General features: G+C 60.0%; 390 protein-coding genes, 7 tRNA genes, 2 pseudogenes, 1 CRISPR repeat array and 1 riboswitch (1 of these 401 running past the window's edge). Of the genes and pseudogenes, 179 read left to right on the plus strand and 220 right to left on the minus strand.

What is annotated here, in order from left to right:
* Positions 1-1,002: 1,002 nt before the first annotated feature.
* Positions 1,003-1,518, plus strand: a complete 516-nt coding sequence (locus tag DTJ15_RS00005) for a hypothetical protein (protein ID WP_249109163.1) — start codon at positions 1,003-1,005, stop codon at positions 1,516-1,518.
* A 113-nt stretch (positions 1,519-1,631) separates the two neighbouring features.
* Positions 1,632-2,162, plus strand: a complete 531-nt coding sequence (locus DTJ15_RS00010; protein WP_143539960.1) for a hypothetical protein — start codon at positions 1,632-1,634, stop codon at positions 2,160-2,162.
* Positions 2,163-2,230: 68 nt separating this feature from the next.
* Here the strand turns inward: DTJ15_RS00010 and DTJ15_RS00015 are convergent, their stop codons facing one another.
* From DTJ15_RS00015 to DTJ15_RS00050, 8 genes are all read right to left on the minus strand, one after another.
* On the minus strand, positions 2,231-4,051 hold the full coding sequence (locus tag DTJ15_RS00015; RefSeq protein ID WP_249109164.1) for an SUMF1/EgtB/PvdO family nonheme iron enzyme: 1,821 nt from the start codon (positions 4,049-4,051) through the stop codon (positions 2,231-2,233).
* Between the two features lie 47 nt (positions 4,052-4,098).
* Positions 4,099-5,403 (minus strand): hypothetical protein, encoded by a 1,305-nt coding sequence (locus DTJ15_RS00020; protein WP_043561880.1) that lies wholly within the window; start codon positions 5,401-5,403, stop codon positions 4,099-4,101.
* A 37-nt stretch (positions 5,404-5,440) separates the two neighbouring features.
* Complete coding sequence (locus DTJ15_RS00025; RefSeq protein WP_193599762.1) at positions 5,441-6,085, minus strand: ABC transporter ATP-binding protein; 645 nt, start codon at positions 6,083-6,085, stop codon at positions 5,441-5,443.
* A 116-nt stretch (positions 6,086-6,201) separates the two neighbouring features.
* The gene (locus DTJ15_RS00030) at positions 6,202-8,163 is read right to left on the minus strand and encodes a vWA domain-containing protein (protein WP_248460249.1); all 1,962 of its coding nucleotides are present in this window, start codon (positions 8,161-8,163) and stop codon (positions 6,202-6,204) included.
* Complete coding sequence (locus tag DTJ15_RS00035; protein ID WP_249109165.1) at positions 8,160-9,119, minus strand: hypothetical protein; 960 nt, start codon at positions 9,117-9,119, stop codon at positions 8,160-8,162. Before DTJ15_RS00035 ends, DTJ15_RS00030 begins: the two co-directional genes overlap by 4 nt.
* A gap of 44 nt (positions 9,120-9,163) precedes the next feature.
* Positions 9,164-11,806 (minus strand): virulence factor SrfC family protein, encoded by a 2,643-nt coding sequence (locus DTJ15_RS00040; RefSeq protein WP_249109166.1) that lies wholly within the window; start codon positions 11,804-11,806, stop codon positions 9,164-9,166.
* Positions 11,807-11,854: 48 nt separating this feature from the next.
* Complete coding sequence (locus DTJ15_RS00045; RefSeq protein WP_249109167.1) at positions 11,855-15,076, minus strand: virulence factor SrfB; 3,222 nt, start codon at positions 15,074-15,076, stop codon at positions 11,855-11,857.
* 53 nt (positions 15,077-15,129) lie between these two features.
* Positions 15,130-15,696, minus strand: coding sequence for a hypothetical protein (locus DTJ15_RS00050; protein WP_143539963.1), 567 nt, complete (start codon positions 15,694-15,696; stop codon positions 15,130-15,132).
* 1,637 nt (positions 15,697-17,333) lie between these two features.
* On the opposite strand from DTJ15_RS00050, the pseudogene DTJ15_RS00055 reads away from it, so the two are divergent.
* The 10 genes and pseudogenes from DTJ15_RS00055 to DTJ15_RS00100 all read left to right on the plus strand — a co-directional run.
* Positions 17,334-17,897: pseudogene (locus DTJ15_RS00055) on the plus strand (CRISPR-associated endonuclease Cas3''); the annotation flags it as partial.
* Between the two features lie 96 nt (positions 17,898-17,993).
* The gene (cas3, locus tag DTJ15_RS00060; protein ID WP_249109595.1) at positions 17,994-19,859 is read left to right on the plus strand and encodes a CRISPR-associated helicase Cas3'; all 1,866 of its coding nucleotides are present in this window, start codon (positions 17,994-17,996) and stop codon (positions 19,857-19,859) included.
* A gap of 166 nt (positions 19,860-20,025) precedes the next feature.
* Entirely contained in the window at positions 20,026-21,513 is a 1,488-nt protein-coding gene (gene casA / locus DTJ15_RS00065) for a type I-E CRISPR-associated protein Cse1/CasA (RefSeq protein WP_181005234.1), read from the plus strand.
* Complete coding sequence (gene casB / locus DTJ15_RS00070) at positions 21,510-22,058, plus strand: type I-E CRISPR-associated protein Cse2/CasB (protein WP_081562544.1); 549 nt, start codon at positions 21,510-21,512, stop codon at positions 22,056-22,058. Before casA ends, casB begins: the two co-directional genes overlap by 4 nt.
* Before the next feature lie 53 nt (positions 22,059-22,111).
* The gene (gene cas7e / locus DTJ15_RS00075; RefSeq protein WP_081562543.1) at positions 22,112-23,176 is read left to right on the plus strand and encodes a type I-E CRISPR-associated protein Cas7/Cse4/CasC; all 1,065 of its coding nucleotides are present in this window, start codon (positions 22,112-22,114) and stop codon (positions 23,174-23,176) included.
* A complete protein-coding gene (cas5e, locus tag DTJ15_RS00080; RefSeq protein WP_249109168.1) occupies positions 23,176-23,868 on the plus strand; it encodes a type I-E CRISPR-associated protein Cas5/CasD in 693 nt (230 codons plus the stop codon). Before cas7e ends, cas5e begins: the two co-directional genes overlap by 1 nt.
* Positions 23,865-24,548 (plus strand): type I-E CRISPR-associated protein Cas6/Cse3/CasE, encoded by a 684-nt coding sequence (gene cas6e / locus DTJ15_RS00085; RefSeq protein ID WP_043561868.1) that lies wholly within the window; start codon positions 23,865-23,867, stop codon positions 24,546-24,548. Before cas5e ends, cas6e begins: the two co-directional genes overlap by 4 nt.
* Positions 24,545-25,495, plus strand: a complete 951-nt coding sequence (gene cas1e, locus DTJ15_RS00090) for a type I-E CRISPR-associated endonuclease Cas1e (RefSeq protein WP_249109169.1) — start codon at positions 24,545-24,547, stop codon at positions 25,493-25,495. Before cas6e ends, cas1e begins: the two co-directional genes overlap by 4 nt.
* The gene (cas2e, locus tag DTJ15_RS00095; protein ID WP_081562540.1) at positions 25,495-25,776 is read left to right on the plus strand and encodes a type I-E CRISPR-associated endoribonuclease Cas2e; all 282 of its coding nucleotides are present in this window, start codon (positions 25,495-25,497) and stop codon (positions 25,774-25,776) included. Before cas1e ends, cas2e begins: the two co-directional genes overlap by 1 nt.
* 90 nt (positions 25,777-25,866) lie before the next feature.
* Positions 25,867-26,323: a CRISPR direct-repeat array (repeat unit 29 nt; unit sequence CTGTTCCCCGCCCATGCGGGGATGAACCG).
* A 5-nt stretch (positions 26,324-26,328) separates the two neighbouring features.
* Positions 26,329-26,625 (plus strand): hypothetical protein, encoded by a 297-nt coding sequence (locus DTJ15_RS00100; RefSeq protein WP_249109171.1) that lies wholly within the window; start codon positions 26,329-26,331, stop codon positions 26,623-26,625.
* On the opposite strand, the gene DTJ15_RS00105 is transcribed toward DTJ15_RS00100, so the two are convergent.
* Together DTJ15_RS00105 and DTJ15_RS00110 are read right to left on the minus strand one after the other, a co-directional pair.
* The gene (locus DTJ15_RS00105) at positions 26,626-27,345 is read right to left on the minus strand and encodes a hypothetical protein (RefSeq protein WP_249109173.1); all 720 of its coding nucleotides are present in this window, start codon (positions 27,343-27,345) and stop codon (positions 26,626-26,628) included.
* 639 nt (positions 27,346-27,984) lie between these two features.
* On the minus strand, positions 27,985-30,087 hold the full coding sequence (locus DTJ15_RS00110; protein ID WP_249109175.1) for a TonB-dependent siderophore receptor: 2,103 nt from the start codon (positions 30,085-30,087) through the stop codon (positions 27,985-27,987).
* 330 nt (positions 30,088-30,417) lie between these two features.
* On the opposite strand from DTJ15_RS00110, the gene cysG reads away from it, so the two are divergent.
* Genes cysG through DTJ15_RS00130 form a run of 4 tightly spaced genes read left to right on the plus strand, consistent with a single transcriptional unit; the run spans position 30,418 to position 34,274 of the window.
* Positions 30,418-31,863, plus strand: a complete 1,446-nt coding sequence (gene cysG, locus DTJ15_RS00115) for a siroheme synthase CysG (protein ID WP_249109177.1) — start codon at positions 30,418-30,420, stop codon at positions 31,861-31,863.
* A complete protein-coding gene (locus DTJ15_RS00120) occupies positions 31,863-32,204 on the plus strand; it encodes a DUF2849 domain-containing protein (RefSeq protein WP_248630793.1) in 342 nt (113 codons plus the stop codon). Before cysG ends, DTJ15_RS00120 begins: the two co-directional genes overlap by 1 nt.
* A complete protein-coding gene (locus tag DTJ15_RS00125; RefSeq protein WP_248460257.1) occupies positions 32,201-33,883 on the plus strand; it encodes a nitrite/sulfite reductase in 1,683 nt (560 codons plus the stop codon). Before DTJ15_RS00120 ends, DTJ15_RS00125 begins: the two co-directional genes overlap by 4 nt.
* A complete protein-coding gene (locus DTJ15_RS00130) occupies positions 33,870-34,274 on the plus strand; it encodes a DUF934 domain-containing protein (protein ID WP_043561850.1) in 405 nt (134 codons plus the stop codon). Before DTJ15_RS00125 ends, DTJ15_RS00130 begins: the two co-directional genes overlap by 14 nt.
* An 80-nt stretch (positions 34,275-34,354) precedes the next feature.
* Here the strand turns inward: DTJ15_RS00130 and DTJ15_RS00135 are convergent, their stop codons facing one another.
* From DTJ15_RS00135 to tauD, 3 genes are all read right to left on the minus strand, one after another.
* Complete coding sequence (locus DTJ15_RS00135) at positions 34,355-36,859, minus strand: TonB-dependent receptor (protein WP_249109178.1); 2,505 nt, start codon at positions 36,857-36,859, stop codon at positions 34,355-34,357.
* Positions 36,860-36,941: 82 nt separating this feature from the next.
* Positions 36,942-38,297 (minus strand): amino acid permease, encoded by a 1,356-nt coding sequence (locus tag DTJ15_RS00140; RefSeq protein WP_086431680.1) that lies wholly within the window; start codon positions 38,295-38,297, stop codon positions 36,942-36,944.
* A gap of 8 nt (positions 38,298-38,305) precedes the next feature.
* Complete coding sequence (tauD, locus tag DTJ15_RS00145; protein WP_086431681.1) at positions 38,306-39,205, minus strand: taurine dioxygenase; 900 nt, start codon at positions 39,203-39,205, stop codon at positions 38,306-38,308.
* A 485-nt stretch (positions 39,206-39,690) separates the two neighbouring features.
* Here tauD and DTJ15_RS00150 point away from each other — a divergent pair, with 485 nt between their 5' ends.
* Positions 39,691-40,461, plus strand: a complete 771-nt coding sequence (locus tag DTJ15_RS00150) for an SDR family NAD(P)-dependent oxidoreductase (protein WP_043561847.1) — start codon at positions 39,691-39,693, stop codon at positions 40,459-40,461.
* A gap of 135 nt (positions 40,462-40,596) precedes the next feature.
* Here DTJ15_RS00150 and cysK read toward each other — a convergent pair whose 3' ends face one another.
* Positions 40,597-41,598 (minus strand): cysteine synthase A, encoded by a 1,002-nt coding sequence (cysK, locus tag DTJ15_RS00155; RefSeq protein WP_043561845.1) that lies wholly within the window; start codon positions 41,596-41,598, stop codon positions 40,597-40,599.
* 187 nt (positions 41,599-41,785) lie between these two features.
* Here cysK and DTJ15_RS00160 point away from each other — a divergent pair, with 187 nt between their 5' ends.
* On the plus strand, positions 41,786-42,241 hold the full coding sequence (locus tag DTJ15_RS00160) for an Rrf2 family transcriptional regulator (RefSeq protein WP_043561842.1): 456 nt from the start codon (positions 41,786-41,788) through the stop codon (positions 42,239-42,241).
* Positions 42,242-42,539: 298 nt separating this feature from the next.
* Entirely contained in the window at positions 42,540-46,130 is a 3,591-nt protein-coding gene (locus DTJ15_RS00165; protein WP_249109179.1) for an autotransporter outer membrane beta-barrel domain-containing protein, read from the plus strand.
* Positions 46,131-46,212: 82 nt separating this feature from the next.
* Here DTJ15_RS00165 and DTJ15_RS00170 read toward each other — a convergent pair whose 3' ends face one another.
* A complete protein-coding gene (locus DTJ15_RS00170) occupies positions 46,213-46,839 on the minus strand; it encodes a LysE/ArgO family amino acid transporter (protein ID WP_103765730.1) in 627 nt (208 codons plus the stop codon).
* Between the two features lie 72 nt (positions 46,840-46,911).
* On the opposite strand from DTJ15_RS00170, the gene DTJ15_RS00175 reads away from it, so the two are divergent.
* Entirely contained in the window at positions 46,912-47,808 is an 897-nt protein-coding gene (locus DTJ15_RS00175) for a LysR family transcriptional regulator ArgP (protein WP_154980887.1), read from the plus strand.
* 10 nt (positions 47,809-47,818) lie between these two features.
* Here the strand turns inward: DTJ15_RS00175 and DTJ15_RS00180 are convergent, their stop codons facing one another.
* From DTJ15_RS00180 to DTJ15_RS00220, 9 genes are read right to left on the minus strand one after another with little or no spacing between them, the layout of a single operon-like run.
* Positions 47,819-49,084, minus strand: a complete 1,266-nt coding sequence (locus DTJ15_RS00180) for an NAD(P)/FAD-dependent oxidoreductase (protein ID WP_086431684.1) — start codon at positions 49,082-49,084, stop codon at positions 47,819-47,821.
* 6 nt (positions 49,085-49,090) lie between these two features.
* Entirely contained in the window at positions 49,091-49,516 is a 426-nt protein-coding gene (locus DTJ15_RS00185; protein WP_043561832.1) for a hypothetical protein, read from the minus strand.
* A complete protein-coding gene (locus DTJ15_RS00190) occupies positions 49,503-50,300 on the minus strand; it encodes a beta-ketoacyl synthase chain length factor (RefSeq protein WP_043561829.1) in 798 nt (265 codons plus the stop codon). The genes DTJ15_RS00185 and DTJ15_RS00190 overlap by 14 nt, the downstream gene beginning before the upstream one ends.
* Complete coding sequence (locus DTJ15_RS00195) at positions 50,297-51,502, minus strand: beta-ketoacyl-[acyl-carrier-protein] synthase family protein (protein WP_103765731.1); 1,206 nt, start codon at positions 51,500-51,502, stop codon at positions 50,297-50,299. The genes DTJ15_RS00190 and DTJ15_RS00195 overlap by 4 nt, the downstream gene beginning before the upstream one ends.
* Entirely contained in the window at positions 51,499-53,817 is a 2,319-nt protein-coding gene (locus DTJ15_RS00200) for an MMPL family transporter (protein ID WP_249109180.1), read from the minus strand. Before DTJ15_RS00200 ends, DTJ15_RS00195 begins: the two co-directional genes overlap by 4 nt.
* A complete protein-coding gene (locus tag DTJ15_RS00205; protein ID WP_086431687.1) occupies positions 53,814-54,437 on the minus strand; it encodes a LolA-related protein in 624 nt (207 codons plus the stop codon). Before DTJ15_RS00205 ends, DTJ15_RS00200 begins: the two co-directional genes overlap by 4 nt.
* A gap of 4 nt (positions 54,438-54,441) precedes the next feature.
* Positions 54,442-55,353, minus strand: a complete 912-nt coding sequence (locus tag DTJ15_RS00210; RefSeq protein WP_081562526.1) for a hypothetical protein — start codon at positions 55,351-55,353, stop codon at positions 54,442-54,444.
* A complete protein-coding gene (locus tag DTJ15_RS00215) occupies positions 55,353-56,993 on the minus strand; it encodes an AMP-binding protein (protein WP_052349227.1) in 1,641 nt (546 codons plus the stop codon). Before DTJ15_RS00215 ends, DTJ15_RS00210 begins: the two co-directional genes overlap by 1 nt.
* Entirely contained in the window at positions 56,993-57,277 is a 285-nt protein-coding gene (locus DTJ15_RS00220; RefSeq protein ID WP_043561817.1) for a phosphopantetheine-binding protein, read from the minus strand. Before DTJ15_RS00220 ends, DTJ15_RS00215 begins: the two co-directional genes overlap by 1 nt.
* A gap of 15 nt (positions 57,278-57,292) precedes the next feature.
* Between DTJ15_RS00220 and DTJ15_RS00225 the strand changes: the two genes are divergently transcribed.
* The gene (locus tag DTJ15_RS00225) at positions 57,293-57,964 is read left to right on the plus strand and encodes a hypothetical protein (RefSeq protein ID WP_249109181.1); all 672 of its coding nucleotides are present in this window, start codon (positions 57,293-57,295) and stop codon (positions 57,962-57,964) included.
* Between the two features lie 98 nt (positions 57,965-58,062).
* Positions 58,063-59,058 carry a hypothetical protein gene (locus DTJ15_RS00230; protein WP_249109182.1) on the plus strand — a complete coding sequence of 332 codons (996 nt, stop codon included), beginning with the start codon at positions 58,063-58,065 and terminating at the stop codon, positions 59,056-59,058.
* 163 nt (positions 59,059-59,221) lie between these two features.
* Here the strand turns inward: DTJ15_RS00230 and DTJ15_RS00235 are convergent.
* From DTJ15_RS00235 to DTJ15_RS00260, 6 genes are all read right to left on the minus strand, one after another.
* Positions 59,222-59,297 (minus strand) — tRNA-Glu (locus tag DTJ15_RS00235).
* Positions 59,298-59,338: 41 nt separating this feature from the next.
* On the minus strand, positions 59,339-61,165 hold the full coding sequence (gene recJ / locus DTJ15_RS00240; RefSeq protein WP_052349224.1) for a single-stranded-DNA-specific exonuclease RecJ: 1,827 nt from the start codon (positions 61,163-61,165) through the stop codon (positions 59,339-59,341).
* A gap of 17 nt (positions 61,166-61,182) precedes the next feature.
* Positions 61,183-62,187 carry a class II fructose-bisphosphatase gene (gene glpX, locus DTJ15_RS00245; protein WP_043561816.1) on the minus strand — a complete coding sequence of 335 codons (1,005 nt, stop codon included), beginning with the start codon at positions 62,185-62,187 and terminating at the stop codon, positions 61,183-61,185.
* Positions 62,184-63,518: a homoserine dehydrogenase gene (locus DTJ15_RS00250; protein ID WP_249109183.1), complete on the minus strand. Its 1,335-nt coding sequence runs from the start codon at positions 63,516-63,518 to the stop codon at positions 62,184-62,186. Before DTJ15_RS00250 ends, glpX begins: the two co-directional genes overlap by 4 nt.
* Positions 63,519-63,575: 57 nt before the next feature.
* A complete protein-coding gene (locus tag DTJ15_RS00255) occupies positions 63,576-64,769 on the minus strand; it encodes an LL-diaminopimelate aminotransferase (protein WP_043561808.1) in 1,194 nt (397 codons plus the stop codon).
* A 149-nt stretch (positions 64,770-64,918) separates the two neighbouring features.
* Complete coding sequence (locus tag DTJ15_RS00260) at positions 64,919-65,890, minus strand: hypothetical protein (protein ID WP_249109184.1); 972 nt, start codon at positions 65,888-65,890, stop codon at positions 64,919-64,921.
* A gap of 330 nt (positions 65,891-66,220) precedes the next feature.
* Here DTJ15_RS00260 and DTJ15_RS00265 point away from each other — a divergent pair, with 330 nt between their 5' ends.
* Positions 66,221-66,826: an ATP-dependent Clp protease proteolytic subunit gene (locus DTJ15_RS00265; protein WP_181005240.1), complete on the plus strand. Its 606-nt coding sequence runs from the start codon at positions 66,221-66,223 to the stop codon at positions 66,824-66,826.
* A gap of 26 nt (positions 66,827-66,852) precedes the next feature.
* On the plus strand, positions 66,853-67,872 hold the full coding sequence (locus DTJ15_RS00270) for a hypothetical protein (RefSeq protein WP_081562520.1): 1,020 nt from the start codon (positions 66,853-66,855) through the stop codon (positions 67,870-67,872).
* A 121-nt stretch (positions 67,873-67,993) separates the two neighbouring features.
* On the opposite strand, the gene recA is transcribed toward DTJ15_RS00270, so the two are convergent.
* Both recA and DTJ15_RS00280 read right to left on the minus strand, forming a co-directional pair.
* Entirely contained in the window at positions 67,994-69,094 is a 1,101-nt protein-coding gene (gene recA / locus DTJ15_RS00275) for a recombinase RecA (RefSeq protein ID WP_052349241.1), read from the minus strand.
* 141 nt (positions 69,095-69,235) lie between these two features.
* A complete protein-coding gene (locus tag DTJ15_RS00280) occupies positions 69,236-70,657 on the minus strand; it encodes a gamma-glutamyltransferase (RefSeq protein WP_248630814.1) in 1,422 nt (473 codons plus the stop codon).
* Positions 70,658-70,993: 336 nt separating this feature from the next.
* Between DTJ15_RS00280 and DTJ15_RS00285 the strand changes: the two genes are divergently transcribed.
* The 4 genes from DTJ15_RS00285 to folE are packed head-to-tail and all read left to right on the plus strand — an operon-like array spanning position 70,994 to position 74,174.
* Complete coding sequence (locus tag DTJ15_RS00285; RefSeq protein WP_052349239.1) at positions 70,994-71,761, plus strand: DsbA family protein; 768 nt, start codon at positions 70,994-70,996, stop codon at positions 71,759-71,761.
* Positions 71,762-71,788: 27 nt separating this feature from the next.
* The gene (gene folP, locus DTJ15_RS00290; protein WP_227431411.1) at positions 71,789-72,649 is read left to right on the plus strand and encodes a dihydropteroate synthase; all 861 of its coding nucleotides are present in this window, start codon (positions 71,789-71,791) and stop codon (positions 72,647-72,649) included.
* Positions 72,646-73,515, plus strand: coding sequence for a 2-amino-4-hydroxy-6-hydroxymethyldihydropteridine diphosphokinase (folK, locus tag DTJ15_RS00295; RefSeq protein WP_249109186.1), 870 nt, complete (start codon positions 72,646-72,648; stop codon positions 73,513-73,515). The genes folP and folK overlap by 4 nt, the downstream gene beginning before the upstream one ends.
* Before the next feature lie 17 nt (positions 73,516-73,532).
* Positions 73,533-74,174: a GTP cyclohydrolase I FolE gene (gene folE / locus DTJ15_RS00300; protein ID WP_081847770.1), complete on the plus strand. Its 642-nt coding sequence runs from the start codon at positions 73,533-73,535 to the stop codon at positions 74,172-74,174.
* Positions 74,175-74,194: 20 nt separating this feature from the next.
* On the opposite strand, the gene DTJ15_RS00305 is transcribed toward folE, so the two are convergent.
* The 6 genes from DTJ15_RS00305 to DTJ15_RS00330 form a co-directional block, all read right to left on the minus strand.
* Complete coding sequence (locus DTJ15_RS00305; protein WP_103765739.1) at positions 74,195-74,749, minus strand: 6-carboxytetrahydropterin synthase; 555 nt, start codon at positions 74,747-74,749, stop codon at positions 74,195-74,197.
* Entirely contained in the window at positions 74,746-75,486 is a 741-nt protein-coding gene (gene queC, locus DTJ15_RS00310; RefSeq protein ID WP_043561798.1) for a 7-cyano-7-deazaguanine synthase QueC, read from the minus strand. Before queC ends, DTJ15_RS00305 begins: the two co-directional genes overlap by 4 nt.
* On the minus strand, positions 75,486-76,127 hold the full coding sequence (queE, locus tag DTJ15_RS00315; RefSeq protein ID WP_103765772.1) for a 7-carboxy-7-deazaguanine synthase: 642 nt from the start codon (positions 76,125-76,127) through the stop codon (positions 75,486-75,488). Before queE ends, queC begins: the two co-directional genes overlap by 1 nt.
* Before the next feature lie 144 nt (positions 76,128-76,271).
* Positions 76,272-76,348: transfer RNA gene (locus DTJ15_RS00320), tRNA-Asp, on the minus strand.
* A gap of 121 nt (positions 76,349-76,469) precedes the next feature.
* Positions 76,470-77,420 carry a retroviral-like aspartic protease family protein gene (locus DTJ15_RS00325; protein WP_052349223.1) on the minus strand — a complete coding sequence of 317 codons (951 nt, stop codon included), beginning with the start codon at positions 77,418-77,420 and terminating at the stop codon, positions 76,470-76,472.
* A 63-nt stretch (positions 77,421-77,483) separates the two neighbouring features.
* Positions 77,484-78,488: a tyrosine recombinase XerC gene (locus tag DTJ15_RS00330; RefSeq protein ID WP_227656450.1), complete on the minus strand. Its 1,005-nt coding sequence runs from the start codon at positions 78,486-78,488 to the stop codon at positions 77,484-77,486.
* 34 nt (positions 78,489-78,522) lie between these two features.
* On the opposite strand from DTJ15_RS00330, the gene DTJ15_RS00335 reads away from it, so the two are divergent.
* Positions 78,523-80,772 carry a primosomal protein N' gene (locus DTJ15_RS00335; protein WP_249109188.1) on the plus strand — a complete coding sequence of 750 codons (2,250 nt, stop codon included), beginning with the start codon at positions 78,523-78,525 and terminating at the stop codon, positions 80,770-80,772.
* A 10-nt stretch (positions 80,773-80,782) separates the two neighbouring features.
* Here the strand turns inward: DTJ15_RS00335 and DTJ15_RS00340 are convergent, their stop codons facing one another.
* Complete coding sequence (locus tag DTJ15_RS00340; RefSeq protein ID WP_081562514.1) at positions 80,783-81,529, minus strand: tetratricopeptide repeat protein; 747 nt, start codon at positions 81,527-81,529, stop codon at positions 80,783-80,785.
* 27 nt (positions 81,530-81,556) lie between these two features.
* A complete protein-coding gene (gene ykgO, locus DTJ15_RS00345; RefSeq protein ID WP_043561915.1) occupies positions 81,557-81,682 on the minus strand; it encodes a type B 50S ribosomal protein L36 in 126 nt (41 codons plus the stop codon).
* 185 nt (positions 81,683-81,867) lie between these two features.
* Here ykgO and DTJ15_RS00350 point away from each other — a divergent pair, with 185 nt between their 5' ends.
* On the plus strand, positions 81,868-82,329 hold the full coding sequence (locus DTJ15_RS00350; protein ID WP_081562513.1) for a hypothetical protein: 462 nt from the start codon (positions 81,868-81,870) through the stop codon (positions 82,327-82,329).
* A gap of 66 nt (positions 82,330-82,395) precedes the next feature.
* On the opposite strand, the gene DTJ15_RS00355 is transcribed toward DTJ15_RS00350, so the two are convergent.
* From DTJ15_RS00355 to DTJ15_RS00365, 3 genes are read right to left on the minus strand one after another with little or no spacing between them, the layout of a single operon-like run.
* On the minus strand, positions 82,396-84,537 hold the full coding sequence (locus DTJ15_RS00355; protein ID WP_249109597.1) for a S9 family peptidase: 2,142 nt from the start codon (positions 84,535-84,537) through the stop codon (positions 82,396-82,398).
* 52 nt (positions 84,538-84,589) lie between these two features.
* Entirely contained in the window at positions 84,590-85,411 is an 822-nt protein-coding gene (locus tag DTJ15_RS00360; RefSeq protein WP_249109189.1) for an aminotransferase class IV, read from the minus strand.
* 3 nt (positions 85,412-85,414) lie between these two features.
* Positions 85,415-86,821 (minus strand): anthranilate synthase component I family protein, encoded by a 1,407-nt coding sequence (locus tag DTJ15_RS00365; RefSeq protein WP_249109190.1) that lies wholly within the window; start codon positions 86,819-86,821, stop codon positions 85,415-85,417.
* A 120-nt stretch (positions 86,822-86,941) separates the two neighbouring features.
* Here DTJ15_RS00365 and gyrA point away from each other — a divergent pair, with 120 nt between their 5' ends.
* The 9 genes from gyrA (at position 86,942) to DTJ15_RS00410 (ending at position 96,643) form a co-directional block, all read left to right on the plus strand.
* Positions 86,942-89,719 (plus strand): DNA gyrase subunit A, encoded by a 2,778-nt coding sequence (gene gyrA / locus DTJ15_RS00370; RefSeq protein WP_081562510.1) that lies wholly within the window; start codon positions 86,942-86,944, stop codon positions 89,717-89,719.
* On the plus strand, positions 89,712-90,218 hold the full coding sequence (gene coaD, locus DTJ15_RS00375) for a pantetheine-phosphate adenylyltransferase (RefSeq protein WP_373364577.1): 507 nt from the start codon (positions 89,712-89,714) through the stop codon (positions 90,216-90,218). The genes gyrA and coaD overlap by 8 nt, the downstream gene beginning before the upstream one ends.
* Before the next feature lie 116 nt (positions 90,219-90,334).
* Complete coding sequence (locus DTJ15_RS00380; RefSeq protein WP_043561902.1) at positions 90,335-90,814, plus strand: peptidylprolyl isomerase; 480 nt, start codon at positions 90,335-90,337, stop codon at positions 90,812-90,814.
* 142 nt (positions 90,815-90,956) lie between these two features.
* Positions 90,957-91,032, plus strand: a tRNA-Lys gene (locus DTJ15_RS00385).
* A gap of 17 nt (positions 91,033-91,049) precedes the next feature.
* Positions 91,050-91,136, plus strand: a tRNA-Leu gene (locus tag DTJ15_RS00390).
* Positions 91,137-91,622: 486 nt separating this feature from the next.
* The gene (katG, locus tag DTJ15_RS00395) at positions 91,623-93,863 is read left to right on the plus strand and encodes a catalase/peroxidase HPI (protein ID WP_043561779.1); all 2,241 of its coding nucleotides are present in this window, start codon (positions 91,623-91,625) and stop codon (positions 93,861-93,863) included.
* Positions 93,864-93,950: 87 nt separating this feature from the next.
* Positions 93,951-94,394 (plus strand): pseudoazurin, encoded by a 444-nt coding sequence (locus tag DTJ15_RS00400; protein ID WP_249079974.1) that lies wholly within the window; start codon positions 93,951-93,953, stop codon positions 94,392-94,394.
* Positions 94,395-94,504: 110 nt separating this feature from the next.
* Positions 94,505-95,089: a cytochrome b gene (locus DTJ15_RS00405; RefSeq protein ID WP_227431408.1), complete on the plus strand. Its 585-nt coding sequence runs from the start codon at positions 94,505-94,507 to the stop codon at positions 95,087-95,089.
* Positions 95,090-95,359: 270 nt separating this feature from the next.
* Positions 95,360-96,643, plus strand: coding sequence for a cystathionine gamma-synthase family protein (locus DTJ15_RS00410; protein ID WP_043561774.1), 1,284 nt, complete (start codon positions 95,360-95,362; stop codon positions 96,641-96,643).
* Positions 96,644-96,732: 89 nt separating this feature from the next.
* Here DTJ15_RS00410 and DTJ15_RS00415 read toward each other — a convergent pair whose 3' ends face one another.
* From DTJ15_RS00415 to DTJ15_RS00440, 6 genes are all read right to left on the minus strand, one after another.
* Positions 96,733-97,383: a methionine ABC transporter permease gene (locus DTJ15_RS00415; protein WP_043561771.1), complete on the minus strand. Its 651-nt coding sequence runs from the start codon at positions 97,381-97,383 to the stop codon at positions 96,733-96,735.
* Positions 97,364-98,401, minus strand: a complete 1,038-nt coding sequence (locus DTJ15_RS00420) for a methionine ABC transporter ATP-binding protein (protein WP_043561769.1) — start codon at positions 98,399-98,401, stop codon at positions 97,364-97,366. Before DTJ15_RS00420 ends, DTJ15_RS00415 begins: the two co-directional genes overlap by 20 nt.
* Positions 98,398-99,228, minus strand: a complete 831-nt coding sequence (locus tag DTJ15_RS00425; protein WP_249109191.1) for a MetQ/NlpA family ABC transporter substrate-binding protein — start codon at positions 99,226-99,228, stop codon at positions 98,398-98,400. Before DTJ15_RS00425 ends, DTJ15_RS00420 begins: the two co-directional genes overlap by 4 nt.
* A gap of 306 nt (positions 99,229-99,534) precedes the next feature.
* Complete coding sequence (locus tag DTJ15_RS00430) at positions 99,535-100,422, minus strand: hypothetical protein (protein ID WP_086431702.1); 888 nt, start codon at positions 100,420-100,422, stop codon at positions 99,535-99,537.
* Positions 100,419-101,291 carry a 3-hydroxyacyl-CoA dehydrogenase family protein gene (locus DTJ15_RS00435; protein ID WP_043561766.1) on the minus strand — a complete coding sequence of 291 codons (873 nt, stop codon included), beginning with the start codon at positions 101,289-101,291 and terminating at the stop codon, positions 100,419-100,421. The genes DTJ15_RS00430 and DTJ15_RS00435 overlap by 4 nt, the downstream gene beginning before the upstream one ends.
* A 176-nt stretch (positions 101,292-101,467) precedes the next feature.
* The gene (locus DTJ15_RS00440) at positions 101,468-101,755 is read right to left on the minus strand and encodes a YciI family protein (protein ID WP_043561763.1); all 288 of its coding nucleotides are present in this window, start codon (positions 101,753-101,755) and stop codon (positions 101,468-101,470) included.
* A gap of 212 nt (positions 101,756-101,967) precedes the next feature.
* On the opposite strand from DTJ15_RS00440, the gene DTJ15_RS00445 reads away from it, so the two are divergent.
* A complete protein-coding gene (locus tag DTJ15_RS00445; protein ID WP_249109599.1) occupies positions 101,968-102,132 on the plus strand; it encodes a YqaE/Pmp3 family membrane protein in 165 nt (54 codons plus the stop codon).
* Positions 102,133-102,238: 106 nt separating this feature from the next.
* Here DTJ15_RS00445 and DTJ15_RS00450 read toward each other — a convergent pair whose 3' ends face one another.
* From DTJ15_RS00450 to DTJ15_RS00485, 8 genes are all read right to left on the minus strand, one after another.
* Positions 102,239-104,701, minus strand: coding sequence for a mechanosensitive ion channel family protein (locus DTJ15_RS00450; protein ID WP_249109192.1), 2,463 nt, complete (start codon positions 104,699-104,701; stop codon positions 102,239-102,241).
* A 211-nt stretch (positions 104,702-104,912) separates the two neighbouring features.
* Positions 104,913-106,196, minus strand: a complete 1,284-nt coding sequence (locus DTJ15_RS00455) for a tetratricopeptide repeat protein (protein ID WP_232086386.1) — start codon at positions 106,194-106,196, stop codon at positions 104,913-104,915.
* Positions 106,197-106,199: 3 nt separating this feature from the next.
* Entirely contained in the window at positions 106,200-106,640 is a 441-nt protein-coding gene (locus tag DTJ15_RS00460) for a biopolymer transporter ExbD (protein WP_043558836.1), read from the minus strand.
* A gap of 113 nt (positions 106,641-106,753) precedes the next feature.
* Positions 106,754-107,176, minus strand: a complete 423-nt coding sequence (locus DTJ15_RS00465; protein ID WP_043558738.1) for a biopolymer transporter ExbD — start codon at positions 107,174-107,176, stop codon at positions 106,754-106,756.
* Positions 107,177-107,179: 3 nt separating this feature from the next.
* Positions 107,180-108,226 carry a MotA/TolQ/ExbB proton channel family protein gene (locus DTJ15_RS00470; protein ID WP_081563354.1) on the minus strand — a complete coding sequence of 349 codons (1,047 nt, stop codon included), beginning with the start codon at positions 108,224-108,226 and terminating at the stop codon, positions 107,180-107,182.
* Between the two features lie 202 nt (positions 108,227-108,428).
* Positions 108,429-109,118, minus strand: coding sequence for an energy transducer TonB (locus tag DTJ15_RS00475; protein WP_043558736.1), 690 nt, complete (start codon positions 109,116-109,118; stop codon positions 108,429-108,431).
* 601 nt (positions 109,119-109,719) lie between these two features.
* Positions 109,720-110,851 (minus strand): peptide chain release factor 2 gene (gene prfB, locus DTJ15_RS00480; protein ID WP_103765750.1). Its coding sequence is split into 2 segments (ribosomal slippage): positions 109,720-110,781 and positions 110,783-110,851, totalling 1,131 coding nucleotides; the frame shifts between segments, so codons are not numbered across the junction.
* Positions 110,852-110,890: 39 nt separating this feature from the next.
* A complete protein-coding gene (locus DTJ15_RS00485; protein WP_249109193.1) occupies positions 110,891-113,449 on the minus strand; it encodes a penicillin-binding protein 1A in 2,559 nt (852 codons plus the stop codon).
* 174 nt (positions 113,450-113,623) lie between these two features.
* On the opposite strand from DTJ15_RS00485, the gene rph reads away from it, so the two are divergent.
* The 9 genes from rph (at position 113,624) to DTJ15_RS00530 (ending at position 125,008) form a co-directional block, all read left to right on the plus strand.
* A complete protein-coding gene (gene rph / locus DTJ15_RS00490; RefSeq protein WP_043558726.1) occupies positions 113,624-114,346 on the plus strand; it encodes a ribonuclease PH in 723 nt (240 codons plus the stop codon).
* Positions 114,346-114,966, plus strand: coding sequence for an RdgB/HAM1 family non-canonical purine NTP pyrophosphatase (gene rdgB / locus DTJ15_RS00495; protein ID WP_249109601.1), 621 nt, complete (start codon positions 114,346-114,348; stop codon positions 114,964-114,966). The genes rph and rdgB overlap by 1 nt, the downstream gene beginning before the upstream one ends.
* Positions 114,967-115,238: 272 nt before the next feature.
* Positions 115,239-116,858, plus strand: coding sequence for an alginate export family protein (locus tag DTJ15_RS00500; protein WP_249109194.1), 1,620 nt, complete (start codon positions 115,239-115,241; stop codon positions 116,856-116,858).
* Positions 116,859-117,081: 223 nt separating this feature from the next.
* Positions 117,082-117,855 (plus strand): phosphoadenylyl-sulfate reductase, encoded by a 774-nt coding sequence (locus tag DTJ15_RS00505; protein WP_081562500.1) that lies wholly within the window; start codon positions 117,082-117,084, stop codon positions 117,853-117,855.
* A 65-nt stretch (positions 117,856-117,920) separates the two neighbouring features.
* Complete coding sequence (cysD, locus tag DTJ15_RS00510; protein WP_043558821.1) at positions 117,921-118,715, plus strand: sulfate adenylyltransferase subunit CysD; 795 nt, start codon at positions 117,921-117,923, stop codon at positions 118,713-118,715.
* A 13-nt stretch (positions 118,716-118,728) separates the two neighbouring features.
* A complete protein-coding gene (cysC, locus tag DTJ15_RS00515; protein ID WP_043558723.1) occupies positions 118,729-120,600 on the plus strand; it encodes an adenylyl-sulfate kinase in 1,872 nt (623 codons plus the stop codon).
* A gap of 160 nt (positions 120,601-120,760) precedes the next feature.
* Positions 120,761-121,525 (plus strand): sulfite exporter TauE/SafE family protein, encoded by a 765-nt coding sequence (locus DTJ15_RS00520; protein WP_043558721.1) that lies wholly within the window; start codon positions 120,761-120,763, stop codon positions 121,523-121,525.
* Between the two features lie 131 nt (positions 121,526-121,656).
* Positions 121,657-123,906: a TonB-dependent receptor domain-containing protein gene (locus DTJ15_RS00525; RefSeq protein ID WP_193599767.1), complete on the plus strand. Its 2,250-nt coding sequence runs from the start codon at positions 121,657-121,659 to the stop codon at positions 123,904-123,906.
* A 124-nt stretch (positions 123,907-124,030) separates the two neighbouring features.
* Positions 124,031-125,008, plus strand: coding sequence for a DMT family transporter (locus DTJ15_RS00530; protein WP_052348948.1), 978 nt, complete (start codon positions 124,031-124,033; stop codon positions 125,006-125,008).
* A gap of 39 nt (positions 125,009-125,047) precedes the next feature.
* Here the strand turns inward: DTJ15_RS00530 and DTJ15_RS00535 are convergent, their stop codons facing one another.
* The 4 genes from DTJ15_RS00535 to DTJ15_RS00550 form a co-directional block, all read right to left on the minus strand.
* Positions 125,048-126,505: a replicative DNA helicase gene (locus DTJ15_RS00535; protein ID WP_227431429.1), complete on the minus strand. Its 1,458-nt coding sequence runs from the start codon at positions 126,503-126,505 to the stop codon at positions 125,048-125,050.
* A gap of 149 nt (positions 126,506-126,654) precedes the next feature.
* Positions 126,655-127,992, minus strand: a complete 1,338-nt coding sequence (locus tag DTJ15_RS00540; RefSeq protein ID WP_086431743.1) for a folylpolyglutamate synthase/dihydrofolate synthase family protein — start codon at positions 127,990-127,992, stop codon at positions 126,655-126,657.
* Positions 127,993-128,086: 94 nt separating this feature from the next.
* Positions 128,087-128,965, minus strand: a complete 879-nt coding sequence (accD, locus tag DTJ15_RS00545; RefSeq protein ID WP_081563350.1) for an acetyl-CoA carboxylase, carboxyltransferase subunit beta — start codon at positions 128,963-128,965, stop codon at positions 128,087-128,089.
* A gap of 208 nt (positions 128,966-129,173) precedes the next feature.
* Positions 129,174-129,650, minus strand: coding sequence for an Lrp/AsnC family transcriptional regulator (locus tag DTJ15_RS00550; RefSeq protein ID WP_227431405.1), 477 nt, complete (start codon positions 129,648-129,650; stop codon positions 129,174-129,176).
* Positions 129,651-129,807: 157 nt separating this feature from the next.
* On the opposite strand from DTJ15_RS00550, the gene DTJ15_RS00555 reads away from it, so the two are divergent.
* Positions 129,808-131,511 (plus strand): alpha-keto acid decarboxylase family protein, encoded by a 1,704-nt coding sequence (locus tag DTJ15_RS00555; protein ID WP_249109196.1) that lies wholly within the window; start codon positions 129,808-129,810, stop codon positions 131,509-131,511.
* Between the two features lie 8 nt (positions 131,512-131,519).
* Positions 131,520-132,722: an amino acid aminotransferase gene (locus tag DTJ15_RS00560; RefSeq protein WP_103765776.1), complete on the plus strand. Its 1,203-nt coding sequence runs from the start codon at positions 131,520-131,522 to the stop codon at positions 132,720-132,722.
* Positions 132,723-132,771: 49 nt separating this feature from the next.
* Here the strand turns inward: DTJ15_RS00560 and DTJ15_RS00565 are convergent, their stop codons facing one another.
* Positions 132,772-135,246 carry a heavy metal translocating P-type ATPase gene (locus tag DTJ15_RS00565; protein ID WP_249109198.1) on the minus strand — a complete coding sequence of 825 codons (2,475 nt, stop codon included), beginning with the start codon at positions 135,244-135,246 and terminating at the stop codon, positions 132,772-132,774.
* Between the two features lie 280 nt (positions 135,247-135,526).
* On the opposite strand from DTJ15_RS00565, the gene DTJ15_RS00570 reads away from it, so the two are divergent.
* Positions 135,527-135,769, plus strand: a complete 243-nt coding sequence (locus DTJ15_RS00570) for a hypothetical protein (RefSeq protein WP_043558707.1) — start codon at positions 135,527-135,529, stop codon at positions 135,767-135,769.
* A gap of 78 nt (positions 135,770-135,847) precedes the next feature.
* Here the strand turns inward: DTJ15_RS00570 and trpA are convergent, their stop codons facing one another.
* Genes trpA through DTJ15_RS00585 form a run of 3 tightly spaced genes read right to left on the minus strand, consistent with a single transcriptional unit; the run spans position 135,848 to position 140,640 of the window.
* Positions 135,848-136,663, minus strand: a complete 816-nt coding sequence (trpA, locus tag DTJ15_RS00575; protein ID WP_081562494.1) for a tryptophan synthase subunit alpha — start codon at positions 136,661-136,663, stop codon at positions 135,848-135,850.
* Between the two features lie 11 nt (positions 136,664-136,674).
* Complete coding sequence (trpB, locus tag DTJ15_RS00580) at positions 136,675-137,907, minus strand: tryptophan synthase subunit beta (RefSeq protein WP_043558701.1); 1,233 nt, start codon at positions 137,905-137,907, stop codon at positions 136,675-136,677.
* A 30-nt stretch (positions 137,908-137,937) separates the two neighbouring features.
* Entirely contained in the window at positions 137,938-140,640 is a 2,703-nt protein-coding gene (locus DTJ15_RS00585; protein WP_249109199.1) for a 2-oxoglutarate dehydrogenase E1 component, read from the minus strand.
* A 142-nt stretch (positions 140,641-140,782) separates the two neighbouring features.
* Between DTJ15_RS00585 and DTJ15_RS00590 the strand changes: the two genes are divergently transcribed.
* The 3 genes from DTJ15_RS00590 to hemH all read left to right on the plus strand — a co-directional run bounded on the left by DTJ15_RS00590 (position 140,783) and on the right by hemH (position 143,725).
* On the plus strand, positions 140,783-141,421 hold the full coding sequence (locus DTJ15_RS00590) for a 2OG-Fe(II) oxygenase (protein ID WP_043558803.1): 639 nt from the start codon (positions 140,783-140,785) through the stop codon (positions 141,419-141,421).
* Positions 141,422-141,503: 82 nt separating this feature from the next.
* Positions 141,504-142,568 (plus strand): aspartate-semialdehyde dehydrogenase, encoded by a 1,065-nt coding sequence (locus tag DTJ15_RS00595; RefSeq protein ID WP_081562491.1) that lies wholly within the window; start codon positions 141,504-141,506, stop codon positions 142,566-142,568.
* Positions 142,569-142,693: 125 nt separating this feature from the next.
* A complete protein-coding gene (gene hemH / locus DTJ15_RS00600) occupies positions 142,694-143,725 on the plus strand; it encodes a ferrochelatase (protein WP_043558690.1) in 1,032 nt (343 codons plus the stop codon).
* 86 nt (positions 143,726-143,811) lie between these two features.
* On the opposite strand, the gene DTJ15_RS00605 is transcribed toward hemH, so the two are convergent.
* The 7 genes from DTJ15_RS00605 to metK form a co-directional block, all read right to left on the minus strand.
* Positions 143,812-144,177 (minus strand): hypothetical protein, encoded by a 366-nt coding sequence (locus tag DTJ15_RS00605; RefSeq protein WP_081563347.1) that lies wholly within the window; start codon positions 144,175-144,177, stop codon positions 143,812-143,814.
* A gap of 290 nt (positions 144,178-144,467) precedes the next feature.
* Positions 144,468-144,544: transfer RNA gene (locus tag DTJ15_RS00610), tRNA-Pro, on the minus strand.
* 190 nt (positions 144,545-144,734) lie between these two features.
* A complete protein-coding gene (locus tag DTJ15_RS00615) occupies positions 144,735-145,649 on the minus strand; it encodes an electron transfer flavoprotein subunit alpha/FixB family protein (RefSeq protein ID WP_103765761.1) in 915 nt (304 codons plus the stop codon).
* Positions 145,649-146,398, minus strand: coding sequence for an electron transfer flavoprotein subunit beta/FixA family protein (locus tag DTJ15_RS00620; protein WP_086431745.1), 750 nt, complete (start codon positions 146,396-146,398; stop codon positions 145,649-145,651). The genes DTJ15_RS00615 and DTJ15_RS00620 overlap by 1 nt, the downstream gene beginning before the upstream one ends.
* 69 nt (positions 146,399-146,467) lie before the next feature.
* Positions 146,468-148,117 carry an electron transfer flavoprotein-ubiquinone oxidoreductase gene (locus tag DTJ15_RS00625; RefSeq protein ID WP_249109200.1) on the minus strand — a complete coding sequence of 550 codons (1,650 nt, stop codon included), beginning with the start codon at positions 148,115-148,117 and terminating at the stop codon, positions 146,468-146,470.
* Between the two features lie 51 nt (positions 148,118-148,168).
* Positions 148,169-148,921, minus strand: coding sequence for a tRNA (guanosine(46)-N(7))-methyltransferase TrmB (locus DTJ15_RS00630; protein ID WP_081562490.1), 753 nt, complete (start codon positions 148,919-148,921; stop codon positions 148,169-148,171).
* Between the two features lie 60 nt (positions 148,922-148,981).
* Positions 148,982-150,166: a methionine adenosyltransferase gene (gene metK / locus DTJ15_RS00635; protein ID WP_081562489.1), complete on the minus strand. Its 1,185-nt coding sequence runs from the start codon at positions 150,164-150,166 to the stop codon at positions 148,982-148,984.
* Between the two features lie 187 nt (positions 150,167-150,353).
* Here metK and DTJ15_RS00640 point away from each other — a divergent pair, with 187 nt between their 5' ends.
* Complete coding sequence (locus tag DTJ15_RS00640; RefSeq protein WP_197981632.1) at positions 150,354-151,481, plus strand: DNA adenine methylase; 1,128 nt, start codon at positions 150,354-150,356, stop codon at positions 151,479-151,481.
* A 73-nt stretch (positions 151,482-151,554) separates the two neighbouring features.
* Here DTJ15_RS00640 and dapB read toward each other — a convergent pair whose 3' ends face one another.
* The 3 genes from dapB to dnaK all read right to left on the minus strand — a co-directional run bounded on the left by dapB (position 151,555) and on the right by dnaK (position 155,554).
* Complete coding sequence (gene dapB / locus DTJ15_RS00645; RefSeq protein ID WP_248460302.1) at positions 151,555-152,307, minus strand: 4-hydroxy-tetrahydrodipicolinate reductase; 753 nt, start codon at positions 152,305-152,307, stop codon at positions 151,555-151,557.
* A gap of 12 nt (positions 152,308-152,319) precedes the next feature.
* Positions 152,320-153,465, minus strand: coding sequence for a molecular chaperone DnaJ (gene dnaJ / locus DTJ15_RS00650; protein WP_043558680.1), 1,146 nt, complete (start codon positions 153,463-153,465; stop codon positions 152,320-152,322).
* 190 nt (positions 153,466-153,655) lie between these two features.
* The gene (gene dnaK / locus DTJ15_RS00655; RefSeq protein WP_043558677.1) at positions 153,656-155,554 is read right to left on the minus strand and encodes a molecular chaperone DnaK; all 1,899 of its coding nucleotides are present in this window, start codon (positions 155,552-155,554) and stop codon (positions 153,656-153,658) included.
* Positions 155,555-156,038: 484 nt separating this feature from the next.
* Between dnaK and DTJ15_RS00660 the strand changes: the two genes are divergently transcribed.
* The 6 genes from DTJ15_RS00660 to murA all read left to right on the plus strand — a co-directional run bounded on the left by DTJ15_RS00660 (position 156,039) and on the right by murA (position 161,524).
* Entirely contained in the window at positions 156,039-157,064 is a 1,026-nt protein-coding gene (locus tag DTJ15_RS00660) for a hypothetical protein (protein ID WP_081563344.1), read from the plus strand.
* A 40-nt stretch (positions 157,065-157,104) separates the two neighbouring features.
* Positions 157,105-158,304 carry a glycosyltransferase family 4 protein gene (locus DTJ15_RS00665; protein ID WP_081563343.1) on the plus strand — a complete coding sequence of 400 codons (1,200 nt, stop codon included), beginning with the start codon at positions 157,105-157,107 and terminating at the stop codon, positions 158,302-158,304.
* Positions 158,301-158,477, plus strand: a complete 177-nt coding sequence (locus DTJ15_RS00670) for a hypothetical protein (RefSeq protein ID WP_166651588.1) — start codon at positions 158,301-158,303, stop codon at positions 158,475-158,477. Before DTJ15_RS00665 ends, DTJ15_RS00670 begins: the two co-directional genes overlap by 4 nt.
* Positions 158,478-159,467: a DMT family transporter gene (locus DTJ15_RS00675; protein WP_227431401.1), complete on the plus strand. Its 990-nt coding sequence runs from the start codon at positions 158,478-158,480 to the stop codon at positions 159,465-159,467. It begins immediately after the preceding gene.
* 159 nt (positions 159,468-159,626) lie between these two features.
* Positions 159,627-160,178, plus strand: a complete 552-nt coding sequence (gene dcd / locus DTJ15_RS00680) for a dCTP deaminase (protein WP_043558674.1) — start codon at positions 159,627-159,629, stop codon at positions 160,176-160,178.
* Between the two features lie 71 nt (positions 160,179-160,249).
* Positions 160,250-161,524 carry a UDP-N-acetylglucosamine 1-carboxyvinyltransferase gene (gene murA / locus DTJ15_RS00685; protein ID WP_043558672.1) on the plus strand — a complete coding sequence of 425 codons (1,275 nt, stop codon included), beginning with the start codon at positions 160,250-160,252 and terminating at the stop codon, positions 161,522-161,524.
* On the opposite strand, the gene DTJ15_RS00690 is transcribed toward murA, so the two are convergent.
* Together DTJ15_RS00690 and DTJ15_RS00695 are read right to left on the minus strand one after the other, a co-directional pair.
* Positions 161,490-162,044 (minus strand): TIGR00730 family Rossman fold protein, encoded by a 555-nt coding sequence (locus DTJ15_RS00690; protein WP_249109201.1) that lies wholly within the window; start codon positions 162,042-162,044, stop codon positions 161,490-161,492. The two genes, murA and DTJ15_RS00690, sit on opposite strands and share 35 nt — an antisense overlap.
* Positions 162,045-162,170: 126 nt before the next feature.
* Positions 162,171-163,412 carry an MFS transporter gene (locus tag DTJ15_RS00695; RefSeq protein WP_249109202.1) on the minus strand — a complete coding sequence of 414 codons (1,242 nt, stop codon included), beginning with the start codon at positions 163,410-163,412 and terminating at the stop codon, positions 162,171-162,173.
* A 274-nt stretch (positions 163,413-163,686) separates the two neighbouring features.
* On the opposite strand from DTJ15_RS00695, the gene DTJ15_RS00700 reads away from it, so the two are divergent.
* From DTJ15_RS00700 to hrpB, 5 genes are all read left to right on the plus strand, one after another.
* A complete protein-coding gene (locus DTJ15_RS00700) occupies positions 163,687-164,265 on the plus strand; it encodes an NUDIX hydrolase (protein ID WP_043558668.1) in 579 nt (192 codons plus the stop codon).
* 14 nt (positions 164,266-164,279) lie between these two features.
* Entirely contained in the window at positions 164,280-164,933 is a 654-nt protein-coding gene (locus DTJ15_RS00705; RefSeq protein WP_086441433.1) for a TVP38/TMEM64 family protein, read from the plus strand.
* Entirely contained in the window at positions 164,930-166,192 is a 1,263-nt protein-coding gene (locus tag DTJ15_RS00710) for a multidrug effflux MFS transporter (RefSeq protein WP_249109203.1), read from the plus strand. The genes DTJ15_RS00705 and DTJ15_RS00710 overlap by 4 nt, the downstream gene beginning before the upstream one ends.
* Before the next feature lie 95 nt (positions 166,193-166,287).
* Positions 166,288-166,827, plus strand: coding sequence for an adenine phosphoribosyltransferase (locus tag DTJ15_RS00715; protein ID WP_043558665.1), 540 nt, complete (start codon positions 166,288-166,290; stop codon positions 166,825-166,827).
* A 30-nt stretch (positions 166,828-166,857) separates the two neighbouring features.
* On the plus strand, positions 166,858-169,344 hold the full coding sequence (hrpB, locus tag DTJ15_RS00720) for an ATP-dependent helicase HrpB (protein ID WP_249109603.1): 2,487 nt from the start codon (positions 166,858-166,860) through the stop codon (positions 169,342-169,344).
* 68 nt (positions 169,345-169,412) lie between these two features.
* Here the strand turns inward: hrpB and DTJ15_RS00725 are convergent, their stop codons facing one another.
* On the minus strand, positions 169,413-170,480 hold the full coding sequence (locus DTJ15_RS00725) for a glycosyltransferase family 32 protein (RefSeq protein WP_249109204.1): 1,068 nt from the start codon (positions 170,478-170,480) through the stop codon (positions 169,413-169,415).
* Between the two features lie 345 nt (positions 170,481-170,825).
* Here DTJ15_RS00725 and DTJ15_RS00730 point away from each other — a divergent pair, with 345 nt between their 5' ends.
* Positions 170,826-172,109 carry a S1C family serine protease gene (locus DTJ15_RS00730; RefSeq protein WP_227656456.1) on the plus strand — a complete coding sequence of 428 codons (1,284 nt, stop codon included), beginning with the start codon at positions 170,826-170,828 and terminating at the stop codon, positions 172,107-172,109.
* A gap of 17 nt (positions 172,110-172,126) precedes the next feature.
* Here the strand turns inward: DTJ15_RS00730 and DTJ15_RS00735 are convergent, their stop codons facing one another.
* From DTJ15_RS00735 to DTJ15_RS00750, 4 genes are all read right to left on the minus strand, one after another.
* The gene (locus tag DTJ15_RS00735; RefSeq protein WP_156878796.1) at positions 172,127-172,927 is read right to left on the minus strand and encodes an SIMPL domain-containing protein; all 801 of its coding nucleotides are present in this window, start codon (positions 172,925-172,927) and stop codon (positions 172,127-172,129) included.
* Positions 172,924-173,271, minus strand: coding sequence for a hypothetical protein (locus tag DTJ15_RS00740; RefSeq protein ID WP_227449758.1), 348 nt, complete (start codon positions 173,269-173,271; stop codon positions 172,924-172,926). Before DTJ15_RS00740 ends, DTJ15_RS00735 begins: the two co-directional genes overlap by 4 nt.
* Before the next feature lie 76 nt (positions 173,272-173,347).
* Positions 173,348-174,874 (minus strand): HAMP domain-containing sensor histidine kinase, encoded by a 1,527-nt coding sequence (locus DTJ15_RS00745; protein ID WP_086431722.1) that lies wholly within the window; start codon positions 174,872-174,874, stop codon positions 173,348-173,350.
* An 11-nt stretch (positions 174,875-174,885) separates the two neighbouring features.
* Positions 174,886-175,572 (minus strand): response regulator transcription factor, encoded by a 687-nt coding sequence (locus DTJ15_RS00750; protein WP_043558662.1) that lies wholly within the window; start codon positions 175,570-175,572, stop codon positions 174,886-174,888.
* Between the two features lie 165 nt (positions 175,573-175,737).
* Here DTJ15_RS00750 and DTJ15_RS00755 point away from each other — a divergent pair, with 165 nt between their 5' ends.
* The gene (locus DTJ15_RS00755) at positions 175,738-176,787 is read left to right on the plus strand and encodes an NADP(H)-dependent aldo-keto reductase (RefSeq protein WP_043558659.1); all 1,050 of its coding nucleotides are present in this window, start codon (positions 175,738-175,740) and stop codon (positions 176,785-176,787) included.
* Between the two features lie 59 nt (positions 176,788-176,846).
* On the opposite strand, the gene DTJ15_RS00760 is transcribed toward DTJ15_RS00755, so the two are convergent.
* The 6 genes from DTJ15_RS00760 to ybaK form a co-directional block, all read right to left on the minus strand.
* A complete protein-coding gene (locus tag DTJ15_RS00760) occupies positions 176,847-177,590 on the minus strand; it encodes a cytochrome c1 (RefSeq protein ID WP_086431723.1) in 744 nt (247 codons plus the stop codon).
* Complete coding sequence (locus tag DTJ15_RS00765) at positions 177,587-178,780, minus strand: cytochrome b N-terminal domain-containing protein (RefSeq protein WP_154980925.1); 1,194 nt, start codon at positions 178,778-178,780, stop codon at positions 177,587-177,589. The genes DTJ15_RS00760 and DTJ15_RS00765 overlap by 4 nt, the downstream gene beginning before the upstream one ends.
* 15 nt (positions 178,781-178,795) lie before the next feature.
* Positions 178,796-179,467, minus strand: a complete 672-nt coding sequence (gene petA / locus DTJ15_RS00770) for a ubiquinol-cytochrome c reductase iron-sulfur subunit (RefSeq protein WP_248460314.1) — start codon at positions 179,465-179,467, stop codon at positions 178,796-178,798.
* Between the two features lie 112 nt (positions 179,468-179,579).
* Complete coding sequence (locus DTJ15_RS00775; protein ID WP_249109205.1) at positions 179,580-182,894, minus strand: efflux RND transporter permease subunit; 3,315 nt, start codon at positions 182,892-182,894, stop codon at positions 179,580-179,582.
* Positions 182,895-183,047: 153 nt separating this feature from the next.
* Entirely contained in the window at positions 183,048-183,503 is a 456-nt protein-coding gene (locus DTJ15_RS00780) for a hypothetical protein (RefSeq protein ID WP_154980927.1), read from the minus strand.
* A 158-nt stretch (positions 183,504-183,661) separates the two neighbouring features.
* Positions 183,662-184,144 (minus strand): Cys-tRNA(Pro) deacylase, encoded by a 483-nt coding sequence (ybaK, locus tag DTJ15_RS00785; RefSeq protein WP_249109207.1) that lies wholly within the window; start codon positions 184,142-184,144, stop codon positions 183,662-183,664.
* 201 nt (positions 184,145-184,345) lie between these two features.
* Here ybaK and DTJ15_RS00790 point away from each other — a divergent pair, with 201 nt between their 5' ends.
* Together DTJ15_RS00790 and alkB are read left to right on the plus strand one after the other, a co-directional pair.
* Positions 184,346-184,642, plus strand: coding sequence for a putative quinol monooxygenase (locus DTJ15_RS00790; protein ID WP_043558639.1), 297 nt, complete (start codon positions 184,346-184,348; stop codon positions 184,640-184,642).
* Positions 184,643-184,663: 21 nt separating this feature from the next.
* Complete coding sequence (gene alkB / locus DTJ15_RS00795) at positions 184,664-185,338, plus strand: DNA oxidative demethylase AlkB (protein ID WP_086431728.1); 675 nt, start codon at positions 184,664-184,666, stop codon at positions 185,336-185,338.
* Here the strand turns inward: alkB and DTJ15_RS00800 are convergent.
* The 7 genes from DTJ15_RS00800 to phoU form a co-directional block, all read right to left on the minus strand.
* Positions 185,307-185,990 (minus strand): hypothetical protein, encoded by a 684-nt coding sequence (locus DTJ15_RS00800; protein ID WP_248460316.1) that lies wholly within the window; start codon positions 185,988-185,990, stop codon positions 185,307-185,309. The two genes, alkB and DTJ15_RS00800, sit on opposite strands and share 32 nt — an antisense overlap.
* An 88-nt stretch (positions 185,991-186,078) precedes the next feature.
* Complete coding sequence (locus DTJ15_RS00805) at positions 186,079-187,455, minus strand: L-serine ammonia-lyase (RefSeq protein ID WP_043558632.1); 1,377 nt, start codon at positions 187,453-187,455, stop codon at positions 186,079-186,081.
* A gap of 192 nt (positions 187,456-187,647) precedes the next feature.
* Positions 187,648-188,505 carry a sugar phosphate isomerase/epimerase gene (locus tag DTJ15_RS00810; RefSeq protein ID WP_081562476.1) on the minus strand — a complete coding sequence of 286 codons (858 nt, stop codon included), beginning with the start codon at positions 188,503-188,505 and terminating at the stop codon, positions 187,648-187,650.
* The gene (locus DTJ15_RS00815) at positions 188,502-189,323 is read right to left on the minus strand and encodes an alpha/beta fold hydrolase (protein ID WP_043558626.1); all 822 of its coding nucleotides are present in this window, start codon (positions 189,321-189,323) and stop codon (positions 188,502-188,504) included. Before DTJ15_RS00815 ends, DTJ15_RS00810 begins: the two co-directional genes overlap by 4 nt.
* 92 nt (positions 189,324-189,415) lie before the next feature.
* On the minus strand, positions 189,416-190,675 hold the full coding sequence (locus DTJ15_RS00820; RefSeq protein ID WP_248630844.1) for a cell wall metabolism sensor histidine kinase WalK: 1,260 nt from the start codon (positions 190,673-190,675) through the stop codon (positions 189,416-189,418).
* A gap of 8 nt (positions 190,676-190,683) precedes the next feature.
* Entirely contained in the window at positions 190,684-191,415 is a 732-nt protein-coding gene (locus tag DTJ15_RS00825) for a response regulator (protein WP_043558620.1), read from the minus strand.
* Entirely contained in the window at positions 191,412-192,140 is a 729-nt protein-coding gene (gene phoU / locus DTJ15_RS00830; protein WP_227449759.1) for a phosphate signaling complex protein PhoU, read from the minus strand. Before phoU ends, DTJ15_RS00825 begins: the two co-directional genes overlap by 4 nt.
* A gap of 222 nt (positions 192,141-192,362) precedes the next feature.
* On the opposite strand from phoU, the gene DTJ15_RS00835 reads away from it, so the two are divergent.
* Together DTJ15_RS00835 and DTJ15_RS00840 are read left to right on the plus strand one after the other, a co-directional pair.
* A complete protein-coding gene (locus DTJ15_RS00835; protein WP_086441420.1) occupies positions 192,363-193,277 on the plus strand; it encodes an alpha/beta hydrolase in 915 nt (304 codons plus the stop codon).
* A gap of 668 nt (positions 193,278-193,945) precedes the next feature.
* A complete protein-coding gene (locus DTJ15_RS00840) occupies positions 193,946-194,308 on the plus strand; it encodes a hypothetical protein (protein ID WP_043558618.1) in 363 nt (120 codons plus the stop codon).
* 114 nt (positions 194,309-194,422) lie between these two features.
* Here the strand turns inward: DTJ15_RS00840 and DTJ15_RS00845 are convergent, their stop codons facing one another.
* The 3 genes from DTJ15_RS00845 to DTJ15_RS00855 all read right to left on the minus strand — a co-directional run bounded on the left by DTJ15_RS00845 (position 194,423) and on the right by DTJ15_RS00855 (position 209,954).
* Positions 194,423-195,982, minus strand: a complete 1,560-nt coding sequence (locus DTJ15_RS00845) for a Hint domain-containing protein (protein ID WP_249109208.1) — start codon at positions 195,980-195,982, stop codon at positions 194,423-194,425.
* Between the two features lie 241 nt (positions 195,983-196,223).
* Complete coding sequence (locus tag DTJ15_RS00850) at positions 196,224-208,421, minus strand: autotransporter-associated beta strand repeat-containing protein (protein ID WP_249109209.1); 12,198 nt, start codon at positions 208,419-208,421, stop codon at positions 196,224-196,226.
* Positions 208,422-209,024: 603 nt separating this feature from the next.
* The gene (locus tag DTJ15_RS00855) at positions 209,025-209,954 is read right to left on the minus strand and encodes a LysR family transcriptional regulator (protein ID WP_081847776.1); all 930 of its coding nucleotides are present in this window, start codon (positions 209,952-209,954) and stop codon (positions 209,025-209,027) included.
* Positions 209,955-210,024: 70 nt separating this feature from the next.
* Here DTJ15_RS00855 and DTJ15_RS00860 point away from each other — a divergent pair, with 70 nt between their 5' ends.
* On the plus strand, positions 210,025-211,662 hold the full coding sequence (locus DTJ15_RS00860) for an alpha-keto acid decarboxylase family protein (protein ID WP_248460322.1): 1,638 nt from the start codon (positions 210,025-210,027) through the stop codon (positions 211,660-211,662).
* 128 nt (positions 211,663-211,790) lie between these two features.
* Here the strand turns inward: DTJ15_RS00860 and DTJ15_RS00865 are convergent.
* From DTJ15_RS00865 to hisB, 7 genes are all read right to left on the minus strand, one after another.
* Positions 211,791-211,866: transfer RNA gene (locus tag DTJ15_RS00865), tRNA-Glu, on the minus strand.
* 140 nt (positions 211,867-212,006) lie between these two features.
* Positions 212,007-212,387, minus strand: coding sequence for an HIT domain-containing protein (locus DTJ15_RS00870; RefSeq protein WP_043562011.1), 381 nt, complete (start codon positions 212,385-212,387; stop codon positions 212,007-212,009).
* Between the two features lie 90 nt (positions 212,388-212,477).
* Positions 212,478-212,840, minus strand: a complete 363-nt coding sequence (locus DTJ15_RS00875) for a phosphoribosyl-ATP diphosphatase (RefSeq protein ID WP_052349243.1) — start codon at positions 212,838-212,840, stop codon at positions 212,478-212,480.
* A gap of 29 nt (positions 212,841-212,869) precedes the next feature.
* Positions 212,870-213,631, minus strand: coding sequence for an imidazole glycerol phosphate synthase subunit HisF (gene hisF, locus DTJ15_RS00880; RefSeq protein ID WP_043562017.1), 762 nt, complete (start codon positions 213,629-213,631; stop codon positions 212,870-212,872).
* On the minus strand, positions 213,625-215,019 hold the full coding sequence (gene hisA, locus DTJ15_RS00885; protein ID WP_249109210.1) for a 1-(5-phosphoribosyl)-5-[(5-phosphoribosylamino)methylideneamino]imidazole-4-carboxamide isomerase: 1,395 nt from the start codon (positions 215,017-215,019) through the stop codon (positions 213,625-213,627). Before hisA ends, hisF begins: the two co-directional genes overlap by 7 nt.
* Positions 215,004-215,648, minus strand: coding sequence for an imidazole glycerol phosphate synthase subunit HisH (gene hisH, locus DTJ15_RS00890; RefSeq protein ID WP_043562021.1), 645 nt, complete (start codon positions 215,646-215,648; stop codon positions 215,004-215,006). Before hisH ends, hisA begins: the two co-directional genes overlap by 16 nt.
* Positions 215,649-215,730: 82 nt before the next feature.
* On the minus strand, positions 215,731-216,333 hold the full coding sequence (gene hisB / locus DTJ15_RS00895) for an imidazoleglycerol-phosphate dehydratase HisB (protein WP_086441412.1): 603 nt from the start codon (positions 216,331-216,333) through the stop codon (positions 215,731-215,733).
* A 111-nt stretch (positions 216,334-216,444) separates the two neighbouring features.
* On the opposite strand from hisB, the gene DTJ15_RS00900 reads away from it, so the two are divergent.
* From DTJ15_RS00900 to DTJ15_RS00910, 3 genes are all read left to right on the plus strand, one after another.
* Complete coding sequence (locus DTJ15_RS00900; RefSeq protein ID WP_043562027.1) at positions 216,445-217,062, plus strand: nitroreductase; 618 nt, start codon at positions 216,445-216,447, stop codon at positions 217,060-217,062.
* Between the two features lie 82 nt (positions 217,063-217,144).
* A complete protein-coding gene (ubiM, locus tag DTJ15_RS00905; protein WP_249109211.1) occupies positions 217,145-218,410 on the plus strand; it encodes a 5-demethoxyubiquinol-8 5-hydroxylase UbiM in 1,266 nt (421 codons plus the stop codon).
* A 237-nt stretch (positions 218,411-218,647) separates the two neighbouring features.
* Complete coding sequence (locus tag DTJ15_RS00910) at positions 218,648-220,255, plus strand: NAD(P)/FAD-dependent oxidoreductase (RefSeq protein WP_081562670.1); 1,608 nt, start codon at positions 218,648-218,650, stop codon at positions 220,253-220,255.
* A gap of 5 nt (positions 220,256-220,260) precedes the next feature.
* Here the strand turns inward: DTJ15_RS00910 and DTJ15_RS00915 are convergent, their stop codons facing one another.
* The 4 genes from DTJ15_RS00915 to DTJ15_RS00930 form a co-directional block, all read right to left on the minus strand.
* Positions 220,261-221,022 (minus strand): RluA family pseudouridine synthase, encoded by a 762-nt coding sequence (locus DTJ15_RS00915; protein ID WP_249109212.1) that lies wholly within the window; start codon positions 221,020-221,022, stop codon positions 220,261-220,263.
* Positions 221,023-221,025: 3 nt separating this feature from the next.
* A complete protein-coding gene (locus DTJ15_RS00920; protein ID WP_249109213.1) occupies positions 221,026-224,049 on the minus strand; it encodes a DNA translocase FtsK in 3,024 nt (1,007 codons plus the stop codon).
* A 97-nt stretch (positions 224,050-224,146) separates the two neighbouring features.
* Complete coding sequence (locus DTJ15_RS00925; protein WP_043562032.1) at positions 224,147-224,794, minus strand: RsmD family RNA methyltransferase; 648 nt, start codon at positions 224,792-224,794, stop codon at positions 224,147-224,149.
* Between the two features lie 4 nt (positions 224,795-224,798).
* Entirely contained in the window at positions 224,799-225,578 is a 780-nt protein-coding gene (locus tag DTJ15_RS00930) for a pseudouridine synthase (RefSeq protein ID WP_043562036.1), read from the minus strand.
* Positions 225,579-225,689: 111 nt separating this feature from the next.
* Between DTJ15_RS00930 and DTJ15_RS00935 the strand changes: the two genes are divergently transcribed.
* Entirely contained in the window at positions 225,690-226,169 is a 480-nt protein-coding gene (locus DTJ15_RS00935) for a nucleoside deaminase (RefSeq protein ID WP_227431393.1), read from the plus strand.
* Here the strand turns inward: DTJ15_RS00935 and DTJ15_RS00940 are convergent, their stop codons facing one another.
* Complete coding sequence (locus DTJ15_RS00940; RefSeq protein WP_043562038.1) at positions 226,170-226,472, minus strand: AzlD family protein; 303 nt, start codon at positions 226,470-226,472, stop codon at positions 226,170-226,172.
* A complete protein-coding gene (locus DTJ15_RS00945; RefSeq protein ID WP_227449769.1) occupies positions 226,469-227,128 on the minus strand; it encodes an AzlC family ABC transporter permease in 660 nt (219 codons plus the stop codon). The genes DTJ15_RS00940 and DTJ15_RS00945 overlap by 4 nt, the downstream gene beginning before the upstream one ends.
* Positions 227,129-227,378: 250 nt before the next feature.
* Here DTJ15_RS00945 and DTJ15_RS00950 point away from each other — a divergent pair, with 250 nt between their 5' ends.
* Complete coding sequence (locus DTJ15_RS00950; RefSeq protein ID WP_249109214.1) at positions 227,379-228,923, plus strand: Do family serine endopeptidase; 1,545 nt, start codon at positions 227,379-227,381, stop codon at positions 228,921-228,923.
* 247 nt (positions 228,924-229,170) lie between these two features.
* Here DTJ15_RS00950 and DTJ15_RS00955 read toward each other — a convergent pair whose 3' ends face one another.
* Positions 229,171-230,235: a beta-eliminating lyase-related protein gene (locus DTJ15_RS00955; RefSeq protein WP_249109215.1), complete on the minus strand. Its 1,065-nt coding sequence runs from the start codon at positions 230,233-230,235 to the stop codon at positions 229,171-229,173.
* A gap of 140 nt (positions 230,236-230,375) precedes the next feature.
* Between DTJ15_RS00955 and folD the strand changes: the two genes are divergently transcribed.
* The 3 genes from folD to DTJ15_RS00970 all read left to right on the plus strand — a co-directional run bounded on the left by folD (position 230,376) and on the right by DTJ15_RS00970 (position 234,245).
* Positions 230,376-231,287 carry a bifunctional methylenetetrahydrofolate dehydrogenase/methenyltetrahydrofolate cyclohydrolase FolD gene (folD, locus tag DTJ15_RS00960; protein WP_086431762.1) on the plus strand — a complete coding sequence of 304 codons (912 nt, stop codon included), beginning with the start codon at positions 230,376-230,378 and terminating at the stop codon, positions 231,285-231,287.
* A gap of 256 nt (positions 231,288-231,543) precedes the next feature.
* Positions 231,544-232,659 carry an HlyD family secretion protein gene (locus tag DTJ15_RS00965; protein ID WP_043562047.1) on the plus strand — a complete coding sequence of 372 codons (1,116 nt, stop codon included), beginning with the start codon at positions 231,544-231,546 and terminating at the stop codon, positions 232,657-232,659.
* Between the two features lie 8 nt (positions 232,660-232,667).
* Positions 232,668-234,245 (plus strand): DHA2 family efflux MFS transporter permease subunit, encoded by a 1,578-nt coding sequence (locus DTJ15_RS00970; RefSeq protein WP_043562050.1) that lies wholly within the window; start codon positions 232,668-232,670, stop codon positions 234,243-234,245.
* Between the two features lie 29 nt (positions 234,246-234,274).
* On the opposite strand, the gene DTJ15_RS00975 is transcribed toward DTJ15_RS00970, so the two are convergent.
* Positions 234,275-234,958: a TetR/AcrR family transcriptional regulator gene (locus tag DTJ15_RS00975; RefSeq protein ID WP_227449770.1), complete on the minus strand. Its 684-nt coding sequence runs from the start codon at positions 234,956-234,958 to the stop codon at positions 234,275-234,277.
* 83 nt (positions 234,959-235,041) lie between these two features.
* Between DTJ15_RS00975 and DTJ15_RS00980 the strand changes: the two genes are divergently transcribed.
* On the plus strand, positions 235,042-236,730 hold the full coding sequence (locus DTJ15_RS00980) for an efflux transporter outer membrane subunit (protein WP_249109217.1): 1,689 nt from the start codon (positions 235,042-235,044) through the stop codon (positions 236,728-236,730).
* 353 nt (positions 236,731-237,083) lie between these two features.
* On the opposite strand, the gene DTJ15_RS00985 is transcribed toward DTJ15_RS00980, so the two are convergent.
* Together DTJ15_RS00985 and DTJ15_RS00990 are read right to left on the minus strand one after the other, a co-directional pair.
* Positions 237,084-237,812, minus strand: coding sequence for a YfdX family protein (locus tag DTJ15_RS00985; protein ID WP_081563391.1), 729 nt, complete (start codon positions 237,810-237,812; stop codon positions 237,084-237,086).
* 144 nt (positions 237,813-237,956) lie between these two features.
* Positions 237,957-239,501 (minus strand): carbohydrate porin, encoded by a 1,545-nt coding sequence (locus DTJ15_RS00990; protein ID WP_248630304.1) that lies wholly within the window; start codon positions 239,499-239,501, stop codon positions 237,957-237,959.
* 212 nt (positions 239,502-239,713) lie between these two features.
* Between DTJ15_RS00990 and DTJ15_RS00995 the strand changes: the two genes are divergently transcribed.
* The 6 genes from DTJ15_RS00995 (at position 239,714) to DTJ15_RS01020 (ending at position 248,073) form a co-directional block, all read left to right on the plus strand.
* Positions 239,714-241,072, plus strand: a complete 1,359-nt coding sequence (locus DTJ15_RS00995; RefSeq protein ID WP_043562053.1) for a cytosine permease — start codon at positions 239,714-239,716, stop codon at positions 241,070-241,072.
* Positions 241,073-241,355: 283 nt separating this feature from the next.
* The gene (locus DTJ15_RS01000; protein WP_081847784.1) at positions 241,356-242,219 is read left to right on the plus strand and encodes a transporter; all 864 of its coding nucleotides are present in this window, start codon (positions 241,356-241,358) and stop codon (positions 242,217-242,219) included.
* Between the two features lie 76 nt (positions 242,220-242,295).
* Complete coding sequence (gene nhaA / locus DTJ15_RS01005; protein ID WP_081847779.1) at positions 242,296-243,468, plus strand: Na+/H+ antiporter NhaA; 1,173 nt, start codon at positions 242,296-242,298, stop codon at positions 243,466-243,468.
* 80 nt (positions 243,469-243,548) lie between these two features.
* Complete coding sequence (locus DTJ15_RS01010) at positions 243,549-244,340, plus strand: epoxyqueuosine reductase QueH (RefSeq protein WP_086431766.1); 792 nt, start codon at positions 243,549-243,551, stop codon at positions 244,338-244,340.
* A gap of 43 nt (positions 244,341-244,383) precedes the next feature.
* Complete coding sequence (locus tag DTJ15_RS01015; protein ID WP_249109219.1) at positions 244,384-245,547, plus strand: glycerate kinase; 1,164 nt, start codon at positions 244,384-244,386, stop codon at positions 245,545-245,547.
* Between the two features lie 81 nt (positions 245,548-245,628).
* Complete coding sequence (locus DTJ15_RS01020; protein ID WP_249109221.1) at positions 245,629-248,073, plus strand: DUF3772 domain-containing protein; 2,445 nt, start codon at positions 245,629-245,631, stop codon at positions 248,071-248,073.
* Between the two features lie 59 nt (positions 248,074-248,132).
* Here DTJ15_RS01020 and DTJ15_RS01025 read toward each other — a convergent pair whose 3' ends face one another.
* On the minus strand, positions 248,133-248,297 hold the full coding sequence (locus DTJ15_RS01025; RefSeq protein WP_156878809.1) for a hypothetical protein: 165 nt from the start codon (positions 248,295-248,297) through the stop codon (positions 248,133-248,135).
* A gap of 213 nt (positions 248,298-248,510) precedes the next feature.
* Here DTJ15_RS01025 and DTJ15_RS01030 point away from each other — a divergent pair, with 213 nt between their 5' ends.
* Complete coding sequence (locus DTJ15_RS01030) at positions 248,511-249,653, plus strand: AI-2E family transporter (protein WP_192848586.1); 1,143 nt, start codon at positions 248,511-248,513, stop codon at positions 249,651-249,653.
* 32 nt (positions 249,654-249,685) lie between these two features.
* Here the strand turns inward: DTJ15_RS01030 and DTJ15_RS01035 are convergent, their stop codons facing one another.
* Together DTJ15_RS01035 and DTJ15_RS01040 are read right to left on the minus strand one after the other, a co-directional pair.
* Entirely contained in the window at positions 249,686-251,596 is a 1,911-nt protein-coding gene (locus tag DTJ15_RS01035; protein ID WP_249109223.1) for a PepSY domain-containing protein, read from the minus strand.
* Complete coding sequence (locus DTJ15_RS01040) at positions 251,596-251,895, minus strand: hypothetical protein (protein WP_249109224.1); 300 nt, start codon at positions 251,893-251,895, stop codon at positions 251,596-251,598. Before DTJ15_RS01040 ends, DTJ15_RS01035 begins: the two co-directional genes overlap by 1 nt.
* A 496-nt stretch (positions 251,896-252,391) precedes the next feature.
* Between DTJ15_RS01040 and DTJ15_RS01045 the strand changes: the two genes are divergently transcribed.
* From DTJ15_RS01045 to DTJ15_RS01065, 5 genes are all read left to right on the plus strand, one after another.
* Positions 252,392-252,904 carry a GNAT family N-acetyltransferase gene (locus DTJ15_RS01045; protein WP_081562651.1) on the plus strand — a complete coding sequence of 171 codons (513 nt, stop codon included), beginning with the start codon at positions 252,392-252,394 and terminating at the stop codon, positions 252,902-252,904.
* A 192-nt stretch (positions 252,905-253,096) separates the two neighbouring features.
* Entirely contained in the window at positions 253,097-253,588 is a 492-nt protein-coding gene (locus DTJ15_RS01050) for a hypothetical protein (protein ID WP_081562649.1), read from the plus strand.
* A gap of 20 nt (positions 253,589-253,608) precedes the next feature.
* Positions 253,609-253,965, plus strand: a complete 357-nt coding sequence (locus tag DTJ15_RS01055) for a hypothetical protein (protein WP_249109225.1) — start codon at positions 253,609-253,611, stop codon at positions 253,963-253,965.
* A 141-nt stretch (positions 253,966-254,106) separates the two neighbouring features.
* Positions 254,107-254,547, plus strand: coding sequence for a hypothetical protein (locus tag DTJ15_RS01060; RefSeq protein ID WP_043562073.1), 441 nt, complete (start codon positions 254,107-254,109; stop codon positions 254,545-254,547).
* Positions 254,548-254,599: 52 nt separating this feature from the next.
* Entirely contained in the window at positions 254,600-255,217 is a 618-nt protein-coding gene (locus DTJ15_RS01065; RefSeq protein WP_043562075.1) for a trimeric intracellular cation channel family protein, read from the plus strand.
* Positions 255,218-255,226: 9 nt separating this feature from the next.
* Here the strand turns inward: DTJ15_RS01065 and DTJ15_RS01070 are convergent, their stop codons facing one another.
* From DTJ15_RS01070 to DTJ15_RS01130, 13 genes are all read right to left on the minus strand, one after another.
* Positions 255,227-255,568: a YnfA family protein gene (locus tag DTJ15_RS01070; protein ID WP_081562647.1), complete on the minus strand. Its 342-nt coding sequence runs from the start codon at positions 255,566-255,568 to the stop codon at positions 255,227-255,229.
* Positions 255,569-255,661: 93 nt separating this feature from the next.
* Positions 255,662-255,889, minus strand: coding sequence for a hypothetical protein (locus DTJ15_RS01075; RefSeq protein WP_052349246.1), 228 nt, complete (start codon positions 255,887-255,889; stop codon positions 255,662-255,664).
* Between the two features lie 75 nt (positions 255,890-255,964).
* Positions 255,965-256,414 carry a structural protein P5 gene (locus DTJ15_RS01080; RefSeq protein WP_249109226.1) on the minus strand — a complete coding sequence of 150 codons (450 nt, stop codon included), beginning with the start codon at positions 256,412-256,414 and terminating at the stop codon, positions 255,965-255,967.
* A 5-nt stretch (positions 256,415-256,419) separates the two neighbouring features.
* A complete protein-coding gene (locus tag DTJ15_RS01085; RefSeq protein WP_043562083.1) occupies positions 256,420-256,719 on the minus strand; it encodes a hypothetical protein in 300 nt (99 codons plus the stop codon).
* A gap of 62 nt (positions 256,720-256,781) precedes the next feature.
* Positions 256,782-257,015: a hypothetical protein gene (locus DTJ15_RS01090; RefSeq protein ID WP_043562086.1), complete on the minus strand. Its 234-nt coding sequence runs from the start codon at positions 257,013-257,015 to the stop codon at positions 256,782-256,784.
* Positions 257,015-257,248: a hypothetical protein gene (locus DTJ15_RS01095; protein WP_249109227.1), complete on the minus strand. Its 234-nt coding sequence runs from the start codon at positions 257,246-257,248 to the stop codon at positions 257,015-257,017. Before DTJ15_RS01095 ends, DTJ15_RS01090 begins: the two co-directional genes overlap by 1 nt.
* Before the next feature lie 8 nt (positions 257,249-257,256).
* Complete coding sequence (locus tag DTJ15_RS01100; protein ID WP_249109228.1) at positions 257,257-257,733, minus strand: hypothetical protein; 477 nt, start codon at positions 257,731-257,733, stop codon at positions 257,257-257,259.
* On the minus strand, positions 257,730-259,739 hold the full coding sequence (locus DTJ15_RS01105) for a right-handed parallel beta-helix repeat-containing protein (protein WP_249109229.1): 2,010 nt from the start codon (positions 259,737-259,739) through the stop codon (positions 257,730-257,732). Before DTJ15_RS01105 ends, DTJ15_RS01100 begins: the two co-directional genes overlap by 4 nt.
* Positions 259,740-259,799: 60 nt before the next feature.
* Positions 259,800-260,903, minus strand: coding sequence for a glycine-rich domain-containing protein (locus tag DTJ15_RS01110; protein ID WP_249109230.1), 1,104 nt, complete (start codon positions 260,901-260,903; stop codon positions 259,800-259,802).
* Positions 260,900-261,496 (minus strand): DUF2612 domain-containing protein, encoded by a 597-nt coding sequence (locus DTJ15_RS01115; RefSeq protein WP_249109231.1) that lies wholly within the window; start codon positions 261,494-261,496, stop codon positions 260,900-260,902. The genes DTJ15_RS01110 and DTJ15_RS01115 overlap by 4 nt, the downstream gene beginning before the upstream one ends.
* Complete coding sequence (locus DTJ15_RS01120) at positions 261,493-262,719, minus strand: baseplate J/gp47 family protein (protein WP_249109232.1); 1,227 nt, start codon at positions 262,717-262,719, stop codon at positions 261,493-261,495. The genes DTJ15_RS01115 and DTJ15_RS01120 overlap by 4 nt, the downstream gene beginning before the upstream one ends.
* Positions 262,706-263,056: a hypothetical protein gene (locus tag DTJ15_RS01125; RefSeq protein WP_249109233.1), complete on the minus strand. Its 351-nt coding sequence runs from the start codon at positions 263,054-263,056 to the stop codon at positions 262,706-262,708. Before DTJ15_RS01125 ends, DTJ15_RS01120 begins: the two co-directional genes overlap by 14 nt.
* A gap of 85 nt (positions 263,057-263,141) precedes the next feature.
* Positions 263,142-264,686 (minus strand): glycoside hydrolase family 55 protein, encoded by a 1,545-nt coding sequence (locus DTJ15_RS01130; protein ID WP_249109234.1) that lies wholly within the window; start codon positions 264,684-264,686, stop codon positions 263,142-263,144.
* Between the two features lie 554 nt (positions 264,687-265,240).
* Between DTJ15_RS01130 and DTJ15_RS01135 the strand changes: the two genes are divergently transcribed.
* The 4 genes from DTJ15_RS01135 (at position 265,241) to DTJ15_RS01150 (ending at position 267,022) form a co-directional block, all read left to right on the plus strand.
* The gene (locus DTJ15_RS01135) at positions 265,241-265,576 is read left to right on the plus strand and encodes a hypothetical protein (protein WP_143539976.1); all 336 of its coding nucleotides are present in this window, start codon (positions 265,241-265,243) and stop codon (positions 265,574-265,576) included.
* A gap of 122 nt (positions 265,577-265,698) precedes the next feature.
* A complete protein-coding gene (locus DTJ15_RS01140; RefSeq protein WP_043562104.1) occupies positions 265,699-266,067 on the plus strand; it encodes a hypothetical protein in 369 nt (122 codons plus the stop codon).
* A 148-nt stretch (positions 266,068-266,215) separates the two neighbouring features.
* Entirely contained in the window at positions 266,216-266,371 is a 156-nt protein-coding gene (locus tag DTJ15_RS01145) for a hypothetical protein (RefSeq protein ID WP_156878807.1), read from the plus strand.
* Between the two features lie 78 nt (positions 266,372-266,449).
* The gene (locus tag DTJ15_RS01150) at positions 266,450-267,022 is read left to right on the plus strand and encodes a hypothetical protein (protein ID WP_043562106.1); all 573 of its coding nucleotides are present in this window, start codon (positions 266,450-266,452) and stop codon (positions 267,020-267,022) included.
* A gap of 4 nt (positions 267,023-267,026) precedes the next feature.
* Here the strand turns inward: DTJ15_RS01150 and DTJ15_RS01155 are convergent, their stop codons facing one another.
* The 11 genes from DTJ15_RS01155 to DTJ15_RS01205 are packed head-to-tail and all read right to left on the minus strand — an operon-like array spanning position 267,027 to position 273,937.
* Positions 267,027-267,680, minus strand: coding sequence for a Gp138 family membrane-puncturing spike protein (locus tag DTJ15_RS01155; RefSeq protein WP_249109235.1), 654 nt, complete (start codon positions 267,678-267,680; stop codon positions 267,027-267,029).
* Between the two features lie 54 nt (positions 267,681-267,734).
* Positions 267,735-268,754 carry a hypothetical protein gene (locus tag DTJ15_RS01160; RefSeq protein ID WP_249109236.1) on the minus strand — a complete coding sequence of 340 codons (1,020 nt, stop codon included), beginning with the start codon at positions 268,752-268,754 and terminating at the stop codon, positions 267,735-267,737.
* Positions 268,751-269,050 carry a phage baseplate plug protein gene (locus DTJ15_RS01165; RefSeq protein ID WP_043562113.1) on the minus strand — a complete coding sequence of 100 codons (300 nt, stop codon included), beginning with the start codon at positions 269,048-269,050 and terminating at the stop codon, positions 268,751-268,753. The genes DTJ15_RS01160 and DTJ15_RS01165 overlap by 4 nt, the downstream gene beginning before the upstream one ends.
* A complete protein-coding gene (locus DTJ15_RS01170) occupies positions 269,047-269,745 on the minus strand; it encodes a hypothetical protein (RefSeq protein WP_249109237.1) in 699 nt (232 codons plus the stop codon). Before DTJ15_RS01170 ends, DTJ15_RS01165 begins: the two co-directional genes overlap by 4 nt.
* 21 nt (positions 269,746-269,766) lie before the next feature.
* Positions 269,767-270,774 (minus strand): hypothetical protein, encoded by a 1,008-nt coding sequence (locus DTJ15_RS01175; protein WP_249109238.1) that lies wholly within the window; start codon positions 270,772-270,774, stop codon positions 269,767-269,769.
* Positions 270,761-270,901, minus strand: coding sequence for a hypothetical protein (locus tag DTJ15_RS01180; protein WP_156878805.1), 141 nt, complete (start codon positions 270,899-270,901; stop codon positions 270,761-270,763). Before DTJ15_RS01180 ends, DTJ15_RS01175 begins: the two co-directional genes overlap by 14 nt.
* Positions 270,898-271,362, minus strand: coding sequence for a phage tail assembly chaperone (locus DTJ15_RS01185; RefSeq protein ID WP_086431788.1), 465 nt, complete (start codon positions 271,360-271,362; stop codon positions 270,898-270,900). The genes DTJ15_RS01180 and DTJ15_RS01185 overlap by 4 nt, the downstream gene beginning before the upstream one ends.
* Before the next feature lie 11 nt (positions 271,363-271,373).
* On the minus strand, positions 271,374-271,817 hold the full coding sequence (locus tag DTJ15_RS01190) for a phage tail fiber protein (RefSeq protein ID WP_081562632.1): 444 nt from the start codon (positions 271,815-271,817) through the stop codon (positions 271,374-271,376).
* 3 nt (positions 271,818-271,820) lie between these two features.
* A complete protein-coding gene (locus DTJ15_RS01195) occupies positions 271,821-272,990 on the minus strand; it encodes a DUF3383 family protein (protein ID WP_249109239.1) in 1,170 nt (389 codons plus the stop codon).
* A gap of 30 nt (positions 272,991-273,020) precedes the next feature.
* On the minus strand, positions 273,021-273,602 hold the full coding sequence (locus DTJ15_RS01200; protein ID WP_146046947.1) for an LIC_12616 family protein: 582 nt from the start codon (positions 273,600-273,602) through the stop codon (positions 273,021-273,023).
* Positions 273,548-273,937, minus strand: coding sequence for a hypothetical protein (locus tag DTJ15_RS01205; RefSeq protein WP_043562126.1), 390 nt, complete (start codon positions 273,935-273,937; stop codon positions 273,548-273,550). Before DTJ15_RS01205 ends, DTJ15_RS01200 begins: the two co-directional genes overlap by 55 nt.
* Positions 273,938-274,074: 137 nt before the next feature.
* Between DTJ15_RS01205 and DTJ15_RS01210 the strand changes: the two genes are divergently transcribed.
* Positions 274,075-274,266, plus strand: a complete 192-nt coding sequence (locus DTJ15_RS01210) for a hypothetical protein (RefSeq protein WP_043562128.1) — start codon at positions 274,075-274,077, stop codon at positions 274,264-274,266.
* A gap of 56 nt (positions 274,267-274,322) precedes the next feature.
* Here the strand turns inward: DTJ15_RS01210 and DTJ15_RS01215 are convergent, their stop codons facing one another.
* From DTJ15_RS01215 to DTJ15_RS01240, 6 genes are all read right to left on the minus strand, one after another.
* Positions 274,323-274,787 (minus strand): DUF4054 domain-containing protein, encoded by a 465-nt coding sequence (locus tag DTJ15_RS01215; RefSeq protein WP_248630321.1) that lies wholly within the window; start codon positions 274,785-274,787, stop codon positions 274,323-274,325.
* 67 nt (positions 274,788-274,854) lie between these two features.
* Positions 274,855-275,268 (minus strand): hypothetical protein, encoded by a 414-nt coding sequence (locus DTJ15_RS01220; protein WP_249109240.1) that lies wholly within the window; start codon positions 275,266-275,268, stop codon positions 274,855-274,857.
* Between the two features lie 3 nt (positions 275,269-275,271).
* Complete coding sequence (locus DTJ15_RS01225) at positions 275,272-276,297, minus strand: hypothetical protein (protein WP_052349250.1); 1,026 nt, start codon at positions 276,295-276,297, stop codon at positions 275,272-275,274.
* 56 nt (positions 276,298-276,353) lie between these two features.
* Complete coding sequence (locus DTJ15_RS01230) at positions 276,354-276,854, minus strand: hypothetical protein (protein WP_081562629.1); 501 nt, start codon at positions 276,852-276,854, stop codon at positions 276,354-276,356.
* Positions 276,855-276,889: 35 nt separating this feature from the next.
* Positions 276,890-277,819: a DUF2213 domain-containing protein gene (locus tag DTJ15_RS01235; RefSeq protein ID WP_248630323.1), complete on the minus strand. Its 930-nt coding sequence runs from the start codon at positions 277,817-277,819 to the stop codon at positions 276,890-276,892.
* Complete coding sequence (locus tag DTJ15_RS01240) at positions 277,816-279,252, minus strand: DUF1073 domain-containing protein (RefSeq protein WP_249109241.1); 1,437 nt, start codon at positions 279,250-279,252, stop codon at positions 277,816-277,818. Before DTJ15_RS01240 ends, DTJ15_RS01235 begins: the two co-directional genes overlap by 4 nt.
* Positions 279,253-279,288: 36 nt before the next feature.
* Here DTJ15_RS01240 and DTJ15_RS09070 point away from each other — a divergent pair, with 36 nt between their 5' ends.
* Positions 279,289-279,420 (plus strand): hypothetical protein, encoded by a 132-nt coding sequence (locus tag DTJ15_RS09070; RefSeq protein ID WP_256462226.1) that lies wholly within the window; start codon positions 279,289-279,291, stop codon positions 279,418-279,420.
* 12 nt (positions 279,421-279,432) lie between these two features.
* Here the strand turns inward: DTJ15_RS09070 and DTJ15_RS01245 are convergent, their stop codons facing one another.
* From DTJ15_RS01245 to DTJ15_RS01260, 4 genes are all read right to left on the minus strand, one after another.
* On the minus strand, positions 279,433-280,662 hold the full coding sequence (locus DTJ15_RS01245; protein WP_249109242.1) for a PBSX family phage terminase large subunit: 1,230 nt from the start codon (positions 280,660-280,662) through the stop codon (positions 279,433-279,435).
* Between the two features lie 14 nt (positions 280,663-280,676).
* On the minus strand, positions 280,677-281,144 hold the full coding sequence (locus DTJ15_RS01250) for a hypothetical protein (protein WP_143539806.1): 468 nt from the start codon (positions 281,142-281,144) through the stop codon (positions 280,677-280,679).
* Positions 281,125-281,529: a hypothetical protein gene (locus tag DTJ15_RS01255; RefSeq protein ID WP_086431794.1), complete on the minus strand. Its 405-nt coding sequence runs from the start codon at positions 281,527-281,529 to the stop codon at positions 281,125-281,127. Before DTJ15_RS01255 ends, DTJ15_RS01250 begins: the two co-directional genes overlap by 20 nt.
* 299 nt (positions 281,530-281,828) lie before the next feature.
* Positions 281,829-282,476, minus strand: a complete 648-nt coding sequence (locus tag DTJ15_RS01260; RefSeq protein WP_249109243.1) for a hypothetical protein — start codon at positions 282,474-282,476, stop codon at positions 281,829-281,831.
* Positions 282,477-282,721: 245 nt separating this feature from the next.
* Between DTJ15_RS01260 and DTJ15_RS01265 the strand changes: the two genes are divergently transcribed.
* From DTJ15_RS01265 to DTJ15_RS01275, 3 genes are all read left to right on the plus strand, one after another.
* Positions 282,722-283,486: a LexA family transcriptional regulator gene (locus DTJ15_RS01265; RefSeq protein ID WP_166651630.1), complete on the plus strand. Its 765-nt coding sequence runs from the start codon at positions 282,722-282,724 to the stop codon at positions 283,484-283,486.
* A 95-nt stretch (positions 283,487-283,581) separates the two neighbouring features.
* Positions 283,582-284,634, plus strand: a complete 1,053-nt coding sequence (gene dinB, locus DTJ15_RS01270; protein WP_249109245.1) for a DNA polymerase IV — start codon at positions 283,582-283,584, stop codon at positions 284,632-284,634.
* 116 nt (positions 284,635-284,750) lie between these two features.
* Positions 284,751-285,587 carry an aldo/keto reductase gene (locus DTJ15_RS01275; protein WP_043561701.1) on the plus strand — a complete coding sequence of 279 codons (837 nt, stop codon included), beginning with the start codon at positions 284,751-284,753 and terminating at the stop codon, positions 285,585-285,587.
* Positions 285,588-285,652: 65 nt separating this feature from the next.
* On the opposite strand, the gene DTJ15_RS01280 is transcribed toward DTJ15_RS01275, so the two are convergent.
* Together DTJ15_RS01280 and DTJ15_RS01285 are read right to left on the minus strand one after the other, a co-directional pair.
* On the minus strand, positions 285,653-287,650 hold the full coding sequence (locus DTJ15_RS01280) for a type IIA DNA topoisomerase subunit B (RefSeq protein ID WP_408902163.1): 1,998 nt from the start codon (positions 287,648-287,650) through the stop codon (positions 285,653-285,655).
* A 41-nt stretch (positions 287,651-287,691) separates the two neighbouring features.
* Positions 287,692-288,228, minus strand: a complete 537-nt coding sequence (locus DTJ15_RS01285; protein WP_081562618.1) for a hypothetical protein — start codon at positions 288,226-288,228, stop codon at positions 287,692-287,694.
* Positions 288,229-288,489: 261 nt separating this feature from the next.
* Here DTJ15_RS01285 and DTJ15_RS01290 point away from each other — a divergent pair, with 261 nt between their 5' ends.
* Positions 288,490-289,098: a hypothetical protein gene (locus tag DTJ15_RS01290; protein WP_249109247.1), complete on the plus strand. Its 609-nt coding sequence runs from the start codon at positions 288,490-288,492 to the stop codon at positions 289,096-289,098.
* A gap of 128 nt (positions 289,099-289,226) precedes the next feature.
* Here the strand turns inward: DTJ15_RS01290 and DTJ15_RS01295 are convergent, their stop codons facing one another.
* The 9 genes from DTJ15_RS01295 to gltX form a co-directional block, all read right to left on the minus strand.
* Entirely contained in the window at positions 289,227-290,372 is a 1,146-nt protein-coding gene (locus DTJ15_RS01295; RefSeq protein WP_043561026.1) for an OmpA family protein, read from the minus strand.
* 171 nt (positions 290,373-290,543) lie between these two features.
* A complete protein-coding gene (locus DTJ15_RS01300) occupies positions 290,544-290,897 on the minus strand; it encodes a DUF1491 family protein (protein WP_154980966.1) in 354 nt (117 codons plus the stop codon).
* 34 nt (positions 290,898-290,931) lie between these two features.
* On the minus strand, positions 290,932-292,809 hold the full coding sequence (locus tag DTJ15_RS01305; RefSeq protein ID WP_249109248.1) for a S41 family peptidase: 1,878 nt from the start codon (positions 292,807-292,809) through the stop codon (positions 290,932-290,934).
* A gap of 178 nt (positions 292,810-292,987) precedes the next feature.
* The gene (gene topA, locus DTJ15_RS01310; RefSeq protein WP_249109605.1) at positions 292,988-295,714 is read right to left on the minus strand and encodes a type I DNA topoisomerase; all 2,727 of its coding nucleotides are present in this window, start codon (positions 295,712-295,714) and stop codon (positions 292,988-292,990) included.
* Positions 295,715-295,774: 60 nt separating this feature from the next.
* Positions 295,775-296,983: a DNA-processing protein DprA gene (dprA, locus tag DTJ15_RS01315; protein ID WP_248460359.1), complete on the minus strand. Its 1,209-nt coding sequence runs from the start codon at positions 296,981-296,983 to the stop codon at positions 295,775-295,777.
* Complete coding sequence (gene plsY, locus DTJ15_RS01320) at positions 296,967-297,602, minus strand: glycerol-3-phosphate 1-O-acyltransferase PlsY (RefSeq protein ID WP_043561018.1); 636 nt, start codon at positions 297,600-297,602, stop codon at positions 296,967-296,969. The genes dprA and plsY overlap by 17 nt, the downstream gene beginning before the upstream one ends.
* The gene (locus DTJ15_RS01325; RefSeq protein ID WP_081562612.1) at positions 297,599-298,876 is read right to left on the minus strand and encodes a dihydroorotase family protein; all 1,278 of its coding nucleotides are present in this window, start codon (positions 298,874-298,876) and stop codon (positions 297,599-297,601) included. Before DTJ15_RS01325 ends, plsY begins: the two co-directional genes overlap by 4 nt.
* Positions 298,873-299,811 carry an aspartate carbamoyltransferase catalytic subunit gene (locus tag DTJ15_RS01330; RefSeq protein WP_043561013.1) on the minus strand — a complete coding sequence of 313 codons (939 nt, stop codon included), beginning with the start codon at positions 299,809-299,811 and terminating at the stop codon, positions 298,873-298,875. The genes DTJ15_RS01325 and DTJ15_RS01330 overlap by 4 nt, the downstream gene beginning before the upstream one ends.
* The gene (gene gltX / locus DTJ15_RS01335; RefSeq protein WP_086431802.1) at positions 299,808-301,211 is read right to left on the minus strand and encodes a glutamate--tRNA ligase; all 1,404 of its coding nucleotides are present in this window, start codon (positions 301,209-301,211) and stop codon (positions 299,808-299,810) included. Before gltX ends, DTJ15_RS01330 begins: the two co-directional genes overlap by 4 nt.
* Before the next feature lie 84 nt (positions 301,212-301,295).
* Between gltX and DTJ15_RS09115 the strand changes: the two genes are divergently transcribed.
* Positions 301,296-303,560, plus strand: a complete 2,265-nt coding sequence (locus DTJ15_RS09115) for a ComEC/Rec2 family competence protein (protein ID WP_249109249.1) — start codon at positions 301,296-301,298, stop codon at positions 303,558-303,560.
* 7 nt (positions 303,561-303,567) lie between these two features.
* Here the strand turns inward: DTJ15_RS09115 and DTJ15_RS01345 are convergent, their stop codons facing one another.
* Positions 303,568-304,512: a glycosyltransferase gene (locus tag DTJ15_RS01345; protein WP_043561007.1), complete on the minus strand. Its 945-nt coding sequence runs from the start codon at positions 304,510-304,512 to the stop codon at positions 303,568-303,570.
* Between the two features lie 116 nt (positions 304,513-304,628).
* Positions 304,629-305,327, minus strand: coding sequence for an endonuclease III (gene nth / locus DTJ15_RS01350; RefSeq protein ID WP_373364563.1), 699 nt, complete (start codon positions 305,325-305,327; stop codon positions 304,629-304,631).
* Between the two features lie 153 nt (positions 305,328-305,480).
* Between nth and DTJ15_RS01355 the strand changes: the two genes are divergently transcribed.
* Positions 305,481-307,274, plus strand: coding sequence for an ABC transporter ATP-binding protein (locus tag DTJ15_RS01355; RefSeq protein ID WP_192848641.1), 1,794 nt, complete (start codon positions 305,481-305,483; stop codon positions 307,272-307,274).
* Positions 307,275-307,319: 45 nt separating this feature from the next.
* Here the strand turns inward: DTJ15_RS01355 and DTJ15_RS01360 are convergent, their stop codons facing one another.
* Complete coding sequence (locus tag DTJ15_RS01360; protein ID WP_043561002.1) at positions 307,320-308,459, minus strand: type III PLP-dependent enzyme; 1,140 nt, start codon at positions 308,457-308,459, stop codon at positions 307,320-307,322.
* 466 nt (positions 308,460-308,925) lie between these two features.
* Between DTJ15_RS01360 and DTJ15_RS01365 the strand changes: the two genes are divergently transcribed.
* Both DTJ15_RS01365 and DTJ15_RS01370 read left to right on the plus strand, forming a co-directional pair.
* A complete protein-coding gene (locus DTJ15_RS01365; protein WP_249109250.1) occupies positions 308,926-309,684 on the plus strand; it encodes an aspartyl/asparaginyl beta-hydroxylase domain-containing protein in 759 nt (252 codons plus the stop codon).
* A gap of 56 nt (positions 309,685-309,740) precedes the next feature.
* The gene (locus DTJ15_RS01370; RefSeq protein ID WP_227449777.1) at positions 309,741-310,718 is read left to right on the plus strand and encodes a YihY/virulence factor BrkB family protein; all 978 of its coding nucleotides are present in this window, start codon (positions 309,741-309,743) and stop codon (positions 310,716-310,718) included.
* Positions 310,719-310,729: 11 nt separating this feature from the next.
* Here the strand turns inward: DTJ15_RS01370 and DTJ15_RS01375 are convergent, their stop codons facing one another.
* Complete coding sequence (locus DTJ15_RS01375; RefSeq protein WP_249109251.1) at positions 310,730-311,320, minus strand: septal ring lytic transglycosylase RlpA family protein; 591 nt, start codon at positions 311,318-311,320, stop codon at positions 310,730-310,732.
* A 174-nt stretch (positions 311,321-311,494) separates the two neighbouring features.
* Here DTJ15_RS01375 and aroQ point away from each other — a divergent pair, with 174 nt between their 5' ends.
* From aroQ to accC, 3 genes are read left to right on the plus strand one after another with little or no spacing between them, the layout of a single operon-like run.
* A complete protein-coding gene (gene aroQ / locus DTJ15_RS01380) occupies positions 311,495-311,944 on the plus strand; it encodes a type II 3-dehydroquinate dehydratase (protein WP_043561671.1) in 450 nt (149 codons plus the stop codon).
* Complete coding sequence (locus DTJ15_RS01385) at positions 311,941-312,396, plus strand: acetyl-CoA carboxylase biotin carboxyl carrier protein subunit (protein ID WP_043560999.1); 456 nt, start codon at positions 311,941-311,943, stop codon at positions 312,394-312,396. Before aroQ ends, DTJ15_RS01385 begins: the two co-directional genes overlap by 4 nt.
* Complete coding sequence (gene accC, locus DTJ15_RS01390; RefSeq protein WP_043560997.1) at positions 312,396-313,751, plus strand: acetyl-CoA carboxylase biotin carboxylase subunit; 1,356 nt, start codon at positions 312,396-312,398, stop codon at positions 313,749-313,751. The genes DTJ15_RS01385 and accC overlap by 1 nt, the downstream gene beginning before the upstream one ends.
* A gap of 66 nt (positions 313,752-313,817) precedes the next feature.
* Here accC and ccmB read toward each other — a convergent pair whose 3' ends face one another.
* Entirely contained in the window at positions 313,818-314,522 is a 705-nt protein-coding gene (ccmB, locus tag DTJ15_RS01395; protein ID WP_081847766.1) for a heme exporter protein CcmB, read from the minus strand.
* 54 nt (positions 314,523-314,576) lie between these two features.
* Positions 314,577-315,158: pseudogene (gene ccmA, locus DTJ15_RS01400) on the minus strand (heme ABC exporter ATP-binding protein CcmA); the annotation flags it as partial.
* A 193-nt stretch (positions 315,159-315,351) separates the two neighbouring features.
* On the opposite strand from ccmA, the gene DTJ15_RS01405 reads away from it, so the two are divergent.
* Positions 315,352-316,095, plus strand: coding sequence for an amino acid ABC transporter ATP-binding protein (locus DTJ15_RS01405; protein ID WP_081562607.1), 744 nt, complete (start codon positions 315,352-315,354; stop codon positions 316,093-316,095).
* Between the two features lie 68 nt (positions 316,096-316,163).
* A complete protein-coding gene (locus DTJ15_RS01410; RefSeq protein ID WP_052349215.1) occupies positions 316,164-317,684 on the plus strand; it encodes an ABC transporter substrate-binding protein/permease in 1,521 nt (506 codons plus the stop codon).
* Between the two features lie 8 nt (positions 317,685-317,692).
* Here the strand turns inward: DTJ15_RS01410 and DTJ15_RS01415 are convergent, their stop codons facing one another.
* The 3 genes from DTJ15_RS01415 to DTJ15_RS01425 form a co-directional block, all read right to left on the minus strand.
* Positions 317,693-318,628: a hypothetical protein gene (locus DTJ15_RS01415; protein ID WP_249109252.1), complete on the minus strand. Its 936-nt coding sequence runs from the start codon at positions 318,626-318,628 to the stop codon at positions 317,693-317,695.
* Positions 318,625-319,908 (minus strand): AAA family ATPase, encoded by a 1,284-nt coding sequence (locus DTJ15_RS01420; protein WP_081563380.1) that lies wholly within the window; start codon positions 319,906-319,908, stop codon positions 318,625-318,627. The genes DTJ15_RS01415 and DTJ15_RS01420 overlap by 4 nt, the downstream gene beginning before the upstream one ends.
* An 83-nt stretch (positions 319,909-319,991) precedes the next feature.
* Positions 319,992-320,582 (minus strand): hypothetical protein, encoded by a 591-nt coding sequence (locus DTJ15_RS01425; protein ID WP_249109253.1) that lies wholly within the window; start codon positions 320,580-320,582, stop codon positions 319,992-319,994.
* Between the two features lie 252 nt (positions 320,583-320,834).
* On the opposite strand from DTJ15_RS01425, the gene rimP reads away from it, so the two are divergent.
* The 9 genes from rimP to DTJ15_RS01470 all read left to right on the plus strand — a co-directional run bounded on the left by rimP (position 320,835) and on the right by DTJ15_RS01470 (position 331,928).
* Complete coding sequence (rimP, locus tag DTJ15_RS01430) at positions 320,835-321,422, plus strand: ribosome maturation factor RimP (protein ID WP_081563379.1); 588 nt, start codon at positions 320,835-320,837, stop codon at positions 321,420-321,422.
* Positions 321,423-321,456: 34 nt separating this feature from the next.
* Entirely contained in the window at positions 321,457-322,998 is a 1,542-nt protein-coding gene (nusA, locus tag DTJ15_RS01435; protein ID WP_043560987.1) for a transcription termination factor NusA, read from the plus strand.
* A complete protein-coding gene (locus tag DTJ15_RS01440; RefSeq protein ID WP_227449778.1) occupies positions 322,973-323,638 on the plus strand; it encodes a DUF448 domain-containing protein in 666 nt (221 codons plus the stop codon). The genes nusA and DTJ15_RS01440 overlap by 26 nt, the downstream gene beginning before the upstream one ends.
* 16 nt (positions 323,639-323,654) lie before the next feature.
* Positions 323,655-326,393 (plus strand): translation initiation factor IF-2, encoded by a 2,739-nt coding sequence (gene infB, locus DTJ15_RS01445; RefSeq protein WP_154980974.1) that lies wholly within the window; start codon positions 323,655-323,657, stop codon positions 326,391-326,393.
* Positions 326,390-326,833, plus strand: a complete 444-nt coding sequence (gene rbfA, locus DTJ15_RS01450; RefSeq protein WP_043560980.1) for a 30S ribosome-binding factor RbfA — start codon at positions 326,390-326,392, stop codon at positions 326,831-326,833. The genes infB and rbfA overlap by 4 nt, the downstream gene beginning before the upstream one ends.
* 18 nt (positions 326,834-326,851) lie before the next feature.
* Positions 326,852-327,826, plus strand: coding sequence for a tRNA pseudouridine(55) synthase TruB (truB, locus tag DTJ15_RS01455; protein ID WP_043560977.1), 975 nt, complete (start codon positions 326,852-326,854; stop codon positions 327,824-327,826).
* Entirely contained in the window at positions 327,810-328,079 is a 270-nt protein-coding gene (gene rpsO / locus DTJ15_RS01460; protein ID WP_043560974.1) for a 30S ribosomal protein S15, read from the plus strand. Before truB ends, rpsO begins: the two co-directional genes overlap by 17 nt.
* A gap of 196 nt (positions 328,080-328,275) precedes the next feature.
* Positions 328,276-330,426 carry a polyribonucleotide nucleotidyltransferase gene (gene pnp, locus DTJ15_RS01465; RefSeq protein WP_081562601.1) on the plus strand — a complete coding sequence of 717 codons (2,151 nt, stop codon included), beginning with the start codon at positions 328,276-328,278 and terminating at the stop codon, positions 330,424-330,426.
* 74 nt (positions 330,427-330,500) lie between these two features.
* Positions 330,501-331,928, plus strand: a complete 1,428-nt coding sequence (locus DTJ15_RS01470) for a nitronate monooxygenase family protein (protein ID WP_043560968.1) — start codon at positions 330,501-330,503, stop codon at positions 331,926-331,928.
* A gap of 72 nt (positions 331,929-332,000) precedes the next feature.
* Here the strand turns inward: DTJ15_RS01470 and pdxH are convergent, their stop codons facing one another.
* Complete coding sequence (gene pdxH, locus DTJ15_RS01475; RefSeq protein ID WP_249109254.1) at positions 332,001-332,684, minus strand: pyridoxamine 5'-phosphate oxidase; 684 nt, start codon at positions 332,682-332,684, stop codon at positions 332,001-332,003.
* Between the two features lie 111 nt (positions 332,685-332,795).
* Between pdxH and DTJ15_RS01480 the strand changes: the two genes are divergently transcribed.
* Positions 332,796-333,473 (plus strand): 4-hydroxythreonine-4-phosphate dehydrogenase, encoded by a 678-nt coding sequence (locus DTJ15_RS01480; protein ID WP_232317267.1) that lies wholly within the window; start codon positions 332,796-332,798, stop codon positions 333,471-333,473.
* A gap of 3 nt (positions 333,474-333,476) precedes the next feature.
* Here DTJ15_RS01480 and DTJ15_RS01485 read toward each other — a convergent pair whose 3' ends face one another.
* The 4 genes from DTJ15_RS01485 to DTJ15_RS01500 form a co-directional block, all read right to left on the minus strand.
* Complete coding sequence (locus DTJ15_RS01485) at positions 333,477-333,929, minus strand: DUF1489 family protein (RefSeq protein ID WP_043561650.1); 453 nt, start codon at positions 333,927-333,929, stop codon at positions 333,477-333,479.
* A gap of 76 nt (positions 333,930-334,005) precedes the next feature.
* Complete coding sequence (gene hemW, locus DTJ15_RS01490) at positions 334,006-335,175, minus strand: radical SAM family heme chaperone HemW (RefSeq protein ID WP_249090013.1); 1,170 nt, start codon at positions 335,173-335,175, stop codon at positions 334,006-334,008.
* 2 nt (positions 335,176-335,177) lie between these two features.
* Positions 335,178-337,148, minus strand: coding sequence for a potassium transporter Kup (locus tag DTJ15_RS01495; protein WP_043560963.1), 1,971 nt, complete (start codon positions 337,146-337,148; stop codon positions 335,178-335,180).
* Between the two features lie 169 nt (positions 337,149-337,317).
* Positions 337,318-337,995, minus strand: a complete 678-nt coding sequence (locus DTJ15_RS01500; protein WP_052349214.1) for a YggS family pyridoxal phosphate-dependent enzyme — start codon at positions 337,993-337,995, stop codon at positions 337,318-337,320.
* A 94-nt stretch (positions 337,996-338,089) separates the two neighbouring features.
* Here DTJ15_RS01500 and DTJ15_RS01505 point away from each other — a divergent pair, with 94 nt between their 5' ends.
* Positions 338,090-339,418 (plus strand): RsmB/NOP family class I SAM-dependent RNA methyltransferase, encoded by a 1,329-nt coding sequence (locus DTJ15_RS01505; RefSeq protein WP_248630336.1) that lies wholly within the window; start codon positions 338,090-338,092, stop codon positions 339,416-339,418.
* A gap of 20 nt (positions 339,419-339,438) precedes the next feature.
* Here DTJ15_RS01505 and DTJ15_RS01510 read toward each other — a convergent pair whose 3' ends face one another.
* A complete protein-coding gene (locus DTJ15_RS01510) occupies positions 339,439-340,461 on the minus strand; it encodes a cysteine synthase A (RefSeq protein WP_043560960.1) in 1,023 nt (340 codons plus the stop codon).
* Between the two features lie 277 nt (positions 340,462-340,738).
* On the opposite strand from DTJ15_RS01510, the gene DTJ15_RS01515 reads away from it, so the two are divergent.
* A complete protein-coding gene (locus DTJ15_RS01515; RefSeq protein WP_043560957.1) occupies positions 340,739-341,110 on the plus strand; it encodes a rhodanese-like domain-containing protein in 372 nt (123 codons plus the stop codon).
* Between the two features lie 7 nt (positions 341,111-341,117).
* On the opposite strand, the gene DTJ15_RS01520 is transcribed toward DTJ15_RS01515, so the two are convergent.
* Positions 341,118-342,068 carry a DUF2272 domain-containing protein gene (locus DTJ15_RS01520; protein ID WP_081563375.1) on the minus strand — a complete coding sequence of 317 codons (951 nt, stop codon included), beginning with the start codon at positions 342,066-342,068 and terminating at the stop codon, positions 341,118-341,120.
* Positions 342,069-342,354: 286 nt separating this feature from the next.
* On the opposite strand from DTJ15_RS01520, the gene DTJ15_RS01525 reads away from it, so the two are divergent.
* A complete protein-coding gene (locus DTJ15_RS01525) occupies positions 342,355-342,996 on the plus strand; it encodes a hypothetical protein (RefSeq protein ID WP_249109255.1) in 642 nt (213 codons plus the stop codon).
* 106 nt (positions 342,997-343,102) lie between these two features.
* Positions 343,103-343,825 (plus strand): hypothetical protein, encoded by a 723-nt coding sequence (locus DTJ15_RS01530; protein ID WP_249085363.1) that lies wholly within the window; start codon positions 343,103-343,105, stop codon positions 343,823-343,825.
* Between the two features lie 77 nt (positions 343,826-343,902).
* Here the strand turns inward: DTJ15_RS01530 and DTJ15_RS01535 are convergent, their stop codons facing one another.
* The 3 genes from DTJ15_RS01535 to DTJ15_RS01545 form a co-directional block, all read right to left on the minus strand.
* On the minus strand, positions 343,903-345,555 hold the full coding sequence (locus tag DTJ15_RS01535) for a Hint domain-containing protein (RefSeq protein ID WP_249109257.1): 1,653 nt from the start codon (positions 345,553-345,555) through the stop codon (positions 343,903-343,905).
* 253 nt (positions 345,556-345,808) lie between these two features.
* Positions 345,809-347,449, minus strand: coding sequence for a Hint domain-containing protein (locus DTJ15_RS01540; RefSeq protein WP_249109259.1), 1,641 nt, complete (start codon positions 347,447-347,449; stop codon positions 345,809-345,811).
* A 251-nt stretch (positions 347,450-347,700) separates the two neighbouring features.
* A complete protein-coding gene (locus tag DTJ15_RS01545) occupies positions 347,701-348,690 on the minus strand; it encodes an aldo/keto reductase (RefSeq protein ID WP_081562594.1) in 990 nt (329 codons plus the stop codon).
* Between the two features lie 231 nt (positions 348,691-348,921).
* Between DTJ15_RS01545 and DTJ15_RS01550 the strand changes: the two genes are divergently transcribed.
* Positions 348,922-349,998: a GTP-binding protein gene (locus DTJ15_RS01550; protein ID WP_249109261.1), complete on the plus strand. Its 1,077-nt coding sequence runs from the start codon at positions 348,922-348,924 to the stop codon at positions 349,996-349,998.
* Positions 349,995-351,077 (plus strand): WD40 repeat domain-containing protein, encoded by a 1,083-nt coding sequence (locus DTJ15_RS01555; protein WP_043560946.1) that lies wholly within the window; start codon positions 349,995-349,997, stop codon positions 351,075-351,077. The genes DTJ15_RS01550 and DTJ15_RS01555 overlap by 4 nt, the downstream gene beginning before the upstream one ends.
* Before the next feature lie 48 nt (positions 351,078-351,125).
* On the opposite strand, the gene DTJ15_RS01560 is transcribed toward DTJ15_RS01555, so the two are convergent.
* From DTJ15_RS01560 to DTJ15_RS01570, 3 genes are all read right to left on the minus strand, one after another.
* Positions 351,126-352,481 (minus strand): chloride channel protein, encoded by a 1,356-nt coding sequence (locus tag DTJ15_RS01560; RefSeq protein WP_052349166.1) that lies wholly within the window; start codon positions 352,479-352,481, stop codon positions 351,126-351,128.
* A 170-nt stretch (positions 352,482-352,651) separates the two neighbouring features.
* Positions 352,652-353,602 carry a cation diffusion facilitator family transporter gene (locus tag DTJ15_RS01565; protein WP_052349165.1) on the minus strand — a complete coding sequence of 317 codons (951 nt, stop codon included), beginning with the start codon at positions 353,600-353,602 and terminating at the stop codon, positions 352,652-352,654.
* On the minus strand, positions 353,583-354,701 hold the full coding sequence (locus DTJ15_RS01570; RefSeq protein ID WP_249109263.1) for a cation diffusion facilitator family transporter: 1,119 nt from the start codon (positions 354,699-354,701) through the stop codon (positions 353,583-353,585). The genes DTJ15_RS01565 and DTJ15_RS01570 overlap by 20 nt, the downstream gene beginning before the upstream one ends.
* Positions 354,702-354,895: 194 nt before the next feature.
* Here DTJ15_RS01570 and DTJ15_RS01575 point away from each other — a divergent pair, with 194 nt between their 5' ends.
* Entirely contained in the window at positions 354,896-356,512 is a 1,617-nt protein-coding gene (locus DTJ15_RS01575) for an NAD(P)/FAD-dependent oxidoreductase (RefSeq protein WP_248630563.1), read from the plus strand.
* A 251-nt stretch (positions 356,513-356,763) separates the two neighbouring features.
* A complete protein-coding gene (locus DTJ15_RS01580) occupies positions 356,764-364,416 on the plus strand; it encodes an autotransporter domain-containing protein (protein WP_249109264.1) in 7,653 nt (2,550 codons plus the stop codon).
* Between the two features lie 114 nt (positions 364,417-364,530).
* Here DTJ15_RS01580 and DTJ15_RS01585 read toward each other — a convergent pair whose 3' ends face one another.
* Complete coding sequence (locus tag DTJ15_RS01585) at positions 364,531-365,796, minus strand: MFS transporter (RefSeq protein ID WP_249109266.1); 1,266 nt, start codon at positions 365,794-365,796, stop codon at positions 364,531-364,533.
* Between the two features lie 196 nt (positions 365,797-365,992).
* Here DTJ15_RS01585 and hemA point away from each other — a divergent pair, with 196 nt between their 5' ends.
* Entirely contained in the window at positions 365,993-367,201 is a 1,209-nt protein-coding gene (gene hemA, locus DTJ15_RS01590) for a 5-aminolevulinate synthase (RefSeq protein ID WP_043560936.1), read from the plus strand.
* On the opposite strand, the gene DTJ15_RS09120 is transcribed toward hemA, so the two are convergent.
* From DTJ15_RS09120 to DTJ15_RS01605, 3 genes are all read right to left on the minus strand, one after another.
* The gene (locus tag DTJ15_RS09120; RefSeq protein WP_043560932.1) at positions 367,198-369,099 is read right to left on the minus strand and encodes a ShlB/FhaC/HecB family hemolysin secretion/activation protein; all 1,902 of its coding nucleotides are present in this window, start codon (positions 369,097-369,099) and stop codon (positions 367,198-367,200) included. The genes hemA and DTJ15_RS09120 overlap by 4 nt on opposite strands.
* Complete coding sequence (locus DTJ15_RS01600) at positions 369,096-369,803, minus strand: hypothetical protein (protein ID WP_154981651.1); 708 nt, start codon at positions 369,801-369,803, stop codon at positions 369,096-369,098. Before DTJ15_RS01600 ends, DTJ15_RS09120 begins: the two co-directional genes overlap by 4 nt.
* A gap of 149 nt (positions 369,804-369,952) precedes the next feature.
* The gene (locus DTJ15_RS01605; RefSeq protein ID WP_249109267.1) at positions 369,953-371,332 is read right to left on the minus strand and encodes a Hint domain-containing protein; all 1,380 of its coding nucleotides are present in this window, start codon (positions 371,330-371,332) and stop codon (positions 369,953-369,955) included.
* 597 nt (positions 371,333-371,929) lie between these two features.
* Here DTJ15_RS01605 and DTJ15_RS01610 point away from each other — a divergent pair.
* From DTJ15_RS01610 to purF, 3 genes are all read left to right on the plus strand, one after another.
* A complete protein-coding gene (locus tag DTJ15_RS01610; RefSeq protein WP_052349163.1) occupies positions 371,930-372,253 on the plus strand; it encodes a hypothetical protein in 324 nt (107 codons plus the stop codon).
* Positions 372,254-372,305: 52 nt separating this feature from the next.
* Positions 372,306-372,860, plus strand: coding sequence for a CvpA family protein (locus DTJ15_RS01615; protein WP_081562928.1), 555 nt, complete (start codon positions 372,306-372,308; stop codon positions 372,858-372,860).
* Positions 372,861-373,000: 140 nt separating this feature from the next.
* Complete coding sequence (purF, locus tag DTJ15_RS01620) at positions 373,001-374,443, plus strand: amidophosphoribosyltransferase (RefSeq protein ID WP_043560928.1); 1,443 nt, start codon at positions 373,001-373,003, stop codon at positions 374,441-374,443.
* Positions 374,444-375,397: 954 nt separating this feature from the next.
* On the opposite strand, the gene DTJ15_RS01625 is transcribed toward purF, so the two are convergent.
* Positions 375,398-375,640 carry a hypothetical protein gene (locus DTJ15_RS01625; protein ID WP_249079304.1) on the minus strand — a complete coding sequence of 81 codons (243 nt, stop codon included), beginning with the start codon at positions 375,638-375,640 and terminating at the stop codon, positions 375,398-375,400.
* A gap of 394 nt (positions 375,641-376,034) precedes the next feature.
* On the opposite strand from DTJ15_RS01625, the gene DTJ15_RS01630 reads away from it, so the two are divergent.
* From DTJ15_RS01630 to DTJ15_RS01645, 4 genes are all read left to right on the plus strand, one after another.
* Positions 376,035-379,886: an autotransporter outer membrane beta-barrel domain-containing protein gene (locus DTJ15_RS01630; RefSeq protein WP_249109268.1), complete on the plus strand. Its 3,852-nt coding sequence runs from the start codon at positions 376,035-376,037 to the stop codon at positions 379,884-379,886.
* Positions 379,887-380,498: 612 nt separating this feature from the next.
* Positions 380,499-381,650, plus strand: a complete 1,152-nt coding sequence (locus tag DTJ15_RS01635) for a hypothetical protein (RefSeq protein ID WP_249109269.1) — start codon at positions 380,499-380,501, stop codon at positions 381,648-381,650.
* Between the two features lie 20 nt (positions 381,651-381,670).
* On the plus strand, positions 381,671-381,832 hold the full coding sequence (locus DTJ15_RS01640; protein WP_249109270.1) for a GH32 C-terminal domain-containing protein: 162 nt from the start codon (positions 381,671-381,673) through the stop codon (positions 381,830-381,832).
* An 11-nt stretch (positions 381,833-381,843) separates the two neighbouring features.
* Entirely contained in the window at positions 381,844-382,158 is a 315-nt protein-coding gene (locus DTJ15_RS01645; protein WP_249079311.1) for a hypothetical protein, read from the plus strand.
* A 118-nt stretch (positions 382,159-382,276) separates the two neighbouring features.
* On the opposite strand, the gene DTJ15_RS01650 is transcribed toward DTJ15_RS01645, so the two are convergent.
* From DTJ15_RS01650 to ccmC, 10 genes are all read right to left on the minus strand, one after another.
* A complete protein-coding gene (locus tag DTJ15_RS01650; RefSeq protein ID WP_086441324.1) occupies positions 382,277-383,683 on the minus strand; it encodes a lyase family protein in 1,407 nt (468 codons plus the stop codon).
* A gap of 40 nt (positions 383,684-383,723) precedes the next feature.
* A complete protein-coding gene (locus DTJ15_RS01655; protein WP_249109271.1) occupies positions 383,724-385,391 on the minus strand; it encodes an NAD-dependent malic enzyme in 1,668 nt (555 codons plus the stop codon).
* 79 nt (positions 385,392-385,470) lie between these two features.
* Positions 385,471-385,839: a hypothetical protein gene (locus DTJ15_RS01660; RefSeq protein WP_249109272.1), complete on the minus strand. Its 369-nt coding sequence runs from the start codon at positions 385,837-385,839 to the stop codon at positions 385,471-385,473.
* The gene (gene ccmI, locus DTJ15_RS01665) at positions 385,836-386,297 is read right to left on the minus strand and encodes a c-type cytochrome biogenesis protein CcmI (RefSeq protein ID WP_043560921.1); all 462 of its coding nucleotides are present in this window, start codon (positions 386,295-386,297) and stop codon (positions 385,836-385,838) included. The genes DTJ15_RS01660 and ccmI overlap by 4 nt, the downstream gene beginning before the upstream one ends.
* Positions 386,298-386,300: 3 nt before the next feature.
* Positions 386,301-386,753 carry a cytochrome c-type biogenesis protein gene (locus DTJ15_RS01670; RefSeq protein WP_081562931.1) on the minus strand — a complete coding sequence of 151 codons (453 nt, stop codon included), beginning with the start codon at positions 386,751-386,753 and terminating at the stop codon, positions 386,301-386,303.
* On the minus strand, positions 386,750-387,352 hold the full coding sequence (locus DTJ15_RS01675; protein ID WP_249109274.1) for a redoxin domain-containing protein: 603 nt from the start codon (positions 387,350-387,352) through the stop codon (positions 386,750-386,752). Before DTJ15_RS01675 ends, DTJ15_RS01670 begins: the two co-directional genes overlap by 4 nt.
* Positions 387,343-389,367 (minus strand): heme lyase CcmF/NrfE family subunit, encoded by a 2,025-nt coding sequence (locus tag DTJ15_RS01680; RefSeq protein ID WP_249109276.1) that lies wholly within the window; start codon positions 389,365-389,367, stop codon positions 387,343-387,345. Before DTJ15_RS01680 ends, DTJ15_RS01675 begins: the two co-directional genes overlap by 10 nt.
* 1 nt (position 389,368) lies before the next feature.
* Positions 389,369-389,917, minus strand: coding sequence for a cytochrome c maturation protein CcmE (gene ccmE, locus DTJ15_RS01685; protein WP_249109278.1), 549 nt, complete (start codon positions 389,915-389,917; stop codon positions 389,369-389,371).
* 33 nt (positions 389,918-389,950) lie between these two features.
* Entirely contained in the window at positions 389,951-390,142 is a 192-nt protein-coding gene (gene ccmD, locus DTJ15_RS01690; RefSeq protein WP_043560918.1) for a heme exporter protein CcmD, read from the minus strand.
* Positions 390,139-390,888: a heme ABC transporter permease CcmC gene (gene ccmC, locus DTJ15_RS01695; protein ID WP_086431171.1), complete on the minus strand. Its 750-nt coding sequence runs from the start codon at positions 390,886-390,888 to the stop codon at positions 390,139-390,141. Before ccmC ends, ccmD begins: the two co-directional genes overlap by 4 nt.
* 201 nt (positions 390,889-391,089) lie before the next feature.
* On the opposite strand from ccmC, the gene DTJ15_RS01700 reads away from it, so the two are divergent.
* Positions 391,090-391,509, plus strand: a complete 420-nt coding sequence (locus tag DTJ15_RS01700; RefSeq protein WP_249089438.1) for an EVE domain-containing protein — start codon at positions 391,090-391,092, stop codon at positions 391,507-391,509.
* A 57-nt stretch (positions 391,510-391,566) separates the two neighbouring features.
* Positions 391,567-392,382: an EcsC family protein gene (locus DTJ15_RS01705; RefSeq protein WP_043561605.1), complete on the plus strand. Its 816-nt coding sequence runs from the start codon at positions 391,567-391,569 to the stop codon at positions 392,380-392,382.
* Between the two features lie 79 nt (positions 392,383-392,461).
* On the opposite strand, the gene DTJ15_RS01710 is transcribed toward DTJ15_RS01705, so the two are convergent.
* Positions 392,462-392,659, minus strand: a complete 198-nt coding sequence (locus tag DTJ15_RS01710; protein WP_043560907.1) for a hypothetical protein — start codon at positions 392,657-392,659, stop codon at positions 392,462-392,464.
* Between the two features lie 32 nt (positions 392,660-392,691).
* Here DTJ15_RS01710 and aat point away from each other — a divergent pair, with 32 nt between their 5' ends.
* The 8 genes from aat to DTJ15_RS01750 all read left to right on the plus strand — a co-directional run bounded on the left by aat (position 392,692) and on the right by DTJ15_RS01750 (position 404,048).
* A complete protein-coding gene (aat, locus tag DTJ15_RS01715) occupies positions 392,692-393,366 on the plus strand; it encodes a leucyl/phenylalanyl-tRNA--protein transferase (protein ID WP_248460397.1) in 675 nt (224 codons plus the stop codon).
* 35 nt (positions 393,367-393,401) lie between these two features.
* On the plus strand, positions 393,402-394,319 hold the full coding sequence (locus tag DTJ15_RS01720) for a hypothetical protein (RefSeq protein ID WP_052349159.1): 918 nt from the start codon (positions 393,402-393,404) through the stop codon (positions 394,317-394,319).
* A gap of 4 nt (positions 394,320-394,323) precedes the next feature.
* Positions 394,324-394,839 (plus strand): peroxiredoxin, encoded by a 516-nt coding sequence (locus DTJ15_RS01725; RefSeq protein ID WP_081562936.1) that lies wholly within the window; start codon positions 394,324-394,326, stop codon positions 394,837-394,839.
* 102 nt (positions 394,840-394,941) lie between these two features.
* Positions 394,942-398,235 (plus strand): DUF3971 domain-containing protein, encoded by a 3,294-nt coding sequence (locus tag DTJ15_RS01730; protein WP_249109280.1) that lies wholly within the window; start codon positions 394,942-394,944, stop codon positions 398,233-398,235.
* 43 nt (positions 398,236-398,278) lie between these two features.
* Entirely contained in the window at positions 398,279-399,664 is a 1,386-nt protein-coding gene (locus DTJ15_RS01735) for a replication-associated recombination protein A (RefSeq protein ID WP_408580064.1), read from the plus strand.
* Complete coding sequence (locus DTJ15_RS01740; protein ID WP_249109281.1) at positions 399,661-400,632, plus strand: RluA family pseudouridine synthase; 972 nt, start codon at positions 399,661-399,663, stop codon at positions 400,630-400,632. The genes DTJ15_RS01735 and DTJ15_RS01740 overlap by 4 nt, the downstream gene beginning before the upstream one ends.
* Before the next feature lie 69 nt (positions 400,633-400,701).
* The gene (locus tag DTJ15_RS01745; RefSeq protein WP_249109283.1) at positions 400,702-403,314 is read left to right on the plus strand and encodes an AsmA family protein; all 2,613 of its coding nucleotides are present in this window, start codon (positions 400,702-400,704) and stop codon (positions 403,312-403,314) included.
* Between the two features lie 20 nt (positions 403,315-403,334).
* Positions 403,335-404,048 carry an ATP12 family protein gene (locus DTJ15_RS01750; protein ID WP_081562939.1) on the plus strand — a complete coding sequence of 238 codons (714 nt, stop codon included), beginning with the start codon at positions 403,335-403,337 and terminating at the stop codon, positions 404,046-404,048.
* Between the two features lie 99 nt (positions 404,049-404,147).
* Here DTJ15_RS01750 and ispF read toward each other — a convergent pair whose 3' ends face one another.
* From ispF to metZ, 3 genes are all read right to left on the minus strand, one after another.
* Entirely contained in the window at positions 404,148-405,371 is a 1,224-nt protein-coding gene (gene ispF / locus DTJ15_RS01755) for a 2-C-methyl-D-erythritol 2,4-cyclodiphosphate synthase (protein WP_249109286.1), read from the minus strand.
* Between the two features lie 26 nt (positions 405,372-405,397).
* Positions 405,398-405,874 (minus strand): Co2+/Mg2+ efflux protein ApaG, encoded by a 477-nt coding sequence (gene apaG / locus DTJ15_RS01760; protein ID WP_154981641.1) that lies wholly within the window; start codon positions 405,872-405,874, stop codon positions 405,398-405,400.
* A 160-nt stretch (positions 405,875-406,034) separates the two neighbouring features.
* On the minus strand, positions 406,035-407,246 hold the full coding sequence (gene metZ / locus DTJ15_RS01765; RefSeq protein ID WP_043560889.1) for an O-succinylhomoserine sulfhydrylase: 1,212 nt from the start codon (positions 407,244-407,246) through the stop codon (positions 406,035-406,037).
* A gap of 78 nt (positions 407,247-407,324) precedes the next feature.
* Positions 407,325-407,405, minus strand: a riboswitch (SAM riboswitch).
* A gap of 168 nt (positions 407,406-407,573) precedes the next feature.
* Here metZ and DTJ15_RS01770 point away from each other — a divergent pair.
* A tRNA-Gly gene (locus DTJ15_RS01770) sits at positions 407,574-407,647 on the plus strand.
* A 32-nt stretch (positions 407,648-407,679) separates the two neighbouring features.
* On the opposite strand, the gene DTJ15_RS01775 is transcribed toward DTJ15_RS01770, so the two are convergent.
* The 8 genes from DTJ15_RS01775 to DTJ15_RS01810 all read right to left on the minus strand — a co-directional run bounded on the left by DTJ15_RS01775 (position 407,680) and on the right by DTJ15_RS01810 (position 418,240).
* On the minus strand, positions 407,680-409,056 hold the full coding sequence (locus tag DTJ15_RS01775) for a cytosine permease (protein ID WP_249109288.1): 1,377 nt from the start codon (positions 409,054-409,056) through the stop codon (positions 407,680-407,682).
* A 39-nt stretch (positions 409,057-409,095) separates the two neighbouring features.
* On the minus strand, positions 409,096-411,606 hold the full coding sequence (locus DTJ15_RS01780; RefSeq protein WP_243831589.1) for a TonB-dependent siderophore receptor: 2,511 nt from the start codon (positions 411,604-411,606) through the stop codon (positions 409,096-409,098).
* 42 nt (positions 411,607-411,648) lie between these two features.
* On the minus strand, positions 411,649-412,629 hold the full coding sequence (locus tag DTJ15_RS01785; RefSeq protein WP_249109290.1) for a homocysteine S-methyltransferase family protein: 981 nt from the start codon (positions 412,627-412,629) through the stop codon (positions 411,649-411,651).
* A 334-nt stretch (positions 412,630-412,963) separates the two neighbouring features.
* A complete protein-coding gene (locus DTJ15_RS01790) occupies positions 412,964-413,512 on the minus strand; it encodes a hypothetical protein (protein WP_052349154.1) in 549 nt (182 codons plus the stop codon).
* A 78-nt stretch (positions 413,513-413,590) separates the two neighbouring features.
* Positions 413,591-414,328: a 2OG-Fe dioxygenase family protein gene (locus DTJ15_RS01795; RefSeq protein WP_249109292.1), complete on the minus strand. Its 738-nt coding sequence runs from the start codon at positions 414,326-414,328 to the stop codon at positions 413,591-413,593.
* A gap of 237 nt (positions 414,329-414,565) precedes the next feature.
* A complete protein-coding gene (locus DTJ15_RS01800) occupies positions 414,566-415,828 on the minus strand; it encodes an NAD(P)/FAD-dependent oxidoreductase (protein WP_081562941.1) in 1,263 nt (420 codons plus the stop codon).
* A 234-nt stretch (positions 415,829-416,062) separates the two neighbouring features.
* Complete coding sequence (argJ, locus tag DTJ15_RS01805; RefSeq protein WP_249109294.1) at positions 416,063-417,298, minus strand: bifunctional glutamate N-acetyltransferase/amino-acid acetyltransferase ArgJ; 1,236 nt, start codon at positions 417,296-417,298, stop codon at positions 416,063-416,065.
* A gap of 3 nt (positions 417,299-417,301) precedes the next feature.
* Positions 417,302-418,240 (minus strand): peptidylprolyl isomerase, encoded by a 939-nt coding sequence (locus DTJ15_RS01810; protein WP_043560875.1) that lies wholly within the window; start codon positions 418,238-418,240, stop codon positions 417,302-417,304.
* A gap of 343 nt (positions 418,241-418,583) precedes the next feature.
* Here DTJ15_RS01810 and secA point away from each other — a divergent pair, with 343 nt between their 5' ends.
* The 15 genes from secA (at position 418,584) to glmM (ending at position 435,100) form a co-directional block, all read left to right on the plus strand.
* On the plus strand, positions 418,584-421,241 hold the full coding sequence (secA, locus tag DTJ15_RS01815; protein ID WP_249109296.1) for a preprotein translocase subunit SecA: 2,658 nt from the start codon (positions 418,584-418,586) through the stop codon (positions 421,239-421,241).
* Positions 421,242-421,342: 101 nt separating this feature from the next.
* Complete coding sequence (locus DTJ15_RS01820) at positions 421,343-422,092, plus strand: YebC/PmpR family DNA-binding transcriptional regulator (RefSeq protein ID WP_043560868.1); 750 nt, start codon at positions 421,343-421,345, stop codon at positions 422,090-422,092.
* On the plus strand, positions 422,089-422,595 hold the full coding sequence (gene ruvC, locus DTJ15_RS01825; RefSeq protein WP_043560866.1) for a crossover junction endodeoxyribonuclease RuvC: 507 nt from the start codon (positions 422,089-422,091) through the stop codon (positions 422,593-422,595). The genes DTJ15_RS01820 and ruvC overlap by 4 nt, the downstream gene beginning before the upstream one ends.
* A complete protein-coding gene (gene ruvA, locus DTJ15_RS01830; RefSeq protein WP_043560863.1) occupies positions 422,592-423,230 on the plus strand; it encodes a Holliday junction branch migration protein RuvA in 639 nt (212 codons plus the stop codon). Before ruvC ends, ruvA begins: the two co-directional genes overlap by 4 nt.
* 29 nt (positions 423,231-423,259) lie before the next feature.
* The gene (ruvB, locus tag DTJ15_RS01835) at positions 423,260-424,309 is read left to right on the plus strand and encodes a Holliday junction branch migration DNA helicase RuvB (protein ID WP_373364562.1); all 1,050 of its coding nucleotides are present in this window, start codon (positions 423,260-423,262) and stop codon (positions 424,307-424,309) included.
* A 24-nt stretch (positions 424,310-424,333) separates the two neighbouring features.
* Positions 424,334-424,768 carry a YbgC/FadM family acyl-CoA thioesterase gene (locus tag DTJ15_RS01840; RefSeq protein ID WP_043560860.1) on the plus strand — a complete coding sequence of 145 codons (435 nt, stop codon included), beginning with the start codon at positions 424,334-424,336 and terminating at the stop codon, positions 424,766-424,768.
* Between the two features lie 127 nt (positions 424,769-424,895).
* Positions 424,896-425,627, plus strand: a complete 732-nt coding sequence (gene tolQ, locus DTJ15_RS01845; protein ID WP_043560857.1) for a protein TolQ — start codon at positions 424,896-424,898, stop codon at positions 425,625-425,627.
* A 5-nt stretch (positions 425,628-425,632) separates the two neighbouring features.
* Positions 425,633-426,067 carry a protein TolR gene (tolR, locus tag DTJ15_RS01850; RefSeq protein ID WP_043560856.1) on the plus strand — a complete coding sequence of 145 codons (435 nt, stop codon included), beginning with the start codon at positions 425,633-425,635 and terminating at the stop codon, positions 426,065-426,067.
* Positions 426,068-426,078: 11 nt separating this feature from the next.
* Positions 426,079-427,104 carry a hypothetical protein gene (locus tag DTJ15_RS01855; RefSeq protein WP_052349152.1) on the plus strand — a complete coding sequence of 342 codons (1,026 nt, stop codon included), beginning with the start codon at positions 426,079-426,081 and terminating at the stop codon, positions 427,102-427,104.
* 25 nt (positions 427,105-427,129) lie between these two features.
* Positions 427,130-428,497 carry a Tol-Pal system beta propeller repeat protein TolB gene (tolB, locus tag DTJ15_RS01860; protein ID WP_043560854.1) on the plus strand — a complete coding sequence of 456 codons (1,368 nt, stop codon included), beginning with the start codon at positions 427,130-427,132 and terminating at the stop codon, positions 428,495-428,497.
* Between the two features lie 151 nt (positions 428,498-428,648).
* Complete coding sequence (gene pal / locus DTJ15_RS01865; protein ID WP_043560851.1) at positions 428,649-429,131, plus strand: peptidoglycan-associated lipoprotein Pal; 483 nt, start codon at positions 428,649-428,651, stop codon at positions 429,129-429,131.
* A 132-nt stretch (positions 429,132-429,263) separates the two neighbouring features.
* Complete coding sequence (locus tag DTJ15_RS01870; RefSeq protein ID WP_198027106.1) at positions 429,264-430,208, plus strand: tol-pal system YbgF family protein; 945 nt, start codon at positions 429,264-429,266, stop codon at positions 430,206-430,208.
* Between the two features lie 5 nt (positions 430,209-430,213).
* Positions 430,214-431,503 (plus strand): tRNA lysidine(34) synthetase TilS, encoded by a 1,290-nt coding sequence (tilS, locus tag DTJ15_RS01875; RefSeq protein WP_249109297.1) that lies wholly within the window; start codon positions 430,214-430,216, stop codon positions 431,501-431,503.
* A 149-nt stretch (positions 431,504-431,652) separates the two neighbouring features.
* Positions 431,653-433,539: an ATP-dependent zinc metalloprotease FtsH gene (gene ftsH, locus DTJ15_RS01880; protein ID WP_043560846.1), complete on the plus strand. Its 1,887-nt coding sequence runs from the start codon at positions 431,653-431,655 to the stop codon at positions 433,537-433,539.
* 196 nt (positions 433,540-433,735) lie between these two features.
* Positions 433,736-435,100, plus strand: coding sequence for a phosphoglucosamine mutase (glmM, locus tag DTJ15_RS01885; protein WP_043561575.1), 1,365 nt, complete (start codon positions 433,736-433,738; stop codon positions 435,098-435,100).
* A gap of 101 nt (positions 435,101-435,201) precedes the next feature.
* Here glmM and DTJ15_RS01890 read toward each other — a convergent pair whose 3' ends face one another.
* The 5 genes from DTJ15_RS01890 to DTJ15_RS01910 form a co-directional block, all read right to left on the minus strand.
* On the minus strand, positions 435,202-435,945 hold the full coding sequence (locus tag DTJ15_RS01890; protein WP_043560843.1) for a response regulator transcription factor: 744 nt from the start codon (positions 435,943-435,945) through the stop codon (positions 435,202-435,204).
* 483 nt (positions 435,946-436,428) lie between these two features.
* Entirely contained in the window at positions 436,429-436,881 is a 453-nt protein-coding gene (locus DTJ15_RS01895; protein ID WP_081563440.1) for a hypothetical protein, read from the minus strand.
* Between the two features lie 22 nt (positions 436,882-436,903).
* On the minus strand, positions 436,904-438,142 hold the full coding sequence (locus DTJ15_RS01900; protein WP_249109298.1) for an aminopeptidase: 1,239 nt from the start codon (positions 438,140-438,142) through the stop codon (positions 436,904-436,906).
* 44 nt (positions 438,143-438,186) lie between these two features.
* Positions 438,187-439,251 (minus strand): histidinol-phosphate transaminase, encoded by a 1,065-nt coding sequence (hisC, locus tag DTJ15_RS01905; protein ID WP_086431155.1) that lies wholly within the window; start codon positions 439,249-439,251, stop codon positions 438,187-438,189.
* Positions 439,248-439,751: an ankyrin repeat domain-containing protein gene (locus tag DTJ15_RS01910; protein WP_043560832.1), complete on the minus strand. Its 504-nt coding sequence runs from the start codon at positions 439,749-439,751 to the stop codon at positions 439,248-439,250. Before DTJ15_RS01910 ends, hisC begins: the two co-directional genes overlap by 4 nt.
* A gap of 371 nt (positions 439,752-440,122) precedes the next feature.
* Between DTJ15_RS01910 and tkt the strand changes: the two genes are divergently transcribed.
* The 7 genes from tkt (at position 440,123) to DTJ15_RS01945 (ending at position 448,964) form a co-directional block, all read left to right on the plus strand.
* A complete protein-coding gene (gene tkt, locus DTJ15_RS01915) occupies positions 440,123-442,174 on the plus strand; it encodes a transketolase (RefSeq protein ID WP_232086305.1) in 2,052 nt (683 codons plus the stop codon).
* 20 nt (positions 442,175-442,194) lie between these two features.
* Positions 442,195-445,044, plus strand: a complete 2,850-nt coding sequence (locus DTJ15_RS01920) for a bifunctional transaldolase/phosoglucose isomerase (protein WP_081562947.1) — start codon at positions 442,195-442,197, stop codon at positions 445,042-445,044.
* A gap of 2 nt (positions 445,045-445,046) precedes the next feature.
* Complete coding sequence (gnd, locus tag DTJ15_RS01925; RefSeq protein ID WP_043560825.1) at positions 445,047-446,051, plus strand: phosphogluconate dehydrogenase (NAD(+)-dependent, decarboxylating); 1,005 nt, start codon at positions 445,047-445,049, stop codon at positions 446,049-446,051.
* 71 nt (positions 446,052-446,122) lie between these two features.
* On the plus strand, positions 446,123-446,959 hold the full coding sequence (locus tag DTJ15_RS01930) for an HAD family hydrolase (RefSeq protein ID WP_248630368.1): 837 nt from the start codon (positions 446,123-446,125) through the stop codon (positions 446,957-446,959).
* 21 nt (positions 446,960-446,980) lie between these two features.
* A complete protein-coding gene (gene pgl, locus DTJ15_RS01935) occupies positions 446,981-447,721 on the plus strand; it encodes a 6-phosphogluconolactonase (RefSeq protein WP_043560822.1) in 741 nt (246 codons plus the stop codon).
* Entirely contained in the window at positions 447,718-448,407 is a 690-nt protein-coding gene (rpiA, locus tag DTJ15_RS01940; protein ID WP_043560820.1) for a ribose-5-phosphate isomerase RpiA, read from the plus strand. Before pgl ends, rpiA begins: the two co-directional genes overlap by 4 nt.
* Positions 448,404-448,964: a gluconokinase gene (locus DTJ15_RS01945; protein ID WP_043561569.1), complete on the plus strand. Its 561-nt coding sequence runs from the start codon at positions 448,404-448,406 to the stop codon at positions 448,962-448,964. The genes rpiA and DTJ15_RS01945 overlap by 4 nt, the downstream gene beginning before the upstream one ends.
* A gap of 142 nt (positions 448,965-449,106) precedes the next feature.
* Here DTJ15_RS01945 and DTJ15_RS01950 read toward each other — a convergent pair whose 3' ends face one another.
* Positions 449,107-450,576, minus strand: a complete 1,470-nt coding sequence (locus DTJ15_RS01950; RefSeq protein ID WP_086431152.1) for an ATP-binding protein — start codon at positions 450,574-450,576, stop codon at positions 449,107-449,109.
* Positions 450,573-451,814, minus strand: a complete 1,242-nt coding sequence (locus DTJ15_RS01955) for a TIGR03862 family flavoprotein (protein ID WP_081562950.1) — start codon at positions 451,812-451,814, stop codon at positions 450,573-450,575. Before DTJ15_RS01955 ends, DTJ15_RS01950 begins: the two co-directional genes overlap by 4 nt.
* A gap of 138 nt (positions 451,815-451,952) precedes the next feature.
* Between DTJ15_RS01955 and panC the strand changes: the two genes are divergently transcribed.
* Positions 451,953-452,783, plus strand: a complete 831-nt coding sequence (gene panC / locus DTJ15_RS01960) for a pantoate--beta-alanine ligase (RefSeq protein ID WP_043560810.1) — start codon at positions 451,953-451,955, stop codon at positions 452,781-452,783.
* Between the two features lie 284 nt (positions 452,784-453,067).
* On the plus strand, positions 453,068-454,186 hold the full coding sequence (locus tag DTJ15_RS01965) for a glycerol dehydrogenase (RefSeq protein ID WP_081562951.1): 1,119 nt from the start codon (positions 453,068-453,070) through the stop codon (positions 454,184-454,186).
* A gap of 257 nt (positions 454,187-454,443) precedes the next feature.
* Here DTJ15_RS01965 and DTJ15_RS01970 read toward each other — a convergent pair whose 3' ends face one another.
* On the minus strand, positions 454,444-455,955 hold the full coding sequence (locus DTJ15_RS01970) for a globin-coupled sensor protein (protein WP_081562952.1): 1,512 nt from the start codon (positions 455,953-455,955) through the stop codon (positions 454,444-454,446).
* Between the two features lie 450 nt (positions 455,956-456,405).
* Between DTJ15_RS01970 and DTJ15_RS01975 the strand changes: the two genes are divergently transcribed.
* From DTJ15_RS01975 to DTJ15_RS01990, 4 genes are all read left to right on the plus strand, one after another.
* On the plus strand, positions 456,406-456,921 hold the full coding sequence (locus DTJ15_RS01975) for a hypothetical protein (protein WP_146046907.1): 516 nt from the start codon (positions 456,406-456,408) through the stop codon (positions 456,919-456,921).
* 79 nt (positions 456,922-457,000) lie between these two features.
* Complete coding sequence (locus tag DTJ15_RS01980) at positions 457,001-458,206, plus strand: hypothetical protein (RefSeq protein ID WP_081562953.1); 1,206 nt, start codon at positions 457,001-457,003, stop codon at positions 458,204-458,206.
* 127 nt (positions 458,207-458,333) lie between these two features.
* Positions 458,334-459,557: a hypothetical protein gene (locus tag DTJ15_RS01985; RefSeq protein WP_086431148.1), complete on the plus strand. Its 1,224-nt coding sequence runs from the start codon at positions 458,334-458,336 to the stop codon at positions 459,555-459,557.
* A gap of 16 nt (positions 459,558-459,573) precedes the next feature.
* Positions 459,574-460,028 carry the start of an asparaginase gene (locus DTJ15_RS01990; protein ID WP_081562954.1) on the plus strand. 682 nt of this gene lie beyond the right edge of the window, so only the first 455 of its 1,137 coding nucleotides appear in the window; the start codon lies at positions 459,574-459,576; its stop codon lies beyond the right edge, outside the window.

A 460,028-nucleotide genomic window follows, 5' to 3' on the forward strand; every position in this document is an offset into this window, starting at 1 on the left:
AACCTGAAGGTCGTAGGTTCAAATCCTACCCCCGCATCCATACCCACAAAATCAGAAACAACCACATAGCCATGGTCCTCCCGTGGGTCCACACGTTCCCCAACCATCTGTCACGAATAAAGGGAACTTGTAATCTCCCTAGAATGGCTGATTTGGCGATTGCTTGCCATCATGCGCATATAAGGGCCATTCAACACCATTTGAGAGAAGTGTAAGCTTTTCTGAGGTAGGCTGCTTTTCTGAGGTAGGCTGTCGGATAAGACTATGATCTGCGTAGGTCTGGAACTAAAATAGTTAATGCCTGGCAGCTTGTTCCTGTCATCAAGGAACTGAATGAAATGGGATTTCAAGATTAGGCCGCAGACCGAAACAGTGGGGTTTTTTTGTGATCCATGGCCTATCTCCTTTTGGAAAACCATGAACAGTGTCAGCCGTTCTAACTAGATTGAACCGTGTCGTGTATGAAATCTTCCCTTAGGGAAGATGCTGTTCGGTTATTCTTTTCACCATCATTTCTGGAAAATGCTTTTCCTGTCAGGGATCGGATTGGAATCCTAAGGCGTATTTTTCTTTTGCCTTGAAGGCTCCGTTGAAAACAGGGATATCGCCATAGATTGCGCTTCGGTGCCAGCCAATGTCATGGCTGTGTAGCCGAAAAACTGTGTCTTTTTCATGTCCAGGCTTTCGTAACTTTCGGCCAGTGGGCTGATTGGTTGCCCAAATCAGAGTTGCCTAGGGAGATACTCTCTCCGTGTTCTTTCTGAATATGGAGGAACGGTATGAAAGGGGGGCACCGGCTTCCGTCGCAAGGATGCCCTCGCCGTAGTGGGTTGTCACTGTTCTTCATTCTTTCAGACTTGTCCAGAGAATTTCTATCAAGTGTCTGATTCTGCATTTAATCTTCTGTTTAAGTCAAAATATAAAATTTTGTGTTAACATAAAACAATGATAGCATGAGACTGTGCCTGATATTTCAGGAACATTAAAGAAGGATTTCAGAGTATGCGTCGTTATATTTTTGCGATAACAGCATGTGCCGTTTTTGTGTTTTCGACACAGAGTAGTTATGCGGGATTCTTGAGTAATCTCGAAAATGCAGGGACTGCATCCAACGGTGCCGCCATTGGAGGAGTTGCCGGGGGAAAGAAAGGTGCCTTGATTGGTGCCGGTGCTGGCCTGGCCTTTCAGACGTTGCATGCTCAAGCCAAGGGAAATAATGAGCAGCAGAAGGCTGTGGAAAATGGTTTGAACGCTGAAATTGCCACGACCAAGAAAAAGCTGCGTATCGCTCAGGCGAATGTGCAGAAAGCCCAGAAGGCTTATGATGAAGCAGTCGCCAAGAAAAATGGTCTTGAAGGCGATGCTGCGAAAGCCCAGGATCAGGTTATTGCTCGTAAAAATGCTGTTTTGGAAAATGAGAAGCAGCGTGTAGCGGAATATAAAGCAATGGCTAACAAACTGCAGCAGACCAAGAGCGATGCGCTTGCAAAGTCTAATGCTCAGAATAATGGCGATTAATATTTGAAATTATATATCTTGAAGGGAGCATATATTTATATGCTCCCTTTCTTGATAGAACGCCTAGTATATTATTTTTACTAGGCGTTTTTCTGTATGAAAGGGGGTATGTTATGATTGTTAAGGTATCAAAGAGACGCTCATTGTATGTATCTCTCTCAACAGCATCTCTTATGCTGTTTTTGGCTGGTTGCTCAGCAGCAGATTGTGACCCGAATAAACAGGATGAAATGTTTACCCAGATGGCTTGTTCGTTTGGGGGAGGCTACCAGAAAAGAACAAAGGCTTTGACAAATGAGCGTAGCGTGCAGGAACAGGCTGTTCAGATACAAGATGCTCATCTAATGTCCATCAATCAGCAGATTGCCGTACTACGTCAGGAAATGGCGCAGCTACAACAGAAGATTGCTAAGGAAAAAGCGCAGCGTGATGATCTTCTTAGACAGGAAGCTTCCCTGCAGCAGCAGTATGATCAGGCAAAAGCTGATGGCGATTCCGATAAAATGAAAGAGTTGATTGAAAAAATCAGGAATGTGTCTCAGATAAAGAGTCATTTCGATTATAGCATTAAAATAGATAATGCAGCATATGCTTCTAAAGTTGATGAACTCAACAAGAAATCTGCGGAAACTCATTCACTTTAAAATATTTTAAATTGTTTTTGCTAGTCTTATGGAAGCACAGGGATGTGAAGTATCCCTGTGCTTTTCCTTTATCTGTTATAATAATGCATATGAGCCGCCTGTTCTATTTTTGCAATAATATCCCGCTCAGCATCAAGGGATTTACCGGAGGATATGTCTTTTGTATTTTGTATGGCTATGTCTAGCCAGTCGAGGCGCCTGGAAAGGGGAAGGTCTTTATAATTATTTTTGAGATTGTTTACTATGATAGTCTTGGCATCCTCCAGACGGGTATCCCTTTGGCTATTACGGGATACTGTTTTTAACAGGCCGAGGTAAGCGTTCACTGTATCATCAAGCGAAACCTGTTCTGTCGAGATGGAGGTTTTATAGATGCTCAGATTGGGGTTACGGGCATTGTCAGGATCATTGACGAAAGCCGTATAATTGACAATATCAATCCTGTTCGAGGCGATCTGCTTGCTGAGTGTCAACAGAGTAGTCAGGTTGGCGACAGCGCTATCCAGGTCAGCTTGGTTACGTTCTGCATTGGCCTGATTTTGTGCCTCCCGTGCAGCCTCCATAGCCTGGTTCAATTGGGTAAGACGGGCTTGTAGCTCAGCTTTGTTCTGGTCACTTTGGCTCAGGGCAGACTGAAGGTTTTTGAGAGCATCATTTTCGTTGGCATGCTCTTCTTTGACCTTGCTGGTATCAGCGTTGGCAGCATCATTGACCAGCGCAGCGAACCCTTTTTGTGCTTTCAAAGCTTCCTGTAGGCTATTCATTGTCATGGCACCGATGACAACACGGAACCCGACCTCAGGAGCACGCTTTGCGTCTCCATTGTCGTCATAAGGGGCAAATTCCGCACGATAAGCGCTGGAAATGTCTCTGGCGGAATTCAGGACACTGCCTCCGAAAACTTGCGTCCCGCCTGTAAGTCCCTGGTTCCAGTAATGCAGGTAAGCCCTCATCTGGTAGGGTGTAAGAACCATCTCACTGACATTGCCGACTATATCGTACAGGGAGAGGGGATTGGCTATATTGAGTGATCCAATCGGTTTGGGGATGACGCCATGATCGGTAGAAATCCCCTGACTGCTGCCAACAATGCAATCATCAATCTGATTCTGGCAATCGCTGCCCGGTTGTGGCCAAGGGGCAGGTTGTGTGTTCAGGGAACTGTTCTTGATCCCTCCACTAGCGGCAAAAACCCATTCAGCATCAGTTGGCAGGCGAATAAAGCCGGGCTTGTCTCCTCGCTTCGGCAGACGGTCAGGAGCATTCTTCATGAGCCAGCTCGTCCATTTCTCTGCAAACTGCTGTGCTTCCAGGAAGGAGATATTGCTGGCAGGAAAATTCCTGCGCTGAGGGGGAGGAGCCCCCTGACCTTCCATGACAAGTTTATATTGCGCCGCCGTTACCTCATATTTTCCGATATAGTAGACAGGGTGCTGATTTTTATCAGTAAAGGGAGCGGCAAGATTGGCTTCATGTATGAAAAGGTTATAGCCATTGCTATGGGAGGCCTGAGTACTTTTCAAATCCATGGCCTGGCCAATTGTGATCCGCCGGTTTGCCATGAAAGCGGCATCTCCTGTGCTGGCTGATGTAGGTTGTACTTCAACACGGCGAAAAACCATGGCCCCTCCGCAGGGCATGGGAAGAACCAGTTCCTCGGCATCGGAATCTGGTGAAGGCTTGGGGTCATAGATGGCTTTGTTCCAGCTGATCTGTGCTGGAGTGGAGGTTGTGCACTGTGCCCGTGCTGTGTGGCTGGAGAGACCTGTACAGAGCAGGGCTGACAAGACAAAGACGGGCGCTGATGGGCGAAGTTGAGCCATGATGCGCAGGGATGGTTTCCGTAATGCTAAAAATTCTGTTGCTGTAGTGAAATGTAAATAAGACATTGGTGGTCCTTTGCTTATAAAGGCATGTCAATCATGATGACAGGCTGTCAGGAGTTGCATATGCCTTGCCATGGTGAAACCCGGTGCAGGGAGCGTGTTGTTGCCCAGGCCATGATGGTCGATCCTGGGATAATATAAGCAACTAGCTGCAAGGCAAAGGCGATTGTAATATTTATGGAGGATGCTGACGTTTCGTCTTGTAGAAACGTGTTGTGAAGTATGCGATTCATGGGCCAGCTTAATCCCCAGGCTATGCAAAAGGCGAGGCAGGTTCCTCCAGTGGCCAGGAGAATGGTCTGCACGACAGGGATGATACGAGCGTTATTCAGTCCAAGAAATGTCAGGCTTGCGAGATGGAATTTCTTTCGTTCAGTTTCCGCTGCGATGGCCGTACCCAAAGTAACGGCAAAGCCTATGGCCCCGATATAAGCCATGAGATGAAAAAGATGTGTTGTTTGCTGATTGATATTAAGAATGGTTTTAACACGGGGAAGCTCGCTGGTTATGCTTAACCCCTGATGTGTCAGATCTCTGTCCAATGTGATGACGTCAGATAGTGAACGCGCATAAAGTCTGAAGCCGGGCCATGTTGCCTTTGGTGTACGTGCTTTCAGGAAATCAGCTGCTTTTTGTTCGCCCAGGGTCAGGGCTTCCTGCCAGGAGGAGAGGTTGGTGTTCTCGCGCCATTCTTCGGCCGCTTGCGCTACAGGAAGTGACACGAATAGCTGGAAGCGGGATGTAACGGTCTCGTCTGCGATAGCAGCAACGTTTAATTGTATGCGAGCCATTTTTGCAGCGCCTGCGGCATGTCGGTCAATGAGCATGACGAAGGTGTCCCCGGGTTGAAGGTGCATGTGTTCTGCCAGATGGGCGGACATGACAACCGGGATATCTGGAGATGAAATCTGCGCATGTAATTTTGCCAGGCGCATTTCAATTCTCTTTCCCAGAAGAGGATCTCCGGGAGAGGATGGAAGGAGTTCGGCGTCTGTTCCCTCGAATACTGACGTTGTGTTGGTTGCCTGTAACCGTACGCTTGCGGCGAGTGTGCGTGTTTTGGGAAGGAGAAAGGTCACTCTCTTGTCGGTTCTCAAGGCCTCCAGTTGTTGTTCGGAGTAAGGATAATTTCGGGCGCTTGAAATTTCCAATGCCGAGGGGTCGTGCAGCAGAGTCTGTTGCATATGATCAACGAGACCTGCCTTCAATCCTGCAAGGAGCAACATGGGCAGCAGAGTACTGGCAAGACCACTTACAATACACAGGGCAAGTATTTTATTGGAAAAAAGGTCCCGCCAGGCTAGATGACAGGCAAGAAGAAGGTGACGAAAGTGCGTGTGACCCCGGGACGGCATGAGCGTTTCCTTTAGAGAAAGTTATATATGAAAATTGTTAATTGTGGATGATAGTTTTATTCCCTTTCATCTGAGCCTGAACCAGTGAAAATTCGGCCTTCTGTAGGGCGTCTATGTCATGACTTACTACAATGACGCCGGCGTTTTGTGTTTCTGCATAATTGCGTAGTAAATCCAGGACGATCGCAGCCTGGGAAGGGTGAAGGGGAGCTGTTGGTTCATCAGCCAGAAGGATAGGGGGTGTGTGAATTAAGGCTCGTGCTATGGCAACACGCTGCCTTTGACCGACAGATAATTGAGAGGGCAGTTTTTCAAGGCAGGATATGATCCCGAGCCGCTCGGCAAGCATGTCGATGTGCCCAACACCCTGCCCGGAGGGGGGAGTTTCCAGCACATTCAAAGCGAGGGCAATATTTTCGCGCGCTGTCAGGAATGGCAGAAGGCCGCCGGTTTGCGGAATGAAACCGACATGCTCGGCCCGTAATGTAGTGAATAGCCGTTCACGCTTGCGGTTTGTGGTGTGTGACCCGGGTGAAAGATAAGGGGCGAGCTGCCTCTCGAGCAAAGAGAGGCAGCGAACTTTTGTTGGAAGAAGGGCGAGCGAAAGTAGACCAAGCAGTGTACTTTTCCCGCATCCTGATGGTCCGATAACCCCGAGGCATGTTCTCTTGTGCAGTGTCAATGAGGGGATCTCGAGCGTAAAATCCCCCCCCGGTGCCTGCCAGGTCAAGGCTTCGGCGTGGAGAAGGGGGGGATCGGCAGGGCAGCTTTCACTCTGAACCATGGTTGGGGCCGTGTTCAAGGCAAGTCATCCAACCCTACGGAATAAACTTTTTCATCCTCATCATTGCCCCCGTTGATGGAATGCCAGCCGTCCGTATCACTTTCATAAAGCTTGTAGCGTTCAATAAGCGCACGCAGGTCGCTGAGTATGGCGTCCTGTTCCCCGGCGCTCAGGCTATTCCAGCGCTCCTGGGTGAGTTGGGCAATCCGAGACCGATAAGGAAGGCCATTCAGATATTCCGGCAGCAGGCTGCCCAGTGTTCCATGGGCGGCATCGCCATCATGTGAGAGGGCATCCGGATTACGGGCCGAGGCTGCGAAGGCAAATTGCAGCCGCTGGAAAAATTGCTCGGGAGCCAGCTGGCTTTGTTCACCCTGGTCCAGAATGGTTTCAAGCGAAGAGGCGAGATTGCTCATTTCATTGCGCTTCATCAACAAATTGACGCGCAAGGCAGTTTTATTGCTGACAGGATCGGTGCTTGCAACATAGCCTTCGATCATGGGCGGAAGGCTGGCATTGTCACGTTGGCCTATGTAGCGCAGACGCATGGCCTGCTCTACAATGGCCATGCGGTCATTGGAGGGGCCCTCAGGTGTCGTTTGGCTGCCATGTTGACCGGAAATGTGACTTGCCTGGGTCAGAATCGCCTGTGTCAGTTGTCGGACAACGAGGTTGAAATCATTCGTCAGATTATCGGATGTACCATTACCGACGGGATAATAGAGACTGGACGTATTCGGGAATGCCGAGAGAGTTCGGTATTGCGCTTCTGCCCGGTCAGTATCGTTGAACTTTTTCCCGGCGGGTGTGTGAAGATGGACCACGAAGAGGGCAATATCGTGTTTTTCGGCCAAACGGTTGAGGTCGGTGATGCCAAGGTGGGTTGAACTTAGAGGGTTGTGTTCATCGCGGGCACCGGCATCGGTTACCAGAATGATATAGCGGCCTTGCATGGAGGACCAGTCAATATCCGTTATGGCAGTTTTCAGGCCAGCGATGGGGTCTTCGTCGAAGCCGAAGGAGGAGACATGTGCTTCGTTGACGGAAGCGATCTGACTGGTGATGGCATCGCTCGATTGGGTGAAATCGGGAGTTGCAAAAATTTTTGAGGCATATTCAAGTCTGGGATCATCCTTTCTGGACTGATCCCTGAAGCCTACAAGCCCGAAACGGAAATTGTGTCCCAGGGGAGCGTTGTTGATCTGTGAGACAATGTCATTGATGGCATTGCGAGTTTGCTCGATGTAAGGCTGCATGCTTTGTGTCGTATCAATGACAAAGACCAGACCTGCGCGGAATGGGGGTGCTGCGTCGCTTTTCTGTTCGTGGGGGGGAGGCAAGGTGGCCCCGGCGACGTGCATCAGCATGGCACCGGTATAATCGGGCTCGCTATTATGTGCGTCCAGGATGGGCAGCAGATAAAAATGTTTTTTCTGATCAATCCAGGCATCAGGTTCCAGTGCGGCAGCCTGGCTGTTGGGAGGCTGGTGATCTCCGGCGCTGAGGATGGCCCGGGCATCGGCGGCAGGGTCATTCCCATTCAGCAGATTCTCTTCGGCCTGCCGGGTGCTCATGAAGATGGCGCGCGATCGACCTGCCAGCGGAGCAAACTGGGCATTCAGGCGATGATTCCAGCTGAGTGTCTGGGATGCCTTGATCCAGCCATTGGGATGATCTTTCGTACTGCCAATCTGAAGTTTGTCATTCGCCCTGGCAAAGACGTAATAGGCCAGAAATCCTGGAGAAGGGGTGCCCTGTTCGGTGTGTTCATCTGGCGTGATGATGGCCCCAGGCTGTGTAAGTATTTGCTGATAAAGAGTGCCCCCTGCCCTTTGCAGCAAAGGAGCGGCAAAGCCGTGCTGCCCGGTGAGGGCGATTATTCCGCACAGGGTGGACCCCATCAGTCTTGTGATGATCCTGGCTTTTTTGGAAGAAAAGGAGAACAGCGTGCTGGCAGAAAGAAATGTTGGGGTCATCGTGCGTATTCCTGAAGGGTGAAAGCGGCCTCCTGGTCGCCATTTTCGGCTTTCTTGCGAAGGGCTGCGAGCAGGCTGTCCCGTTCACTGCGAACGTCCTGATTTCCTGCGAGAAGGGCCTCGCGGTAGTAGCGTGCTGCCTCCCGGGGATTGGGTTGAGGAATGGGGCCGTCGGTACGGAACCTGGCAGGATCATACAGCTCTCCCATTCTCTGGAGGGAGACCGGGTCATGTTTGGTTGCTGCATACCCAAGCAGCCGCAGTCCTGCGTCACCCTGGCCTGCACGGATACGTCGCCACCCCTCCTGACCAATGGCAGCCGGGGTGACCAGCTGCTTGACGGCATCTGCCGGACTCATGTTTTGGTAAGCAGGCGTTGCGAGAAAAGATGGTTTGTGAAACCAGAACCACCCTCCTGCCGTGGCAAGACAGAGTGCGATCACTGCCCCCCCTGCCGGGATGAGCAGTCCCTTCTTCCTGGAGGAGGAAGGCGTTTTATCCATCGCTTGCGTTGTCTCGGGTGCATCCTCCGGCTTTTTGTCTTCAGGCGTCCCGTCGGCAGGATGCTGGGTGGCCGTTGCATCAGGTGGTGGAAAAGGCACGGCTTCGGGGGGGGCGGCAGGAGGCGGAGAGAAGGCTGCCTGTTGTTGGGATTGCTCTTCTTCTGTCTCCGATGCCATTTGCAGGATTTGTGAAGCCGTCTGGGGCTGTCTGTTCGCAGGGAAGCCAACCCAGTCGATTTCTGCTTCTGTTATGCCGAGTGCCGGAATACTGACAGCGGAAGCGGCCAGCGGGTCAATGCAGGCTTCGGCCTGCTTGCGCGGAAGAAGGGCAATGACCATATGCCCGTCATGCGAGATTATTGCGCAATCTGGCAGGAATGTGTCGTCAACCTGCACAGTGACGTTCTGTTGCGTCGAGACGTCACCCGATGCAATGACCAGGCCAAGAGTCATCTCTTCTTGTAATGGAATGGCTTTGTCAGCAAGGGTAATTTGATTCATCTGTTTATGTCTTTCCCGTTATCATGTGCATTGTCGAGCCTGCTCAGTGTCTTCAGGTACTGGCCCAGCTTGGCATTCTCCTCCACGTCATACTGCGGACCGGCTTCCCGGAAACGGGCCTTCAATGCGGTGACCCAGTCCAGGAGGAAAAGTACGCCGCTATTGCCTATGTTCGGAAGATCTGGATAGAGCTTCCCGGCTGGATCTTCGGGAAGAAGGAAGATTGGCATACCCGTTTTTTCACAAACCGGCCGGTTTGCTGGGGCGTCCTTTCTGTCAACGGGGGGATATCCGAGCCATGTCACAAAATTGCTGATGGTCTCGGCCGTAAGGATTCCAGGTTTTTCGCCATTCTGGACAAGCTTGCTGACATTTTTACATGTGTTGCGCAAAATGTTGGCAATGTCTCCAGCCAGATTGTTCGTTTCAGCCAACTTGAAAAGTTGTGCCAGGAAAGGCGAGAAGGCATCGTTGTTGACATGAAGCCAGTTTCGTTCCCTTTCGGTACTCATGTTGTCAGAAGAGAATTTTTCCCGGCAATGGTCTTCCCAATATTTTAGGATATGTGCGGCGAAACGGTCAAAATCATCTTCCTCTGGTGCAGCGTCAGCGGACACGTTTTTCTCGGCTGGAGAGGGTGAGAGGAGACTTTCAAGTAACTGAATTTCCTGGTGAGTGGTCTGCGGTTTGGTTTTGTTGAAGGCAATCCATTCCCGAGTAACAAGCTCTGCACTGAGGGAGAGTTGCTGGAGCAGTACGCCAAACCGTCCTTTCTGGGCGAGAGGGAGGCAGGTTGCCCTGATGAAATTATCCACGGAGCGCTCTGCTTCGGCGTGAACGGCTTCCTGCGAATTGTCAAAGTAGAATTTCTTCCCTGTCTCCTGCAGGTTCTGGAGTATCCTGCGCAGCTTCAGATACAGCTTGCTGGTCTTGATATCTTTTTCTGCGAGAGGAAGGAGACGCTCGGCAAGATAGCTGACACCGCCATCATTGGGCTTGAGTACGGCATCGAAGGCTTTGTCATGGTTCCTGATGTAGGTTCTGACTTTTGCTGAACTGTCGTACCCTGTTTTGAGGCTTGGCAGCCGGCTCTTGAAGCCAGGGAGCATGGTAGTTTCATTTTTCTGGGCATCGCGATCGTAGATCGTATCCCCATAGGTGGGGGAGCGCAGCCATTGGATGTTATTGAATATTGGCTGGGCGGGTTCCCACGCATTAAGCCAGGGAGAGTTTTTGAAATAATTGATGATAGAAGCGTCGAGCCGCGTGTCCCAGCGTTCAACTCCATCATCTGGCCGTCCTGGCGTGGAGGCTAATGCCGTGTCGAATTTGGTCAGGATGATAAATAAGGAGTTATCCTGGGTGCTGCGCTCTTCTGGCGTAGCGCCAATGGTCGTGTTGACCCAACCATCAATCATCGCCGGCAGGCTAACGACCTCCTGGTTACTGTCGCCAATACATAACAGGACAGATGTCAGGTCATTGTTGCTCTTATAGAGGTGGAACAGATAGTCGACCTTCCCGCGGAGAAAAAGCTCGGGGATGTTCGTGGCCTTGCTGAGTGATGGATATTCCCCACGGGATCGCGCTCCGGGGAAGTCAAGTAAATCGATCCGCTTTTTCTGGAACTCCCACCGTGCTGCCTTCAAGGGGAGAATAAGCTCTGAGATGAGGGCCGCTGCAACGTCACGCCCCATTCCAACCAGTTTTCCACTGGGGGATTTCAGGGCGGTATTCATGCTGGCTCCCGGACCCCACAGGGTTTCAACATTCAGTATGCTGCCATTATTGGGGGCGTTCAGGGCATCGGGATTACAAAAAGCCAGTTCATCCCTGTCGAGACTGAAGCGGGCTTTGAGCAGTTTGTGCGCATAATCGGTGAAAGGCGAGCTCGGACCACCCCATAATGGAGAAAGAGCTTTTATGGCTGTATCGAGATCAAATGAAGATATGTTCTCTGCGAGAAAAGCCCAATATTCATTATCAGTCCCGTCTGATGAAAATGGTGTATAGCTTTTTTCAGAGAGGAACGAGCTGTTAAAATAATCCTGCAATGCTTCAACATCATTTTTCGTAAAAAATGGTTCCTGCTGCGGATCGTTTTTTTCACGTGGGATGATGTTTTTTATGGTTTCAAGTATGTCAGCGGTTTTAACAGCATCTTCGGTAAGCTTGAAGTCCCTGAAATAGGTATTCCCTAAAATACAGACCACATCTCTTGCCGAGAGCAGTTTGACGCAAATCGGTGTGTCCGCACCCACGTTTGTGGGGAGGGAGGGAGGGGTTACGGTAAAGCGGGAGACAAGACCGGAGGATTCCTTACCGCCTGGCGGGTTGATTTCCCTCAGAAAGTCCAGCTGGTGGTCAGTTGAAAAGTCGATGATGAGGGGGCCGGTCTCGGGAGAGGTCAGGGCGCCGGTCAGGAAGGATTTTCCCGCCTGGGAGGCTCCATAAACGGCAATTGTCTGGGGTGCATCAGCGGTGTGATCGATTGCCTGCGCAGCACGCAGGCAAGCACGCACCTCTCTCCCTTCCCTTGCATGAGGCTTGTTGTGCTCCATCCAGGCAGAAAGGGTTTCTGCAGTGGTGGCAAGTGCTGAGGATACGCGCTTCAGGGCGTCGGGAGATATGGCATCCATGGCGTAGACTTTCTTGGGGCGGTGAGGGAGGCTGGGAGATAGGGCGGATCAGACTGTTGATTGGTCTTGGATGGTTGTCAGGTGTATGGCGCCGGTGTCACGCCAGTGTCCCTGGGGGGTGAGGGTTGTCTGTAGTGTTGCGCTGATGAAGTCTCTGGCTGGCACTTTTATGGGAGGGCCATCATGAGTGGTGGGTTGGCCTTCAATTTCCGTGATGACCAGATTTTCACAGAGCTCTTTCCGTTCAGCTTCGCTGGTGGAGGGGGTTCTGGTGCGGGAGAGCGTAAGGGACAGGGGGCTGTTAAGGTCAATGCGCCGCTGCTGAAGGAAATCCCGTCCTGCGGATGTCAGGGCAAGATTGTAGAATGGACTGCTGGGAAAGTCCTTGTTGGGGAGCTGTTTTGTCCCGAGTATCATGCTGCCTTCGAATGTATCGATCTTTATTTCCAGCTTGTCTTCCGCTGTGACATTCGAGAGGTCGTAAGCGATAGGGGATCCGTTTTCCTCTTGAGGGTTGAAGAGACGGATGATTGTTCCTTCGTTGATTTTCATGTTGCCAATGAAATGCGCCGTTGATTTTTCATATCTGGTTTTGGAGGCCAATTTGAAATTGCCAATCTCCGCACGGCAAGCCTTCTTCCAGATGACGGCTCCCATCACGACAGTACTTTTGGGATCTCCAATCCGGTTGCTGCTGTCAGAGAAAGGATAGTCACCAGTAATCACATAGTTATGCATGGGAATGACACGCTGCGGAGCCACGGGCAGAGCGCTCAGGATCAGGCTGCAGACATGTGGCAGTTTGGAAGGTCTGCCGGAAAGCAGGAGGGCATCGCAGCCATAGGCCTGAACAATACTGCACAGTATCTGCAGGGGTTGGCCCAGCCTTCTGGTAATAATACCTTCCATGTCCTCGGTTGTTACATGTATGTTGGCATCCAGAGGGTCGAAAATATCTTCGTTGGCAGCTTGCGTGTCATCGTTCTGGTCAAGAAATCTGGTCAGAGCGGAAGAGGAAGGCGTGCCGTGAATGGAAAGGTGTTTTTTGAGGGCTGCCCTGAAATAATCACGTGTGCGTTCGGCGGCTTTCGGAGAAATCTGGTGAAGCTCGTGCAAGCGGCCTGTTATCAGCTCTCCCGAGAAGAATGTTTCCACATTTTCGTAGGCATTAATGATGCTCAGTGCGACAGGTTCAAGAATTGTGGAAATGAAAAGCTGTCGCTGCGTTGCCTCCTGAATGGTTGAGTCTGCGGCACCCAGTTTGAACAGGGTATTAAAAAAAGCTCGTGGCTCAGGAATATGATATGTTCTGAAATGATTCATGAAGGCTGTGATAATTGGCCCTGAAATTATGTCTTCAAGCAGGTCATCACCCGCAATGCGCAGACTCTCGCGGAAGAGCTGATGCGGGTGGAGCATTTCTTCATGTTTGTTGCGCCGATAATCGCACACCATGAGGTCTGTTGTCCCTCCGCCGATATCAAGGCTGGCGATGCGGAGGCGTTCTTTGCCATCGGAGGAGGCAGCATGGCCATAGAGATGGAAAAATTCGTCAACACTGCCGCCCATCTTGTTGTTTATTTCATTCTCCAACCAGACAAGCTGAGTGGCTGTTGCCTCATCTATGCTGCATTCAAGCTCAGGTGGCTGTGTGTAGGCGTCCCCAAATTGTTTCCATGTTTCCTGCTGCCTGGTGCTCTCCCAGGCCATGGTGAGGGCCGTCCGAGCACGTTTGGTAAGGATGCGGCGCTCAGCCAGAGGCATGCCGGGCGGGAAAGCCAGTACAAGGGAACGCAGCCGGCGTGGTGTCCGGCTTTGCTCGCGACTTTCGCGTTCCTGCGGGGAGTTCATGAAGGCTATGGCCTGCAGGATGAGCTCATTGAGCATGAGGATGGAAATCTCGCTTTTGGATAGCTGACAGACTTTCACCTTTCTGGCGGCTGTTATGTCCGGTCCCGCATTGGCACCATCGTATAGCTCTTCCTTCAAATCAGTGCTGAATGTTGTGATGCCCCGTTCGTTCTGCCGCATCAGGATTTCATGAAGTTTGCTTCGGAATGAGCCTGATACCCGTGGGTTTTGGGCGGGATGGGGGGGAATGGCTTCCGCGCTGGTGAGAGCATCATTGAAATACCATCCCTGAGATGTAGGAGTGCGATCCCAAAGGTAGCGTTTGGGGGAAGCGAGGCCGGAAAAGCCTTCGGTTCCTTCCCGAGCGGCCATCATTTCTTCGGCCTCTCCGCCTACCCGGACAGGAGAGGGCCAGAGGAATGCATCATCGCGCCCAGATTCCCGGGAAAGCCGGACATCTCCGAATGTTATGTTGCTGAATTCGATCCGGCTTGAGAAAAGCCCGGAATGGATGGTCTGTGGAGCACGCAAATCCCGGAGGCCAAGCACACGGCAGTTGCCGAACCGGCCATTTTTGGAGAGTGCCTGATCGGCGTTCTGCTCGATAAGGATACCGCTGCTTCTGGAGTTCCCCAGGTCCAGGACGAGATCGACATCGATTGGTTTTGTTGCATTGTCAACAAACTTGATGACAGGCAGGTCTTTATCGGCGGTAAGCCCCTGCAGCAAGGCCAGATAGGCAGCAAGAGCTGTAAGGCGGTGATCCAGATCTCCAGGCCGTGGAGGCGGCGGTGTATCATCATCAAAGGAAGGCAGATACGCTTTCACGCTCTCAGCCTGGGCGGCAAAGATGATATTCTGGACCCAGTGATTGACACTCAGCCAATCTTTGATCCTGGTGAGGGGGGGCAGTGCGTAGGTTGCTGCTCCGTTGTCATCCGGCTTGGGGCCGTTGTAGATGGGATTGCCTTCTGGGTCCTTGGAGGGGGTACGCTCCATCGTGGTATCGATGACAATTTCCATGAAGAATTGTTTTGTTGTCGAATCTTTTTTGAGACGACCACGAATCCAGTTGGAAGGGCCGCCCTGGAGGTCAACTATGTCTGTTGGATCTTCTGTGCTGGAAGGTCTCTTCTGGGAGTCACTGTCGCTGAACGTGTTCAGCCAGGGCAGTGGAATCCAGCGCCCCTCAAAGAGTTTTGCAACGGTTCCTTCGAGGTTCAGGAAAATTTCTTCGCCTTCAACCCGTTTTCCTGCCGAGTTGCGAGTGATGACCAGAGTTTCCTGCTCTTTTGAGGCAGGGTTGGAGACAAGACTGAAGATATAGTCCTGTTCTACCCGCTCACGGAATGAAGCCAGGTCGAAATGAAGGGTAGTAAACTGCAACAGGCTGTCAGGAACGAGAAGAAGTTCTGTCATGATAAAAACCCAAAATCGGATAAGGAATGGACGGGTTTGGAAGGGAGTGCCTTTTACAACGAGGTAGCGGGAGGAGGAGAACTGCCGCCATCAGGCAAAGACTGCGTTCCTGGGTGGGGTGCATGATCCCCGTCGATTGGTGCCTGCGGGGCCTGATCGGGGGCAGGGGAAGGAGCCTGACCAGCACCCTGGTCCTGCGTACCGGCCGGGGGTTCGGGCAGGGTGAAATTGAAGCTCTGCCGGTCGTTATCGGTGCGGGCTTCTGCGTTGTATTCCTGGACGGGCTGCCCGTCTTCATAGACGGTCACATGGTATGGGACAGGCTCGCCGTTGGAGCGCATGTGATAAGGGATGACCCTGATGCTGTACGTACCGGGCTGTGGACGGACCGGCCAGGTGATATGCTCGATGGGATGCTGTACGATGGGAGAGGTCGGCGTTCCCACGTTGGCGTCCACGTCCAGCACGCCTCCCTGTGATGCACGCTTGGAGAAGCTGATTTCCTGACCGGCAGGAGGTTGGACATGCAGGTCCAGGTCGCTGGGGTCGTTCCAGGCCAGAGAGATTTCCAGAGCTCCCTTGTTGCCTCCCCGGCTGCGTGCTGTCTGAAGGTCATTCATGGCAGTCTGTCTGTGTGGTGCGTCAAGGGGCACTGCTGTGTGAACAGGGGCGGTAGGGGGTGCCAAAGGAGTGTGGACAGGGAGCTGACCGTTACTGCAAGCACCTCCGATGGAGGAGGATACTCCATTAATGCTGCCAAGGCCGGGAGGGACAGACAGGTGCCGTGCAGAAAAGAGCCCCATGAGCAAGGTGCCCAGAAGCCATAAGAGCAGGAGGAGGCCCAGCAGAACGAACCCCCACCGCCAGAAACGTCGCATCCAGAGCCCCAGGCCGATAAGAAGTGACGCAAGAAGCGCCCAGCCCAGTCCGACTCCCCACAAGGCAGGCCCCAGAGATGTGCTCAGGGCAAGGAGGAGGAGGAGAAAAAGGGGAAGACCGAATGTCAGGGCGGGGAACCAGTGCCAGGCCGGAAAGAGGGCCAGCCATCGTGTGTACCACACGCGGTACCATGGAAGGATGACAAGTCTTTCTTGCGTAAAAGTGTGGCTGCTGGTGAACCTCTGGGAGGTTCTTTGCTGACTGGTGGTCTGGTCATTGGATGCTGATGCATGGGGGGAAGAGGGCTGGGATGCCGGCTCTTCGGAAGTGGTTTTTTCTTCTGGTTCAGGGTGGGGCTCGGGGTCGGGCGCTGCTGGGGGAACGTCGGGAAGGGTTTTACCCTGCAGGTTGCCTTTGGCCAGCATGCCGGAAATTGCACGATGCCCCCAAGCCGTAAGAATGAGCCCATGGGGGTTATAATACAGGTTGTCGATGTTGGGGATTGTTAGGGCTGTTGGAAGTAGGGATACGATATCCGGGTCGATGTTGCGGCCACTATTCTGTTTCGCCCATTGGATGATGTAGTCGCGGGTCTGTGTATAAATCTGGTTGATCTGGCTCTGTTTTTCCGGGGGGATGGGAGAGCATGCAGGGCCATACCAATCTATGGTGCCATCGGCAGGGTTGCCAAAAGGTTGTGCCAGGGAAAGATGCTGGGCTTTGGGAAACTGTTGAGCATATGCCTGCAGAACATCCTGGATATCTTCCCAGAGCTCCGTGACGGGCTGGCCTTGCACCCGCAAGGTTTCAAATTGGCCATTTCGTGTAGTTTTAATGCGTGAAAAAGGCATATGGAGGGGCTTCTCGGTGTAGGGACGTTGATAATCTTCCAAGACAGATCATGTCATAATATTGTTGTGTTGTTAACTTTGCAATGGATGGCATGAGTTTCCCTTGTGGAGAAAGTGGTCATGACGAGATTGACATGTTCTGTTTTTTTACAAAAAAGTGAAGTTATTTTATATTTTCTTTATGAGACCTTCTATGCTCTTGGAGCTGTCAAGTCCTTAGAGAGGAAGAGACGTACCTGTCTGGCACTGCATTTTTGACATGTCCTGATGGAACTACCATTTGTGCCCATCACAAGGCAGCTGGAGCTGTCAGGAGGGGGGGCTGCAGGATATGTCAGAGGGGGAAGCAAGGTCACGGAACGCCTTGTATTCATGCGTCTTCCCAGTCAGTTTCAGCCCAACATGATCAAAACCGCCCGGAATAATGCTGGTGTTTGTCTGGCGACCCAAAAGTTCATTTGAACTTCTCCAATCGCCTGTTACGCTCGACATGGTCGATAGTTGTATGTCCAGGGGAGAGAAATCAGATGAAAGAATGGCTTGATTGGCCCGCCAAGAGTGCTCATCCTCCTGAAACTATTGAACATCCGGCAATTTATCATATGCTCGATGTAGCGGCTGTCGCTGAGCAGCTGCTTGCGGAATCGCCTTGGCCATCTGCATTGAAACAGGCTTTTATTGCACTGGCAGGCCTGCATGATTTAGGAAAATTCAGTGAAACATTTCGAGGAATGTTACGTGAGGGGGCATATCAACCATTCACGCACTGGGAACTGACTGAAATTCTTCTGCTGACTGAAGATGACTGGTTGGCGGAGTGGCTGGGCGGTACCGAAGACGTTCGGGAAGTTTTATATGCGGCTGTGGCCGGGCATCATGGCCGCCCTCCTCAGACAAACTTGCAGAGACGGGAGCTGAGGAAGTGCCTGCGGGCTGTCGGAGATGGCCATGAAGCAGCACAACGTTTGTTGGAGATTTTCAGGCAGCTCTGGCCAGAGGCTTCTCTTGATTCCCTGGATGAAGAAGCAGCGACAAGTTTTTCCTGGTGGCTGCCTGGGTTCTGTACGGCAGCCGATTGGATAGGGTCCAATACGACATGGTTCTCTCCAAAGGAATTGGAGCTGGAACCGGAGGCGTACCTGAAAGAGGCACGTGCAATTGCCCAAAAAGCCGTGAAAGAAGCTGGCTTGAGTGGAACAACAGCCCGTGAAGGGGAGTTGTTTGATTTTGCACTGAGGCCACTGCAAGAGGCATGCGTTTCTCTGGCCTTGCCAGAAGGCCCCGCACTGGTTGTGCTGGAAGCCGAAACCGGGGTTGGTAAAACGGAAGCCGCTCTTATTCTGGTGCAGCGTATGATTCTGGCAGGGAAGGGGCGGGGATTGTTTTTTGCTCTGCCTACTATGGCCACAGCTGATGCCATGTTTGGGCGGGCCAGGCGGGTCATGGAGACGATGTTTACAAACCCGTCCTTGACCCTCGCTCACGGTCGGGCCGGTCTGTCCGTGCCGTTTCGTGACCTTGTCAATGAAGGAAGCAGGACGGGTAAATCTGATGATCAGTCCGGCGTGACAAGTGCTGAGTGGCTGGCTTCAGATAATAGACGGGCCCTGTTGGCTGATGTTGGGATCGGCACGATTGATCAGGCTTTGCTGTCCGTTCTGCCGGTACGGTTTCAGACATTGCGGCATTATGGCCTTGCTTCCAAGATACTGGTGGTTGATGAGGTTCATGAAATGGGTGAGCCCTATATTGCGGAAGAGTTGGTGGCTCTGTTGCAGATGCACAGGGCCATGGGGGGCTCAGCTATATTGCTGACAGCGACTCTGCCACTCAAATTACGGGCCCGCCTTCTGGAGACGTACGGCGGCATTTCTGAATCTCACGCCTATCCGGCCATAACTGTCGCCGGAGGTGAGACCGTAACACAGTTTGATGATGATGCCCGGCCCCAGAAAGGGCCTGTCATGGTGGAGCGGCTTTCCACGATGGATGAGGCGGTGCGATATATTGCCCAATCTGCAGCAGGTGGAGCTGCCTGTGTATGGGTTCGCAACGCCGTGGATGATGCCATTGCTGCGGTTGATGCGTTGCGGGCTGAGGGGGTGCAGGCCCATCTGCTACATGCCCGTTTTGCCTTGTGTGATCGCAAAAAGCTGGAACAGGAAGTGCTGGATCGTGTGGGGCGGAATGGGACTGGCCGTAAGGGATTTGTTCTGGTTGCGACACAAATTGTTGAAGCCTCGCTGGATTTGGACTTTGATGTCATGGTGTCCGATCTGGCCCCGATTGGCTCCCTGATACAGCGTGTTGGCCGTCTATGGCGGCATATGGATGTGCGTCCTGCCACACAGCGTCCCGTCCCGGCACCTGTTTTGAAGGTCCTGTCACCAGACCCTGCCGAAGTGCAGGATGACCGCTGGTTGCAGAAAGTTTTGGAGAGAGGGGCTTGGGTTTACTCATTGCCGGATATGTGGCGGACGGCTTCGGTTCTGTTCAAGGCTGGCCAGATCAGGACCCCAGATGGTTTGCGCTCCCTGATAGAAGCTGTACATGGCGATGAGGTGGAAAACCTGCCCTCCGTACTGGATGGGGCGGAGGCAGAAGGGTGCGGAAAGGCCATGGCTGCGCGGCATCGTGCTCTTCAGAATCTTGCCACTATTGAAGATGGCTACCGGAAGGGCGGCTGCGGTGCGGATGATACGACCTATCCTACCCGGCTTGGGGATGAAACCCGGATTCTTGCTTTGGCCCGCCAGACGGACCATGGCCTTGTCCCATGGGCACAGGCCGAAGGAGTTCCTTCGGATGAGTTGGGCAGGAGTGAGCTGGCAGCTCTATGGGCATTGTCGGAAGTTTCTGTGAGGAGCAAGCGGCTTGTGGGGCTGGACCTTCCAGATCAGGACAGGGCCGATATTCAGGAAGCTCAAAGATATTGGCCACAATGGAAGAAGAAAGCCGTCACGATCTGCCCGGTCCATGAAATAGATGGAGCTATCTGTCAGGGTGTTTGGTATAGGAGTGATATAGGACTGCTTATATACCATTCTTCCTGATCTGGTAATTTCATTGATTTTTCCAGCCCATTATTCCTCATCTGTTTTGATTTGTGACTTGTTAATGGACTGGAAATGACACAGAGTGATATCGGAGTGCTGTATTCTTCTGCTGGTGCATGGAGACGCAGCAGATGGTTGATATTGTAACCCCTAGAGGTTTCTGGTGTCTCTAAATCTGATAACAGACCCGTGGATTCCTGTACGATGCGACGATGGTAGCAGGCGGATTATTGCACCATGGCAGATGGCAGAAGAGGGTATGCTCTTCCCGGACTGGGTCCGTCCTGACCTGAATGTTGCCTGTCTGGAGCTGCTGGTTGGGCTTGTCTATCTGGCAGATCCACCAGCGAACAAGAAGGATTGGCGGGCCCGCAGGCGGGCTGATCCAGAGCGTTTGAAAACGAAATTGGCTGCTTATGAGCCAGCCTTTCATCTTCTGGGTGATGGTCCCCGCTTTCTTCAGGACATGGAGAAGCTTTCAGGCTCCCCTAATCCGGTTGACATGTTGTTCATCGATAGTGCGGGTGGGCAGACCATGCGCAATAACATTGACGTCATGGTACATCGCAGCCGTTATTCATGTCTTTCTCTGCCGGAAGCGGCGATGGCGCTTTACACATTGCAGGACTTCGCCCCATCTGGTGGGGCTGGAAACCGCACCTCCATGCGTGGTGGTGGGCCACTCGTGACACTTCTCGATCCCGGCGAAGAATTATGGGACCTCGTCTGGCTCAATGTTCCGTTCGGTCAGCCATCCGACATGAAAGACCTGCCGTGGATGAGGCCGACACGGACATCGGAGCCTGGGCGGGCATCCGTCTATCCGTCTGATGAAAAAAGACACTTTGACGTGGAAGCGTTTTTTGGCATGCCCCGCCGTCTGCGCCTTGTAGGGGATGACGAGGGTATAACAGGTGTCATACAGAGGCCCTATGGCACGAACTATGCCGGGTGGCGGCATCCTTTAAGCCCTTATTACCGGCTCAAGGTTACAGAGGACTGGCTTCCACGCCATCCACGGGCTGGACGGTTTGGCTATCGTAACTGGCTGGGTATCATCGCTGAAGGTGAGCCCAAGAAAGCGCATGAAGAGCGTTTGGCCAGTTTGGCACTGATCGTGAGAGAGTGGTGTGGACGAGAGAGAGGGGATGAGGCGTCCGTAATTGTAGCGGGCTGGGCCATGAACAACATGAGTCCGAGAGATTTTGTCTATTCCCGTCAGCCGCTTTCTCGCCTGTCCGAGGATGCTGAAGAGGTTTTGCGAGGTTTTATTGAAGCTGCCGAGATGGTGGCGGCAATGTTGAACTGGGCATTGTCATCCGTTCTGGATACTGGTGAAGCACGGGAAGCGCAACGTGAAGAGTTTTACCTGAAAACTGAACCCGCTTTTTATCATTGCTTCCATCAGATAGCCGCCGGCGAGAGACCCTCTGAAGAGTGGCTGAATGCGTTGCGAAAGCAGGCTCTGGGTCAGTTTGAAGCTGTTGCTCTGCCGGGGCTTTCCGAGCGTGACATGCAGAGCATGAAGAAAATTGCCGAAGCCCGGAAGCTTCTGAACATAGAGTTGTGGGGATACGGCAAGAAGGCAGGTCCGGCCCTGTTTACAGCATTGGGTCTCCCCGTCCCGCAGAAGAAGAGGAAGGCCGCATGAGTGAAAAAACAGACATTGGCGTGAAGGTCTTTGAGTGGTGGCAGAAAAATCTTGCTCCACGCACGCAGTCTGCGTTGAAGGATGCAGAAGAAAGCGGGAAGAGCGAAACGGAAAAGATGCCGGGCCAAACAGCGGCACGCACGCTCAGTGCGAAGTTGCGTCGTGGGGGTTTCCCTGATCTTCTGTTTGAACCGGAAGTGCATCATCTGGTGCGTACGCTGAATGTGCGGGAGCATGAGCTGAAACGTTTTTGTCGGCTGGTTGAGATACTGGGCAGTGTGCGGACCAATAGCCACAGCACATTGGCAGAGCGGTTGAGAGGGGCAGATAAGGAGCCATTATTGTCGCCTCTAAGGTTCAAGCAGTTAATGACAGCGGAAGATGAAGAGCTGGCTGCGTTATTGCGGCGTGCTGTGCAGATGGCAGAGTATCGCTGCAACGTTGCAGCCCTCGCACGGGATGTCATGTTCTGGAATGATCGGACCAAGACCCGCTGGTGTCTCGATTATTTTGGTGCTGCGAATTCGGGAGACAAGACAGAATAGCACATGTGTTGCTGGTCTCGTTTTTATCCATTTATCAAGTAGGTTTTTGTGTCATGACAAATTTTGTCCAGTTCCATGTTCTGACAACTTATGGTCTCTCCAATCCCAATCGTGACGATATGGGCCGCCCCAAACAGGCCGTGATTGGTGGGGAGGTGCGTATGCGCCATTCCTCACAGTCGGTCAAACGGGCCTTGCGGGAAAGCACGTTCTTCAGCAACGACCTTGCAGACCATATGGGGACAAGAACTAAACGCCTGCATGGTGGGCTGGTGCAGCATCTTTTGAGTAAGGGCGTTGCCGAGAAAAAGGCTCAGGAGAGTGCAAGTACTGTTGCTGGCATTTTCGGCAAACTGGAAGCGGCTGACAAGGAAACGGGCGAACAGATCGCCACGACACTCGCTTTTATTTCACCAGATGAATGGAAACTGGCAAAAGAGCTGGCCGAAAAAGTCGCTGCCGGGGAGAAACTGCCCAAAGACAAAGACCTGAAGAAAGAGGTCCTGCGTCGGGCTGATGGGGCGGTGGATATTGCCATGTTCGGGCGTATGCTGGCCTCCGATGCCGACTTCAACCGGGATGCCGCCGTGCAGGTGGCTCATGCGTTCACGACCCATCGTTCAGTAGCGCAGGAAGACTGGTTCTCCGCTGTGGATGATCTGAACAAGGATGATGAGCGTGGTGCTGGCCATATCGGTGAAAGCGCCTTCGGTACGGGGGTGTTCTACCAGTATGTCTGCGTCAATCTGGACCTGCTGGTTGAGAATCTGGCCGGTGACAGGGAACTTGCAGCCAAGGCCATGGAAGCATTGGCTCGGGCGCTGTCTCAGGCCACGCCTCGTGGCAAGCAGAACAGCTATGCCCATCGGCCACGTGCACATTACATGCTGGCAGAACAGGGTGAGCAGGCACCCCGTGATCTCTCAGGTGCGTTCTTCCATGCTGTAAAAGGTGAGAATCTGCTGGAAAGCTCCATTAAAAAGCTGGAAGAGACCCGGAAGGCCATTGATGATGCCTACGGGCCGTGCTGGGCTGCCGAAGCTAAATTGTGTGTGGGCAAAACCGGAACACTGGATGAACTGGTCGCCTTTGCAGGTAAAGCCGTGCGGGGTGAGTGATGGCTTCCCCTTATCTGGTGTTTTCGCTCTCGGCCTCCCTGGGGTCGATGGGCGAGCTGGCCGGGCATGAGCGGCGGGGGTCGCTGCTCTGGCCGGGCCATTCCGCACTGATCGGATTGATGGGAGCTGCGTTAGGCATACGGCGTGATGGCGATTTCTCTGGGCTGGACAGTCTGAAGATTGACGTGGCGGTGTTTGACAGCGGCACGGCTCTGCGTGACTTCCATACCATTCAGTCCGTCCCTGCGGCGGCGGTGAAGAAGCCAAATTCCCGTCCGGAGGCAATTCGGAAAGCGGGAGGACGGCTGACAACCAGCATCACTCTGCGCGATTATCGGGCGGGCGTGTTCTATGGCGTGGCCGTGCAGGGTGAAGGGCTGGAGGAGATAGCGGCAGCGTTACGCAAACCGCATTTTACGCTCTATCTGGGGCGTAAATCCTGCCCGCTTTCATCCCCTCTGAATCCTCAGATCGTACAGGCCGATACGGTCGAGGAGGCCTTGGGGCAGGTGAAAGTGCCTTTCTGGCTTTCCAGACATGTTGATCTTTCTGAAAAGGTCATGGTTGTCGGCGAGCAGGGCAGCCAGCGGGATTACGTGCATGATGTCCCACTGGACCGGCAACGCTGGCACTTTGCTGCACGGGATGTCGGAATACGGCATGTTGAACTGCCAGGGAAGACGATGAAATGAGCTGGTATCTAAGTAGAATCCGCCTCTCCCGCAGCCCTGCCGTCCGTGTTCTGGAAGCCGCCCTGAGAGAGCCGGATACGGGGCTGAGGCGGTCATCGCAGCATCATATGCTCTGGTCTGCCTTTGCGACTGATCCCAACCAGAAGCGGGATTTTCTCTGGCGTGCAGAAAGTGACGGGAGCTTTCTTACCCTCTCTCCACGCCTTCCACGGGATGATAACGAGCTGTTCGAGCCTCCTCAGTGCAAGCTTTTTGCCCCTGAACTGAAGGCAGGGGACAGGCTCGAGTTTCAGCTTCAGGTCAATGCGACACGGATGAAGCGTGATACGGGCAAGCGTGTGGATGTCGTTCTGGATGCGATTCACGCTATTCCGAAGGAGGAACGGGCAGAGAAACGCATGGACCTTGCCCAAGAAGCAGGTCTTGCCTGGCTGACACGACAGGGTGAGAAAGCGGGTTTTGTGCCGCATCATGTGTCTGTCGATGATTATCATACCGAGACGCTCCCACGTTTTGGAAACGAACGGAAGAGGAGCAACCGGCCTGATTTCGGTATTCTGGACCTCTCAGGCCAGCTGGAGGTGACAGACCCGGAGGCGTTTCTGGCCCAGCTGGTCCGGGGCTTTGGCCGGGCCAAGGCCTTTGGTTGCGGCCTCATGCTGATCCGGCGGGCTTCATGAGCGGGGCGGGGAAAGGCGGGTTACCCGGTCTGGCCCCGCCAAAACCCATCCCCCTGAAAGATCGGGCTTCCCTGATTTTTGTCGAACGGGCGCAGCTGGATGTGCTGGATGGTGCCTTCGTAGCGGTGAACGCTGATGGTACGAGAACCCAGATTCCCGTTGGCGGTCTGGCGGGCATCATGCTGGAGCCGGGTGCCCGTATCTCTCATGCAGCCGTGTCGCTGGCCGCCCGTGTAGGCACGTTGATCACATGGGTAGGGGAAGCTGGCGTGCGGTTATATTCTTCCGGTCAGCCTGGTGGAGCACGGGCGGACCGCCTGTTATGGCAGGCCAGTCTGGCTTTGAATGATGAGGCCCGGTTGCGTGTCGTGCGAGAGATGTACAAGCGGCGTTTCAAGGAGGAGCCACCTGCTCGGCGGTCGGTGGATCAGATGCGTGGTATTGAGGGAGCTCGTGTAAGGGAAAGCTACGCTCTGCTGGCTGCTCAATATGGTGTCAGCTGGAAACGCCGCTCTTACGACCGGAAGGACTGGGACGGCTCGGACATTCCCAACCGTTGCCTTTCAGCGGCCACGGCCTGCCTGCATGGTTTGTCCGAGGCTGCTGTGTTGGCAGCAGGTTATGCCCCGGCAGTGGGGTTCTTGCATAGCGGGAAGCCTCTTTCTTTCGTGTATGATGTGGCAGACATCTTCAAGATGGAAACCGTTGTGCCAGAAGCTTTCCGTATTGCAGGCAAGGCGGAAAAGGGGCGGCTGGATATGTCCCCAGACCGGGCCGTGCGCCTGGCCTGCCGGGACAGGTTCCGCAAGGAAAAGTTGCTGGAGAGAATCATTCCGACCATTGAGCAGGTTCTTTCGGCTGGCGGTCTGCCTCGCCCCGAGCCCCCACCGGAGGCCGTGCCCGTCGCTTTTGAAGATGAAACCTTTGGCGATCCGGGGCACCGTTGATGCTGGTTGTGGTGGTCACCAATGCGCCACCCCGCCTGCGTGGCCGTCTGGCAGCATGGCTGGTGGAAATACGGGCTGGGGTCTATGTGGGCAGCTACTCCAGACGGACAAGGGAGATGGTCTGGGAGCAGGTACTGCTTGGCCTTGGGCCTGAGGGTGATGCTGTCATGGTTTGGCATGTTCCCAACGATCAGGGATATGAGTTCCGTACGGCTGGTCACAATCGCCGGATGCCGGTTGATTTCGATGGATTGAAACTGGTTGCTTTTCGACCGGAATAAAGCGAAGGAGTGAGGTATTAAATTCTGGTTTAAGTTGGTACGGTCTTTGACAATAAAAAAAGTCATGTCTTACAGTACGTTGCAGGAAGTCTGTTCCCCGCCCATGCGGGGATGAACCGCTGTTGACAGGACTGCAAAAAAAAACCTATCAACTGTTCCCCGCCCATGCGGGGATGAACCGGCCGTCATCACGGCCAATACCGAGCCACAGCTCTGTTCCCCGCCCATGCGGGGATGAACCGGAGGGCGGCTCATCAGATTGTTTTTACTGCTCCTGTTCCCCGCCCATGCGGGGATGAACCGCAGGCGTTGCGGCCCGTTACAACCAGCGATTGCTGTTCCCCGCCCATGCGGGGATGAACCGGTCCAGTGCAGGTTGATGGGCTATAACTGTCGCTGTTCCCCGCCCATGCGGGGATGAACCGCTGCGTTTCAGGGGCTTTTGGACTGCGTGAAACTGTTCCCCGCCCATGCGGGGATGAACCGCTTCTGGTGGTTAGCGCAAACCCGATCTATTGCTGTTCCCCGCCCATGCGGGGATGAGCTGTCTTCATGAAAGACTCCCTGGGAACAGCTGGGGACCAGGGGAAAGTCCTTAAAAAACTTGAGGAACAGCGCAAAGAGGCCAACATCCTCATATTGAGGATGCCGGGTTATAAATCAAGCGAAGTCACCCTATCCGGCTACGAGTTCGACCGCACATCTCAATCAGGGTGCGATCTTCTGGTCGTCAGAATGACGTTTCAAGAGGTACGATTCAGTGCAAAGCGTAAAGTCATAACCAAGAGCGGGAAACCGGTACAGCCAGAAGATATGGGAGAAAAAATACCTCAGAAAATTAGTGGGTAATCACTCATCGCCGAGAGAGAACGTAAGTATTTTTGTGCCAATGCCATTCTTGTCTAGTTCGGTATGAAAATTATCTTTCGCCCAACAAGCAGATGAAAGATACCGTTTTGAGGCATCCATAACCTCTTGGGATGTTCCTTTTTTGGGGACAAGGTGGCATCCCTTCACTCGCCAGTAGTTGTCATCGCCGAGTGCGAATGAGCAGGTAGCTCTCACTTCGCCCTCCCCCGCCTCATTTGCTTCCCCAATAGAGTCAAAACCTAGCTTCACAAATCGGCATTGATCTACAAAATACTTGCTATCAGGAGCAGTAAGGTATGCGGGAGGGCGCAGGTTTTTCCTGTACTCTCTGGCGTCCTGCTTCTGCCTCTCCAATATGGCGGATATCGCCTTGTTCCTTGCAGTGCTGGTCACGCCCCATTGCAGGCGTTCATTTTTCCCCTCGATGGCTGAAAATGGTGGGATCGTGAGAGCATCATGCTTCAACGCTTCTGGCTCGCAGATATGGTCGACCACCATGCCTTCCCCATCGCCGGGGAAGAGGCTCATTCCTCCCTCTACGGCGTGGAAAACAGGACGTGCAGACATGGCGCACCGTGATGATGGCTGATACTTCATCGCCCATGCCGCCCATCGTGCTGTTTCTGGATCAGCGCCGAACTGCTGAAAGATAAACCGTGTGTGCGATTCTTCGTAGGCGGTCCACTCAGCGTCTGTCATTGGCGGTGCGGCATGGGCAGAACATGACACGGCACAAGCCGCCATGGCGGCATACAGCACACGTGTCTTTTCAGCATCTCTCCAGCCTCATCAGGTCATCGTCATGTCTCAGTATGCCATCCCTCTCACCAGTTTTGCTAGCCAGACTTTCGGGGTCACTCTTTCCGGCCAGTCATATACCGCACTTCTTGAATGGCGGAGCGGGTATGGGTTGTTTCTGTCTCCAGCAGCAGGCGGCATACTATCTATCCTTCGCCCATGCGGGGTCTCACCATTATTGAATGCCTTGATGAAGGCTGTGGCTTTACCTATTATCGGTGGTGCAGCGTATGGTGATCAGGCGATATTCTGCCGGCCTGGGCCGCCCGTTAGGGTAGTTGCGTTATTGTGGGGTTTGCGGCAGGCCCCACCCATACGCTGTCTTGGTTTTTTGTGTTCGGGAAGCTTCGCCCGGTGATGCGGTGGCGGGGCCTGCAATGAACCCCGCAAAGCGCCACGTGGCGGGTTGCCACAGCTGCGGCCTGCAGATTGTCACCGTGTCGCACCGCATCGGCAGCAGTTGATGTTAATGGGAATGTGACGTCAAGAGCTGTTATCCTGTACGGCAAGACAGATTTCCTGTAGTTTTTCTGCTTTGTTTCACCATCGATATGAGAGATCACCAAACAGGGCACGGCCAGGAGCGTAGGAGCAGTTGGTCATGCTGGTACATACGGAAACATATTTCGAGTTGGCAATGTTTGTGCCATTCAGCTGGAGGTGCCATCTCCGGTAATCAAGATGGGCCTCAATATCGCCAACCAGCTGGGAGGGTACGATGATGGTGGCTGGCAGGGCACCGGCCGTTGTGCCCGTATAGCGGACGCCCCCACCAATTCCGGCACTGAAGGTGCGTGTGATGATGAAGTTGCGCCGCATGAAGAAGGAAGCCATGCGGGAGGGGACCGTCACGGGGCGTTGGCCCACCTGGTTTTGTGTGGCGGCACTGCTTTTGGTGATGCGTGGGTCCTGCACCGTGAAGGAGGCGAGGAGGTCGATCCTGTAGGGGAGACGCCCGACAAATTCCGCTTCAAAACCACGGGTCCGCTGGGCACCGAGCTGTATCTTGTCGCTGGAATGGAGAGGGTCCTGCACCAGGTCATTCCGTTCTTTCAGGGTGAAGACATCCAGTGTGAGCAGGAAACGGTCGCCAAAGATGGAGTCTTTGCGGGGCCTGTATTTTATCCCGGCCTCCAGCAGCCGTCCCCGTGTCGGGGAGAAGGCGGTGCCATCATAGGTTGTGCCAAGCTGAGGGCTGAAGGACGTGGCGTAGGAGACATAGGGAGCCACACCCCAGACCGATTGATAGAGCAGGGCCGCCCGGCCGGTGAAGGCGTTGTCCTTCTGGGGTGTGCGCTTGCCCGCATTGTTGTTGACCTGCACGCTCTGGGTGAAGTCGCCACGACCGGAGAGGGTGAGGAAAAAGCGGTGCCAGTCAGCCTGCTCCTGCCCGTAAAGGCCCGTCTGTGTCCCAGTCGTGTTGTAATTTCGTTTGGACGCATAGGCGGGCATGGCGATGGCCCGATAGACTGGCTGATAGAGGGACAGGTTGGGCGCTTTCCTTTCGCCACGCCGTTCCGCCATGAAGTCGCTGCGGAAATCGACACCGGTAAGCAGAATGCTGTGGAGGGAACCGAAATGGTCTTTCCATTCCGATCGTGTATCAAGCGTTGTGGTGTTGTAATTGCCGGACTGCAAAAGGGCCGTGCGGGATATCGTGTCCGTGTTGACCAGCTTTGGCTGGGCAACCGTGCGGTACAGTACGTCCATGTGGGCAAAACGCATGTTCTGCGAGAGCGTCCAGCCCGGCAGCAGTTCCTGTCTCAGCGCATAGCCGACTGAAAGCTGACGTTTGGAATAGACATCAAAATTCCGGTCGCCGGACAGGAAGTTGCGGGGCAGATAGCCATGCCGGGTGGGCACGACCGTGCCGACATAGGGCAGGAACTGCGAGCTGGACCCCGCATCCAGCTGCTCATAGCTGCTCAGGAAGGTGAAGTCCGTACGGGAGGAAGGCTGCCAGCGCAGGGAGGGAGCCACATAGATTTCATTGTTCTTGATGTGGTGGGCAAAGGTGCCCGATTTGCGGATCAGCCCGTTGAACCGCCACAGCCAGTGGCCCTGCCTGTCAAGGCTGCCTCCAATGTCCACGGCTCCCTGCCGTCGGGCATAGCTGCCTCCCTGTACGGAGATGATGTTGGTCTGGTGCTGTGTGGGACGCTTGCTGACGGCATTGATGATGCCGCCAAGCTGGCCGGACCCGTACAGTGCGGAGCTGCTGCCACGGATGATGTCCATCTCCTCCAGCCCCCAGGGTTCTATGGAGAAGGATTGCGACGTGGCGGCGTTGGGCGTGCGTGTGCCATCAAGATAGATGTCGGGTGTGAAGCCACGGATGGTGCCAAAATAGCCCCGTGGGTCATCTTTCCCGCCATAGTCGGAGACACCCGCACTGTAGCGGATGGCCTCCGTCAGGGTGCGGCTGTTGAGCATGTCCATTCTGGCCCGGGAAATGACCGTCAGGTTCTGGGGTGTGGTTTCCAGCGGCGTGGCCGTTTTCAGGGCCGCCTGTCCCGTACCGGTAAGGAGGGCACGGGCCCTGCCACGGACAAGGATTGATTCGACAGGTGGTTTGGGGGGCGTGGACACTTTGTGTGTCGTGTTTTTCCGTGTTTCTGGCGGGGGCGGTGCCTCGGCTGCCATGACGCATGATGGAAGGATGAAACCTCCCAGAATGAGAAGCCCCCGGAATGATCTGGATGAAACGGGACGGAGCAAAACAGCCTCTTTAATATGAGAATGATTATCATCATCAAATATAAAAAGTAGTTTAACTTCGCAAGCGCTTTCACATTCCTGTGATGAGATGACAGGGCTGTAAGATAAAGCGGGACAGCCATCCATCCATTATGGGCAGAATAGCGGTTTTCCCCCTATGAGCTTGGGAATTTATTAAAACTAAAAAGTATAGTGATTTACAAAAACAACAAAATAAAAAGTTGATTTTTATCCCAGATTTGACATGCTCCCCGCATGACGACGAAGCCCTTTTTCTATCTGCCCATCGTTCTGCGGACGGACCAGCGTGACGCCCTCCTTGTGGGGGGCGGGCAGGTGGCCGTGCAGAAGATGCGTCTGCTGAAGGGGCGATGCCGGATGATCCACATCTGGGCAGAAACACTGCATCCCGAGCTGGCAGCTCTGGTGGAGCAGGGGCAGGCCGTGTTCCGTCAGGGCAGGGTGGCAGAAGACGCCCTTCAGGCCGTTCTGCCAGACATGGCACTGGTCTTTGCCGCCACGGATGATGAGGCCGTCAATGAGATGGTGGCCCGTCAGGCCCATGCGCTGCGGATACCCGTCTGTGTGGTGGATGCCCCGGCTCTTTCAAGCTTCATAACTCCGGCTCTGGTAGACCGGTCCCCCGTGCAGGTGGCCATCACGACTGGCGGGGCCTCTCCGGTTCTGGCCCGTCGTGTCCGGCAGATGGTCGAGGCCATGCTCCCGGCCAGAATGGGTGAGGCCGCCCGTTTCATGCAGAAGCAGCGGGGCTGGCTGAAGGACCGCCTGCCGGGGATGAAGCAGCGGCAGCGTGTCTGGGAATCTTTCGTGGATGGTCCGGCCTATGAGGCTGCCCTGGCCGGGGAGGAAGACCGGGCACGGGAGCAGCTGGAGCAGCTCGTGGCGGAGGCCGAAGGCGAGGCGGACCGCCCGCAGGGTGAGGTCTGGCTCGTGGGGGCTGGACCGGGAAACCCGGACTGGCTTACCCTTGCGGCCCTGCGCCTGATGCAGAATGCGGACAGTGTCCTGTACGACAATCTCGTGGCGCCGGACGTGCTGGACCGTGTGCGGCGTGATGCCGAGCGTGTCTATGTCGGCAAGAAGCGGAGCCATCACACCCTGCCGCAGAGCGACATAGAGGCCGAGATGCTGCGCCGGGCCAGGCGGGGTGAACGTGTCCTGCGGCTGAAGGGGGGTGACCCTTTCGTGTTCGGCCGTGGGGGGGAAGAGATGGAAACCCTGCTGGCTGCCAATGTGCCGGTACGGGTCGTGCCCGGTATCACGGCGGCCAATGGCTGTGCCGCCGCCGCCGGGATTCCGTTGACCCATCGGGACTGCGCCCAGAGCTGCGTGGTGGTGACAGGCCATGCCCGGGCTGATGGAACGCTGAACCTGCACTGGCCCAGCCTTGCCCGCAGAGGGCAGACGGTCGTCATTTACATGGGGCTGGGCTCGATGGCGGAGCTGTGCCGGAAGATGCAGGATCATGGCCTGCCGGAAAGCTGGCCGGTGGCGGTCGTCCATCGGGGGTCCTGTGCAGACCAGCGTTGCGTGACGGGCACGCTGGGCACGATTGCTGAAGATGTCCGTCGTCAGGGGCTTCAGAGTCCCGTACTGATCATTGTGGGAGAAGTGGTGCATCACCGTGGCGAGGTGGTGCAGGCTGTGCCCGGTTACAGCACATCGAAGGAGAGTGCCTGATGAAACGTCTTTCCCGCCCGGGAGAAGGGGAAATCCTGCTGCTGACGGCCAGCCGTCTGCTGGATGGCCGTATTGTCTGGCTTGGCGAGGGGGATCACTGGCATGAATCCATCGCCGAGGCTGTCCGCTTCACCTATGAGGAGGCCGGTCCGGCTCTGGAGCGTGCCCTGGCCGAGGCGGAACAGAAAGAGGTCGTGGCCGTATATGAGGTCGTGGCCAAGGATACCCGGCCTCCCGAGCCTGTCACGACACGGGAAGCCATCCGGGCCCACGGGCCGAGCGTTCACCCGGATTTTTCTTACGATCATGCCCCGGTGCGGGAAAAGGAGAAGGTAGGATGACACAGCCTGCGTCACGGTCTGTCGGGCATTACCAGTATGAGGAGCGGGACCGGACCTTCCTTCAGGAGCGCATCAACGAGTTCGAAGGGCAGGTCCGTCGTCGTCTCTCCGGTGAGCTGAGCGAGGAAGAGTTCAAGCCCCTGCGGTTGATGAACGGGGTCTATCTCCAGCTTCATGCCTACATGCTGCGGGTGGCCATTCCCTATGGCGTGCTGGACAGCCGCCAGCTGCACAGGCTGGCCGACATTGCGGCCAGGTATGACCGGAATTACGGCCATTTCACCACCCGGCAGAACATCCAGTTCAACTGGATTGCGCTGAAGGACGTCCCGACCATCCTGCGGGAGCTGGCCGAGGTGGACATGCACGCCATCCAGACCAGCGGCAACTGCATCCGTAATGTCACGTCGGACGAGTTTGCCGGGGCCGCGAAGGATGAACTGATGGACCCCCGCATCCATGCCGAGATCGTGCGGCAGTGGTCCACCCTGCATCCCGAATTCACCTTTCTGCCCCGCAAGTTCAAGATCGCCATTTCCGGCAGCCCGGAAGACCGGGTGGCGGCCCGCTTCCATGACATCGGCCTGCTGGCCCGTCCTGGTGAGAATGGTCCGCTGTTCCGTCTTTTCGTGGGCGGTGGACTGGGGCGGACGCCGGTCGTCGGGCAGGAACTCTTCGATTCCGTGAAGGAAGAAGACCTGATTGCCACGCTGGAGGCCGTTCTGCGTGTCTATAATGCGTTCGGACGGCGGGACAATCTCTACAAGGCCCGCATCAAGATTCTGGTGCAGACCATCGGTCTGGAGGCCTTCCGCAAGGCCGTGGAGGAAGAGCTGGCCCGCATGGACCGTGCCGCCTACCGGTTGACACCGGAGCATGTGGCGCAGATCCGTGCCCGTTTCGCCCTGCCGGACCTCAAGGCCCCGGCAGATGCGGCCGACGTGCTGGAGCAGCACAGGAAGGCTGATCCCGTCTTTGCCCGCTGGGTGGCCAGCAATACCCATCCTCATCAGGATGAAGGCCATATCTGTGCCGTCATCTCCCTGAAGACACCGGGGGCCATTCCCGGTGATGTGACGGCCGAGCAGATGCACGGTTTGGCTGATCTGTCCGAGCGTCATTCATTTGGTGAAGTGCGGGTCACGCATCTTCAGAATCTGGTGTTCGGGCATGTCCGCAAGGACCAGCTGCATGAACTGTGGCAGGGCCTGAAGGCACTGGGCCTTGCCGCACCGAATGTCGGTCTCATCAGCGACATCGTGAGCTGCCCGGGGCTGGATTACTGCAATCTGGCCAATGCCCGCTCCCTGCCACTGGCGCAGAAGCTGGGGGCCCGTTTCGGCGATGCCGACCTGCAGGCCGAGATCGGGGCCTTGAGCATCCACATGTCGGGCTGCATCAATGCCTGCGGGCATCATCACGTGGGCAATATCGGTCTTCTGGGGGTCGACAAGCGGGGGGCCGAGACCTACCAGATTCTTCTCGGCGGGGATGCCGGGGAGAATGCGGCCATTGGCGGGATTCTGGGCCCGTCCTTTGCAGAGGATGAAGCCGTGGATGCCGTGGCCCGCATCGTGGAGTTCTATCTCGGGCAGCGTCAGAAGGGGGAGACCTTCGCTGCGATGCTCAAGCGGTGTGGCCTGAAGGCTTTCAAGGAGGTGGCTTATGAAACTGTTTGATCTCAGCGGGCGTAAAACGCTGGAGGCGGCCTCTCCCGTTCCTTTCGAGGAGTGGAAGGAAACCCGGCAGGGCACGGCCATCTCTCTGGCACCGGATGTCGAGGTGGAGGAGCTGCGCTCCCATCTTGGCAGCCTGACACTGATCGTGCTGGAGTTCCCCGTCTTCCGGGACGGGCGGGCTTTCACGCAGGCCCGGTCCCTGAGGGAATATGAGGGGTATGAAGGGGAAATCCGGGCGTCCGGCCATCTTCTGCCGGATCAGGCCATCCATTTCAGACGTTGCGGGTTTGACAGCGTGGTTCTGCCGGATGGGGCCAACGTGAAGGACTGGGAAGACCAGCTGGGACGCTATCAGTTCTACTATCAGAATACTGCCGTCAGCCCCGCCTGAGGGGGCGGCTTCTGGGAGAGCCTACAGAAACGGGCCGGAAGGGACTGTCCTTTCCGGCCCGTTCTTGCAGGTGGGGTGTCTCAGAACTCCGCCTTGACGGAGCCGAAGAACTGGCGGGGTGCGCCAAGAAGGATGGACTGGTTGTTGTAGGCTGCTCCGCCCTGGTTATCCATCGTGAAGCCGTTCTGGCCCACGGTGGAGGCGTATCTGGTGTTGGCCAGATTGTAGATGTTGAAGGCGAAGACCAGATTCCTCACGGCCGTAGGGTTGCGCATTCCGAGACGGGTCATGTCCAGCGTGTAGATCAGGCCGAAATTGGCCAGCCAGTAGGTTGGCAGCTTGTAGTCGCCCACATAGTCATAGCTGCGCTTCCCATAATACTGGGTATCGACATAGGCCTGCAGATGCCGCCACTCATAGGAGAGGCGGGCCTTGTACATGAAGCGGGGATACGCCACCACCTGCCGACCTTTCGTGGCATAGAGCGTTCCGCCGCTGCGTATGTTCTGGTCGTATGTTGCCTTGTCGTAGCTGATGCTGTTGAGCAGGGCGAGGCCGGGCAGCGGCGTGATGGTGATGGCCCCATCCACGCCATTCATGGTCACGCCCCCCACATTCTGCACGGTGGAGGTGTTGTTGGTGAGGATGGACCCGGCACCCGCGCTGCCCAGAATCTGCTGGAGGCGGTTATGGAAGTTGGTGCGGTACAGGTACAGGCTGCTCTGGATGAGATGGTCGGTGTAGCGGTAGCCTCCGGCGAAGGTCCAGGCCGTTTCCGGCTTCAGGCTGTTCTTCGTGGCGTTGTAGGCAAGCTGGGACACCGCAAAAGGTGAGTTGCTGGAGTTGTAGCCGGACTGGCTGTAGGCATGGGCATTCTCGGAAATGTCGAAGAAGAGCTCATGATGGTGGAGGAAGTGCCAGTCCCCGCTGATATGGGGCAGGAAGGCCTTGGCGGTCGTCAGGCTTTCTCCGCTGGCCAGAGCCGGGAAGCGGGGTTCCCAGTTGGTGGCATGGCCCACACGGGTCGTATTGAGAATGGATTTGAAGCCAAAATGCAGCGCAACGGACCTGATGGGGTGATAGGTGTCCTGCACGTAGGCCGTGAAGCTGTTGGTGTTGTAACGCTGCCCCCAGAGGGTCCGGCCGGGAACGTTCCTGAAGCTTTTGAATGGATTCAGGGGTGTGCCGTTGGGGCTGTCGGGCTGCTGGTAGGCATAGGCGTAGGAATCATACCGGTTGTTCTCGTACCAGAACCCCACGGAGAGATCATGCCGCTTCAGGCGGTAATCGAAGGAAGTCAGCCCGCCGAACCGTTCGATGGAAGGATGGCGGACCTGCTCGAAAATGGGGCCACCATTGAGTTGAACGGTATCGATACCGTTCTGGTACGCATAGGGGCTGGCATAGGTGCCGTGGCCGGTCTCGCTGTGGCCATAGAGGCTGCTTTTCCATGTCAGGCGGTCGGTCAGGGCAAGGTCAGCCTTGATGCCTCCGAACAGGTCGGACGAGCTGGCCGTACTGTCGTAGTAGGAAACATCCTTGGGGTCTGACAGCCGGTCATAGGCGGCAGGGTACTGCCCCCGTGCGGCCCGGTAGGCTCTGGCCCATGCGCCGGGCCGCCCGTAGAAATTGTCCAGCCGGGACCCAGCCTGGTCCAGCCAGCTGGGAGCGTAATCCTGATAGTTCACCATCTGGAGGGCATCCCAGTTGAAGAAGGCGGAAACCTGGCTCCGTTCCCCGATGGGCTGGACCAGCTTGGCATTGACCTGCTGCATGAACTGGTCTCCGCCGCCCTTCCATTTGTCGCCCTGATTGCGCATGTAGGAGACGTAGAACTTCGTGCCGCTTTCATTCAGCCTGCCGGAGTCGAACCGGAAGAAGGAATGGAACAGCGCATTGCTGCCGAAGGTTTGGGCAACCAGCCCTCCCGTTCTGTTCTTGGGGTTGCTGGAGACGTAATTGATGCTGCCCCCCAGATTGTTGGTGCTGGCCGTGCTTTCCGCCCCGGCACTCTGGGTGACCTCCAGCCGTTCCACATTCTCCGAGGAAATGGCCTGTAGCGGGTTCAGCCCGTTATAGTTGCGGAAGGTCGGCTCCCCGAGGGGCAGGCCATCCAGCGTCATGCCGATCTCGTTCTGGATGAAGCCGTGCATGTAAATCTGGGTCGAGTAGGTGTCCACACCCTGCGGGTCGTCGGACTGGAACTGCACGCCCGGCATCTGGGCCAGCGTGCGGAGGGGGTTGGTGCCGGGTACCTGCTGTTCCAGCTGCTTGTGTCCCAGCACGAGCTGCGTGCCCTGCACGATGTGACGGGTGCGGACGGACAGGGTCTCATACCCGCCATGAACGGCCTTGCGGGCATGGCGTTTCGTGCTGGCCCCAGCTGTGGCAGCGCCCCCCGGATGAGAGGCTGATGATCGGAGACGACCCGTCTTGCCGTCTGCATGGCGAGACGTGAGATGCTGGGTGTGACGGTCAGTTTCCGGGCTGTTATGGAGACCGGCGGCCTGGAGTGAAGCAGGCACGACAAAGGGTGCGGACAGGCCGGTGAGGCCCATCCAGAACAGATGGCGATATGATGGCATGACGGATCCGTTGAGACGGTGAAAGGGCAGGTGCCGGAGTCGTGCCCCATCTTTGGGGCACCCCGGTTTTATGAGAGAGGTATCAGGCCCTGTTCAGACATCGCCGGGTGATGAAAGTCAGGCTGGTCAGCGTCAGAAGCAGAATGACGGCGAGTGACAGCAGGGCATCCCCGCGTGCGGAGGGCAGAATGAGCAGGATGGCTCCAAGAACGGGGATGAGCACGGCCAGTCCCTTGGCCAGCGGCAGGGCCGTGGCTGTCTGTGACTGCCGGGCCCAGAGCCAGTAGGCGATGGCGATCATGAAATAGATGAACAGGATCAGCCCGCCTGATGAGCCGAGAAGAACGGGATAGAGTGTTTCCGGCGAGCCGATGGCAGCAGCGATGACAGCCAGCTCCAGCAGGGTGGTCAGGCGCAGGGACCAGATGGGGACCTGCCGGTCTGTTTCTTCTGTCAGCTTCTGCGGGGCGAGGCGCAGATCGGCCAGTTCCCGCAAGGTGCGGGACACGACATAGACAGCTGAATTGAGGCAGGAGAGGACAGCGACCAGTGTTACGGCAATGGCGGCGTAGCGGGCCAGCGGAACACGGAGATATTCCAGCACGCTCAGGAAGGGGGACTGCCCTACATGCACACCATTCCACGGCAACAGGGAGATGATGACCAGTACCGACCCGGCGTAGAAGAACAGGACCTGCAAAGGGAGGCGCCGCATGGTATGGGCGATGGCCCGCAGGGGGCGGTCACTGTCCGTGGCGGCGATGATGGCAATCTCGCAGCCGGTGAAGGTCTGCACGATCATGGGGACAGCCCCGATGACAGCCCAGCTTCCTTTGGGGAAGATGCCTCCATGTGCGGTGATGTTGTCGAGCGCTATGGCGAAGGGATGACCGGAGAGAGCCAGCCAGCCCAGGCCGAGGGCGATGAAACCGCCCAGAAAGAGCAGTTTGAAAATGGAGAGACCTGTTTCCGCCTGCCCGTAATGGCGCAGGGAGAGACGGTTTATCGTCCAGGCAATGGCAACAAGGACAAGCGCTCCCCAGAGGGGGGCAACGCCTGCCAGCCGTCCGATGATCATGCCACCGGCAACGGCCTGTGCTCCGGCCGTCACGGCCCAGAGGAAGGCATAGCTCCAGCCTGTAATGAAGGCTGCCCTGGGGCCGTTATGGGTGGCGATGTGGGTGATGAAGGACCCCTGCCCCCGTGCGTTGATGGCCAGCCCTCCCAGCAGACGCATCACCAGCCAGACGACGATTCCCGCTGCCAGATAGGACAGCAGGACAGCAGGACCGGCTGCGGCGATGGTGGCGGACGTTCCGACGAACAGCCCCGCCCCGATGATGCCGCCAATGGAGATCATGGCGACATGCAGCCCTTTGAAACGGCTTGCGGCAGGGGCACCGGACGAGGATGACGGTGACGCAGGAGGCTGGCTCATCGGGTACGTTATCCTTTCTGACCGGGGCCATAGGGGCGGTCCCCGATGATGGTGATGCGGTTCATGATCCGCCGGGCGGGGAGATAGTCATTCACGGCATAATGCTGCGTGATGCGGTTGTCCCAGAAGGCAACGTCACCCTCCTCCCACCGCCAGCGGACGGAGAACTCAGGTTTTGTGGCATGACGGGTCAGATAAGCCAACAGGGCAGCGCTTTCTTCGGGGTCCACATCGTTGATTTCGGTCGTGAAGCCTTCACTGACAAACAGCCCCTTTGCTCCCGTTTCCGGGTGGATGCGGACGACAGGATGGGTCACGGGTGGGAAATTGTTGCGTGTTTCAGCCCATTTTTTCCGCTCTTCATCCGTGCGGCCATAACGGGAGACAGGAAAGGAGCGGAGAAAGTCGTGCTGGGCTGTCAGCGTGTCGATGCGCTGTTTTATGCCGTCGGAAAGGGCATCATAGGCAGCGGTACCACTGGCCCAGATCGTATCTCCCCCGCCTGTTTCCGGGAGGAGGCGGCTGGTCAGCACGGCAGCTTTTGGCGGTTCCTGCTGGAAGGTGACATCCGTATGCCACAGGGCATTGTCCCGCAGGTCGTTCTTGGCGGTATCCAGCACGATGGCTTCCGGCACATCGGGGACGGTCGGGAATATGGGGTGGAGATGCAGCTTGCCAAAGTTGCGGGCAAAGTCCCGCTGCTGTTTGGGTGTGATGGTCTGTTTACGGAAGAAGAGGACCTGATGGCGCAGAAGCAGCTCGTGGATGTCGTTCTTCTGCGACGGAGACAGGGGTTGTGAAATATCCACACCTTCTACGATGGCGCCGATGGCCGGGCTGAGGGGGATGGCCTTCAGGGTGACCGGGGCATGGTGTAGCGGAGCGAAAGCAGCAGCGGTGGAAGCCATGGTAGGAACTCCATAAAACGAATTATGATAGTCATTTTATAAAACAACATATCCGAATGTAATAATGGGGTATTTCATCTTATTTGAAAGTGAAAAATGTCATTTTGAGTAAATTTTTCATAACACACTGTTTTATATATATTTTTGTGAAGTGATCCTGCTGGGTGAAAGGCCTGGTAGCGTGTTTTTTCCAGTTCTCTATAAACAACTATATTATTTCGTATTAATTGATGGCCCGGTTATTGTGGCATGCGATGGGGGACCGGCTCCCCATCGGGTCATGTGGGAGTGCTGTAAGGGCATGGATGATATGCATTAATGGATGCTGAATGAAAAAGCGCTGAAGACTGCGGAGCATGATGGAGTCGATGACGGGAAACAGTAATGGAGTGGCAGAGGGCAGTAGTTAATTTGATATAAATCAAAGACCTTTCATGCAAAGAGAGTAGCGTGACAACAGACACCTTTATCTGAGGAGATGACAGATGGGACGGATTGCTGGAAAGATTGCACTCGTGACAGGCGCCGGCAGCGGCATTGGCAAGGGGATTGCCAAGGTTCTGGCCAAGGAAGGTGCCAAGGTCATCGTGGCTGACCTCAACCCGAAGGGTGGTGAAGAGGTTGTGGAAGAAATTCGCAAGGCTGGCGGCAAGGCCTGCTTCCTGCCCCTGAACGTGGCCAAGGAAGACGAGTGGAAGAAGACGATGGCTGCCATCAAGGAGCATGATGGCCGTCTGGACATTGTCGTCAACAACGCTGGCATCGCCTATGACGGGACCATCGAGAGCACGTCTCTGGAGGATTGGCGTCGTGTGCAGTCCATCAATCTGGATGGTGTGTTCCTCGGCACCAAATATGCCGTCGAGATCATGCGGGAGCTGAATGGCGGTGAGGGCGGTTCCATCGTCAACATGTGTTCCAGCTCTGCATTGGTTGGTATCCCGAATCTGGCTGCCTATGGGTCCTCCAAGGGCGGCGTGAAGATGCTCACCAAGTCTGCTGCCCTGCATTGTGCCCGCAGCGGGTACAAGATCCGCATCAACAGCGTCTGCCCGGGTTACATCCAGACACCGCTGGTTGATGAGCTGACCCGTACCGACAAGGCCGCCTATCAGCATCTGGTGGACATCCATCCGGTCGGTCATCTGGGCACGCCGGAAGACGTGGCCTACGGTGTTCTGTACCTGGCCTCTGACGAATCCAAGTTCGTCACGGCAACCGAGCTGGTGATCGACGGTGGTTATACCGCCGAGTAAGGCGCAGGGCCGAAGCAGGCCCGCGAGTCTTTAAAAAAAGCCCCCGTTCCCATGCCGGGAACGGGGGCTTTTTTCATCGCTGCATGTCTGCCAGCCGGAGAGTAGCCTACGGTCTGGCAGGCGGGATCAGGTCTCTCAAAGGCCGGAGAACAGAGCCGTTGAAAGGTAACGCTCGGCAAAGTCAGGCACGATGGCTACGATGGTCTTGCCAGCCCATTCGTCTTTTTTGGCGAGCTCCATGGCGGCAAACAGGGCTGCTCCAGCGGAAATGCCAATGGGCAGACCTTCCGTGCGGGCGCAGAGGCGGGCTGTCGTCAGGGCATCATGCTCGGTGACGGGGATGACCTTGTCCAGCGCACGGATGTCCAGCGTATCGGGCTTGAAGCCCGGGCCAAGCCCCTGGATGCCATGCGGGCCAGGATCGTCACCATTGAGGACGGCACTTTCGGAGGGCTCAAGACCAAACACTTTCAGCCCTTCCTTGCGTGGCTTGAGAGCATGGGCAATGCCGGACGCCGTTCCCCCAGTACCCAGACCTGCCACGACGGCATCTACGGCACCGGCCGTGTCTGTCCAGATTTCTTCAGCGGTTGTCTCGGCATGAACCTTCGGATTGGCTGGATTCGTGAACTGGCTGGGCATCCAGGCATTTTCGGTTTTTTCAAGGATTTCCTGTGCTTTGCTGATGGCCCCTTTCATGCCCTGCGGGGCGGGGGTCAGCTCCAGGGTCACTCCCATCAGGGCCAGCATTTTACGCCGCTCCATCGAGGCGCTTTCCGGCATGGTGACAATCATCCGGTAGCCCATGGAGGCTGCCGCAAAAGCGAGGCCGATGCCGGTATTGCCGGATGTCGGCTCCACGAGAACGGACTTGCCCGGTGTGATCAGTCCCTTTTCCTGTGCTTCCCGCAGCATGGCCACGCCGATCCTGTCCTTGACGGAGGCCAGAGGGTTGAAGAACTCCAGCTTGAGCAGCAGGTTGGCTTTCAACCCTTCCTTTTCTGTCAGTCGGGGAACGGCCACCAGCGGAGTGCCGCCCACGACTTCCATGAAAGAAGGATAGACATGCCCACGGGGGGCTGCGAACGGGGTCGTGGAAAGAGGGAAAGGAAAATCTGATGAGCGAGGTTCTGTCATCGTTGGTACTCCCTGCCATGATGAATGTAGGAACAAGACTAGCAGGTCTGCCCGGTATTCGTCATGTCGCTTTGGAAAGACTGGAGAAGAAACGGTAAAGGATCGCGAAACATTCGCATAATTTTCTTTCTTATAACGCGAGATGGGCTAAAAGGAGGCTGACGCTTTGATGGCTGAAGAGTGAATGATGTATCTGAAAAACGATCGTATCCTGACGGCCCTGTCCATCATGCTTGATGTGGCCTTTTATGCCGGACGGTCCGGGGTCGTGAGTGGCGCGGACATAGCCAGGCGCAGCGGTCTGTTGAGGCGTGGAATCGAGCCGGTGCTCCAGGCTCTTTCACGGGCGGAGCTTCTGGACAGTGTTCGTGGGCCAAAAGGGGGATACCGGCTGGGACGGTCCCCACGGGTGGTCAGCCTGCACGAGATTGTCTGTGCTGTTGGTGTGCGGGACCAGGTGGCTGCCTTGCAGGAGCGGGATGGCAGTCCCCTCCAGTCTTTGGTGATTGCACCATTGTGGGCTGATCTGAACGAAGGAATCAAGGATCGGCTTTCAGCGATCACCTTGGCTGATCTTCTCCAGAAGGCCGAGCGTGAAGGGCTGGAGCGGCCCAGACAGGCGCCCATTTCCTTCACCATATAAGATCCCTCTCTTTTTTGATGAGACTGCTTCTCCATGTCCGGACAGCATTTCTGCTGATTCCGGAGGGGCTCTGTCATGTCGGCATCACGAGCTCGCTCGGTCATAATAGAGTGAAAATATGGTTTCATTGTGGTTATTATTAACTTAACAAACAACTTGTATTAATTTTAATTTTATATTACTTTTCGGTGAACATAGCCTCTCTTCTCATTGGACTGTGCCCTTCCGGGGGGCAGTCTGTTTTCTGGTATCGTTGGTGAGGAGAGGACTGCAATGGAGTACGGGTGCGGGGAAAGTCATGCGGAATAAACTTTTCTTTACAGCAGCTTTGTTCTGTGTGGAGGTAACGCCTTTCGGGCCTGTCTTTACGCCTGCCCAGGCTGCGGACGCGGTCTCGGCGGCCACGCCGGTATCGATCAATGGCCAGGAGTCGTCTGTCAAGGAAGTGACGAACCTGTCCGATCAGGGGAGCGTCATCAATACGGGCAGCGATATCTATCGTGTCAAAGGAGATGGAACGGATCAGACCTTCTCGGGTTCCATCCGTGGGAGTGCTGATCAGACAGCCGCCATCGACCAGGCCGGTGGTGTTGATGTCAATACGGGCGAGACTGTCAATCAGACGCAGCAGACCCAGCCCAACAACGTGACGTTCACGGGGCAGAATGTCTATAATGGGCGTACGTTTGTCCGTGGTAATGGATCTTTGACCCTGACAGGCAGTGATGGCAAGGTTGGTGGCATCACTTCCGGGGGGGCAACGATAGTTGGTCTGGCCGCCAACGATTCTGGTACGCTGACAGTGGACAAGGATGGCATCCTGCTGCTGCGTGGCCAGACAGACAGTGATGGCAAGGTCATGCAGCCTTATGGTCAGCTGATTGTTGGCAATGGCGATCAGAGCTACGGTGCCAGCGATACGAGGCAGGAAAACCGTCTGATTGTCCAGAATGGTGGCCAGGTGGGTGCCATGACTGTCGCTATCGGCAACCAGGCCTCCGGCAAGGGTGATGTGTCTGTTACCGGGGCAGGCAGCGGTCTGACCGTTGGTGCTGGTGGCATGTTTGTTGGGGCTGATGGCGAGGGCAACCTGTCTGTCACGCAGGGCGGCAAGGCCGTTGTGGGTGGCGATGTGGTTGTCGGTGGCAGTGCTGGCTCCCAGGGCAGCGTGACGGTTGATGGCTCCGGTTCGTCCCTGACAGCCAAGAAGGATGGGGACCAGGCCGTACAGATGGTTGTCGGTGACCAGGGCCAGGGGGCGCTGAATGTCCGGAATGGCGGTACGGTCACCACGGATGGCAATGTCACCCTCGGGAATCAGGCTGGGTCCGTTGGGTATGTGACGGTCGGTGACGGGCAGAATGCCAGTGGCAATGTCCAGTCCAGAATGGATCTGACGGGTAGCGGCGACACGGGGAACCTCGTTGTTGGCCAGCAGGGGACCGGTCATCTGAGCATCCAGAAGGGTGGTGAGGTGACAGCCTATGGCGTGGCCGTTGGTGGCGAGGACACGGACGGGCACCTGGCCTCTAACAGTTCTCTGACTGTTGGTTCTGCCGAAGGTGGTGTGACCCAGCCCGGTGGTCAGCTGAATGTTGGTCAGGGTGGCATGGTCATTGGTGAGGGCAATGGTACAGCACCCCGCTATTATGCCGGTGTGACTGCTGGTGGTACCATCAACAATGCTGGCAATGTTCATATCATGAGCGATGGTCAGCTGCGGGTTGGTGGTGAGGATCAGTCCAATGCCGGGGCAGCAACCGGTACTCTGGTTGCTGGCGACACGAACGGCAGCAGTGGTATCAGCAGTGATGCCACCCAGACGAATGGGACGTCTGCCAAGGAGAATGGTGGCGTGGTCCTGTACGGTAACGGCGTCATCCAGAACCGTCAGGGCAGCGACCTGCATGTGGATTCCAATGTCTATCTGTCCGATGGGACTCCCTCCGGGGAGGCTGTCCGGCATGGGACATTCGATACAAACCAGCAGAGCACCTATCTGACAGGCAAGTTGACGGGGACTGGCGGTCTGACGGCAACAGGCGGCGGTACGCTGTATGTGGCCAATCATGACAACAGCTACCAGGGTGAGACGGTCGTGTCGGGCAAGGACACGACGCTGGCCGTTGCTTCCGGGTATGGTCAGGCGTCTGACAGCAACAATTCTTCTTCTTCCGGGATCACGGTTGAGGATGGTGCCCGTCTGACAGGTAACACAACAGATAATGGGGCTGCTGCCGTCACGACAGTTGCGGCAGGTGGTACCGTTGAGGCTAACTGGAACCAGAGCAGCGGAACCCTGAATATCGGTGCTGCCGGGCATCAGGGGACGGCCCTGGCAATGAATGGCACTGCGGGTCACCAGTCTGTGTTGTCCGTGGGCGCAAGCTCCACACCGGTTTCGTCCAACTCCTACATCACGCTGAACAACGTTCAGGGGTATAGCCGCCAGAATGGTACGATCGATACGACCGGCCGTTCGCTGACAGGCTCCTACCGTCAGCTCAATAGTGGCCTGATCCATGTGAATGGTGATGCCCAGCTGAACAGTGCGACCCTCAATGTTGTGAAGAACGACAATGACCGTATCTATGCAGGGGATGGTTATCGTATCCTCACAGCAACAGGGACGGTCAGTGCCAATCATGACAACGCCCTGACAGGCAATCTGCCAGATGGCCTGTTCGTGTCGCCTTATCTGGCGTTCGAGAATCAGGCCGTGGACGTGGTCTATGCCCGTAATAATGTCTCCTTCAGCAGCGTGGCGGGGAACCAGAACGAGCGTGAAGTTGGCCATGCACTTGATGGCATGGCCAGTGGCAGTAGCGTGGTGCAGGCCATGACAGGCGTCAGTTCCGCTGGTGAGGCCCGTCGTGCACTGGGTAATCTCTCTGGTGACATCCACGCATCTGCCCGGACTGCCCTGATCCAGGACAGCTATCTGCTGGAACAGGCCGTGCTGGACCGTCTGGTTGAGGCAGGCTGTGATGGTGATGGAAAAATGTCCGCCCAGGGGCATTACAATTTCTACACGCGGCGCAAGGAATCCCAGTGCCACAGCGACCACACCATCATGTGGGGTCAGGCTTATGGCAGCCTGGGGCATAATGGTGGCGGCGGGAACGCAAGCCTGCTGCACCATCAGACAGCCGGATTCGTCATGGGTGTGGATACACCAGTTGATGACCGGTGGCGTGTGGGTGGCATGATTGCCTACGGGCATTCCATGTTCAATGCCAATGGGACGAGCAACTCGTCTGGTAACAGCAACAACATCAGCCTAGGCAGTTATGCCGGGTCTCATTGGGGACGCTTCAATCTGCGTCTGGGGGCCTTCTACACCTGGAACCTGATGAACATGCGTCGGCATGTGCAGGTGGCTGATTTTGGTGGCCGGCAGACCAGCAATTACCGTAACGGGACGGCCCGTGCCTTTACGGAGCTGAGCTACAAGTTTGACTTTGACAAGTTCCAGTTTGAACCTTTCTTCGAGGGGTCCTACGTCAACCAGTACGCAGGCCGTTTCCAGGAGCATGGCGTGGCTGCCCTGTATGGTCAGTCCAAGGATCGTAGCGTGGGCTTCACCAGCTTTGGTTTCCGTGTGGCACGCAGCTTCCAGATTGGAGAGATGTGGCTGCGGGCCCATGCCATGGGGGCTTACCGCCGTGCCTATGGCAGCCTCGGCTCCAGCAGGACGGAACGTTTCATGGGTGATGGCAGTGGCATGAATGTCAATGGCGTGCTGCTGTCCCGTGATGCTGCTGTGATCAAGGCGGGTGTAGCGGCCCGGGTCACGGATTCTGTGGATCTCGACCTGTCCTACACGGGGCAGTATGGCGAGCATGCCATGGACAGTGGTGCTACAGGGTCCGTCAAAGTGCAGTTCTGACAGGCGTCAGGAATGGATCAGGAAAAAGGCCGTCCATCATGGGCGGCCTTTTTTGTGTCTGCCGTGTCAGGGGGGCGCAGGCTTACCCTGCCAGGCCAGCGTGATAGAGCAGTGTTCCTGCCAGGGTGAGCATGATGGCGGCAGTTACCCCATCCAGAATTCGCCATGAGAGTGGATTGCTGAAAAAGGGACGCAGCACTCTGGCTCCGTAACCCAACAGGGGGAACCAGACAAAACTGGCCAGTACGGCACCAAGTCCGAACCATGAGCGGCTGCCTTCAGGCTGGGTGAGGCTGACAGACCCCATGAGGAGCACCGTATCCAGATACAGATGAGGATTCAGCAGTGTGAAGCCGCAGGTCATGGCGATGACTTTGCGCAGGCTCTGCGGAGGCTGGTCTTCCAGTGTGACAGAGCTGCTGGTTGTCATGTGGCGTAAGGCAGAGAGGCCCTGCCAGATGAGGAAAGCAGCGCCAGCATAGGTCAGAATATCCGTAAAGAACGGCATGGCGGCGACAATTTTTCCAACGCCGTGGACGGAGGCTGTGATGAAGACCGCATCCACACTGGCGCAGAGCAGGATGATGGGCAGGACATGCTCCCGCTTCAGGCCCTGTCGCAGAATGAAAAGATTCTGGGCTCCAACAGCGATGATGGCAGAGGCGCCAAGGCAGAAACCGGTCATGATGGGGGTGATGATCGTGTGCATGGCCCGTCTATGACAGGCAGGGTATATACAGAACAGCTTATTTTATTTCACTGAATGAAGGAAAACTTCATCATGTTCGATTACGCCGCCCTGACAGCTGTTAGTGCTGTCGTGCGGGAAGGTAGTTTCGAGAGGGCAGCCGCTGTACTCGGGCTGACACCGTCTGCCGTTTCACAGCGTGTCCGTGGGTTTGAGGAACGTCTGGGGGGTGTTCTGGTCATTCGTGGGCAGCCATGTCGGCTGACAGAACTCGGGACGATGCTCTGCCGTCATTTCGACTGTGTCAGGGTGCTGGAGAGTGATCTGGCCGCCCGGCTGGCCTGGCAGGACAGAGGGGCCACACTTCCGGCTACGGTGAAACTTGCTGTCAACGCAGACAGCATCACGACGTGGTTTTCTCATGCCATGATGGCCTTTGCCCGGCAGGACCCTGCCATAACACTGGATATTTCCATTGATGATGAGAGCTGTACGGCGGAGCGGCTGCGGTCCGGGGATGTCATGGCTGCTGTGACGGCATCGTCCGATCCGCTCCCGTGGTGCAGAACGGTCTCGCTGGGGCGTATGGTTTATGTGGCCTGCGCCAGCCCGTCCTTCATGGGGGTGCATTTTTCTCAGGGTGTGACGGCCGAAACCGTGCAGAAGGCTCCCTATCTGCGGTTCGATCGGCGGGATATGTTTCAGGCCCGGTGGGCAGAGGCAGTGTATGGCGTCACGCTGGGTGCCCCCGCCTGCTGGATACGTTCTTCCACAGCGTTTCTGGACCTCTGCCTTCATGGTCTTGGTTGGGCCATGCATCCTCTGCCGCTTGTGGAACATCATCTGCGAAGCGGTGCCCTGGTGGAACTGCCTCCAGCGCACCGGCCTTCCATGCCGCTTTTCTGGTCAGTCCCCCGCCTTTATGGTTCGGCATTGAACCGGCTGAGCCAGAATGTGCAGCGTGTGGCGGCAGAGTGGTTGACTGATTGATCCGGTCTGATCAGGCGTTTTTCCCCTGCTGGCGGCCGAAGCGCTTGGCAAAAGCGAAAATGGCCGTGAAGGCCCGGAAGGGGAGCATGATCCGCCATGAGGGCGAGAAATTGCCAGCAAGAAGCGAGATGATGGCATCCCGCATCCGGAGCGGACTGTTCTTTGGCCGCATGAAGAAGTAGCGCAGCAGAGGGTCGTTGATGCGATAGACGAGCCAGCCGATCAGCCGCATTTCCTGTCTTGTTTTACGTTCAGCCTTGCGGGCCGCCCTGCGCCCCCGGGCTGGATCAAGCAGCCAGGTGCTGGCAACATCGGCGCCGCGGAGTGCTCCCTGCATGGCCAGCATGATTCCTGATGAGAAAACGGGGTCCAGAAAGCCGAAAGCATCACCGATGATGAAATAGCGCTCTCCCCAGGCCTTGTTCCCTTTGTAAGAGTAGTTGCCGGTCGTGGTGAGTGGTGCCAGTGCTTCCGCCTGGCTCATGCGCTCCCGTACGCTGGGGCTGGACTGTACGGTCTTCCAGAAGAGAGTATCCAGCGAGCCACCGTGATTTTTAAAGCTGTCATGGTCCCCCACGAAGCCGACACTCATGATGTCATCCGGCAGGGGAATCATCCAGAACCACCCACCCTTGACGAGATGGACGGAAATATAGCCCTCCATTCCTTCGCCTTCTGCCCGGGGGACATTGCGGAAGTGGCTGAAAATGGCGGCCTTGTTGTTGCGGAGGTCGCTGTATTTCTTTCCATGCTGGCGGAGCATGAGCGTATCCCGGCCGGACGCATCCAGAATGAATCGTGGGGTGAAGAAACGGGGATTTTCTCCATCCGTTTTTGCTTCCACGAGGGGAGCATCCGGTGTCGGGAAGGTGACCTTCGTGACACGGGTTTTTTCAAAGGTCTTTGCGCCTGCTTTGGCGGCATTGCGGAAGAGCAGCTCATCAAATTCTGACCGGCGAACCTGATAGGCATGATCTGCCTGCGGGTCGATGGCGTAACGGAAGGGGAATGAAAGCCGTCCTTCCCCGGTATCTGTCACGAATTCGGCTCCGGGTTTGTAGACCCCCATGGCTGCGACATCGTCCAGCACACCGAGCGTCTCCAGTATGGGCAGGTTGCAGGCCAGCAGGGATTCACCGATGTGGAAGCGGGGATGCTGGTTTTTTTCCAGCATGATGACATCCAGCCCGCGTCGGGCCAGAACGGTGGCAGCCGTGCTGCCAGCGGGGCCACCGCCGATGATCAGGACATCACAGGGGAGAGGGGACTGGGTCATGGTGGTTTATTCCGTTGGGAGCATGACGGTACCCGTTCCGGCCATCAGCAGTCTGGCAGAGGGGGTCCGCAGGGTGAAATCGTAGATCATGCCGCCATGGGCCTGGTGCTTCTGGATGACGGTGATGATGAGGTGCGGCCAGTCGGGATTGTCCAGCCGGTCACAGTGGATCTGGACATCCCGGATACTGGTCAGCCACCCCTGCCGTGCCTCATGGGCTGTCAGCGCGCCATGCAGGGCAGCCGCCTGCATGGCCATTTCCACGCCGGTGACGGGGGGCAGCTGGCCCGCCACCCGGTAGGGGTTGGCCGGGTCGTTATGGAGATGGGTCGTGGCTTCAAGCTGTGTTTCATCCCAATGGTTCGCAGCATCCAGCAGGCAGCTGGCTCCCTGGTGGGGGATATGGCGGAGGATGGCATCACGGTTGAGCATGGGTCAGCGCAATTGTCATATGGTTGGCCCCGTAGGGCAGGGAAATGGACTGATCCTGCCCGCAGGCAATGGCCTGCAGCAGGGGCAGTATCTGGCCCGCAGGATTGTGGCGGGCCATGTCTGCCAGGCTTTCAGGCAGGGAGGAAAAAGGGTCACGCACATCCCTGCCATTTTTCAGGGACAGTGCAAGCTGGAGTGACGTGTCCCGGCCTGGTGTCAGGATGAGAGCACAGCCAAAGGAGCCCCTGGTCCGCCTGACCGTGCCGAGTGACCCGGGAATGGGCGCATCATACAGGCAGAAGAGAACGGGCTTTTCCTCTGCATGGGCTTCGGCAGCCGCTTTCAGCAGGGCGGCTGGCAGGGTTTCGTCATGCAGCCCCAGTGAGACGGCAGGCTGGTGGCTCTTGTGGCTTATCATCCAGTATCCGGCAGGCGCATTATGGACGGAGTTGTGAAAAAGAGAGGGTGAGACAGCTCCTGCCGGGCTGGCGAGAGACTCCAGAATACGGTTGATGATGAAACCATCGCCGTTGGAGCTGGCAAAGATGGCAGGCAGGTCCCCGGCATGGCACCCAGCCTGCTGGCAGGCTTCCTCGGCACAGAGCATGGCCAGCCGGATGACCTGGCTGGCTCTCCGGCGCTCATTGGCGGGCAGACTGGCGGGTGGGGGCAGTGTCAGGCTGGTTCCGTCATGGGGGGTGTCCCCTCGCAGGACAGGTTTCGCTTCCGCCCACCCATGCAGGCCGTCCCCCCAGCATCCGATACCTGCGATGGAAATGATCATGTCAGTGGTCCGAAGATGAGACTGCTGTTCGTGCCACCAAAACCAAAAGAATTGTTCATGACGAAGTTCAGCTTGCCGTGGCGGGGTGCAAGGAGAATATCACTCTGGAAGAGAGGATCAACCGTCTGACTGTTCATGCAATGTGGTAGATACTGGTCCTGTATGGCTATGGCACAGATCATGCTCTCCAGAATTCCGGAAGCTCCCAATGTGTGCCCGGACCAGCCTTTGGTGGAAGAACAGGGAACGGCCCGGCCGAAGATGGAAGCCATGGCCCTGTCTTCCATCTGGTCATTGGCCGGTGTCCCCGTGCCATGCATGTTGATGTACCCTATGGCCTCTGGTGGCAGGCTGGCCCGGGCCAGGGCTTTCTGTATGGCGAGAGCGGCGCCGCTGCCTGTCGGGTCGGGTGAGGACATGTGGTGGCCATCACTGCTGGCTCCATATCCCAGAAGGCGGAGACGGTAACCGGCTGGCCGGGCAGGGCGTGGCCGGCCATCGGCCCGTTCCAGCAGGGCAAAGCCTGCGGCTTCGCCGATGGAAATACCGCTGCGCCCGGCATCGCAGGGGCGGGTGGGATGGGCCGAGACCAGCCCGAGAGAGGCAAAGCCCTGGAGTGTCATGCGGCAGAGGCTGTCCGCCCCGCCGACAATGGCCGCATCGCAGAGACCGGTAGCCAGAAGGTGGGCGGCATCAATGAAAGCACGGGTAGAGGAGGCGCAGGCGTTGGAGACTGTCAGCATCGGCCCGGTGACATCCAGCCGGGCTGCCACATAGCGTGGCAGGGAGGAGAGGTCCTGCGTGCCGTCATAGGGGAAATCCGGCGGCAGGGCTTCATCCCGGTCTTTGCGGGCAGCATAGGCTTTTTCCGTTGTCAGGATGCCGGATGTGCTGGTGCCCATGACAACGGCAAGGCGATGGCGGCCATAATGGGCCCGGGCATCGGCGACAGCCTCCATGAAATCATCGGTCATCAGGGCCATGTCGGCCAGCCTGTTGTTGCGGCAGTCAAACCGGTGCAGGGCTCCTGGCAGCTGATGGTCTTCCACACCGGCAACGCGCCCGATATAGCCATGCCCCGGAGACTGGAACGTGTCAGGCTGGAGGGTCTGGCGCTGTTCCAGCAGACAGGTCCGGGTGGCTTCCATGCCCCGCCCCATGGCGCTGATGGCTGTTCCGGCCGTGATGATCAATGCGGTCATGCGTGGTTTCCCTGCTGGGAGGAGGTTGGGATGGTGCCCATCAGCAGGAAGCTGAAGATCATGGCGAACAAGGCTCCAGAAGAAATGGTGAGACCCAGCTCCCGCAGGAGAGGGGTTTGACAGCTTGCCAGAATGGCAAAGGAGAGAACGGTCATCATGTTGCAGGTCAGCAGGGTGCGGAGTGTCCGGGTCCGCTCAGCGGCATCAAGCTGGGGGCGGCCGAAAAAGAGGGCGTAATCTATGCCAACACCCAGCACGAAGGCCAGTGCCACGATATGGATGATGGAAAAGACAGGGCCGTGAAGGCGCAGCAGGGCCAGCACGCTCAGGCCTGTCAGGCCAAGGGTGAGGGCAAGACGCCCCGTGCAGGCCGGGCTGCGTTGGCAGACGAGCAGCGTAAGCAGGGCAACGGCAATCCCTGTGGCCAGCCAGAAAGCCGCTTTTCGGACATAGGGGCGCAGCAGGTCTCCCACGGCTGTTTTCATGTTGACGAGCAGCAGGTCAGGCTTTTGCTGGTGAAGCCGCTCGAGAGAGGCAGATGCCGCAGGTGAGCGGGGCAGGATGAGGCCATACCACAGACCATGCCGGGCCATGAGCAGCAGATCGATGCGGTGGCCCACGGCTGTATGGGCGATGTCGTCCAGCCCGAGAGGTGGTAGATGGCGGGCCTGTTCCACATCCTCTGGCAGGTTGGCAAAAGCCTCGGGCTGGAAGGGGGAGGCCTGAAGGGCTGTCTGGAGGTTGGCCCGGATGCTGTCCGCTGCGGGCAGGGTGGCCAGCCGCTGCTGCTGGCGGGCTCTGCTGGGCAGCAGGCGGGCCGCATCGTCCATGTCCTGGCTGGCGGGCAGGTGGCCGAGCAGCTCTTCCTCCTGTTGCAGGATGTGTTCACTGTCCGGGGCGTGGACAACGGCAATCAGACCAGGTTGGGGGGAGCCGAGCTGCTCGTGCAGCTGATGGTCCACCTCCAGCAGGGCTGGTGGGATGGGGTTGAGGATTTCCCCCTGTCTTTCGATCCTGAAGGGATGGAGCAGCAGCACGGCCATGGCGGGAGGTGCTATCATAAGGCAGAGCACACGGTAACGGCGGAGTGCCTCCCAGCGCAGCAGCGAGGGGGATATACCCTGATGATGGGCGGCCAGGTCAGCCTGTGTGACCAGATGGGGCAGAATCCAGATGGTGATGCAGGCGGCGGTCAGAATCCCGGTGGCGGAGAAAAGGCCAAGTTCCATGAGGCCGGGCAGACCACAGAAGATCATGCTCAGCAGCCCGACAATGGCCGTGAGGGTGGCCAGTTTCAGGCTGGTGCCAATGCGGCCCAGAACGACAGGAATGGCTTCCCCCCTGTCCCGGTGCCCCAGCAGAAGGACAGGGTAGTCCAGCGACACACCCAGCATGGTCATGCCGAAGCCGACTGCAATGCCATGAACCCAGCCGAAACAGAGCTGGACTACCAGCATGGAGAGGGACAGTGAGAGCAGGAAAGGTACGCCCAGTGTGGCCAGCACCCAGAGAGAGCGGAAGCGCCAGTAAAGGATGCCGACCACAACGAGAAGGGAGAGAAGGGCGAGGCGGTCCATGTCCTGGCGGAGGGACTGGGCGGCGATGAAGGAGAAAGCCGGGGAGCCTGTCAGAAGCAGCTGGCAGTCCCCGCCATGGGGTGGCCTGCTGTTCTCGAAAGCCTGCCGGATGGCCTGGTGCAGGTGTTTCAGCTGTGCGGGGTCGAGTGTCGGCTGGCGAAGCTGGAGCAGCATGAGCGTGGCATGGTGGTCTGCTGTCAGCCAGAGGCCATCCAGGCTGGCGGGGGGTGTGCTGCTTTCCAGACTGGCCAGATAGTCGGCATAGGCGCCGGTCGGGTCTTTCAGTCCGATATCCTCCACCAGCGGAGCCGCCATGGACTGGAGGAGGTCATAAAGCCGGGCAGTATCGGCTTTCAGGGCGTCCGGGGAGAAAAGGCGTGTCCGGTCATGAGGGGCCAGTCCATAACGGTGGGCGAAAAAAAGCGGCTGGTCCTTCTGCCATGAGAGGGAGGCCGGGCCATCCAGAATGAGGCTGAACTGCCCCGTTGCGGCCAGAGCCTCATGGAATCTGTGCCCGGTCTGGAGCAGGCTGGCCGTATCGTTGCCCTTGATGGAGGCGATCATGATGGACTGGGTAGGCCCGTGGTTCAGCTCATCCAGCAGGAACTGGGACGCTGCGTCATGGGGGCGGGGCAGGAAGGCCTGCATCCCCATGCGGAGGGGGATGGCAGAGAATGTTGCCGCCGCCACCATGATGGCACCGAGCAGGGCCAGCAGAAGGGGGAGACGGCGTTTCATGGTGAGGTGATGGCTGTATCGGTCACATCGCCATTGGCCAGGACAAGATGAAGGCTGTCCAGCGAGTTGTTGCGGCCCTGTATCTGGACGAGCCGGACGATCTGGCCGGTGTCGTGTGTGCGGGGTGTCATTGTCAGGGTCCAGCGTCCCATGTCACCCGTGGCGGAGAGCGTGTAATACTGCTGGAGCAGTGCGACATCTCCCTGCAACGGCCCCCGGATTGTGGCGGCCATGACCTGCAGCGCCGGGCTCATGTGTAGTGGTACGGCCCGCGCGGGGGTCTGGCCATGGCGGAGCCATGCCGTGTCCCCCTGCATGATGAAACTGTCCTGCACAGGGGTGAGGGTGAGTTTTTCCACCCGATCGGGGGGAATGAAACGGAGTGTTCCCTCGCTGTGAAGTGGCACTTTGAGAGCGTGCAGCTGGCGTGTCTCCGTGAAGTGGTTTTCCCTCTGCGAGACCAGACCAATGTGGTGCAGGATGTTGACAGCCAGAGCCTCCTCCTCTGCGGTGGGCGAGGTGATGGCACTGGCGGCAGGAGGCGACATGGCCGCAGTGTCTGCCTGTGCCTCCCGCCAGAAGAGGGGCAGCACAAGGAGGAAGAGGGGCAGGCATTTCATGATGTCAGAGGCCTTTTTCCCAGAAATCAAAGAAATTGAACCATGCGTAGGGATGGCGCTGGCACAGCTCTTCCATCCAGCGGACATAAGCCTGCATGGGGGAGAGCAGCGCCTCCCGTGCGGGGGCTGGCTCTGTTTCCGGGAGAAGAGTATCAGCCAGACCTGTGCAGGCAATATGGTAGGTGCCATTTTTTTGCCTTATGGCGGAGACGAGCACAACCGGTGCGCCGGTCAGTCTGGCCAGATGGAATGGACCTGCGGGAATGGGAGCTTCCTCGCCCAGAAAGCGGATGGGTATGGAGCGGCCACCATCATGGGCCCTGTCTGCCAGAATTCCGATGAATTCACCGTTCCGCAGGGCCTTGAGGGTTGCCAGCATGCTGTCTGGCTGCCCCAGCTCGATGATGTCGGCATTGAAGCCCGGTGCCAGGGCCTCAATGAAACGGGATGTGGCCCCGATGAAGCGGCGATACATCAGCATGCGGAACGGAACAGAGGCATTCAGGCCGCATTGACGCAGGGCATCGAATGATCCGATATGCGCCCCCATGATGATGCATCCCCTGTTCTGGTGCAGGGCTTCATGGAGGATGTCCTGCCCGGTGATGTGGATGTTTTCCCGTGGGAAGCGGCCACTGAGCAGGTATATGCGGTCCAGAGTATTGGTGCTGTAAGCGTGGATATGGCGCAGCACCATGCCCCAGTGAGGACGGCGCAGTGCGCCGGCACGGTGCAGGTGGGACAGGTACTGCCACGAGGCCCGGCGGACCGAGGAATAGACAGCTGCATAATAGAGTGTGGCTGGCCAGCGTAGCAGGGCGGTGACCCGGTATCCCAGATTCAGGGCAACCCATATCAGCAGCCGGATGGTCAGGCTGTTGCCTTTCTCCGGGCGGAGCCATGTGTTGCGCTGCATCAGGGCTGGCTCCCGGCCTGCCCCCGGAGAATGACGGTTCCTTTCAGGGGGCCGGAAAGGTGATGGAGGGTGAAGCGTATCTGTCCATTGCCCAGAGCGCTGGAAAGCAGCTGCATGGGGTCGCCCGGCCGGACGACGGAGAGAAATTTCACGGTGCTGATCGTACGGACGTCCAGCTCCAGCAGGGTGAATATCCGTTCCAGCAGGGTAATGCCCGGTACGGTGGGGTTACCGGGAAAATGGCCGGGCAGGGCCGGATGGCTGGCCGGGATGGAAAAAGGTGGATGGGCCCGTTTCTCCGCATGGTCCCGGATGAGACCTTCCAGTGCCTGCCGTGTCAGTTTGCCGACAGGGTTGCGGGGCAGGCGGGAGAGGCGGACAAGCCGTCGTGGCATGAAGACCGGGTCCACATGCTGGCGGAGGGCCCGCATGATGGCTGTGGTGGTCACCTCGGTTCCCGCAACGATGAAGGCCTGCAGGCGTGTCGGTTCGGGCTGGTCTTCCTTCAGGTCTTCCTCGCTGAACAGGGGAGCAAAGCAGCCGTCCAGGAGGCCATCCGTCTGGAGCAGGGCCTTGTTGAGTGCTCCGTAGGAGGTTCGTTTGCCAGCGATCTTGAGCAGGTCCCCCTTGCGGTCGACCAGATGGAAATGGCGGTCTCCCTGCATGGTGATGACATCATTCAGAGGATGTGGCGTGGCATGGGGAGCCATGCAGATATGGGTCTGGTCATCAGTCGGGTCGGCTGTCAGGGTCAGCCCGTCATAGAGCTGCCACGGATCGGGGCTGACAGTCCGGCGGCTGGCGATGGAACCAGTCTCGGTGGCGCCATAAATTTCCATGACCGGCGCATGGAAGCGTTCTTCAGCCTCCAGAGCCAGTTCCCGGGGGAGTGGAGCAGATGCCGAGATGATGCGTTCCAGCCCAGGCAGTCTGGCTCTGGCCGTCGTGAGAGAGCGCAGATGGATGGGGGTGGTGATGAGCGTGTGGGGAGATGGCGTGCTGTCCAGCAGCTTTTCCACATCCCCGGGGAAGAAGCAGGGGCCGCTGGCTGTGGCGGTTGGTGTATGCAGGCTTTGCAGGATGAGTGTCTCAAAACCGTACATGTGGTAGGGGGGTACGGTACCCAGCAGGGTTGTCCCGTCTGGACGGGACGGTGCCAGAAGGGGCAGGGCAGCATGGCTGCGGGCAACCAGTTCTCCCCAGCGTTTTTTATGGACTTTGGCCTGCCCGGTACTGCCGGATGTAAAGACATGCGCTGCTTCGTGCCCGGCAGGCAGCTGGATGTTGTCCTGACGGGATGATGTCAGTTCGGCAAGGGGGGGCAGGGTCAGGCTGGCCAGGGATTCAGGCAGGGACGGCCCCGTGCAGAGGGCTCCATGGGCCTGTTGCAGGGCCATGAGCTGGGAAACGGCATGATTGCTGGAGAGCAGGCAATACTGCCCCTTCATCATGGCGGCCAGAAAGACGAGCGTGAACTGGACCAGATTGGTGTGCAGGTTGATGATGGGGCGCTCTGGCAGCCGCTCGGCCAGTGCCCAGGCATGGGACAGAAGCTGCGTGCCGCACAGAGGCCCCGCAGCCGTATGGAAGACGGGGCGGCCCGGCGTCGTGATGAGGGACAGATCAGGCAGGGCAGGCATCAGCCCGGACGGTGTGTGCTGATATGGTGTGCAAGAGACCGGAGGGAGTGAAAGATCTTGCGGTTGTCATCATCATGTGATTCCAGCTTGATCCCGTATTGTGTGTTGACCATGAGGGCTATTTCCAGCACATCGATGGAATCCAGCCCCAGCCCTTCACCAAAGAGGGGCATTTCGGGATCAATATCCAGGGGATCCATGTCCAGCTGGACGGCCTCTGTCAAATGGGCAGCCAATTCACGTTCCAGAGGCGTCTGATCGTGAGAAGCGGAAACTGTCGTCACTAAGAGGTTAATCCATTGATGATAGGGAAGGTCTATCACAGTTTAGCATCGGGTTTATCCTTCAGCAAGAGGTGGGCAACCCGGTCATGGCGGCTGGTCCTGCTGCTCGGGGGTGTTGGGCTGGTCAGTCTGGTGCCGGAAAGTGCTGGCTGGTCCGCAGGCTGTGTCTGTCTTGGCCTGATGATGCAGCTGGCCGCTCTGCTGTCCGGACGGCATCCGGGCTGGTTCGTGTTCGTACCTGTTGCAGGGGTACTGGGGTGGTATGCTCCGGCCCTGTCCAGAGTGTGTGACCAGCTGGCCATTTACGGGTTGATGTTGTGGGGGATGCTGTGGCTGTTTGTCCGCTCTCTCAGGCGGGGGCAGGTCCCATTGGTGACCCGGCTGGCCGGGGCCGTGCATGGGACTCCCCTGCGGGCGGATGTGCAGCGTTATACGGTGGGTGTGACATGGGCATGGAGCATTTTTTTCATTCTTGCCCTGCTGGCCCCTCTCATGTTGTGGTTCTGGGCACCACATGAGAGGGCATGGCGTTGGCCTCTTGAGGGAGGAACAGGCCTTGCGGCGGTCGTTTTCTTTGCTGTGGAGATGATCATCCGCCATCTCGTCATCCGGCATTATGACCATTCCACCCTGAAGCAGAATTTCATGGCTGGCCGTGCCGTTTTCATGCGGAAGGACCTGAAATGAATGGCAGGTTTCTGGCTGGCCATCAAGGCCTGTCATCTGGCTGGGCTTTCGCTTAAGACACGGGCAGATGGGTGAATTTGCAGGGGATGGCCTGAAACATGATGGTATTGCTGCCAGTCTATCATTCTGAACCAGAGAGAGCGGGGCCATCCCCCTTGGCCACGATCTGCTATGGAGGGGCCAGTGGTGGGCTGGATGTGCGGAATGGTCGTGTCCACATGACATTGCCCGGGCCTTTGCCGGCGACCTGCGAACAGTGGTGTCCAGCATCCCTATCGGGTGAGACCCGGCATGAACAGGCTGCCAGAGGCCGGCAGGCAGGGCTGGAACAGGGGATCGGCTGGAGTGCAGAAGGTGATCTGCTTTTCGCTGCCTTCTGGGTGGAAGACCAGCCGGAGCTCTGCGAGGCAGTGCAGACCAGTTACGAACGGCTGATCGGCCTGGCGCGGGGCAAGGGTTTTGGCCACATCTATCGGATGTGGAATTATCTGGGGGCCATCAATCAGGACAATGCCCGGGGTGAGGAACGGTATCGGGATTTCTGTAGTGGTCGTTCCCAGGCGTTTGAAGCCATGAGCATCGGTTTGGGTGAGCTGCCTGCGGCAACGGGCATTGGCCTCTCTTCCGGTGGTGTGGCGGTCTTCCTGATCGCCCATCGTCATGTGGGTGGTGTCAATCTGGAGAATCCCAGCCAGCTTCCTGCCTATCATTATCCGCCCCGTTACGGGCGGCGTTCACCGTCCTTTGCCCGTGCCACCGTCATGGAAGGACCAGATCGGACAGCTCTGTATCTCTCCGGCACGGCGAGCATCCGGGGACATGAATCCGTCGGGACGACGGTGGAGGAGCAGCTCTCTGTCACGATTGAAACAATCAATTCATTGCTTGATGCGGCCCGGAAACGTTTTCCCCGTCTTGAAGCAGGGCGCTTTGAGAGCATGAAGCTCTATGTCCGTCATCCTGAAGATGCAGCGGTCGTGCGGGAGGGTATTTCACGGGCCTTCCAGTGCCCGCTGGAGCAGTCCCCGCTCTTCATTGCCGACATCTGCCGGGCAGAGCTGCTGCTGGAGGTCGAGGGGGTGTTTCTGGGGTGAGAGGGACGGCTGATCCGTATCGGCACAAGGGCTGATGGGGGGTGTCCCCGCCTCATGGGGCACAACTGAGCCGGAGAGCTTGGCCCCTGGCAACGCAATCCGTTCTTTATGGGAGATAGCCCATGAAAGGCCACATTGTTCTCTTCTCATGTGGAAGAAGATGTGGCGTCCCGTACGGGATTCGAACCCGTGTTGCCGCCGTGAAAGGGCGGTGTCCTAGGCCTCTAGACGAACGGGACTAAAGGCGTGAGGCGGTTAATAGGCAGGAACGGGGGTGGCGTCAAGCCCGTGCGGCATCAAAAATGAAAAAAGTAAGATTTTCCCGCTCCTGCCATGTTTCCAGACGCAGCTGCCCGGCTACATGCAGCAGGGGGCGGCTGCGATCTTCCAGAAGATCGGTGAAGTGTTTGTCCCCAGCCCGAAAGACCAGCCCCTTGATCCGGCTGTAGCCATCAGCATCCTGAAGAATGACACGCAGTGTGTTGCCATCCTGCCCGATCCGATCGGCCTTCACGCAGCGGACATCCCGTATGGCCAGCAGGGGTTCCTCATTGCCCGGCCCAAAGGGGGCCAGCAGGGCGATCTGTTGGGCCAGTGTGGGGGTAGCCCCCCTGATGGTGACGACACCATCCAGCAGCAGGTCATCCTGGGGGGGGAGGTGACGGGCCTCATCAAGGGCTTCATCCAGTCGGGCATGGAGGGCGGCGCAGTTTTCTTCTTTTACGGAGAATCCTGCCGCCATGGCGTGTCCTCCCCCCGTCAGGAGCAGGCCGGACTGATGGGCCTGGATGATGGCTGCTCCGATATCCAGACCCGTGACGGAACGGGCAGAGCCTTTCACCACACCATCCTTCAGGGCACCGACCAGAGCAGGACGGTTGAATCGTTCCTTCAGCCGCCCGGCCACGATGCCAACCACACCGGGGTGCCAGTCATCACCATGCAGGAAAATGACCGCATGACCGGCCTCAACCTGTTCCCGGGCCTGCTCGACAGCGGCATCCAGAATGTGGCTTTCCACGGTCTGGCGTTTGCGGTTGATGTCATCCAGTTCTTCAGCAATGGCCTGTGCTTCATGCTCGGACTGGCTGAGGAGCAGCCGCAGGCCCTGGTCAGCCCTGGCAATGCGTCCACCAGCATTGATGCGCGGCCCAAGGGCGAAGCCGCAGCTCATGGCGCTGGCATTGGCCTTGACCCCGGCCACATTGGCCAGGGCGGCCAGCCCGATCCGTTCACGGCGGTTCATGACCTTCAGCCCCTGTGCCACAAGAGCACGGTTGAGGCCCTGCAACGGCATGACATCGCAGATGGTGGCCAGAGCAGTGAGGTCCAGCAGGGCCATGGGGTCTGGGGCGTGATGGGTTTCAAACCATCCCTGCTGGCGCAGGGTGCGCTGGAGGGCCACGACTGTCAGGAAGGCAACGGCCGTGGCGCAGAGATGGCCCAGACCGGACTCGCAGTCCAGCCGGTTCGGATTCACGACCAGCCCTTTGGGCAGGCGCCGTCCATCCGGTTTGTGATGATCCAGAACGATCCGGTCGGCCTGCCCTTCAAAATGGTCCAGAACATCAATGGCCGCTGTGCCGCAGTCCACGCAGACAAGCAGGCTGGCGCCTTGATCCAGCAGGGATTGCAGCGCCGGAATATTGGGGCCATACCCTTCAGCCAGCCGGTCGGGGATGTGGGTGACGACATGGCAGCCCAGAGCCGTGAGTGTGGAGCTGAGCAGCGCCGTACCACAGGCCCCATCCACGTCATAATCGCCCAGAATGCCTATGGTTGCCCGAGCCTGTACGGCAGCTGCCAGCCGCAGGGCTGTGGCATCCATGTCCCGCAGGATGGAGGGGTTGGGCAAGGCATCACGCAGGCGGGGCCGCAGATAGGATTCCACCATTTCAGCCGAAATGCCCCGCCCGGCCAGAATGCGGGCAGCCAGTTCGGAGATGTCCATCTTCTGGGCGAGGGCCAGCGCAAGCCGGTTGTCCGTTTCAGCCAGGACAGGATGCCGCCAGACCCAGCGGCGCAGCCCCGCACTGCGCTGGACATTCAGGACAAGGGCAGGAGTGACCCGGGTATCAGGTTCTGGCTGGGACGTCGTCTGGAGCATAAGGGCGGAGGAGTGGCTCAAACCTTGTGGGGGTCGAAATGGTGGTAAGTCTCCATGTAACGGATTGTACCGCTTTCTGAACGCATCATGACGGAATGGGTACGGATGTAATTGTCGGAGGGATATTCAATGCCCCGTAGCAGGTCGCCTGCTGTCACGCCCGTAGCGCAGAAGAAGACCGGTCCGGCCGCCATGTCTGTCAGGCTGAGGGCCTGTGTGGGGTCGAGGTCGGGGCGGATCATGCGGCGGGTGCGGGTAATCTGCGCTTCATTCTCGAAGAGCAGACGGCCCTGCATCTGTCCGTTCATGCAGCGTATGGCGGCAGCGGCCAGAACGCCTTCCGGTGCGCCTCCGCTACCGGCGTAGATGTCCACGCCACTGCCAGGCAGGCAGGTGGCAATCACGGCGGCCACGTCACCATCGCTGAGCAGGCGGACACGGGCACCGGCTTCCCGTGCCTTGGCAACGAGCTCCTCATGGCGCTCACGTTCCAGCGCACAGAGGACCAGATCGCTGACATCACATTTTTTTGCCTGCGCAAGGCTGGCAAGATTCTGGCCTATGGAGGCGTCAATATCCACCACGCCTTCTGGCAGGCCGGGACCTACGGCAATTTTCTGCATGTAGATGTCAGGAGCATGGAGGAAGCAGCCTTTTTGTGCCAGAGCCACCACCGTGATGGCATTGGGCAGACTGCGGGCGCAGAGATTGGTGCCCTCCAGTGGATCCACGGCAATGTCCATTTCCGGTCCGCCACAGCCCACTTTTTCACCGATATACAGCATGGGGGCTTCATCCATTTCCCCCTCGCCAATGGTGACGGTGCCATCGATGGCAACCGTATCAAAGGCTTTCCGCATGGCCTCAACAGCGGCACCATCTGCCGCATTCTTGTCGCCACGACCGGTCCAGCGGGCGGAGGCAATGGCGGCGGCCTCGGTCACACGGGCCAGGTCCAGCCCCAGATTGCGGCCCGTGACCCGATATTCATGGGGAACGTGATGGGGCTGTTTGGCTGTCATGGCAGGTCTTCCACTTTCAGGGCCAGTGGAGTGCCTTTTATCAGGGGCATTTCCTCAAGGAGGGGCAGGATGCGGTTGATCCCGCCCAGCGTGACAGGCCCTGTCAGCAGGATGAGCTGTGCGTCGCCCTTCTGTGATGTGTGATGGTGTCCTTTCTCCACGGCAACATCTTCATTGCCGAGGACGGTGCGGATGTCTTCCAGAGCCGTTTCTGCCTCCACGGAGCCCTCCAGCGTGATGCGGAGATAGAAGCGGCTGACCAGGCCCTCCACCGGTTCGCAGGGAATGGGAGCCTGTTCATCCACCCGGCCCCAGAGAGGCAGGCCATGACCACGGGCCAGGTCGATCACGTCGGCCATGACGGCATCAGCCGTGGGGCCTTCCCCGGCACCCTGCCCGGAGATGGTGATGGGACCACTGAAGGGGCCTTCTGTCGTCAGGGCGTTATAGACGCCATTGACCTGCGCCAGCCCGGACCGTGCCGGGATGAGGCAGGGCTGCACCCAGGCTTCCACATGGTCTTCCGGCAGGCGTCGGGCCACGCCCAGCATCTTGATGGCATAGCCCAGCTTGCGGGCCTGATGGATGTCATCTGTGGTGATGCGCCGCATCCCGCTGACAGCCAGACTGTCAAAAACGATCGGGCGGAAGGCGATGGCTGTCAGGATGCTCAGCTTGTGGGCAGCGTCCCAGCCATCAATGTCGGCAGAGGGATCGGCCTCGGCATAACCCTTGTCCTGGGCCTCTTTCAGCACATCCTCGAAGGCACGGCCTGTTTCGGCCATTTCGGTGAGGATGAAGTTGCTTGTCCCATTGAGGATACCGCCCAGACGGGTCAGGGCATCAGCCGCCACCCCCTCCCGGACTACCTTGATGGCCGGGATGCCACCCGCCACGGCGGCCTCGAACAGGAGAGGAGCTCCATGCTGGTGGCTGAGATGGGCCAGCTCTTCTGCATGGCGGGCGACCAGCGCCTTGTTGGCCGTCACGACGGCCTTGCCTGCCTTCAGGGCTTTTGTCACCAGCGTGTGGGCTGTTCCTTCGGCCCCGCCCATCAGTTCGACAACGACGTCCACATTCGGGTCATTGGCCAGAGCCACGGGGTCGTCATGCCAGTGGAGGCCGGAAAGGTCGATCCCACGGTCCCGCGTACGGTTACGGGCGCTGACGGCCACGACCTCGATGCTGCGGCCGGTGCGGTGGCGCAGCAGGTCTGCATGTTCACGCAGCAGACGGATGACGCCCGTACCCACTGTCCCGAGGCCGGCAATGCCCAGCCGGAGCGGGGATGTGACGGAGGATGAGGCAGTGTTGCGATGTACGGAAGTCATGAGAGGCGGTTTCCTGTCAGGCTGTGGCCCTGCATGGAGGCAGGGCCGGGTGTGGCATTATGGTTTGAGGGCGCTGTGCTGGTTCATGAAGTTTTTGATGGACCGTGTGGCCTGGCGGAGGCGCTGGTTGTTCTCCACCAGCCCGATACGGACAAAGCCATCCCCGTGTTCCCCGAAGCCCAGCCCCGGCGCCACGGCAACCTTGGCTTCCTTCAGAAGAAGCTTGGAAAATTCCACGCTGCCCATGTGGGCGAACTGGGGAGGAATCGGAGCCCAGGCGAACATGGAGCCTTCCGGTGTCGGAACATTCCACCCTGCTGCATGGAGGCCACGTATGAGCACGTCACGCCGGTCCTTGTAGAGCAGACGCATGTTCTCCACATAATCCTGCGGACCGTTCAGGGCGGCGGTGGCTGCAACCTGCACCGGTGTGAACGCTCCATAATCCAGATAGGACTTGATGCGTGTCAGCGCCTGGATGAGGCGGGGATTGCCAGCCGCAAAGCCGATTCGCCACCCCGCCATGGAATAGGTCTTGGACATGGAGGTGAACTCCACGGCAATGTCCTTGGCCCCTTCAATGGAGAGAATGGAGGGCGGGGGCTCATCCCCGAAGTAGAGCTCTGAATAGGCGAGATCGGACAAGACCCAGATGTTTTCTCTCCGGGCGAATTTGACAATCTCCCTGTAGAACTCCTTCGAGGCGAGATAGGCCGTCGGGTTGGAGGGGAAATTGATGATGAGCGCCGTCGGCTTGGGGACAGAGTGGCGCACGGCCCGGTACAGGGCCTCCAGCATGGCATCATCTGGCGAGGCCGGAACGGAGCGGACAGAGGCCCCGGCAATGATGAAGCCGAACTGGTGGATGGGGTAGGACGGGTTGGGGACCAGAATGGTATCGCCGGGGCTCGTGATGGCGGAGGCCAGATTGGCCAGCCCTTCCTTGGAGCCGAGCGTGGCGATGATTTCCGTTTCCGGGTCCAGCTTCACGCCAAAGCGGCGTTCGTAATAGGCGGCCTGCGCTTTTCGGAGGCCGGGAATCCCACGGCTGACGGAGTAGCCATGCACACGGGGATTGCGCAGCGTTTCTGCCAGCTTGTCGATGACATGCTGGGGGGGCGGGCTGTCCGGGTTGCCCATGCCGAGGTCCACAATATCCTCTCCGGCGGCACGCGCGGCGGCCTTGGCCTTGTTGACTTCGGCAAAGACATAAGGCGGCAGGCGGCGGATCTTGTGGAACTCTTCGGTCATGATACTCAATCAGTCAGATGGAAGGGAGCCGGGCTGGCTCCCGGGAAACGGGCATCCCATGTTTCATGAGGCTGGTCAGTCCGGCAAGGGGGGACCAGCAGAAAAGACGGAATTTTTACCTGGTTCGTGCCTCTATGGTCCTGCGGCCTTCAGTGGGCGGGGGCAGTTCCGGCCCTGATGTTCTTTTCGTAAGAGACACGCACGCCATCGCCGATGGCCTCCCCTGTCAGGCGCATGTCGTCATGCGGCACGCCTAGGCTGGCCAGACGCTGGGCAATGGCCCGGGCCCGGAGCAGGGCCAGACCGATTTCATGCGTCTGTTCATCAGGAGAAAGGCCGCTTTGGGCGCTCAGGGTCGTGCCGAAGCCCCGGATGAGCAGGAGATGACGGTGTCGCTGGGCTACGATCTGGTTGAACGTGTCTGTCTGGTCTCCATCCAGATGGTCGGTATCGGCCTGGAAACGCACCAGAGCCCCGACCGGTGTGGCGGTATCGAAATCCGGTATGACGGGCAGAACCGTGCTGGGGAGTGAAAAGCCGGGGAAAAGCAGAGGCTTTGGTGGCTGGCCGGGGTCCGGCAGGTGGATGGGCAGCGCATGGGTGACGGGCTGGTAGATCAGGCTGGAGCCACTGCCTGCCGGGCCGGTGGACCTGTCCTGACGGATGATGGCCGGATGGCTGGCAGCAGGCCCGTTGCTCTGGCTTTCCAGCGTCATGGAACCGCCATTCTGGGGCTGGGGTGGTGGCGGGTTCATCATGCCGATGGGCAGGGCCCCGCCAGCAGCGGAAATGCGCTGGGAGTAGTTGCGATCCCGCTCCAGACGAGTCGTGATCATCGCCCGGGCATCGGTACTTGGGAATTCCGGCCGGGTGGTGGGGATGAGGGCGATGTTGGGGGCGGGCCTGTCATAACCCGGCGTGGGGGGGCGCAGCCGTCTGATCTCCCCGCCCATGATGTCGTGTGCGATGTCCCGTGTGGTGTCGATGGCATCACGGTGCTGGCAGCCTGCGGTGAAGGCAGGCAGGGCCAGCAGGCAGAGCCCGAACTGGAAGAGGCCGGCACCCCGTGTGAGGGTGGTGGAAATGGAACGGAAAGAACGGGTGAAAAGGCTGGGTGTCATGGTCCGGCGTGCAACAGGGCGGAAGGGGCAGGGCCAAAACAGGAAAGCCCCGGAATGAAAGGGTGGGGAGGCAGGATATGTGTCTCTTCCCTCGGACGCAATTCCTTACTGGGGAAGAAAGGGAGAAAAAGGGTCCTGATTCGATCATGGGAAATGATGAAAAAGCTGCAAGAAAGCGTCGTTTTAAGGCTTGGCAGAGAGGTCAAGCAGGGGCAGGATAGCGGCATGATGACATATGATGAATGCCACACCCATGATGTTGCCCGCCTGCGGGCTTCTGCCTCTTCTGGAGAGGATGTCCGCCATGGCACCGCCACGGTGCGTCCCCGCATGGAGGACGAGCCGGATGGGCCTCCGGAGGACGAGAAAAAGTCCGGCCCGGCCCCGGAGGTGGAGCGCCACCTCTTCGAGCAGCGCAAGGTGCTGATCTTCGGTGGAGTGAATGACCGCATGGCCCGTGACATTACGGGCAGGCTGCTGGCTCTGGCTGGGGAATCGGACAGGCCGATTGATGTTTACGTCAATTCTCCCGGCGGCCACGTGGAGAGTGGCGATACCATCCATGACATGATCCGCTTTGTGGATTCTGTTGCTCCGGTCAACATCATCGGTACGGGCTGGGTGGCGTCTGCCGGTGCGCTGATTTTTGCGGCGGGGCGTCCGGAGCGGCGTCTGTGTCTTCCCAATACCCGGTTCCTGCTGCACCAGCCGATGGGCGGCGTGCGGGGCCCGGCGACCGATATTGATATCGAGGCCCGCGAGATCATCAAGATGCGTGAACGTCTGAACAGGCTTTTCGCGCGTGAAACGGGACAGCCCTACGAGAAAGTGGCCCGTGATACGGACCGCAACTACTGGATGTCGGCGAAGGAGGCGGTTGAGTACGGGCTTGTTGGCCGCATCATTTCTTCGGCAGCCGATCTCGAACAGGCCTGAGTCCCAGCAAGGAAAGGAGCCTTATCGTGAGCGATGCATATAAAGCGGACGGGAAGAGCTCTCTGGCGGATATTTATTCCCATCTGCCGGACAGCCCATCCGAAAAAACGCTGGAGCAGGTGGACTACGATGCCCGCCACTGGAGCAGCCCGGTCAAAGGGCCGCTGAAGCCGGGTACCCCGGAGCACAAGAAGGCCATGGCCGACATGTTCCGGGAGACGTTCAACCCCTACAAGCCGTCAGTCATCCCCTGGCCGAAGCTGGACCCGGAGACGCTGCACCGCATCACCTCCCTGCCGATCTGGGATATCGCCGTGCAGACCGAAGGCAAGGCCCGCCTGCGCATGGCTGCCTATGCCGACATGCTGGACGACCCGGATGTGAAGGACGCCATTGCCCGTAATGCATGGGAAGAGAACCGCCACAAGGAGGTTCTGGCCCGCATGGTGGAGCATTACGGTATTCCGCTTGCCCCGGAAGACCCCTACATTGAGCCGCGGGATACGGAGTGGGCCTATCTGGTGACGGGTTTCTCCGAGTGCTGGGACAGCTTCTTCGCCTTCGGTCTGTTTTCTCTGGCCGAGAAGGCCGGCCTGTTCCCGATGGAGCTGATCGAGACATTCGAGCCTGTCATGCAGGAGGAGTGTCGCCACATCCTGCTGTTTGCCAACTGGCTGGCTTACCATCGTGCCGTCATGCCGCTCTGGCGCCGTCCGTGGTTCGAGATGCGGGTGATCGGTGTGCTGTTCTTCCTGCTTTATGAGCGTCTGAGCCTCGTCCGCAGCTTTGATGATGATGGCGTGGAGCATACGCAGGACAACAATTTCACCGTGACCGGTGCCCAGAGCATGACGGACAAGAAGGTGGATTTTGTTGAGCTGATGGAGCTGTGCCTCAAGGAGAACGAGCGCCGCTTTGCAGGGTATGACCCCCGCCTGCTGCGCCCGCAGATGGCACCGTTTGCGGCCCGCATGGCCCTGCGCGGTGTCAAGCTGTGGCGTCGCCTGCGTGGTCAGAAGGATGGTGATGCCCATCAGGCTGCCTGAGGGGTAGTGCCAGTTCCTGGGACTGGATGGAAAAAAAGCCCCGCTCCAATATGCTGGAGCGGGGCTTTTTGCATGAGGCGTTCTTTTGTCCCCCGCTGCTGGGGGACAAAAGGACCTTCCGTCAGCTTTTGCGGCGGTTGCCGGTGCTGGTGCTGTCCAGCGGCAGCTCGTTGGATGAATCCGTATCATCCTCTGCCGACTCACCAACCATCATGTCTTCAGCGATGATGCCAGCATCCTGCCGGACCCGTTTTTCAATTTCCGCAGCCATTTCAGGATGCTCACGCAGATACTGCTTTGCATTTTCCCGGCCCTGGCCGATGCGGGTGCTGTCGTAAGAGAACCAGGCGCCAGATTTCTCCACCACATTGGCCTTTACGCCAAGGTCCAGCAGCTCGCCCATTTTGCTGACGCCCTCGCCATACATGATGTCGAATTCCACCTGCCGGAAAGGGGGGGCCATCTTGTTCTTGACGACCTTCACCCGTGTCTGGTTGCCCACGACCTCGTCCTTGTCCTTCACGGAGCCGATGCGGCGGATGTCCAGGCGGATGGAGGAATAGAATTTCAGGGCGTTGCCGCCTGTTGTGGTTTCCGGATTGCCGAACATCACGCCAATCTTCATGCGGATCTGGTTCAGGAAGATGATGGTGGTGTTGGAGCGGGAAACGGAGCCTGTCAGCTTGCGCAGGGCCTGGCTCATCAGGCGGGCATGGAGGCCGACATGGCTGTCCCCCATTTCCCCTTCCAGCTCGGCCTTGGGCACGAGGGCAGCGACAGAGTCCACGACCAGAATGTCGATGGCCCCGGAGCGGACGAGCGTATCAGCAATTTCCAGAGCCTGTTCCCCGGCATCTGGCTGGCTGAGCAGCAGATTGTCGATGTCCACCCCCAGCTTGCGGGCATAAATGGGGTCCAGCGCATGTTCAGCATCAATGAAGGCAGCCGTACCGCCCTTTTTTTGCGCTTCAGCCACGGCGTGGAGAGCCAGCGTGGTCTTGCCGGAGCTCTCCGGGCCGTAAATCTCGATGATGCGGCCCCGTGGCAGCCCACCGATGCCCAGCCCGATATCCAGTCCCAGCGATCCGGTGGAAATGACATCAACCTGCTCCTTGGGCCGCTGGCCCAGCCGCATGATGGACCCCTTGCCGAAGGAGCGTTCGATCTGGCTGAGAGCGCCATCCAGCGCTTTGCTTCTTTCTGCGTTCTTGTCTGCTGACATGAAGACCTCGTGACTGACAGGCCCCGGATGATGGGGCAGGGAGTGGTGGCGGGGCATGTGCCTGCCCCATCAGATGGCGTTCAGAAGGGCTCTGGACAAGCCCTTGGGGCGTATCTGTCCAGAGTGATGTTCCCTGCTGGTTCAGTGGGTGATGGTGTGGGCGGTCAGACCGTTCCCGTTGGGGGCGGCCCGTCCGACACAGTCATCACCGGAGCAGACGATGCTGTTGAGCTGCCCTGTCCCTGTAGAGGGAGCAATGGCCTGCCCCTGTGCGAGCTGCCGCAGCGCATCAGCAACGCTCTGGGCGGCGTCATTCTGCCCCGAGGCTGCAAGGACGGCCTGCATCCGTTTGTGGGGGGCTTCCAGTATGGCAGCGCTGAGGAGCGGGCGGGGGTAGTCATGCGGGGCTCCAGCGAGGACGACCCCCGTACTGCCGGCCAGACGCCCCGTGCCAAACAGGTTGTTGTCTGTCAGCACGCAGCCAACGCTCAGGCCATGGCCATCCCGTACGACAAAGGAGGTGGAGGCCGGCAGAGGGGGCAGGCCGGTGGCATCGCTCTGGCCAGAGGCCATGAATATCTGGCCTTCCTGGAGGCTTGTCCGGCCGGAACGGCGCCATGCGCTGATGACATTTTCAGCCCGCAGGTTCTGGCGGAAGGCTGCAGCACTGCCCAGTCCACCATCAGCTGGTGGCGCAAGGAAGCTGAGGCGATACGGCCCGCTGGTAAAATGCAGGGCAGATGTCTGTCCGGGCAGGGAGCGGCGCAGGTCGTCGCGTGTCAGGCCTGCACCAGCCTTGTTGGCCTGTGTGACAAAAACATCGGACAGGGCACCGGTATAGAGGTCTCCCACCCCAACCAGTTTCAGGCGGGAGAGGAATGACGTCAGGCGGGGCTGGGTCAGCTGGTCCCCTTCCCGGATGGCCACACCGGAATCCCCCCGGCTGAAGAGGGCCTTCATTCCTTCGTTGGAAAGGAGAGGCCCCTGCACGGCGGCGATGTCATTGGCCAGCTGGCGGCTGACCGTGATGCCCTGCTGGCCAAGTGTTATGGCCGGGTCGATCGTATCACCCAGCTGGACTGACCCGTACCGGAGATTCAGCAGGAACAGTCCACGGGCCATCATGGGTACGGCAGCGGGGCGGTCTCCGCCCGTGCCGGTGCCGTCAACAGGCAGGAAGGAAATGCTCTCGGCGGGCTGGCCCGGGCGGGCAACCAGGCAGGCCCCGCCACCTCCCAGAGAGGCACGGGAGGGGAGTGTGACGGACAGAGCGAAGGCCGTTGCCGTGGCAGCATCGGCGGCATTGCCCCCACGGGCGAGGACATCACGGCCGACCAGTGCTGCCTGCGGTTCATCAGCTACCACAATGCCTGTGTTGGCTCTGGCGGATGGGGCTGTATGGCCGAAGAGATGATGCTTGAGGCTCCTGCCACCAGAACAGGCGACAAGGCTGCTGCCCAGAAGGCTCAGGCAGGCCAGCAGACCAAGCCCGCGCGCCCACCGGGGAGTGGGACGGTCAGACAGGCAGGGGGGATGAGGGGTCCGGCTGTCAGGCTTTACCACGGTGGCGGCTCTCCAGTGTTGCGGGTCACGATCAGGGCTGTTTGCAGGGACTGTCTGCCATCATGGCGGTCCCGGATTGAGGTATGATAGCGTTAAACTGCCGGGATTGGGAGGGCAACCCCGCAGGGGGTGGTTTTAACGGGTCTTACATGCTTCGGCTGTAGGCTGGGGAGCAGCATCATCGTTCCTCATGAAGGGATAGGGCTTCAAAAACAGACCGGTTTGCTGTTTAACAGGGCTGGTCATCGGGGCGGTTCTACCTGCATGGTCAGGTGGGGGGCCCTCTCTTTCTCAAGCGCCCATGAAATGCTGCATAACCCCATGGAGGGCACGACCATGAAACAGCGTGTGAAGTCATTTTCCCTGGCCCTGCTGGCTGGCCTCCCTCTCATGGGGCTGTCCCTTGCGGGGACGTCCCATGCGGCGGATGAAGCGGTTTTTACCGCAAAGCAGCGGGCGGCGATCGTACAGATTGTCCGTGAGGCCCTGAAGAATGATCCGAGCATCCTGTCCGATGCCATCCGGTCCATCCAGCAGCAGGCCAGCTCCCAGCAGGAAGCCCACGTGAAGGCGGCCGTGCGGGCCAACTGGCAGGCTCTTTCCACGGCGCCATCCTATGCCGTACGCGGCAACCCGCAGGGGCAGGTCACGGTCGTGGAATTTCTGGACCCGCGCTGCACCTACTGCCGCCACATGGCCCCGGTGGTGGACCAGTTCCTTGCCAGACACCCGGATGTTCGGCTGGTGGAGAAGGTCATTCCCGTTCTGGGTGATGCCAGCCTGCTGGATGCACAGGCCATCTATGCGGCGGCCTTCCAGGGCCAGTATGACGCCATGCGCCGCCGCCTGATGGAGGAGACGGCCAAACCCGGCATGGAGCATCTCCGTGATGTGGCAAAGAGCCTGAAGCTGGACGTGGCCCGCTTCGAGAAGGACATGAAGGGGCAGGCCGTCATGGGGCTGCTGACAGCCAACCTTGGTCAGGCCCAGAGTGTGGGCGTGCAGGGGACGCCGACCTTCCTGTTCGGTCAGGCTGCCGTGGCACCCGGTGCGCTGGGCATGGAGCAGATGGAGCAGTTTCTCGAGGCAGCCCGCAAGGGGTGATCCTCCCCCTGCTGGTGAAAGGCTGAGATGATGACCCTTGCGGAGCAGATGGCCGCCTGGCTGGCAGCACGTCCTTCCCCTTCATGGAGGCAGCCCCTGCTGATGGGGATCGTCAATGTCACGCCGGATTCCTTCTCGGATGGCGGGCAGTTCTTTACGCCGGAGGCCGCCCTGAAGCAGGCCCATGCCCTTCTGGCCGAGGGGGCGGACCTGCTGGATGTCGGTGCGGAATCCACGAGGCCGGGTTTCACGCCCGTGGATGCGGAAGAGGAATGGCGGCGTCTGGAACCGGTCCTGACGCCTCTGGCCCGGGAGGGGGCGGTCCTGTCCGTCGATACCACGAAGGCCTCCGTGGCCCGGAAGGCCCTGGTGGCAGGTGTGCAGATGGTCAATGACGTGTGGGGGTTGCAGGCCGACCCGGACATGGCTTCCGTCGTGGCCTCCGCCGGTGCCGTGGTGGCCATCATGCACAACCGTGAGGTGGTTGATGCCAGCGTTGATCTCTGGGATGACTGGCGGCGTTTCTTTGACAGGTCCCTGAAGCTGGCCGACCGGGCAGGCATCGCCCGTGAGACCATCCTTCTGGACCCCGGCGTCGGGTTCGGCAAGACGGTGATGCAGAATCTCTGGGCTGTGCAGAACATGCGGCGGCTGGAGGCCTATTACGGCCTGCCCGTGCTGCTGGGTGTGTCCCGCAAATCCATGTTCGGCAGGCTGCTGGGGCGGGAAGTGCATGACCGTCTGCCAGCGACGCTGGCGGTCAATCTTTACGGGGCGACGCAGGGGGCCTGCATGGTGCGGGTGCATGACGTGCAGGCACACAGGGACATGCTGGACATGACCGCCCTGCTGGCCGTGAATGGAATGGTGAAGGGAGATGTCGAGTGATCATTCCGTCCCTGACCCATGTGCGGGTGCATGATCTCTGCCTGTTCGGACATCATGGCGTACATGAGGAAGAAACCCGTCTCGGTCAGCGTTTCTATGTGTCGCTGGAGGTTCGGGCTGACCTGTCGGCAGCGATTGCCGGGGATGATTATACACAGGCCGTCTGTTACGGGCAGCTCTGCCAGAGTGCCGAGCGGGTCTTTCAGGCTGGTCCCTGCAAGCTGATCGAAACTCTGGCCGGGCGGATAGGCACTGCCGTGCTGGCGGACTGCCCCGCCGTGCAGGATGTGTCCGTCACGGTGCGCAAGCCTTCAGCCCCTGTGCCCCATGCGGTGGAGGATGTATCCGTCACGGTGACGCAGCAGCGGGAATACCGGGTCGGTTTTTCGCTCGGGGCCAATCTGGGCGAGCGGGAGGCCGTGCTGCGGGCTGCCGTGGAGGCTCTGGGCCATCAGCCGGGGCTGGAGATAGAGGCGGTTTCCTCTTTTTACGACAGTGCTCCGTGGGGTGTGGAAGATCAGCCTCCCTTCGTGAATATCGCCGCCCTGGGGCGGACGGTCCTGCCCCCGCAGGCCGTTCTGGGTCTCTGCAAGGAGATCGAGCGGTCGCTGGGCCGTGTGCCCGGGCGACGCTGGGGCGAGCGGGCGGTGGATGTGGACCTGCTTTTTCATGGGGACGGCACCGTGTGCCACCCTCTTCTGACGCTCCCCCATCGTCATCTTTTTGACCGTGCCTTCGTGCTGGAACCCCTTGCCGAGCTGGAGCCGGAGCTTGAGATCGCTGGACGTTCCGTGAAGGAAGCGTTAGCAGGGTTGGATCGTATAGCTGGGGATGTCACACGGCGCAGGCCGGGGCAGGGTGGATGAACTTTGGGGGATGCTGAATGTCAGCCAATGAGACAGGGATTCCGGGGAAACAGGCCCCGACACCGGAGGGTGCCGCCGGAGCGATCACCCGGCCGGAGGACGCCATCAGCCGCATTGCCGGAGGCGTGCGGGAGCTTCTGCTGGCCATAGGGGAAGACCCCTCCCGTGAAGGGTTGCGGGATACGCCGGACCGTGTGGCCAAGATGTATCTGGAGATTTTCTCCGGCCTGTATGAGGACCCGCGGGACCACCTGAAAAAGCAGTTCAGTGCCGACCAGCATGGCGGCATGGTGCTGGTGAAGGACATACGCTTCCAGTCCACCTGCGAGCATCATCTCCTGCCGGTTCTGGGGCGTGCCCATGTGGCCTATCTGCCGGAAGGTGGCCGCCTGACGGGGCTGAGCAAGCTGGCCCGTGTCGTGGAAGGCTATGCCCGCCGCCCGCAGCTTCAGGAACGTCTGACAGACCAGATCGTGCAGGCGATGGTTGAGGTGCTGGAGCCGAAAGCCGTTCTGGTCGTGGTGGAAGCCGAGCATATGTGCATGAGCCTGCGGGGGGTCCGCAGCCCCGGTGCCACGACCGTGACGACAGGTTCTTACGGTCTCTGGGCCGATGATGCTCAGGCCCGGCAGGAAGTTATGGCCCTGATGCGGGACTGAGACCGCTTTGCGGGGCGGTGTCAGTCCCGTGTGGTATCGTCGGCCCGGTGCCACCAGCACCGGTCTGCCGGGCGGTCCACCAGCGGGAGATAGAGGGACGGGTCGCCATGCAGGCGCACCGTGTTGGTGGGCGTCTCCTTGATCTCGAGCGAGGCGGGGGACAGCAGCCCGCCCTGGGCGGTCAGGAACGCCTGAAGTTTGCTCATCAGCAGGGCGGCGAGCAGTTCCGTCGTCGGGTCGCCGGGCGTGACGACAAGGCGGTCCAGCCGCTGGGGTTCATGCTCGGCAAACCAGCCCAGAAGCGGGTCAGACTCGGAAAGCTGGAAACTGTGGTCCATCCGTTCGTCGATGAAGCGGTGCCAGCGGCCCTTGGCCTCGGCAAAGGGCAGCAGCATGTTGCCGTGCCCATCCAGCCGCCGGTCCTGCGGAGCGTTGGGGCCGGGCACCAGCGTGACGGTGACATATTCGTTATGCCCGTGCGGGATGGCACAACGCTCGCTGCTGCCTGAGATGAGCCGGTGCCCCATGCAGAAACGCCGTGTGAAAACCAGTTCTGTCCGGGTGATGTCGCTCATGCCCCCTCCTGATACTGCCGCCACCCTTCGGCACGCAGGGCACAGGCGGGGCAGTCTCCACAGCCGAATCCCCATGCATGCTCATGGGTACGGTCTCCCTTATAGCAGGAATGGCTCTCATGGCGGATGGTTTCTGTCAGGTCAGCTCCGCCCAGATCGTGGCAGAGCCGCCATGTCTGTGCCTTGTTGATCCACATGAGCGGCGTGTGGAGGACGAAACGCTGCTCCATGCCCAGATTGAGGGCAACCTGAAGGGCCTTGATGGTGTCATCCCGGCAGTCGGGATAGCCGGAATAGTCCGTCTCGCACACACCGGTGATGATGTGGCGGATGCTGCGGCGGAAGGCGAGGGCAGCGGCGAAGGTCAGGAAGATCAGGTTCCGGCCCGGCACGAAGGTGTTGGGCAGCCCGTTCTCCCCCATGCTGATCTCGGCATCCCGTGTCAGGGCGGTATCAGAGAGGGCGCCGAGGCTGGCCAGGTCGATCGTGTGATCCTCTCCCAGCTTTTCTGCCCATGCGGGATTCTGGGCACTGATGCTCTGCCGCAGGGTGGTGCGGCACTCCAGCTCCACGGCGTGACGCTGCCCGTAGGCGAAGCCGACCGTCTCCACATGGTCGAAATGATGCAGGGCCCAGGCCAGACAGGTGGCGGAATCCTGCCCACCGGAGAAGAGGACGAGCGCACGGCGGTTCCGGGCGGCCTGATGGCTGGCGGAGGGGGAGGCGGGTGTCGTCATCAGGGGATTCCGATCAGTTTGTGGGTTTGCAGGCTCAGCCGCCATTGCGGGTGGGTCTGGCAGTAGCGCACGGCCTTTTCCGTATTGGCAGGGCGGTCCGGTCCATCCATGGGTTGTAGCCAGAAATGCTGGAAGTCGCACGCCGCAAACTGTTCCGGCGTCAGGGTGTCCTGTGGATAGACGAGCTTCAGCTCATGGCCATGTGTCTGTTTCAGCGGCTGGCCGGGTTTGGGGCTGACGCAGACCCAGTCGATTCCTTCAGGGGCAGGAAGACTGCCATTGGTTTCCACGGCGATGGTGAAACCACGGGCCCTTGTGGCGGCGATCAGGGCTGCATCAAGCTGGAGCAGGGGCTCCCCACCGGTGAAGACGACATAACGCCGGGTCACGTCCGCAGTGTGGGCCTGCCAGCAGTCATCCAGCGCAGCGGCCAGAGCTTCAGCCGTGGCAAAGCGGCCTCCGCCGGGGCCGTCCGTCCCGATGAAGTCCGTGTCGCAGAAGGTGCACTGGGCCTTGTGGCGGTCCTCTTCCCGGCCGGACCAGAGATTGCAGCCGGTGAACCGGCAGAATATGGCCGCACGCCCGGAATGGGCACCCTCACCCTGCAATGTGGCGAATAGTTCCTTGACGATATAAGGCATGGGCAGAGATGTCGGGCAGCTGCGTTCAGGATGCAAGGATTTTCTTGCCTGAAAGGGCCGAAACGATCTTTCCGCAGCAGAAGGCGGATCATGATATCAAGGGGGAGAGAAGGGAATAAAAAACGCCACCCTTTTGAAAAAGAGTGGCGCGAGTGACGGGGCTCGAACCCGCGACCTCCGGCGTGACAGGCCGGCGCTCTAACCAACTGAGCTACACCCGCAGTCTTCAGCTTTTCTGTAAAAGCGTCGTTCCCTTGGGATGGCGTCTATCTAGCGGGATACGGTGTTGTTGGCAATAGAGAAATATCACTTTTTTACGTTTTTCTTCATGAAAATTCCATTTCAGGGGGCGTGTATGAAAACGGCCCCCTCCGGCCCTGCCGAGAGCCAGAGCTGATGATGGATCAGCCAGTCGGCTCCGAGGAGCATGTCGGCCTGTTCATGCAGGGAAGTGACGGTGAGGACCGGGTGCAGCTGGGTCTGCCCGCCAAGGGTGAGGCGGTTGAAACGGTGCCAGTGATAGCGGTGCTCCCTGTCGCCAATGCCTGCGCTGGTCCCGCCGGGGTCCCGGTCCAGCTGCTCTTTCGTGATGCCGAGCCTGTGGACGAAGTCCCGGCTGATGATGTGGGAGCGGGCCCCGCTGTCGATCAGCGCCAGCCCTTTCTGACCATCCAGCGTGAAGGGGATGAAGAACCGGTTGCGGATGCGTTGGGCGACAAGCCGCTGCCCCGGTGTGGACCAGAAAGGCGGCTGGCGGCAGAGGAGGGACCCGGTATGGATGTCCCACAGGCTGAGCCGGTGATGGGGCAGGTCGAGGTCCAGATCATAATGGCCGAGCAGGTCCATGCCGATCAGCCCCAGCACAGGGGGCTGTATGGCGGGGAATCCCGGCAGGGTGCCCAAAGGCAGGACAGGATGGTGATAGGTGAGCTGTCCAAGCGTGATGGTCGCCAGCTGGATGGTCGGCACCACATGCCCCCGTCCGTCCGGCCCGGAGATGATGGTGGCATCTTCCTCATTGGGGGTGAGATGCAGGTGGGTGATGGCATCTGGTGTCAGCAGGCTGCCCTCGGACCCTGTATCCACGATCATGGAGAGGGAATGGCCATGAATCTGCGCCACGGTCGTCAGGTAATAGCCTGTTTCCTTGAGGGGCAGCGTGGTGATGTGGGTCTGGCGGCAGGCCGGTTCGGGGCTGGAGGCCAGAGCCGCAGAAGACGCCATGAAGGAACTGCCAAATGCCAGAATGATGCCGGTGAGGAAAGGGAGGAAACGGGAAGCGTGCGTCGTCATGGGATGATGGGTCTGTCCGAAGAGGTCGGCAATGAAAGGTCAGTCTGGATCAGGAAGGAGCTGTCAACGGTCGGCCCGGGGATGGGCCTTCTGCCAGACCTCCATGAGGTGATGTTCGTCTGCCAGCGTGTATATCTGTGTGCTGGACAGGCTGGCATGACCCAGAAGTTCCTGAATCGCCCGCAGGTCTGCTCCATTCTGGAGCAGGTGGGAGGCGAAGGCATGGCGCAGGGCGTGGGGGGTGGCAGAATCGGGCAGTCCTTCCATCAGGCGCCATTGCCGCATGGCCCGTTGGGCCACACCCGGATTGAGGCGTCCACCCCGTACGCCGCAGAAAAGCGGTGCACTGGCATGGGGTGAGGGATGGACGGCCAGCCAGCGTCCCAGAGCATCCCGGACGGCGGGCAGGACAGGCACGGCTCTTTCCTTCCCTCCCTTGCCTGTGACAAACAGAATGTCATCGCTGATCCGCTCCACGTCACCGACATTGAGGGACAGTCCCTCGCTGATGCGCAGGCCCGTGCCATATAGCAGGGTGAACAGGGCGGCATCCCGCAGGGCAAAATGGCCATCGGCTGTCTGGTCGGCAATACCGTCCGGGGCCGTGCGTGCGGTTTCCGGCGTCAGAGGGCGGGGGAGGCGGGTTTTCAGCCGGGGGCTGCGCAGGAGGGTGAGGGCCGGATTGGTGATGCGGTGTTCTTTTTCCAGATAGCGGTAAAAGGCCCGCAGAGCGGAGATGCGGCGGGCCCGGCTGCGGGCGTGGCCATCTGGCGTGTGACGGCTGCCAGGATGGAGGCGGGCCATCTTTTCGGCCCGGTTCGTTTCATGGGCCAGCCATGAGCGGAAATCAGCCAGTGTCAGCTTGTCCAGCGCTTCCAGCGGCAGGTCCCCACCAAAGTGGCGGCTGAAGAAACCGAGAGCGAGGGAGACATCGTGCAGATAGGCTGTCCGTGTGGCCTTGCTGGCTCTTTTCTCATGGGTCAGCCAGTCCTGCCAGGCCGTGAGGGCCTCATGGGCCGTATGAATGGTCATGGCGCTGGAGGGGGGGCTTCCAAATGGAAGGCGCATGGTATTTCCCTGCCGGAGAGGTTAGGATGAAGACATGGCAGAAAACAGCCTCCCTCCCCATAGCAGGAGAATGGAAGCCGGTCATCGTCTTTCCGTTCTGGTGCCCCGTCCCTTCGATGGCCCGCTGGATTATCGGTCCGACAGGCTTCTGGCACCGGGAACGCTGGTGCGTGTGCCGCTGGGGCGGCAGGAGCTGACAGGTTGTGTGTGGGACGGCGAGCCAGCCCATCTTCCTGTCGATTTCCGTCCGGTCTCCAGAGGGAAAACGTTCGCTTTTGCAAAACTGCGTCCCATCTCGGCCGTGCTGGAACATGTACCGCCCCTCCCGGATGATCTCCGCCAGTTCATCGACTGGGTGGCGGCCTATGGCCTGAGTGCGCCGGGCATGGTGCTGGCCATTGCCCTGCGGGTTCCGGCGCAGGCGGGCAGCATGAAACCCCTCATGGGCTGGATGCGGAAACCCGGCCCCCTGCCGGACACGCTGCGTCTGACCCCGGCCCGCAGGGCCGTTCTGGAGGCTCTGGAACAGGGTGGTCCCGGCACCACGGCGATGCTGGCGGCGCAGAGCGGGGCCAGTGCGGCGGTGATCCGGGGTCTGGCCAATGCAGGGGTGCTGGAAGAGTGCCTCATGGAGGTACCATCCCCTGCCGGACAGGCGGACCCGGACCATGCCCCGCCGACCCTTTCCGCAGAGCAGGCCGAGGCGGCGGAGGCCCTGGTGGCCGGCGTGGAGGAGCGGACCTTCAATGTCACGCTGCTGGAGGGGGTGACGGGGTCCGGCAAGACGGAGGTCTATTTCGAGGCTGTGGCAGCGTGCCTGAGGCAGGGCAGGCAGGTACTGGTGCTGCTGCCGGAGATCGTCCTGACGGCCCAGTGGACGGACCGTTTTGAACGGCGCTTCGGCATCCGGCCTGCCGTCTGGCATTCCGAGCTGGGGCAGAAGACACGGCGGGAGACATGGTGCGCCATTGCCGAGGGGCGGCAGCAGGTTGTCGTGGGGGCACGCTCTGCCCTGTTCCTGCCTTTTGCCCGTCTCGGGCTTGTGGTGGTCGATGAGGAACACGAGAACACCTACAAGCAGGAAGAAGGCGTTCTCTATCACGGGCGGGACATGGCCATCGTGCGGGCGAGGCTGGTGCAGGGGGCGGTCATTCTCGTCTCCGCCACACCGTCCATGGAGACGCTCGTCAATGTGCAGAAGGGGCGCTTCCGTCATGAGGTGCTGGAGGCTCGGCATGGAACGGCCCGGATGCCGGAGATCACCCTGATCGACATGAAGGAGCATGGCCCGGAGCGGGGGCAGTTTCTATCCCCTCTGCTCTGTGAGAGCATTGAAGAGCGGATGAAGGCCGGAGAGCAGAGCATGCTGTTTCTGAACCGGCGTGGTTATGCACCGATGACGCTGTGCCGGGCCTGTGGGCACCGCCTGCAATGCCCTCACTGTTCAGCGTGGATGGTGGAGCACAGGCGCCGCCGGATTCTGGCCTGTCATCACTGTGAATACACCCAGCCACTTGTCAGTGCCTGTCCATCCTGCGGGGCGCAGGACAGTCTCGTGCCGATCGGCCCGGGGGTGGAGCGCATCCATGAGGAGGCGCAGGCCCGCTTCCCGGATGCACGGCTGCTGAGCATGGCCTCCGATACGCTGACCTCACCCACGGCCATGGAAGAGGCCGTGCGGAAAATCGCCAGCCGGGAGGTGGACCTCATCATCGGCACGCAGGTCGTGGCCAAGGGCTGGCACTTCCCGGACCTGACGCTGGTTGGGGTGGTGGATGCGGACCTCGGACTGGGTGGAGGTGACCTGCGGGCAGCGGAACGGACCATGCAGCTGCTGCATCAGGTGGCGGGGCGTGCAGGGCGTGGCACGAAGCCGGGGCAGGTGATGCTGCAAAGTTATGCGGGTGATCACCCGGTGATGAAGGCCCTGCTGGCCAATGACTTCATCAGCTTCATGGAGCAGGAGGCCGCCCAGCGTCGTCCGGGATTCTGGCCTCCTTACGGGCGTCTTGCTGCCGTGATCGTCAGTGCGCCGAAGGAGCGGCAGGCGGAGGAGCTGGCCCGCCTGCTGGCCATGCACGCCCCACGGGGGGAGGGGATTCAGGTTCTGGGGCCGGCTCCGGCCCCTCTGGCCCTGTTGCGGGACCGGTACCGGTACCGTCTTCTCCTGCGGACCCGGCGGGACATCGCCCTTCAGCCCCTGCTGAGGCGGTGGTTGGACGGTGCGCCCCGCAAGAATGATGCCCGCATCGACGTGGACGTGGACCCGGTGTCTTTCATGTAACCGGGAAAGGTCAGTCCGGGATGCCGTTGGCCTGCTGTTCCAGCTGCCGGTAGCGTTTCTGTCCGTCCGGGAGCAGGGGGGCGTGTGTCAGGGCCTCGGTATAGGCATGGAGGGCCTGATGGGGATGATGGAGATGTTCCTGCGTGTGGGCCAGAATGTCCCAGCTCTGGGCATCGCCAGGGTCATGCACCAGCGCCACCTGAAGGTCCTGCACGGCTCCTGTCAGATCATTGCCGAGAAAGCGGACGGCAGCCCGCTGGCGGCGGAGGAAGGCGTTGTCGGGCTGGAGGGTCAGAGCCGCGGAGAGGTCTTTTTCAGCGTCACCTGTATGGCCCTGTTTGAGTTCATCCTGTGCCTCGCTGAGCAGGATGCGGCCACTGTTCTTGACACTGTAGAGGCGTAGCGTGTCAGCCTTTTTCATCAGGCTGTGGGCCTTCTGGTCATCCTGTTCGCTGGCAATGGCCTGCTCGGTCTGTTCCAGCTTTTCTTTCAGGCTCGGGCTGTGCGGCTTTGGGGGCGGTGGAACATGAAGGCTGTTTTTGGAGTCGGGTGCGGGTATTGCTGCATGGGGCTGGCCCTGCACTGGCTTGTGGGCCGGAGCGGTGGCTGCCATGGCCGCTGGCCCTGCACTGTAGAGTAGACAGGCCGCCGCCATAAAAAAAGCCCCCAGCCGAAAAGCGGGAGGCTTCAGCCCCCCCGAGGGGGCTTCACGCTTCAGAGCATGAAAGACAGGGCGGCGCAGCGGAGCCGTGGACATGCCGCACCGTCCCATCCGTCTGTCAGCTCAGCCCTGACGGGCCTTCATGCGCGGGTTCTGCTTGTTGATGACATACACGCGGCCGCGACGACGCACGACACGGCAGTTCTTGTCACGAACCTTGGCGGACTTCAGGCTGTTACGGATCTTCATGATGTTCAGGCTCCCCGACAGAAAAGACAGGCCTGCCTGCCCTTCCGGACAGCGGCTCTCATAATGCAGGGCTGAGACGCCCGCGAAACTTGGCGTCCGCATACCCTGTCCTTTGGGGGTGAGTCAAGGTTGTGGCGGCCAAAACCCCATTTCTTCCTGATCCTTTTCAGATTATGCTGCCCGGCATGAGCCAGTTTCCATCTTTTCGTCCTTCATGTTTCCGCAAGCTCGTGCCGGTTCTTTTCCTGGGGAGCCTCTGTCTGGCCAGCCAGGCCTGGGCAGGGGGTGCGGCCCGAACGGATGATGACGACCCAGCCGTGAATGCCAAGGGCGTCGTGGTGAACAATATCCTTGCTGTTCTGCGGGTCAGCCCGAATTCGGCGGGCAACCAGTGCCTGAAGACCCTGGATGAGATGCGCAAGGTGCAGAAGCAGCTGGATGACGAGGAAACGGCCCAGCGCAGCTTCGATGTCGGTCTTCTACGGGATGTTCTGGAATCGGACATGGAGAGCGTGATTGCCAGCTGCGGCCGGGATGCACGCACGGCCTGTGGGGGTGGGGTTGCCGGGCAGAATGCACGGCTGGGCAAGATATGTAACCAGCTCTCTGAACTCGATTCGGAAGATCAGGGCGACGATCTCCAGTAAGTGGGCGGGACCGCCAGGAAAAAGCCCCTGTTCCGTAAAAGGAGCAGGGGCTTTTCTTTCAGGAGGTCAGTTTTCTGCCTGTTTCAGGCTCCAGAGGGCGAAGGCCTGCACGAGAGCCACTTCCTTCAGGCGGGCAAAACGGCCTGAGGAGCCACCGTGTCCTGCCTCCATGTTGATCTGGCAGAGGAAGGGCCCTCCCCGTGCCTCTTCCCGCAGGCGGGCGATCCATTTGGCAGGCTCCCAGTAGGTCACCCGTGGGTCGGACAACCCTCCCAGGGCCAGAATGGCCGGGTAGGAGACGGGGCGGATATTGTCATAGGGAGAATAGCTGGCGATGAGGTCGTAAGCCTCCGGGTCCGTCAGCGGGTTACCCCATTCCGGCCATTCCGGCGGCGTAAGCGGCAGGGAGACGTCCGACATGGTGTTCAGCATGTCCACGAACGGTACCTGTGCGGCGATACCGGCAAACAGCTCCGGTGCCATGTTGGCAACGGCTCCCATCAGCAGCCCGCCTGCCGAGCCCCCATGCGCCACGATGCGGCGGGGGGCGGTGTAGCCTTCGGCAATCAGGTGCCGGGCACAGCTGATGAAGTCGGTGAAGCTGTTGGTCTTTTTGGTTGCCCGCCCTTCAAGGAACCAGTTCCAGCCCTTTTCACTGCCACCCCGCACGTGGGCCGTGGCATGGATCACGCCACGGTCCACGAGGCTGAGGGCGGTGGTGGAGAAGCTGGCCTCCATGGAGATGCCGTAGGAACCATAGCCGTACAGCAGCATGGGATTCTGCCCATCCAGCTTCGTCCCCTTCTTCATCAGCAGGGTGACGGGCACCATGGCGCCATCATCAGCCCGGGCGAACAGGCGGCGTGTTTCATAGGCGGCAGGGTCGTGGCCCGAGGGAACCTCCCGCACCTTGCGGAGGTTTTTCTCCCCTGTCCGCATGTCATAATCATACCAGTGCGCCGGGGTCGTGGGGGACTGGTAGATGTAGCGCAGGAAGGGCTGGTCATATTCCAGCACGCCCAGCAGGCTGAGCGTATAGGCGGGTTCGTCCATGCTGATATGGCGGGCATGGCGGCGGATGTCGCCCCTGTCGGCGTCCTCACGGCTGAGGGTGAAGATTTCCGTATTGCCGTTGCGCCGCTCCAGCCAGGCCAGATGGTCCTTCCCGGCACTGACACCGAGGAGGAAATGGCCTTCCTCATGGGGCAGGAACTCCTGCCAGTGGGCACGGTCCGGCGTGGCTTCCGGGGCCGTCATCAGCTTGAAGTCCACGGCCCCGCCTGCGTTGGTCAGGACGATGAAGCGGTCCTGCCAGTGGGTCAGGCTGTAGCGTTCCCCCCGCACCAGCGGTGCAGCGACTTTGGGCATGGCCGTCGGGTCTGAGGCAGGGATGAGCAGGGTCTCGTTCGTGTCATGGTCACCCCTTTCAATGGCGATCCATTTCCGGGAGGCACTGACACCGATGCTGAGGAAGAAGCCGGGGTTGGTTTCGTCAAAGATGAGCGTGTCCTCACCACCCAGAAGCGGGCGGCGATAGATGCGGGAGGGGCGACCATTGTCGTCCCGGTAGATCCAGAAGAGATGCTGGCTGTCGGGGGAGAGGGTGAAGCTGCCCGTGCTGCTTTCCACGGCGGGGGCGCAGAGTTCACCCGTGGCAAGGTCCTTGACCTGAATCCGGTAGACTTCCGACCCCTGCACGTCCTCGGCATAGACGTAATAACGGTGGTCCTCTGTGTGGGCGGCCTGGGCGAGGCTGTAGAAGCTGTGCCGGGCGGCCAGTTCGTTCACGTCCAGCAGGATTTCTTCTGGTCCGTCGGCCTCGCTGGCCCCGGCCTTGCGGGGGCGGCGGACATGGAGCGGGTACTGGGCGTCCTTCTCGAAGCGCAGGCCGTACAGCCACGGCCCGTCAGGCAGCGGCACGGACTCTTCTGCCGGAGGAATGCGGCCGACCATCTCCTTGAAGAGGTCTTCCTGAAGCGGCACCGTTCCGGCGAGGACGGCCTCCGTATAGGCGTTTTCCTGTTTCAGATGGGAGTGTATGTCATCCCGCAGGACGGACGGGTCCCGCAGGACCTTCTGCCAGTTTTCGTCCTTCATCCATGCGTAGGAATCCGTACGGGTGCGGCCGAGCTGTTCCAGCACGACGGGATTGCGCCGGGCCACGGGGGCCTTGGGCAGGGCGGGAGTGGTGTGTTTGTCAGCAGTCATGGGGGAGATGTGGCGGTTGATCGGGAGGGATTCAATGGTCCAGATGGAGACGTCATGAGGCGTCATAAAGAAAATGCCGCAGCCGGCCCGTCTGTTCCGGCTGAAGTGGCAGCGCCTGCGTCCCTATGGCGGCGACCGGGGTCAGGCTCAGGGCCGTGATGAGCCAGGCCCCCTGGAACTTGGGAATGTCGGCTTCCGTCAGGAGGCGTTCCGTGCAGAGACCGGCAGCGAGCAGGCGGCCCCGGGAGATTCCGGGCAGGATTCCGGCGGAGAGGGGTGGCGTGACGATCTGCCCATCCAGCAGGGCCAGAAAGCTGGCGGCTGTGGCTTCGGCAATCTCACCCTCGTGGGTGAGCCAGAGGGCATCATCGGCCCCTTTTTCCCGTGCTTCCATGCGGGCAAGGATGGCGGGCAGGGCGTTGAGGGACTTCACCCGGTTCAGCACGGCCTGCCTGTCCCGTCGCTGCGTGCTGACATGCAGCCGGACGGGGGTGGCGGACTGTTCTGGCGGTGGGGCTGTCGTGATGAGCAGCGTGGTGTGTGGTCTGACAGGCGGAGCCAGCCCTCTTGGGCCGGGGCCTCGTGTGAGGGTCAGGCGGGCGGAACCATCCGTCAGGCTGTTGGCAGCCATCAGGTGGGGCAGGGCCTGCCGGATCGTGTCCCGTCCGGGAAAGGGCAGGCGCAGGGTATGGCAGCCATCTTCCAGCCGTGCCAGATGGGCTTCCAGCCGGGGGGCAGCCCCGTGGCGAAGCTGCATGGTTTCAAAAAGCCCATCACCCAGCAGAAAACCACGGTCCTGTGCCATGATGGCTGGACTGTCCGCCGGGAGCAGCTGGTCATTGAGCCAGAGAAAGGGGCAGGGTGTGGGTGCCATGCATCAGGCTCCATGGTCACGCAGGACGGCCAGCAGGGGAGCGGCCTTGAGGCACATTTCCTCATATTCCCGCTCTGGATGTGAAGGGTAGGTGATGCCCCCACCGGCTCCTACCTGCAAATGGCTGGCTGTGGCGCTGATGCTGCGGATGATGACGGAACTGTCCAGCGCACCATCCCAGCCCAGCCGGAAAAGCGTGCCGCAATAGGCTCCTCTGGCAGAAGACTCGACCTCATCAATGATCTGCATGGCCCGGTATTTCGGGGCTCCGGTGACGGAACCGGGGGGAATCGTGGCTGCCAGAAGGTCGGCGGCATCATGGTTCCTTTGAAGCTGCCCCGTCACGCTGGAGACGAGATGGTGAACGTGAGCGAACCGTTCCACGGCAAAAAGCTGCGGAACATCCACACTGCCCAGCTGACAGACCCTGCCGATGTCGTGGCGCATGAGGTCGGTGATCATCAGGTTCTCGGCCAGCTCTTTCTCATCCCTGTGGAGGGCCTCTTTCAGGGCGTCATTCTGCTGGGGATCATCACTGACGGGGCAGGTGCCCTTGATGGGCCGTGTCTCGATGCGTCCCTGACGGTCCAGTGAAAGAAAGCGTTCGACTGAGGCACTGAGCAGCGTGAAGTCCGGCGTGTGGAACCAGGCCCCGAAGGGGGCCGGGCAGCGAGTGCGGAGCTGATTGTAGAGGGCGTGCAGATCGAGCGTCTCCGGGCGGGGGGCGACCCAGCGCATTGTCAGGTTGGCCTGAAAGATGTCTCCGGCCGCAATGTACTCCTGCACGGTCCGGACGGCAGCCTGCCACGTGGCGGCATCCTGTTCGGCCACGGGGGTGAGAGACGGCCCCGGGTGGTCCGGTCTGGCCGTGGTGGCGGGCTGGCCCGGTGGTGGGGTGCCGTCCGCACTGGCCCACCAGAGCCTCTGCTCCCGCCTGTCGAAAATGAACAGGTCCCGGCAGGCCAGTGCAGTGAAGGCGGGGCAGCCCGTTGCGTGGCGGGAGGTGAGGCCCTCACGGGCCATGCCGGCCTCATAGCTGAGCAGGCCGATCACGCCGCCGGTGAAGGGAAGTTCCGGCAGATGGGGGGAAGGGCGGCCCGCCGGTGCATGGGCGGCCAGAAAGGCCCGCAGATGCTGCGGGAGATGGTGCATCTCCGCCAGGGGCAGGGTGAGCCGTCCGGCCGGACGGGGACAGAGGAAGCTCCAGCGATGCCGTTCCTGTTCTGCCGGGCCGCCGCTATCGAGAAAGACGGATGCGCCTCCCTCCCGGCAGAGGGGGAAGAGCCGCTCCGGGGGGCACCATGGCAGTTCCGTGATGTGGGGGGCAGGAAGAGGAGGAGAAAAAGGCATGGGGGAGGGGCGGGGTATCCGGTCACGTTGCAGCAGGGCGGGTGGGGAGGAACTAGGCACCTGAGGTAGAATGGGTTATGCTCGATCACTGACCATTTACAGAAAACTGGTGGACCTGTCTTGAGCGAGCCGCACGATATTTTGCCTTCCGACCGCCTCCCGGTGACGATTGAAGAGGAAATGCGTTCCTCCTATCTGGCCTATGCGATGTCGGTGATTGTTTCCCGTGCGCTGCCAGATGTGCGTGACGGCCTCAAGCCCGTGCACCGGCGTATCCTGTACGCCATGCGGGAGAGTGGTTTCACGGCGGACAAGCCCTACCGCAAGTCGGCCCGTGCGGTCGGTGACGTGATGGGTAAATATCACCCGCATGGTGACAGTTCCATTTACGACGCCATGGTGCGCATGGCGCAGTCCTGGTCCATGCGTGTGCGGCTGGTGGATGGGCAGGGCAATTTCGGGTCTGTCGATGGCGACAGTCCGGCGGCCATGCGCTACACCGAGGCCCGGCTGGCCAAATCTGCCTCCTTCCTGCTGGATGACATTGACCGGGATACGGTCGCCTTCCAGCCCAACTATGACGAGAGCGAGCAGGAGCCGCAGGTTCTTCCGGCTGCCTTCCCGAATCTTCTGGTCAATGGGGCGTCCGGCATTGCGGTGGGCATGGCCACCAACATCCCGCCCCACAATCCGGGCGAGGTGATCGATGCCGTTCTGGCCCTGATCGCCAACCCGGACATGACGCTGGAAGAGCTGATGCAGATCGTCCCGGGGCCGGATTTCCCGACCGGCGGGATCATCATGGGCCGTCGGGGCATCCGGCAGGCCTATGAGACGGGCCGTGGCTCCATCCCTGTCCGTGCCCGTGCCGAGATCGAGGAGATCCGCAAGGACCGCTTCGCCATCGTGGTGACGGAGATTCCATATCAGGTCAACAAGGCCACGCTGCAGGAGAAGATTGCCGATCTCGTCCGCTCCAAGGACATTGAGGGCATTTCCGACATCCGGGATGAAAGTGACCGTTCCGGCATGCGGGTGGTGATCGAGCTGAAGCGTGACGCCACGCCGGAAGTGGTGCTGAACCAGCTTTACCGTTTCACCCAGCTTCAGACGAGCTTCAGCGTCAACATGCTGGCACTGGATGAAGGCCGCCCCCGCACCATGGGGCTGCGGGACGTGCTGGAGGCCTTCATCCGCTTCCGTGAGGATGTGATTCTCCGCCGTGCCCGTTTCGACCTGAACAAGGCGAGGGATCGGGGGCATCTGCTGGTCGGTCTGGTGCTGGCCGTGGCCAACATTGACGAGGTGATCGCCCTCATCCGTTCCGCCCCGGATGCCGCCACGGCCCGTGAGCAGCTCATGACACGCACATGGCCTGCCGCTGACGTGGAGCCGCTGCTGGAGCTGATCCATGATGAAGGCAATGTGATCGTCGATGGCCGTGTCCATCTGACAGAAGCGCAGGCCCGTGGGATTCTGGAGCTGCGCCTCCAGCGTCTGACCGGTCTGGAGCGTGAGAAGATTCAGGCGGAGCTGGCAGAGGTCAGTGCCCGCATCACGGAGCTTCTGGAGATCATTGGCAGCCATGTGCGCCGCATGGAGGTCATGCGGGACGAGCTTCAGGCCGCCCGTGCTGCTCTGGCTGACCCACGCTGCACGGAAATCTCCGATGCGCTGGGTGACCAGTCCGATGAGAGCCTGATCGAGCCGGGACAGATGGTGGTGACCATCACACGGGACGGTTTCATCAAGCGGACGCCGCTGGAGCTGTTCCGTTCGCAGAACCGTGGTGGCCGTGGCCGCACGGCAGCGGGGCGGCGAGGTGATGACATCGTCATCCGCAGCTTCAATGCCCATACCCACCAGTGGGTGCTGTTCTTCTCCTCGGGCGGGAAGGCCTACCGCATGAAGGTCTGGCACCTGCCGGAGGCGGCCCCGACAGCCAAGGGGCGGGCACTGGTCAACCTGCTGCCGGAGCTGGGCGAGGATACCATCACGGCCGTGCTGCCTCTGCCGCAGGATGAGGAGCTGTGGGATGACCTGCACCTCGTCTTCGCCACGGCGAGCGGGAACGTGCGGCGCAACCGCCTGAGCGACTTCCGCAACATCCGCTCTTCCGGTCTGATCGCCATGAAGCTGGATGAGAATGACCAGCTGATCGGCGTGGCAACATGCCGGGAGGGGCAGGACGTGTTCCTCGCCACCCGTAATGCCCGGGCCATCCGCTTCCAGATCACGGATGACGTGCTGCGTGTTTTCGCTGGCCGTGGCAGCACTGGCGTGCGGGGCATCCGCCTTGCTGATGGTGACCGGGTCGTTTCCCTTGCCGTGCTGAACCATGTCGAGGCCAGCGTGGAGGAGCGGGCTGCTTACCTCCGGGCTGCCAATGCCCATCGCCGTGTTCTGGCGGCCCAGCCCGGGGATGAGGGGCTGGAGGAAGAGATCGAGGATGGCAGCGAGCTGGCTTCCGATGAGGAAGGGCTTGAGGAGATTCTGGCTGACAGCCCGCTGAGCGAAGACCGTTATGCCGAGCTTGAGGCGCAGGAGCAGATCCTGCTCACCGTAACGGACACGGGCTTCGGGCGACGGTCCTCGGCCTATGACTATCGTGTCTCCGGCCGTGGCGGGCAGGGCATCAACAACATGACCTTCTCCAACGCCCGCCGTGGGCGTGAGGTCGTGGGTACGCTCGTGACGCTGGATGGCACGGACGTGATGATGGTGACGGATACGGGCCGTCTCATCCGTCTGCCGGTCGAGCAGGTGCGTGTGATGTCCCGTCAGGCAGGGGGGGTGACGCTCTTCCGTGTGGATGGTGACGAGCGCATCATCAGCGTTTTCCCCGTGATGGAAGATGATGCGGACGATACCGCCGAGGGTGAGACCGAGGCTGATGGGGCGGACGGTGGAGACACCGGAGCTGCCCCGGCGGCTGATGCCGGTGGGACGGATGACTGACCGGCGCATCGGCTTCTATCCTGGCACGTTCGACCCGGTCACGTTCGGTCATCTGGACGTGATCGACCGGGCGGCGGCCCTGTTCGACCATGTCGTGGTCGGTGTGGCGATCAATGATGCCAAGGGGCCCCTTCTGGGTTTCGAGGAGCGACGGGAGCTGCTGGAGCAGGAAGTGGCCGCCCTGCCGCATAAGGACCGCATTTCTGTCACCGGGTTTGACACGCTTCTGGTGGATGCCGTGAGGCAGGCCGGGGCGGGCACGGTGATCCGTGGTCTGCGTTCTGCCGGGGATTTCGATTTCGAGACCCAGCTTTCCGGTGCGCTGCGGCGTCTGGCCCCGGAGATTGAAACGGTTTTTCTTCTGGCATCCGAGAGCCACCGTACGACGGCGAGCCGGATCGTGAAGGAAATTGCCCGTCTTGGGGGGGATATTTCCCCATTTGTCAGCCCCATGACCGCCCGCCTCGTGCGGGCAAAACTGACAGGAGAACAGACATGAGACGGCGACATTTCATGGCCGGTCTTGCAGCAGTTTCTGCCTTGACCGGTGGAACCCTGACACAGGCATGGGCCGGTGGTCAGGATGGTAACGATCAGCTCAGGGAGAGCACGACAATGACAGGTACGACAACAGGCAAGAAGCTGGTTCTGGAGCTGAAGGATGGCAAGGTGGTCATCGCCCTGCGTCCCGATCTGGCCCCCAAGGCTGTCGAGCGTCTGGAGACGCTGGCCAATGAGGGTTTCTATAACGGCGTGAAGTTCCATCGTGTGATCGAGGGCTTCATGGCACAGGGTGGCGACCCGACAGGCACGGGGACGGGCGGCAGCTCCTATCCTGACCTGCCGGCCGAGTTCAGCCAGACGGCCACCTTCGACCGTGGCACGCTGGGCATGGCCCGCACGATGGACCCGAACTCCGCCAACAGCCAGTTCTTCATCATGTTCGACCGTGTGCCGTCCCTGGATGGCCAGTACACCATTGCCGGTCAGGTGATCGAGGGCATGGAGCATGTGGACAAGATCAAGCGTGGCTCCGGGGCTTCCGGCATGGTCCAGAATCCGGATCATATCATCAAGGCTTACATCGAGAACTGACATAACTGTCTGAAACCTGATGATTCTCCGTCCGCATGGTGGCGTGCCGTCCGTGCGGATGAAGAAAATCGTGAGGGTGGTGTTTTCTGCGGCCTCCGGGGTTGACGCTCCCCGGGGGAGCAGGTAGATAGCCTCCTCAAGTGAACCGGTAGCTCAGTTGGTAGAGCATTCGACTTTTAATCGAATGGTCCTGGGTTCGAGTCCCAGCCGGTTCACCATGCTCGCAAGAGAGTGTGCCCAGATGGCGGAATTGGTAGACGCGCAGGCTTCAGGTGCCTGTGTCCGCAAGGACGTGGAAGTTCGAGTCTTCTTCTGGGCACCAGTCTTTTTTCCAGAAAATATAATATCCGGTAACAGAGTGCTTGATATGAAGCAGAATTACTGGTGTGGGCTGTTGTGAATATTTAACAGCTGATAAAAGGGCGGCCCCTTTATTTCATGCCCCTGCCTGTGTGCTGGTAGCGTGTGGGGCGGAAACACAAGCTGTCAGGCCAGGTTCCACATTGTAAGAGATGGCCCGAAAATGGCAGGAAACTGGCAAAAAAAGATAATAAAGGTATCGTGAGGGGCTTGCAATAATAGTTTTCCTTGTATATATGCTAGGTTTCCTTTATGAGGAAGGGTTTCTCTGAAAAGAGTTAACTTATAAGAGTTATTAAAAATAACGATTTACTTGTTTTACCCCCCATCGATAATATAACTCCTGCGATGTGTAGTAGTGGCGTGTGGGACGGCTCCAATCGTGCTCCGGCTCGTTGTTGCTATACAATCTGTCGAGATCTTATCCATGAATGGGGAACTGATCAGGATGAAACTGAAGAATTTCGGGGCTGCTCTGCTGATCGCCAGCACGACCCTGACATCTTTCGCCTCTGCAGCCATGGCTGCCGATGTTCCGAGCCCGAACCAGTACTACTGGCCGAAGGGCATGAACCTGGCCAAGCTGCGTGCTCACGATTCAGAGTCTGATCCGTACGGTGCGGATTATTATACGAACTATCACAAGAAGTTTGAGCAGCTGAACCTTCAGGAAGTCCGCAAGGACATCGAGAAGGTCATGCTGACCTCTCAGCCTTGGTGGCCGGCTGACTACGGCAACTATGGTCCGTTCTTCATCCGTATGGCCTGGCACAATGCCGGTACGTACCGTGCCATCGATGGCCGTGGTGGTGAAGAGGGTGCCCAGCAGCGTTTCGCCCAGCTGAACGACTGGCCGGACAATGCCAGCCTCGACAAGGCCAAGCGCCTCCTGTGGCCCGTCAAGAAGAAGTATGGTGAGAAGCTCTCCTGGGGTGACCTTATCGTCCTGACCGGTGACGTCGCCCTGAACCAGATGGGCTTCAAGACCCTCGGCTTCGTCGGTGGTCGTCCGGATGACTGGCAGTCCGAGCTGATCTACTGGGGTCCGGGCACGACGTTCTTCCCGAACAAGAGCTCCTTCCAGGTCGGTCAGAACGGTACTCTGAAGCACCCGCTGGCTGCCACGCACATGGGCCTGATCTACGTGAACCCGGAAGGGCCGAACGGCGATCCTGATCCGGTCAAGTCCGCTGCCATGATCCGTCTGGCATTCGGCCGCATGGCCATGAATGACGAAGAAACCGTGGCCCTGATCGCCGGTGGTCATACCTTCGGCAAGGCTCATGGTGCCCATCCGAACTCCTGCCTGAGCGGCCCGCCGGTTGCCAACGGTGTGGAACATCAGGGTCTGGGCTGGGCCGACCACTGCATCAAGGGCAAGCAGACGGCTGACGATGCGTCCACCAGCGGTCTGGAAGGCTCCTGGTCTGCCGATCCGATCCACTTCACCACGCAGTACATTGACAACCTGCTGAACAATGACTGGGTGCTGGGCACAAGCCCGACCGGTGCTCACCAGTGGCACACCAAGACGGATGACAAGATTGCTCCGGATCCGGCAAACCCGAACGATCCGTCCAAGATGCGTCCGATCATGATGTTCACCACGGACATCGCCCTGAAGACCGATCCGGCCTACCACAAGATCCTTGCCCGCTGGGCCGAGCATCCGAACGAGTTCGCCGATGCCTTCGCCCGTGCATGGTTCAAGCTGGTCGTTCGTGACATGGGTCCGAAGAGCCGCTACTTCGGCAGCGAAGTTCCGAAGGAAACCTTCGTGTGGCAGGACCCGGTCAACATGCCGGCCAAGCCGATCAACCAGGCTGACGTCCGTGAGCTGCGCAAGCTGATCGCTGCAACCGGTCTGTCCGACCGTGAGCTGATCAAGACAGCATGGGCTGCTGCTTCTTCCCACCGCGTGACCGATCACCGTGGCGGTGCCAACGGTGGCCGTCTGGCCCTGATGCCGCAGAACGGCTGGGCCGTGAACGATCCGGAAGAGCTGAAGACCGTCCTGCCGAAGCTGGAGCAGGTCCGCGACAAGTTCAACGCTCACAGCGCCCGCAAGGTTGCTCTGGCTGACATCATCGTTCTCGGCGGTAGCGTCGGTATCGAGGATGCTGCCAAGAAGGCTGGTGTGAATATCCAGGTGCCGTTCGCTCCGGGCCGTGGCGATGCCACACAGGACCAGACGGACGTCAACTCCTTCAACCTGCTGGAGCCGACGGCTGATGCCTTCCGCAACTACTACCGTGCGGATGCGGACAACACGCCGCCTCTGAACGCTCTGGTGGACAAGGCTGACACGCTGGGTCTGACCATCCCTGAGATGACAGTCCTGCTGGGTGGTCTGCGTACTCTGGACATCAACACGGGTCACTCCGCCAACGGTGTGCTGACGAAGAACCCGGGTGTGCTGAGCACGGACTTCTTCACCAACGTGCTGACGATGGACACACGCTGGCAGAAGGTTGAGGGTCAGGAAGACCTTTACGAGGGCTTTGACCGTGCAACCGGGCAGAAGCAGTGGACAGCCACGGACGTGGACCTGGTCTTCGGTGCCAACCCCGAGCTGCGTGCCGTTGCTGAGGTTTACGCCTCCAACGATGGCAAGGCGAAGTTCTACAATGACTTCGTGAAGGTCTGGACGAAGGTGATGAACCTCGACCGCTTCGACCTGCAGCGCTAAGATCTGCTCCTTCTTGCGGGAAGATCAGACAATACATTCCGTCGGGGAGACATCTCCCCGGCGGTCTGTCCAGACGTGGAGGATAGCATGTTGAAATTTGCTGGTGGTGCACTCGCCCTGTTTATGGCAACAGCCTTTTCTGCCACGGCGGCTACGGTTGATGTGCAGATGCTGAGCCATGGCAGTCACGGTTTCTCTTTTGAGCCAGCTGTCGTTTACATCCATTCTGGTGACAGTGTTCATTTCATTCCGACGGACAAGGGTCATAACGCCCAGTCCATCCCCGGCATGACACCTGATGGTGCACAGCCCATCAATGTTCCTTTCAGCCAGGAAAAGACGGTACAGTTCACCAAGCCGGGTCTGTATGGCTATAAGTGCCTGCCCCATTTTGCGCTGGGCATGGTAGGGCTGGTTGTTGTCGATAATGCCAACAATGAAGCAGAGGCCCGCAAGGCGCCGCTTTATGGCGCTGCCAAGCGTCGCTTCAATGAGCTGTTCCAGGATGTGGACAGCAAGAAGGGCAAGTAAGAGGGGTCTGGCCCGAGGGCTGGAGACTGTTTACTGCTGGGTCGGCCCTGTTTCCGTTCTCAGGAACGGAGGGGCCGTTTTTTTTATTCCATGGTCTATGGAGGCAGAGTGTGTCAGAGAAAGTGGAAACAGGAACCGGCAGACCGGAACGTTATGGTTCGGTAGCCATCATCCTGCATTGGGTGATTGCGGTATTGATCCTCTTCATGATCGGCCTGGGGCTGTATATGGATCATGTACCCCTCAATGATCCGACACCCCTGCATCAGCTGCACAAGTCTGTCGGCATCGTGACCATGCTGCTGATCGTGGTGCGTGTCCTCTGGCGCCTGACACACAGGGCCCCGGCCTTGCCGCAGGACCTGTCGGCAGGGCAGCGTGTGGTGGCAGGTGGGATGGAAGGGCTCCTCTACCTGTATCAGATCATCCTGCCCGTGACGGGCTGGCTCATGGTCTCTGCCATGGCCATGCCGATCGTGCTGTTCGGGCTGGTATCGTGGCCGCTGATCCCTCTGCCGCAGAGCGTGATGGATAGCGGCTATCTGGCGGAAATCATGCCAGATGTTCATAACTGGCTTGCATGGACTTTCGGTGGATTCATAGTCCTGCATGTGCTGGCAGCTCTTTATCACCGTTTCATCCGGAAAGATCAGGTGGTGGATCGCATCCTGCCCCGCCATGGGGGGGGACGGTAAGCGGTTCCTTTTTGCCGGGTCAGCCAGCAAGCACCCTCATCGGTCCGATGGGGGTGTTTTTTTATGTTGGCTGCCAATGGGGGGCACAGCTTTATCCGCTCTGGGGGATGTGGTATCAGTCGATGGATCAGGCAGGATATAAGGAAAACAACATATCCTTGTTCTGCTCTCCAGACTGGCTGCCCTGGTGCCGTATTGGCACTGTCCGGCAGTCCTGAAGCTGGGTGATGGATCATATACAGGCTAGGTACCTGCTGAAGGAAATTCCCAATGGCGTCAGATCACAAGAAGACCCATATTGGCAGCCATAAGCTGCATCCCGAGACACAGATGCTCAATTACGGTTATGACCCGGCCCTTTCGGAAGGAGCCGTGAAACCGCCCGTGTTTCTGACGTCGACCTTCGTTTTTCCCACGGCAGAAGATGGCCGGGATTTTTTTGATTATGTTTCCGGCCGGAAAGAACCGCCGGAAGGCAAGGGGCAGGGGCTGGTTTATTCCCGCTTCAACCATCCGAACAGTGAGATTGTTGAAGACCGTCTGGCTGTTTACGAAGAAGCAGAGCGTGGGGTGCTGTTTTCTTCTGGCATGTCGGCCATTGCCACCACTCTGCTGGCCTATGCCCGCCCCGGTGATGTGATTCTTCATTCCCAGCCGCTCTATGGTGGGACGGAAACCCTGCTGACCAAGACCATGGCTTCTTTGGGAATCAAGTCCGTGGGGCTGGGAAGCTGCGGAGTGGATGAGGCCATCATGCGTGAGGCTGCCGAAAAGGCCATCGCAGAAGGGCGTGTCTCCCTGATCCTGATCGAGACACCGGCCAATCCGACCAATGGTCTGGTGGACCTGAAGCTGGTGCGCCGCATTGCCGAGGAGATCGAGGCCAGACAGGGCAGCCGTCCCATCATCGTCTGTGACAACACGCTGCTCGGGCCGCTTTATCAGCATCCGCTGAAGCATGGGGCCGATCTGTCACTGTATTCCCTGACAAAATATGTCGGCGGCCATTCCGATCTCGTGGCCGGGGCCGTTCTGGGCAGTGATGCCATGACACGCCCGGTGCGTCAGCTCCGTGGGGCCATTGGAACCCATCTGGACCCGCATAGCTGCTGGATGCTGGGCCGCTCTCTGGAGACGCTGGGGCTGCGCATGGAGCGTGCCACCCTCAATGCCCAGCGTGTGGCGGAGCTGCTGCGGGATCATGCCAAGGTGAACAAGGTGCATTTCCCACCGTTCTACGAGGCTGATTCGGCGGAGGGGAAAGTCTATGCCCGCCAGTGCAGTGGTGCTGGCTCGACCTTCTCCTTTGATATTGAAGGGGGTGAGGCTGCGGCTTTCCGCTTCCTTAATGCGCTGAAGATCATGAAGCTGGCTGTCAGCCTGGGAGGCACGGAGTCTCTGGCCAGCCATCCGGCGACGATGACACATTCCGGCGTGCCGAAAGAGGTACGGGAGCGCATTGGCGTCACGTCATCCACCGTGCGGCTCTCCATCGGTGTGGAGCATGTGGATGATCTGCTGGTGGACGTGAAGCAGGCGCTGGACGCCGCCTGAAGGTCACGGTGTCAGCCCTGATACGGAAAAGCCCGCCTCTCTGAAGGGGCGGGCTTTTTTTTAATGGCGATAGAAAGAAGGCGGATGCTTCAGTGTTTCAGCCAGCGGGCCAGACTGTTGCCGATGAGCTGCATCAGGCTGACCATGATGATGAGAACCACCACCACCCCGAACATGACGGTGGTGTTGAAACGCTGATACCCGTAACGGATGGCAAGGTCACCCAGGCCCCCCGCCCCGATGACGCCCGCCATGGCAGAGGCCCCGACCATGGTGATGAGCGTGACCGTCACGCCGGTGACAAGTCCCGGCAGGGCCTCGGCAATCAGGACGGAGCGGATGATGGTCATGCGTGTGCCACCCATGGCCCGGACGGCATCCACAAGGCCGGAATCAACCTCCCGCAGGGCCATCTCGGCAATGCGGGCAAAATAGGGAATCCCGGCGATGGATAGCGGCACGATGGCCGCTTCCGTCCCCAGAGACGTCCCGGCGATGAAGCGCGTGACAGGGATGAGCAGCACCAGCAGGATGATGAATGGCACGGCACGGACGGCATCCACCACCATGCCCATCAGTCGGGCGGCAAAAGGCAGCCGGTACAGCCCCTGCGGGCCGGTGGCGATCATGAACAGGGCCAGCGGCAGTCCGAACAGGACGGAAAGGGCCGTGGAGGCCACGACCATTTCCAGCGTCTGCCATGTGGAATGGAGGATCAGCTTAAGAATGAGAGGGGACATATCCCAGGACCTCCATGTTCTGCGCTGCCGTCTTCAGGTGATTCAGAGCCTGTTCCGTCCTGTCTCCTTCAAGGCTGAGGATCATGTCACCACTCAGATGGTCCCCGACGGTGGTCACACCGCCCTGTAGCAGGGCCGTCTGCACGCCGAACCGTTCATGCAGTGCACTGAAGAGCGGCTCGCTGGCATCAGTCCCGCTGAGGACGAGCCGTACGATGGCCTTGTGTGGTCCTGCTGACGGTGTGGCAGCCATTGTCTGTGCCAGAAAGGCAGGGAGGGAGGGACGGATATCTGCCAGAAGGGTCTGGAGGGTCCGGTTGTTCTGTCCATCCCGGAGGAAGTCCAGCAGGGTTCCATCTTCGACGAGGCGGCCATGATCGAGGACCAGGATCCGCTGGGCAAAGCGGCGGACCACATCCATCTCATGGGTGATGAGAACGATGGTCAGCCCCAGCTTCCTGTTGATGTCGGCCAGCAGGTTGAGGATGGAGCTGGTGGATTCCGGGTCCAGAGCAGAGGTGGCTTCATCGCAGAGGAGCAGCGTCGGGTTGGCTGCCAGAGCACGGGCAATGCCGACACGCTGTTTCTGCCCGCCGGAAAGCTGGGAGGGGTATTTCTTTTCAAAGCCCTTCAGCCCGACAAGCTCCAGCAGTTCCGCAATGCGGTTGGCCTGTTCTTTGCGGGGGCACCCGGCGATCTGGAGGGGCAGGGCAATGTTGCCTGCCACGGTGCGGGAAGTCAGCAGATTGAAATGCTGGAAGACCAGACCGATCTTGCGGCGGATGCGGACAAGCTGCCGCTCTGGTTGTGTGGTGAGGTCCACACCATCCAGCAGGATGTGGCCCTGCTGGGGGCGTTCCAGCGCACAGAGGCAGCGGAGCAGGGTGGACTTCCCTGCTCCAGAGCGGCCGATCAGCCCCACGACCTCCCCCTGCTTTACCGAGAAGGAGATGTCCTGAAGAGCCGTATGCTGCCCAAAACTGTGGGTGACGTGCTGGATGTCGAGAATGGGCTTCATGGCCACGCAGGTGTGACTGTGCCGTGATAGATGTCCAGAATGAGCTTGTGGACATTCGGCTGGTGATAGCTTTCCACCAGCGGCTTGACCCATTCAGCGTTGGCATCACCCTCATTGACGGAGATGAAATTGACGTACGGGTTGTTCTTCAGCCCCTCCACGCCAATGCGGTCCTGCTCGGTGATGCCTGCCTTGCGGGCCCAGTCCATGTTGACAACGGCAGCATCCAGATCAGGCAGGGAGCGGCCAACCACACCGGCATCCAGCTCTTCGATGGAGATGTTGCGGGGGTTGTCGGTGACATCCAGCGCCGTGGGGAAAAGGCCGGAATCAGCAGGCAGACGGATCAGCCCCAGTGTTTCCAGCACATGGAGGGCACGACCCTCGTTGCTGGGGTCGTTGGGGATGCCAATACGGGCATTCTGCGGAATTTCGGCCACGGAGTGCCATTTGTGGGAATACAGGCCAATCGGCTGGAAGTATGTGTCGCCGACAGGGACGATCCTGTAGCCGTGGGCCTTGATCTGGGCATCGAGGAAGGGCCGGTGCTGGAAGGCATTGGCGTCCACGTCATGCTCGGACAGGGCCTCATTGGGCGTGTTGTAGTCGGAGAATGGGATGATCTTCAGCGTCAGGCCACGCTGGGCAGCATTCTGGCTGACGAGCCGCCAGATATCCTCGTCCTCGCCAGACATGATGCCGATTTTCAGCGTACGGCCATCGGCACGGGCGATTCCCGGATGGGCCAGGCCAAGGGCGGCAGCACCAGCCAGCCCTGCTGAAAGGCCAAGAAAACGGCGCCGGGGAAGGTGGGAAAACCGGGACATGGTGGTACCTTTCAACATTAAGGGGTGGATCAGTACGGTATCATGGACAGTTCCACAGAGGTGGAAAAGTCTTGCCAAGGCTGCACCATTACATCCCGCTTGTGCGGAATGATTTTTCTGGCCGGGGAAGGCCGTGCGTAGAGAGTGTTTTTAGCGGGTCGCTCTATTCTGTCAAGGTAAAGAGATGACCATATGAACAGTTAATGATAAAGGAATATAAAGCCTGATGAATATGTGCGGGACTTTATGAAAGGCCTTTCACCGTGTCTGTTCGGGGGCAGGTGTTCCTGCCCCCTGTAGAGGAGGTCAGTCTTCCTGTACCACCAAACAGAGACCTGTTGTTGGTGCCTGTTTGGTGATGAGTCTGGCCTGTCCGGTTTCGAGAATGACTTCCCGGATGGATCCGCCAAGGTCACTGACAAAGGCCAGGGTACCTTCGGCATCGACCGCCAGACCGATGGCCTCATCCAGGTCCCGCAGGATGACCTGCTGGTCATGCAGCCCGTGTTCATCCACCCGGGCGACATTGAGGCTGTTGCCATCGGGCGCAGCGCCACGGTCCGTCCACCAGAGCTTGCCCAGAGCAGGCGAGACATGCAGGTCGATCGGCTCTGGCAGATGGTCGGCCAGAAGCTCGATGTCATGACGGTCTGCGGGGTCCGTACCGGCAGGGAGGTCCAGAGACATGCGGAAAATGCGGCCACGCCCCCCTTTGGGAGGGCCTTTCTGCGACCAGTAGAGATGGCCGTTGCTGGTATCAAGGGTGATGCCTACACAGTGGCGTGTGGCATCCTTCATGTGCTCCGGGTAGGTGCCGGTCTGAAGAAGCACCTCCACGTCGGAACCATCACGGCGGCACCGCATGATGCGCATTCCTTCACGGTCGCACCAGTAGAGATGCTCGCCTCCCGGGGTGGATGTCAGCTGTTTGGGGGTGACGACCAGTCCGTTGGCCACAAGCACCTTGTGGTCGCTGCCATCCAGTCGGGCGGATTCGATGGTGCCATCGGCATCACTGGGGTTGGCGCCCATGTTCGTCCAGTATATCCGGCCTTCCGTGGGGTCGATCCACACTCCGTCCGGGCAGCCCCAGCCGATGTCGATATGGGACAGTGGGCAGCCATCCTGTACGGAGAGGGCAGTGATCCGGGCAGGTTCGATCTCGAGTGAATGAAGAATGATGTTTCGGGTCATGAGGTGGCCTTGCTGTAATCATAGAAACCACGCCCGCTTTTCACGCCCAGCCTGTGTTCGGCAATCATCCTGCGGAGCAGCGTGCGGGGCGCTTCGGGCAGGTGGGGGAAGGCTGCGGCATAATGTTCCTCGATTTGGAGGACGATATCGAGTCCGACCTGGTCCATGAGGCGGAATGGCCCGGCAGTCGTGCCCTGTGTCTCGCAGTAGAGGCGGTCTATGGTTTCGGGGTCGGCCACACCTTCTGCGGCGACACAGAGGGCCTCACGCTTGATGGCGGCCCAGATGCGGTTCTCGATGAATCCGATGCTCTCTTTCCGGGCAATGTAGGGGGACAGTCCCACCTCGCTGAAATAGCGGGCCAGATCCTCCATGAGGGCCGTGTCAGTCTCTCCACAGGACATGAGTTCCACGGCCCGTTTTTCAGGTGGCATCATGAAGTGGGTGTTGAGGACCCGGTTCTTCTTCGTCACCTTGCCGACGATCTGGCTGGAAGGGAATGAGGAGGAGTTGGTGGCGAGGATGGCATCGGCAGGTGCCAGCTGGTCCAGCTGGCCAAAGATGTCCGTCTTGAGGTCCTGCTTTTCGGGCAGGGCCTCGATGACAAGCCAGGCGTCTTTCACGGCGTCTTCCAGTGTGGTGGCGATGTCCACATGGCCGGCTTTTCCACCTTCGACAGAGGCGACAACGTCAGGCAGGTGCTGCCCGACATAGGCGATGGCCTTCCGGGTGGTTTCTTCCTGCCTGTCAAAAAGGCGGACGGTGCCGCCGCGTGTTGCCAGCATCAGGGCGATACGGGAGCCCATCGTGCCAGCGCCAAGGATGGCGGCAGGGCGTTCAGGCACCTTTTCCGTCAGAAAATCTGCCATGGCATGTTCCTTTGCTGAAAGGGGCTGGCGGGGGCCAGACCTCACGGCTCATCTTATTGAATGAATGGCTAACATTTACTTTATCATTACGTGTCGCCTGCTGCGATCATCTTTGGATAACGGAGACGTCATCTGGCAGGCCATGCTCCTTGTGGCGTGGCCTGCCGGGCTCATGGTCAGCGGGTCTCTGTCAGTTCGGGGGCAAGTTGCGCCGTTCTGAACTCGGTGAAGTCGTATTGCCCCACGCCAGAGGTGATGAAAGGGTCTTCCGCCAGAAGGGTTTCAATTTCCTCTCTGGTGATCCCATCCCGGACAATGAGAATGCCCCCATCCCCCGATAGTTTGGGGCCGGATGCCAGCAGGATGCGCCGCTCGAAAAGCGTTGCAAGGAAGGCACGGTGTGCAGGGCGTTGGGCCTGAACCTCATCCGGGGAGGCGAGATAGGACACTGAGGCGATGATCATGGCAGACACTCTTCTGATTCATGGTGCCGTTTTGGGGGAGAGGAGCCCCCGGGGCGGGTGGAAGTTCCGGTTTTCTGGCAGTGTCATTCCAGCGGACAGAATAACACTTTCATAATAATGGCATTTTTTTTAAGGATGAAGGAGATGGTTTTCCGTACTGGGAACCCACTATTTTTGCAGTCATGCCCGTATTGCATGGAGGAATAATCATGATTCGTGTTCTGATCGCCTTTTTCGTCCCCTGGCTGACGTTCTTTACCATTGGCCGTCCGATTGCAGGAATCATCTGCCTAGTGTTGCAGATCACCATTCTGGGTTGGATTCCGGCAACCATCTGGGCGCTTCTGGCTCTGCGCTCCTATGATGAGGCTCGTTGAGCTTTCAGTCTGGCCGGAAAAAAGCCCCTGTTCGTAAAGGCAGGGGCTTTTCTGTATCAGCCCCCCTTGCCTGTCATGGCAGAAGGGGGGGAAGGGCAGAGGCCGGTCAGGCCTTGTTCTGCCCGGTGGTTGTATCGGGCACGCCCCTGCTGTTGATGAAATGCTCCAGCGCCGGGCCCTGGATGTCCACCACATCACGGGGATACTGGATGCCCGCCTGTTCGAACCGTTTTTTCATGCGGCGGTTGAATTCCCATTCCACCGTCCAGCGTCCGGCATTCGTGGTGGGATAGACACCCTTCACGGAGACGGAGGATGTGCCGATGGCAGACACGCCCCAAAGGTCGAAATCTGCCAGGATGAGGTCTCTGTAGGCCTCTTCATTCCGCATTTCCTTGCCAATTTCCACAAGGATGGCAGCGACCTGGTCTGTATCGCTGTCGATGTCCACCGTGGCGAGAATCATCGCACGGGAGAAGTCACGGTTGTAGTTGGTCACCTGGCTGAGCGAGCTGAACGAGAAAATGTTCATCGACCCGTCATTGGCCCGGACATGAACGGAGCGCAGGGAGAGCCGTTCGATCACGCCATAGGTGCCGTTCAGCGTTACGGAGTCGCCGACAGTCAGGGCATTTTCCAGCAGGAGGAAAATTCCGCTGATGAAGTCCTGCACCAGCTTCTGGGAGCCGAAACCCAGCGCCACACCAAAGATGGAAGCACTGGCGATGAGCGGGCCTGTATCAATTCCAAGCTGGGAGAGGACCGTCAGCCCGATGATGACAGCCAGAACCAGCAGGAACAGGATGCGGAACATCGGTGTTAGTGTCTGTAGGCGGGCAATGCGGATCTGCACATCCCGGCTGTCCTGTTCGCCCAGACGGCGGATATGATGCTCGATGGTCACATTGGCGACCTCCCAAGCCAGAATCCCGATGACCAGAGCCATCAGAATGGTCAAGGCTGCCTGGAAGATGCGGGGACCAAGCGTGTCATGGCCGAGCAGGATGTAAACCGGAGCGCCCCACGCCAGAGCAAGGGCCAGAATGGTCAGGACGGCCATGACGAGACGGATGACCGTCGTGGCAGCCGGGTAGTAACGGCGGATGCGGAACAGCGTCTCTTCATTGAGATTCCAGCTGTCCAGTGCCCGCATGAAGCGCTCCAGCCCGCCATAGGCCAGAATGCTGACAATGCGGACAGCTACCAGCGCCACCAGGGTACGGACGAATATCTGGAGGATGAGCTGGTATCCGCCATCAATGTCGGCTGCCCAGACAAGCCACAGGGCGAAGTCGAAGAACAGGGCCACAATCCACCAGCTGCCGGAGACCAGCGCCATGATGGACTGGAGGCGGCGGTTGGCTGCACCGATATGCTGGCAGGCATGCTGCACCCGCTTGCGGGAGCGGATGATCATGACGGCGAGGAAGAGGTGGACGGCCAGCAGCAGGAGCTTCTGGAGACCGCTGGAAACAGCCATAGGCATGGCCATGGCGTGCAGCATGGCCAGCAGTGAGAAGCCCCAGGCCAGAATGACACCAATCTGGCGGAAATAGCGGAAGATGAAGGTTGAGGAACTGTCCCGCAGGATGCTCAGCCGCAGCCATGGGGTCTGTGGGGCGAGGAAGATGCGCAGGACCAGGGTCCACACGCCCAGCCCGATGCCGATCAGCCAGGAGATGCTCCAGATTGCATGGGCCGCTTCGGTGGAAGGTGCAGGGTCCAGCACGCCCATCAGCAGGGCGATCAGGGGAAAGGTGCAGATGGTGATCAGCTCCAGCAGGGCGCAGGCCAGCGTATAGGGAGCGCGGCGCAGGCAGAGCATGAGCTGTGTCAGTGCCCCCTGATGGCGGAGACTGTCCTCAAGGCTGGCCTGGGTGGCGGCGGCCTCCTCTTTGGTCTGCTCATTATGGGTGGCTGCCGTGCGGGCTGTATCCGTGGCGGCTTCCGTTGCTTCGGCACGGGTCTTGTGCAGTTTTTCAGCTTCCTGCTGGAAAACCATGTGGTCGTGCTTTTTCGCCATGCTGCTGATGCGCCGGTAGAGAGGGCGCAGGATGATGCGCACGCCGAAGAAAAGCAGGTAGCTGCACACCAGCATGATGACCACACGCAGGGCGATGTGGCCGACACGGGCCTGTAGGGCCGGGTCATGCACAAGGGCCTGAACCCACGGGGCAATGGCGCCGAAATCGATGATGCTCTGATGCAGGATGTGCAGCTGCTGGAGGGCACGGTCACCGAAAAGGGCAATGTTTTCCCGGGCCAGATCAATGACGGAGGCATGTTTCGCCTGTGGCTCGGCCTGGGTCAGGTTCTGGAGGGTCGTCAGGAATTTCTGACGCTGGGCATCATCGCTCAGGACAGAAATGAGCTGGCGGGCCTGGTCAGCGGAGAGACCTGTCGTGGTGGCTGGTGCCGGGGCGTCTGCGGCCAGTGCCCGGGCGGGCAGGGACCCGAACAGGGCCAGACAGGCCACCAGCAGGGCTGGCAACAGGCTGCGTACGAACAGACCGGTAAAATGCCGGTACGGAGCGGCCCCCGTGTTGGGGTGCGGTATTCTGTCAGTCATGTAGATACGCATCTCCTTTTTTGGTGTGAGGCGGCAGCATGCCTTCTGTCCGGGCCGTTTTCGCAGAACAGTGTCAGGATTTTAAGGCACGCTCTGGTGAAAGGAGGATTAATTTTCTGAAATCCCCTGTTTCAGGCAGGAGGGGTGCCGCCATCCCGTCCCGGTATCGGAGATGGAATGGCGGAGTATGCAAGGCCTTATGGCCCGTTTTTCAGTGGGATGGACGTGCGGAGAGCTGAACGGCCCATAGCTGGGCCAGATTGTTGGCAGTCCCCTCGCCATCCATGCTGCTGAAGAGCTGGAGGGCTTCTGTCCGGCGTCCGGCGTCCATCATGGCCATGCCCAGGGAGAGGCGGGCGAGGTCCGGCTGGTGGGGCTGTTTCCCCAGTCCCTGCTGCATGAGGGCCAGACCCTGATCCACCTGTCCGTTGAGGACAAGGTTGTATCCGGCTGTCAGGGAGGGGCCCGCCTCGGTGGAGGTTTTGGCTTTTTCTACCATGGCGGGGAGGCTGGTGCGGGCTTCTGCGGCACGTTGAGCCACGAAAGCCCGGAAATGCGCCTGGGCTTCTGCCCCGGTGCCAGTTCCCAGCAGGTGGCGGGCATAGCCTTCATCCAGAAGGTTCAGGGCCAGCTGGGGCAGCTCCATCTGCACGGCCCGCTCTGCCATGTCCTGAAACTCGGCCGGGCTGGTCAGCAGGCCAGTGGCCAGGCGCAGACGCTGGAGATTGAAGACCATGCGTGGCGTGAGGGAATGGTCGGTTGTCAGGTCATGGATCAGCATCTGCCAGTACTGGGGTCGGGCATGATATTTCACCAGTTTGACATAGATGCCTGTCTTGCCCGCCGTGTCATGCAGCTGGTCGTAAGCGGCGGCGAGCATCTGGAGCTGGTTTTCCGCCGGAATCTGTCCAGCCTTCCGGTCGGCGGCCAGCATGGCCCGGCCTGCCTCCACCGTGCCTTTCCAGTCCTGCTGGAGATAGTGGCACTGGAGGAGAAGGGTCTGCATCTGCTGGTTCGGGCCGACTTCCTTCAGATAACGGCTGGCTGCGTTGGCGGCACTGGCATAGTCACGGGCTCCATAGGCCAGACTGGCCTGCGCCATGAGCATCTGCTGCCGTGCGGCCGGAGTGGTGCGGCTGTTCCTGATGAGGGTTTCATAGGCCTTCAGTGCGACAGGGACATTGCCCGCCTGGCTGGCCGCCGCTGCCCGCATCTGAGCGATGACGTAGCTTTCATAGTCGCTCTTTCCTGCCACGGCATCAGCAGCATTGACGAACTCCAGGGCTTTGGCTGGCTGATGGCTGGACAGAGCCGACTGTGCATTCTGGAGCTGCGTGCCGACCTCCCGGCCCAGCTCATCCTCTGCCTGCGCTGCCCCGATGAGCAGGCGGGTGGGAGCCTGCCCGGAGATGGGGGACAGGCAGGAGAGGGCAGACAGGCCAAACATGCCAGCCAGCAGCCAGCCGTGCGGGTGTTTCGGGTTTGGCAGACTCATGGGTTACTGTCCTTCCACAAACTGGTCCAGACCAACAATGCCCAGCTTCGTCACGCCAAGGCGCTGGGCGTCCGCCATCACATGGGCCACGGTCTTGTAGGTGGCAAGACGGTCGGGACGGATATGGATCTCCGGCTGCTCACCTGTCACGGGATGGACGGCCCCGTTCAGATGGGCCTGAAGGTCCTCCTCCGAGGTGATGGGCGTGTCATTCCAGCTCAGCGTATTGTCATAGCTGATGCCAATTGTTGCAACCTGCGGCTGTATTGCAGAGGGTGGTGGATCGCCCTGGGGGAGGTCGATCGCTACGGAATGGGTCTGAAGCGGGATGGTGATGATGAGCATGATGAGCAGCACCAGCATCACGTCGATCAACGGTGTCGTGTTGATGTCGACAATGGCTTCATCTTCATGAGTGCTGCCCGTACCAACGTTCATGGCCATGAGGAATCTCCAAAAACTGTCTGCCTCGGGCGTCATGCCCCGGTGAACCGGGCCGGGGAGAACCGGCAGGAAGGGCCCCACCCGGCAGGGCAGGGGGCCGGAAAGACCACAGGTCAGTCGTGCGGCTGCTCTGTGATGAAGTCAACGTGCTGGATGCCTGCCTCCTGGCAAGCCGCCACGATCTTGCCAATGGGCATGTACTGGGCCGAACCGTCCCCGCGGATCTGTATCTGCGGCTGGGGCTGCTGGCGTGCTGCTTCCATGAGACGGCTGACAAGCACCTTGTGGTCCCCGATGGGCTGTGTGTTCCAGTAGGTCTGCCCATCCGCCGTGACAGCCAGCACGATGTTGCCAGGCTTGGTCTGGGTTGGCTGGTTGCGGTCTACCGGCAGCTTGACCTTTACGGTGTGCGTGGCCACCGGGATGGTGATGAGGAAGATGATGAGCAGCACCAGCATGACGTCAACCAGCGGTGTCGTGTTGATGGCTGATACCACCTCGCCATCATCACCCATGTCTCCGGTGTTGAATGCCATGGTTCAGATCCGCTCGTTCGTGGTTGTCGTGGTCGGGCTGTTATCCTTCGTGCTGTTGAACACGGCGTCATGACGGTAACCGCCGATCAGGACGGAATGAAGGTCGGACCCGAAGTTGCGGACACGGTCCATCGCACCCTTGTTGCGACGGACGAGCAGGTTGTAGCCCAGCACGGCCGGCACGGCCGTGGCCAGACCGATGGCTGTCATGATCAGGGATTCACCGACAGGACCGGCCACCTTGTCGATGGAGGCCTGGCCGGCAATGCCAATGGCTGTCAGGGCATGATAGATACCCCAGACCGTACCGAACAGCCCGATGAAGGGGGAGGTGGAGCCGACCGTACCAAGGAAGGCCAGCCCGCCCTGAAGACGTGTGTTGATGGTCTCCAGCGCCCGCTGGATGGACATGCTCGTCCATGACTGGAGGTCGATGGAATCCCGCATGGAGCCTTCATGATGGCGTGCTGCCACGATGCCGGTCTCGGCAATGTAGCGGAAGGGGGAATCCGCCTTCAGTGTCTGTGCCCCTTCCTGGATGGTCTTCTGTGTCCAGAAGGTCTGGTTGACGGCCCTGGAGGCCCGGAAGAGGCGGGATTGTTCAAGGAATTTGCTGATCATGATGATCCATGTCCCCAGAGACATGATGGCCATGATGAGCAGGACGCCACGGGCGATGATGTCACCGTTTTTCCAGAGTGCACCCAGCCCGTAGGGGTTTTCCTTCGGTGCTTCCTCGGTCGGTTTTTCACTGACCGGCGTAGCGGTGACCGGGGTGCCGCTTTCAGCACCAGCTGGCGGAGCAGCGGGTGTGGCCCCTGCTGGTGCCGTGGCCGGTGCAGCCCCGGCGGGGGGAACTGCGGGTGTGGTGCCTGCGGGAGGCTGGGCTGTCATCGTGGTCCCGGCGGGCGGAGCGGCCGGGGCAGCGTCCTGCGCAAAAGCGGTGGAGGCCAGCGGCATGGCAGCCAGAGTCAGGGCCAGGGCCGTGCCATAGACAGCGTGCGCCCGGGGCGCAGCAACAGTTACGGGGAGGCGGAACAGTCTGGTCATGAATCCCATATCCTTGTCTAAAAAAGCACCAGTCTGGAGGTGCTGCACCGGTGGGAGAAACCTCCCGTATCGGTCTCCCTGTCATTCCTGCCATCCATGGCAGGTCGGGACAATGTGAAAACGTCTGCTACCCTGCCCCCGCAGGGGTGGCCCGTTTGGGGCAGGGCAGCTTCATGCTGGTCTGTGCTGGCTCAGAATGGCTTCATTCATCACCAAGGGTAAAGTCCACATGCAGGACGTGGTTGTGTTCCACGACTGGCTGCCCACCCACCACGGCTGGCTGGTAGCGGACTGGTGAACGCTCGAGGAAGTCCAGCGCACTTTCGGCAAAATCGTGCCCTCCCTTGACGCTCAGCAGCTTGCAGTTGGCCGGTTTGCCGTTGGTGAGGATGTCGCAGGAGGCCGTCACGGAGCCCTCACGGCTTTCCTCCTGTGCTTCCTCTGGATATTCCGGCCGTACATTGTTGATGGGCATGGCACCAGCGGAGTGGTCACTTTCAGACGAGCTGTTGCTGGAGCTTGCCGACGGTGCCGCTGCTGAAGACTGGGCCGGGGCCGATGGTGCAGGCTGGGGTGCTGCCGCCTTCGGTTTGGGGGCCTTCTGGTGGCTGTGCTGGATCGGCGGTTTGGGGGGGGGTGCCACCCTGATCTTGGGAGGGGGGATATAAGGTGGCGGCGGTTGCACCATCACCGGTTGCGGTGGTGGTGGAGGCGGCGGTGGTGGGGGAGCCTCCGCAATGACACGTGTCTGGATGGGAGGATGCGAGGGTTCCTGCTTTTCCATCCTGGTAAGTGTCAAGGCATAGACCACCAGCCCGATGGCCAGAAAAGCCACGACAACAGCGACGATGTAATCCGTCGGTTTGCGTTGCTGGGCGGCATAGCTTCTCATTCCAAAACCTTCTTACCCTTTTCCACGCCGCAGGTCCGGCGCTTCTTCCCGGCAGGGCAGGCCTGCCAGCATGACTGGTACCCTCACAAGACGGGACGTACCCGTACGGGGGAGGGGAAAAACCTTGTGCCGCATCACGGGCACGGCCCCATGCCGATTCCTTCTCTTCGTCCCTGGCGGTCAGGCCCTGCCCGGTAAGGGGAGACAGCAAAGCAGCACGGGAACGTTCCCGTATCGGTTCCTTTACCAATGGCCCAAGCCGCCCCTTTGATGCAAGGGCTCTCATGCGACTCTTTCGCAGGATCGCCTGTGCATAAACAGGGGCACATCTGTGGATATTTTTTGAGGAAACCGGAAAAACGGCAGTTTATGGACGATTTTGAAAGGTTTTTCGTGGTTGTGATGATGCCCGGCCTGTGAATTGTTTTGGTTGGTCCTTCTTATGAAAAAAACAGATTTTTTTTGATGATTGATATTAAATACGATATTTAATCGTTTTATTGGCGGAAAAAGCTACCATTAAGAGAGGGGACATGAACCAGAATGTCATGCCCCCTCTCTTACGGTCTGCTCCGGGTGAGTGCCCCCGTGTCAGACGGGTTTACTGTGCCGTGGCGCTGGCCTCGGAGCGTGTGGCGCTCACACGCTGGGCCAGAGATGCTGCCATGAACTCATCCAGATCGCCATCGAGCACAGCATCAGGGTTGCCCTTCTCGATGTTGGTCCGCAGGTCCTTGACGAGCTGATACGGCGCCAGAACGTAGGACCGTATCTGGTGCCCCCAGCCAATGTCCGTCTTGGCGGCCTCGGCGGCGGAGGCCTCGGCCTCCCGCTTCTGAAGTTCGGCCTCATAGAGGCGGGCCTTCAGCATTTCCATGGCCGTAGCCCGGTTGCGGTGCTGGGACCGGTCCGTCTGGCAGGCCACGACGATACCTGTCGGGATGTGGGTGATGCGGATGGCGGAGTCCGTCTTGTTGACGTGCTGCCCACCAGCCCCGGAGGCCCGGAACGTATCCACACGCAGGTCGGAATCGATGATCTCGATTTCGATGGAATCATCCACAACAGGTGAGATGTAGATGGAGGCAAAGGAGGTCTGCCGCCGTGCAGCGGAGTCGAAGGGGGAGATGCGCACGAGGCGATGCACCCCGGCTTCCGTCTTCAGCCAGCCATAGGCATTGGGACCGCTGACGAGGATCGTGGCGGATTTCAGCCCGGCCTGTTCCCCTTCACTGCTTTCCATCAGGGAGACCTTGTAGCCATGCTTTTCGGACCAGCGGGTATACATCCGCAGCAGCATCTCGGCCCAGTCCTGCGCTTCCGTACCGCCAGCACCGGCATTGACCTCAAGATAGCAGTCATTGCTATCGGCTTCACCGGAGAGGAGGCTTTCCGTCTCACGCTGCTGGGCCTGGGCGGCGAGGCTGCGCAGGGTGGCGAGGCCTTCCTGCACCACGGTGTCGTCATTTTCCATCTCGGCCAGCTCGACAAGGTCCAGCGTGTCCTGCACGTCGGCCTCCAGAGCCTCGACCCCTTCGATCTGGTTGGCGAGCATCGTGCGCTCACGCATCAGTTTCTGGGCGGCGTCCGGGTTGTTCCAGAGGTCCGGGTCTTCAGAGAGATGGTTCAGTTCGGCAAGGCGTGTTTTGGCGACATCCCAGTCAAAGATGCCTCCTCAGCAGTGCCACCGACTGCTTGATCTGTTCGGAGAGGGCTTCGGTCTCAGCCGACATCAGGCGTTCTCCTGCTTTCTTCAGGTTGATGTTGCTGCCTTAGTATAGACCACCGACGCCAATGTCACCTCCCTCTGCCGGGTTTGCTTTCTCCTGGGGCGGTGCCGCAGGCAGGGAAGCAGGGGCATGTGAGGGCATGGCTCCATCCAGCGGGTCGGTGATGGTACCACTGCTGGACGGGCTGGAGCTGGGCATGTCCGTCTCGGAATCAGGAATCATGTCCGCACCGGTGTCAGCAGCGGTAAGGGCCTGTGTCCCGGCTCCGAAACCATGCAGCGGCACGGAGGCTCCCGGAATCTGGTTCGGTTTGAAGGCATCCGTGGCACGGATGCGCCCTGTATCATATTCCGCCAGCGTGATGCCGTCCGGTGCGGGGAACTCCAGCCGGGGCCGGGTGGCGAAGACGGCCTTCATGATGCCGTTCCAGATCGGCCCGGCCAGATGGCCGCCTGTTTCATTCTTGCCCAGGCTGCGGGGCGCATCATAGCCGATCCATACCACGGTGACGGTGTCGGGAGAGAACCCGGCGAACCAGGCATCATGATAGTCCTGACTGGTACCGGTCTTCCCGGCGATGGGGCGGTCGATTCCCACGCCAGCCCGTACGCCCGTGCCCCGGGCGATGACATCCCGCATCATGGTGGTGATCTGGAAGGCACTCTGCGGCGAGGCCAGGACCGGACGGCCATCATGGATGACGGGCATCCCGTTTTCTGTTGTCACGGTACGCCGGTTGGCCTGGTTGCGCCAGATGATGGTGCCATCAGGATTCTGGATGTAGTCGATCAGGCTGGGGGTGATGCTGTGGCCACCATTGGCGATGGCCGCATAGGCCCCGGCCTCCCGCAGGACGGTGGTCTCCACGGCCCCGAGGGCAGCGGGCAGGTAGGGTGGCATGTTGTCCACCATGCCGGACCGTACGGCCATGTCGCTGACGGCCTTCATGCCCAGATGGGCCGCCACACGGATGGTCACGAGGTTGCGGCTTTCCCGCAGGGCATCATGCAGGGTGGTGGGGCCCCAGTTGTCGTGTTCGTAATTCTGCGGCTTCCAGTCTCCGAAACTGATGGGAGAATCATCGAATGTTTCGGAGGGGGAAATGTCCCGTTCCATCGCTGCCAGATAGACCAGCGGCTTGAAAGAAGACCCCGGCTGGCGCTGCGCCTGCGTGACACGGTTGAACTGGCTCTGCTGGAAGGACCAGCCCCCCACGAGGGCCAGGACACGCCCCGTATGGGCATCCAGCGTAACGGTCGCCCCTTCCACCTGCGGAATCTGCTCTAGGGCGGCGGAGCCGTCATCCTGCGGCTCGATCATCACGAGGTCACCCGTCTGAAGCGGATGGGTGCGGCGGCTCCATGTTTCGTCTGTCTTGCGAAGCGTGGCAGTGTGGGCCTCATGCGCCTTCACCCAGCCGACACGGGGTGCTGGTGTTGTGGAGAGGACGACGGCCAGACGCCATGTGGACAGCATGCCAGCCGGACTTTTCTGCCGGGCCATGCTGCCCTGCCAGTCTGCCATGGCGTCACCGTCCAGATGGCCGACAGCCCCGTGCCAGCCCTCATGGGTGCGGGCATAGGCCATCAGCCCTTCCCGCAGCAGTTTCGTGCTGACCTGCTGGAGGTGCGGGTCGAGGCTGGTATGGACGTCCAGCCCGCCTTCCGTTGTCTGTTCCTCATTATAGAGGGATGTCAGCTGGCGGCGGACTTCCGCAGCGAACCATTCGGACCCTGCAAGCGGACCGAAGCGCACCTGCCCTTGCGGCACGAGCGGGTCCTGCTTGGCCTGCTGGGCTTCATCGGCAGGGATGGCGTGGGTTTCGCCCATCCGGTCCAGCACCCAGTTGCGCCGCCACATGGCCGCTTTGGGGTGGAGGAACGGATTATAGTTGCTGGGGGATTTGGGCATGCTGGCGAGCATCGCCGCCTCGGCATCGCTCAGCTGGTCCAGCGTCTTGTTGAAGTAGGTCTGCGCCGCCGCCTCGACCCCGTAGGCTCCGTTCCCCAGATAGATGCCGTTCAGGTAGATTTCCAGAATCCGGTCCTTGGAAAGCGTGTGCTCGATCCGCATGGCGAGCAGGGCTTCCCGCACCTTCCGTTCGATGGTCAGGCTGTTGTTGTTCAGCAGCATGACCTTGGCCACCTGCTGGGTGATGGTCGAGGCCCCCAGAGGCCGTTTGCCCTGATGGGTGAGGATGCTGAAGATGTCCGTCACGCCCGCCCGCAGCATGGCCAGCGGGTCCACGCCGCCATGGGAATAGAAATTCTGGTCCTCCGCCGCAATGAAGGCATTGCGGACGAGCGGGGGAATGGCCCGGATGGGCACATAGATGCGCCGCTCGTGGGACAGCTCCGCCATGAGCTGGTCATCGGCCGTGTACAGTCGGCTGACCACGGGCGGCTTGTAATGCTGGAGAGCGTCCACGCTGGGCAGATTGGCGCTGAGATGGGCATACAGTCCCACCCCTGTGAGAATGACGGCAGAAACGCCAAACGTACCGATGCCAAGGGCAGCCCCCAGCAGAAACCGCCAGCGGCGGAAACGGGGCTTCTGGGATGGTGAGGGCGGGCTGTCTGGCAGCATGGGGGAACGCTTCATGCCCTCCCTATAACATGGCCTGCAAAAGAACGGGAAGAAGCAGAGTGTTGCCTGTTTTTTATGGGTGGGTATGGCCGAGGGGACGGGGGCTGCCTATGGTGGTGCCCTGTCATGGGGTGGCTGGTCCAGTCCCGCCCATGTGGATTTTCTGAAGAGATTCGAGGAAGCTGTTTCATGTTCGAACGTCCCTCCGGCCGTACTGACGACGCCCTTCGCCCGGTTACCATCGAGACCGGTTTTTCCACTCATGCGGAAGGGTCTGCCCTGATCCGTGTCGGCGGGACGGAGGTGCTCTGCACCGCTTCCGTCGAGACACGGGTCCCGCCGTTCCTGCGGGGGCAGGGCCAGGGGTGGGTCACGGCGGAATATGGGATGCTGCCCCGTGCCACCCACACCCGTGGTTCCCGCGAGGCCGCCCGTGGCAAGCAGTCCGGCCGCACGCAGGAGATCCAGCGTCTCATCGGCCGTTCCCTGCGGGCCTGTGTGGACCTCAAGGCTCTGGGCGAGTGCATGATCACGCTGGATTGTGACGTGCTGAACGCCGATGGCGGCACACGTTGTGCCTCCATTACCGGGGCGTGGGTGGCTCTGGCCATCGCTCTGGAAGGCATGGGCAAGTCGAAGGCGCTGACGGGGCAGGTGGCTGCCGTGTCCTGCGGGCTGACGGATGCCGGGCCGGTGCTGGACCTTGATTATGCGGAAGACAGCACGGCACAGGCTGATACCAATTTCGTTCTGACCGCTGATGGCGGCATCGTGGAAATTCAGGGTACGGCAGAAGAACGACCCTTCCGGCCTGAAGAATTCCAGATTCTGTTTGGTCTGGCCCAGAAAGGTGCAAAGGAGCTGTTCGCCGTACAGAAGGAGGCCCTGGCCCGCAGGAAGGAAGGTGCATGATGAGCGGGCAGGATTCTGGCCGCCGTCTGGAGCGTGACAGTGAGATTGTTCTGGCAAGTCACAATGAAGGCAAGCTGCGGGAATTTTCTCTCCTGCTGGCAGAGAGCGGCATCACGGTCCGCTCGGCTGCCGAACTGAACTTGCCAGAGCCTGAAGAGACGGCTGCCGACTTTAAGGGCAATGCGCTCATCAAGGCGGAAGCCGCTGCCAGGGCAACGGGCCTGCCGGCACTGGCCGATGATTCCGGCTTCTGCGTGGCGGCATTGGATGGCAGACCGGGCGTCTATTCTGCCCGCTGGGCAGGCCCGCAGCGGGACATGACACTGGCGATGAACCGTGTGCATGAGGAGATGCAGGCCAGCGGGTCGGCTGACAAGGCAGCGTCGTTTGTGGTGGTGCTGTGTCTGGCATGGCCGGATGGGACGCATCGCTTCGTACGGGGTGAGTGTCGGGGGCAGGTCTCATGGCCACCGAGAGGGACGCATGGGCATGGTTATGACCCCATCTTCATTCCTGAAGGAGAAAGCCGCACGTTTGCCGAGATGGCCGAAACGGAGAAAAACCGCTTCAGCCATCGTGGGCAGGCGATGCAGCAGTTTCTGAAAGAGTGCGTAGCCTGACTGTAATAGTGGCTGTGTAGGGGATGGGTACGGCACCATTGATGGCTGTGCCCATCTTTTTTTTTGGCCATGGGAAACGTGATGGATGAGAGAAAAGTTAATTCACGTCTTCACATAGGTAATAAAATGAGATTTAATAAAAATAACTATTATTTAAAGTAATAAGTGAGCCGCTCATGCAGACAGGCAGGCCATCGTGGCGAGTGACGATGCAGGAAAGACCGGACCTGTCTCTGAGGTGTGTCAGCCTGTTGGGGCGGACGGGCAGGTTTTTGCGGTCCCCGGTAGTTCTTGCCGTACTGTCCGTTGCTGCAGGGCTGGGACAGGCGGAAGCGCAGGTCACTGAAAAGGTTCCCCCTGCCGTGGAGACCATGCCGGGAGCCGGGGTGATCGGCCAGCCACGCCGTGTCACGCTGGAGGAGAACCGGTCCCGCAAGCGGCATCAGGGAGACTGGGGAGCCTTCAACTGGGGGAATGGTGAATTTGCCGGGTTCGGGCCGGTTGGTGTCTACGGGGTCGCCCCCTGGGCCGAGGACTGGAGCAGCAAGAAAGACCCCAGGAATTACACGGATTTTCTTGATCCCCTGAAGGCCATCCGCCTCAATGAGTCGGGCAGCATCTGGCTGTCGCTTTCCGGTGAATCCCGGATACGCAACTGGTATGAGTCGAGCCCCATGCTGGGGACGGTGAACAGGCGTCATTCCGGCCGGTTTACGGTACGCAACCTGCTGGGGGCGGACCTTCACCTTGGCCCGCACTGGCGGATATTCGGGCAGCTGAACAATGGTGAGGCGGCCGGATGGAACTATTACGGCTATAATGCGACATGGCGGCGCAGGCTGGGGGTGCAGCAGCTCTTTGTCGGGTATGAGCGTAAACTGTTTGGTGCAAAGACCGGCGTGATGGTCGGGCGGCAGCAGTTTCTCGATGCTCCTTCATGGCTCGTCTACATGCGGGAAACTCCTAACGTCCCGCTTTCGTGGAATGGTGTCCGTGGCTATGCGCTGTGGAACCGGATCAGGCTGGACCTGTACAATTTTGTCGCTACACAGGTGACGAGGGATACCATCATGGGGGGCGGGTTTGATGATGGCACCCGCCTTTATGGGGGGAATGTCGGGATCGCCCTGCGGCCTTTTTCCATTGGGGAGGAGCAGGTCCATTCCTTTCTGGACCTCTTCTGGATGGGTTTCCGTGATGAGGGGAAAACGGCAGCCGTGGCCCGTTACAAAGGGTCGGAGGCGGGAACGCAGACACGACAGAATGGTGGCTTCCGCTGGTATGGTTCGGCACCGTCTTTCGAATATGAGCTGGGGGGCGTGTATCAGGGGGGACGGTTCCATCCCGGCACGTCATCCATTGCCAGCCGTCCCGTGAGTGCCTGGGCCGTGCGGGGCGTGCTGGGCTGGCGTCATTCCTCATCCTTTCTGCATCCCTTTCTGGGCGTGCAGGCGGAGGCTTACAGCGGAGGAGACAATCGCCGGAAAGAGGGAACCGTGGGCACGTTCTCGGCCCCGTTCTCACCCCGTAATGGAACGTTCGACCTGACACGCACCATTGCGAGGGCCAACATCGTGAGTGCCGGCCCGCTGGCCAGCATCGCACCCCGGCCTTTCATGAACATCCGTATCCGGGTGCCTTACCTCTGGAGGGAGAGCATGAATGACGGGCTGTATAATTCATCATCGCCCTTTTCTTTCCTTTCAGGGCCGAAGCTGCGGCAGGCCGGGCGGGCCGTGGGGTTGCAGCCGCAGGGGCAGGTGCAGTTCCAGCTTCAGCAGCACGTCAACTGGCAGATTGATGGGGGAGCGATTCTGCTGACACATCGCATGAGGCAGGCCGGGGGGAAGAACGGGACCTACATGCTCTCGACCCTCACGCTGCGTTTCTGAGTCCGCTGATAAATACGATTTAGTATTGTGAAAAAGAATGGCGGTCTCAGAGGCGATTTTCCGCCGTTTCCTGCCGGAGGTCAGGCTTCCTGATTCTCTGGAAAGCTCATAATGACATTCTTATATCCTGAAAAATTGATGATTTATCAAAAATCATCATTGAAGCACGTTAAATATGTAATTAGTTTCTTTCTTATCGTATTTTCCGAAGGGAGCAGATCACATGGCAATATCGGACGATGAGTTCCAGGCCCTGCCCCGGCAGGAAGACGTGGCTGCCTCGGAGGAGGAAACGGGCCGTGTACTGTCCTCCGTTCTGGCCCGTTTTCCGGGCCGTGTGGCGGTGATTTCTTCCTTCGGTGCCGAGTCTGCCGTGCTGCTGGCGCAGGTGGCGGCACAGGACAGAGCCGTGCCTGTCTTTTTTCTCGATACGGAGCGGCATTTCCCGGAAACGCTGGCCTATCGGGATGAGCTGACCCGTCATCTGGGGCTGGAGGATGTCCGCACCCTGCGCCCTGCCCGTGCCGAGGTGGAGTATCGGGACCCGGAGGGTCAGCTTGTGGCTTTCGACCCCGATGCCTGCTGCGCCCTGCGGAAGGTGGAACCGCTGGAGGTGGTTCTGCCGGAGTTCGACATCTGGGTGACAGGCCGCAAGCGGATGCAGGCGGCCACCCGGGCGGCCCTGCCCGTGGCGGAACGGCAGGAGGATGGCAGTGTGAAGCTGAATCCTCTGGCTGGCTGGAGCGAGGGGCAGATCGCCCGTTTCATGGAGGAGAAAGCCCTCCCGCCGCATCCGCTGGTGGCGCAGGGTTACCGCTCCATCGGCTGTGAACCCTGTACGAGGCCCGTGGGAGCGGGAGAGGACAGCCGTGCCGGACGTTGGGCCGGACTGGCCAAGACGGAATGTGGCCTGCATCGGCCCGTTTCCACACCGCCCGACGCCAATGTGGAAGAAATCTCAGCCGCTGCCCTGATTGCAGAGCGGCCCGCACGATAAGACCGGGCCGCATGGCCCATCAGGAAGGAAAGGGAGCAGTCATGGCTCTGGAAGACGCACATATCATGGATGGTCTGGACCAGCTTGAGGCCCAGAGCATCTTCATCCTGCGGGAGGCCTACCGCAAGCTGAAGCCCCTGGCCCTGCTCTGGTCACTGGGCAAGGACAGCAACGTGATGGTCTGGCTGGCCCGCAAGGCCTTCATGGGGCATGTGCCTTTTCCTGTCATGCATGTGGATACGGGCAAGAAATTTCCGGAGATGTATGCCTTCCGGGATGAGTACGTCAAAAAGTGGAATCTGGACCTTGTTCTCGGGGAGTGTCCCCCGGTCGAGGACATGGACCCCTCCCTGCCACCGGCGGCCCGGTCTGCGGCCCGCAAGACGGCTGGTCTGGCAAACCTGATCGACCAGCACAAATTCCGGGGTGTTGTTGCGGGCATCCGGCGTGATGAGCAGGCCACCCGTGCCAAGGAGCGTGTCTTCAGTCCCCGTGGTGCCGGTCACCAGTGGGATGTCCGCAACCAGCCACCGGAATTCTGGGACCAGTACGCCACGCCTTACGAGGAGGGGATGCATGTCCGTGTCCATCCGCTGCTGGCGTGGCGGGAGCTGGACATCTGGCGGTACATCGAGCGTGAGAAGATTCCGCTCGTGGACCTCTATTTTGCAAAGGATGGCAAGCGTTATCGCTCACTGGGCGATCAGGACATCACCAGCCCGATCGAGAGCAATGCCTCCACCGTGGCGGAAGTGATTGCCGAGCTGGAGACAAGCCGTACCTCCGAGCGTGCGGGCCGTGCCATGGATCATGAATCGGAAGATGCCTTCGAGCGTCTCCGTGTTGCCGGTTATCTGTGAGGGGACTTTTTCGATGACACAGACTCATTCACCATCATCGCAGGTCCGTCACGGTGTCAGCACGCCGATCGTGATCGTGGGCCATGTGGATCACGGCAAATCCACCCTGATTGGCCGCCTTCTGTATGATACGGACAGCCTGCCGGATGGCCGCCTCGTCCAGATCGTGGAAAGCAGCCGGAAGCGTGGTCTGGCCGTGGAGTGGAGCTTCCTGCTCGATTCCCTCCAGATCGAGCGGGATCAGGGTGTGACGGTGGATTCCACCCGCATTCCGTTCCAGCTGGATGGCCGGGATTTCGTCATCGTGGATGCGCCGGGCCATCGGCAGTTCCTGCGCAACATGATTACCGGTGCTGCCGATGCCGAGGCCGCCGTGCTGGTGGTGGATGCCGCCGAGGGTGTGCGGGAGCAGACACGCCGCCACGCCATGCTGCTGCGGCTCATCGGCATCAATCATGTGATCGTCCTGCTGAACAAGGCCGACAGCATCGGGTTTGATGAAGCCAGACTGAAGCAGGTGGAAGGTGACATCCGTCAGCTGCTGGGGCGGCTGGAGATCAACGTCAACCAGGTCATTCCGGCCTCGGCACGGGATGGCGACAATATCGCCACACGTTCTGAAAAGGCCGACTGGTACAGGGGGCCGACCCTGCTGGAGGCCCTGTCTCTCATCCAGCCTCCGGCATCCCGTCATGCCCTGCCATTCCGTATGCCGGTGCAGGACGTGTATCGTTTCGAGGGCATCCGCTATGTGGCGGGACGCATCGAGCGTGGCACGGTGCGGGAAGGAGACCGGCTGGAAATTGGCGGGCAGGGGCAGGAGGCCACCGTGGCCGAGGTCTGCCGCTGGCATGCTCCGCATCATCCTGTGGCCGGAGCTGGTGAATCCATCGCCCTGCGGCTGGAGCCTGATCTGGTGCCGGATCGTGGGGACCTGCTGTTCCCTGCCGGTGATGAAGCCGCAGCCCCGCTGAAGGCCGCCCGTCTCAGGACACGGCTGTTCTGGCTGCGTGGTGAGCCGCTGCGTGTGGGGGAGAGTTTCCGGCTGCGTCTGGCCACGGCAGAACATGATGTCACCGTGGCTTCCATTGATGCCGTGGTGGACCTTGATGATCTCAGCCTGAGTCCGGCGGATGAGGTGCCACCGGATGGCTTTGCCGAGATCACCCTCGCCGTGGCCCGCAACATCCTCTTCGATCCCTTTGCGCCGGGAATGCCGGACGGGCGTGGTGTTCTGGTGGACCGCCATCAGAAGATCGTTGGCGGTGCCCCGTTGATCGGTCCGGCGGCCCTGCCGGAGGGAGCCAAGGCCATCCATCCGACAGCCAGCGGCGTGAGTGATGCCGTCCGGGCTGGTCTGCGGGGGCATGGTCGAGCCGTGTTCTGGATGACCGGTCTGCCCGGTGCCGGAAAGAGCACCATCGCCCGCCATGCCGAGGAGGCCCTCAGCCGTGAGGGGCTGCATGTCACCGTGCTGGATGGCGATACGGTTCGCTCCGGCCTGTGCAGCGATCTTGGCTTCTCGCCGGAAGACCGGCGGGAGAATATCCGCCGTGTGGCCCATGTGGCCCGTATTCTGGCGGATGCCGGGCAGATCGTGCTGGTGGCTCTGGTCTCTCCGCTCATCCGGGACCGGGCGATGGCCAAGGCGATCATCGGGGAAGACTGGCACGAGGTCTTTGTGGATACGGCCCCCGAACTGTGCCGCCGCCGTGACCCGAAGGGCCTGTATGCTCAGGCGGAAGAAGGCCGGATTGCCGAGTTTACGGGTGTGTCTTCGGCTTATGAAGCACCGGAAAAGCCGGATGTTGTCGTCCCCGGTGATGGTGACGTGGCCCGGAGCGTACGGCACCTGACGGACGCCGTTCATAAGGTCGTGCGCTGACAGACGGTTCTGCCGGGCCTTCCTCCATGAGGTGAGGCCCGGCGGGTCCCGGTTTCTGAAAGAACATGGAACAGGAACCCGGTTTTTCCAGCAGGAAAATGCCGGTGGGGGAGGCTTTGTCTGAAAAAGGCTCTTTCCGTTCTGGGAGAAGGATAAGGTGATGGGGCATCTGGCTTATGTCATCTCCGGCGCATTGGTCGGGTTTCTGGTCGGCATGACAGGCGTGGGTGGCGGATCGCTGATGACGCCGCTGCTCATCCTGCTGTGTGGGATCCACCCCAAGGCTGCCGTGGGGACGGACCTCGTCTATGCCGCCGTGACGAAACTGTTCGGGACAGTCCTGCACAGGCGGTGCGGGCCGGTACGCTGGTCCATCGTGCTGTGGATGATGGCAGGCAGCCTCCCCGGTGTGGCGGTGGCTCTGCTCTGGCTGCGGCATCTGGGGTCGCCGCAGGAGATGGCGCATGTCATCCGCCTGTCGCTGGGCATCTGCCTGCTGGTGACGGCCCCGGCCATCCTGTTCCGTCCGACGCTTAAAGCGTGGGTGCTGCGGCATCAGCTGGGGGGACCGGTACAGTCACGGGTTCTGACGGTCGTGCTGGGTTTCGTGCTGGGCTGCATGGTCAGCCTGTCCTCCGTCGGGGCCGGGGCCATCGGCATGGCCGTGCTGGTGATGCTGTATCCGACCCTGCCCCTGCGTGAACTCGTGGCCATCGACATTGCCCATGCCATCCCCCTGACACTGATTGCCGGTGCAGGCCACTGGGTGGAAGGGGACGTCATGGTGCCGACCCTGCTGCTCCTGCTGAGTGGCTCCTTACCGGGCATCTGGCTTGGCACCCATTGCGCCGGGCGATGCCCGGAACGCTGGCAGCGGCTCATTCTGGGAACTCTGTTGTTGCTGATTGGCGTGAAGATGATCTGAGGAAAGGCCGGGACATGTCCCGGCCTTTTTTATAGGCACCGGAAAAGAATGGCTTCACATATGTTATGTTATAACATAACTTGCGATGAACAATCAGACCAGCATGACGAGGACTGGAGAACATCATGGTGATGATGGGACGGGGTGGAGCCATTTATGCGGTGTTGGCCCTGGTGGCGTCTGGCACGCTGTCTCAGGCAGCCCAGGCTGGTGATGTGGAGACGGGCGGGAAGCCGTCAGTCACATCCACGGGAGACCAGCCCCAGAATGGGGGGGATGGGTCTGTCCGTAAGGTGGACAGCAGGGAGGAGCATATTCACGTCACGGCCCGGCGGCTGGATCAGGCCCGTGCGGCTCTTCAGCCTGCCATCGGGGCCACGCAGACGAATTTTTCCCGCAAGGCCATCGAGGCCAATCCCGGTGCCGACAATGCCCCGCTGAACAGCATCCTGTTGCAGGCTCCCGGCGTGGCGCAGGACAGTTACGGGCAGATTCACATCCGGGGAGATCATAATGATGTCCAGTTTCGGCTGGATGGTGTGGCCCTGCCGGAAGGTGTGAGCGTTTTCGGGCAGGCTCTGATGACCCGCTTTGCCCATTCCATGAGCCTGACGACCGGTGTCCTGCCAGCGGAGTACGGCTTCCGGCAGGCCGGTGTGATCGACATCCAGACGAAGAACGGCGTGTCGGATGAAGGCGGAACCCTCTCCGGTTATGGTGGCGTGCGGGACTATGTGCAGCCTGCCATCCAGTATGGCGGGCATTGGGGGCAGTGGGATGGCTTCATCACGGCAGATGCCGTTCACAATCGGGTGGGGATCGAGAACACGACCCCCAGTTACAATGCCATTCACGACCTCTCCAACCAGTATCATGTTCTGGGGCATCTGCGGTATACTCTCCGGCCAGAGACACGCTTCAGCCTGACGGCGGGGCTTTCCAATGCCTGGTACCAGCTGCCCAACAATCCCGGCCAGCAGCACCAGTTTGCCACGCCGCTTTTCAAGGCGGACAATCGGCCTGTGCAGGAGGATGCGCCAGACAGCAGCCATCTGGATGAACACCAGCAGCAGATCACGGATTTCGCCATCCTCTCCTGGCAGGAAGACCATGAGAAGGTCAGTGCCCAGACATCCGCCATCCTGCGGTATAGTTCCATGCGCTACTCACCCGACTGGGTGGGGGACCTTGTCTATAACGGTCTTGCCCAGCAGGCAGCCCGGTCGGTGTTTTCCAGCGGTGTGCAGAGTGATGTGACATGGCACGTCAATCGCACGCATACCGTGCGGGGAGGTGTGCAGGCTTATGGCGAGCGTGCTGTGAGCAAGAGCAGCTCACTGGTCTATCCGGTTGATGAAGAAGGGACTGTCAGCCCCCAGACCGTGAAAGTGCATGATTCATCGGGCAAGACGGGTGCTTTGTACGGGGTCTATCTCCAGGATGAATGGCACCTTGCACGGTCTCTTGTCTTCAATGGAGGGGTACGGTTTGATGGTGTGGAGGAATATGTTCATGCCCACCAGCTCAGCCCCCGTGTGTCGCTGGTCTGGACACCATGGCATGGCGGGCGGTTTCATGTGGGATATGCACGTTATCTGACACCTCCGCCTTTCGAGACGATTGGCACGACATCTCTGGACCGTTTTGAGGGGACATCCGCCGCACCGGCCAACTATCAGAATGATCGTGTGAAGGCGGAGCGGGCCAATTATTATGATGTCGGCTTCATGCAGCAGCTGACACGCCATTGGCATGTCGGGCTGGATGCGTACTGGAAGCAGGCGAAAAACCTGATTGATGAAGGGCAGTTCGGCGCCCCTGTCATTCTGACAGCGTTCAATTATCACCGGGGCCGTGTCCGTGGTGTGGAGCTGACGACTGATTACAGCACGGGCCCCCTGACCCTCTACGGCAATCTGGCGGTGTCACGGGCCACGGGCAAGGAGATTACGTCAGCCCAGTGGAATTTTGACAGTGACGACCTCCATTATATGAGGAATCACTGGGTCCATCTGGATCATGACCAGCTGATCACGGCCTCTGCCGGTGGCTCCTATGCTTTTTTCCACGGGACGAATCATCCCCTCCAGTTTTCGGGCACCATGATTTATGGCAGCGGCCTGCGGAAGGACAGGGAAACAGCCGAAGGTACCATCCCCAATGGGGCGCATGTGCCGCAATATGTCACCTTCAATCTGGGGCTGGTGCAGGCGTTACGGCATATGCCCTGGCTGGGCGGACACACCATGCAGCTGCGGCTGGATGTCATCAACCTGTTCGACCGGCGATACATGTTGCGTGATGGCAGTGGGGTCGGTGTTGGTGCCCCGCAATATGGTCTGCGGCGCAGCGTGATGGGGGGCGTTGCCTTGTCCCTGTGACGATGGAACATCATCACAGGGCTGCCATCCTGTAGAGATATGGTTGGGTGGTTTCTTTTTGGTGGGTTAGCCCTTACCCTTGGCATGACGCCATAGCGGCCGGAGTGTCAGGGACAGGGATTGCATGAGGAAGATACTTTTTACATCGGGCATCGTACTGGCCTTTCTGGGGTATGCGTTTTTTTCCATCAGTGATGCCTGCTCCAAGGGGTTGGCCGGGCGGCTGGACCCGTTCGAGGTAGCGTTTTTCGGCGGTGTGTTCGGCCTGTTGATCGTTCCGCTGCTGAAGCGCCCGAATGAGTCTTATCGGGCGCTGGTGTTGTCCAGTCATCCGTGGCTCTGGCTTGTGCGGGCGGCGGCGGTCTTCGTGGCCACGGCAGGAAGTGTGGAGGCCTTCATGCTTCTGCCCATGCCAGAAGCCCTCTCCCTGATGTTCCTGATGCCGTTTTTCGTCACCATCGTCTCCGTGCTGTTCCTCAAGGAACAGGTGACGGGATGGGCGTGGCTGTCTGTCCTGCTGGGTTTTGCAGGTGTGATGATCGTGCTGCGCCCCGGTGTGAAGGCGCTTCAGTTCGGGCATCTCTGTGCCATTGTGGTGGCCATGGCTTCGGCTGTCAGCGTGATTGCCTACCGTTTTGCGGGCAAGGAAACATCCCGCCTGACGCTGTACGGCTCCAGCCTGTGCGGGCCGCTGGTGGGGGATGGCATCCTGATGGTGCAGCATTTTGTCGTGCCACATGGGGTGAATGAATGGCTGCTGCTGTTTGGCTACGGGTTTCTGGCCGCAGCCGGGCAGCTGCTGCTCATGCTGGCCGCCTCCATTGCCCCGGCCAATCGTGTGGCCCTGCCGCAATACAGCCAGATGGCCTGGATCGTGGCTTTCAGCTACTTCATTTTCAACCAGCCCGTGGACATGTGGGATGGTATAGGCATTGCTGTCGTTACCCTGTCCGGAATGTTGAACTGGCTGCGGCAGAAGATCCGTTTCGAGAAGATGCTGCATCGTGGCTGGTGGTGGCGGCGCAAGCCTACACCGGAGGTCATTGCCGCCACTCCTGCTGCCGTCATCACCCCGCCGCTTGAGGACAAGCCCCACGAGTGAGGGGAAGCGGGGCCTCGTGACAGGCCCCGGTGACCGGGATTACTCGTGGAAGGTATCCAGGTCTCCAAAGCGGGTGAATTCACCTTCAAAGTAGAGATGGACAGTGCCGGTCGGCCCGTGGCGCTGCTTCTCCAGAATCAGCTCGGCCTTGTTGTGGACGAGCGACATCTTCCGCTGCCATTCTTCCAGGGCGATCTGGTATTTGTCCGGACTGGGGAAGGAGGCTTCCTTGGGTTTGCGCTGTTGCAGGTAATATTCGTCACGATAGACGAACATGACAGCATCGGCATCCTGCTCGATGGAGCCGGATTCACGCAGGTCGGAGAGCATCGGGCGCTTGTCGTCACGGGATTCGACCTGACGGGAGAGCTGGGAGAGCGCAATGACGGGCACTTCCAGCTCTTTGGCGATGGCTTTGAGGCCCTGCGTGATCATCGAGATTTCCAGCACGCGACTGTCCGGTCTTGTGCCAATGGCCGGGCGCATGAGCTGGAGATAGTCCACCACCACGAGGTTCAGCCCATGTGTGCGGGCCAGCCGGCGGCAGCGTGTCCGCATGGCGGAGAGGGAGATGGCTGGTGTGTCGTCAATATGCAGGGGCAGGCGTTGCAGCTCCGTGGCAACCCGGACGAACCGGTCGAACTCCTTCGGCCCCACATCGCCACGGCGGATGCGCTCGCCTGATACCTCGGCCTGTTCGGAGAGGATACGGGCGGCCAGCTGTTCGGAGGACATTTCCAGTGAGAAAATGGCCACACTGCCACGGGGTGGCTCACCTTTTTCTTCTGCCTCCCGCAAGAGGGACTGCGCTGCGGAGAAGGCGATTTTCGTAGCAAGGGCGGTCTTGCCCATGGCAGGACGGCCAGCGAGGATCAGCAGGTCGGACGGGTGCAGGCCACCGGTTTTCTTGTCGAAATCCCGCAGGCCAGAGGTCAGCCCGACAATGTCGCCCGTATGCTGGTAGGCCTGGTCGGCAATGTCGAGAGCCTTCTTCAGGGCCTGGGAAAATACGAGAAAGCCGCCTTCCTGTCCCTTGTCCGTTGCCAGGTTGAAGAGGGCTTCTTCCGAAGCGGAAATCTGTTCCGGCCCGTCCAGATCAGGTCGGGCACCGTGAGCGTTATTGACGATGTCCGTGCCGATGCCGATCAGCTGGCGGCGGACCCAGCAGTCATGGATGACCTTGCCATAATCACGGGCATTGACGATGCCCACCATGGCATTGAGCAGTTTGGCCACATAGTCAGCCCCTCCGGCTGCAGCCAGAATGGGGCTGGCCTCGAAGTCGCCCCGCATCGTGATGATGTCGACGCCTCCCTTGCCGCCATTACGCTCGATGCGTTGCGTGATCATCTCATAGATGTGGGCATTGACGGCATCGGCAAAATGGGAGGGGTGCAGGAAGTCCGAGACGCTCTCATAAGCCTTGTTGTTGGTCAGGATGGCCCCCAGAAGGGCCTGCTCCGCTGGCAGGTTGGCAGGTGGAACACGCTGGAGCATTTCATGGAGGCTTCCGCCGGGTTCCGCTGCGGGGCTGGGTTGGGGGGCAGGGGACTGGTCGCTCATGCTGGTCCGTTTCGCTCTGTCATTGGGGTGTGTCCACACAGTGGCAGGGTGCGGACGGGGAAGGGGGAAAGTGTGATCCCCTTTCAGTGTGGGGAGGCGCCATCCAGCGCCAGGGCGCAGCCTGCCAGATAGAGGCTGCCGCAGATCAGGACTCGGGCTGGTCTGTCCGTGGGGCTGGCGCTGTCACGCAGGCGTTTCAGGGCGGTGCGTATGTCCGGCCCGGGCAGGGCTGTGCCGCCTGCCGCCGCTGCGGCTTCCAGAATGGTCTGGACAGGCATGGCCAGGTGCTGTCCGTCTTCCGCCACAGCCTGTATGGAGGTGGCATGGGGGATCAGGGGGCGCAGGAACCCCTGCACGTCCTTGCTGTCCTTCAGCCCGACGATGAGATGCAGGGGCCGGTCCTGCCATGTTTTGAGAACATCGGCCAGAACGGTACCGGCCCCGGGGTTGTGGCCACCATCCAGCAGCAGTTCCCAGCCTGGGGGCATGTCATGGGTAAGGGTGCCATGCAGCGTCTGGAGGCGGGCAGGCCAGCATGTGCTGGCAATGCCGGCAAAGGCCGTGTCTGGCAGGTTCAGGCCGGCATGGCGGAGAGCTGCCACGGCCAGGGCCGAATTCTGTGCCTGATGGGGACCATGCAGGGCTGGAGCAGGCAGTGTCAGCTTTCCGGCCTCGTCCTGATAGAGCAGGCCGTCCTGTCGCGGCGTGATGGTGAATTCATGGCCCAGCCGGTAAAGTGGGGCTTCGTGGGTTCTGGCAATCTCTGCGATGGCTGCCATGACATCATCCGGCTGTGGAGCCACGAAGACCGGCACGCCCCGCTTGATGATTCCGGCTTTTTCCCGGGCAATGCCTGCCAGATCATCGCCCAGAAAGGCCTGATGGTCCAGGCTGATGGAGGTAATGATGCAGGCCCGGGCCGTGGGGATCACGTTCGTGGCATCAAACCGGCCACCAAGCCCGACCTCCAGAACCAGAAGGTCAGCCGGAACACGGGAAAAGAGGAGGAACCCGGCGGCTGTCAGTACCTCGAAGACGGTGATGGGGGCTCCATCATTGACCTGTTCAATTTCTTCCAGAGTGGCCACGAGCTGATCTTCACTGACAAGCTGTCCGGCCAGACGGAAGCGCTCTGTCACGTCCAGCAGGTGCGGGCTGGTCATGACATGGACCTTCAGTCCCGCAGCTTCTCCAATGGCTCGCAGATTGGCACAGGTGCTGCCTTTGCCGTTGGTCCCGGCAACATGGATGGTCGGTGGCAGGGACCGTTCAGGATGGCCGAGGCGGGCGAGCAGGACTTCCAGCCGGTCCAGAGAGAGGTCGATCAGCTTGGGGTGCAGTTCCTGGAGGCGGCGTACTACCGCCCCGGTCCGCCCGTGGAATTCACTTTGCGGGGTGCTGGTCTGCTGGCCTGTTGCCATGATTGCGTAATCCGGTTGTCTCAGGGGGGGACGGCAGGAGAGAGGCATCGTCCCGCCCTGCTGTCAGCCGCAGGGCAGCAGGGCAGGGACACGTTCAGGAAGCCCGGGCAGCCTTGGCGTCCCCGTTGGCGGCGGGGGACAGCATCCCGATCAGACGCCCCAGAAGGGCAGGGAGTTCGGCACGGCTGGCAATGATGTCCACCATGCCGTGGTCTTTCAGATATTCGGAACGCTGGAAGCCTTCCGGCAGTTCCTCACGCACCGTGTCACGGATGACACGGGGGCCGGCGAAGGCGATCAGGGCATTGGGTTCAGCGATGTGGATGTCGCCCAGCATGGCGAAGGAGGCGGACACGCCACCCGTCGTCGGGTTGGTGAGGACTACCAGATAGGGCAGCCCGGCCTCACGCAGCATTTCCACGCCGATGGTGGTGCGGGGCATCTGCATCAGGCTGACAACCCCCTCCTGCATCCGGGCCCCACCGGAGGCCGTGAAGATGATGAGCGGTGCCTTGCGCTGGATGGCCTCCCGGCAGGCTGTCAGGAAAGCCTCCCCAAGGGCGCTGCCCATCGTCCCTGCCATGAACTCGAAGGCCATGACGGCCACGACGGCTTCCCGCCCGTCGATCCTGCCATGGGCGACAAGCAGGGAATCATCAAGCCCCGCCTTGGAGCGGGCAGTTTTCAGGCGGTCCGTATAGCGTTTGGAGTCCCGGAAATGCAGCGGGTCGGCCGGGACGGCGGGCAGGTCGATGGTGGTATACTGGCCATCATCGAAGGTCCATTTCATCCGCTCATGGGCTGTGGCACGCATATGGTGCCCGCAATGGGGGCAGACCTTCTTCTTGCGGACCAGCTCCTTGGTGAGCATCATCTGCGAGCAGGATTCACAGTTGGTCCAGAGATTGTCTGGCACATCCCTCTGTAACAGGCTCCGCAGTTTGGGACGGACATGTTCGGTCAGCCAGCTCATGGTGTTCTGTTCACTCTCCAGCAGTGGTGCATCATCAGGTGGACCCGGGCCTGCCGGAGGGCCATCGGAGTGGTGCATCCCGGTACGGGGGCACCATGGCACTGGCCGGAAGGGGGGCTTCATGGTCGGGCGACTTTATCCGGGCTTGCCTGAAGATGCCAGCTTTCTCTTCACCGGCTGTGTGACTTCCTGCCCAGCGGGAGGGTTTTCAGGGCTGGAATGGCGGTAGAGGGCTGTCTGTCTTCAGGGGGCGGAGGGCGATGTAGGATTTCACGTGGCCGATCGTGTCATGCGCCAGCAACTGGTCTGTAACGAAAGTGGAGAGGCTCGGCAGGTCTTTCGTCACGACCTTGAGGATGTAATCGGCATCACCGCTGACGGCATGGGCTTCCTGGATCATGGAGGTACTGTTTATGAGGGCCTGGAAGCGTTCGAAGGCCCCGGCAGCATGGCCCTTCATGATGACCTGGACGAAGGCCATCACGCCCAGCCCCATGGCCTGCTGGTCCAGCGTGACACTGTACCCCCGGATGACACCGGCCTTCTCCAGCAGGAGTCGGCGGCGGGAACACTGGGACGGTGAGAGGCCGATGGCCTCGCCCAGCTCCCGGTTGGTCAGACGCCCGTTGCGGTGCAGGGCGGACAGGAGCTTCCAGTCAAGATGGTCCATGATGTGCGCTTTCATGCGTGATCCGTGCGGAGAAGGGGGCATGATAGATCATATTTGCACACAGATTGCATATATATTGCAGTATGATCGAGGGCCGAACGGGGTTTCGTGCGAGGCGGGTATTCTGCCTGTACGGGAGTACGCCCTCTTCACAGGTTTTAGGAATTTGTTCATGCGCATGCAGATCGGGGCCTATCTGGCCCGCCGCCTCGTCGAGGCAGGAATCAGCCATCTTTTCGGTGTTCCGGGGGATTTCAACCTTTCTTTTCTGGAGCAGGTGGAGGCTGATGCGTCCCTGACCTTCGTGGGGAACTGCAACGAGCTGAATGCCGCCTATGCCGCCGATGGCTATGCCCGCACCTCCGGCCTGTGCGGCCTGGTGACGACCTTTGGCGTGGGTGACCTCGGGGCCATCAGTGGCATTGCCGGGGCCTATGCCGAGCGTGTTCCGTTCGTGCACATCACCGGGATTCCACCGCTTCATGCGGTCGAGGGGCGTGCCCTGCTGCATCATACGCTGGGTGATGGCGGGTATGGCAACATCGGGCGGTGCATGGCGGAATATACGGTCGCCCAGGCCCGCCTGACGCCGGAAAATGCCGTGGAAGAAATCGACCGTGTCCTCCAGACCTGCTGGCGGGAGCGGCGGCCTGTCCATCTCCAGCTGCCATCCGACATCACCCATCTGAACATCGAGGTGCCCGAAGAGCCGTTCCGTTTTGCCCTTCCGCAGGGTGATGCGGAACAGGTGGCCCTGGCGGCCGGGCACATCGCCACACGTCTGGCTGCGGCCCGCTCGCCGGTGATGATTCTCGATTCCGATGCCGACCGCTTCGGCGTGGCCGGGCAGATTGCTGTGCTGGCGGAACGCTGTGCAATCCCCTGTGTGGCGGCGGCTCCGGCCAAGGCCGTGCTGGATGAGACAGCCCCCTACTATCTGGGTGGCTATGTGGGTGGGGCCAGCCGCCCGGACATCAGGGAGCTGGTCAGCCAGTCAGACTGCGTGATCGGGGTCGGCCTGCGTTTCACGGAGCTCAACACGGGCTTCTTCACGCATGAGATCCGCCCGGAGGCGTTCATCAATCTTCAGGCCCATGATGTGAGCCTTGCAGGCCGGTCCATTCCGGCTGCCCCTGTCGGGGCCGTGCTGGAGGCCCTGCTGGCGCAAGTGACGCCGTCTTCCCGTACGCTGCCTGCCCGTCCGGCGGATTCTGCTGCGTCCCTGCCCGGTGAGGCGGCGGACCGGCTGACCCATGCGACCCTCTGGCCCCGTGTGGCCCGTTTCCTGAAGGAAGGGGATGTCGTGGTCGGTGAGGCGGGGACGAGCAACACCGCCCTGCTGGGCACGCCTTTCCCCCGGAACAGCCATTACATTTCCCAGCCCATCTGGGGGGCCATCGGCTATACCCTGCCAGCCCTGTTCGGCTCCCAGCTTGGCAGCCCGGACCGGCGGCACCTGCTCTTCATCGGTGATGGTTCCTTCCAGCTGACAGCGCAGGAGCTCTCCACCATCCTGCGGCATGACCAGAAGCCCATCATCTTCCTGCTCAACAACAGGGGCTATACGATCGAGCGCCTGATTCTGGGGGAACATTCCCGGTACAACGACATTGCCAACTGGCGTTATGCTGACCTGCCCCGGGCGTTCGACCGGGAGGACAGGGCCCTGTCCCTCGTGGTGGAAACGGTCAGCGATCTGGAGCAGGCCCTGAAACAGGCAGAACAGGCCGACCGTGCCGTGTTCATCGAGGTCCTTCTGCCGGAGATGGATGCTCCGGATGCCCTGAAGAGATTTGGCATGGTTGTGGCGGATTATGATTACGGCCCGCAGGGCCCGCGCAATGCCAGCATGAAGACCAGTGCGAAAGAAGGATGAAGCAGTCCATGTTCCAGTCTGTTGAACTGTCTCCGGGAGATCCCATCCTGTCGCTGGTGGAGGACTTCAAGCGGGATGACCGGGTGAAGAAGGTCAATCTCAGCATTGGCCTGTATTATGATGAGGCAGGTCATGTCCCGCAGCTGGCCTGCATCCGCAAGGCGCATGAAAGGCTGGCCAGCCAGCAGGACAGGCCGGACCTCTACCTGCCGATGGAAGGTCTGGCTTCCTACAGGCAGGCTGTCCAGCACCTGCTGTTTGGCTGTGGCAGCGAGCCGGTGCAGACCGGCCGCATCGCCACGGTCCAGAGTCTTGGTGGGTCTGGCGCACTGAAGGTCGGGGCAGATTTCCTGCACCGCTATTTTCCGCAGGCCGAACTGTGGGTCAGTGATCCGACATGGGAAAATCACATTTCCATTTTTGCCGGAGCCGGTTTCAGGACACAGGCCTATCCCTATTTTGACCCGGCAACGGGCGGTGTGAATTTTGAGGCCATGATGGCCTGCATCCGCCAGATTCCGGAACATCATGTCGTCCTGCTTCATCCCTGCTGCCATAATCCGACAGGGGCCGATCTGACGGCTGACCAGTGGGATGAGCTGATCCCTGTCCTGAAGGACCGGAAGCTGATCCCGTTTCTGGACCTTGCCTATCAGGGGCTGGGTCATGGGCTGGAGGCAGACGTGTATGCCGTGCGGGCCATGGTGGATGCGGGGCTGGAGTTCCTGCTCAGCAATTCGTTCTCCAAGATATTTTCCCTGTATGGGGACCGCATCGGGGCCCTGTCGGTCGTCTGTCGGGATGGTGATGCGGCAGAGCGGGTGCTGAGCCAGCTCAAGGTCACGGTGCGGCGGAACTATTCCAGTCCGCCCGTCCGTGGGGCGCAGCTTGTGGATGCCGTTCTGGGAGATCAGGCCTTGGCGCAGCTCTGGCGGGAGGAAGTGGCAGCCATGGGGGCCCGCATCCGTGTGATGCGCCAGAGGCTTCATGAGCAGCTTTCCGCCCGTTTGCCGGGGCAGGATTTCCGGTACCTGCTGAAGCAGCGTGGCATGTTCAGCATGATGAAGCTGTCACCCGCTCAGGTGGACCGTCTGCGGGAGGAGCATGGTGTCTATGTTCTTCGCAGTGGCCGTGTCTGCATGGCGGGGCTGAATGAGCACAACCTGCCGCCTGTTGTGGAGGCTCTGGCCGCCGTTCTGGCTGGTGTGTGAGGAGGAGAGGCCGGGGGCAGGGCATGAAGGCCCGCCCCCGGCCAGGGTCTCAGACTTCCGTGCTGGTCTCGGTTTCCACGACCGTGCGGAGGCGTCGCAGCCGTAACGTGTTGCAGAGCACGAAGATGCTGGAGAGCGCCATGGCCCCTGCGGCGAAAGGGGGGGACAGCAGCGTGCCAGTGAATGGGTAGAGCACCCCTGCGGCAATCGGCAGCAGCACGATGTTGTAGGCGAAAGCCCAGAAGAGATTCTGCCGTATGATGGTCATCGTGGCCCGGGACAGGGCAAGGGCATTGGGCACGGTCATCAGGCTCTCGCCCGTCAGGACGAGGTCTGCGGCCTCTATGGCGATATCTGTTCCATGGCTGATGGCAAGCCCGGTGTCAGCCTGTGCCAATGCAGGGGCGTCATTGATGCCATCGCCCACGAAGGCCACGGAACCGTGTGTCTTCTGAAGGGTCCGTATGGCCTCACCTTTTTCATGCGGCAGGACCTGGGCGATGACGTCCTCGATTCCGGCCAGGCGGGCGATATGCCGGGCTGTAGGTTCGATGTCCCCGGTAATCATGGCTGTCCGTATATTCTGGGCCCGCAGGGCTGCAACGGCTTTCATGGCGGAGGGGCGGATGGGGTCCGCCACGCCCATGAGGGCCACGATCTGCCCCCCATGGGCCATGAAGAGGGGGGACGTGCCTTTCTGGCTCAGCTCTGCAGCAAGCCGGTTGGCTTCTGCATTATGGAAGCCCAGAGCCCTCATGCAGGCCTGGCTGCCAAGATGGATGCTCTGCCCGTCTTCATCCTGCGCTTCTATGCCCAGTCCGGGCATGATGCGGGCATGACGGGTCTTTACGGAAGGCAGGTCCCGTTCCTGCGCAGCTGTGACGATGGCCCGGCTGACAGGGTGGTCGGACTGCGTTTCGACCGAGGCGGCAAGAGCCAGCAGGGTGTTCTCGGCCTGCTCAGGATGGTCGGAGGTGTTCTTGTCCAGCAGGTAGAATTCTGTCATCCGGGGCTGGCCGGCCGTCAGGGTGCCGGTCTTGTCGAAGGCAACCAGAGTGGTGGATTCCAGCGTCTGGAGGGCTTCGCCCTTGCGGAAGAGGATGCCCATTTCCGCCGCTTTGCCCGTACCGACCATGATGGCTGTTGGCGTGGCGAGGCCCATGGCACAGGGACAGGCGGCGATCAGTACGGCAATGGCATTGACGAGAGCATGGCCCAGCGCCGGGGCAGGGCCCAGAAACAGCCAGATGAGGAATGTCAGCACGGCCAGCAGAATGATGGCTGGGACAAACCACAGGGTCACTTTGTCCACGAGGGACTGGATGGGCAGTTTGCCACCCTGGGCCTGTGCGACCATGCTGATGATGCGGGCCAGCATGGTGTCGGCTCCAGTGGCCGTGGCCTGGACCGTCAGTGTTCCTTCCTGGTTGATGGTCCCGCCGATGACGGTATCGCCGACCTGCCGGAGGGCTGGCATGGGCTCGCCTGTCAGCAGGGATTCATCCAGATGGCTTTCCCCTTCCAGTACGATTCCATCCAGTGGAACCCGCTCGCCGGGGCGGACAAGAAGCCTGTCGCCCGTCTGTATCTGGGCGACAGGGACAATGCGGCATGTTCCTTCAGTCAGCAGATGGGCATGCTGCGGTTGCAGATGGGTCAGTTTTTCCAGCGCTGCGGATGTGCGGCCTTTTGCTCTGGCCTCCATCATGCGTCCCAGAAGAACGAGCGTCAGGATGGCCATGATGGTGTCAAAGTAGAGATGCTGTGTACCGGCTGGCATCAGGGTGGGGCAGAACACCACGAGGCTGGAGTACAGATAGGCGGCCCCAGTCCCCAGTGCGACCAGTGAGTTCATGTTTGGTGCCCGGCGCAGCAGGGCCGGTATCCCGGCCTGGTAGAAGCGCCGGCCCGGCCCCAGCAGGGCGACACTGGCCAGTGCCCATTGCAGCAGGGGCTGTATGGCAGGTGGAATGAGACCAAACCCGTGTCCCATTGTCATGAACAGAATGGCCAGCCACAGCAGGGCAGACATCATCAGGTCCCGCCACTGGGTTTTCATGGCCTGCTTCATGCGTTGTTTCTGTGTCAGGGCATTTTCCAGCCCTGTCTCTCCCTCCAGCAGCGAGGCGGCGAATCCCATTTTCTGGATGGCGCTGATGAGCGCCTGATGTGTGGCTGTCCCGGTTACCTGTGCGGTGGCGGTTGCCAGATTGACGCTGGCCATCCTGACGCCAATGACGTCCTGAAGGCTCTTCTCCACCCGTGTGGAGCAGGCAGCGCAGCTCATCCCTTCAATGCGTAATGTGATGGGAGGGGACGGGACATCATACCCGGCCTGTTCGACAGCCTGGATGAGAGCCGTGCGGGAGGCCGTGCCTGTGACATGGGCCGTGGCAGTTGCCAGATTGACGCTGGCCTGTTCAACGCCTGGAACGGCCCGGAGGGCTTTCTCCACCCGTGCGGAGCAGGAGGCGCAGCTCATCCCTTCTATGGGAAGCGTCTGGGATGATGGTGAAGCAGGCATGGGGCTCCCCTGTATGGTGGTGTCAGGCTGGTATATCGTGCAGTAGCATGTGGAACAAAAGTAGCATTTGCTGGGCATGGGTGAAGAAAAAACGTTTTTCTGCATGGGAGTTAGACAGACATATGCAGAAAAGACGAGGCTCCCATGAGAGAAATTTGCTGAATGGTAAAATGATCAGTGGTATGTTTACCGGCAGTCAGTAATTTTCTGGCGCAAATGCAAGATTTGATCCGCCAGACCGGTTGTTCCGGTATAGTGGCGGATTCAGGGAGGAATATCCATGGCGGACGCTATCAATGTTGATGAGCTCAAGTCCAAGGCTGAGGAAATCGTCAACCCCGATGAACTGAAAGCCAAGGCTGAGGAATATGCCAGCCGTGCCCAGGAGGCATTCCAGTCCATCAGCAAGGACCTGAAGCCCAAGAGCCGTTGCCAGTGTGTTGGTCAGACGCTGCTGTGGAGTGGTGCCATTGTGGCCGCTCTGGCTGGCCTGTGTGCCATTGGCCGCTGGCTGAAGAAGTAAGCCTTCAGAGCCAGTTCTGCAAAAAGATGCAATCGAAAAACCCCCAGTCCTGTGGCTGGGGGTTTTTCGTGTCCGGTTTCAGTTGCGCACCGCCCTGGCAAGGGAGCGGATTTTCTCCAGTGCCGTGGGGATGCTTCTGGCTGTGGCGTGGCCGTGTTCATCATAGGTGGCGGCCATCTCCTTGATGATGGCGGATGCCACGACGGCCCCGTCGCTGATGCGGGAGGCCGTGCGGGCCTGCTCCGGCGTGCTGATGCCAAAACCGGCCACGACGGGAAGGTCCGTGGCGGCCCGAAGGCGGGTCATGGCGGCTTTCAGCTGCTCTTCCGTGGCGCTGCGTGTGCCTGTGATGCCCGTGATGCTCACATGATAGACGAATCCGCTGGCCTTCCTGAGGATGGTCTTCAGCCGGTCATCCGGGGTGGTGGGGGCGGTCAGGGTGATCATGTCCAGCCCTTCCGCTCTGGCGTGGGGGGCCAGCTCCTCGGACTCCTCAGGCGGCAGGTCCACCACGATCAGCCCATCCACACCGGCGGAGCGGGCATCCTTGCAGAATCGCTCCACACCGTAACTGTCGATCGGGTTGTAATAGCCCATCAGGATGATCGGCGTATGGTCATTCTCCTTGCGGAAGTCCCGGATGAGCTCCAGCGTTCCCTTCAGGGTGGCCCCGGCCTTCAGGCCACGCCGTGCGGCTAGCTGGATGGTCGGGCCATCGGCGGAGGGGTCGGAGAAGGGCACGCCGACCTCGATGAGATCGGCCCCGGCCTCGGGCATCTGGCGCAGCAGGGCCAGGGATGTCTCCCTGTCCGGGTCGAAGGCTTCCAGATAGGGCAGCAGGGCACCACGGCCCTCTTTTTTCAGGCGGTCGAAACAGGTCTTGATGCGGCTCATGGTGGCTCTCCTTACAGTTTCACGCCCAGATGGGCCGCAACGGTGGGTACGTCCTTGTCACCCCGGCCGGACAGGTTGACGATGATGGTCTGGTCTCTGGTCATGGTCGGGGCCATGACGATGGCATGGGCCACGGCATGGGCACTTTCCAGCGCCGGGATGATGCCCTCCAGCTTCGTGAGGGTCTGGAAGGCGTCGAGGGCCTGATCGTCCGTGGCGCTGACGTAGTTCACCCGGCCAATATCCTTGAGCCATGAATGTTCCGGCCCGATGCCGGGATAGTCCAGCCCCGCACTGATGGAGTGGGCCTCCGTGATCTGCCCGTGTTCGTCCTGTAGCAGGTAGGTGCGGTTGCCATGCAGGACGCCGGGCCTGCCACGGGCGATGGACGCTGCCGTCTTGCCGCTGTCCAGCCCCAGCCCGGCGGCCTCCACGCCGTAAAGCGGGACATCGGCATCATCGAGGAAGGGGTGAAAAATCCCCATGGCGTTGGACCCGCCCCCGATGGCGGCGATGACGGCATCCGGCAGGCGGCCTGTCTGTTCCTGTATCTGCTCACGGGCTTCTGTCCCGATGACGGACTGGAAGTCCCGCACCATGGCCGGGTAAGGATGTGGCCCTGCCACCGTGCCGACAAGGAAGTAGGTGTTCTCCACATTGGCCACCCAGTCCCGCATGGCCTCGTTCATGGCATCCTTCAGCGTGCCGGCTCCCGCCGTGACGGGATGGACCTTGGCTCCCAGCAGGTGCATGCGGAAGACATTGGGCTTCTGCCGCTCCACATCGGTGGCCCCCATGTAGATTTCGCAGTCCAGCCCGAAGAGGGCACAGACGGTGGCCGTGGCCACGCCGTGCTGTCCGGCCCCGGTCTCGGCCACGATGCGGGTCTTGCCCATGCGGCGGGCCAGAAGAATCTGGCCCATCACGTTGTTCAGCTTGTGGGAGCCCGTGTGGTTCAGCTCTTCCCGCTTGAGGTAGATCTGCGCTCCGCCGAGCGTCTCGCTCAGCCGTCTGGCGTGCCAGAGCGGGCTGGGACGGCCCACATAGTGGCGGAGGTAATAATCCAGCTCTTCCTGAAACTGCGGGTCAGTCTTGGCGTGGTTGTAGGCTTTTTCCAGTTCCAGCATCAGGGGCATGAGGGTTTCGGCCACGAAACGCCCGCCGTGGATTCCGAAATGCCCCCGTTCATCCGGTCCGGTGCGAAGGGAATTGAGCTGGCTGGTGATGGGTTTGTCTACTGGCATGATGTGTGTCTTTACGTCTTGAATGAAGGATCAGTCGATGGATGGGGAGGCGGCCTCCAGCCCCAGGGCCTGCCGGATGAGCGTTTCCTGCTCGGCTTGGTGGATGCCGGGCAGCCCGGTGGCGGGTGAGGCGGAGGCCTTGCGCCCGGCATAATGCGGGCGGGTGCAGGCATGGCCGATCTCCCGCAGGCAGGCTTCGATGCGCCGGTCCACGAACTGCCAGGCCCCGCCATTTTCCGGCTCTTCCTGACACCAGATGACGTCTTCTGCCTGGGGGTGATGACCCAGCTCTTCGGCCAGGGCATGATGGGGGAAAGGATAGAGCTGCTCCAGCCGGATGATGGCGCAGTGTTTCAGTCCGGCGTCTTCCCTTTGCTGGAGGAGGTCGTAATAGACCTTGCCACTGCACAGGATGACCCGCCGTGCGCCACCGGCGCAGGTGGCATCGGCAATGACGGGCGCAAAGCGTGTCTGCGGTCCCATCTCGCTGAGCAGGGAGACGGCCTGCTTGTGCCGCAGGAGCGACTTGGGGCTGAACACGACCAGCGGCTTGCGGCAGCGGCGGGCGATCTGCCGCCGGAGCAGATGGAAGAAGCTCGCCGGGCTGGAGGGCATGCAGACCCGCATGTTGTTCTCGGCACAGAGCTGGAGGAAGCGCTCCGGGCGGGCGGAGGAATGTTCCGGCCCGGCTCCCTCATAGCCGTGGGGCAGGAGCAGGGTCAGGCCGGATGTCCGCAGCCATTTTGTCTCTCCGGCTGCAAGGAACTGGTCGATGATGATCTGCGCCCCGTTGGCGAAGTCGCCAAACTGGCCTTCCCACAGCACCAGCGCATCCGGGTTGCCCAGAGAATAGCCATACTCGAACCCCATCACGCCATATTCGGAGAGGGGGGAGTTCCACACGTTCACGGGAGCCTGCCGGGGGGCGATATGGGCCAGCGGCGTGTAGTGATGGCCCGTATGCTGGTCCGTCAGCACGGCATGGCGCTGGCTGAAGGTTCCCCGGCCGCAATCCTGCCCGGAGAGGCGTATGGCGTGGCCATCAAGGGCCAGCGTGCCAAAGGCAAGGGCCTCTGCCGTGGCCCAGTCCACCGGGCCGCCCTCGGCCAGCGTGGCCTGCTTCGCCCGAAGCTGCCGGGCCAGACGGGGATGGACGGTGAAATCCGCCGGAATGGCTGTCATTGCTTCCCCAACCTGCTGGAGCCGGGGCAGGGGCACGCCCGTCATGGGCTGGATGCGTTCGGGCGTGTCCAGCAGGCGGGTGGGGTCCTGCGGGCTGTAATCCAGCCAGTCGGTCGGGTCCGGCTGGTAGGTGTCGGCATCCTCGAAGGCCTGATGGAGCTGGGCCTGCACATCATCCCACAGGGCCTCCACCTCGGCAGGGTGGATGTCCGTCTCGGCCAGAACCTTCCCGGCATAGAGGCGGCGGAGTGTCGGGTGCTGGCTGATGGTCTGCACCATCGCAGGCTGCGTGAAGGCGGGGTCGTCCGTCTCGTTATGGCCGTGGCGGCGGTAGCTGATGATGTCCACCACGATGTCGCTGGCAAAGGTCTTCCGCCATTCATGGGCAAGGGCGGCACAGCGGGCCACGGCCTCGGGGTTGTCGCCATTCACGTGCAGGATGGGGGCCTGCACGGTCTTGGCGATGTCGGTGTTCCAGATGCCGGAATGGGCCGAGTCCGGGCTGGTGGTGAAGCCCACCTGATTGTTGATGATGAGATGCACCGTGCCGCCGGTACGGTATCCTTCCAGCCGGGACAGCTGGAGTGTTTCATACACCACGCCCTGCCCGGCGAAGGCGGCGTCCCCGTGGACGAGAATTCCCAGATGCTTCTGGCGGTCCTCATCCCTGTCCCTGTCCTGGTCGGCCCGGACACGGCCCAGCACGACCGGGTCCACCGCCTCCAGATGGGACGGGTTGGGGAGGAGGGAGATGCGGATCTCGTGGCGGCCCTGCCGGATGGTGGTCGTGGTGCCCAGATGGTACTTCACGTCCCCGGAGACCCGGATGCCTTCCGGGTAGAAGGCCTTGCCTGCGAATTCGCTGAAGATGGCGGCATAAGGCTTGCGCAGGATGTTGGCCATGACATTCAGCCGCCCCCGATGGGGCATGCCGAGCGAGATGGAGCGCACGCCGTCCCGTGCCGCCTCATTCAGCAGGGCCTGAAGGGCGACGATGAGGCTTTCTCCGCCTTCAAGGCCGAAACGGCGCATCCCGGTGAAACGCTGCTGGCAGAAGGTCTCGAAGCCTTCGGCACGGGTGAGCAGGCTCAGGATGCGCTCCTGCGAGAGGGGCAGGGCGGTGGCCGGTTTTTCTTCCAGATGGTCGATCCACCACTGCCGCTGCTGGCTGTCCTGAAGGTGCATGAACTCCGCCCCGATCGGCCCGCAATAGGTCCGTTTCAGGCGGGCCAGCAGGGCAGGGTCGGTCTGGCTGTCGGGGGTGAGGGCATCGATCTGGCGGGCAGGGCGCAGGCCCAGCGGGTCCAGCTCTGCCTGGAGATGCCCGCAGAGGCGGAAGGCCTCCTTCAGCCGTTCATCCCGCAGGCTGACGTCCGGGACCGTGGCGTGCGGGCCTGTCTCATGTCTGGCAGGGTCGCCCATGGTGGCGAACAGCGTGTCATAGTCGGAAGGGACGGAGGCCGGGTCCTCCAGCCACTGGGTGTACAGCTCACCGAGATAGGCGATGTTTTCGCCATTGATCGCATTCTGGTGGTTCGGTGAGCCCGTCATGATGGCATCTTTCCTTCTTGCCTCGCTGGGAGGGTATTTTTAACCGATCGTGCCGGGAAGGCAAAATCTTCCCTCACCTTGTCGTCAGAGGGGCCGGGACGGCTTGCCTGCCCTGCCGGAGGGCGGTAGCGTGACTGTCACCATGAGTACGATTTCTATCAATTACGAGGCTGTCAGGCGGGCCGTGGTCAGCCGGGTGCCATGTCCGCACATTGTGGTGCCGGATTTCCTTGCGGGGCCGTCGCTGGCCCGGGCCGTGTCCCTGCTGCCGGAGATACGGGCGGGCGGGTCTTTCCCCATCGGGGCGCTGGAGCTCCATCCCGAGCTCAAGGCCATGATGGAAGACTTTGCCGGGCCCCGGCTGAAAGAGATCGTCTCTGAGAAATTCGGGCTGGATGTCCGTTCTGCGCCCAGCATGGTGACCATGCGGGGCCAGACACGGGCCAGGGATGGCCGCATACACAGGGACAGTGCCTCCAAGCGTGTGACCATCCTGCTCTATCTCAATGACCCGGAAAAGGATTGGGATCACAAGGGGGGGTGCCTGCGTTTTCTCAACGGGCCTGACGATGTGGAGGATTATGCCAGCGAGATTCCGCCTGTTGGTGGCACGCTGGTCATTTTCCCCAATGGGCCGGACACATGGCACGGCCACCGCCCCTATGTGGGGGCACGTCACACGGTCCAGCTCAATTACATGGCGCGGGATGGCCGTGCCCGGTATGAGCTGGTGCGCCATCATGTGTCCGCCTTCTGCAAGCGGTTGCCTTTTTTCGGGTAGAGACAGCTCTTATAATGAGGCCCGGATGGGTTTCTGAATGAAACGGGGCGGGGTTGGGCCCTGCCCGAGGGAGAATGAGAGAATGGGTTACAGGGTTGCCGTCGTTGGAGCGACAGGGGCTGTTGGGCGTGAGATTCTGAAGACACTGGCGGAACGTCAGTTCCCGGTGGATGACATCGTGGCACTGGCCTCCGCCCGGTCTGCCGGGCGTGAGGTGTCCTTTGGTGAGAAGAAGGTCCTGAAGGTCCAGAATCTGGAGACGTTCGATTTCACGGGCTGGGATATCGCCCTGTTTTCTCCCGGTGGGGCGGTATCTGCAAAGTATGCCCCCAAGGCTGCGGCAGCGAAATGTCTGGTCGTGGACAACACGTCCCATTTCCGCATGGAGCCGGGCGTGCCGCTCGTGGTGCCGGAGGTCAATGCAGCTGCCCTGAAAAAGGCCCGCAAGGGCATCATCGCCAACCCCAACTGCTCCACCGCCCAGATGATGGTGGCCCTGAAGCCGCTGCATGACCTGTTCCGCATCAGGCGTGTGGTGGTGTCTACCTATCAGGCCGTGTCGGGAGCCGGGAAGTCAGGCATGGATGAGCTGTTCAGCCAGACGAAGGGCAGCTTCGTGAATGACGCACCGACCATTGCCCAGTTCACCAAGCAGATCGCCTTCAACCTGATCCCGCATATCGACCGCTTCATGGAGGATGGTTCCACCAAGGAAGAGTGGAAGATGGCGGTCGAGACCCGCAAGATTCTGGACCCGGACATCAAGGTTCTGGCCACCTGCGTGCGTGTGCCGGTCTTCATCGGTCATTCCGAGGCCATCAGCATTGAGTGTGAGAAGCCGGTCGATCTGGAGAAGGCCCGTGCCGCCCTGCGGAAGGCTCCGGGCGTCGTGCTGCGGGACGAGCGGGAAGATGGCGGTTACGTCACCCCGATCGAATGTGTGGGTGAGGATGACACCTATGTGTCCCGCCTGCGCATCGACCCGACCGTGGAGAACGGTCTGGCCTTCTGGTGCGTGTCGGACAATCTCCGCAAGGGAGCAGCCCTCAATGCCGTGCAGATTGCCGAAAGCCTGCATGAGCAGCATCTGATCGGCAAGGACTCGCCGCTCTGGCAGCCGGTTGCCCGCCCGGAAGAGCCGGCGTAAAAGGCGTTACTTTCTGGAAAAGGTTCTGCATTTCTGGTGGAACCTTTTCATAAGTTACGCCTGTAAAAGAGTGTAAGTGAAATCCTCTTCCCAAAAGGTGGTGCTGTCTCCATAGTGGATGAGCTATGTCTTATTTCACTTACACGCCTCCTCGCACGCCTGTTCCCTCCGGGGGGCGGGTTGGTGTTCTTCTCGTCAATCTCGGCACGCCGGATGATACGGGGTATTTCTCCGTCCGCCGCTATCTGAGGGAGTTTCTTTCAGACAGGCGGGTGATCGAGGCCCATCCCCTCATCTGGCAGCCGATCCTCAACACGCTGGTGCTGGCCCGTCGGCCCTCGGCCAGTGGGGCCAACTATGCCCGCATCTGGGACAGGGAGGAGAATGCCTCCCCTCTGCGTGTCTTCACCCGCAAGCAGGCGGAAGGGCTGGCCGAGCGTCTGGCCCCGGATGGAATCCCGGTGGCCTGGGGGATGCGCTATGGCCAGCCCTCTGTGAAGCAGGCCGTGGCGGAGCTGATGGACCAGGGTTGTGACCGTATCGTCAGCATTCCTCTCTATCCGCAATATTCCGCCACGACGACCGCAACGGCCAATGACCAGCTGTTCCGTGCCCTGATGCGCCTGCGGCGTCAGCCTTCCGTGCTGACGGTTCCTTCCTTCCCGGATCATCCACAGTTCATTGAGGCCCTGGTGGCTTCCGTGCGCCGGGTTTATGAGGGACTGTCTTTCACGCCGCAGCGTCTGGTGGCCTCCTATCATGGCCTGCCGAAAGAGTTCGTGGAGAAGGGCGACTCCTACCGGGATGAATGTGTCCGCACGACGAAAGCTCTGGCGGCGGCTCTGGGTCTGAGCGAGGAGGAGGTTCCGCTGACCTTCCAGTCACGCTTCGGCCCCATGGAATGGTTGCAGCCTTATACGGCCCCTTACATCTCGGCCCTGCCGAAACAGGGGATCACGAAGATTGCCGTCATCATGCCCGGTTTCATGGCGGACTGCATCGAAACGCTGGATGAAATTGGCCGTGAGGTGCGTGAGGAATTCATGGAAGCAGGTGGTGAGGAATTTGCTTTCATTCCCTGCCTGAATGATGCGCCAGAGGCTGTCACGTTGCTGGAGACCCTCTCCCGGCAGGCCATGAAAGGGTTCCAGTTCTGACTGGGTGAAGGAACATTCCGTTCAGGCATGAAAAAACCCGGCCATTTCTGGCCGGGTTTTTCTGTTCACACAGGAACGGTCAGGCATCAGTGAGCCGCAGGCTGTGCGTCACTTTCCGGATGTTCGGCATCGTACCACTGGGCCTTCTGGTTTGTCGCAGCAGCAGAATGGTTGTTCTGCCACCAGCCGGAACCATTCTGCTTGCTGTCGACAGGATGTTCCTTCTCCCACAGGGCAGCTTTCTCGGCGATGCTCTTGCGGTATTTGTGGCGCTGATACATGCCGACGGCGCAGCCGCCTACAGCACCGATTACGCCATGCTTATGGGCAACATGGCCAGCTACGGCCCCGGCGGCACCATATTTCAGGCAACCACCCGGCTCGGCCATGGCTGGAGCAGCAGAACCGGCCAGCACGGCAGCAGCGATGAGAGAGTAAATCTTGCGGGTCATGATCTGATCCTTGCAGAAAAATGAGACTGGCCTGTTGGTCATGGATGAGTGGCGTCCGGTTTCGGCCATCATGATGAAAGGCACGCCCTCTTATTGCTCATAATGGAGAGAGCGTCCATTGCCCCTTCATGATATGGGGAGAGGGACAGGGCTGGAAAGGATGCTAAAGGTTAATCTTTACTTTAATGATACGATCACACTATGGGGAGCGCCAACATGACAAAGGGACCACGCTGGGAAAGACAACCTGCCTGGCCAACGAAAGAAAATGGAATTGTCAGGGGATGAAATGGTCGGAGTGAGAGGATTCGAACCTCCGGCCCCTGCGTCCCGAACACAGTGCTCTACCAGGCTGAGCTACACTCCGACTTTGTGGGGCTATTCCTACCCTTCATCAGGGAAAGGCGCAAGGGGCAAACGGACTGTTTTTATAGAAAAATGAAGCCTTCTTTACAGAAATGGGCATGACACGCAAAAAACCCGCCTCCCAGAAGGAAGAGCGGGTTTTTTGCAAAGAACCGGGCAAAGGGGCGTGTCTGCCTCGCCTGCCGGGTGCCTCAGAGGGCTTTTTCCAGAGCGGGGAGAAGCTCGAAGAGATCCCCGATCATGCCATAATCGGCCACTTTGAAGATCGGTGCTTCAGGGTCGATGTTGATGGCAACGATCACACGGCTGTCCTTCATCCCGGCGAGATGCTGGATGGCCCCAGAGAGGCCGGTGGCGATATAGAGTTCGGGGGCCACTACCTTGCCGGTCTGTCCGACCTGCATCTCATTGGGCGCAAAGCCGGAATCAACAGCCGCACGGGAGGCCCCGATGGCAGCGCCCAGCTTGTCGGCCACTGGTTCCAGCAGGGTATGGAAGTTGCTGGCATCCTTGAGGCCTTTGCCGCCAGAGATGACCACACGGGCCACTTCCAGCTCCGGCCGGTCAGACTGGCTCTGTTCCAGTTTTACGAAGCTGCTTTTGCCGTCATCTGCCGGAGCGTCCAGCACGTCGATGGGGGCACTGCCACCTTCTTCTTCCACGGGGTCGAAGCTGGAGGAGCGGACAGTCATGATTTTGATGCTGTCGCTGGACTGCACGGTAGCCAGTGCATTGCCCGCATAGATGGGCCGCACAAAGGTGGCATCATCCTTGATGGCCACGACGTCGGAGATCGGCTGGGCGTCCAGCAGACCAGCGAGGCGGGGCAGGATGTTTTTGCCAGTGGAGGACGCTGCGGAGAGGATATGGCTGTAAGACTCTGCCAGGCTGGCCAGCAGGGCAGCCGCAGGTTCGGCCAGAGCATGGTCCAGTGCGGGGACATGCAGGACCTTGCGGATGCCCGGCAGTTTGCTGGCGGCCTCTGTTCCTGCCTTGCCCAGAAGCAGGGCATCGACATCGCCAAAGCGGGAGGCAGCGGCAACGGCGGAGCGGGAGCCCTGACGGATCCTGCCGTTTTCGGCTTCAATCAGAACAAGTGCGGTCATCAGATCACCTTCGCTTCCGTCTTGAGCTTTTCGACCAGCTCTTCCACCGTTTCCACAATGACACCGGCCTTGCGTTCCGGCGGCTCCGCCACGCTGACGACCTTCAGGTGCGGCGTCAGGTCCACGCCGAGGGAACCGGCCTCGATCGTTTCCAGCGGTTTCTTGCGGGCCTTCATGATGTTGGGCAGGGAAGCATAGCGTGGCTCGTTGAGGCGCAGGTCCGCCGTGATGACGGCTGGCAGGCTCAGGGAGACGGTTTCCGTTCCGCCATCGACCTCACGGGCGACCTCGACCCTGCCATCGGCAATTTCCACCTTGCTGGCGAAGGTCCCCTGCGGCCAGCCCAGACGGGCGGCCAGCATCTGGCCTGTGGCGTTCATGTCGTCATCAATGGCCTGTTTGCCCATGGAGACAAGACCCGGCTGTTCTTTCTCCACAACGGCCTTGAGAAGGCTGGAGACGGCACGGGGTTCGACTTCGGCATCGGTCTGGATGAGGATGGCCCTGTCGGCACCCATGGCCATGGCCGTGCGCAGAACATCCTGAGCGACCTGTGCCCCGATGGTAACAGCAACCACCTCGTCAGCCTGGCCTTTCTCACGAAGGCGGAGGGCCTCCTCCAGTGCAATTTCGTCGAACGGATTCATGGACATTTTCACGCCCTGCGTTTCGACACCACTACCATCAGCCGCGACACGCGGCTTGATGTTGTAATCAACAACCCTTTTGACGGGGACAAGAACCTTCATGGTCATCCTTTGTTGCTGTCGCGGCTCAAAGTGAAACTGTCTTCAGACTATCCCCTTTTGTCTCAAAAGTCACATCCCGGAAGGATAGTTGGGCCCGCTGCTGCCCTCTGGCGTGCACCAGGTGATGTTCTGGTCCGGGTCTTTGATGTCGCAGCTCTTGCAGTGCACACAGTTCTGGGCATTGATGACCAGCTCGTCCGTTTCGCTGGTCTCATAGACACCAGCCGGGCAGTAGCGGCTCTCCGGTGCGGCGAAGCGGGTCAGGTTGACCTCTTTCCATGTGGCCATGTCCTGCACTTTCAGGTGTACGGGCTGGTCCTCATCATGGCTCAGATTGCTGAGGAAGACGGACTCGGCCCGGTTGAAGGTCAGTGTCCCGTCCGCCTTGGGGTAGCTGATTTTTGGGGCCTTTTCTGCCGGGATCATCGTCTCGTTGTCGGCATGGCGATGGCGCAGCGTCCACGGGGCCTGCCCGCGGAAGATCATGCTGTCGATTCCGCTATAGAGGGCCCCGCCCAGCATCCCCCAGTGCGAGAAGGCCGGACGGATGTTGCGGGCGGCGTGCAGTTCCTTCCACAGCCACGAGCTTTTGAGGCGGTCCATGTAGGAAGACGCTTCGGCCTGCTCATTCTGGATGGCGTCCATCACCGCCTCGGCAGCGATGATGCCGGATTTCATGGAGGTATGGATGCCCTTGATCTTGGGCATGTTGAGGAAGCCGGCACAATCGCCTGTCAGCACCCCTCCGGGGAAGACCGGATGGGGCAGGGACTGCACGCCTCCCTCAGAGATGGCCCGTGCCCCGTAGATGATGCGCCGGCCACCCTCGAAATGCTCCCGGAAGGCCGGGTGCTGCTTGGTGCGCTGCATTTCCTCGAACGGTGACAGCCACGGGTTGCGGTAATCCAGGGCCGTGATGAAGCCGTAGGAGACGAGATTTTTCCCGAAATGGTAGAGGAAGGCCCCGCCGTAGGTGTGTGTGTCCAGCGGCCAGCCGAAGCTGTGCTGCACGAAGCCGGGGCGGTGTTTTTCTGCCGGAATTTCCCAGACTTCCTTGATGCCAAGGCCGAAGGTCTGTGGGTCGGCCCCCTTGCGGAGCTCGAAGGTGTTCATGGCCTTCTTGCTCAGGGAGCCACGGGCACCTTCGGCCAGAATGGTCTGGCTGGCCCGCAGGATCATGCCCGGCATGTAGTCCGGTTTTTCTTCTCCCTTCCGGTTCACGCCCATGTCCCCGGTGATGATACCGCAGACCCTGCCATTCTCGATGAAGAGGTCAGCTCCGGCGAAACCGGGATAGATTTCGACTCCCAGAGCCTCGGCCTGTTCTCCCAGCCAGCGGCAGAAGGCTCCGAGAGAGATGACGTAATTTCCCCGGTTGTCCATCTGCGGCATGAGCAGATGCAGGGCCGGGACGGGGAGAGCGGCCTTTCTGGTCAGGAACAGCAGCTTTTCACTGCTGACGGGTGTATCCAGCGGGGCCCCCCGTTCTTTCCAGTCCGGGAAGAGTTCGGCCAGCGTTGTGGGCTCCAGTACGGCGCCAGAGACGATATGGGCGCCGACTTCGCTGCCCTTTTCCAGCAGACAGACGGAGAGGTCCGGATTTTCCTGTTTCAGCCGGATGGCCGCCGTCAGTCCGGCAGGCCCCCCACCCACGATGACAACATCAAAAGCCATTTCTTCCCGTTCAATGGCGGTGTTATCGCTCTGTGGCTGCGTCATGGCGTACTCCTGCTGGCTGCCTGAAACATGAAGCTGTACGGGGGACGTATCTCACCCTTTCCGTGTGAAGGTCCAGTAAAAAGGCTGCCGTCCTTCACGGAAGGCCTTGGCCTCATAACGGGTGGGGGACCAGCCCTCAGGCCGTTCCAGTGCAGGGGCTGGAGCCTCGAAGAGGTCCTGCTGGCCCATCACTTCTGTGACCCACTCCTGATAGACGGGATGGTCGCTGGCCACTCGCCAGTGGGCACCGGGCTTGAGGAGTCTGGCCATCTGCCGGATGTTTTCGGGATGGATGAAACGCCGTTTGGCATGGCGTGCTTTCGGCCACGGGTCCGGGAACATGAGGTAGGCCCGGTCCAGGCAGCCATCGGGCAGGCCCTTCAGCAGCTGGCGGCCATCTTCCGCCCAGAGGCGCAGGTTGTCAGGACCGGTGGCCGTGGCCTCTTCGCCTTCGGGAATGATGCGGGAGAGGAGGGAGCAGACGCCGTTATCGAACACTTCCGAGGCGATGTAGCCTGTCTCGGGGTTCCGGGCCGCCTGATCGAAGGCATGTTCACCGCCACCGAATCCGATTTCCAGATAGAGCTTTGAAACCGGCTTCCCGAAGCCCTTCAGCGGGTCGGCCATGTTGCGGAAATGCACACGGGGCAGGGCCTCATCCAGCAGGCGCTGCTGGCGGGGGCGGAGAGGATGGCCACGCTGGCGGCCATAGAGACGTTCGGGCTGGGGTTTGATGTCGTCAGGCAACGGTCGATACACAGTCTGAAAATGGCAAAAAGCCCCCACCCTCAACGCATGGTCCATGCGGGTCGGGAGAAGGGGCCTGAAGGGTGGAGGGGGACAGCCCCCTCCATGGAGACAGACTCAGCGGTTGAGCGCGCTCTTGAGCTGCTCGGCCAGGTCGGTGTTCTCCCATGTGAAGTTGTCCAGAGCGGGGTCTGGAATACGGCCAAAATGCCCGTAGGCAGCCGTCTTGGCGTAGATGGGGCGGTTCAGGCGCAGGCGTTCACGGATGCCACGGGGGGAAAGGTCCACCATCTCGTTCAGCAGGGAGCCGAGGCGGACCTCATCCACATCCTTGCCGGAGCCGTCGAGATCGACATAGACGGAAAGCGGACGGGAGACGCCGATGGCGTAGCTGAGCTGGATGGTGCAGCGGTCGGCCAGACCGGCAGCTACCACGTTCTTGGCGAGGTAGCGGGCGGCATAGGCGGCGGAACGGTCCACCTTGGTGGGGTCCTTGCCGGAGAAAGCCCCGCCACCGTGAGGGGCGGCACCGCCATAGGTGTCCACGATGATCTTGCGGCCTGTCAGACCGGCATCACCATCCGGCCCACCGATGACGAAGTTGCCCGTCGGGTTGACGTAGAATTCGTGTTCCGGGCACATCCAGCCTTCCGGCAGGACTTCACGCACGGTCTCACGCACCATCTCACGGATGGTGTTCTGCCGCATTCCTTCGACATGCTGCGTGGAAACGACAACGGAGGTCGCACCGACCGGCTTGCCATCCACATAGCGCAGCGTGACCTGGCTCTTGGCATCTGGCAGCAGGCCGACGCCACGGGCATCACCCTGCTTGCGGTAGTCCCGGATGCGCTCGAGGATGTTCTGGGCATAGAACAGGGGAGCAGGCATCAGCTCTTCTGTTTCACGTGTAGCGAAACCGAACATGATGCCCTGGTCACCGGCCCCTTCATCCTTGTCGCCTGCGCTGTCCACGCCGACGGCAATGTCAGCGGACTGGGCATGGAGGAAGGAGGTGATCTCGGCCTTTTTCCAGGAGAAGCCTTCCTGGTCGTAGCCGATGTCCTTGATGGCCTGACGGGCACGGTCGATCAGGGTGTCCTCCACGGCCTTGGGGCCACGGACTTCACCGGCCAGAATGACACGGTTGGTGGTAACCAGCGTTTCACAGGCTACACGGGCTTCCGGGTCGGCTTCAAGGTAAGCATCGAGGACGGTATCGGAGATACGGTCTGCCACCTTGTCGGGATGACCTTCGGAAACGGATTCAGACGTAAAGAGAAAATCGCCGTGATTGCGCACTCAGGGACCTCACAGGGAATGAGTGGTGAAAAGAGGCTGCCCCTGCCCCCCGAAAGGCACAAGTGACAGGAAGTAAGAGTTCTATCGCTTGGCTGAAAATACCCTCGAGGTCAAGAGCGGGCTTACTGCATGGCCGGGATGTGCTGTATGGGAGGGGCATGATGAATATGAGAGGATAGGTTTCAGAGTGACTGGATGTGCAGGGGAAAATGAAATCCTGTTCCGGGAAGAAGAGGATTTTCTCAGAACCCAGCTGATTACCTATCTGGGAAATAAAAGGGCGCTTCTGGATTTCATCGAGGCAGCCATCGTCGATGTGAAAACAAGGCTTGGTAAGGATCACATTGATTTTCTTGACCTTTTTTCAGGAACAGGCGTCGTGGCCCGCATGGCCAGACGCCATGCCAGATGTATCCACTGCAATGATCTTGAAGAGTACAGCTTCGTTACGAATACCTGCTACCAGACGAACAGGGGGGCTCTTGATATTCATGAGCTGGATCATGAAATCCGGCGGATCAGACGGGATGTTGAAACGAATTTCGAGCCGGGCTTCATTGCGGAATTATATGCTCCGCAGGATGATCGCACCATAAAATACGGAGAAAGAGTTTTTTACACGAGACGGAATGCCATTTTTCTGGACAGTTTTTGTAGAGCCCTTGCCCAGACACCGGATCATCTGAAACCGTATGTTCTTGCTCCGGTCATTGCCCAAGCTTCCGTGCACACGAATACATCTGGTGTTTTCAAGGGATTTTACAAGAATCGGGCCGGATTTGGTCAGTTTGGAGGAGATTCCCGCAATGCCTTGTCCCGCATCATGCGGAATATTGAGGTGGTTGCGCCGGTTCTGAGCCATTTTTCCTGTGAGTCGTTCATTCATAAGGGCGATGCGAATGACGTTGTAAGGGATGTTGGGAAGGTGGACATTGCCTATTTTGATCCCCCTTACAATCAGCATCCTTATGGATCGAACTATTTCATGCTGAATATCTTATGTGATTACAGGAGACCGCTTGATATCAGTCGGGTTTCCGGCATCCCGAAGGAGTGGAACAGATCTTTCTACAACAAGGCACGACATGCAGAGACACGTCTCTTTGATGCCATTGACAATGTGAAAGCCGATTTCGTGCTTATTTCCTATAATTCCGAAGGGTTCATCAAGCGTGACCGTTTCATATCGGAACTCTGGTCCTTGGGGAAGGTGAGTGTCATGGATACGTGTTACAACACGTTCCGTGGCTGCCGGAATCTGTCTGACAGGGACAGATATGTAACAGAGAATCTGTATCTGGTGGACAAAAGGTAAGGATACACGACCAGAAAGGACGGGATGGCATGCGGGACCTGCCTGTTGGCAGCTCCCACATGATGCAGGGGGCTCAGGGTGTGTTCAGTACGTCCTGCATCCCGTAAAGGCCGGGGGTGCGGCGGGGATCAGCCAGCCAGAGGGCGGCTTTCAGTGCCCCACGGGCGAAGACACGGCGGTCCAGCGCCCGGTGGGAGAGGGAGATTTCCTCATCAGCGGCAAAGAAGCGCAGATCATGCTCGCCAACAACCTGCCCGCCCCGCAGGGAGGCAAAGCCGATGGCACCATCAGGCCGTTTCCCGTTCTGATCCAGCCGCCTGACAGCCTCGAAGTCATCATCCCGGCCTGCGGCTACGGCTCGACCGATGGCCAGTGCCGTGCCAGAAGGTGCATCCAGCTTCTGGCGGTGATGGACTTCCAGAATTTCAGCATCGTAGTCCGGCAGGGCGGCACCGAGCTGACGGGCCAGGGAAAGCAGCATCGTCAGGGCCGGGGAGAAATTGGCCGCCTGTAGAACGGCTACCTGTCCGGCGGCTTCATGCACGGCCTGCTGGGCTGCTCCGTCCAGCCCTGTTGTGCCCAGAACCCAGGCACAGCCTGCCGCAGCGAAGGCTTTGGCATGGGCGGGGACAAGACTGGCATGGCTGACATCAATGATGACATCGCATCGGCTGGCCAGTTCTGATGCGCTGGAGACGATGTTGCGGGCAGGGTCTGCCGTGCGGGACAGGCCGCCAGCCAAAAGGGCCCCGGCCTCCTCGGCGCAGAGATGGCCAAGACGCCCTGTGATGCCAGCAATGCCGATGCTGGGGGAGGTGTTGCTCATCGTTGGTGTCCTTTACCGGTGGTCAAGGAGCTTTTTGACACGGGCAAAGAAGCCGGTATGTTCCGGGCTGCCTTTGCTGTGGTCACCGCTTTCGGCCTCAAACTCCTCCAGCAGCTCACGCTGGCGCTTGGTCAGATGGCTGGGTGTTTCCACGGTGATGCGGATATACATGTCACCTCGTGCCTTGGAGTGCAGGACGGAGAAGCCCTTGCCACGAAGGCGGAAATTGTCGCCTGTCTGTGTCCCGGCAGGGATTTTCACCATTGTCCGGCCACCATCAATCAGCGGCACTTCGATCTCGTCGCCCAGAGCGGCCTGTGTCATGCGCAGGGGCACACGGCAGTGGATATTGGCTCCTTCACGCTCGAAGATGCTGTGACTGTCCACCGTGACCAGAACATAAAGGTCCCCGGGCTGGACACCTTCACCTCCGGCTTCGCCCTTGCCTGCCACACGGATGCGGGTGCCATCTTCGATCCCAGCCGGGATGTCGATTTTTACGGTCTCTCTGGCGGCTTCCGTACCGCTGCCGTGGCAGCTGTGGCATGGATTGCTGACAGTCTGGCCTGCGCCGTTACAGGTGGGGCAGGGGCGCTCCACCACGAAGAAGCCCTGCTGTACCCGCACGGCACCCTGCCCGTGACAGGTCTGGCAGGTCTGCCGGCTGGCGTTGGGATCGGCCGAACCTGAACCATGACAGCTGGAACATGCCTTGCGTGTGGCGATTTCGATCTCCCTGCTGATGCCTGAGAAGGCTTCCGTCAGGGAAATGTCGACCTGGACCTGTACATCCTCGGCCTGACGCTGCTGGCGGCCACGACGTCCGCCCATATTGAACATTTGCTCGAAAATGTCGCCCAGACCGCCAGCATCAAAACCGCCGAAGCCGCCACCAAAACCACCGGCTCCACCGCCGCCGCCCATACCGTTCTGGAAGGCATCATGGCCGAAACGGTCATAGGCGGCCCGTTTCTGGTCGTCTTTCAGCACTTCGTAAGCGGCGTTGACTTCCTTGAATTTCAGCTCGGCCTTTTCGTCCCCCGGATTGCGGTCGGGATGGTAGCGCATGGCCAGCTTGCGATAGGCCTTTTTGATCTCTTCACCGCTTGCGGAGCGGGAGACACTGAGTGTCTCGTAATAATCCATCTGTGTAGCCATAGTGATCCTCAGTCACGCAGGAGAGCGGACACCCGGACAAGGCGTGCGGGGTGTGGCCTGCCGGAGCCGGGCAGGTGCAAGGCCCTCAATGTAAAAAGGGCGCCTGTTCCCCGCAGAGAGAGGGAAACAAGACGCCAACCGCAGGAAAGGAGCCCGGCCTGCCGGCACGGACTCCGTCCCTTTTCAGCGATTATTTCTTTTTCTTGTCGTCAACATCTTCGAATTCAGCATCGACGACATCTTCGTCAGTCTTGCCACCGGCCTGATGCTCCTCACCGGCGGAAGCGCCGGCCTGATGGACGGCCTGGCCAACCTTCATGGCAACCTGTGTCAGATGCTCGCTGGCGCTCTTGATGGTCTCGGCATTGTCGCCTTCCAGAGCCTCGCGGGCCTTCTTGATGGCTTCCTCGGCTTCGGTCTTGTCAGCGGCCGGAACCTTGTCACCATTTTCGGAGAGGGTCTTCTCCGTCTGATGGATCATGGCTTCGGTGCTGTTACGCAGGTCCACCAGCTCGCGGCGGGCCTTGTCAGCAGAGGCGTTCTCCTCAGCTTCCTTGACCATGCGATCAATGTCGGCATCGGAGAGACCACCATCGCTCTTGATGGAGATGTTCTGCTCCTTGCCTGTGGCCTTGTCCTTGGCGGAGACGTTCACGATACCGTTGGCGTCAATGTCGAAGGTCACTTCAATCTGCGGCACACCACGGGGAGCCGGAGCGATGCCTGTCAGGTCGAAGTTGCCGAGCAGCTTGTTGTCCGCAGCCATTTCGCGCTCACCCTGGAAGACCTTGATGGTCACGGCAGGCTGGTTGTCTTCGGCTGTGGAGAAGGTCTGGCTCTTCTTGGTCGGGATCGTCGTGTTGCGGTCGATCAGACGGGTGAAGACACCACCCAGCGTCTCGATACCGAGGGACAGCGGGGTCACGTCCAGCAGCAGCACGTCCTTCACGTCACCCTGGAGCACGCCACCCTGCACGGCGGCACCGATGGCAACCACTTCGTCCGGGTTCACGTTGCGGGCGGGTTCCTTGCCGAAGAACTCCTTCACGCTTTCCACGACCTTCGGCATACGGGTCTGGCCACCGACAAGGATGACTTCCTTGATGTCAGCCGGTGTCAGATCAGCATCCTTGAGGGCCTTGCGGCAGGGCTCCAGAGAGCGCTTGATGAGGTCTTCAACGAGGCTTTCCAGCTTCGCACGGGTCACCTTGACGACCAGATGCTTCGGACCGGAGGCATCTGCCGTGATGAAGGGCAGGTTGACTTCCGTTTCCTTGGCGGAGGACAGCTCGATCTTGGCCTTCTCGGCGGCTTCCTTCAGGCGCTGGAGGGCCATCTTGTCCGTACGCAGGTCCAGACCCTGCTCACGCTTGAACTCGTCAGCCAGATAGTCGATCAGCTTGTTGTCGAAGTCTTCACCACCGAGGAAGGTATCACCGTTGGTGGACTTCACCTCGATCACGCCATCGGAGATTTCGAGGATGGAGATGTCGAATGTACCACCACCAAGGTCATACACGGCCACGTTGCCGGAATCGCCCTTCTCGAGCCCGTAAGCGAGAGCGGCGGCGGTCGGCTCGTTGATGATGCGCTTGACGTCCAGACCAGCGATGCGGCCCGCATCACGGGTGGCCTGACGCTGTGCATCGTTGAAGTAGGCCGGAACGGTGATGACGGCTTCGGTCACCTTCTCGCCCAGATAGGCCTCTGCCGTCTCTTTCATCTTGCCGAGAACGAAGGCGGAAATCTGGGACGGAGCGTAGTTCTCACCACGGGCACGCACCCATGCATCGCCGTTGTCGCCCTTCACGATTTCGTAGGGAACGGTCTTCTGGTCCTTGGCGACGGTCGGGTCATCGTAGCGGCGACCGATCAGACGCTTGACGGCATAAAGCGTGTTGGTGGGGTTGGTGACGGCCTGACGCTTGGCGGCCTGACCGACCAGACGCTCACCGCTATCTGTAAAGGCAACGACAGACGGCGTGGTGCGGGCACCTTCGCTGTTCTCGATCACCCTGTTCTCGTTACCCTCGCGGACTGCAACGCAGGAGTTGGTGGTCCCGAGGTCAATACCAATAATCTTGCCCATGGATATCTGTCCCTTTTCAGCGGCTTCCCACAACCCCTCAAGGCATTGGGAGAAGCCCTATTGCGACGTTATCAGGTCTGGGGGCAGGCCAAGGCCTGCAACACCCTTGCTGTTCGATCTGGGGAGGGGTGTCTTGTGTTTCAAGAGCAGGAATGGAAAAGATTTACAGTGTCCTGCTGGAGGTGTGAGGAGTTTCTTTTTGGTCAAGGTCTTCTTTTTCGGGTAAGGTCCCACCTTTACCCTGCAACCGGTTTCATCCGTGGGAGCCTGTCTTCTGTCCTGTCTGTTTTCCCTGTTCCGCAAGGCGGGCCGTCTTCTGCCCCTGTTTTCCGAGCCGGGGCGGGGCCCGACCCGGTGTTCGGTTCTTTTTCTGCCGTCTGCTGCTTTTCTGCTGCTGTGTGCCTGCCAGCCCATAGGGCCGGAACATCTCCAGAATGATCAGCTGGCTTATTCCCGGGCACTGGGGGAAGTGCAGAAGCGTGAGATGCTGCTCAATATCGTGCGGCTGCGTTATGGCGAGCCGCCTGCGTTTCTTGACACGACACAGGTGATTGCCGGTTACAACTTCTCCCGCAGTGTTTCGGGGGGGTACTATGGCTATCCGGCTTCTGCTGTCAGCAATTACCTGTTTGGAACGGGGACACTTTCCCAGGCGGAAAATCCGACCATCACCTATCAGCCTCTGACAGGTGAGCAGTATGCGGAAAATGTGGTGCGTCCCATTTCGCCCACGGCCATCATGCCGCTCAGTCTTGGTGGCATGGCCATCGACACTCTCCTGCGGCTGACGGCACAGTCCATTGATGGATTGTCCAATGTGCGGGGTGTCGGGCCATTCGGGGGTGGGTCCGTGCGGTTCTACCTGCTTCTGCATGACCTGCGCCAGCTTCAGCTGGCCGGGGCGATGACGGTACGTATTTCTACCGATGACCCGGCTGCCTCCGGCAAGGGGGGGAAATCGGGTACTGGCAGTGCAACCGGTCAGGGGAATGGCAATGCCGGGTCCGGCAATGGTGGCGGGGGATCAGGCAATACGTCTGGCGAGCATATCTATCTTGTGCTGACAACCACGGCGGACAGCAATCTTCAGGCCATACAGGGGGAGGTACGCCGCCTGCTGCATCTGGAGCCCAATACGGCGGAGGCGGAGATCGTCTATGGGCCATATCCGAAGAAACAGGGGCAGATCGCCATTCTCACACGGTCCATGCTCGCCATGCTGACCCAGCTTTCCTATGAGATGGAAGTGCCGGAGAAGGATGTCCGCTCCGGCAGGACCCTGCCGACCATCGGGCAGGTTGGCATCGAGAGCCGCCCTGAGGTTGCCATTCATTCCGGCAGGAATGAACCTGGGGAAAGCTATGTTTCCGTTTTCTATAAAAAGTGCTGGTACTGGATTTCCGATACGGATTTCCGTAGCAAGGAGGCATTCACCATGGTGCAGGTCCTCAGTACCCTTGCGGCAACCAGTCATGGCGGCGGTGCCGTCGTGACGATTCCGGCAGGGTGACCGGGCACGGGATGGGTGTGGACATAGCGGAAAAATGGTCATGAAGCAGAAACCGGTGATCCTTCAGATTCTGCCGGCATTGGGTATTGGCGGCCTTGAGCGTGGCGCCATCGACATGGCCGAAGCCATAAGTCAGGCCGGTGGCCGGGCGCTCGTGGCGGCGGAGAGTGGAGCTCTGCTGTCCCGTCTGCGGTATGTCGGTGGTGAGCATGTGGAGCTGGCGTTTCGCAAGAGGATGTCCCTGCGGTATTTTTTCAGCCGGGTGAAGGCCTTGCAGACGCTGATCCGGCAGGAGGGGGTCGATCTTGTCCATGCCCGGTCCCGGTATCCGGCTCTTGTGGCGGTTGTGGCCTGCCGCCGGGAGAAAGTGCCGTTGGTGACGACCTGGCACGGTGACCACCAGACGAATTTCTGGCTCAAGAAGTTCTATAATTCCGCTCTGGTACGGGGGCAGCGTGTCATTGCCGTTTCCGAGCATATCGGCGAGAGACTGCGGCATGATTACAGGGTTGGGGAGGACAGGCTGCGCATCATCCCCCGTGGCAGTGATCCGGAGATTTTTTCCCCGGGGGCGGTGAAAGGCCTCCAGATGCAGACGCTGCTGGAGCGCTGGCGAATTGGTGAGGAAAGCCGCATCATTCTCATGCCCGGCCGCATGACCCGCTGGAAAGGACAGGAATGTCTGATCGAGGCTCTTGGCTATCTGGCCACCCATCATCCGGGGCTGGACTGGGTCTGCGTCATGGTCGGGCCAGGGGAGGACAGTAGCTATGCCCGGATGCTGCACAGGATGGCCGAGGAGCGGGGCATAGCGACTCGTCTGCGTTTTGCTGGTCCCTGCCGGGACATGGCAGCGGCCTACCGGCTGGCGCATGTTGTGACGGTGCCTTCTCTCCGACCTGAGCCCTTCGGGCGGGTGCCGGTGGAAGCACAGATGATGGGCTGCTGGGTGATCGGCTCGGCCCGTGGCGGCCTGAAGGAAACCATACAGCATGGTGAAAGCGGGACGCTTGTTCCGGCGGGGGACCATCGGGCGCTGGCCGGTGCCCTGAGGGAAGTGCTGGACGTGCCACCAGAACTTATGGCAGAGCGGCAGGACGAGATCCGTGCCCATGCTCTTGCCCATTATACCAAGCAGCACATGCAGCGGGCGACGCTGGGCGTGTATGATGAGCTGCTTCCTGCTGGCTTGCGGGAAGCGTTTGTGCGCTTTCATGAGGAGAGGGATGCAGGTTCATGAAGCCTGAACAGGAGAGAAAGACCGGCGAAGCCCCCATGACAGCACGGCAGGAGCGCCAGCTGCGGGAAGCCCAGGCCCTGCGGGCCAACCTTCTGCGTCGCAAACAGCAGCAGCGCAGCCGTCCGGCCGTGTCTGGGCGTGTAACAGCCTCTGCCAGCCAGGGGGATCGCTGAGTGACCAGCCCGCGTCTGCCACTGCCATCGCGGCAGGAGGTTGCCCTCGGCATCATCACGGTGTTGTGGGGGGGGACCTACTACATCATCCAGATGGCGCTGAAGACTAGCGGTCCTCTGTTTTTCATCGGGGTCCGGTTCCTTATCGCTGCCCTGTTTGTGGTCTGTTTTGTCGGGCGCAAGCATATCATGCAGGGGATTCCACGTTCGGAGATATGGCGTGGCGGGCTGATCGGTATCGTGCTGGCTTTCGGTTACATCTGTCAGACGATCGGGCTGATGAGCATCACCAGCAGCCGTTCTGCCTTTCTGACAGCTCTCTATGTGCCGTTGGTGCCGCTGCTTCAGTGGATCATCCTGCGCAAGGCTCCGAGCAGGAGTGGGATTGCCGGCATTTTTCTTGCCTTCGTTGGGCTGGTTCTGCTGGCCGAGCCGTGGAAGACCGGCCTGACCATGAGCACGGGTGACGGCCTGACCCTGCTGGGGACTTTTTCTTACGCTTTTGAGATCATCTGCGTCGGGCTGTTCGCTCTTCACACGGATAGCCGCCGCATGGCGTTTGTCCAGCTTGTGGCGGGTGGACTTTTTGCTTTCTGTGCCATGCCGGTAATGGGAGAGCATGTGCCCGCCTTCAGCTGGGGCTGGATGGGGTGTGCGCTGGTGATGGGCATTGTGAGTGCGGCTACCCAGCTGGTGCTCAACTGGGCGCAGAAAACGGTCTCTCCCACCAAGGCGACCCTCATCTATTCCAGTGAGCCGATCTGGGGGGGGCTGGTTGGCTGGGTGACGGGTGACGTGTTGACGATGACCACGCTCATTGGGGCTGGTTTCATTGTGGCTGGTGTGCTGGCCAGTGAGGTAAAACCCCGCTGGCCCCGCTTCCGTCGGACGTTGCGTGGTGGTGCTGTGCGTGAACTGCCTTCGGAGAGGAAGCGTCGCCGTCGGCTCAGCATGTCTGAGCTGGTGATCCGTGGTTCATCGGGGGATTGACCCCCTCCGGGCCGTTCCTCCGCTTTGCGCCGGGGCAGACAGATGATATGACAGGGCAGGCCCGGCTGGTCGGGTCTGTCTCTGTCCGGGGGCGGTCTGTCCCTGTCAGGTTTTTGTCGATTTTCAGTAAGACATCACCATCCACAAGGGAGAACGGCCATGTCGATCATGCCTGACCACTGGATACGCCACATGGCGCAGGAACACGGCATGATAGAGCCGTTTGTCGAGGCGCAGAAGCGTGAGAAGGTCATTTCCTACGGGTTGTCCTCCTATGGGTATGATGCTCGTGTCGCTGATGAATTTCACATCTTCACAGATGTTGACAGTGCCGTGGTGGACCCCAAGAATTTCTCTGCTGACAGTTTCGTGACACGCCGCGGGGACATCATCATCCCGCCCAACAGTTTTGCACTGGCCCATACGGTGGAATATTTCCGCATCCCCCGTGATACGCTGGTCGTGTGCCTTGGCAAGTCCACCTATGCCCGCTGTGGGATCATCGTCAATGTCACACCGCTGGAGCCGGAATGGGAGGGGCAGGTGACCATCGAGATCAGCAATACCACCCCCCTGCCAGCCCGTATCTATGCCAATGAGGGCATCTGCCAGTTTCTGTTTTTTCAGGGAGCCAGTCCTTGTGAAGTCAGCTATGCTGACCGTGCCGGAAAGTATATGCGCCAGTCCGGTGTAACGCCCCCGCGGCTTTAAAATTCAGACAAGCAGAGAACCTCATCCAGCCCGTGAGGCAGGGTGATGGGATGAGGTATGGAGAGAGACAGATGGATTATTTCCTGATCGAAGGTGGCCACCGTCTTGAGGGGCGCATTTCTGTTGGTGGGGCCAAAAATTCGGGCCTGAAACTGATGGTGGCCGCCCTGCTTTCCGAAGGGCCTCTCATCCTTTCCAATATTCCCGATATTGCGGATATCCGTACCATGCGGACCCTGCTGGGGCAGCTGGGTTATGACGTGGTGGAGATTGATGGTCCCCGGCAGCTCAGCCTTGGTGGAACCATCCAGTCGGTAGAGGCTCCTTACGACATCGTGTCCCGGATGCGGGCCTCCATTCTTGTTCTGGGACCTCTGCTGACCCGTATGGGAGAAGCCCGTGTCTCCCTGCCGGGTGGGTGTGCCATCGGGACACGCCCGGTGGACCTTCATCTCAAAGGACTGGAGGCCCTGGGCGCCGAGATCACGCTGGAGGGGGGGTACATCAATGCCAGAGCGCCCAATGGCTTGAAGGGCGGGCGTGTCGTGCTGCCATTCCCCAGTGTGGGGGCGACGGAGAATGTTCTCATGGCAGCCACGCTGGCCCGTGGCACGACGGAGATCGTCAATGCTGCCCGGGAGCCGGAAATTCTGGACCTTGCCAACTGCCTCAATGCCATGGGGGCGAAGATCACCGGGGCACATTCCGGCACCATCATGGTAGAGGGGGTGGAGCAGCTTCATGGTGCTCGTTACTCCGTCATGCCAGACCGCATCGAGTGTGGCACCTATGCCTGCGCCGTGGGCATGACGGGTGGGGATGTCCTGCTGGAAGGTGGCCGCATGGTAGATCAGGAAGCGGTTGTCTATGCGCTCCAGCAGGTTGGCGTGGATGTTACGGAAGAGGCTGATGGCTTGCGGATACGGAGTGAGGGAAAGCTGCGGGGGCTGGACCTGACAACCGAACCTTACCCCGGTTTCCCGACCGACATGCAGGCGCAGTTCATGGCCATGCTCTCTGTAGCGGAGGGAGCGTCCATGATTACGGAAACGATCTTCGAGAACCGTTTCATGCATGTGCCGGAACTGAACCGCATGGGGGCCAACATCACCATCCAGGGGCGGTCAGCCGTGATCCGTGGGGTGGAACGCCTCTCTGGTGCCAAGGTGATGGCCACGGATCTGAGGGCATCTTTTTCACTGATCCTGGCTGGCCTCGTGGCCGAGGGTGAGACGGAACTGAGCCGTGTCTATCATCTCGACCGTGGGTATGAGCATGTGGAGAAGAAGCTCTCCGCCTGCGGGGCCAAGATCAGGCGTGTGAAGGTTTCTTCAGACGCCGCATGACGCTGGGCACGTCCGTTACGACCTCGTAGAGGGTTTCTGCCCCTGCATCGGCGAAACCCTGTGCCTGCGTGGCCTGCAGCAGGGCGATGAGCGGGTCGGCCCAGCCATTGGTGTTGAGAATGATGATGGGCCGCTGGCTCAGCCCCAGCTGGCGGTTTACGAGAACCTCCATGAATTCGTCGAATGTGCCAAACCCTCCGGGGAGGATGATATAAGCGTCAGCTTCTTCGAATAGCCGGGCTTTCCGGCTGGGCATGTCTTCTGTCACTTCCAGGTCTGTGACGCCTTCATGCAGGATTTCCTGCGCTTCCAGAAAGCGGGGAATGATGCCTTTTACGGTACCGCCGGCCAGCAGGGTAGCATCGGCCACGGCGCCCATCAGGCCAGCAGTCCCGCCCCCATAGACGAGAGTGAGACCCGCCTCCCCCAGGGCTGTTCCGAGGGCACGGGCTACCTGCATGTGAGCCGGATCGTGCCCGGGGCGTGACCCGCAGAAGACGGAGCAGGAGCGGATGGTCATGATGGACTGTTTCCTCCGAACAGAAAAATGCCGGGCAGAGAAGACTGTGCCCGGCATTCTGGCAACTGGCAGGCCCCCGCTGGGGGAGGAACCGGGAAAGGCCCCCACCCAGCAGGCGGCTGTTGGTCAGGCAGCGTTTTTCGGCACACCACATCCCGGAATACGGGAGAAGATGGCACTGAAGGCGATACCACTGATGCAGAGCACACCAGCCACGGCAAACATGACACCCCAGCCCATGTGGTCACGCAGACCGCCCATGAACCAGCTGGAAATCACGATGGTCAGGTCGGTGAAGATGGAGTAGGCGGCGATCAGGATACCGTGGAACTCCGGCCCATCGGTACGGACGGCCATGGTGCCCATGGCGGGGAAGAGCAGGGAGAAGCCCGCACCCGTCAGTGCAGCACCGATCAGGCCACCCGTGGGGTTGTGCACCAGGCAGAAGACGGCCATGGCAATGGCTTCCGTCACCAGGGACATGTAAGCGATCGGCACACCGCCATGCTTGTCGATCTGGCCGGAGACGAAAATACGCATGAAGATGAAGCAGGCAGCGAAAACGCCGAAGGCCACACCCAGGCCAGCCCAGTGGTTATCCGTGTAATACAGGGCCAGGAAGCTGTTGACCGTACCAAAGCCGACAGACCCGGCAGCCAGAGCGGCACCATACGGCAGCACTTTCTTGACGGCGAGGGCGAAGGACATCGGCTTGCCTTTGCTCGGCAGCGGCTTGATGGCTTTGTAGAAGGTCAGCAGGATGATGCCGCCAATACCCAGCAGGGTGGCAAAAATGCCAACGGGCAGCAGCCGGATGTTCGGCAGGAGGCCGCTGAGGAACTGGCCGACGGTCACGCCAACAGCGATACCACCGTAGGAGGTGACACCGTTCCAGGAAATGGCGACGGAGGAGTGCGCAGGGCCGACGCGGCGCAGGTTCCATGTCGTGACGGAGGTGGAGGTGCAGCTCTCGGACCAGCCGATGAAGAGACGGCTGATGAGGGCAATGCCCAGGGCCACATAGCGGGACGTGTCATTCAGGCCCATGAAGCTGGGGATCAGAGCCGCAAGGCACATCAGCAGGCCGGAGATGGTGCAGAAGATGAGACCATACCGCAGAATGGCCTTGGGGCCATGCACGTCAATGCGATGACCGACGATCACACGCCCCATGGCGGTACCGATGTACTGCAGGGAGATGGTGCTGGCGGCAATGGCTGTGCTGAAACCCAGCGTGTTGTGCACGAACTGGGCACCAATGATGGCATTGGGCAGCCCGATGACAAAATAGACAAGGAGGTTGAACAGGACTACGGGCATGACCCGCATGGTCGGCGAGCACGTATAGGTTGCGTCTTCATCAGACATGGGCGTCCCCTTTGCAGTTTCCGCAAGCCGTGCCCACCTGGTAACTGTAACCGGCACAGCCTTTCTTGGTTATCGACCATAGGTGAGAAAGCCTTTTGCGTCACGGGGCAATGATTTGCCCAGCTTGCATAGTTATGAATGGCTGCCATGCAGGGATGTCAGTAGGATGATATCTGGCTGGTTGGGGTAAAGCGTTTCACTTTTTCTTCTTCACCATGATACAGGGCGGCCTGATCACGATGATGAGCGACCGGCCATTGCTGCGAAGGAGCCGATGATGATTGATGATGCGGTAAAGAAAGCCTGTGAGGATGCAGGCTACCAGATTCTTTCTTCCGAGATGGTTTATGAAAACCCATGGACTGCGGTGCGGGAAGACAGGATCATCCATCCTGGTGGCAGGAAGGGCCTGTACGGCGTTGTCGAACGGGGGACGTTTGCCGTCATCATGCCCATGCATGCTGATGGTCGCCTGACACTGGTCCAGCAGTTCCGATACCCGGTGGGAAAGCGGCTCTGGGAGTTCCCCATGGGCATGTGGGAGACACGGCCGGATGCAGATGCCACGGAGCTTGCCCTTGGTGAGCTGCGGGAGGAAACGGGCCTGCGTGCCGGTGAGTTGATCCATGCAGGGACACTGTATCAGGGAGCTGGATACTCCACGCAGATGGGGCATGTTTTTCTGGCCCGGAATCTTGTCCGTGGTGAGGCCGAGCGGGAAGCGACGGAAGCCGACATGAAGGTGAAAGACATCCCGCTTGCCGAGTTTGAGCGCATGATCGTGGAAGGGGAGATGACCTGCATGGTTACGCTGGCCGCCTATGCCCAGATACGGGCCCGGGGTCTGCTCTGAGGAGTCCCGTTCCGTTGCGGGCGGCAGTCCGTCCCGCTCTTCTGGTCCTGCTTCTGGTGGGAGGGCCGCTGCTTTTGTGGCGGATTCCGGCCATCCAGCATGGGCTGGGACTGATGCGGGAGTGGGCCGGGCAGCCTTATGCGGCCCTGCGGGTCCTGCCGCTGGCCGTGCTGTATTGTGCTTTTGGTCTGCCCCGGCAGGCACTTTGTTTCGTGCTGGGAGCGGGGTTTGGCATTGGCATCGGGGTGGTGGAGGCCAGCCTGGCCTATGGGGCCGGTGCCCTGCTGGGCTATGGCTGGGGGCGGCTCTGGCGGTGGAAATGCCCGGTCAGGGCGGTTTACGTGCCGTGGTTCATCCGGGCTGGACAGCGGGCTCCATTCCGCATGGTGGCCTGTGCCCGGCTGCTGCCGGTCGGGTCTGCCCTCCTGGTATCGGTCTCGTCTGGCATGGCGGGGCTTGCAGTTGGCCGGTTCCTGCTGGCGACCATGCTGGGAGGATTGCCCCAGAATCTGGTTTTTCTTCTGGCTGGCAGGGGTGTAGAACTACGCCATGGCTGGGCACTGGTTACCGCCGCCGTGCTGGCACTTCTTTCCGCCGTGTTGGGAGGCTGGGTATTACGCGGGTTTCACAAAGAGATGAGATGGGAAAGGCAGGATAGCGGAGCATGAAGACGTCACAGCATGGCTTTTTTGAACATGCCCTGATTGGCAAATCGCTTATCAAGGGTGGGAAGATGCCTTTCTGGCTGCCGATCCTTCTGGGAACGCTGACGGCGGTTGGCCCTGTCTCGACAGATATCTATCTGCCGGCCCTGCCAGAGATGGAGCAGCAGCTTGGTTCCGCACCGGGAACGGGCAGCCTGACGATGGCGGCCTGGGTGGCGGGGCTGGCCATCGGGCAGATCATTGTCGGGCCGGTGACGGACCGCTTTGGTCGTCGTCGTCCGCTGCTTGTGGGTACCCTGTTCTATGCTCTGGCCGCAGCAGGCTGTGCCCTTTCGACCTCCATGCCCATGCTCTGTTTCTTCCGGGCTTTTGCCGCCCTGATGGGGGCTGCCAGCCTCGTGGTGCCCAATGCCTGCGTCAGGGACCTGACAGTCGGTGACGCCACGGCGAAGATGATGTCCCGCCTTATTCTCATACAGGGTGTCGTGCCCATTCTGGCGCCGGCTCTGGGTGGTTTTGCTCTCCAGTTCATCAGCTGGCGGGACATTTTCTGGGCAACGTCCCTTTATGGTGTAGTGGGGCTGCTGGCGGTCTTCCTTTTCCTGCCAGAAACACTGGATGGCGAAGACCGTCACCCCATGCGTCTCTGGCCCATTATCGTCCGGTATGGGCAGACCCTGAAGGACAGGAACTACCGCTTCAATGCGCTCATCTGGATGGTGCAGGGATTCGTCATTTTCACCTATCTGACGGCTGCACCCTTCCTCTTCGAGAGCGTGTATGCGTTCACGCCGTTCCAGTATGGCGTGCTGTTTGGCGTGATGGCGGTGTGCATGATCGGTTCGTCCCAGATCAATGCCTGGTTGCTGAACTACTATCACAGCCGGACCCTGCTTCGGGCCGGGCTTGCCATCAGCTGCGTCGGGGCGGTTGTACTGCTGGGGCTGGCCATCTGGTCTGCACTGGATGTCGATGCGGCAGGGCATCTCAGGCACATCTATCTCTGGCCACTGTTCGGGGCGATGCTCTGTGCGCTGGGGCCGGGGGGATGCATTGGCCCCAATGCCATGGCCGGTGCCCTGCTGACACAGGGGCGCAATGCCGGTGTCGCTACCGCTCTGGCGGGGACGGGGCAGTATGTGTTCGGTATTCTGGCCAGTGTCATGTTCTCATGGCTGCCGGTGGGTACGGCGATCCCGATGGGGGGAATGCTGCTGGCGGCTTTCCTCCTCATGATCCTGTTTGCCCGCATGGCTCCCTGATGGCAGCAAGGAGAGCCTTCCCTTTCAAAAGGACGGCACAAGGGCCTATAAGGGGGGCTTCGTGCATATCATGACCTGCAATGTGAAGGCCTGCCATGTCCTTTGAAGACCCTGCTCCGCTGGATTTGAAACAGTATATCCGTGAAGTTCCGGATTTTCCGAAACCGGGCATCCTGTTCTATGACATTTCCACCCTGATCCGGAATCCGGAAGCGTGGCAGGTGGCTACGGGGCGTCTGGCGCAGGCGGTGGCCCGCTTCCAGCCAGACCTTCTGGCAGGAATCGAGAGCCGTGGCTTCCTCACGGCAGCTCCGCTGGCAACCCGCCTCGGCTGTGGTTTCACCATGCTGCGCAAGCCGGGCAAGCTGCCGGGCAAGACCATTTCCCACAGATACAGCCTCGAATATGGTGAGGATGAGCTGCACATCCAGGCGGATGCCGTCCGTCCCGGCCAGCGTGTGGTGGTGCTGGATGATCTTCTGGCAACCGGCGGTACGCTGGCTGCTTCCATCGACCTTCTGCGCAAGGCTGGGGCCGAGGTTGTCGGAGCTTCCGTGATGATCGAGCTGCTGGCTCTGGGAGGCCGTGGAAAGGTTGACGTGCCGGTCACGTCCCTTCTGACATACGAGGACTGAGCCGGGACAGGGCCTACAGGAGGCAGCATGATGTCGGATTCCCTGCCCGTGACGGCGGTCCTGCCGGCTTTGCTGGAGGCACTGGCTGCTGGCTCCAATGCCGTGCTGGTGGCCCCGCCGGGTGCCGGGAAGACCACGGCCGTGCCGCCTTTTCTGCTGGAGGCTGCGCCTGACTGGCTGGGGGATGGCCGTATCCTGCTTGTGGAGCCACGGCGTGTGGCCGTGCGGGGAGCGGCCCAGCGCATGGCGGCCTTGCGGGGTGAAGCCCCCGGCGGGGTGATCGGCTATCGCACCCGCATCGACAGTGCCGTTTCGGCCCGGACCCGCATTGAGGTCGTCACGGAGGGTCTGCTGGTCCGCCGCCTGCTGGCAGACCCCCTGCTGGATGGCGTATCTGCCGTCCTGTTTGATGAAGTGCATGAGCGGTCACTGGATGGCGACACGGCTCTGGGGTTCTGCCGGGACATGCAGCAGAGCCTGCGGCCGGAGCTGCGGCTCGTGGCCATGTCCGCCACGTTGGATGCGGGCATTTTCACGACCGCCCTTCAGGCCCCGCTGATCGAGAGTGACGGACGGCAGCACCCGGTGGAGGTCCGCTACCGGCGGGACATTGCCCATCTGCGTGATCTGCCGGAGAGCTGTGCCCAGGCCGTGGCACAGGCCTGGCGGGAGGAAGAGGGCTCCATTCTGGCGTTCCTGCCTGGGGTGGGAGAAATCCGCAGGGCGCAGGCCAGTCTTCAGGGACTTCTTGGGGACCGGGTGCCTGTCCATCCTCTGTACGGGGAGCAGTCGGTGGAGGATCAGGCCCGTGCGCTGGCTCCGGAGTCCGGGCGGCGTATCGTGCTGGCGACATCCATTGCCGAAACGTCCGTGACGGTTCCCGGTGTGCGTGTGGTGGTGGATGGTGGCTGGCGGCGTCTGCCCCAGCGTGATGCCGGTACGGGCCTGCCCCGCCTTCATACACGGCGCATTTCCCGGGCAACGGCGGAACAGAGGGCAGGCCGTGCGGGGCGTCAGGCTCCCGGTATTGCCATCCGTCTCTGGTCTGAAATGACCCAGCGTAGCCTGATTGTGCAGGAAGTCCCCGCCATAAGGGAGGCGGACCTGTGTGATTTTGCCCTCGTGACGGCAGCTTGGCAGCAGGCGATGGGCACGGCCCCGGCGGCTCTGTCGCTCATCGAGCCAGCCCCGGAGGGGGGACTGGCCGCAGCGCAGTCCCTTCTCCAGTTTCTGGGGGCTCTGGATGGTCAGCGGGAGCTGACGGTTCTGGGGCAGCGGATGGTCGGGTTTGGTACGCATCCCCGGCTGGCTGCGATGCTCTGCGCTGCCCGGACGGTGGAGGAGATGGCCGTGGCGGCCTGTCTGGCGGCCCTTCTGGAAGAACGTGATCCGCTGGGCGGTCGTGGGGGCCGGGGAGGAGAGGCCTCCGCTGACCTCCGGCTGCGTCTGAAACTCTTCATGCAGGATGATGCCCGTGTTCCCAGGCATGTGTTGCGGCAGCTCCGCCATGCTGCGGGGCGGTTCCTGCGCCGGGCCGGGCAGGGGACAGGGCAGGATGGTCTTGCGGACCTCGTGAGCGATGGGCTGACGGGTCACGTCGCGGGACGTCTGGTGGCGGCGGGGTTCCCTGACCGTCTGGCACAGCGGACCAGTGCCGATGGACGGTACCGTCTGGCAGGAGGTGGCAGTGCCCGCTTGGGGGCGACAGACCCGCTGGTGCAGGAGGACCTTCTGGCTGGGGCGGCCTTCCATGTCCGCAAGGGGACGGACATGACCCTTGCGGCTCCGGTCACGTTGGAGACCCTGCCCGATTCCGTACAGGCCAGCCTGAAGGAACAGCGGGAACCGGCCCTTGATGGTACATCGGGCAAGGTTATTGTCCGGCAGAGGCTGCGGCTGGGCAATCTGGTGCTGAAGGATCGTAACGTCCCCCCCGAGGCGGAAGACATCACGGCGGCCCTTCTGGCGAAGGTGCGGTCTGATCTGGCCCGGCATCTGGACTGGTCGGCGGCGGCCCGCCAGTTTCAGGCCCGTGTCGCTCTGGCCCGGACGCATTATGCGCCCCATCTGCCTGATCTGTCTGACGAGGCTCTGGCCGAGGACATGGAGTGGCTGGAACCGTGGCTTGCGGGACTGGACCGGCTCACACAGATTCAGGAGCTGGACCTTGTGGCCATTCTGGCCAGCCGTCTGTCCTATGAGGACAGGCAGGAGCTGGACCGCCAGCTTCCGTCCCATGTGACTCTGAAGGTCGGGCGCCGGCGCATTGATTACACGACGGTCGTGCCATCCCTTTCTGCCCGGGCGCAGGACTTTTATGGCACCACGGCCCTGCCGCAGCTGGCAGGTGGCCGGGTGCCGCTCCATGCTACCCTGCTGTCCCCTGCCGGACGGCCACAGGCCGTGACGGCGGACCTTGCCCAGTTCTGGACGTCAGGCTGGCTGGACATGCGGCGGGACATGCGGGGGCGCTACCCCAGACATAAATGGCCCGAAAATCCCGCCGAGGAGGCTTGAGGCCGCTCAGTCTCCGGTTTTCTGTCTCCGGTGGTTCGAGTATGTGCTGCTTCGGGGAGGAGAGGCCATCATATGGTATCGCCCACACGGGTGGATTGTATGACGAGGGGCAGGACCTGCTCGTGATATTGGTCCTTGCGGTAAATGTTCTTCACCATGTGGGGATTGAGGCCCTTCGCCAGAATGTTTTCCATCCTGATGTCGAATTTGTTCAGGTTGTTGAAGACGACTCTTGTGAACAGGATGGGGCCGGTCACTTTCAGTGTTGCCACGCTGCCCGTGCTGTGCAGGTTGGGCGTGTAAAGGAAGATGTTGGCGATCAGCTGGTTGATGACCTTGGCCATAAGAGGATGGCCCGGCGCACAGATGAGACACCATATGGGGAATTCACCCCCTTCAATGTGGGACAGTTCGGCTTTTTTGCCCCATTCGAAGTATTGGGGCAGGCTCCAGTCCCATTGTGAAATGATGAATTGGTCGTCATCACGGATAATGGAGGATAATGGCCGGCTGCTGCCCGATTTCATGTCCAGATAGACGCCGCCATGCTGATACAGGCAGAGATATCTGAAAAAATCCGCCTGTGCTGCGCCATAGAGGCGGTTCAGCCGCAGATAGACACTCAGCACGTCCCATCCATAATGGGTATGGATGAAGTCAATGCGGTCTTTTTCTGAATAATACCGGTACTCCCAGTCCTTATTCATTGTTTTCAGGGACGTTATGTTTTCAAGATAGCCTGTTTCCGGGTGAAGGGCATTGTCTGTCTGGTGGATGATGTGCGGTATATGGGGAGAAAAAGGTTTTTCCTGAACGAATTTGAATGGAATGCTCGAGAGGCGTCTGAACTCTTCCCACCAGTTGGCCTTGTTGGCGAAGCCGAAGGTGCCTTCGGGGCGGGCGGACAGGAAATTGCCGTCTTTCAGCAGGACGAACGTATCATCCTTCGGGTTCAGGACGGTGATGCCATGTGCCGTCAGCTGTTCATGGGTGGGGAGGCAGGCCCTGTAATGTTCGATGTCGCAGAAATCGACATGCCTGAACTCATCATTCTGGATGATGAGAACCGTAAAGAAATACGTCACGAAAATCGGGTGATGCAGGGCAATTGCATTACGTTCGCTGTGGGCTGTCATGTATCCGTCCTTCTGGCGCATCCGGCATGTCTTTTTCAGGTCTTCAGGAGGTGGGGGGCATGGCTGTTTTCAGCCCGTGCTGTCTGAATGCTGGGTCTTTCCTGACCTGCCTTACCTGCCCTGAAAATGAAAGAAAAGTAAACTGCCACGGAGACCGGGTCCCTGCAAGTATTTTGCAAGGTGGAGACGGGGTGTTTTCTGCTGAGGCGGGCTGATATGTGGTACAGCCTGAAGGTCAGGAAGGTGCTTTCAAACGGGATGGAGTGTGGTAGGGAGTGGAAGACTTGAAGAGACATTGCGGCAGCCGTGCCGCAGTGAGGGGAGCGCATGTGAATGCAGCCGGTTATGAGGCACTTGGTCTGGTCTGTCCTGCTGCCGGCGGCCGTGGGGAGCATGGTGGCTGCGGGCGTATGCCTGTGGTGGGTGCCTGGTGGGGAAAAGGTTCCCGAGCCGATAAAGAACACGAGCCTGTATAAAGCGGTCCGTCATCCGCCTGTCCCGGTATCGTCTCCGCTTGTGCTGCCGCCTGCTGCCACACCGGTGGGGGCCTTACCCGTGGGTGTGAACCATGAAGCGCCCGCTTTGCGGGAGGCGTTGAATCTGCCCAGTTTTGCGCCGCTGGTCCATCAGGTCATTCCGGCGGTGGTGAATATTTCAATCTCTCATGCGTCATCCTCGGCGGATGAGGATGATGAGGGAGAGCCTGATACGGCCTCTCCGCCTGCCAGCCAGGAGCAGCGCCGGGCTTCACCGGCCCCCCGGAAGAAGCATCGTCTCCGGCATCATGTGACGGGCAAGGGGCATCACATGCTGCATCCGGCTGATGACGAGCTGACAGGGGCCGGATCCGGTTTCGTGGTGGATGCTTCTGGCATCATCGTGACGAACCGGCATGTCATCGGCCACGCCACGAGGATCATGGTGTCCCTGTCTGACGGCCGCTCCCTGCCCGCCCACAGCCTGGGGGATGACCCGATGACGGATATTGCCGTCATCAAGGTGGATAGCCCGACACCGCTGCCCTGCGTTTCCTGGGGGGACAGCCGGCAGGTGGAAATTGGGGACTGGATACTTGTGGCAGGCAATCCGTTCGGGTTCGGGTCGTCAGTGACGGCGGGCATTGTTTCTGCTGTCGGACGTGATCTGGGCAGTGGGGCGCTGGATGACTTCATGCAGCTGGATGCCCCCATCAATCCGGGCAATTCTGGTGGGCCTGCTTTCAATCTCCAGGGGCAGGTCGTGGCAATGAACGCCGCTATTGCGTCCCCCAGTGATGGTTCCGTGGGGATTGGCTTTGGTATTCCGTCGGAAATCGTGGCGCCTGTCGTGGAGGCCATCCGCCAGACGGGCCATGTGGAACATGGCTGGCTGGGTGTGACGCTCAACGATTCCAGTTTCCCCATGTGGGTGGAGGATGTGGATCCTCACGGAGCGGCATGGCGGGGAGGCCTGCGGAAGAAGGATGCCATCCTGGCGATTGGCAACATCCCGGTGCATGATGCCCGGACGGTGTTGCGCAGTGTTGCGGCAGCCCATCCCGGGACGGTTTTCAATTTCACCATAAGGCGGGAGGGCAAGATCATCACCCTCCCGGTTGCGCTGGGCAAGCGCCCCACGACGGTTTTCTAGGGCTGGCTGCCCCTCCATCAGGGTGCAGTCGGGGGTTCCCTGTCTGCCAGACGGGCCTGGGCGCTGACGGTGACACGGACGGTCTGCATTTCTGCCGTGCTCTCCGGTGCTGCGGCAGCGCTGCGGGCTTCGGCCATCATGAGCATTGGGCCTGCGGGGTGGAGCGGTTCAAAACCATCTGCGCCGTGGCTCCCGATACGCACACGTTCCAGACCAATCAGGGTCTGGCCCAGAGCGGCGGCATCTTCCTCGGCCTGCTGGCGGAGTTTTTTCAGGGCCCCCAGACGGGCCTGCTTTTCCAGCTTTTCACGGGTCTCGGGGTTGAGAGTCCATTGCATGTCCTCAAGGCCCAGCCCCAGTTTCTGAAGTTTTTCGGCCAGAGCAAGCAGGCCGTCACGGTTCTGGCTGCTCAGGGTCAGGCTCTGGCGGGCAACCCAGCTGCGTTTGTCATGAGGACCATATTCCTGCCCGACCGTGTAAGTCTCCGCCGTACTTTTCACGTCCGGCTGATCTTTCAGGATGGCCATGGCACTGCTGACAAGCTGGTTGAGGTGCTGCTGGGTGCCGGTGGGAGAACTGCCCTCCGTTCTGGCTGAAAAGCGTATGGAGAGCGTATCTGCCTTTGCCTGTGCTTCATCAGAAACGGCAAAGGCGAGCAGCGTACCATGTGGGTGTGGCGGCTCTGGCGGGATCATGGCAGGGGGTTCGCCATCGGGGATGGTTGGTGCCGGGGGAGCTGCCATGGCCACGCTGCCTAGCAGACATCCGGTGGCCAGTGCAGTCAGGCCCGTGAATTTCAGCGAACGATGGAGGGTCATTGGTGGGAGCCTTCCTGATTTTTCAGCAGAACAAGTGCGCGCCGCAGGCGGCCTATGCCCGCCCGTATGTGGTTCTGCTGGCAGAGTTCCTGCCCTTCTTCCTGAAGATGCCGTGCATCATCCATGGCCCCGACGGGAACATCATGAGGCATGCGCATCTTTTCTGCCAGATGCTCGCTGAGCTGGGCGCAGTAAGCCTGGCTGTCGCTGGTGATGACAAGGTCCTGCGCAGGGGTGGAGGGTTCTTCTTCCGGCAGCAGTGACCCCCAGGCGTGCCCCGGCCGGAGCGGCATCTGGGCCAGCAGGAGAAGGACAGTGAGGAAGAAAACGGTGCGCATGGTCATCAGACTATCACAGCTTGTTTGCCCGGAAGATGGGCGAGGAATGAAGATTTGGTAACAGGCCTGACGGGACGGTGTCTCATGGTGTGGTTTCCGCCGGAGTGGTGCTTCTGCCGGTCCGTTCTGCTTCTGGCAGAAGGGGCAGGAAGAGTGTGACTTTCAGGCCGGGATTGGCCTGGGTAAGGGTCAGACGGCCATGATGCAGGCTGGTGACGGCCTGTACCAGAGAGAGGCCAAGGCCGGAGCCTGGCGTGTTGCGGGCGCTTTCAGCCCGGAAGAAGCGCTCGTGGGCGCGCAGTATGTCGGCATCATTCATTCCCGGCCCCTGATCCCGGACGCTGATCTCGAGTCCCTGTGGTTTTTTCTCCGCGCCGCTGCCCGGGGCTGTTCCGGCCATGACGGGATGGGCGCTGAGGGTCAGCATACTGTTTGGTGGGGAGAATTTTATGGCATTGTCCAGCAGGTTGGCCAGTGCCTGCTGGAGCATTCTTTCATCACCAAACAGGGAGGGCAGAGGGGTGACATCCAGTGCCAGGCTCAGCCCGGCATCCTCTGCCGAGGCTTCGTAGAGTTCAGCCATGTTGGACAGGAGCTGGTTGAGGTTGACGGTCGTGAAGGCCGAGCGGCGTGCTCCTGCTTCTATCTGGGCGATCCGAAGGAGGGCCTCGAAGATGCCGGTAATGTGGTCCAGGTCCCCGATGGCCCTGTCCACGGCCGTGCGCAGTTCATCGGGTGAGGTGGCAGAGAAGAAAGCTTCTTCCAGCTGGTTGCGGGCCCGGGTTATGGGGGTGCGCAGGTCATGCGCAATGGCGTTGGAGACCTGGCGGACGCCCTCCATCAGCCGGTTGATCCTGTCCAGCATGGTATTGACCGTTTCGGCGACGAGATCGGTTTCACTGCCTGTCAGGGCGATGCGGTGGTTGAGGTCGCCATTGGCTACGGCAGAGGCTGTACGGGCGATGGAGCCAACCATGCGGCGGAAGAGGTCCCGTACCACCAGGGCGCCGCCCACGGCCAGCAGGGAGATCATGACGGCACACCAGATGAGCGTGCGGGTGATGACAGTGCTGAGGAGGGTGCGGCCCCGTATGTCGTGCCCGACAATCAGCTTGAAGCCATGCGGCAGGGTATAGGCCTTGAACTGGGCAGGCGTCGTGAAGGTGTAGCGGCGGATGGTCAGCTCGTAAAAGTGGTTCATCTTTTTGACGGCCACCGGCCAGCCCGGCAGGTTGCCCGCCATTCGCCGCCCATGGCGGTCTATCAGCAGATAGAGGGCGTCATCATCAATGTTCTGTTCCAGCCTGTCATTGATGGCCTCACTCAGGGCGGGGGCCCCGCCGTGCCCCCAGCGGTGCCGGAGTTCCTGCGCATCCGTCTCGATGAAGGCACGGACATGGTCGTTCAGCAGGTTTGTGCTGCTCCACCAGATGAAGGAGAGAAACAGCGTGGCCGAAATGAGAAACAGGACACCATAGCCCAGAGCAAAATTGATGCCCGCCGAGCGGATGGGCCAGCGCCGTTTTCCGTTCCGGCTGTGGAGGAGAGGGAGTCGGAACAGGTGGCGGCGGGACAGACGGCGGTATAGGGGTGTCCTTTCCTCTGCCATGGTGTTGGCTGTCAGTCCTGCGTGGGGCGGAGGATATAGCCTGCATTGCGGACCGTGTGGATGATGGCCGTCTCAAACGGCTTGTCCACTTTCTGGCGCAGGCGGGAGACATGGACATCAATCACGTTCGTCTGCGGGTCGAAGTGATAGTCCCAGACTTTCTCCAGCAGCATCGTCCGGGTGACAACCTGCCCCGCATGGCGGACGAGAAACTCCAGAAGGCGGAATTCACGGGGCTGGAGATCGATTTTCTGCCCATCACGGCGGACTTCGCGGGAGAGGAGGTCCAGCGTCAGGTCGCCTACGGTCAGGGATGTTTCCGGGGCGGATTCATTGTGGCCCCGGCGCCCCAGGGCTTCCACACGGGCCAGAAGCTCGGAGAAGGCGAAAGGCTTCGTGACATAATCATCCCCGCCGGCCCGCAGCCCATCCACCCTGTCATCCACGTCGGAAAGAGCGGAGAGCAGCAGCACGGGGGTGTTGTTCTTCTGGCCACGCAGGGTTTCAAGGATGTTCAGCCCGTCAATGCCACCGGGGAGCATCCTGTCGAGGATGATGATGTCGTATTTCTCGCCAATGGCCAGATACAGCCCATCCTTGCCGTTGTCGGCCTGGTCCACGTTATGGCCAGCTTCTTTCAGCCCCTTGAGGACAAAGGAGCGGACAGTCGGATCATCCTCAACCAGTAGAATACGCATTGGTCCTGCCTGTTTTCCTGATATGCTGCGTGGTGTATCGTTGTGGGGCAGGATAGCGGCAAGCCGGGGCAAAAGGGAAGCAGGCCCTTGCCTGGTGGTCGGGCCCTACATTACGGGCATGTCAGGATGCCCGCCATATAGTGACCATGACAGGAAGGAATGCCCATGCAGTACAGAACACTGGGACGGACTGGCCTGAAGGTGAGTGAGCTCTGCCTTGGCACCATGACGTTCGGCCAGCAGAATACCGAGGCAGAGGGTCATGCCCAGCTCGATATGGCGCTTGAACATGGCGTAAATTTCATCGACACGGCTGAACTTTATTCGATTCCACCGCGTGCGGAGACGCAGGGTTCGACCGAGCGGATCGTGGGAAGCTGGCTGAAGGCCCGTGGCAACCGGGACAAGGTCATCCTTGCCAGCAAGGTTGTTGGACGCAGCCAGAATGACTGGTTTCGCCCCGATGGTGAAAAGCCACGTCTGACACCGGCACAGATACGTTATGCCATTGATGAGTCCCTGAAGCGGCTGAACACTGATTATCTGGACCTTTACCAGCTGCACTGGCCGGACCGGGTGGTGAACATCTTTGGTGAGGGCGGCACGACCTTCCGCACGCTCTCCGATGCTGATGAGGTACCGATTGCCGAGACACTGGGCGCTCTGGGTGAGCTGGTGAAGGAAGGCAAGGTCCGTCATGTCGGTCTCTCCAATGAGACCGCTTGGGGCGTGTCCGAGTTCCTGCGTGTTTCCCGGGAGGAAAAGCAGCCTCGCATTGCTTCCATCCAGAATGCCTACAATCTGCTGAACCGGACCTATGAGATCGGTCTGGCCGAGATGGGTCTGCGGGAAGATGTCGGCCTGCTGGCCTATTCCCCTCTGGCGCAGGGCTATCTGACCGGCAAATATCTGGATGGTGCCCGCCCGCCGGGAGCCCGGACGACCCTGTTCAACCGGGGCCAGCGTTATGAAAAGCCGGGTGTGGATGATGCCATCCGGGCCTATCAGGCTCTGGCGAAGGAATCCGGGCTTGATTTCGCCCAGATGGCCATTGCGTTCGTCACGTCACGCCCGTTCGTGACATCCAACATCATCGGTGCCACGACGATGGAACAGCTTGAGACGGCTCTGACCTCCATTCAGGTGGAGATCACGCCGGAGCTGGAAGAGAAGATCAACGCCATCCACCAGCTGAACGCCAACCCGGCTCCCTGAGGCCGGATGTCGTTCCGAGGTTGGCCCCGTCCCGGTTTCTGGGGCGGGGCTTTTCCGTTTCAGGCTTCTTTTTTCAGCAGTCGCCAGAGCGCAAGCAGTATTCCGCCCAGCAGGGCGAGATAGAGCAGGACGGCCGTGCCGATGAAATGGCGGGTGCTGCGGTGGGAATCATCAGCCCACTGGAGAAAGGCCGTCACGTCGCTGGCCATCTGGGGAATGGTGGCCTGTGTACCGTCCGGGAAGGCGATCATGCCCTCATGCAGTGGGGGGCGCATCTTGAACCTGTGATGATGCGTCAGGGCGATGGGGTTGTAATAGGTATTCGGTGCCAGGGTGACGCCGGGCGGAACGGGGCGGTAACCTGCCAGCATCTGGCGGATATAGTCCGGGCCGCCCCGGATGGTGCGGGCAATGTGGGAGAGGTCCGGTGGATAGTCCCCGCCATTATTGGCCTTGCCTACAGCCACACTGGGATAGGGGGAGGCGATGGGGCTTTCCAGCCCGGCATGACGCTGCTGTGCCCAGTGTTGCAGGGCCGTGACGGAGGGCTGGAGGTCAATCATGTCCCCATAATGGGCACGCTCCATGCTGTGGCAGGAGCTGCATACCTGCTGGAAGATCATCAGCCCCCGTTCTTCCGGGCGCATGGTGGTTGGCGGGACTGTTGCAGGGGCCGCCACCTGCGCAGCGGCAGGGGCCTGTGTTGGGGCAGGGTCATCCGCTCTGGCCGTGGCGGGGAGATGGGCCAGGGACAGGGCGGCCAGAAAGACCATGCCCGTTGGGCGGAGGCATGAACGCATCATGGTGCATCTCCCTGTGTGGAGGCGTCACTGGCTTGCCGTTCCCTGTAGGCTGCCAGAGGGAGCAGCCCCAGAAAGGTGAGGAACCAGACCAGCATGGCGCCCCGGCTGAGCCAGACCCAGAGGGGGGTAGCTCTGTTCATTCCTGCCAGAATGAGGATGATGAAGGCGATGAAGAACAGTCCCAGCCCCATCCGGGCCAGCGGGCGGTAGGTGGCGTTATGGCGGGGGGACTGGTCCAGCCAGGGCAGGATGAAGAGGACAAGCAGGCTGGTGGCTGCTGCAATCAGCCCGCCCAGACGGGAAGGGACAGCCCGCAGCATGGCAAACCACGGGGCCAGATACCATTCCGGTGTGATGTCTGTCGGTGTTTTGAGGGGATTGGCTGGGATGATGTTGTCCAACTTGCCCAGCAGCCCCGGCAGGAAAAAGATCAGCCCGGCAAACAGGGCCAGAAACACGCAGACAGCCAGACAGTCCTTCACCACATAAAATGGAGCAAAGGGGCGGGTCGTGCGGTCCGGGTGGGGGCTGTCCAGCGTGGGGTTGCTGGAGCCTGTACCATGCAGGCAGAGTATATGGAGCCCGACCACCGCAGCGATGATGAAGCCAAGGGTGAAATGCAGGATGAAGAAGCGGTGCAGGGCCACACCGCCCAGCGTGTCTTCTCCCAGAAGATAGACGAGCAGCCCGTGACCGATGCCGGGTATGGCCTCCACGGCATGGGTGATGACGGTGGCCCCCCAATAGGACATCTGCCCCCATGGCAGGACATAACCTGCAAAGGCGGTCGTCATGAACAGAAGCATCAGGAACAGGCCGGAGAGCCAGACAAGTTCCCGTGGGGCCTTGTAAGACCCGTACCAGAGGCCTCGGCCGACATGGAGATAGAGCGCAGCAAAGAGCAGGCTGACCCCGCCTGTATGGATGCTGCGGATGAGCCAGCCGGAGGGGACCCGCCGTTCCATGGCTTCCACACTGTCGAAAGCCTGGGCGAGATCGGGTTGGTAATGCAGGGAGAGGAACAGACCGCTTACGACCATCAGCCCGAAAGCAACCATCAGACAGGCACCAAGTGTCCAGAGCAGATTGACCGGCGGCATGGGGAAGCGGGTCATGTGCTGGCAGAAAGGCCGCAGGAAGGGCAGGCGGGAGTCGAGCCAGCTTCTGGTCGGGTGTGTGTTGTCGTTCATCGTGTGGACCGTCCCTCAGAGCTGCTGGATGCTGTTCATGCCGTAATGGGGTGAGAGAAGGCTTTCTCCCAGCCTGATTGTATGGTCATCCACGAAATGGAGTGGGGGAACCGGGAGATTGTAGGGGGCGGGCATGTTGCGAAGGACCCGGCCAGCTCCATCAAACTGCGACCCATGGCAGGGGCAGAAGAATCCGCCAGAGGCGGGCAGGCTGGTGATGTTCTGATAGTCCGGTACGCAGCCCAGATGGGTGCAGATGGTGACATACACGCCATAGTCGGGCCGGAGGGACCGGTGGGCATTTTCAGCCTCACGGGGCTGCTGCCGGATGCGGGATTGCGGGTCCAGCAGCTGGGCGAGCAGGGCGGGGTCCTCCAGCGCACGGATCATCTCTGGTGTGCGGCGCTGGATGGCAACGGGCATCCCCTGCCAGACGACGATCTTGTGCGCACCGGGCTCCAGGTCCTGTACGGAAATATCCAGGACCGTTTCTTCCTGTGTGCTGGCAGCAGAGCTTGCCCGGGTGCGGCGGAGACTGTCCAGAAAGGGTACGGCCAGCGTACAGGCCCCGGCCCCTCCCAGCGCCACGGACCCAGCCGTCAGGACCGTGCGGCGTGTCGGGCGGGGCAGGAGGGACTCTTCATCAAGGGATGGATGGGGCGTGCTGGCATCATGGTTCCGGGTCATGGGCGGGCGTTCTCCTCAGGCCCTTTTTATAGAAAGAGCCGCAGCGCGGTGCAATTGGCCCGTGGAGGGTCCGGCTGACCGTTTTTTCCTGTCGGGTTCATAAGGGGCAGGCTTACAGGGCGGCCCGGACCCGCCTCATCAGGGACAGACTGTGGTGTTTCAGCTTTTCCATCAGCAGATAGACAGCTGGTGTGGTGTAGAAGGTGAGCAGCTGGCTGATGGCCATGCCGCCCAGAATGGCCACGCCCAGAGGGCGGCGCAGTTCGCAGCCATACCCCTGGCTAATCAGCAGCGGGATACCGCCGAGGGCTGCGGCCAGTGTTGTCATAAGGATGGGGCGGAAGCGGGTGACAGAGGCATGGCGGATGGTCTCCTCGGCTGTCATGTCTGGATGATGGTGGTGGATGTGCAGGGCAAAGTCGATCACCAGGATGGCATTCTTCTTCACGAGGCCCGTCAGCAGGATGACGCCGATGATGGCCACAAGGCTGAACTGCTCACCGGAGGCCCATAGCCCCAGCACGCCCCCCACGCCAGCGGACGGCAGGGTGGAAAGGATGGTGATGGGGTGGAGGAGACTTTCGTAGAGAACGCCGAGGGCAATGTACATGATGGTGATGGCTGCCAGGAAGGCCAGCAGGGCATTGAGCATGAGGTCCGTCGTCTCTCCGGTTGTCCCCGTGAACTCCCCATGAATGCTGTCCGAAGCATGAAGGTTCACCAGTGCCCTGTGTATCAGCGAGATGGCATCATCATAGCTGGTGCCTTCGGCCAGATCGAAGGAGAGTGTCGTGGCATAATAGCCATTATGGTGGGTGATGCTGAGCGGCATGGGCGTTTTGACAATGCTGGCAACATTGTCCAGCGGGATCATCGTTTCCTGGGATGAGGAGACGGCGGCCCCGTTCGAGCTGTTGCCCGAGAGCTTGTTGGCCAGGGAGTTGGTGACGGAATCCCGGGAGAGGGAGGCCTGGGTACTGAGCGTGCCTTTGGTCCTGACCCGGATGAGGTTGGAGGCAATGCCCCCTGCTGCCGTACCAGCCGAGGTGGACAGCCAGAGATGGTGCAGTGTGTTGGAATATTCCCGGAACGGTTCCGCCACCACCATGACCACCCGGTGATTGGTCAGGGGAAGGTGGATGGTGGAGACGATGCTCTGCCCGTAGGCATCGAAGAGCGCATTCTGCACGAGCTGGGGCGTGATGTTGTAGCGGGCTTCCAGGTCACGGTGGATGAGGACATTGGCAAAAAAGCTCAGGTCCTCTGCATCGGTGGAGAGGTTGCGGAACTTCCCGCTGGCCCGCAGCTGGGCCAGCAGGGGAGGCATGGTGGCGTAAAGGGGGCCGTTGCTGTCGCTCTGGAGAACATAACGGTAATTGCCCGTGGTGTTGCTGTCGCCCCCTCCCTGGCGGCCATTGTTCAGAGCCCAGAAAAAGGCCTCCGCCCCGGCCTGCTGGGGAATGGCCTTGCGCAGCCGGGCCAGGATGACGGGGATGCTGTCACGCACGCTCTTGTCCTTGAGTGTGACGAAGATGCGCCCCGTATGGCTCGTGCGGTTGAAGGTCACGACGGTCTGCACGGCCGGGTCTTTCTGGATGATGCTTTCCACCTGATGCATCCGGCGTGTCAGGGCCTTGAAGGAGAGGCTTGGTTCGCCATTGATGCTGCCCTGAAGAATGGCAAGGTCCATGGAGGGTATGGCCGTCTTGGGCATGAGAATGATGATGCCGACCATGAGCAGGAAGCTCCCCGGCAGGGTCAGCCCGATGATGATGGGGTGGCGGAGGCTCCAGTGCATTGAACGGTCATAGAGCGACGTCAGGTGGTAAAGTCCCGTTTCCACGGCACGGACAGTCCTCATGGCACCATAGAGAAGCCAGGAGACAGGGTCTGCCAGGGGAGAATAGCGGGGCCTTTCGGGAATGGCCGGCGTTCTGCCTGCTGGTTCTATCGTCAGGAAATGGGCGCAGAGCATGGGCGTCAGGGTCAGGGACAGGACCATGGAGATGGCAATGGTCGCAGCCATTGTCAGCGCAAATTCATGAAGGGCCGAACCAAGCGTACCGGGGATGCAGAGCAGCGGGATGAAAACGGCGATGAGGGACAGGCTGATGGAGATGATGGTGAAGGCGATCTCGGAGGTGCCGACGATGCTGGCCTGATAGCGGTTCATCCCGTTTTCCATGTGGCGGGCGATGTTCTCCAGCACGACAATGGCATCATCAATGACAAACCCGACTGCAATGGTCAGAGCCATGAGGGAAAGGATGTTCAGCGAGAAATTGAACCACGCCATGGCTGTCAGCGTCCCCGAGAGAGCGACAGGGATGGTGATGGCCGGGATGAGCGTGCTGGCCATGTGGCGGAAGAAGAGGGCAATGACCAGCACGACCAGAAAGATGGAAATGACCAGTGTCTGTTTGGCATCCGCCAGCGAGGCCCGGATGGTCAGGGACAGGTCCAGGCCGGTGCGGAGTTCCGCACTGGCAGGCAGGGCCTGCTGGAGCCGGGGAAGACGCCTGACGATGTCGTTGACAATCTCCACCGCATTGGCGTGTGGCTGAGGGATGACAGCGATTGTGATGGCTGTTTTCCCGTTCAGTGTACTGTTCTGGTACACGTCCTGCACGTCATCCCGTACGGTGGCGATGTCTTTGAGGTAGATGGGATTTTTCCCGTTGCGGTAGGCCACGATGAGGTCCCTGTAATGGGCGGCCTCGGTAGCCTGGTCATTCGTCTGGAGCTGGATGCGCTGGTTGCCCGACGTGATGAAGCCCTTTGGCGTGAAGGCATTGGCCGAGGCCAGCGCCGCCCGGACATCCTCGGGGTTCAGCCCCCAGCGGTAGAGAGGATAGGGGTTCAGTTCGACCCGGACAGCCGGGTTGGAGGCCCCGAACAGCTCGACACGCCCCACACCGGCTATCTGTGCCAGTATGGGGCGGACCCTTATGGTGGCGAGGTCATAAAGCTGTGCCCTGGGGAGCTGGTCTGATGTCAGATGGAGCAGATAGATCGGTTTGTCGCCATCCAGCTTGAAGGCCTGCGGGTCTGCTTCCAGCGTGCTGGTGGGCAGGTCGCTTCGGGCGGCATGGAGGGCTGCCTGCACATCCCGCAGGGCGCCATTGATGTTGCGGGATGAGGAAAAATCCAGAAAGATGGACGTCTGCCCTCTGGTCGTGACGGATTCCAGCGTCTGGATGTCTGCAATGGTCGCCAGCCGCCGCTCCAGTGGAGTGGAGACGGAGGTGGCCATCTGCTGCGGGTCCGACCCCGGCTGGTTGGCGATCACCATGATGGAGGTCGCCGTCATGTCCGGCATGGTGGAAATGGGCAGGAAAGGCAGGGCAATCATGCCGGACAGAAAGATGGCGAGTGCCAGAAGTGTTGTCGCCACGGGGCGGTCAATGAAAAGACGACAGAAGACCATCCCTGACTATTAACTCTTTCTTATCGTGTTATTGCAGAACCTGTGCCTCCATAGAGATATTATCCCACTCAAATCAACCAGTTTTTACTGGTTATTCAAGTAATACCAGTTTGGGAAGAAAAGGTTAAAATCCTCCCTTTTCGTCTGGCCTGCTCAGGGCGTCACGGGCTGGGGCTGCGCCGGAACATAGCCATAGCCCTGTACGTATGTGGTCGTCTGGGCGACATATCCCTGACCGGGCTGAAAATGGGTGTAGCCGGGCACGGGGTAGGGGTAGCCGGGTACAGGCGGAGGAGCCGCAGGCTGCTGGATGACAATGACATTCGTGCTCTGTGGTGGCGGTGGCGGCGGGGCATAGCTCGGGGCCATGTAGGGCATGGCGTAGCCACCATCGTAATAGCCGCCTCCGCCATAGCCGTTGAAGACACGGTCAACCACGTTGTACCCCACACCGGACCCTACGCCGAAGCCAAGCCCCCGGGCGAAGCTGTGGCCGAAACTGTGGTGATGGTGTGCCGCAGCTGGCGTGATGGCCAGACCGCAGGCCAGAGCTGCCAGAGCAAGGCCTGTGGCTGCCCGCTTCATCAGTAGTCCGGAGACATGGATCATCTTGCGTTTCCTTGTACCAGTTCTGTCAGGCTGCCTGCCTGTCTAGCCTCTTTCATGTGGGGCTGTCCGCATGGGAAGATACAGGAGCAGGGTGATAAAATGTTAGTGAAATCACTGTCATGAAATGGTCATGTCTGTGGGGGGGGGGTGAAGACCGGTCATTCGGCAATGCTGGCAAAAAGCCCCTGCGTCACCATCTGCACATCCTGGGGTGTCAGGCAGGCCAGAAATCCCCGGTCCCCGGCATTGATCCAGATTGTCCTGTGTTTCTGTGCGCTGCGGTCGATGACGGTGGGCAGGGTTTCACGGGAGCCGAAAGGCGTTGTTCCACCCGAGACGAATCCCGTGCGGTCATGGGCCTCATCGGGCTGCATCATCTTGGCATTCCGGCCACCCAGAGCCGCTGCCAGTGCCTTGAAGTTGACCCGTCTGTCCACCGGGATGACTGCAAAAGCGGGCTGCTTCCTGTCGATCTTGACGGCAAGGGTTTTGAAGACGGCGGAAGGCTCTGCCCCAATGGCGCTGGCGGCCTGCTCGCCGATATGGCCTTTCTGTGGGGCATAGTCGTAGCGGCATGTCCTGTATGAAATGGCGGCACTGTCGAGAAACCGGGTGGCGGCGGTATCCTGCCTGTCTGTCATGGGGTGTCTCCTGTTGGATATGCAGGGGTGGATGATGCTCCAGTCAGGAAACCTTGCGACTCTTCGTCTGGCAAGCCGTCATGATACAGCCCTGCCCTGCTTTGGCCTCACGGCCGGGATGGTTGCGTCTGGTCCGGTTGCGGGCCATTCTGCCAGAAGGGTGGGTCGGTCTTCATCCATCCGTCATGCAGGAGACGTTCCATGTGCGGACCACTTGTCGTTCTGGCAGAATTCGAGGCCAGAGAAGATACTCTGGAGGCATTCCTTGAGGTCTGCCGTCATGATGCGGCCCGTTCCAGGGCTGATGAGCCGGGCTGTCTGGAATTTACCATTCAGTGCAGTGAGGATGATCCCATGCTTGTTGTGCTGCACGAGGTGTATGAGAGCCGGGCTGCCTTCCGGGCGCATGAGGCTGCTCCGCATTTTGCCGTTTTTTCCAGAGCGTTGCAGGATCTGAAGATTGTCACGAGGCAGATACGGTTCTTTCATCGGCAATGAGAGGGGAGTGACTGGCCCTTGATGGATGATCTTTTCCCGGAGACCCGGGAGCAGCTTGTCCTGTCGCCCGGGGCGGTTCTTCTGGGTGGCTTTGCCCGTGCGGAGGCGCAGGTGCTGCTTCAGGCTGTGGAATCCATCAGCCAGAAGGCTCCTTTCCGTCATTACAGGACGGCTGGTGGAGGGGTGATGGCAGCGGGCATGACGGCCTGTGGTCCATATGGTTGGGTGAGTGACGGGCAGGGCTACCGTTACATGCAGACCGACCCGCTGACGGGCCAGCCCTGGCCGGCCATGCCTGCCCTTTTTGCAGATATGGCAGGGCGTGCTGCACGGGCGGCAGGTTACGAGGGGTTTGTCCCACAATGCGGGCTTGTCAATCGGTATGCCGTCGGAGCGGGAATGGGGCTGCATCAGGATCGTGACGAACGCACCATGCAGGCCCCCGTCGTTTCGGTCTCGCTGGGGCTTTCAGCCCTGTTCCTGTGGGGTGGTGCCCTGCGGGGTTCCCCCTGCCGCAAGGTGCCGCTGCATCATGGGGATGTGGTGGTCTGGGGTGGCCCAAGCCGATGTCATTTTCACGGTGTGGCACCGATACGGGCCGCACCAGCCGTCGCCGGGCTGGACTGTCGGTACAACCTTACCTTCCGGGTGGTGGACCGCCCCTTCAGCGGGACGGGGCTACATTATCCAGATTGATGAGGCTTGTTGCAGGCTGGAACCGCCGGGGAGAATGGGCGGCCTTGTCCATGTTGTTTTCTTCTGCCGTTACGGGGGGCACGTGTGTAAAGCTCAGCTTTACCGTGACGGCCCGGTTGTGCAGGAAGACATTCCCGACTGTTTCATCCTGTGCCCGGCTGATGCCATGGGCAGGCTGGGTCCCCCGCCATGGAACGATGAGACGGGATGACCAAGCGTCTTCACTGGACACGGCATCAGGCTGGTCGGTCTGCTCATCCGAGAAATAGGGCGTCAGCTGGCTGTCGGAGAAACAGGCATGGCCCATGTAGGCAGCTACGGCCTCCCGGTAGGGGCGGGCGCCATGATGGCGGGGCATGTAAAATCCGTTCCATCTGGAGTCGTATCGGCACGCCTTGGCCCGCCAGAGATCGTCCTGCCCTTTTTCCATGCTGCACTGCACACGGACATGCAGCGAGTCGTCACTGCCTGTGGAGGCATAGGTGAGAGGTGTACTGGCCAGCGTCTGGCAGGGAAGGGTGGGAATGAGAAGAGCCGGTGCTGCAGGGCGCTTGTCCACAGGGAGAGGATCACCCGGCTCTGCCCGGGCGGTGGACACGACCGCCATCATGGAGGCGGCAAGCAGAAGAGCGGGCATGTGATGGAGTGTCATGAGGCAAGGATACCGCAGCACGGGGAGAAAAAGGACTCACGATATCGTATGAGCTGTGGTGTGTTCAGGCAAGCGGTTCCAGCAACCATCAGCAGGCCGGGACGTTGACAGCCAGACCGCCCAGGGCGGTTTCCTTGTAACGGTGGTTCATGTCACGTCCGGTTTCGGCCATGGTCTTGATGACGTGGTCCAGCGAGACATAATGCGCCCCGCTGTCATCACTCATGGCCAGAGATGAAGCATTGATGGCCTTGACGGCTCCAAAGGCGTTTCTCTCGATGCAGGGGATCTGCACAAGCCCGGCCACCGGGTCGCATGTCATGCCCAGATGGTGTTCCATGGCGATTTCCGCAGCATGTTCGCACTGTTCCGGCGTACCACCCAGGGCGGCCGTCAGCCCTGCTGCTGCCATGGATGACGCCACGCCGACCTCGCCCTGGCAGCCTACTTCCGCCCCGGAAATGGAGGCATTGAGCTTGAACAGCCCGCCAATGGCTGCTGCTGTCAGGAGGAAGGTCCGCAGCCCGTTGGTCGTATATTCGGGGCAGAAGTCCCGATAATAGCGCATGACAGCCGGGATGACGCCCGCAGCGCCATTCGTGGGGGCGGTCACGACCCGTCCACCAGCAGCATTTTCCTCGTTGACGGCAATGGCGAAGAGGCTGATCCAGTTCATCACGCCATGGGGGGACGGGGCAGCATTGGTCTTGGCCTGGAGGCGTGCATACAGTTTGGCCGCCCGTCGCTGGACTTTCAGGGGACCGGGCAGGGTGTCTGTATTGTGCAGCCCGGCTTCAATACAGGCCAGCATCGTGTCGGCAATCCTGTCCATGCCGCGTTCCACGTCCCAGAGAGGGCGGGTGGCGGTCTCGTTGGCCATCATGATGCTGGCAATATCGGTGTTCTGTCGTTTTGTGTGGGCGAGGAGGTCTGCACCACTGCGGAAAGGGAAGGGGACATCCGGCAGGGAGTAGGACATCGTCCGTGCCTGTTCCTCTGGTGTAATGAATCCCCCGCCAACGGAGCAGAAACGCTGGCGGGTTATCAGCGTGCCATCCCGCCCGAAGGCTTCAAACTGCATGGTGTTGGGATGGATGGGCGGGATGGTGGCCGTGTCCAGGCAGATGTCGGTCTGATAATCAAAGGAAAAGCTCGTGCCATTGAGGTTCAGCAGATGCGTGCTTTCAATGTGCTGGACCAGCTTTTTTGCTGCGTCAGGGTCGACATGTTCCGGTGTTTCGCCAGCAAGGCCAAGCAGGACGGCCTTTATGGTGCCGTGTCCTTCGGCTGTCAGGGCCAGGGAGCCATAAAGGGTGACGACAATGCGGGCCGGACTTTTTTCCAGCGGGCCGTCAGGCAGGTCCGCCAGGACATCGGCAAAGCGTTGTGCCGCCCGCATGGGGCCGACCGTATGGGACGACGAGGGACCGATCCCGATCTTGAACAGGTCAAACAGGCTGAGCATGGAAACGGACCCTCATTGCGTAAGACACTCCATCTTTATGGGATAGAATTGTGCCGGAGATAAGCCTTAAAAAATAAATTATTCTGATTATGAAACAAATATCAGACGCTGTTATGAAGGAAACTGTCCGGGGTGCCTGCCATGCACACAGGGTCACGGCAGGAGGGTCTTTCCATGGCCTTGATGGCAGGCTCATCCGGCGCCGGGATGGGTCCAGATATGCTCCAGTGCGGCCCGGCACTGGGTGATCAGGGCAGAGAGGTCGCCTTCATAGAGGCTGTCCGGCACGTCGGAAGAGAAAATCTCCACGGCACAGGCGCCCCGGAATCCGGCATCCCATGTGGCGTGGAGAAGCTCATGGAGGGGGATGCATCCTTTGCCGGGTATGCGCCTGTCTGCGGCGGAACGTGGCGTGCGCCAGTCGCTTATCTGTACGACATTGATGAGTGCCCCTGCACGGCGGATGGCAGCACAGGCCTCTGGCTGCTGCCAGATGTTCCAGTAATCCAGACACAGCCCCAGAGCGGGATGGTCCACGGTCTTGATGATGTCCAGAGCCTGATCGATGGTCCAGATGGCCGTCTCGTAATTGATGGAGGTCGGGTTCAGTGGCTCCAGTGAGAGGGTGATGCCCAGCTCCGCTGCCAGAGGGCAGAGGCGGCGCAGGGCATCGATCGTGCGGGTGATGCACCCTAGAACATCGCCATTCTCAGGGGCCCCGGTATTGACGACAAACGGCACCCCCTGGGTGTAGGGAGCGTAACGGCGCATGCTTTCTTCCAGCCGGGCAAGGCGGCGCCCAGGCTCCTGGGGGTAGGGCATCATTTTGCTGGCCCCAAAGGTACGGACGGCAGGCTGGAAGGAGCTGACCTTCAGGCCGCTTGTTTTCAGCAGCGCCATCTGTTCGTCCACCCGCTGCGGATCCAGCTTGCTTTCACACAGCTCAAGCGTCTCCACGCCCAAGGCGGCATAGCGCTGGATGTCTTCCTCAAAGGGCCATGGCTGGGTTGTGAATTCGTTCATTCCGAAGGCGAAGGGGAAACCACTCATGCTGCTGCTCCTTCTTTCATGAAGGTGAGAACCGTCTGATTGAATTTTTCCGTCTCATCGAGAAAGACCATGTGGGAGCTGTTTTCAAACTCCACGGCCTGACAGTGCGGCATGTGCTCGGCGACCCAGCGGGGCCCCGCAGCCGGAAGAACCTTGTCTTTGCCGGCAATCATCATCAGGCAGGGCAGGTCAAGATGGGGCAGGACGTCTCGCCAGTCCTGGGTCGTGTGGTCGGCCATCATGAGAGAGGCTGCCTGGCTGGGACATTTGGCCATTTCTTCCAGAAGCATGGCCTTTTCGTCTTCGGGAAGACTGGTGCTGAGGCAGTCCGAGAGGTTCTGCCTGTCGAAAGCGGACCGGTTGAAAACCAGCTGCTGCTGGAGGAAGGTCAGCCCGGCCTCGTCGTAGCAGGTGGCGTGGCCCAGCTTCCAGTCCGGGGCGAAGAACTGCTTTGGTGTCTGCTGCACGAAGATGGCGCTGCGGAGCCGGTGTCGGCCGAACAGCTCCAGATAGGACCATATGATGGGGGAGCCGATGGACCAGCCCAGCACGGTGGCGTCTTCAATCTCCAGTGCTTCCAGCAGGTCCCGGAGGTCTGCTGCCAGACGGGCGATACGGTAGCCGTGGTCCGGTTTCCCAGATTCTCCATGCCCTCGCAGGTCCAGCGTGATGACACGATACTGTTTTGCGAATGACCCGACATTGCGGTGGAAGAAGCGGCTGGAAAAGGTCCAGCCATGGATCATGACCAGGGGGCGTCCCTGGCCGTGATCCTCGTAATGCAGTTTCACACGGTCGCTGGTAGTGATGTAGGGCACGCAGGGTCTCCCTGTTTCATTGGCCTGTGCAGGCGGTTGCTGCCTTGTCTTCCAACTTGGGGCTGGCCAGCGTCTGTCTGCAAGGGGGGCTGTCATTTTCCTGCTGCCTGGTCCTGTGGGAGTGGGGCGGCCGGGAGCCAGACGTGGCAGGTTGTTCCCTGCCCAACCGTGCTGGTGAAGTGCAGTTGCCCACCATGTCTCTCCAGAATCTGTCGGACGATGGCCAGCCCTAGCCCTGTACCCTGTCCGGCCTCCGCATGGCTGGAGTCGGATGGCGGCGTGATGCGGTAGAAGCGTTCTGTAAGGCGGGGGAGATGGTGGGCGGCAATGCCAGGGCCGTTATCTTCCACCGTGATCAGGAGTCCCGGCAGGGAGGAGGTCGGTCCTTCGGCTGGGGTGGCCCGTCTGGCGTGAAGGCGGACGTGCAGGGTCCGTTCCGGCATTGTGCCGTACCGGATGGCATTTTCGATGAGGTTGAGGAGAACCTGCACCATTTCATCCCGGTTGGCCAGCAGGGTCAGGCTGTCTTCCTGCGTCACGGTCAGCCTGCGGCTGTCGTGCTGGAAACGTGGGGTGACTTCGCCCAGCACAAGGGCGAACAGTTCTTCTGCTTCCAGCTCTTCCCGGGGGTGGTGGTGGCCTTTCATCTCAAGCTGGGACAGATAGAGCAGCCGGTCGATCAGCCGCTGCATCCGTGTTGCCTGCTGGCTCATGATCTCCAGATACAGGGTGCGTGATGTCTGATCGGTCTGGTCGCCTCCCTCTTTCATCAGGTCGATGAAGCCGGTGAGGGAGGCCAGAGGTGTGCGGAGCTCGTGGCTGGCGTGGGCCACGAAGTCGGCTCTCATGCGGTCTACAGCCTGAATGAGACTGCGGTCATGCAGCAGGACGAGGACAAGGCTGTTCCGTCCTGCTGCACCGGGCAGTCTGCGCATGGCGAGATGGACGGAGCATTTTACGGGGACATCCAGCCTGATGGTGGTTGAACAGGGTGCAGGAAGGCCATCATCCATTGGGGGAGCATGAAGGGCGCTATGCAGGGTGCTGTGTGCCGTGGGGTGGCGAAGGAGCGCCCCGAGGCTGTTGCCATAATGGGTCCGTGCCGCCTCGTTGCAGGCCATGATCTGTCCGACGGAGCCGAGAATGAGGGCCATGCCCGGGATGGTATCTACCAGCAGGGTGGCCTCATGGAAGGGTAGAACGCTGCCCGGGGGTGGGGCAGATGGTCTGGGGCTGTCGGGGCGGGTGGTGCCGTGGGGGCGCCGGGACAGGTGCCAGACCATGGCCCAGCCCGTCAGGGCAAGGCAGGCACAGGTTGCCGTGATGATCTCTGGCAGGAGCGGAGAGGCCATGAGGCGGATCAGCCGGAGGATGGGCCGTGCTGGCTGATGGTGCCATCATCCAGCGCATAACCGGCGGCCCGTACGGTCCTGATGAGGTCGGCTTCCCCCGTTTCATTCAGCGCCTTGCGGAGGCGGCGGATATGAACGTCCACCGTGCGTATCTCCACATGGACGTTGGGGCCCCACAGACGTTCCAGCAGGGTTTCCCGTGAGAAGACCTTGCGGGGATGGTGGATGAAGAGTTCCAGCAGGCGGTATTCGGTTGGCCCCAGGGCGATGGGACGCCCGGCCCGTGTGACCTGATGATTCTCCGGTTCCAGCGTAAGGGGGCCGAATGTCACGATGTCCTGTACGGGGCGTGTGCGGCGAAGCAGGGCCCGCAGGCGGGCATCCAGCCTGTCGGTACTGCATGGTTTGGTCAGATAGTCATCAGCGCCGTTGTCCAGCCCGGCGATGACGTCCTGCTCGTCCGTCCGGGCCGTGAGGAAGAGGACGGGCAGGTCCTTCAGCCCCGGTTTCTGCCGGATGATGCGGCAGAGTTCCAGCCCGGAGAGACCGGGCATCATCCAGTCCAGCAGGGCGACGTCCGGTCGTTCTGTTTCGAGGAAGGCCAGTGCCTGTTCGCCATCCATGACGGTGCTGACCTGATAGCCCCGCTGCCTCAGGCTGTGTTCCAGAAGGACCCGCAGGGTGGGTTCATCCTCCACGACAAGAACAGAGCCTTTCTGGGGGCTGGCAGGGGGTTTCATGGGCTGGGGGACTCCTGTCCGGGTGGGAGTGGCTGGCTGTCATGGCCATGCGGGCGGGTCGGGGGCAGCGTAGCCCCCGTGACCATGAAGACCACACGTTCGGCCATGTTGGTGGTGTGGTCGCCGATCCGTTCCAGATTCCTGATGATGAAAAGCAGGGAGATATGGAGGCGGATGGTATGGGGATGACGGGTCATCTGTTCCAGGGAATCTGCCGTCATGGCTTCACAGTATTTGTCCACGAGCTGGTCGGCGGCCCAGATGGCATGGGCGGCACTGTCATCCTTGTGGGCCAGGGCATCCATGATGCGGCGGAGATGCTCCAGCACCAGCCGTCCCATTTCGCTCAGGGCGAGGCGGGCGGGGCGGGGAAGGGGCTGTTCCATCTGGCTGAGGCGCCGGGCGATGGAGCTGGCATAATCGCCCATGCGTTCCAGGGCGCCAGCCATGGGGATGCAGGCGACGATCTCCCGCAGATCTGCCGCCATGGGGCTGCGCAGGGCCAGCAGACGGATGGCGAGTGTTTCCACCTTTTGTTCCAGTGCATCCACTTCATCATCCTGCCGTGCTGCCTGAAGGGCTGTCCGGCCATCATTCTCGGCAATGCCTGCAAGGATGAGGGAGAGCTGATGCTCTACCAGTCCCCCCATCTGCTCCATCAGGGACCGTAAATGGAGCAGCTCATCTTCATAACGCTGCACGATATGCTGCTTCTGGCGCATCATGTGTCTGTCCCCTTTCAGGCGGGCTAACCTACCGTAATTCACGGGGAGCGGAAACAGCACCGCCAATCGGGTCACAAGCGGCGGAAGAGTAGGGTTTTTGCCGGGTTCAGGAGAGGTTTCAGCTCTCTTTTACGGAGATGTCATGAATATTTCATGTTTCCGCACGGTGGGGGGTGCAGGTAGGGTTTCCGTGTCGTCGTCAGAAGGAAAAGAGGCCGATAGATGAGCACCCGCCGCCAGTTTCTGCAAGGCTGTTCCGCTCTTTCCCTGGCGGTCTCTGCGGGAGGGGGCAGGCGTGGTCTGGCCCGAGGGACATGCCCTGTGAAGGCCATGCTGCATGATGAGTCTGGCTTTTATCCTCTCTGGCCGGAGGTTGGTACCATGGAGCAGCCCCGTGTTGCGCGGGGAGGGCGTGTTTACGGTATTCATGTGCCGGGTCTGCATGTCATGCGGCCCGTCCATCCGAATGGATCGGCTGTCATCATCGCAGCAGGTGGTGGTTATGGGCATATTGCCGTAGGGCATGAAGCCTTGCCTGCGGCCCGGTGGCTGGTCTCGTTGGGTGTGACTGTTGCCATTCTTCTGTATCGTCTGCCAGGCGAGGGATGGGCTGAAGGCATGGAGGCCCCACTGGCGGATGCCAGACAGGCCCTGCATCTGTTACGGTCCGGGCAGGTTGGTGGAAGTGGTAATGTGCGGCGTGTGGGTTTCATGGGTTTTTCTGCCGGGGGGCACCTGCTGGGTCTGACAGCTTTGCAGGACCATGATGCGCCACCGGCCCTGCTGATGCTGCTTTATCCGGTTGTCAGTGTTGCGCCTCCTTTTACCGGGAGTCGTACCAGTCGGGTGTGTCTGGGGGATAATCCGACAGTGGAACGGGCTGTCCGCTGGTCTCTGCCATCTCATGTCCGGGATGATGCGCCGCCTTTGTTCATGGCTCATGCGCTGGATGATCCGATCGTGTCACCTGAGCAGGAGACGTTGCTGTTGCAGGCCTATCAGCGGCATGGGCGACCTTGTGAAGACCACCGTTTTGCAACTGGGGGTCATGGCTTTGGTCTGGGGCGCAGGAATGGATCAACAGGGCAGTGGCCCATTCTGGCCGAATTCTGGATGAGACGGCAGGGGTTCCTGTGAACAGCCATACCGTCCCGTTGGGGCTGGTGACATTCCTGCGCAGGGTTTCGAATTTGTGCTGCCGTTATCTGTGGGGAGGGAATGGCGTTGCTTTCTTCATGGGGGCCGGCAGCCTCATCGGGAATCGTATGATTTTTGTCCGGAGTGGCCCCCGTGCAGGATTCGGGTGGCTGTTGGCAACATTGACCAGCTGGCGTCAGGAGAGACTGAATCGCTTCGGGCCGATGGTTCAGAAGACTGTATGTGGAGACTTTTGGGGTGTTGAAGAGGAGAGCATGACAATGGTCTGCTGTTTCTTCATCTTTTTCATGAGCGTGTATGAACAGTCATATATATTACCATTCATTAATTGTAGGGTGTGATGTGGGTCTGTTTATTGGATGTTCCAAGGAATTTTAGCAAAATTTTTCATAATTTAACTTTAATTTTTTGTATTTTAATTTAATTATTAAAATAAAATGTATATAAATACGAATATATGATCAAAATGTTAAAAAAAATACAAAGTAAAATTATAAAATAAATTGTGCATTTAAAGTTATTACAAAGTTAAACTGGAAGAATTCATCATTTTCCTGTTGACTGTATTTCGTGAATATGGATTTATAACCTCGGAAGACGCATATGGGGCTTCCAACTCCTTAATAGAAAGTGTGTGGAGACTTGACATGAGAGCTCTCAGCAACCGCGAGCTGGACAGCGTTTCTGGTGGTTTTGGTCTGGGCAACCTGATTGGTGGTCTGGTTGGTGGTCTTGGTGGTCTTGGTGGCGGCGCACAGAACCCGCTGGCCGCTCTGGCCCCGGCTGCCAATACCAATACGATCCCGGCCGTTAGCTACCCGCAGGGGGCTGCTGCTCCTGCTGCCGGTTTCAATCTTGGTGGCCTTGGTGGTCTTGGGCAGCTGCTGTCTCCTATCCAGAGCTTTACCTCTGCTTTTAGCAATTTCCTGCAGCATCCTCTGCGTACGATCCTGTCTCTCGTAGGGACGGGCATTCAGCAGGCTGTGAACTTCGTCACACGTCTGATCTGATCCCTGTCATCCCGCAAGGGATGGCCGTGGGTAGGGTCTCTGTCCAGTCAGGGCAGGCTCTCTGTGAGGGGATGGTCCGTATGGGCCATCCCCTTATGTGTTTTCAGTGGGTTGTCAGGCAAGAGCATAGGGGCCTGCACTGAGTATCTCGAGCTTCAGCAGGCAGCCATTCTGCTGTTTCATGTCAGGCAGTGGCAGATGGGCTGCCCCGGTGGTCCAGCGGCATGGAACAGGCTCTGTAACATCCCATCCTGTGTTCGGGGCGGCTGTCAGGTGTGATGTCAGGGGGATGTCGGTTCCATCAGGCTGAACGAGCGTTATCTCGCCGACAAGAACGCCCAGGGTTCGTCTGTCATCCACGAAAGGGCCAATCTGTCTGTCCGGCCGGCTTGTCCGGGACTTGATGGTGAGAAAGGATGGACTGTTTTTCAGCCAGAACAGGTAGTGTCCGCCATTGCGCTGATACAGGGCGAGTTCGGTCCCCTGTGGGTCCAGCAGGGTCAGGGCCGGGTCGTCCGTGGTGGCTAGTCTGGCGGTTTCCGGTGGGAATCCCAGCCGGGTTGCCCGTTCTGCCAGTGCAGCATGCAGGGGCTCGACAAAGGCCCGATCCACGTTCAGCGGGGCGGCGGCGTCCTGTTGCCAGTCTTTGGGGCGGGAGTGGAAGGACGCTGGGGAGGGAATGGACAGGGCTGCTTCAGGCGTCGTGAAACTGTGGCGGTTGCCCGTGTCCAGATATGTTTCGGACAGGACACCATTGGCACTGATGATGCGATGCTCATAGGTCTCGATGTGGTAAATGTCGTAGCTGTCCCGTTCTTCCCGCAGGATCGTCCTGCCATTGACGAGCATACGGGCGGGAATGAAGCTGCCTTTCAGCAGCAGGCAGTGCTCTTCGGTAATGTAGAGGTCACGGAAGGGGCAGTTCTCCCCGAATGTGTGGCGTCTGATGCGTATTGGCCAGTCGTCAGACGAGGTGGGTGTGACGGATTTCCAGCCACTCCAGCGGAGATGTTCTATGTGTTTGTGACCATTCCGGAAGACATGGATGGCATCACCGGCCCTCAGCTCCTCAATGGGTCTGGGGCCCTGGGGGGTGTCTATCAATGTGCCTGCGAGGTAGCAGACAACATCCGCACTGGTTTGTGGTGGTGCCGGAGGTGTGAACGGGGACCAGCGTCCATCCTGCGGGAGGCCATATGGATTGCCGGGAATGAAGATGTTTGCATGGACCGTGCTGTAGAAGCTGTAATCCTCGTTCATCTGGATGATGGTCTGGTTGGCCGAGGCATCGTAGCGCTGCCGTGTTGTTGTTCTGGATGTCGTCTGGCCGGAAAATGTGAACTGGAATGTGAAGCCGGATGGTGGTGGGCTGACCAGATGGAGGTCCAGGGAAAGATTGGTCTGGAGGGAGGCACCGCTCAGCCCTCCGTAATCAAGAGCAAGCTGTCCACCTGTTCCGGGGTCTATGGTCAGGGAATGGGGGGCAGCCATGAGAGAAGAGCTGACGGTGCCATTCCATGATGCCGGTGAGATGACCAGTGACCCTCCCTGAAAGGCGAAAAACGTATCCTCCTGTGGCAACGACAGGTTGTCAGGCATGAAAAGCGTGGTGTTGATGACAGCTTTACGGGATTGGGGAGTGTACGTGAAGGTCTGGTTCTGTGCGACAATCATGAGCAGCTATCTTGGGCGGTATCCGGTTTTTTCGTGGAAACCGTCTGAAGATAGGGGCTGTTCCCTTATCAGAGATTAAGCCAGTCCTTCATAATTACCTGCACAGGTCCAGTCTGTTACGGTCTGTTCTGTACTGTGGGCAGGCGTATCCCCAGGGGGCAGCTGGTAGGAGCCACACCCAACAAAAAGGGCGGACCATGGTGGTCCGCCCTTTTCTGTCTGCGATACCGGAGATACGGGATCAGAACTTCATCTTGAAGGTTCCCGTTGCACCGCTTTCGGTCGACTGGTTGCCGTACTGGCCAATGTAGGACAGATCCAGATCAATACGATCAGTCAGGCGGGCCGTCATGCCAGCATTCACGACAGCCGCATTGCTGGAGAGTAGAACACCGGCGACGTCCATGTCGCTGGTCCCGCCTGTCGTGGCAAAGGCCTCATGCTGGCGGGACCCCAGGCGACCGAAGCCATGGCGGTAGGCTGCCGTGAGGTGCGGCATGAAGATCGTCCGGCCGATATTCAGCGTCGTGGCGGCACGGAAACCGAAGGTTGAGAAGGTGACCCCTGTATCCGTCCCACGGCTGCGCAGGGCGGCCTCGTTGCCATGCTCACGATAGCTGTTGGTCTGCATGTTCACATACGCCACGTTCATGAACGGCTCGAAGACGCCGCGCCCGGTGCGCATCTTGTAGCCCAGTTCAGCGAATGTCTGTGCAGTTCCACCCAGATAGCCACTGCTGAGGCGTCCGCCATAATCACCAACGGCGACATGCCGACGGGTGTTGATGACATTCCAGCTATAGGCAGCGCCCAGCCGCAGGTTCAGGCGGCCCCAGTGTGTCCCGGCATAGGCCCCAACAGTGATGTTGTTGCTGTTGCCGGAGGAGGAGCGCCCCCGCTGGATGTTGAACTGGGAGTGACCATAGGACAGCAGCCCGCCGACACGCCAGTTGCTGCGGTTGATCGGCGCATCCGCCCCCATGATGAACCCGGCCGTGTTGTGGTGCATGAGGGCAGCATTGCCATCTCCGCTGTTATGGCCGAGGGCTCCGTAAGCCTGCCCCCACAGGACAGCATGGTCGGAATAGCAGGCGCCATTCTTTTTATGCGTCTTCAGGTCATAGAGGCTCTGGCCATTATGGCCATAATCGCAGTCGCTGTTTGCCAGACGGTCCATCACCGCATTGCGGATGTAGAAGCTGTCCTGAATCAGCGCCGTACGGATGGAGGCGTGCAGCTCACCGGAGAGATTGTCCAGCGCCCGCCGTGCCTGGTCCCGTGTCAGGCCTGTCATGGCCTGGCTGAGCGCCGAGCTGGGAGCGAGATGGTCCAGCCCCTGGCCGGTGGTAATCTGGTTGCGGGTTTCACCTACCGTGCTGAACGAGCTGGCATTGCGGCGCAGGACGATGTCAACAGCATCGGCACTGTAGGCAAAGGCTGGGTCCAGATAGGCATACTGGGGTGCCAGATTGCTCGACAGTTTTTCGTCAAACTGGCCGTTGACACCGCCGGATGCCGTCAGGACACGGTAAGCCTGCCCATATGTCAGGCCTGCGCCTGCATTCTTCAGCTGGAGGTCCAGAGTCCCGCCCTGCAGATAAGCCGTGCCCGTGACAGCCAGACGGTCGGAGGTGAGTTCATGGAACCCGTTGCCTTTTGCCGTGTCAATGGTCTGGCCCGTCGTATCGCTCGTCCCGCGGATCCGCAGGACAGAGCCCTTGGCCATGGTCAGGTTACCACTGACATGCAGGGTGGAGAGCGCATCAGAGCCGATCGCACCGGGGGCGACCGTAGCACCGGAGACAGCCTGGGTTGAGCCGACGGTGCCGGTACCACGCAGAGTTGCGCCATTGCCGACGGAAACCGGGCTGGAACCATTACGACCATCCACTTCCAGAGTTGCCTGGTTCTGGATCATCGTCGGGCCTGAATAGGTGCTGTCACCTGTCAGGATTTCCGTCCCGCCATCGATGGTCAGGCCACCATTGCCGGAAAGAGACCCGGCGTAGGTGTCACTGGCCTTTGTCAGGGTGAGCGTGCCATCCAGCGTGCCGTTGCCGTTTCCTGCGAGGGACCCGGCGGAGGCATTGTTGCTGGTGACGGTCAGGTTCTGGCCATCATGGGTGAGGGTACCGCCGATGGTGCTTCCATCGAGTGTCAGGGATCCGTTGCCCGTATTGGTGACAGCACCATCCGTTTTGTTGCCCCCGGCGAGGGTCATGACGCCGCTGTTTGTTGCGGAGGCCTGGGACCCGCCCGTGGCGCTGAAGGTGGCATTGGCAGCGTTTGTTACGGTCCCTGCGGATGTTCCGGCAAGGGCTGTCTGTCCACCATTGCTGCTGACGTCCCTGACGATGCTGTCATTCAGGGTGACGGTCCCCGCATTGGTAACGAGATTGGCCAGTCTGGCTCCGTTCGCCACCAGTGATCCATCATTGTTCGTGACCGTTCCGGTGACGGCTGAACCATCCTGGAGGGCGGAGTGGCCGTTGTTGACAAGTGCCCCGGAAAGGGAGCCTGTCAGGGTCAGGTCACCACTCTGCCCGACGGTTGTGTCGCCGGTATAGGCCTGATGGTTCGTGAGGGTTTCGGTCCCGCCATCGATGGTCAGGCCCCCCTTGCCGGAAAGAGACCCGGCGTAGGTGTCACTGGCCTTTGTCAGGATGAGCGTGCCATCCAGCGTGCCGTTGCCGTTTCCTGCGAGGGACCCGGCGGAGGCATTGTTGCTGGTGACGGTCAGGTTCTGGCCATCATGGGTGAGGGTACCGCCGATGGTGCTTCCATCGAGTGTCAGGGATCCGTTGCCCGTATTGGTGACAGCACCATCCGTTTTGTTGCCCCCGGCGAGGGTCATGACGCCGCTGTTTGTTGCGGAGGCCTGGGACCCGCCCGTGGCGCTGAAGGTGGCATTGGCAGCGTTTGTTACGGTCCCTGCGGATGTTCCGGCAAGGGCTGTCTGTCCACCATTGCTGCTGACGTCCCTGACGATGCTGTCATTCAGGGTGACGGTTCCCGCATTGGTAACGAGATTGGCCAGTCTGGCTCCGTTCGCCACCAGTGATCCATCATTGTTCGTGACCGTTCCGGTGACGGCTGAACCATCCTGGAGGGTGGAGTGGCCGCCATTGACAAGTGCCCCGGAAAGGGAGCCTGTCAGGGTCAGGTCACCACTCTGCCCGACGGTTGTGTCGCCGGTATAGGCCTGATGGTTCGTGAGGGTTTCTTTCCCCCCGTCAAGGGCCAGCCCGCCCTTGCCGGAGAGGATACCGTTATAGGTGTCACTGGCCTTTGTCAGGGTGAGCGTGCCATCCAGCGTGCCGTTGCTGTTTCCTGCGAGGGACCCGGCGGAGGCATTGTTGCTGGTGACGGTCAGGTTCTGGCCATCATGGGTGAGGGTACCGCCGATGGTGCTGTTGTCGAGTGTCAGGGACCCGTTGCCCGTATTGGTGACAGCACCATCCGTTTTGTTGCCCCCGGCGAGGGTCATGACGCCGCTGTTTGTTGCGGAGGCCTGAGACCCGCCCGTGGCGCTGAAGGTGGCATTGGCAGCGTTTGTTACGGTCCCTGCGGATGTTCCGGCAAGGGCTGTCTGTCCACCATTGCTGCTGACGTCCCTGACGATGCTGTCATTCAGGCTGACGGTCCCCGCATTGGTAACGAGATTGGCCAGTCTGGCTCCGTTTGCCACCAGTGATCCATCATTGTTCGTGACCGTTCCGGTGACGGCTGAACCATCCTGGAGGGCGGAGTGGCCGTCATTGTTGAGGGCCCCGGCGAGGGAGCCTGTCAGGGTGAGGCCTGCATCCTTTTTGACATCCGTGTCACCGGTATAGGCCTGATGGTTCGTGAGGGTTTCTTTCCCCCCGTCAAGGGTCAGCCCGCCCTTGCCGGAGAGGATACCGTTATAGGTGTCATTGGCCTTTGTCAGGGTGAGCGTGCCATCCAGCGTGCCGTTGCCGTTTCCTGCGAGGGACCCGGCGGAGGCATTGTTGCTGGTGACGGTCAGGTTCTGGCCATCATGGGTGAGGGTACCGCCGATGGTGCTTCCATTGAGTGTCAGGGACCCGTTGCCCGTATTGGTGACAGCACCATCCGTTTTGTTGCCCCCGGCGAGGGTCATGACGCCGCTGTTTGTTGCGGAGGCTTGGGACCCGCCCGTGGCGCTGAAGGTGGCATTGGCAGCGTTTGTTACGGTCCCTGCGGATGTTCCGGCAAGGGCTGTCTGTCCACCATTGCTGCTGACGTCCCTGACGATGCTGTCATTCAGGGTGACGGTCCCCGCATTGGTAACGAGATTGGCCAGTCTGGCTCCGTTCGCCACCAGTGATCCATCATTGTTCGTGACCGTTCCGGTGACGGCTGAACCATCCTGGAGGGCGGAGTGGCCGTTGTTGACAAGTGCCCCGGCGAGGGAGCCTGTCAGGGTCAGGTCACCACTCTGCCCGACGGTTGTGTCACCGGTATAGGCCTGATGGTTCGTGAGGGTTTCTTTCCCCCCGTCAAGGGCCAGCCCGCCCTTGCCGGAGAGGATACCGTTATAGGTGTCATTGGCATTGGTGAGATGCAGGGCACCATCCAGCGTGCCGTTGCTGTTTCCTGCGAGGGACCCAGCGGAGGCATTGTTGCTGGTGACGGTCAGGTTCTGGCCATCATGGGTGAGGGTACCGCCGATGGTGCTGTTGTCGAGTGTCAGGGACCCGTTGCCCGTATTGGTGACAGCACCATCCGTTTTGTTGCCCCCAGCGAGGGTCATGACGCCGCTGTTTGTTGCGGAGGCCTGAGACCCGCCCGTGGCGCTGAAGGTGGCATTGGCAGCGTTTGTGACATTGCCCGCCCGGCTGCTGCTGAGAGTTGCTGCACCATTGTTGGTGATGTCAGCCAGCGTGGCGCCATTGGAGACGTTCAGCGTCTTGTTGTTGATGGTGGTGTTCTTGACCTGCGCATTGGGTCCTGAGACCTGGGCATATTGGTCGTTGACCAGCCTTCCGGCGATGGACCCTGTCAGGTCCAGCCCGGCCCCTGCGGCACTGGTCACATGGGTGTCGCCGGTATAGCTGTTCTGGCCGCTGAGGGTTTCTGTTCCGCCAGCGATGGTCAGGCCCCCCTTGCCGGAGAGGGAGCCGGCATAGCCGTCCTGTGCGTTTGTGAGGGTGAGCGTGTCATTGAGGACGCCGGTGCTGTTTGTGCCGGAGAGAGTTCCGACCGTGGCCCCGCCATCCCCGATGGTGAACTGGCCCCCAGTGGCGGCAAGCTTGCCGGAGACATTGGTTCCCCTGTCGAGCAGCAGCTTCCCGGCTGTCGTGACATTGCTCAGCTGGGCATTGTGGGCTTCCAGCGACCCGGTGCTGGTGTTCGTGACCGTTCCGGTGACGGCTGAACCATCCTGGAGGGCGGAGTGGCCGTCATTGTTGAGGGCCCCGGCGAGGGAGCCTGTCAGGGTCAGGTCACCACTCTGCCCGACGGTTGTGTCACCGGTATAGGCCTGATGGTTCGTGAGGGTTTCTTTCCCCCCGTCAAGGGCCAGCCCGCCCTTGCCGGAGAGGATACCGTTATAGGTGTCATTGGCATTGGTGAGATGCAGGGCACCATCCAGCGTGCCGTTGCTGTTTCCTGCGAGGGACCCAGCGGAGGCATTGTTGCTGGTGACGGTCAGGTTCTGGCCATCATGGGTGAGGGTACCGCCGATGGTGCTTCCATCGAGTGTCAGGGACCCGTTGCCCGTATTGGTGACAGCACCATCCGTTTTGTTGCCCCCAGCGAGGGTCATGACGCCGCTGTTTGTTGCGGAGGCCTGAGACCCGCCCGTGGCGCTGAAGGTGGCATTGGCAGCGTTTGTGACATTGCCCGCCCGGCTGCTGCTGAGAGTTGCTGCACCATTGTTGGTGATGTCAGCCAGCGTGGCGCCATTGGAGACGTTCAGCGTCTTGTTGTTGATGGTGGTGTTCTTGACCTGCGCATTGGGTCCTGAGACCTGGGCATACTGGTCGTTGACCAGCCTTCCGGCGATGGACCCTGTCAGGTCCAGCCCGGCCCCTGCGGCACTGGTCACATGGGTGTCGCCGGTATAGCTGTTCTGGCCGCTGAGGGTTTCTGTTCCGCCAGCGATGGTCAGGCCCCCCTTGCCGGAGAGGATACCGTTATAGCCGTCCTGTGCGTTTGTGAGGGTGAGCGTGTCATTGAGGGCGCCGGTGCTGTTTGTGCCGGAGAGAGTTCCGACCGTGGCCCCGCCATCCCCGATGGTGAACTGGCCCCCAGTGGCGGCAAGCTTGCCGGAGACATTGGTTCCCCTGTCGAGCAGCAGCTTCCCGGCTGTCGTGACATTGCTCAGCTGGGCATTGTGGGCCTCCAGCGAGCCGGTGCTGGTGTTCGTGACCGTTCCGGTGACGGCTGAACCATCCTGGAGGGCGGAGTGGCCGTTGTTGACAAGTGCCCCGGAAAGGGAGCCTGTCAGGGTCAGGTCACCACTCTGCCCGACGGTTGTGTCGCCGGTATAGGCCTGATGGTTCGTGAGGGTTTCTTTCCCCCCGTCAAGGGCCAGCCCGCCCTTGCCGGAGAGGATACCGTTATAGGTGTCATTGGCATTGGTGAGATGCAGGGCACCATCCAGCGTGCCGTTGCCGTTTCCTGCGAGAGAACCGACAGAGGCGTTTTTGTCCGTGACGGTCAGGTTCTGGCCATCATGGGTGAGGGTACCGCCGATGGTGCTGTTGTCGAGTATCAGGGACCCGTTGCCAGTATTGGTGACGTTCCCTGAGGCCGTACTGAAGGCTCCCAGTGTCATGGAGCCCTGGTTGTCGGCAGAGCTGATCGTTCCGCTGTTCTGGAGGGTGAAGCTGGCTCCAGCAGCATTGATGACATGGCCAGCGGTAGTTCCGCTATCCAGCGTGGCTGTTCCGGCGTTGTTACTGACATCACCCAGCCTTGAGTTGTAGGTGGTGAGTGTGCCGGAATTCGTGGTCTGCCCGTTTACCGTGGTGTGGTCGAGTTTCATCGTGCCCGCATTGTCGGCGGAAGCGAGACTGTTGTTGACTGTCGTGCCGTCGGAATGCTGGCTCTGCTGGGTTGTGAAGGTGGCTCCCTTGGCGTTGGTGATGGCCCCTGCCGTCGTGCCGGTGAGGACCGTCTCCCCGGCATTGTTGTCAATGTCCTTGGTCTGGCTTTCATTCAGCGTGGTGGTGCCATCATTGTTGATGACCTTGCCCAGAATGGCATTTTGCGACGTGAAAAGGTGTGTATTGGTCGTCGTCCCGCCGATGCTGACTTGGCCTGCGGTGTTGGCATTGGGGTTGACGTAGGTATCACCCTCGTTTCTGAGGTCCCCGGTGATGCTGCCTTTCAGGGTGAAGGAGCTGTTCTGGCCGATATGGGTTTCACCTGTATAGGTGTTGTGGCCATTGAGATACTCACCCGTGCTCTGGATGTCGTTTTTGCCGCCCCCGAGGATGGTCAGGCCACCCGTGCCGGTGATGGTACCGTTATAGCCATCATGCCCACCGGTGAGTGTCAGGGTGTCATTGAGCGTGATTTTGGCGTCACTGTTCGTGCCTGCAAGCGATTCAGCACTGGCGCCGCCTTGACCGATGGTAATCTGGCCACCATCAGAAGCAAGGGTGTGGGCAATGGTTGTTCCCTGGTCGAGCAGCAGCGTCCCGGCCGTACTGGTATTTGTGGCAGCCCCCAAGGCAGCACCATGTGCTTCCAGAGAGCCCTGATTGGTGTTTGTGACCACTCCGTTGACAGCGGAACCGTTCTGGAGAGTGGAGTGGCCGCCATTGACAAGTGCCCCGGCAAGGGAGCCTGTCAGGGTCAGGTCACCACTCTGCCCGACGGTTGTGTCGCCGGTATAGGCCTGATGGTTCGTGAGGGTTTCTTTCCCCCCGTCAAGAGCCAGCCCGCCCTTGCCGGAGAGGATACCGTTATAGGTGTCATGGGCATTGGTGAGATGCAGGGCACCATCCAGCGTGCCGTTGCCGTTTCCTGCGAGAGAACCGACAGAGGCGTTTTTGTCCGTGACGGTCAGACTCTGGCCATTATGGGTAAGGGTACCGTCGATGGTGCTGTTGTCGAGCGTCAGGGACCCGTTGCCAGTATTGGTGACATCTCTTGAAACTGTACTGAAGGCCCCCAGTGTCATGGAGCCCTGGTTGTCGGCAGAGCGGATCGTTCCGCTGTTCTGGAGGGTGAAGCTGGCTCCAGCAGCATTGGTGACATGCCCGGCAGTGCTGTTGCCATCCAGCGTGGCTGTTCCGGCGTTGTTGCTGATGTCACCCAGTTTTGAGGCAGAGGTGGTGAGTGTGCCGGAATTCGTAGTCTGCCCGTTTACCGTGGTGCGGTCGAGTGTTGTTGTGCCGGCCTCGTTGGTAAGGTCCTGCGTGGTGCTCTGATGCAGGGTTGTGGTGCCACTCTTGTTGCTGACATTGCCCAGGATGGCACTCTGTGCGGTGAGCTGGTTCGTGTTGGTTGTTTTCCCGCCGACACTGGCCTTGCCTGCCGTTGTTGCGTTGGGGTTGATGTAGGTCTGCCCATCGTTGTTGAGGTCCCCGGCGATGCTTCCCTGCAGGGTGAGGTTGGCATTGGGGCCGACATGGGTTTCACCTTTATAGGTGTTCTGGCCGTTGAGATATTCGCCACTTCCCCCGGTGATGTTCAGGCCACCATTGCCGGAGAGGGTGCCGTTATAGCCGTCATGACCATTGGTGATGGTCAGGGTGTCATTGAGGGTACCCGTGCTTTTACTGCTGCCAGAGAGAGAGCCGACACTGGCCCCACCTTCACCAATGGTGAACTGGCCATCAGAAGCAGCCAGCGTGCCAGAGGCGGTTGTCCCCTTGTCGAGCAGGATCTGCCCGGCCGTACTGCCGTTGGTGATGTCCGCCAGTTTTGCGTCATGTGCCGTCAGCGTGCCGCCATGGTCGTTCGTTACTGTCTTCGTTATCTCGGCACCGTTCTGGAGAACGGACGTGCCGTTATTGAACAGCTGGCTGTCGAGCTTTCCGCCATCCAAGGTCAGGCCTGCCTGCTGGGCGACGACCGTATCACCTGTGTAGGTATTCTGCCCGGTGAGTGTTTTTTCCCCGGCAAGGATTTTCAGGCCGCCGGTTCCAGAGATGACACCATCATAGCTGTGCTGTGAATCAGCCTGCGTCAGGGACAGGGAGTGGTCACCAAGAGCCACATCACCGCCACCCCGGATGTCGGTCAGATTCTGGTCATTGGCGGACTGGCTGATGTCCAGCTTTGCCCCCTTGTTGACATCAACAAAGGAGGAGTTGGTAATGGTACCCTGGCCAGCGAGGGCAAGGGTACCGTTGTTGACGGTCGTGGAGCCGGTGTAGCTGTTGTTGCCTGTCAGTGTCTGGGTACCCGTTCCCGTTTTGACAACGGATCCCTTGTGGTTGCCAGCATCCCATATGATGGCGGAAAGAGTGTCGTCCTTGTTGAGGGCACCGACTGTCAGTGTCTGGTCGCCCAGAGACACGTTGCCATTGCCGGACAGGGAGCCGATGGACACACCATTGGTCGCTTTCGTGATATCAACAGTGGCCCCATCGCTGTTGTTCTGGACTGTGGCCTGGTCTGCTGTTGCATTGTCCGCAAAGAACACATGCCCGGCATTGCTGATGGTGGATTGAGAGGCCGAGCTGTCGTTCCTGAAGGTGACGCTGGCGTTGTTCGTGTTCGTGATGTTGGCCGTGTCGGCAACGCTCCTGTTGTTGAAATACAGGGCGCTGTTGTCATTGATGACGACATTGCGGTTGCCCATGGAGGCAGATTTGTCCTGCCCGCCATTCATGTTGACGATGGCCCCTGCCGTGATGTTCAGGTCGCCACCTTTTGTTGTGCTGTCAGAGGTGCCAAATGGAGTTTTGTCATTGGCATTGACAACGACATTGGACCCACCAATACCCCAGTTGCCCTGGATGTCCGTCCTGCCCAGATAGGTGTTGTCGGCATTGAGGTTGAGCACCGGCACAGTGCCGCTCTGGGGGCCGCCAGCATTCTGCAGGGCCGTGCTGAGCCCGGAATTGTCCGTGGTGCTCCTGATGGCTATGTTGGCCCCCCGGGGACCAACGATGGAGCCATTGTTGTCGTAAGTATGACCATTGAGGTCAATGGTGGCGCCGTTATATCCCAGAACAGTATTGCGGTTGGCGTTGGTGGCGAGGTCCTGGCCGATCCGCAGCGTCCCCCCGCTGATGCCCAGAGTGCCGTTCTGGGCGCCCAGGCTAGCATCGGAGGTGATTTCCAGCACACCATTGGTGATGACGGTTCCGCCATTGTAGCTGTTGTTGCCGTCCAGAACGAGCGTACCCGTATCCGTCTTTACGAGGGTCGTCGGGTTGCTGGGATCATCCTTGATGGGTGTCTTGATGATGGCAAGGTTGGTGTCACCATAGCCTGAACCATCTCCCACACGGATTGTGGAGACAAGTCCTGACTTGTTGACCAGGGTACCGTTGTTCTGCTCGTACTGCTTGATGTCAGCATCAGTCTGGGTGCCAGACTGGCCTGTGCTGTCGGTGATGTAGAAATACCGGTTGAGCTTGTCCGGGTGCTCCTTGTCCGTATAGCGGTTGCCATACAGTGTGATGGAGCTGTTTCCATCCTTGGGGATGACGGAATAGGAGGACGGGCGGGCATTCTGGCTGAACTGCATGCCAGCCACATCGACATTGCCATCCACCGTCACGTTCTGGGCAGCGTTTTTGCCCTGCTGGATGGCATCATCGGAAGGCTGGCCAAAAATGGCGTATTCCTTGCCCTGCCAGGCGGAACTCTGGCTGCCGTTGGCCGTGGTCCAGTTGGTGGCGCTGTTTGCCCCCTGGGACCAGGTACCATCGCCTGCCCGTATCTGGCCATCAGCAGTTGTCTTGCTGCCATTCCAGAACGCCAGATTGTCCCCGGCATTGGCCGTGACCAGATTGACCTGATGGTTGCCTGTCTGAAGGTAGCTCGTACCCTTGGTGTCTGGTGACAGGAAGGGCTTGCCAGTCTCATCCCCCGTGAACTGATATACATTCAGGGTTGGATTGCTGGTTGTCAGCTGCTTTGCGTAGCGGAAGAGAGTCTGGACACCGGAGCCCTGCTGTGAGGAGAGGTCAACCGCCTTGACTGTTCCGCCCAGATCCAGGTTGCCACCGACAGAGATGGATCCATTGGAAAGTCTGCTGGAGCCATTGTCCTGGAGACCGCTGAAATCGGATGTGCCCCGGGTTGTGAGATCATTGCCGATGGACAGGGTCTGCCGGTAGGCAGCAGGCGTGCCGGGGTTGATGCTCCCACCCTGTTCGATTGTTGTCGTGCTGCCTGAGGAACCGATGGTGCCCGTGCCATCCAGCTTGCCGCCGTTGCTGACAGTGACCTGCGGCGTACCGGTGACAGCACCGTACACATGCAGCGAGCTGCCATTGTTGACGGTCGTGCTGCCTGTGTAGTCGAACTGCTTGCTGCCATACATGTCAACGATACTGGCATTGGCGACGAGGCTGGTATTGCCGGTGATGGTGCCGTTGAAGCCCTGTTTCTGACCCGAAACATTTAGGGTTGCTCCATCCCCCTTGAAGGTCGCTCCATTTGTATCATTGGAGCCACTGTTGGTGATGTTGAGCGTGTTGCTGCCCAGATTGACGACAGCGCCATTGTTGCCCCACATGATGGACTGGACATCAACCGGGTGTGAGGCCTGCGAAATGTCAAAGGTTGAAGGGCCGGAAACATCCCGGTTGTTCAGCTGGACACGGGTGTTGGCGAGGTTGCCATTGCCCGTCAGGGCAAGGGTGGCCCCGTTGTTGATGCTGGTATCACCGCTGTAGGTCTGGGCATTTGTCAGGGTCTTGGACCCACCGTCAACGGTCAGGCCGCCCGTCCCGGAGATGACGCCGTCATAGGGGCTGCCAGCCTTGGCTGATGAGAGGGTGAGTCCGTTCTGGCCGAGAGTGACATTGCCTGCACCGGACAGGTCCTGCACCGTGACGTTGGAGCTGCTCCTGCTGATGTCGAACGTGGTGTTCTTGCCCACGGTGACACCGCTGGAATTGGCGATGCTGCCATTGCCGGAGAGAGCCAGCGTCCCCTGTGTGATGTCTGTTGTTCCGGTATAGCTGTTGGCGGCGGAAAGGACAGTCGTCCCCGCACCAGCCTGCTCTACGGAGAGGGGGGTGTTTCCTTTACCATCCGTAATGGTGTCTGTGACTGTATCAGTCTCTCCAGCAGCAGGGGAAAAGGTGCGGACAGTACCGCCTTGCTGGGACTGTGCCGTATCATCCGAACGTGCAGGTGTGCTGATGATGGAGAAGGACGATACGCTTGCCAGAAGCAGCGCAATCCTGGCCGATACCTTCATGGAAGAAGATGCCTTCCGCCCATAGGCTGGCACCTGTTCTGAGGGGGCCAGTGTGACAGATGTCGTTTTCCCGTACGAAAAGTTGAGGTCTGTCATTGTGATCGCACCTTCCTGTAGATGTTGCACACGCTGCTCTGTCCGTCTGATGAGATGTACGGACGGGACGTACAGATCATGACTGAAATAGACTGGGTTTACTCTTGCTTAAGGAACAGTTCAAAGAAATTTAAGATACATTTTTGTTAAATCCAAACAACTTGTTGGGATAAGTAATTTTATAGTGGATGCAATATGTGGTTGTAGTGAAGAAGTTTTTGTAAAATTAGCATTGAAGAGAATATATACATCGCCAATTGAAAATTTTATTTGATATTTATCCTTCATAAAGTCTGCATGAATGGTTTTCCATGGATATTTTTCGTTATTTGTAAGGAGTATCGAGCAGAGCGACCCGGCACTCGGCCTCATGGGTTCTTTTGTGCGTTTTTCCACGGAGACTCCATCATTCTACAGAGATAGTATTCTGATACCAGCAGGAAGGCAGTCAGAGACCATGTCGACTGCAGGTTGTGATGTAGGTGGAATGTTTGTCTTTTTCATGGCTTTTATAAACCATGCGTTGGAAAATTGTCCTTGTGCCGGGGAGAGCCGAATGGAGGCCGGGGCATGTTGGTGCTTGCAGGCGTCTCGGGCAGGGGGTCAGGGCAAGCTGGTCTGCAACCAGGCTTCTTCGGCTTTGTTCAGGGGGCTGTTGCGGCGGACAGCGAGTGAAATGGTGATGCGGATGGTCGGGTCCTGCAACGGGCAGCAGTACAGCCCGTCATTCTGGGCCGGATTGTGGAAGGCCGCCGGAATGATGGTGACGCCGACACCCGCCTGAACCATGGTCAGCAGGAGGGTTGTGTCACCCGTGCGCCCGGTGACATGGGGTGCGGCCCCGTGACTGGCAAAGGCCTCCGAGATGAAACGGTTTATCTTGAAGTTCTCATTCATGAGGACGATCTTCTCATCCAGAATGTCCGTGAAGGAGCAGCTCTCCCGGCCTGCGAGCCGGTGTGAGTCGGCCATCAGCAGGCAGAGTTCTGCCTCTGCAAAGGGGATGGTGCGTAGCTGCCTGTTCTGGACAGGCCCTATGAGGGCGGCGATGTTCGTGTGATGGCCGAGAAGCTGGGCCACCAGCCTGTCGGAGGGATGTTCCTCGATGTTCAGCACGACATCGGGATAGAGGCTGCAGAACTGCCGGATGATGGGACGGAAATAGATCGCCCCCAATATGGGTGGGAGTGCCAGATGGACCGTCCCCTTCAGGGGGCCTGAATCATCCGCCATCGCCCGGTGAAGATTCTGTTCGGCCTCAAGTAGACGTTCAGCATGAAGAAAGAAGGTCTTGCCCTTTTCCGTCAGGGTGATGGTCTTGTGGGATCGCTCGAAAAGGCGGACGTCCAGTTTGTTTTCCAGAGAGCGTATGCCCATGCTCAGGGAAGGCTGGCTGATGTGCAGCTGGTCACTCGCACGGCTGAAGCTGCCCTGTGTGGCAACGGCCATGAAGTAGTGGAGTTCCCGGAGGGTCAGTTGGGGGTATGGCATAGGGAAAAGGCTATAGTCTGTATAGAAATATAATATTATCATATTGAAGATGGGCTGGATAGGCTTTCCTCAGAGGCACGGACTGACGTGCCAATGATGAAAGGAACGTACGATGGCAAAGGTTGTCGATTATCTTCTGGACCAGCTCTCCCGGCTGGGTGTGGAGCATGTCTTCGGTGTCCCGGGTGACTATGCCTTCCCGATCAATGACGCCATCACGGCCAGGGCGGACATGCGCTGGATTGGGTGCTCCAATGAACTGAATGCCGCCTATGCGGCCGATGGCTACGCCCGCATACGGGGGATTGCGGCCCTGAACACGACCTATGGCGTTGGCGAGCTGAGTGCCATGAACGGCGTTGCCGGGGCATATGCGGAGCATCTGCCGGTCATCCATCTGGTTGGCCTGCCCAAGCGGGCCGTGCTGGATGAAAAGCGGCTTGTGCATCATACCCTGGGCAACGGGCAGACCACGGCCTTTTATGATGCTGCCGGTCATGTCGTCTGTGCCCGTACCATTCTGGATGGCCAGAACTGCGTGCAGGAGCTGGAACGTGTTCTGGCCACGCTGCGCCGGGAGCGGCGGCCGGTCTATATTGGCATCCCGTTCGATGCAGCTCATGATGATGTGGTCATGCCTGATGGTGACATGGCCCTTCCGGAAGTGCGGAGCGGGAAACAGGCCGCCATCGTGGCACGGCGCATCATGGCCGAGCTGGAGCGCAGCACGTCTCCCTGTGTCCTGCCGGGTATCCTGACGGCCCGGTTTGGCTGCCGGGAGGCGATGAGACGGTTCCTCAGCCGGTCCGGTCTGCCCCATGCCACCATGTTCATGGACAAGGGCGTGGTGGATGAACAGGCTGAAGGGTTTGTGGGGATGTATGGCGGGCATCTCGTGCAGGAAGATGTCGCCGACTTTGTGGAGCAGGCCGATCTCGTCCTGACGCTGGGTGCTGAAATGACGGATTTCAACACCGGGCTTTTCACCCAGAAGCTGGACCCGGAGCGCATCATCAGTGTCATGGCGCATGAGGTGCGCTTTGGTGATGGTGCCGTTCATGCCGTTGATCTGGCCGATGTGATCGAAGCCTTGGCCGATCTGGCCGATACCGTATCCTGCCCCGCCGGTCCCGGCTATCTGGGGATGGAACTGCCCCCTCGGCAGGCTGACGAAGGGGATGATGGGGTGATCAGAACCCATACCTTCTATGCCGCCATACGGGATCATCTCCGGGCCGGGGATATCGTCGTGAGTGAGACGGGGACGGTCGCCATGGGCATGGGCTTCATCCGTCTGCCTGAAGGGGTCGACTATGAGGAGCAGAGCCTGTGGGGGTCCATCGGCTGGGCCACGCCGGCGGCGTTCGGCATGGCCATCGCAGCCCCTCACAAGCGGATCATCCTGCTGACCGGTGAAGGGTCACATCAGCTGACGGTACAGGCTCTCGGTGAGTTTGCCCGTTTTGACTGTCATCCGCTCATCCTTGTCCTGAACAATGATGGCTATCTGATCGAGCGTCTGCTCTGTGATGACGGGGAACGTTATTACAATGACATTGCCAGCTGGGATTACACGGCTCTGGCCCGTGGGTTCGGCGGCAAGGACTGGCAGTGCGAGCGCATCAGCACACCCAGGGCTCTGCGTCAGGCTTTGGACGCCGTCAGGCCGGGGCAGGGTACCTATCTGGAGGTCGCCGCACCACGTTATGATGCTCCCGTCATGGCCGAGGCTCTGGGCGAGATGCAGTAAGGTCTCGTTCTGAAACCGGGTGGGCAGGCGCACTCCGTGTCTGCCCACCAAGGGGAAGAATGGTACGTCAGGATGATGTCCAAGAGATGCCTGTCAGGCCAGATTGTTCAGAGTTTTCATGAAATGTCTGGCGTCCCGTACGGGATTCGAACCCGTGTTGCCGCCGTGAGAGGGCGGTGTCCTAGGCCTCTAGACGAACGGGACTAAAGGCGTGAGCCCTCTCTAGAGGGAACGGCGGGGAAGTGCAAGAGGGAAAGATACCTTTTGTAAAAAAAGGTTTTCCAACCAGTCCCGAAAGGGGGGGAAGCCGCCCAGAGGCGGCTTTCCCGGATGGGGCGGTGCCGTTACTGGTCAGCCGCCAGGATGGGGCCGAGCGGGCGCCCACCCAGAAGATGGACGTGGAAGTGCGGCACTTCCTGTCCACTGTCACGACCCACATTGCTGATGAGGCGGAACCCGCTGGGGATGAGGGACTGCTCGGCGGAAATTTTGTCCACCAGTTTCCAGAAATCCAGAATCTCTTCATCGCTGGCACGGGAGATGAAGTCGTGCAGGTCCGTGTAGGCGCCACGGGGGATCACCAGAACATGGATCGGGGCGAGGGGAGAGATGTCGTAGAAAGCGAAAGAATGTTTGCTGTCGCAGACACGTTCAGCGGGAATCTCTCCCCGCAGTATCTTGGCGAAGACATTGTTGGGATCGTAAGCGGGGGTAGCGGTCGGCATAAGATGGGTTCCTCCTCTTCCTCCATGATTGGGGAGTGAGGTGGGGGGAAGTCAAGGGAGGGGGAGGCAACCCACCTATGAGCCGTGCCTTCAGAAGGCCGGTTTCGGCCGGGAGGCTTTTTCCTCGATGCCGCTCGTGCCTTCACGGCGTTCCAGCTCGGCCCAGACATCCGCCGGATCAATGCCCGCATCAACCCACATCACGATCAGATGATAGAGGACATCCGCACTTTCGCTGATGAGGCCCTGCCTGTCGCCCTTGATGGCCTCAATGACACATTCGACGGCTTCTTCGCCAAATTTCTGGGCAATCTTGCTCCGCCCCCGGGCCATGAGACGGGCCGAATGGCTGACGGATGGTGAGGCTCCCTTGCGGGCCAGAACCGTATGGTAAAGTCGTTCCAGAACCTCTTTGCGGCCTGTCTCACGGGAGGGGGTATTATTCTGGGCCATATGTTTCCTGTCCTTTGTCATGCCAGTCCCTAGCGGCCCAGCCTGACGGGCAGCCGGGCATCGTGCAGGGCCTGTTTGACCTCACCGATCCTGAACTGGCCGAAATGGAACACGCTGGCGGCCAGCAGACCGCTGGCACCCGCCCGGGCTCCTTCCACGAAATGGGCCAGTTCCCCCACACCACCGGAGGCGATGACGGGAACGGAAACACGTTTGCAGATGGTTTCCAGCAGATCAAGGTCAAAGCCGGACCGTGTACCGTCACGGTCCATGCTGGTGAGCAGGATTTCTCCGGCTCCCCGTGTGGCCATCTGCTCGGCCCAGGCGACGGCATCCAGTCCGGTTGGTTCCCGTCCGCCCTTGGCGTAGACCTCCCATCCGCCATGGCCATCGGAGCGGGCATCTATCGCCACGACGATGCACTGGCTGCCAAACCGTTCCGCTGCTTCATTGATGAGCTCTGGCGTGCGGATGGCGGCGGAGTTGATGGCACACTTGTCGGCACCGCTCAGCAGAAGTCTGCGGATGTCCGCACAGCGTCGCACGCCACCACCAACGGTGAGGGGCAGGCGGACTTCGGCGGCGGTACGTTCGACAACGTCAAGAATGGTGTCCCGATTGTCCGAGCTGGCCGTGATGTCCAGAAAGGTCAGCTCGTCCGCTCCGGCGGCATCATAGAGGCGGGCCTGTTCCACCGGGTCTCCGGCGTCCCGCAGGGAGACGAAATTGACCCCTTTGACGACCCGCCCGTCATGGACGTCGAGACAGGGGATGACACGTAGCTTCAGCATGATCCCTCCAGTACGGACAGGGCTTCCGGCAGATTGATGCGGCCATCATACAGGGCGCGCCCCACGATCACGCCGGTGATGCCGGGCGTTTCATCGGCCGCCTGTCGCAGGGCCCGGAGATGGTCCAGCGTGCCCACGCCGCCGCTGGCGATGACGGGGATGGAGACATGGCGGGCCAGCTCGACCGTCTGATCAATGTCCAGACCTTCCAGCATGCCGTCCCGGGTGATCTCGGTGAAGATGATTCCGGCGACGCCTGCCTCTTCCATCCGGCGGGCGAGGTCGGTGGTGGTCAGCTCGGAGACTTCGGCCCAGCCTTCGGTGGCAACACGGCCCTGCCGGGCGTCGATCCCGGCGATCACGCGGCCCGGCCAGGCACGGGCGGCCTGCCGGACAAGGCCGGGGTCTTTTACGGCGGCGGAACCAAGGATGACCCGGCTGACACCGGCTTCCAGCCAGCGTTCAATGGCTTTCATGTCCCGCAGCCCTCCGCCGAGCTGGACAGGAAGAGATGTGGTGGCGATGATGTCCTCCACAGCCTTCACATTGGCCGACCGGCCCGCAAAGGCGCCGTCCAGATCGACAATGTGGAGGTGGCGGCACCCGGCCTGTTCGAACAGCTTGGCCTGGGCAGGAGGATTGTCGGAATAATGGGTGGCAGCATTCATGTCCCCCTGCCGCAGGCGGACACAGGCCCCGCCCTTGAGGTCGATGGCCGGGTAGAGGGTCAACGGTTTGCGGAGGGGTCCGCCCGGTGCGGGGCCATGGTGTGGCACGGAGAGCGGTGTGCCGGCAGGCTGCCACTGCATGGCTCTTTCTTCAGGGACGAGGAGTTTTGAGAAGAATAGTCCGCGCACTGTCCGGTCTCCGATTCGTGCAAAATAGGGGTGTGTGCCCCAGTGGGTGAAGTTGAATGAGGTGAGCAGGGTTATGGCGTCGTGCAGTGTTTCACGCACACGGCAGTCCAGTACCTTGGCGCCCCGGGTCATTGCCCTGTTGATGATGGCCTCCATGAGGAGGGCGCCCAGACCTTTTCCCCGCTCGTAAGGAACGATGAAAAAGGCGGTGATGGTGGCGCTGGCACCGTATATTTCGGACCGGGACGTGGCATGAGCGAGAACAGCCGCCCCGCAGATGCTGCCATCCGGTGCCCGGACGATGAAGACGTCCCGGTCCGGTACCAGCAGGAGGCCCTCGAAGAAACGCCTCAGGACGGCACTTTCAGGGGGCGTGTGCCAGTCGAACACGCCCTCGGCCAGAATGGCGGCCACGGTGCTTTCCATCAGGCTTTCGAGGTCATCCTCGCTGATGGTATGGCCCAGCCGTTCGGCCCGGTAACTGTCTGGAGGCTGGTTCCATGGCCGTCCCTGCATCAGCCAGGCTGCCATGTCAGGAAATTGCCCAGGATGGTCAGACCTACATCCTGGCTTTTTTCCACGTGGAACTGTGTGCCGCAGCGGTTGCCCCTAGCCACGATGGCCGGAATGGTCATGCCGTAATCCGCCGTGGCGATGGTTTCTTCTGCCCGGGCGTCCACCAGGGCATAGGAATGGACAAAATAGCCGTGATTTCCCGGCTCAAGCCCTTCTGTCAGCGGATGGGCACCGGGTGTGAAAGAGAGAGTGTTCCACCCCATGTGCGGCAGCCGGAATCCCTGTCGGGTACTGTCATCCATGGGAGCGATGTGGCCATCAATCCAGCCCAGCCCTTCCGTGCGGCCATGTTCCAGTCCGTACTGGGCCATGAGCTGCATCCCCACGCATATGCCGAGAAAGGGCGTGCCTTCTGCTGTTGCCTTTTCCAGCAGGGGGCGGAGAGCGCCCTCGTCCAGCCCTTTCGCACAGTCGGCAAAGGCACCCTGGCCAGGCAGGATGAGACGGTCGGCAGCAAGGATGTCAGCCTCGTTGCGGGAGATGGCGATGTCGGCTTCCAGCCCTCGCAGGGCTGCGGCCCTTCGTGCTGCCTGTGCAGCAGAAGCCAGGTTGCCGCCATTGTAGTCGATTACAACAACACGCATGAACACTCTCCATACTGCAAGCTGCCCGGTCCTGTTTCAGGCAGGTGGGGGAGACAAATCAAGGAAAAACCGTGAGGGAGCCTTACAGCACCCCTTTGGTGGATGGAATCTGCCCGGCGCTGCGGGGGTCGCGGGAGAGCGCCATGCGCAGGGCCCGGGCGAAGGATTTGAAGGCACTTTCGGCAATGTGGTGGGCATTGGTTCCGGCACGGCCATTCATGTGCACGGTGATGCGGGCGGACATGCAGAGAGCACGGAAAAACTCTTCCACCATTTCCGTGGCCATGGCGCCGATCATCTCACGGGGGAAGGTGATGTTCCAGGCTAGGAAGGGACGGCCTGAAATGTCCACGACCGCTTCACAGAGCGCTTCATCCAGAGGGACAAGGGCAGAGCCGAAACGTTCGATGCCCCGCTTGTCGCCGATGGCCTTGTGGAGGGCCTCTCCCAGCGTGATGCCCACATCCTCGATGGTGTGGTGGTCATCAATATGGAGGTCGCCTTTCACCTGTACGGTGAGGTCCAGCCCGCCATGCCGGGCCAGGGCATCCAGCATGTGGTCGAAGAAGCCGATGCCTGTCTGGATGCTGTTCTTCCCGTGTCCGTCAATGGCGAGGGAAAGGGTGATGTCGGTCTCGCCTGTCTGGCGATTCAATGTGGCGGTTCGTGATGTCTGAGTCGTCATGTCTTTCTGCTATACCAATATGGGCTGCTTTCCAAACTTGCTTATTGTGACGCTGTGGGTGAGACTGTCCAGTTAACAGACCATGACAAGATTTTCAGGAGAGCCGTCATCATGGCGCAGGCTTCATCCGTTTCCCCGCTTGATGTGTTGCTGGAGCGTTCCTCGACAGGCGATCTGGTCGCTCCGGCTCCGCAGGGAGAGGTGCTGGCCCGCATCCTCTCCGCCGGGCTGAGGGCTCCGGATCATGGGCATCTCTGCCCGTGGCGGTATGTGGTGATTGCTGGCGATGCCCGCCCGGCCTTTGCCGGACATGTTGTTGCCGCCGTGGCCCGGCAGGAGCCTGATGCCCCGGAGAAGAAGCGTGAGAAGCGGCGCAGGCGTTTTTCCGAGACGCCGATGGTCATTGCACTGGGGATGCATCTCCGGCCGGAGCACAAGGTTCCCGTCATGGAGCAGGAAATGGCTGTGGCCGCCGGGGCCATGAATGTCCTCAATGCCCTGCACATGGAAGGATTCGGAGGGGTATGGATCAGCGGGAGGTTCTGTGAGGACCGGTCCCTGCTCAGCCAGCTGGGGCTGGAGGCCCCGCACCGGCTTGCGGGGTTCCTGCTTGTCGGTACGCCAGAAAAGCCGGAACGGGCCCATGTCCGCCCGGATGTGGGTGATCATGTGGCTTTCTGGGATGGGCAGACACCTGTCACATTCGGTGCGGATGACAGGCAACGCTGAGGACGGGGACGGGCTGCTTGCCGGGGCATGCCTGGTAGGTTAAAGCCGTGACCAGGGAGAATTGGGGGACAGGGGCTGCATCATGACACGACATGGTAATGATCATCAGGCAGAGGGGCCAGAACAGAAGGGGGGTTCCGCCTGTGATGTGGTGGTCGCTGGTGGTGGTCCTGCCGGTCTGGCGGCCGCCCTGTCTTTTGCCCGGGAAGGCTGGCAGGTGAGCGTGGTGGAAAAAGCTCCCTGCAGCGTGCTGGAGGCTCCGTCCTTCGATGGGCGGGAAATTGCCCTGACCCACCATACCGTGCATTGGCTGAAACAGCATGGCGTTTGGGACGAGATTCCGGCAGAGGCCATCTGCCCCCTTGATGTCGCCCGGGTGGAGAGTGGCAGTCTGGGCGGCCCTCCTCTCATTTTCCATGCGCCGAATGGGGGAGGGGCTGCCTTGTCCGATGCGGGGCCAGAAGGGGAACCGCTGGGCTTTCTGGTGGCCAATCATCTCATCCGTCGTGCCCTTCATCGTGTCGTGAGCCGGACAGAGGGCATCACCCTGCTCTGCCAGACAGGCGTGACAGGGTATCAGACCGGGCGGGATGCCGTGCAGGTCCGGCTGTCGGATGGGCGGGCCATGCAGGCCCGTCTTCTGGTCGGGGCGGATGGCCGCTTCTCCCAGATACGGGAGCTGGCCGGGATCGGGGCCATCGTGCATGATTTCGGCATGAGCATCCTTGTCTGCCGGATGCGGCACCTTACACCGCATGACAATACGGCCCTGCAATGGTTTGATGAACGCCAGACGATCGCCCTCCTGCCGGTCGCCCCGGATGGGGGTATGGGCGATATTTCGTCTCTGGTGCTGACCCTGCCGCCGGATGATATTGCCCGACTTCGTGTAGCGGCCCCGGATGATTTCAATGCCGAGATCACCCGTCGGACGGATGAACGGCTCGGCCTCCTGCGGGTGATGAGCGACCGTATCACCTACCCGCTCAAGGCCGTCTATGCCCATCGCTTTCAGGCTCCCCGTGTGGCCCTGATTGGTGATGCTGCCGTGGGTATGCACCCCATTACGGCACATGGTTTCAATTTCGGCATCCGGGGGCAGGAAACACTGGTGCAGGAGTTGAGCGCTGGACCTGGGGACCCGGGTGATGCGGCGTCGCTCCAGCGTTTTGAGCGGCGACATCGCAAGGCAACTTTCCCGCTCTTTACGGCGACCAATGCCATTGCTGTGGCCTACACCCGGGATGACGGACCATTCCCTCTGGCCCGCCGGGCCGGACTTATGCTGGCCAACCGTCTGGCCCCTTTCAAGAAGGCCGTGACGCGGATGTTGATGGACCCCGTGTGAGGTTCATGCCTGTTCAGGGGATCAGATTCCCTCTGTGGGAATGGTTTATTTTTAATTAACAAAATGACTTGCCTGATATGGCTTTCCACGGTGATACTGGTCGTGGGAGTAATCCGGTGAAGGAAGCTGTCCCATATGACAATGTGGGATGAACGGATCGGGACAGCCCAGTGTATCTGATTGTCAGGTTCCAGAAGCTGGCAGTTGCGTCATGTGTGGAGTACAGGGTGAGTTGTGATGTATGACGTCCTTATTATTGGTGCGGGATTTGCTGGACTGACACTGGCCTATCAGCTCAGGAAAAAGTCCAGTGACCTGCGCATTGCCATTGTGCATGATTCTTCCTTTCCCCTCGATGACATATCAGACAAGGTCGGTGAGTCCTTCAATGAAATAGGGGCTGTTTATTTTGATCAGATGCTCGGGCTGAAGGAATTCATGAAGGAGCGTTACCCGCGGAAGCTGGGAATGCGTTTTTTCAAGATCAATGAATCATCCTATCAGGAAATGGGTTACAATAATTTCACTCCCAACCATGCCTTTCATTTCGAGCGTGGGAAGCTTGAGAATGATCTTTTTGACCTTGTCAAAGACAAAGTGGATTTTTACCTGAACCATAAATATCTTGATTTCGAAACGGTTGATGGTGAAAAGCACGTTCATGTTCTGGACAGGAATGATAAAAGTTCCAGAACGTTGAAAGCGCACTGGCTTGTTGATGCTGCCGGGCTGAAGAAGCTGCTGGCCCGTAAATTCGACCTCACACACAGGTTGCCACTCAACCATTCGTCTGTCTGGTTCCGGGTTGGGGGTGGTGTCAATGTGGATGATTTTCTGCCACTGACCAGCGACAACCCTTTCACGACGGAGAATCGGTCATGGAGCTCCATTCATCTGGAAGGTGTAGGATACTGGGTATGGATCCTGCGTCTTTCTGAGAACGTGACAAGTGTCGGCATCATTTTTGATGAGAACATGTACGAGTTCCAGGATCTCGCCACATGGGAGAAGACAAAGCTCTGGTTGAGAGACAATGTCCGGGTCCTGATGGATTATCTTGATGAGGAACAGTTTCCCATCATGGACTTCAGGATCTTGAGGCGGTTTGCTACCCAGTCTGATTATTGGGTGAGTGATGAGCGCTGGGCTCTGGTGGGGGATGCCTACGGAATATGGGACCCCTACTATTCCAATGGATTTGACCTGATTGGCATGCAGAATACGATCCTGACAGAGCTGATCCTCGCAGAACGTGCTGGCCAGGAGATCCATCAGCGCATCCAGGGGGCCAACCGGTTCATAAGCGATGTCATGAGGGGGTTTGCCGCCACCTTCACGGATTTCTACTCACGGAAAGACCGCTGGTACTACATCTGTTCAAAATATAACGTCGACATGGCCGTCTATTTCCCGATATTGGCCACCATCGTGCATAACTCCTTGGAGTCCATGTTTGTGGATGAAGACCCGGTATTCCGGGACAGGGTCCTGTTTTATCTTGAGGAGGGTGGAGGTATCTATTTTCAGCTGATCCAGCTCCTAGCGTCTGACGAGTTCAAGAACAATGGGGTGGACGGGTACGATTACATGCCGCTCAATGCGGATACATATCATGCCTTCGTCCCGGAAATGGATATCCCCTATCATGAGAAAGAGCGGGTATTTCCCATTCTGGAAAAGAACTGCAATCTGCTCTGGTGCGTTTTCCATTATCTGAAATCAGGCCGCAACTATATGGATTTCATAAAGAACGGGGCCTATTTTGCCATTACGGAACAGACGGACCCCGAGCGTTACAGGGATAACCCGGACCAGCTGGAAGCTGATCTGTTCCATTCTGCCTGAGGATATTACGGTCTGGCTGGGATGGCGTGGGCCTGGAGAAACCGCTCCAGTTCCACGTCTCCTGCTGTGGCCTTTATGCGGCATGAGCTGGCGATCTGGGGGACGGTTCTGTCCGTTTCCGGTGGAGAGACCAGCCTGACGGGCACTTCCAGGGAGCGGGCGAGCAGACGCATCCGGCCTGCATCATGGCGGCTGCCATAAAGACCATCCCCGATGATGGGTGTGCCCAGTGCGGCGCAATGGACACGGGCCTGGTGGGTCCGTCCTGTATGGAGGGTCAGCTCCAGCAGGCTGGATGTTCCGTCACTGGCCAGAACACACCATGACGTCCGGGCCAGACGGCCCTGGTCAGTCTGGGAAGGGTGTACTGTTTCGGGCATGGGGTCGGAGACCATTTTCCATCCCTGCCGGATTGAGGAAACACGTCGCAGCAGGGTTGTGAGAGTGCCCTGCTGTCTGGTGGGATGTCCTTCAACCAGTGCCCAGTACCGTTTGATGGTTTCATGTGTGGCAAAGGCCTTCTGCGCAGCAACAAGGGCTGATTTGCGTCGGGCTATGAGAAGGCACCCTGCCGTATCAGCATCCAGCCGGTGGACCAGCCACGGGCCGCCCCGCTTCTGGGGGAGCAGACGGCTCTCGACACTGTCCTGGACTTTGGGGCCGGGATGGGCGGCAAGTCCTGCCGGCTTGTTGATGACGACAAAATGACGGTCCTCCCAGAGGAGGGGCAGCTCCTTTCCGGGCTGGAAGAGGGGAGGGGGCGCCATGGGTCAGTCCTCGTCATCAGGATCGTGCCGGTCCAGCCCCAGAGAGGCCTTTGTTGCCAGAACATCCCGTTTTCCCACATGGTTGGCAGCGCTGATGATACCTTCCCTCTCCATCTGGTCGATGATGTTGGCAGCCCTGTTATAGCCTATGCGGAGATGGCGCTGCACGAAGCTGGTGGATGCCCTCTGGGCCCGGACGACAAGTTCCGTTGCCTGTTCATAAAGGGCACTGTCCTGATCTTCATCAGAACCTTTGCCGCCCCCTTTGCCGCTGGAGGATGCCTCTTCCTCTTCCTGTTCGTCAGCCAGCACCTCGGTGTTGTAGACAGGGGAGCCTTTGGAGCGCAGGTCGGCCACCACGGCTTCGACCTCTTCATCACTGATGAACGGCCCATGCACACGGGTGATGCGGGCACCACCCTGCATGAAGAGCATGTCACCCCGGCCAAGAAGCTGTTCGGCCCCCTGCTCACCCAGAATGGTGCGGCTGTCGTATTTGTTGGTGACCTGGAAGGAAATGCGGGTTGGGAAGTTGGCCTTGATCGTTCCGGTGATCACATCAACAGAAGGACGCTGCGTGGCCATGATGACATGCACGCCAGCGGCACGGGCTTTCTGGGCCAGACGCAGCACGGAAGCTTCAATCTCTTTACCGGCCACCATCATCAGGTCAGCCATCTCATCAATGACGATGACGATGTAGGGGAGGTGTTCCAATGGCAGGCGATGTTCGTCAAAAACGGGGCGGCCCGTTTCCGGGTCGTAGCCTGTCTGGATGCGGCGGGTAGGTGTTTCACCGGAGGCTTTCAGGTGGCGTATCCGGTCATTGTAACTGCTGATATTCCGCACACCATGATCCGCCATCAGGCGATAACGGCGGTCCATTTCTTGTACGGCCCATTTCAGAGCACTGACAGCCTTGGGTGGTTCGGTCACCACCGGGGTCATCAGATGCGGGATGCCGTCATAGATGGACAACTCCAGAATCTTCGGGTCGATCATGATGAGGCGGCAGTCTTCCGGGCTGAGCCGGTAGAGCAGCGAGAGGATCATGGCGTTGATCCCGACTGACTTGCCGGACCCGGTCGTTCCGGCCACGAGCAGATGCGGCATCCGTGCCAGATCGGCCATGATGGGCTCCCCGGCAATGTCCTTGCCAAGGGCCAGTGGCAGCTTGCTGCGGTTTTCTTTCCAGGCCGGTGAGAGCAGAAGCTCAGGGAAATAGACTGTCTCACGGGTCTTGTTGGGGACCTCAATCCCGATGACATTCCGGCCCGGCACTGTGGCGATGCGGACGCTCAGCACGGCAAGGGTGCGGGCGATGTCATCAGCCAGTCCGATCACCCGGGAGGAGCGCACGCCAGGGGCTGGCTCCAGCTCATAGAGTGTGACGACTGGCCCGGCCCGGTAATCGGTAATGGTTCCCTGTACGCCGTAATCATCCAGCACTTTTTCCAGCATCTGGGCATTGGCCTGGAGAGCCTCTTCGGAAGGACCAGTTTCGTTCTGGTCTGGCAGCGGGTTGAGCAGGCCAATGGAAGGTGGCAGCCAGGCGGAAGGGGCTGTCATGCCGGGCAGTGGTCCCGGAGCCATACCGGGTGGTGGCGGAACAGGGCGTGGTGGCATGACAGATGCCCCGCCCGGTTGCATGGAGCCTTCATGGGCCGGAGCCCCGTTCATGCCGACTGCATGATCCGTAGCTGCCTGCATGGTGGGAGCAGCATTGTAGGCTGTTTCTTCCACCATGCCGGAAGAGCCCGACCCGGCACCAGTCGCCGGGCTGGTGGCGGCCATGAAGCGCTTCAGGAAGCCGGGCTGCTGTGCCGGACCGGAAAGTTCCTGTGGCTGGATATCCAGGGGGGCGCCGGAGATGTCGTCATGGGTCTCTTCCGCATGGCGGCGCTGGACCGTGCTTGTCCGCCCGGGGTCGTGGCGGATATGGGCCAGCATACGGGCATAGGGATTGTCGGCTTCGTCTTCCGGCTGTGTGGCCTGAAGGGCGTCTTCTTCCTGGACAGGGACCGGGTCAGGCCGGGGAGGGGGTTGTGTCTGGGCGGAAGAGGGCTTCTGCCAGGGGGCCGCCCCCTGCTGCATGGGGGACCATGGCGTGGTGCCGGTGGGGGCTGGTGCTGTCCGCTCTGCCTGTCGGCTGAGGTTGCGCATGATGAAACCGGATGGAAGAGGGGCATTTCCCATGGCCGGGCGTCCATGGCGGATGGGACCGCCAGAGCCTGAAGGATAAGCGACATGCCGTTCTGCCTCGGGGGTTGCTCTGCGGGAGCGGAGCAGGGCCCTGACAGGGAGGCGCACCAGGGCGCTGAGGCCGCGGCCAACGGAGCGCCACTCCCGCCCCTGCAGCCCCATGGACAGGGGACAGAAGACGGCCAGTATGGCAAGGCTGATCAGGATGGAGAGAATGCCCCCCATGCTGCCAGTTTCACCCGAGACAAGATTCAACAGCTTCTGGGCAAAGAAAACGCCGGTTTCCCCTCCCAGCCCGCTGCTGGTGGGCCAGGCAATGCCCAGCCCGGGAACGGTCAGCTGTAACAGGCCGATCGTCATTGCGGCGGCCGGACAGAACAGTGCCGCAGCTACGAGGCGGAGCAGAGGCAGGCCAAGATGGTGATGGCGCAGGAGCTGCCACGTCCATGCCAGCAGGACGAGGACAGGGACAATGCCTGCCAGGCCGAGCAGCTGCATCAGCCCATCGGCAATGGTGGCTCCGAAACGTCCGAGCAGATTGGTCGGTTCAGTGCCTGTGGCGGTGTTGAAGGAGGGATCATGCGGATTGAAGCTGAAAAGGGAAGCCGCAATCGCCAGTGCCATGATGAGGAGAATGACAGCCAGTATTTCCATCATCCGTGCCGAGAGGATGCGGGAAAAGGGGGAGTCATGCCATGCGGGAATGTCCAGGGTGTCGTCCGCCATGTCATGCCCGGGAAATGGGTCAATGGTGCTGGCATGGCTGTGCCGTGAGGCAGGCAGGATGGCACGCAGCTTGGCGGGAAGGCGGAAGCGGGAAAGCACAGGGGCAGATCCTCTGGCGGGTCAGGAAGGCATGATCGGCCCGCAATATAGCCTGTCCGGACTGATTCTGGAAAGCGGAACCACCCGTTCGCCCGGATCAGGGCACGGGGCGGCTGCCTTTGACACTGCCATCATGGCGCCAGACATGCAGCGTGGCAGCGCCGAAACTGCGCTGTGCCAGCAGTTCTGGCGGGGGAGCCGCAAGGCTGGGCAGGAGATGGGCATGGAAGGGCTGGAAGGGCTCTCCAGGGTCCCGGCCATCATTCTGGAGGGGCGTGGTTTCCGTTTCTGCAACAATCAGGGCTCCGTCAGCCACCCAGCCTGCACGCCACAATGTGCGCAGGCCCTTCTGCACCAGCCCTTTGTGATAGGGAGGGTCGAGAAAAATGAGCGTATGAGGCTGAGGCGCCTTGGGGGGATGGGTTACGTCACAATGGCGCAGGCGGGCACGGTCCGCCATGCCGCAGCTGCGGAGATTGGCCTGGAGGGCGGCAATGCCGGGACGGCTTCCTTCCATGAAGGTGGCAAACCGTGCCCCACGGGAGAGGGCCTCCAGCCCCAGGGCACCCGTACCGGCGAAGGCATCCAGTACCAGCGCTTTTTCCAGCTCATCCCGGCCAAACCAGGGAGCATGCATGAGCATGTCAAAGAGGGTCTGCCGGGCGCGCTGGGCTGTCGGGCGGGTGGTCATCCCTGCGGGGACCTGAAGGCGACGGTTGCGGGCTGTACCGGCAATGATCCTCATGGTGTCAGGACCGTGTCCTGCCGGTCCTGCCGGACTTCAGGCCCGGAATCTGCTCCAGCAGGGTCTTGTGCGAGACCTCTTCCAGCTCATGGGGTTTGAGAGTGCCAAGGCTGAAGGGGCCGTAGGAGAGGCGGATGAGGCGGCTGACATGGAGGTTCATGCCCATCATGACCTTGCGGATTTCGCGGTTCTTGCCCTCCCGCAGGCTGACGGTCAGCCATGAATTGTCCCCTTTGGAGGAATCCAGCGTTGCCTCGATGGGACCATACTGCACACCATCCAGCACACAGCCTTTTGCAAGCTCTTTCAGCCGCCGTTCATCCACAAGACCGAAAACACGGACACGGTAACGGCGGATCCACTGGCGGGAGGGCAGTTCCAGCTCACGGGCCAGGCCGCCATCATTGGTCAGCAGCAGCAGTCCCTCGGAGTTCAGGTCTAGCCGTCCCACGCTGACAACACGGGGCATGGCGGCGGGCAGGGAGTCGAAAACCGTGCGGCGTTCTTCCGGGTCGTGATGGGTCGTGACCAGCCCGGCGGGCTTGTGATAGCGCCAGAGGCGGGTCCGCTGGGGCGGGTCCACGGGCTTGCCATCCACGCAGACAACATCACCCGGCTGGATGAAAGTGGCTGGATGGGTGACCGGGCTGCCACCAAGGGTGATGCGGCCTTCCCCTATCATCCGTTCGATGTCACGGCGGCTGGCCACCCCGCGGCGGGCCAGAGCCTTGGCAATGCGTTCACCACGCTGTGTTTCGGAGGAAGGGGATGCAACATCTTTCATAACCTGCGGACATACAGTGTCCGGCCTTTCCTTGGCAATCCATTTACGGCTCTATAAAGCAGTCAGGGAGGGATTTTGTGGTTGGTTTTCCAGTATCAGGGGTGCGTGTGCATGTCTTTTCCCGCCGTCATGACAACACAGCAGGCCATGCAGCAGGCCCTGGCCCTGGCGGATGAGGCTGCCCGCATGGGGGAGGTGCCTGTCGGGGCCGTAGTGCTGGATGGGCAGGGGCATGTTCTGGCCATGGCCCGCAACCATGTCGAGGATCATCACGATGCCAGCGCTCATGCCGAGCTGCTGGCCATGAGGCAGGCAGCACGCCATTGTGGCACGGCCCGGCTGGAAGGCTGCACGCTGGTCGTGACGCTGGAACCCTGCCCGATGTGTGCTGCGGCCATCACCCATTTCCGGCTCAGTCGTGTGATTTATGGCGCTTACGACCCCAAGGGGGGTGGGGTGGACCATGGGCCCCGTCTTTTTGCCCGGCCGGGCTGCCTGCACCGGCCCGGGGAGATCATCAGTGGTGTGCGGGAACGTGAGGCCGGAGCGCAGCTTCGGCGTTTCTTCCGGGTGCTGCGGCAGAGGGACTGATTACCCCAGCACGGCCCGGAGCAGCCCCGTCGTGATGATTCCGCAGAGCATGGTGGGCAGGAGGGAGAAACGTGTGGCGGCCAGAATGGTGGCGAGCAGTCCCAGAATGTCCGCCGGGCGGCCTGTGGCAAAGTCCGGGGCAATGACGGCTACCAGCACGCAGCCGGGCACGATGTCCATGATGGCCTGCATGCGGGGCGAGAGGCAGCGGCCTGCGAGCAGCAGATAGCCGCTGATGCGTGTCAGGTATGTCACCAGAGCCATGACGATAATGGCCAGCAGGGCAGGGAGATGAAGGATCATGCGCCCCTCACCACCAGCAGGGCCGTGATGATTCCGGCCAGCGTTCCAGCCGGGACATACCAGGCTCCGGGCAGCAGGTGATAGACCAGCACGGCAACGCCAAGGCTGACACACCATGGCAGGGCATTGCGGGCCCCTTTCCACATGCCCTTCAGCAGCATGATGAAGACGGCGGGAAAGGCCATGTCCACGCCATAGCGGGTCATGTCACCCAGCAGGTTGCCTGTATAGCCGCCCATGAAGGTGAAAATGAGCCAGCAGAGATACAGGCAGACCGTGATGCCGCCATAGAAGCCGGTGCTGAAGCGGCATCCCGGCCTGTCATGCAGGTCAGCCAGCGTGAGCGCCCAGACCTCGTCACACATGAAGAAGAGCAGCAGAAAGATCTTCCAGCGAGGCAGATGGCGCAGATGCGGGGCCAGCGTTGCCCCCATGAGAATGTGACGGCTGTTGATGAGGAAGGTCACCCCGGCCAGCAGCAGGATGGCAGGGGGAATGGACCAGAGGCCGACAGCGGCGAATTCTGACCCACCAGCAAAGTTGAGGCCTGTCAGCAGGGGAACTTCCACAATGGAGAACCCCTTCTGTACGGCTCTGCTGCCCAGAAGGAGGCCGAACGGCACGAAGGCGATGAGCAGCGGCAGGGATGTCTTCATGCCCCGGAGAAATTCCGGCCAGAATGTGCCCTGCCTGATGGGGGGGGATGTGGTCTGCATGGTGCCTGTTGTAAAATCATGCCGCCCTGTCAGCAAGAGCCTTGGGAAAGGGCCGGAGAGGGGCATGGCTGGCCATGCCTTACATTTCTTTTATGTGGCACTTGCTTGCAGAGCGGCCTGCCCTGTTCCTATCTAGTAGGACAGTTCCAGTTGATAAGAGTTTAACATCTAGCGTCAGGAAATCTCTGCGATGAAATCGCCTTCCCGTCTGTCTCTGGCATGCATGGCCATGCTGCCCGTGTTGGGTCTGGCCAGCCTTCCGCTGCCTGCCGTGGCCCAGAATGCTCCCATCCGTCCGCAGATGTCGGGCGGGCAGGGGATTCCCGACTTTGTGCAGATCGTAAAACAGGTCAAACCGGCAGTCGTGTCCATCACGGCCCATATCCGCGAGGGCGCTGATGATGAAGAAGGGGGACCATCCGGAGGGAGTGGCGGGCCGCAGGGGTTTTCATTCCCGTTCCCGTCCTTTCCCTTCCCGTTCCAGATGATGCCAGGTATGCCGTCCAACCGCATGGTGGAGGCTCGGGGGTCGGGTTTCATCATTTCGGCTGATGGCTACATCGTGACCAACAATCATGTCATCAATGGTGCCACGAAGGTCAGCGTGAAGCTGGATGACGGGACGACCATGCCAGCAAAGGTCATCGGTCATGACGCCAAGACGGACATTGCCCTGCTGCGTGTGAAGGCCGACCATCTGCCTTATGTCGAGCTGGGCAATTCCGACGACGTGCAGCCGGGGCAGTGGGTCGTGGCCGTCGGCAATCCGTACGGTCTGGGCGGTACGGTGACGGCGGGCATCATTTCCGCTCTGGGGCGTGACCTCCATTCCGGTGCCTATAACGACTTCATACAGGTGGATGCGCCCATCAATCACGGCAACTCCGGTGGCCCGCTCATCACGCTGGATGGCAAGGTGATTGGTGTCAATTCCATGATCATGTCGCCCAATGGTGGCGGGTCCATCGGGATTGGTTTTGCCATTCCGTCCGCCACGGTGCGCTCGGTGGTGGATCAGTTGCGGGCCACTGGCCATGTGGTGCGTGGCTTCATCGGTGTGGAGACGCAGGACATAACCCCGACCATGGCCCGTGCCCTTGGGCTGGTCAGCAGCGACCATCCCGGTGCCCCGTCCCATGGGGCGCTGGTGGCCAATCTCATCAAGGGGGGACCGGCAGACAGGGCCGGGCTGAAGAGTGGCGATGTGGTCCTGTCGCTGGATGGTCACGATGTCCGCAGTGCGCACGACCTCGCCGTGAAGGTCGTATCCATGGCGCCGGGTTCCAAGGGGACATTTACCGTGCTGCGGGATGGCAAGACGGTGTCCCTGACCGTTACGGTCGGCAATCAGGCCCGCAGCGGGCAGGAAGGGGCCGGTACGGATGGCAGCACGGCAGAAGCGCCGTCTGGCAAGCTCGGGCTGGCTCTTGGCGTGCTCACGCCCAAGATCCGTCAGGAGCTGGGGCTGGATGACAGCGTGCAGGGCTGTGTTGTGGCCGATGTGGGGCAGGGCAGCCCTGCCGACCATGCGGGCATCCGTCCCGGGGACATCATCGTGGCGGTAGGCAACCAGATGACAGCCAATCCCCATGCCGTGGTCGCGCTGGTGCAGAAGGCGCTCAGGCAGCATCAGCCTCCGCTGCTGCGGATCCTGCGGGATGGCCAGCAGCTCTTTGTGGCCGTTTCTCCGGATGGTTCGGGGGATGGTGATGAAGATGGCGAGGACAGCCAGTAAGATACCGGCCCGGTTTCTGCTGTCTTTCTGAGACTGCCGTGCAAATCCTGCTCTTCCGTAACGGGAAGGGCAGGATTTTCCGTATGGTCTGCTCCAGTCCCGGCAGCGGGGACCATTTACCAGAATGGATGGCCATGTGGCCCTCTGGCTGGACTTCCCGTAAATCCAGCGACCCAGTGCCGTGATGGCCTGTCAGGGCGCTGCTGCTTCCGGGCTCCGGTTCATGGTCGTGCTGTCTGGCGGCCTGTCAGCTGATGAGACTTTCCAGCAGGGCATCCACATCTTCAGGGCGTGTGTAGAAGCTGGTGACAAACCGGACCAGCTGCCCCGGGACTCCTTGGGGAGTGGGGTAGGTGTAGAATGCGTAGCCCTCGGAGTGGAGCTGCTTTACCTGTGCTTCTGGCAGGACAGCAAAGATTTCGTTGCTCTCCGTGGCAAAGGGCAGGTTTACGGCAGGGTGTTTGTACAGCCCGTGGCGCAGACGCTGGCACATGGCATTGGCGTGGCGGCAGTTTCCCAGCCAGAGGCCGTCATGCAGCAGGGCCAGAAGCTGGGCTGAGAGAAACCGCTGTTTGGACCATAGATGCCCTCCCCGTTTGATGCGGCGGGTCATGGTGTCCACCATTGGGCGGGTCCGGTCATTGAGGAAGAAGACAATGGCTTCAGCGGCCATGGCTCCTGCCTTGGTGCCGCCAAAGCTCAGGACATCGATGCCCGCCTTCCAGGTGGTGTCGGCGGGGCTGCATTCCAGATGGGCAATGGCATTGCCCAGTCGGGCACCGTCCATGTGAACGGTCAGCCCGTGGTCATGGGCACTTTCCGACAGGGCGGCAATGGTCTCGCAGGAATAGGTCGTACCCCATTCCGTGGCCTGTGTCAGGGAGAGGGCCGTAAAAGGGGGGGCCAGAACACCCTTGCTGCGGTTCAGCTGGAGAGTGGGGGGCAGACTGGCCGGGTCCATCCGTCCCTCTGGAGAGGGAAGGCCGACCAGCTTGGCCCCCTGCATGAAAAATTCCGGCGCACCACCTTCCTCGGTGTTGATGTGGGCGCTCTGGTCGCAGAGGACACTGCCATAGGGTGGCACCATGGCCGAGAGGGCCAGTGAATTGGCCGCCGTCCCTGTCGTGACGGGGAAAACGGCAACTTCTGCCTGGAATACATCTCCGAAACGCTGGTTCAGGGCCAGGGAAAGATCGTCGTGACCGTAGGAAGGAACATTGCCGGTATTGGCTTCAGCGATGGCCTGCATGACAGCCGGGCAGGCAGGGGTCACATTATCGCTGGCAAAATTCTTGCGTAGATCGTCACGCACGGGGTGAGTTCCTTCGTCTTTGGCTGGAGAGGCTGTCCATTTCCGTTTTCCAGTCTCTAGCGGAAAGATCGGGTCTTGTCATGTCTTGTCCAATGGGCATAGAGAGGCGGGAATACGGGTTTGGCAGAGGGTTACTGAGCATGACGGCAGCATCCAGCGTACACGCAGATGGCGGGGCGGCACTGATTGATGGCAAGGCCATGGCCGCCAGCATGACGGCCGGGATCCGGGAGCAGGTTGAACATCTGGTCGAGCAGGGGCATGAGCTGCCCGGTCTGGCCGTTGTTCTGGTTGGCAATGACCCGGCCTCGGAGGTGTATGTCAAGAACAAGGCGATCCAGACACATCGGGCGGGGATGAAGTCTTTCATGCAGATGATGCCGGAAAGCACTTCGCAGGAGGAGCTTCTGGCCCTGATCGAGGAGCTGAATGCCAATCCCAAGGTGGACGGGATTCTCGTCCAGCTGCCGCTGCCACCGCAGATTGATGCTGCTGCCGTGACCAACGCCATCCATCCTGACAAGGACGTGGATGGTCTGGGTGAGGTCAATACGGGCCGTCTGGCGCTGGGAATGGAGAATGGCATCGTGCCCTGCACACCGCTGGGCTGTCTCAAGCTGTTGCAGTCCGTCCATGAGGACATGACCGGGATGCATGCGGTTGTCATCGGTGCCTCCAATCTGGTTGGCAAGCCGATGGCGCAGCTTCTTCTCCGGGCCAACTGTACGGTCACGGTGGCGCACATCCATACCCGCAATATCGAGGCATTGGCCCGGGAGGCGGACATTCTCGTCGTGGCTACCGGCAAGGCGGGGCTGGTGAAGGGAAGCTGGATCAAACCCGGTGCCACGGTCATTGATGTGGGCATCACCCGTGTGCAGACCCCGGAGGGCAAGAGCCGTCTCGTCGGGGATGTGGTGTTTGAGGAGGCAAGCCAGATTGCCGGGCATATCACGCCTGTTCCGGGTGGGGTCGGGCCGATGACCATTGCCTGCCTGCTGCACAATACCTTTCAGGCAGCGAGTCGTCGCAGGGCTTCTTCAGAGGGCTGAACAGGTTCTGCTGGCCTGGCTGCCGCATGGTCTTTTCGCCCTGCGCCAGGCAGCCATGGCTGGGCAGATGATGGCACTGTCGTGGCAATTGCCCAACAATTGCTTGATTGTTCCACATGGATGGGATATCGCCTGTTCATGCACAGAATGACCGACTGGTCATTTTTCTCCCACAGCATTGCTGGTCCCATCATGCCACGAGGTTTCTGGCCGGGCAGGACGGGGGACGGATGATTTTCATATTCCAGAGGTGACCATGGCACAGTCCGCTACACAGTCTGATACGCAGTCTGCCACACAGGGTGGACAGGAGCAGCAGGCGGGCAGGCCGTTCAGGGACCGTGGGGCACGGAAGCTCATTCTGGTCCTTATTCTGGTCATGGTCGTGCTGGGGATCGGGCTGTATCTCTTTTTCAACCGGAACAAGGTCGAGACGGATGATGCCTATGTGACAGGCCGCAAGATTTCCATTGCGGCGCATGTCAGCGGGTATGTTTCCCGCCTGCTGGTGGATGACAACCAGTTTGTGCACAAGGGTGATCTCCTCGTGCAGATTGATGGCCGGGACTATCTGGCACAACTGCATCGGGCGGAGGCTGCCGTAGCACAGGCCGAGGCGGACATGGTGTCCTACAACCTTTCTTACGCCGTGGCGCAGAAGAATTATCCCGGCCAGTTGATGGCTGCCCAGGGTGCCCTGAAAGAAGCCAAGGCCCGCCTCTTCCGGGCGCAGACGGATTATGTCCGGCAGCATCGTGTGGAACGTGCTGCTACGACCCAGCAGAATATCGACTATGCCCGTGCTGCGCTGGATGAGGCGACAGCCTCCGTCCTTCAGGCACAGGGGCAGCTGACACAGGCTGAGCCGGTGGATGCGAACATTGGCAATGCCTATGCCCATTACACACAGGCACAGGCCACGCTGAAATCAGCCCAGGCCGAGCTGGAGCTGGCCCGCCAGAATGTGGACTGGATGGACATCCGGGCCCCACGGGATGGCTGGGTGTCGCAGCGTACGGTGGAGCAGGGCAATTTCGTGCAGACAGGGCAGGAGATGTTCTCCATCGTGGCCAGGGATGTCTGGATCGTCGCCAATTACAAGGAGACCCAGCTTGCCCACATGCGGCCGGGCCAGAAGGCCGAGATTGAGGTGGATGCTTACCCCCAGCTGCATCTGAAGGGCCATGTGGACACCATACAGAAGGGGTCCGGTGAATCTTTCAGCGCTTTTCCGCCTGAGAATGCAACGGGGAACTTCGTGAAGACCGTGCAGCGCATTCCCGTGAAAATCCTGATCGACAGCGGGCTTGATGATGAACGGCCTCTTTCCCTGGGCATGTCGGTCGAGCCAACCGTCCATGTGGATGAGTGAGGCCGGCGATGGCTGACACATCGACAGAGGAGCATCACAACTGGAAGCCCAGGCACAACCCCTGGCTTGTGGCGGTTGTCGTGACGCTGGCAGCCTTCATGGAAGTGCTGGATACCACAATTGTCAACGTGGCTCTGCCGCATATCGCAGGTTCGCTGGGCAGCTCTTACGATGATGCCACATGGGCGCTGACCTCCTACCTCGTGGCCAATGGGATCGTGCTGACGATCTCGAGCTGGTTGGCGAAGCGGTTTGGAAGGAAACGGTATTTCCTCATCTGCGTGGCGATGTTCACCATGTCCTCCTTCCTCTGCGGTCTCTCCACCTCTCTGCCAATGCTGGTAATTTTCCGCCTGATGCAGGGTTTTTTTGGCGGTGGATTGCAGCCGGTGCAGCAGGCCATCATTCTGGACATTTTCCCGCCAGAGAAACGTGGCGCAGCCTTCGGTCTGACGGCCCTGGCCATCGTGGTGGGGCCGGTTCTGGGGCCGCTGGTAGGAGGATGGCTCACGGACACCTATTCATGGCGATGGATTTTTTACGTCAACGTGCCCTTCGGCATCATGACGGTCATGGCCGTGATTGCACTGGTGGAAGATCCGCCATGGGTGAAGGCCGTGAAGGAGAGGGTGGATGTTGTCGGCATCAGTCTGATCTCGCTGGGTCTTGGCTGCCTAGAGATCATGGCGGACCGTGGTGAGGATGACGACTGGTTCGGCTCGTCTTTCATTACGACCATGGCCATTATCGGGGGGCTGTGCACTCTTGGGGCCATCATCTGGCTGCTCAAGGCCAAGAATCCTCTTCTGCGGCTCAGCGTGCTGAAGGATCGCAATTTTGCCCTCGGAACATTCATGATCGGGGCTGTGGGTGTGCTGCTCTATGCGTCCGCCGTGATCGTGCCGCAGTTCGCCCAGCAGGTGCAGGGTTACACGGCCACCATTGCAGGGCAGCTCATGGCACCGGGTGGCATGGCTGTGATGGTGCTGATTCCCTTTGTGGGAATGCTGATGAAGCATGTGCAGGTCCGGTATCTCATCGGGCTGGGTTTCTTCTTCATGGCCCTGTCCTGCTTCTTCGCAGCCACGCTCTATTCCGATGTGGACTTCTGGTATCTGGTACTTTGCCGCATGAGACAGACAGCCCCACTGGCTTTTCTGTTCGTGCCCATTTCCACCATTGCCTATGCGACCTTGCCGAGAGAGCTGAATGGCGATGCTTCGGCCCTGTTCAGTATGGTAAGGAACTATTTCGGGTCACAGGCCATTTCGCTCTCTACAGCGGCGTTGACGGAAATGCGTCAGGTTCAGCAGACGGATGTGTCCTCACACGCCATTGCCTCACGGCCAGAGTTCCGAAACTATCTTTTCCATGTCCAGCAGCTGGCGGAAGCGCATGGTCTGGCCCCGCTGCGTGCGCATGCTTTTGCCGTTGCCCATATGTATCAGGAGTTTCTGCGGCAGGTGGCCATGCTGGCCTATAATCAGCTCTTCAATGTCCTGGGGATCATGGCTCTCTGTATCGTGCCGTTCTGCTTCCTCATGTCCCCGATGAAGGGCGGTGGCCAGGGGGGAGGTGGCCATTGAGAGCGGAGCAGCCCCGCCGGATGATTGTTTCAGGGAGCGTACATCCTGAGAAAACTTTCCGCCACCATGGTAGCCACGCCGTCTATGCTGTTCTGGCTGGTGTCCACGGGCAGGGAGAGGCGGCACCGGTGGATGATACGGGTCTGGCACATCGTGAGAAACTGCTCGGCAGCAAGGTCGATGTCAGAAATGACCAGTTGGCCGCCTGCATGTTTTTCTGCGAACCAGTCGGCAAGGCCGGTCAGTGTCCGGGAGACACCGTAATGCCAGAGCGTGTCTGCCAGATTGGGGAACTCGTTGGCCTCTGCCACGACGATGCGGTAGAGGCCTATGGCCTCCGGGTCGATCATCAGGGTGATGATGGTGGCTGCTGCCTGCCTGAGGGCCGTGCGCAGGTCAGGCTGAGGTGCCCGGGATACGGATTTCAGCGTGTTGAGGCGTGTGCGGCTGCGTTCTTCGAAAAAAGCCGTGAACAGATCAGCCTTGTTCTCGAAATGGTTGTAGAGCGACCCTTTGGAGACACCTGCCAGATGAGCGATCTGCGACATGGAGGTTCGCTCATAGCCCTGTTGGAGGAAAAGCTGTCCAGCACTCTGGAGGATCTGCTCGCATTTGCGGGAAGCCGCTTTGCTGTTGCGGGGCGGACAGGGGGCCGGGTGTTCGGTCTGGGTCATCGTTTTGTGGAAGGGTTGCTCCTGCGTATGGAGGGGCATGATAGGCTGCTGGGGCGGCATGGTCCATATGGGCGATCTGTTTCTGGCCCGTTTTATGTTGATAATTCTACAGGAGCTTCACAGTGAAAGACGCTCATTTGTTCCGTTCCGTCCGTAAGGGAGTGGGGAACCTGTCTTCACGCGGTTTCAGCTGGCAGCTTCTGTCTGGGGTGGCTCTGCTGGGGCTGGGGGGGTGCCTTATGGTCGGCCCTAAATATCATCAGCCGAAGGATTGGGCCCCGCCGCATTATGACCTGCATAATGGTAGCAACCAGCCGTCCGGCAAGGGGGCATCTGCCAAAGGAAATGGCCCTCATGGGGCCAATGCAGCGCCGGAGGACAGGACCAGTAAACAGGCCTCTCCCGCTTCTGTCGTGACAGAGCTGCCCATGGCGGATGCCTGGTGGAAGAGTTTTCACGACCCTGAGCTGACATCTCTGGAAGACCGTGTGGCCACGCAGAACCTGTCTTTCCTTCTGGCTACACAGAATCTGGCGCAGAGCCGGGCCCAGATGATCATTGCCGGGGCGGAGCGGTTCCCCAGTCTTTCAGCGTACGGAACCTATGTGCGCTCGCAGCACAGCTCCAAGCAGCTTCAGGAAATCTTCAAGCGTGTAGGCAAGGGGTTCCCAGACCTGCCAGCGCAGGAGGCCAATTTTCTTCAGGGCTCCCAAGAGGCCCAGGTCCCGCTGCTGAACCAGTGGCAGGACAAGATTGATGCAACCTATGAGATCGATCTCTGGGGGCGTGTGGCCTACCAGTATCAGGCGGCAAAATACCTGATGAAGATGAGCGAGGAGGAACGGCGCAGCATTCTCATTGCCCGTCAGGCCGACATGGCCCGTGATTATCTCCAGCTGCGGGGTGATCAGAAACGTCAGCGCATTCTGGCAGATAGCCATGCCACCGTGCAGAATCTGCTTTCGTTGGCGCAGAGCCGCTATAAGAGCGGGCTGGTTACGGAGCTGGATGTGGACAGCATGAAGGCCCGTCTTCATGGAATTGAGGCCCAGCAGGCCAATCTGGATGAGACAGTGGCGCGGGAGCAGAATGCCATAGCCCTGTTATTGGGCATGCCACCGCAAAGCCTGAATGAGGAGCTTGGACAGACGGCGGGTGTGCCGACTGTTCCCCCCTTCGTTCCGGCTGGTCTGCCATCGGAACTGGCCCATCGTCGCCCGGATATCCGGGAGGCGGAAGAGCATCTGCGGGAAACGGTAGCAGAAGTTGGTGAGGCCACAGCGGATTTCTATCCCAAGGTGACCGTGACGGCAGATTTCGGGTTCCAGACCCTGTCTTTCCGGGACCTTGGGTTCTGGAATGCCCGTGCCTGGAATGTCGGGCCCAGCATCTCTCTCCCCATTTTCCAGGGCGGGCGGCTTTATGGTCAGCTTCGTCTGAAAAAGGCAGCACAGCGTGCTGCAGCCGTGGAATATCGGCAGACGGTTCTTCAGGCCTGGAATGAGGTGGATAATGCCTTGCAGGCCTATCATGATGAGCAGATTCATCATGAAGGATTGGCAAAGACCGTGGATGACGAGAAGCGGGCTCTGTCTCTGGCAACCAGCCAGTATCGGGCTGGTCTGGCGACTTACCTGTCCGTTCTGGAAGCACAGGAGAAACTGCAGGAAGCCCAGCTTGATCTGGCTGCCAGTGACAGTGCGTTCGCAACGGATCTTGCCCGTCTCTACAATGCGTTGGGTGGGGGCTGGTCTGATACCCTGCCTGATAAGGAGCAGGTCAGCCAGGCAACGCAGCCAACGACACACTGAAAAAGGGCGGGGAAACAGCCATGCAGGCGGGGAGGTTGTGCTGGCCTGCCAGCAGTGGCTGTGCATGGTTTTTTCTTCATGATCCTGCGACTCCACGGTCTTGCTGATGAGACTCGCTGTCAAGGGGAGCCATCTCTTGCCCACAGAGTTTTCCACAGGTGCGAGGGCGCAGAAAATGGCCACCTTCACTGTATTGTGTGAGTGATTATCCACACCTCTTTTCGGGGGTGTGGACTACGTGGATACCTTGTTGTGGGGCAGGATCAGGGGGGATGAATACAAGAAAACCGGCATGAATACATGCCGGTTTTCTTTTGGGGCAATCCCGTCTCCAGCAGAAACAGGAGAAAGCCTTATTTGGTTTTCTGGGCTGCAGCAGTGGCTTCGGTCACGACATTTTCGGAGACGAAGACCAGCGTGTTCAGGGCATCGTTCAGGGCCACGTTGGCAGCCTGGGGATTGTGACCCTGTGCAAAGATCAGGGCACGGTTCACAAAACCCTGGAGCTGGTTCAGCGGAGCCAGAGCAATGATGAAGTCGATGTCCTGCCCGACGAGTTGAAGGGTCTGGGCGGCCTGATCGGTCTGTCCGGCCTTCAGCTGGGCATTAGCCGTTGCCACGGCACTCTTTTTGCTGGGTTCCAGCATGTCTGTTGCGATGACCTCACCCCCGACCGGGACCCAGTCCGTCGGACCGTTCTGGGGTGTGTGGCTGCTGGAGACAGGATGCTGGGGAGCGGGGTGCAGGTCGGCTTCGGCGGCTGTGAACTGTTCACGGGCCTTGGCGGCTGCCTGGAGGTGGGTCACGGCGGCGTTGAGAGCCGGCAGGGCCTGCTCGCTCTGCCCGGCTGCGAGAAACTGCTGGGCCTGCACGATGTTCGCCATGGCCTTCTGGCCGTGTTCGGAGAGATGATGGAAGGCGCGATGCTCTTTTTTGCGCACGCTTTTCACATGCTTGCTGGAGACGGCGGCAGGGGCATTGTTGCTGGCCGGTGCGGCATCATCGGCGAAAGCGGATGTGGTCAGGGCGCCCAGGCCGAAAAGGGAAAGGGCCAGGCCCTTGTGCAGTGTATTGAAGCGCATGGAAATATCCTTGTTCATAGGATGGAGGATGCCCTCCCATGCAGATGGTTGCAGCCCTCTGCGCAGGATGCAGGTCATCCCGATCACAGTGATAACAGCTTAAAAACAGCTCATGTGCAACTGTTATGATCGGGCTGAAAATTCTCAGAAAATCTCGATATGGCTTTTGAAGCCAAGCAGAGCCGCATCCCGGAGATTGCCCTGGCCATTGGGGCGGAAGAAATATTCCAGCAGTGGCTGAAAAATGACACCCCGATAGACATGGATGGCGTAGTTGACTTCAAACACGGCGGCATGACGCTGTACGCCAGTTGCATGGTCCGGGAGGCGGCTGAACTGCTGTGTGTCCAGCATCATGGTCTCGGTGGCCTGCACACCGGGGGCAATTTTCTCGTAGGTGAAGGAAAGACCAAACGTGTCAAAGGGGCGGGAGCGGAAAATTCCACGGTCTATGAGAGCCCCATAGGCTTCCCATTCCCGCAGGGCGATCCGTTTATCATTATAGAGGAACCCCCCCAGCAGCGTGATGCCCCGTTTGCTGCTGTGGTAATGGTTCAGGATATGCTGGTCGGCCATGAACCAGGCGCCGTAACCGTCATGCCGTGTGCGGGGTCTGCCATGGGTCAGGGCGTAGGGACGTCCCTGCTCATCAAGATAATTGTCGGGGCTGGGGGCGGTCATCATCACGCCGCCGATCTTGTAATGCCCGGGATGGTTTTTGCCGAAGAGGGGCTCCCATCCCATTTCAAAGGGGAGGCGGAACCCGTTGATGTTGCCGCCATTGAACTTGAAGCCGGTACGGTGCTGCTCGTTCTTGTAGATGCCGTTTTCTCCGGCATAGAGGCCGCTCTGTATATAAAGGAAGCGGGAGGGACGGACCCGGATGCGCCCAGCCCAGACAGCTGCAGGATAACCGCTGACAAAGCTGCTGTCCGTGGCGGCCTTGGGCCGTCCGCAGATGCTGCCATTCTGGAAGTTGCAGAAGAGGGGGCTGTTCTGGAAGTCCGACATTTCCGCCATGCGGCCGGCAGCGATGGCAAGGCGGCCATTGAACAGGTCTTCTTCACCATAGGCCATGACGAGATGGACAACCACATTGCCGCCACCGCCGTAATCTTCCGATGCATGGTTCAGCCAGTCACCAAACATGCGGTTGGCTGTTGTTCCATAGCGGCCGACAACAATGCTGTGTGTGGAAAAACCCCGCAGCCCGATGAGCTGTTCCCAGTTTATGTTGAGTGAGGCGGCATATTGCCCGGCATTGCTGGCGCCCTGTTTGTAGGGTGCGAAATGCTGGGAGTTGGGATAGTTTTTCTTGGGCGGCGTGATGGCCCCGGCAAATTCATTCGTGTTGTCGAGGAGGAGGGCAATGCCCCGTTTGCGCAGCCAGTCCGTCATGCCAAAGCCATGGGGAAAGAGGGCCTCTGGCCTGCCAAAGGGAGGAACCGAGGTCGTATAGCCGCCATGGGCAGGCAGGGGGGTATCAACCCGGAGCAGGGGTTCGTTACCGACGATTTCATCAAGTACCTGTGCCTGCGCACCGGGGGTGGCGAAGCAGAAGAGGGCGACTGGCAGCAGCCAGGACCAGTGCCTGGCCAGCTTTTTGAGAAAAACTGATGAATAACGGCGTAGTTCTTTTAGAGAAATGGGTACGTTCTGCCGTATGGGGCAAGAGAATATGGCAGGCATAATAGTCCCCATTTCTATAAAAAGAACCCTGACGGTACGAAATTGCCCCCAAGAAAGAGCGCATTGTTGCGGAATCTGTTAAAGAAGTTTGGGTAAAACTTCAAAGTCTATCTTCCGCCTCTGGATATTTTTCAGTCTGACCTGCTGTCTGGACGGGACTGCCATGAAGTAACCTCTTTTCACGCCTCTGGGAGTGTGGGAAAAGCGGGGCCATGAGTACCCATATGGAAACCCATACCATTCACCCCGTTCCTCAGGCGCATCGTCACGGGCGGGTAGCGGACCTGTTCTCGGTCTGGTTCAGTGCCAACATGACATTGCTGACGGTTGTTACCGGGGCTCTGGGGCCAGCCGTATTCGGGCTGTCGCTCATCTGGTCCGTTTTGGCGCTGGTGCTGGGTAATGTGGTGGGGGCTGTCTTCATGGCGCTCCATGCGGCACAGGGCCCGCGTCTGGGTGTGCCCCAGATGGTGCAGAGTCGGGGGCAGTTTGGCGTTTATGGGTCGGTGCCGATCATCCTGCTGGTCGTGCTCATGTATATCGGTTTTGCTGCTTCCAACTGTGTCGTGGGGGGAGAAGCCCTGGCGCATGTGCTGCCTGTCTTCCAGGGCAGCAGGGGGGTCTGGCTCATTGCGGTGCTGACACTTCTGCCCTGCATGATGGGGTACAGGGCCATCCATGTCTGTTCCCGTCTGGCCAGCTGGATTTCCATTGTGGCGGTCATTTATGCCATCGGTTGTGGGCTGGGCGGGTTTTCCCGCACATTGCTGGCAGACATGCACGGCACGGTAGCCGGATTCTTCGGAGCCTTTTCCGTTTCGGCTCTCTGGCAGATCGCCTATGCCCCTTATGTTTCTGATTCTTCCCGGTATCTGCCGGATGAGGCCGGGTCCGGCCGGCAGGCCTTCTGGGCGACCTATGGGGGAACTGTCATCGGGGCTGTTCTGCCCATGGTGCTGGGGAGCCTGCTGTCACTGAGCTATCCGTCCCTGCCGTTGGCTGGAGCGCTCTCCCTGACGGGCGGCCATATGGGCAATATCGTTCTTCTGGTGCTGGCACTGGCCATTCCGCTGGCCAATGCCATGAGTGTCTATTGTGGAGCGTTGTGCAGCCTTACTCTGGTGCAGACCTTTTGGCCGTCGTGGCGTGCCGGCCTGTGGGGGCGGCTGGTCATGACGGTTCTTCTGCTGGGGGCGGCCCTGGTCATGAGCCTTGGCATGGTTGGTGACTTCCTGAAGGCATACACGTCGTTTCTGGATGTACTGATGGCAGTGCTCGTGCCGTGGACGGCAATCAATCTGTGCGATTATTACCTGCTGCGCCATGGCGAGTATGATGTCATGGCCTTTTTCAGGGCGGATGGTGGACCGTATGGGCGGTTCAATCTGCCGGTCGTGTTGATTTATCTCCTGGGTGTGCTGGTTGAACTGCCTTTCATGAAGACCGGCCCGTATACAGGGCCGCTTGTGGAAGCCCTGCATGGAGTGGATATTTCATGGATTGTCAGTCTGCTGGTGACGGCCGTCGTGTATTACCTCTGGGTGAGACGATGTGACGGGGTGAGAGCCTGAGCTTTATCTGGTCGTATGAGGGGTTTCATTGGGGTCTGATGTAAGCTGTACTGACAGGGTACTATTATATTTGTAATTGATCTGACTTGTTAAAAGAGAACCGATCCTTCTATACAGGCAGAAGCCGTTTTAGACTGGCCATCCCTGTGGGGGTGGCAGGGGACGTGATGCAGCTCTTTTGTTGACGGCCGGGCCCTGCGTCATGTCTGCTCTGTGGGGAAGGCTCTGCATGCTGTGGCTGAGGAGGGTGAGATCACCGGGTGGGCTGCTGGTGCTGGGTGGTATGGTCGTGTTCTGGCTGCTGTCGTCTGCTTCGGCAGAAGCATCGGACATCACGTTTGCCGTCATTGGTCCGCATGAATATGACCTGCCAGTGGATTTCAAGCCTTTCAATGTATTCGTCCAGTATGGTGACGGGAATGCAGCAGGAAATTATTATGATGGGCAGGGGGCCAGAAAGCCGGAACGGGGCAGTCATACATGGTCTGGCCTGAGCAAATACGTCCATTTCTGGACGTTTGATTCCATTCCTCATGTCGGTTTTGCCTATGAAGTCATCCAGACGGAGAGTTACCGTCTGGCGGATGGCACAAATTATGGTGGATTGGGGCCGACCATCACAGGGCCTGCGGTGTGGTTCAAACCGAATGGACACAGCACGTTCGGTATCCAGACCTTCATGCAGACACCCAGCGCCACCCGGAAAGTCCTGAACCCGCAATACTGGTCCAATCTTTCAAGCTTCATGTTTGATTATGAGTGGAAACATTTCAGTTTCGGTGGAGACCTCGGGGCTGTGGTGGCTTCGACCATGCATGTCAGAGGGGAACATTCCTATCATCCGGGGACGGCCTTTCACAGCAATCTGCGTTTCAGTTGGAAAGCCAGCCGCAGGTGGGAGCCATTTTTCTCCATGGACTGGCAGAACAATGCCGGCTGGCATGACAACACGCTGGGGCGTTCCGTGGCGGACAGCAGCAGCCGGGAGGTTACGCTGGGCGTGGGATTGATGTGGAACATCAATCCCCGGCTTAACATCACGACCCGCTATGCCCATTCGGTGGACGGACGTTATGTACCGGAGACCAACGCTTATTATTTCAAGCTGGTTTATCTGTTTGAGGGGGCCCTGTTCTCACATTACTGACCGTCTTGCAGGTGGTAGAGATTTTTTCCCCGGAGCGCTGTAAGAGGGGAGCGGTCTCGACAGCCATAAAAGGACGATGATGACGGCAACATGCAGACATCGGTTTCTGACGCCGGAAACGGGCGGCCCCTGCCTTCTGCTGGTTATGGCGCTGGCAGGTTTCATCCTGGCCAATTCACCATGGCGGTCTTTTTATGCGCTGCTGGCCAAGCCTCTGGGACCTGTCCCGTTGGGGGATGGCCTGTCACCCTTCTGCCTGCCCAGCGTTGCAGAGCTGGTCACCATTGGGCCGATGACGCTGTTTTTCCTCACCATTTCGCTTGAGCTGAAAAAGGAACTGACAGCCGGACATCTTGCAGAATTTCGCCAATGTCTTCTGCCCTGTCTTTCTGCTCTGGGAGGTGTGGTTGTTCCAGCAGGGCTGTATGCGCTGATCGCTGCACCTGACCCTGCCCTGCGGTCAGGCTGGGCCATTCCCGTTGCAACGGATGCAGCTTTTACGCTGCCTGTACTGTTGGCGCTGGGGCGGCGTGTTTCGGAAGGAGGGCGGGTCTGGCTGATGGCACTGGCCATTTTTGATGATGTGCTGGGCATTTTCATCATCGCCCTCTTTTATGGTGGAACACCGCATGCCATGCCGCTTTTCGGTACGGTCATCCTTGTGGGCATGATGGCCTGTGCCGGCTGGCGGGGTGTCCGTTGCCTGTGGTTTTATGGCATTGGCGGGGGGCTTCTGTGGATTTGCCTGAAGGAAGCGGGGCTGCATCCCACATTGGCGGGTGTCGTGGTGGGGCTCTGCCTGCCGACCGCCCGGCATGATGGCCCGTCTCCTCTGGAGCGTGTGGAGCATGGTCTGGCGCCGTGGGTCACATGGGGGGTGTTGCCGCTGTTCGGTTTTGTCATGGTGGGTGTGCCGTTGGCTGATACGTCTCTCACGAGCCTTGATCTGCGTCTGATCGTGGCTGTTGTGGTGGGGCTGGTATTGGGCAAGACGGCCGGAATTTTCGGCATGACGTGGCTTGCCATACGGTGCCGCCTGGCTTCTCTTCCGGCCCGGACATCATGGCCGATGCTTTTTGGTCTGTGCCTGCTCTGTGGGTTGGGTTTTACCGTCAGTCTTTTCATGGCTTCGCTGGCCTTTCCTGCTTCGGGCCTGCTCATATCCAGCAAGATCGGTATTTTTCTCGGCTCTTTCATGGCCGTGGCCAGTGGCTGGTTCTGGTTGAGATGCGTGGTGAAAGAGACGTGAAGCTCTATCTACTCGACAGTTCTGCCGTGCCTCTGTATGGGGGCGGGCGTGTGCTGATGATCGGATAGAGGAACTCACTGATGAGCCATGAGCGGACAGACCGGCCGGATGCCCTTCATGACCCGGCCTGTGATGGAACGACACATGCCGGAGTGGCCAGCCCGACCGGTAGGGAACGTGGCTATGCAGCCCGGAAAAAGCGCCGTGTGTCTGCTCCGCTGACACCGTCCGGCAGGCCGGTTCTGGAGCCTCCGGGTGGGCAGAAAAAGGTGCTGCTTCACTCCTGCTGTGCCCCCTGCTCTGGTGAGGTGATGGAGGCGATGACGGAATCAGGCATCGACTACACCATCTTCTTCTATAATCCGAACATCCATCCAGAGCGGGAATATCTTCTGCGCAAGGAAGAGAATGTCCGGTTTGCCGAGGCACACAACATCCCGTTCGTTGATGCCGATTATGACAGGGACAACTGGTTTGAGCGGGCCAAGGGCATGGAATGGGAGCCGGAGCGTGGCATACGCTGCACGATGTGCTTCGACATGCGTTTTGAGCGCACGGCCCTGTATGCGCATGAGCACGGGTTTCCTGTCATGACGAGTTCTCTGGGCATTTCACGCTGGAAGAACATGGCCCAGATCAATGATTGTGGTGCCCGGGCCGTGGCGCCCTATGATGGGTTGTCCTACTGGGACTTCAACTGGCGCAAGGGGGGAGGCTCTGCCCGCATGATCGAGATCAGCAAGCGGGAGAGATTCTACAAACAGGAATATTGTGGCTGTGCCTATTCCTTGCGGGATACGAACAATTTCCGGCGTTCAAAAGGGCGGCCCGCCATCGTGCTGGGAGAGGAATTCTACGGCGAAGAAGACTAGACCTTTTCCTGCCCGGGGAGCACCCTGAAGGCAGGAGGGACGTATGAAAATTGCCATTGTCTGTGATTCCTTCAAGGAAAGTCTGGCCCCACTTGAGGTGGCTGAGGAGATAAAAGCAGGTTTCTCCCGCGTGTTTCCTGAAGCATCGTATATCTGTCTGCCTATGGCAGATGGTGGAGAGGGAACAGTGGAAGCCCTCGTGCAGGGTACGGATGGTAAACTGGTGCATTGTTCCGTCACGGGGCCGCTGGGGATGCCGGTTCCTGCTTTTTTCGGCATCAGCGGTGATGGGCAGACGGCGATCATCGAGATGGCAGCAGCGGCGGGCCTTCCCCTGCTCCAGCCAGAAGAGCGTGATCCCTTGCGGACGACCACTTATGGAGTTGGGCAGCTCGTTCTTGCCGCTCTGGAACATGGGTGCCGACATGTCATTCTCGGCCTGGGGGGCAGTGCTACCAATGATGGAGGGGCCGGGTTTGCGCAGGCTCTCGGGGCCCGCCTGCTCGATCAGCAGGGGCAGGAGCTGCCGCCTGGTGGTGGGGCTCTGGCCAGGCTGGCGGATGTGGACCTTTCCGGTCTGGACAGACGCCTGTCTGACATCACGCTGGAAGGGGCCTGCGATGTGACCAGCCCTCTGACAGGGCCGCGGGGGGCCTCGCATGTTTTTGGTCCCCAAAAAGGGGCTGGACGAGAGGATGTGATTCTTCTGGATGATGCCTTGGCGCATTATGCCCGTATCCTGGCCCTTCGGTGTGGGAAGGATGTGGCGGCTGTGCCTGGGGCCGGTGCTGCGGGGGGATTGGGCGCTGGGCTTCTGGCTTTTACGAAGGCACGGCTGCGGCCAGGTGTGGAGATTGTTGCAGACCAGCTTCAGCTGGCTGCCCGTTTCAGGGATGTGGACCTTGTCATCACCGGGGAGGGCCGGATGGATGGCCAGAGTGCCCAGGGCAAGGCTCCCATGGGGGTTGCTCAGGTTGCCAGAGCCCAGGGGCGGCCTGTCATTGCCATTGTCGGTTCTACGGGAGAGGGTGTGGACAGGATGCATCAGGTGGGCATTGATGCTTTCTTTGATACGGTTCCCCGTCCCGAGGCGTTGCCGGTCGTGCTGGCGCAGGCCCGTGAGAATGTCCGTCGTACAGCAGAGAATGTCGCCGCTGCGATACGGACAGGGATGGAGATGGGACGGAACCTGTCGGGATCATCTTGAACGGTAACATAACTCTACCATATTTCTGTGTTCGTCTACCCAGCAGGTCATGAATCAAGACATTGGAAACAAGCAGGTTTTATGAAGCGTTATTCTGTTCGTCAGATCATGGTGAGCATGGGGGCAGGCCTTGGGCTGGTTGCCATGCTGGCGGCTCCTGCGCAGGGCATGGCCGCCAGTGCTGCTGACAAGGTGGATTCCGGGTCAGCCCCGGCGCACGCTGCGCCCGTCGGGACAGTTCCCCTGCCTCTGGGGCAGCCGGAAGGTGATTTTGGCTGGGCCGGTGTGTCGGGGGCATTGCGGACCCAGCTGGACCAGGACCAGACGACCTTGCGGACGGTTGGTGCCGCTCTGGGGGGACTGAAGGGGCTGCCCGTCGGGCGGTTGCTGGATTCCTACACGCAACAGGTGGCGAAGGTCCGCCAGCATGTGACGGACGGGATGGCGCAGATCCAGGCTTATGAGGGCTCCATCAATTCCCTGCTGAAGGTTCTTGGCGACAAGGCCGAGGATGGGGAGGATGCTTCCATCACCCGGCAGCGTGTCACGGCCCGCAAAACCTCCATGGGGATTACGGCTCTTCTGGTGCGGATGCGTGTCTGTGATCTTCAGACCCGCCAGCTGGAAGGTCAGCTGGACGACCTGCGCCGCAAGGTCCAGCAGGGAGCGCTGGTACGGCATGTCGATTCTCCTCTGGGGGTCGGTTTCTGGCGGCGGGCCCTGTCGGATGGTTATGCGACATTCCGGGATATGGGGCAGGATGAGCCGAGGGCACTGGTTGGTGTTCTGGGTATTGGCTGCCTGGTCATGCTGTTTGGCTTCGTGCTGAGGCAGCTGGCGACCCGTGTTCTTGCTTCAGCCCGGGGGCAGGCGAGCTGGGGGGGCGTGATCCGCAGCCAGCGTGCCCTGGGGAGCGTGTTGGCCGGTGTCTTGTGTGGTCTGCTGGCGGAAATCCTCTGGCAGGGCTGGCAGCTTGTGGGTTTCGACAGTGATGGCGTGCCCGCCATGCAGGGCGCGTATCTGACACAGGCACTGCCGGTGTGTGGTTTCATCATCGGGGCCGGGGTGTCCCTCAAGCGCTGGCTTCTGGGCAGGACGTGCCTGCCGTGCAGTCTGCTTCTCGGTGGAGGAATCCTGTTCTACGGAGCGTTGCGGACGGCCGAAGTCAGCCGCGATGTCGGCCCCGGGCTGGATGCCGTGCTGGAAGGAGCATTTGCGCTTTCCACATCCATCCTGCTGTATCTGACGTGCCGCTCCAGCAAACGTGACCAGAAAAATGGGACGGCTCTGGGTGATGTGGAGGCAGGCAGTACGGGGCAGGATATTGGTGCCGTACTGATCCAGCATATTCCCCTGCATGGTGTTTCTGCCCTGCTCATGGGGGTGACGGCCGTTGCCGTTCTGAGTGGTTATATCTCCTTTGCTTTCCTGCTGAATGACTGGGTGCTGACGCTGCTTTATGCCTTTGGGGCCGTCATGCTGCTCATGCAGGCGTGGCGGGACTTTTCACAGTTCCTCTTTTCGGCACAGAGCCGTCTTGGGCGGCTGTGGACCGAGCTGGAGCTGAGTGCCCGCCGTCTTGCGCAGATGGAGGTCATCACCACGGCGCTGGTTGGTCTCAGCCTTGTCATGGTATTCATTGCCCTGTTGCAGGGCAGAAATGGTGTTTCCTTCATCGGGACATGGCGGCAGCTGGAGCATGTCTTTGGTGGGGGTATCCTGTTTGGTGTGCCCGTCTCGCCAAGGACGATAGTGGGGGCGGCCCTGCTGCTGGTGGGCGTTTATTACGCCATACGGTTTTTGCAACAGTGGCTGCAGACACGTCTGTTCCCGGTCACGTCCCTGGATAATGGGGCACGGACATCCATCATCAGCATTCTGACTTATACATTGTGGATCGCTGCGGGGCTCAAGCTGTTGGCCATGATCGGCATTTCCGTACAGAATCTGACATGGGTTGTCAGTGCGCTGTCAGTGGGTGTGGGTTTTGGTCTCCAGTCCATCGTCAAAGACTTCATTTCTGGTCTGATCCTGCTGGCGGAACGTCCGGCCCAGGCTGGGGACAAGATCACCATCAGTGGCAATACGGGGGTGATTCAGCGTGTGAATGTGCGGGCAACGGATATCCGGCTGAGTGATGGAACGACACTCATTGTTCCCAACTCCCAGTTTATCACGGCGAATGTGCAGAATTACAGTGCGGGTCATAATCCGCTGAAGATGAGCCTTGTTTTCGCTGTACCGACCAATGTGAGTGTGGACAAGGTGAAGGCGCTTTTCATGCTTGTCGTGGCGGATCAGCCGGATGTTCTGAAGGACCCGGCCCCGCAGAGCTGGCTGGGTGACAAGGTGGGGGATACGGTTTCTGCGACGTTGGCGATCTATGTTGCACGGGGCACGAACAGTGATGCCGTGAGAACGGCTGTTATCTCCGGGGTGCTGGCACGTTTCAGCCAGGAAGGTATCAGCCTCATGGTGCCGCAGGTTTCTATGACGCTGCCATCTGATGATGGGTCCCAGACATGAAAAAAAAGCCAGGGTGACTGTCACCCTGGCTTTCCATGCCACTGTCGTGCGGGGAGGTTTTACTTACCGTCGACGGAACGGGCAATTTCAGCCACGAGCTTGAGAAGGTAGGCACGGTCGATCTTGGTGTTCGGACCTTCGATGCGGACTACATCCTGCACCAGAGCGAAGATGAGGTCTTCGCGGGTCATGCTGCGGGCGATATTGTTTTCTTTCTGAGACATGCAGGTAAATCCTCTCATGTGGTGAATTGGCAACGCCGGGTAGACGGTACCGTGCCGGTATCCGTCCCAGCAATCTTTTAGCAGTTTTCATTGAGATAGGTCACGAGGTGTGGATGAAAAGATTGTAACCATAGTCATGGTACCGGTCTTCCATCTTTCCCGGGATTCTATTTTATTGGGGCCATACAGGCACCTTTTTGCTCAGGATAGGTCATGATAACGCGTTTCAGGAATTTCTTTGCTTCAGCCGAGGCTACGACCCGGGCTGCGGTCAGCCCGGTCCGGCCAGTACTGACCGCTCTGGCCGTGGGGCTTCTGCTTCTGGCCGCGGTATGGATCATCCATCCTTTCCTGCCCCCCATTCTCTGGGGGGCGACGATTTCTGTCACGCTCTGGCCGCTGGTTCAGCGGTTGCAGACCATATGCTTTGGCAGCCGGTCAGCGGCGGTCTTTTTTACCGTCCTGGCCGCCATGATCATCTTCTTCCTGCCTGCCGTGCTGGTGATCGTCATTTTTGCACGGCATGTTGATGCCGTGTCCCATTTCATTGGGATCCTGCCGACAATACAGCTGCCAGCAGCGCCCGCCTGGGTGGGGCGTATCCCTTACGTTGGGGGCAATATCATTCCGTTCTGGGATCATCTGCGGGAAAACAGCCTGCCGGAGCTGCTGAAACAGGTCATCCCGTCGCCAGAGAAGATCCTGCATGTCCTTCTGGCATCAGCGGGCAGCTTTGGGTCTCTTTTGCTGGAATTCGCTCTGACATTGATCGTCATGGTGCTGCTGCTGGGCCGGGCGGAGGGCATCATCATGCTTCTGGACCGGATTGGTGGTCAGCTTGGCGGCAGAAAGGGACGTGCCCTGCTGAAGCAGGCCGAGATCACGACACGAGGTGTTGCTCTGGGTGTCACGCTGACAGCCATTCTTGAATCACTGTTCGGCTGGGTTGGCCTGATGGCCGCTGGTATGCCGATGGGCAGTGTCGTGGCGGCGGTCATGTTCATTTCCTGTGTTCTACAGTTCGGTGGGGCATGGGTGATGATTCTCAGCACCGTCTGGCTTTATTTTACGGCACCGTTGATGCACGCCATCATCATGCTGCTGTTTGCGCTTGTGGTGATTGCAGGAGACAATTTCCTTCAGCCGCTCATCATTCGCCGGTATGTGCGGATTTCTGTCATCGTTATCATGGTGGGCGCTTTTGGTGGGTTGTCCACACTTGGTTTTGCTGGTGTCTTCATCGGTCCAACCCTGCTTTATCTGACGGAGACGATGATTCGGGACTGGGCGGGCCTGCCTGCTGACGATGAAAAGGCGGGTCAGGCTGATGCTTCAGCCGATGCCTCCGAGAGCTGAGCGTGTATCAGGCCGGCTTCCGCTGGGGGGTATCACCTGCCAGTGGGAGCGACCTGTTTCCAACGGTAGAGCGTGAGAAGACTCCCAGCCCAGAGGGCCAGACTGGCAAAGCTGAAGGCGATGGTCAGTTCTGCCGCAAGAGGGGTCTGCACGGCTGTATGACGCATAAGCACGATTGTGACGGCTCCTGAAAGACAGAAGGCCGCAAGGGCCAGAATGATCCCGCGGCATAAGGCTCTGGGCAGCAGACAGTAGCTGACCAGTGTCAAGGCAATCAGCCCATGGTAGGCTAGGCTGGCTTGCTGGTATGAGTGTTCCATGTCTGGCGTTGAGACGCTGGACAGATGGGGGATCGGTGTCAGATGGGTCATGAGGGGGCTGATGGCGATGATGCCGCACAGCCCCAGCAGGCAGCCCAGCAGTGTCCCTTCGCTCAGACGGCCCAGCCAGAGGGTGGCGGGTGTTTCCACACAGGACGTCTGTCCCGGTTTCCTGCGGCGGTGGGTATTGAGCCAGAGCTGGTTGGCAGCATGGAAAAAACCGACGCCGCACAGACCCAGTGCCACATAGAGCCAGCGGACAAATTCGCCGCCAAAACTCCCGAAATGCAAGGCGAGGCACCATGTCAGGATATGGCGGGTGGGTGTTTGCTGGCCGGGTAGATTCTGGCTGTCGATCAGGTGGCCTGTTTCGGGGGTCAGCAGGACAGCGCCACGATCCCGGCCAATGAGCGGGTTCTGGAGGTCTGTTCCTTCTGCCAGCAGATAAGACTGTCCTGCCGGAGGCAGGCTCCGCTCCCCATTGGCATTGTAAAGCGGGGCATGGAGGGCAAGGCGCTCGGCCTGACTGTCCGTGCCGTGAGGGGGCAGGACATAATCCAGTGTGAGGGGATGAAAATCTGGTGCCAGTTCATGCAGGAAGGACAGGGCTTTTTCGGGGGGAAGAAGCGATGATGCTGATGGTACCTTTCTGGCAGTTGCCTGCTGGATGCCGTCATGCCCCGAGGAGACAGGGTACAGTAGCGGCGAGAAGGCAAAAAGTGCCGTTGTCAGGGCGATGATGAGGTGGAAGGGAAGGGAGCAGAGGCCGAGAAGACTGTGGAGGTCGAGCCAGAGGCGGCGGCTGTGGCCCTGCAGGCGGACGCTCATGAGGTGGCGCCATATGCCGGGCAGAAGAAGAATGACACCGGAGAGCAGTGCCAGGCCGTAAAGGAGGCAGACGGTACCGACAAGAGGCATGGCCCAGTTTTCAGGCAGTGGCAGGCCCAGACGGCGGTGCAGCCCTCCGATGAACGTGGGAACAGGGGACAGGGTCAGCTGGTGAAGGGAGGGAGTCTGAGAGGCAGGCAGGCTGATGAGAATATGGGATGCTGGCAGGCCGAGGGGCAACTCTGGCCCTGTCGGGATGCTGAGGGTGGCCGTATCTGATGTTTTGAGGCCGACCCTGTAATGGAGGCCGGGGAAGATGGAGGGTAGGTCTTCTGTCCGGGATGTGAGAATCTGGTCAAGCGTCGCGGGGATGTCTGCCAGTGGAAGGGCTCCATGGTCCGGCAGGGGCGGCTGGCTCCATTGTTGGAGAGGGGCGGCAAACAGGGTCATGGTTCCGGCCAGAAAGCTCATGGAAAGCAGAGTGCCGGTTGTAATGCCGATCCAGCCATGCAGGGCGCGGTACCGGATGGCCAGATGCTGGAGCTTTTGCCACGGGCCGAGGCCGATACACAGGGTCAGCCCCGTAATCCCGGCCAGACAGGCGCCCGTCATCAGCAGGCAGAAGCCTGTCATGCCATAAGGGCGGAAACAGGGGAGGGTTATGTCTGCCCAACAGGCCGCCATGATGAAAAGAGCTGCCAGCAGGCCACCGATGCCCAATCGCAGCCACAATACGGCAGAAGGATGGGGCTGTGGGGGAACCGGCCGCCTGTCCCTGCCTCGTGATTCCTCCATCAGGACGTATGGGACTGGGTGGAAATGAGAATGGCCCAGAGGATGGGCATGATGCACAGCAGTACCATGCCAAGCCCACCAAGGCAGAAAAAGGCGGCCATGGCACCGAAGACATGAGCCCATAGCAGCCATGCCAGCCCGCTGGACAGGGCAAGGCCGACCACACCGGCAGTACGGCCCAGCTTCTCGGGTCTGGGCGTATTGCCGGGGAGCTGCATCCACAGGAGCACGGCCCACACGGCCCCGGCCAGAAGGCCGCCCCAGAAGAAAACGGGCTCAGACGCAGTCTCCAGTCTCATGCTCCCTCCGGCTTCCCCGCATTCCGCCTGCTACAGGAAGGCTGGCAGGTGGATCATGCTCTGTAATGGGCCGGATTTTATGGGGAAGAGGGAAGAGACGTCAAACCTGTATAATTTATACAGGATATAAGGAGTCCTGATGTCAGGCTTCCATGCCGCACTGCCGCCGCTTCTTACTGCCGCCGGAAGGGGAGGCGTTTGCGCAGGCCGCTGAGTGGTCCTGCTGCCGCAAAACCAACGAGCAGGGAAGCTGTGACGGTCAACTGAAAAAGAAAGTGATAGGAGGACGACATGATTCTGTTCTCCAAGGCGGGGGTGACGGATGTCATCTTCAGGCATCAGTAATTAATTTTACGTAATAAAGGAATGGTTTTTTGGAGGATTCTGCAAAAAATATGAAAGGGTGCTGTTTTTGCTGCCTGTTCTGTGGAACGTACTGCTATGGGCAGGCCCTCTGGCAGGTAGCGGAGCGGGCCTGGAAGAAGAGGAAGCAGGGATGAAGATTCGGCCAGCTGAAGACAGGGACATTGCCGCCATTACCGGGATATACAACCATGCTGTCAGTACGACGACAGCCATATGGAATGACAGGGTGGTGGACAGTGCCAATCGTGCCGCCTGGCTGAAAGCCCACGATGAGGCAGGCCTTCCCGTGCTGGTGGCCGTTGATGACGGGGGTGGAGTGGCTGGTTATGCCACGTTCGGGCCATGGCGTGCCTGGGATGGCTACCGTCATACCGTGGAACATTCCGTCTATGTTCACAAGGACAGGCAGAGGGCCGGGATCGGGAGGGCTCTGATGGTGGCTCTTCTGGAAGAGGCCCGCCAGCGGGGATATCATGCCATGGTTGCCGGGATTGAATCGGGCAATGTCGGCTCCATCCGACTGCATGAACAGCTGGGTTTTGCTGTGGTTGGGCAGTGTCGGCAGGTCGGCTGCAAGTTCGGGCGCTGGCTGGATTTGACCTTCATGCAGATTCTTCTTGATGATCGCTCCAGCCCGGGCTGAAAGTCCTTCTCTGTCGGAATCTTGATTTGCACGGCAAAGCTGATGTGTGAATGTTAATTCATGTTCCGGTTGGGGAACAAAATGACAGCTTGCCGGGAAGGAGACGGTCATGGTGACAGGCTGGGCCTCCTTTGGCATCTGTGCCCTGCCGGTCTGTGACAAGTGTGGAATGATAGGGAGGTCCTGGGACTGATGATGGTACGATATGGGAAAGCCGGTCTTTATGGTGGGATGATGGCACTGGGCATGAGCTTAATGGCTGGAGCTGCCCAGGCAGAGGGCTTGGACCGTGTGTATGAGGTGCAGGCCCAGCTGTCTCCAACAGCCCTTGTGGCGGGCAACAGCACGCCAGTGGATGTGCTGAAGACCCAGATCGGCCCGAATATCCGGCAGGAACAGGATGAGAAGACGGTTTCCATCGGTCAGGACAGCTACAGGCTGGACCAGTACCGCATGAGGGTGCGTCTGCGCCATGGTGCTGGTGGCGGGTATGATGATGGTACGGTAAGCTATGTGATCTCTGCCAACCTGAGCCGGAAGAACAGCGATCATGCGACGTCCATTTTCACGCGGGTGAGAGGCGTCCTGAAGATGCATGATGGCCAGGCTACGGCTGTTCTGCCAGCCAATCGTTATTTCAAGGGGACGGTGCAGGTTGGTGCCATTGCGGCGAAGCTGTTCTGAACGTGAAGGGAGACTGGACCGTGTGGCGGTTTACGAAAGGCAGCATGGCCCTTCTGGCCTGTCTCATGGTTCCGGCTGGTGCCATGGCGGCTGGGCTGGCCCTGCCGGCTTCAGGAATCAAGGCGCCGTACAGCCCGTTGGCCATTCCAACCCGGATGACGCCCCTTGAAGATTCCCTGGAAACCCTGCTGGACAGGCAATACCGTGTTGTTGCTGCCCATCAGGCCGGAGGGGAGGAGGTGCTGGTTCTGTTCCGGGGGGATATGCCGGACAGGGCTGGAAGTATGGTCCTGTGTGCCCTGACGATGCCTAATCCTGCCAGGGATCAGAATGTCGTGACATCACGTTGCTGGGCCCTGAACCATCCTGACCGGTAAAACATGCCGTCATGCCTGTGCAAGAAAGCCGTTCTGCTGTGTGTACAGGTATGTTACTCATTCTGCGATGTCATGTGGTCCGTCATGCCTCATGTCTCTGCCCTCGGGTAGAGAAGACGGCTCAGGGAGGGAGCTATCTTTATGGTTGATTCAGTTTACAGTCTGCTTGGTTATGAGGCGGAGGTGCGCCAGCTGGGGAAGAAGATCGGGCGTTTGTCCAAGCATGAGCTTTTTTCACAGGATCTGACAGCTTTCCCTACTGCACATCCACGGGTCGAGCCCCGGCATGAGGCTTTTTATCGTGAGATCGAGGCATCCCATCTCTTTTACCGGCAGATGGTCAGCTCGATGGAGCGGGAGTTTCATGCTCTTTGTGAGTGTTTTTCATCTGAGCGCTATTATGCGGTTGATGGTGACTTCAACCATCTGATGGTGAAATTCAACGGTGATGCTGCCAACGATACGCTGGCCTCCATGCGGTTCATGAACCGTTTTATCCTCTGCCTGAAGAAGGGAGCACCCTTTGGGGAGGATGACACGCATGTCCTGTTCGCCAATTACGGGCGGCTGGTGGTCCGCTAGGCGGCAGGGCTGCATTTTTTCTGGCAGAGTGGCGCATGGCAGGGAACCCGGCATGACCTTTGATCTCTACACCACGCTGTATATCGTGGCCATCATTGCCGAGGCCATGACGGCTGCCCTGCTGGCGGGCAAGCTGGAGATGGATCTTGTAGGGGTGTTCCTGTTGGGATGGATCACCGCCTTGGGGGGAGGGTCCATCCGGGATGTGCTGCTCAACCATTATCCATTGTCCTGGGTGCGGCATCCCAGTTACCCGCTCATTACCGGGTTTGCCGCCCTGGCCACCATCATGGTGGCCCAGCACATGCACAGGTTGCGCAAACTGTTCCTGTTTCTGGATGCAATTGGCCTTGTCGTCTTTACCGTTATGGGCTGCCAGGTAGCGATGACGGAACATCTTTCTGTGGTCTGTGTCATCATTTCTGGCATGATCACGGGATGTATGGGCGGCGTGCTGCGGGATATACTCTGCAATGACATTCCGCTGCTGTTCCGGTCCGAACTGTATGGCACGGTGTCTGTCAGTACGGGGGTCGTGTTTCTCTGCTGCTCCCATATTGTGGACAACAGGAACATCGAGCTGCTGATTTCCATGATTTTTGGCATCAGTTTCCGTCTGCTCTCCATCCGTTACAACTGGACACTGCCACGCTTCAGTTATCGGTCCTGAGGCAGGTGGTCAGGTCCGGCCATGGGGGGCCAGAAGAATGAGCAGGGCTCCCACCAGGCAGAGGGCAGCCCCTGCCATGTCCCATGCATCCGGTGCCAGACCCTCCACGGCCCAGCCCCAAAAGAGGCTGGTGATGATATAGAGGCCGCCATACAGGGCATAGGCCCGCCCGGCATGGTCAGCCGGGCTGAATGTCAGCAGGATAGCGAACAGGCCGAGGCACAGCCCGCCGGGCAGGAGCCAGAGCGGGGACCGCCCCAGCCGCAGCCAGGCCCAGACAGAGAAACAGCCTGCAATTTCAGCGAAGGCCGCCAGGCCGTAGAGCAGGCAGGCAATGAGAGCATGTGACATGGCCGATGGTCCTGACGTGATGACGCTGTCTGTTCTGTAGCATGTGAGGCAGCTCACAGGCGAGGGCGGAGAGAGACGGTCTCTGCCTGGGGCTCAGGAATTATGTGAGGCTTCTTTCGCTGGGTGCCCTGGCTGGAGGTGATTTCTGGCCCAACCGACATTCAGTGCCAGCGTGGATATGCATCGGTATGGCAGTATCCAGCGGGAACCGGCCGCTGGCGGGCGGATGAACACGGTCATCAGATTGCAGAGGATGATGACCAGCGCCACGTAGTTCTGGAGACCATCGGGCAGGGTGGTAAAAAAGGAGCTGATGTCCATTGGCGGTATCTCCGTGATGATAAGGCCGCAGAGAGGCGGTCATGGAATTGATGTATGATGAGGTGGAAGCGTCAGTCAGATCGCTGGGGTCTGCCGGAGGGCAGGGAGGGCTGCTGCGACCTGGGCCACCAGCCGTCCATAAGGGTTCTGGCCATTTTCGTAGTGGATGATGGCCTCCATCAGGCTGGCAAGCAGGGTGGCTGTAGGCGGGCCGAGGACTGTATCCGGCGTCACGCCAAGGGCCTGCGCAACAGTATCAATGTAGCGTCGGGTATCGTTCTCGGCCGGGGGGGCCCATTGGCTGATGATGCAGGCGACGGTATCCAGCCTGTCCCGTACCATGTAACGGCAGAGCTGGTCCCGCAAGGCCATCAGGCCAGCTTCTGATGTGGAGAAGTGGGCAAAGCGGGGCGTGATGCCTGGCCCCGCAGGCTCCAGCATTGCGCCGGGCTGATGGGCGAAGTTGAGGTTGCCCGGATTGTTGTTGCGGATGCCACGGGGTGGCCGGGTGGGTGTCTGGGGCATGGTCATCAGCCTCCGAAGAAATGGGGGTAGAGCGTGTGGATGAGTTGATAGAGCCCCACGGCGACTGCTCCGCCAACCGCACCGCCGCCTGTGATGGCGGCTGTAACAGTGCGTGACCGTAATGAATTACTCTCCCGTATCTGTTCGCTCAGGGAGGCAATGCCAGCATGAAGTTCCAGCGCCAGATTATCGATCTTGTTGCTGAGCTTTGTGAGGTCTTCATCATGACGGGCCTGTACTGCCTCCAGGGCGGCAATCCGTTCGTTGAGAGGGGTGATCCTGTCAGGAAGGTGTGTGGGCATCATGGGAGCAGTTCCATAAAAAAACCGCCTTGGCGGGCGGTCAATGTGGGATGAGAGCGTGGTGGTCAGCTACAGATTTTTTGAATTTCATGGCGTTCATTTCCATAATCCAGAAGGAAGAGGGGCGTTTCCTTCAGGTCAGGATGGAGATGGAGCTCTCTGGCGACAGCCCGCTCTTCTTCTGGCGAATAATGGACAAGCGCCGGGCAGAGGGGACGAAAGGGAGGCTGGTTGCAGCCTGCCAGCAGGCACAAGGCCAGCCCTGCCAGCAGTCCCGCAGGCGGTGGAGCGGGGGCCATCAGAATTGTCCCTTTTCCAGTGTGTCCAGCAGCTGGGTGCTGGTCCGCAGGCCGTTGGTACGGGCTTCGAGCATGGTGCGGGCGGCCCTGCTTGTGGCCTGGGCTGTTGCCGCGTCCTGCTGGCTGGACCGGACCCGTGCGCTGTTGCGTCCAGCCCTGTTGGCATAGGCAATCAGCCCTCCCAGAAAGGCCAGCATGGTGAGGAGAAAACAGCCTGCAAAATAGGGATTCATGGGGGCTCTCAATCTGTTGGTCTGGCGGGTAACGTGGGGAGGGACGTTGGTGTGTCAGAACCATCCAGGATGGCTCTCAGTGTGCTGACACAGGCCCGCATTTTGGGGCCGAAGGTTTCGCCCATGGCGGCAGTCATGGCTGCCTGTTGCTGAACCTGCAGCATCATGGCGGCGGCCTGGTCCCGCAGGGTGGTGGAGGGTGTTTCTCCCTGTGTGATGCCCCCCTTGGAGAGAACTGGATTTACAACAGGGCGGGCGTTCCAGTCTTCATCCGTGACATGCAGGCGGATGGCCCGGCTTCCCGCAGGCATGTGCGGTGTGACCTGCTGGAGCAGCTCTGCTTCCGTCAGGCTGTGGGCGGTTATGGTGCCATCGGCCTGTTTCCTGTCCTGCGTGAGGGGAATGATGGTCCAGCCACGGATGGGGACAGGCTCCATGGCGGCTCCTTCATCAATTATGGCGAAATAGGCCATGTTCTGGGTCATGACGAAAGCTCTCCAATGGCCATGACAGTAATGTCATCGGCCGGATCAATATTGGCACCTCCCAGTCCGACCCAGAATTTTCCAACCGTGAAGCCGGTGCGGTCCGGTGGGGAGAGGGTTGAGGGGCCACCAACAATCATGTTGGTTCCGTTATGGAATGGCGGAACCATTACCGACACGGTGTCGCTGGTGAAGGATTGCGGAAAGGTGACCCTGTCTCCATGGGCTGCCTTTATGGTGAAAATCTGCATCATGAGCGGTGCGCCGGATGGGCTGCGTATGTTCAGCAGGACGTGGCCGTTCGGTGTGGTGATGGCCCCGTTCAGCGAGAGGGAAAAGACCCGGAAGATGTTGCCCTTGTTCAGGACAATATCGCCGGAAACGGCTCCCGTGGTCTGGTTCCGTGCTGTCTGGAGGAAGAGGCCCGTATCATCGGTCGTGGCACCGATCTGCCTGCTCAGTGTACGGCCATCATAGTCATAATGGCCTGATGCCACGATGTTGCTGCTTCGGGGGAGGGTATCCAGCAGTCCGCCCATGCCATCTGGCTGGCTGATGAAAGCTGTATCAGTCTGCCATGCCAGAGCCAGCAGGGGGCCGGCCATTGGTCCGGCTGCTACATTGCCGCTGATGAGGCCAGCAGCACCGACCGTTCCGCCAAGGCCTGTACGGAGCGGGCCGGAGGTACCAGCCGTGTTGGCAAATATGTTGTTGCGGATGATGGCGCCAGTGGGCCTGTTGAGATAGATGGCCGTTCCCGGATTGGCAGTGGAGCCGATATCCTCAAAATGATTGCCTTCAATTTCGACAAACTGGCAGCTGTCCGAGACATAGGCGGCATAGACCGGGTTGCCCGTTCTGGCGGTTGATCCATCACGGGATACAAGGTTGTTGCGGACCTGTACGCCATGAGCCGCCACGATGCCGATGGATCCACCCCCGTTGCGTCCGTGCGTATTGTTGTTGGAGAGGATGTTTCCCGTAATGAGGATGTTCCGCTGGATCAGCCCGTCTGCACTTTTCTGGTCTGTCGTCGTGATGCCAATGCCCCCGTCGGCATTGTCGTGAACATGATTGTTGGCGATCAGGATGTTCTCGTTGGCGGGCTGGTCGGAACTGTCGGCATAGACGCCGATCCCGTCATGGTTGCCGGAGACCGTATTACCTGTGGCCCCGCAGCGGCGGCAGCCCATGTAGAAGACGAAACCGCCATCGGTGTGACCGGTTGATAGGCTGTCCGTGAACCAGCAGTTGTCAGCCGACCAGATGAACTGGGGGCTGTTGCCGCCATCCAGCAGCGTGACGTTGGTAATGAGGCTGCTGCTGATGAACCCCAGAGAAAGCGGCCAGTTGAAGGTGTTGCGGATCGTGATTCCGGAAATCAGCAGATTGTCGATCCGTGTTGGAAATGAAGGCATATCAGGCGTATTGTCTGTATGGCTCAGCGTGTTGGCGCATATGCCGCCACTTACGGCGGTCTGTCCCCCCTGCTGGCCGGACCGGTTTCCGTCAATGATTCCCTGTCCCGTGATGGAAATTCGCTCCAGAGACTGGCCGGGGGCATAGATATCCAGACAGTTCGTGTTGCTGTCTGGCGCCAGGGTGATGATACCATCCAGGACGAGATGCGTATCCGGGCGGGTGATGCGGAGCGTTCCAAGCATGACGGACAGCCCGGCAGGGTGCACCAGCCGGAAGGTGCCTGCACAGTCATTGATGGCGGCCTGATAGGCGGCACTGTTGGCGGCTGTGTGCTGGCCGTCCGGGTCGTGGGTGACACCGTAGCTGGTCACCAGTTTTTCCGGGAAGCGGGCCAGAACATCCCGGACTTTTTCTCCTGCAAGGGTACTGTCACCATCAATGGTCAGCCCCGCTGCCTGGCCGTTGATGGCGTCAATCTTGCCGCCAATTTCCCTGGCAACGGTTGTGGAGGGGACGATGTCTGTCGGGTTTCCCGTTGCCGTGTAGGAGCGCCAGGCAGGAACCCTGTTTGCTGGTTGTGTCATGGTTTCCTCATGCTGGTTTCATTGCGCCGCCTGCGGGCGGTCCCAAAGGCTGGATGACGCTCAGACCAGCCAGCGATAGCGGATCAGGCCGTTGCCTCCTGTGCCGCCAGAAAAGAGTGTGTTTTTGGAGAAGGCATCATAGGCTCCACCTCCTCCCGCACCGAAGGAGGAGGCATCCAGTCCTCCCTGTGCACCGGCCCGTCCACCGCCCCCGAAAGCAGAGTCGCCTCCGTTGCCAACAAGAATGAACGGGCCGTTCTGCCCGTCTGACCCTGGGGCACCGGTCTGCATGAGGATGTTTCCTCCATGTGCGGAACCGCCAGGGGCCCCAGCACTGGAGGCCTTTGCCTGCCATGAGGCTCCTCTGCCGCCACCTGCCGTCATGACGGCAGTTCCGTTGATGAACAGTACGGTATCGCCGCCAGGCTGTTCTGTGGTGCCCCCCCGACCGACCCTGACGGACAGGGTATCGGCAGGAGAGATGGAGAAGATACCTTCTGCATAGGCGCCAGCTCCACCGCCACCGCCTGAAGAATTGGTGTTGGAGAATTCGCCCCATGCCTGGCAGTTGGCACCTCCCCCTCCTGCCCCCAGTGCCACGACATGAAGGCGTGTGGCCCATGCTGGGGGGGTGGGCATTGATCCGTCCTGATAGAGCGAGGCGAACAGGAGATTGGCTGAGGCTCCATCAAGACGGCTGAGCCTGCTGTCCAGGCGGTCGGAGAGGGCCCCCAGTGTGTGCTGGAGTGCCTCATCATTGCCGATGCGCCGCCAGTATGTTCCGTCAGGGTCGGTCGCGGGGTTGGTCATGTTGCCATCCTGCTGGCTGATGAGCAGAATGGTCGGATCCGTGGTGGATCGCAGAACAGCTCCCAGCGGGTAGCCTCCGACATCATGGGCGAATGATGCATCGAATGTCATCGTGGTGCCTGCACACCATGCCCGTGCGATGGATGAGAGGGCAAACAGGATGCCGTTCATGTCCCGGCCATCTGGTGGTGTGCCCCCAGCCCCCGTAGGCTGAAAGGTCAGCGCGGGGAAACCCAGCATGAAAGAGGCCGCCCCTGCATCACTGCTCTGGAGAGGGATGTCACGCCGATAGGCCAGACCTGCATTCTGGGCAAAAGGAACGGTAATTTTCTCTGGAAGGTCGGAAGTCTTCATAGAATGTCATTCCCGAAATCATTTTTGGCAGGGGGGATGAAGGTGTAGCGGTACTGCACGCCAGAGGGGCGGGGCAGCACACCGGATGCGATGATGGAAACGTCAATGGCTGTGGGGCGGAAGGAGAAAACGAGCATCATGGTGTGGTCGCTCGTATCGGCCAGGTAGCAGTTGCCACGGTTGCCGAAGAGGATCATGAGGATGCGGTTGATGTCAGCGATGGACCCGGCAGAAATGTTTGCTGCTGCCTTGGCCAGGATCAGCTGGCGGTAGTTTTCGTCTGTCAGGCGGTAATTGGCTGTTGCTCCACGCCCGGAATACCAGATGCCTTCACCAAAGGTTCTGGAGGTCGGATAGCCTTGTGCAAATCCCCAATAGCCTGTCGTGTCAATGCGTAGAACCCGCCCGACCCCAACAATCCTCCCCCACACGTCCAGCCCCCATCCCGTGGCCGTGGCCGGGTTCCAGACATCATGCAGGAAGGTCTCGATAGACCGTTGCGGGGCCACCGCCGCATTGAAGCGCTCGAGGATGCCGGTGAGGGCAGGGCTGTTGGCATACTGGGCGAGGATGGTCTCCCGTATGTCGATCATGTCACCACCTGCACACTGATCGTGTCCGCCGTCACCGTGGGAAGCTGGTTGATCGGCAGTGTGAGCCTGTTCTGGCCCGCATTGCCATCAGTACCGATGGACAGGGTGAGCACTTCTGCCCAGTCCCCCAGCCCGTCCACCACGGCAGAAAGGCGGGAGGCATAGACGGTTCTGCCCAGCCGGATGCGGTTGGCCCCCGTCGTCAGGTAGGAGACGATGGCCTGCTGGATGAGCTGCGCCGCATTGGATGGCACGGCATCCGAGGCCGCAATCTCCATGACCACATGGACAGCAACCGGCGTCGGCCTGTCATAGCGGAACGAGTATGATGGCTGGTTGCCCGCATAAACAGGGTTGGTGTCCTGCACCGTGACGATCTGGGTGCCAACGGTGGGGATGCCCGGGGGCTTCTTGTGCAGGATGGCCTGGCCGATGTCCTGCGGGTTGCCCCCTTCCACCAGAATGTACTGCGCCCCCGCCGGGATGGTCACGCCCTGCTGCACTGTCGGAGCCTGTGCCGGATTGTCCGTCACATAAGCATCCGTCACGCCGGGCAGCTCCAGCAGCGCCCCCATGAGGGACGCATTCTGCCCGATGCTGTTGGCCGCCACGCTGGCCTGCCGCCGGGCCTCGAAGTCGGTGCGGCTTTCGGCATCAGCGCCCGTGGCACCGGGGGCAGGATTGGTGAGGGATGCCAGCCCCAGCCCCGCCTGATAGAGCGTCAGGCTGTTGGCAGGGCAGGTGATGGCCCCGGCGGTCTGGCAGGAGAGGTCGAGGCTGGCCGTGGCGGACTGGGGAAGCGTGATGGCCTGCGGAGCCACATAGAGGCTGCCATCCGTCCCCTGTGCCACGACCGTACCGGCAGCGATGGTCTGGCCGGGAGCGTTCACGCTGGCCTGCACTGTGACGGTCGTTGCTGTAGCCGGCCGACGCTCGATGAAGTAGATGCGCCCGATGGCCTCCTGCATCCGCCCGGAAGAAGAGGCCGGGTCCACGCCATTGAAGATGGCGATCATCGCCCCCAGAAAGTCGCCAAGGATGGCGGTCTCGGAGAGGGCGATCTGCCCCTGCGGGGTGGAAAGGGCCGTGTTGGCCCCACCGCCCAGGGCGGCGTTCATGTCGGCCAGAACCCCGGCAAGGATGTCCTGCTCGGAAGGGGCGGTGAAGCCCGCATCGGTGAGGATGGGGGCCGGGACGTTGGTCGTGGCGTCAGAACTGGGCATAGTCCGTGCTCCCATCGCTGAAGGTTACGAGAATGACGCCGGTGAGCTGGCGTTCCTTGGTGGGATTGGCGAGGTGGCAGGTGGCCGCCGCCACGCCGGGAACAGACGTGGCGGCATCCTCGATCTCCGAAGAATAGAAGGAGAGGTCCACGTCCGAGCGGAGGATGTCCGTGTCGTAGGGGATGCCCTGCCCGGTGTCGTAGAGCACCTCGCCCAGCCATGTGCGGGCGGCAGAGCATACGTCCTGAAGGATGGCCGCCTTGTCCGTCAGCACGACCAGATTGCCCGTGCTGTCCAGTGTCAGGTCCCAGTCAGGGGTGAGGGAGAGGGTTTTCATGATTCCTCCGGGCAATAAAAAACCCTCCCGGTGAGGGGAGGGTTAAGTACCACTAGGGCGGGACGTGGAAGGTCAGTGCTGGATTTTAGAATGGACCGATAACGTTATTGCCGGATTTGTTGAAGTCTTGTGGACCACTAGCGCATCTAGATGTCTCGTTTCCAAAGACTTTTACATTGGTGACGCCCAAATTTAGCCAGATGGAACCTTGAACAAGTGCTGGTGGGGCTGCGTCTGTCTTGTTCGTTCCGCTGGAGGCAGGAATGTTGGGATTGTACAGCGGCTGCTGGCCAGAGGCTTCACATAGAATATTGCCGTATATGAGGCCGCGGGTAGGCATCGTTATGCTTTCTGTTCCGGCAATTTCTATGTTGGGGGCTCCTGTCTGGCCGGTTGTATCCGACAGGTTGGAGGAAAAGACCTGCCCTCCTTCAATGATGAAGTCGGAGATGCCGATATAGATGGCCGATCGCCCTGAGTTGCCAATACGCCCCCCGTGAAACCGCACAGCTTCAGCGTAGGTACCTGCATCTGTTTTTGAGGCGGGAGCAGCATAATTCTGGTTGACGAACCGTATGACGTGCGGGCTGTTTTTCCCTTCCCCAAGGAAGTAGCCATTGCTGAATTCCCAGTCCTGTATGTCGGAGGCATCGACGCAGTAGGTGCAGTTCTCTGCTTCAAAATCATGGAAGCGTGCAAAAGCTGGACAGGCTTCTCCATTATGTCCTTGAGCTGCTGAACAGTAGGCTCCAATGCCGTACCGTGCGTTTTCACAGATGGCATGGTCAACGTTTAGACTCTGGGCGAAGTCGTGATAGGAGAAGCAGGTGGCCGTGTGGTTGTCCGTCCCATTCATGTTAACCCGTGTCACTCTCAGTAGATCGGCACGTTTGTTGCACGATGCCAGATGTGGACCCTGGCACTGGGAGGCGTCTCCGAAAAACTCTATGCCGGTGCCGCTGAGGTTCATGATGGTGATATCAGTAAGACTGTTGGCCGCACCGCCTTCCTCTCGATAGAAGTTCGGGATGTCTCGTGCTGAGATGTCTTCAATGCTGGAGTGCTGTAGCCATGAAAAGTCAAAGACGGTCGCAGTGGGGGCCATCATGCTACCATCAATGGAAGCGTGACTTACATGAATGCCACCGCCATAGTCGGCTGTAGTCATGCCCACAGCAAACGCTGTCTGTCGGTCCTGTGTTGTCAGTTTGAATACGGTACCTCTCCAGTCAAGAGACCCAGAGTTCGTATTCCCGTTATTGGCTCCGATCAGACTGACACCGTTGCATGGGAACTTGACGGAAGAGATGGAATATACCCCGGGAGGGAAGAAGATTGCCCCACCACTGCCCCATGGTGCAGATCCTCCTGGTGGATCGCACACGGCATAAATAGCAGCCTGTACAGCTTGGGTATCGTCTGTCTGACCATTCCCGCGGGCACCAAAATCCTTGACCGAAACACGGTCTCTCAGACTCTCGGCGAGAGAGCGCTTCACAGCGTTATGCCTGTAAGGAGACACGGTTACGGATGTGGCATCCATGTTTTGAGCAAATGCAGGCAGATGACAAAAAGAGGCGAATATCAGGGGTGCCGCCAACTTTCTGATAAAACATGACAGTAGCCTCACGTGGTATCTCCTTTCATTATTAGGAACAGATCAAGCATATGGCGCCAGATTGTGTCCTTCTTCAGTTATGAAATTATTTCCGTCCAGTTCAGTCCTTAATGCTGCCTAGCAAGATGCCGGTATTGATAAAGGAGGGTCGGGCCATCCCCCCATGGGCGGGGAGCACACACTTGATACTGTCCAGAAGACTGTCTGGGTCGCCTCGCATAGGCACAATTCAGCATGCGCTTATTGGGGTTGCCAGCTTACGGTTACGGGCTGAACAGACCTGATGATGACGATCAGACACCTGCGAGCGTAAAAACCTTGATTAAGAGGAGGGCGGAGTATTTCCGTTGCCTGGATGAACTGGTCCAGCCCGTTGTGCGGCTCTCTTTTTCTTTTTTGGAAAAACCGATCGCCACAGGTTTGTGGTAGAAGCAGGCTCTTCCACAGGTCCGTTGAGTGTGGTTTTCATATGTGGCCCTGATGGATCAGGATGTGGTTGTCAGAGTCGGTGGCTGCACCCGGTAGGGTGGGGGCCGTCAATTTCAGGAATGAACAGGATTATGGGCATGAAACATCTGGTGCTGTGCGCCGTGTTCGCACTGGCTCTGCCCGGTGTGGCACGGGCGGAGGCTGTGTATCTGAAAAATGAGGATGGGTCTTTCGCCATAGACCCTCCAAAACTGTACGAATTTCTTCACAAGGCTTATTCCAGCAAGCGGGTGGCGGATAATGCCTATGATGTGCTCATCAACAAACGGCGGGGCAATTGCTACGATGCTGTCGTCCATGTGCTCAGATATTTTGATGATGGGCCAGGAAATGTGCCGAAATATTGTTACAGGCCGGATCTGGCCAGTGATGATGCCGTTACGGACGAGCCGCAGGGCCTGAGAGCGCCCTGAAAGCAACACCCAGCCAGAAAATTGTCTGATTGCCAGCGCATGGGGTGAAACCACATTGGAGAGGTTGTCGGGATGCGCTATTTTCTCCGTAGCCTATGGGGCGTAATGCAGGAATCCTGTTCATGAAACACGTTCTTTTTGTAATTGCAGCCGTTTCTGTCTGGGGCGGAGTAGCCCGTGCGGATGCATTGAGTCACATGCCCGAAACCAGAGGCACCCTCTCTCAGGCGCTGCATAGTGCCAAGGTGCAGGCGCATCAGGGGGTGAATCATCAGGAGCAGCGGACGGATGAGGAGAATTTGCGCCGCATCGGCCTTTCCGCCGAGACGGTGAGGGATGGTCTCTGGGCCGTATCACACCGCCCCCATTCGCCCTGTGCCCAGTATATCCGTCAGCTGACAGCCGATGCAAAGGGCAGTTCGGCGGCCCTGTTGCAGAGTGACCAGCGGCTTGTCACTTACGTCGAGAATTCTGGAATCTGCGAACGCTAACCGGCTGGAGCAGTGGTTTCTCTGCAAGGCAGTCGTGCAGTGATAGAGGGACCTTGCGCTTGATCGACCGTTCCTGATGGTTCAGTGCTGGGCTGCGCCCTGCTGGAAAAGAGGGCGTCCGATAGTGAATGACTGGAAAGGGAGTATCATGTCCGAGAAGGAAGAACCGGCTGCAAACCCTGTGAAGGCAGTACACGACGTGATCAGGAACATGCCAGCTGAGGAACGTGAAAAGGCTCATGAGCGCCATCATGAAGTGCTCGATGAAGTCTCCAGTGATGAATCCGAAACTGTAACTGACTGAAATCTGTTACGGGCGACATGGGCAGGCGGGCCTGTTCCGTCCTGCCCCCGCCCCTGTATCGTGAGGGAAAGGAAAGTGATGATGCGGACGACACTGTGCATGACAGGCCTGAGTCTGATGCTGCTGGCGGGCAGTCTGACAGATGCCCGGGCCCAGACCCCGCTGGATGTGGCGCAGGATGGAACGGTGACAACAAGTGGTCTGGCCGCTCTTGGTGTATCTCCCAATGGGGGGCAGCGCTTGGGGCAGACCGGTAAATGGCAGATGCTGGAGCTGGACCACACGCTTACGGCTCTTCTGGCAGAAAATGATGTCATGTTGTCTGCATCGCCACGTCGGGGTGGTGATGTCTTTCTCATGTTCGTCCTGAAGAATCATGAGATTCACCAGCCAGAACTGGAGGTCCGTTTCTCCAACGGATACGAGGTGAAAGGCTTCCATTATACAGGCATCATCAACCGGGGCACGCAATGGGGATGTTATGTCTCCGAAGCTGAGGGGCACGCCCTGTTTGATGCCCTGGCAGGCAGTACGTCTGTCAGCATGTCCTGGGCAGGGGGCGCAGCCCACATCGATTTCGATCACGGGGATGAGTTCGTCCGCACACTGGCTGAGACAGCCTGGCGTGGAAATATGCCGTTTCCGAAATGATATTTCATTGCGGGGGAGCGCTTGTGCCCGGACCGGTCTGCACGCCGCCGTGAGTATGCTGTTTTAGCGAGATGCCACCCGCCTGAACGTCGCCGGATGTGATAATATCGCAGGTGGCTTCAATGCGGCTGGCTTTCAGGGTGAGGGGCCCTTGTGCGTCTATGGTGACGGATCCCGGCGTCACGATCCGCCAGCCCTGATCCGTTGCCTGTATGAACTGGTCTGGCCCTTCATTGAGGAAGCCGCCCACATATACGCAGTCCTGCATGGAGAACTGTCGGAACGAGGCAGGAGGTGAGGGCTGTCGGGTCGTGATGGCATGGGTGTGGTCCCGCCCTGATATGATGATGAAGCCAATATCCCCCGGCTTGGGGTCGATGATGAAGGCGGAACGGCCGCCTTGCAAACGCAGGTAAGGAACATTGTGGATGAGGTCATGTGGCAGGGTGCGGGAGAGCGCATCCTGCTGCTGTACCATGGGACGGACCGTGACCTTGCCTGTAATGGCAGCGGCCTCGGTCGTGACTGTTTCTACCTGTACCAGCATGGAAGGGCCGATCTGGTTGATGTGGCTGGCAATGAGTGAATCCAGTGCACCTTTCAGGCTGTTTTTGCCCGCATTGGAGCGCAGGAGATAGGGCGTGGCTGTAGCAGGCATGCTGTGATCCTTCAGGCCGTTCTGGAGGTGGTTGTTCAGGAAGGTGGCGGCCCGTCATCGTCTGCCAAGGGTCGTACGGATGCATTCCATATGTGTATGCCAGGATCCATGTGAGGTCTCGGTACTGATGTCGTGCCAGACAAAGGTGGCCAGCCACAGGCCGTTCCAAGGTGGGGTGCCGGTTGTGCATGTTCCGGTGACGGGTGCAAAGGTGCTTTCCATAGCCAGTGGACGCCAGAAGGTGATGTCTGGCCGGAGGAGGGTTGTCAGGGATATGCCGGAACTGCTGTATCGGGGATAGCCGATCATCCCCGTTGCGGCTGAGATGACAGGAACTGTTGATTCCTGCCCTGCTGGCGGGATGCCGGTAAAGGTCGGCCCCCATACTTCAAGGAGCCCCCTGTAGGGAATGGCCCCCTGGTTGCTTTCCATCATGGGGATGAAAGGTGAGAGATTGAAGGTGCCTTTCGTCGCCGTCAGGATGGCCTGTATCTGCTCAAGAGCCGTTCCCCATCTGTAATGGTTTGTCAGGCTGGCATGGCGTTCCCAGCCACCATGATCCAGCAGCTGGAAGCCTGCTTCTTTGCAGATATCCGCCATCAGGGTGATGACGTCCTGCGGTCCGGCATAGCCTTTGGCCTGTGGCAGGATGGACGCTGGAATGGTGCTGGTCATGGCATGGATATGGAAGGGACTGTCCAGATCATCATAATCCGTCTGGGCACTGTCGACTGTTCCAGTGAACAGGTTTGTCAGCGGGCTCCCTTCATCACTGGCCTGTATGGTGATGAAAGTCTGGCCAGCAGTGATTGTGTTGAGGTTGTCTGGTGCAGGATGGTCGGGAAGGATGGAAAGGCTGTCTCTGTCTATCTGGGAGAGCCCCCTGATGGTGAGGTCAGCTTCGGAACCGGTGGTGAATCCCGCATGTTTTATGGTGGCCTGTATTGCATGTCCCTCGCCAATCGTGAAGCTGTCCAGGCCTCCGTTCAGCCCGGGTATGAAGAATGTGACGGTTATCTGTTTGCGGGCAAAGCTGTGTGTCGTGGTGGCATTGGGATATGTGATGGCTGTCATGATGTATCATCTTCGTAATGAAGCAGGAATCGGGACCCCAGACCTGAAAATGTGGGATCATCAGCCCCTTGTGTGTCGGTGAAGTACAGGCGGCCTGGCAGCAGGCTGGCAGGGTTGCGGATGATGTTGGTCCCGTTCTGGCAGACAACGCCACGGAGAAGGGCTTCGGTACCGACGGTCAGGTCCATGTATAGCCCGGTGGAAAGCTGTCTCAGCCAGATGTGGCATTGCAGCCCGGCAATGGGGCAGGTCATGCTCTGGGCTGCTGTTGGCTGGAGCGGAACCGTGTAGATCATGTCAGTTTCTCCGGCTGAAGGGTGACGGGGCCTGCATTGCGGGTTTGCGCACCCTGTGGGTGGCGGCTTCCCGTCCAGCGGGACGTGTTTCCCTGTCGGACTTCCTGAATGGTGATGTTGGCCGTTATGATGTCAACGCCGCTGTCGACCGTGCGGGTGAAGGTGTAACCGGTGATGTTGGCATTGGGGTAGATGCCCTCTGGCGTGGCGACGAAATAGAGGTTTGTGTCCTTTACGAGCCGGGAAAGCGTTTCCAGAAAATCTTTCCGCACCGTGTCAGACCCCACACCAAGGGTGCTGCGTATGAAGTCTGGCAGCAGGTTTTCACCAAGGGAGCCTGTTTCCGACCCGTCACAGACCATGCGGATCATGGCCCGGTAGGGCAGGAATACCTTGTTGTAGCTCGTGAAGGTACCGTTTTCCTGTGGGGCGGAGCAGATGTTGGCCTGTTCATCCAATCGCAGGGAATCGACATGGGCGGCGGAGAGGACACGTCTTGGCGCCTGGCCTGACAGGAAACTGGATGGGCCGCCAGCTGATCGGTTGAAACCGGACGATGTGAGGGAACTGAACTGGTCAGCCGTCGGGCGGCGGAAGATGCCCCATTGGCGGGCGGCACGCTGTACGGCCCAGTTTTCCAGCGTTTCACCACCGGTGGCGGAGGCTGACGCCCGGAGAGATGTCAGGATGGACATGAGGACTGCTCCAGAAAGAGATTATCCGGTCTGGGTGAGGGTCTGGCGGGCAAGGGCTTTTATGGTGCTGGCTTCCACGGCACGGGCAATGTCTTGCGGTCTGCCATGACCTGCCGTCACGGTGATGTTGATGGTCGGGCTGTGCGTGGTCGTGTTGTGGGTCGTGAGAGGGTGCGGTCGTGCTGCGGTTTCGACATGCCGGGCAAGGTGGGCAAGAGCTGGCCTTGCACCGGGAGTGGGCCTGCCCGGAATGGCGGGGGAACGGGAACCCGGTGCTGCAGGAAGCATCCGTGAGAGTGTCTGATCCGTACGGGCAAGGGTCAGGGACAGGCGATGCAGCCGCTCCTGGTCCTGCTGCGGCGTGGGTGAGACGTTCAGTTCCCGTGAGGCCGTGCCGGTCAGGTATGGGATGGACATGGCAGGCAGGAGCCTGCCCGGCTGGCGAGGAGGGGGTGTCTTCTGGCGTCCGGTTTCATCATGGGGTGAGGAGAGGCCTTCAGGAGCATGAAGGTTCAGGATGCTGCGGGCCGTCATCATGGCTGAAAAACCTTGCAGGAGGGGGCCGGGGTCCGCTCCCTCCCGTGTCGTATCAACCTGTCGTGCCTGGAGGTGAAGGACACGCTCCAGAGCCTGCTCTGCATTGTGGAGGGTTGGCTCCACGTCCTTCAGGGCCTGTCGGGCGGCAGGGGTGGACTGGGCCAGCAGGGTGGACCAGTCCCGCACGGTCTGTACCGCCGAGGGAGGCATGGGCTGGGGTGAAGGGGCTTTCGCTTCGGGAGTTGTGGCATCGCTCTGGCGGGCCGGTGGCTCCGGCGTTGGCATCATGGCGGGCAGAGGGCGTGCCATGACAGGGACATCTATTCCGTCTGTGTCCTGCTGTTTCAGACCAGTGAGTGATCGCCCCCCGGTGAAAAGGGCCAGTGCCCCCATGACATTCCGCCGGAAGGCTGCCGTGCCCTGTTTCAGGGGGAGATGGGTCGGGGGACGTATCAGGTCCGACTGGGCAATGAGTGTATCAAGAATGGCCATTCATGCGCTCCACGGCCGCAATTTCCCAGAGAAGCCACATGTCTTCGCTGTCATAGAGGGTTTTCAGCTCATGCAGTGTGGCCAGCCCCGCCCCGATGACAAAGGCCATCGGACTGGAGAGATTCACGCAGCGGGCGGGAGGTCCCCGTCCGGCTGTGTCTCCCTCAAGATGGCGATGAGGGGGTATATCTGGTAAATTGCGGCCTTGAAAAAATCCACGTTCAGCCGGAAGGCCTCTGCCCGCAAGGCAGGCAACGTGTTGGGGTCCGTTATGTCCGCCTCGATGAGCGGGGCAGGCTCAAGGGCCCGGTTCATGGGGTCCCGGCGGATTGTTACACAGTCCAGAAGGCCGGAGAAAGCCCGGTCACAGTCTTCATCGCTCATGTGCCCGAACAGGGCCATGCTCTGGCCGGAGAGACCGGCAATGCCGCTGTGCAGGGCCTCCCGTGGGGTGTTGGCTCCGGCACGGGCCAGGGCACGGACGACATGCCGTGCCCAGCGGTCCGCCGTGAAGGCCGACATGCGGGAAATGACAAAACATTTGCCTGCATCAGGGCCTTCGGCAGGGGTCCATTCGATGGTTTTCATGGTGGGTTGCCTTACAGCCCTGCCGGGAGGACATTTTCCCATGTGATGTTCACGGTCCGGTTGCCCAGCGTTGTATCCCCCGCCGGAACGGGGTCATAATCCGTCAGGCAGCCATTGGTGAAGGTGAAACGCTGTCCCAGCCCATGCAGCAGAAGCTCGCCGTTCAGTTCGTAGACTGTCCGGGCCTGCCGGGAGGCCGTGGCGATGGCATCGAAGACGGGAAGGGAGCGTGATCCGGCAGAGAAATGCAGGGCCATGTGATAGGCCGAAGGGACAAATCCCTTGTTGAGACGGCCATCAATGGAGAGGCTCGTCGTGGCCAGCTTCAGCTTCTGGGAGCCACTCCAGCCATGGTCGGTTGCCCAGTTCTCCAGCGTGATGGGCGCATTGAACAGGGTCTTGACCGTGAGGGTGAAAACGGCGTCAGCCGAGGTGATGAGCGCAGTGCGGGACATGACTTACTGGACCTCGATGGATGCAAGATGAATGGACTGGACGGACTGGCCATCCGTGTACCAGAAGCGGCACGGGGGACTTCTGCGGGCGGCCCGGATGTCGGCTGCGGCGGTGGAGGCATTGGGCTGGAAGTACCAGCCCCGGCTCTGCACCGTGTCGCTGATGGTGGTTCCGGCAGCCTGGTCGATCTGCTGTTTCTGAAGGGATGTCAGCTGGATTCCGGGGCGGATGGCCCCGAAGCGCAGGGCCTGGTTGATGGTGTCCTGCACGCTGGCTGAGATCAGCCCATCCCCGAGGCTGTCATACGGAATCTGCCCGGTCTGGAGCAGAAGCGTGGTCAGGGCGGACTGGAAGGACGCATTGAGCCATATCTGGTTGATGTAGCTGTCCGCCCAGAGGAAAGCCCCCGAGACATGCCCGTCCTCCAGCCACTGGAAGCGGCCCAGCCCGTTGGCATAGGCCCCGTAGAAATTGTAGCCATTGGCCCGGAGGGTGGCGGCTGTCGTGGCATCGGTCACGCTGGGGGTGAGCAGCCCGCTGCGGCGAAAGCAGAGCGTGGTGCGCCCGTCCGTTGCGCTGAAATCGAGCGAGGCCAGCCAGCCGAGACAGAAGGCGGCAGCTAGAGGGTCCTGATAGATCAGGGTGGTGCCATCAATGTTCCGGTTTTGCAACCATGTGCCGAAGCTGGCACTGTTCTGCGGGTTGAGGGCCTGCTCGTCCGTGTCCCATGGGACATACCAGTAACGGTCCGTCGTGCCGGCCACCCATGTGGCGAAGGCCTGTTTCTGTGTCAGGGTGGGTTCCCATGTGGTGGTGAAGCCGGTGAAAGCCTGATTCTGGCTGGTGATGAGGTCCATCAGGCTGGCAGGATCGGCCTGGTGGGCCGGGTCCGCCATATGGATCAGCAGGGTGGGCGGTATCTGGGCTGCATCGTCATGGCTGGCGAAATAAACGGCGGCCATGCGGGCTTCCGGGCTGTTGGCGGGGAAGTCTTTCGTCACGTCTGCCAGGGAGCCGTAGGATTTCAGCTGACCTGTACCGAGAGCGGCTGAATCCGAAGGGGTTGTGATGAGCAGCCCGTTCATGAAAGGAACGTCACTGGCGGTGCCGAGTGTGACGGGATTGATGCTGACAGTCTGGGCAAGAGGGATGGTGCCGGTCAGGGAGGCCATGATGGAGTGTCCTTGTCTGTGAAAAAGGAATCAGTGGTCGGCAGATGGGAGGGGAGTGGCCAGGGTGGCTTCCACCATGGAGGCCATGCCGAGGGCTGTGGCCGTCTCGGCCGGGCGTTTCAGGGTGGTCATGATGACGAGACGCAGTGTCAGGGTGGCGGAGGCCTCATACTGCTGTTCTGCACTGGTGAAGTCCTGCTGCGTGAGGGGCCCGGTGTCTATGGGGGCCATGTCAGGCCGTCTGTGGCGGAACCACGCCACGGTCCGCCGGTCCCGCCACAGGGTGCTGACACCGCCCAGAACCGTCAGGGATTCAGGCCCACGGGCGGTGAGCCGGATGGACAGTTCCACGGGCTGGGAGATGGTGACGCCTTCTTCATCATGGCCATGGCTGTTGGTGGCGAGCGGACGGCGTGTGGTTGGCTGCATGACGAGATGGCTGCCTGAAGGCATGGGCAGACGGTTCTGCTGGCCCTGGAAGAGGCCCCAGCCTTCAGGCAGAATTTCTGCTTTCAGCCAGTCTCCCAGCATCTGCATGACCGTGCTGTCTGTCGGGGTCAGCTGGAACTCTGCCGGCATGGAATCTGGCGGGTGACGATCAGGCGGCACCATTCATTGGCTCCCCATTGTTCGAGTATTTTCGTGACCAGCCATTCCGATCCTTCAAACAGGAGGCTGTCGCCCCCGCTCTGCAGAGGGCGACTGAGAGTATGGGCGCTGCCTTGCAGAAAGACGGTGCGGCTTTCTCCCTGCTGGGCGATGTCGCCAATGAGCTGGAGGAGAGTGGCCGGGGCGGGCTGGATGTCGATCAGCACAGGGATGTCCTCATGAAGCGGGGTCGTGCTGTAATCGGCGGCAATCTGGCTGCCTGTCATGCGGCGGAGAATGGCAGGCTGAAGCGGGTTGATGGTGGTTGTCACGCTGCTGGCGAGAGAGAAGAGATTCATGCTGTCTGGCCTTCCATCAGGTGGTGAAACCGGTCAGGCGGGACTGGATTGACGAAAGCGCATGACTGCGCCACCTTACGGCCAGTTCTGGCTGGTTGCGGATGCGTGTTCAGCCAGTGAGACAGGAGTAAGATCGTATGTATGGTGCTGTAACCGGCAAGGCCGTGCTGTTTGCCGTGGTGCTGATCCTGTGTCTGCTTTCTCTGACACGGACCATTTTCCTGATGATGCGGGCCGGTGATGGCAAGCGTATCACCTTCGGTACGCTGGTCCATCTCGTGGTGCCTTTCCTGTTCGCCTATGTTGTCTGGAAGCTGCTCTGGCACTGAGAGCGTCAGGTGATGATGGAAGACGGCTCACCCTTCTGGGGTGGGCCGTTTCCGTATCAGGGCCAGAGGTAGGCTGGATGTGCCTGGCCAGGCAGGAAGCGCATCTGGCGGAGGGGGGCCGTGGCCTGCCAGAAGATCAGTCCATACTGTGTCTGGCTGAACCACCCGGCCTGCCTTGGCAGGGCACTGCCATCCAGTGTGATGGAGACCGCCCCCCGTGTGGCGGAGGCGACCCGTCCGACTGGCGGTGCCGCTGGCGGGCTGCCGGTGGCCTCGCCAGACTGGGCTGGTGTTTCGGTGGCGAAGAGCTGCGCCTGATGCGCTACCAGCAGCCAGAGCAGCGTCCTGCGTCGTGTCATGTCCCGGACAGGGGAACGGCCCGTATTGTTGAGGATCAGTTCTGCCAGCTGGAAGAAGCTTTCCGCCTGCCCGGCACTGACATGCCCGACGAAGGCCGGATAGGCGGCGAGCCAGTCCTGATAGGAAAAGGTAACCTGCCCTGGGGGGGAGGAGTCCGTCATGGTGGCATTGTCTCCCGGTTGGAGGCCCGTGCCGTTGGGCTGGAGGGCATAAGGCACGGGCGGGTGGTCAGGCTGTTTTCTGCATGGGGGTGACACCTTCGGTCAGGGTGGTGTTGTCAGCCCCTTCCAGCCCCGTGCGGTCCTTGGCCAGTTCGGCCATGGCATTGTCGGCACGGGCGGGCGTGGTTTCGGCAAAGATGATCTTCCGGGTGATGAGGTCGCTCTGCCTGTTCTGTTCCAGCCAGGCTTTCCAGAAGTTGGTCGGCACGGTGGTCCGTCCTGCCCGCCCGAGCAGACGGTTTTCCACGGGATGGTAGAGCGGGTCCTGCCGGATGCCATTCAGCAGTATGGAGGACCGGGCCTGTGGCGGAGTCATGACGGGGGCCGTGGCCTGTGTCCGTTCGCTCAGGCTGGAGAGGTCATGCAGGTCGAGCCGGATGCCGGAAGGCAGACGGCAGAGGACGGTGACAGTATCGGCCATGGTTCAGATTCCTGTCATGGTGACGCAGGCCACCGGGTAGAACCAGATGGTTCCCCATGTGCCCTGGGATTTTTTCTGGCGGATGTAGGAGCTGTAGCGTTCGACCGCATGGGCACGCAGCTTCTCGGTAAAGGCGGTGGTGACACTTTCCTGCCCGTCCACCTCCCGCAGGAAGAGCTGCATCTGCGTGACCTTGCTGAGACCACCAGACAGCGTACTGCCGGCTTCCGGCAGGGTCTCGATCTTCAGGTTGGGCAGGTTCTCCCGCAGCAGTTCACGAAGGGAGACACGGAACTGGTTCGTGTACAGCAGGCACTGCTGCCGCTCCGTCGGAATGACGAGGGTCAGGGGGCTTTCCAGCGTGACATTTCCGCCCATCTGTTCGGAAAGCTGCTGGAAGGCCTTGAGAATGTCGGCATAGACCTGCATCGGGTCGGTCATGCTCAGCCAGTCGCTGCTGCCCGTTGCCGCTCCGGAAGGAGCAATCTTCGGGGTGGGCTGGATGGCCGGTGGCAGGGCCGTGTCATTGAGGGCACCACGCAGCTGGAGACCTTCCATTCCGAAGAGGCTGATGCGGTTGCTCGTCTTGTTCAGGATGGAGATGGACGCCTCATTCTTGCGGGAGACCCAGTCCAGCCGTGCCGCCCCCATGCGTTCCGCCTCCCGTTCTCCCCAGCGGGTCCATGTCTGGAAATGGAAGGACTGCCTCTGCACCCAGTTGGCGTTGACGTCACTGTCCCCGGAGCTGTCATAGTCCCCGTAGGAAGCTGTCTGGCCGGAAAGTTCGACAAAGGGGAATTGTGCCGTGTCCGTCAGCCAGTCGCCTTTCTGGCCCTGGCCATAGATGGCCTCGGCCCGGATGGGTGTGATGAGAGCCTTGATGGTGCGAGGGTCGGCATAGGTGGAAAAGATGGACGGAATGCCGGAATTGGGAGCCGTCACGGCGCTGTCGAAGGCCATGGCGTGGTCAAGCACGCCATGAATGCCGAAGTCACGTTTCAGCATGGCGGAAGAAATGGAGTGGGGCATGGTGATACCTTGCTTGTGGTCGGGAGCGGAGAAGGGGCGGGCGGGTTGAAGAGGGGTCAGGCCGTCATGGGGTGCATGGGGCCGGAAATGATGATCGGTTCTCCCGCACTGCCGCCACGGGAGACCGTCCAGCCTGTGGCCACGGTTCCCTGCGGTGTGTTGCCTGCCGGGGCCGTCTGGAGGCTGCCGTCACCTGTGGAGGCATAGACGGCCTGTCCCGCCGTGGCTGCCGTGCTGGCCACGGCCCAGAAGTCTCCGCCCTCAGCAAGGCTGGCCATGAAGCCCTGCGGCAGGGTCATGGTGGCGGACTGGAGATACTGTGTCGTCAGCCCCTGCTGCGAACGGTAGAGGAAGCCCGCCGGGGTGGTGGTGCCGGTGTGGCTCAGGCTCACGCCGTCTTCATGACGCCAGACGAAACGGGCAATGGTCAGCCCGCCCTCTCTGGCGATGAATCCGCCTTCCGGGGCGATGGCCGTGCGGATGGGGTTGGCACTGGCCGGGGCTCCGGGAAAACCCTGCGGCCATGTGTAGGAGACAGTCTGCTGGAAATCGGACATGGATGTGCTTTCTGTAAATCTGGGCAGGGATGGGGTCAGTAACGGCGTGGGGCCGTATACCCGGTGGCGGTTTCATCAGCGGCAGGAGCGTGCGTGATGGGTGGAGTCATGGCCTCCAGACGGGTCTGGACGAGGGCATGAAGACCGGCCTGATTGATGGCGGCGAGACTGTCCGCTGCCATGCCGGACTGCCGGAGGGCATAGCGGTAGACGTCATCGGCACTTTCCATGCCATGAACCTCTCCGACCAGGGGGCGGACAAGGCGGCGTGCCTCCTCCGTGGCCTGGCGCAGGGCACGGTCGGCGGAAAGGGCCTTCTGGATGGCCTCGTTCAGGGCAGATTCCGCCTCTTCATGGTGGGGTACCTCGGCGGTGGGCGTGTCGTCTTTCCGTGTCATGGTGGTGGCTGCTTTCCCTGTGGCTGAAGAATCATGGACCAGCACGTCAGGGCCGGCCCGTCCTTTTGTTACGAGAGCAATATGGTTTCCCCGGATGTTGACCATGCGTCCGTCATAGGGCTGGCCCTCATGGGTGCCCGGTGTCATGTCCGCCTCATAGGCGTAGCCGCAGGATAGTTCCTTCTGGTCACCGGACTGGATGCGGGTGATGGCAGGACCATCAAAGATGACCATGCCGACCGTCAGGTAGGGGCTTTCGAAGCGGGCATTGTCCATGGTGGAGCCGACCGTCAGTTCCCTTGGGTGGGCATCCGCACTGGTGGGGACGTGTTCCTCCAGAACAGGCAGGGAGTTGAAACTGTCTGCCGCCTTTTCCAGTTCTTTCGGGTCCCGCAGGAGGCGGTAGGACTGGTCCGGGTTCAGGCCCAGCCGGGCATGGTCGGGAATTTCCCGCCCCTGATAGAGGCAGATGTTGGCCTTGCTGATGGGGGTCCGTTCCACACGGAGGCGTCCGTTGTCATCAAAACTGCGGACGGACCCGGTGCGGTCATAGGCGAGAATGGTCATGAGGCCTCGGATGGCTGTGGTTGTGTGGTCTGCTGCCAGAGGGGCTTGAAGGTGATCTCCAGTGCAGGGTCGGTGTCTCCCCAGAGGTTGAGCTGGATCAGGGTGAGCAGGCGGCTCAGCACGGGCCGCATGTGGGCTTCCTGAAAGGCGGCGATCTCATCGTAGAACACCCTGATTTCTCCAGCGGAGGAGGCGTTCAGCCCGTTGGGGGTGATGCCGAAGAGCTTTACGAGCGGTATGCCGGGTATGGAGGCCATGGCTTCCATGGCCTGGGACTGGAGGTCGGCAAGCCCTGTCAGGGGTGTGGCCACGATGGATACATCCTCGTTCTGCCGGTCGGCCACGATGATGTCCTGTCCTTCGGAAATTTTCTGCATGAAGGAGGCCCGCCCCGTGATGGAGGCTGTCGGGTCGGCCTCGTCGCTGGTGCCGGTGGCCATCAGGCCGCCCATGTCGGTCTTCAGGACAAGCCTGGAGAAATTGGTCGTGATGTTGCTGATGCTGTTGCGGGTCCGCAGGAAGTTGTGGACATAGGGGCGCAGCTGCTGTGTCAGGCTCATCCCGCCGAAATTGAATGACGGTTTGAAGAGGTCGGATACGCCATAAGGCACCATGCTGATGAGCCTGTCCCGATGGACAAGGCTACCCTGCACCCACCAGTTGCGGGGCCGGTAATAGTCATCCTGCAGGGGAGAGTCGGCATTGTAGGCGTTGGGCGTGGTCCAGACCGGTTCGATGTTTTTCAGCCCGGCTAGAGTTCCCCTGCGGACCCCGTGGGGGGTGAGGGGCAGCGGGAGTGTCTGCCCATAGGTCGTGCGGGGCGTGTCAGCCATGTTGAGCCAGATATGGCCGATGCCGTAGAGCAGGCTGTCTAGAATCTGCTGGTGCAGAAGCTCGCGGACATTCAGCCGTTTCATCTCCACATCCAGCGCATGAAGGCGGGCTGCGGGATCCGACGGAAGAGCCGGAGAGGGATGGTCTGGGTTGTGCGTGCTGAGGCTGATCCATTCCCGTGTGGCTTCCCGTGCGATGACATCACAGGGTTTGCGGAACTCCGCCCGCTGGGCCATCTGGGCGAGGGTCGGATACCCCAGAAAACCAAGCCCGTCGGCCATCCATGATGGCTGGGCTGCCGTCTGTCCCATGGCCCAGCAGGCCATGTCCATCATGGCCGTGGGGGCAGAATCCATGCCGGGCTGGTCATGCCCTTCCGGCACGACGCCCGGTGGTGGCCGGTAGGGGGCGAATGGCGTGGCCGTCGTCCTGTCATCGGGGGCAGGGATGGTGTGGGAGGCCCGCCACAGACGGGTCAGCCAGTGGGGGCTTGTCTTTCCGGCTGTACTGGTGTGACGTGGGGCGGCGGGTTCCTGCCGGGGGCGTGCGGTTGTTGTGGGCTGTTTTTCAAACAGACGGGTGAGAGAAAAACCGGGCATGGGCAAGGCCTATCTGTAACGGAAAGGAAACGTGTCATGAGATGGATCGACTGGAAGGCATCATCACAGCGTATTGCCGGACGGATGCTTCTGTTGGCCCTTCTGGGTGGGCTGATACTGGGGGGAGCCGTAGGGGGATGGCTGGTCTGGGCACTGGGTCATCCGTGAGAGCCATGTCCATCAGGTAGGTGGTGCAAACCGTGAGAAATCCGGCAGGGGGGACTGGTTGGTGATGAGGCCATCCAGAGCGTAACGCAGGGCGTCGATGTAATGGTTGTTCGCATCTTCCACCTGCGGGAGGACATCGCCTGTCAGCGGGTCCGACCTGTAACGGTAGAGGCGGAACTCACGGACTGTCTGCTGGCAGCGGGGATGGATGCGGATGGACCGGAAGGAGCGCAGCCTCTCGATGCCATCCTGTACGCTTCCGGGCCATTTTCGGGCGGCACTGATGCGGAAATGATGGCGGGTGCGAAGGTAACTGATCGTTTCCGGCCGGGCACCGTCTGCCCGGATGGGCCAGTGGCGGATGCCCGGTATTCTGTCGAACAGGGCAGGCAGGTGGTCCAGTGAAATGTGGGTGCCGCCTGCCTCATGGTCGATATGGAGGATGTCCTCGTGAATGAAGCAGCGTATGACGGCTGTGGGGTCCCGTGAGAAGCCCCAGTCCACTCCAAAATGGAAGCGGCAGCTGCTGGGGGGCCGGAACTCTTCAACCGTGATGCGGTCGGGGAAGATGAGGGCTTCGTGATGCAGCTGATAGCCTCCCTCCCAGATATGGCCATAGTCCTGTGGTCGCAGATGTTGATCCCGTTTTCGTTCCTGGTCCAGAACATTTGGGAACCACGGATTGTCTGACCAGTTCGCCCGGATCGTGATGAAGGAGGGGTCACCTTCCGTGGCAGGATCACGCATGAAGGCATCCACAGGGTCGGAGGGATGATTGGGATTCCAGCTGAACCAGAGTTCGGAACCGGGCTGGCGGATGGTCGGGCGCAGGAGTTTCAGGGACCTAGCCGAGAGGGACTGCGCTTCCTCCACCCAGGCGATGTTCATTCCTTCCAGGGATTTTATGGTTTCGGCATTGTGGGACTGCATCCCCTGGAAGAGGATGACACCGCCGCCGGGTGTACGGATTTCCCTGTCCAAAACTGTGAAGAGGTGGGACAGGTTCAGGCGTGCGATGGTGTCCCGGAGCAGCTGGTGAACGGAAACAGTCAGGGATTTCTGGATTTCCCGGATGCAGACCGCCCTCAACCCGGGGCGCAGTGTGGCCTGTTCGATCAGCATTCCGGCAAAGAAACAGGACTTCCCGGAACCTCGTCCTCCCCAGATGCCTTTATAGCGGGCAGGCTGTAGAAGGGGCGCAAAGGCCCGGGGTGTCATGATGGTGACCCGGTCTGTTGTCATGAGGCCCCTGCATTTTATTGCGGTGATGTGTCCGGTGGTGTTGTGCCCGGAGCAGCGGGATCAATGATGAGCCGCTGGATGGTGTGTACGGGGCCGCCATCATGCCCGGCATGTTCCATGGTCTGCCGGTCGCCATACCGCTTTGGGGCACGGCGGGCCATGATCCAGCGGAGCATGTCGAACCTCAGCTTGTGGAAATTGACCGTGGCCGCATCAGCTTTTTCTGGCATGGCCCTGATATGGGAGAGGATGGTGCTTTCCAGACTGTCGGCAGACAGTTCCCGTGCCCGGCGATAACGGGGCAGGAGGGCCGGATGTTTCTGGAGCCAACGATAGAAGCTGCGCAGGGTGGGGCGCTGTGCGCCGGAGCAGATGTCATGCAGGGGAGTGCCGAGCATGAGGTCTTCCATCATTTCATCAAAGAGTTTCTGCGAGAAGGAGACAGGCTTTTTGCGGGGCGTGTCATGAGACATGGGTTGCATGAAGGCGGTTGCGGGCATGTCTGCCAGAGAAGAAGGGTAGCCTGTCACTTTCCAGAGCGTTGACCTGCAGTTCCCGGTGTGTCCGGAGGCGGAGCTGGGTGAGGGTGAAGGCGGAGAGACTTGCAGGCTGGGGGGTGACGGCCTGACGCTGCTTGAGGAAGGGAATGGCCCTGACGACCGCATTTTGTTTCAGTCCCAGAATGAGTTCATCCCTCCATGTCAGAGGAATGTCGGCCCTGTGTGTCAGGGCTGGAGCTTCGTGGATCGGGCAGAGAACAAGACTGTTGCCCTCTTCGGCAAGAACGGTGCAGAGGCCGCGTCTGGTCAGAACGATGCGGCCGCGGCCGAGCGGCTGCCCGGCGGGGGAGGAAGGCATGTGAGCCATGGAAGAAAGTCCGTTTTTAATGAATGCAGGTGCCGGGCATGGAAGCCGGATCATGCATGTCCGGCAGGATGGGCCTCGGTGGTGCAGTGGAGGTGGATCATGGCGCATGGGGTCGCACCGCCGGGAAGGGCGGTGGTTTGCGGAATCCATCCTGAAGGGAAAGAAAAGCTGTCTGTCTTGGAACAGCAGTCATGAAAAAAGCCGTACACCCCTCTGGGCGCACGGCTCGTGATGATGTCCTTTTTATAGGCTAAAGCGGGTAAGCTGTCAACAGGAAAAAAGCAATCCGGGTGCCATGGTCAGTTGCGGAGTTCCGCAGCCGTGATCTTCCGGGGTCTGTTCAGGATGATCTCGCCATGCCGGATGATCTTCTCAAGACCTTCAGGGGCCAGATGATAGCGTCTGGACAGGGTCATCATGTCGAGCCCTTTGCGATGTTCCCGGGCAATGGTGACAGCCTGTCTGGCTTTTTCGCGTCTCTGTCCCTGCCAGAAGGCGGCCAGCATTTCCAGTGTGGCGGCGCACTCTTCCGAAGCCTTTTTGCGGGCACTGTCCGGGTGCAGATCGGGATAGAGTTTGGAGCCGAGGGAAGAAAAGGACCAGCCGAGTCCCAGCATGTTCACGAGCAGCTGGTGTCGGGCCCGTCCCGCATGGCGGCGGAAGGCGTTCAGCCGCCCCCAGGCTTTGCCCTGCAATGCATTGAAGGTGAAGACATTCCCCGCCTGTGCGGGGGCGCCGCCATTTTTCATGATGTCGAGATAGCCGTGTTCGGCCAGCATCCAGTCCTTGACCCACTGTTCTGCTTCAGAAATGACATCAGCAGTCAGACGTGAGGAGAGGGCACCAAGAGTGTTGGCACGGCGGCGCCTGCGGCCGATGATTTCATAATCGGGCTTGCGGGTCCGCTCCCGGGTCGGGGTGGTCGTGATGTGCGTGATGCGAGACAAAGGAATTCTCCCGGAAAACTGCGTTATGGTCCGTCATGGGGCATGGCCCCATGACAATCAGGTCATATGGAGAGGATGAAAGCAGTGAGGGTATTTCTTCCTTGGCAGATTGAGTGTCGGAGAGCCTCCTGTAAGGAATTGCTCTGAGGATGCGGGGATATACCCTTAACTGTCAAGAAAAATTAACAGGACCTAGGGTGTCCCCTGTCTGGACATACGCAGGAAAGAGGGATAATCCCCGTACCATGTCTATTGAATCGTTGTTGTCGCATCTGGATTCCCTTCTGGCGGCCCAGGGATTGTCCGACAGGCGGGCCTGTCTGAAAGCCCGTGAGATCAATCCTGCTGTTGGTGTGGATTTTTTGCGGGACATGCGTCGGCGCAAACATCTCCCCCGTACGGACAAACTGGCAGCCCTGGCCCAGGTGCTGGGTGTGCCGGTTGGTCCGCTGGTAGCAGAGATCAGCAGGTCTGAAGAGCAGAAGACAGTCGAACAGCCAGCGCCGTCTCCTAATCTGCCTGTTTCGCAGGTGCAGGTCTGTGGTGAGGTGCAGGCCGGGGTCTGGAAGGAGGCACATGAATGGCCTCTTCCAGACCAGTATGCGATCACCATTCCTTACGATGCAGCCTATCCCGGTCTGAAGCGATACGGGTTGATGGTGAAGGGGCAGTCCATGAACCGTGTGTTTCAGGATGGTTCGGTGGTTATCGTCATCAATTTTTCCGAGCTGGGACGCCGGCCCCGTAATGGGGATTATGTGGTCGCCATGCAACGTTCCAGAGTGTCGGATGGTTTCGAGGCCACCATAAAGGCGGTTCAGGTCAAGGAAAGCGGACAGATGGTTCTCTGGCCCCAGAGTACCGAGCCGGAGTTTCAGTCACCGATCATCCTGCCTGCACCGGGTGATACGGTCTGCCACAGCGCTGCTGAGAGCCCGGATGTAACCATCCTTGCGCTGGTTGTCGGCAGTTATGTGCCGATGCCAACGGCATCTTTTCAGGGATCGTGAGAGGGGCTGAGGCAGGCATGTCCCATCCGGCGGGGTTGGAAAGGGTGAAAGAGGGTAGGGCTGATGACGCTGCGAGGCGGATCCTGCATGTGGACATGGATGCGTTTTATGCTTCCATCGAGCAGCGAGACAATCCGGCTTTACGCGGCAGGCCAGTGGCTGTGGGGCGTGGGTCGGGTAGAGGTGTCGTGGCCGCTGCCAGCTATGAGGCCCGTGTCTTTGGTGTACGTTCCGCTTTGCCCTCGCACATGGCACTGGAACGTTGTCCGGAGCTGATCTTCGTTCCTCCCCGTTTTGACGTCTATCGTGCTGTCTCGGCTCAGATTCATGCCATTTTCCGGCATTATACGGCGCTCATACAGCCGCTGGCGCTGGATGAGGCCTATCTGGATGTTACGGAACAGTGGCCTCCTTATGGATCTGCTACAGCCGTTGCTGAAGCCATCCGGCGGGATATTCGGCAGCAGACAGGGCTGACGGCCTCAGCGGGGGTATCGTATAACCGTTTTCTGGCCAAACTGGCTTCGGGGCAGCGAAAGCCCGACGGGCTTTTTGTGATTTCCCCCCGGCAGGGTGCTGCTTTCGTGGCGGATCTGCCTGTGGAGAAATTCCATGGTGTGGGGCCGGCGACCACGCGGCGGATGCATGGTCTGGGAATCCACACGGGAGCGGACCTCAGAAAATGGACAGTGCCGGAGTTGAGGCGGCATTTTGGCAGTTCAGCCCAGTTCTATCATGATATCGCCAGAGGTCAGGATCATCGCCCGGTAGAGGTCAACCGGCCCAGGAAGTCATTGGGAACGGAGACAACCTTTCCGCATGACGTGGCTGAATGGGGCAGGCTGGCAGCGACGTTGAAAGCGATTGTCAGCAAACTGGCTTCTGGCTGTGCGCAGAAGCGCCTTGCCGGACGGACCGTTACGCTCAAGTTGCGCTATGCCGGATTTCATACGGTAACCCGGGCTCGCTCAATGGCTTTCCCTGCCGCCGATGAGTGCGTATTGCTGCCAGTGGCTCTGGAAATTCTGCGCAGTTTCTTTCCGCTGGACCGGCCAGTGCGACTGCTGGGACTGACCATTTCCTCGCTGGTGTCGTATGAGGACCGTTCCCTGCCGGTACAGATGGGTCTGTTTGAGCAGACTGTCTGATTTCCCGGGAGTGCATGGAGAATGGCTTGCCTGATCTTTCGGGAAGAGCGAGGATGAATGAACCGGCGGCACTGGCTGGTGGTCAGTGCCGTGTCGCCCAGAATCAGGGAGGGAACATGAGTGATTTTCCCAAGGATGCTGCATCCTGTGTACAGCTGAATGATGGTCATGCCATGCCGTGGATCGGGCTTGGTGTTTGGGAAACACCGCCTGATGAAACAGCTGATGTTGTCAGAACAGCCATAGAGCTGGGCTACAGGGCCGTGGATACGGCCCGGCTGTATCGCAATGAGGCGGGAGTTGGCGAGGGGCTGAAAGGGCACCCCGCCATGTTTGTCACAACCAAGGTCTGGAATGACGAGCAGGGTTATGATTCGACCCTGAAAGCTTTTGATGAGAGTGCCCGTCTGCTGCAGCGTGATGTGGTGGATCTCTACCTCATTCATTGGGCAATGCCGCAGCAGGGACTGTATGTGGAGACGTGGAAGGCTCTGATCGACCTGCAGAAACAGGGGCGTGTCCGGTCTATCGGCGTGTCCAATTTTGAGAAAGATCACCTCCAGCGAATCATGGATGAGACAGGTGTTGTGCCTGCCGTCAATCAGATCGAGATTCATCCTTTCTTCCAGCAGGAGGAGTTGCGGGCTTTTCATAAAAGCGTGGGAATTCAGACCGAAGCGTGGCGTCCTCTGGGCAAGGGGACTGTACTGAACAACGAGCTGATTGGTGATATTGCCAGACGCCACGGCAAAAGCCCGGCACAGGTGATTCTGCGCTGGCACCTCCAGAATGGGGTGATCGTGATTCCCAAATCAGTTCATCGGGAGCGCATGGCAGAGAATCTGGACCTGTTCGATTTTGTCCTGCCCGAGCAGGAGATGGCGGCGATCGCCACGCTCCATAGGGCGGATGGCCGCATGGGAGAGAATCCGGCGAATCCGGTATTCGGCTGACATGGAAAAGGCGCATCCTGTTTGTGGGATGCGCCTTTTCCTGTTTCCGGGGATGCTCGGGCGTGTCAGATATCGAGAAGATTGACCGACTGGGCCTGCTCCTGAATGAACTGGAAGCGCAGTTCAGGCTTGCGGCCCATGAGGCTCTCGATCCGTCTGCGGGTCATCAGGTTGTCTTCTGTCGGGACGGTTACACGCAGGAGTGTGCGGCGTGCAGGGGACATGGTGGTTTCCTTGAGGTCGGAAACCGGCATTTCCCCCAGCCCTTTGAAGCGTGAAATTTCAACTTTGGCATTGGGCTTGAAGTCCGTCTTCAACCTGCGGTCACGGTCGAGGTCGTTCATGGCGTAGACGGTCTTGCTGCCATGAGTGAGCCGGTAGAGTGGTGGCTGTGCCAGGTAGAGGTGCCCCTGCCGGACGAGGTCCGGCATCTCCCGGAAGAAGAAGGTCATCAGCAGGGAGGCGATATGGGCGCCATCCACGTCAGCATCTGTCATGATGATGATGCGGCCATAGCGCAGTTTTTCAAGGTCGAGAGTCTTGCCAAAGCCACAGCCAAGTGCCTCGATCAGGTCTTTCAGCTCCGTATTGGCCAGCAGTTTTTCCTGTGTGGCAGAGGCGACATTGAGTATCTTGCCCCGCAGGGGCAGAACGGCCTGTGTTTCCCTGTCACGGGCCTGACGGGCAGACCCCCCGGCTGATTCGCCTTCCACGAGAAAGATCTCCGTCTCATGGGCATTGCTGCGGGAGCAGTCTGTCAGCTTGCCGGGCAGACGCAGGCGTTTTGTCGCCGTTTTGCGGGTTGTTTCACGGGCTTCACGGCGGCGCAGGCGTTCTTCTGCCCGTTCGACCATATAGCCGACCAGACTGTCAGCCTGCTGGGGATTGCCCCCCAGCCAGTGGTCGATCCGGTCCCGCAGGGCACCTTCCACGAGGCGGCTGGCCTCCTGTGTGGTCAGCCTGTCCTTTGTCTGTCCCTGGAATTGTGGGTTGCGGATGAAAACGGACAGACGGGCATTGATGGTGCCCAGCACATCTTCCGCCGTGATGGTGCTGGAACGGCGAATCTTGCGCTGGTCCCCCCAGTTGCGGAAGCCTTTGACGAGTGCCGCCCGCAGGCCGTTCTCATGGGTGCCACCCTGCGGTGTGGGAATGGTGTTGCAGTAGGAAATGAGAGCGCTGTTTCCCTGGTCGAGAAAGGCAACAGCCCACTCGACACGCCCACCGGGTTGGCCATCGGCAGCCACAGGCAGCTCAGCCTCACCAGCCCAGAGGGGGGTAAGCAGGGCAGGTGAGGGACCAAGATCAGCCGTCAGGGCATCTTCCAGACCATTTGGATAGGCGATGACAGCTTCGGCTGGTGGAGCATTGTCCCCTTTCAGAAGTTCCGGGGCACAGGACCATGTGATGCTGACCCCCCGGAACAGCGCTGCCTTGATCTGGCACTGGCGGTACAGGCGGGCCGGGGAGAAATGCAGGGAGCCGAAAATGTCACTGTCCGGGGTGAAACGCACCATCGTGCCACGCCGGATGGCAGGTTTTGTGCTTTCCAGCGTACTGGTTGGCAGACCACGGGAGAAAGTCTGTCGCCATCCCTTGCGGTTGCGGTAGACCTCGACTTCCAGATGGGAGGCCAGTGCGTTGACGACAGAGCTGCCCACACCATGCAGACCGCCTGATGTGGCATAGGATTTGCCAGAGAATTTCCCCCCTGCATGGAGCGTGGTGAAAATGACCTCAAGGGCTGATTTTTTCGGGAAGCGGGGATGGGGGTCAGTCGGAATCCCACGGCCATTGTCACGGACCATCAGGGTGTGGGCGTCTTCCAGACAGACCTCGATGGTCGTGGCATGACCCGCCACGGCTTCATCCATGGCGTTGTCAATGATTTCGGAAGCAAGATGGTGGTAGGCCGCATCGTCCGTACCCCCGATATACATGCCAGGGCGACGGCGTACCGGCTCCAGCCCTTCAAGGACCTCAATGGCCCCGGCATCATACTGTTCAGCTGGCTGTACATGGGAGGGGGCAGGTGTGGAACCCTGCTCGAACATATCGGCCATCCTGTGATCCTGTCTGTCGGGGCGTGGGGAGGGGCGGGAGGTCAGCCCCGGCGCCTGCGGCGGCTCGTGGCCCGGTGGGGAGGCTGGGGTGCCGTGCAGCTTTCGTAGGAAGAAGGCTGAACAATATCCTTGGCCTCGGCATAATGGGCGAGGTCGCTGTTCGAATCGTCCAGCGCCTCGATCTCGTCATACATCGGCACACGTTGGGCACAGAAGGCCGTACCGGACTTCAGCCCCCCCAAGGACTGCACATCCGCCAGCTGCGTGATGTAATCATCATGTTTTTTCTGCGCCTGGCGGCCAAATGTCCGGTGGAAATAGGAATCCAGCCGTCTTTCCGATTCTGTCAGGATGGGGCGGAAGCGTGTGATGAACTGGTTGTAACGGTCCTGCGTCTGGCAGGAGAGAGCCGTCACCATGAGTTCCGATTTCAGACCAGCCAGATTGAAGGCTGAATGGTCTTCTGCCGAAGAGTGGCAGGCTGCTGCCCATGAGGCAGGGGCAATGGCAAAAAAAGCCGCAGTGGCAAGGGCCAGTCCAGTCCTGGAGAAGGACAGGCCGTAGGACAGAAGAGACATATGAAAACTCCCGCTGACAGGTTCTCTGCCTATATCATGGTCATTTGGGAAAGTCTGCCCTGAGACGGGCAATTCTTTGGTGGATATGGCCGTGTAATGATGAAGGAAACGTTAAACATAACTGACAGAGAAAGAAATATGGAAGACCTCATTCTCATGATGGTGCTGAAAGCGTATCGTGCGTTCTGAAAACTGGCGGATTGCGGGCAGGGGCCTGGATGCGCCTTTTTTATCTGTTTTTAGTTTTCTCTGGAGTGGACTGTGCAGCAGAGCAGTTTTCTAGTGCGGGCAGGGGTTGTCGGTGCAACTCTTCTGGCCCTTGGCGGGTGTGTCGGCCAGCAGTCAAGGGGGCCGAGTGGCATCGAGATTCCTCCCAATCCTTTTGCCAACGAGAAGCGGGCTGCTCATTGTGAGGTATCGCCTGTGCAGACAGACGCCACGGGCCGCATGAGTGTGAGCATGACGGTCAGCGCTGGTGATGGCGGTACCTGCCCGTTTTCCATCAGCAAAGGGGGTGGAGGCAGTTACGTGTCTTTTGGTGTGGTTCCTCCGCCGAAGAATGGCAGGGCCTTTCTGTATAATTATGATAACCGCACATATGTGGAATACACCCCTGCGGCGGATTACAAGGGGGCTGACGGCTTCACCGTGGAGTTGATTCCTGCCCATGCACAGCCACGCCGTCAGCTTCAGGTCCGTGTGCAGGTCGAGCCGGCTGTCGTTGCAGCTGCCCCTGCCCCCTCTGAGGAACCGGGCAAGAAGATGGCCGAATCAACTGAGAAAAAGACGCCTCAGGCTGTCCATCATGCGACCTCCCGAACGGTGCATCATGCCGTCAGCAGGCACGCTCCGGCAGCCAAGACGAAGTAACAGGGCGTAGAGACCTGTCAGAAAAAACGGGCCGGACACACTGAATACGTGTCCGGCCCGTTTTTTGAGAGAGCACATCAGGATGTCTGACCGGCAGGCGAAGGCCGGTCAGACTCTGAAGTACCTGTTTACTGGAAGTCGATTTCCACCCGGCGGTTCTGCGGTTCTGCCGTACCGGGGCGGGTGGAGACCAGTGGCTTCGAATCACCAAAACCGTGAACCTCGATGACGCCAGCCGGTACGCCATCGCGGATCAGCTCTGCCTTGATGGTCTGCGCACGGCGGAGAGACAGGGCCATGTTGTAGGCTTCAGCCTTCCGGCTGCCAGGACGGACAGCCGAAGAATCGGCATGGCCATTGACCTGGATCCGGGTGAACTGGGCTGATGTGGAGTTGCGGGCAGCTGTTTCCACGATGGCCCGCGCCCGGTCGGACAGGTTGGCACGATCCCAGTCGAAGAACACCAGATAGGTGCGGACGGGGGCAGGTGCCGGGGTGGAGAGGGTGGGGGCTTGTGTCGGTGGCGGCGGAGCCGGGTTGAACTCATAGCGCAGCCCGAGCATCAGGGAATGGTTGAAATCTGTCCGGCTGCCACGCTTGCCGCTGACGGGTCCACTGTCGGGGGCAGCGATGTTGTAGGATGCTGTCGTGAAGTGCCTGTGGCGGCCCGTGATGGTGTAGAAGCGATATTCCATTGTGGTGGAAAGGCCAACAACCCATGGCACGGGCAGTGAAACACCAAAGATGCCCTGATAGGCAAAGCCGCCTGCGCTGTCACGGGTCCGCTGCCTGTAGCCCCTGTCTGCGCCTGTCCCCTGGATTCTGGTGTTCGTGAACTGGCTTCCATAACCGATACCAGCCCCGAAATAGGGGTAGATCCAGTTCTGGCCGATATCCATGTCAAACAGGGCATTGGCCATGCCCCCGTATTTCTGCTGGTGACCATGGGCTGTGCTGCTGAAGCCGGGGGAATGGAACCGGGAAAGGCGGTTGTTGCGGTAGTTGCCCTCCACTTCCACACGGAAACCGTTCCCCAGTCCCCAGCCGATGCTGCCCAGCCCGGTGATGCCTGTCGCAAAGTCGTCCCGACCATGCGCAAAGAGCTTCGTGTGGGGATTGACGGTCTGGGACTGGTTGAAGCTCGCCCCCGCTGCCCCGCCGACATAGAGGCCACGGACAGGCTGTGCCCGGGCCGCACCAAACGCCATGACTGACAGGCAGGCGGCACAGGCGCTGCGGGCCAGCAGTGATGTAATGGAGGGGCGTGCGGTCATGTAATTACTCTCCAGCCAGACAGGTGGCTACCCTTTTCACTGAAAGTGACAGTAAACGCAATGGATTGCCGGGACATACCTGTGCCGTTTGCGTCTGAATCGGGAAAAGATGTGTCCTATGTGTTACAGGTGGATGAGGCGTCGGTCGGCCCCCGGGGAACATGGGGCTGGTCAGTCTTCATGGCTGAAGCGGCGTGTGGTGATGTCATGTTCCAGCGGGTGGGTGCTGTCTAGGACATCAACCTCCATGATCCAGAGGTCAGGGTCGTACCGTTTCTGCCGTTCCAGATAGGCATTGGCCTGCATCATGGCACTTTCCGTGTCGCTGTCCTCAAAGGTCTGGCGCAGCCATGTCGCACCCTGTTCCCGTAATATGGCGATGCGTCCATCCCGGCCATTCAGCATGATGAAGACACTGCCAGCATCTTCGTCACCTTTACGGACCAGAACGGCCATCAGGCCATTCTGGTTGAGGTGCCTGAGGGTGGCACGGACCCAGAATCCGGTTTTCAGGCCATGGAACATGAGTCTGGTCTCCCTGCCAGATGGTGCATAGTCGTCATGGGGTGGTGTTGGCCGCCGGGTGAATTGCCGTGTTGTCCGGCAGATGCAGGAGGGCAGCACGATAGGTGTGGGGGATGATGAAAAGTGCCAGAGCGGCGGAGATGTCGGTCGGGCTGGCAGCGGCAGGGGGGCAGACCTGTCGCAGGGCACGCCGTGCCGCCTCCGGGCTGTCTGTGCGGATGAGGCGGGACTGGCGCAGGGCATCGGTCATGAGGGACTGGTCAGCACGAAGCGCTGCCAGCTGGTCCCGGAGGGAGAACTGTCCCTGGGGGCTTGTGCAGAGCTGGGGCAGGACACCAAGGTCCTGCAGGGCCCAGCCTTGGGGAGCGGTGATGTGTGCCCATGTCAGGGACAGGTGCCCCCCGTTGGGCAGGGTGGAAGAAATCTGGACCATGCCTTTGCCAAAGGTACTGCTGCCGGTCACAACGGCCCTTTGCTGGTCGGCCAGCGCTGCTGCCAGAACTTCGGCTGCACTGCCCGTATCCTGGTCAACCAGCAGGGCCAGCGGGGTATTGTTGGTCAGATCCCCGCCCTGGATGCTCCAGACGTGATTGGCCTCCGCCGCCCGTCCTTCGGTCGTGGCGATCACGCCGTGGTCGAGGAAGAGCGCCGCCGTCATGACCGCCTGTTGCAGGATTCCTCCATGGTTCCCGCGCAGGTCCAGCACGAGGCCGGGCAGGGTGGGTGCTGGTGGGGTCCGGCCGTCTGGAGGGTGAGGCAGACTGCTATTTGGGGGTGTTTCTGGCAGGAGCGTGGAAAGATACTGGCTGACTTCTTCGGCCGTCCGGCTGGAAAAATGGGTGACCCGCAGGACGGGGAACCGCCCGGCCTGTTCAGGGAAGACACTTTCTTCTGCCATGCGCCCACGGGTGAAATTCCTGATGAGATGATGTCCGTCCTGGGTGCGGAATTCCAGCTCCACCGTACTGCCAGCAGGGCCAGTCAGCATGGCCTGGAGGGCGGGCAGGGCCATCTGGCGTGTGCTCTGGTGGTCGAGGCTGGTCAGGCTGTCTCCCGGTATGATTCCGGCATCCCATAGAGGGCTGTCGAGGTTGAGGGCCGCCACGACAGGGAAATGGGCTCGTGTCCGGCGGAGGGTCAGCCCGACGCTTGCTGCGGGTTCGGGTGGGGGCTGGGCAGGGGTGACGGCATCAGACTGGCTGGGCGGCGGTGGAGGAGACTGATAGCGGGAATAGGAGTCCAGCCTGGCCAGAAGGCCATTGAGAAAACGGCTCAGCAGGGTTTCATCATTCATGAGCTGGTAGGATGGCACATCACGTCGCAGGAGCGTGATGAGCTGGAGGCTCAGATGGCTCCAGCCGGTCACGTCGTCCTTGCCGGGTGTCCGGACAGACAGCAGAGGGTGCCTGTCATGGAGCAGGCTCATGTGAGCCGGGCTGAACATGGTTCCGGGCTGGACGGCGAGGGTGAAGCTGGATGATGGCGCCTGCCCATGGTCCGGCTGTTGTAAAGGCTGGGGGACTTCCAGCAGGGCCTGCATCCCCCAGAGGCAGAGTTCCTGCGGTGTGTGCGGGGTCAGCGTCCGGGGAAGCATGAATGTAAGGGCGGTTGATAATGTCAGCTCTGCCAGCCGGTCTTCATCCGTGAATTCCGGGAGAGCCGGAGCGGTGGGGACGGGGGTGGGTCGGGAGGAGCTGCCTGTCCCTGCGGGTTGGGATGTTGTGGTGGCGATGGATCCGACCGGGGTGGAGGAGGGTGTTCCAGGGCGGCCGGCAAAATGGTGGAGCAGCCGGCTCCAGAAAGGATGGGCCTGAACAGGCTGGGCGATGGCAGAGCCGACTGTCAGCACGCCGGACAGGGCAATCCCGGTGAAGGCTGTGCAGACGGGACGCAGGAGGCGAACTGGCATCATGAAGGCGATGGACCGGACTGGTAAGAAAAAGGGAAGATGAAAAGCCGGGACACTGTCACATGGTTTCTTTCGGGGACAGAGGCCGGGCAGGGCGGATCGTGCCCGTCGCGGGCCGGGGGCGTGCCATCATGGAAGACACATCCCCCGCTATTATGCCGCATTCATGGAAGAAGGGAAATCAGAAAGGAAGGTCATCCTTGCTGATGGGCGCCTCTGGTGAGGTTTTGCTGCGGCTGCCGGTTTTTGTGGTTCCGCTTTTTGTCGTTTTGGCTCTGCTGGTTGCCTTCCCTGTCGCTGCCTTTTTGGTGGCCGTTTTTCTGGTCGTGCTCTTCGCCGTAGTGGTTTTTCTGGTCGTGGTCTTTTTGGCGGCCGTTTTTTTCGTGGTTGTCTTGCGGCCACCTTTCAGCGGTTTGCCTTTTTCATCCAGCAGGGTGAGGGCCTCTTCCAGCGTGACGTCATCCATCGAGTCCCCTTTGGGGAGAGTGGCAATGGTCTGGCCATGCTGCACATAGGGACTAAAACGTCCCTTGCGGACCATGACGACCTCACCATCCTTGGGGTGCGTACCCAACGTGCGGATGGAGGCCAGCTTTTTGGCCAGAGCATCAACGGCCCGGTTCAGGCCGATGGTCAGCACGTCATCATCCTTGCTGAGCGTGCCGTAGATGCTGCCCATCTTGACGAACGGTCCGAAACGGCCAAGACCGGCCGTGATCATCTCGCCCGTTTCCGGGTGGGGGCCAACCTCACGGGGGAGGGAGAGAAGGCCGATGGCTTCCTCAAGGGTGAGCGTTTCGCCGTTACGGTCCTTGGGGATGGTGGCCCGTTTTGGTTTGGCCTTCCTGTCTTCAGGGTCCGGCTCGCCACGCTGGACATACAGCCCGTAAGGCCCACGACGGAGGGTGATGTCCTCGCCCGTGGCAGGGTCATGGCCAAGCAGGCGCATACCGTCCGGTAGGGCAGTCTCCTCGCCATTATCAACCGCCAGGGGGCGGGTGACACGGCATTCCGGATAGTTGGAGCATCCCAGGAAGGCTCCATGCCGCCCCAGCTTGAGGCCCAGCCGTCCATCAGTGCAGGACGGGCAGCTGCGTGGATCACTGCCATCCGGTCGGGGTGGGAAGAAATGGTTGCCGAGGTCCTGGTCCAGCGCATCAATGACATCAGAGATTTTCAGGTCTTTTGTCTTGGCAACCGTGGCCGAGAAGTCGTTCCAGAAGGCGGACATGACATCATGCCAGTCAGCCCGGCCATCCGAGATGTCATCCAGCTGCGTCTCCAGCGAGGCCGTGAAGCCTGTATCTACATAACGCTGGAAGAAAGAGGTGAGAAAAGCCGTGACCAGCCGCCCCCTGTCTTCCGGCACGAAGCGTCGGGCATCAAGGCGCACATAATTGCGGTCCCGCAGGACGCTGAGGATGGAGGCATAGGTGGAAGGCCGCCCGATGCCGATTTCTTCCATCTTCTTGACCAGTGATGCTTCGGAATAGCGGGGAGGTGGCTGGGTGAAGTGCTGTTCGGCTGTCACGTCCTTCGTGCCCAGCTGGTCGCCTTCCTTCATGGCGGGGAGAAGGCGGTTCTGGTCATCATCCCCGCCTTTTTCCTTGTCATCATGGCCTTCGATATAGAGCTTCAGAAAGCCGTCAAAGGCGATGATGGAGCCGGTGGCCCGCAGCAGGGTCTGCTCCTGTTCATCACCGATGGTGACGGCTGTCTGGTCCAGCTCGGCAGACTGCATCTGTGAAGCAACGGAGCGCTTCCAGATCAGCTCATAAAGGCGTTTCTGGTCCGCCGTGAGCACGGAGGCGACAGAAGAAGGTGTACGGGACACATCGGTAGGGCGGATGGCCTCGTGGGCTTCCTGTGCGTTTTTTGCCTTCGTGGTGTAGGAGCGTGGCTTGCCCGGGCAGTAATCTTTGCCAAAGGATGAGCTGATATGGGAGCGGATGGCCTGCACGGCCTCCGAGGCCATGGTGACGCCATCGGTACGCATGTAGGTGATCAGGCCGAACGTCTCGCCATTCAGGTCCACACCCTCATAAAGCTGCTGGGCGGTGCGCATGGTGGTCTGTGCACTCATGCCCAGCTTGCGGGAGGCTTCCTGCTGGAGGGTGGAGGTGGTGAAAGGCGGTGCCGGATTGCGGCGTGTCCGCTTCCGCTCGATCTTCCGTACGCTGAGGGCGGAGGAGCGGACCAGATCACGGGCCCTGTGGGCCATGTCCTCATTGGTCAGGGCGAACTGGTCGAGTTTTCTGCCTTCAAGATGGGTCAGTTTTGCGGTGAAGTCCGCCTTGGCGGGAGTTGTGAAGAGACCTTCCACACTCCAGTATTCCCGGGGTTTGAAGACCTCGATTTCCGCTTCCCGTTCGCAGATCAGCCGCAGGGCGACAGACTGCACACGCCCTGCACTGCGGCTGCCGGGCAGCTTGCGCCAGAGAACGGGAGACAGGGTGAAGCCGACCAGATAGTCCAGCGCACGGCGGGCCAGATAGGCATCAATCAGGGGGCGGTCCAGCGTACGGGGGGCCTTCATGGCCGCAGCGATGGCGTTTTTGGTGATCTCGTTGAAGGTGACCCGCTCGACCTCAATATCCTTGAGGAGCTTTTTTTCCTCGAGGGCACTGCGGACATGCCACGAGATGGCCTCACCTTCCCTGTCCGGGTCGGTGGCGAGAATCAGTTTGCTGGCCCCTTTGAGAGCCTTGGCAATGGTGGCAATCTGTTTCGAGCCACGATCATCGGTCTGCCACGACATGGCGAAATTCTCGTCAGGGCGCACGCTTCCATCCTTGGGAGGAAGGTCCCGCACATGGCCGAAGGAGGCGATGACGGTATAATCGCTGCCGAGATAACGGTTGATGGTCTTTGCCTTGGCAGGGCTTTCTACAACCACAACATTCTTCACTGCCATGAGTCTTTCCCGGTCTCTGGTGTCCTGGTGGTAAGGCTGTCTGGCCGATGCCCGCTAGCTGGGAAGTGTGATCTGCCCATCGTCGTGGCGTTGGACAGCTCCGTTCATTTCCAGCTCGATGAGTATTGCCGCAACTGCTGAGATGGACAACTGACAGCGTGATGCAATCTCGTCAACAGTGGAGGGGGTATGCGCCAGCAGGGAGAGAATATTTTTTTCGTCAGATTCCGGTAATGATTGACTGGCCGCAGGGGCTTTCCGGGGGGCAGCTGGCGGGGCGGTCGGTACTTTTTCAGTGGGTGTGAAAAGGGATGGCTGGCGTGAGGGAGGCCTGCTCCATGGGGCCAGTCCGGGGTCTGGTGAGGGCGTGTCTGCCAGGGCGGACAGGATGTCCTGAACCTGCTCGACCAGTATGGCCTGATTCTGTTTCAGCAGGTCATTCCCGCCGCTGGAACGTGGATCGCCGGGAAAGCCAGGCACGGCAAAGAGCAGACGCTGGAAGGTTGCAGCGAGTCGGGCCGTGATGAGTGTGCCGGAGCGTCTGGCTGCCTCAACCAGCAGGCAGCCACGGGCCAGACCGGCAATGAGAAGGTTGCGCCGTGGAAAATGGCGGGCATTGGCCGGCATGCCGGGAGGATATTCCGTAATCAGGCAGCCCTGCTGGGCTATGGCGGCCTGCAAGCCTGCATGTTCGGGAGGGTAGGTAATGTCCAGCCCGCCGGGCAGGGCGGCGATGGTCCGTCCAGAGGGCAGGGCTCCCCGGTGGGCCGCTCCATCAACTCCACGGGCCAGACCGGAAACGACAGTCAGGCCGGCTTCTGCCAGACCGGCGGCGAATTCCTCTGTCAGTTTCAGGGCCGGATTGGAGGCCTTGCGGGCCCCGACAATGGCCAGGGAGGGCGTGGAGAGCAGGTCTGTATTGCCTTGGGTGAATAGAAGTACGGGAGCATTCGGCAGTCCGGCCAGCAGGCGGGGATAGGCAGGGTCGGAGCGTAGCAGATGGTGGCCTCCCCGTTTTCCCAGCCAGGCAATTTCGTCTTCCATGCGGGATGCGGAGGGAATGGCTGGCGCCGGACGGCCGGAAAGGCGGGCACGGGCAGGCAGCGCTGCAATGGCCTGCTCTGCCGTGCCGTAAAGGCCCATCAACCGGCTGAATGTGGCGTTGCCAATGCCCTTTGTGCGGGCCAGCCGCAATCGAGCCAGACGTTCCGTTGCTGTCAGGTTGGCTTCTGATAATGCAGCTGGCTCATTTCTGTCCGACACGGGGTTCCGTTCCGCTACAGAGGCGGGCAATGTTGCCGTAATGGCGCAGGAGGATCAGCAGGGTGATGCATGCTGCTGCAATGGGACGGGCCGACATGATGGGTGCCAGAGAGAAGGCCACCATCAGGAACGGTGCTGCCAGAAAAGCCAGCAGTGCCCCCACGGAGGAAATCCTGCTCAGACGGACACCAGCCAGCCAGAGCAGGGTGCAGAGCAGCCCGACCGGCCAGCACATGCCCCAGAAAACACCGATGCCTGTAGCAACGCCCTTGCCGCCACGAAACCTGAGCCATATGGGGAAGCAGTGCCCCACGACAGCGGCACACCCTGCTACGGAGAGGCACAGGGCCGTATCGTGAGGGGAGAGGGCCTCCGCCAGCAGGACGGCCAGAAGCCCCTTGAAGGCATCCAGAAGCAGGGTTGCCGCAGCGAGGCCTTTGCGGCCTGTCCGCAGCACGTTGGTGGCCCCGATGTTGCCGGAACCGATGCGCCGGATGTCACCCTGCCCACTGAGTGCGGTAAGCAGGAGGCCGAAAGGGATGCTCCCCAGAAGATAGGCCCCCAGAGCGATGACAGGCAGGCTGGGGGGCATGAGGGACCAGGTCAGGATGCCGCTCATGCAGGGAGACCTTTGGCAGTGAAGACTTCGCGACCCTGACGGAAGGTCCGCAGGACACGTCCTTTGAGGTTTCGGCCATCAAAGGGGGTATTCTGTGCCCGGCCGGGCAGGCTGCCCGCGGTGACGGTCCATTCTTCTTCCGGGTCAAACAGGCAGAGGTCTGCCGGGGCACCGACGGCCAGCGTCCCGGCTTCCAGCCCCAGAAGACGGGCCGGAGCCACGGTGAGCAGGCGCAGGGCCTCCAGCAGCGGCAGGCCAGCCTGAAGCGTGACACCCAGCAGGGTGACGAGGCCGGTCCCGCCAGCCCGGGCCTGGGCAAAGGGAAGACGCTTGTCATCCGCATCGGCCGGGCTGTGATCGGAGGCGATGGCATCAATGGTGCCGTCTGCCAGACCCGCCAGAACGGCCTGCCGGTCAGCTTCCAGCCGCAGCGGCGGGGAGAGCTTGGCGTAGGTGCGGAAATCCCCGATATCCGCCTCCGTCATGGCGAAATAGGGCGGTGCCGTGTCGCAGGTGACCCGGATGCCCCGCTTTTTGGCATCAGCAATCAGGCCGAGGGCTTCCCCGGTGGAAACATGCCCGAAATGGATGCGTGCGCCCGTCAGTTCGGCAAGGCGAAGGTCACGGGCGATCATCATGGCCTCGGCGCAGGCGGGAATCTGTGGCAGGCCCATTTTCACGGCCTGCGGGCTGGCAGTGGCGCAGCCCCCTTTGGCCAGGGAGGGATCTTCCGGGTGGAGGACAATGACGGTATCCAGAAAGCCGGAATAGGCCAGCAGGTTGCGCATCTGCTTGGTGTCGGCAATGGCCCGGGCACCGTCGGTGAAGCCGATGGCCCCGGCTTTTTTCAGCAGGCCGATTTCGGCCATGTCCGTTCCGGCGCAGCCTTTTGTCAGGGCTCCATAGGGATAGATGGAGACAAGACCAGTCTCTTCCCCACGGCGGCGGATGTAATGGACGAGTGCCGGGTTGTCGATGGCAGGCTCGGTATCGGGAAGCAGGGCCAGGGAGGTGATGCCTCCTGCCACGGCAGCCTGAATACCGGAATCAATGCTCTCCCGGTATTCAGCTCCGGGTTCGCCAAAGCTGGCCCGCATGTCCACGAGGCCGGGGCAGAGGACGGCCCCTTTGCCATCCACGATGCGGGCAGCCTTGGAGGTCTCCTTGGGGTCGAGGGCGGCAATGCGCCCTTTCTCGACCAGCAGGCTCCCTTTGCCATCCCGCCCGGAGGCAGGGTCAATCAGCCGGACATTTTCAAAAAGGATGCTGCTCATGCGGGATTCTTCATGCGGGAAAGACGGTCGAGGACAGCCATGCGGACGGCCACGCCCATCTCGACCTGTTCAGAAATGACGCTCTGTGGCGAATCGGCGACATCGGAGGCAATTTCAACACCCCGGTTCATCGGGCCGGGATGCATCACTAGGGCTCCTGGCTTGGCCAGAGCGAGGCGACGGCGGTCCAGCCCGAAGAGGGAGAAATATTCCCGTGCGCTGGGGACAAGGCCGCTACCCATGCGCTCCCGCTGGACACGGAGACACATGGCCACGTCCGCATCCTTCAGGGCTTCATCAATGTCATGATGCAGGGTGACGCCTTCCAGCGTGCCGAGGGCACCGGGCAGCAGGGTGGGGGGGCCTGCCAGATGGATGTCGTTGCCCATGGCCCGCAGGAGGTGAATGTCCGACCGGGCCACACGGCTGTGGGCGATGTCGCCGCATATGGCGATTTTCAGCCCGCTGAGGCGGCCGAAATGCCGCCGGATGGTCAGGCCGTCCAGCAGGGCCTGCGTGGGGTGCTCGTGCATCCCGTCCCCGGCATTGACGACACTGGCCTCGACCTTCTGCGAGAGCAGGGCCGGGGCACCGCTCTGGGCATGGCGGACCACCAGCAGGTCGCAGTGCATGGCGTTGAGGGTGGAGGCCGTGTCCAGCAGGGTTTCGCCCTTGTTGACCGAGCTTGTGGCGACGGTCATGTTCACCACATCGGCACCCAGCCGCTTGGCGGCCAGCTCGAAGCTGGTGCGCGTGCGCGTGCTGTCCTCAAAGAAGAGATTGATGACGGTACGGCCCTGTAGCACGTCCCGTGGTGCATTGCGGGAACGGCTGAGCAGGGCATAGCTCTCGGCGAGGTCCAGAAAAGGCGTGATGTCCTTTTCTGTCATGCCTTCAATGCCGAGAAGATGGGGCGTGTGGTGTGTGGGGTTCATGCGGACAGGACACTCCGGATGCGGGCGAGAACTTCATCCCGGCCCAATGCGGCGAGCGTGAGGTCGATTCCGGGCGATGTCGTGGTACCTGTCATGGCAGCACGGAGCGGCTGGGCGACGGCACCCAGTTTCAGCTCATGCTCGGCAGCGAATGCCCGCAGCGTGCTGTCGATCCCTTCTGCCGTGAAAGGTTCCAGCCCGGCGAGTTTTTCCTCCAGCCCGGCGAGAACCTTCCGGCCTTCCTCGCCCAGATGCTTTTCCGCCTTGGGGGTGATGGTCAGCGGCAGGCGCAGCCCGGCGAAGGCGGCGTTGTCGGCCAGCTCCACGACCGTCTTTGCCCGTTCCTTCAGCCCCGGCATGAGGGCAAGCACACGGGCACGGACCGTCTCGTCATGGTCAAGGTCATCACGTCGCTCCAGACGCTGCATGACAAGGGCCGTCAGCCGCTCGTCATCGGCACGGCGCATCCAGATGCCGTTGAGGTGGCTGAGCTTGACGTAATCCATCCGGGAGGGAGAGCGGCCGATGCCGTCCATGTCGAAAAGCCTGATCTGTTCCTCACGGTCCAGCACCTCGGCATCGCCATGCCCCCAGCCGAGGCGCAGCAGATAGTTGCAGAGGGCCTCCGGCAGGATGCCTTCCTCACGGAAGTCCACGACGGACTGGGCACCATGACGTTTGGAGAGCTTGGCTCCATCCGGCCCGTGGATGAGGGGCAGATGGGCGAACTCCGGAAGGTCCCAGCCCATGGCCCGGTAGATCATGGCCTGACGGAAGGTGTTCGTCAGGTGGTCGTCACCCCGCATGACGTGCGTGATGCCCATGTCGTGGTCATCCACCACCACGGCGAGCAGATAGGTCGGTGTCCCGTCGGAACGGAGCAGGATGAGGTCATCCATCTCCGCATTGGCGACACGGACCTCTCCCTGCACATGGTCCCTGATGATGGTCTCACCCTCTTTCGGGGCCTTGAGGCGGATGGCATAAGGCACGCCTTCTGGGGCTTCGGACGGGTCACGGTCACGCCATGTGCCATCATAGCGGGGCGGGCGTTTCTCGGCCCGGGCCTTCTCCCTCATGGCGGCCAGCTCTTCGGGCGTGCAGTAGCAGCGGTAGGCCATGCCCTTTTCCATGAGCTGGGCCACGACCTCGGCATGACGGTCCTGCCGGCTGGCCTGGAAGACAGGCTCTCCGTCCCAGTCCAGTCCCATCCATTTCAGGCCATCAAAAATGACGTCCACGGCGTGCTGGGTGGAGCGTTCCCGGTCTGTATCCTCGATGCGCAGGACAAATTCTCCACCGTGATGACGGGCGAAGAGATAGTTGAACAGGGCAGCACGGGCGTTGCCGATATGGAGCAGGCCGGTGGGCGAGGGGGCAAAACGGGTACGGATCTTCATGAGCAGGCCTTATAACATGCCGGGATGGGTCGGGCCATCCACTTCAATGTGTCATCATGGGCTTTATCACAGGCAGCGGCACTTGTGGAATGGACGGGCCAGGGGTGGATGCAGGAGGCGGCAGAGCGGAGGATGATGGGGCAGGCTGTACTCAGGATGGTAGCGTCGGGGCTGGCCCGTCAGGGCAGTCGCCTGACCTGCTGGCTGCCTGTCGGTGTAGCCTTGGGCATTGTGGGGTATTTTGCCCTGCCGGCAGAACCTGCGTGGAGCACAGGCCTGATGATGGGTGGTTTGGCGGGCATGGGGCTGGTGTTGCTGGCCTGCTGCCGCTGGATGGTGGCCGGGACGGAACAGGCGGCACACTGGCAGGTGTTGGGGCATTGTCTGGGAAGTGGCCTCCTGGTGATTGGCCTGGGGTTTCTGCTGGCCTGGGGGCAGGCTGTCCGGCAGTCCCCCATGCCGCTCCTGCCCATGGAATCGGTCTGGCTGGAAGGACGGCTGGCGGCTCTGGAACCTGTTCCAGGCCGACATGAAGGGCAGAAGCCCAGCTGGCATGTGGTGGTGGAGGGGGCCGTGTTCGACTCTCCATGGTGGAATGGCATGGCGCCCCTGCAACGGCGGGTGACTGTCACCTTTCTGCCCAGAGAAGGGCAGGAAGATGGCCTGATGGCGTTGGTGACAGGCCAGCCTGTGCGGATACGGGCGCTTCTGCGCTCTCCGCCCCCACCGCTCTGGCCGGGAGGGCATGATGGGCAGCGTGCGGCCTGGTTTGCTGGACGTGCCGGAGCGGGACTGGCCCTCTCACCGCCCTTGCCGCTGAGAGCTGCACCGGCAGGTGGTGTTGTGGGCCGTCTGGAGGACAGGCTGGTCCATCTGCGGCAGACAATGGCCTGGATGATCGGAGCGGCCCTGCCGGGGCAGGTGGGAGCGGTGGCATCCGCCGTGCTGTGTGGCGAAACGGGCCGTCTTTCTGCCGAGACGAGGCAGAGCTATGCGGCTGCCGGGCTGGCGCATCTTCTGGCCGTGGCGGGTCTGCATCTGGGGCTGGTGATGGGGCTGGTGTTTGCCACGGTCAGACGTTGCCTCAGCCTGTCGCAGCGCCTGTCGGCCTACTGGCCCTGTCGTGAGGTTGCCATGCTGGTCTCTTTTGGGGCCGGGGTGGTTTATGTGGTGCTGACAGGGTTGCATGTGCCGGGGCTGAGAGCGCTGGGCATGGCGGGGTTGGCCGTGTTGGCCCTGCTGCTGGGGCGGCGGGCCGTTTCCATGCGGGGGCTGGCTCTGGTCTGCCTGATGCTGGAGGTGATGTCTCCTGTTCTGGTGCTGGATGTTTCCTTCCAGATGTCTTTCGCAGCTGTGATGGCTCTGATTGCGGGTCACGAATCATGGCGGAACTGGCTGTTTCGGTTGGGAGGGCATCATGGGCAGCAGGCCCCGGCTCTCTGGCGGCGGGGGGCAGCTCTGCTGGTGGCCCTTGTTCTGACCTCCCTGCTGGCCGGACTGGCGACCCTGCCGCTCAGCATGGCGTATTTCGGCGCCTTCCAGCCATGGTTTGTCATGGCCAATCTTCTGGCAGTCCCCTTGATGGGTGTCTGGGTGATGCCTGCCGGGATTGTGGCCCTGCTGCTGATGCCATTTGGCCTTTCTTCGGGGCCACTGCACGTGATGGGGTGGGGCATAAAGGGTATCGGCTGGCTGGCAGGGTGTGTGGCGGCGGCTCCGCTTGCATCATTGCCGGTGCCGTCTTTTCCGGCCTGGGGGGTGGGGCTGTATCTGCTGGGGCTGACCGTGATGTGTCTGTGGCGGGGATGGGGCCGGTTTGCTGGCGTGGGTGTGATGGCTGTGGCGCTTTCAGCACCCTGGCTGGTGGACCGGCCCGTGATGCTGCTGGTGGAGCAGGGTGCCGTTTTGGCTGTCCGGCAGGAAGGGGCCATGAGGGTGATGGAGGGGCGCCCTGGTAGCGGGCTGGTCCGACAGGAGATGCAGCGTGCCTTGGGCTGGAATGTCAGAGGGCTGGGGCAACCGGACTGTGCGGCAGGTCTCTGTCATCTACGCCTTGGGAATGATCGGCTGGTTTTGTGGCGTGGGGTTGCCGGGCCGGAGCGTGGTGGAGAGGCATCATGCCGGGATGTTGTGTTGGAGATACGTATGGGCGGACAGCATCCTCTCTGTCCGTCTGTCCGGCAGCTTGGTCCGGCTGATCTGCGGCGGGAAGGAAGCTGGGCCGTTTATGGGACGGGGGCGGGTGGTATCAGGCTCGTGTCGGACAGAATGGTGCAGGGGGATCGCCTCTGGACCGGCGAAGGAGCGTTCCAGAATGTCGTGCCCCTGCCACCAGCTCCGGCTGAGTGAAAGGGAATCAGGACCCGCACAATGTACGGATCAGTGGCGGGGCAATGCGGCTGAGGCGCTGCTCCAGGGCAGCGGAGAGGCGCCGGTAATGGCTGGCACCAGGCAATGCCGGGTCTTCCCACGGTTTGGTCCCCTCGGGGAACTGGATGATGCAGCGTTTCAGCCGTTCGCTTTCCCGGCGTTTCTTCCATGGTTCCGGGAGATGCAGGCAGAGATTTTCCGTCAGCTTGCCGGTCAGGAAGTTCCAGCGTTCGGGCAGGAGATGGACATGGTCGTGGAAGACCTGATTGAGGATGTCTGTCCCCGGGCAGAGATAGGGGCGTGTGGCAAGGGTGAAACAGCGGTTTATCTGCGACGGTGAGATGAGCCGGGGGCGGAGCAGCATCATGCTGCTGTTGAAGTAGTCTTCCGGCCGGGCAAGGGAGAGATGCTGGCGGGTATAGTCGGGCAGGGAGACATCGGGCAGCCCGGCAGCGGGAGCATCGCCCAGCAGGGTATGGATGGGCACTTCATGCTGGCGGAGAATCTGGGCGACAGGGTCGGCCACGGCACCGATGGCGGCCTGCCGGGGAAAACGGTTCAACAGGGGGGGCAATGGTCCGGTAACGAGCAGGGCACTGTCCAGCCAGAGCACATGGACATCATCCCGGAACAGTACCGGGAGATAGCAGCGATAGAAACATTCATTGCGCCATCGTTGATGGGTGTGCAGGCGCAGGGCTGCGGCTTTCTGTCCGACATCGTGAAAGGTCAGCAGGCTGTATTCTGTTCGGAACAGGTCACTGATGATGAGCTGGAGGGCTGGCGCCACATTGGTGTGGAGGATGTGGAAATCGAGCTTCGTGCGGGGATTGTGATCCACGACGGACTGGATGGCACAGAGCGTGGCCCAGAGGTCTTTGCCATTCGTGCCAAAAACGATGGCCGTCTCTTCCAGTCGAGGCGATGGCATGGTCTATCTCATGGTTTGATCGTAAAATTAGACACAAAAGGTCTTTTATAGACTTTTACGATAAAATAAAGGTCTTGATATGAAGGCTTTTTTGGGAGGAGAAGCTTGTGGCCTGCTCAGCGCTTGGGGGGTATTTTGTTCTTTTCCCTGTAGAGACACCATTCAGTGACGGGGCAGCGCCAGCATTCTGGTGTGCGGGCCTTACAGACATAGCGGCCATGCAGGATGAGCCAGTGATGGGCAGGGCGGAGCATCTCTTTGGGGATGCGGCGGACCAGCTCATCCTCCACGGCACGGACGGTCTTGCCCGGTGCGAGGCCAGTACGGTTGCCGAGGCGGAAAATATGGGTATCGACAGCCATGGTTGGCTGGTCGAAGGCGATGTTGAGGACGACATTGGCTGTTTTCCGACCCACGCCGGGCAGGGCTTCCAGCTCTTCCCGGCTTCCGGGGACCTGCCCGTCATGTTTTTCCAGCAGCTGCTGGCAGAGCAGGGCCACGTTATGGGCTTTTGAGCGCCAGAGGCCTATGGTGCGGATATGTCTGGCGATGCCTTCCTCACCCAGTGCGGCCATGCTGGCAGGGTCGGGGGCTTCTTCGTACAGGGCACGGGTGGCCTTGTTGACGGAAACATCCGTCGCCTGTGCTGAAAGCACGACACTGACGAGCAGCTCGAACGTGTTGTGATAGATCAGCTCGCTGCGGGCGTCCGGGTGTGCTTTTTCCAGCGCGGCCAGAAAGGCGCGGACGGCCTTCAGGCTCATGCGGGGCTGGGAGCTGGTCGAGCGTGTGCGGGGCGTGCTGGTAGAAGCCATGAGGGTATGGTGGGTCCGGCCATTATGGGAAAAACTCTGTCCGTTCCTAAGGGGAGTCGGGTTTTTCTTCAAGCGGAGGGGCCGGGTGTGGTCTGACAGGTTTTGAAGGAGGAAAAGGCAGACGTGGCAGAAAATGGGGATGGACGGGACAGCATGAAGAAACTCTCCTTTGGGGCGATACTGGCTTTTGTGGTGAAGCGCTGGCTGGGCCAGCCTGCCATGCTGGCATGGACGCTGGGCGGTGTGGCCTTGGCCACGGTAGCTGATATATGCACTCCTCTTCTGGCTGGTCGCCTGGTGGGTGATATTTCCACAACGACATCTGCCTCATCGGCTGCTGGTGGCCGGGAGGCTTTGCTGCATGATGCCCTGCTCATGGTCAGCGGGCTGCTGGTTCTGGGGCTGGTGGGCGTCATGGGCCGGCGGTCTTCCTATCTGGGGATCAGCAAACTCAGCCTTGCTGTCATGCGCCGGGTGCTGGATGATGCTTTCGCCCGGGTGCAGCGTTTCTCGTCAGACTGGCACGCCAACAATTTTGCGGGCTCTACCGTGCGGCGGATCACCCGGGGAATCTGGGCCATTGATACGCTGGATGACACGCTTCTCCTGCTCATTACGCCAGAGGTTCTGGTCCTGCTGGGGACGACCCTGGTCCTGCTGGTGCGGGCGCCCCTCATGGGGCTGGTGCTGGCCGTGATGGTCGGGCTGTTTGCCTGCATGTCCATCTGGCTGGCTCTGCGTTATGTGGCGCCAACAGCCCGGATATCCAACGCCTGTGATTCTAGGATGGGGGCCGTGCTGGGGGATGCCATTACCTGCAATGCGGTGGTGAAGAGCTTCGGGGCGGAGGAACGGGAGGAGCGGCAGCTCCATGCCGTAGCCCGCACGTGGGCGGACAAGACCTATTACAGCTGGTATCGGGGGACGAACAGCGCCAACTTTCAGGCGTCCTATACGCTGCTGATGCGTGTGGTGATGATTGGTCTGGCTGTGCTGCTCTGGTGGCGTGGTATGGCCGGGCCGGGTGATGTGGCCTATGTGCTGACGATGATGTTCCTCATCCAGGGTTATCTGCGGGATCTGGGGCAGCAGGTGAGCCAGGTTCAGCGGTCGGTCAATGAGATGGAAGAACTCGTCGGGCTGTTCTCGAGCGAACCGGCCATCCGGGATATCCCCGGTGCCATTCCGTTGGAGGTGACGGCGGGGGAGATTGTCCTTCTGGATGTGAGTTTCCGGTATCCATCCCAGGAAAAGCCGATCTATCAGGGGCTGTCGCTGAGGATCGCACCGGGGAGCCGTGTGGCCCTGGTCGGGGCGTCCGGGTCGGGCAAGACGACGCTGACACGGTTGTTGCAGCGTCTGTATGATGTGGATGGTGGCAATATTCTGATTGATGGGCAGGATATTGCTTACGTCACCCAGCAGAGCCTGCGGCGCCAGATTGCGCTTGTCCCGCAGGAACCCATGCTGTTCCATCGAACATTGGCTGAGAACATTGCCTATGGTCGGCCTGATGCCACCCGGGAGGAGATCGAGCAGGCGGCACGGCTTGCCAATGCTGATGGATTCATTACCCGTCTTGCCGAAGGGTATGAGACGCTGGTTGGTGAACGTGGCGTGAAGCTCTCCGGGGGGGAGCGCCAGCGCGTGGCGATTGCCCGGGCTTTTCTGGTTGATGCGCCGATTGTGATTTTTGATGAAGCCACGGCAAGCCTCGATTCTGAATCAGAAATGCTGGTGCAGGAGGCCATGACCCGCCTGATGGAAACACGCACCGTACTGGTTGTGGCGCACCGTCTGGCCACCGTGCGTGACCTGGACAGGATTCTGGTATTTCATCAGGGGCAGATCGTTGAGGATGGCACGCACGAGAGTCTGATGGCTCTGAAGGACGGGGCCTATCGGCGGCTCGTGTCGCTGCAATCGCTTGATGCAGCCAGCCCGTAACGGGCTGGCTGATGCTGGATGGTCGTCTCCTGCCCTGCGGAAGGGTCAGATGTAATGTTCATCCAGTGGTGGAAAGCCATTGAACCCGGTCGAGCAGTAAGTGGACACATAGGCACCAGTGGCGAGGATGTTGATCCTGTCTCCTGCCTTGAGCTCTTCTGGCAGGGGAACGGGATTTTTCTCGTATAGCACGTCCATGCTGTCGCATGTCGGCCCGGCCAGGATGCAGGGTGAGCGGCTGCTCGTGGTGTCGTCATGGGGTGTCTGGAAGACATAGCGGATGGATTCGCCTTCTGTTTCCGCCAGACCACCAAAGCGGCCGATATCCAGATAGACCCAGCGGGGAGTGTTGTCCTCACCGCCCCGCCTGCTGGCCAGCACGACCTCGGTATGCACGATTCCCGCACTGCCAACCATGTAGCGGCCCGGCTCCAGCAGAATGCGGGGGGCCCCTTGTGGGAAATGCGCTGCCATGGCCTCCGTTATGGTCGTGCCGAACTGGTCGATGCTGGGGATGGGGCTGTTGTAATAGGTTGGAAAGCCCCCGCCCATATTGATGAAGTCCAGCGTGATGCCCTGCTTCTGGAGGCGGTGGCAGATTTCGGCAGCCTGAGCAATGGCGTCGGCATAGGCTGTCGTGCTGGTCTGTTGGCTACCGACATGGAAAGACAGACCAGCTGGTTTCAGGCCCAGCTCACGGGCTTTCTGCAACAGGGTAAAAGCGCTTTCCGGCGTCGTGCCAAACTTGCGGGAGAGCGGCCACTGTGCCCCGGTATTGAGAACTCCCAGCCGACAGAAAACCTCACAGCCGGGGGCGTGTTCTGCCAGTTTTTCCAGCTCCTCCATGCAGTCGAATGCATAGAGTGTCAGGCCTTTCTGATGGGCATAGGCAATGGAGCGCACTGTCTTGACGGTGTGGCCGAAAGAAAGCTTCTGCGCCGGAATGCCTGCTTGCAGGCAGATGTCGATCTCTCCGGGGGATGCGATGTCGAAGAACGAGCCGAGGGCATGCAGCTCCTTCAGGATCGCTGGTGCCGGATTGGCCTTTACGGCGTAATGGATCCGGGCGGAGGGAAGGGCATCGTGCAGGGCGTGGTACTGCGTGCGTACGCAGTCCAGGTCCACGACAAGGCAAGGGGTGGCGGGTTTTTGTTCGGTGAGAAAACGGGCGATTCTGGGAGTCATGATACTCACGTCCCCTATAAATTCTCCCCGGTCGGGGGAGATGTTGCGAAACGGTCGAACGGACCGGCGGGATTCCGCCTGCCCCCTGCAGGCAAGGGGATACGGGGCCAGAGCGCTTGACGTCGTTGCGTAACCTCATGAGGGCCAGTGGCACGTGCGTTGCTGCGTGGAGTGCGTGACAATGCCCAGATTTTTTTTCAATGCAAGGGGAAACTGAAGGGTGGCTTCCGGGTATGGTTCTCATCACAAAAAAGTGATGTCAAGCCAGCCATTCAGCAGGAGGGGACGGGAAGGGAGCGCTCTGTTCAGGAAGGATTTTTATTAAAATTCAGTGTGTTGTTGAGTGGGGTCAGTCATGGCCGGTAGATGCCATGTCGATAGGGTGACTTTCAGTTAAGAAAACTGTTCTGGTAACAGTGTAACGTCTGCGTGGACTGGTTTGATGTGTTTTCTGCTAATGGAGGACATGATGACGGTAGGTCATGACGATAAGAAAAAACGCCCCTTTCTTGTGCGGGTTGGCAAGGCGCTGCGCCCCTTGTTCAATGCCCTGATTGCCAGAGGGTCACTGGTCCCCAATACACCTCTGCTGGACAATGGCCTGTTTCCTTGGGCGGTGGCCCTGGAGAAGGCTGCCCCGCTGATGCAGAAAGAGTTTCAGGCCATCATGGCTGAGCGTGAGAAAATTCCGCCCCTGCGTGACCTTTCGCCCGATCATGAGCGCATTGCGCCGGACAGCCGCTGGAAGTCATTTTTTCTGTATGGCTACGGCATTCCTGTTCCAGAGAATTGTGCCAAGGCCCCTGTTACGGCCCAGCTTGTGGCCGGGATTCCCGGTCTCTGTTCCGCCCTGTTCTCTGTTCTGGAGCCCGGTGGGGAAATTCCACCCCATAAAGGGGTTACCAAAGGGATGCTGAATGCACATCAGGGCTTGGGGGTTCCACGAGATCGTGATAATTGCTGGATCAAGGTCGCAGATCACACGCTGCACTGGGATGATGGCAGGCTGTTCATCTTTGATGATACCTACCGGCATACGGTGCAGAACAACACCGATGAGGTGCGTGGCATACTGTTCATTCAGTTTGAGCGGCCTACCCGTGGTCTGGGATGGTTGATGCAGCGTATTTTCCTTGGAGGGGTGAAAAAATCCGCCTTTGTCAGGGATGCCCAGAGCAATATCGAACGCTGGAACCGTATTCAGGCTGAACTGGAGAAAGTGTGATGATGGAGCCGTGATCTTGCTGTCACGGCCTCGCAGGGAGAGGAAAAGCGCACCCCGTGCCCGACAAGATCGAGATGCCATTGGAGCCTCCGCCACCACCAAAAGGCCTCTGGGCCACGTTCAGGCAGGTCCTGAGCAACAGCGGAGACAGCCAGACGTCCCTCAGTGCGGCGGGATGCGCCTTCTTTGCAACCCTGTCGCTGTTTCCCGCCCTGACGGCGCTGATCTCTGTCTATGGGCTGGCTTTTGACGTACAGACGGCAGAAGAGCAGCTGCGTGTCGTCAGGCACATGCTCCCTCCTGCCGCCTATGAGATGATCTTCGACAGGATCCATGCGCTGGTGACTCAGCCTCAGTCCTCACTGACCCTGGGGCTGGTTTTTTCCCTGCTGGTGGCTCTCTGGTCCGTCACGGCCAGCAGCAAGTCCATCCTGTCTGCCCTGAATATCGTCTATCATGCCAGGGAAACTCGTGGTTTCCTGCATTTTCAGGTTCTGGCCTTCGGCACAACTCTTCTGGCCGTGATAGGGGCCTGCCTGACGTTGGCGCTCATGGTGGCGGCTCCGGCCATCGTGGATTATCTGCCACGCTATCTGAGTTATGTGGGGGTGACGATAGATAGCCTGCCGCCATCGCTCCATTTTCTGGTGGAGCAGGGCACGCCCGTTCTCGTTCACTGGCTGGCCCCTTCCATCATGCTCTGTTTCGTCTTCATGGCGCTGATCGTGCTGTATCGTATCGCCCCGTGCCGGGAGCGCATGACATCATGGCGCTGGATCCTGCCCGGTGCGTTTCTGGCGACCCTGCTCTGGGTTGGCGTGTCCATTGGTTTTTCGTGGTACGTCTCGCACTTTGCCAGTTATGGCACGACGTATGGGCCACTGGGTGCCGTGGCGGCTGTCATGATGTGGCTTTTTGTCAGTGCGTATGTCGTGCTGTTTGGCGCCGTGCTGAATGCCGAGCTGGAGGAGCGGGGCTACCGGCGGATCGTCCGCAAGGAAATGGGAATCCCCGTCAGGCCAGCGGATCACTGAGGAGCTGCCGGTTACCGGAGCGGGCTGTCCTGTGCGATTTTTTCGGCCTGACGGGCCTGGTCCTGAAGAATCTCGTGCATGTCGGTAGGGTGGCGGAAACGGGAGCGGCGGCGGGGAAGGACCGTTATGGTGATGTGGCTGACACCGTGATTCATGATTCCCAGGCTGGCCGCAGCCCCCTGTGAGAGGTCGATGATGCGGTCGTTGTCGGCTGGCCCGCGGTCATTGACCCTCACGATGACAGATCGGCCCGTGATGGATGAATGGACCAGCAGTTTCGTTCCCAGAGGGAGGGACGGATGGGCGGCCGTCAGCGCATCGGGGCTGAAGCGTTCGCCGCTGGCAGTCCGTTTTCCGATCAGCTTTTTGCCGCCATACCAGCTGGCCAGCCCGCTTTGCGTGGGAGGGAGTGCAGCTGCTTCCGTCTTCTCCACGTCTGATGACATCCCGGCCGCCAGGGCGGATGGGCTGGAGGCGACATGCCCCAGACATGCAAGAATGATCAGACACGGCAGGGTAGAGGCTGTGAAGGGGAACCGCCTGTTCCGCCCATGAGGGACGACAGCTTCCATGGAAGCAGGGAAAGGTGTGTTTGCCTTCATGTTACCCACGGATATTGTTGATGGTCATCCCGAGTGTGTCACAACTTGAACAGATGGGCCAGCGTGGGCGTCCAGATGATTGTAAACTATTGGATAACATATGAAGATTGCGGTGCCAGACTGTAAAAGAAGTGGCTTTACCTGATGAAGATGAAGGTGCTATCAGCCGTTCGGATGAAGCGACCTCTTATTGTTGTCCTGAACGGACCGAACCTGAATATGCTGGGGCTGCGGCAGCCTGAGATTTACGGCGAAGCCACACTGGATGATGTGGAGCAGCTGTGCCTTCAGGCTGCGGAGCGGCTCGATGTGACGATTGACTTCCGCCAGACCAATGGCGAGGGGGAGCTTGTGTCATGGGTGCAGGAATGCCGGGGCCGTGCAAGCGGTATTGTCATAAATCCTGCGGCCTATGGGCACACATCGATTGCTTTGCTTGATGCGCTGCTGGCTGTTGAGCTGCCAGTGATTGAGGTGCATATGTCTAACATTCATCGCCGGGAAGCATTTCGTCATCACACGTATGTTTCACAGGCAGCCCGTGGAGTCATCTGCGGGCTGGGAATACGCGGGTATGCCCATGCTCTCCAGGCGGTGGCAGATATGATTGAGGATGAAGGATGAGCCGTATGCTCGTGGACAAGGAGGCCATTCGGGCACTGGCCGATATCCTGACGGATACAGGCCTGACCGAGATTGAAGTTTCCGAAGGCGACAGCCGCCTTCGTGTTGCCCGGAATGTGACCGTACAGGCTGCGGCTGCTCCCGTGGCCGCTGCTCCTGCTGCGGCTCCCGCCCCCGTGGCGGAAGAGGCCGTGGCCCCGGCAGACCCGTCATCCCATCCTGGCGCTGTTCCCAGCCCGATGGTGGGCGTGGCCTATCTGACACCGGACCCCTCCTCCCCTCCGTTCGTGCAGGAAGGAGGCCAGGTCGCTGCCGGGCAGACCATCATGCTCATCGAGGCGATGAAGACCTTCAACCAGATCAAGGCACCGCGTGCAGGCAAGCTGGTCCGCTACTGCGTGGCATCTGGCGATCCGGTTGAATTCGGGGCAACATTGGCGATCATCGAGTGATGTTTTCCAAGATCCTGATAGCCAATCGTGGCGAGATTGCCCTGCGGGTGCTGCGCGCCTGCCGGGAGATGGGCATCAAGACGGTGGCGGTGCATTCCACGGCAGATGCTGACGCCATGCATGTGCGTCTGGCCGATGAGGCTGTCTGCATCGGGCCGCCAAGCTCCCGTGATTCTTACCTGAATGTGGCGGCTATTCTTTCTGCCGCCACCATCACCGGAGCAGAGGCCATCCATCCGGGCTATGGCTTCCTTTCCGAAAATGCGGAATTCGCCGAAACGGTGGAGGAGCACGGCATCGCCTTCATTGGCCCGACAGCCGAGCACATCCGCATGATGGGTGACAAGATCACCGCCAAAACGACCATGGAGGCCCTCGGCGTGCCGCTGGTGCCCGGGTCGGACGGGGCCCTGCGGAGCCTGGACGAGGCCCGGGAAGTTGCGGCCCGTGTCGGGTATCCGGTGCTCATCAAGGCCGCTGCCGGTGGTGGTGGTCGTGGCATGAAGGTAGCCCAGACCGCTGATGAGCTGGAGGAAGCCTGGAGCGTGGCCCGGACGGAAGCCCGTGCCGCTTTTGGCAATGACGAGGTCTATCTGGAGAAATATCTCGACAAGCCCCGTCATATCGAGCTTCAGATCATGGGTGACACGCACGGCAATGTCGTGCATTTCGGGGAGCGTGACTGCTCCCTCCAGCGTCGCCATCAGAAGCTGCTGGAGGAAGCCGGTTCCCCCGTCATCACGCCAGAGCAGCGCAACGAGATTGGCAAAACTGTTACGGATGCCCTGTCACGCATGGGGTATCGCAATGCTGGTACGCTCGAGTTCCTGTATCAGGACGGGCAGTTCTGCTTCATTGAGATGAATACCCGCCTTCAGGTGGAACATCCGGTGACGGAAATGGTCTGCGATGTGGACCTCGTGCGGGAGCAGATCCGTGTGGCCGCTGGTGAAAAGCTGAGCTACCGGCAGGAAGACATCGTGATGAACGGCCATGCCATCGAGTGCCGCATCAACGCCGAGGACCCGGAAACCTTTGCGCCCAACCCGGGGACGGTCAAGGTGTTCCATGCTCCCGGTGGTCTTGGTGTCCGTATGGACAGTGCGCTCTTTGCCGGTTACAGGGTGCCTCCCTATTACGACAGCATGATTGCCAAGCTGATCGTTCATGCTCCCACCCGTGCGCTAGCCATCAGCCGCATGCAGCGGGCCCTGACGGAGTGTGTTGTGGAGGGGGTGAAGACGGTCATTCCTTTGCATCAGAAAATTCTGGCAGACCCGGAGTTCCAGAAGGGTGAATATACCATTCACTGGCTGGAGAATTTCGTGGCAAAACTTCAGGCCGATAAAGCCTGAAGATTTCTGCTTCGGCCTGTCCGTTCAGAAAGCCGTTCCCGTAGCAGGGAGCGGCTTTTTTTATGGTCAGCCCCGTGCTTCTTTCAGGCTGGCTCCAGCGATGAGGGGGCAGCCCGGCAGGGCCAGAAGGAAAAGGGCCGCCAGAAGGCTCAGATTGGCCGTACAGGCTGTTCCTGTCGGGGTGGTGCAGGCCAGTGTGCCGAAGATGAGACCAGGAGTCATCAGCGGCAGTGTCAGCACGGGGAGCAGAAGGCTGTTGCGGCGTGCTCCCAGTGTTATGGCCGCTGTCATGCCCCCTGTGAGAGAGAGGGTCAGGCTGCCCAGAGTAAGGCTGAGCATGAGCACCGTCAGGTTATGGGCTGGCAGCTGGAAGAACAGGGCCAGCAGAGGGGTGGCCAGCAGGATGGGCAGTCCACCTGTCACCCAGTGGGCGAACATTTTCCCCAGCGCAATGAAGGCAGGGTGCAGGGTGATCTGGAGCATGTCCAGTGATCCGTCTTCCGCATCTTCATCATAGAGGCGCTCCAGCGGCAGGAGTGAGGCCAGCAGGGTACAGACCCACAGAATGGCCGGGCCGGTCTGCTGGAGCAGGGCGGGGGTGGGGCCGAGGGCAAGAGGAAAAAGTGTGCTGCAGACTGTCAGGAACAGCAGCCCCCCTACGGTTTCGGCACCGTTCAGGCGGGCCAGATGCAGCTCCCGGCGCAGATGCAGGAGCAATGGATGAAGGGTCTTTTTCGAGGCTGGCTCCTCATGCACTGGCGGGGTTTGCATGGTCAGGTCTGGCGTGATGGATGGTGCCACCATGCCGGGTGTGAGGTGCTGGCTGCCCGGTAGGGATAGTGGCGCATGGGAGGCAATGGCCACGGCCCCCCCACGGGCACGATGCTCCGCCAGCAGGGTCTCCAGCAGGGCAAGGCTGGCAGCATCCAGACCATTGGCAGGCTCATCCAGCAGCCACAGCCGGGCATCGGGAAGGAGCAGCAGGCGGCTCAGGGCTACACGACGTTTCTGCCCCAGCGAGAGCAGGCGGACAGGGCAGTCCAGAAGATGGGCCAGCGCCAGACGCTTCAGGGCAGCATGGATGGTTTCTGTCCCATGAGGCATGAAGAGACAGAGATTCTGCTCGACCGTCAGGGTGGATTTCAGGGCGTCAGCAGGGCCAAGCCAGGCAATGTCGGCCCGGCGGGTCACTGTGCCTCCAGCAGGGGGACACAGCCCTGCCATCAGCCGCAGAAGTGATGACTTGCCCGTACCATTTGGCCCGGTAAGGAGGAGGGCATCACCGGTAGCGAGGTTCAGGGAGAGATCAGGGACCAGACAGCGTCCTGCCCGCTCCAGCCGGACATGATCCAGCCGGAGAAGGGATTGTGGTGGAGAGGCAGGCGGGCATGAGGTGCTGGAGGCCATGGTGATGTTTCATGTGGAGCTGGAAGGGGCCTGGGGAAGGTCCGGGAGAAAAATATGCCCTTCCGGGTGGAAAATACAGAAAAGGATGTTTTGCTTGAAGGGTGGTTATGGTTAAGAAAGCGCATGGTGAATGACTACAGGATGGTTGTCCATGTTGTAGCGTGCAGGAGGATGTTCGGAACTGACTGACTGGGTGCTGAAGGCGACCGGTATCGCCAAGTCTTTCGCCGGGAATGAAATTCTGCGGGGAATTTCTCTGGAAGTGGAACGTGGGGAGCTGATTTCCATCATCGGGCCGTCCGGCTGTGGGAAATCAACGTTCCTCCGCTGTCTCAATTTTCTGGAACATCCCGATGCCGGAGAGGTGCGGGTTGAGGATGTGACCGTGGCCAGTACGGGCTCATGGCGTCGTGCGGACGAGGTTCAGGCCCACCGTCTGCGGGGGCACGTGGGCATGGTCTTCCAGTCCTTCAACCTGTTTCCACATCGCACGGTGCTGGAGAACGTCATGCTGGCCCCCATGCAGGTCAAACGCATGAGTGAGACGCAGGCGAAGCATGTTGCCTGCGAACTGCTGGAGAAGGTTGGCCTTGCCGCCGTGAAGAACCGTTACCCGGACAGGCTCTCCGGTGGGCAGCAGCAGCGTGCGGCCATTGCCCGGGCTCTGGCGATGAAGCCTTCCGTCATGCTGTATGATGAGCCGACATCCGCTCTGGACCCGGAACTTTCCGAAGAGGTGCTGTCCGTCATGCGGGCGCTGGATGCGGAGGGTATGACCCAGCTCGTCGTGACGCACGACATGCGTTTCGCCCGGGCGGCCTCGGACCGTGTGCTGTTCATGGAAGCTGGACAGATTGTGGAAAGTGGCGACCCCGATGTGATGTTCGCCAACCCGCGTGAGGCAGGAACCCGGCGTTTCCTGCGGACACTCCTTTGATGAATGGGGGCACGGTGATGAAGCGTGTGATGTTTGCGCTGGCTCTGGCCCTGTTCGGGCTGTGGGGTATGGCAGGTCTGTCCGCTCCTGCCTGGGCTGAAGGCGGTACTCCAGCAGTAGCTTCCCTGCGGGTTCCCGGTGCTACGGATGACAGGGACCTTCCCTGGGCGTCGGACGGAGAGGCCAACGTGCCTTACGTCTTTCACGATCCAGCCCATGAAGGGCGGATGACAGGTTTTGAATATGACCTGATGCAGACCATCAGCGCCCGGATGGGACGGCATGGGCGTTTCGTACAGAATGGCTGGGACGGGCTGATCCCCGGCCTCTCACGGGACCTGTATGCCCTGGTCATTGATGGTATCGAGATGACGCCGGAGCATAAGGCTGCCGTGCTTTTTTCCCGGCCCTATTATGTGACGGTGGATCGGATTGTCCTGCGGAATGATGAAAAAGGGCTGGACACGCTTGATGCCCTGAAAGGCCATGTGGTCGGGACCATCAAGAGCACGGCTGCCGAGCGTCTTCTGCTGGATCACGATCCGGCCAATGTGCGCTCTTATGATGAAGAGACAAATCTGTTTTCTGACCTGAAGAACGGACGTCTTGATGCCATTCTGATTGATGAGCCTATTGCCCTTTATTACCGGTCGGATGATCTGAAGCTCGTTGGGCCGCCGATCGGTCGTGTGGCTTATGGAATTGCCTTCCCCAAGAACAATCCCGGCCTGCGTGATGCTGTGGATTCCGTTCTGGGTGATCTCATGAGCGATGGCACCCTGCATCAGATTCTGGCCCGCTGGAATCTCTGGACGCCGCAGATGGCCGATTACACGGGGGATCAGACTCTCTCAACAGTCCAGCCAACGGCCTGGGTGGATTACCGCCAGACGATGGAGCGGATGTCCGGCAGCAGTGTGCAGGCCATGGTCCACCGTTATGTCAGTTTTCTGCCTCTGATAGGCAGCGGGGCGTTGATGACGCTGGGCGTGTCGGCTCTGGCGATGGTGCTTGCCGTGGCGATGGGGCTGGTTCTGGCTCTGGCCCGGGCCTACGGGGTGGCACCGTTACGCTGGCTGGCCGGGCTGTATGTGGAGATCGTGCGGGGCACGCCGTTGCTGATACAGGTGCTGTTCATTTTCTATGGACTGCCTGCTTTTGGTCTGCGTCTGTCGCCTTTTGCGGCGGGCGTGCTGTCGCTGGGGCTGAATTATGCGGCCTATGAGGCGGAAAATTACCGGGCGGGGCTGCTTTCTGTTCCCCGTGGACAGATGGAAGCGGCCATCGCCCTGAACATGACCCACATGCAGGCCCTCCGGCTCGTGATCGTTCCGCAGGCCTTCCGCACGGTCGTACCCGTCATGACGAACGATTTCATTGCCCTGCTCAAGGACAGTTCCCTCGTTTCCGTCATCACGCTGACAGAGCTGAGCCAGACCTATATCCGTCTCTCGTCAACCTATTATGACTATATCGGCACGGGGCTCATGGTCGGTCTGGCCTATCTTCTGGTTGGCCTGCCTTTTGTGCGCCTCGCCCGCATGGCGGAGAAGCGCATGGGGCGCGTCGTCGCCAAGGGGCATCACTGAAGGCCCCATCAGGGGATCAGCGGGTCCGGTGGCGGGGTGTGACCCTGCAACTGGTTCCCGAACCCCAGCTGCAGGGCCTTTTGCCACTCCAGCGCCCAGCTGCGCATCCTGGTCAGGAATGTTCTGGCCTCGGGGTAGGGTGACAGCGCATCCCTGGACCAGACGGGAATGGGGGCAAGCAGCTGGTGGGTCTGCTGGTCCAGTGGTGGAATCAGCGTGTCCACAAGGCCAACCTGGGCCTGACCATCCGTCGTGGTAGCGACGTGTCGCCATTGGACAGCCAGAAACAGGGGGGGGATGGGCGTGACGCCGAGGGCCTGCAAGCGGGCGATGGACTGGTTGATGAGTGGATTGGTGCTGACATCATTGCCCTGTATCACCACAGTACCAGAGCCGATGCAGTCTTCTCCTGCTGGAGAGACCGGCAGGCTGTGATTGAGGAAGTTGCGGTCATCATGGCAGATGCCCGTCACGTTCCCAGCCCGGTCCAGAGCAATGGGCTGCTGGGTTGCCTGGGCGATGATGAGGCCGGTAATGGCCCCCTGATGTGTACGGACAAGAGCCAGAAAAGAGAGGGGGGACTCGTTGCTGATCTGGGCGGAGAGAATGGGGTGCCACTCTCCTTTGGGTAGAGGAATGGTATGGCCACCCAGGATAACACGATCCCGTACAATCTCAGACATGCTGGGATATTGCAGATGCACCGGCATCGGCCCGGAGGGTGCATTGTCAGCATCGCCCGGGCCGCCGTCTGCATGAGCTGAATCGCGAGGAGCGTGCGTTGCTGCCGGCGCCATGCCGGGGAGCCAGGGAGCCTGTTTTTTCAGCCAGGGGGTTGGGAAAAAGGCTGCCATCACCAGCCCGCCAAGCCCGATCATGAAGGAGAGGCGCCACAGGGGGGCCTGCTTCCAGAGGGAGATGCAGGTACGGAGGAGATGCTTCACAGGCTGGCCTTGTTCATTCTTTCCTGAGGCTCTTCGCTTGTTTCAGCCCGGATGCGTCCTTCTCCTTCCATGACGAGGTGGACATGGGTGCGGCCCTGCTGGCGGGCCGTGATGAGGCTGTCGCTGATCATGTCTTCAATGGACCGGAGAATATCCCGGGCACTGGCCATGCTGCCCAGTTTCTGCTGGCGCTGAAGGATTTCGAAGAGAAGGGCAGGGTCGATGCCACCGGCTTCAACATTCAGCCCGTAGCCACGGATCATCTGCTCGATTTCCAGAGCAGCCACACGGGCGAGGTCCAGCCCCCGCAGCGCACGGAACACGAAGATGCGGTCCAGCCTGTTCAGGACCTCCGGCGCAAACCCGGCCCGACGCAGGGCTTCGGTCGATTCGGCCCGCATTTTCTCGGGCTCGTCAGCCAGCCTGTCCGCAATGGCGCTGAGAGCATCCGTGGCAATGTTGGATGTCAGAACAAAGATGGCCCGTGTGGTTGGTACCAGCTCGTTGGTGGAGGCTTCCGTTACATGGCCGTCATTCCAGGCCGTAAGGAATTTCTTGAAGACGTCCGGGTGGGCCTTTTCGATCTCATCCAGCAGGACGACGGCATCGGGATTTTCCTTCAGGCCACCTGTCAGCCGCCCGAACGTGTCAGACCCAACATAGCCTTTGGGAGAGCCGAAAAGCTGTGTGGCAGCATGCGGGCTGGACATCTGGGTCATGTCGAAATGCAGCAGCGGGCGTTCCGTCTGGTTGGCAATCTGCTTGGCCAGATAGGTCTTGCCGGTACCGGGCGGCCCAGCAAGGAGGAAGACCCCGACGGGACGGTCACGGTTCTGGAGAGCCAGCCGGCGGCGCAGCTGCTGGGCAATATCCTCGCAGACCTGGTCCTGCCCGATGACACGGGCACGCAGGGCGGCGGCCAGCTCTTCAGCATTGATGGCACTCTCACGCTGCTGGCGTGCCAGCATTTCCTCCAGAGCGGTGCGGTTGGTCAGACGGCTGAGAACATCCATGAGAAGACTCTTTCTGTGGCGCAGGCCACGGCGGGCCAGACGGTCGGACGAGAGACAGTAGAACACCCCGGCAAGAGAGAGGGCAAGCCCGGCGATCCCGGCGGGAAGATAGCCGGGGCGGGCCCAGTTGGCAGCAACGAGCAGCGCATGCAGCAGCGCCGTGGGGGAGAGATGGACCATGAGAGCCAGCTGGACAGCCGCCAGTATCAGGAAGGCCGCCATCATCAGGGGCATCATGCGGGAGAGCCAGGGGATCAGGGATTTCATCATGGGCTTCTGCATCCTGCCAGGAGGGGAACCCCCTGTTTTCACTGGCAGGCCGGGATGGGGTCAAGTCCTTTTCCTGACAGCTACTGGACAACCACCGGGATGGCGAAGGAAGGGCTGGCAGGGGTAAGGGGAGGCAGGATCACGACATTATGGAACATGTCCAGCGTTGCAATGGATACGGGGCCCATGCCTGCTGGACTGGTGCGTGTCAGTGTGACGATGCCTTCCCGGGCGATGGGGAGCAGCACGGCCTGTGCTCTGGGGCCGAGGATGATCTGCTGGCTGATGCCACTGCTGCTTACGGTCAGCATCTGTCCCGCATGGCCTGCCGCATCGGCCAGGGGGAGGGCTGCCAGCCGGATGCGGTTGTCCTTGAGTGCGGCCAGAAGGGCAGGTTTCTGCTGGGCAGGGATTGTGCTGCGGGCAATGGCCCGGGCTGCATCATCTGGGGGAAGCATGGAGAGCGGGAGTGAGCCTGCCGCCATGGGAATGGCCTGTTCCGCCGCCTGGGGTTGTGGTGTTTGCTGGGCGGCATCGTGCGGAGATGGCTGGCCATGCCATGCCAGAAGGGCGCCCCCCAGTCCCACAACGGCCGCAACCACGGCCACGGGGCGCCAGAGAGGCTGTTTCTGTGGTTCGGGAGAGGGGGAGGGCTGGTTCATGGCTGTCATTTCGTATCACCATATACCATAAGGGCAGGAAGGCAGAATGGCGTTTCTTTCATCTTTTCCCTGTCGAGCAGTTGCGGGCGGGAAGTGCTTGCATTGGGTGTGGCTCTGTCGTATCAGGGAGATGTTTTCACTTTCCGCTCTTTTGGGGGGTGGCCCTGACGGGCCGCCTTTTTTGTTTTGGATCATTTTTCCACATCGTCGGACCAGTCCGGTCCATCCGCTCCGTTTCATGAGGGTGAAAGCTCCCATGGTATCCGCCGTCTGAGCGGGCTGGAAGCACGCATTGCGGACAGGATTGCCCCGACTCTGGCCGACATGGGGTACGAGCTGGTACGCCTCTCGGTTCTCGGGCATGAGACACCGACCGTCCAGGTCATGGCCGACCGTGCCGATGGCTCGCTCATCAGTGTTGATGACTGCGAGCAGATCAGCCACGCAGTGGGCGCTGTGCTGGATGTGGATGACCCGATACCAGGGGCATGGATGCTGGAGGTTTCCTCTGCCGGGATCGACCGTCCGTTGACCCGGGCGAAGGACTGGGAACGTTTTGCCGGGCATCTGGCCAAGGTGGAGCTGGAGGTTCCGCTGGATGGTCGCAAGCGTTTTGCCGGTATTGTCCTTGGCGAGCGTGACGGGCTTGGCCTGCTTCGTCTGGATGACGGGCAGGAAGTGGCCCTGCCGCTGGATGACATGCGCAAGGCACGGCTGGTCCTGACGGATGAGCTGATTGAGGCAAGTGCTGCGCTGGCAGGCGTGGCGCAGGAAGACGAAGCCGAGGCCGATGGCAGGACCCGCCGGGCGCCAAAGCTGAAACCCAAAAAGCCGGGGAAGAAAAACTGATGACCCGTCTTATGCTGGTTGGAGGTCCGATCTGATGGACACATCTGTTACCCGTCCTGAGCTGCTTCTGGTCGCTGATGCGGTCTCAAGGGAAAAGAATATTGATCGTGAGCAGGTGCTCGAAGCCATGGAGCAGGCCATCCAGAAGGCTGGCCGTGCGAAATATGGGCATGAGAAGGACATCCGTGCCACGATCGACCGCAAGACGGGAGAGGTCCGGCTGAGCCGCTGGACGGAAGCCGTCGAGGTTGTGGAAAATGAGGATGCCCAGATTCCCCTGAAGATCGCCCGGAAATTCCGGCCTGAGATCCAGGAAGGTGAGTTTATCGTCGATCCTCTGCCGCCGATCGATTTCGGCCGTATTGCGGCGCAGACAGCCAAACAGGTGATCGTCCAGCGTGTGCGTGAGTATGAGCGCAAACGCCAGTATGACGAGTTCAAGGACCGTGTGGGTGAGATCATCAACGGGACGCTCAAGCAGACCGAATACGGCAACCTTATGGTGGAGCTGGGCGGTCAGGCCGAAGGGCTGCTGCGTCGTGATGAAATGATCCCCCGTGAGGAGTTCCGCAACTCCGACCGCATTCGCGCCTACATTTACGATGTGCGTGACGAGCCCCGCGGGCCGCAGATTTTCCTCTCCCGTACCCATCCGGGCTTCCTGGCCAAACTGTTTGCACAGGAAGTGCCGGAAATCTATGACGGGATCATCGAGATCAAGGCCGTGGCCCGTGATCCGGGTTCCCGTGCCAAGATGGCTGTCGAGTCCCGTGATGCCTCCATCGATCCGGTCGGTGCCTGCGTGGGTATGCGTGGGTCCCGTGTGCAGGCTGTTGTGGCGGAACTTCAGGGGGAGAAGATCGACATCATCCCCTGGAGTCCCCATGCGGCTACCTTCGTGGTGAATGCCCTGGCGCCTGCTGAGGTGACCAAGGTGGTGATGGATGAGGATGCCGGCCGGGTCGAGGTCGTGGTGCCGGATGAGCAGCTCTCACTGGCCATTGGTCGGCGTGGGCAGAATGTTCGCCTTGCCAGCCAGCTGACCCGCTGGGACATCGACATCCTGACCGAAGCTGAGGAATCGGAACGCCGTCAGGAAGAGTTCCGCAAGCGGACCAGCCAGTTCGTCAATGAGCTGGATGTGGACGACGTCATTGCTGGACTGCTGGTAACCGAGGGCTATCATACCATCGAGGACCTGGCCTATGCCGACCCGGCAGAGCTGCACGACATTGAAGGTTTCGATGAGGCAGTGGCCGAAGAGCTGATGAACCGTGCCAACAATTATCTGGCCAGTCGTGAGCAGGCGCTGGATGAGCGGCGTCGTGAGCTGGGTGTCAGTGATGATCTGGTCAATCTTGGTGTCTTCTCCCTCCAGGTTCTGGTTGAACTCGGGGAGAAGGGGATCAGGACGCTGGATGACCTGGCCGACCTCGCTGCCGATGAGCTGATCGAGCTTCTGGGTGGTGATGAGCCACTTGAGGAAGCCGAGGCCAATGAGATCATCATGGCCGCTCGTGCCCACTGGTTTGAGGGTGACGAGGGAGCTGGTGAAGGAGACTCGGGTCACGACTGAGGATCATATCCCCGATGTGGATGATGGCCCGTCCGGGCGGGGGCGTCGTGCCTCATCCCGGCGGCGCTGTCTGATCAGCCGCACACATGGTGAGCCGTGTCACATGATACGGTTTGTCGTCGGGCCCGATGGCCAGATCGTGGCGGACCTTGCCGCCCGGCTGCCCGGGCGTGGCATGTGGGTGCAGGCGGACAGGGCTGTTCTGGAAGATGGACAGCTGGCTCGGGCCTTCTCCCGGGCGGCGCGGCAGAAGGTGGACGTGCCTGTGGGGCTTGTGGAGTCTCTCAGGGATGGTTTGGCAAAGCGCCTTCTGGATGGTATCAGTCTGGGCCGACGCGCTGGTGAGGCGGTCTGTGGGTTCCAGAAGTGTCGGGAACGGATCGTTGCTGGCAGAGTCGGGGTTGTCATTTGTGCAGCAGGTGCGAGCCAGGATGAGGTGGCCCGTCTGCTGTCAGGCCAGCGGGAGCTGCCGGTGGTCTGGGTGCCGGGGGATATCCTGGCAGCGTCCTTCGGGAGGGAGCGTGCGGTTTATGCCGTGATGGCTCCTGGCGCTCTGGCAGAGCGGCTGAAGGCAGAATATAAGAGATTTGCGGGGGTGGCCGAAGGCACGCTCCCGGGCCCTGATACGGTAGGGCAGTAAGGAACAGGCAGAAATTATGAGCGACGGCAACGAGCGCAACCAGAACGGAACTCCAAAGGGGACCACCCCAAAAGAAGGGCAGGGCAAGAGCTCCGGCCGCCTGTCCCTGCGTCCGGCAGGACGCAAGGACGTGGGGCGGACCGTAGAGGCTGGCTCTGTAAGACAGAGCTTCAGCCATGGGCGCTCCAAGGAGGTCCGGGTTGAAGTGCGCAAGCCCAAGAGAAGCGGGGCCGCAGGGGGGCGTGGCGGTCGTGCCACGGCTGGTGTCCGTGGCCTGACGGCTTCCGAGCAGGAAAAGCGCCAGCGCGTTCTGGCTGAGGCCGCCGCAGAGGCTGCCCGGCGTGAGGCAGAAGAGGAAGCCCGCCGGGAAGCCGAGAAGATCCGTATCCGTTCCGCTGCTGAGGAAGAGGCCCGGCAGAAGGCTGAGGCCGAAAGCCGTCGTGCCCAGGAAGAGGAAGAGGCCCGGAGCCGTGCGGCCGAGGAAGAAGTTCGCAAGAAGGCCGAAGTTGCAGCCCGTCGCCAGGAAGCTGAACGGAAGGTGCCGCCGCCGCTGACGGGTTCCACGACCGGGGGTGTGCAGCTGGCCGAGCCGACCAAGCGTCTGCGTCCGCTGGCCGAGCGGGCCATCATGCCGAGCCGCCCGCTGAATACGGCGGCGTCTTCACGGGCTTCTTCAGCCCGTTCCAGCAATGACGCCAGCGAGACGCTGCACCTGCGGGGACGCACTGGGGCCGTGGGAGGTGCCGATGACGAGGGAGCAGGGCCTTCCCGTCGTGGCGGTGCCGGTGGCGCCCGGCGTTCTTCTCCGTCGTCCCGCCGTTCTTCGCCCCGCCGCAGCGGGGGTGGTGGTCAGGACCGTCGGTCAGGCCGTATTGACGTCCGTGCCGCCATTGAAGGTGATGACGGCAAGACCCGTTCGCTGGCTTCCGTCCGGCGTCAGCGTGACCGCGAGCGCCGTCAGGCCGAGCTGGAGCGCCTGCGTTCCGATCAGGTTCGTGTCGTGCGTGACGTGACCGTGCCGGAAACCATCACCGTGGGTGAACTGGCCAACCGTATGGCTGCCCGTCAGGGCGAGGTCATCAAGATGCTGATGAAGATGGGCGTCATGGCAACGGCTGCCCAGAGCATCGATGGTGATACGGCCGAGCTTGTCGTGAGTGAATTCGGCCATCGCATCAAGCGTGTGGCAGACAGTGACGTTGAGCTGGGCATCGAGGGCATTGAGGACAAGCCGGAGGACATGAAGCCCCGTCCGCCGGTCGTGACGGTGATGGGCCATGTAGACCATGGCAAGACCTCCCTGCTGGATGCCCTGCGCACGACAGACGTGGCTCATGGCGAGGCTGGTGGGATCACCCAGCATATCGGTGCCTATCAGGTAACCGTGGCTTCCGGTCAGAAGGTAACCTTCATCGATACACCGGGCCATGAAGCCTTCACCTCCATGCGTGCCCGTGGCGCTTCCGTGACGGACATTGTCGTTCTGGTGGTGGCTGCTGATGATGGTGTGATGCCGCAGACGATTGAGGCCATCAAACATGCCAAGGCTGCCAATGCGCCGATCATCGTGGCCATCAACAAGATGGACAAGCCTGGCGCCAATCCGGACCGTGTCCGCAATGAGCTGCTGAACCATGAGATCGTGGTGGAGAGCATGGGTGGCGACACGCAGGAGGTGGAGGTCTCCGCCCTCAAGCGTGATGGTCTTGACCGTCTGCTGGAAGCCATCCTGCTTCAGGCCGAGATTCTTGACCTGAAGGCGAATCCGAACCGGATTGCCGAGGGTGCCGTCATCGAGAGCCGCCTGGATCGTGGCCGTGGTTCCGTGGCAACGGTGCTGGTCCAGAAAGGGACGCTCAACCGGACGGACATCGTGGTGGCCGGAGCCCATTGGGGTCGTGTCCGTGCGCTGCTTGATGATCATGGCAAGCAGATCAAGAAGGCTGGACCGTCCGTGCCGGTCGAGATTCTGGGCATGAGCGGGGTGCCGGATGCCGGTGCGCCGTTTGTGGTTGTCGATAGCGAGAACCGTGCCCGTGAGATCAGCGAGTTCCGCCAGCGCAAGGCCCGGGAGAAGGCCACCGCCATGCAGGTTGCTGCCCGTGGTACGCTGGACCAGATGCTGGCCCGCATCCAGGCTGGTGAGCAGAAGGAAGTGGCCCTGATCGTCAAGGCGGACGTGCAGGGTTCTGCCGAAGCCATTCAGGCAACGGTGGAGAAGCTCTCCCATGAGGAAGTGGCCGTACGGGTGCTGAATGCCAGCGTTGGTCAGATCACCGAAAGTGACGTGCAGCTGGCCAAGGCGTCCAATGCTGTCATCATTGCTTTCAATGTGCGGGCTACCGTTCAGGCCCGTGAGCTGGCCCAGCGTGATGGTGTGGACATCCGCTACTATTCCATCATCTATCAGGTCTCTGATGATGTGGAGAAGCTGGTCAAAGGACGTATCGCACCGAAGCATCGGGAGAAGTTCCTTGGTTATGCAGAGATCCGTCAGGTCTTCAACATTACCAAGGTCGGCAAGGTTGCCGGGTGCTACGTCACCGAGGGTGTCGTCAAACGTGGCTGTGGCGTACGCCTGCTGCGTGACAACGTCGTCATTCATGAGGGTGAGCTGAGCCAGCTGAAACGCTTCAAGGATGATGTCCGTGAAGTGGCTCATAATTATGAGTGCGGCCTTTCTTTCGCCGGTTACAACGACCTGCGGGAAGGTGATGTGGTTGAATGCTATGAGATGGAAGAGATCCCGGCTTGAAGACGCGGCCTTCCTTTGACCTCCTCGGGCCGGCGGGTGAAAGCGCCGTCGGCCCAAGCACCCGCCAGCTGCGTGTAGCTGAAGAGGTCCGCCATGTTCTCGCAGAACTGTTTGCCAGAACGGAGTTCCGCGACCCGGAACTCTATGGTGTGACCATCACGGTAACGGAGGTCCGTATTTCACCGGACCTGCGCCATGCAACGGTGTTCGTCACACGTCTGGGGCGAGATGATGTTGAGGCTGTCCTGCCAGCTCTGAAGCGTGTGGCCTCTTTCCTGCGGAAACGTCTTTCCACGGCCCTGCGTCTGAGGACAGTGCCGGAGCTGCATTTTCAGCCTGATACGTCTCTGGAGCATGCGATGGAAGTGGAGAGCATCCTGCGCTCGCCAGAGGTCCAGCGGGACTTGCACCGTGACCAGGCTTTGGATGATGAAGACTGAGGCCGGGCCAGAATACTGATGGCACGCAAGAGAGGCAGGGACATTCATGGCTGGCTGATTCTGGACAAGCCATTGGGGCCGAGTTCCACAACGATGGTCAACCGGCTGCTGCGTTTTTTTGATGGACGCAAGGCCGGCCACGGCGGGACTCTGGATCCTCTGGCGTCAGGTGTTCTGCCGATCGCCTTTGGCAAGGCAACCAGCACCATTCCGTACATCATGGATGCAACCAAACGGTATCGGTTTACCCTCTCTTTTGGTGAAAGCCGGACGACGGATGACCGGGAGGGTGATGTTCTTGCAACGTCCGATGTCCGGCCATCGGATGAAGATATCAGGGCTGTATTGCCTTCGCTTTGCGGGGATGTGATGCAGGTGCCTCCAGTTTTTTCGGCTCTTCGTGTCGGTGGGCAGCGGGCTTACGATCTGGCCCGGGCGGGGCGTCCGCCGGAACTTCCCCCCCGTCCTGCTCGAATCGATTCGATTACTCTCGTGGACCGCCCCGATGCCGATACGGCCGTTTTTGACGTCCAGTCAGGCAAGGGGGTTTATATGCGGTCGCTTGCGCGGGATATTGCTCTGGCCTGTGGTACTGTGGGGCATATCTCTGTTCTGCGGCGCACAAAATGCGGGCCGTTTGATCTTTCCCATGCTTGTTCAGCAGAACAGTTAGGGCTGGACAAAACGGACGAAACTAGAGACAAGGCATGTGTTCTTCCGGTTCCTCTGCTGGAGGCGGCGACCGCGCTGGTCGACATCCCGGCGCTGGCCGTCACGAAAGCGGAAGGAAAATCCCTGATCTGTGGGCAGGCTGTCACGCTGGCCCATCTTGAGGGGGGCGTGCCTGATGGGGTGGAGACTGTTCCACTCTGGCGGGTCATGATCGGGGAGCATGTCATCGGGCTGTGCCGGGTTGCCGAAGGGCGGTTGCGGGCAGTCAGAATGTTGGAAAATCATTTGTTTTTTGGAGAACAGGATGTCGATTACAGCTGAACGTCGCAGCCAGCTTATCGCTGAATACCGTCGTGCCGAAGGTGATACGGGCTCCCCGGAAGTGCAGGTCGCCCTGCTGACCGAGCGCATCGTGAACCTGACCGAGCACATGAAGAGCCACAACAAGGACTTCCACTCCCGTCGTGGTCTGCTGATGCTGGTCGGTCGCCGTCGTGCGCTGCTGGATTATCTGAAGCGCAAGAGCGAAGAGCGCTACAAGACTCTGATCGAACGTCTCGGCCTGCGCCGCTGATTTTCGACCTTTCTCCGGGGGAGAGGTCTCCCCCGGATTTGGGCCCGGGTTGAGCTGCCAGAAAACGCTTTTCCGGCGTTTCAGGCCACATGGTGTCATGACGCGTCTGGTGCGTCATCCTCGCCATGCCGTCCGAAACGCTGTTTGTAGTCTGGTACCGGTCGGGCCGTGATTATTGCTTCCGGAGGAAGACAGAATGTTTGACAATTATTTCCGCAAAGAAATTGAATGGGCCGGCCGTCCGCTGGTGCTTGAGACGGGCAAGATTGCCCGTCAGGCTGATGGGGCCGTTGTGGTCACCTATGGTGATACGGTCGTGCTCTGTACTGCCGTTGGTGCCAAGACTGTGAAGCCGGGGCAGGATTTCTTTCCGCTGACCGTGAACTATCAGGAGAAGGCCTACGCTGCAGGCAAGATTCCCGGCGGGTTCTTCAAGCGGGAAGGCCGTCCGTCCGAGCATGAGGTGCTGTCCTCCCGTCTGATCGACCGGCCGATCCGTCCGCTTTTCCCGGACAATTTCCGGAACGAGGTTCAGGTCGTTGCCACGGTCCTCAGCCATGACATGGAAAATGATCCGGCCTTGGTGGCTCTGATTGGCTGTTCCGCAGCGCTGACACTGTCCGGTATTCCCTTCTTCGGTCCGGTTGGGGCTGCCCGTATCGGTCACATTGATGGCAAGTTTGTTGTCAATCCGACCCTCAGCCAGGTGAAGGACAGTGCGCTGGACCTCGTGGTGGCCGGTACGTCCGAGGGTGTGCTGATGGTTGAGTCCGAGGCGCAGGAGCTCTCCGAGGATGAGATGCTCGAGGCTGTCATGCTGGGTCATACGGCTTTCCAGCCGGTGATTGATGCGATCATCGACCTCGCAGAATCGGCTGCCCGTGCCCCGTGGGACCTGCCGGAGGTCTCCAAGGAAGAGGTCGCCCTGCGCAAGCGTGTGGACAAGGTGGGCAACAAGCTGATTGCCGAGGCCTACAAGGAACGCCACAAGCAGGCCCGCGTGGAGAAGGTCGCCGCAGCTCGCGAGAAGATCGTGGCCACCCTTGAGGAGGAAGGCTTTGATGCCGAGCTGGCCAAGCCGATGATCAAGGATCTGGAGGCACAGGTTGTCCGTGGCACCATCCTGAAAACGGGCATCCGCATCGATGGCCGTGACACGAAGACGGTGCGTCCCATCATGGCTGAGGTTGGTGTGCTGCCCCGCTCTCATGGGTCTGCCCTTTTTACCCGTGGCGAGACGCAGGCGCTGGTTGTCGCCACCTTGGGGACAGGTCAGGATGAGCAGGTGATTGATGCGCTGGAGGGGGAATACCGGTCCCGCTTCATGCTGCATTACAACTTCCCGCCGTTCTCCGTTGGTGAGTGTGGCCGCATGGGGTCTCCGGGCCGTCGTGAGATCGGACATGGCAAGCTGGCATGGCGTGCCATCAATCCGCTCCTGCCGTCCAAGGAAGATTTTCCGTATACGCTGCGTGTCGTTTCCGAAATTACGGAAAGCAACGGCTCTTCCTCCATGGCTACGGTTTGTGGAACGTCCCTGTCCCTGATGGATGCCGGCGTACCCATGCCGCGCCCGGTGGCTGGCATTGCCATGGGCCTTATCAAGGAAGAGCGTGGCCATGCTGTCCTGACAGATATTCTTGGGGATGAGGATCACCTTGGGGATATGGACTTCAAGGTTGCTGGTACGTCCGAGGGTGTGACCGCTCTCCAGATGGACATCAAGATCACTTCCATCACGCCGGAAATCATGAAGGTGGCGCTGGAGCAGGCCCGTGAAGGCCGTCTGCACATTCTTGGTGAAATGAGCAAGGCCCTCTCCGAGGGACGCTCCGACGTGGCTGGCAATGCACCGAAGATCACGACCATGACCGTTCCTGTTGCGAAGATCCGTGATGTGATCGGATCGGGCGGCAAGGTCATTCGTGAGATTTGTGAGTATTCTGGCGCCAAGGTTGATATCGGGGATGACGGCGTCATCAAGATTGCTGCCGCCAGTGATGAGCAGGCCCAGAAGGCCATCAGCCGCATTGAGGGCATCGTGGCGGAACCGGAGATGGGACGCATCTACGACGGGAAGGTTGTCAAGACGGCCGACTTCGGTGCGTTCGTGAACTTCCTTGGCCCCAAGGATGGTCTGGTTCATATTTCCGAACTGACGGATGGGCGGGTCGCCAAGACAACGGATGTTGTCAAGCAGGGTGATGCCGTCAAGGTCAAGGTCATTGGTTTTGATGATCGTGGCAAGGTGAAGCTTTCCATGCGTGTCGTGGACCAGGAGACTGGTGCGGACATTACGGAGAGCGTTGGCGCAAAGCCGGGTCGCCCTCGTCGTGATGCGGAGTAAGGATGTGTGAGGGGAGCCCAGGCTCCCTTTGCATGAGTAGTTTTGTGATTGAGTAGTGGGGACATCTGGCCTCTATGAAGTCGATCAATGCCGTCCGTTTTGGTGGTCAGGAGGTTCTGCCCCTGGTCGAAGGGGGCAAAGGTGTTTCTGTCTCCAATGGTGTGTCTGCGGGTCATTGGGCTGCGGCAGGTGGGGTCGGAACGCTCTCTGCTGTCAATGCGGACAGTTATGACGAGCAGGGCAATCCTGTTCCGCAGGTCTATCATGGCCGGACACGCCGGGAGCGGCAGGCCGAGCTGGTGCGCTATGCCATAGAAGGGGGTATCGCACAGGCACGGATAGCCCGGGACATTTCCGGTGGCCGTGGCCGTGTTCATGCCAATTTCATGTGGGAAATGGGCGCCGCCGAGGAAGTCATCACCGGGATACTGGAAGGTGCTCCCGGGTTGATCCAGGGGCTGACCTGTGGCGCAGGGATGCCCTACCGGCTGGCTGAAATTGCGGCGCAGTTCGGGATACATTACTACCCGATCGTCTCATCCGGCCGTGCATTCAGTGCGCTCTGGAAGCGTTCCTATGTGCGTTTTTCCGAGCTGCTGGGCGGTGTTGTCTATGAGGACCCCTGGCGGGCCGGCGGACATAATGGCCTCTCGAATACGGAAAACCCTCTGAAACCGGAGGAGCCCTACCACCGTGTGGCAGCCCTGCGGAAGGTCATGAATGGTTTTGGCCTTCAGCATGTGCCCATCATCATGGCTGGTGGTGTCTGGCATCTGGAAGAGTGGAGTGACTGGCTGGACAATCCCGAGATCGGGCTGATTGCCTTCCAGTTCGGTACCCGCCCCTTGTTGACGCAGGAAAGCCCTGTCCCGGATGCGTGGAAGCAGCTGCTGCTGACGCTGAAGGAGGGTGATGTCTATCTGAACCGTTTCTCTCCGACGGGTTTTTATTCATCGGCCGTGAAAAATGGTTTCCTGCGGGAGCTGTATGAGCGGTCCGAGCGACAGATTGCTTTCCGTGCGGCAGCAGAGGCCGAGTTTGATACGCCCATCTGTCTGGGCGGGCGAGGACGGGAGGTTTTTGTCCGGGCTGATGATGCCGAGAAGGTGAATCGCTGGAAGGCCGCCGGGTATACCCAGCCCATGCGGACGCCGGATGATACTGTGGTATTCGAGACGCTGGAGACGGCCCGGCAGGTTCTGGCTGATCAGGCGGCCTGCATGGGGTGCCTTTCCCAGTGCCGTTTCTCCAACTGGAGCCAGAAGGGCCCGACCTTCAGCACAGGCCAGCGGGCGGATCCCCGTTCTTTCTGTATTCAGAAGACCCTTCAGACGATCTCCCATTTGCAGGATGTCTCGCCAGAGGAGCAGAAAAAGATCGTGGACCACAATCTGGTCTTCGGTGGAACGAATGCGTGGCGCTTTGCCACAGACCCGTTCTACGCCAACGGGCATATTCCGACCGTCAAGGAGCTGGTCGATCGCATCATGACAGGGCGGTAAAACAGCCTCTGCCAGTCATGGACCATGGGAAGGTGCGGGTTTTTGGGCCCGCACCTTTTTTTGTGCCTGCTCTCACGGAAAAAGACGCTGTGTTGTCCAGTGCTGGCCATCCTGTGTACGGGTGAAGAGTACCCGGTCATGGAGGCGGAATGGCTTGTCCATCCAGAACTCCATGGAGGCCGGGGTGACGTGATAGCCATTCCAGTATGGAGGCCGGGGGATGGGCCCGATGGCGAAACGGGCAGTTTCTTTTGTCACGGCCTTCCAGAGGGCTGTGCGGCTGGCGATGGGGCGGGACTGCTGGCTGGCCCAGGCGCCGATGCGGCTCGCCCGGGGGCGGGAGTCGAAATAGGCGTCCGCATCTACGGCAGGAAGGCGTGAGACCCGGCCCCGGATGCGGACCTGTCGGCGCAGGCTCTTCCAGTGGAAGAGCAGGGCCGCCTGCATGTTGCCTTCCAGTTCCCGTCCTTTGGCAGATTCGCTGTTCGTGTAGAAGATGAAACCTGTCTCATCAACGCCTTTCAGCAGCACCATGCGTGCATCGGGCAGGCCATGTTCATCAACCGTCGCCAGAGCCATTGCATTGGGGTCATTGGGTTCCTTCGTGCCGGCCAGCGTCAGCCATTCATGAAAAAGCAGGAAAGGGTCTTCTCCGGTGATGGTCTGCTCATCATCCTGAAAGGCTGCCTCAATGGAGTCATCGGGGGTCTTGTGGGGCGTATCGTTCATGGTGGCGTGTCCTGTCACTGTAGCCATGTTGGCCCACCATCATGGGAGGGGCTGGGGGGGAATGTCCATAGGGGCTTGGCTGGGTATGGTGTGCATCCCATATGAGGGAGAGAGGATCAGGACAGTCAGGGACGAGGGATGATGGAAGCGCTCCGGTTCATTTTTATGCTGACCCGTGATGACCGCACGGTGGACAATGCTCTGGAGGCTGTGGACATCGCCCTGCGGCTGGGCATCCGGCATGTTGGCTTCAAGGATATTGGTCTGCCCGTGGAGCAGTTGCGGATACTGGCGGACAGGATCCGTTCTGCTGGAGCGACTTCATACCTGGAAATCGTGTCACCGGACCGGGAGCGAGAGCTGGATTCCGTCAAGGCCGGGCTGTCCCTGGGGGTGGACTGCCTGATGGGAGGCACGCATGTGCCGGATGTGTTGCCTCTTCTGGCAGGGCATGACGTAGCCTACTACCCGTTTGCAGGGCATGTTGTGGGGCATCCAAGCGTGCTGAAAGGCTCACCGGAGGAAATAGCCCGCAATGCGGTGGAATGGGCCGCCCATCCCGCCGTGACGGGGCTGGACCTGCTGGCGTACCGGAATGACGGGAATGTCCCGGAGGTCATCCGGGCCAGCTGTGCAGCTGTAAAGAAACCCGTGATTGTGGCAGGGTCCATCAGCACACCGGAACAGATCAGGACGGTCCGGCAGGCCGGGGCGGCGGGGTTCACCGTGGGGACATCGGCTCTGGAAGGGACATTTCCCGCCGAAAGCAGTGGTCTGGAAGATCAGCTCCGGGCCGTGATGGCCTGCTGTTCCTGACCGTCACAGAAGGCCCAGCTCGGACAGCTGGTTGCGGAGGGAGGCCGGCAGGGAACTGATCCCGTCATCGGGGAGATCAGCGGCCCCCTGACCAAGATCGGGTGGAGCATCTTCCGGTTTGAAGTACCGCCAGCCCTGAAAAGGCCGCATGGGCCGTGGCTGGGTCGGGATGACCTCGTCCGAGACGAGGATCAGCGTGCCGGGATGGCCGTCATCCCGGGTGTAGCTGTCAAACCCGATGATGGGCTGCCGGCACATGATGAGACCGTTGATGACCCGGTAGATGGACCCGCCACCCTGCACGATTTCCTCAGCCCGTTTGGGCATGGTGCGGGTGCGCACGTAGGCTGTCCCCTTGTGGCGTTCCACCGCCACCCAGTCCCGCAGCATCTCGGGGGAGGTGCAGCCTACGATCAGCTTTATCATGTGGAGGGTGGGGGCTTTCTGTGCAGACATGGCGGGCATCACGCTGTGGATGATGGAAGGCTGCCCCTGTAGATGGGGTGCAGTCTGTTCTTTTCAAAGGTGGCGTTCAGAGAACAAGCTGGCCAAGCAGGGCTTCCAGCCGGAGACGGCCTTCATCCGTGGCCCGGAGGGTCTGGGCATCCTGTTCCAGATAGCCTTCCTCAAGACAGGCCTCCAGAATGACGGGGTCGAGGCAGTCTCGCAGCGGCAGGCCGGTCCGTCTGCTGAAATGGGCCGCATTGATGCCTTCCCGCAGGCGCAGCCCCATGAGCAGGGCTTCATGAGCCTTCATGTCCGGTGAGAGTGTTTCATCGTCCCTTGTGCCATGCCCATGTGTTTCCACACGCTCTGCCCAGGGTTCCGGGGCACGATGGCGGCGTGTGGCGTGGAGCTGGCCCCTGAAGGTCAGGCGGCTGTGGGCACCGGGGCCAATGCCCAGATAGTCGTCATAATGCCAGTAGGTGAGGTTGTGGCGGCTTTCGGCACCGGGGATGGCATAGTTGGAGATTTCATAGTCACGCAGGCCGAAACGGGCGGCTTCGTCACGGGTCATCATGTAGAGGGACGCCGCCAGATCATCCTCAGGCAGGACAAGGTTGCCCCGCCTGTGCTGGGCCTCGAATTTCGTGCCGGGTTCGATCGTCAGCTGGTAGAGTGAGAGGTGGTCTGCGGCCAGAGCCAGGGCCTGACGAAGTTCCGCACGCCATTTTTCTTCCGTCTGGCCGGGGCGGGCATAGATCAGGTCAAAGGAGAGGCGGGGGAAAATGCTGCGTCCCAGCTCCAGGGCCGCAATGGCCTGTCGTGCCGAATGTTGCCGCCCCAGAGCGGCCAGGTCGGTCTCATCAAGGCTCTGCACGCCGAGGGAAAGACGGTTGACGCCTGCCTCTGCAAAGGCACGGAACCTGTCGGCCTCCACACTGGTGGGGTTGGCCTCCAGCGTGATCTCGAGGTCATTCACGCTGGGGAAGAGGCGGCGGGCATCCTCGATCAGATGATGGACCGTCTCCGGCTGCATGAGGGAGGGCGTTCCCCCTCCGAAAAAGATCGAGACAAGCTGCCGGGGGGCGTCCTGAATCAGCCGTGTGGCTTCATGCTCCAGCTCGGCCCTCAGGGCGTTGGCGAAACGCTCCTGAGGGATGGTTTCCCGCACATGGGAGTTGAAATCACAGTACGGGCATTTGGCAAGGCAGAAAGGCCAGTGGATGTAGAGCGAAAGCGGAAGGGGCTGGTGGGCCACGATCAGATCGCAACCCGTACCCCGAACTCCATGACACGCTCCGGCGGAATCCGGAAGAACTCGGAAATCGACGTGGCATTGTTGAGGAGATAGAGGAACACCCACATCCGCCAGAGTGACATCTTCGGCACCTTGGAGCGGAAGACGAGGTCATGCGAGGTGAAATAGGACGCCTGAATGGGGTCGAAATCCATTTCTGTCATGCCAGCCAGTGTCAGGGGCAGGTTGGGCATCTCCATGAAGCCGTAACGGATGATGACCCGGCGGATGCCTGGTGCCAGTTCCTTGACAGTCATGCGCTGGTCGGGGTCCGCTTCCGGCTGGTCGAGCGTCTGCACGGTGACGAACAGGACTGTCTGGTGCAGGACCTTGTTGTGCCGCAGGTTGTAGAGCAGGGCATCCGGCACCATTTCCGGGTCCGAGGTCAGGAAGACGGCCAGACCGGGCACACGGATGGTGCGGGACTGGGTCAGCCGGGTGATGAAGGAGCCCATCGGCACGGCATCACGTTTTTTCGTGTTGCGGATGAGCTGGCGGCCACGTTGCCATGTGGTCATGATGAGTGTGCTGCCAACGGCGATGCTGAGCGGGACCCACCCTCCATCCGGAATCTTCATCACGTTGGAGGAGAAGAAGACGGCATCCATGATGAAGAAGAAGCCGAACACGGTCCCCACGGCATAGCTCTTCCACTGGAAGACACGGCGGAAGACCACCATGGCCAGCACACAGGTGCAGAGGAAGGTCCCTGTCACGGCGATGCCGTAGGCAGAAGCCAGGGCCGCAGAGGAGCGGAAGGCGATGACCAGCACGACGGACCCGAAGGCCAGCAGCCAGTTGAGGGACGGCAGGTAGATCTGCGCTTCCTCATGCGGGTTGGTGTGGATGATGCGTGTGCGGGGCAGGTAACCAAGCTGGATGAGCTGGCGGCAGAGGGAGAAACTGCCAGAGATGCCCGCCTGGCTGGCAATGATGGTGGCCATGGTCGCCAGCAGCAGCATGGGTATCTGCATCCAGTGCGGGGCCAGATAGTAGAAAGGATTGGCCAACGTGGTCGGGTTGTGGATGATGGAGGCAGCCTGCCCGAAATAGTTCAGCGTCAGGGCAGGCAGCACAAGGAAAAGCCATGCAAAGCGGATGGGTGTGCGCCCGAAATGGCCCATGTCGGCATAGAGGGCCTCCGCCCCGGTGACGGACAGCACGACCGATCCCAGCGCAATGAAGGACAGCTTGCCATGCGTGACGATGAAGCGGATGGCCTCCAGCGGGGACAGGGCCAGCAGCACACCCGGATGCAGCATGATCCCTCTTGCCCCCAGTATGGCGATGGTGAAGAACCATACCAGCATGATGGGCCCGAAAGCCCGGCCTATCTTGCCAGTGCCCAGAGCCTGGGCGGCAAACAGCCCCAGCAGGATGATGATGGCCGCCGGGATGATGAAGGCTGAAGCCTCCGGCACCGAGACCTCCACCCCTTCCACGGCGGAGAGGACGGAGATGGCTGGTGTGATGATGCCATCCCCGAAGAACAGACAGGCCCCGGCAATGCCGATCAGCCCGAAGACCCAGCGGAAATAGTTGGATTTGCAGACACGCTGCGCCAGAGCCATGAGGGCGATGATGCCCCCCTCCTTGTTATGGTCGGCCCGCATGATGAGAATGACATATTTGATGGTCACAACCAGCATCAGGGCCCAGAAGGTGAGGCTGGTCAGCCCGATGACTTCCCACGCATGGGCGGGGTGGGTTTCCGACCCGACATTGCGGATGGAGGATTGCAGGGCGTAGAGCGGGCTGGTCCCGATGTCGCCATATACGACACCCAGAGCGGCCAGCATGGCGCCAATGCCCTTGGGGTGGCTGTGCCCGCCGGGCTCCGGCGGCGGCGGTGCTGCCGTTGGCGTACCAACAGAGCTGGGATACCGGGCGTCAGAAGAAGATTCCTTGAGGGACACGCTATCCTGTTCAGACATGGTGAAACCATCCTGTATGACTGATAGACACCCATCCCCCGCAGGAAGACAGGCAGAAGTGCCCCCACGGAAGGAAGCACAGGCTGTAATGATTCTGGCTTCATGACAGTTTTTTTATGGGGAATGCAAGAGACAGCCCGAAAAAACTGTCATCCCTGTCATGCCGATATTACGGGGCGGGGCGGTCTCCAAAGATGGCCGTGCCGACACGGACAAGTGTTGCCCCCTCGGCGATGGCGGTCTCAAAGTCGGCCGACATGCCCATGGAGAGAGCGGGAAGGCCATGGCGGCGGTTCATCTCCGCCAGCCTGTGGAAGAAGGGGCGCGGGTCTTCGTCGGCGGGCGGGATGGCCATGAGACCTTTCACATGCTGGCCAAAACGGCGCAGGGCATCCTCGATGAACCGGTCCGCCTCCGAGGTGGCGATGCCGGATTTCTGCGGTTCATCACCAATGTTCACCTGCACGAACAGCTCAGGCAGGCGGCCCGTTTTCTGGGACGCCTTTTCCAGCGCCGTGCTGAGGGAGGGGCGGTCCAGACTTTCGATCACGTCGGCAAGGGCGCAGGCCTCGGTTGCCTTGTTGCTCTGGAGCGTGCCTATGAGATGCAGGCGTAGGTCCGGCCATTTTTCCCGCAGGGCAGGAAATTTGGCGGCGGCCTCCTGCACGCGGTTCTCCCCGAAAATGCGCTGTCCAGCTTCAAGGGCCTGCTGTACCGCACTTTGCGGATGGAACTTGCTGACGGCCACGAGGCTGACCGCTTCCGCCGGGCGGGCAGCCCTCTGGCAGGCGGCGCTGATGCGGGTCTGGATGCCTTCCAAGGCATGGGCGATGGTATGGTCTGTCATGATTGATGGATTGCAGCCCCTTTGGCGGGGAGGGTCAAGGGGGCGTGTAAAAACCATCTTGACTTTCCTGCCGCTGACTCCTGAAAACGGGCGCATGACAAATGCTTCTTCTCCCCGTCCAGCCCGTTCACACCCCAAGGGTGGCCGGGGGCGGCGGCCTGCTGCCCGCCCTGCCTCCATTTCCCGCCATGAAGACCCGGTGAGGGATCTGGCCTTCGACATCATCTGCGGTGTGGTGGAACATCGCCGGATGCTGGAAACCACGCTGGAGCGCAGCAGCTGCGAGGGGCGGGACCGTGCGGCGGCCCACCGTCTGGCGGCGGCCACGCTCCGCCATCTGGGCAGCATGACGGAGCTGCTCCAGCCGCTCCTCCGCCGCCAGCCGCCGGAGCCGGTCCGCTGTGCCCTGCTGCTGGGTGTGGCGCAGATCATCCATCTTCAGACACCCCCTCATGCGGCCGTGGGCACGATCGTGGACCTCCTGCACCGGCGTGGCCTGTCGCCTTTTGCCGGTCTGGCCAATGCCGTCCTGCGCCGTGTGGTGCGGGAGGCTGAAACGCTGAAGGAGGGGCTGGATGATGCCCGGCTGGATGTGCCGCACTGGCTCTGGAGTTCCTGGGGGCGGCGGGCACGGTCCATCACGCAGGGTTTCTATCAGGAAGCGCCGCTGGACCTCACCGTGAAGCCTGGTTATGAGGCCCCGGAAGGGGGCGAGCCCCTGCCGACGGGGACGGTCCGCTACCCGGCGGGTACGAAAATGGCAGACCTGCCGGGCTTTGCGGAAGGGCAGTTCTGGGCGCAGGACATGGCGGCGGCCATGCCGGTCCGGCTGATGGGCGACATGCGGGGGAAGCGGGTGGCCGACCTGTGCGCCGCACCGGGGGGCAAGACGGCCCAGCTGCTCTGTGCGGGTGCCGAGGTGATGGCCGTGGAGCGTGAGAAGCCCCGTGCCCAGAGGCTGAAGGAGAATCTGGCCCGCCTCCAGCTGAAGGCCGAGGTCATTGTGGGGGATGCCCTTCGCTGGCGTCCTTCCGAGCCGCTGGATGCCGTGCTGCTGGATGCGCCCTGCTCGGCCACAGGGACGCTGCGGCGTCACCCGGATGTCTTGTGGATCAAACGCCCCCGGGACATCACCACGCTGGCAGCGGGGCAGGACCGTTTCATTGATGCCGCCTATGACATGTTGAAGCCGGGCGGGATGCTGCTCTATGCCGTCTGTTCCCTTCAGGATGAGGAAGGTCCGCAGCGTATCGCTCACGCTCTGGAAGATGGCCGGTGGAAGCTGTCTCCTTTTACGGAGGATGAGCTGGCGGCTCTTCCCCGTGCCCGCACGGAGGAAGGGTACTTCCGTACCCATCCGGGCATGAACGTGGCACAGGGGGGCATGGATGGCTTCTTTGCCGCCCGGCTGATCCGCCGTTAGGAGCGGACCAGCCCGGGATGTCACATCCAGGGCGGGGTGGGCAGGTTTTTGCTGCGGAGGAAGTCCGGGTTGAAGAGCTTGGACTGGTATCGTGCCCCGCCATCGCTGAGGATGGTGACGATGGTATGCCCCGGCCCGAGACGGCGGGCCGTGCGGATGGCCGCAGCAATGTTGATGCCTGATGACCCGCCCACGGAGAGACCTTCTTTCATGGTGAGCTGGTAGATCTGTTCCAGAGCTTCGGCATCGGGGATGCGTTCGGCGTGATCGGGCGCACAGCCTTCCAGATTGGCCGTCACACGGGACTGGCCGATCCCTTCGGTGATGGAACTGCCGGTGATGCTGAGGTCATTGGCGGTCACCCAGCCATACAGGCCGGAGCCCTCCGGGTCGGCCAGGACGATCTCGGGAGATTTCCGGCCATCCCGCTGGGCCAGCTCCCGCAGGCCGAAGGCGATTCCTGCCAGTGTACCGCCGGACCCGCAGGAGCAGGTGAAGGCGTCGACCTTTCCGTCCAGCTGGGACCAGATTTCCGGGGCCGTGGTCGTGCGGTGGGCGTCCCGGTTGGCCGTGTTGTCGAACTGGTTGGCCCAGAAGGCCCCGGTTTCTTCGGCCAGACGGCGGGAGACATGCACGTAATTGCCGGGGTCCCGGTACGGCCTGGCGGGCACGAGGCGCAGGTCCGCTCCGATCATGCGGAGGAAGTCCAGCTTTTCCCGGCTCTGGGTTTCCGGCACGACGATGACGGCCTTGCAGCCCAGTGCATGGGCCACGAGCGTGATGCCGATGCCCGTGTTGCCTGCCGTGCCTTCCACGATCGTGCCGCCCTTGCTGAGGGCACCACGGGCAAAACCGTCCTGAATGATGGAAAGGGCCGCCCTGTCCTTGACGGACCCGCCGGGATTCATGAATTCCGCCTTGCCATAGATGGTGCAGCCCGTGATCTCGGAAGCATGATGCAGGCGGATGAGCGGGGTATTGCCAATGGCTTCCACCAGAGAGGGGCAGGGCAAGGCGTGAGGATGGGATGACAGATGTGACATATGTGCTTTGTTCCGGTGGATGGTGTGGGGCGAGGTCATGATGGCAGAGAGGGTATCATCATTATGTTCTACGTAAAATGGTGTGGAAGAATCATTATAACTATTTAAGATGGTTATAATACTCTCCCCGCCATTGAACTCTGGGGAGAGCGGAACAACATCAGGTTGTATGATGAGTGCAGGTCTGGCTGTACGGTTCCGGGTCGTGAATGTTCGCCCGTCTGTTGGGGGAGCGAAACATGGCCGGGACGGGGCGCCTGCGTAAAAGGAGGCTGACATGGAACATTGTACTGCGAAGGAAAGCTGGGACCGTCTTCAGGCTGATGCACGGGCCGTGCTGGTGGATGTCCGTACACCGGAGGAATGGGCGCAGGTGGGCCTGCCAGAGCTGGGAGCTCTGGGCCGGAAGGTTGTGGCGTTGACATGGGGGGCAGGCAGTGAGGCCGAGTTCCTCCACGGACTGGAAGAGGCCGTGCCGGACAAGGCCACGCCGATCTTTTTCATCTGCCGTTCAGGCATGCGGTCGCAGAAGGCTGCCGCACTGGCTGCCCAGGCCGGGTACAGGACGCTGACGAACGTTGCTGATGGCTTCGAAGACAGGCATGGCCCCGGCACGGGGTGGAAGGCCAGCGGCCTGCCTGTGAAGTAGGATCGTTTTACTGCCCGCTGTCCGGGTCCATGTCGGCATCGTAGCGGGGGGTCAGGATGGCACACCACGGGTAACGGCTGTCGTAGCTTCGCCCGTCTGGTGTGCTGACATGGCCGGTGCTGTCCGTTGGAACGTGGGTCAGCGAGACGGCATCATCCACATTGCCTCCCACGATGCTGATTTCCTTGCCGAAAGGCGGGGCATTCTGGCCCGTGGCCACCACGATGCCGCAATGGGCCGGGAAGCCGTAGGAGGTCGGCAGCATGGCATATGTGATGCTGCGGCTCCGTCCACGGCCCACGCAGAGTATGTCCCCCAACCGTGGGGCATAATTGGCGGGATTCTGTGCTGAAATACCCGGATTGTTGCCGGAGGCTGCGGCATTGATGTAGGTGGCGTGGTTCGGGGAGTAGGGGAAGCGGATATTGGCACCGCCAATGCGCATGACGTAGGAGATGAAGGCGGCGGACCAAGCGTAGTTGCCGTCCCGCTGGAAGGAGAACAGGGTGCCATTGCCATCGGTACGGCCTGTCCAGCGGGCCTCATTTTCTTCCGGGGCCTGGCCGATCCACCAATATTCACCAATGCGCTGCCACAGGCCGGGCAGACGCTCCGGCTTGAGGGCGGGGCTTGTGGGCTCTGGCCTGTCATGCGGGTCCGCATCGGCAACCGGACTTCCGAACATCCGCCATTCCCGCAGGGCGATGGCGGCGACATCCTGACGGTTGAAGGGGGCAAAATTTTCGCTGGCAAAAGCCGGGACATGTGTGTCGTATCCCAGCGGGCCAGTCTGCCCATTGGCATATTGCGTCATGGGGGTGAGAGCAGGAGAATGCTGGCTGCTGCTACATGCGGCAAGCAGGGCCAGACCGCAGAGCGCCCCCCAGCCAGCCAGGGCCCTGCGGGCGACATCCCAATGGGCCGCCTGATTGCTTTCAGAGTGACGAACTGCCTTCATGATGACCTTACGCTTGCCTGCTGCGTCTGTGAGCATTTTTCATGCCCGGAAGAGGCTCAGATTAGAATGTTTTCATGGGATTGGGAACGTATTTTGCTAAAGCGGCAGGAGAAAGGATGGTGGTCTGTCGACTTGCCGGGACGGGGTAATATGGTTTCAGGGGCAGGGTATTATTTTATGTCACAACTATGGCATTTGTAATGCATTTTGAGTAATTGGTCGTATTCGTTCAGAATAAGACTGGGGGCTGCAGGGTATGAGACGATACTCCATTCCAGGTACATTCATGTGTTGCGTGTCCCTGATGGTGCTTGGTGGCTGTGATACGGTCAAGATACCGTATAAGGATGAGGATCATGCTTGGGCGGCCCGGACTGGACATGCAACCGTGATCGTACGGGCGTCCGCCATTTTTGGGCAAAAGCAGTATTATTGTGCCAATCTGGTGGAAAACTCGTTCCTCTTCCCGGATACACCGTACTATCGGGACTGGATATGGGTACTGCAGTCCCCCTATCATTTTAAGGGTGACATTACCCGGAAGGCGAAGGCCCTGTTGCGCAAGGCTCCCCGGCAGGCCATGTGCACATTTGTGTTCAGGAATGTTCCTGCTGGAAAATGGGTGTTTTTTGGCAACATCCAGCATTATCTGGCGCAACCGCAGACGCACTGGGTAAGCGGGATGGAGCTGCGCAGCAATATTTCCGGCTTCAACCTGTTGTGGGGAGGTATTGTCGTGCAGGATGACATGGGGGTCATTGCACGACAGGTTGTTCAGGATGGCAACAGGCGAAATGATATCGGCCTGTTCAAGGCCCGACATTTTGGAGCGGCTGCGGATGTCAGTACGTGGCATCCGACAGAGGAAGAAATGAAGGGGCTGGGACTCTCCGACCAGGAGATGCGACAGGTGGTCGAGGCAAAATGATGGCATTCCGTATCTTTTGCCGCCTATCATGCAGACGGTATGGCTGCGCCATAGAGATTTGACGTCACTGGAAGAAGGATCATTCCGGATAATGGTTTTTGGAAAAATGAGACTGTATACTCTGGCAGGACTTGCCGGGATCATGGGACTGTTGAGCGGATGCTCCGGCTATGACGGAAATTTCAAGGTCAAGCAGCTGGCCTGGGCTGGACAGCCAGGTAACAGGACTTTGGCCGTGCAGCTTTCTGGCCACGATAACCTCCATCCACAGCTTTCCTGCAGGGTTGCTGATGTGGATGTCATGCTGATGCCGGATGCCCCGTATTTCCGTGATTATCTCCGCATCGACATGGCACAGGCGGGGTTCAGGGAGAAAATTGGCAACAGCAAGGCCCTTGCCCTGGTGCGGCATGCTGCCCGCAATGATGCCTGTCAGCTGGTGTTTGCCAACCTTCCGGCTGGCAGCTGGCTTCTCGCCACACGGCCTCATTTTTATGTCAATGACGAGGCAGCTGCCCAGCAGGGGAAGCCCTCACAGCATGATGTGGCACCAGCCATGTTCATGTGGAACAGGATTACGGTTGATGCGGATAATGACGTGACGGCCGTGCATGTTGAAAAAGACCTGAGCCGGATTGTCCGCAAGAAGCATCAGTATGTGCGTAAGCACACGCACAAGAAATCAAAGAAGAGGATCCGGGAGTTCCATGGTGAAGGCTCCCCGGATACACAGCAGGACAGCTGGATCATGACCCCGGCAGAGAAACAGGCCCTTGGTATTCCGGGCATGACCCTGACACCAACTGCCGTTGCTCCATCCGGCCAGTAAAGGTTGGCATATATGGCAGGAAACGGAGAGCATTGATCCAATGCGGTGTTGGAACAAGCTCTCCGTTATCCATTGATTTATCCCGCTTTTTTGACGGGTTTGTATTTCAGTTCGTTTTGATAGGTCGTCAGCGGATGTTCTGCATCAGCCGGATAAGGCCCAGCGGAAATGATTTCGATGGCCAGCAGTCCAGCTTCCGTTACAGAGTGTTGACTGGTATGGGGTAGATCAAGGGTAGCCGCTCTTTTAGTCCACCTCATTTTAGAATTTTCCAAATCGAACCAGCCTTCCATATCTTTATGTGTCAGGTGTCTATCGATATTTATGCAATCTATTCCATGGAAATAAAGTATTTCTCCTACCAAAACGCCAAGCTCGCGCCTGTCATCCACGACAGGACCATGGACGTCATAAGGTCTTCCTGTTTTTGAGAGGATGGTTACTCTTTTTACCCCGGCAGGTATGTGAAACACTTTATAGTTGTTTGAAGATCGTTTTTCTTGAAGAACATGCCCCTGTTCCGTGAGTAGTTGCAAGGCAGGATTGTGGGACACGGTTTCAGTTTTGTAGGCGTGCTGAACTGGAAACAGAAGCTGTTTTGCACGTTCAAGCAGCTTTTGATGGATAGGAGCTACAAAATCTTCTGCTGTGCATAATGGCGCTGCAGCATCTTTCTCCCATGATAGATTTTTTGAAGTAAAATCATATTCTATGACGTTTGTGTCTCCATTATCTCGCTGAAACTGGAAACGGTTTCCTGTATTGAGATAACTTTCCGTAAGAACATTATTTGCAGAAATGATGCTGTGTGTTGATGTTTCTATATGAAATATGTCATAATAAGAGAATGGTCCGCTCTTTTCGGCTGTATCGTGCATGCTTGTATCATAATATATTGATCGTCCGTTCACCATGATACGGACTGGAACAAAATGTTTTTCCAGAAGCAGGCAGTGCTCCGCGGTAACAAGAAGATCCTCGGAAGGAACATTGTCTGCCAGTGCATTTTTTTTGATACGGACCGGATAGCCGGCCATGTCCAAGGGGAGAGATGAGTCTATACGGACCCTGCTCTGTTGGCAGAAGACAACATGCTGGGGAAGAGGCTCATTTCGCCCCGATTCAGGATTGAAAGTAATTACAATGTCATTTCTGGTCAAATTTTCTATCTTTTTCGGCCCTGAGAGGGTTTCAATCATGGTTCCAGAAAGAAAGCATGTATCAAATGTAAATTTCTGGCCAAGTGAGCCATCTGTTGCTGTACCGTTATCGTCCTGCTTGAAGGTGTAAGGAATTCCATTTAACCAAAGAGTAAAATTGTTCCCGATAGACCAAGGAAGTCGAAAATTAAAACTGTATGAATACTGCGCTTGTGTTGGGTCGATCAGGGAGCGTCCATCAATACTGGAAGATGAGCTGCCCGGAACATCAGACGTGATAACGTAATACCCACCACTGCCATTACCAATGATAAAACCATTTACAGCCTTATTTCCCCAAGAGAAATCATAACCACCAGATGTAATGACACTTCCCGTATTCGGATCCTTTATTACAAAGTCCTGTACCTTTTGGTCAGATGTTTGGGTAGGGGTGTGAGTTGTAAAAGTGGCATCAACACCAAACAACTGGGATGTTATGTAGCCATTTCCATTTGCGTCAACAGATAGGGATGCAATATTTACTCTATATGTTCCAAGTGCAACGACAGGCTGCGGATTGCCGGGCATGCATGATTCTCCAAAAGAGCCAATCTTTCCTTTACCGTATAATAATAATATTTTAAGTGCAAATTCAATTATCTTTTGAGTAAAATTAACCAAATATCAATAAATGTACATTCTTTTTTCTGGTAAATCGTATTTTCTGATCGGGCAGGTAGCGCATTTCAGGTGCACAAGAGCGGAAGGAAGGTTCCTTTGCTACTCATGTTCTCTTGGTGTTTCGTGGGAACCAGTATCAGACGCCCCCAGTTTTCCTTCGTTATACAGCCCTGACGAGACCGGGCTGTGTCGTCATGTCAGCTCCATCTTCCAGAGAGTTGTTGGCCGACAGGGGATAGGGGCCTGCCGCCATGATCTGTATGGCCAGCAGCCCCGTCTCCACACCATCATTGTATTCCGGCTGACTGGGGAGAGGGAGTCTTGCAGCCCCCTGCGTCCAGCGCATGGAGGGGTTTTCCAGCCCGCACCAGCCATCCAGCTGATCGGTCGTCAGGTGTGTGTCGATGCTGGTGGAATGGGCAGCCTGGAAGTGGAGAATTTCTCCGACCAGTACCCCTAGTGTGCGCCGGTCATCAACAAAGGGGCCGTGAGTGTCACAGGGGCGGCCTGTTCTGGAGACCAGCGTGACATGGGTTGTTCCGAGGGGAATGGAAAAGAGCCGGTACCCTGCGGATGTCCGCTTCTCATGCAGGACCTCTCCCCGGTCCGTGACCAGGTGGAAGGCTGGATCCTCGCAAAGGGCCTCAGCCTTGTAGGGGTGCTGGATGGGGAAACTCAGCTCTTCTGCACGCTGGAGGAATCCCTGATGAAGGGGCGCCACGAATTCCCGGGCCGTGCACAGGGGAGCAGCGGCATCACGGTGCCATGACCGTTTCCGTGTAGAGAAGTCATGGGTGATGACATTGCCTGTATGACTGTCATGGCTGGACCCCACGAACTGGTAACGGTTGCCCGTATCCAGATAGCTTTCCGTCATCACATCATTGGCGAAGATGACGCTGTGCATTTCCGTCTCAATGTGGAAAATGTCGCAGGCCATCTGCCGGATTCTGTCTGTCATCTCGAAATGGATGGACCGGCCATTGACCAGCATGCGGGCAGGGACAAAGCGGTCACCAAGAAACAGGCAGTGCTCCGCCGTAACCAGAAGGTCTTCGGAGGGTACGCCATCCGCCAGGGCGTCTTTTCTGATCCGTACAGGGTAGCCGGCCATATCCATATGGGGGGAGGATGTTATCCGCAGCCGACTTCTGCCTGCCCATGTGAGACGCTGCGGCAGGGTCTGCCCGCTGATGGGGTTGTGGGTGAGAATGACATCACCAGTCTTGAGCTCTTCCACCTTGCGGGGGCCGTCTGGCGTTTCGATCAGGCTGCCAGCCAGAAAGCATGTATTGAAGGTAAACTGTTCGTTCAGAGCACCATCAGTGGCTGTACCATCATTGTCCTGATGGAAGTAATAATGCTGACCATTCAGATCGAGGTCGAAGAAGTTGCCATTGGCCCAGTTTCTGGAGGAATCGTTGATGTAAGTGTAACGTGCCTCCGAGGGGTCAAGCAGGGTGGCACCATCAATGGTGGATGAGGAGCTGCCAGGCACGGCGGAGGTGATGATGTAATAGCCCCCCGACCCATTGCCGATGATGAAGCCGTTTACCGACTTGTTGCCCCATGAGTAATCATAACTGCCGGTAAGCTGTTTTTTCGTTTGCGGATCCTGGAAGGTGAAATCCTGGACCTTCTTGTCATTGCGACCGGTCGGGGTATGGGTCGTGAAAGTGGCTTCCACGTTGTATTTGGGATTGGAGATGGTGGCCCGTTTCGTTCTCGGGTCAACTGTCAGGGAGGCGATATCCACCAGGTAGGTCCCGGTAGCGACAACGGGTTTCGGGTTACCAGCCAACGTCTGTATCCTTCGGAGGTAAGGCTTGCTCTCCGGAAAGGATATAGGTCGTTCATCTTATAATTCTCTTAACAAAAAATGGCATTAAAGTTGTATAAAAACTAATATAAAGTTAACTTCAAAAAGAAGGACTTCATATTTTTCCGTATGTTGGCCCATGTCATGTTCTGGTCCAAAAGCAGCAGAAGAAGTGGCCAGAAAGCCATGCCACTTCTTCGCCATATTGCTTCAATTTAATGTGAAGTTTTTTCTCATGACTTCCGGGCTGGTGGGGCCATGAAGGCAGGAGAGATGGGTGTGGGGACATGACGTTCCAGAATGGCGTCAATATCCTTCCTGTCCTGATCGGTCAGCTGCCAGCCGAAGACATCCGCAACACCATCAATCTGTTCCGGCTTGCGGGCACCCCACAGGGCAATGGTCGGTCCCTGGTCCAGCACCCAGCGGATGGCCAGCACCATGAGGGACTTGCCGTGGCGGTCCGCAATCGTCTTCAGCTCGTCCACAGCAGCCAGATAGTCCTTGAAGTGCTCTTTCTGGAACTTGGGGTCGCCAGACCGCAGATCACTTTCGGGGAAGGTCTTGTCCGCTGTCATCTTGCCGGTCAGCAGGCCACGGCAGAGCGGGCCATAGGCCAGCGTGACGAGCTTGTGCGTCTTCGCATAGGGCAGCACGTCCTTTTCAATCTCACGTTCAAAGAGATTGTAGGGGGACTGGACACTGGCCAGCGGGGCCACCTCACGGAAGATGTCCATCTGCTCCGGGGAGTAGTTGCTCACGCCAAGGGCACGGATTTTCCCCTCCTTGTGGAGCTTTTGGAGCTCACGGGCCGTCTCGTCGATCGGCGTGTTGGGGTCCGGCCAGTGAACCTGCTCGAGGTCGATGGTCTCGACACGCAGGCGGCGCAGGGAGTCTTCCACTTCCTTGCGGATGCGGGCAGGGCTGGAATTGCGGAACGGCTGGTGATCGTCGTTCCAGTCCAGTGCGAGCTTGGTGGCGATGCGGGCCCTGTGGGGTTTTTCTGCCAGAGCACGGCCCACGACTTCCTCGGAATGACCAAAGCCATAGACCGGAGCGGTGTCGATCAGGTCCACGCCTTCATCAAGGGCACGGTGGATGGTACGGACGGCATTGTCGTCATCAGGGCCGCCCCACATCCAGCCGCCAATGGCCCATGTGCCAAGGGCAACGCGTGATACGGGTCTGTCAAAACCGGGAATGAGAATGGTGTTTTCATTCATGGGTTTGTCTCCATCAGAAAATGAGGGCGGAGGATGCGGAATGAATCATGCCTCGGCCCGGACCTGGAGGGCGGCCCCTCATCATGCGGGGGCGGGCAAGGCCCTTCCGGCCTCTCCGCCCATATTGGGATAGGGGCGGCGGGTTATGCAACCACCTGTCCTTCTTTTTGGTTTTGAGACGGGAGAAGAGTATGCTCAGCTCAACTCTCAAGGAGAACAAGGACAGACATCATGGCTGATTCACAGACCAGAAAAATCCCCGTCACGGTTCTTACCGGCTTTCTGGGAGCGGGCAAGACCACACTGCTCAACCACATCCTGACAGCCGATCACGGGCGGAATTACGCCGTGGTGGTCAATGAGTTCGGGGAGCTGGGCATCGACAATGATCTGGTGGTCGATGCTGACGAAGAAATCTTCGAGATGAACAATGGCTGCATCTGCTGCACGGTGCGGGGCGATCTCATCCGGATTCTCAGCCGTCTGCTGCGCCGCCGTGGCAAATTTGATGGCATCATCGTCGAGACTACCGGCCTGGCCGATCCGGCCCCCGTGGCGCAGACCTTCTTCGTGGATGAGGGCATCCGTGAAAAAGCCGAGCTGGATGCCGTCGTGACGGTCGTGGACGCCTACAACGTGCTCCAGACCCTCAAGGAAAGCCCGGAAGCCGTCAATCAGGTGGCTTTTGCCGATGTCATCATCCTGAACAAATGTGACCTTCTGGATGAGGCCGCACTGGCCGGGGTGGAGCAGAAGCTGCGGGCCATCAATTCCGTCGTGCGGATTCATCGGGCCGAGCGGGGCAAGGTGGCTCTGGATGACATCCTCAACCGTGGCGGGTTCGACCTCAGGCGTGCCCTGTCCACCATGCCGGACTTCCTTGAGGAGGACGGGCATGACCACCATCATCACGATCACGATCACGATCACGACCATTGCCATTGTCATGACCACGACCACCATCATGAGGCAGCCCACGGGCCGGGCGGGCATCATCACGCCCATAGCGAGGATGTGACGAGCCACTCCTTCACCGTCACGGAACCGCTGGATGAGGAACGTTTCCACGCCTGGATCGGCCTTGTCCTGCAGGAGCAGGGACCAGACATCCTGCGGGCAAAGGGCATCCTGCATTTCAGGGGCAAGGACGAGCGTTTTGCCTTCCAGGCCGTGCACATGATGGCGGATGGCGACTATATCGGGCCGTTCAGGGCGGGAGAGACGAAACAGTCCCGCATCGTGTTCATTGGCCGCAAGCTGGACTGTGCCCAGCTTCAGCGTGGCTTTGAAGGGTGCGTGGCCGTATGAGTGCGCCGCAGAGCAGGACCCTGTTGCAGACCCGTGGGGCCGAGCGTCAGTTTGAGGCTCCGATCACCGGCGTGCAGGCCAGCCGTGATGGCCGGACCTTTGCCGCCCTGACGATGGATGGAGAGCTCATCCTCATCTCCCGGGACGGCCTGCGGGCTTCCGAAGACTGGCAGTGCCTGTCTGTGCATGACGGGGCGGTGTCCCTTGCGCAGGGTTGCGGGAAGGACAGCTTCCTCAGTGGCGGGGAAGATGGCCGTGTCGTGGAAACACGGGCCGATGGCACCATGACAGACCGTCATGAGGGCCGTGGCTGGGTGGACTGTCTGGCCAGTACGCCTACCCACTGGGCCTGCGCCAGCAGGAAGGAGGTTCATCTCTACGCCCACGGCGCGGATGAACCCCTGAAGGTGCTGGAGCATCCTTCGGCCCTGAGCGGTCTTGCCTTCGATGCCAAAGGCAAGAGGCTGGCTGCCTCGCATTATAATGGCGTGTCCATGTGGTTCGTGCAGGCGAAGGACGCCAATGTCCGTTCTCTGGAATGGAAGGGCAGCCATACCGGGCTGTGCATCCATCCGGGCGGCGAGGCACTGGTGACGAGCATGCAGGAGAATGAGCTGCATGGCTGGCGTCTGTCTGACGGGCACAACATGCGCATGAGTGGCTATCCCCGCAAGATCGGGTCCATGAGCTTCACCCGCAAGGGTCGCTGGCTGGCCACATCAGGGGCGGATGCCGCCGTGCTGTGGCCGTTCTTCGGGGGTGGCCCGATGGGCAAGCCCCCCATGGAGCTGGCCCGCCTGCCGGGGCTGTTCGTGACCTGCGTCTGTGCCCATCCCACGGATGACATTCTGGCCATCGGGTTTGAGGATGGCACGGTCCTTCTGGCGGAAGTGCCCAATCATGCTGACGAGGCTGCCGCAGGAGAGGGCCGCATCCTGCCACTCTGCAATGGCCAGCGCAGCGGTGGTGCCGCCCGTGGTGCTGTGAATGCCATCGCCTTCACCCCGCAGGGGGGAGCCGTCATCTTCGGGACAGAAGAAGGCTATGTCGGGGTTGTGGACTTGTCCGCTCAGGGCTGATGTCCTCAGGGATGGTCTGCCTCCAGTCCGGCAGACCATCTTTTTTTCTCAGTCCTTGGACTGTTTGTTCTCTTCGTGTTTCTTCTGGAGATACCCTTCCTGCCGGGCCATGAACTGGTCGGCCAGACGCCCGTAGAGGGAGTGGGGGCAGACCATGCGTGAGACACCAAAGGCCAGAAAAGCCGTGGCTAGCAAGGCCAGGGTGATCTGCTGGTTGTCGCACATTTCCATCACGATGACGGTGGCCGTCAGCGGGGACTGCACCACACCGGAGAAATAGCCGACCATGCCCAGCAGCACGACGGCTCCGGGGGCTGTGTGAGGCAGGAAGCGGGCAACCCAGCCCCCCACCGAGGCTCCTATGGAGAGGGACGGCGCAAACAGCCCGCCCGGTATGCCGGAACAGTAGGAGATGATGGTGGCGGCATATTTCATCAGGAAATAGGACATGTGGGCATGGCGGGAGCCAGCCACCAGATGATGGGCCTGCACATAGCCCGTGCCGAACGTGTCACCGTGGCTGGCAAAGCCCAGCATGGCGAGGATGACCCCGCACAGGGCTGTGAACAGGATGGGCCGGTTCTTCTGGATGGACCCGATGAAACCGGGCAGACCCTTGCCGACCCGGATGAGAATGGTGGAGAAGAGTCCCCCGCCCAGCCCGCCGAGAATGCCGCAGGCCAGCACGGCAATCCAGGCCGTTCCGACGGGAACATCCACCGAGGCATGGCCGAAATAGGTATAGTTTCCGCCCGTCAGGACAATGGCTGTCACACCGGCGAGGACGACGCCCGTCAGCATCACGCCGGATGTCCGCTGCTGGAAGGAGCTGGCCAGTTCCTCGATGGCGAAGACAATGCCAGCCAGCGGCGTGTTGAAGGCGGCGGCCACACCGGCAGCCCCGCCTGCCAGGATGACACCCCGACGGGTCGAGACGTTGGCATGGCCCAAGAAGCGGGAATAGGCGTTCATGATGGCCGCCCCGACCTGCACCGTGGGGCCTTCCCGCCCGATGGAGGCCCCGCAGAGCAGGCCGAGTGTGGTCATGCAAACCTTTCCGACGGCAATGCGCAGGGCAAGGATGCGGTTGACGAGGGAGAAGTCCTCAATATGTAGCGTGGCGATGGTCTGCGGGATGCCGGACCCCTGCGCCCCGGGGAAGAAGCGTTTTGTCAGCCACATGGAGAGGGCGAGCCCGCTGGGAATGACAGCGAACATGACATAGGGATTCCAGTGCTGGAGGCCCATGCAGAGGGAGCTGGCATAGTCAGCCGCCCGGGCGAACAGCCACGCCGCAATGCCGACCGTGATGGCCCCGGCCCAGAAGATGAAGGTCCGTCGCCACTGCGAGGTGCGCATCCGGGCCGAACGGCGGAAATGCGTGATGCGGTTGCGCCGCCTCATGGCGTGGGGTGAACCGGGGGCAGGAGCGGGGGCGCTTTGGGAAGAATCGGACACGTCTGGGGTGGATCCGCCACAGGGCTGGGGGTGAAGAGGTCATGCCCTGTTTCGGACGGAGCCTTCCCTGCGGTCAAGGGGGGCCATGGTTTTGCATGGCAGATGTGACATGACGGTTACATGACGAGCACACCGCTGGCCCCGGGCTTGTGGCGTTTGGCGAGGTCCTCCGGCTCCACATGGATATGGATGGAGGAGCGGCCCAGCACGGCCCGTATGGCATTTTCGATCCGGTCGCAGATGTCGTGGGCGTCCGTGATGCGCATCTCATCCGGCACGATGAGGTGGAACTCCACGAAATAGAGGGACCCCACCCGCCTCATGCGGAGGTCGTGGGCTTCCAGTGCTCCCTGGCCTGCCTGCGTGATGGTCTGGCCGACCTCATGGACCAGTTCCGGCGGTGGAGCCTCGTCCAGCAGGCCGGTCATGGAATGGCGCATCATGCCGAAGCCGGTCCAGAGGACATTCAGGGCCACGAGGGCGGAGAGCAGCGGGTCCAGCCAGAGCCAGTGCAGCAGGGGGATGAGGCAGACACCGACCAGCAGGGCCAGGCTGGCCCAGACATCGGAGAGAACATGATCCCCGGCCGAACTAAGGGCCTGTGAGTGATGTGTCCGGCCCATCCGTCGCAGGATGAGGGCCCAGATGAGGTTGATGACCCCGGCAGAGGCATTGAGGAGCGCCCCCGGCAGGGGAGCTTCCGGGGCCTGTATGTGCAGGGCATCGTGCCCGGCAATGGCCAGGATGACCAGGGCCGTCAGCACCACCAGAACCCCCTCGATGACGGCCCAGACATATTCCGCCTTGCCGTGCCCGTAAGGGTGGTTGTCATCTGCCGGGCGGGCGGCAAAGGCCACGGCCCAGAGCGTGCCGACGGAGGCCAGAACGTTGAGGATGGTTTCGATGGCATCGGACAGCAGGGCACCGGAGCCGGAGACGGCCCATGCCGCATATTTGATGCCCAGCACCACGAGGCTGACGAGGATGGAAAGACGGGCCACCCGCAGGCGGAGTGGCGTGGTCGTGTTCTCCCTTGGCACGGCGCTTTCAGGCGTGGTGGTGGTCATGGGTGCAGTCCGTCTCTTTCGGGGCGGTGTGGGGGGTGTTGCAGCCGGGTGTGGCGCAGCCGGCTCCTTCGGGCGGTTCCACCTGGAAGGTGGGATGGCCTATGGCGAATTCCTCCCGCAGCAGGATGGTCGCCCGGGCCAGAAGGTCGGCCGTCTGGCTCTGGGCTTCCAGAATGGTGCAGTCTTCCGGCACGGGGTGGAGGACCAGATGGACCGTCAGGGCTGTCTCGGTCGTGCTGATGGGCCAGATGTGAAGGTGATGCAGGTCGGCAATGCCGGGCAGGCTCCGCAGGGCGTCTTCCACGGCACGGGGAGTGATGGTCTGCGGCACGCCATCAAGGGCCAGGCCGAGCGCATGGGTCAGCAGGGACCATGTCCCCCAGATGATGAGTCCCGACACGATGAGGCTGGCCAGAGGGTCGATGCAGGAGAAGCCGGTCAGCGTGATGAGGACACCGGCAATGACCACGCCCAGGGCCATGAGGGCATCGGAGGCCATGTGCAGGAAGGCTCCCCGCATGTTCAGGTCATGATGGGCGCCCCGCATGAGCAGCAGGGCCGTCCCGCCATTGATGAGGATGCCGATGCCCGCCACGATGCTGATGGTCTGTCCCTGCACGGTTTCGGGATGGATGAGGTGCCAGATGGCCTGCCAGATGATGCCCCCGGTGACGAGCAGGAGGATGGTGGCGTTGAGCAGGGCCGTCAGGATGGTGGCGCGTTTCAGCCCGTAGGTGAAGCGTTCGCTGGGGGTGCGGCGGGCGAGTATCTGGGCCCCCCATGCGGCCAGCAGGCTCAGCACGTCCGAGAGATTGTGCCCCGCATCGGCCAGCAGGGAGAGGGAGTGGGCGGCGAAGCCCCATCCGGCTTCCCCGGCGAGATAGAGCGTGTTGAGGATGATGGCGATGAGGAACGTGCCACCAAAGGAGGCCGGAGCGTGGACATGCCCGTGCCCGCCATGATGATGGTGCCCATGCCCATGCCCATGCCCATGCCCATGCCCATGCCCATGCCCATGCCCATCGTGGTGATCATGGTCGTGGTGGGAGCAGGCTGTGCCTTCTGCCGGCTCGTGTGGAGGATGGGGCGTGGTCGTCATGGAGGAACCCTGATAGGCACGAAGATGTATGAGGGGATGCAGTATAAGTTAGACCTATCCAGCTTTCACCATTTTTCTTGTCCTGTTTCACATGGAGCAGGGCAGGGAGCGGGACCGGTGGCCTGTCTGTCCTCCCTGCTTGCCAGTGCCCCGGTGCTGGCTTTAAAGGAACGGGCATGACAGCCTTTTCCCCCATGCTCCGCCTCAGCAATCTTGCCCTTCCTCTCGACCACACGCCGGAAGCCCTCCGGGCCGCCATCGTGGCCCGTCTGGCCGTAAGGCCGGAGGAGCTGCTGGCCTATCATGTCTTCCGCCGGGGGCATGATGCCCGACGGCGGGGGAACATCCAGCTCGTCTATACGCTGGACTGTGAGCTGCGGGAGCTGGATGCCGTGCTGGCCCGTTTCAGCGGGGACCAGCATGTCCGTCCGACGCCGGACATGCGCTGGATTCCGCCCGTCCTGCCCTCTCACGCCGCCGGGCGCACGCAGCGGCCCGTCGTGATCGGGGCGGGGCCCTGTGGCCTGATGGCAGCTCTCGTGCTGGCCCAGGCGGGGCTGAAGCCGATCATCATAGAGCGTGGCCGGGCCGTGAGGGACCGTACGGTCGATACGTTCGCCCTCTGGCGGAAATCCCGCTTCACGGCAGAAAGCAACGTGCAGTTCGGTGAAGGGGGAGCCGGAACATTCTCCGATGGCAAGCTCTATTCCGGCGTGTCGGATCCCCGCCATCTGGGGCGCAAGGTGCTGGAGGAGTTCGTGAAGGCCGGTGCGCCGGAGGAAATCCTGACCCTCTCCAAGCCGCATATCGGGACGTTCCGGCTCGTGACGGTCGTGCAGTCCCTGCGGGCGCAGATCGAGGAGCTGGGAGGGGAATATCGTTTCGAGACCCGGCTGGAGGGCATCGAGACGGCACCCTGTGAGGGTGGTGGCCGACAGGTGACGGGGCTGCGTCTCTCCACCGGGGAAGTGCTGCCTGCTGACCGGGTGATTCTGGCGGTCGGTCATTCTGCCCGGGACACGTTCGCCATGCTGCATGAGGAAGGTGTGCCGATGCAGGCCAAGCCTTTCTCCATCGGAGTGCGGATCGAGCATCCGCAGGCGGTGATCGACGTGGCCCGGTTTGGCCCGCAGGCGGGGCATCCGCTGCTTGGTGCGGCCGATTACAAGCTGGTGCATCATGCCAGCACGGGGCGGGGTGTCTATTCCTTCTGCATGTGTCCTGGTGGGCAGGTCGTGGCGGCAACCTCGGAGAAGGATCAGGTCGTCACGAACGGGATGAGCCAGTATTCCCGGGCCGAGCGGAACGCCAATAGCGGCATCGTGGTGGAGGTCCGCCCCGGTGTCGATTTCCCGGATGAGCCGCTGGCGGGGATCGCCTTCCAGCGTCAGTGGGAGAAGGCGGCCTTCGTGGCAGGTGGCGGGGATTATCGTGCTCCGGCGCAGCGTGTGGGGGACTTCCTTGCAGGGCGGGCCTCCACCTCTCTGGGCACGGTCGTGCCCTCTTACCAGCCCGGTGTGACGCCGACTGACCTTTCCCGTTGTCTGCCGGATTTCGTGGTGGCCTCCATCCGGGAAGCCCTGCCCCGGTTCGAGCGCAGGATCAAGGGTTACAGCATGGATGATGCCGTGATGACCGGTGTCGAGACACGGACATCCTCGCCCTTGCGGATTGACCGTGACGCCACGGGCCAGAGTCCAGCTCTGCGGGGGCTTTTCCCTGCTGGTGAGGGAGCTGGCTATGCTGGGGGAATCCTCTCCGCCGGGATTGACGGCATCCGTGTGGCGGAGTGGCTGGTGGCCTCCCTGTGATGGGAGGCCAGATGGGAGTTCTGCGGGCTCCCTCATGAATATTGGAAATTATTTATTAATGAAACATATCATAATTACCTAAGATAACAGAGTATATTAACACCAAATTAAAAGAAGTAATTGGTTAGTCAATTTTCTGCCAAAGTTATGCGATAATTAGACCCTAATCACCAGGTACCGGTTTCCACAGTGGGCGGAGGTATACGCAGCACCTCCAGTTGCAACAGTGTGGATATTACAAGGATAAGCCGGTGTTGATTACTGGGCAGAGCGGGCAGGCCCCGCTGCGGTATCTGGCGAGCCACAAGGCAGGGTATCGCCGTTTTGGTTACATGTTGGCTCTGCTCAGCGGAGTATCCCTGGTCGCTGGGGTGGGCAGTGTGGCCCGTGCCGATGATGGTGCGTCTGTTTCTTCCGGAGACATGACGAACACTCAGACGCGTAACCTTCCCCAGGGAACGGAGGTCAAGGGGGACCTGTACCAGAAGGATGGTCAGCTCGGTCTGGATGGTACAAGCGTGGCTGGTACCCTGCATCTGGATGGGGGCACGGCCATTTTCGGGCATAACGGGGCGAGCCATCGTGGTACGCTGGTGCAGTCCCTGGCAGGCAGTGCAGATGCCGTGCTCGACAAGGCGGACGACAACCACAACTATATCATGACACCGTCTCCCGATCCGTCCGCCCCTTATCAGGGGGAACTGACGATCACGCAGGGTAAAGGGGAGACGTATGGCGGGTCTCTCAAGGGGACGGGTGTCCTGAGCCTGCTGTCTGGCACACAGGTGCTGACAGGCCAGAATCAGATCAACGGCACTGTGGACATCCGCAATGGTACGCTGATCCTGCGGGACAAAGGAACTTTCTTCACGGAAAAAGGCAGCCCGCGGGGCCCGCTGGATGTCGGTCTGGCACGGGGGAATGAGGGGCATCTGGTGCTGGAAGGTCCGGACGCCAGGATACAGCGGATGTCCGTCTTCATCGGTAACGGCGACCCGGCTTACGGTGGTGGGTCTGGCCCGATCGGGAAGAGCGATGCCACACTGACGGATGGGGCACAGATCAACAACCGTACCAACGAGGGCATGTATGTTGTCGTTGGCAATGACCAGAATGGTGAGCTGAACGTCGAGAACGGTTCCCGTGTTGAGGCTGATGAATTTTATGCCGCAGCCTCTCAGTCCCTGACTGGCACGGTGAATGTGACGGGCAGTGGCTCTGCCGTGGAAGCTACCAATGCCCACATCGGTAACGAGGGGACCGGTGTTGTGAATATCAGCGACGGTGCCAGCTTCCGCGCTGATGAAGCAAGGTTTGGCGAGGATGGCGGCAACGGGAGCCTCGTTGTCGGTGTCGATGGTACGGTGCAGAACGGCAACACGATCATCGGTGCTGGTGGCAAGGGGACCGTGACGGTTGATGGCGGGCGCTTTCAGAATGACGGGACGATCCGCTTCGGTGTGCCGGGGACCGGCGCAGCCTCCGATGGCACGCTGAATGTGCTGGATCATGGTGTGCTGGTAGCTGGTGATGATGGCTCTTCTCCTGCCATCGCCGCAGAGGACGGAGCCAAGGCTGCCATCAATCTTGATGCCGCCACGATACGGAACATCCAGGGGCGTGACTTCACCAGCATGGTTGCTGCCAACCTGACCGGCATGAACGAGTTCAATGTCCAGGGCAGCAACACCATGTCATGGAAAGGCGGCCTGACGGGGGATGGTGGGGTCGACAAGACCGGCACGGGGACCTTGGGTCTTTCGGGCAATCTTGCCTACAAGGGCATGACGAACGTGGAAGCCGGTACCCTGTCCGTGACGGATGCGACGCTGTCGGGTCAGGTCATCAACCAGACCAACGGCACGTATGTGCAGAAGGGTGGTGAGCTGGACGGGACACTGGCCAATATCGGTACGGCGTCTGTTGATCATACCAACGTCAAGGGCGTGGTCACGAACAACAGCAGCTTTACGGCCACGGACAGCACGCTGGCCAATCTTGTCAATCTTGGTGGCAATGCGACCCTGAGGAACACGCTTGTTCATGAAGTGACCAGCACCGAAAAAAGCGTGCTGGACTTCAAGGATACGGTTGTTGATGGGCGGTTTGCGAATACCGGCAAGGTTCTGGCTGTCCATTCCAAGGTTCCGGGCCTCCCGTCCGCTGCGGACTCGGAGAGCAATTCGGACGTTCTGGCAGGCCGCAGTGGGGATTCCGGAGCAACGATCACCAACCGGATGGGGGATGAGGATGACCTCACCAACCGGGCGGGTTCCGTGCCCAGGAAGGGCAACTTCACCAATGGTGGTGATGCAGAGTTCTATGACAGTGAGCTGGCGACGTTCACCAACACGGGGACATTCCTTCTGGCGCAGAAGAGTGTCGTCAATGGTGATATCCTTCAGAATGACGGCAAGCTGACCCTTGATGATTCTCAGGTCAACGGCGTGCTTTTTGCCAGGGGCGGCACGTTTGACATTACCAGCGGTGGCGCCAGTGTAGAATCGCTTGCCGGTCGTGCGAATGGTCAGCTGGAAGGCACGCTGAACCTGACCAAGGCAGCTGACACCTATGCAGGCAACATCTCCGGCAATGGCGGGCTGACCATCTCCGGGGGACGTGAGACCCTGGCAGGCAACAACACCTACACGGGTGAGACCGATGTCACGCAGAATGGTGGCCTGACCCTGAAAGGGAGCCTTGCCAGTGCGCTGAACAATGCCGGAACGACAGACATCACTGGCGGACGTGTTGCTGGTACGACCACGAACAGTGGAACACTGACCGCCAGCAAGGCGACACTGGCTGATGTCACCAACGAATCCGGCGGGACCTTCAGTGCAGCGGGCGGGCAGCTGGACTCTGTCGTGAACAATGGCAACATGACGCTGGATCAGGGTGTCATTGTCCATGGGAGCATTGCCCAGCACGCAGGCGACCTGATGCTGGATGGTTCCAAAACAAAGGGCGTGCTGGCAGCTCATGGTGGCCAGTTCACCATCGGTAATAACGGCTTCACCGCCGGATCTCTTGAAGGGAGCGGCAATGCCCAGTTGGAAGGCACGCTGAACCTGACCAATGCCAGCAGTACCTATGCCGGTAGCATGGGTGGCAATGGCGGGCTGACGGTTTCTGGTGGGCACGAAGTCCTGACAGGCAATAACAGCTATTCTGGCAACACTCTCGTGCAGACGGGCGGGCAGCTCGATGTGAACGGTGACAACAGCGCCGCCAAGGGTCTGACATCCGTTACCGATGGCGCCACGCTGCGCGGTACGGGGACGATCGGTGGCGATGTGAATATCGGCTCTGGCGGGACACTGGCCGCCGGGACGGCTGAGGCGCCGTCCACACTGACCGTCAACGGGAGCCTGAATCTGGCCGATGGGTCCCGTCAGGTTTTCCGTCTGGGGCAGGCTGATACGGAAGGTGGCGCCTACAACGACTTCATCAACGTCAAGGGGAACCTGGCGCTTGGTGGCACGCTGTCCATCCAGCCGGTTGATGCTGGTCCGGATGTGAACAATTCTTCGCTGATGGCCGGTCTGTACCGCCTGTACAGCTACGGTGGTGTGCTTTCTGGAACCCAGCAGTCGGTTGACGTGGCCTCCAAGCCTCTTCCAGAGGGGATGGTTGTCCAGACATCCATCGACCATCAGGTCAACCTGGCGGTCAATACAGGTGGATTCAACTACTGGGATGGTGGCAGCAGCGCCCATCGCTCCGATGATGGAAGGGGTAATGGCCGCATTGACGGTGGGGATGGTGTCTGGACGGCGGCAAGACCGCAGGGCACACCCAGCTGGGCTACAGCCGACGGCTCTGCCAACGGCCAGTGGCAGAATGGCAACATGGCCATTTTTGCAGCCTCTGCCGGTACGGTCCATGTCAATGACAAGGCCGAGGATGGCACGCAGGCTCCGGTCATCTTCTCCGGTGCCCAGTTTGCCAACCTTGATGGCAAGAATTACCTCGTGACAGGCGACAACCTGTATGCCTCCACCGGCAAGACGGTCATCCGTGTGGGTGACGGGACGTCTTCTGGCAAGGACATCACGGCAGAGATCGCTTCTGTCATTGATGGCAGCAAGGTTGATGGCGGCACAGGGCTGGAAAAGACGGACCTTGGTACGCTCATCCTCAGCTCCGACAATGACTTTGCAAAGCCGACCCATGTTGAGGCTGGCACGCTCCAGCTCGGCAATGGTGGGACGACAGGGTCTGTCGGCCAGCAGGACATTGTCAATGACGGGACTCTGGCTGTGGATCACAGCAATGATGTCACGTTGGGTCAGACGATCTCCGGTACCGGCTCCTTCGTCCAGAAAGGGCAGGGCACGACAACGCTCAGCGGGGCGAACAGCTACACGGGGGATACGGATGTCCAGAACGGCCGTCTGAACCTGACAGGGTCCCTTGCTGGCAATCTGAACAACGCTGCTGCGACTGACGTCAATGGTGGCAAGGTTGCAGGGACCACGACCAACACTGGTACCTTGACGGCACAGAACGCCACGCTGGCCGATGTTGCCAACCAGGCTGGTACGGCCTCTCTGGCGGACAGCACGGCTGGTCACGTGACCAATGCTGACGGGGCGACCTTCAAGGCGACGGGTGGCACTCTGGCTTCTGCGGACAACAGCGGCAGCATGACGCTGGGTGCAGGCAACCATGTCACGGGTGATGTCACCAACAGCAGGGGTGACCTGACCCTTGACGGGAACCAGATTGCCGGGACGACGGCCAACCATGGTCAGCTGGCGGCACAGAACGCCACGCTGGCCGATGTTGCCAACCAGGCTGGTACGGCCTCTCTGGCGGACAGCACGGCTGGTCACGTGACCAACGCTGACGGGGCGACCTTCAAGGCGACGGGTGGCACTCTGGCCTCTGCGGACAACAGCGGCAGCATGACGCTGGGTGCAGGCAACCATGTCACGGGTGATGTCACCAACAGCAGGGGTGACCTGACCCTTGACGGGAACCAGATTGCCGGGACGACGGCCAACCATGGTCAGTTGGCGGCACAGAACGCCACGCTGGCTGATGTTGCCAACCAGGCTGGTACGGCCTCTCTGGCAGACAGCACGGCTGGTCACGTGACCAATGCTGACGGGGCGACCTTCAAGGCGACGGGTGGCACTCTGGCTTCTGCGGACAACAGCGGCAGCATGACGCTGGGTGCAGGCAACCATGTCACGGGTGATGTCACCAACAGCAGGGGTGACCTGACCCTTGACGGGAACCAGATTGCTGGGACGACGGCCAACCATGGTCAGCTGACGGCACAGAACGCCATGCTGGCCGATGTTGCCAACCAGGCTGGTACGGCCTCTCTGGCGGACAGCACGGCTGGTCACGTGACCAATGCTGACGGGGCGACCTTCAAGGCGACTGGTGGCACTCTGGCCTCTGCCGACAACAGCGGCAGCATGACGCTGGGTGTAGGCAACCATGTCACGGGTGATGTCACCAACAGCAAGGGTGACCTGACCCTTGACGGGAACCAGATTGCTGGGACGCTGGCGGCCAATGGCGGATCTTTCAGCGTTACGGATCATGGTTCTGATGCCGGCTCTCTCGCCGGGTCTGGAAATGGTGTTCTCAATGGCACCCTGACTCTGACCAATGCCAAGGATACCTATACCGGGTCCCTGTCCGGCAATGGCGGGCTGACACTTTCCGGCGGGCATGAGACGCTGACAGACCAGTCCCATCTTGGGGGGCCTGTCTCCGTGGCTGGTGGTACGCTGGCTCTGGCCGGGGCGAAGGCTCAGCTGACGACAGACAGTAGTGTGAAGATTGGTGCAGGCAAGGCGGGTGACGTCAGCCTCTCTGATGGTGCAGCTCTCCACAGCCATGGTCCGGTCGTGTTTGCCAAAGCGGAGACAGCTCCGGCTGATGGCACCGACGCTAGACTCGATGTGCTGAGTGGCAGCAGGCTGAGTGCTGGTGATGTTGACGGCAAGCCCGGCCTGGTGGCCGAAGAGGGTGCCAAGGCCCAGCTGACGCTGGATGGCGGTACGCTCCAGAACATCAAGGGTTCTGATCTGACCAGCAACGTGAATACGGCCATCGGCTCCAAGGGGGCAGTGTTCGACGTGCAGGATGAGAACCGGATGACACTGGGCAATAATGTCGTCCTGACGGATGATGGCAGTGCCGGTGATCATGCCCTGACCAAGACAGGCACCGGGGTGCTCACGTTTGCTGGTGATGGTTCCGGCTTCAATGGTCCGACAGACATCCAGTCCGGAGACATGATTGTTGATGGCAACATGAGCCATTCTGCCATGACCGTGCAGCATGGTGCCGTTCTGGCCGGTAATGGTTCCGTGGGCAGCACGGTCGTGTCCAGCGGCGGTATGCTGGGGGCTGGCAACGAGACAGATGCGGGTGCCCTGCATGTCATGGGTGATCTGACCATGGCCAAGGGCTCGGTCCTGTCCATCCGCGGGAGCAATGAGGCGACCGGGCGTCAGCTGGTCGCACCGGACGGCTTCTCCTACAGCGAGCTGAAGTCTGACCAGGTTCTGGTCTCAGGCAAGGCGGACCTCCAGGGGGGTACGCTGGCTCTGAAGGTGAAGGACCCGACGGCCCTGAAATATGGTCAGGCCTACCATGTGCTGACGGCCAATGGTGGCGTGAATGGTCATTATGATGACCTGGAGACCAATATCGGTCAGGATTATGCCTATCTTGATCCTCGTCTTGTCTATCAGGGCAATGATGTGGATGTGATGCTGCGTCGTTCCATCCATGGTTTCGAGTATGTGGGCCAGACCCGCAACGAGATCGCTGCCGGGGAAGGGTTGAACCATATCTCCGAAAACAGTGATCTGGCCAAGGCCATGACGGTCCTGACAAAAGACCAGGCCCGTCATGCCCTGAACAACCTGTCTGGTGAGCTTCACGCCTCCATCCGTACAGGGTTGATCCAGGACAGCTTCTATATCCGCAATGCAGCCCTGAACCGTCTGGCTGCGGCCGACTGTGACTATGGTCACAATGGCCAGAGCTTCTATGACCTGAAGACACGCAGGAAGGATGGCGCCTGCTATTCCGATCATGCGGTCCTGTGGGGGCAGGCCTATGGTGGCATGGGCTTCAACAGTGGGGACGGCAATGCTGCCCTCATGCACCATAACACCGCAGGCTTTGTCATCGGGGCGGATGGGCCAATCAACCATAGCAACTGGCGTGTTGGTGGGCTGATCTCTTACGGTCATTCCCAGTTCAACGTTCAGCGTGGTCGTTCCTCCTCGGCCAACAGCAACAATATCAGCATTGGTGCCTATGCCGGGACGCACTGGGGTCGCCTGAATCTCCGCTTCGGGGCCATCTATAGCTGGAACGTCATCAATACCCATCGTCATGTTGCCGTGGGTGATTATGGCGGGCGTCTCAGCAGCAGCTATCTGGGTGGTACGGCCCAGGGCTTCGGGGAGCTGGGTTACAAGTTCCGTGGGGAACGCAGCATGTTCGAGCCGTTCATGAACGTGGCTTATGTGAACATGCAGAGCGACAGCTATCGTGAGCATGGCAACGAGGCTGCCCTGCACAGCCACGGGACGGATACGGGTGTGACCTTCTCGAGCTTCGGCTTCCGCACGGCAACGACTGTAGGCATTGGCAAGGCGGTCTTCATGCCGCACCTGTCCGCTGCATACCGTCATGCCTTTGGTCGGACGGGCTCCCGCCAGCGTGAGACCTTCGCCATGGGTAGTGGTGCCGGTGACATGGATGTGGCCGGTGTGCTGCTTTCCAGAAATGCGGCCGTCGTGCAGGCTGGTGTGACCGCCCGGGTGAGCGAGCGTGTTGACCTGGACCTGTCCTATATCGGGCAGTATGGCAACCAGTCCACCGAGAGTGGTGGGACAGGGTCCGTCAAGGTCCGCTTCTGAGAGGCGGACCGGGGGACATCTCCTGCTGGAAGGAACGGGGTGGGGCGCAGGCTCCACCCCGTTTTTTCATGCCCTTCTGCCAGGGAGAAAGGCCTTCAGGGAAGGCGGAACGGTTCAGAAATTCTGCACGTCTTTCGGGCGGAAGACTGTGATGCCGAGGCTGATGAAACTTCCCGAAAGAACGCAGAGGATGGCGGCAGCAGGCAACCCTCCTGCCAGCAGCGGAGCAAGGGAGGGGACCAGCCGCCCGGCCACACCCTGCCCCAGAGAGCCGACAGCATAGCTGGTGCCCATGCCTGCGCTGCGGCCTGCATCGGGGAAGCGCTGGGAGAGATAATGGGGCACCAGAGCATAGATACCGGAGGCCGCTGCCCCGATGAAGAAGGCGGAGGCCAGCAGGATGGCCCATGGTCCAGCTGTGAGGAAGGGGATGATCAGCAGCATGACAGCTCCGAGCGCCACCCGCATGACGAGCCCTTCCCCGAAGCGGGTTGCCAGTGCCCCGCAGAGGATCTTCCCGGCAAGCGAGCCGAGGCAGTAGAGGGCCACCGGCCAGAAGATGAGCTGGGGGCTGAGATGGTGGTTGTCCCGCAGGATGGCAGGATAGAATGTGTAGAGGGCGGCCTTCTGGAACTCCAGAAAACACATGAAGGCAATGGCCTGGAAGGCGGCGCCGTTCCAGAACTGCCGGGCAGTCTGCCAGAAAGAGGCGGCCGGTTCTGCCGGAGCCTGATCGTGCTGACGCTTTTTCTCTTCCTGCGCAGCGAGCCAGAGAGGGCTTTCCTTCACCCTGAAACGGATGAAGAAGATGAGCAGGGCAGGCAGCAGCCCGATGAAAAACATGACACGCCAGCCATGATGGGGCAGGATGAGGGCCTGTGCTCCGGCCGCTGCCATATAGCCGATTTCGTAACCGGCCATCATGGTGGCGGAGGCCAGAGGCCGCAGCGGGCCGGGAACACTTTCCATCAGCAGGGTGGCGGAGGCCGTCCATTCTCCACCAAAACCGATCCCGAACAGGAATTGTGTGATGACCAGCGTGGTGATGCTGTGGGTTGTCCCCGTGAGGGCGGCAAAGAGGGCGAAGAAGAGGATGCCGAGCGTGAAGGCAGGCTTGCGGCCGAAACGGTCGGAGAGCCAGCCCCAACCCGTGTTGCCTACGGCCCGTCCCAGAGCCTGTGCCAGAAAGACACTGCCAAGGGCGGCCAGCGTGCAGCCGAAATCCCGGGCAATGTCGGGCAGGGTGAACATCAGGGTTGTCTGGTCAAAGGCATCGAGAAACCAGCCGCTGAAAGCAGCAAGGGTGACCTGCCAGTAAGGCAGCAGGGCGCTGAACCCGGGCCGGCCACCCGGAGAGGAGGAAGAAGCGGAAACAGGCAAGACAGGCCTCCGGCAAACGATGTTCCCCGCCTGGGGAGATATGGAGCCACCAGCTATAGAGGAGTGGGTAAAAAAACTGTAGCCAGACAGTCCTGTTTAATGGGTCCTGTAACCATGTTTTCGTTTATAACAGTGTTTAAACCTTGCTTTCTGGGGGGCGGACCATAAATTGATGACCCTGAGGAGAGCAATGTCTATGAATTATGATACCCTGTTCCAGAATGCGCTGGATGGCCTCCGGGCTGATGGCAGCTATCGTTATTTTGCGGAGCTGGAACGTCACGTCGGCAGGTTTCCCAAAGCCTTCCACCATGGCGTCGGGCGTGATGTAACGGTCTGGTGCTCCAACGACTATCTGGGTATGGGGCAGCACCCCGCAGTGCTGGAGGCCATCCATAAATCTCTGGATGAAAGTGGTGCAGGTGCAGGCGGGACACGGAACATCTCCGGCACCAACCATCATCATGTCCTGCTGGAAAAGGAGCTGGCCTCCCTGCATGGCAAGGAAAGTGCCCTGCTTTTCAATTCCGGTTATCTCTCCAACTGGGTGACGCTGGGCACGTTGGCCGCACGGCTGAAAGGCTGTGTCGTGCTGTCTGATGAACTCAATCATGCCTCCATGATCGAAGGCATCCGCCATTCCCGTGCGGAGAAACGCATCTTCAGGCACAATGATCTTGAAGACCTTGAGGCCAGGCTGAAAGAGCTGCCTCTGGATACGCCGAAGATCATCGCCTTCGAGTCCGTCTATTCCATGAATGGCGACATTGCTCCGATTGAAGAAATCTGCGATCTGGCCGACCGTTACAACGCCATGACCTATCTGGATGAGGTCCATGCCGTGGGCATGTATGGCCCGCAGGGTGGCGGCGTAGCGCAGGAGCGTGGTCTGGAACACCGGCTGACCGTCATCGAGGGGACGTTGGGCAAGGCCTATGGCGTGGTGGGGGGCTATATCGCAGCCTCTGCTGCCCTGTGTGATTTCGTGCGCTCTTTTGGCTCAGGCTTCATTTTCTCCACCTCCCTGCCGCCGATGATTGCGGCGGGTGTGCTGGCCAGTGTCCGGCATCTGCGCCACAGCGATGCCGAGCGCAAGGGGCAGCGGGAGGCCGTGGCCCTGCTGAGGAAGAAGCTGGACGAGGTGAAAATCCCCTACATGCCTGGTCAGTCGCACATCACGCCCGTCATGGTGGGAGATGCCACCCTCTGCCGTGAGCTGACGGACAGCCTGCTGAAGCGCTTCGGCCATTATCTCCAGCCTATCAACTATCCGACCGTCCCCCGAGGGACGGAGCGCCTGCGCCTGACCCCGGGGCCGCTCCATACGGAAGAGGAGCTGACCTCTCTGGTCAGTGCGCTGGACACGCTCTGGACAGAACTGAAACTGCCCCGTTCGGAGGCTTAAAAGCCTCCGACAATCTGAAAGTCGCAGAAGGTCCCACGACGGTTTGCCAGTTCCGTCGTGTGGATGCGGCGTAGGCGGATGCCAGCATCAAAAGTGACGTTGATGTGCTGGTTCAGACTGCCGGTAAGGTCGGCGCCTACGCTGGCGAGGGTGGCCGCCCGGGCGCCCGTGCCCACATGGTGGACCTGCCGGTTGTCCGCCCAGTCCCAGAAGATGCCAAGCTTGTTGCTGTCCGGCTGTCCCGGCGTGGGCAGGTGAGCCAGCTGGAGCAGGGAGAGAGCGGGAGTGAAGACTTCCTCGCTGACGGCATTGCCGTTGCTGCCGAAGGATGTATTGGCAAAATAGCCACGGGCATTGCCCATGCCGCCGATCATGAGCTGTTCACTATAGAGCAGGTTCTTGCTGGCCCGCTGGAATGTTACCTTCGTTGTGGAAGAAAAGCCGTAGGGCAGGTTCTGTGTCCGGGTGAGCATCAGCCGGTCATAGACATAATTGGGGCTGGAGAGAGGGAAGATGCTCTCATAGGCTCGCCGCGTATCATTTTTCATCAGGCCGCCGGGACCGTAGAAAAACTGGTTGTTGATCTGCGTCTGCCCCCACGGGTCCTGTATGGACCCTGTATAGCCCACGACAAACTGGGCCGTGGCGGCTTTGGAGAGCGTGATGGTGTGGGCATGGTAGAACTGGTCGGAATGGGTGTTTTTCCAGTCAAAACCGAGCTGGATCATGCCGTCCAGCCCGGCATCCCGGCCAAGGGCAATATGGTCGAACATGTGCAGCCAGCGCAGTGAAATCTGCCCGCTGAGACCCCGGTTTATGAGGCCCGGCGTGTTGCTGGTCGGGTGGGAGAGGGCATAGTTCCCGAAAATCTGCAAGGCATTATGGCCGAGGAGCGGGATGGTCCAGCTGCCCGTGTGGTTGTCGAACCGGTTCATGAAGGTGCGGTTGAACTGGTAGGTCAGTATCTGCCCCAGCCCGAAGGCATTGCCCCATGAGGCCCCCGTGTACCAGTTGAGCCGGCCCAGTGAGCGGTCCGCCTGATTGTTCATGGCGGCATAGCCATAGACGGGAAAGCGGTCTGTCACGTTGATGTCCACATCCGTGCTGCCGGGGTGGCTGCCGGGGCGGTAGATGAGGTCCGCCGTGCGGAAGGGGTTGAGGTTCAGCCAGTCCAGGTCTGTCTGGAGGGCCGTCAGGGCCATGGTCTGGTTGGGAGTGAGGTTGCTGGCCTGCCGGACCTGCCAGGCAGGTGTCCAGCGGTTGCCATGCACGGTGATGCGGTCAAGCCGGTATTCCGAGACATCAATATGCAGCACGCCCCCGTGTACACGCTGGGGAGGCACGGTGATGCTGATGAAGGCCCGGTCATGCTGGCGGAAGAAGATGGCGATGGCTCCCGTCAGCTCATGCATTTTCTGGAATGTCAGAGGATGGCCGATATAGGGGAGGATTACCCGATAGAGACCGGGTGCGTGGCTCAGCTTCAGCCCTTCGGAAGAAATGGGCTGCTGGGCTGTTCTGCTGCCTGTATGGCCTGCCGGCTGCAGGATGACGGCCTGGAGGCGGGGCAGGGCGAGAGTGTCTTCCAGATGCGGGGTCGGGTTGGGGCCCGCAGTCCCCGGCTGGAGAGGGATGATGGGGTGGGATGATGGTGTACGGCTGGTATCCGGTTCGGTCCCTCTGGTATCGGCAGAGGGACTGCCGATCGTATGATGATTGAAAAACCCCAGGGGGGTGGGCAGGGCTGTAGCCGGAATCCCGGCGGGGGTGCTGGCCGGAGGAATGGTCTGGGCCATGGCTGTTCCCGGTAGAAACAGGGCCGCCAGAGCCATGGCGGACCCGCAGGACGGGAAAGAGAGGACGGGCAGGGCGAAAAGACGGAACGGGCTGACGGTCACGGGGCAGCAGCACCGGGGAGAGCACTGTTGCGCAGCTCCACATCTCCATCAGGCAGGGTCTCCGCCTTGTTGACGGGAATTTCGCTGGAGCGGTTTCCTGCAAGGGTAAAGGCATTCCCGTCGGCACTGGCCAGGCTGGCGGCGGCATCCAGCGTCAGGGCGCTGTCGCTGGAGCCGGTGCGGGCGCAGGGTTCCGGGAGAATGTAAAGCCCGGTCGGGCCGAAGGAGGCATTCAGGGTGGCACGGCGTGTCCTGGGCGCCTTGGGGTCTGTCGTGGTCAGGTCGGGCTGGGCGCTGACTCCGATGGTTACCGTCTCGAACCCTTTGCCGTGTCGCAGCGTGCCGAAGCGGTACGGCGTGTGTGGCCCTGCAGTTTTCATGGAGGTTGGCAGATGGGCCGTGCCCGGTGTCTGGCACCCGCCGGGAGAGACAAGCAGCCCGTTGGGCGCTGTGACCGTGCCATCCGCTGCAATATGGTAAAGTTCCCCGGTAAGGCTGGTCTGGTTCTTTATGGGGGAATGGGTGTTGCCCACGACACTGTCGAGCATCGTGTTGGCGGTGGTTGCGCTCCGGGCGCCCGGGGAATAACCGGCCACCGGTGTGCTCTGGCCCAATGCTGATTGGGGAGCAGAGACATACAGTACACCGCCAGCCAGCAGGGCAGGCAGGATTCTGGTCAGAATGGCTGTGGTGCAGGCACCCATGACAGATGACCCCCCCTTGGTGGACAGACAATGCAGCCGTTCACGGACAGGGGATGTATAAAGTATCTTTCATGAGTGGCAAAGTATTTCGGGGGAGTGGGAACAGTCCCGGCCTGTCCCGATATGGTCGGGACAGGCCGGGAGGGGCCTCATCTCTGTGCCACACTTTCAGGCAGGGCAATGGTTGGCTGGGCTATCCCGGCCTCATCAACATAGGGCCCTTCCGCCAGGAGCTGGATGCTCAGCATGTCCCGCTCATGAATGGTGGGAAACTCTTCCAGAGAGAGGAGGGCGTTGCCGTTTGTCCAGCGGCAGGGGCTGTTCTCCACCACATCCCAGCCGGAAGCGTGGGGATCCGACATATGGGATGTCAGGCTGTGGGTCTGCTTTTCCTGGTACAGCTCCACGGCACCGACGAGGACACCGAGGAAACGGCGGTCATCCACATAGGGGCCGATGGTGTCGCAGGGGCGGCTTGTGCGGGAGCGAAGGTAAAGGGCTGTCACGCCTTCCGGCAGAAGGAAGATGGCCCGGTCCTGTATCCGGCGGACAGGGTAGAGAACGTCCCCGGCATTGGTGACCAGATGGAAGTCTGAATCCTGCACCAGGGAGACAGGTGGTACCTGCCGGGCAAAACCGAGGGCGCGGGCCCGCTCGTCCAGCGCCTCATGCAGTGGCTGGATGGAGGCGGTATCCACGGTCAGCGGAGCGCAGGCATCCTTTTCCCAGCTCTTGGAGGGCGGGAAAGCCACGACATTTCCTTCCTGGAGGAAAGTCATCTCATGGAAATTGCGGCGGCTGCTGCCGCTGAGATAACTTTCCGTCATCACGCTGTTGGCACGGACGATGCTGTGCTCTGCCGTCTCAAAGTGATAATAGTCGTAAGAGAGACGTTCACGGTCATAGTGGATGGACCGGTGATTGACGAGCATCCGCACCGGGACGAAATGGCCATCAAGATAGAGCGTGTGCTCTGATGTTACATACAGGTCGGCATCAGGGCAGCCATCTCCCAGTGCATTTTTTCTGATGCAGACGGCATAGCCTGCCCGGTCATCCGGCAGATGGGGCTGGACATCGATACGGCCCCGCCCTGCCCATGTTATCGGCTCCAGCTTCTGGTTGCCGTCAGGGCCGGTCAGGACGAGATCACCAACAGCGAGAGTTTCGACAGCCCGAGGCCCAGCATCCGTCATGATCATGGACCCGGGGAGGAAGCAGGCGATGTCGATGTTGGTGACGCCGGTGTCAAAGGTCCAGTCGACATTGCTGAGTGTTACAGGCGATCCCGGTGTCGCTGGGCTGCCCTGATTCAGGGAATCAAAGCCCGTATTGGGGACAAGCTGTAGATAGAGATAATGCTTCCCGGTTTGGACGGCTGCTGCCAGATTGGACAGGCCAAGATACGTCTGTTGTTCGTCAGGAGGAAGAGGGGCATACTGTTGCCCGTCCCCTATCTGTTTTATGAATTGAACATTCTTTATCGCAAACTCTGCAACGACAGAAGGAGTTGGAGGAATGACATCCATGTAGGTAAACGAACCTACATAAGACAGGTACGTTACAGCAAAAACATTTGTGTTGGGGATATGCATGAGGACAACAGCCTTGTCTCCCGACTGGCTTATGTTCACGCCCTGGACCATGGCCAGCTGATATATCGGCTGGGCAGAAGTGAGCTGGTTTGTTGCAGTGAGCCGGGTGTTGAAAACGTTCCCGGTTGCTGGGTTCGGGAGGGTCTCCGGACCAAACCAGAAGCCGGGGAGACCAGTAGTATTGCCGCCCCCTGTATCAGGAGACAGGTTGGAGTACTTCTGTGGTTTTTCCCATGTGATTGACATGACTGTTCTCCAGTGGGGTGCAGACCGTCGATGATTCTGTACGAAATAGGGAGATGATGATGAGGCTCTGTGGTATTTTTGTGGTGTAATTTCAGCGATGATATCTGAATTCCTTGAATGGTATTAGAAAAAGAAAAGATTTTCCTGTTAATGAATTGTACTATTTTTCACTAATATAGTATTAATCAATTTATTATTGAATTTTTATTAATTTCTGTTCCTCCCTTGAATGTGGGTAACAGACCTGTGTGCCCTCTCCTCTTTTGCAGGAGGGGCAGGGTGGATATGATGGGAGCCGAAATGACACAGTCTGCACGATATGGGCCAGCCATGGCTGGGGTCAGAAACAAGGATGGGCAGGAATGCAAGATGCTGGCCGAGCAGGCTACCGATTGTCTTCTGGACTATCTGTACGGGGAGCCGAAGGCCCTGGTCGAGGATAGTGCGGTGTTCCTGCTGGAGATACGGAAGATATGGCAGCAGCATGGTGTGGATGAAAGTGCCATCTGGCAGGAACTGAGTGAGCGGATTGACCTTTCATCCGATTTGCTGAAACGTGGCATCCGGGCCCGCAAGGGGGGCCGTTACCGCTCCACGAAGCTGCCCTGACAGGCTGGTGGCAGGTAGCGGGATTGATGGTGGAAGAGCGACGGGAGCCGCAATGACAGGCCTGCACGGAACATTTCTGGAGCATCTTGGCGCGATGGACTGGGCCATGCTGGTTCTTGTTGGCCTGTCGGCCCTCTGGGGGCTGGTGAGAGGGCTTTCGCACGAGAGCGGAGCCCTGCTGGTCTGGATAGGCAGTTTCTGGCTGGTAGGCCGCTGGGGGGGCGTGGCCTTGTCCCATCTGGCTCCGCTTGTTTCTCCTACCTTTCAGGGGACGGCTGTTTTCACCTGGGGCGGGCGGCTGGGGCTGTTCGTTCTGGTCATGATTGTTCTGAATCTGGTGACCAGCCAGCTGGCCCGTGGCATGAGAGGGCTGCTCTCCGGCCCGTTGGACGCACTGCTTGGGGCTGGTTTCGGGCTGGTGCGGGGTTATGTCGTGCTGGTGCTGCTCTTCTGTGCGGGCAGCTATCTGGCGCAGGACTGGCTGGAAGCCGCCATGCAGGGGAGTGTCCTTGCACCTTTCGTGGTGCGTGGCGTGGCTTTTTTGCAGGGATATATACCGCTTTCATGGTCGGAACATCTTGCCTTTCTGCCATCGAATAGCCATTGAAGGGGGGTCGCAGGCATCACCCTGACGGACAGGCTGCCCTGAAGAAGGGCAATGGCCGGTTTTTTCAAGGGGTTGGCTGCCTGTGCCGCTGTGCCACTTAGATATGAGCGGGATTCGCCCGTCAGGTTTGCTCCATCGATATGTCTTTTCCTGAATCGTCCAGTCGTCCCTATGAGGAATGTGGTGTTTTTGGTGTCTGGGGTGTGCCGAATGCGGCAGCGCTGACAGCTCTCGGCCTGCATGCCCTCCAGCATCGTGGTCAGGAGGCGGCCGGTATCGTCAGTTTTGATGGCGACACGTTCCACCAGCACAAGGCGCTGGGCCTTGTCGGAGATGTGTTTGGCAATCAGGACGTGATAGCAGGCCTGCCGGGGGAGGCGGCCATAGGGCACAACCGTTATGGCACAACGGGTGGCAGCCATGTGCGCAATGTCCAGCCCATCTATGCCGATTACGCCTTTGGTGGTCTGGCCGTGGCCCATAATGGCAATCTGACCAATGCCGCCACCCTGCGCAAGGCGCTGGTAAAGCGTGGCTGTATTTTCCATTCCACGATGGATACGGAGGTCATCGTCCATCTTGTCGCCATTTCGCTCTATGACACGGTGATCGAGCGGTTGATGGATGCGGCAAAGAAGATCAAGGGGGCTTATTCCCTCATCACCCTGACACCGGATGACGGGATGCTGGGGATGAGGGACCCGCTGGGCGTGCGACCGCTGGTTCTGGGCCGCATGCCCGGGCATGAGGACAAACAGGGCGGCTGGGTGCTGGCCAGTGAGACCTGTGCGCTGGACATCATCGGTGCTGACTATGTGCGTGACATCGAGCCGGGTGAAATTGTCGTCATCAATGCGGATGGGGTGAAATCTCTCTGGCCGTTTGGGGATATTGGCCGCCGGTTCTGCATTTTTGAATACATCTATTTTGCCCGGCCGGATTCCGTGCTGGAGGGACAGTCCGTCTATGAAGTGCGGACCCGCATCGGTGGCGAATTGGCCCGGGAGAGTGGGGTCGACGCTGATGTGGTCGTGCCTGTGCCGGATTCTGGCGTGCCTTCTGCCATCGGGTATGCTCATGAGAGTGGCCTGCCCTATGAGATGGGCATCGTGCGCAACCATTATGTAGGCCGGACGTTCATCCAGCCGACCGATCAGGTCCGTAATCTTGGCGTGAAGATGAAACACTCGGCCAATAAGGCCGTGCTGGAAGGACGCCGGGTCATTCTGGTGGACGATTCCATCGTGCGCGGCACGACATCCCGCAAGATTGTGGACATGGTCCGGGCAGCGGGAGCGAAGGAAGTGCACATGCGCATCACTTCTCCACCGACCAAACATCCCTGCTTCTACGGGATTGATACGCCCTCCGAGAAGCATCTTCTGGCCGCCCGTCATTCGCTGGAAGAGATGTGCAAGGCCATCAATGCGGACAGTCTGGCGTTCATCAGTTTTGATGGCCTCTACCGTGCCCTTGGTCATCAGGGGCGCCCGGTGGAGAACCATACAAACTGCGATGCCTGCTTCTCCGGGGATTACCCCATCACACTGGTGGACAAGGATGGCAATCTGATCCAGCAGTAAGCGAGAACTTGGCTGATTGGCTTAGGGGAAAGCCCGCATGGACACGCCATGCGGGCTTTTTTTGTGTGGTTGAAAAGTCACAGAATGAAATTAAATTAACCTTATGTAAGGAATTGTCTTTCTGTGAATGGGAATGGCAATAAAATATGCATATACATAGAGTATGTCCTTTTGATTCTTTGGAGTGAGAACGGTGCCTAGGTATAATCTATTTTCTTTTAAGGGATTTGGTAATCTAGATTTTTGTTCTTCTTCTTGTAAAGGACATCATAATAAGAAAAGATATCTCGGATGTATTGGAATGTCTGTGAGCGTTCTGGCTTTGACGGTCGGGGTGATGGGTGTTGTTCAGGCTGATGTCATGCAGCCGATGGACGTTATTACGCAGGTGAATGGTCAATCTGGTACTGTAACTGTTTCAGTGCCGGTAGGGCAGGAAGTATTGTTCGGAAGTGGAAATAATAACTACGATGGACTTTCGAATAATGATTACAATAAACTGAGTGATCTTAACCTTATAAGTGGAGGGAAGAGTCCATATAATAGTTATGTGTCATACTATTCAATAAATGCTAACACTTTAAAATTAGAAGGTGGTGGCTCCCTTTCGGTAGGTGGAGGAAATATAGGATTTTCATCAAATGATATAAAAACAATAAATATAGACAATGGAATACTTATTGATATTCAGGACGGCAACAGTGGTGGGGGTGTTGCTTCTGGTTTGAAGAATTTATATCCAAACAGCAATATAAAAGAGGTGTCATATCCTGATTTGAATATTAAAGATGGAAGTTTTTTGCGCATAAATTCCGCTCAAAATAGTATTTATAATTCTTTTAATTCAATAAATGGCAGTGGAGGTATCTCTCTTATTAACACGAAGACTCCTATACAGGGAGATGGTTCTCAATTCTCTGTTGTCGGAAAATTGTACATATATGGTTCTGGGAGTCATTTTTCAGGTTCTATTAAAGGTGATGGGAACTTAGATATGGCAGGTTTCCCATCATCAAATACTAAGTACGTTTCTTCTGGTTCAAATTCGTCATATTCGGTAGTATATCCGCTTTTTTCTGTAAATTCTTCTTTTTCAGATTTTAAACAGGTAAAAATTAACAATCTTGGATTATTTGATATTTCAGGTAACGGATACCATTCGGGAGAGGATATTACGCCAAGACAGATGGGGAACACATTTCTTCACGCTGGAGCAGAGGTAGATGTTGGGGAGCTTCGGGTTGCTGGAGGGTATGATAACGGATACTTCACTGAGAGTACATCAAACGGTCCTGTATATGGTGGAGGTGGAGTTGATTCTAATAATGCAACGCTTGTTGTAAGTGATGAGGGGACGTCTTTACATACTGAACAGCTGGTTGTAGGTCAGCAGACTGGCCGTGTGCCTTCCTCCGTCATGTCTCTTTTTACGTCTAATCCTGATTTGGGTTTTACCCCGTTTTATGGGGCGTCTCATGGGACATTATGGATTGCTAATGGTGCAGCTCTTTTTGTGTCCGGCGGCGGGATTAATGGTGGTGTTTATCTCGGGAATTCAGCAGGGAATGGCCCGGATGATCGAACAAATGGCATGAACACCAATCCTTATTATTCTGAAGGTGAAGCTCATGGTGTCATTCATGTCACTGGGAATCAGGTCGGGTATGATGCGTCCGGTAATTTTGTCAATCCGGGTACGGTGGGTCAGTCTGCTCAGCTGAATGTCCAGAATGGTGGTCTCTGGATCGGCCCAGTCGATGGCGGGAAAGGGTCTGGCGACATCATCGTTGATCATGGTGGGCAGCTGAATCTGGACAGTTCCTTTGCCGTTCTGGGCGGCCAGAATGGTGCGGGTAACATAGCCATCAATCAGGGTGGTACGGCCACGGTGACGGGCATGAAGCCGCTTGGTCTCGTGCCGGAAAATCAGGGATCAACCTTCAACACGCAGCGGCAGGGCACCTTTACGGTCTCGGATGGTGGTAGCTTGAACATCGGTACGGCTACGAGTGCCGGTAGTCTGAAGCTGTATGGTGACCTGAATCTTGCCGGAGGCAGCACGACAACCTTTTATGAAGGGACGACCTCAGACAAAGGGAATAAGGGGGATGCCTATAATTCCCATGCTGAAGTCAGCGGCAATGTAACGCTGGGTGGCAACATTCAGATTGCGGGAATTGCCGGGCAGAACAGGGGGCAGAATGGTGCTGTCGATGTTGGCATCTATCATCTGATCGATTATACGGGCACGCTTTCCGGGCAGCAGCAGGCCACGCTGCTGCCAACCAGAGCCGGGCAGATGCTCAGCTACGTCCATGATGACGCAGCAAAGAGTGTTGACGTCATGGTAGCTCAGGTCACCACAGATGGGAGAGGAACAGGCGGTACAGCCAACACGTCGGGGACTGGCACGGCGACTGGTGCAGACAATACGGGTGCGGCTACGGCCCATGAGGGCACGACTGGCGGTACGGGTACGTCTGGTAGTGGGGAGAAAACACAGCAAATTACTTTGACATCATGGTCTGGTGGTGATGCCGTCATGACTTCATATGGTGTTTTTGATGGACAAATGGGTTCTCCTATAGCTCCCCCAAATTTTGTTGGATCAGGCGGGACAATTACGGTTGAAGGGAGCGGCTCGCAGCCTACTCAGGCCTCCGTCGTCAATTTCGGCTCTGGTGGCTATGCGCTGACCGGTGGGGCACTGGCAGCGGTGCCAACCAGCAATGGCCAGAACATGTTGGGCGTGAATGCCGAGGCAGGGCGTAGTGGTACGATTGCCACGTCCATCGTGGATGATGGTCCGTCCAAGACAGGCCTGATGAAAACGGGGACTGGAACCGTCACGCTGGCGGGTCGGAACGATTATGGCGGTGCCACAGGTGTGCTGGCCGGCACGCTGGACGTGGCCCGGAATGCGGTGATCTCCGACAGGAGCCAGGTTTCCGTGGCACAGGGGGCTGAGCTGGATGTGGCTGGACAGGTTGGCCGCATCGTGAACAACGGCACGCTTTCCGTGACTGGTCAGACGGGGGACGTGTCCAACAGCAGTGGTCAGGCCACCATTTCCGGTACGGGGCAGGTGGCCTCCATGACCAATATGGGCACGGTGCAGCTGAGCGGCCAGGGCAGGGTGACAGGAACGCTGGACCAGCAGTCCGGTATGGTCACGCTGGCGGACAGTGCCAGCATCGGCACGCTGAAGAGCAATGGCTCGCAGGAGCTTGACCAGGCTGCCGGACTGGACCGGACGGATGGCCGGATGAGTGCCAGCCGTCAGGCCTATGTGGAGGCGCAGCTTTCCAGAACGACAGACCCGCAGACCCGGTCCCTGCTGCTGGCGGTGCATGATAGCATGACGGGAAATTCCGGAGCCGTACTGGGTGACCTGAAGGGAGCGGGAAATCTTTTCGTCGTTGCCGACAATGCGAAGGCCGGGATCGGCACCCTGACGGGCTATGGCACGGGGTATCTAGGGAACGGTTCGACGCTGACGCTGACAGGGAGCAACACCTCTTATGGTGATGCCTTGTTCGGTCAGGGCGGGCTGATCGTTCAGGGGCAGAATGTCGTCTTCAGGGGGACGAACTATTATTCTGGTGGCACGGAGATTGCCCAGGAGGCTGATGTCACGGCTGGAACGCAGTCTCTGGGCACGAACGGCATTGCCGTGGACGGTACGCTGACGGTCGAGGAGAATGGCACGGAAAGTCTCGATAATTCCCTGAGCGGTTCCGGAACCTTCAACAAGACCGGAACGGGTTTCCTGACGTTGGCCCAGTCTGTTGATGACAGTCATTTCGACGGCACGACGAACGTGCGTCAGGGCGGGCTGGCCGTGAACGGCACGCTTGGTGGTGCCACGAACGTGGCCGCCGGGGCCATGATCTCCGGCAGCGGGACGGTCCACAACCTGTCCTTGGACCCGAACGCTTCCCTTGGCGTGACGCTGGATGGGGGTAAGGGAGCAGCCACATCGCTGACGCTGGCAGGTACCGAGAACCACCTGAACGGGGCACAGGTTGCGGCTACGGTCAGCAATCTGTCCAGTATGGCCATGCGGCAGCATTACAGGACAACTATCTTGAAACTGGCCGATGGGGCCCTAGCTACCGGTACGTTGGGTGAGAAGGCCCGGATGTCCAGCAGTGATGAGGGGGCGGTATCCCCTCTGAGCACGGCTTTCCTGAGTGGTACGGTATCGGAAGCGCAGGATGGACGCAGCTGGATTATGGATTATGTGCGTGTGGCGAATTTCAATGCCTATGCGCAGGACCGTAACGAGCGGCAGGTTGCCGGCAGTCTGGACCGGGCTGGGACATCGGCAGGCTTCATGGATGCCCTAGCCGGGTCCGCCATGCAGACGGGTGAGCAGGTCCGCGGGGCTTATAATGCCCTCTCGGGTGAGATCAATGCCAGTGCCAAGACGGCGATGGTCAATGACAGTTTCTATGTTCAGGAAACTGTGGTGGACCGTCTGGACTGTGCAGGGGATGCGCTGCGTGCCCATGCCCATGATGGCAGGGAGCAGACGAGCGGTTACTGCGATGTGGATCCGACCCGTCATGTCTCCGTCTGGGGGACGGTCTATGGGCAGAAGGGTGGCCAGTCCGGCGGAGCTGCCGGTGCGGGGCATATGGGCCAGTCCAGCGTGGGCTGGATCATGGGGGCTGACACGGGGCTGAAAGGTGGCTGGCGTCTTGGCGGGCTTCTGGCCTATGGGCGTGACTGGTTCAGTGTGCAGTCAGGCCGTGGCTCTTCGGCCCATGCCAATTCCGCCACCATCGGTGCCTATGTGGGAAATGCGTGGCGTGTCGGTGGGCTGACGGACAATGCGGCCATCACCTTCAAGGGAGGCCTCAGCTATTCTTGGAACATGCTGCATACGAGCCGTCGTGTCACCTATGGTGATTATGCGGGTCGTCTGTCCTCCAACAACCGGACCGGCACGGGGCAGGCCTTTGTAGAGACGGGGTATCGCATGGTTTTTGCCAGTGAGAGCCGCCTCCCGCTTGAGGTCGAGCCTTTTGCCCGGATGACCTACCTGAACTATGACCAGACCGGCTTCCATGAACATGGAGCTGAGACGGCTCTTGCCGTGAAGGGACGCAACAGTTCCATCGGGTTCTCCACGGTCGGGGTCAAGCTGGCCACGAGCGTGAATATTGGCAGGGTTATCTTCTCGCCTCATCTGGAGGCCGGATACCGTCGGGCCTTCGGGCGGACGAACGCCTCTGTGCGGGAAGGGTTCTCCACGCTGGGTGATGGGTATGGCATGAGCGTGCAGGGGACCCCACTTTCTGTCAGCACGGCGCAGATCAACACGGGTTTTGCGGCGCATCTGACGGACCGGATCGACGTGAATGTCGATTATGTCGGTCAGTATGGTGGGCATCAGACCAGCTCTGGCGGGTCTGGGAACTTCCGTTACAAATTTTAAATTAAATGGAGGAAGGTCGTTCAGGAGGCGGCCCCTGTCTGATGGATCAAAGGGAAAGCCCGCATGGTGTGTCCATGCGGGCTTTTTCTGTAGAGGCTGGCACATGAGTATCCCTTCTGGTGGTTCATGAAAGCAATTATGAAAATTGATTTTTGTTAATATAATGTACTGTTTCATGAGTATGGGCGTTGATGATTATAAATTAATATATCAAATCATTAATTTACAATCAATATACCAATGTTGTTTGTCATTTTATGGTCATGATTCTTATTTTTAATAATATATTCCGTAAATGGCACAATTTTTATGGCAACGCTCTCATGAGACGGGGCCATGTGCCCTATCGGTACTGTCATCGGATTTTGTCACGAAAGGTTTTTGTCTATGACGGACCTGTCCAATGTTTCGGTAGCGTATTATCCTAAGAGGCATCTGGCTCCTGTACCGGTCCCCGGCAGACACAAATGGCAGAATGACGGTCAAAACTACGTTTATGACCGGAAGGCCAGACTGTGGAGGACGTGGGCTCTGGGAAACCCGGAATGGACTCCTAACAGCGGTTTTCTAACGACGTCGTGGATTTCTTATAGCGGCCCTACCATCGATACGATGACGTCGGATGATGATCGTGAGCCTTCCGGCAAGGATGTCTTCATCGACAAGAATAGCAGTCTTTCCGGCACGTACTGGTCCGGAAGTGTGTGGGTGGATGAAGAAGACAGGCTGGGCCGTGGTCGGGGCAGTGTCTATTATTACATATCTGGCCCGGCCCCTGTCTTGCAGGCCATATATCTCCTGGTGGCGAAGAGGCTCGGCGAGGTTCCGTACAATTTGGGGATATGCTGTTCTCCTGATCTCGTGCCGGACTCCGTGCGTGATGAGGGGCGGGACTTCAGGGACTGCCGTGTATTCTGGGATGACGATAACAGCCAGCTGGTGATGGCAACGACGATCGGAACACGGTTTGCGTTCTTTCGCAGCGTTAATGGGACGTCATGGGATTTTCTTTCCAGCATGGAAGGACCAGGACCGCTGGTGGAGTGCCCCAATGTCATGAAGCTGAAAATCGTGGATGATCATGGGAATACTCTGGGACATAAGTGGGCGATACTGGGAGCCGTGCAGGGTGATTATCCTGGCGGGCCCCAGTCGCATGAATGCTGTGTGGCCTGGCTGGGGGCGTGGGATGGCACGCAGTTTATTCCGGATGAGCAGGCCAAGGCCATCCCTCTGGATTACGGGCCGGATTCCTATGCGACCGTGGCAGGCCGCAATGGCAGGTCGACCTATGTGGGGTGCTGGCTGGGTAATTGGGATTATTCGCTCCTGCCTTCACCCTATAAGGGTTTCCAGAACATCCAGTCCTATCCCAGGGCTTGCTGGATACAGACTGACTACAGTGGCCAGCAGAAAGTCTACACATTTCCTGTGGAAAAAGCGGATGGTATCACTGGGATAGGGGGCCCCAGGCAGACGATAGGTGGTGAGGGCAATCCTGATTTTGCGTCAGATGAGGTAGAGACGTCGGACTGCTATCGTCTGGATGTTGTGCTGGATCAGGTTGATGGTCACTGGCCAGAGGAAGTACGCATATCCGTCAATAAGGGCCGGGTGGAAGGCACGGAGTACAGTACCGACCTGATCATCTACCGGAGCGGTCAGATCACGTTTGACAGGACCAGAGCAGGCATCCTGTATCCCGGCTATCCAATGAACCACCTGAGGGCTGGGGAAAGACGTATTCCATTCCGGCAGGTCTGAAGAGCAATGCGACTTCCAACATGATCATCACCATCCTGATCGATACCAGCAGCCTGGAAGTGTTCATCAATGGAGGCCAGACGTCCCTGACAGGGCTGGTCTTCCCACCGAAGGGATGTACGGGGGTCAACATTACGTCAACGCAGCCTGTTCATGTGTCCGTTTCGACAAGTGATTATTGAGGTTAGGACCAATGTCTGAGATCATTACCAACACGCTCATCGTGGAGAGGGATCACATCCGTTTCAGGGTGGCTGCCGGTAACGGCGATTACATCCGGTTCCCTGTGAGTTTTCTCAGTGACAAGGTTATGGTTATTGTCCCGTCTTACTATGATGGCAATGTCTTCAATACGTGCGGTGTGACAAAAGAGCATGTCTGTGACCGTTACGGGTTCACGCTGAGCAAGCTGGCCCATAATCAGGGGCGGACTGCTTTCTGGAACAGCTCCAGAGACCCGGTTGATGTTATTGCCTATGGCCGTCTGCCTAGAAGCCATCGTGTCTGAGAGACGGATCATTCTTTTTCCTGTCGCTGCTTCATCTCGGTGACAGCAGCATGACATGGCAGAAGGGGCCTGACGGAGCAGTCCGTTGGGCCCCTTTCATTTACGTGGAGATAGATTTTTAGCCCTTGGGTGGTTTGATGTTCGGCTGGAGCATCAGTTTCGGGTCGGCCACACGGTCATACTCCTCACCTGTCATGAAGCCGAGAGCCAGCGCACTCTGGCGGGGGCTGAGACCGTTCTCCACGGCATGGTGAGCGACCTGCGAGGCTCTGTCATACCCAATGCTGGGGGACAGGGCCGTGACCAGCACAAGGGAATGGTCCAGCTGCTGGCGGATATGGTCCTCATTGGCGGTCGTGCCCTCGATGAGGAAGCGGCGGAAATTTTCCATGCCGTCATGAAGCAGGGTCAGGCTCTGCATGATGTTCTGGATCATCACGGGCTTGTAGGCGTTCATGTCCAGCATTCCGCCAGCGCCCGCCATGCCCACGACCACGTCATTGCCCATGACCTGAAGGCACAGCATCGTCAGGGCTTCGGCCTGCGTGGGGTTGATCTTGCCGGGCATGATGGAGGAGCCGGGTTCATTCACCGGCAGGTTCAGCTCACCCAGCCCCGCCCGGGGTCCGCAGGCCAGCAGGCGGATGTCGTTGGCGATCTTGAAGAGGCTGCCCGCCAGCGTCCGCAGGGTAGAGGAGAGATGCACCAGAGCATCATGTGCTCCCTGCAGGGCAAATTTGTTGGCCCCGCTGGTGAAGTCCAGCTGGGTGAGGCGGGCAATCTCCTTGCAGGCCCGGGCAGCGAACTGCGGGTCGGTGTTCACGCCCGTACCAAGGGCCGTCCCCCCCAGAGCCAGCGGCAGCAGTCCGTCACGGGCCTGCTCCAGCCGCTGGAGGTTGTCTTCCAGCATCCCGGCATAGCCTTCCCATTCCTGTCCCAGCGTGATGGGCACGGCATCCTGAAGATGTGTCCGTCCTACCTTGACGATATGCTTCCACTGTGCGGCTTTGTGGGCAATGGCCCCGTGCAGACGTTCCAGCGCCGGGATCAGGCGGCGATGGGCCGTCAGGGCGCTGGCGATGTACATGGCACTGGGGAAGGTGTCGTTGGTGGATTGTGCCATGTTTACATGGTCATTCGGGTGCAGCGGCTTCTTGCTGCCCAGTTTCTGCCCGGTCATCTGGCTGGCCCGGTTGGCGATGACCTCATTGACATTCATGTTGAACTGCGTGCCGGAGCCAGTCATCCAGACATGGAGAGGGAAGTGCCGGTCATGCATTCCGCTCATGATCTCGTCACAGATGCGGACGATGAGCTCTGCCTTGTCCTTTTCCAGCCGTCCGCTGGCCGCATTGGCTACGGCGCAGGCCCGCTTGAGAATGGCATAGGCCTCGATCATCTCACGGGGGATGAGTTCCTGCCCGATGCTGAAATAGCGGAGTGACCGCTGGGTCTGGGCCCCCCAGAGGGCTGTCTGGGGAACGTCGATCGGGCCGAGGCCATCAGTTTCTGTACGGTTTGCCATGATGAAGAGGTCCTGCCGGAAGTAGGGTGAAAAGGGAGGGTCAGGCCGCCTGATAAGGCTGGTAGCGGGGCCGCCAGCTCAGGGTGGAGAGGGCTTCCTGCAAGGCTTCATCATCAAGGGCAGGGCAGAGCTGTTCTTCCTGGGCCTGCCGGGCTACGGCGTGGGCAACCTTCAGGGCGACATCATGAATGGTCTCAATGGGGGGAAGCAGGTTGCTGCCCCCGGTCTGCATCGGGGAGAGGGCCGCAACAGCCTGTGCTGCGGCCATGATCATCCCCTCGCTGATGTTTTCTGCCTTGCAGGCCAGCGCCCCCAGCCCAAGACCGGGGAAGATGTAGGAATTGTTGGTCTGGTCAATGATGATGCTGCGGTCATCAAGTTCAACCGGGGAGAACGGGCTGCCCGTGCTGACGATGGCCCGTCCGCCTGTCCATGTCAGAATGTCCATCGGAGTGGCCTCGACATGGCTTGTCGGGTTGGAGAGAGGGAAGATGAGGGGATGGGAGCAGTATGACGCCATCTCCCGGACCATGGCTTCCTTGAAGAGGCCCGCCTGACCGGAAACACCAATGAGGATGGTCGGGTGATTCTTGCTGATGACCTCCGCCAGAGTCCGGCCCTGTCCATTCTGGGCTGTTTCATCCTGCCGGGCAAAGAGGGCCTGCCCTTCGCTCAGCCCGTCCATGTCATGGGTCAGCAGGCCTTGGCGGTCCACGATATAGAAACGCTTCAGGGCCTCTTCCTGCGACAGCCCTTCGGCCTTCATGGCGGCAAGGAGAAGCCCGGCAATGCCAATACCCGCCGCACCGCCGCCTGCAAAGGCAATGCACTGCTGCTCCAGTGTTTCGCCTTTGGCCTTCAGGCCGCTGAGGATGGCAGCCGTGGCAATGCCTGCCGTGCCCTGAATGTCATCATTGAAGCTGGGAATACGGTTCCGATAACGCTGGAGAAGTGGTGCGGCATTGCGTCCGGCAAAATCCTCCCAGTGCAGCAGGCAGCCCGGCCAGCGGGCCTGAAGGGCCGTTACGAATTCCTCGATGAAGTCTTCATAGTCCTGCCCTCTCAGGCGGGGGGTGCGGCTGCCGATATAGGTAGGGTCATTGCGGAGGGCGACGTTGTCCGTCCCGACATCCAGCATGATGGGCATCATCAGGGCTGGATTGATCCCGGCGCAGGCCGTGTAGAGGGAAATCTTGCCAATGGGGATGCCCATGCCATTGGCTCCCAGATCGCCCAGCCCGAGGATGCGCTCACCATCCGTGACGATGACAAGGCGGATGTCGTCATTGGGGATGGCAGCCAGCCGACCTGCCATGTGCCCACGGTCCGACCCGGAGAGAAAGAGCCCCCGTGGTTTCTGCCAGATTCTGGAGAACTCCTGACAGGCCTGCCCTACACCCGGTGTGTACACGACAGGCATGAGCTCCGTGAGATACTTCTGCAACAGGGCATAGAAGAGGGTCTCGTTCGTGTCCTGTATGGCACGGAGGCGAACATGCCGGTCCAGCATGTCCGTTTCACTCATGATGTTTTCATAGGCCTGTGCGACCTGCTCTTCCAGCGTGTGGATGCCGGGTGGAAGGAGACCATGCAGCCCCAGGGCCGTGCGTTCTTCCCAGGGGAAGGCGGTGCCCTTGTTCAGGAGGGGATCATTCAGCACTGCCATGCCACGCTGGGTGACGGGATGGGAAGATGGCGTAGCGGACATGGGTATGATCCTCCGGAATCATGCAGGCTGGAAAACGGGGCAGATGATAGGCTCATGAAGGGTGAAAAGGAACCCGCCTTCAGTCTTTGTGGAGGTGCAGCCACCGGTCTCCGGCAAAGCGGAACTGGGCAAAGATGAACCCTACGGCCAGTCCTGCCAGCATGAGCAGAATCAACCATGGGGAGAAGGGGGCGAAGAGCTGGGGAAAAAGCAGCCGGGTGAGGCCAAGGACCAGCGCCAGACCGCAGAGAGAGGAGAGCAGGACCTCCCGTTTCACAGGGCCATAATGTTTTTCGGCCCGGCAGTGCGGGCAGACACTGGCCGTGTTCTGTAGCGGCTGATGGCAGCAGGGGCAGGCACTCATGCTGCGTGGGGGCAGGCTTTGCGGGGTGCTGTCCAGACGGGTGGCCGCACTGCGTGTCAGGCGGGGGAGTGAACCGGGTTTCATGGCTGTTGGCCACTCTGGGAAGTGGATGATGGTGTCATGGTGCTGGCCGGTGGGCTGATGGGCGAGGTCCTGAAGGCGGATGCTGGAATCTGGCTGGCAGGCTGCGGTCCGAAGAAGGGCTGGCCATTGATGGCATAGAGCAGCAGGGCCAGCAGGGGGATGAGCAGCAGGGTGGCAAGGCCGATGATCTTGTGGGCATTGCCTGCACCGGAGAGGCTCCGGGGCGGGGTGGAGACATGGTTGACGATCTCCCGCTCCGTCTCGATGCGGGCTGCATCATAGGGCTGTTTTTCCAGCAGGCCGGCCTTCCGGTCCCGTTCCAGCGAATCAAGCCGACGTCTGTAGAGGGACAGGGTGGGGTCGTCCGTCTGGCTGGAGACCTTCATCCGCAGGATGAGGCTGAGGCCGATGGGCAGCCCGATGAACAGGCAGATGAGGGCAACGATCAGCAGTGACATGGGTCAGTCCTTTTTCAGCAGGCTGTCCAGAGTGCGGCGTTCTTCCGGTGTGAGGGGTGCCGGTGGCGGAGCGGGACGGTACCAGAAACGGCAGGCCAGAAGCAGGGCCACCATGAGGCCGAGCAGGGGCATGAGCCAGAGCAGCGCCGTGGCTGGCGAGAAGGCGGGGCGAAGCCGGATGAATTCTCCGTATCGCTGGACCATCCAGGCCCTGATCTCTTTTGCCGTATGTCCCTGCTGGAGCTGCTGGCGGACAGCATGGCGCAGGTCCCTGGCCAGAGGGGCAGAACTTTCCTCGATGCTCTCATTCTGGCAGACGAGGCAGCGGAGCTGCTGGCCGATCTGCTGGGCCTTCCGCTCAAGAGCCGGGTCAGACAGCATCTCATCCGGCGTGTCCACGGCCAGACAGGTCGGGCTGACGAGAAGCAGCAGGAGCAGGGTGACGGCCAGCCTCATGGTGCTGCCTCCAGATGCGGAACGACACGGGTCTGGTAGACCGCCTCCGTCAGGCCACCCGTTCCATGCCAGACAATCCGTCCGCCCATCTGCGGGTCAGGCATGATGAGAAAGGTTTCCGGCACGCCGGTCACGCCCCATTCAATGGCGGCCTGTCCATCCTGATCCAGACCAAGCCGGGTGAAAGGCTGGCCTGCCCGTTCCAGCCAGCGGGAGGCACTGGCGGGCTGGTCTTTGTAGCAGAGGCCCCAGAGGGCCAGCGGTGCATCACGCTTCTTCCGGGGAGCGGCGAGGGAGGCGGCAAGCTGGCTGATGAACGGGATTTCTTCCACGCAGGGCAGGCACCATGAGGCCCAGACAGACAGCAGGACCGGCTGCGTCATGGTCCTGAAATCTTCCCGGGTCAGCCCGGCCTGTCCGGGCAGGGAGGAGAGGGCGGGGAACTCCGGCACGGGCTGGCCCGTCAGCGGGGTGTTGATGGCTCTGGGATCAAACTGCCCCCGATCCAGTCCATGAAGCATCCTGATGAATCCAAGTCCCAGCCCCGCAGCCCCCAGGGAGGGCAGGGCGGCCAGAAGATGGCGGCGTGTCAGCTGCATGATCCGACCTCCCCTTCCATCGGTTTCGGACGCCGCCGTGAGGGGAGCAGATGCAGCCCCCCGCCAAGGGCCATGATGATGCCGCCCAGCCATATCCATGAGGCCAGAGGATTTTCATGCAGGCGCAGGATGGCACTGTAATGGCTCTGCCCCTGTGGGTCACGCTCTTCCTTCACGCTGCCAAGGGCAGCATAGAGGTCTTCCAGCGGGCGGTGGAGGATGGCGACATGCAGTGTACGCTGCCCCTGCCGGGGGAAGAGGCGGATCTCTGGCGTCAGTTCTGTGAGAACCGGCCCGTGGGCATCGTGATGGCGGATGGTCAGGTGTGCTTCCACGGCCTCATAATTGGGGCCGTGATGGGCGGTCAGGGCGGTCAGTTCCCAGTCCCGCCCGGTCAGCGTGGCATGGGTGCCGGGTCTGGCCTCTATGAGGCGTTCTTGGCTGCCCGCCATGCCGCAGAGACCGAGGATGGTCACCCCCACGCCGACATGGGCCAGGCTGGCAGCCCAGAGACTGCGGGGCAGGCGGTGCAATTGGCGGCTGCCTTCAGGCAGGCCACGCAGGCGGAGGATCAGGTCACAGAGGGCGGCGCTGATGACCCACAGGGCCAGCAGGGCCGACAGGGCCGCCAGTGGTGTGGGGAACAGCCAGAAGGCGGGCAGGATGTTTCCGGCCGTGATGAGCAGGGCCGGGGCCAGACGGGGCAGGAGCCTGTCCGCTCTGGTCTGTCGCCATGGCAGGGCCATGCTCACCCCCATGACGGCCAGAAGTGGCAGGGTGAGCGGAATGGTCGTGGCGTCAAAGAAGGGTTTGCCAACGGAGAGGGTGCGGCCAAAGAGCAGCTGCATGAAGGGGGGGTAGAGCGTCCCCGTCAGCACGACGGCGCAGAGCGTGCAGAGCAGGATGTTGTTGAGCAGCAGCGCACTCTCACGGGAGAGGGGCGAGAAACCTGCCTGCGGGGTGGGCAGGGCAGGAGCACGGATGGCGAAGAGCAGCAGGCTGCCGCCGCCATACAGGCCCAGAAGCCCCAGAATGAACAGCCCCCGGGCCGGGTCGTTGGCGAAGGCATGGACGGAATTGAGAATGCCCGACCGGACGAGGAACGTCCCGGAGAGGGAAAAGGCAAAGGTGGCAATTGCCAGCAGCAGGCACCAGACGTGCAGCAGATTGCGTTTCTCCACGACCAGAACGCTGTGCAGCAGGGCCGTGCCCGTCAGCCATGGGATGAGGGCGGCATTTTCCACCGGGTCCCAGAACCAGTATCCCCCCCATCCCAGCACGGAATAGGACCACCATGATCCGAGCGTGATTCCCAGCGTCAGCAGGGCCCAGGCACTGATGACCCACGGGCGCATGTGGCGGGCCCAGAGCGCATCAGCCCTGCCGTCCAGCAGTGCACTGATGGCAAAGGCGAAGGGCACGGCAAAGCCGACATAACCGCTATAGAGCAGCGGGGGATGCACGGCGAGGCCGGGGTCCTGAAGGAGCGGATTCATGCCCATCCCGTCGGCCGGAACGGGCCAGAGCCGCAGGAAGGGGTTGGAGGTCGTCAGGCAGAAGAGCTGGAAGCCAGCTCCCACCAGTCCCAGCAGGGCCAGAAGCCGTGCCCGCAGGCGGAGGGGCAGCCCTTCCGGCCGGGCGGCACTCTGGCCGGGGAGAAGGGCCAGCCCTGCACACCAGAGGCTCAGCAGCGTGACCCAGAGCAGGAGGGAACCCTCATGATTGCCCCAGAGACCGGCGATCTTGTAGGCCCACGGCTTGTTGATGGCCGAGGTTTCGGCAATGAGTTTCAGGGAGAAATCATTGCCCAGAGAGGCGGTGACGAGGCAGGTCCATGCAAAAAGCAGGGCAAGGCACTGGCTGAGGGCCAGAGGGCGGGCCAGGGCCGTCAGGGGGCTGTCCGTCCGGCGGAGACCGGCCAGCGGCAGGACACCCTGCATGAGGGCCAGGGCACAGGCCAGAGCCAGCGCAAAATGCCCGCCCTCGGGGCAGAAGATGGTGGCCAGCATGGTCATGTCACGGTGCGGCCCCTGGCCCGGGAGGCGTGTCCGGGTGGGGCACGGTCATGCTGTTCCAGTCGGCGGCATTGGGAGGAGGGCCGAAACGGGGGTCCCACCGGCCACTTTTCTGGAGAGCATCGGCAACCTCTTTGGGCATGTAGGTTTCATCATGCTTGGCGAGAACCTCGCTGGCGGTGAAGCCGTGGCCATCATACCGGCCCAGAGCCACCACGCTCTGCCCTTCCCGGAACAGGTCCGGCAGGATGCCCCTATACTGCACGGTGACGGCAGCCTGCCCGTCCGTCACGTCAAAGCGGGCCTCTGGCGTGTCGTCGGAGGCCCTGCCGGTATGGAGGGACCCGGCCACGACCATGCCGCCCAGCCGGATGGTCCGGGTTGGTGCCGGCGGATGGGCCAGCACCTGTGAAGGAGCCATGAAGAAGACGATGGTGCTGGAAAGCGCATTGAGAACCAGCCCGACCGCCCCACCTAGGCAGAGCAGGCAGGCCAGGATGATCCAGAAACGTCCGGCCTTGCGGCGGGTGAGGGGAAGTGACGCAGACATACCGTTCCCGTTTAAAGACACGAGGGCGGGCTGTTAATCCCTTTCCTGTCCGGCAGGCAGATTTGCCGTTTTCTGCTGGAGACGCTGCATGAGGGCAAGCCGCCGTTTGGCCCGGCGAAGGCGGAGCAGGCTGCTGCTGACCGTCACGGCCAAGATGACGATGACCAGCCCGTAGCTGGCCAGCACGAACCCCCAGTGCGGGGGCCAGAAGGCGGGTGCGGTCATGGTGAGATGTCCCGCAGGGCCAATGCCTGGGTGCGGCGCTCCAGCAGGGCGGCCCGGCAGCGTATGAGGAGCAGGGCCGTTCCCGTCAGTGTAAAGCCTGCCGTGCAGACGAGCAGGGGCCAGAACATGCTCATGGCCATGGTGGGGGCACCGGTCAGGGTGATGCTGTCGGGCTGGTGCAGGGTGTTCCACCACTGCACGCTGAACTTGATGATGGGCAGGTCCACCACACCGGCCAGAGCCAGCAGGGCAGCGGCCCTCTGGCCCCGCACGGGGTCGTCAAAGGCCCGGATGGTCAGGATGTGTCCGAGATAGAGGAAGAACAGCACAAGCATGGAGGTCAGCCGGGCATCCCAGACCCACCATGTCCCCCAGCCCGGCTTGCCCCAGAGTGACCCGGTGATCAGGCACAGGGCGGCGGCCGTGGCTCCCAGCGGTCCGGCTTCTAGGGCGACGATACCGGCCAGCGGATGCCGCCAGACGAGGGACAGAAGCCCGCAGGCAGCCAGCAGCACGTAACCGGCAGAAGCCAGCCACGCCATGGGGACATGCAGATACATGATGCGCACCGTCTCGCCCTGCTGCCAGTCTGCCGGGGCGAAGCCGAGGCCCCAGATCAGACCGGCAGCCAGTACCGCCAGCCCGACAAGCAGGCAGGGCAGGGCCATGGGGCGGGTGACATGCAGGAATCGGGCCGGGCTGCCTGTCCATCGTCCGGATGGTGCGGGGTAGGTGGAAAAAGACATGGGGCAAGTATGGCGGCTTCACGGAAAGAAGAGAAATGAAAAATGGTGTCATCATGGCGGCAGACGTTCCGGGAAGCCCCCGCTTTGAAAAAGCCTCAAAGTCAGGCATTGTAGAGTGGCTGGCCACACACGATATGGCCGTGGACAGATGGAGCGGAAAAACCGGGAGTGCCGCCCCGGAAAACAGGGAGATTGTGACGCATGGCCTTCTGGCTGATCAAATCGGAACCGGCCTCTTTCTCATGGGATGAGCAGGTGAAGAATGATGTCGAACCGTGGACCGGCGTACGGAACTACCAGGCACGCAACAATCTTGCTGCCATGAAGTGCGGGGACAGGGCCTTGTTCTACCATTCCGTGACGGAAAAGCGCATCGTCGGTGTGGTCGAGGTCGTGCGGGAGGCCTTTCCGGACCCGACGGCGGATGATCCCCGCTGGGTCTGCGTGGACGTGAAGGCCGATGGAGCCTTTCGCTCCCCCATCACGCTTGCGGAGATCAAGGCTGACCCGGCTCTGGAAAACATGGCATTGCTCAAGCAGTCCCGCCTTTCTGTTGCCCCGGTGACAGAGGAAGAATTCGCCTATCTGACCCGCAAGGGCCAGTGGGAAAAAGCGCAGTAACGATGGACCCGGCCCCCTGCTGTGGTGGCCCGCTCTGGAAATGAGGAGATTCAGACCATGACGGAACAGCGTAAGGACCATGTGCCCAGTGCGAGTTTCCTGTCCCATGATCTTGATGCAGAAGCCCTGTCCCAGCTCCATGCCGTGCTGGATGGGGTGGAGAAAGGTCGGGGCACGCTGGCCCGTCTGGGTGACCTGATGGGTGGTGCTGTGGGCCGGGCAGCCCATATGGGGTTGCAGGGCCTGTCTCTGGCGCCGGGCCTTCAGGAAAAACTCCAGAAGCTGGCCAGTTCTGCGCTGGACCAGGCCTACCGTCTGGCCATTCTTGGTCTGGACCGCAAGGCAGGTGGGGCCGGGGCACGGCGTGAGAATCTGATCCAGGCCGCCGTGGCGGTCTCCGGTGCGGCGGGTGGTTTTGGTGGCTTTGCCAGCATGGTGCCGGATGTCGGGTTCACCACGCTGGCCATCATGCGGGAGATTGCCGCCATCGCTCAGGAAAATGGTGAAGACCTGCGGAGCGAGGAGACACGCCGGGCCTGTCTGGAAGTCTTCGCCCTGCGGAGCATGGGAGAGCAGAAAGGCGAGGGGGAGCTGGGCTTTTTCGCTGCCCGTGGCCTGATGCGTGGCCAGCCGCTTGTGATGCTGATGGCCGAGGTGGCGGGACATTATGGCATGGCCCTGTCCCGCAAGCTGGCAGCCCAGATGGTGCCGGTAGCCGGGGCTCTGTGCGGGGCGGCCATCAACTCGGCCTTCCTTGCTCATTATCGGGCTCTGGCCAAGGCCCATTTCACCATCCGCAGGCTGGAGCGCCTGCACGGGGCTGCTGTGCGGGATGCCGCCGAGGCGTATCGAGGTCGCAGCGCAGAAGCGTGAGCAGGGTTGTCTGCACGGCTTTCAGAGGGGCGGACTCCGGCAGGGGCCGCCCCTCTGTTTTTCTGTCCGGGTGGCGTTTTCAGCGTGGGGCCATGCGGTAGAGCTGATACAGCTCCAGTGGTCCGAAGACGAGAATACCCATGAGGGCAAAAACGCGCATGACACCCATGAGGGGAGTCAATGCAGGCCAGACCAGCTGAAGAAGGAAGGACAGGGCCAGTGCGATCGTATAGATGTAGGTCTGCGATGAAGGGCGTGAGGGAGACTGGCTGGACATGATTCGGCTTCTCTGTAGGGAAAGATTATCTGATGGAGCCTATCACATCTGACCTGCTTCTGCGTGCTTATGGGGAAGGTCTGTTCCCCATGGCACCGGATGAGCAGAGCGATGAGCTGGAATGGTTCTGCCCGCAGGAGCGGGGGATCATTCCTCTGGAGACACCAGCCCTGCCCCGGCGGCTGATGCGGACCGTCATGGCCGGGCAGTACCGCCTGTGCAGTGATGAGGATTTCGATGGCATGATGCAGGCCTGCGCCCGCCTGACGCCCTCCCGGCCGGAAACATGGATCAGCGGGCGCATCCGCCAGCTTTATGGCGAGCTGCACCGTCTGGGCCATGCCCATTCCGTGGAGGTCCGGGACAGGGAGAGCGGAGCGCTTCTTGGGGGGCTCTATGGTGTGTCCCTGCATGGTGCCTTCTTCGGGGAGAGCATGGTGTCCCATGTGCGGGATGCGTCCAAGATAGCGCTGGTACATCTGATGGCGGCCCTGCGGCAGGGGGGATATGGCCTGCTGGATACGCAGTACGTCACCCCGCATCTGGCCAGTCTTGGCTGTGTGGGAGTGCCCTTTGCGGCTTACAGGCAGCAGCTTGCGGCGGCCATGCAGCAGCCTGCCCGATGGCCTGGAGATGTCAGCCTTGCTGCTCTGGGGCCGGAACTGGAGGCCATGGTGCAGGGCTCTGCCGGGCGGGCAGAAAGGTAACCAATTTCTCTCTGGCCCTGCTGTCATGGTCTGATATGCTTCTGCCCGTTTGCAGGCTGGGCGGTGTCCGGCGCCGGTCATGGATGGAGATGGAGGAAGACGTGCGGATGCAGTGGTGTATCAGGGAAGTCATGCCGGGGCGGGATAAGGTCGTGCGGCGGGCCGGGGGGACAGTGCTGGCGGCCCTTGGGGCTGCCGTGCTGGCCTGTGGCATTGCCGAAGCCGCTGCGCCAGCGGATCATCCCCCTCTGGCACCGATGCGGGATGCCGTGGTGACCTACCGGTTCCAGACAGAAGTGCTGCCGGGCAAGGGGAAGGAAGCCGGGCCGGAGCATCAGGTGGCGGTTTCTTTTGCTGCTTCGGGTGACCGGCTGCGGATTGATCCTGATGATGGGCAGAGCGCCACCATTCTGGATCGCCCCAACCAGATCATGACGCTCGTCAGCATGCAGGAGAGGCGCTACATCCAGTTCCGTCCCATGCATGGGCTGCACAATACGTTCCTGCTCAGTCTGGATATGACCTACCATGCTGGCGGGATGAAGCAGATTGCTGGCGTGCCTTGCCGGGAATGGGCCATTGAAAGCCCTCGTGGCAAGGCAACGGCCTGCGTGACGGAGGATGGCCTCATCCTCGCCGAGGATGGTGTGGATGCTGATGGTCTTCAGGGCCATCTTCAGGCCGTGTCCGTGCGGTATGAGGACATTCCGGCAGACCGTTTCCAGCCGCCTGCCGGGTTTCAGAGGGTCAGTCCCTTCCTCAAGGGCAGGCCGGCATCCCAGCCGGCACAGGCCCGTCCCGTTCCGGATGCTCCACTGGATGGTACGGCGCATGGTGCCGCCCGTACCGGGGGTGAGGGCAGCAGCGTGCCGGATCAGCCACACAGCCCTGATGATTCGGTGGGAGATGGCAGTGTCTCCCATGGTGACCAGCCCAACAGTGCGGAGCAGTAAAAGCATGACACAGGCAGAAAAGGTTTCAGGTTCCGGTGAGGGGCTGGCCGTGGGGGCCCCGGTGCCCGATTTCGATCTGGCGGGGATGGGCCCCACAGGCGAGGAGAGGGTGAGCAGCCATGCCCTCCGCGGGCAGCCCTATCTTCTGTATTTCTATCCACGGGCTTCCACGCCGGGCTGCACCACTCAGGCCTGCGATCTGCGTGACCATCTGGCCGAGCTGCGTATCCCCGGTGGGGATGGTCTGCGTGTGCTGGGTGTCAGTCCCGATGGTGTGGGAGCACTGGAAAAATTCATTCTGAAACAGGCGCTCAGCTTCACCCTGCTGTCAGACCCCGATCATGCATTGGCCGAAGCCTATGGCGTGTGGGTGAAGAAGAAGCTCTATGGGCGGGAGTTCATGGGGATTGAGCGGAGCTCCTTTCTGGTCGATGCGGAAGGGCGTCTTGTCGCTTTCAAGCGGAAGGTCAGCCCCGCCAGGCATGTGGCATGGGTGCAGGAGGCTCTGTCCCGGCTCTGACAGCCGGTTTCCGCCAGTCTCCGGTCTGTTCCGGGCAGCCGCTCTCCTGTTTTTCTGTTTCAGGACATCACGGGATGTCTCTTTATCCGGGGTATCGTGGACATGACATGGCAGACAATCCTGCGCCGTGTGGCCTTGGGGCTTCTGGTGCCGCTGGTGGGGCTGCTGCTGGCGGTGGCCCTGCTGTTGGGACGGCTGGCCCAGGGGCCTCTGGATGTGACGGGGCTGTCCCATCGTTGGGGAGGGGCCCTGACCCATGCTGGTGGGGGGCGTCTCCACTGGGAGCGCATGGCCCTGTCGTGGAAACCCGGAAAGAACGGTCATTCGGCCAAGATTCTGCTCAGCCTTGAGGGTGTCCGGTATCGTGCCCTTCCAGAAGGCGGGGGGGCTGATGAGGTGGCTGCCGAAGTGCCGGAACAGCAGCTTGATCATGTCGGGGTTGTTTTCCGGCTTGCGAGCCTGCTGCATGGGCAGGTGGGCCTGCGGTCGCTGGATGTCCGGGGGCTGCGCCTTGTGGCGTTCCGGGATGCGGAGGGTCATGTCAGCCTGGGCGGTGTGAGGCCCGGGGCGCAGCATCCGGGTGGAGGCACTCTGCCACCTCTGGCTGCCATCATGCCTTGGCATCTTGATCTTCAGGATATCAGGCTGACCATAAGGGATGAGACGGCACCGGATTCTTCGCTCATTGTAACCCTGCCGGAACTGAAGGCGGATCATGACAGGCAGACCGGCTGGCAGGGGCGGATGGAGGCGTCCCTCCAGGGGGTCGGGCTGGGTGCAGGGCAGGAGGAGGCCACGGTCCATCTGGCAGGTGACATGGCTCCCGACGGAGCGGCACGGACACGCTGGCAGCTGACTGTTTCTCCGGTCCGTTTTCCGGCTCTGGCGGCCTGGCTGCCGCTGTCGCCAGCCGGGAAAAAAGGCATGGGCATCCCGAACATGCCTCTGGCGTTTCATCTGGAAGGGATTCTGGAGGGGCATGGGCTGGTCGGCCATTTTGCTCACATGGCAGGGGAGGTGGACGCTGGAGCTGGCGAGATTGACCGGCCTGGCCGCATTCCGTTCCGTCTCTCATCGGGGAAGGTATCGTTCCATCTGGACCCTGCGGAGGCTGGCCAGCAGGCTCCCCTGGTTCTGGCATTGCATACGGAGCTTGCGGCACTGGACTCCCTGGGGCGGACGGTCCCTTTCATCATTGATGCCCATGGGCGGCTGGATCATCTGGACAGGCCAAAGGATGTGGAGCTGTTGGTGGATGGCCATGTGCCAACATTCGATTTTGCCACATTGGCGAGTGTCTGGCCGGATGGCACAGCCCGTGGAGCCCGTCGCTGGATGACCACCAACATGACGGCAGGACGTGGTGAGAATCTGCATCTTCAGCTTGATTTTACCAGCAATACCGGTCTCGACGGGTTGGATGTCAGGGCGCTGGGGGGTGAACTGACAGGCCATAGCCTGAGCGTGACATGGATGGAGGGTATGCCACAGGTCACGGGGGAGGATGCCTACGCCCATTTTGTGGATGATGACCGTCTGCTGATCGACGTGCAGCATGGTCATCTTGCGGATGGTCGAGGGGGCTCGGTGACCGTACCGACGGGGCATATTGTTCTGAGTGATCTGCTCAAGCGGGAGCAGACAGGTGAATTCTCGCTGGGGATGGAAGGTCCCCTGTCAGCTTTTGTGGCGGTCCTTTCCTATCCACGGCTCAATCTGCTGTCCCGTCATCCGGTCAATCCAGCCAATACGGGCGGGATGCTGAAGGGCACGCTCTCGCTGAAGCTGCCGCTCAACAGTCACCTTCTGATGAAGGATGTGGGATATGGGGCAGAGTTTGATTTCCAGAACATCTGGTTCGCTCTGCCGTCCCTGGGGCGGATACAGCAGGGGAATGGGCACTTTTCGGTCAATGAAGCCGGACTTGCCGTGAAGGGAGGTGCCCGGTTCCGTGGCGTGATGATGACGGGCAGCCTGTTCGACAGTTTTCAGGCCAATGTGCCGGGACGCCTGATGTTGAAAGCAGATCTGCAGGCCTCATTGGGGGCAAAGGAGTTGCGCAGTCTCGGGGTTCCGGCGGGGCTGGCGCAGGACTCCATCATGCAGGGCAGTGGCGTGGGGCATGTTGTCTACAGCCAGTACGGTGGGGGCCCCGGCCATAGTCGGGGGACTGCCTCGGTGCAGGTGGACCTGAGAGGTTTGGGTGTCCGGGCCCGTTTCTGGCACAAGCCTGTTGGTGTCCCTGCGGGCTTGCAGGCAGGAGTGACATGGCAGGATGGGCAGATGATCCGTCTGGATGATGTTCGCGCCCATGGTCCCCAGCTGGCCCTTCAGGCAGAAGGGCGCATGAGGTCTGGTCAGCTGGGAGGGATCAACCTCACCCATTTCCAGTTTGGACGGACGAGCGGCAGTGCCGTGATGGACTGGCCGGTGCGGGACGGAACGGCGGATGACCGGCGGTACCAGATATCCGTGCAGGCCAGTACTCTGGACCTGACCCCCTGGTTCGGGCATCCGGCCACCGGAAAGTCACGCTCACAGCCTATTCATCCCGTGGAGAAAAAGGTCAGACGGGCACCCGGCAGCGCCGGCCAGGCCTCCATCCTGCCGGAGGGGATATGGGCTATCGGGTTGCGGGCTGACAGGGTGATCTATGGAGCTGAACAGACAGCCAGCCATGTGTCAGCCAGCCTTCGCTGGGCAGCGCAGCGGGTGCAGGGGGCTTTCCTGCATGTGGCCCAGCCGTCCCTCACGTTTGATCTCGCACAGGATTCCAGACGGATAGGCGTGCTGGATGTAAGGCTCATTGCTGCTGATCTGGGCAGGATTCTGGCGTCTCTTGGTGTGTATGACCAGCTGGCTGGTGGCACGGTGGACCTCCAGGGCCATTGCCAGCCCGTGGCGGCCGATGCGCATGTGACCAGTGCCGAGCGTACCATGGGGCTGGGACTGGGGCTGCCGCCCTTTGATGGCACGCTGGCCGTGGACCATCTTACGCTGAAAAATCCGCCGACGGCTCTTGTCATTGCCACGCTGGCTGCACCCCTGCATTGGGGGCAGATTTCCCGCAAACAGTTTGAAGATGTCCAGTTGCGGGCGTCCTTCCGGGTAGCGGGGGAGCGGCTTGATCTGGCAGAGGCGCGGGCCGGCAATGCCATTCTGGGGGTGACGATGAAAGGGCAGATGGATTTCGGGCAGGCCATGATGCAGATGCAGGGCACCATCTCGCCATTCTTTGGGATCAATCAGGCTGCGGGCAGTTTTTTCGGGGCCCGGAAGGGAAGTGGTATCATGGCCATGACCTACAGGCTGGATGGCAGTTTGGCCAAGCCACAGATGCATGTTAACCCTTTCTCCGCCCTGCTGCCCGGTGGGCTGCGGCGTCTGTTTGAATGAGAGGCTGCCGGGTCTGGCAGTGGTGGGAAAGGCAGGAGGGATGATGATGTCGGATACCATGCCGGATCTCTTTGGGGGTTCCTCATCGGGTGGTGTTTCCCGGCATGAGGAGGGGGCACGCCGGTCAGAGGCCTCTCCGTCACGCCGTGCTGCGGGCACCCAGCCGCTGGCGGACCGTCTGCGTCCGCAGTCATTGGATGAGGTGCAGGGGCAGGTCCATCTTCTGGGGCCGGAGGGTACGTTGACCCGGATGCTGGGAAGCGGCCATCTGTCCAGCCTGATTCTCTGGGGTGGGCCGGGATGCGGCAAGACAACCATTGCCCAGCTGCTCGCCGAACGGGTGGGACTGTTTTACACGAAGATTTCCGCTGTTTTTTCCGGTGTGGCGGATCTGAAAAAAGCCTTTGATGAAGCCCGCCGCAAGGCCGAGGCCACCGGGCGTGGCACGCTGCTCTTCGTGGATGAGATTCACCGCTTCAACCGGGCGCAGCAGGATGGCTTTCTGCCCTATGTGGAACGGGGAACGGTCGTGCTGGTGGGAGCCACGACCGAGAATCCGTCCTTCACGCTGAACTCCGCCCTGTTGTCACGCTGTCAGGTTCTTGTCCTGCACAGGCTGGATGATGCTGCGCTGGAGCAGCTTCTTGTGCGGGCCGAAACGGCCACGGAGCGGACCCTGCCCCTGACGGATGAGGGCCGGGCCTCCCTGCGGGCCATGGCGGATGGGGATGGGCGCTATCTGCTGAACATGGTCGAGCAGCTTCTTTCCCTGACGAAGGATGGAACCCGCCCGCTGGGGCCGGAGGAGCTGGCCCGGTCCCTGTCCCGGCGGCCTGTCCTGTATGACAGGGATCGGGACGAGCATTACAATCTGATTTCCGCTCTGCACAAATCCCTGCGGGGGAGTGACCCTGATGCGGGACTTTACTGGTTCGCCCGTATGCTGGAAGGCGGGGAAGACCCCCGCTACATTGCCCGCCGTCTCGTCCGCTTTGCCAGTGAGGATATTGGCGAGGCTGATCCGACCTCCCTGCCGTTGGCACAGGCCGGAGCGATGGCTTATGAGAGGCTTGGCTCTCCAGAGGGGGAGGTGGCCCTGGCGCAGGTTGTGGTCCATCTGGCGGTCGCCTCCAAGTCCAACGCAGTGTATCGGGCTTATAATGAGGCCAGGGCATTGGCGAAGCAGACGGGCAGCCTCATGCCTCCGGCCCATATCCGCAATGCTCCGACAGCCCTGATGAAGGAGCTGGGTTACAAGAAGGGCTACGAATACGATCATGACTGCGAGGATGGTGTTTCCGGCCAGAACTACTTCCCCGACGGCATGGAACGGGTGACGCTTTACAGGCCGGTCGACCGTGGATTTGAAGAAAGAATCAGGAAACGGCTGGACATGCTGGCGCAGAAACGGGCATCTCGCCAGTCATGAGTGTTGAGAATCGTATTGTCAGCGAAGATGAGGCCGATCTGCGTCTCGACCGCTGGTTTCGCCGTCATTATCCCAACCTGACACAGGGCGGGTTGCAGAGGCTGTGCCGCAAGGGGCAGGTGCGGGTTGATGGAGGGCGGGTGCAGCCCAATAAAAGGCTCAATCCCGGCCAGAGCATCCGTATCCCCCCTCTGCCGGACCAGAGCCGCCCGGCCCCGCCGCCACCGCCCAACCCGGAACTCGTCCAGCAGCTGCGGGACATGATCCTTTATGAGGATGACCATCTCATCGTGCTGAACAAGCCGTCCGGACTGGCAACACAGGGTGGCCCCGGCATCACCGTACACGTGGACATGATGCTGGAGGGGCTGAGGCCGGAGGGAGGCGACAAGCCCCGCCTCGTGCATCGCATTGACCGTGATACGTCCGGCATCCTGCTGCTGGCCCGCACGCCTGGTGTGGCGGCAAAACTGGCAGCGGCCTTTCGGGGGCGTGAGGTGAGCAAGACCTACTGGGCGGTGGTTGTCGGGCGGCCCAGCCCTGCTGAAGGTGTGATCGACCAGCCTCTGGCCAAGGTCGGGGCCGGGGGTGCCTCGCTTATCGTGCCTGTCTCCCGTGGGGAAGAGGATGCGATGAGTGCCAAGAGTTCCTACGAGACGCTGGATGCCACAGGCAAGCGTTTCAGCTGGCTGGCCCTGTCCCCCTGGACGGGGCGGACGCACCAGCTGCGTGTCCATACGGAGAGTCTGGGCACGCCCATTCTGGGTGATCCCCGCTATGGGGGCGAAACGGCCCATGTGGAGGGTTTCCCGGACAGGCTGCACCTCCATGCAAGGATGCTGGAGTTCCCTCATCCGGCGGGGGGAAGGTTGCAGGTGGCGGCTCCCTTGCCGCCCCATATGCGTGAGACGTTCCAGACGCTGGGTTTCATTGCTGGTGACACACCAGCACCACGCCGGACACGGTGAAAGACTGACAGGGACGGCTGGCCCTTTGCAGGGGGACCTGGCCGCCTGAGAAAACGAGGACACAGGCAGATGAAAAAGCTGGCAGCAATCCTGATCGGGCTGGTGGTGGTGGTGACAGGCGTGAGCCTTGCTCCGCAGTTTCTGATAGACCAGAACAGGCTGCGGCAGCGTGTCACGGAGGCCTTCCAGCAGCAGACGGGGCTGGAGCTGAAGATGGGGGAAACGTCCTTCCAGCTGCTGCCATGGCCGTCTTTTCAGGCAACAAATGTCGTACTGACAAGACCGGGTTGCACGCCCTTCGTGGCGGCCCGGTCCGTCCATGCGGACCTGTCTTTGCTGGCGATACTGAACCGGGAGATTTCCTTTCAGGAATTCACGGTGAGGGGCGCGGGCATCATGCTGCATCGGGCCAGCGAGAAACAGTGCTCCACGTGGCTCCCTGTAATCTCGCAGGATCAGAGGGTCGCAGCGCCTGTGGCCGGTGATGCCGTCACCCCCCGCTGGAAGGTCAGCTTCGGAGGGCTGCATCTGACTGATGCTGAACTCTCATGGCAGGATGATCTGTCGGACAGTCATGTCCCGGAAGGAGGCCACCTTCATCTGGCCAGTCTGGAGATGGCGGGCATGCGCAGTGTGAGCCCGTGGGTGGATCTGCGGGGCACATATGGGCACACGCCTTTTACGCTGCGGGGACGGCTTGGCCCTCTCCATCAGCTTCTCTCTGCGTCTGCCGGACAGAAAGACCCGTGGGCTTTCAGCCTAGGGCTGACGCTGGGGACCGGCGAGCACCAGGACCATGCCACGCTTGATGGCCTCATGCGGGATGCCCACCGGCTGAAAGGTGTGAATTTCACGCTGTCCGGTCGCTGGACATCCCTGCGGGGCCTGCGGCATCTGCTCTCACGGGCGATGCCGGTTGATCTGGGGCAGCTTGAGGGGACAGTCCGCTTCCACAGTGATGATGACATGGTGGCTGCCAGCAACGGAACGGACATGGCTCTGACGGATGCCCTGCTGCATCTGCCCCGGCGTCTGGTGCTGGATCAGGTTCATGCCCATTTGGGCAGTGCGACCCTGCCTGCGGGCATGTGGCATGTGGCGGCACCGCTGCAGCTGAGCGACATCCAGATTGATGCTGACAGTGCGCAGGCACCATTTGTCCTTCAGGGGCAGGCTGCCTGGGGGCGTTATGCCTGGCTGTTTCATGGTGAGGCAGAGAGTTTGCAGAGGGCACAGTCTGCTCTTTTGGGCCGCATCCCGGCATCTGTCGGGCTGAAGCTGAACGTGCAGGGGCAGGACAGAACATTATCCAACCTGTTCAGCCGGGGTGATGCCGCCAGAACGGATGCCAGACAGGACAATGTGTCTTTCGACCTTCAGGGACAGGCCGGGCGGCAGGGCAGTATGCTGGCTTTTTCCGGCCAGGCAGCCCTGTTCCAGTTTCCTGACATCAGGGGAATTCCGGGCCTGCTGGTGCATGATGGTCATGTGAAGGGGCAGCTTGTCTTGGGGCCGGTGAAGGATGCAGGCCTTTCTTCCCTGTCGCTTCAGGATGTGGTGTTTGACAGTCAGGAAGCGGGCGGAAACCTGTCGGCGGACCTGCCCATGCAGCCGGATGCGGGGCTTGTGGGCAAACTGCATCTGACCCATCTGGAGGGGGAGCGTGTCTCTTCCGCATCGCTCACACCTGCTGCCGAGCCGGCAGTGCAGGCGGGGCCTGTGCCCGCTGCGGGCAAGGGAGAGCCCGGTGATGCTGCGCAGGCATCCCGGCCGCCAGAGGTGGCCCCTGCGGAAGGAAAGGCGTCTGAGACCCGTCTGACGCAGTGGTTCGGAAGCATGGCGGGTCGACCGTTCGATGTAGACATGACAGCAGATCAGCTCCATGTGGCAGGCATCGCCTATCAGGGGCTGCATCTGCATCTTCTGGGGCTGGAGGGGCGGTTGAGTCTTTCCGTGCTGGGAGGGAGCGTGCAGGACGTGCCGCTTGCGGGTGAGGTTGTGCTGGATGGCACGGCTGACCCTCTGCGGATGGGCATGAAGGCGCATCCATTCATTCTGCCGGCCAGCTGGGTACAGAGCCTGCTGGGGCAGCCTGTGATGTTTGAGGGGCCTGTGCAGCTGGAAGGGGCTCTCGGGACGGAAGGCGCCCAGCCTGAGGCCCTGTGGCAGGCCCTGGATGGCCAGATGGGCCTGTCCCTTGTGGATGGCCGTGTCCAAAGGGAGGTTCTGGCACCATTGGCAGGCCCTGCGGCCAGTCTCCTCAAGCTGGGTTCTGGCACGATGGGGCTGCGCTGCTTTGCCGGGACGGCGACATTCGGGCATGGTCAGGCACATTTCAGTGACATGGCTCTGGAGGTGAAGCATCTTTCCCTCATCGGGCAGGGGACGATGAAGCTGGGTGACATGAGCTACACGTTCCAGCTCATGCCGCATGTCACGCTTGTAGGGGCGGATTTTTCCACACCACTGGCCCTTTCAGGGCAGAATGGCACGGTTCACATAGGAGCGCAGGACAAGGATCAGGCTGTTCTGGATACAGCCCGTTTTGGCAGTGATGCTTGTGCTCATGCTGTCCAGCAGGCTCGTGGCGGGCAGAAGGGTCTGGCCCTGCCTGCACGGGATGATGGCCATTCTGGCGGGGCAGGCGGGATTCTCCGGGCCCTTGGTCTTGGTGGCAACTGACAGGAAGGAAGAGCAGCGTCATGGCACAGTTGCACAGGCGTTTCTGGAAACAGGTGACAGTGGGGCCAGTCGGTGAGTCTGGCCAGCAGGGACCATTGCTGGATGGCAGGCCCGTGAAGCTGCCTGCTGGAACGGCCCTGGCCGTGTCATCTCCTGCTCTGGCAGAGGCCCTTGCGGAAGAATGGCGTCAGATTGCCGAGGGTGCCCAGTTCACCCCGGATGATCTGGTCCTGACCCGCATGGCGGGCAGTCATATCGAGCGCATCCTGCCCGATCGTGCAGCGATGGAAGCCGCCCTGCACGCTTATGGCATTGATGACAATCTCTGCTACCGGAGTGTGGCGCAGGATGATGCCGTGACGGCCCGCATCCGGGCCTGGGCAGCGGAACAGGGGCTGCATCCGGCCATGACGGATGGTCTCATGCCTCTGGAGCAGCCTGCCGCCTATGGCGAGGCCCTGACGCATTACCTGTCGCAGCTGGAGCCTGCCCAGCTGACGGCTCTGGGTGTCATGGTGCCCATCATGGGCAGCCTGCTTCTGCCGCTGGCTCTGGTGCATGACGTGGTCAGCTTTGACGAGGCCGTGCATCTTGCCCACGCCGACGAATACCGTCAGCTGGAAAAATGGGGCCACGACAGGGAACTCGCCACACTGCTTGAGAAGCGGAACACGGACATTGCCGATGCGCTCCGTTTCCTGCATCTGGCGCAGGGGCGGGTGAAAGCAGCCTGACCGGACAGGAAGCGTGATTTCATGGAACGGAAAAGCCCCTCCAGAACGGGTCTCTGGAGGGGCTTTTTCACGACTGGCCCTGCGGAAGGAGGGAGCGTCTTACTCCCCGCTGTCCGGCACCATGATGCTGACGGCAGCCGTGGCGGCGATGCCTTCTTCCCGCCCCGTGAAGCCCAGACGCTCGGAAGTCGTGGCCTTGACGGAAATGCGGCTGGGACTGACCTTCAGCAGCTCGGCAAGACGGGCACACATGGCCTTGGCATGAGGGCCGATCTTCGGGCGCTCGCAGATGATCGTCAGGTCCGCATTGACCAGCATTCCTCCTTTGGAGCGGATCAGCTCTCCGGCATGGATGAGGAAGCGGGCGGAATCCATGTCACGCCATTTCTCATCCGTGGGGGGGAAGTGACGGCCAATGTCGCCCTCATTCAGCGCACCATAGATGGCGTCGCAGAGCGTATGGATGCCCACATCGGCATCGGAGTGACCGGCAAGGCCCTTCTCATGAGGAATCTCGATGCCACAGAGGATGAGCTTGCGGCCCTCGGCGAAGGCGTGAACATCGTAGCCCAGACCGACACGGGGCAGCAGAACGGGAGCCTGCGCAGGCTGGGTCTTCTGGTCCTCAATTACACGTTCAAGCCGCATCAGATCCTCCGTAACGGTCAGTTTGATATTGTCTTCCGAACCCATGACGATCGCCACCTTGTGGCCTTCCGCCTCCAGCAGGCCGGCATCATCGGTCAGGGCGGTGCGGTGCCGGTCATGCAGGTCCCGCAGCAGCGGGAAGGAGAAGCCCTGCGGGGTCTGGGCACGCCAGAGGCCTTCCCGTGAGACCGTCCCGGTGATGAGGCCATTCTCCACCTTCTTCAGCGTGTCGCTGACAGGCAGGGCCGGGATGACACCCTCATGGGTCTCCAGTGCCTCAAGGGTACGGGTGATGACAGCAGCCGGGACGCAGGGGCGGGCACCATCATGCACGAGAACGACATCAGGCGGCTCGGGCAGTTTTGCCAGGGCCTCCAGTCCGGCCCGCACGCTGTCATGCCGTTCGGCTCCGCCCTCGACCGGGGGAAGGACATCCAGCCCTGCCAGGGCCTCGGGCAGGAGCGGGTCGCTGCCAACCGGCTGGAGGACATCGATATGCGGCAGCAGGGCCATGGCGGCGTGCCGGATGACCGGCTGCCCGGCCAGAAGATGGAACTGCTTGCTTATGTTGGCCTGTTCCTGCGGGGCACCGGCAGAGAACCGCCGCCCACGCCCCGCCGCCAGAAGAAGGGCGGCAATGCGTCTGTGTTTCGGGCGGGCATGAGGGGCGTTCAAGATGGCGGGTCCTTTTCTGCTGTCCGTCAGTGGGTCATGCCCATGTGATGGGGACTGTCCAGACTGAATACGGGCACGGTGACATCAAAACGATGGCCGCTGGCCGGAGTGACCATGTGGTAGAGGCCCTCCATGAAGCCGCTCGGTGTTTTGAGTTCAGCTCCGGATGTATATTGATAGCTGCTGTCTGGAGCAATGACGGGCTGCTCGCCCACCACGCCTTCACCATGCACGTCTTCACGCCCACCCCGATCATCCGTGATGGTCCAGCTGCGTGAGAGAAGCTGGATGCTCTCCTTGCCTCTGTTTTCAATCAGCACATGATAGAGCCAGACATAACGGTGTTCTTCCGGGTCGGAATGTTCATCAACCCAGAAAGGGCGGACATTCACGGTCACGTCGCCGGTATGGGCCGTAAAGGCGGGCAGGGACGTGATGGGCTCCATCTCGAGGGTTTCCGTCTCGGCCATCGGGCCTTCCGGGGGGAGGGAATTATCGGACATGGGCCTTTACTAGAATCATTATGGGGATTTGTCAGGTCATTCTGTCAGGAGCGGCGGATTTTCCTTACTGGTATTCTGGAATGTCTTCATATGTCTGACCTGTCGTGGCCGCCCGTCCCGTTCACGGGGAGTGCGGGGACGGGCTTGCAGGCCGGGTCGTTCAGCCTGCCTGCCGGGCGGCTTCGGCCCCACGGCGCAGGTCCTCGATCAGGTCCTCCACATCTTCTAGCCCGACCGAGAAGCGGATGGACCCATCCGTGATGCCCAGAGCATCACGCTGTTCCTGTGTCAGCTTGCGGTGGGTGGTGGTGGCGGGGTGGGTGGCAAGGCTGCGGGCATCCCCCAGATTGTTGGAAATGGCAATGAGCCGGAAGGCGTTGAGGCAGGCAAACGCCCCTTTCTTGCCATTGGCGACGCTGAAGGCCACCAGTGTTCCGCCATTGCTCATCTGTTTCCGGGCAAGGTCGGCATGGGGATGATCCTTGCGGCCGGGATAGCGGACGGACGTGATGCCGGGCAGTTCGCTCAGGGCGTCAGCAAGGCGGGCGGCATTGCGGGCCATGGCCTCCACACGCAGGCGCAGCGTTTCCAGCCCCTTGGACAGCACCCAGGCATTGAAGGGAGACAGCGTGTTGCCTGTATTGCGGACGAAGGGCTGGAGTGTTCCGGTGATCCATTCCTGACTGCCCAGAATGGCCCCGCCCATCACACGGCCCTGACCGTCAATATGCTTGGTACAGGAATAAATGACGACATCCGCCCCGAGTTCCAGCGGCTTCTGGCCGACAGGTGTGGCGAAGACATTGTCCACCATGAAGATGGCCCCCGCCTTGTGGGCAAGGTCGGCAATGTGGCGGATGTCCAGAACATCCAGCATCGGGTTGGAGGGGGTCTCGATCAGCACGGCCTGGGTGGGTTTGGAAAGAGCCTCTTCCCAGGCCTTGAGGTCGGTGCCGTCCAGCATGACGGTCTCGATGCCATAGCCGGGCAGCAGCGAGTCCAGCAGCCAGTGTGTGGAGCCGAAGAGCGCACTGCTGGCCACGACACGGTCACCAGCCTTCAGCTGGGCCAGCAGGGCACAGGAGACGGCCCCCATGCCGGTGGATGTCGTCTGGCAGGCCTCGGCCCCTTCAAGCAGGGCAAGGCGATCCTGAAGCGCATCAACCGTGGGGTTCCCATAGCGGGAATACTGAAGATGCTGGATTGTTCCTTCAAAGGTGGCTTCGGCCTGTTCTGCACTGTCATAGACAAAACCGGAGGTCGGGAAGATGGCGTCCGACGTTTCACCATGTTCGGTGCGGTTGCGGGCCTCGTGCAGCAGACGTGTGTCGGTGCGGCAGGAGGAGAGGAAGGACTGGTCGGTAGAGGGCATGGGTTCCTCCAGCTGAAGAGGCAGACCACCCGGCGGCCTGCCCGATTAGGATGGAGGCCGTATGAAGTCCTGATTCTGCGGGAGAGAAACAGGGCCTCTTTAGCGCATGTTCTTTTACCTCGCCGCAAGCCGGCCTATCAAATCACGAGGGTGGGTTACCGTCCAGCAACGCCACGCCCCGACTATGCGCCCGGTGGAAGGGGGCGTCAAGGAGAACCGGTCACGGTTCGCTGGAAGATGTTCGGGAAAGGGCGATACTCTGCTGGAAAATATGATGGAAAGGGGATTGCGCAGGGTTTTGCCAGCCGGTATAAGAGGCCCCACGAAGCGGATGTAGTTCAATGGTAGAACGGCAGCTTCCCAAGCTGCATACGGGGGTTCGATTCCCCTCATCCGCTCCAGTCTTTCCCCTGAAAACCAGAAGGTCGTCTCTTCATCCGCCCGGTTGTTGGGTGTGGTGGGCTTTTCCGTACCGTGCCAGCAGAAGATAGCTGAGCGTGGAGACGAGCAGGGCCGTCAGCCATGAGATGTCCACGCCATGCAGCCGCTCCAGCAGCGGGCCGTGATAGAAGGACAGGTTGAGGAAGGGAATTTCCGCCAGAATCCCCAGCCCGTAGCTGAACAGGGCCGGGCCGTTCACAAGCCCATAGACCCCGCCATCCCGTTCGAAAAAGGATGGGACATGATAGTCCCCTTTGCGGATGAGGTAGAAGTCCGAGAGGTTGATGGCTGTCCACGGGATCATGACGGCCATGAGCAGGTCCAGCAGGGCGCTGTAGGCGGCATTGAAGGACTTCGCCATGAAAAGGGCCATCGCCGTGGCTGTCAGGATGATCAGCAGGGTGATGATGAGGCGGCTGCGCCCCCGTGGCTGCCAGCTGGTGCGGCAGCTGTGCAGCAGCGTGATGAGGGAGAGCGTGCAGCAGTAGAGGTCCATGGCATTGGCGAAGGCGATGGACAGCCCCAGGACGAGGATGATCAGCCCTGCCCATGGTCCCGTCATGTGAGTGATGGCGACGGCGGGTGATAGCCCTGTGGCGGCACTGAGGAAGGCCCCCGCTGCCATCGCCAGAAAGGTTCCGCCGACCGTGCCGCCATAACAGGCGAGGAAGATGCGGGGATAGCTGGCCTTCTCATCCGGCAGGTAGCGTGAGGAATCGGAGACATAGGGAGCCGTGGCGATCTGCCAGAGCACGGCGATGGAAAAGGCCTGGAGAAACCCGGCAAAGGAGCCGTGCATGTCTGCCAGAAAGGCCTGCCCGTGTGGCAGGCTCGCCAGCCCGACAAAGAAGCAGAGCAGGATGACGGCCGTCGTGATGAAGGAAACCGCCGAGGAGAATATCTCGATCGTCCGGTAGCCGATGATGCAGGGCAGCAGGCTGAGGACGGCCATGATGAGGATGGCCGGATGTGCTCCCAGCGAGGGCAGGACACTCCGCAGCGCATCGCCGCCCACCACGCAGTTGGAGGCGACGAAGCTGACATACATGACGACGACCATCAGGATGACCGGCATGGCCCCCCATGCGCCGAACTGCCCCCGGCTCTGGATCATCTGCGGCACGCCAAGCCGTGGCCCCTGCACGGCATGAAGGGCCATGAAGACAGCCCCGAGCAGGCTGCCAAGCAGGAAGGCAAGGGCCGTGAGAGTGAAGGAGATGTGGCACTGCAACGGCCCCAGCGCACCCGTCACGACCGTCAGCAGCGTCATGTTGGTGCTGAACCAGATGGTGAACTGGTCCCGCGGGCGGCCCCGCCTGTCCGAGGCGGGGATGGGGTGGATGGTGTGCTGCTCGATCGCTGAGAACATGGTGGTCTGCCCTGTCGTGGTCCGTGCCTGTCTCCGGGGTTACAGGCTGATGTTGATGCGCCCGTAGTAATAGCCGCCCGTCATGGGGATACCGGCGGAATTGTTGTCGTAGAACAGTGAGCCGGTGTAGGAGTTTTCCAGCGGCATCCGGCGGGGCCGGACGTTGAAGAGGTTGTTCCCGCCGACGGCCAGATGGATGCGCTTCGTGGCCTGGAAGCCGACCTCAAGGTCCGTCAGCCAGGCAGGTGTGTTCACGAAGCGGTGGAACTGGCTCTGCGAATATTGCAGGGCCGCCGGGGCCTGGTCCTGATAGGTCACGTTGTTGACCGTCTCGCCATAGCGTGTCTGGCGGAGGTTCACATTCCAGCGGTTCAGCTTCCAGTATGCGTTGAGAACGATCTTGCTGCGGGGTGACGCCGTGGTGAGGTAGCCGATCTGCTGGGCATTGAGGATGGGCGATCCGTCCGCATAGGTGTTGAGATGGTGGATGCGGGTGCGGTTCAGATTGAGGGCCAGGCTGAGATTGAGTGACCCGTAGCGGTGCAGCTTCAGGGCGTAATCGGCCATGATGTCCAGCCCCTGCGTGCGGGTGCTGGCCCCGTTGGTGAAGTAGGTGGCTGTGACGTTGTCCGGGTCCAGCCCGCCGGGCAGGGAGGCCCCCATCAGGGCGATGGCATTTTCTGCCGCACTGCCCTGGAAGCTGCCGCCCGGTGAGATGCGGTTGCGGATGTTGATCTGGTACACGTCAGCCGAGACATGAAGGTTCGTGACGGGTTCCAGCACGATGCCGCCGCTGGCGTTGGTGGAGCGTTCCGCCTTCAGCCGCTGGGCCCCGAGGGAGCTGGCCGCTGCGGAACTGACAGGCAGACTGGCCGAGGCCCCGTTGGGGATGACGCTGAGCACGCTGTAATGCTGCTCCAGCAGGGTGGGAGCACGGTAGCCGTTGCTGATGGTGGCTCGCAGGGCAAAGCGTTTCGTCACGTCATACCGGGCGGCGATCTTGCCCGTCTCGGCATTGCCGGAATCGGTATAATGCTCATACCGCCCGCCGAAATCGACATCGAGATGCCGGAGCGGGTGGAAGTCCGCATCAATGTAGCCCGCCCAGACGTTGCGGGTCCATGATCCCGCATTCTGCGGCATCAGGCCCGCAAAGCCCTGGAGACCACCCTTGTAGTAGGAGGCAGGCTCACCGGCCCCGATGGTGTATTTCTCCAGCCTGTGCTGGGCGCCGAAGGAGAGGTCCAGCGAGCGGCCGGGAGCAAAGGCGAACCTGCGGCTGATGTTCAGCGTGTTGTTCCACTGTTCGTTCTTGAAGCGTTCCGTCCGGACCTTCGTGGGGGATGTGCCATAATCGGCATAATAGGCCGGGCTGCCACTGTTCTTCAGGGTCATGTGGTCATCATCGGCCCCGTATGTCGTGTTGGCATCCCAGTGGAACCCGGCAGGCAGGCGGCCCTTCAGCCCCAGTGTGACGGCGTAGTCCTGTTCCTCCATGGCCTCGATGGGAGAAAACCCGTCGGGATAATATTGCGGGAACGTGTCCGGCGTCCGGTAATCCTGGAAGCCTTCACCGTGACGGTGGGCGTAGGTGACAAAGCCGTAGCCTTCCAGGGATTGGGTGAAATGCTTGCCGAAATTGAGGCTGAGGGTCTGGCGGGTTTCCTCGGCAAGGCTGAGGGCCGGGTCGTCATAACGGTTCGTGCGGACGTCCAGACCTTTCTGGATGAAATGGTCGGTATGGTACATCTGCCCGGCCAGATTGACGTACCCGTCCTCGCCCAGGGCTAGGCCCTTGTCGAAGCCGAACTGGTACTGCCAGCCATCGCCGTTATAGGCATTTGCGCCTGTCTGGGCATCAATGTCGGAGCTTCTGACGTCCTTTTTCAGCACGATGTTGATGACACCGGCCAGCCCGTCCGCCCCGTAGCGGGAGGCGGCACCGTCCCGCAGGATTTCGATATGGTCGATGGCTTCCGGGGGGATCATGTTCAGGTCCACCGGGCTGGAGCCTTCCTCCGGCCCGCTGTCGGCACTGATGTTCGCCGTGGTGTGGCGGCGTATGCCGTTGACGAGCACGAGCGTGTGGTTGGGGTTCAGCCCCCGCAGGCGGATGGAGGAGGTCAGGGCCGAGGCGTCATACCCTGCTGCACTGATGGTGATGGACGGATTGATGCGGGCCAGAGCTTCCGCCACGTTCAGCTGCCCCGTGCGCTGGAGCTGCTGTGCCGTGACGATATCCACCGGTGAGGTGCTGGCCCGTGCCCGTTTCAGCGGTGTGTTTGTCCGGTGGACGGTCAGATGTTCGGCTGATCTGGCATTGATGGCATGGGGCCTGTGGCGGGTTGTGGATGTGCTCTTGCGGGCCTGTGTCTTTTTGCTGGCCGCTGGGGAGGTCGTGGTCGTGCCTGTCACTGTGGCGGCTCTGGCGGTGGATAGTGAGCCTGACAGGGCCGTGGCGAGGCCAAGGCCCATGCCGCATGACCCCATAAGCCAGGAGAGGGACAGCAGGGAGGCAGGCAGACGGTGAGAGCCATGCAGGCGGGGCATTGTGGTGTCTCCAGAGTGCGAAATGGGCGGTGGGTCAGCAGGTCAGGAAAAACGGGCGGCGAGGGCGGCGACATGCTCCGGCCCGATGCCACAGCAGCCCCCGATGATGTCGGCCCCGGCAGCAAGCCAGTGCTGGGCGAAGTCGGCGTAACGCTGGGATGTCAGCGTGCCATCCAGTGGAGTGATGCTTTCATTGGCTCCTTCGCCTTCGCCGTCATGATGGTTGTGGGCGAAACCGTTGGCATACACGCCCAGTTTCAGGGTGGTGGAATCACCGTGTGTCTTCAGCACCTTTCGGGCTGTGTGCAGGGCCGTTTCCATGATGCGGGGGTCGCTGCAGTTGAAGAGCAGGGCCTCCAGCTTCAGCTGAAGGGCGGCTTCCACGGCTTCTTCCAGCAGTTCACCCGACCGCAGGCGGACCGGGGCGTGCTGGTGGATGAGAGCGGCGGGATCGGAATCATCCAGCGTGAAACTTCCCCAGAAGGGGCGTGCATCGTCCGTGCTCTGCTGGACGAGCCTGTGGGCTGTCTGCAGTTCGGCGATGCTGCTCTGTGTTTCTGCCAGCCAGAGATCGGCCGAGGGTGCCAGCCCACGGATGAGCGGCGTCAGGATAGCCTTTGCCTTCTGGGGGGTGAACAGGTCGGGACGGTAAGAACCACCAGCCGGGGGCAGGGAACCGGCCAGAAGAGACGGCTTTCCACCCTGGGCCTGTGCTGCAATGGCCTGCCGTCCCAGATGGCCGGAGAGGCGGGCCAGTTCCTCGCCCCGTGCGGCAAAACGTTCCTCACCGATATGGAATGGCACGACGGCATAGCTGTTGGTCGTGATGACATGCGCCCCGGCCTTGAGGAAGTTCTCATGGGCCTGCTGCACCAGATCGGGCCGCTCTATCAGGCTGAGGGCTGACCATTCCGGCTGGCGGAACGGGGCTCCCATGCGGTGCAGCTCCCGCCCCATGCCACCATCAAGGATGAGAGGTGTCCGGTCAGCTACGGAAGAGAAGGGCGTGGTGGAAGAAGGCATGGCGCTGGCTCATTGGGGGGCTGTGGTCTGGTCCCCGTTTTCTGTCTGTTGAAGGAGCGCCATGGGTAAAAAAACTTGACGAAAATATCAATCCCATACACATATAAGCATGATGTTATATGTAAAGTATAGAAGTGGGCGGAGATGGGTATTATTGAGAGCTAAAGGTGACGGCAAGTTAATGTATTGTATTTATCATATAATGATATGATTATATCTATATAAAAAACTGTAAAAAATATTTTCTCCGGTATCAGCCGGATTTTGTCATTCCTTTGCAGAAAGATGAAAAAGGGCCCCAGCGCCTGCCAACATGACGGTGGGGCCCGAAGAATCAGGGGCTGTTGAGAGTGTCCTCGTATTTCTGCCCGTCAAATACCCAGCGGTCGTTGCCATCAATAATGATGTCAGCCAGACCGTTGTGACGCTGGCGGGCAATACGGATGGAACCGTTCACGCTGTCCAGCAGTGTGTCCCATTTGTTGCCATTCCTGCGATAGATGGAGGTGGTACAGCCTGCAGACCCGCAGAGGCGGTATGATTGCAGCTGCACGAACAGGATCATGTTTTTCTGCTTTGGGGCGAGTTTGGCTGTCCCTGTCAGGACGATGGGTGTCTCGTTGTGGCGGGCCGCATCGTCCAGAAGGTCTGCATTCAGGCTGCGGGCCTGCCTGTCCAGCTCCGTGCCGGGCTGGGCTTTCAGCTCCACGGGTGTCGTGCTGGAGTGCTGTGCTGAATGATGATGACGTGACGGATGCTTCTGGCTGGCCGCCTCGGCCGGGCTGGTCTGGATGAAACCGAAGAGACCCATGACGATGGCGGAACGGCACAGGTTTCCGGCAAGGCCACGGAGGCGGACAGGAACAGGTGATGAACGGGTCATGGCGTCGTTATCCTCTGGGGGACGGGTCAGGAAAAGACAGGGAAGCCCGCCATGAATGGCAGGGTAACGGGGTTGTGTTCATTCATACCGCAAGGTGACGACGAGCACGTCACGGTAGGCGGGCAGGGTGGGGTCTTCCGGTTCTACCGCCGTCACGCCGTGATAGACACGGTGATCGTCCACAATGGCAGTATCCAGCGGCTCTGTCAGGGTGAAGGACCCCAATACGGTCTGCTGGTCCAGCGCATGGATGCTCGTGACGCCTTCCCGTATGTTGCAGCGGTTGACCATGAAGACGAAAACCCAGTCCACGCCATCACGATGCATCCCTTCCGGCGTGGGAAGAGCCTCTGCATCGCTGGCGGCCTCGATGCGGAACTGATGGACCTCCACATGCCACGGGGCTGGCTGGGGTCGTTCCGGGGAGAGGTGGTCCGCCATGGTGGAGGTGGCCTGGAGAATGGCCGCAAGGGCCGGATGTCGCCCCATCTCGTCAGTGATGGGACTGAACCAGCGTTCTACCCCGCCATTGAGCAGATTGTAATCCCGGCTCTGATAATGGGGCTGATGGTCCTTGCGGGTCAGACTGTTCCCGGTGATGGAAAAGGTCCCATAGCGACGACGGCGGTAGCGCCCGCCATCAGCCATGTAGAGGTCCATGCCCAGATCATTCCAGCTTTCAGCAAAACCCTGCCAGTCTTTCAGGCCGCTGGGCTCCAGCCACGCTCTGGCCTGTCGAGCGGGGAGAAAGGCAAAACCGTTTTTGATGATCTGCTGTTCGATAGAACCGGTGGAAGCTGTACAGGATAGGGTCATGGCAGGCGTTCCCCTGTCGCCGCAAGGGGAGCAGAATGGGGCTGCCCTTTTCTGGCGGTACGGATCATGATGGCACAGAGCCCGAGTATAAAAGGTCTCCCGGCAACTGTCTTGCGCCTTGTGCCGTCCTGGTGAGAAACCTTGATGGTGGAGTGTACAGGCCTTTTTGAGCCCCCGCAGGGCAAACCCCCTTCACCTGCCGTGAAGGGGGCTGCCGGGTTGGGAGGAAGGGCCGCTTCAGTCCTGTTCCGGCTGTGCTGACGGTTTCTTGCCGTTCAGATCAGGATTGTTGGGCTTGAAGCGTTCGCCGAGGGCTGCACAGACGGTACGGAAAAGACCGCTGATGCCCATCTGGTGCTGGCGGAACAGACCTTCATGGATGAAGCGGGCCAGCTGGGCTCCAAAGCCATGGCCGCCGAACCCCTTCTTGGAGGGCCACATGCCCCAGGCATTGTACCGCCCCAGAGCCACGACGGCGCCACGGTCGTTATAGACGAACGGGACCGCTGCCTTGCCAGCCAGCTGGCGGGGAATGGCAACCCGGCCGACATAACGGCCTTCCTGCCGGGCGGCCTGCGCCGTGGGGGCTGTGGGGTTGACCTCCATGCGGGCGCAGTCACCGATGGCATAGATGGACGGGTCTTTCGTGGTCTGGAGCGTGTTGGTGACCATGATCTGCCCGCTGCGGCTGAGCTCAAGATTCTTCAGGAGAGAGGTCGCCACGCAGGCTTTCACCCCAGCAGCCCAGATGGGGAAGTCGGACTCGATGCGCCGGCCATCCTTGAGGGCGATGTATCCGCAGCCGACCTCACTGACCATGCCGCCGGTGATGACATCGAATCCCAGCTTCTCCAGTTCGGCCTTGGCCTCGGCCGAAACCTGCTCGGGGAAAGGCGGCAGCAGTCTGTCCTGCGCCTCGATCAGCGTGGGCCTGAGCAGCCTTTTGCGGGCAGAGGGGCCAAGGCCGGGAGTGCTGTCGATGGCCTGGCAGAGCTCGGCAGCCAGCTGCACCCCAGTGGCACCACCCCCAACAATGTTCAGGTGGACAGGCTTGTTTGTCAGCTGCGCCCGCTCGATGAGCGTACGGAAACGGTCGTGGATGGCGTTGGCATCAGCCAGGGTATTGAGGAAGAGGCAGTTTTCTTTCGCCCCGGGCGTGCCGAAGTCGTTTGCGCAGGAGCCTAGAGCCACGATGAGCAGATCGTAATTCAGGACCTGCCCGTTTTCCAGGTTCAGCGTCTTTGTTGTGCTGTCGATGGTGTCCAGCGTGCTCTGGATGAAGGAGAAGCCGAAACGTTTGGAAAGCTCATTGAAGGCGAACAGGTTGCCTTTCTGGCCGATCGTGCCGGATGCCAGCTCATGCAGGACAGGCTTCCAGATATGGACGGCGTTCTGATCAATCAGGGTAATGCGGACATGGGAGTTGTGGCTGAGCTGGGTTGCGGCTTCCAGCCCGCCAACACCACCTCCCAGAATGACGACATGTTTCTTTGCGGACATGGAACCGTTCCTCGTTTTTCCGACGTGACAGGCGCAAACAGAACGCGCAGCAATATCTGAGCTCTAGCGGTCCGCCCTGCCATATACAAGCCCTGTCATGGTCATCGATGTTGTTTTCTGATTGTCCCGGTCCCCTATCACCCCGGGGGGTACCGGTGCCTGCCGGGGCAGGGCCTGCCCCCGTCCGCAACTGGGGGTTGACCCTGCCGGATATGGGCGGAAATGCCCCCGGTATCAGCTTCTGTATGAGCCGTTTATGTCGATGTAACCGTGTGTCAGATCACAGGTCCAGACGCTCGCACGGCCGGATCCAAGCCCCAGATCTGCCGTGATCGTGATCTCCTGCTGGCGCATGTAGGCATTCAGCGCCTCGACATCATGGTCCTTCACACTGCCCTGGCTGGCCACCCAGTGGTCCCCGATGGCAATGGAAAGGCGGTCCCTGTCGGCAGGCTCACCACTCTTGCCAACGGCCATGACAATACGCCCCCAGTTGGCATCCTCTCCGGCAATGGCGGTTTTCACCAGCGGAGAATTGGCAATGGCCATGGCGATCCTGCGGGCGGACCCGTCATCCTGAGCTTCCTGCACATCGACACGGATCAGCTTGGTGGCACCCTCGCCATCACGGACGACCAGCAGAGCCAGCTCATGGAGCAGGTCCTTCAGGGCCGTGCGGAATTCCGCTAGGGCGGCATCCTCATAACTGCCGATCTCTTCATGCTCGGCCTGCCCGGTGGCAAAAAGCATCAGCATGTCGGATGTAGAGGTATCAGAGTCCACCGTGATGGAGTTGAAGCTCGGCCCCACGCCTTCTTCCAGCAGGGCCTGAAGGACCGGCTGGGGCAGGGAGGCATCTGTGGCGACGTAGGCCAGCATGGTGGCCATGTCCGGCGCAACCATGCCCGACCCCTTGGCTATGCCCTGGAGGCAGACCGTTGTGCTGCCGATCTTCACTTCACGACGGGCCGCCTTGGGGAAGGTGTCCGTGGTCATGATGGCCCGGGCCGCTTCTTCCCATCCATCAACATGCAGGGCTTCAATGGCTGCGGGCAGGGCAGAGAGGATCTTCTTGTAGGGAAGCGTCTCGCCAATCACCCCGGTAGAGGCCAGGAAGACATCCTCGACAGGGCAGCCCAGCTGATGGGCGACCTCTCCGGCACAGGCTACCACGGCCTCTTCCCCGGCACGACCGGTGAAGACATTTGCATTGCCGGAGTTCACCAGCAGCGCCCGGGCATGGGGCGTGCTGGCGAGCGCACGGCGACACCAGGGGATGGGAGCCCCCGGGCAGAGATTGCGGGTATAGACACCTGCGGCCGTCGTGCCAGGGGCGAACTCGACCAGCATGAGGTCGGTCCGCCCGCTGTAGCGGATGTTGGCCTCCACACCACTGAGCCGCACCCCGGCAATCGAGGTCAGCTTGGGCAGTGAGAGTGCCAGTGGGGAGCGGGGGTATGGTTTGGCCATGGCTCAGTGTGTTGCCTGTGCCGGGGCAGCGGCAGGTGCCGGTGCACTGGTGATGGGCTGGCCCTTGGCATCATAATGCACGATTCGGGCCTGCTTCTCGGCAGCTTCCACCACCTTGCGGACTTCCTGGCGGATCAGGTCGCGGCGGATCTGGTCACGCACCTGCTCAAAGCTCGGCACGGGGGCCGTGCGGGTCCCCAGAACCTGGATCACGTGCCAGCCATACTGGGTATGGACCGGCTTCTGGGTGATGGTGCCGGACTTCATGGCAAAAGCGGCGTTGGAGAAATCCGGGATCATGTCCCCACGCTTGAACCAGCCAAGATCGCCACCATTCGTGCCGCCGGATGCCTTGTCCGTGGAGAGACGGCCAGCCAGCTTGGCAAAGTCGGCCCCCTTGTTCAGCTGCCGGATGATCCCTTCAGCCTTGGCCTCGCTATCCACGAGGATGTGGCGGGCATGGACTTCCTCCTCAGGCTTCTTGGAGGCGAAATGCTCCTGATAGTAGGCCTTCAGGGCATCGTCCGTCAGCTTCGGTGCAACCTGCTCCTCCAGATAGGCATTCTGGAGCACATTGTTTGCTGCTGCTTCCATGGCAGCCTTGACAGCCGGCTTGCTGGCCAGACCGGCCTTGTCCGCCTGGAGCTGGATGGCCTTCTGGTCGATGAGCTGGTTGATCAGGAGCGGAATGATGACGGCCGGCTGGAGCTGGCGCGCCTCCGGCGGCAGGGTGGCAGCAGCGCGCTGGACATCGCCCAGGGTGATCTTCTGGTCATTCACGGTGGCGAGCAGCATGTTCGGGTCTGCTGCGGGCTTGGCCTGCGGCTGTGCGGCGGGGGCCGGCTGGGCGTCGGCGGCCACGGCCTGCGCTGTCAGCGAGGCAGAAGAGGAGACACCCCCGATAAGGGCCGTGCACAGGAGAAGAGAGCGGGAAAGCCGCATGTAAGACCTCATCATTTCGATCTGTTAAAACTCAGCCCTTTCACCATGACAAAGCCTGCCTGCCCTAGCAAGGGCTTTGGTGCCGGAAAGGCGAAGTATTGCCTATATTTTATGTTGGTACGGACGTCAGGTTGGGCTGCTGGTGCCTGACAGGGGAAAAAGCGGAGAATTGCGCTGCGTCCGGAAGCCGGACGGGGGCTTTCCCATTGACCATGATGACGAGGGCCCTTATGTCGGACATGATATGAAAAGCGTTGTGACCATCCGCAGCGGGCGTTTCCTTGTTTCCCACAGGGGAGAGGGGCGCACATGGTTGCTGGTGGCAAAATTTTCAGGGTAACTCATGCTTTCACGCCTTGCTCGCGCCCTCTTCGGCCACTCCAACGACCGCTCACTCAAGAAGTATCAGCGGCGCGTGCCGGAGATCAATGCTCTGGAGCCGCAGATGCAGGCTCTCACGGATGATGAACTGAAGGGTAAAACTGCGGAATTCCGCCAGCGTCTGGCTGAGGGTGCCTCCCTTGATGATCTCCTGGACGAGGCCTTTGCTGTCTGTCGTGAGGCCTCCCGCCGTGTGCTGGGGATGCGTCATTTTGATGTGCAGCTCATCGGGGGCATGGTCCTGCATGATGGGCGGATTGCCGAGATGCGGACGGGTGAGGGCAAGACCCTTGTCGGGACCCTGGCTGTCTATCTGAATGCCTTGTCTGGCAAGGGCGTGCATGTTGTTACCGTCAATGATTATCTGGCGAAGCGTGACGCTGAGGAAATGTCCCGCCTCTACGGCTTCCTTGGCCTGACCACCGGCGTGATCATCCCGAACCTGACGGACGACCAGCGCCGTGCGGCCTATGGAGCGGACATCACATACGGCACGAACAACGAGTTCGGCTTCGACTATCTGCGGGACAACATGAAGTATTCGCTGGATGAAATGGTCCAGCGTGCCTTCAGCTTTGCCATTGTCGATGAGGTGGACAGCATCCTCATTGATGAGGCCCGTACGCCGCTCATCATTTCCGGTCCGGCGGATGACAGCTCCGACCTTTATCGCCATGTGGATGCCGTGATTGCCCGGCTGGTGAAAGAGCCGGATGTTTATGACAAGGATGAGAAGCTGCGTACTGTCACGCTGACGGAAAAAGGCTCCGACCGTGTCGAGGAGCTGCTTCAGGAGGCGGGCCTGCTGCGTGAAGGCGGTCTGTATGACCTCCACAACGTCTCGGTTGTCCATCATGTCCAGCAGTCCCTGCGGGCCCGGACGCTTTTTACGAGGGACGTCGATTATATCGTCCGTGACGACAAGGTGATGCTGATTGACGAGTTCACGGGCCGCATGATGGATGGCCGCCGGTACTCTGATGGCCTGCATCAGGCGCTGGAAGCCAAGGAAGGTGTGGAAATCCAGCAGGAAAATCAGACGCTGGCCTCCATCACTTTCCAGAATTATTTCCGTCTCTATCCCAAGCTGGCTGGCATGACCGGTACGGCCATGACGGAAGCTGATGAATTCGCCGAGATCTACAATCTTCAGGTCGTGGAGATTCCGACCAATCTGCCCGTGCGCCGCAAGGATGCGGATGACGAGGTCTATCTCACGGCGGAAGAGAAATATGAGGCCGTGGCTGAACTCGTCCGCAAGGTGCATGAGACAGGCCAGCCCATTCTTGTCGGTACGGCCTCCATCGAGCAGAGCGAGGTTCTGTCACACCTGCTGCGGCAGAAGCGTATTCCGCATAATGTGCTGAATGCCCGGCATCATGAGCGTGAGGCCAGCATTATCGCACAGGCCGGTGCGCCGGGTGCCATCACCATAGCCACGAACATGGCAGGGCGTGGTACGGACATCAAGCTCGGTGGCAATGTCGAGATGCTGGTGGCTGAAAAGACTGCCGGTATTGAGGATGAAGCTGAGCGGGCTGCCATTGCGGAACAGGTCCGGGCGCAGGTGGCCGTTGACCACAAGCGGGTACACGAGCTTGGTGGGCTGTATGTCATCGGGACGGAGCGGCATGAGAGCCGCCGGGTGGACAACCAGCTGCGTGGGCGGTCTGGCCGTCAGGGTGACCCGGGCAATTCCCGCTTTTTCCTTTCCCTTCAGGATGACCTCATCCGCATTTTCGGCTCCGACCGCATGGGGGCGATGATGCAGAAGATGGGTCTCAAGCGGGGTGAGGCCATCGTGCATCCGTGGCTGAACCGTGCGCTGGAAAAGGCGCAGAAGAAGGTCGAGGCCCGCAACTTCGACATGCGCAAGAACACGCTGAAATACGATGATGTCATGAATGCACAGCGCAAGGAGGTCTATGCCCAGCGCCGTGAATATATGGCATCCGCCGATGTGTCTGGCGTGATTGCCGAGATGCGGGGGAAGGTGATTGAAGAGCTCGTCCATGCCCATATTCCGGAGAATTCCTTTGTGGAGGCCTGGGATGTGGATGGCCTTGCTGGTGAGCTGCATCGCATCCTGAATCTGGACATGCCGATTGCCGACTGGGCAAAAGAAGATGGCATGGATGAGGAGCATCTGATCGACCGCATCGAAGAAACAGCCACGAAGGCCCATGCAGCCCGTTCAGCGACTGTTGGCCCGGAAATGATGCGGTTGATCGAGAAGCATATTCTTCTGACATCATTCGATGCGGCATGGAAAGAACATCTGCACGGGCTGGACCAGATGCGTCAGGGGATTGGCCTGCGGGCTTATGCCCAGCGTGACCCGCTGAACGAGTACAAGCAGGAAGCCTTCCAGATGTTCACATACATGCTGGAGGACCTGCGGCTGCGTGTCGTGCAGTCTGTCGGGCATGTCCAGCCCGTCAGCGAGGCACCGTCCATGCCGCCGGGGCCGACTGGCTTCATGGAGGAGGATGGTCCCGCTGATGAGGAGGCGCTGGATACGGCCACGCTGGCCCGCTGGCTCAATGAGGTCCCCCGCAATGCTCCCTGTCCCTGCGGGTCCGGGCAGAAATTCAAGCACTGCCACGGCAGGATGATCTGAGAAGGCGGGCTGCTTCCTGCTGGGGGCAGCCCCTTCTGATGCACGGTGTGCTGGTGCATGGTAATGGGTGTTTCAACATTGTTTTGGGAGAAGTAAGGTCCATGGCAGGACATTCACAGTTCAAGAACATCATGCACCGCAAAGGTGCGCAGGATGCTAAGCGCGCCAAGCAGTTTGCCAAGGTCATCCGTGAGATCACGGTGGCCACACGGTCCGGCATGCCAGACCCGGCCATGAACCCCCGCCTGCGTGCTGCCATCACGGCAGCCCGTGAGGTCAACATGCCCAAGGATACGGTCGAGCGTGCCATCAAGAAGGCCAGCGGTGCCGGTGGTGGTGAGGATTATGTGGCCGTCCGTTATGAGGGCTACGGTCCGGCTGGTGTGGCCATCATCATCGAGGGGCTGACTGATAACCGCAACCGTACGGCCTCCGAAGTCCGGGCGGCTTTCTCCAAGCATGGTGGTTCCATGGGAGAAACCAATTCCGTGTCCTTTGGCTTTGACCATATCGGCGTGATCACCTATCCGCAGGATGCTGCTTCTGAGGATGACATGCTGGAAGCCGCCATTGAAGCCGGGGCTGATAACGTGGAGACCACGGAAGACGGCCACGAAATCACCACGGCCATGGAGGCCCTGATGAGCGTGCGTGATGCGCTGGAAGGCCGTTTTGGCGAACCCCGTTCCGCCAAGCTGGACTGGCGTCCGCAGACGACCGTCACGCTGGATGAGGATCAGGCCCGCTCCGTTCTCAAGCTGATTGACGTGCTTGAGGAGAATGACGATGTGCAGGCCGTCTATGCCAATTTCGACCTCCCTGATGAGGTGGCCGAGGCTCTGGCAGCTTGATCCGTCTCATGGGGATCGACCCCGGCCTGCGTTTCATGGGCTGGGGTATCGTGGATGTGGAGGGGAACCGCCTGCGCCATGTGGCTGACGGTGTGCTGGCGACCCAGAGTGGTGATGACGTTCCTCGCCGTCTGTGCGACCTGCATGAGGGGCTGATGAGGCTCATCCAGCAGTATGGTCCTGCAGAAGCTGCCGTTGAGGAAACCTATGTGAACCGCAACGGCTCCTCCACGCTCAAGCTGGGCTATGCCCGTGGCGTGGCCCTGCTTGTGCCCGCCCTTGCCGGGCTGAGCGTGCATGAATATGGGGCCATGGCTGTGAAGCGGGCTGTGGTTGGTACGGGGGCGGCCACGAAGGAGCAGGTCAGCATGATGGTCCGCCGTCTGTTGCCGGGGGCGGAGGTCCGGCGGGCTGATGCGTCCGATGCACTGGCTATCGCCATCTGCCATGCCCATCATCGGGCCAGTGCCCGGCATGTAGCCGCAGGAGTACGCATGGCATGATCGGACAGCTGACAGGCCTTGTCTCTCATATCGATGGTGATCACTGCCTCATTGATGTGAATGGGGTGGGGTATGTTGTCTCAGCCTCCAGCCATACGCTGGGGCTGCTGCCCCGCCCGCCGGAAGTCGCCCGTGTACTGGTGGAAACGGTTGTGCGGGAAGATGCCATCCAGCTCTTTGGTTTTGCGGAGGCGGATGAGCAGGCATGGTTCCGTCTTCTCACGACCGTTCAGGGTGTAGGGGCCCGTGTGGCTCTGGCCATTCTGTCAGTCAGCCGCCCCAGTCTGCTCTGGCAGGCTGTCCATGCTGAGGACAGGACAGCCTTTACGCAGGCTGCCGGGGTTGGCCCCAAGCTGGCAGTCCGCCTCCTGACGGAGCTCAGGAGCAAAGTGGCCAAAATGCCGGCTCCTGCCAGCATGAGTGGGACGTCCATGAGTGCTGGGGGGGGCGGAGCAGCCATCAGTACCAGCCTGCATGGCAGTGCCGGGCTGGAGCAGGATGCCCTCATGGCGCTGGAAGGGCTGGGCTTCCGTCGGGCTGAAAGCTGGCCCATCATCAGCCGTCTCATTGGAGACCACGTTGGGGAAGGGCTGGATGTCATCATCCGTCTTGCTCTCAAGGAACTGGCCCGGTAGGCAGAGGGTAGAGGGAAAGAACGGGGCCGATGAACCAGTTTGTGCCAGATATGCCGCCCGGCCGTGCGCCGGAGACGGATGCCACACGCCAGCCGGAGGATGTGGCCGATGCCACCCTGCGGCCGCAGACCCTGGCCGACTTTACGGGCCAGAAAGCCAGTCGGGAAAATCTCTCCATCTTCATCGAGGCAGCCCGCAAACGGGGTGATGCGCTGGACCACGTCCTGCTGCATGGCCCGCCGGGGCTGGGAAAGACGACTCTTGCGCAGATCGTCTCCCGTGAGCTTGGCGTGGGCTTTCGTGCCACGTCCGGGCCGGTGATCCAGCGGGCTGGAGACCTTGCGGCCATCCTGACAAATCTTCAGCCTCGTGATGTGCTGTTCATTGATGAGATTCATCGTCTTCAGCCAGCGATTGAGGAAATCCTCTATCCGGCGATGGAGGACTTCCAGCTGGACCTCGTCATCGGGGAAGGCCCCGCGGCCCGTTCCGTGCGGATTGATCTGGCGCCTTTCACGCTCGTGGCAGCTACGACACGGTCCGGCCTGCTGGCCACACCATTGCGGGACCGGTTCGGCATTCCGTTGCGTCTGGTGTTCTATACGCCTGATGAATTGCGGCAGATCGTCAGCCGGGGGGCGGGGAAGCTGGGCATGGCCCTGACAGATGAAGGAGCCGAGGAAATTGCCCGCCGTTCCCGAGGGACGCCGCGCATTGCCGGAAGGCTGCTGCGCCGCGTGCGGGACTTTGCGCTTGTGGCGAAGAAAGAGATTGTTGACCGTGCGCTGGCAGATGCAGCCCTCTCCCGGCTGGAGGTGGACAGTCATGGTCTTGATGCGATGGACAGGCGCTATCTGCGTCGCATTGCCGAGCATCACAGGGGTGGCCCAGTAGGGGTGGAAACTCTGGCGGCAGCTTTGGCAGAAGCCCGTGATACGCTGGAGGACGTCGTGGAACCCTATCTGATACAGGAAGGGCTCGTCCTGCGGACCTCACGGGGGCGGATGCTGGGTGAACCGGGCTGGCGTTATCTCGGTCTCACACCGCCATCAGACAATCTGGCACCACGGTTCCTGTAGGGGCCGTCATCGGGGGAGAACAGCATGGCGGCACATCACTGTCAGTTCCGTATCTATTATGAGGATACAGATGCAGGGGGCATCGTTTATCATGCCCGGTATCTGGGTTTTGCCGAACGGGCCCGGGCCGAGGCCTTGCGCAGCCTTGGGCTTGGCGTCGGAGAGATGGCAGAACAGGATGGAATCGGTTTTGTCGTCAGGCAGCTGGGTATCCGGTATCATGCGCCCCTGCGGCTGGATGAACTGATGGATGTGGAGACGGTGCTGCTTCAGATGTCGGGAGCCCGGCTGAATCTGCGGCAGGTCATCACCAATCTTTCCCGTGAGGGGCAGAAGTCAGTGGTGATTGAGGTGGAACTGGCCTGCCTGAAGCTGGCTGGCATGAGCCCCTTGCGTCTTCCGGCATCCTACAGGGAAAAACTCTCAGGACTGACGGTGCCGGAAGAACGTTCCGCCTGACAAAAGATTTAAAGATAAAGATGTTTGCTCTTTCTGCGTCCTGTGCCATTGAAAAAGGAGCATCCTGCCGCAACATGGGGCAGTAGTCCTTTATCCAACAGAACCATAGAAAACAGGAGAAAGCGGAGTGGATCAGGCTGTGAATTCGAGTGCTCTGGGTGCTGCCGGGGCAGCGGGGCTTTCGCCCTTTCATCTGTTCCTGAATGCTTCGCTGGCTGTGCAGCTGGTCATGATCGGGCTGGTGCTGTGCAGCATTTTTGTGTGGGCGGTGATTGTGGAGAAGGTGCTTCTCCTCCGCCGGGTCAATCGTGAGGCTACGGGGTTTGAGGACAGATTCTGGTCCGGCGGGTCTCTGGATGATCTTTATGACAGCGAGGGTGCCCGGCCTGTCCATCCGATGGCTGCCGTTTTCGGGGCGGCGATGGGGGAGTGGCGTCGGTCCTCCCGTATTGCGGGCATTGACGTGATTCATGGGGGTACGTCCGAGCGCATCGACCGGGCCATCAGCATTACGGTCGCTCGTGAGACCGAACGTCTGAGCCGCTACCTCGTCATGCTGGCCACCATCGGCCCGGTAGCTCCGTTTGTCGGGCTGTTCGGGACGGTCTGGGGTATCATGCACGCATTCAGCTCCATCGCTTCCATGCACAATACGAACCTTTCCGTCGTGGCACCGGGCATTTCCGAGGCCCTGTTTGCGACGGCCATCGGTCTGCTCACGGCCATCCCGGCCTATGTGGCCTACAACCTCATCAGCCGTAGCGTGGACAATTTTGCTGAGCGGATGGAAGGCTTCGGGACCGAGTTTGCAGCCATCCTCTCCCGCCAGTCCGAAGAGCGCGGCAGCGGGAGGGGCTGAGCATCATGGAGGCTTCATCACGCAGTGGACGCAGGGGCAGGCGGCGGAGCCAGCCTGAAGCTGGCATCAATGTCACCCCGCTGGTGGATGTCATGCTCGTGCTGCTCATCATCTTCATGGTGACGGCACCGATGCTGACCAGCGGTGTGAATGTCGATCTGCCGCAGACAAGCGCCAAGCCGGTCAACTCGGACGACAAACCCATTACGGTATCCATCAAGAGCGACGGCAGCCTGTATCTGGGGGATGACCCTGTCAGTGGGGATGACCTCGTGACACGGCTGAAGCAGATGGCAAGCGATGATCCTGGCCGTCGCATCTTTGTGCGGGCCGATGCCCATATCGACTATGGCAAGGTGATGAGCACGATGGGGCAGATCACATCTGGCGGCTTCACGCATGTTGCCCTGCTGGCACAGCAGCCGCAGGGCGGCCAGTAAGGAGAGACTGTGTGAGCCTCTCTGCGTCATCACCGTTTGACGAAACACCACCGCCCTATCAGCGGCGGGAAAGGAAGCAGTCCAGCCTGGTGACGGGCGGGGTGCTGGCTTCCCTGCTGCTGCATGGGGGAGTGCTGGGCTTTCTGCTCTGGCATCCACAGCCACCGCTGCCGGAACCTCAGCCGGACGAGCAGACGGTCACCATGGTGTATGAGACGACCGGCGGGGCCCGGCCAGCGGCCCGGTCTTCTCACAAGGCCGAGGTTCCGGCGCCGCAGGCACCTACGGAGACAAAGGCCCCACCGGCGCCACAGCCGCCCAAGCCGAAGCCGGTTGAGCCACCTCCGCCCGCTCCGCCACCACCCCGGCCTGTACAGGCTGCGCCGGAACCTTCCCATGTGGCGGTGAAAACGCCGGTCCAGCAGCGTGCTCCCGTGCAGGAAAAGGGTGAGGTGAGTGAACAGGCAAAGCCGAAGCCGGAGCCCGTGCATAAGCAGGCACAGGTCAAGGCGCCGGATCACAAGGTGGAAAAGCCCCCTGCCAAGCCGCAGCTCTCCCATACCCAGCAGGAGCATGAGGCCAAAAAAACGCAGGAGGACAGCCGCTCCCTGCTGGCCACGCTGGATGAGTACCGGAGCCAGGAGAAGCAGGAGCGCCCGCCCAAGGCGATGCCCAATCAGGCGCAGGGTGGGTCACCCCGTGGTGGTGGCCGTCCTGATGGCGATACCGGGGCGCTGACAAGTGGTGAGCAGAATGCCATCGGGTCGTCCGTGCAGCGCTGCTACCAGGAGGATACGCTGGCCCGGAATTACCAGAATTTCTCTGCCCGCATGATGGTGACGGTGGATGCCTCCGGCGAGGCCCGCATGGTCACATTTCTGCCGGAGACCCGTGCCCGTATGGCAGCGGATCCGACCTATCGGGTCCAGGCCGAGCGGGCGAGGGATGCCGTGTTGAGTCCAACCTGTTCCCGCCTGCCCGTGCCGAAGCGCCTGCTGGGGCAGGTGCGGCAGTTCCGTTTTCTGTTCAAGCCCTGAGGCTGGATTTATCTGAGGTTGTTTCATGTCGTTTTTTTCTGATACCGAAGCCGGCATCCTCCAGCGGCATCTGTCCCGCCGCTCCCTTCTGGGCGGTGCTGCCGCCAGTGGTGTGCTTGTCACGCCGCTGGCTCTTCTGGGCGGGACGGCCCGGGCAGCAGGTGACAGCGCTCCGGCAGAGATCACGGTCGCTGGCGCCCATCAGGCCCCCATTCCCATCGTGATTCCTGATTTCGGGCCGGGGCTGGGGAACCAGATTTCTGGCGTCATTTCGGCCGACCTGTCCAGCACAGGGCTTTTCCAGGTCATGGGGGGAACGGTACCGGCTTCTGTTCAGCCGGATTTCTCGGCACTGAAGGGTCGTGGGGCCCGTGTGGCCGTGGCCGGCAGTGCCGCCGGGTCTGACAGCGTGCGGGTCGAGATGCGCCTTTGGGACGTTGTGGCGGGCCAGCAGATGGAAGGTCGGGCCTATACGGCCTCCCAGAGCAACTGGCGCCGCATTGCACACATCATTGCGGATGCCATCTACAAGCGCCTGCTGGGCGAGGATGGTTATTTCGATACCCGCATCGCCTATATTTCCCGTACAGGTCCCCGGCGGCATCAGTCCACCCGTCTGGCCATCATGGATCAGGATGGGGCCAATGCCCACATGCTGACCAATGGCAGCTGGCTGACGCTGGAGCCCCGCTTCAGCCCGATCAGCGAGCAGCTGGCATTTCTGTCCTATGCCAACAATCGGCCCCGTGTGTATGTCTATGACCTCAATACGGGACAGCAGACCATTCTGGGCACGTTTGAGGGTATCTCTTTCGCTCCCCGCTTTTCTCCTGATGGGCGGAGCATCATCCTGTCCGCCACGACAAGGGATGGCGGGGCGGATCTGTATCTGATTGATCTGGCGACCCAGCATCGGCGTCGTCTGACATCGGCCCCGGGTGTGATTGATACCAGCCCGTGCTTCAGCCCGGATGGCCAGAACATCGTCTTCAACTCCGACCGTGGCGGTTCGCCACAACTTTACGTGATGAGCGTCAATGGTGGAGATGCCCGGCGCATTTCCTACGGCCATGGTCACTATGGCTCGCCCGTGTGGTCACCAAGAGGGGACCAGATCGCTTTTGTCCGCATTGGTTCAGGGGGGTTCACCCTTGGCGTGATGGGGCCGGATGGCGTTGGTGAGCGGTCTCTGACACAGGGCTTCACGGTGGAAAGCCCAAGCTTTGCTCCCAATGGCCGTGCGCTGGCATTCTGTCGCCAGAATGCGGCAGGAGCTGGGGGAGCGGGCTTCAGCTCTTCCATCGCCGTGATTGACGTGGCAGGCTTCAATGAGCATATCATTCCTACTACGACCGGGGCTTCTGACCCGGCCTGGTCGCCGCTGCGGCGCTGAGCGCAGGGAATGTTTTTCTGGCCATGGGAGACCTTGTGCTTCCATGGCATCGGTGGCCTTCGGGCTGCCAGCCGCCTTTCCCCATCTGCGTCTTGCAGGTGGGTGAAAAACTCCCCATCTACTGGGGTGCATCTTTTTGCAGGAGATTGTCATGAAGTTGAAGATGTTCGCCGTGCTGGGCATGGCCTGCGCTCTGACCGCCTGTAGTGGTAACCACAAGGACCACGACAACAATGGCGATGGGCAGAACATGCAGCAGATGAGCCAGGGTCCCGTTCCGGGCAGCCAGGCTGATCTGGTCGCCACTGCCGGGGACCGCGTCTATTTCGAGCTGAACAAGAACCAGCTCAACAGCGAGGGCCGCGCCACGCTGGACAAGCAGGCTGCCTGGCTTGCCCGTTACCCGCAGGTCAACATCCTGGTGGCTGGCAACTGTGACGACCGTGGCACCGAGGAGTATAACATTGCTCTGGGTCAGCGTCGTGCCAATGCTGCCCGTGAGTATCTGGAGGCCAAGGGTGTGGCGCCGTCCCGTATCATGACGATCTCTTATGGTAAGGACCGGCCGACAGCTGATGGTGATACGCCGGAAGCATGGGCACAGAACCGTAACGCCATTACGTCTGTCCGTTAAAGCAGGCACGGTTCCGGGAAACCTGTAGGAAGGGGCAGATGATGCCCTTTCCGGGAAAGGTCGGGCCGGTTGAGCAAACCGGCCCGATTTTTTTTATGTGTGATGATTGCCTGTCCGTTGGGAGATGAGATCATGGGTCATTCTGCTCGGCCTGTTCTGGGGCCTGTTTCAGCCATTCTGAAAAGTGCGCTGGGGGCCGTGCTGCTCTCCTGCACGGCAAGCGCAGCATTTGCTCCGGCATGGGCGGAGGATGGTCTCTCCCGCGAGGCCATCATGCGGCAGCATCAGGCACTGGCCCGTCAGCATGATGGTGGTGGCCTGGGTGATGGTGTGGGCAGTGTTGATGAGCAGGGTGAGGATCTTTCCGCTCCCCTTCCGACATCCAGCGGTGATGACAGCAACCGGTCTTCGGGTGTTTCATCAGGGCGTAGCGGAGGCGATCTTGTGGCCAATCTGCTGGAGCGTGTGAATTCTCTGGAGAGCCAAGTGCGGGAGATGCATGGCCAGATGGAGCAGATGAGCAATCAGCTTCATCAGGATGAGGCTGCGGTGGCGAAGCAGATGGGGGACATGCAGTTTGCCCTCGAGAATGGTCATCATGCTGCGTCCCGTCCGGCTCCCGAAGCCGGGGAAGCGGCGGCATCAGCCCCGGCGGCGGTCGTAGCGCCGCCGCCGGCAACGCCACAGGCAACTTCCGTGGCCGATACCCTCAAGGCAGGTCGTGCGGCCCTGAAGGCCCATCAGTATGAGGCTGCGGAGACACAGGCCCGGCAGGCCCTCAAGCAGAGCAAGACGGGCTGGAGCCGCACGGAGGCCCAGTATCTGCTGGCGCAGTCGCTGGCCGGGCAGAAATCCTACAAGAATGCCGCACTGACCTACTACGATGTGTACAGCCATTCGCCTGATTCCCCACGGGCACCAGAGGCCCTGCTGGGTGTTTCGGCGTCCATGCTGGCACTGGGCAACAGGACGGCATCCTGCGAGGCCCTGCAACGGCTGCACAAGGAATTCCCCAATGCTTCGGCCCGGGTGAAGTCGTCCGAGAAAATTTTCAGCGAGCGGGCAGGCTGTCATTAAGGAGCATGGTGGGGACGACGGAGCTGGATAAAGATGGGGTGAGGCCCGTCACGCCCGGTGAGTTTTCTGACATCATGTCCCGGATCGGTCCTGTGGGGCCGGATGAGGCGACGCATCCACTCTGCATCGCCGTGTCTGGTGGGGGCGATTCCATGGCATTGGCCTTGCTGGCCCGCGGGTGGAGGCGCCATGTTCTGGCGCTGGTCGTGGATCATGCCCTGCGGCCTGAATCGGCCGGGGAAGCTGCTCTGACCTGCCAGCGTCTTGCGGAACTGGATATCCCGGCACGGCAGCTCACGTTGGCCCCTCTCAGACCCGGCGGGATACAGAACCGGGCCAGAGAAGCCCGTTTCGGTGTTCTGGAAAGTGCCTGTATCGACGCTGGAGGCTCCGTTCTGCTGGTGGCGCATCATGAGGCGGACCAGGAGGAAACACTCTGGATGCGTCAGGAGCGGGGCAGTGGACCCCGGGGATTGTGTGGCATGGCGGCCCGGACTGTGCGGGGGCGGATCACTCTGCTGAGGCCGTTATTGGGGATTCGGCCGGAACGGCTGAAAATGACGCTGCGCACCGCTGGGGTGTCCTGGTGTGAGGACCCATCAAATCAGAACCGCCGTTTCCGCCGTGTGGAAGTCCGGCAGGATCTGACAGATGCCGGGCGGCGGGCGATGCATGTTCTAAGGCAGGGTGCCTGTGCCAGACAGAAGAGGGTTGAGGATCGGCTGGCGGCTCTCATGGCCTGTGGGGTAGCCTGGCAGCCGGAAGGATGGCTGAAACTTGCACCGGAAATTCTTCAGCTGGGGGGCGGTGAGGATCATGACACGGAGCCGTTGCTGGAGGATGAATTGCTGGGGCGGCTGATCCGCCTTGTGGGGGGGCAGGATTATGTGCCTTCCCGTCAGGCTGTTGTGGCCCTGCGGCGGGCTGGAAAAGGCTCTCTGGGGCGGGTCTGCCTGCATCCTCTCCGGGGGCGGGAAACAGGCTGGATGCTGTACCGCGAGGCCAGGAATCTGACGGAAAAGCGTCCGGCCCGGCATGGGCAGTGCTGGGACGGGCGCTGGCGGTATCTGGGGCCTGATCATACGGATGCGGTCGTGGCGGCTCTGGGGCCGTGGCAGCGGGCGGGCCGGGCCGTTCCGGCCTGTGTTCTGCCCGCTCTGCCTGCCCTGTGGGTTGGGGGTGAACCTGTTGCAGTTCCAGAGGGCATGAGAGGGCTGCGGCCCGACCTGCCCCGTGTGACTTTTGTCTGGGATGGGGGAACGCCCCTGACAGGGGAACGGGACTGGACGGGATGAAACAGGCCGTGCGAATGAGGCGGAATCAGGGTTTTTCATCCATTTTGGCCTGATGGGGGTGGGAACGCTGCCAGAAATACCTATCTTGAAGGCACTGAGTGTGACGCCGGCCCGGCCTGTGCGTCCCGATTTGTGAGGTTTTTGAAGAGATGAAAAACATTGGCCGTAATGTTGCGATCTGGGTGGTCATCGTCCTGGCGGTCATCGGCATGTTGGCGGCATTCCAGCCTGGGGGCAGCCGACAGGCCGTTCAGAAGATCGCCTATTCTGACTTCGTGCATGATGTGGAGCGTCATGAGGTCCGGTCCGTTACCATCCGGGAGCAGAACATTTCCGGCGTGCTGACCAATGGTACGTCGTTCGAGACCTATGCTCCGTCCGACCCCTCGATGGTGTCCCGGCTGACGGCGGCTGGAGTTGAGGTGACTGCCCACCCGCCCCAGAGTGATGACAATCCCGTTCTTCGTTACATTGCGGCTTATCTGCCGATCATCCTGATGCTGGGCCTGGGCTTCATGGTCTTTCGCCAGATGCAGAATGGCGGGGCCGGGCGGGGGGCGATGAGCTTCGGCAAGTCCCGTGCCAAGATGATGGTGGAGAAGAAGGGGCGTGTCACCTTTGCCGACGTGGCCGGGGTGGACGAAGCCAAGGAAGACCTTGTCGAGATTGTCGACTTCCTCAAGGACCCGCATAAATTCACCCGTCTGGGGGGACGCCTGCCCAAGGGTGTTCTGCTGGTTGGTCCTCCCGGTACAGGGAAGACCCTGCTGGCCCGTGCCGTGGCTGGCGAGGCCAATGTGCCGTTCTTCAGCGTTTCCGGATCCGATTTTGTCGAGATGTTCGTCGGTGTTGGTGCATCCCGTGTCCGTGACATGTTCGAACAGGGGAAGAAGAATGCGCCCTGCATCATCTTCATCGATGAGATCGATGCCGTAGGCCGCCAGCGTGGTGCTGGTCTGGGAGGTGGCAATGATGAACGTGAGCAGACACTGAACCAGATGCTTGTGGAGATGGATGGTTTCGACAGTAACGAGGGGGTCATCCTCATTGCAGCGACCAACCGTCCCGATGTGCTGGATCAGGCTCTGCTGCGTCCGGGCCGGTTCGACCGGCAGGTCGTCGTGCCCAACCCGGACATGCTGGGGCGTGAGAAGATTCTTCAGGTTCATCTGAAGAAGCTGCCCCTGTCTGCGGATGTCAACCCAAGGGTGATTGCACGGGGCACGCCGGGTTTTTCGGGTGCGGAACTGGCCAATCTTGTCAATGAGGCCGCCCTGTTTGCGGCACGGCAGAACAGGAAGGTCGTCTCCATGGCCCAGTTTGAGGAGGCCCGGGACAAGATATGGATGGGTGCCGAGCGCCGGTCTGCCGTCATTGAGGAGGAAGAAAAGCGCATGACAGCCTATCACGAGGCTGGCCATGCCATTGCTTCCGTGCTGACCCCGGGGACAACTCCCATCCACAAGGCTACGATCGTGCCTCGTGGGCGGACTCTTGGCATGGTGATGAGCCTGCCGGACAAGGACCCTGATGTCATATCCCGTCGGGAGGCCTATGCCCGCATCGTCGTGGCCGTGGCCGGGCGTGTGGCGGAGGAGATCATTTATGGTCATGATGCCGTGACCAGCGGTGCGGCCTCCGACATCAGCCAGGCGACCAGCACAGCCCGGTCCATGGTGGCACAGATCGGCATGAGCGAGCTTATCGGCATGGTGGACTGCACGGACAGGAGTCAGATTTCCGGCCAGACAGGTCGTGAGATCGACCAGGAAGTCCGCAAGCTGATCGATCAGGCATATGGCCAGTGCAAGCATACTCTTCTGACCCATATTGATGCCCTTCATGCCCTTGCTGCGGCGCTGGTGGAATATGAGACGCTGACGGGCGAGGAAGTGAAAAAGGTCATCCGGGGGGAACCGCTGGGCAAGGAAGAAGAGGAGGAATATTCCTTCAATGGGCGTCGTCCGTCGGTGCCATCTTCCGGTGCCATGTCGGGCGCTGCCAGTGGGGGAGAAGTGGCCTCCCAGCCGGCCTGATCGGGCTGAGGCTATTCTGGTCTGACTGACAGGGATGACGGGCGCATGGCAGCATTGGCCATGCGCCCGTTCTGTTTATGAAAGGCTTGCGTATCGGGGGAATGGCTGGCATTGCAGGGAGCATCTGGTGCAGGAAGGCAAGCCCTGTCAGCTGTTGGCAGAAGCCGCATATGGTATGGAAGACGGAGGGGAAGTCATGGCAGACGGGCGGAAGTTTTTCGGGACTGACGGGATCCGTGGCGAGGCCAATACGGCACCCATGACGGTGGAGATAGCCCAGAAGCTGGGGCAGGCGGCGGGTCTGTATTTCTGCCGGCAGACAGGGCGCCAGCATCGCCACACGGTTGTGCTGGGCAAAGATACGCGTCTTTCCGGTTACATGATCGAGTGTGCCTTGGTGTCCGGTTTTCTCTCGGCAGGTGTGGATGTCGTCCTGCTGGGGCCGCTGCCTACGCCTGCTGTTGCTTTTCTGACCCGCTCCCTGCGGGCTGATCTGGGTGTCATGATTTCGGCATCCCACAATCCTTTCACGGATAACGGGATCAAGCTGTTCGGTCCGGACGGGTTCAAGCTTTCCGATGCTGTTGAGGCAGAGATCGAAGCCCTGATGGGGGACGATCTGAGCGGACAGCTGGCATCGCCTGCGGCCATAGGGCGGGCCTCCCGCCTGAATGATGCGGCAGGCCGGTATATTGAGAGTGTCAAATCGTCCTTCCCGCGGGGACTGCGGCTGGATGGCCTGAAAATCGTGCTCGATTGTGCGCATGGTTCTGCCTACCGTGTGGCACCTGCAGCCCTTTGGGAGCTGGGGGCAGAGGTCATAACCATAGGGGCCTCACCGGATGGGTTGAACATCAATGATGGTGTCGGCTCTACCCATCCGCAGGCACTCTGTGAAGCTGTGCGGGCTCATGGGGCAGATTGCGGTATTGCGCTGGATGGGGATGCGGACCGTGTCCTGTTCACCAATGAGCGGGGCGAGCTGGTGGACGGGGACCAGATACTGGCTCTCATCGCTACACTCTGGAAGCGCATGGGGCGGCTGAATGGTTCCGAGATCGTGGCGACTGTCATGTCCAATATCGGGCTGGAGGATTATCTGGCAACGCAGGGGCTAAGCCTGTATCGAACGGCTGTCGGGGACCGTTATGTTGTGGAGCGCATGCGCCAGACGGGAGGCAATCTTGGCGGGGAGCAGTCCGGCCATATGGTGCTGTCCGATCACGCCACAACAGGGGATGGCCTGCTGGCGGCGCTTCAGGTTCTGGCAGCTCTGGTGGAATCCGGCCAGCCAGCCAGTGAGCTGTGTCATCTTTTTGAGCCTTATCCCCAGACCCTGAAAAATGTGGCCTACAAGGGTGATAATCCCATGAAGCATCCGGCCCTTGGGGAGATTGTCAGCTGGGCGGAAGAACGGCTGAAGGGGAAGGGGCGTCTTGTACTGCGGGCCAGCGGGACAGAACCGTTGATCCGCGTGATGGTGGAGGCCCGGGACAGGGCTCTGGTAGCCGAGGTCGTGGACCGGGTCAGTGCCCATATCCAGACGTTGGCCGGAGCCTGAAAAGCCTTTCCCGTGAAGTAAAGAAAAAGCCCCTGCACCATGGGGCAAGGGCCTTTTTCTTTACTTCACGGGAGATGGGAGGGCTGCTCCGTGCCTGGATTTCAGCCTGCCTGACGCAGGGGAGCCGACCCTTCGGTAAAGCCTTGCGAAGAAGCAGAGGTACCAGCCGCCACGGCCGGATCCTGAAGGATGTACCCCCGACCCCAGACAGTGGTGATCATGTGTTCGGCACCGAAGCGCTGAAGCTTGCGCCGCAGCTTGCAGATGAAGACATCAATGATCTTCATTTCGGGTTCGTCAATGCCACCATAGAGATGGTTCAGGAACATGTCCTTGGTGAGGACTGCACCCTTGCGCAGGAGCAGCAGCTCCAGAATGGAATATTCCTTGCTGGTGAGGTGCAGGAAGTGACCATTGACGCTGACCATCCGGCTTTCAAGGTCCAGTTCCAGCGGGCCAACGCACAGGCGTGATTCAGCGATGCCGTAAGAACGGCGGGTCAGAGCCTGGATGCGCGCCTGGGTCTCGCTCATGTCGAAGGGTTTGGTAACGTAGTCATCAGCCCCAGCTGAGAAGGCGGCCACCTTGGTCGGGGAGTCTGTCCGGACGGACAGAACCATGATGGGCGTGGAGATCCGGGAGCGTCGGACCTGACGGATGAGCTCTTCTCCCGGCAGGTCGCTCAGTACCAGCTCGGTTATGAAGAGATCATATTCATAGTGCTTGAACATGTTGAGGGCTTCATCGGCGGTTTTGACGTGGTCGACCGCGTAAGAGGACTTCCCCAGTACCTTTACCAGATGGCTTACAGCGCCGCTGTCGCTATCAGCGATGAGAATACGCATAATTTCAACTCCCCTTGGAACGGTTGTATTATGGAAGAGATTTTTTATGAAATGCAACCTTTGATTGTTTTTTTAGCAATCCATACAACCAGAACTTTCGTCGTATATGTCGGAATCATAGGACTTTTTTGTGTCAAATAAGGGGTTTTTTGATGTTTTTCTTTACAGAAAAGAAGAATATGACGGGCTTCTGATAAGGTAATATGAAGTTATACTTACATTTAATTTATAATTTTTTTTCGCATACTGAAATTATTTTCATCAATTACCATAGTAAAAAAATGTATTTAAATATAAGTGAAAAATTAAGCAACAATATAGTGTTGCTAAATGGGCCTGTCGAACAAGGGTTATAGAACGTTCCTAATTTTTTTTATGGGAACGGGGCAGGTCATCAATTCTTTTAATGATAAAATAAAACTGTTTTAATCCTATTTCGAGGGTAAAACATTTGGAAATAGGATGTAGGAGGTCCGAATCGTTTCAGGCTTCACCGCTCTTCGTATCGGTGGAGGCCAGAAGCTGGGTGATCTGTTCTGGCGTGCCGATCAGGGCGCAGGCAACGGGATGGGTCCTGTCTGCAACCAGGACAATGCGTGTCTGCGTAGAGCTGGGGAAAAGGTCTGTTTCCACGGTAAAGACGGAGGCATCCTGCCTGTCCTGTGCCTTTGCCCCACGGGCCGCCTCGCTGAGGAGGCGGGCGCAGATGCGCTCCAGTGCGGGGAGCAGGCGGTTGGCTGTCTGCTCCTCCGTTTCAATTCCGTCGGTTGTGGAGCGACGGTGATGGGTGACCAGCTCGACCCAGCCTGACCGGGTCAGGAAACTGGGGATACCCGTATCGGGTGTCTCCCGCTCGGCACGGAGGATGAGGCCGGTCCGGGCGAGGGAGAGGATGTCCAGCTTTGGCAGGCGGGCGGGGTCAAGAGCAATGGTCACGGTTACTGTTTCCTTGGAGGGGTCAGGCCCATTCGCCAGAGCGCATGAGGGGTGTGCGCTGGCCATCCTTCAGGCCGTCAATGTTGATCCTGTCGGAACCGATCATCCAGTCGATATGGATGATGGAATGATTGGCTCCACGGGCGATCAGCTCTTCTTCACTCTGCCCTTCAGGGTTGGTCATGCATTTCGTGTAAGCCTGCCCAAGAGCGATGTGGCAGGCGGCATTCTCATCGAACAGGGTGTTCTGGTACAGGATGCCACTCCGGGAGATGGGGGAGGAGTGGGGTACGAGGGCAACCTCGCCAATGCGGCGTGCGCCTTCATCACTGTCCAGAATGCGTTTCAGCACATCTTCGCCTTTGCTGGCATGAGCCTCCACGATGCGCCCCTTTTCGAAGCGGACCCGGATTCCGTCAATCAGCGATCCCTGATGGAAGAGTGGCTTGGTGCTGGAGACGGTCCCTTCCACACGGGCACAGTGTGGGGTGGTGAAGACTTCCTCTGTCGGGATGTTCGGGTTGCAGACAATGCCATTCTTGGCTTCTTCGGCACCACCGGCCCAGAGGTGGCCATCCGCCAGCCCGACCGTCAGGTCTGTGCCCGGTCCGGTGAAGTGCAGGGCGTCGAAGCGGCGGTCATTCAGCATGGCAGCACGGGCATGGAGGGTCCGGTTATGGTCCGCCCAGGCGGCTACCGGGTCGGTCACATCCACGCGGGAGGCCTGGAAGATGCCATTCCACAGGGCGGTGAGGGCTTCCTCTGCTGGCAGATGTGGAAAAACCTGCTCGGCCCAGGCCGGTGTGGCGCAGGCAATGATGTTCCAGTTGATGTCAAAATTGGTGATGCGTTCCATGGCCGGACGATAGGCCGTGGAGCTGGCCCGGCTGACACGGGAGATGTGGTCCGGGTTCTGGTCCTTCAGCAGGGTCGGGTTCCCCCCCGTGATGGCCATGCGGGCGGCTCCTTTGCCAAAGGCTTCCGCCATGCCGTTGGCCAGCCAGCCCGCTGCCGTGTCAAAGCTGTCTTCATGACCGTGCTGGAAGCGGGCCAGCGTAGTCTCATCATCCTGATACAGGGTTGTGACCAGTGACGCTCCGGCCTTGTATGCATGGGCCGTGATGCGCCGGATGAGGGGTACGGCTTCCAGCCCTGCCGTGATGATGAGCTGCTGGCCAGGTGTGATGTTCAGCCCCGTACGGACGGAAACTTCGGCCAGACGGTCCAGAAGCTGGTCATGTGTGAAAGAGGATGTGGGCATGGGTCTGTCCTGTTAATCTGTAAAATGATGAGGGGGCTGATGCGTCAGCGGGGCAGCAGGTCATCCAGTGCGGCCAGCAGGGCGTCCATCTCCTCATCCGTGCCGATGGTGATGCGGAGCCAGTCGCTGATGCGGGGGCTGCCGCCCTGATGGCGGACGATGATGGCCCGCTCCCGCAGGCCGGTGAAAAGCGTGTCAGCTGGGCATGAGGGGTGATGGGCCAGAATGAAATTGGCCGTGGAGGGCAGGACCGTCATGCCACGCTCCCGCAGGGCTGCCACGGTGCGCTCCCGTGTGGCGATGATGCGGGTGGTGGTCTGTTCCAGCCACTCCGTGTCCCGGATGGAGGCTTCAGCCCCGGCCTGTGCCGGGCGGGACAGCGGATAGGAGTTGAAGCTGTCTTTTACCCGTGTCAGCCCTTCCACCAGCTCCGCCGAGCCGATGGCATAGCCCACGCGCAGCCCCGCCAGACCGGAGGATTTGGAGAAGGTACGGACGATGAGAAGGTTGGGATAACGCTGTGTCAGGGCCACGGCGCTGGTCCCGCCGAAATCGACATAGGCTTCATCGATGATGACCGTCTGGGCATTGAAGCGCTTCAGAAGTCCTTCAATGGCTGGCAGGGGCAGGCTGATGCCGGTGTTGGCATTGGGATTGGCGATTATGACACCACCAGCCGGACCGTCATAATCGTCTGGTGCGATGGTGAAATCATCCCGCAGGGGAATGGTGCGGTAATCCAGCCCGAACATCTGGCAGTAGATCGGGTAGAAGCCATAGGTCACATCGCTGAACAGGACCGGCGCATCGTCACGGAAGAGGGCCCGGAAGGCGTGGGCCAGGACCTCGTCAGAACCGTTGCCGGTGAAGACGCACTCGACCGGAACTCCTTCCTGTTCAGCAATGGCCGTGCGCAGGGCCAGGGCTGTCGGGTCTGGATAGAGGCGCAGGTCATCAGTTACGCTGGCCTTCATCGCTTCCAGCGCACGGGGGGACGGACCGTAGGGGGACTCATTGGTGTTCAGCTTGACCAGATTGGTCATGCGGGGCTGTTCACCGGGGATGTAGGGCTGGAGGTCGTGGACCTGCCGGTTCCAGAAACGGCTCATGGGGCGGTGGCCTCCGCAAAGAGGCTGCCAAGGCCCTGGCGGTGGGCAAGGTCTCTGGCGGAAAGGCCTTCCGTATCCCGGATGTCCGGGTTGGCGCCACGTTCCAGCAGCAGGCGGGCCATGCCCTGCCGTCCGAACATGATGGCAAACATGAGCGGCGTGCGCCCGGCATGGTTGGCCTGGTCGATATTGGCGCCACGCTCCAGCAGCAGGCGGGCAATGGCCTCATACCCCTTGAAGGCCACACCGGAGAGCGCCGTGGCCCCCTTGGCGTCCACGCCGTTCGGGTCGGCCCCGTTGTCCAGCAGCAGGCTGGCCGTGTCGAGCTGGTCGTTGTAGGTGGCGACGATGAGGGGTGTATAGCCCCGGCTGTCGGCACAGTCTGCCGGCATGCCGGCCTCAAGAAACTGCCTGACCAGATCATTCTCACCATTGCGGGCCGCATCGATGAAGAGAGCGGTGATCTGCTCCGGGGTGAAGGACATTTCGGGCTGCGTCATGGATGGGCTGCCTTTGCGGTAAAAGAATGGGTCGTGTCAGAGGCCTCTGAATGTCCTGCCTGCCGGTGGTCAGGTCAAGGGGGAAAAGGCCTTTCTGGCGTGCAGGATATGTGGTTGCGGCAGGCCTGATGGAAGAGGGCAGGCTGACCGGAATCTGCCGCCGGGTCTGACAGGTCCAGCCTGTCTGTAAGGGATGGGTAGGAAAATTGATCTTATTTGCCGGTAGGGCATTGCGTTCTTTCGCAGGATAAGGCCACTTGTGAAATATCCGGACTGCATCGGGCCGTGTTAAGGGGCATGAGCCTGCTGTGGGTGATCGGATGATTGTTTGAATTGAGGACGTTAGATCAGTGAACAGTATGCTGTCGAAAATGAGCATAGACACGATCCGCACATTGGTGATGGATAGTGTGGAGCGTGCAAAATCCGGCCATCCGGGTACCGCAATGGCTCTGGCCCCGGCCATGTATGCTTACTGGCAGTTTACGATGTATTATAACCCGGCCGATCCCTTTTGGCCGGGGCGTGACCGATTTATCCTCTCGGGTGGGCATGCGTCCATCCTTCTCTATGCCACGGTGTTTCTGGCCGGGGTGAAGGATATTGAGAACGGGCAGGTGGTCGATCGCCCCGCCCTGACGCTGGAAGACCTGAAAAATTTCCGCCGTTTTGAATCCCGCACACCGGGCCATCCCGAATACGGGCTGACAGCCGGGGTGGAGATCACGACCGGCCCGCTGGGGCAGGGGTGCAGCAGTGCGGTGGGCATGGCCATGGCCGAGCGATGGCTTGCCACACATTACGGCCGCCCGGGGTTCGACCTCTTTGGCTATCACATTACCTCTTTCTGTGGTGATGGGGATATCATGGAGGGGGTTGCGGCCGAGGCCGCATCCTTGGCCGGACATCTGAAGCTGGGCAACCTGACATGGGTGTATGACAGCAACCGCATTTCCATTGAGGGCTCCACGGATGTGACCTTCACGGAGAATGTGGCCATGCGGTTTGAATCCTATGGCTGGCAGGTGCTGGAAGTTGCTGATGGCAACGACGTGCCTGCCATCTGTGAAGCCCTGAAACAGGGACGGGAGGAAACCTCCCGCCCGACCCTGATCATTCTCAGGACGATCATCGGTTATGGGGCACCGGGCAAGGCGGGAACGGCCTCTGCCCATGGTGAGCCGCTTGGCATGGAGGAGCTGGCAGGGGCCAAGAAGGCCTATGGCTGGCCCGAAGATGCGCCGCATTTTACCGTGCCGGATGGCGTGCAGGAGCATTTCGAGGCACTGGCCGGGCAGCGTGGTGCCAGAGCACAGGCGGAATGGGAGGCACGGTTTGCCGAGTACTGCGCCCGGTATCCGAAGGAAGGGGACGAGCTGCGGCACATTTTTGCCGGAACCCTGCCAGAAGGCTGGGAAACGGAGCTGCCTGTCTATCCGGCGGATGAGAAAGGGCTGGCCTCCCGCCAGAGTTCCGGGGAGGTGCTCAATGCCGTGGCATCCCAGTTCCCCTGGCTGGTTGGCGGGGCGGCGGACCTTGCGCCTTCTACCAAGACACTCATCAAGGGCGCCCGGTCGGTGCAGGCCCCTTCAAACATGGTGCAGGAAGGGGCTGGCTATGATGGCCGCAACATGCACTTCGGTGTGCGTGAACATGCGATGGCCGCCATCTGCAACGGCTTGGCCCTGAGTGGCCTGCGGCCTTTCTGTGCGGGCTTCCTGATCTTTTCTGATTACATGAAGCCCGCCATCCGTCTGGCAGCGCTGATGCACCTGCCGGTGATCTATGTGTTCACGCATGATTCCATCGGCGTGGGGGAGGATGGCCCGACCCATCAGCCCATCGAGCAGCTCGCCCAGTTCCGGTCCATGCCGGGGCTGACCATGCTGCGTCCGGCAGATGCCAATGAGGTGGTGGAAAGCTGGCGTGTGGCCATGCAGCATCGTGCTGGCCCCGTGGCCCTTGCCCTGACACGGCAGAACCTGCCAACGCTGGACCGTACCCGGTATGCCTCGGCCGAGGGTGTGGCCCGTGGTGGCTACGTTCTGGCGGACTGTGAGGGTGAGCCGGAGATTCTGTTGATGGCGTCCGGCTCCGAGGTTTCGCTCGTGGTCGGTGTCTATGAGAGGCTGAAGGCTGAAGGCGTGCGGGCCCGTGTGGTCTCCATGCCAAGCTTCGATCTGTTCGAGAGCCAGGACAGGGCCTATCGTGACACCGTCCTGCCACCTTCTGTCCGTAGGCGTGTCGGTGTAGAGATGGCTTCCGGCTTTGGGTGGGACCGCTATGTGGGGCTGGATGGTGTCGTCATTGCCATGAACAGCTTTGGGGAATCCGGCGCAGCAGCAGAGCTGATGGCGAAGTTCGGCTTTACGGTAGACTCTGTTTATGAACAGGCCCGCCAGTTGTTACAGAAGGCAGACTGACTGGATAAGGAGTGAGAGTGATGGAAAACACCCCGCCAGAGACACCTTTGACCCGTCTGGTCAGCCATGGGCAGTCCATCTGGCTGGATTTCATCCGGAGGGATTTCATCGAGGATGGCCGTCTGGCAGCCATGGTGAAGGAGGACGCCCTGAAAGGGGTGACCTCCAACCCGGCCATTTTCGAGCAGGCCATTGGCCATGGTGCGGAATATGAGGAAGCCGTGCAGGCCCTCCTGGCCAGCGGCAGCCTGACAGCCGGTGCGCTTTATGAGGCGCTGGCCGTGGAAGATATCCGTCAGGCCTGCGAGGTTCTGCGGCCCGTGTTTGACGAAACCGGCGGACGGGATGGCTATGTCAGTCTAGAGGTTTCTCCTTACCTGGCATATGATGCTGAAGGCACGCTGGCAGAAGCCCGCAGGCTCTGGCAGCGTGTTGGTCACCCCAATGTGATGATCAAGATTCCGGCGACGGAAGAGGCCATTCCAGCCATTGAGCAGGCTACTGCCGAGGGCATCAACGTCAATGTCACGCTCCTTTTTGCGCTGGGCATGTACGAGAAGGTGCTGGACGCCTATCTGCGGGGGCTGGAGGCCAGGGTGAAGGCCGGTCTGCCGGTGAATCACGTTGGTAGTGTGGCGTCTTTCTTTGTCAGCCGGATTGATGGGCGCATTGATGCCCGCATCGACCGCCGTCTGGCCGCCGGTGACCCGGAAGCCGAGGCGTTGAAGGCCCTGCGGGGGCAGGTGGCCATTGCCAATGCCCGCATGGCGTATCAGCATTATCTCAGGGTAACGGAAAGCCCGCGCTGGAAAGCTCTGGCAGGGAAAGGAGCGCAGACTCAGCGTCTTCTCTGGGCCAGTACGAGCACGAAGGACAAGGCCTATCGTGACGTGCTGTACGTGGAGGAGCTGATTGGCGCTGATACGGTCAATACATTGCCACCCCGTACGCTGGAAGCCTTCCGGGATCATGGCATCCCGGAGGAGCGCCTTGCGCAGGGTGGAGAGAGCGCCAGCCTGATTCTGGCAGAAGCAGGGCGATTGGGGCTTGATCTGGACAGTGTGACCACCACCTTGTTGGAAGAAGGTGTGACGGCTTTCGAGGTCGCTTTTGATGGATTGCTCGGTGCGGTGGCAGCCCGCCGGGAAGCTGTTTTGGGGGAACGTCTTATGCGAGTATCCTTGGCATTGTCGGGTGAGTTGGAAAATGCCGTGGTTGCGGCGGGCAAGAGCTGGAGCCAGGATGGCAAGGTGCGGCGCATCTGGGAGCGTGATGCGTCCGTCTGGACCGGTGGGCCGGAAAGCCGATGGCTCGGCTGGCTGGATGTGGTCAAGAATGGCCGTGCGGCTCTTGAGTCTTATGAGACCTTGGGCCGTGAGGTGAAGGAACGTGGCTACAGCGACGTGCTGCTGCTGGCCATGGGCGGTTCCAGCCTCGGACCGGAAGTGCTGGAGGAAACCTTTGGCCGAGCCCCCGGTGGCCCAAAGCTGCATGTTCTGGACAGTACGGACCCTCAGCAGGTTGCCAGCTTCGGCCGGGCCATCGACCCGGCCAACACGCTGTTCATCGTGTCCAGCAAGTCCGGCAGTACGCTGGAGCCGAACATCCTGTTCGCCTATTTCTGGGATCAGGCGGAGAAGGCCCTTGGCCGTCAGCCCGGTGAGCGTTTCGTCGCCGTGACGGACCCCGGCTCATCGCTGGAAACACTGGCCAGAGACCGTGGCTTTGCCCATATCTTCCACGGCAACCCGGAGATCGGCGGGCGGTATTCCGTTCTGTCCGCCTTTGGTCTCGCTCCGGCGGCGGCAGCAGGGTACGATGTCCGGGCCCTGCTGGACAGCACGCAGCTGATGATCGAGGCGTGCGATGCTTCCGTTCCGCCTGTGACAAACCCTGGTGTCAGTCTGGGGCTGGCCCTTGGGGTGGCGGCCACCAGTTTCCGGCGGGACAAGGTCACGTTCGTGGCTTCGGAGAAGATCGCCTCCCTCGGTGCCTGGCTGGAGCAGCTTCTGGCTGAAAGCACCGGCAAGAATGGCACGGGGCTCATCCCTATTGATGGCGAGCCGCTGGGGGCGCCGGAGGTTTATGGTGATGACCGCATGTTTGTGGAACTGCGGCTGGGGCATGAGCCCGTCAGCCCGGGGATCAAGGCCCTGCGGGAGGCGGGACATCCTGTCGTGACCTTGCATCTCGAGGATGTCGGGCAAATCGTGCAGGCGTTCTTCGTGTTTGAATTTGCCACGGCGGTGGCTGGCTCCGTGCTGGGAATCAATCCTTTTGACCAGCCTGATGTGGAATTCAGCAAGGTTGAGACCCGCAAGCTGACCAAAGCCTATGCCGAGACGGGCCATCTGCCGGAAGAGACGCCGTTCGCCCAGGATGGAAACCTCGCTTTTTACGCTGATGAGCGCAACCGGGAGGCGCTGGGCAGCGGTAGTGCAGAAACCATTCTGAAAGCTCATTTTGACCGTGTGGGCAAGAACGACTATATTGGCCTCCTCGCTTACATTGAGCGGAACAAAGCCCATATCGCCTGGGAGCAGACGGTGAGAACAGAGTTGAGGGATCGGCTTCATGTCGCCACGGCGGCGCAGTTTGGTCCACGGTTCCTCCACTCGACAGGTCAGGCTTACAAGGGGGGCCCCAACAGCGGTGTCTTCCTGCAGGTGACGGCGGATGATGCTGCGGACCTGCCCATACCGGGACACGCTTACAGCTTTGGTGTCGTCAAGGCCGCTCAGGCCCGGGGGGATTTCGACGTTCTGGCCGCTCGTGGCCGTCGTGCGCTGCGTGTGCATGTTGTCGGTCCCCTGCATGAAGGACTGGACCGTCTCGCTCAGCTGGTGACAGATATTCTAAAAGGAGCTTGAGGATGCGTATCGGAATTATCGGACTTGGCCGCATGGGTGGCAATATTGCCGTCCGCCTGACCCGCAAGGGGCATGATGTTGTCGTGTTCGACCGGACTCCCGCTGTCACCGAGAAGATTGTCGAGCGGTCAGAGAAGGGGCGTGCCCAGGGGGCCGAGACCTTCGAGAAAATGGCCGAACTCCTTTCCAGTGAGGAGCGTCGTGTCATCTGGGTCATGCTGCCAGCTGGCAAGGTGACGGAAGACTGCATACAGAAGCTCGCCCCGCTGTTGGGCAAAGGTGACATCATCATCGATGGTGGCAACACCTATTACAAGGAAGATATCCGCCGGGCGAAAGAGCTGGGCGAGCGTGGCATCGATTATATCGATGTCGGGACCTCTGGTGGTGTCTGGGGGCTGGAGCGTGGCTACTGCATGATGTATGGCGGCGAGAAGCACGCTGCGGATTATGTGGACCCCATTCTGGATGCGCTGGCTCCGGGCATGGGTGATGTGCCCCGCACGCCGGACCGTGAGGATGATGGCCGCCACGACCCGCGGGCCGAGAGGGGGTATCTTTACTGTGGTCCGGCCGGGGCTGGTCATTTCGTGAAGATGATCCATAACGGCATCGAATACGGCATGATGCAGGCCATCGCTGAGGGTTTTGATGTGCTGGCCAGCAAGAACTCCGAAAAGCTGCCGGAAGATGAGCGTTATGACCTGCATCTGGCTGATATTGCCGAGGTGTGGCGCCGTGGCAGTGTCGTGTCCTCCTGGCTGCTGGACCTGACAGCCGAGGCGCTGGCCCGTTCTGGTGATCTGAGCGAGTTCAGTGGCGAGGTGCAGGATTCCGGTGAAGGCCGCTGGACGATCGAAGCCGCCATTGAGGAGGCCGTGCCTGCCCCGGTAATGACCGCAGCCCTTTATACCCGTTTCCGGTCCCGTACCGGCAACAATTTCGCCGAGAAGGCTCTTTCGGCCATGCGGTATGGATTTGGTGGCCATACCGAGCGCAAGAAATAAACTGTTCTGGAGAATGGGGGATGCGGTAGGGGGCCGCACCCCTTCTTCCCCCGTGAGGGAGGAAGATACTCATGACAGAAACATCCCCCAGGATCAGGCTGGTGCTGTCCGATATGGATGGCACCATTCTTGGTTCTGACAGAACCATTTCTCCCACAACAGGCACGGCCGTCCAGCATCTGGCAGAGCGGGGTGTGGCTCTGGCGCTCGTCAGTGCCCGCATCCCGGCGGCTGTGCTGCCTTATGTCCGGCAGCTCGGGCTGAAAGGGCCCTGTGCCGGATTTAATGGGGGCGTCTTTTTCATGCCGGATGGCACCATTCTGAAGAGCCACCATTTTTCTGTCGGGGATCTTGCGGCCATTCTCGAAGCTCTGTCTCCTTTCCCTGTGGAGGTCTGGTTTCAGACAGAACAGGAATGGCTGGTGCGTGACAGTCGGACGCTGCTGGCAAAGCGGGAGCAGGAGTTGACGGGCATCACGCCCCGGGCAGTATCTTCATGGCCCGTCACGCCGAAGACCGTGAACCGCCTTATGGTCTGTTCTGACGATACAGCCCTGATTGCCCGGCTGGAAGCCGAGCTGGCGGCTCCTTTTGCCGGGCGGGCGAGCCTGCTGCGTTCGGCCCCACACAAGCTGAACATCACACCTGCCCTGGCCACGAAGGGCAAGGCGGTGGCAGAGCTGGCCAGACTGTATGGCGTAACACCGCAGGAAGTGGCTGCTCTTGGCGATGCCCCCAATGACATCCCGATGCTGCAGGCGGCTGGCATGGGCATCGCCATGGGGCAGGCGCCGGATTCCGTGAAGAAAGAAGCCACCCATGTGACCGGAAAACCTGATGAAGGTGGCTGGGCATATGCTGCCGAGACGTTCATTATGCCGCTAGCCCCCTGCCAGCAGGGGAGATGACGTGATTCGGAGGGTACGGGTATGACGACAGACATGCGCCATGCGGTCGTAGAGGTTCTGAAGGACTCAGAAGCCGTGGCTATGGAAATGGCCAGACTGCTGATCAGGACGGTGAAAGAAAAGCAACAGGGCAGGGTGCGCATTGCTCTCTCTGGTGGATCCACGCCCAAGCAGCTTTTTGCGATTCTTGCCCAGCCCGACATGGCCCGGCAGGTGGACTGGTCCCGTGTCGAAATTTTCTATGGGGATGAACGTCACGTGCCCGAGGGCCATGCGGACAGCAACCATGCCAGCGCCCGGGAGCTGCTGCTCTCCAGGGTCTCCATCCCGGCGGCTCAGGTCCATCCAATGCCGACAGCCGCTACGGTTGCGGAAGATGCTGCCAGCTACCAGAGCGTTCTGGAACAGGCCTATGGTGCCACGAAGCTGGAAGCAGGCCGCCCGCTGTTTGATATCGTCATGCTTGGCCTGGGTACGGATGGGCATACGGCATCCCTGTTCCCGGGGGAGCCTGTCCTTGAGGAAAAGAAGGCCTGGGTTGGCGTCGCAGCGCCCCGTACGGCCCCGCATGAGCGCCTTACGCTGACCTACCCGGCCATTGCCTCCAGTGCACTGGTCGTTTTCCTTGTCACCGGGGAAAATAAAGTACCAATGCTGGCCCGTTTGCGTCAGGGGGATGGCAGCATCCCATCAGGGCGTATTGTTTCCGAGGGGAAAATCCTCATACTGGCCGATGAAGCCGCTGCTGGAGAGCTTTCATGAATGTAGATGACTGTAAACGTGCTGCTGCCCATCTTGCTGCAAGCCTCGTCAAACCGGGGATGGTCGTCGGGCTGGGGACAGGCAGTACCGCAGCATTCATGATTGAAAGGCTCGGTGAGCGTGTTGCCGGGGAAGGGCTGGATATTCATGCCATCCCGACCTCCGAGGAATCGACAAGACTTGCCCGTGCAGCGGGGATTCCGATCACGACGTTTGCAGAACATTCCGTAGTCGACATCACCATTGATGGCGCAGATGAGGTGGAGCGCAAGACGCTGAATCTCATCAAGGGGCTGGGGGCTGCTCTGCTGCGTGAGAAGATCGTTGCCCAGGCGTCACGGCGTTTTGTCGTGATCGTGGATGTAACCAAACCGGTTGACCAGCTTGGCCAGCGGGTGCCTGTACCAGTGGAGGTTGTTCCATTTGGCTACGAGGCAACGGCAGCCCGTCTGGAGGCTCTGGGGGCAAAGGTCATCCGTCCCCGTCGGCATCTGACAGGCGAGCTGCTTATTACCGATAACGGGAACAGGATACTTGATTGCGCTTTCGGTCCGATCAGTGACGTGCAGGCTCTCGCCACGCGTCTGGATGGTACGGTAGGCGTGGTGGAGCATGGTTTGTTCCCCAATATGGCAACCGATGTGCTGGTTGCCACCGAACGGGAGGTTGAACAATGGACGCCATGACAGAAAAAGAAGCCGCCAAGGCTGCATCGGGTATTGCTCCGCATTACATTGTGGTGATGGGGGTTTCCGGCAACGGCAAGACCACTGTGGCTGAGCTGCTTTCCAAGAGCCTTGGCTGGCCGTTTCAGGAAGGTGATGACCTGCATCCCAAAGCCAATGTGGAAAAGATGCGCAGTGGCCACCCGTTGACGGATGAAGATCGTGCCCCCTGGCTGGAGCTGTGCCACGACTGGCTGGCCAAGTGTGCCGAGAAGGGGACCGGTGCCGTGCTGACCTGTTCCGCCCTGAAGAAGAAATATCGTGATGCGTTGGCCAAGCATATTCCGGTCCAGTTCGTCTACCTGAAGGTGGACCCGAAGATCATAGAGGACCGGCTGAAGCACCGTGTCGGGCATTATATGCCGCCGACCCTTCTGCCGAGCCAGCTGGCCACTCTGGAGGAGCCGACAGATGACGAGCCGGTGATCCGTGTTCCTGGTGATGCAACGCCGGAAGAGCTGCGGGACCGTGTGATTGAGCGTCTGCGTGTTGTCCCCCCGCCGAAGGTGGTGGACTGATACAGGGTCGGTTATTACCGGTTCAGTGATGGCCCTTTCTTTGGGCATCAGGAAATGGCGGGGCCTCTGGCTCCGCCATTTTTCGTGGGGAAAGGAGACCCTTGCCCGGGCGGCTCCTTCCCATGGGGGCTGTTCAGGGGGGTCAGGCCGGGGAGGCTGTCTGCCAGCCCGGGCCAATAATGGCGATCCGACGGTGGCGGCCCGTGCCCTGAAGGATGATGGCCTCGCATTTCTCAAGATAAGTAAGCTGCCGCCGTGCCCGCCCTAGAGAATGGGTGCCATAGGCCCGGGCCAGAGCGGCATCATCCGGGCAGGGTTTGCCTTCCATGGCTGCATGGGCGAGCAGGAAATAGACAGGCTGCATGTCGTCCGGCAGGCGGCTGGCCCGCTGCTGGATGTCCTGCCAGGCCTCGCTCTCGGCCCGTTCACGGGTGATACCGCAGCGGATGGTGCTCAGCATGGTCTGGAACTGCGGCATGGGCAGGATGTTGCGGGAGAACCCGGCCAGCCGTGCCCTCATCTGGAAGTCCTGATACAGGGTGGCGAGTGGCCGGTAGGCGGCATCCTCATCCTGTCCGGCTTCGGCGACGAGAGTCCAGAGAGTTTCCGGGTCTGGTGCAGCCATCTGCTGGCTCTGCTGCTGCTCTCTGGCGTCACGGGAGGAGCTGTAGGCATCAAGCTGCGCCAGCAGGTCCGGCTTGGGGGCAGCCGGTTCCTTGCGGGGGCGGGAAGCGGGTTCCGGCGGGGCCTCGAGGATGAGATCCCGCAGCTCATCCACAGGAATGTTGGGCTGTTCAAGCGGCATGAGGGCAGGGCCACCTGCATGGCTGGCTGTCTCGACCGGACCGATGGTGACACGTTGGGGGCGACGGGCGAGGGCGGGTCCCAGCGCCATGAACTGCCCACGGGCAAGGTCCCTGAAGCCTTCGGCAGCACGGCGCTCCATGCCCAGAAGGTCGGCGGCACGAGCCATGTCGATATCCAGAAAGGTCCGTCCCATCAGGAAGTTGGAAGCCTCGGCGGCGACATTCTTGGCCAGCTTGGCCAGACGCTGGGTGGCAATGATGCCTGCCATGCCCCTTTTGCGTCCCCGGCACATGAGGTTGGTCATCGCATTGAGGGAGAGGCGGCGTGCCTCGTCAGAGGTATCACCCCCGGCAATGGGGGCGAAGAGCTGGGCTTCGTCCACCACGATGAGGACAGGATACCAGTAGGCCCTTGGCGCTTCGAACATGCCGGTCAGGAAGGCACCGACAGAACGGAGCTGCCCTTCCGGCTCGCTCTGCTCAAGATTCAGCACGACAGAGGCCCGGTGCATCCGGACCCGTTCCCCCGCACTTCGCAGGCTGGCTTCGGACTGTGTGTCCGTCTCGATGACGAGATGGTCGTATTTTTCTGCCAGCGTGACGAAATCCCCTTCCGGGTCGATGATGACCTGTTGGACGAGAGTTGCGCTCTGCTCCAGCAGACGCCGGAGGAGGTGGGATTTCCCAGAGCCGGAATTGCCCTGCACGAGCAGGCGGGTAGCCAGCAGTTCAGGCAGGTCGATGTGGGCATCCTCACCACGGGCTGTGGTGCCAAGAAGAAGGGGGCCAAAATGTGATGAACTCATGGCGCCACTTTACCGGGCAATGGACGGGAGAGCCAGTGATGAACAGCCTCTGCACAGAAGCAGGCGGTGGAAAAACAGCCCTGGAGCAGATAGCCCCCTGTAGGAGCATCCCAGTCCAGCATTTCACCACAGGCGAACAGGCCGGGCTGGTGGCGCAGCATGAAGCCTTCATCCAGCGCTGCCTGTTTCAGCCCTCCGGCGGTGGAAATGGCCCTGTCCAGCGCAGCAGGAGCCACAAGGTGCAGGGGGGCCTGCGTGATGGCGTCTGTCAGCTCACCGGGTGTGCGGGCGTCCGGGCAGAGCTGGGTGAGCAGCTCCCGCATGGTACGGTCCAGCCCCAGAGCCTTGCGCAGCCTGTTGCTCCGGCTTTCACGGAGACGCTGGCGGGCGAGGCGTTCCAGTATGCGTTCCTGCGTCAGAGTCGGGCGGAGATTCAGGTGGACGGTTACGGTGTCTCCGCCTGATTTTGCCAGAGCCTGTCGCAGTGGAGCTGAAAGGGCGTAAAGTGGTGCTCCCTCCAGCCCCCGTTTCGTGATGATGAGATCGCCACGATGTGTCTGGCCGGCGAAGTTGAGCGTGACTCCCCGCAGGGTCTCGCCTTCGTGGCGGAGCAGGAATTCGGCAGGCCAGTCCGGCATGAAGCCGCAGTTGGAAGGGGCAAAAGGCGTGCAGTGCTGTTCCAGCAGCGATGCCCATTGCCCGTTACTGCCCAGTCGTGCCCAGCTGCTGCCCCCCAGGGCGAGGATGACGGCACGTCCTGTCTGCTGGACCGGGCCTTCCGGTGTCTGGAAGGTGAGAGACAGGCCCTGCATATCTGTCAGCCTGTGGCGGGGAAAGAATTGCACGCCCTGTTCCTGAAGGCGGACCAGCCAGCGGCGCAGCAGGGGAGAGGCCTTGAGGGATTTCAGAAAGACCCGGCCAGAACTGCCGGTGAAGCAGGGTTCGCCCAGTCCTTCAGCCCAGAGGCGGAGAGCCTCGGGCGGGAAGTGGCGGATGGCAGGTTCCAGCCAGTCCCGTGCTGTCCCGTAGCGTTGCAGGAATGGTTCCAGCGGTTCACTGTGGGTGAGGTTCAGGCCGCTGCGGCCTGCCATGAGGAATTTCCGTCCCGGCCTGGCCATGTGGTCGAACAGATGGACCTCATGGCCTTTCCGGCTCAGACATTCAGCGGCAAACAGCCCTGCCGGGCCAGCCCCGATGATGGCAATGGGGAGTGTACGGGCCGTACTGGTGTCGGGCATGGGCAGTCCGTTCTGGCTGGGTGTGGCGGCGGTGAGGTGTTGTTAGCCTGTTCCGGCCTGTCGGGGAAGACAGACAGGAGGCAGACAGGGTATGGAAAGGCGTAGCCTGCGAGGGCAATCATCCGGGAAAGGGACGACATGAAACTCTGCACGACGGTTCAGGAGATGCGGCAGGAGCGGGCGCAGCTTGGCAGGGTCGGCTTTGTACCGACGATGGGCTTCCTGCATGAGGGGCATCTTTCGCTTGTTCGCCGTGCCCGGGAGGAGACTGATGCTGTTGTCGTCAGTCTCTTTGTCAATCCCATACAGTTCGGGTCGGCGGATGATCTTGCCAATTATCCCCGGGCGCTGGAACGGGATATTGCCCTGCTGCGCAGGGAGGGCGTGGCCTGTGTTTTTACGCCGGAAGCGGCAGAATTCTACCCTGAAGGGTTCGCCACGCAGGTGGATGTTGGTGGTGTGGCGCTGGAGCTTGAGGGGCCGTCCCGTCCCGGCCATTTTGCAGGTGTGGCGACGGTGCTGGCGAAATTCTTCAACATCATCCAGCCGCAGCGGGCCTATTTTGGGCAGAAAGATGCCCAGCAATGTGCTGTTGTCCAGCGGTTCGTGCGGGACCTGAATATTCCGGTAGATATTGTGACCCTGCCAACATGGCGGGAGGCGGACGGTCTTGCCGGGTCGAGCCGCAACAGTCGTCTGACGGAGGCGGAACGCCACAGGGCCCCGGTGCTGCATCAGGCTCTCTGCCGGGGCCGGACCCTGGTGCAGGCTGGTGAGCGCCGCCGTGCCGTGCTGGAGGGGGCCATGCGGGATGTGCTGGTGCAGGCCGGGCTTGTGGATATTGACTATGTCACCATCGTGAATCCGGATACGTTCCAGGCTGAAGAGGAGGTCCGGGAGGGGGCTCTGGCCTTGCTGGCCGTGCAGCTGGGGGCCGTGCGGCTGATCGACAATATGCCGCTGTTCTGAAAAGTGGTCCTGACCTTTTTTTGAGAACAGGATGCAATAATTCTCATATTGGTAATTGCGTTTGCCGGATATTCATCCCTCAATAAAGAGGGTTGTATTTGTCCTGTTATTTGCCAGCCATGAGGTGAGATCAGAGAGGAGGCGGGACACGCCTGTCACCTATGCATGGCAATACATGCTGGCATGTTGTGAAAGCCAGTAATGTCTTCTGGTCAAGTGGCGGGCGAAGGGGTAGCGTGGCGGGGTAACAAGGTATTTACATATGCTTGAAGGAGATATCGAGCATGGTTGAGAAAACCCCGCGCACCGTTTCAGCCCCCAAGAAATTCATCATCGGTACGGGTCTGCTGGCCCAGCTGCATGACTATGTAAAAGATTTTGGCGACAACGCTTTCATCATCAGCGATGAATTCTTTGTGGAGCGTGTCCAGAAGGAATCCGTGGCTGGGCTGGAGAAAGCCGGGCTGAAAGGCACAGCCGAGAGGTTCGGCTGTGAATGTACGGATGCCGAGATCAAGCGTCTGGGCGAGCTGGCCAAGACACGTGGTGCCAATGTCATTGTCGGTATTGGTGGTGGCAAGACGCTGGATACCAGCAAGGCCGTTGCCCATTATTACAAGCTGCCACTCATCCTCTATCCGACCATTGCCTCCACCGATGCACCCTGCATTGCGCTGGCTGTGATCTATACGGAGAAGGGCGAGTTCGACCGGTACCTCTTCCTGCCGCAGAATCCCGATGTCGTTGTGGCTGATACGGGTGTGATTGCCGGTGCCCCGGTGCGCTTCTTTGCTGCTGGTATCGGTGATGCCCTTTCCACATACTTTGAGGCCCGCGCCTGCTACCGGTCTGATGGGGTGAACCTTTCCTGCAAGCGTCCGTCCCGTACGGGACTCGGTCTGGCCCGCATGTGCTATGACCTGGTCTGCAAGAATGTTGATCTTGCCATGGATGCCGTGCGCAACAAGGTGCCGACCCGGGCTCTGGAAGAAATGGTCGAGGCAACCATTTATCTCAGCGGGACCGGTGCCGAGACGGGTGGTCTTGCCGCTGCTCATGCCGTGCATAATGGCATGACCGCTATCGAGGATCTCCATCATGCCCAGCATGGTGAGAAGGTGGTCTTTGGTCTGATGACCCAGCTGGTGCTGGAGAATGCACCGAAGGAAGAGATTGAAGAGGTGCTGCGTGTCGTGCGGGCAGCTGGCCTGCCGATGACCCTCAAGGAGCTGGGTGTCAAGGAGTTTGTGGAGGCTGACTGGCGCAAGGTGGCCGAGATCGCCTGCGATAAGGACGACACGATGGGCAATCTGCCCTTCAAGGTCACGCCGGATGATGTCTATCATGCCATGGTGGCTGCGAACGCCCTTGGTGAGCGCTATCGTGCCGCCCATCAGGCCTGAAAAGGTCCAACAGGGTGAGGTCATGGCAACATGACCCATTAGGGAAAAGGTCCGGGGTGCCAGGCTCCGGACCTTTTTTCATGGGGGATGGATACCATCAGTGATCTGTTGTTCAGCGGGACCGTCTTCCGCTGTCTGGCCAGTGCGACTTCAGGTCGGGTGGATGGTCAGAGAAGGGCGTTTGTTGTCCTGTCTGTCCTGTACTGCTCCATGGTGCAGTATGCCGACCGGCTGGAGGGGCACGGAGGCCCCCCGTATCATTTCTGTCCCCGGAGAACGAACCCATCCAGCAGCTGCCGTAGCTGGCGTGTCCGCTGGGCCATGTTGGAGGTGGCCGCAGAGGTTTCTTCCACCATGGCGGCGTTTTCCCGGGTGCCCTGGTCGATGGTGACGACGGCACCATTCACGTCCCGCAGGGCCGATGCCTGCTCAGATGTGGCCTTTGAGATCTCTCTGAGATGTGTGCCGATATTGGCCACGCTGGAGATGATGGTGTCGATGGCGCTGCTGGCATCCTTCATGATGGCTGAACCGGAATCAACATGGGTCTGGGAGGTATTGATGAGGTCCTTCACCTCTTCGGAAGCATCGCCCACCCGGTTGGCCAGTTTGCGGATCTCCTGCGCCAGGACACGGAACCCGCTGCCGGCTTCGCCCGCATGGGCGGCTTCAACACCGGTGTTCAGTGCCAGAAGGTTGGTCTGCGTGGCAATGTTGGAGATGACGTTGGTGATCTTGTTTACGGCTTCGGCAGAACGTTCAATCTCTTCCATGGCCGTGCTGGCACGGCGGATCATGGTGCCGAAACGTTCCGTGATGGCCTGGCACTCCTCAACGAACTGGGTCGCCTCGCTGACACGGGATTCGGTGGAAGATACCGTAGCGGTGATCTGCTCCACGGCAGCGGCCGTTTTTTCGACAGAGGCAGCCTGCCGTTCCGTGCGCTGGGCGAGGTCCTGTGCCGCGCTGTTGATCTCATCAGCGGTATTGTCGATGCTCTCCGTTGCCTCGCTGATGGTATGAAGCGTCTGGCAGAGGGACGAGATGGCGTGATTGAGGTTGTCCCGCATGGGGAGGTAGGTATTGGGGAAGTTCCCATCCACCGTGTGGGAGAGGTTCTTGTTGGCAAGGGCGTCGATGATGTGGCCAAAGCGCTCAGTCACAAACCGGCGTTCTTCTTCAATGGCCTCATCCAGTTTGCTCATTTCTTCCTTGTTGAGCTTTCTGGCTTCATCAATGTAGATGGAAATGGTGAGGTCCATGTCCAGGAAGACGGCCTTGCTGAGGCTGGCGAGGGAGTCCGTCAGCTTGGAGAAGGGCATCTTTGGGGGCAACAGCGGTGCCGGAGGGGCCAGCTGATTTGAGACATCTGCGATGATGTTGGCAAGCAGCAGGGCGTAGCCGCCGATGTACCAGCGTGGTTCCAGCCCGATTTCGGCGTGGGTCCGGCCGATGCGGCGCACCGTATTGGCATATTGCAGGCCGAAATTGGCACCTGCGATGTTCTTCCAGTAAGTCAGCTGCGCCTTTTTGGCTTTCTGTATCTGTGCTTCTGAGGAAAAAAAGCTTCTGGTCTGGGGGGTCCGGCGGACCGTGTCATAGAAGGCATCCAATGCCTTGGGCAGGCATCTGATGACGTATTTTTCAATACGGCGGATGGCCAGGCAGTCCTGTTCACCCAGTTGGAGGAAATGCAGCCGCTCTCTCAGGTCGTCAGTATCCTCAAGGCTTTCATTCGGGTTATGCATGATAGCTGAAAATTTTGACATGATTCCCTCGTGAAGTAACAGATATCACCATGGATAAGACTTAAAAAAGCCTTTTTAAAGCCTTATGGCGGATGGAAGCTTTCTGAAGTATTAAAAGAAATCTTATTTTAATATATTTGGTGTTCGTGTAGCCTGATGTTACCTTCTTCAGCATGTTGCGTTAACCATCTCATGCCGTTCCCTCTCTGAGGGCCAATCCCATCGGCTGTGTGGCTGTTGGCGAGGGCGAGGGGCATGAGGCTGGCCCATCAGCAACCATGTTACGTTTTTGTAACGCAGGTGTGTTTTATGGCGTTCATGTCATGAATTGCCAGTATTCATCAGGGAAAAAGCCAGATTCCAGCATGAGGATGAGGTTGTGCGTGGGGCGTGACTGACCCCTGAGGGGGTGTGCGAGGCCCCCTGTTCTGGTAGAATGGGCCCCGGCAATTTTTTATCCAGGAGGGGGCCATGGCCACAACCGCCAAAATCAGTGTTACTCTTGATCGTTCCAAGATGCTGAATTTCAATTCATCCATGTATGGGCCTGAGTTCCTTGAGCGTATTCTGGAGGCTGTGAAGGCGATTGCGCCCGAGCCTTATCAGGTTCAGGCCAATTTCGGGTCCGACATTGCTACGGTGGATGTCACCACGACAGAGGATGTTGAAGAATTTCCCGATACGGCAGCAATCTATGCGGCCATCCGGAAGACCTACGAAGAATGGAACCATGCCGTCCGTCAGATCGACGAAGAAAAGCTGGCTGACCTGCCGTTCGCCAAGGACCAGAAGCTGGTGAAGACGGAAGAGCATCGTGGTGAAGGCGATGCGTCCGACCGCTTCCTTGTCATCGATGTACATTATGATGATGAGGGTTTCATCGTGTACGAGATTGAAAAACTGGACCATGAGGGCAAGCCCATTCCCGATACCCGGGAGGCTGTCTCCTTGGAATATCTCGAGGAAATTTTTACAGCAGCTGAGTAAAAACGGGTCGCAGAAAAGCCACCATGGGCCGTGATACGTGTGTGGCTTTTCATTGAGTGTTTGGGAGAAAGGTCCCGAAATGTTCCAGTTTCTGTCTCACGGTCTGTCGTCGCTTTTTGCGCAGAGTCCGGAGCTGGCTTTTTTTCTTTCCATCGGTCTTGGTTTTTGGATAGGTCAGATAAAGATTGGTACGTTCCAGCTCGGCGGTATTGCAGGGTCGCTGGTGATGGCGGTCCTGATCAGCCAGTTTGGCGTCAAGATGGATTCTGACCTCAAGATCGTTCTTTTCGTTCTTTTCATCTATGCGGTGGGGTATAGCAGCGGGCCCGATTTTTTCCGCTCTCTGGGGCGGCAGTCCCTGCGAGAGATCATGCTGTCTGTCATTCTGGCTGTCAGCGGGTTTGCAACGGTTGTCGGGGTAGGGCGTCTGTTCCACCTGGACAAGGGCATGGCGGCCGGTCTGGCGGCAGGGGGGCTGACCCAGTCTGCCATCATCGGTACGGCCAGTTCGGCCCTTGCAGAGCTGGGATTGTCCGCTGCACAGTTGCAGCAGATGCAGGCCCATGTGGCCGCAGGTTATGCCGTGACCTATATTTTCGGTTCCATCGGTACCATCATTTTCTGCGTGGATATCCTGCCCTTCTTCATGCGGCGTGACATGAAGGCCGATGCCCTGGCGGCAGAGGCAGGGGGACTGCCGGAGGATGTGGGGGGTGAGACCGAGCAGCGTGGCGTTGTTCCAGCGGCGACCGATCTCGTCTACAACATGCTCGGCGTGGCTGTCGGGCTGGTCATTGGCCTTGTGGTCATCCGTGTGTGGGGTATGTCCCTGACGCTCGGTTGTGGGGGTGGGGCACTGATGTCCGGTCTGCTGTTCGGCTGGTGGCACAGGCGGCACGCCGGTTATGGGGAGATGCCGTCGTCTGTCTGTTCCTTCTGGGGCAATTTCGGTCTGGCTGGCTTCGTGGTGGTGACGGGGTTGCAGACAGGCCGGGAGGCTGTGGAAGTCATTGTCCATCAGGGGGTGCTCCTCCTGCTGCTCGGTATGGTGGTGACGATCCTGCCGCTGGTCATTACGGCGCTTATTGGCCGTTTCTTCATGGGGTACCGGAATGTCGCCTTGTTTGCCGGGGCCCTGTCGGGGGCACGTAGTGCCAACCCGGCCTTCAGTGAGGTCCTGGCCAAGGCAGGCAACAACACACCGGCCATCCCTTTTGTCATTACCTATGCCGTGGCCAATGTGCTGCTGACTCTTCTGGGGCCGTTCATTGTGGCTTTCGGGTAGGCTGTTCGCTGGCATCCATCCCGTCTGGATGGAACGTCCCATAATCGGTAAGTAATGTTCTGTAGAGAAAGCCTGGTTGGGAAACCGCCAGGCTTTCTCCATGACTGTTTGGAGAAAAGGTCACGGCATGTTCCAGCGTCTGTTTCACGGGTTGTCTCATCTTTTTGGAGAGAATCCAGAGCTGGCTTTTTTCCTGTCCGTCGGTTTTGGCTTTCTGATCGGGCGCATAAGGATAGGCGTGTTTCAGCTTGGGGGCGTGGCAGGGTCATTGTTGGTGGCCGTGCTGATCAGCCAGTTTGGTGTGCATGTGGGGTCCAGCCTCAGGACAGTACTGTTCATCCTGTTCATCTACGCTGTGGGATATCGCAGTGGCCCAAACTTTTTCCGCTCTCTGGGGCGGCAGTCCCTGCGGGAGGTGGCACTGGCGGTCATCATGGCCATCAGTGCGTTCGGGACCGTTATCGGGGTTGCGCGGCTGTTCCATCTGGACAAAGGCATAGCCGCCGGTCTGGCGGCAGGGGGGCTGACGCAGTCTGCCATCATTGGCACTGCCAGTTCCGCTCTGGAGAAGCTTGGCCTCCCTCTGGCGCAGGTGCAGCAGATGCAGGCGGATGTTGCTGTCGGCTATGCCGTGACCTATATCTTCGGGTCCATCGGCACCATCATTTTCTGCGCCACCATTCTGCCACTCTGCATGCGTCGCAATTTGCGGGATGATGCGCTGAAGGCAGAATCCCTGCCAGAAGATGCGACGGAGGATACGCTGCCTGCTGTCCAGAATGGGACGGTCCAGCGGACTGCCGTGCCGGTTACGACGGACCTTGTCTACAACATGCTGGGCATGGCGCTGGGGCTGCTGTTCGGGCTTGTGGTCGTTCATCTGGGCGGGGTGCCCATCACGCTGGGCAGTGGTGGTGGGGCCCTGCTGTCCGGCCTGCTTTTTGGCTGGTGGCATGGGCGACATCCGGGCTACGGCGCCATGCCGTCTTCTGTCTGCCTGCTCTGGGGCAGTTTCGGTCTGGCAGGTTTCGTCGCAGTGACAGGCCTTCAGACAGGTGGACAGGTCGTGGCGATCATTACCCGCCAGGGGGGAACGATTCTGCTGCTGGGCATGATCGTCACCATCGTGCCATTGGTGATCACGGCTCTTGTCGGGCGTTTTCTGCTGGGGTATCGGAATGTTGCCCTCTTTGCAGGGGCTCTTGCGGGGACACGCAGCTCCAACCCGGCTTTTGGTGAGGTTCTGGCCAAGGCTGGCCATGGCAGCCCTACTGTTCCTTTTGCCATTACCTATGCCGTGGCCAATGTGCTGCTGACCCTGCTTGGTCCGCTCATCGTGGCTTTCGTGTAAGAAAGGGCCGTCCATCATGACCATCCGACACACGCTGAACAGTCTGAAACCCCATAAGGGGGCCCGGCGCTGCCTGAAGCTGGCTTTTTCCGCTCTCAGGGTTCTTCCGCTTGGTACCGGGCTGGTGGCCGCCACCCCGGCTTCGGCGCAGGCAGGGCAGGGCATGGGGCGGTTGCCCCGTGTGCTCGTTCTGGCCACGGGGGGGACCATAGCGGGAAAGGCGGACCCACGTTCTGCAATCGGTTATGATGCAGGCTCGACAACGGGGCAGCAGCTTGTGGCCGCTGTGCCGGGTGTGGACAGGCTGGCCCAGCTTCAGGTGGAGCAGATCGCCAACATTCCTTCGCAGGACATGAATCACAAGGTCTGGTTCCGGTTGATGGAGCGTATCAATCAGGCTTTTGCCCGGCATGAGGCCGATGCCGTAGTCATCACCCACGGGACGGATACGATGGAGGAGACAGCCTTCTT

Source organism: Parasaccharibacter sp. TMW 2.1891 (genome assembly GCF_023337675.1).
GTDB lineage: Bacteria > Pseudomonadota > Alphaproteobacteria > Acetobacterales > Acetobacteraceae > Bombella > Bombella apis.

Coding starts and splice junctions, on each gene's coding strand:
- DTJ15_RS00005 (WP_249109163.1), top strand. CDS start 1,003: ATGCGTCGTTATATTTTTGCGATAACAGCATGTGCCGTTTTTGTGTTT.
- DTJ15_RS00010 (WP_143539960.1), top strand. CDS start 1,632: ATGATTGTTAAGGTATCAAAGAGACGCTCATTGTATGTATCTCTCTCA.
- DTJ15_RS00015 (WP_249109164.1), bottom strand. CDS start 4,051: ATGTCTTATTTACATTTCACTACAGCAACAGAATTTTTAGCATTACGG.
- DTJ15_RS00020 (WP_043561880.1), bottom strand. CDS start 5,403: ATGCCGTCCCGGGGTCACACGCACTTTCGTCACCTTCTTCTTGCCTGT.
- DTJ15_RS00030 (WP_248460249.1), bottom strand. CDS start 8,163: ATGACCCCAACATTTCTTTCTGCCAGCACGCTGTTCTCCTTTTCTTCC.
- DTJ15_RS00035 (WP_249109165.1), bottom strand. CDS start 9,119: ATGACTCTTGGCCTGGTCATTGCATCGGGTGACGTCTCGACGCAACAG.
- DTJ15_RS00040 (WP_249109166.1), bottom strand. CDS start 11,806: ATGGATGCCATATCTCCCGACGCCCTGAAGCGCGTATCCTCAGCACTT.
- DTJ15_RS00045 (WP_249109167.1), bottom strand. CDS start 15,076: ATGACAGAACTTCTTCTCGTTCCTGACAGCCTGTTGCAGTTTACTACC.
- DTJ15_RS00050 (WP_143539963.1), bottom strand. CDS start 15,696: ATGAATGACCTTCAGACAGCACGCAGCCGGGGAGGCAACAAGGGAGCT.
- casB (WP_081562544.1), top strand. CDS start 21,510: ATGAGTGAAAAAACAGACATTGGCGTGAAGGTCTTTGAGTGGTGGCAG.
- cas7e (WP_081562543.1), top strand. CDS start 22,112: ATGACAAATTTTGTCCAGTTCCATGTTCTGACAACTTATGGTCTCTCC.
- cas5e (WP_249109168.1), top strand. CDS start 23,176: ATGGCTTCCCCTTATCTGGTGTTTTCGCTCTCGGCCTCCCTGGGGTCG.
- cas6e (WP_043561868.1), top strand. CDS start 23,865: ATGAGCTGGTATCTAAGTAGAATCCGCCTCTCCCGCAGCCCTGCCGTC.
- cas1e (WP_249109169.1), top strand. CDS start 24,545: ATGAGCGGGGCGGGGAAAGGCGGGTTACCCGGTCTGGCCCCGCCAAAA.
- cas2e (WP_081562540.1), top strand. CDS start 25,495: ATGCTGGTTGTGGTGGTCACCAATGCGCCACCCCGCCTGCGTGGCCGT.
- DTJ15_RS00100 (WP_249109171.1), top strand. CDS start 26,329: ATGAAAGACTCCCTGGGAACAGCTGGGGACCAGGGGAAAGTCCTTAAA.
- DTJ15_RS00105 (WP_249109173.1), bottom strand. CDS start 27,345: ATGACAGACGCTGAGTGGACCGCCTACGAAGAATCGCACACACGGTTT.
- DTJ15_RS00110 (WP_249109175.1), bottom strand. CDS start 30,087: ATGGCAGCCGAGGCACCGCCCCCGCCAGAAACACGGAAAAACACGACA.
- cysG (WP_249109177.1), top strand. CDS start 30,418: ATGACGACGAAGCCCTTTTTCTATCTGCCCATCGTTCTGCGGACGGAC.
- DTJ15_RS00120 (WP_248630793.1), top strand. CDS start 31,863: ATGAAACGTCTTTCCCGCCCGGGAGAAGGGGAAATCCTGCTGCTGACG.
- DTJ15_RS00125 (WP_248460257.1), top strand. CDS start 32,201: ATGACACAGCCTGCGTCACGGTCTGTCGGGCATTACCAGTATGAGGAG.
- DTJ15_RS00130 (WP_043561850.1), top strand. CDS start 33,870: ATGAAACTGTTTGATCTCAGCGGGCGTAAAACGCTGGAGGCGGCCTCT.
- DTJ15_RS00135 (WP_249109178.1), bottom strand. CDS start 36,859: ATGCCATCATATCGCCATCTGTTCTGGATGGGCCTCACCGGCCTGTCC.
- DTJ15_RS00140 (WP_086431680.1), bottom strand. CDS start 38,297: ATGAGCCAGCCTCCTGCGTCACCGTCATCCTCGTCCGGTGCCCCTGCC.
- tauD (WP_086431681.1), bottom strand. CDS start 39,205: ATGGCTTCCACCGCTGCTGCTTTCGCTCCGCTACACCATGCCCCGGTC.
- DTJ15_RS00150 (WP_043561847.1), top strand. CDS start 39,691: ATGGGACGGATTGCTGGAAAGATTGCACTCGTGACAGGCGCCGGCAGC.
- cysK (WP_043561845.1), bottom strand. CDS start 41,598: ATGACAGAACCTCGCTCATCAGATTTTCCTTTCCCTCTTTCCACGACC.
- DTJ15_RS00160 (WP_043561842.1), top strand. CDS start 41,786: ATGTATCTGAAAAACGATCGTATCCTGACGGCCCTGTCCATCATGCTT.
- DTJ15_RS00165 (WP_249109179.1), top strand. CDS start 42,540: ATGCGGAATAAACTTTTCTTTACAGCAGCTTTGTTCTGTGTGGAGGTA.
- DTJ15_RS00170 (WP_103765730.1), bottom strand. CDS start 46,839: ATGCACACGATCATCACCCCCATCATGACCGGTTTCTGCCTTGGCGCC.
- DTJ15_RS00175 (WP_154980887.1), top strand. CDS start 46,912: ATGTTCGATTACGCCGCCCTGACAGCTGTTAGTGCTGTCGTGCGGGAA.
- DTJ15_RS00180 (WP_086431684.1), bottom strand. CDS start 49,084: ATGACCCAGTCCCCTCTCCCCTGTGATGTCCTGATCATCGGCGGTGGC.
- DTJ15_RS00185 (WP_043561832.1), bottom strand. CDS start 49,516: ATGCTCAACCGTGATGCCATCCTCCGCCATATCCCCCACCAGGGAGCC.
- DTJ15_RS00190 (WP_043561829.1), bottom strand. CDS start 50,300: ATGATCATTTCCATCGCAGGTATCGGATGCTGGGGGGACGGCCTGCAT.
- DTJ15_RS00195 (WP_103765731.1), bottom strand. CDS start 51,502: ATGACCGCATTGATCATCACGGCCGGAACAGCCATCAGCGCCATGGGG.
- DTJ15_RS00200 (WP_249109180.1), bottom strand. CDS start 53,817: ATGAAACGCCGTCTCCCCCTTCTGCTGGCCCTGCTCGGTGCCATCATG.
- DTJ15_RS00205 (WP_086431687.1), bottom strand. CDS start 54,437: ATGAAATGCCTGCCCCTCTTCCTCCTTGTGCTGCCCCTCTTCTGGCGG.
- DTJ15_RS00210 (WP_081562526.1), bottom strand. CDS start 55,353: ATGCAGCGCAACACATGGCTCCGCCCGGAGAAAGGCAACAGCCTGACC.
- DTJ15_RS00215 (WP_052349227.1), bottom strand. CDS start 56,993: ATGCCTGCCCTGCCTGATCTGTCCCTCATCACGACGCCGGGCCGCCCC.
- DTJ15_RS00230 (WP_249109182.1), top strand. CDS start 58,063: ATGATGGTATTGCTGCCAGTCTATCATTCTGAACCAGAGAGAGCGGGG.
- recJ (WP_052349224.1), bottom strand. CDS start 61,165: ATGCTCCAGACGACGTCCCAGCCAGAACCTGATACCCGGGTCACTCCT.
- glpX (WP_043561816.1), bottom strand. CDS start 62,187: ATGACAGCCAAACAGCCCCATCACGTTCCCCATGAATATCGGGTCACG.
- DTJ15_RS00250 (WP_249109183.1), bottom strand. CDS start 63,518: ATGACTTCCGTACATCGCAACACTGCCTCATCCTCCGTCACATCCCCG.
- DTJ15_RS00255 (WP_043561808.1), bottom strand. CDS start 64,769: ATGACCGAAGAGTTCCACAAGATCCGCCGCCTGCCGCCTTATGTCTTT.
- DTJ15_RS00260 (WP_249109184.1), bottom strand. CDS start 65,890: ATGACACCCAGCCTTTTCACCCGTTCTTTCCGTTCCATTTCCACCACC.
- DTJ15_RS00265 (WP_181005240.1), top strand. CDS start 66,221: ATGGAGGACGAGCCGGATGGGCCTCCGGAGGACGAGAAAAAGTCCGGC.
- recA (WP_052349241.1), bottom strand. CDS start 69,094: ATGTCAGCAGACAAGAACGCAGAAAGAAGCAAAGCGCTGGATGGCGCT.
- DTJ15_RS00285 (WP_052349239.1), top strand. CDS start 70,994: ATGAAACAGCGTGTGAAGTCATTTTCCCTGGCCCTGCTGGCTGGCCTC.
- folP (WP_227431411.1), top strand. CDS start 71,789: ATGATGACCCTTGCGGAGCAGATGGCCGCCTGGCTGGCAGCACGTCCT.
- folE (WP_081847770.1), top strand. CDS start 73,533: ATGTCAGCCAATGAGACAGGGATTCCGGGGAAACAGGCCCCGACACCG.
- DTJ15_RS00305 (WP_103765739.1), bottom strand. CDS start 74,749: ATGAGCGACATCACCCGGACAGAACTGGTTTTCACACGGCGTTTCTGC.
- queC (WP_043561798.1), bottom strand. CDS start 75,486: ATGACGACACCCGCCTCCCCCTCCGCCAGCCATCAGGCCGCCCGGAAC.
- queE (WP_103765772.1), bottom strand. CDS start 76,127: ATGCCTTATATCGTCAAGGAACTATTCGCCACATTGCAGGGTGAGGGT.
- DTJ15_RS00325 (WP_052349223.1), bottom strand. CDS start 77,420: ATGACGACGCACGCTTCCCGTTTCCTCCCTTTCCTCACCGGCATCATT.
- DTJ15_RS00330 (WP_227656450.1), bottom strand. CDS start 78,488: ATGCGCCTTCCATTTGGAAGCCCCCCCTCCAGCGCCATGACCATTCAT.
- DTJ15_RS00335 (WP_249109188.1), top strand. CDS start 78,523: ATGGCAGAAAACAGCCTCCCTCCCCATAGCAGGAGAATGGAAGCCGGT.
- DTJ15_RS00340 (WP_081562514.1), bottom strand. CDS start 81,529: ATGTCCACGGCTCCGCTGCGCCGCCCTGTCTTTCATGCTCTGAAGCGT.
- ykgO (WP_043561915.1), bottom strand. CDS start 81,682: ATGAAGATCCGTAACAGCCTGAAGTCCGCCAAGGTTCGTGACAAGAAC.
- DTJ15_RS00350 (WP_081562513.1), top strand. CDS start 81,868: ATGAGCCAGTTTCCATCTTTTCGTCCTTCATGTTTCCGCAAGCTCGTG.
- DTJ15_RS00355 (WP_249109597.1), bottom strand. CDS start 84,537: ATGACTGCTGACAAACACACCACTCCCGCCCTGCCCAAGGCCCCCGTG.
- DTJ15_RS00360 (WP_249109189.1), bottom strand. CDS start 85,411: ATGGCACCCACACCCTGCCCCTTTCTCTGGCTCAATGACCAGCTGCTC.
- gyrA (WP_081562510.1), top strand. CDS start 86,942: ATGCGTTCCTCCTATCTGGCCTATGCGATGTCGGTGATTGTTTCCCGT.
- coaD (WP_373364577.1), top strand. CDS start 89,712: ATGACTGACCGGCGCATCGGCTTCTATCCTGGCACGTTCGACCCGGTC.
- DTJ15_RS00380 (WP_043561902.1), top strand. CDS start 90,335: ATGACAGGTACGACAACAGGCAAGAAGCTGGTTCTGGAGCTGAAGGAT.
- katG (WP_043561779.1), top strand. CDS start 91,623: ATGAAACTGAAGAATTTCGGGGCTGCTCTGCTGATCGCCAGCACGACC.
- DTJ15_RS00400 (WP_249079974.1), top strand. CDS start 93,951: ATGTTGAAATTTGCTGGTGGTGCACTCGCCCTGTTTATGGCAACAGCC.
- DTJ15_RS00410 (WP_043561774.1), top strand. CDS start 95,360: ATGGCGTCAGATCACAAGAAGACCCATATTGGCAGCCATAAGCTGCAT.
- DTJ15_RS00415 (WP_043561771.1), bottom strand. CDS start 97,383: ATGTCCCCTCTCATTCTTAAGCTGATCCTCCATTCCACATGGCAGACG.
- DTJ15_RS00420 (WP_043561769.1), bottom strand. CDS start 98,401: ATGAAGCCCATTCTCGACATCCAGCACGTCACCCACAGTTTTGGGCAG.
- DTJ15_RS00425 (WP_249109191.1), bottom strand. CDS start 99,228: ATGTCCCGGTTTTCCCACCTTCCCCGGCGCCGTTTTCTTGGCCTTTCA.
- DTJ15_RS00430 (WP_086431702.1), bottom strand. CDS start 100,422: ATGACCCGAAACATCATTCTTCATTCACTCGAGATCGAACCTGCCCGG.
- DTJ15_RS00435 (WP_043561766.1), bottom strand. CDS start 101,291: ATGGCAGATTTTCTGACGGAAAAGGTGCCTGAACGCCCTGCCGCCATC.
- DTJ15_RS00440 (WP_043561763.1), bottom strand. CDS start 101,755: ATGATCATCGCCTCAGTGTCCTATCTCGCCTCCCCGGATGAGGTTCAG.
- DTJ15_RS00450 (WP_249109192.1), bottom strand. CDS start 104,701: ATGACTGACAGAATACCGCACCCCAACACGGGGGCCGCTCCGTACCGG.
- DTJ15_RS00455 (WP_232086386.1), bottom strand. CDS start 106,196: ATGAGTCTGCCAAACCCGAAACACCCGCACGGCTGGCTGCTGGCTGGC.
- DTJ15_RS00460 (WP_043558836.1), bottom strand. CDS start 106,640: ATGGCCATGAACGTTGGTACGGGCAGCACTCATGAAGATGAAGCCATT.
- DTJ15_RS00465 (WP_043558738.1), bottom strand. CDS start 107,176: ATGGCATTCAACACCGGAGACATGGGTGATGATGGCGAGGTGGTATCA.
- DTJ15_RS00470 (WP_081563354.1), bottom strand. CDS start 108,226: ATGACCAGACTGTTCCGCCTCCCCGTAACTGTTGCTGCGCCCCGGGCG.
- DTJ15_RS00475 (WP_043558736.1), bottom strand. CDS start 109,118: ATGAGAAGCTATGCCGCCCAGCAACGCAAACCGACGGATTACATCGTC.
- DTJ15_RS00485 (WP_249109193.1), bottom strand. CDS start 113,449: ATGAAGCGTTCCCCCATGCTGCCAGACAGCCCGCCCTCACCATCCCAG.
- rph (WP_043558726.1), top strand. CDS start 113,624: ATGTTCGAACGTCCCTCCGGCCGTACTGACGACGCCCTTCGCCCGGTT.
- rdgB (WP_249109601.1), top strand. CDS start 114,346: ATGAGCGGGCAGGATTCTGGCCGCCGTCTGGAGCGTGACAGTGAGATT.
- DTJ15_RS00505 (WP_081562500.1), top strand. CDS start 117,082: ATGGCAATATCGGACGATGAGTTCCAGGCCCTGCCCCGGCAGGAAGAC.
- cysD (WP_043558821.1), top strand. CDS start 117,921: ATGGATGGTCTGGACCAGCTTGAGGCCCAGAGCATCTTCATCCTGCGG.
- cysC (WP_043558723.1), top strand. CDS start 118,729: ATGACACAGACTCATTCACCATCATCGCAGGTCCGTCACGGTGTCAGC.
- DTJ15_RS00520 (WP_043558721.1), top strand. CDS start 120,761: ATGGGGCATCTGGCTTATGTCATCTCCGGCGCATTGGTCGGGTTTCTG.
- DTJ15_RS00525 (WP_193599767.1), top strand. CDS start 121,657: ATGATGGGACGGGGTGGAGCCATTTATGCGGTGTTGGCCCTGGTGGCG.
- DTJ15_RS00530 (WP_052348948.1), top strand. CDS start 124,031: ATGAGGAAGATACTTTTTACATCGGGCATCGTACTGGCCTTTCTGGGG.
- DTJ15_RS00535 (WP_227431429.1), bottom strand. CDS start 126,505: ATGCTCCAGCGTGTTCCACCTGCCAACCTGCCAGCGGAGCAGGCCCTT.
- DTJ15_RS00540 (WP_086431743.1), bottom strand. CDS start 127,992: ATGGCAACAGGCCAGCAGACCAGCACCCCGCAAAGTGAATTCCACGGG.
- accD (WP_081563350.1), bottom strand. CDS start 128,965: ATGAGCTGGCTGACCGAACATGTCCGTCCCAAACTGCGGAGCCTGTTA.
- DTJ15_RS00550 (WP_227431405.1), bottom strand. CDS start 129,650: ATGAAAGCGCACATCATGGACCATCTTGACTGGAAGCTCCTGTCCGCC.
- DTJ15_RS00555 (WP_249109196.1), top strand. CDS start 129,808: ATGCGCATGCAGATCGGGGCCTATCTGGCCCGCCGCCTCGTCGAGGCA.
- DTJ15_RS00560 (WP_103765776.1), top strand. CDS start 131,520: ATGTTCCAGTCTGTTGAACTGTCTCCGGGAGATCCCATCCTGTCGCTG.
- DTJ15_RS00565 (WP_249109198.1), bottom strand. CDS start 135,246: ATGCCTGCTTCACCATCATCCCAGACGCTTCCCATAGAAGGGATGAGC.
- DTJ15_RS00570 (WP_043558707.1), top strand. CDS start 135,527: ATGGCGGACGCTATCAATGTTGATGAGCTCAAGTCCAAGGCTGAGGAA.
- trpA (WP_081562494.1), bottom strand. CDS start 136,663: ATGAGCCGCATCAAGACCTGTTTCGACCGCCTGAAAAAAGAGGGCCGT.
- trpB (WP_043558701.1), bottom strand. CDS start 137,907: ATGCCAGTAGACAAACCCATCACCAGCCAGCTCAATTCCCTTCGCACC.
- DTJ15_RS00585 (WP_249109199.1), bottom strand. CDS start 140,640: ATGACGGGCTCACCGAACCACCAGAATGCGATCAATGGCGAAAACATC.
- DTJ15_RS00590 (WP_043558803.1), top strand. CDS start 140,783: ATGAGTACGATTTCTATCAATTACGAGGCTGTCAGGCGGGCCGTGGTC.
- DTJ15_RS00595 (WP_081562491.1), top strand. CDS start 141,504: ATGGGTTACAGGGTTGCCGTCGTTGGAGCGACAGGGGCTGTTGGGCGT.
- hemH (WP_043558690.1), top strand. CDS start 142,694: ATGTCTTATTTCACTTACACGCCTCCTCGCACGCCTGTTCCCTCCGGG.
- DTJ15_RS00605 (WP_081563347.1), bottom strand. CDS start 144,177: ATGACCCGCAAGATTTACTCTCTCATCGCTGCTGCCGTGCTGGCCGGT.
- DTJ15_RS00615 (WP_103765761.1), bottom strand. CDS start 145,649: ATGACCGCACTTGTTCTGATTGAAGCCGAAAACGGCAGGATCCGTCAG.
- DTJ15_RS00620 (WP_086431745.1), bottom strand. CDS start 146,398: ATGAAGGTTCTTGTCCCCGTCAAAAGGGTTGTTGATTACAACATCAAG.
- DTJ15_RS00625 (WP_249109200.1), bottom strand. CDS start 148,117: ATGACGCAGCCACAGAGCGATAACACCGCCATTGAACGGGAAGAAATG.
- DTJ15_RS00630 (WP_081562490.1), bottom strand. CDS start 148,921: ATGGACCATGCGTTGAGGGTGGGGGCTTTTTGCCATTTTCAGACTGTG.
- dapB (WP_248460302.1), bottom strand. CDS start 152,307: ATGAGCAACACCTCCCCCAGCATCGGCATTGCTGGCATCACAGGGCGT.
- dnaJ (WP_043558680.1), bottom strand. CDS start 153,465: ATGGCTACACAGATGGATTATTACGAGACACTCAGTGTCTCCCGCTCC.
- dnaK (WP_043558677.1), bottom strand. CDS start 155,554: ATGGGCAAGATTATTGGTATTGACCTCGGGACCACCAACTCCTGCGTT.
- DTJ15_RS00660 (WP_081563344.1), top strand. CDS start 156,039: ATGCTGCTCAATATCGTGCGGCTGCGTTATGGCGAGCCGCCTGCGTTT.
- DTJ15_RS00665 (WP_081563343.1), top strand. CDS start 157,105: ATGAAGCAGAAACCGGTGATCCTTCAGATTCTGCCGGCATTGGGTATT.
- DTJ15_RS00670 (WP_166651588.1), top strand. CDS start 158,301: ATGAAGCCTGAACAGGAGAGAAAGACCGGCGAAGCCCCCATGACAGCA.
- dcd (WP_043558674.1), top strand. CDS start 159,627: ATGTCGATCATGCCTGACCACTGGATACGCCACATGGCGCAGGAACAC.
- murA (WP_043558672.1), top strand. CDS start 160,250: ATGGATTATTTCCTGATCGAAGGTGGCCACCGTCTTGAGGGGCGCATT.
- DTJ15_RS00690 (WP_249109201.1), bottom strand. CDS start 162,044: ATGACCATCCGCTCCTGCTCCGTCTTCTGCGGGTCACGCCCCGGGCAC.
- DTJ15_RS00695 (WP_249109202.1), bottom strand. CDS start 163,412: ATGTCTGATGAAGACGCAACCTATACGTGCTCGCCGACCATGCGGGTC.
- DTJ15_RS00700 (WP_043558668.1), top strand. CDS start 163,687: ATGATGATTGATGATGCGGTAAAGAAAGCCTGTGAGGATGCAGGCTAC.
- DTJ15_RS00710 (WP_249109203.1), top strand. CDS start 164,930: ATGAAGACGTCACAGCATGGCTTTTTTGAACATGCCCTGATTGGCAAA.
- DTJ15_RS00715 (WP_043558665.1), top strand. CDS start 166,288: ATGTCCTTTGAAGACCCTGCTCCGCTGGATTTGAAACAGTATATCCGT.
- hrpB (WP_249109603.1), top strand. CDS start 166,858: ATGTCGGATTCCCTGCCCGTGACGGCGGTCCTGCCGGCTTTGCTGGAG.
- DTJ15_RS00725 (WP_249109204.1), bottom strand. CDS start 170,480: ATGACAGCCCACAGCGAACGTAATGCAATTGCCCTGCATCACCCGATT.
- DTJ15_RS00730 (WP_227656456.1), top strand. CDS start 170,826: ATGAGGCACTTGGTCTGGTCTGTCCTGCTGCCGGCGGCCGTGGGGAGC.
- DTJ15_RS00735 (WP_156878796.1), bottom strand. CDS start 172,927: ATGACCCTCCATCGTTCGCTGAAATTCACGGGCCTGACTGCACTGGCC.
- DTJ15_RS00740 (WP_227449758.1), bottom strand. CDS start 173,271: ATGACCATGCGCACCGTTTTCTTCCTCACTGTCCTTCTCCTGCTGGCC.
- DTJ15_RS00745 (WP_086431722.1), bottom strand. CDS start 174,874: ATGGCAGAGGAAAGGACACCCCTATACCGCCGTCTGTCCCGCCGCCAC.
- DTJ15_RS00750 (WP_043558662.1), bottom strand. CDS start 175,572: ATGCGTATTCTACTGGTTGAGGATGATCCGACTGTCCGCTCCTTTGTC.
- DTJ15_RS00755 (WP_043558659.1), top strand. CDS start 175,738: ATGCAGTACAGAACACTGGGACGGACTGGCCTGAAGGTGAGTGAGCTC.
- DTJ15_RS00760 (WP_086431723.1), bottom strand. CDS start 177,590: ATGATGCGTTCATGCCTCCGCCCAACGGGCATGGTCTTTCTGGCCGCC.
- DTJ15_RS00765 (WP_154980925.1), bottom strand. CDS start 178,780: ATGAACGACAACACACACCCGACCAGAAGCTGGCTCGACTCCCGCCTG.
- petA (WP_248460314.1), bottom strand. CDS start 179,467: ATGACCCGGAACCATGATGCCAGCACGCCCCATCCATCCCTTGATGAA.
- DTJ15_RS00775 (WP_249109205.1), bottom strand. CDS start 182,894: ATGGTCTTCTGTCGTCTTTTCATTGACCGCCCCGTGGCGACAACACTT.
- DTJ15_RS00780 (WP_154980927.1), bottom strand. CDS start 183,503: ATGATCCATGTCTCCGGACTACTGATGAAGCGGGCAGCCACAGGCCTT.
- ybaK (WP_249109207.1), bottom strand. CDS start 184,144: ATGACAGACAGGCAGGATACCGCCGCCACCCGGTTTCTCGACAGTGCC.
- DTJ15_RS00790 (WP_043558639.1), top strand. CDS start 184,346: ATGTGCGGACCACTTGTCGTTCTGGCAGAATTCGAGGCCAGAGAAGAT.
- alkB (WP_086431728.1), top strand. CDS start 184,664: ATGGATGATCTTTTCCCGGAGACCCGGGAGCAGCTTGTCCTGTCGCCC.
- DTJ15_RS00800 (WP_248460316.1), bottom strand. CDS start 185,990: ATGACACTCCATCACATGCCCGCTCTTCTGCTTGCCGCCTCCATGATG.
- DTJ15_RS00805 (WP_043558632.1), bottom strand. CDS start 187,455: ATGCTCAGCCTGTTTGACCTGTTCAAGATCGGGATCGGTCCCTCGTCG.
- DTJ15_RS00810 (WP_081562476.1), bottom strand. CDS start 188,505: ATGAGTGGTTTCCCCTTCGCCTTCGGAATGAACGAATTCACAACCCAG.
- DTJ15_RS00820 (WP_248630844.1), bottom strand. CDS start 190,675: ATGGCCTCTCCGCTCCTGCCAGAGATCATCACGGCAACCTGTGCCTGC.
- DTJ15_RS00825 (WP_043558620.1), bottom strand. CDS start 191,415: ATGAAACCCCCTGCCAGCCCCCAGAAAGGCTCTGTTCTTGTCGTGGAG.
- phoU (WP_227449759.1), bottom strand. CDS start 192,140: ATGATGCGCCAGAAGCAGCATATCGTGCAGCGTTATGAAGATGAGCTG.
- DTJ15_RS00835 (WP_086441420.1), top strand. CDS start 192,363: ATGAGCACCCGCCGCCAGTTTCTGCAAGGCTGTTCCGCTCTTTCCCTG.
- DTJ15_RS00840 (WP_043558618.1), top strand. CDS start 193,946: ATGAGAGCTCTCAGCAACCGCGAGCTGGACAGCGTTTCTGGTGGTTTT.
- DTJ15_RS00845 (WP_249109208.1), bottom strand. CDS start 195,982: ATGATTGTCGCACAGAACCAGACCTTCACGTACACTCCCCAATCCCGT.
- DTJ15_RS00850 (WP_249109209.1), bottom strand. CDS start 208,421: ATGACAGACCTCAACTTTTCGTACGGGAAAACGACATCTGTCACACTG.
- DTJ15_RS00855 (WP_081847776.1), bottom strand. CDS start 209,954: ATGATAATATTATATTTCTATACAGACTATAGCCTTTTCCCTATGCCA.
- DTJ15_RS00860 (WP_248460322.1), top strand. CDS start 210,025: ATGGCAAAGGTTGTCGATTATCTTCTGGACCAGCTCTCCCGGCTGGGT.
- DTJ15_RS00870 (WP_043562011.1), bottom strand. CDS start 212,387: ATGCCGACCGCTACCCCCGCTTACGATCCCAACAATGTCTTCGCCAAG.
- DTJ15_RS00875 (WP_052349243.1), bottom strand. CDS start 212,840: ATGGCCCAGAATAATACCCCCTCCCGTGAGACAGGCCGCAAAGAGGTT.
- hisF (WP_043562017.1), bottom strand. CDS start 213,631: ATGCTGAAGCTACGTGTCATCCCCTGTCTCGACGTCCATGACGGGCGG.
- hisA (WP_249109210.1), bottom strand. CDS start 215,019: ATGGCAGCCTGGCTGATGCAGGGACGGCCATGGAACCAGCCTCCAGAC.
- hisH (WP_043562021.1), bottom strand. CDS start 215,648: ATGCGTGTTGTTGTAATCGACTACAATGGCGGCAACCTGGCTTCTGCT.
- hisB (WP_086441412.1), bottom strand. CDS start 216,333: ATGACGACTCAGACATCACGAACCGCCACATTGAATCGCCAGACAGGC.
- DTJ15_RS00900 (WP_043562027.1), top strand. CDS start 216,445: ATGGCGCAGGCTTCATCCGTTTCCCCGCTTGATGTGTTGCTGGAGCGT.
- ubiM (WP_249109211.1), top strand. CDS start 217,145: ATGACACGACATGGTAATGATCATCAGGCAGAGGGGCCAGAACAGAAG.
- DTJ15_RS00910 (WP_081562670.1), top strand. CDS start 218,648: ATGTATGACGTCCTTATTATTGGTGCGGGATTTGCTGGACTGACACTG.
- DTJ15_RS00915 (WP_249109212.1), bottom strand. CDS start 221,022: ATGGCGCCCCCTCCCCTCTTCCAGCCCGGAAAGGAGCTGCCCCTCCTC.
- DTJ15_RS00925 (WP_043562032.1), bottom strand. CDS start 224,794: ATGAGGATCATTGCCGGTACAGCCCGCAACCGTCGCCTTCAGGTCCCC.
- DTJ15_RS00930 (WP_043562036.1), bottom strand. CDS start 225,578: ATGAAAGATGTTGCATCCCCTTCCTCCGAAACACAGCGTGGTGAACGC.
- DTJ15_RS00935 (WP_227431393.1), top strand. CDS start 225,690: ATGTCTTTTCCCGCCGTCATGACAACACAGCAGGCCATGCAGCAGGCC.
- DTJ15_RS00940 (WP_043562038.1), bottom strand. CDS start 226,472: ATGATCCTTCATCTCCCTGCCCTGCTGGCCATTATCGTCATGGCTCTG.
- DTJ15_RS00945 (WP_227449769.1), bottom strand. CDS start 227,128: ATGAAGACATCCCTGCCGCTGCTCATCGCCTTCGTGCCGTTCGGCCTC.
- DTJ15_RS00950 (WP_249109214.1), top strand. CDS start 227,379: ATGAAATCGCCTTCCCGTCTGTCTCTGGCATGCATGGCCATGCTGCCC.
- folD (WP_086431762.1), top strand. CDS start 230,376: ATGACGGCAGCATCCAGCGTACACGCAGATGGCGGGGCGGCACTGATT.
- DTJ15_RS00965 (WP_043562047.1), top strand. CDS start 231,544: ATGGCACAGTCCGCTACACAGTCTGATACGCAGTCTGCCACACAGGGT.
- DTJ15_RS00970 (WP_043562050.1), top strand. CDS start 232,668: ATGGCTGACACATCGACAGAGGAGCATCACAACTGGAAGCCCAGGCAC.
- DTJ15_RS00975 (WP_227449770.1), bottom strand. CDS start 234,958: ATGCCCCTCCATACGCAGGAGCAACCCTTCCACAAAACGATGACCCAG.
- DTJ15_RS00985 (WP_081563391.1), bottom strand. CDS start 237,812: ATGCGCTTCAATACACTGCACAAGGGCCTGGCCCTTTCCCTTTTCGGC.
- DTJ15_RS00990 (WP_248630304.1), bottom strand. CDS start 239,501: ATGCCTGCCATATTCTCTTGCCCCATACGGCAGAACGTACCCATTTCT.
- DTJ15_RS00995 (WP_043562053.1), top strand. CDS start 239,714: ATGAGTACCCATATGGAAACCCATACCATTCACCCCGTTCCTCAGGCG.
- DTJ15_RS01000 (WP_081847784.1), top strand. CDS start 241,356: ATGGTCGTGTTCTGGCTGCTGTCGTCTGCTTCGGCAGAAGCATCGGAC.
- nhaA (WP_081847779.1), top strand. CDS start 242,296: ATGATGACGGCAACATGCAGACATCGGTTTCTGACGCCGGAAACGGGC.
- DTJ15_RS01010 (WP_086431766.1), top strand. CDS start 243,549: ATGAGCCATGAGCGGACAGACCGGCCGGATGCCCTTCATGACCCGGCC.
- DTJ15_RS01015 (WP_249109219.1), top strand. CDS start 244,384: ATGAAAATTGCCATTGTCTGTGATTCCTTCAAGGAAAGTCTGGCCCCA.
- DTJ15_RS01020 (WP_249109221.1), top strand. CDS start 245,629: ATGAAGCGTTATTCTGTTCGTCAGATCATGGTGAGCATGGGGGCAGGC.
- DTJ15_RS01025 (WP_156878809.1), bottom strand. CDS start 248,297: ATGTCTCAGAAAGAAAACAATATCGCCCGCAGCATGACCCGCGAAGAC.
- DTJ15_RS01030 (WP_192848586.1), top strand. CDS start 248,511: ATGATAACGCGTTTCAGGAATTTCTTTGCTTCAGCCGAGGCTACGACC.
- DTJ15_RS01035 (WP_249109223.1), bottom strand. CDS start 251,596: ATGGAGGAATCACGAGGCAGGGACAGGCGGCCGGTTCCCCCACAGCCC.
- DTJ15_RS01040 (WP_249109224.1), bottom strand. CDS start 251,895: ATGAGACTGGAGACTGCGTCTGAGCCCGTTTTCTTCTGGGGCGGCCTT.
- DTJ15_RS01045 (WP_081562651.1), top strand. CDS start 252,392: ATGAAGATTCGGCCAGCTGAAGACAGGGACATTGCCGCCATTACCGGG.
- DTJ15_RS01050 (WP_081562649.1), top strand. CDS start 253,097: ATGATGGTACGATATGGGAAAGCCGGTCTTTATGGTGGGATGATGGCA.
- DTJ15_RS01060 (WP_043562073.1), top strand. CDS start 254,107: ATGGTTGATTCAGTTTACAGTCTGCTTGGTTATGAGGCGGAGGTGCGC.
- DTJ15_RS01065 (WP_043562075.1), top strand. CDS start 254,600: ATGACCTTTGATCTCTACACCACGCTGTATATCGTGGCCATCATTGCC.
- DTJ15_RS01070 (WP_081562647.1), bottom strand. CDS start 255,568: ATGTCACATGCTCTCATTGCCTGCCTGCTCTACGGCCTGGCGGCCTTC.
- DTJ15_RS01075 (WP_052349246.1), bottom strand. CDS start 255,889: ATGGACATCAGCTCCTTTTTTACCACCCTGCCCGATGGTCTCCAGAAC.
- DTJ15_RS01080 (WP_249109226.1), bottom strand. CDS start 256,414: ATGCCCCAGACACCCACCCGGCCACCCCGTGGCATCCGCAACAACAAT.
- DTJ15_RS01085 (WP_043562083.1), bottom strand. CDS start 256,719: ATGATGCCCACACACCTTCCTGACAGGATCACCCCTCTCAACGAACGG.
- DTJ15_RS01090 (WP_043562086.1), bottom strand. CDS start 257,015: ATGGCCCCCGCTCCACCGCCTGCGGGACTGCTGGCAGGGCTGGCCTTG.
- DTJ15_RS01095 (WP_249109227.1), bottom strand. CDS start 257,248: ATGAATCCCTATTTTGCAGGCTGTTTTCTCCTCACCATGCTGGCCTTT.
- DTJ15_RS01100 (WP_249109228.1), bottom strand. CDS start 257,733: ATGACCCAGAACATGGCCTATTTCGCCATAATTGATGAAGGAGCCGCC.
- DTJ15_RS01105 (WP_249109229.1), bottom strand. CDS start 259,739: ATGACACAACCAGCAAACAGGGTTCCTGCCTGGCGCTCCTACACGGCA.
- DTJ15_RS01110 (WP_249109230.1), bottom strand. CDS start 260,903: ATGAAGACTTCCGACCTTCCAGAGAAAATTACCGTTCCTTTTGCCCAG.
- DTJ15_RS01115 (WP_249109231.1), bottom strand. CDS start 261,496: ATGATCGACATACGGGAGACCATCCTCGCCCAGTATGCCAACAGCCCT.
- DTJ15_RS01120 (WP_249109232.1), bottom strand. CDS start 262,719: ATGCCCAGTTCTGACGCCACGACCAACGTCCCGGCCCCCATCCTCACC.
- DTJ15_RS01125 (WP_249109233.1), bottom strand. CDS start 263,056: ATGAAAACCCTCTCCCTCACCCCTGACTGGGACCTGACACTGGACAGC.
- DTJ15_RS01135 (WP_143539976.1), top strand. CDS start 265,241: ATGAAACATCTGGTGCTGTGCGCCGTGTTCGCACTGGCTCTGCCCGGT.
- DTJ15_RS01140 (WP_043562104.1), top strand. CDS start 265,699: ATGAAACACGTTCTTTTTGTAATTGCAGCCGTTTCTGTCTGGGGCGGA.
- DTJ15_RS01145 (WP_156878807.1), top strand. CDS start 266,216: ATGTCCGAGAAGGAAGAACCGGCTGCAAACCCTGTGAAGGCAGTACAC.
- DTJ15_RS01150 (WP_043562106.1), top strand. CDS start 266,450: ATGATGCGGACGACACTGTGCATGACAGGCCTGAGTCTGATGCTGCTG.
- DTJ15_RS01155 (WP_249109235.1), bottom strand. CDS start 267,680: ATGCCTGCTACAGCCACGCCCTATCTCCTGCGCTCCAATGCGGGCAAA.
- DTJ15_RS01160 (WP_249109236.1), bottom strand. CDS start 268,754: ATGACAGCCATCACATATCCCAATGCCACCACGACACACAGCTTTGCC.
- DTJ15_RS01165 (WP_043562113.1), bottom strand. CDS start 269,050: ATGATCTACACGGTTCCGCTCCAGCCAACAGCAGCCCAGAGCATGACC.
- DTJ15_RS01170 (WP_249109237.1), bottom strand. CDS start 269,745: ATGTCCATCCTGACATCTCTCCGGGCGTCAGCCTCCGCCACCGGTGGT.
- DTJ15_RS01175 (WP_249109238.1), bottom strand. CDS start 270,774: ATGGCCATTCTTGATACACTCATTGCCCAGTCGGACCTGATACGTCCC.
- DTJ15_RS01185 (WP_086431788.1), bottom strand. CDS start 271,362: ATGAAAACCATCGAATGGACCCCTGCCGAAGGCCCTGATGCAGGCAAA.
- DTJ15_RS01190 (WP_081562632.1), bottom strand. CDS start 271,817: ATGTCCCGCACTGCGCTCATCACCTCGGCTGACGCCGTTTTCACCCTC.
- DTJ15_RS01195 (WP_249109239.1), bottom strand. CDS start 272,990: ATGGCCTCCCTGACCGGCACCATCCCTCTTGCCCAGACTGTCAGCATC.
- DTJ15_RS01200 (WP_146046947.1), bottom strand. CDS start 273,602: ATGGTGCCGCCTGATCGTCACCCGCCAGATTCCATGCCGGCAGAGTTC.
- DTJ15_RS01205 (WP_043562126.1), bottom strand. CDS start 273,937: ATGAATCTCTTCTCTCTCGCCAGCAGCGTGACAACCACCATCAACCCG.
- DTJ15_RS01210 (WP_043562128.1), top strand. CDS start 274,075: ATGTATGGTGCTGTAACCGGCAAGGCCGTGCTGTTTGCCGTGGTGCTG.
- DTJ15_RS01215 (WP_248630321.1), bottom strand. CDS start 274,787: ATGACGGACTCCTCCCCCCCAGGGCAGGTTACCTTTTCCTATCAGGAC.
- DTJ15_RS01220 (WP_249109240.1), bottom strand. CDS start 275,268: ATGGCCGATACTGTCACCGTCCTCTGCCGTCTGCCTTCCGGCATCCGG.
- DTJ15_RS01225 (WP_052349250.1), bottom strand. CDS start 276,297: ATGCCCCACTCCATTTCTTCCGCCATGCTGAAACGTGACTTCGGCATT.
- DTJ15_RS01230 (WP_081562629.1), bottom strand. CDS start 276,854: ATGTCCGATTTCCAGCAGACTGTCTCCTACACATGGCCGCAGGGTTTT.
- DTJ15_RS01235 (WP_248630323.1), bottom strand. CDS start 277,819: ATGACCATTCTCGCCTATGACCGCACCGGGTCCGTCCGCAGTTTTGAT.
- DTJ15_RS01240 (WP_249109241.1), bottom strand. CDS start 279,252: ATGCCCGGTTTTTCTCTCACCCGTCTGTTTGAAAAACAGCCCACAACA.
- DTJ15_RS09070 (WP_256462226.1), top strand. CDS start 279,289: ATGAGATGGATCGACTGGAAGGCATCATCACAGCGTATTGCCGGACGG.
- DTJ15_RS01245 (WP_249109242.1), bottom strand. CDS start 280,662: ATGACAACAGACCGGGTCACCATCATGACACCCCGGGCCTTTGCGCCC.
- DTJ15_RS01250 (WP_143539806.1), bottom strand. CDS start 281,144: ATGCAACCCATGTCTCATGACACGCCCCGCAAAAAGCCTGTCTCCTTC.
- DTJ15_RS01255 (WP_086431794.1), bottom strand. CDS start 281,529: ATGGCTCACATGCCTTCCTCCCCCGCCGGGCAGCCGCTCGGCCGCGGC.
- DTJ15_RS01265 (WP_166651630.1), top strand. CDS start 282,722: ATGTCTATTGAATCGTTGTTGTCGCATCTGGATTCCCTTCTGGCGGCC.
- dinB (WP_249109245.1), top strand. CDS start 283,582: ATGGATGCGTTTTATGCTTCCATCGAGCAGCGAGACAATCCGGCTTTA.
- DTJ15_RS01275 (WP_043561701.1), top strand. CDS start 284,751: ATGAGTGATTTTCCCAAGGATGCTGCATCCTGTGTACAGCTGAATGAT.
- DTJ15_RS01280 (WP_408902163.1), bottom strand. CDS start 287,650: ATGGCCGATATGTTCGAGCAGGGTTCCACACCTGCCCCCTCCCATGTA.
- DTJ15_RS01285 (WP_081562618.1), bottom strand. CDS start 288,228: ATGTCTCTTCTGTCCTACGGCCTGTCCTTCTCCAGGACTGGACTGGCC.
- DTJ15_RS01295 (WP_043561026.1), bottom strand. CDS start 290,372: ATGACCGCACGCCCCTCCATTACATCACTGCTGGCCCGCAGCGCCTGT.
- DTJ15_RS01300 (WP_154980966.1), bottom strand. CDS start 290,897: ATGTTCCATGGCCTGAAAACCGGATTCTGGGTCCGTGCCACCCTCAGG.
- DTJ15_RS01305 (WP_249109248.1), bottom strand. CDS start 292,809: ATGATGCCAGTTCGCCTCCTGCGTCCCGTCTGCACAGCCTTCACCGGG.
- plsY (WP_043561018.1), bottom strand. CDS start 297,602: ATGAGCGGCATCCTGACCTGGTCCCTCATGCCCCCCAGCCTGCCTGTC.
- DTJ15_RS01325 (WP_081562612.1), bottom strand. CDS start 298,876: ATGAGCAGCATCCTTTTTGAAAATGTCCGGCTGATTGACCCTGCCTCC.
- DTJ15_RS01330 (WP_043561013.1), bottom strand. CDS start 299,811: ATGAACCCCACACACCACACGCCCCATCTTCTCGGCATTGAAGGCATG.
- gltX (WP_086431802.1), bottom strand. CDS start 301,211: ATGAAGATCCGTACCCGTTTTGCCCCCTCGCCCACCGGCCTGCTCCAT.
- DTJ15_RS01345 (WP_043561007.1), bottom strand. CDS start 304,512: ATGCCATCGCCTCGACTGGAAGAGACGGCCATCGTTTTTGGCACGAAT.
- nth (WP_373364563.1), bottom strand. CDS start 305,327: ATGGCTTCTACCAGCACGCCCCGCACACGCTCGACCAGCTCCCAGCCC.
- DTJ15_RS01355 (WP_192848641.1), top strand. CDS start 305,481: ATGAAGAAACTCTCCTTTGGGGCGATACTGGCTTTTGTGGTGAAGCGC.
- DTJ15_RS01360 (WP_043561002.1), bottom strand. CDS start 308,459: ATGACTCCCAGAATCGCCCGTTTTCTCACCGAACAAAAACCCGCCACC.
- DTJ15_RS01365 (WP_249109250.1), top strand. CDS start 308,926: ATGATGACGGTAGGTCATGACGATAAGAAAAAACGCCCCTTTCTTGTG.
- DTJ15_RS01375 (WP_249109251.1), bottom strand. CDS start 311,320: ATGAAGGCAAACACACCTTTCCCTGCTTCCATGGAAGCTGTCGTCCCT.
- aroQ (WP_043561671.1), top strand. CDS start 311,495: ATGAAGCGACCTCTTATTGTTGTCCTGAACGGACCGAACCTGAATATG.
- DTJ15_RS01385 (WP_043560999.1), top strand. CDS start 311,941: ATGAGCCGTATGCTCGTGGACAAGGAGGCCATTCGGGCACTGGCCGAT.
- accC (WP_043560997.1), top strand. CDS start 312,396: ATGTTTTCCAAGATCCTGATAGCCAATCGTGGCGAGATTGCCCTGCGG.
- ccmB (WP_081847766.1), bottom strand. CDS start 314,522: ATGCAAACCCCGCCAGTGCATGAGGAGCCAGCCTCGAAAAAGACCCTT.
- DTJ15_RS01410 (WP_052349215.1), top strand. CDS start 316,164: ATGGCAGGTCTGTCCGCTCCTGCCTGGGCTGAAGGCGGTACTCCAGCA.
- DTJ15_RS01420 (WP_081563380.1), bottom strand. CDS start 319,908: ATGAAATCCCTGATCCCCTGGCTCTCCCGCATGATGCCCCTGATGATG.
- DTJ15_RS01425 (WP_249109253.1), bottom strand. CDS start 320,582: ATGACAGCCATGAACCAGCCCTCCCCCTCTCCCGAACCACAGAAACAG.
- nusA (WP_043560987.1), top strand. CDS start 321,457: ATGGACACATCTGTTACCCGTCCTGAGCTGCTTCTGGTCGCTGATGCG.
- infB (WP_154980974.1), top strand. CDS start 323,655: ATGAGCGACGGCAACGAGCGCAACCAGAACGGAACTCCAAAGGGGACC.
- truB (WP_043560977.1), top strand. CDS start 326,852: ATGGCACGCAAGAGAGGCAGGGACATTCATGGCTGGCTGATTCTGGAC.
- rpsO (WP_043560974.1), top strand. CDS start 327,810: ATGTCGATTACAGCTGAACGTCGCAGCCAGCTTATCGCTGAATACCGT.
- pnp (WP_081562601.1), top strand. CDS start 328,276: ATGTTTGACAATTATTTCCGCAAAGAAATTGAATGGGCCGGCCGTCCG.
- DTJ15_RS01470 (WP_043560968.1), top strand. CDS start 330,501: ATGAAGTCGATCAATGCCGTCCGTTTTGGTGGTCAGGAGGTTCTGCCC.
- pdxH (WP_249109254.1), bottom strand. CDS start 332,684: ATGGCTACAGTGACAGGACACGCCACCATGAACGATACGCCCCACAAG.
- DTJ15_RS01480 (WP_232317267.1), top strand. CDS start 332,796: ATGATGGAAGCGCTCCGGTTCATTTTTATGCTGACCCGTGATGACCGC.
- DTJ15_RS01485 (WP_043561650.1), bottom strand. CDS start 333,929: ATGTCTGCACAGAAAGCCCCCACCCTCCACATGATAAAGCTGATCGTA.
- DTJ15_RS01495 (WP_043560963.1), bottom strand. CDS start 337,148: ATGTCTGAACAGGATAGCGTGTCCCTCAAGGAATCTTCTTCTGACGCC.
- DTJ15_RS01500 (WP_052349214.1), bottom strand. CDS start 337,995: ATGACAGACCATACCATCGCCCATGCCTTGGAAGGCATCCAGACCCGC.
- DTJ15_RS01505 (WP_248630336.1), top strand. CDS start 338,090: ATGACAAATGCTTCTTCTCCCCGTCCAGCCCGTTCACACCCCAAGGGT.
- DTJ15_RS01510 (WP_043560960.1), bottom strand. CDS start 340,461: ATGTCACATCTGTCATCCCATCCTCACGCCTTGCCCTGCCCCTCTCTG.
- DTJ15_RS01515 (WP_043560957.1), top strand. CDS start 340,739: ATGGAACATTGTACTGCGAAGGAAAGCTGGGACCGTCTTCAGGCTGAT.
- DTJ15_RS01520 (WP_081563375.1), bottom strand. CDS start 342,068: ATGAAGGCAGTTCGTCACTCTGAAAGCAATCAGGCGGCCCATTGGGAT.
- DTJ15_RS01525 (WP_249109255.1), top strand. CDS start 342,355: ATGTGTTGCGTGTCCCTGATGGTGCTTGGTGGCTGTGATACGGTCAAG.
- DTJ15_RS01530 (WP_249085363.1), top strand. CDS start 343,103: ATGAGACTGTATACTCTGGCAGGACTTGCCGGGATCATGGGACTGTTG.
- DTJ15_RS01535 (WP_249109257.1), bottom strand. CDS start 345,555: ATGCCCGGCAATCCGCAGCCTGTCGTTGCACTTGGAACATATAGAGTA.
- DTJ15_RS01545 (WP_081562594.1), bottom strand. CDS start 348,690: ATGAATGAAAACACCATTCTCATTCCCGGTTTTGACAGACCCGTATCA.
- DTJ15_RS01550 (WP_249109261.1), top strand. CDS start 348,922: ATGGCTGATTCACAGACCAGAAAAATCCCCGTCACGGTTCTTACCGGC.
- DTJ15_RS01555 (WP_043560946.1), top strand. CDS start 349,995: ATGAGTGCGCCGCAGAGCAGGACCCTGTTGCAGACCCGTGGGGCCGAG.
- DTJ15_RS01560 (WP_052349166.1), bottom strand. CDS start 352,481: ATGAGGCGGCGCAACCGCATCACGCATTTCCGCCGTTCGGCCCGGATG.
- DTJ15_RS01565 (WP_052349165.1), bottom strand. CDS start 353,602: ATGACCACCACCACGCCTGAAAGCGCCGTGCCAAGGGAGAACACGACC.
- DTJ15_RS01570 (WP_249109263.1), bottom strand. CDS start 354,701: ATGACGACCACGCCCCATCCTCCACACGAGCCGGCAGAAGGCACAGCC.
- DTJ15_RS01575 (WP_248630563.1), top strand. CDS start 354,896: ATGCTCCGCCTCAGCAATCTTGCCCTTCCTCTCGACCACACGCCGGAA.
- hemA (WP_043560936.1), top strand. CDS start 365,993: ATGAATTATGATACCCTGTTCCAGAATGCGCTGGATGGCCTCCGGGCT.
- DTJ15_RS01600 (WP_154981651.1), bottom strand. CDS start 369,803: ATGGGTGCCTGCACCACAGCCATTCTGACCAGAATCCTGCCTGCCCTG.
- DTJ15_RS01605 (WP_249109267.1), bottom strand. CDS start 371,332: ATGGATGTCATTCCTCCAACTCCTTCTGTCGTTGCAGAGTTTGCGATA.
- DTJ15_RS01610 (WP_052349163.1), top strand. CDS start 371,930: ATGATGGGAGCCGAAATGACACAGTCTGCACGATATGGGCCAGCCATG.
- DTJ15_RS01615 (WP_081562928.1), top strand. CDS start 372,306: ATGACAGGCCTGCACGGAACATTTCTGGAGCATCTTGGCGCGATGGAC.
- purF (WP_043560928.1), top strand. CDS start 373,001: ATGTCTTTTCCTGAATCGTCCAGTCGTCCCTATGAGGAATGTGGTGTT.
- DTJ15_RS01630 (WP_249109268.1), top strand. CDS start 376,035: ATGAACACCAATCCTTATTATTCTGAAGGTGAAGCTCATGGTGTCATT.
- DTJ15_RS01635 (WP_249109269.1), top strand. CDS start 380,499: ATGACGTCGGATGATGATCGTGAGCCTTCCGGCAAGGATGTCTTCATC.
- DTJ15_RS01640 (WP_249109270.1), top strand. CDS start 381,671: ATGATCATCACCATCCTGATCGATACCAGCAGCCTGGAAGTGTTCATC.
- DTJ15_RS01645 (WP_249079311.1), top strand. CDS start 381,844: ATGTCTGAGATCATTACCAACACGCTCATCGTGGAGAGGGATCACATC.
- DTJ15_RS01650 (WP_086441324.1), bottom strand. CDS start 383,683: ATGGCAAACCGTACAGAAACTGATGGCCTCGGCCCGATCGACGTTCCC.
- DTJ15_RS01655 (WP_249109271.1), bottom strand. CDS start 385,391: ATGTCCGCTACGCCATCTTCCCATCCCGTCACCCAGCGTGGCATGGCA.
- DTJ15_RS01660 (WP_249109272.1), bottom strand. CDS start 385,839: ATGAAACCCGGTTCACTCCCCCGCCTGACACGCAGTGCGGCCACCCGT.
- ccmI (WP_043560921.1), bottom strand. CDS start 386,297: ATGTCACTGCTGATCGTTGCCCTCATCTGCCTGTTCATCGGGCTGCCC.
- DTJ15_RS01670 (WP_081562931.1), bottom strand. CDS start 386,753: ATGAGGCTGGCCGTCACCCTGCTCCTGCTGCTTCTCGTCAGCCCGACC.
- DTJ15_RS01675 (WP_249109274.1), bottom strand. CDS start 387,352: ATGCAGCTGACACGCCGCCATCTTCTGGCCGCCCTGCCCTCCCTGGGG.
- DTJ15_RS01680 (WP_249109276.1), bottom strand. CDS start 389,367: ATGACCATGCTGGCCACCATCTTCTGCCCCGAGGGCGGGCATTTTGCG.
- ccmE (WP_249109278.1), bottom strand. CDS start 389,917: ATGTCTGCGTCACTTCCCCTCACCCGCCGCAAGGCCGGACGTTTCTGG.
- ccmD (WP_043560918.1), bottom strand. CDS start 390,142: ATGACCGCACCCGCCTTCTGGCCCCCGCACTGGGGGTTCGTGCTGGCC.
- ccmC (WP_086431171.1), bottom strand. CDS start 390,888: ATGTCTTTTTCCACCTACCCCGCACCATCCGGACGATGGACAGGCAGC.
- DTJ15_RS01700 (WP_249089438.1), top strand. CDS start 391,090: ATGGCCTTCTGGCTGATCAAATCGGAACCGGCCTCTTTCTCATGGGAT.
- DTJ15_RS01705 (WP_043561605.1), top strand. CDS start 391,567: ATGACGGAACAGCGTAAGGACCATGTGCCCAGTGCGAGTTTCCTGTCC.
- DTJ15_RS01710 (WP_043560907.1), bottom strand. CDS start 392,659: ATGTCCAGCCAGTCTCCCTCACGCCCTTCATCGCAGACCTACATCTAT.
- aat (WP_248460397.1), top strand. CDS start 392,692: ATGGAGCCTATCACATCTGACCTGCTTCTGCGTGCTTATGGGGAAGGT.
- DTJ15_RS01720 (WP_052349159.1), top strand. CDS start 393,402: ATGCTTCTGCCCGTTTGCAGGCTGGGCGGTGTCCGGCGCCGGTCATGG.
- DTJ15_RS01725 (WP_081562936.1), top strand. CDS start 394,324: ATGACACAGGCAGAAAAGGTTTCAGGTTCCGGTGAGGGGCTGGCCGTG.
- DTJ15_RS01730 (WP_249109280.1), top strand. CDS start 394,942: ATGACATGGCAGACAATCCTGCGCCGTGTGGCCTTGGGGCTTCTGGTG.
- DTJ15_RS01735 (WP_408580064.1), top strand. CDS start 398,279: ATGATGTCGGATACCATGCCGGATCTCTTTGGGGGTTCCTCATCGGGT.
- DTJ15_RS01740 (WP_249109281.1), top strand. CDS start 399,661: ATGAGTGTTGAGAATCGTATTGTCAGCGAAGATGAGGCCGATCTGCGT.
- DTJ15_RS01745 (WP_249109283.1), top strand. CDS start 400,702: ATGAAAAAGCTGGCAGCAATCCTGATCGGGCTGGTGGTGGTGGTGACA.
- DTJ15_RS01750 (WP_081562939.1), top strand. CDS start 403,335: ATGGCACAGTTGCACAGGCGTTTCTGGAAACAGGTGACAGTGGGGCCA.
- apaG (WP_154981641.1), bottom strand. CDS start 405,874: ATGTCCGATAATTCCCTCCCCCCGGAAGGCCCGATGGCCGAGACGGAA.
- metZ (WP_043560889.1), bottom strand. CDS start 407,246: ATGCCCTCTACCGACCAGTCCTTCCTCTCCTCCTGCCGCACCGACACA.
- DTJ15_RS01775 (WP_249109288.1), bottom strand. CDS start 409,056: ATGTTCTCAGCGATCGAGCAGCACACCATCCACCCCATCCCCGCCTCG.
- DTJ15_RS01780 (WP_243831589.1), bottom strand. CDS start 411,606: ATGCCCCGCCTGCATGGCTCTCACCGTCTGCCTGCCTCCCTGCTGTCC.
- DTJ15_RS01785 (WP_249109290.1), bottom strand. CDS start 412,629: ATGCCTTCTTCCACCACGCCCTTCTCTTCCGTAGCTGACCGGACACCT.
- DTJ15_RS01790 (WP_052349154.1), bottom strand. CDS start 413,512: ATGACCCGTTCATCACCTGTTCCTGTCCGCCTCCGTGGCCTTGCCGGA.
- DTJ15_RS01795 (WP_249109292.1), bottom strand. CDS start 414,328: ATGACCCTATCCTGTACAGCTTCCACCGGTTCTATCGAACAGCAGATC.
- DTJ15_RS01800 (WP_081562941.1), bottom strand. CDS start 415,828: ATGTCCGCAAAGAAACATGTCGTCATTCTGGGAGGTGGTGTTGGCGGG.
- argJ (WP_249109294.1), bottom strand. CDS start 417,298: ATGGCCAAACCATACCCCCGCTCCCCACTGGCACTCTCACTGCCCAAG.
- DTJ15_RS01810 (WP_043560875.1), bottom strand. CDS start 418,240: ATGCGGCTTTCCCGCTCTCTTCTCCTGTGCACGGCCCTTATCGGGGGT.
- secA (WP_249109296.1), top strand. CDS start 418,584: ATGCTTTCACGCCTTGCTCGCGCCCTCTTCGGCCACTCCAACGACCGC.
- DTJ15_RS01820 (WP_043560868.1), top strand. CDS start 421,343: ATGGCAGGACATTCACAGTTCAAGAACATCATGCACCGCAAAGGTGCG.
- ruvA (WP_043560863.1), top strand. CDS start 422,592: ATGATCGGACAGCTGACAGGCCTTGTCTCTCATATCGATGGTGATCAC.
- ruvB (WP_373364562.1), top strand. CDS start 423,260: ATGAACCAGTTTGTGCCAGATATGCCGCCCGGCCGTGCGCCGGAGACG.
- DTJ15_RS01840 (WP_043560860.1), top strand. CDS start 424,334: ATGGCGGCACATCACTGTCAGTTCCGTATCTATTATGAGGATACAGAT.
- tolR (WP_043560856.1), top strand. CDS start 425,633: ATGGAGGCTTCATCACGCAGTGGACGCAGGGGCAGGCGGCGGAGCCAG.
- tolB (WP_043560854.1), top strand. CDS start 427,130: ATGTCGTTTTTTTCTGATACCGAAGCCGGCATCCTCCAGCGGCATCTG.
- pal (WP_043560851.1), top strand. CDS start 428,649: ATGAAGTTGAAGATGTTCGCCGTGCTGGGCATGGCCTGCGCTCTGACC.
- DTJ15_RS01870 (WP_198027106.1), top strand. CDS start 429,264: ATGGGTCATTCTGCTCGGCCTGTTCTGGGGCCTGTTTCAGCCATTCTG.
- tilS (WP_249109297.1), top strand. CDS start 430,214: ATGGTGGGGACGACGGAGCTGGATAAAGATGGGGTGAGGCCCGTCACG.
- ftsH (WP_043560846.1), top strand. CDS start 431,653: ATGAAAAACATTGGCCGTAATGTTGCGATCTGGGTGGTCATCGTCCTG.
- glmM (WP_043561575.1), top strand. CDS start 433,736: ATGGCAGACGGGCGGAAGTTTTTCGGGACTGACGGGATCCGTGGCGAG.
- DTJ15_RS01890 (WP_043560843.1), bottom strand. CDS start 435,945: ATGCGTATTCTCATCGCTGATAGCGACAGCGGCGCTGTAAGCCATCTG.
- DTJ15_RS01900 (WP_249109298.1), bottom strand. CDS start 438,142: ATGCCCACATCCTCTTTCACACATGACCAGCTTCTGGACCGTCTGGCC.
- hisC (WP_086431155.1), bottom strand. CDS start 439,251: ATGAGCCGTTTCTGGAACCGGCAGGTCCACGACCTCCAGCCCTACATC.
- DTJ15_RS01910 (WP_043560832.1), bottom strand. CDS start 439,751: ATGACGCAGCCCGAAATGTCCTTCACCCCGGAGCAGATCACCGCTCTC.
- tkt (WP_232086305.1), top strand. CDS start 440,123: ATGAGCATAGACACGATCCGCACATTGGTGATGGATAGTGTGGAGCGT.
- DTJ15_RS01920 (WP_081562947.1), top strand. CDS start 442,195: ATGGAAAACACCCCGCCAGAGACACCTTTGACCCGTCTGGTCAGCCAT.
- gnd (WP_043560825.1), top strand. CDS start 445,047: ATGCGTATCGGAATTATCGGACTTGGCCGCATGGGTGGCAATATTGCC.
- DTJ15_RS01930 (WP_248630368.1), top strand. CDS start 446,123: ATGACAGAAACATCCCCCAGGATCAGGCTGGTGCTGTCCGATATGGAT.
- pgl (WP_043560822.1), top strand. CDS start 446,981: ATGACGACAGACATGCGCCATGCGGTCGTAGAGGTTCTGAAGGACTCA.
- rpiA (WP_043560820.1), top strand. CDS start 447,718: ATGAATGTAGATGACTGTAAACGTGCTGCTGCCCATCTTGCTGCAAGC.
- DTJ15_RS01945 (WP_043561569.1), top strand. CDS start 448,404: ATGACAGAAAAAGAAGCCGCCAAGGCTGCATCGGGTATTGCTCCGCAT.
- DTJ15_RS01950 (WP_086431152.1), bottom strand. CDS start 450,576: ATGAGTTCATCACATTTTGGCCCCCTTCTTCTTGGCACCACAGCCCGT.
- DTJ15_RS01955 (WP_081562950.1), bottom strand. CDS start 451,814: ATGCCCGACACCAGTACGGCCCGTACACTCCCCATTGCCATCATCGGG.
- panC (WP_043560810.1), top strand. CDS start 451,953: ATGAAACTCTGCACGACGGTTCAGGAGATGCGGCAGGAGCGGGCGCAG.
- DTJ15_RS01965 (WP_081562951.1), top strand. CDS start 453,068: ATGGTTGAGAAAACCCCGCGCACCGTTTCAGCCCCCAAGAAATTCATC.
- DTJ15_RS01970 (WP_081562952.1), bottom strand. CDS start 455,955: ATGTCAAAATTTTCAGCTATCATGCATAACCCGAATGAAAGCCTTGAG.
- DTJ15_RS01975 (WP_146046907.1), top strand. CDS start 456,406: ATGGCCACAACCGCCAAAATCAGTGTTACTCTTGATCGTTCCAAGATG.
- DTJ15_RS01980 (WP_081562953.1), top strand. CDS start 457,001: ATGTTCCAGTTTCTGTCTCACGGTCTGTCGTCGCTTTTTGCGCAGAGT.
- DTJ15_RS01985 (WP_086431148.1), top strand. CDS start 458,334: ATGTTCCAGCGTCTGTTTCACGGGTTGTCTCATCTTTTTGGAGAGAAT.